We start from the raw sequence: 327619 nt of genomic DNA on the forward strand, positions 1-327619 counted from the left end.
GAGACTCCACGCCAAAGTGTTCACGACTCTGGCTGAATTTGAAATCTGTAGTGTTGTGTTTGAACAAACCGCTATTTTTTATCGGGGAGATACGCAGATACGCATCCGCCTTATGGCTGCTCCCGACGCCGTTATGAATCAAAATCCGACGTTTTTTACACGTGATCCAGCTCAATGCGGACAACAGCTTATCTGGAACTTTCCTCGGAATGCCGACATCATTCCGGTCTTCTATGAACGTATGCTGAATCATCAGACAGGGCCTGCGTCGGCTGCCTGGCTCTCTACGTTTCAAACTATTCTCGATAACCTGCGTATGACGCCATAGAGCAGGGGGCCCCAAAGTGTATCGATGCAAAGAGGGAGGACTCGGTCCTTCCTTTTTGCATCATGGTGCGTGGTTTATTGTGTTTTCCGCGAAGCGTATGTTTCATGGTATGGGACACTTGATGAGTGTATCGTGATGTTGCCTGCGAAGGCAGAGGAAGATTCCCAAGAAGAGAGAGCAACGTAGGGGACGTATGACAGTATTAGGGATTGATTTTGGGGTGAAGCGTGTGGGAGTGGCTGTTTCGAATCCGGATAAAACGATGGCCTTTCCGGTCTGCACGATTCAGCGAACCACGCGCGATGCCTTATTCGAACGCCTGCTTGAGCTTATTGAAGAGAAAAACGTGGAGCGTATTGTGCTTGGTTTACCCCAGCACCTCGATGGATCGGATTCTCTGACAACCAGACAGGTTCGGAATTTTGCCGCCAGTCTTGGTCGACGTACCGATGTTCCCATTGAATTTATTGACGAAGCCTTGTCCTCTGCCCACGCAGAAGCTCTTCTTGACACTGCTGGCGTGCGAGGCCAGAAGAAGAAGCGCGTGCTGGATCAGCAAGCCGCTGTTGTTATTTTGGAGTCCTATCTCACTTCCTTCCGGAGTATGATATGAAGTCGCTTTTCCTTGGCCTGTTTGGCCTGCTTCTGCTCGCCATCCTTGGTCTCGGATGGTATGGATATAGCTTTTTGAGCATTCCTCCTGCGACACCAGGAGAAAGCAAGCGTATTACGATTGTACCGGGAGAATCATTTATTGCCATTGCCAAACAGCTTGAAGCCGAAGGCGTGGTGAAAGATGCGTTTTCGTTTCGTATTTTGGCGCGGGTTATGGAGAAAAGCGATAAAATCCGTGCGGGGGAGTTTGAGGTCAACACCGGGTGGAAACCTCTTCGGGTATTGAATCATCTTGTTTCTTCCCAGGGCCTTCTCCATCGCTTGTCCGTGCCCGAAGGCCTGACGCTGGAACAGACAGCCGCCATTGTGGAAAAGTCAGGCATGGGGAGTGCCGCGTCGTTTCTCTCTGCTTCTCGCAACCCAACGATTCTGGGGAAATATAATATTCCCGCTAAAACAGCCGAAGGATTCCTTTTTCCTGAAACCTATTTTTTCACGAAGCAGGAAGGCAACGACGCAACGTATGTTGTCGAAGCCATGTTGAAAGAATTCAATAAGCAGCTTGCCGAAGTCTTCCCGGAAGATGCTCCAACGGGAAATGTTCTTTTTGAATTTGTGACTCTGGCATCTATTGTCGAAAAAGAGTCTGCTGTTCCCGTTGAACGTCCTCGGATTGCCGGTGTGTTTATCAATCGTTTGCGTCGTGGTATGCTGTTGCAGACCGATCCAACCATTATCTATGGACTCGGCCCGGAGTTTGACGGCAACTTGACGCGTAAACATCTCGACGATCCTTCCAACCCCTATAATACGTATCAACACCCCGGCTTGCCTCCTGGACCGATTTGTTCACCCGGTAAAGAAGCGCTTCTCGCCGTTAAAAATGCAGAGCATCATAACTATCTGTATTTTGTTGCAAAAGGGAGTACTGGCGAGCATTATTTCAGTAAATCCTTGCGTGAACACATTAATGCCGTCAATAAATACCAATTGAAGAAATAAAGCGATCTTCGCATGAGTCGGTAAAACAAACACTTCTGCTTCCTTCCGCGTGAAGAGGCTAAAGCCTGCACGCGCGGTCTTTCCGAGAGCTTCTCTTCTCACGCACAATAGCGAGCCGTTCTCTGACGGCTCGCTCCAATATCTCCATAGCTTCGTATTGAGTGCTTCTCCATGAATCTTTACGTAAATGTCCCTTCAAACACGCCAGGGGAGAGGCGAGTACTGTGAGGTAGTGCTCCTCATAGCGGCTGACAGTGGTGCGGAAGGGGTATAGCTTGAAAGCGCGCAACGGTTACTTTTTCAATATGTCTAAAGAAGTATGTGTTACTGTCGATAAGTGATATGTCTCTTTGGTTTTGTGATGTTTTTATAAATAATTTGAACAGGGTGTATGAATAAGGATGCCGCATGTCGGATGCTATCTCTTCGTCGTACAGTGATATTCGTGGCGGAAGTCTCTCTCCCCAAACGGAGTCGTGGGATACATGGAGCACCGCAAAAAACGACATTCAAAGCTCTGAGACCTCTCAGAAAGACACGATTATCATTTCCAGTGAGGCGCGAGCCCGCTACCTACAGGAACAGGAAGAACAAGAGACTCAATCCATTGCAACGTGGGAGACACGTTTTGGTCTGACGCCTGGAGAACACGTGTTGGAGAATGGGACTCGTCAGGTCGTGACCATGGAAGGAAGGTCCATTGAGATTGTCGAGTATGACAAAGATGGAGGGTTACTCAGGAAAATCAACGGTATACTGGATAATGATTCTGCTGTGTTCGACACGGAAGTGTATGACGTTAATGGCGATGTTTCCCAAACACTGCATGTGGAGTTGACCGGACTGAGTAATTCGTCGAAGGCGCATTCTGAAGCCCGCATGACAAGGACAGCCACGTGGTTCCAACATGGCGAAATGGTTCGTCAAATGTCTGATGCCATGGATTTGGAGAGTACATACAGGGGAGGACATGCCGTCATTGATTTATCATTGGAAAAGAAGGATGTCCCACAAGAGAGCCAGACAAAGCTCGCCATCGAAGATTTGTTTGATATTGAGAATAAGGGCATCGAGTTTTCCCTTGAAGACATGGCAGGGTCTATAACTCAAGATAAACAGGCAACGAATTACCAGTTGCGTGTTCAAGATTTTGTCGATGGTCAATTGCGTGGAGAAATGACAATCGACCAGAAGTCAGAGTATGAAAATCTGACAAACCGCTCTACATCTGCAACCATTCTGCAAGGTCCATTCACCACAAATGAACGGAAGCATGATATATCGTTGAATGTATCAATTTCAAACTATGATGCTGAGGGAAATCTTCTCCGTACAGCATCATTTGAAGATAATCACAAGGATGGATGGGGAGCCAAAGACGGGAGACTTTCGCAGTCTGTATCTGTTTCTTGGTATAATAAGGGCGAATTGATACGGCGCAGTGCTGGCTCTCTGACCATGAAAGAAGTCGATGGCAAAGGAATGCCTGACCGCGCTACGATTTTTCAAACGTTGGGTATGACAGAAGAGGAGTATGCGACTCAGCAAACGCATTCCGCCTCGTCGTTACTTGCCAGCGTGGCGTATAAAGCGTCGACCGAGGCCGATCTTTTTGGAAGCGAGTTGAAGCATGATGCCGCGACCACAGTGAATGGGGACTATAATACGGCCGGAGCCGTGTCGAAGTCCGGTTCCGGGGCCAATCCGTATAGCATTTCCTGGACGGATGAGACTTATGTTGATGGAGAGCTGGTTTCTCGTAAGGAACATAAAGAATCTGCAACTGAAAATCAGATCCCGTCTAAAGGACAGTTTCGTACTGGAGGGGGATTGACCGAAGACGAAACGACTTCCCTTCTTCATGACTCCAGCCACCATATCGAGACCTATGAAAAAGGGCAGCCTGTACTGGATGTGACGCTTCACGGACACGAATACATTCAAAGGGATTCCCATGGTCCCGATGAAATACGGACATCTTTCCAAGGCGGCCAAACAGGCAACGGGCAAGATGACCAAGGCTTCCAGCAAACCGAGATTGGTATGTTGGAGGAAACCGATAGTGCATTTCACGACGCAAGTGAAGGTTTTGGCACACAGCTTCAAGCCATTTTGAGCAGTGTCGTGCACTTTGTGCGTTCCCCTTCATCTGCACTGGATGAGGGAACTCAGGGGGTTGCGTATGGGGCACTGCGGTAGTCCATAAATATTCAGGCGATATGGAGTGTATTGCTCCGTGTTCTTTTATTGACTCCGATATGGGGCGCTTGTGATTTGCGCCCGCACCACATGTTTCCACAAGTAAATATTTCGGGAAGAGGCGTTGAACAGTCGTTCTACGCCTCTCGACGTATTCGGGGGTCGGCAAGCGAATATACGGCGTCAGCAAGAAGATTTCCGCTGAGCGTGAGGGTGGCACCGAGTACGAGGTTTCCCATGATGAGTGGGTAATCTCGGGCCATGACAGCGTTATAGAAGAGTTGCCCCAGACCAGGGAGACCGAAAACAGATTCGATGATGACTGACCCGCCAATGAGCATGGGGACAGAAAGTCCGAGCAGGGTAATGACGGGAAGGAGCGCATTGCGAAGCGCATGCTTGAAAATGACCGTTCGCATCGGCAGTCCTTTGGCTCTCGCGGTAACAATATAATCCTGTCGAAGCGCTTCAAGCATGGCCGCACGCATATAGCGAGACATGCCCGCCAATGAACCGAACGTGGTGACAAAGATAGGAAGAGCAAGGTGAGCGGCAAGGTCTTGCAGTTTGCCAAAGAGGGAGAGATTTGCGTAGTCGAGCGATGTCAGACCGGAAATCGGCACAATGGGCCAGAGGATGCCGAAAGCGAGCATGAGAAGCAACGCCAGCCAGAACGATGGCATGGCAAATCCGAGAAAAACTACAATCGCGGCGATCTTATCGAAAGCACCTCCTTGATGAGCTGCCGAAAGGACGCCGATGGGTATAGCAATAAAAAGCGTCAGTATGAGAGCGCTTGCACTTATGAAAACCGTCAACGGTAAGCGTTCGCGGATTTTTTCCCACACAGGACGGTGGTCACCGGAAAGGGATGTCCCAAAGTCGAAACGGACAATTCGAGAAAGCCAACGCCCGTATTGCACATGAAGGGGTTGATCAAGTCCGTAAAGCGTTTCAAGACGGGCTCGGGCTTCGGGAGTAATAGCAGGATTCAATGTGGTCTGCATATCGGTGGGTTTGCCCGGCGCGAGATGAATGACAACAAAACTGAGCAGGGTGATACCGAAAAAAACCGTTGCCAGCCAGATGAGTTTGAACATGAGGCGGGGAAAAACTGACACGCCAGCTCCTTGTATGGTGAACCGACAGAAAAACATTTGTCCGGACCAGCAATGCTGGTCCGGACAAAAGAAACAATCTAGCGGACTCCCTTGGACGACAAGAACGGTCCGTATTTTTTATCAGTTCCCATGATATGCTTGATGAGCCAATCCTTGAGAAAGTTCATGATGCTTAAAGAAACCGTAACGCGGCCTGCTTTGACATCCTTCTCAAATGTTTTGACTTTGTCGACAAATGACGCATGAACTCGCCGGTGTGCCTCTTCATCGGGGTAGCCATAACGTTTGAACAGCTCTTCTTCTTTGCTGAAATGTTCGACCGTGTATTGTTTCAGCGCATCAATGGTCTGAAGGAGTGTTGTTTTGGAGCGCTTGTTCTTCATGGCATCGTTGAGTTGGTTGATAAGGTCGAGAAGGCGTTTATGTTGTCGATCAATGGAATCGATGCCAACCGATAACTCATCCGACCATTCCATGAGTTTTCCCGAAGAGAGCCCCAATGTCTTCCCGGGTTTATTCGCTGCGCAGATGTTGTGAACAACACCGTCGAGTTCACCAACAAGTCCAGTCATTCGAGCCAGTGTTTCAGCCGACCGTCCCATACCAATGGCCGTCTGCTCGGCAACATTCGAGACTTCGGCCACGGCGCCGGTGATCTGATCCGATGTCGCCGACTGTTCCTCAGAAGCCGTTGCAATGGATTCGACTTGAGCTGATGTTTCTTCGATCAAGGCCACAATTTCTTGCATGAATTCACCGGCCTTCGTCGCTGAGGCCGTACTTGTCGTAATGTTTTCCGCTGTTGCATCGACAGCATCAATATTCATGCGAGCTACATCTTGAATCGATGCGATGGCCCCTTCAACTTCTTGGGTCGCGGTCATGGTTTTTTCCGCTAGCTTGCGGACCTCATCAGCAACAACGGCAAAACCACGTCCTGCGTCACCAGCACGAGCCGCCTCAATAGCCGCATTGAGCGCAAGCAGATTCGTTTGGTCGGCAATATCGTTGATGACGCGAAGTACCTCACCAATGGATTCGGCCTGTGCTCCCAGACGATCCATGGTTTCTTTCAATCCAAGGACGCGCTTTTCAATGGCTAAAATCGACTGTACCGATTCCTTGACATTGAGTGCCCCTATTTGGGCTTTTTCCTGAGATTTTTTTGCATTGGAGGCGGCGCTGGCAGCGTTTTGCGCGATCTCCATAACCGTCATGTGCATCTGCTCCATGGCGGTAGCCGTCTCAATCATGCGATCGGTTTGTGTTTGCATGCCGCTGTGAACTTTCTCGACTTCGTTGGACAGGTCGCCGACGGAATCGGTGACTTGGCTGGATACCTGTTTAGCCTGATCCGCCGCTTGCTGCATACTCTCAAGAAGCTGTCTCGAGTCGGCATCATGCTCCTGGAGTTCTTTAAGTGTTGCTTCGATTTCACGAAGGCGGTCCTGGGCGGCATGTTCGTTGGTGATCGCTTCCTGTTCGCGTTCGTGTGCAGTCTCGACCAGTGTAACAAGTGCTTGGGCAAGTGTATCAAGCTCACCACGAAACGGCCCTTCAAGAGGAATCGTTTTTTTGTTTGATGTGGCGGATTTGGTATAATTTACAAGACGATCAATAGCTGTGACAATATGGGCCTGCACCCCAAAAAATTGAACAACGCCGAGGACGATAAACCCGGCAGCCATGATACAAACTCCATACAATGCATTCCAGCCAGGGAAAGAGAGAACATTGTACATCAGGAGATAACTCACTCCAAGGATGAATAGTATCGTCAAAAGTCCTCGGACAAGCATTGTTTTGACAAGAGATGAATTGTTCACGGAATACCTCGGACTACGGTGTTAAAGAAAACGGACTTGTAACGTTATAGCATGACTATGTTGGTGCCAATGTATTGAATGATTGGCAAGGATATCCGGTGTAATGCATTGTTAAGTTAGGAGTGCCATGGACGTGTGCCTTTTTCAGGATCTAGTGTCCATTAATTACAATTCGTAGGACACTATATGTCAGAAATCGAACATTATCCATTGGCAAACGCTGCAACAAGTCGATCTAACGCCTGGTTGAGCATGCTTTTCGGACAGGCGAAATTAAACCGCATGTATGTTTCTCCACCTGTGCCGAAGGTTGCCCCCACATTGAGGGCTAAACCCGCCTGATTCGTTATGCGCCTCTGGACGTCCTCCATAGGAAGGCCTGTTCCGGAAAAGTCAAGCCAGGAAAGATACGTTCCGTCAAGCGGCATTGATGTGACTCCAGGGAGATGTTCGGCGACGGTTGAATCTACCAGATCGCGATTACTTTTAAGGTACGGAAGGAGTGCGTCAAGCCAAGGGGCACCATGGGTGTAGGCAGCGACAGCGGCCAAGGGACCGAACATATTGGGCGTATACAATCCGCACCGCGCCAGTTGACGGAATATTTCACGATGCAGAATCGGATTCGATGCTATGATATTGCCTGTCATCGTACCGGCCAGATTGAATGTTTTGGTGGCTGACGTACAGGTGACGGTCCTTTCGGCGACGGCCGGTCCAAGCGTGGCTATGGGAGTATGGACATGTTCCGGAAAAACAATGTCATGATGGATTTCGTCCGACAAAATAAGCAGATTGAAATCAAGGCAGATTTCTGCAAGCGACTTGAGTTCCGATTCCGTCCAAACCCGGCCTCCGGGATTATGCGGACTGCAAAGGACAAGAAGACGTGCAGCGGGGTTGGCTTGAAGACATTGAATGAGGTAATCGAGATTCATTTGGTAGCGTCCGTTTTCTATGACCAACGGACATTCGAGAACACGACAACCATTGCGTGTCACGGCCCCATAAAAGGGAGGGTAGAGGGGAGGCATCAGCACGACGGCATCGCCGGGCTTACATAATGCCTGGATGATAAGGCTTGCTCCGGATACAATGCCTGGAGAGGTCAGAATCCATTCCGGATCGATACGCCACTTATGGCGACGATTCATCCAGCCGGCAACCGCCAGTGGATAATCGATATCGTTGCCATAATAGCCAAAAATTCCATGATCAATCGCTTTGGCCAGAGCTTGGATGACTTCAGGTGGAGGACGAAATTCCATATCCGCCACCCACATGGCGAGTCCGGTATCGGGCGATACGCCGAAACGTTCTTCCATTCCATCCCATTTTTCACAATGAGTGCCACGCCGGTCGATGACGGTATCGAAGTCGTATTTCATTCCTCCAACTAACAGAATTCAACGAGAAGTTGCAAGGAACGACTACGAGGTCGGTACGGAACGGAAACTACATTGCGCACAAAAAATGGGCTTTTCTCGACAGAGACCGGTCACTTGCACATGTTCTCCGTTCGTTTCCTGACGAGTGATGAATAAATCGATAACGTCGTTGAAGAACGATTCATTGTGAAATGTCACCCAGAGTGAGGCAAGGTTGCCGTGGATGCCTGCATCGTAGAGTGCATCAAGACTTACACGGATATATTCCGTATTGTTGACGTGTGCGTTGATATCAAGACTGCTGCGACAAACACGAAAGCTCGCCTGCGAGCCGGCATTGTCGGGGATGCGTGCGGGTTTCAATCGCTTGATTGGAAAAGAGAGAGCAAATTGCTTGCGCGGTTCATAGAGTTCGGCAAGAAAACGCGGGTCAACGGCGCGACGTTTGGTCGCATCCACGACAATCCACTCTGAACTGGCACGAAACAGAACCTCATTATCGGGAAGTTGTCCAATAAACTCCCGCCCGACACGGAGGCGATTGAAGGCGCTGGGCCATGTTGAGACGTCCACCTCCATATTCTGTTCCGGCATTCGGTCTATTTCGATATGTAGGACGGACAAAGCCCAGAAATATCCTCGTTGGGCCAGATCGTTCATGCCGGAGCCAAGGCGATCGGCATGCGATGAGGCCGCGGTCTGGATTATTCCCGTCAACGCATGTCCGGGAAGTGTTGCCCCTGGTCCACATTCGTATGGTTGTACGTGCTTGACGAAACTGTATACGGGAGCTGGTTCCATGGATATATCCAGATTAACGTGTTGAAAAACGAAATGTATCGTGCGGCGTGCGAGAGTGCAAGATCTTGGCGGTTTGGAGTGGAGAGAATCATGCGCGTTCGAAATATCATCTTCGGAGTGATCCTGTCTCTGGTGTGTGGTGTCATACCGGCTCGCGGTCAAGACCGGTTTGTTGTTGAAGTGTGTCATGAAAACACGGAGGCCATGCAACAGGTTTTTGAACGTTTTGTTCCATGGACTGTCATCCCGGCGATGCATTGCGCGGTGTTCGATGTGTCTGGAGCAGAGCGTTTAGAACTGGAGGCCAGTGGCTATCGCGTCCGGGTTGATCTCGAAAAAACGGAAAAATATTTTGGATCATCGGGCATTGTGACTCGTGCTCGTCAGAAGCGCACGATTTCCGGATATAGTTGTCTGCGAACAACAGATGAGCTCTATGCCGCTTGCGCTGATTTGGCACAGCGCCGACCCGATCTCGTTCTCTGGTCGGATATTGGCGACTCATGGGAAAAGACGCAGGAACTTGGTGGCCACGATATCATGCTGCTTCGCCTCGGGAAGCCGGCGGTTGAGGGGACAACAGCTCCGATTGTGTTGCTGACAGCGGGGATACATGCCAGAGAGTTGGCCCCTCCTGAGGTTGCGGTACGATTTGCCGAATATCTTGTCTCCTTTGCCGACTCCGATCCGGAAATCGCTTGGCTCCTCGCGACCCGTCAAATACATCTTATTCCGGTGGTGAATCCTGATGGGCGTGCTCAAGCTCAAACAGGACTGTTGTGGCGTAAAAATACGAATAATACTTTCTGTGCGGCGACAGACAATCGCGGTGTCGATCTCAACCGAAATTTTCCCTTCAATTGGGCCTGTTGTAATGGCTCAAGCCCCTTCGAATGTGCAAACGATTATCGCGGACCGATGTCGTCAAGTGAGCCGGAGACCACAGCCGTCACTGAATACATACGATCGATTTTTCCGGATCGCCGTGGAGAGGCCGACTATGATGCGGCTCCCGACGATACGCCCGGTTTGTATATTGATCTCCATAGCTATGGTGAAATGGTGCTTTGGCCGTGGGGGTACACGTATAACTCCCCGCCAAACGAAACATTGTCGGTTCTTGGTCAAGCCTTGGCTGGTCAAAACGGGTATTGGGCCGGCCAGGCCTCGGGATTGTATCCAACAGATGGAGCTGCCGACGACTTTGGATATGGAGAACGCGGTGTTGCTTCGTATACGATAGAGATGGGAACAGATTTTTTTCAGGAATGTCCAGAGTTCGAGCAAACGATTTGGCCGAGTATGCGCAAAACCCTGCTCTATGCGTTCACGAATGGGGCAACGCCGTATCTGACTCCTTCCGGTCCACTCGTCGAAGTGACATCAATCGTTAACGATAGTGCCAAGAGACAACTGCACATCACCGCCGTTGCACAAGTAAGCCAAGCTGGGACCGTCGTTCGCTCTGCCTCGGTCGGGCTGTATTCTCTACAAGGCGTGTTGGTATCCACGACCGTTGCCATGCAACCTCGTGATGGAGTGTTTGATGCGGCTGAAGAAACCGTTGAGGCTGATATGACTGTTGATCCCCAACTTTCAGGGACTTTTTTTGTTGTTGCTGATGCACAAACAGATAACGATATAACGGGGCCTCAAACAGCGGCATTTGCTGCTATTTCCGATCCCTATGCGGCTATTGCAGCCATTCTGGATGTCCTATTGGAGAATGAAACGCAATGATACGCTGGTGTTGAGGAAAGCAAACAAGAGTTCGTCCGATCCCAGAAATATGCATCAATCATGGGACGGATAAAGTGCTGTCCAGAAAAGAATGGTGAAAATTGATAATCGTGTTCGTCTAACACGAAGGAAAACTCGTTAGAAGGCGACTGGCATGCCGAACAATCCCACCACGACACCGCTGATACGCTGGAAGAAGCGTTGCGCTGCATCGGGATTGACGAAAACCCACTGATAAATCAGATAGGCAAGGGCCAGCGTGCCCAAAGTATTCCAAACGAATCGTCCGAATGAGAGCATCATAGTTTTCCCTCCCGTATGGGATTGCGTGATACGGGTGCGAAACTCTAAGCACAGATCATACCATTCGGGGTGCATTCCGGAAAAAATGGAAAAGAAACTTTTAACATTGATGAAGAAAGCATTGCCGGGTTTGTGTTGTCCGTTGAAAGTGGACTGGTCTAAAAAAAATGGACAGAGAGGGGTGGGTTCCTCAAAAAATGGATCCCCAAAAAATGGATTACTTGGATTTATGGAGTGGTGCCGTTCCTAGGGTGGTAATTAGGGTCTTTACGGCAGCTTCTATGCCTTTGTCATAAAGCCCAGCTTGGAAGTGGGTCACAATATCCGAGGATATGAGGCGTCTGGCATCAGCTTGACTAAAGCGTCCTTCGAGGTCTTCATCGAGCATCAAAGCGATTTTTCCTTCTCGGCGTGCGATGATCAACAATGCGTGTTTCCCGGATGCATCAAGAACTCGATCTGCATACATATTGATATCATCACCGCGCAAACTGCCGATGGTCATGACCATAACGCCGAGACCGGACTGGCGTTTGTAGGTATCGAGCATACGGGATATCTTTTTCTCCGTCTTTGAGGAGAACATGTCCGCGTAATCACTGACGGGTGGAAACGATTTGGGCAACGGTAAAATTGCCGCCGGAGCTGGTGTCGCGACAGATGAAGCTGACTTACCCTGTGAACTCGCTGCGACGAGCATCGGTATAAGACAAAAAAAACACAAAACGGAGAGATGGCGAGAAATGGGATTCATAATAGATCGTGCACGCCTCCGTCGGCGTTGGATTTCAATGATTAGGCCGTTTGATTCGCGGGGAAAATGCTTGGCTTATTTTGAAAGAGGGCATCGTGTGATGCCCTCGTGTCTCTATGCCATGTGGGAAAGCATGATACCTCGTATGCGAACTTTTGGTCCGGAATTAATACCTTCTCGGCGGTGGGGCATTGTACGGGCGGCGATAATATTTATATCGGTTTGCTTTATCCATTTCGTTGCCGATAATATACCCGCCACCTAATCCAACGGCACCACCAATGGCTGCACCTTCCCATGAGTTTGTTGCCAAACCACCAACTGCCGCTCCGGCTGCAGTCCCAAGAGCTGCACCCTGTTGCGCTCGATTCATTCGGGTGCATCCGCCAGCAAAAGCGATAAGCCCGATAAGTGCCAGGATACAGAGAGCATGTCGTGCTTTCATAGGATATGTCCTCCGAAAGAAAACGTTTCGATACAATATAACGCATCCAAACAAATTGTACACGGATTTCTCAGCGCCCGCGAGTTGCGAAAAGAAGGAAGAAAGGAAAAGGACGTGATCCAACACGTCTCTGCCACCGCGGCGGCAGAGACGGATGGATACTGATCGGAAAGCCAGTTCCGACTAGCTTTTATCAGGAAGAAAAATATTGAGCTCAAGAATGTCACACTCGCCATCTCGGTCGATTTCGATTTTGACGGCGTTGTCGTCCACATTGATATATTTGCGTACGACTTCAAGAAGCTCATGCTGCAACAGCGGCAAGTATTCGTGCCCGCTATTCTGGGCACGCTCGTGAGCCACAATGATTTGCAGCCGTTCCTTGGCAACGCAAGCGCTCGTTTTTTTCGAACGAAAGTACTCGAGGAATTTCATGTTATTTCCCGAACAGTTTTGCGAGGATACCCTTTTTGGCTGGTTCCAGGAACCTGTGGGGGCAATCATTACCAAGAAAGCGGGATACCGCGTCGTCATAGGCTTGGCCGGCATCACTCTTTTCATCAAGGATGACGGGTTGACCAGCATTGGAAGCGAGCAGAACGGACTTGGATTCCGGAATGACACCAAGAAGCGGTATTGCCAGGATTTCAGTGATGTCGCTGACTCCAAGCATTTCACCGACGCCAACACGTTCCGGGTCGTATCGCGTGAGAAGGAGGTGTTCACACGGGCCTTGTCCGCCTTCTTCGGCCATTCGTGTGACGCTGGAGAGTAATCCAAGCACCCGATCGGAGTCACGGACAGATGAAACTTCGGGGTTCGTCACCAAAATGGCTTCATCGGCGTGGTACATAGCCATCTTGGCTCCACGTTCAATACCGGCCGGGGAGTCACAGATTACATAATCGAATTCTTCGCGGAGTTCGTTCAGGATGGCTTCTACACCGTCCGGGGTCAAGGCGTCTTTGTCACGCGTTTGCGAGGCTGGGAGCATATAGAGTCCATCGACGCGTTTATCTTTGATCAATGCCTGGCGCAACGAGGCGTCGCCATTGATGACATTGACGAAGTCAAAGACAACACGGCGTTCGCAACCCATGATAATATCAAGGTTGCGCAGACCGATATCAAAATCGACAACTGCCGTTTTATGGCCGGCCTTGGCCAGGCCTGTGGCAAATGAGGCGCTGGTGGTTGTTTTCCCAACGCCACCTTTGCCGGATGTAATAACAATAATTTTGCCCACGGGCTGTGCTCCTGCTTGTTCGTAACAGAGGGTTAAATGGTACTTATATTCGGGTGAATGTTAAAATGTCGTCGTCGAGTGAAACCACGACCGCCATTTTTATTATATCTTCATCGAAATCTTCACGGACATTGTAACATCCGGCTACGGCAACCAGTTCTGCATCAAACGATGTACAAAATATACGAGCGGCCGTATTGCCGCTGACGCCGGCCATTGCTCTGCCGCGTAGAGCTCCATAAATATGAATGTGCCCATCTGCAAGAACTTCCGCGCCTTCACTGACCGAAGACATGACAATCAGGTCGGCATGACGCGCATAATATTGCTGCCCCGAGCGAACAGGTTGTGTGAGAATTTGCGCCGGTTCAAACGGTTGGGGAGTCTGTTCATTCCCCCGTTTGCGCTGTTTTGTCTGCGAGTCTTCGGGACGCTTCTTCGCGTCACTCCACGGTACAAGTCCTTGCTGGAGATACGGACGGGTGTCAACTGCGCCCTGAAAACCGGCCAACGTCAATCCGTGTTTTCGCAAAAAATCGACGAGCCCGGCCACATTAAGGGTGGTCGAAGCGCTCCCGAGCGGCGAAACATCGATGACCATCGGAGTTTTTTTGAAATATTCAGGCAATACTGCAAAATTTTGGCCAAAAAAATCCTCAATACACTGAAGATCGGGTGAATGAACCCGAAAAATGGTGATTGGGGACATCTTCCCTTTGATCTCGAATGGTTCCACGTCGTCCCTTCGCGTAAGTGATCCAAAATATACTGGGTTGAAAAGCCCAAAAATGGCCGCTTGAGTGTTTTTTACCCAAAGACGGCTTCATGGCAAGGGGAGGACCATAAAAAAACGGGACTGTCTGGTCAGACAGTCCCGGAACAAAGGAAGGTTAGGGCGTAATCTTGGTCGTCTTCGTGTGAGTAGCACTGTTGCCAGCAGGTCCCGTATTGGTCACAGTCTTGTTCCACGTCTTTGTGACCGGATCATAATATCCTGTAGCACTTCTGTTTGCAGTGGCTCCGCTTCCTGTGGTGGCTGTGGTGTTGTGTTGGTAGCCATTTGCAGTTGGTGTTGTTGTGTTGGTCGTCGTCATCGACATTCCAGCCGCATTGCTTCGCGTCGTTTTTCTGGTCCAGGCGTGGGCCGGAGTATCGAAAGCTACTGCCGAAGCCAAGATGAAAGCAGCCAGAGCCAGAGTCGTCGTTATATTTTGTAAAGTCTTCATGGTATTTCTCCTTTGCGTTGCGTCATGTTCTTGCCTTTACACTAGCAGTCTTCATGCCATGTTTTTTAAAATATTGATATGCTAGGTAATGTATAATTATCTGCATGAGTGGTTACAGTTCTGCCATCGGTTTCTCCGAGAAATGTCGATATTTCATCATCATGACGTCTGTATGATGTCCATGGGTGATTTCCAAAGGAGGAAATATCGACATAAATCGGTAACAGCAAACGTCTATCAGAGTATTACATGATATAGCCGCATAATCTGGCTGCGAGGAATATATGAAAACTGAACTCTACCTTCCCCTTGTTCCCCGTCGTTTCGGGGTACGCGAAATTTCACGAGAAATGGCTTTGGATATCGAACGAAGCCTTGCGGATCCAACGAATCGGCTTCAAGAGATGATCGCTGCCTTAATTAATGTTCACAAAGCCGATATGAATGATTTACGGGAAATTCGACACAAATTTCGAGGAATGACCGTAGAACTCATTCATATTGCCAATGAGTACCGGCTTGCTCTCAAGCATGTTCCCGAAGATTGTCTCTATGATGGGAAGAATGTCATTTGGGAATCCATCGAACAAATCTCGTCTCTTCTGCGCGATATGGTGATGGCCCCGCCGTTCCCCGACCCGCAAAGCGATAGTGCCGTTATTTCGGCAGCTATCAAGCGGTTTGTCGAACATGCCGGTTTTCTGTACCGGGGTGAACGTGGCTTGGTCACATTCACTTGGGGCGGGCATCGGATAACCCGTGAAGAATATGATTTTGCCAAAGAAGTCGCCTATTGGCTTGCGCTGTTTATTCCCGACATTGAAACCATAACGGGATGCGGTGCCGGTATTATGAAGGCTCCATTCAAAGGGTCGCAAGGAGCATATGGCAAACAGCGGACGATCGAACGTTTCGGACCACGGGATTTCATCGGATTTACCGAGAAGAATATTCTTGCTGCCGAACCGCCCAACGAAGTCGTCAATCGTTTTCTCGTTTTCCCGAATATTGAATACCGAATGGAAGCATTCATTCGCGGGGCACACCGAGGGCGCGTGCATCCTGGGGGTGTTGGTACCCTTGAAGAAATCCTGACGATGCTTGCTGTACTCTCACAACCTGAAAATCAGGGTATGCCCTATGCCTTTGATTTGGTTGAACGCGAGGGAGGGAGTTATTTCAAGACACTGGATGGCTATTTAAAACTGTGTTTGAAAGATCGCGTCGAGGGATTGTATAATATTCATAGAGGGGCGCCGACCCTGTATGCACAGTCCATGGCTGAGCAGACCAGAACACAGAACACGAAATTTCTTTGGAACGACGAGCTGGTCTTCGATTCCAGGCTTCAGCATCCGTTCAAGGTGACGTTCGAGTCCATGGAGAACAATATCTGGCTCTCGCGCGACCAATCGCCACTTGATTTGTTGATTCACATGCGCCGTGTATTTTCGGCTATTGTTCATCTCGCCATTAAAGATCCCGACATGCTCCTTTCATGGAAAGACGAACGCCCTCGTTTGAGCGGTGATCGAGATATTGTAAAAGCGACGTATGACCTGATCCAGGCGCTTGTCGCCCAGCGTCGTATCCATCCTCTCATCCGGGATCGCCTGCCGTTTCGCATTGAATAACATGCACGTATTACGTGTCATGCGCTGGCGAGCTTGTTTTGACAGCATCCATTCTCGGGAATATGAAACCCGGCATGGCCGATATCACACTTCCTGACCTCCCGCCGTGGGCGAATTCGTTAAAAGATCAGTTCGCCTTTGAGACGCAAATGCGTGGTGTCACCTACTTTAAAGCAGGCAAGGTGACACTTTTGCGTGCCGATGACGAGAGTATTGATGCGGTCGTCAAAGGAACGCAGCCGTATATTGTCAAAGTGGTACACGGCAATTCCAATGCGGTGGGAAGGAACGATGATCTGCATGTGTCGTGTTCTTGTCCCCATTTTGCACGGGGATATCTTTGCAAGCATTTGTTTGCCACGCTGTTGGCGGCTGGTGAGAACAAGGCAATCCAAACTTCGCCTCGGACCCGCTCAACGAGACGAGGTGAAACGCAGGATTGGCGCAAGTTATTGCGATTGCCGTCAGAGCCGACTGCATCGTCAGATATCGCGTTCAGCAATAGCGGTGGCGATTGGAAGATTTCCTACCTCCTTGATTTCGAATGGCAACAAGTCAGTGTTACGGCTGTTAAACAGCGGATATTGAAAAATGGTCAGCCGGGAAAGCAGATGTCACGGGTGTTGGCCAATATTCTTGATAGCGACGAATTGCCTGAGGTCGACCGTCGTGTTCTGGAAGCCCTGGTGCACATACAGCATGTTTCTGCTTTGAAGCGACGAGATTACTGGGGGGCACGCAACCGCAACGTCGGTTTGCATGATTTACTGATTGACCGTTTGACGGCCAGAACTCTTTTTCCTGATCTTGCCGCGACCGGGCGATGTTGTTTTCGAGCGCATGGCAGACGTATCGCGGATCCTCTTCGTCTCGGTTCCCCAATGGAGGCTGAGATCACCTATGAGGTGGATGCAGCAAGTGTGACTCCGGGAAGCAAGCATCTGGAATATATTCCAATGATTCAACTGGCGGACGAAATCATTCCGTTTGAGCAGATAAAACATCGGTTTTTGGGACGGCCACTATACCTTGTGTACAACGAACGTCTTTACAGCTTGGCCGATGTCGACAGTACATGGGGCCAAGCGATGCAGGATGCCGGGTATCGTGTCCGTGTTCCCAAAACGGAAGTGAAAGAATTGTATATGGCCGGCATTGAACAACAAGGTCCTGCTCTCCCTGTTCCCGAGGAATTCGCTCCGGTTTTGCTCGATATGCCTCCACCCGCCCCTTGCCTGGAGATTGACCCTCCCCATGTGGGAGAAGCAATTTCAGCAAGCATGTTCTTTGATTATGCTGGCAAAGAGATCGATGCCCGCGACACTCGTTCAGCGCTTCTTGACGTTGATTCCTGGACACGGATCGAGCGTCAACCCGAAGAGGAAGCCTTGCTGACGGAACGGCTTCTGCAAATTGGTGCGACTGCTGAGGAGACCGGTTTCACCGTGCCCGGAGATTCGTTGTTCGAAGCACTCGAAGCGCTTGCTCCCTTGATGGAGGCTGGTTGGCGCGTACGGGGGAGGGATCAACGGGTCTTCGCTCCAAAAGGGACTTGCGCTGTCCGTATTGCATCATCGGGGATGGATTGGTTCGACCTGGAAGGGGATGTCACCTTCGGTGACCTCATTATTCCCTTGCCCAAGGCGATACGGGTGTGGTTGCGCGGAGAGACAACAATAACGTTGGATGACGGCCGTGTTGGCGTGTTGCCGAAAGGTTGGTTCGATCAATATGCATCCCGGCTTGGTCTTGGGCGTTCCATGCGAGAGACCGCCGAGGGCGGCGATCGATTGCGCTTTCACAACGCTCACGCTCTTCTTCTTGATGATCTGCTTGATCAGGCTGATCAGTCTCGTGTGGGGATGGATTTTTCTGATTTTCGACGTCGTATGCATGCCTTTGCTGGCATTGATCCGCCAGAACCACCGACATTGTTTCATGGAACATTACGGTCCTATCAGCGCGACGCTTTGGGATGGTTTGATTTCCTGGCCTCCTTTGGGTTTGGTGGTGTTCTGGCCGACGACATGGGGCTCGGCAAGACGGTTTCGGCTTTGGCCTGGTTGGCTTTGCTCAAGGAACGTCATCCTCAAAGCACTCCTGGCCCGTCGTTGGTTGTGGCCCCGACATCGCTTGTATTTCACTGGCAAGATGAAGCCAGGCGCTTTTGTCTGGCATTACGCGTTTTACCGTATATCGGAAAAAATCGGGCAGCTTTGATTGAAGCCATACCGGAACATGACCTTGTTGTGACCACCTATGGCCTGTTGCGACGTGACATTGCTATGCTCAGGGATATTGACTGGACGTTGGTGCTCTTGGACGAAAGCCAAGCTATCAAGAACCCAAGCGCTCAAACGGCTAAAGCCGCGCGTGTGCTGCACGCGAAACATCGCGTATGCATGACAGGGACTCCGCTTGAAAATCGTTTGGATGAACTCTGGTCTCAACTGCACTTTCTCAATCCTGATCTTCTCGGTTCGCGTAAATCCTTTGATGAACGTTTCTCCAAGCCCGTCTCCGAAGGCCAGGAGGGGGCCAAGTCCGTCCTGCAAGCACTGGTCAAACCGTTCATGTTACGCCGCACAAAAAACAGTGTTGCTGCGGACCTTCCTGAAAAACAGGAGTCGGTCATTGTGTGTGAACCAACACCGGCACAAGCGAAAGTTTATGCAAAATTGCGAAAGCATTATCGTAATGAAATCTTGCGTACCGTCGATGCCAATGGGCTGGCTCGATCGAAAATCAAAGTCATTGAAGGCTTGTTGCGCCTGCGTCAGGCAGCCTGCCATCCTGCATTGGTAGGGGAAGCGGAGGCGGGATCAGGGAAGCTCGATACCATGATAGAACGGCTGGTCGAAGTGGTGTCGGAAGGCCATAAAGCGCTGGTTTTTTCTCAGTTCACGAAGTTTTTGTCGTTGATACAAGAACGTCTCGATGCAGTTGGTCTAATATACACCCGGCTGGATGGACGTACTTCGGTCGCAAAACGTAAAGAGCGCGTCGAGTCTTTTCAGGACGCTTCCGGGCCTCCCGTTTTTCTCATAAGTCTCAAAGCGGGTGGAGTCGGATTGAACCTGACCGCCGCCGACTATGTGTTCATTATGGATCCATGGTGGAATCCGGCTGCAGAGGCGCAAGCGATGGATCGAGCACACCGCATCGGACAGACGAAGACGGTCTTTGCTTATAAGCTCATTTGCAAAGATACCATCGACGAGCAGGTTCTCAAGTTACAGGATGCCAAAAAAGATCTTGCCCGTATTATTGAGCATGGGACAACATCGACCATTGCATCGTTGACTCGAGAGGATCTTGACGCACTGTTTTCGTAATGTTGCAGAAGACGGATAAAAGAATATACCATGGCCGGCGAGGGCGTTCTCTGCCGGCCATGGTTGTCAGATTGAGTTGGCGACGCAGCGGGCGTAGTTGAAAATTCGTCGATCGTCACCTTGTGGGCCAAACCCTTGAGGATAGTCGGCAGGATCTCCGGCCTTGGGATCGCTTCGTTGTGCTCCGGCTCCATGAACATCCATGTACGTGGGTTCTCTTCCACTACGCGGAAGGGAAAAGTATCCCATGGCCTGGCCAAAGGCCACATAGACAGCGTGTTCAGCATCCCGATGGGGCGGGCCTTCGCGGTGAGTGGTGCCTGTCCAGTAATACGACTGGATATCGGTGGTTGAGAAGATTGGGTCAATGGCCGCCGTTCCTGTGGTGGTCGGGCTTCGTGTGTAGTCCACAATGGATTGCAGTTCCTTGGCATTGGGCAATCGCCAGTCGCTTCGTCCGCCCAAAGTCAGATTTTCGCAATATGCCAGACTGTCTTCCCAATTATAGGTTGTGCCGCTATCATTTTGTTGCCACATCAGGCCGGTTGCCTGATCTGTGACCGTTCCGTTTCCATTGTCCACGAAGTCATTGTTCCCATAGTTTGGGTTGCCCCGAACGTATCGGACATAGCGCGTGTCACGTCGACCGTGCCGTGCTTCCTTCGGATAGCCCTTGATACGACCATCGGCAAAATTGACCCCGAAAGCCGTTGCGCTTCCATTCATGGTAGTTCCCTTGTACACCGTGGAAGACCAATCCTGACAATCGATGGAGCGCTCTCCCTTTGATGTCTCACCATAAGCGAATTCGAAGTATCGGGTGTCGATAAAGGGTTTCGACGCTGTAGCGGATCGGCTCAATTGTCCGCTGAAGTCGATGAGAGAATACAGCTCTTTAATGGTGGGCATGCGCCAATCCGTGTAGCCGCCGACGGTAACGGATGCTGCATTGTTTTTGGCGTCGCGCCAACTCATTTTATCCCCACGGGCCGCAACCCACATCAGACCGGTGTTGATATCGCTGATCGTTCCATCGCCATTGTCACGATACCGCGGAGTATTTCCGTCATACTGGGCGTCTTGACCATAAAATGGTTCTCCTTCGGCCGGGCACGCGATGGGACGAGAGTTGTCAAAGCATTCATTCTGCCCGGTGTCGACAATCGTGTACGTCGTGTTCATGGCATTCGCATAGGCCGGGAACAGCAGAACGGTACATAAGACAAGAAAGCAATGTATTTTTATCATGGAGCACTCCTTGAGAAAGCGTATGGAGAAATCATTCATCGTTTACCCTCTTGATTTTAGAGTGCACCACTGTCGTGAATGGGTTACAAATTCTCTTTGCTTGACTTTCGTTTCCTTTTTGTTTTGGAAGCACGCTGAAGTATTACAGAGCGTGTTCATAGAGTTGCTATGAGACAGGCTGTTCACTGGAGGCCTTATGGATGTGTTGCAAGGGTATCAAGGGTGCGAACAAATTTATGAAAGCGCGACATCGTTGGTTTTTCGGGGCCAACGAGAGAGTGATGGGAAATCCGTTGTTCTCAAATTTCTCAAGGGGGTGCGTCCCGCCTTGGGGGAATTGTCCCGCTATCGGAATGAATACAATTTGCTGCGTTCTCTTCATATCGACACAGTCGTTACAGCCTTTTCTCTCGTGAATGTTGAAAATAGTCTTCTGCTCGAAGTTGAAGATTTCGGTGGGCATTCACTCAAAATATTGGCTGCTCAAAAGCCGTTTTCACTTCGGGAGGTGTTGCAAATCGTTTTTGCTGTGAGCGATGCGCTTTGCCGGCTTCACGAACAACATATTCTGCATAAAGACCTCAACCCTTCCAATATTGTGTACAATCCAGAGACCGGCGCATGCAAATTGATTGATTTTGGTCTGGCAACGCGTCTGTCTGCAACGAATCCGAGTCAGAACCAGTCTGATACTCTTGAAGGGACACTCGCATATATTTCTCCTGAACAAACCGGTCGAATGAACCGACAAATCGATTATCGTACGGACCTCTATTCCCTGGGGGTGAGCATGTATGAACTGCTGACCGGGACGCTGCCCTTTGAGGCTGCCCACCCCATGGAAATGGTCTATGCGCATATTGCCACCGAGCCCAAGCCTGTTTCCACGGTGAATCCAGCCGTTCCACCCGTGGTCTCTGCCATTGTGGCAAGGCTCATGGCCAAGACGGCGGAAAAACGCTACCAGACTGCGGCGGGTCTCAAGGCAGACATAGAAAATTGCATAGAACAGCTCCGAAACGAAGGCCAGATAACGTCGTTTCCGCTTGGAAGGAGTGACACTTCCAATATTTTTTATCTGCCGCAAAAGCTCTATGGTCGAGGTCAAGAAATTGATTTATTATTGTCACTTTTCTCTGATCGCGTCGTCCAGCAGGGACGGATGGCTTTCATGCTTGTGTCTGGCTACTCAGGAACCGGCAAAACCTCGCTTGTTAAAGAAATTCATAAGCCCATCACACAAAGCAAGGGCTATTTCATCGCAGGAAAATTCGATCAACATCAACGGGCAATCCCGTACTTTGCATTGAAACAAGCGTTAACCGGGCTGGTCGATGCATGGCTTTCCGAAAGCCGGGAACGGCTCGATGCTATTGCCGATGCACTTCGTGATGCTTTGGGGCAGGTGGGGCAGGTCATGGTGGACCTTGTTCCAGGCCTGGAGCTTATCCTTGGGCCACAACCCGAAGTGCCCGTGTTGTCCGGTATGGAAGCCCAAAACCGTTTTAGCTATGTTTGCCGGAATTTTTTTCGTAGTGCAGCTCAGCCGGATCGACCATTGGTGCTGTTCATTGATGACCTACAATGGGCTGATCTCGCATCGCTCAATGTGTTGTCGACATTGTTGACCGATCAGCACATGTCGAGTTTGTTTCTTATTGGTGCATATCGCGACAACGAAGTTCCTGCTTCGCATCCACTGCGGCTCCTTCTCGATAGTTTGGCCAAACAGAACATACGTCCCGAAACGATTCACGTCGGGAATTTGCAGCAAACAGATGTCGCGGAATTATGTGCTGATGCATTGCATACCGAGGTTTCACTGACTGAGGAACTTGCTCACCTTATCCACGCCAAAACATTGGGCAACCCATTCTTCGTCGCACAGTTTCTGAAGCGCATCTACGCTGAAGAACTCATCTCGTTTGATCTCCAGTCGGGGCAGTGGCGTTGGGAAATCGAAGAGATTCGATGTCGGAACATTCCGGATGATGTCGTTCAGCTTATGATGGCCAAAATTGAAACGCTCTCCGACGATCTGCAGACATTGTTGAAACTCGCGGCCTGTATTGGGAACGCCTTCACGCTCGAAACATTAAATATGATTTATGATGCACCTGAAGAGCAGATTCAAAAGCTTCTCATGGAGGCTGTTGGTGAAGGGGTGATTCTTGTTCATGATGTGAAGCGGCTTCGTTTTTCTCATGATCGCATTCAACAAGCGTGTTACGTCCTTTTACAAGACGCCGAAGTCATGCACCTGAGGATCGGACGTCTCCTCCTGGAAAAAAGTGATACCACGACCAATACGAGTCGATTATTTGAGGTCGTCAACCATCTTGATGAAGCGTTAGATTTCATTTCTGATCGACAGGAACGTAATACCTTGGGCGCGCTCAACCTGGACGCTGGGCGGCGTGCAAAGGACGGAACGGCGTATGCCGCTGCCATTCGATATCTTCAGGTCGCGCGGGATTTGCTTCCTTCTGATGCTTGGGATGGTCTGTATGACCTCACTTTTTCCATTCATTGTGAACTCGCGTTGAATCTCCATTTCGGGGGAGAAACGGACAACCTCGAACATTTGTTTACCACCTTGCTTACACACGCCGCATCGCTTGAAGATACCGTGAAGGTGCATATGATTCGTATGCGGCATTATCATTTGTCTGGTGACTATAACATGGCTGTCGAAATTCAAATAGACGCCTTGGAAACGCTTGGCGTGAGAATTCGCGACAAGGAATTGCCTCGTTTACTTGAAGCAGAATTAGCGGCCGTTTCTCTCCTTCTCGGCGAACGCCGTATTGAGCAACTTGTCGATGATCGGCACATGGATTCACCTCGTCACCAAGCGATCATGGATATTCTCATGGAGATGTGGACGAGTGCATATCTCGCTTCACAGCTTGAGCTCGTTGCCTGGGCGTCGTGTAAAATGACGAGTATATCGTTGGAACACGGCAACAATCATCTCACGTCGTATGGATATATGAATTATGGTTTTGTTTGCGTGGCGTTATTGGGCCAGTACGAGACGGGGCATCGTTTCGGCACGGTTGCCATCCAATTGGCAGAACGGTTCGATGATATGCTTATGCGTGGCAAAGCCTATCTCATGTTTGCCGTGTTCATTAATCACTGGCGTGAGCCGTTGTCATCGTCTTTTGAATACTACCACAAAGCCTTTCCCTTGCTTGTAGAAAATGGGGACTGGACGTTCGCCGGGTATTGCGCGGAGTTTGTTATTTCCGATCCGATGATATTCGGTTTTCCCTGTGAGGAGCTGTACACAGAAGCGAAGCGATATATTCCTTTTCTCCAGAGTAACGCTCCGGTGGTGCTCGATGAGTTCTTTCTGCCAGCTTGTCTCAACCCGCTCTTACAGCTTCTCGGGCAGACCCAAAATGATGCCACGCTGGACGATGAGGCGTTTCAAGAAGCAGCGTTTTTACGGAATTATGCAAATAATCCTCTCGCTCTCTCCTATTTTTATGTGGTCAAACTCAGGAGTTTGTATTGGTTCGGTCATTTTGACGATGCGCTGGCCATGATTGATAGCATTGAAGTTGTCGCATCGGTCGCGCTTGCTCAGGTAAAGGTTGCTGAAGGGTATTTCTTTGCATGCTTGACAATTTTTGCCTGCTGGGAAGGACAGGACGAACAGGAGCGAACACGTTTGCTCGGCATTGTCGAACAGTATCAGGACAAGATGAAGGTTTGGGCCGAAAACAGTCCAGCAAATTTCAAGCACAAATATCTTCTTGTCGAGGCGGAACGTGCACGTGTGGAAGGCCGATACTGGGAGGCATTCACGCTCTATGAGTCGGCCATTACCGAAGCGCAACAAAGTGGCTACATCAATAATACGGCGTTAGCTCACGAGTGCTGCGCTCGATATTTACTGTCACGCGATCAGTACCGCATTGCCGCCTACCATATGACCGAAGCACGGTATACCTATCTTAAGTGGGGAGCCATCGCGAAAGCGAAACAAATAGAACGTGACTATGGAAATTTGCTGTTAAGTTCGGTTCCCTCCTCTTCCACCATGCGAGATATGACATCGACATTGACGACAACGTTATCGACCTATGAAACAACAGGTTCGCCGAACTCGCTCGATATTATTTCCATTGTGGAGGCATCGCAGAGTCTGGCCAGTGAGATTGATCTGGAGCAGCTTCTTGATACCATGATGCATATTGTGACGGAAAATGCTGGAGCGAATCGGGCAATATTGTTGCTTCCGAAGAGAGGAGACTGGCACATTCAGGCGGAAACGCGATCGGAATGGAATCGTGTCGAGATTGTATTGGATGAGACATCTCCCCGACGTTCAACGGTGGGATTCCCTTTGAGTCTGATCAATTATTGCGCTCGAAAGCAAGAACGTGTCGTGCTCAGTTCTGCCGCACAGCAGGGGGCGTTCTCTCACGATCCCTATTTTGTGGCTTCACGTATGAAGTCGGCCATGGCTCTCCCTCTCGTGCATTCCGGTATTGTCAAAAGCATGTTGTATCTTGAAAACAGCCTGACGGAAGATGCCTTTACGCAGCGTCATCTTAATGTGCTTGAGTTGCTTTCTTCGCAAATCGTCATTTCTTTGGAAAATGCGACTTTTTACAAAGAGCTTGGGCAAATGGTCGAGCAGAGGACGGCAGAACTTGTTACTGTCAATGAAGAGCTGCAGGAAGCCAATATCCGTTTGGAGCAATTGTCTCAAGTCGATGGACTGACAAACCTGTCAAACCGTCGTTTTCTTGATGAATTTGTTGATCGCGAATGGAGACGGCATGCTCGTATGGGGTACGACTTCTCTCTTATTCTCTGTGATATCGATTTCTTCAAACGATTCAATGATACGTATGGACACATTGAAGGAGATCGTTGCCTCTCTGCCATTGCCCATGCGTTACGATCTGTGATGAAACGGCCCGGAGACCTCGCGGCTCGATATGGGGGGGAAGAATTTGTCGTGGTCTTGTCTGAGACAGATATGGATGGGCTTGAGGCAATCATTCAAAAAATTCAGGATAATGTCCAAACTCTTGCCATTCCACATGAGCAATCCCCGGTGAGTCCTTGGGTAAGTCTCAGTCTTGGCGCGATGCATGTCGTCCCAACGTATGAATATAGCGTCCAGGATGCATTCTATACGGTGGATAGAAACCTATACGCAGCGAAAGCCCAAGGGCGAAATTGTGCTGTTATAACAGAGAGAATTGTTCGATGTCCGACAGGGTGAGGAGGAATGAAGCAAGAACGTTTGAGAAGCATCTGAGGAAGAAAACCTTCCCCAGATGCCAGATACATTTATTTTGTGTTTCTACTCTTCCTCGGTCTCCGTCTTCTTCAAGCCAGCCATACGCATAATGATCTTAAAGAAGACCGGCACAAAGAGGGGGGCAATGACGGTGGCGCCGAGCATGCCTCCGATAACGCCGGTTCCGATCGCGTGCCGGCTATTCGCTCCAGCGCCGGTGGAAATGGCCAGTGGCAGACAACCGAGGATGAATGCCAATGAGGTCATGATAATGGGGCGAAAGCGCAGGCTTGCCGCTTTGAGGGCCGCTGCGTCGATACTTACCCCTTCCTTGACCTGAATCACCGCAAATTCCACGATTAGAATGGCGTTTTTTGCAGCCAACCCGATAAGAGTAACAAGCGCAATCTGAAAATAGATGTCATTCGACAAGCCACGGAAATACACCGCTAAAATGGCACCGAACAGAGCGAACGGGACGGCGAGAACTACAGCAAGTGGCAACGACCAGCGTTCGTATTGCGCAGCGAGAATGAAAATAACCATAATGATACTCATGCCGAAGATGAGCAGAGAGGAGCCCTGCGCCGCTTTTTCCTGGTAGGCTGATCCCGACCAGGTCAGGGCATAGTCTGGGGGCAACACCTCTTTGGCCACCTGTTCCATAACCGTCAAGGCTTCAGCCGATGTGTACCCATCTGCCGGCCCGCCCATAATTTTGGCGGCCGGGAAAACGTTGAATCGTTCCATGACTTCAGGGCCGGAACTCTGTTCAATCGTCGCCAACGCGGTCAGGGGAATCATCTCACCGGTGTTTGAACGAACAAACACATCGTGCAAATCTTCAGGCCGATCGCGGAATTCGGTTTCGGATTGAATCTGCACTTTGAAGGTTCGGCCGAGCTTGTTGAAGTCGTTGACGTAATATGCGCCGAATGTCGCCTGGAGTGCGGCAAACACATCGCTGACGGGAACACCTAAGGCTTTGGCGCGCTCGCGATCAAGCTCGATATGGAATTGTGGCGTGCTTGTGCGGAACGTGGTCGTGATGTGGCTAAGCTCTGGGCGCTTATTCGCTTCTGCCGCGAGCTTGGCGGCCATGGCTGCCAGCGTGTCAACATCGGCATCGCCACGGCTTTGGAGATATCCTTCAAAACCACCAGTTGTACTCATACCCGAAATGGCCGGGGGGTTGAATGCGAGCGTCATGGTTTTGGGGATAGACGCACCACGTCCAAAAATGCGTCCTACCAAAGCAAAGGAACTTTCGCTCTCTTTTTTGCGTTCATCCCACGGTTTGAGCGGAATAAACGATGTGCCATAGTTGGATTGGCTGGTAAACGAAAGCAGGTTCAGACCGGTAATGGAAACGATATCCAGAACCGAGGGGTCTTTGATATTCATCTTATCAAGGGTGTCGTCCGCTTCTTCCGTTGCCGGTAAGGCCGTGCCTTCGGGAAGAATGTTGAGCGCAATGACATAGCCCTGGTCTTCGTCGGGAACAAATCCACCGGGGGTTTGGGTAAAGATGTATCCCGTGGCGGCGCACAGGCCGAGAAAGAGCAGGAGGGCGATTGCCCATCGTCGCACCAGGAAGCCAACGCCTGCGGAATAGACGGAGGTGATACCGTCGAAAACCTTGTTAAACACGCGAAAGACGACATTGGGTTTGGCATGCGTCGGTTTCAGCAACATGGCGCACAATGCCGGTGTTAACGTGAGCGCGACAAGACCTGATATGATGACCGAAACCGCAATCGTAACCGCAAACTGTTTGTACATCTGACCAGTTAAACCGCTCATGAAGGCTGTTGGGATAAAAACGGCGCACAGCACAAGGACGATAGCGATGACTGGTCCGGAGACTTCATCCATGGCCTTGGCCGTCGCTTTTCTCGGGGAGAGCTTCTCGGTGGTCATGATGCGCTCGACGTTCTCCAAGACAACGATGGCATCGTCAACGACAATTCCGATAGCCAAAACCATCCCGAACAGCGTCAAGGTATTGATGGTAAATCCTAACGCGTACATCCCGGCGAATGTCCCCACAATGGAAACTGGGGCCGCCAGGCAGGGGATGAGTGTCGCCCTGAAGTTCTGCAGAAAGAGAAATACCACGAGAAAGACAAGGATCATGGCCTCAACGAGGGTATGCACGACTTCCTCAATGGACACACGGACAAACGTCGTTGTATCGACAGGAATTTTATAGGAGATTCCGTCGGGGAGGCGGGATTTGAGCTCCGCCAACTTGGCTCTGACAAAGTCCGCCGTCTGCAGTGCGTTGGCACCAGGAGAGAGGTAAATCCCAATGACGACCGATGGATTTTCCGTGAATTTCGTAATGGTGTTGTAATCTTTGGCCCCCAGTTCCACTCGCGCAACGTCCTTCAGTCGCAGAATGGATCCATCGGGGAGGGCGCGTAAAATGATGTTGCCGAATTCGGCCGGATCAAGAAGTCGGCCTTTGGTTGTGACCATATAGTTCATGGCCACAGGATTCTTGGGATCGGATGGTTCCGCGCCGATACGGCCGACGGCATACTGCGCATTCTGTTCAGAAATAGCATTGGCAACATCCGTCGGGGTGAGATCAAGCTGGGCCAGTTTATCCGGTCGCAGCCAGACACGCATTGAATAGTCTTTGGCACCGAAAATGTTGGCATCACCGACACCAGGGAGACGTTTCAGTTCATCAATGATGTTCACCAGAACGTAGTTGCTCATGTAGACCGAGTTGTACCGGCCATTTGGTGAATAAAATGCGATGACCTGGAGAATGCTGGAGGACTTTTTGGTAACGGTGACGCCCTGGCGGCGCACTTCTTCCGGCAAGGAGGTCAGTGCAGCCTGGACGCGGTTGTTGACGTTGATGGTGTTTTGGTCCGGGTCAGTGCCAACGGCGAAGGTAATGCTCATTGAAAGCGTTCCGTCACCGGCGCTCGTAGAGCGCATGTACAACATGTTTTCCACCCCGTTGATCTTTTGCTCCAGGGGAGCGGCAACGGTGGAGGCAATGACTTCTGGACTGGCCCCTGGATAGACGGCCGCAACATTGACCTCAGGAGGAACAATCTCAGGATATTGTGCAATGGGTAAGGATGTCATGGCTGCCGCCCCAGCCAAAAGAATGACCAGGGAGATGACCATGGAAAAAACAGGGCGACCCAGAAAAAAACGGGAAATCATGAACGGGCCTCCGTCGATGCCGGTGCAGGCTTCGTTTCAGAGGTGGCTGATGTTGGTGCGGATTTCGCTTGTGGTGCTGCGGCTGCCGGGGGCGATTTCGATTCGGATTCAGCTAATTTGGGTTGGACAGTCACTCCTGGACGAACTGTAATCACGCCCTCGGTGATAATACGGTCGCCAATGTTCAGGCCTTTTTCGACAAGATAGGTATTGCCAACGGTTTCACCGAGCGTGATCATACGGGGTTGGACCACATTGTTGTTATCCAGAGCCCAAACCATGTTCCCCTGTTGCGTATTGAGTACCGATGTTTGCGGGATGCTTATGGCATCGACGTAATACGCGCCTTCCAGTTTCACACGAGCGAACTGACCTGGAAGCACTTCGGAATCGGGGTTCGGGAAGACGGCACGCACTTTGACGACGCCGGTCTTTTCATCCACCTGGGTGTCCGTAAAGTTAATCCGACCGGGCTCTTGGTACTCGCTGCCGTCGGGAAAAATGAGGCGAACAACGTAATCACCTTCCCCAGCTATGGCGACTTTGCCCTCGGCACGCTGGCGACGCAGTCGCATGACTTCGGGGCCGGACATGGAAAAGTGGACGTAGACCGGATCAACCTTTGCCATCGTGGTCAACAGGCTGCTATCCGTGCCGGCAACAATAAGGCTTCCCTCTGAACGGGTTTCCTGACTGGTCATACCGGAAATGGGGGCTTCAACCCGCGTCCATTCCAAGTTGAGTTCAGCTTCACGCAAGGCGCCACGTGCCTGTTCAAGGTTGGCTCGGGAAGTATCCAGCGTTGTAATGGCATCATCCAGGTCTTTGCGTGCGATGACCCCTTCTTTGTACAGTTGTGCATATCGTCTGTGGTCGCGATCGGCTTGCCCCAATTGTGCTTCCGCTTGGTGCAAAGTGCCCTTGGCTCTGGTTAACGCGGCTTCATACGAGGCAGGGTCGATTTCAAACATGATATCGCCCTTTTTTACCGCCTTGCCTTCGACATAGTAACGGTGCAGCAATATTCCCCCAACTCGGGCGCGAATTTCGACTTCACGTGAACCAGCCGTTTGTCCCATGAAGGATAATTCAAGTGGAATGTCGCGGGTTGCAATCGTTTCCGTCACGACTTCTGGTGGCGGCGCTTGTTTTTTGCCAACCTCTTTATCCTGGCTCGCTCCTTCACTCGCGCAGGCAGTCAAAGCGCAACCAAGGCACAGCAGCAGGATAAAACGAAAGAATTGCTGGAAGTGAGATGAAACCAACATAGAAACCTCCGGTACGTATTTTTGGCAGGTTATGTTTTTTTTGAAATGGAAGGCCCAGGTGAACGACCGTTTACTTTTGGGGTAAAAAAAAGAAGTTAGGTTGAGACGGCTTTTGAAAACAATGTCCAGCTTGCTTGCGATTGTTTGCTGAGGTCGAGAGGTTTGTGATGGCTGAACAGTAGATCCGGAGTGATAAGCAGTCCGATATAGTGGATAAATAATTCCTCGTGAGATATATCGTTGCGTATTATCGTCGCCGATTGCCCCTCTTGGAGAATTTCGATAATGATATTACGAATTGCGTCGTGAAATTCGTCAATGGCATCAGCTATTTTCAATTCCTTGAAGCGAACATGTTCCGAGATAAAGATCGGGAGTGCCGACCGACCCGCTCGAACAAGGTCTATGTATGCGAAATAAAAAAACTTCAGAGCCTCTAAAGCGTTTTCTTTTTGTCTGGCTTCTTTCATGAGCACGAAAAGAACACTGAAATGGTCTTCAAGAACGGCAAGAAGAATATCGGATTTTCCTTTGTAATGTCGGTAGAGTGCTGGTGCAGAAAAACCGACTTTTTGCGCGACTTTGCGTACCGTGACACCACTGACGCCCTCGTTAAAAATGATTGATAAGGCTGCATCGGCAATTTGCTCTCGACGTACTTCTGTCTCAAAACGTTTTTGCATGCCTTTAATTAACGCTTGTTAACATGTGAGTCAAGAGTATTTTACTGTCTGGGGAAGAAGAGGAGATTGTTGATAACCTATAAAAATACAATACGTATGGCTCTGTGTCGAGTGCGACAAATCGTACTGTTAAATTGATTTAATCAAAAATGTGCCATAAGGCTTAAGTATTATTGGGATTATCGTTGGATATTGTATAGTAGGGTGGACATAAATGCCGACCTCTCGACCGACATCTTGACCTGCAATACCTTCCTGTGGAAATCTCCGCCTTCATATTTCACTGAAAAGGAATGCATATGACTGAATCATGTCCTTGTGGCTCGGGTGCGGAGTTTGCTTCGTGCTGCGGCCCTCTTCTTGCGGGTGAGACGACTGGAACAACGGCGGAAGCCGTTATGCGCTCTCGCTACTCTGCCTTTGTGAAAAGCAACCTTGAACATCTCGTACGTACGGTCGATCTCCCGTTACGAAAGGAAATGGCCGAGGAAGATATTGATGAATGGAACAAAGGCGTCGTCTGGAAGGGCCTGACTGTTCTCAAAACAAAGGCTGGTGGCCCTGGTGACGCGTCCGGTATAGTGGAGTTCGTCGTTCGGTTTGAAAAAGACGGCGAAGCCAAAGGCATTCACGAAAAAGCCCGTTTTAAAAAACGTCAAGGTGTTTGGCTTTATGTCGATGGGACGACCAAGTATCTTGACGAATCGACGCCGACCGCTCCGGTCAGCAGTGTGAAAGTTGGTCGGAACGATCCGTGTCCGTGTGGAAGCGGGAAGAAATATAAAAAGTGTTGCGGATAGGTGAAGCCGCCGTTGCAACTGTTACCGCCATAAGCGAAAGACTACGCAGAGAATTCTCTCTGCAGTTTGCATAACAAAGGCGGCTGGAGATAACGATCCTCCCCAGCCGCCGAAAGCAAGAGCTCTTTGCTTTGTTCGTTCTCTTAACTCATCAACTCTTCCTTCCCTTCGATGAGATCCGTAATGACGGACGGATCGGCCAGGGTGGAGGTATCGCCGAAGTTCGATGTTTCACCGGTGGTGATTTTTCGCAGCACGCGGCGCATGATTTTGCCTGAGCGTGTTTTGGGCAGTCCCAAAGCGAACTGAATGACTTCCGGGGTCGCGATGGGGCCGATTTCTTGGCGAACATGCATTTTCAGTTCTTTACGCAGCTCGTCAGACTCATCAATATCAGCTTTCAGCGTGACATAGACGTAAATCGCCTGCCCTTTAACCTGGTGGGGCATACCGACACAAGCAGCTTCGGCAACGGCCGGGTGGGAAACAAGGGCAGATTCGATTTCCGCTGTGCCCAGTCGGTGACCGGAAACGTTGACCACGTCATCGGCGCGACCTTGAATCCAGAAATAGCCGCTTTTATCACATCGTGCCACATCGCCAGCTTCGTACATGCCGGGAAAGCGTTCAAAATAGGTCGATTTGTAGCGAGCTGGGTCGCCGAACACCATGCGCAACATACCGGGCCACGGTTTGCGGATGACAAGCAGGCCGCCTTCGTTGGGTTCCGTTGCTTCGCCTTCGGCTGTCAGAATGGCTGCGTCGATACCGGGCAAGGGTTTGGTGGCCGAACCCGGTTTCAGCGGTGTCGCATAGGGCAGCGCCGAAATCATGATGCCGCCGGTTTCTGTTTGCCACCAGGTATCGACAACAGGCAGATTTCCGGAACCGATGTGATCATGGTACCACATCCACGCTTCAGGGTTGATCGGCTCACCCACCGAACCGAGAATACGCAGTGAGGACATGTCGTTTTTCTCTGTCCATTCCACGCCTTCACGCATGAGTGCGCGGATGACAGTGGGAGCGGTGTAAAAGATGGATACCTTGAATTTTTCGACAATCTGCCAAAAACGATCAGGATGAGGATAGGACGGCACGCCTTCAAACATGATGGACGTTGCACCAAGCGCCAAGGGACCGTACACGATATACGTATGTCCGGTGATCCATCCGCAGTCGGCCGTACACCAGTACATATCATCTTCGCGCAAGTCGAAAACCCATTGTGTCGTATGCGCGGCATAAGTGAGATAACCACCTGTGGTATGCACGACGCCTTTGGGTTTTCCGGTCGATCCTGACGTATATAAAATGAAGAGCGTATCTTCCGACTCCACTTCTTCGTAGGCGCATTCCGGGGAAGCTGCCGCCATGACATCGTCCCACCATTCATCGCGGCCTTCTGTCATGATGACATCGTTGCCACCACGTTTGACGACGATATTGCTTGTCACAGTCGGGCACCCGTTGCTCAGGGCTTCGTCAACGTTTTTCTTGAGCGGAATGATTTTGCCGGCACGCAACACAGCATCGGCGGTCACAAGTACCTTGGCTTCACAATCTTCAATACGGCTTTGCAGGCTATGTGACGAGAATCCAGCAAAGACTACACTATGTATGGCTCCGATGCGAGCGCAGGCGAGCATCGCCATGGCCAATTCGGGAACCATGGGTAAGTAAAGAGCAACGCGATCGCCTTTCTGTACCCCTTTGGATTTGAGCACATTGGCAAATTTGCAGACTTCGGCATGCAGCTCTTTGTAGCTGATATGACGGACGTCTTCGTCGGGCTCGCCCTGCCAGAGAATGGCGGTTTTATCACCGCGGGTCTCAAGGTGGCGATCCAGGCAGTTATAGGCCGCATTGAGTGTGCCGCCGGAGAACCATTTGATTTCAGGCTTGTCCATATCTGCTTCAAGAACGGTATCCCATTCCTTGAACCATGTGAGAAGCGCTTCGCTGCGTTCTGCCCAGAATCCTTCGGGGTCGTCTATGGATCGCTTGTAGATGGCTTCATATTCATCCATGCTTTTGACGTGCGCCCCGGCTTTGAGCTCCGTAGGCGGCTCGAAGGTTCTTCCTTCTTTCATCAGACTTTCAATACGATCTTCAGACATAGCGCTCCCTCGTTGTTTGATCGTTATTCCTCAGGCATCAAAGGCCTGTCGGGATCGTTTTCCTCCAGAGTGGACAGATCGCCCACTTCCTGGCCGAGTTCCTGTGCGCGCAACACGCGACGCAGGATTTTACCGCTGCGTGTGCGCGGCAGTGTTTCAACGAGCTCCACAGCCTTGATGGAGGCTACAGGCCCGAGTTCACGTCGAACATGGTCTTTCAGTGTTACAATGAGTTCTTCGCGGCTGGCGAAAACATCCTGCCAGCCTGCAGCCGGTACGATAAACGCTTTGGCCGCTTCGCCTTTCACAGCGTCGGGAATCCCGATGACAGCGGCTTCGTCGGCAAATTTATGCGCAACCAGGGCACTTTCGAATTCGGCTGTTCCCAGGCGATGCCCGGCAATATTCAAGACATCGTCTGCACGCCCTTGAATCCAGAAAAAGCCGTCTTCATCTTTCCTCGCGACGTCTCCGGCGAAATACATGCCGGGGATTTTCGTCCAGTAGGCATCTTTATAGGCATCTTCGTCGCCAAGAAGACCCGACAACATGCCTGGCCAAGGCTTTTTGATGACAAGATAGCCGCCTTTTCCCGGGGGGACGGGGTTCCCTTTGCCGTCAACGACATCCGCTTCTATACCGGGAAGAGGACGTCCGACCGATCCGGGTTTGAGCAGTGATATGGGCAATGGCGCAATCATGAACATACCGGTTTCGGTCTGCCACCAAGTGTCGAGCAACGGACATTCGCCGCGGCCGACATGTTTATGAAACCAGACCCATACTTCGGGGCTTATTGGTTCCCCCACCGTTCCGAGCAATCGCAATGTGTGCAGGTCATGACGCTGGGGATAGCGCGAGCCGTAACGCATCAACATGCGGATGAGGGTCGGTGTCGCATACAAGGTCGTGACACCATGACGTTCCACCATATCCCAGAGACGGTCAGCCTGTGGGTAGAGCGGGTGTCCTTCGTACATGACGATGGATGCCCCGGTCAGCAGTGGGCCATACACAAGATAGCTGTGTCCGGTGACCCAACCAGGATCGGCTGTACACCAAAATATATCAGTCGGCTTGATATCAAAGACCCAGGACAAGCTGCGATTGACCCCGACCATATATCCGCCATGCGAATGGACTATTCCCTTGGGAGTTCCCGTTGCTCCCGAGCTGTACAAAAGAAACAAGGGATCGTTTGCATCCATGACTTCTGTCAGGGCTTCGGGACGCTCTTGACGAACGAGATCTTCATAACGCAAATCGCGCGGTTCGCTCATTTCCACATCAATACCGGCCCGTCGGACGACAATGACGGTATCGGGGCACTGCGCCGAGCAGTCGATTAACGCTTCGTCGACAATGGTTTTGAGGTTCATGACGCGGCCGTTGCGATAAAATCCATCGACGGTAATGACCAATTTGGCTTTTGCATCGATGATACGCGAACGAAGTGCCTTGGCTGAAAACCCCCCGAAAACAACGGTATGCACGGCCCCGATTTTTGCCGCAGCCAGCATACTGACGACTGTTTCGGGAATGGACGGCATGTATATGACGACCTTATCCCCTTTGCCGACGCCGAGCGAACGCATTGCATTCGCGAAACGGTTTACCTCGCGATAAAGCTCGTAATAGGTAAATTTGCGGATATCTCCGGGTTCACCTTCCCATAACAGTGCCAATTTGTTTTTGACAGCGGTGTCCACATGCCGGTCCAGAGCGTTGTACACAATGTTGCACTGGGCTCCGACAAACCAGCGATAAAACGGTGCATGTGTCTCATCAAGCACCGTATCCCATTTTTTGAACCAGGCAAGCTCAAGTGCGGCGCGTTCCCAATAGACCAATGGATTGTCGTCGGCCACTTTGAGCGATGCTGCATATTCTTCCGGCCCGACGTTGGCACCGACCACCAGTCTTGACGGGGGACGAAACACCCGTTCTTCTTTGAGCAAGGCATCCAGTTCTTCAGTTCGAGCCATACGGCGTCCTGCCTTCCGTCATTTTCGGATCGCCCCCGATCCCAAAACGATTTGAGTTTACCCCCTGGCCATGCCGAGGATGTGATGTGTGGGATGTCCACCCAAGAGTATCAAAATCCTCGCGTCCGACAACCTGTATATATCGTTATGAGAAAAAGTGGGGATCTTTTTCGGCAAACGGTCGTTGCGAATCGGTGAACGGTAAAAAATATCATCGGTGAACGGTGAGGGGGTATCGTGAGAGGTGTTTCAGGGCTTCACGTTGCGATAAAGGGGCGAGGAGCGTTGCATGCTCGGCAACGAATTTGAGAACATACTGTGGATCTGTTCGAGCATATTGCCTGAGCACCCAGCCGATAGCTTTTTGGATGAAGAATTCTTTTTCGTGTGCGAGTTTACGTATTGTGCGTTCAAGCAGTGGCACGTTGGTACGGTCTTGATGTTTGAGATGGACGAGGAGAGAAGCCCTTCGAACCCAGAGTCCCGGTGCGCCCGCCCATACTTCGACCGTCGGTTCGAATGTGCGTTGATCAAGAAGAATCATGCCGACAATTCGCGTCGCCAGCCAGTCGAGTGTATCCCAATGGGATGCCGTATTGACAAGATCTTCATATAAATTCCAACTCTGCGCATCGTAAAACGCTTTGGTCTCTTCGGCAACGTGCAAGGCGAGGTACATGTGCTCACGGTGGCTTCCTGCCCATAAGGTACGGATTGTTTGTTCATATTCGTCGCGACTGGTTATGGGAAAGGATTTTTGCGCCTGTTTGAATATAGCTTTTCGTTGTGGTGTTTTGATCCCGAAAAATGGTTGATCCGTCTTCATATACCGTTGCATCGCGGCGGCATCCACGGGATTGGCAGCCCGAGTGAGTTCATCGTTAAGATATTCCACCAGTCCCATGGAGCCACCTCCTTTTTAATCAAACAGTGCAATAAATAATGCCGAAAGCAATGCTGTTGAATCCAATGTCTTCGTAGCGGTGAAGTCGGCAGCCCACACATTGCCGATAGACCAATAACTGGAATGTCCGGTCGTGACCTGTTGGTCTTCAAACGTATAGGTATCGGATTGCGCGTGGATGCTGACTGGAGAAGATGATGGAACGTTGACCAATGCAAATATGCCATTCTCATCGGTGATTGCTGTATATTGTCCGCCCCCACTGGCCGTTGCTGTTATGGCGACATTCTGCACTGGTGTTCCCAATGACGTTGTGACGCGTCCGCTAATGATTTCCCCTGTCCCGGTCGGGAAGACATTATACACAAGCGCGTCAACCGCTGTGTAATCGTATTGTGTCGTATCGATATCAGGAAGATTGTACCACACGTTGTCTGATCCTCCCCAACCCATATTCAGATGATGGTAGAGAACAGAAAGTTGATAACCATACCCATCGCAGAGGACAGCATGTCCTCCTCCCGAACGGCGAATGCTGACAAGTGTCGGAAGTCTGGCATCACAATTGGTATTGAGGATCGTTTTGAGGTTGCTCCCAAAGTTATTTGAGTCATACGAGTAGACGGAATTCCCGTAACCGAAGATAGAGAGAAGCACATTGGAAGCGGTGTATATACTCGCGCTGGATGAATATTCTCCGAAATTCATTTCTACAGACACCGCTGCATCATATGTCAATGCACCAATCGCTTGACGTTGTGTTTCAGTAATAGAAGAATCGGGCGAGAGTACCATGTCGTCCCAGACATATGGTCCCCCGACACCGTCTCCCCCTCGCAACGTGAGCATTTCCGGCTGATCATCCACGGTCACGTCAAAACTACGAATCGGAATATCTGTCGTGGGATATTGGTGATATCGCATGAGTTGTGCCATGGCTGTCGCCACACATCCACAGACATAATTATTTGGTGTGTAATAATTGTAGAGAGGAACAAGTTTGTATGTAGAGTCCTCGTAAGCATATATTGTCGATTGCGACCATGTGGATTGAACAAACGACGCGACACGGAGATCTGTTGGATCGCTGTTGATCGTTCGTGAGGAAGGACTGAGTGCAGCGGATTGCAATGTTTTCCATAAGGGGTGAATGTATTTTTCTCGAAGAACGTTGCTTTGAGCAAACGCCAGCCGGTCTTGTATATCGTTGTGCAAGAAGATGAAGAGGGGATTGGTCGAATCGTCGTCAAATTGCGTCGCTTCAGGCAGCCATGCAATAATTGGAACGAGACAATCATCGCCGGCAACGATGATGACGCCGTGTGGACTGAGCGTGACGACGTGATAGAGTACACGCCCTTGAGTATCTTGAAAGGACTGGACCTGTTGAGAAAGCTGATCGGTTGCAGCTCGGCCCAACGGTGTAGCGTCAAGATGAAGCCAGCCTTGTGCCACAATGCGAGCCATATCGGCTGAGATCGGTGCTGCATGACACGGAAGGGAGCTTGCACATGAGAACAGGAGGAACACCAATATAAAATGTCGAAGCTTGTACAGCGTGCGATGCATAGCGTATTGTTTCCTTTTGGTGCGAGGCCAAACTAAGGGTTGCTGATGTGCTTTCTCAACAGATCATGTGCTTTCTTGGCTTCTGCGGTTTCCAACTCGCCAAGCTCTTCACGATCGATATAGTGAATGGCACCACACGGGCACATCTCGACACAAGCTGGCAGCATGCCGAGGTGGCGTCGTTTGGCACATAAGTCACATTTTGCAATCATGACGCCTTTGTCGGTCTCAAGCAGGGCCGCGTAGGGGCAGGCTAACAGACAGTTGCGCGTCGTGCAGCCGCGGCACAGCATGGTTTGGAGAATGAGTGCACCGTCCTTATCACGAACCAAGGCGCCTTTAGTGCAGGCCTTGGCGCATTTCGGATCCTCGCAGTGACGGCAGTACAGGGGAGCCATCATGCCCGATGTCGTGCGGACCATGTGAATACGTGGCGTATCGTGAACAAACCGGCAGATGTATTCACATGTTTCGCAGCCAATACATTTTGAATAGTCAATAAAGAGCGTTTTCTGGGACATAGTATTGCTCACTATAGAGAGTGATGAAAAAAGATCTCCAGTGGAATAAGGAGAGCATTTCTGTATGAATTTTTGAAATATGCTTCGAGTTTCTCATTTTCTTTTCGGCAATTGCGGGCGATCACGAAATTGTCCACCAGGAAAGCGATCGGCTTCGTCATTGATGCGTTCATTATCCTTGAATTCGCTTTCCCGTCCCACAGCGTGCAGGTCAAGCCAGTTTGCCAAGGATCTACCCGCTCGAAGTCCCGAGTAAATTGCCTTGCCGATTTTGCTTGGTCCGGTCAGCGCATCACCGGCAACGAAGACGTTGTCGATAGCTGTCATGTGTAGCCAACGCACATCGCCTTTGCGTACATTCCCCAATCCCAATTCTTCGGCAAATGGAGGTGTTGAGACTTCGCCAAGAGCCGTAATAACAATATCGACAGGAAACGTGACCGTTTGTTCGCTCTCGGGAAGAGGTCGACGTTTGCCAAATTCGTCGGGTGGGCCCGCGGTTTTCTGGCTGAGTTCAATGGCTTCGACGTGTGTGTTACCCAGAATGCGCAAGGGCGTCATATATTCATGCCAGAGGACACCGAGCTCTTGGAGTTGATCGATTTCATGGGAGCCACATGGGGCTTCCGCTTTTGTACGTCGGTAAAGATGATGCACCGTACCCGCTCCAAGACGAATCGCTTCAGCGGCAGCGTCGACCGCTGAATGACCAGCGCCGATAACGGCCACAGTCTTGCCGCAAATATCGGGCATGTGGACGCGGTCGGTGTTGTAATGGGCGGCGCGAATAGGAAAAAGAAAACGGAGACTGGTAAACACCTCGGGAAGGTTTTCTCCTTCAATACCGAGTGTTTTGGATTTCCATGCACCGGTGGCAATCATAATCGCGTCGAAGCGTGTCACAAGATCGCGCAGTCCAATGACATCGGCAGTAAAATGGTCGCCTTCTTCGTCGTGCATAGGGGCGCTGCAACAGATTTTGGCGTTTTGATGAAAGTTGACGCCAAACTGTTTAGACATATTTTTGACCCCGCGGTCGATTCGTTCGGAAGAAATTCGGCTGCTCGGAATGCCGAAAAGCATGAGTCCTCCAGGCTTGGGCAGTTTGTCATAAACGTCGACTTGGTACCCTAAGCATGAAAGATATCCGGCCGCGGCCAAACCGGATGGACCGGCTCCGATAACGGCTACGCTTCGATTTTGCGGCATAGTGGGTGAAGCGCAAAGAAAATTGAAATTCATGGCATCCATACCAGACCTCCTTCATGTCAAAACAAAGAAACCATAACAAATTGAAGTCATGAGGCAAAATTGAAAAAATGACGTCCAATGTGAGAGCGATTCCGTTTTGGGAGACTCTCTTTTGGTTTTTTCGCAGCTATGGCATAGCCTGCTCATCAACAAAGAGCGACAATAACGCATGATGCGTGAGAATGGAGCCTGGTGTTCCAAGAGCGTTTAATCAAAAAGGAAGGGGCATGAAAGAAATTGATGTGACGACCTGGCCCAGGAAATCAATATATGATTTTTTTCGGCAATTAGCTCATCCGCAGTATAGTTTGACTGTCAATCTTGATGCTCACGCCGTCATGACGGTTGCCAAACCGGCCGGCGTCAGACCGTTTCAAGCGGTATTATACGCTATTATGGAAGCCGCGAATGCCGTTCCGGAAATGCGGCAACGCATGCGGGACAATGGACAACGCGTTGTGGAACATGATCGGATTCATCCGGGAATTACCGCACCCATTTCCGGGGATCGTTTTGCGTTCTGTTGCTTCGACCATGACCCTGATTGGAATGTCTTTCAGCCACGCTGCGCACACGCGATGGAGGAAGCGCAACAACAAACTGAACTCTATAATTGCGGGATGGGCCGTGATGATTATCTTTATCTGAGTTGCGCACCTTGGACCGTGTTTACGAGTCTGCATCAGGTGTATGGTGATGCCGGTGATTGTGCTCCCCGTGTTGTGTGGGGAAAGATTCATCAAGACAATGGGAAATGGTTGGTTCCTGTTGCAGTCCAGGCGCACCATGCCTTGGTTGATGGACTCCATGTTGCGCGGTTTCATGAATATCTTCAGGAACAACTTGACGCTTGGAGCTCACCCCCGAGAACCGTTTGATGTGTTACTTTTGAAGGAGAACGGTAAATGCAGTTGAAGTATATAATGGCAGTCTTTGCATGGTGTTTAGGAGTGTGGATGCCTGGCTTGCCGGCATGGGCACAAGAACAACCCGAGCCCGATCCGCCATATCTGGAAAATCCCGAGACAGGCCCATCACGAAGTGTTCGACTTGGAGGAACACGTGCTCCTTCTACCGAATGGACCTATCATAAGACGGCTGACGGCAGTCATCCCGACGGCAACGAACAGCAAATGCTCTGGTTGTTGAATCGTGCTCGATCCAATCCCACACAGGAAGGCGTGTTCCTTGCTAATACCGGCAACGCTGACGTGATATCCAGCATAAATTATTTTAACGTCAATATTGGAGTCATGCAGTCTGAATTCGCCGCATTGCCACAAAAAGGGCCCGCGGCGTTTGACAATCGTTTATACCAGGCCGCGTATGAGCACAGCCTTGATCTTATCGCCCGTGATGCACAAGATCATACCGGTCAATTTGAGTTGGTGACGGCCTCGGGGTTTCCGTGGGCAGCTATTGGAGGAAATGTTTTTTCCTACGCCGATGGACCTGTCTACGCCCATGCCGGTTTCAATATTGATTGGGGTGGAAACGATGGCACAGGCATGCAAACCGGACGAGGGCATAGAAAGAATAAAATGAGTAGCGCCGGGGATTTGTTTAATGTCGGCATTGCCATGGTGCCTGTCACCGAATCCGGCAAGAGTGTTGGCCCCAACGTGGTGACGGAAAATTATTGCAAAGCGTGGACGACGTCATCGTCGTTCAATACGTTTATTGTCGGAACGGTGTGGACCGATGCAAACGGCAATGATGTCTACGATCCCGGCGAAGGCATCGCCGGCGTGAGTGTGACGCCCGACACCGGAACATATTATGCTGTCACTGGTGATGCCGGGGGATATGCTGTTCCTGTTGATATAGGGAGTTATCAGGTGACATTTGCCGGTGCAGGATTGGCACAGGCTACGTTTTCCGCCAATGTTGTCAGCCAGTCCGTTCTGCTCGACTACAAGGACCCTGATCCGGAACCGACACCGACACCGACTCCAACGCCGACTCCAACGCCAACGCCGACAGTGACGCCGAATGTTGTGGCACCATTGTTGCCGATATTGTTGGAGAATGAGAATTAGCTGTTGAAGAAGAAAAAAGGCCGGGCATGCCCCGGCCTTTCATTTGGAATGTATTAAGAAGAAAGATTACTCTTTTTTCCCTTGCATTTCTTGCATCGTTTCGTCGATTTTTTCGCCAGCCTTTTCCGCGGGGCCTTTTTCCCCGGTCAGATCTTTCTGGATGTCCTTGGCTGTTTCTTGGGCTTGATCCATGGTTTGATCGATCTTTTTGCCCATTTCTTCAGCCGGCCCTTCTTTCTTTTCGTCACTGCACGCCGCAAGGCTGAGCGCCAAGATGAGGCCAATGGCGAACACGGCAAGTCGTTTCAGTATGGTCATGGTTTCCTCCTTGATGTTTTTGGGGGAGATATGTTCTTTCCCCAAAGAACAAGCGCAATATGCGTATGGCATTGACCAATGCTCCTTGTACCTTGGTTTTCAGAAAGGTCAAGCCGACGATGAAGAAAAAAATACTGTCTCACCGGTGGGATATCGGAAAGAGGTAAGTTTTTCTTTCATATGATTATACGAGATCTGTTGCAGCTTTGTCTTGTATTGCTTGGTGTTATGAGCAGTTTTGACTTCCTCGCCAAAACACTGCACAACACGTCCAATTTCCCACGCAAGGAGCTTTGGCATGTCTCAGAAATTTTTGTTTCTCTTGGCTGATGGAATGGGGGACTGGCCCATAGAGTCGTTATCCGGAAAAACGCCGCTTGAAGTAGCAAAGACTCCGGTTATGGACCGTTTGGCCAAAGAGGGTGTGGTGGGCACCTGTGCAACGATTCCCGAGACCATGCCGCCGGGGTCGGATGTCGCCAATATGGCATTGTTGGGATTTAATCCCGAGACCTACCACACCGGTCGAGGCCCCATTGAAGCGGCCGCCCAAGGGCTTGAACTTAAAGAAGACGATGTTGTTTGGCGTACGAATCTCGTCACCATCGATAATTTTGGTCCGGATGGAATCATGCGCGATTACTCCGGTGGACACATCCACACAGAAACGTCGCGTGTGCTCGTGAACGCTGTGGCAAATGCATGTGGTTCCGAGACCTTCGAGTTTATTCCGGGGGTGCAGTACCGACACCTTCTCGTGCAAAAGGGCGGCGCATCGGCACCGGAAGCGCAGTTTGATATTCGGCCGCCGCATGACATTACGGATCAACCTATTGATCGTGATTACGCGGTATATGCGCAAAGTCCTCGTTTGCTTGCGTATCTCAACTGCGCTGCGAGCGTTTTGGCCGAGCACTCCGATGCTGGAGCCGTGACAAACTTATGGCCATGGGGACAAGGCAAGGCCTTGCGATTGCCGCAGTTTGCGGACTTGTTTGGTCGTCGTAGTGCGGTCATTTCGGCGGTCGATCTTATTAAAGGACTTGGCCGAGCCGCGGGAATGGATGTGATTGATATTCCCGGCGCGACAGGACTGCTTGATACGAATTATCAAGGCAAGGTCGATGCGGCCATATCTTTTTTGAATGGCGGGGGAGACTTTGTTTTTGTTCACCTGGAAGGACCGGATGAGTGCGGCCATGGTGGGCAGATTGAGGACAAGATCGAGTCAATTGCTCGGTTCGATAAATTGGTGGCGGCACCATTGAGCGAAGCCTTTCCCGATGCCGCCGTGCTCGTATGCTGCGATCATTTTACCCCCATTGCCGTGAAAACACATACGAAAGACCCGGTACCGTTTTTCTTGCACGCTAAGGGCCTGCCTGCTTCCGGTGTGTCGGCATTCACGGAACGCACGGCACAAGAAACCGGTCTCCATATCGACAAGGGATATGAATTGTTACCGTATGCATTTTCGCAAATTGGATAATGTACCGGTGAAAATACACGCTCAAAGGGCCATGATCGTTTCATGATCGTGGCTTTTTTTTATGGAAGAAAGCTTTTCAAGAAATCCCAAAACGAACTGACTGGAACGGGGTGCCAATTCACATACGACGAGAAAACGTATAGCAACAAAACAAACAGGCATCCGGCTATACCAATGATGTTGGCTTGGCGTTTGATGAAACGTTGACGTGTATGAAGAACACTTGCTCGTGCACGCTCATGAAGAGCCCGTCGTTCCCGAGGGGAGAGTGATCGCCCGGGGTACGCGCGGTTCAAATATTCGCGCATCCGGTCTTCATTGGTGAGCCCGAGCAAGAACATATCGTTTTTCAAAACGAGCCAATAGTACGTAAAGAAAAGACACGCATAGATGATGCCCAGGAAGACCAGGGCGCGCCAGGATATCGTCATAAGTTCGCCTCTACAGCATGCATTTGGCAACTTCAAGACATTCTTCCAAGGATTTCTCAACGTTATTTGCTTGTATTATATTGATCTGCATTTCCTACAAGCGATTTTTATTCTTTTTCTCAAATTCGCCTGTCCCTTTTTCCCATATATTTTCGTAAGCCAAAGCTGATACTTCCAGTTATTTAAAACTCGGATGACAGCGTCAGCGAGACCGAGCAAAATAGTGTGTAGTTGAAGGAATATACCGGAATCTGACGGCGATATACATCATGTCCTCGAAATTCGACTCATTCCATGAGAGAAAATAGAAAAAAGAAGGGCTGTGTTTCCGCTTAACACAGCCCTTCACAACGGGAATATAACCTAAAACCGAAGAGGAGTAAGACTAAAGGCAACCCAAATGAATAAGATTATCAATATCAATGAAATTTCGTTGAGTCAACATAGAATCAGAAAAAACACTGTGAAATATCCGTGATGGCAAAAAACACCGAGCGAGCGTTGTCGTGAGCATCATCCCCGCCATGTGCTGTAAAAAGAGGGGGCCGTGTCCTCGCATAACACGGCCCCCTATAACAGAAACCCAAATCGAAAGAGCAATAACCAAAGAAGTTCCCAATGAACAAGATAATCAATATCAATAAAAACTCCAGAGAGTCAACACGTATCTAGTCATAATGTTTAATTGTGCGAGATATGTTCAAGTAAGTTCTTTCTATGGCGGAAGGTCTGTGAAGGATTCAACGTTTGCCTGTCCCCTGGTATTGTGAAGGAAGGCTTTTCTCGAAAGAGCCTTCCTTGTGCGGGCAGAAGAGATAAGGGCGTGCCCTTGTACATATCTATCGATTCCGAGCTTGGTAACGATTGATTTTCTTTTCGAGTTGTCGACTCAGTTCGGTGAGGACATAGCAGACGATGAAGTAGAGGACGGCGATGGTGATGAAAATTTCGAAAGGTGCATTCATCGTTCGGTTATTGACTTGCGTTGCCACTTTGGTCAGTTCGTTGACGCCAATAATAAACGCCAGTGACGTATCTTTGGTCAGACTGACAAATTGGTTTACGAACGAGGGGATCATATTGAAAAGCGCTTGAGGCAGGATAACATATCGCATGGTCTGGTAATGGCTCAGACCTGTACCACGAGCGGCTTCGTTTTGTCCTTTAGGGAGCGCTTCAACGCCGGCACGGACGATTTCAGCAATGTAGGCACTCGTAAAGATAATGAGAGCAATCAGTGCGCTTTGGGTTTCCGGTAACGTTTGACCGAGCAGAATTGGAGCGAGAAAATAGAACCAGAAAATCATCATGAGAATCGGCGTTCCACGAATGATCTCAATATATACTAATGCCGTATATTTCAGAAGTTTGTTTCTGGACATGCGGAACAGGCCGATGAGGAGGCCTAACCAAAATGCTCCGAAGACCCCCGCCAATGCGAGGAGAATGGAGAGCGCAAGTCCACCGATCGGGCCGTTGGGATAGGCCCCGATCAGAAAATAGCTCATATTGTTCCAAACAACATCCCAGTGCACGAGTCGCCCCTTTTTTAATACATCGGAATTTTAGAGAGGACATGCTTGTTGTATTGCGTGATCGCAAAAGAGACGACAAGCGAAATCATGAGATAGATACACGTTACCACCGTGAATGCCTCGAATCCGTGAAATGTATAGGATTCGATTTGTCTGGCCATGTAGGTCAGGTCCATAACGCCAATGGTCATGACGAGTGATGAGTTTTTAATGAGGTTGAGACACTGGGATATCATGGGTGGTATGATAATACGGAATGCTTGGGGCAATATGACATAGCGCATGGCTTGGAGAAATGTCAGGCCAGTTGCGCGGGAGGCTTCGAGCTGTGTTTTGGGGATGGAAAAAATACCCGAGCGGATTTCTTCGGCAATGAAGGCCGACGTATAGACGGTCAATGCAATGACCCCAGCGGCGAACTCGAAGTCTTGTTCATAGAGCCATTTGTTCACGGCGTCGGGTAATACTGTGTATGAGCCGAAGTACCAAAAGAAAACCTGGACAAGGAGCGGCGTGTTGCGAAAAAACTCCGTATACGCCACAGCGATCCATTTCAGTATTTTGACTTTGGTGAGACGCATCACCGCGATCATTGTGCCAAGCACGAGAGAGAAGACAATGGATATGGCTGAGATTTTGAGGGTGATAATCAGCCCGTCAATAATCCATTGCCCGTATTCACCACTGAAAACGAGTGACCAATTAAACTGATAATTCAAGTGACTCTCCACCGCTTGCGAGTTTTGCCGTTTCGATTTCGATACCGGCGGTCAGGTCAAAAGCATGAACACGCTTTTGACCTGGTCGCGGATGTCGAAAGAAAGCCGACCGACCGATAAAATCGGTCGGTCGGAGAAGAGGTGTTTAATTTACGGCCAGAGTTCGAGCGTCCAGGTCAACGGAAGCGGCGTTTTGGATTTAGGACCGAACCACTTGTCGTATGCCTTCTGGAATGCGCCGGATTCCCAGGCATCCATCAGCGCGACGTTGACGGCGTCACGGAAATCGGAGTCGTTTTCGGGAACACCCAGGCCATACGGTTCGGCCGAAATGGGTTCGCCAACGATTTCCCATTCATCGGGATTGTCATCGGCACCGATGAGGCCGGCCAGAATGACGTCGTCCGTGGTGGCGGCAACCGCTTTGCCTTGCTTAAGAGCGAGGAAGGCTTCAGGATAGTTTTCAAACGAGATAACCGTGCAATCGGGTTGGGCGGCTTTCACGTTCTTTTCCGACGTGGAACCTTTGACCGAAGCGACTTTTTTGCCTTTCAGGTCGGCAACACTTTTGATTCCGGAGCCTTTTTTGACGAGCAGCTTCTGGGAAGCATTGAAGTAGGTGATGGAGAAGTCGATTTGTTCTTCGCGTTCTTTTTTGTGGGTCATAGTCGCGGCGACGAGATCCACTTGACCTTGTGCGAGCATGGGAATGCGGGTCGCCGATGTAACGGGCTTGAGCTCAAGCTTTACACCAAGCTTGTCCGCAATGATTTTGCACATATCAACATCAAAGCCGACAATTTGTTTGGTCTTTTCATCGACCATCCCGAACTGGGGCACCGTGTCTTTGACGCCGCAAATGAGCGTGCCTCGTTTTTCGATTTCTTCGAGCCTGCCGGCCAGAGCAGGAATGGCCATGGCAAGGATAAGGCAGAACATAGTCAGCATCAGCGCCAGTTTTTTCATATGGACCTCCGAGTTTGTATTTTTTGCCGTTTTTGGCACATCTCTTTGGGGGAAAAATCTCGCTAGAGGATTTCCTTGAGAAAAAGCTGCGTCCGCTCGTGTTTGGGGTTCTTGAAGAATTCTTCAGGTGGGCCTTCTTCAAGAATTTGGCCGTAGTCCATAAAAATAACGCGATCGGCGACTTCGCGCGCAAACCCCATTTCGTGGGTGACGCAAAGCATGGTCATGCCCTCCCGAGCCAGATCTTTCATGACATTCAACACTTCGTTGATCATTTCTGGGTCAAGGGCAGATGTCGGTTCGTCAAATAACATGATCTTGGGCTGCATGGCCAGGGCACGGGCAATCGCGACACGCTGTTGCTGACCGCCGGACAACTCGGCCGGATATTTGTCGGCTTGGTCATGGATACCTACTCGTTCGAGCAACGCCATGGCTCGTGCGTCCACATCCTTGGGGTTTTCCTTTTTAACTTTGATGGGAGCCAGCGTGATGTTCTTGCGAACAGTGAGGTGTGGGTACAGATTGAACTGCTGAAAAACGATACCAATGCGCGAACGCAGGTCGTTGACATCCACGGTGGGCGAGTGCAGGTCGACACCCTCAATAAGGATGTGACCTTTCTGGTATTCTTCGAGTCGGTTGACACACCGGATGAGGGTGCTTTTTCCTGAACCGCTCGGACCGCATATGACCAAGACTTCACCTTGTTCGACTTCTTCGTTGATATCCTTGAGGACATGAAAATCCCCGTACCACTTGTTCACATTGTGAAATTCGATCATGGCCATGCGAAACGGTCCTTGCGCATAATTTTATGTGTGCCAGCAATTTGTAGTGGATGGCACCGCTATTAAACGATGTTACGAAAGCGTCGAATTGTTGACAATAATTATCGCTTTGTCAAGACATCGTCTGTGTTTTGAATGGTCTGTCTGCAGAATGCTGGTTGTTTTGGCCAGATTCCTATGTGTATTTTTTAACGTAAATGTTTATCTTTCGTATTGCAATATAATATGTGGAATATATTACATGCAAGAAATAGTCGTGTGTGGCCTTGACGCTGATTGAATCTCGCGTCATATTCTGTAATTCGAATTGTTTAATTGCAAGTGAAAGCGTATAGACGCGTTATTACACTGGCCAGTGCGTCGCTTTTGAAAAGTGACTGTAGATTTCCGGCGTAAACCGAAAAGACCATGGTGACGACCGGAAAAAGTGCCATGGTTTGGCGCTCAACACTATCCCCTCTATATTATGAAGAAAAAAGGTCAGACCAGAGTCGTTATTTATCCCGACTGGTGTAAGGGATGTGGTATTTGTGCAGCGTTCTGTCCAGTCAAAGCTATCGAACTCGGCCCCAACGGAAAGGCCAGGGTTGTTCGTGAGGACGAATGTATCAATTGTGGATTCTGTGAAATGCATTGCCCGGATTTTGCCATATCCATCGAACCCCGCGATGAAGAGCCCGCTGGAGCCACAGTTTTGCGTGAAACAGAGGCGGCAACCAATGGAGAACGGTATGAGTGAAACGCCGACCCCCCGTGATAAACAGGCAGAAGTCGCGTCCGTCAACACAGAATCGACGCCGTCGATTGAAGCGACAGACGCGAAGGCTGTTCACGATACATCACGTACTGCATCTTCTCGTAAATCATCTGGAAACGGGAGACGGCGTCCTCCCAAAAAACGAGAAGTGTTCATTCAGGGAAATGAGGCCGTGGTGGAAGGCGCGCTGCTCGCTGGCTGTCGATTTTATGCGGGGTATCCGATTACCCCCTCCTCAGAGATCATGGAGGGAATGGCCAAGCGTCTTCCTGAAATTGAAAACGGTGTTTTTTTACAGATGGAAGACGAGATAGCAGGCATTGGTGCATGCATTGGTGCGTCATTGGCCGGCCGTAAGGTCATGACGGCCACCTCGGGACCGGGATTTTCCCTGATGCAAGAACTTATCGGGTATGCCTGTATGATTGAAGCGCCGCTTGTGATTGTTAATGTGATGCGCGGAGGGCCAAGTACCGGACTTCCAACATCACCAGCGCAAGGCGATGTACAGCAAGCACGTTGGGGAACGCATGGCGATCATCCTATTATTGTTCTCTCGGCCGGGAGCGTTGCCGAATGCTTGGAGATGACGTTGACGGCGTTTAATATGGCCGAGCGATTTCGAACGCCCGTTATTTTGCTTCTCGACGAAGTGACAGCACATACGCGTGAGAAGATTACGCTGCCGACAGCGGATGATGTCGAGATTGTCACGCGTATTGTTCCATCGGTTCCACCTGAATGGTACAAGCCGTTTGAAGAAACTGTACGCGGTGTTCCGCCGATGCCAGCCATCGGATCGGGATATCGGTTCCATGTGACCGGTCTAGCGCATGATAACCTCGGATTCCCAACACAACGACCAGAAGAGGTCGAGGCTGGGATGTTGCGGCTCTTTCGGAAAATCGACCAGGATTATGGAACCGTGCAGATAACCGAAACGGTGAGTACAGACGACGCGGACGTCGCGGTGGTGGCCTATGGATCGGTCGCCCGATCGGCGGAACTTGCCGTGGCTCAGGCCCGCGAAGCCGGCGTGAACGCTGGGTTGCTCAAGCTGAAAACGTTGTATCCTTTTCCCCGAAAGGCCGTGGAACGACTTATGCGCACAGCCAAAACCATTATTGTTCCTGAGCTGAATATGGGACAGATTTCGCGCGAGGTGAAGCGAGTGAATAATGGGGGAGCCCGCGTTCGGACAATCAACCGTATCGACGGTCGGCTTATTACTCCGTCGCAAATCCTGAAGTTTTTACAATAAGGGGGACGACATGGCTAAAGTCACCCAGCTGATACATGACTATTTGAGGCACAATAAGAAATTTCCCCACCTGTTTTGTCCTGGGTGTGGACATGGTATTGCTTTGGGCTCGCTTATTCGGAGTGTGCATGAAAAAGGTCTTCCGAAAAATGACGTTGTGGTGGTGGCCGGGATCGGATGTTCCGGACGGCTGGCCGTATATGTGGATTTTAATACCGTCCATACGGTTCATGGACGGGCATTGACCGTGGCGACTGGAATTAAAATGGCGAATCCCAAGCTCAAGGTTATCGTGGTAATGGGCGATGGAGATGCTATTTCCATTGGTGGTAACCACCTCATCCATGCTGCACGTCGGAACATTGGTTTGACCGTCATCGTGCTGAACAACTGGATTTACGGTATGACCGGTGGGCAGTGTTCATCGACGACGCCGGAAGATGATTTCACCATGACGACACCCAACGGTCAGCTTGAAGGCGCGTTCGATATTGCCGAGTTGATCGGCGCAGCCGGAGGAAATTTTGTGTCACGAAGTACTGCGTTTCACGGCACGCTTTTAGACAGCTTGCTCGTGACAGCGTTAGGCAATCCGGGGTTTAGTCTCGTGGAAGTACTGACTCCCTGTTTTACACAGTATGGTCGTAAAAATAAATTCAAGAATGTCGTTGATATGTACAAATGGCTCAAGTCAACGGCCATGCCGATCGAGGCCTGGAGAGAGGCGTCTGAAGAAAAAAGGGCGGGCCGTATTCCGATAGGTGTTTTTATGGATAAGCAGAAACCGGGTTTAGAAGAACGCTATGCCGCGATGGCGGAACGTGTGAAGGAGAGGCTTCATGAAACCGTCAAATAAGCTTCCGTTTTTGAAACGTTTTGAGATTCGATTGTCCGGAACGGGCGGGCAAGGCGTCATCACGCTCGGGAAGATACTGGGGACCGGTCTAGCGCTTGGTCATGGGTATAACGTCACCCAAACCCAGAGCTATGGACCGGAAGCGCGTGGCGGAGCAAGTCGAACCGATCTGGTCGTGAGTTCTCTCGCGATAAGCTACCCCAAAACGGAAAAGCTCGATTTGCTCGTGGCCTTATCGCAAGATGCTTGTAACGCTTATTATTCTGATATGAAGAAAGGAGGCGTGCTGTTAGTGGATTCGGGCTTGGTCAAACAGGTACCGACCTCGTACTATTTGGGATTACCATTTACGGAAATGGCCACCACTAAACTTAAATTGCCTCAGGCGATGAATACAATTGTTCTCGGCGCGTTGTCGCATCTGCTGCCATTTGCCAAAGCAAATGTCATGCGCCAAGCATTAACGGACGCCCTGCCGGCCAAGATTATCGAAGTTAACAAAAAGGCCTTTAAAATGGGAATAACTCGCGCTCAAAAAGACCTCGGTCCCCCTCCGACAATATGGGAAGCAAGCGAACAAACAGAAGACGTCACGAATATTCGCGAAGTGAATATTGTTTCAGAAGTATGAAGTTATAAGGACCGCTCAGCGGTCTCATGAAAAAAAGGGACAGGCGAATTATGTTATAAAATGAAAGGAATGATGCTCGCGGGGATCGAGTTACGTGAGGGCGTAGAAAGAAATGAGAATAGGTTTGCCGAGAGGGCCTTTCTTCAAGAAAAAGACGAGGAATCAAGAACAGTAGCTGTCGCGATAGCTTCGTGCGAGATCACAGAAAGAGGAATCGGATGAGCCGCGGTGCGTGCCCAGAAATATATGGAGGGGAGTTGTGGTTGCTAATATTCTGACAACCGTTTGAGCGAGTACATATCAAGTTCCGAGACGTTTTTGGCAGAACGATGTCCAGCACCAGGGAGACCGAGGCGTTTAGCTGTTTTTTCGACAAACGCTTTCGAACCGATGATGCCGGAGTCGGTGAACCAGCGTGTTCGAAGCATAAACCGATCGGCACGTGAGTATTCATATCCAGCTTGTTGAGCGCGTTCAACTCGGTCGGCTCGTATCGACATCCCTTTGGATGAAGGGATAGCGCCGGTTTCATACAGAAATTGTCGATACAGTGTGAGGCGTTCTGCAGGTTCGGAAATATCCCAATCAACGAGGCCGAAGTCGAGAGAGAGTAAATTATTGTTATTGTTCGTTTGTAGGTGATAGCCGAGAGAGCACCATCGGTAGTCTTCGGGACGTTTGGCCAAACCGGCCCGCACGGGGTTGAGATCAATATACGTCAAGCAGTTGATCAACGTCCGTCCGTCTTCCACCAGAACGCTTTTGAAGCGTTCTCCCCACAGCGTTCCTCGTCGATTGTGGCGTGTATTGTAATGTCTGGAGAATGTTTGCTTCACTTCGCGCATGAACTCGGACAAACTAGTCCATTTGCCGCGCAAAGATTCGATTTTGCCTGGACTGAGGTGCATTTCATCACCATAGCGATCGCGAAAATGTTGGCTGATATTCTCGTCGCTCACGAGATGCGCCGGTGTCATGCGCACAAGAAGATGGAAATGATTTCCCATCAGTGCGAATCCAAGAATCTCGCAGAAGTATACTGCAGCAAAAGCGCGAATGATTGCCAGAAGACGGTCTTTATCGAGTGCATCGAAGGGATATCCATCTAACGCGGTACGCGACATGACATGATACACCGCAGGGCGGTCTTCGAGAAGTAAACGTGGGGCGCGTGGCATAATCACCTCAAATCATGATCTGTTTTAGAAAGGATAAAAGGGAGTGTCGTTGATGTCAACATAATTCGCCTGTCCCCATATTTTACGTTGACAGAGTATGGAGAATGATTATTTTGAGCATAAGTTCAAAATGAGGAGGTCGCCTTGGGACGTCGACGGAAGTGTCGGATGGTAGAGCGAATGCCGCAGGTGGGTTTTTACAAGCCGCAGGGAGTGCCGCTGACGCGGTTGCGGGGAGTGAGCCTGCCTGTGGAGGCGTTCGAGGCGATACGGCTTGTTGACGATCTGGGACTGTCGCAGGAAGAGGCTGCCGAACGGATGGATGTGTCTCGTCCCACACTCAACCGTATTCTTGCCGAAGGGCGTACGCTTGTAGCCCGCGCACTGGCAAGAGGATGGGCAATTCGCATCGAAGGAGGGCAATATGTTCTCCGCGATGACGCCTCGGAATGCGATGTCTCGGATCGCTCAAGCCCCACGAACGATGAGGATGTTGACGATGGCGTCAAACGTTGTCCGCCGGTCCGGCCGGGATGTTGTCCCAGGCGGAGCCGAAGACGACGTGAACCTGGTACACAGGGAGGACGTGATGAATAATCGATGGACACGATGGAATTTCGCCCCTGGTCAACAAGGTCGAGGGCAAGGCCGCGGATGCGGTCAGGGACAAGGTAAAGGTCGTGGCCAAGGTCAGGGACGTGGCCAAGGTCAAGGTTGCGGCCGAGGAGCCGGGCAGGGACAAGGTCTCGGTCAGGGACAGGGTGCTTGTCGTCAAGGGCAACAAGGTGGTCCTGGCAATCAGGGACAAGATCCTGATCGTGCAGGATGGTTCGGCGGCAATCGTCGAAGAAGTGCGTTTGCTTCACGGTGGGGCGGTATGGTGTTACGCCGTCGCCGTCGTGATGGATCGTGTCAGCGTGAGCAATCGGCTTTGCCCGATGCGAATGCGTACCGTTCGTAGGGAAATAGTTGACAGTGGATTCGTGCGGGCATATTTGCTCGTTTGAGCATTACATGTAGGGAGAGCCATGGCGCGATTGAAGAAGGTCAGACGCATAGAATCAACCCCAAACGTGACCTATTTCAAGCCACGGGGAGTTCCTCTCACCGCGTTGTGTGATTTGTGTTTGCCGCTCGAAGGACTTGAGGCGATGCGGCTTGCCGATCTCGACAACTTGACGATGGAGGAGGCGGCCTCTCGTATGGGCGTATCGCGACATACATTTGGTCGAATCCTGACGGAAGCGCGTTGTGTTGTTACGGAAGCTCTGGTGGAAGGATACGCTATTCGTATTGAAGGCGGTCACTACCAGGTGGACAATGCTCCTTACATACCATGCAATTACCCTTACCCCATCCACCCAGCCGCGAGTCGGTCCCGGACTTGTCCCCATGGGTCCGGGCCGGCCGTCGGTGGAACGGAGTCAAAAATGACCAAGATTGCTGTGACCAGTGAAGGCCCGGGCCTTGATGATAAAGTTGATCCTCGTTTTGGCCGGGCTGCCGGCTTTGTGATTGTCGATCCCGAAACCATGATGACGGAATATGTTGATAATGGGGCCAGCCAGGCCAGATCGAGTGGAGCCGGTATTGCTGCTGCCGAAGCGGTTGCTTCGGCTGGCGCCGGAGTCGTCTTGACGGGCTTTGTTGGACCGAAGGCGTTTTCCGCTTTGAGTGCCGCCGGTCTTATCGTCGGGCAGGAGCTTGATGGTGGCACTGTCCGTGAAGCCGTGGATAAGTATCTCGCAGGTCAGGTAGAAGCGGCCGCGGCCCCGAACCGTTAGTATTATGATTATAGCTATTGCCAGCGGAAAAGGTGGGACCGGGAAAACGACGATTTCATCCGGGCTCGTTGCCACATGGCCAAAGCCTGTGGTGGCTGTCGACCTTGATGTTGAGGAACCCAATCTCCACCTTTTTCTTCATCCCGAGCAGGATAACGTTGAAACCGTCCATCTTGATGTGCCGGTTGTTGACGAAGCTCGTTGTACGCGCTGCCGCGCATGCGTTGAACTGTGCCAGTTTAAAGCGATAGTCATTTTAGGGGACACGCCTATGGTGTTCGCTGAAATGTGCCACGGTTGCGGCGGATGTTTTCGTGTGTGCCCTGAGGGAGCGTTATCTGTCGGGACTCGGGAACTCGGCGTCATCGAATATGGTCATGCCGGCGATATTACATGCCTTACGGGACGGTTACGAATCGGTGAAGCCATGAGTCCGCCATTGATGCGTGTCGTGAAAGAGCGTCTTACGGCGGTGAGTCGAGAGAACCAGGCGGATGTGATCATAGACGCCCCTCCGGGGGTAAGTTGTCCGGCAGTCGCCGCGGTTCGTGATGCTGACGCCGTCGTTCTTGTTACAGAGCCAACGCCATTTGGTGCGTATGATTTCAGCTTAGCCCTGGATGCCTTTTTGCCACTCGGTAAACCGCTTTTTGCTGTCATTAACCGGGCTGGACTCGGAGATGATGAAGTGTACGGGATTTGTCGCGAGCGCAATGTGCCTATTCTGGCTGAAATCGAAAATAGTCGTGTGGTTGCCGAAGCCTATGCGCGTGGTGAGATTGTTTCTCTGGCGAAGACGCAGCTGGCACCGGTTTTTGAACAGATTCGTACCGGACTGATTCAGGCCGTGTCTGAGAAGGAGCCGGTTCATGCGTGAGATTGTCGTTCTCAGCGGAAAAGGCGGTGCCGGAAAAACAAGCCTGAGCGCAGCGTTTGCTCATTTGGCTGAAGATGCCGTTGTCTGCGATCTTGATGTAGATGCTCCGGACCTTCATATCTTGCTTGATCCAAAAGCTGAGCAAACCAGAGAGTTTGTTTCGGGGAATGAAGCTCTCATTGATCAAACGCTTTGCACGGCGTGTGGGCAATGCCTTGACATTTGCCATTTCGGAGCCATTAAAGACGATAATGGTCAAATGATCATCGACCCGACTCGATGCGAGGGGTGCAAATCATGTGTGGTCCTTTGCCCGGTTCAAGCTATCGAATTTCCGGAAAAGCATTGTGGGGAGTGGTGGATTTCCGACACACGGTTTGGACCGATGGTCCATGCACGATTGTTTCCCGGAGAGGAAAACTCAGGGAAGCTCGTGACGTTATTGAAAAATCAGGCACGGGATTTAGCTGAACAGCGTCATGCCGAGCTTATTATTGCCGATGGCGCACCTGGCATTGGGTGCCCGGTTATCAGCTCGTTGGCGCGTGCCGACTTGGCTGTGCTTGTCACGGAACCAACCCCGTCGGGACTGCATGACTTACAGCGGGTTGCCAAATTGTGTCTGCATTTTCGAATAACCTGCGGAGTTGTGATTAATAAATATGATCTCAGTACCGAATATGAAGATCGCATAGAAGCATATTGTCGTGAACATGGAATCACCGTGTTCGGTCGATTGCCTCATGATCCGATTTTTACTCAGGCCATGGTGCAGCGTAAGGCCGTCACCGAAATGGTCGGGCAGGAGGCAGACAATACTATCGGTCAGGACATACGCCGTATTTTCGAGCGCATTGTCCAATTTCATAAACCGCAAACCGCAACATCGTCGGTTTGAGAATCTTTGTACCTTTAGCCCAGGCGGAGTGAATCCGCCATTCGACAAGGAGAACTCTGTGGACACGATAACTGTTGCCATGCCGTCCAAACAACCGGGCGGTCTCGAAGCTCCTCTGGATGCCCACTTTGGGCACTGCGAGTGCTACACGCTGGTCGATGTGGCCAACAATGAAGTGGTTTCCGTTCGTACCCTTGAAAATGTCCCCCATGAACATGGTGGATGCATGGGACCGGTAAACCATCTTGCCCAAAACGGAGTCAAGCTGCTCATCGCTGGCGGCATGGGCATGCGTCCGCTTATGGGTTTTCAAGAAGTTGGTATTACGGTGTATTATGGTGCCAATAGCCAGAATGTGACCGAGGCTGTCAATGCGCTGCTGAGTGGCTCTCTTATTCCCTTTACCGTCCAGAACACCTGTGGCGGGGGAGATTCCTGCGGCGGACACTAATATTCGACGCGAAAACACCATGCGTAAATATGGTCCATCCCCAAATACCATATGCATGGGGAACACCTCCACAAGCAATTGTGGGGGTGTTTTTTTTGAGGGTGGTCGCGCGGCGTATTGTGATCAGCATTTTTTTACATCATTTCGTAGCATAATTCGCCTGTTTCCTTTTTATAATGGCGTAAATATTCCCAAATCATGATTTCTACGTGCTACAATCGCACATAATCCGACCTCAATGCGTGGTATTATGTCAGGCTGTTTGCCATCCCCTCGGCACGGGTACCTCGACCGTCCTGGCCTGAACTGGATCGTAATTTTCCAAGTTCATTGTTGAGTTGGAGCAGTTCTTGGGTCAGCGCTTGGGTTTGAGTCTGTTTTTCTTTTTCGGTCAAGGTCTCGTCTTTGGCTATCTCGCTCATCTCTTGCTGGATTTCTTCGATACGATCCTTGATCTCTTGAATACGTTGTTCTTTTTCACTTTTTTCCTGTTCGCGATCATCTTCCAAAGTACGGCGATCAACGGTTGCCGACATTTGGCGACCTTCTTCGGAGATGCTGACTTGATCTCCTCCGTATGATGTACCACCGTTTTCGGATTGACCTTCTGCAGACTTTTCGATTGCTGCCGTTTGGCCCACCTTTTCTGCATCGGTGGCTTGCGTCTGGTAAGGAAGAAGATTTCCCCCGACCACGAATTGAATATCCATGCGTCTCTCCTTGCTTCGTGAATTGTGGTGAAACCGGTTCTGCCGGGCAAAACAACTTGTTTCTTTTCGCAAGCAAAATTTAATCCAAGAAAATTTTTCCTGGATGTCTCGTTTGATTGTCGCTTATCTTGACACTCAAAATAAATGGTGGCAGTTCTTCTTGATATTCAAACTAAATTAAAGGAGAGAGCATGGTTACTCACAATGTCTTTTGGGTTGCGTTGCAGTCGAGCCTTGTACTGGGGCTGGTTCATGGCGTGAACCCTTGCGGTCATTCCTGGTTGGTCTTGGCGCCTTTTGTGGCGGGAGACAAACAGGGAAAACGGGTATTCGCTCTGACGACGGCATTTATTAGTGGTACGACATTAGGATGCTTGGCTATAGGGGCGATTCTTGGGGCATTATCGACTGGCTTGCCGGATTCCATGCGGTTTGTCGCGGATATTGCGACGGCGGGAATTGTGATCGGTCTTGGTGTTATTCTCCTTGTTAAACCACACCTCCTTCATTCGCATGATCATGAAGGATGTGGTTGCCATGCTCATGATGACCATCATCACGACCACGACCACCATCATGATGAATATGATCACCACTGTTGTCATCATGACGATCATGATCACGATCATGCGCATGGAGTGCGTATTCCGGGTTTATCTTCACGGGTATCGACGGTTTGGGGACTTGCACTTGTCGGGTTTGTCAATATGATCGTGCCATGCCCGACCGTGGCGCTGATGTATTCATATGCAATCGATTCACAGAGTGTTCCGATGTCCTTGGCGGTATTTTCTGCCTATGCGGTGGGAACAGCGATTTCGTTGGCTGCCGTGATTTACGGAATTTATAGAGTGACGGGGTTGATGCGCCGGTTGCAGAGCCCATGGGTTGAGCCGCTCATCATGCGTACCGTCGGTGTGCTGACTATATTTTTTGGTGTCTACTCGTTATATGCCGATTTTTTCACGGCAGCGACCGCCTGATACCAACAAAGCAACACAGCATGAACATGATTGACGTTGCAGCACGATGTCGAGACATGTCGACCGGTACAGCGTGCTGCGTTGCGTGAATAAAAGCGGCCGTATTGTGTCATGCCATCGAGCTGAAGAGGAGTATTTTGTGGAGGATATTCGTCGTCTTACGCATCACATTGTAGAATTTTTCGAGAAGTTATCTTCATGGGAGCATGCCGTGGTCCGTGATGAGGGCTTGACACTTCCACAGATGCACACACTTGAGATTCTTGGGATTCATGGTCCGCTTCGCATGAAGGAATTGGCTGAACGTATGGGAGTGACAACAGGAACATTAACCGTCATGGTGGATCGGTTGGAAAAGAATGCTCTTGTTCGTCGTCGGCCCCATGATACGGACCGGCGTTCCATCTTTGTGGAATTGACCGATAGCGGACGTGAAAAATTTCATCAACATGATGAACTCCATCTCAAACTCACCAACGATGCAACCGCCTGCTTGACGGAAGAGGAGCGGGAGACGTTGTCCTTGATATTGGAAAAAATAAATCGAGAGATGTAGGAATGCGTTGACGTTCGTATTTTCAACCTACGATGTAAAAGTGATCCAGATATGAACGTACAAAACGATACCATTCTGTAATGAAAGAGACAGATCTCTATCCTCCGTTAAAGCGATTTCTCGAAGGGCAGCACTACGAAGTGAAGTCAGAGGTTATGGATTGTGATGTCGTTGCTCTGCGAGGAGACGAGCCACCTCTTGTTATAGAGCTGAAGTGTTCACTTCGTCTGGATGTCGTGCTGCAGGCCGTGGACAGATTAGCGGTGAGCCCTCATGTATATATTGGCATTCCCTTCAACTCGACGTTGATAAAACGGCGGCGAAAACATGTCCTCAAACTTTTGAGGATGCTTGGCCTCGGCCTTCTTGTGATCAATCCGGAAGATTTGGACGATGGTGTCACAGTTCTGCTTGATCCTGGTCCATACACCCCTCGCAAATCCACTGTTCGCGAGCAACGCTTACTCAAAGAGTTCAGCCATAGGGTGGGTGACCCCAATATGGGGGGAGCACAAAAGAAGCGGGGTATTGTGACGGCCTATAGACAGAAGGCTGTGGCGATTGCGCAGTTTCTTGCGCATCACGGCCCTTCAAAAGCGTCATCTATAGCGCATGCCTTGGACGAGCCCAAAACCAGGAATATTCTGTATAGCAATGTATACGGATGGTTCGAGCGTGTTGACCGGGGGATATATACACTTTCTCCTCGGGGAACATGCGAGTTGCCGTTGTGGATTGAAACAGGAGAGCACAGCCCATAAACGTCTTTTCTTGCCTATTAGAGAAGAGCATGTCGAAAACGTTCTGAACTAAGGGGAAAGAGTCCCACGGTTCCAATATATATAGGATTAGGCATTCTCGTCGATGTCTTTGGGATATTCTCCGAATTTAAATGCTTTGTACCACATCTTCCGGATTTTCGGCGTTGCAATATTGAGTAGCGTCAGGATGTTCAGTGTAAAATCGACACTCCCCAATCCACTTGCGGTAATAATATTCTTGTCTGTCACTGCAAGCGCGTCGCAATACATCGCATGGCTTGCATATGATGGAACGAGCTTTTCGATGTACCGTAAAGAATTCGAGGTATGCTTCCTGTTCGCAAACAGCCCGGCATGACCGAGCACAGTTGTTGCTGCGCAAATAGCCGCAATGGGAACGGCATGGTGTTCCAGCATGTGGATTGTTTCACACGGATACTCTTGTTCCCACAGGGAGCCACCAGAAAGAAGGAACAGCAACGCTTGGCTGGGGGCAACCTGAGACAGCACGATATGGGGGTGGATAAGAAGGCCTCCCATGGAGGTGACAGGCTGTTCAGAAAAGCCAACAGTCACAATTTCAATATTTCCCAAACGGTGTAGTTCTGCAAGGGCATAGCCGATTTCCCAATCTGCATATTCATCAAGCAATACGACGTATGCTTTTTCATATGTAAACTTTGTTCTTGTGAGTATGGGCTGTCAAAAAAACCAGAATTTCTATGAAATCTGCGGATTCTTTGTAATATACAGGTTTCTTGATGCCACTGTTGCGTGTTTTTGAGGGATGTTGTTTTCTCTTTTGTAGATGTTGTTCCCCCAAAATGTGAATGATAGTTATATGTTGTTGAATTTTATTTATTGCTGATTTCATTGGTGTGCGTTGACATTGGTGTCGTCATACTCTAACGGAGAAAATATCATAGAATTTACGTATTCAATTTAGGGGGCGATCGTGCCGAAAGAAACAGGGCAATTTTTTAAAACTTCCGTCTTTCTTTCTCTGACTATTGGTGTACCGTTTTGTCTCTTTAAAGGCCTCTTTGGGTATTTATTAGTAATAAATGGGTTTATGATGGCAGGAACTGCATTTCTGCTATGGGCCTTGCTTGATTTGATCATGAACTTTCTGCGAGCGAGCCTGGAAGTCCTCGGACATCCTGATCCTCCTACGCAATTTTGTCTTTTTGGACAAATAGGCCACTATTGGGGACGGAAAAATCTTCTCATGTCGATCGATACGTTCTTCTCCTTCAGTATTATTTGCTTTGTGTTGTGGTCGGGGTGGGTACAACTTCTTCCTCCATGGGGGTTGGTACTGTGGCTTCTTGCCACAACAATCAATTTGATGAGCCTTGCTGTTATGAATGTGTGGTTGGAAATTATGACAGACCGCAATCAAGCGGAATCTCAAACAGCGGACAATTCGTGAGCGAGGAGGTTTGCATGTCGGAAATCAATGCACATCGAGGAGCTATTTTTCATTTCAAAGATGACGCCACGTTGCAAACCGCGGCGGAGAAGTATGAATATTTTGGAGATGGGCTTCTCATCATTGAAGACGGCATCGTTAAAGCTGTTGGTCCAGCGGATGCGTTGATGGGGCAATTGCCCAAGGATGTCTCTCCTGTTCCGCATGGAGCAGGACTCATTATGCCCGGTTTTCTTGACGCTCATTGCCATGCCCCTCAGCCGGGCGCCATTGCCGGATATGGAGAAGAGCTTCTCGAATGGCTGCACGGATACATTTTTCCGGAAGAAGCCCATTTCGCCGATCCTGCATATGCTGAAGTCGGTAATGCCTTTTTTCTGGACGAATTGTTGCGCAACGGCACGACAACGGCGGCCATGTATTCCTCGTCGCATATGCTTGCAACGGATAATTTATTTGAGCAAGCCTATGCCCGAAATATGCGGGTTATTGCCGGCAAAACCTTAATGGATCAAGACGCCCCCGAAGGGACGCTCGACAATGCGCAGTCTGCGTATGATGACTCGAAAACCTTGATTGAGAAATGGCATGGAAAGGGACGGTTGCAATATGGCGTGACACCTCGCTTTTTGCCGGCCTGTTCACCGGAAGAAATGCGAGCTGCCGTCAAGATCAAGCAAGAATTTCCGGACGTCTATGTCCAAACGCATTTGTCTGAAAATATTCATGAAGTGGATCTTGTTCGTCGATTGTACCCCGAGTCGTTGGACTATTTGGATGCGTACGATCAGTACGGTATACTTGGTGAGAAGACATTGTTTGGCCATTGTATCCACTTGTCCGACCGTGAATTTGAACGCATGGCCGAAACTGGATCGGTGGCGTGTTGGTGTCCGGATTCCAATTCGTTTCTTGGAAGCGGGATTTTCGATCTGGTCCGCGCCAAGCGATATGGCGTCAACATTGCATTGGCAACGGACTTATGCGCTTCCACGACATTCTCCATGTTAGAAGTCCTGTGTGAAGGATATAAAGTCACCGCATTGCGCGCTGAAACAAAACTCTCTCCTTTTCAAGGCTTCTATCTCGTGACGTTGGGTACGGCTAAAGCCCTCTCTCTGGATACGGCTATCGGGAATTTCTCGCCCGGCAAGGAAGCCGATTTTATCGTACTTGATCTCAGTGCAACGCCACTTTTGCGCTATCGTATGGCACGAGCTAAATCATTGCAGGATACGCTGTTCGTGTTGATGATGCTTGGCAACGATCGTGTGGTGGACAAGACGTATCTGGCGGGGCGATTAGCTATGTCGAAATCGTGAACGAGAGCGGAAAAATACATTCAGCGTACTATACAACGGGCCGGCAAGCAGATTGTGTCGGCCCGTTTTATATTCTGCACGATATGTGAAGAAGACCGCACCACCTAAGCAGAATATTGTGCAACGGATTTTGTTGGTTATTGTCTGACCAGGAAGGCGAATAGCAAAAACAACGGCCTGACGCCGTGGAAGTCCCCATGGCATCAGGCTGAAGTAAAAAATCTATGCATCCAACAGGAAAGGAGCAAGTTCCGGAGCGGCCATGGTGGGTGAAAATTCGATGATTTCATAGGCTGCGACGTCTTGGAAGGGGTCTTGAGCAATGATCGCTTCGACTTCTTCGCGAGAATCGGCTTTGCATACGATGAGTCCTCCGGAACGAGGGATTTTCCGTCCGGAAAAAAGAAATTTCTTCGCGTCATAATGCTTTTGGAGAAATGCGCTATGTGCGGCAAGCAATGCATCAACTTCTTCGAGGGGGTGAGTGTAAGTCAACGAGATAAGAAACATGATTTTATCCTTTAAAAGTGAAAATGTGGTTACGATATGTCATTAGGTTCTGCCCACGTTTGCAGTTCCAACATGTTGCCTTCGGGATCAGCCAAATACCAGGCAATAAGGGTTTTTCCTCCGGGATACTTCCGAATAACGCGTTCGCCAACGGAGGTTGCTCCATGCCGGAAACACTCTTCGGCCGTCTGCGCCACGTCATCGACCAGGAAGGCGAGATGTGTGAATCCAGGGGTGTTTGGAGCATAGTCGGGGCGAGCTGTCATGACATCATATTGGAATATTTCCAATGTCGGTCCGTCGTCGCCATATCCGGGAAGACGAAGGTGGACGCCACGGAGGTGGCTGTTTTTCAGACCGGTCAAGTCGTCAAGCCAATCTCCCGAGAGGTCGCGTTCCGGTGGAACGGGCACACAACCGAAGACCTCTTGATAGAAACGAGCCAACCGCTTCCAGTCTTTGGCAACGATGTTCGTATGAACGTATTTCATATAATTACGCTTGATCTACAGTGTTTGGTGCTGGTTCATACTGAGCACAAGGCGACGTCAGAGGCTCAAATGTTTTGGTTTGATGCAGGTAGCTCAGAAGTTGGCCGGACTCCATATTAAAGTACCAGCCATGGATATCGAGTTCTCCGGCTTTGACTTGCTTGGAAATCCACGGAAATGTCATGAGGTTTTCCATGGAATGGAGAATGCCAGCCATCTCGCAGGCAATGCATGACTTGTCCGTTACGCTAGTAAAGTGGGCAAGTACTTTGTCGCGCACTTGGTGAAGTGCCGAGAGCCATTTGTTGACGAATTCGTGCTTATGTTCTTGCTCACTTTTGCTTTCCATGAGAGCCCGGATGCCCCCACATGAACTATGACCAAGTACAATGATGTTCCGAACTTTTAAGGCTTTGACAGCATATTCGATTGCCGCCGAAACCCCGTGGTATCCGGCATCGGGCTCGTAGGGGGGGACGATGTTGGCAATGTTACGGACCACAAAGATTTCACCGGGTTCACACTGCATGATTAATGATGGATCGGTTCGTGAGTCACTGCATGCGATAACCATCGTTGTCGGGGTTTGGGATTTTCGGAGCTTTTGAAAAGGGGAGTTCTCTCTACAAAAATACTCATCACGAAAGCTATTGAAACCAGTAATAAATTTACACACTTCTCTCATGGAATATGCCTGCGCTGGGTGTTATACAACCGGAAATCGGTGGGACGAGTGACAACGGCGACTACGTTGAGGCGCATGCCGATTCTTACCGCGGTTTCTGTATGATGACTAGAGGCGAGAAATGCGCCTGTCCCTTTTTCCTTTACAGAAATTTGTATATCATTTTGAAACCAAATTTTTCGTTGAAATGCCATGAGGTTGTAACTCATTTCAGTCACAAATCTGCATAATTATTATTTTCTATGAGGAGCAGATGTGATGAAAAATGTGATTTTTGCGGTGTCGATTTTGGCTTGCTTTTTTGCCCTTCCAGCCTGGGCCATGGATGTTGCGCCTGGAGTGACAATTGTTGACGAGTACACCATTGCTGGAGAGAAAAGTTTTCTTGATGGGTATGATCCTTTGAATGCAGATGGAACGATTAACGCCGTCATTGAAATTCCTACAGGGACCAACGCCAAATGGGAAGTTGTGAAGCCTGAAGGCGTTATGAAGTGGGAGTTTAAAAAAGGGAAACCTCGCGTCGTCAAGTTTTTGGGATATCCCGGAAACTACGGTATGATCCCGAAAACGATCCTTCCCAAAAGTGAGGGAGGCGATGGTGATCCTTTGGATGTTCTTGTTCTCGGTGAAGCTGTTCCTCGTGGATCGGTGGTCAAAGCGAAACTTATCGGTGTGCTTAAACTGCTTGATGGCGGCGAACAGGACGATAAGCTTGTTGCCGTACTGTCTGACAGCCCGTTAGCTTCGGTTAATTCTATCGAAGAAATGAAAAAACAGTTTCCGGGGGTGTTGGATATCGTGGAAATCTGGTTCAGCAGCTACAAGGGACCGGGCGAAATGGAGTCCAAAGGGTTTGCAGGGAAGGACGAAGCAATGAAGGTCCTGAAGGCTGCTATTGCGGCGTATAAGTAAATACGAAAAGTAAGGCGCTTTCCATCATGGAGAGTTCAAGCGCTTAATATTTTTGAGATTGCGAATGTCAGGGGCGGGATTCTCCCCCTGACATTCCTGTAGATTTGTCGATTATTCTTCTTCATTCTCTTTAAACAAATCCGTACTTAAATACCGTTCTCCCGTATCACAAACGATAAAGACAATGAGTTTGTCGTGCATTTCAGGTCGTGCGGCCACCTGGAGCGCGGCGTAGGCATTGGCTCCCGAAGAAATGCCGCACAAGATTCCTTCTTGCTGAAATAAGCGTTTCGCCGTGGATATAGCGTCTTGTCCTTCGACCGTAATGACTTCATCGAGAATGGAAGGGTCAAGCACTTCGGGGACAAAGCCGGCGCCGATCCCTTGAATAGGGTGTGGGCCGGGTTGGCCGCCAGAGAGTACGGGAGAGGCCGCGGGTTCTACTGCAATAATACGGACAGACGGATTGTTTTGTTTCAGTATCGTTCCCACACCGGTGATTGTTCCTCCGGTTCCTACTCCTGCGACAAATGTGGCCACTTGGCCATTGGTGTCATCCCAAATTTCCAGGCCTGTTGTCAGACGATGTATTTCCGGGTTGGCAGGATTGGCGAACTGGCTCGGCATGAATGCGCCAGGGGTATTGTCTACAATCTCCTGCGCTTTTTCGATGGCTCCCTTCATGCCCTGTTTGGCTGGTGTCAGTACGACTGTGGCACCAGCTCCTTTGAGCAACGTCCGTCGTTCGATCGACATGGATTCGGGCATGGTCAGAATAAGTGTATACCCCCGAACAGCGCAAACAAAGGCGAGGCCGATTCCGGTATTGCCACTTGTCGGTTCGACAATCGTTGCGCCGGGTTTGAGCTGACCGTCCTCTTCCGCACGACGAATCATATTGAGGGCAATTCGATCTTTTACGGAAAAACATGGGTTACGATTTTCCAGTTTGGCAACAACGCGACCGGGAAGCCCCTCGGACAAACGATTGAGAAAAACAAGTGGCGTTTTCCCAACGATGTCGAGCATGTCGGCATGAATATTCATGAAGACCTCATTGTACCACGGAGTGTGGTTCTGGCTGTGTGATGTATTGAATATGCACTATGCATACACAATTTATTGACACGTTGACCAGTCTCAGCGTGCTCACCCCGAAAAAAGTTTTGGAGAGAGGGGATGGGGGCTGGGGAAGGGGAGAGAACTTTTTTCAAAAAATTCTCTCCCCTTCCCCAGCCCCCGGAGGCCAAAAAAAGCGACCTACGCCGTCTCGCGTTCTACGGAACACGAGCAGAAGTCTTCGCTCTCACGTCTGAACGGCGACATGGCTCGCAAGCGTTCGATGATAGGAGGCAATTCTTTGATAACGGTGTCAATCTCCGCTTCCGAGGTGTAACGCGACAACGAGAATCGCAGAGAGCCGTGCGCAAAGGTGAACGGAACACCCATAGCACGCAAGACATGGGACGGTTCCAAACTGCCGGATGTACACGCCGACCCCGAGCTGGCGCAGATTCCGAATTGATCCAGCATGAGGAGCATAGCTTCCCCTTCGATATACTTGAAGGCGATAGACAGCGTATTGGGCAGACGTTCCGGTACGTCGCCATTGATGACCGCTTCGGGAATCGCTGCCATCAGTCCGGCTTGAAGCTTGTCGCGAAGCGCCTTGACCGTGGTGTTCTCGTGAACAAGATTCGCTACGGCAAGTTCAATAGCTTTGCCCAGGCCGATGATGGAAGCCGTATTTTCTGTGCCACCGCGCCGGCCATGCTCCTGGTGGCCGCCGATAATAAAGGGACGAAACGGCGCACCCTTGCGTACGAACAGGACTCCAACGCCTTTGGGGGCGTGAATCTTATGGCCGGAGAGCACCAGGTAATCTACGGGCAAAGTTTTCAGGTCAATGAGCACTTTGCCGACTGCCTGGACGGCATCGGTGTGGCACAGGATGCCGCGTTCCTTGCAACGTTGCGCTATTTCGGGAATCGGAAAAATGACACCCGTTTCGTTGTTAGCATACATGATGGACACCAATGCCGTGTCATCGCGTAAGCTTTTTTCGAATTCTTCCATGTCCAGCCGACCATCTTTGTCAACTTTGAGATACGTAACATCATATCCTTTCGTCTCAAGATGCTTGGCGTAGTTGAGGACAGCCGGATGTTCCACTCGTGTGGTGATAATATGGCGCTTTTTGAGGTCTGCTGTCACCGCGGCATTGATAGCGGCGTTATCACCTTCGGTGCCACACGATGTGAAAACGATTTCGTCCGGCGTACAACCCAAGGCATCGGCAACACGTTGTCGAGCGGTATTCAGGACAGTCCCGACTTCCCCTCCGAACCGGTGCATGCTGGAAGGGTTGCCGTAGTGTTGCGTAAAAAACGGAGCCATCTCCTCGAAGACTTCAGGAGCAACCATCGTTGTAGCGTTGTTATCGAGATAGATGGGCTGCATTAGACACTCTCCTTAATGCGAATATCGGGGTCAACGGCTTCGCGCAAACGTCGCTCCACAAGTTCCTTCAATGTCAATTGACTGGACGGGCAGCCTACACAAGATCCACGTAACGCGACATAGACGTCGGCTCCATCGATATCGATAAGTTCAATATCGCCCCCATCTTTTTGCAGACTGGGACGAATCTCTTCATCAATGACTTTGGTCACTTTGGTCATACGCTGAATATTCGTCAGTTTTTTGTGTGGCTTTTCTTCGGCTGGCGTCGAGGTCGTCTCTCCGCGTACGTCCATGAGAATCTTTTCGATATCAAGGACGCATTCACCGCAACCACCGCCGGCTTTCGTGAAGTTGGTGACGTCTTCAACGGTTTTGAGGTCATTTGCCTTGATAGCGCGGCGAATCTGCACATCGGTGACGCCGAAACACTTGCATACAAGCTTGCCTTCGAACACCGGCGCGACAACTTTTTCGCCATAATAATTTTTAATCGCCGCTTCCAAGGCTTCCTGTCCCATGACCGAACAATGCATTTTTTCTTTGGGGAGACCGCCCAAGTAGTCTGCAATGTCTTTATTGGTCAGCTTTTTTGCTTCTTCAATGGTCTTCCCTTTGACCAGTTCCGTTAACACTGAACTCGATGCAATGGCGCTGGCACAACCAAAAGTCTGAAACGAAGCGTCTTCGATGACGCCGTCATCATTGACCTTAAGAAACAATCGCAAGGCGTCTCCGCACGCCAAACTGCCGACTTCACCAACGGCTGAAGCGTCTTTCATCTCCCCGGCGTTCTTCGGATTGAGGAAATGATCTTTAACTTTGTCCGTATATTCCCACATAAAGCGCTCCTTTATATCTGGTCGGATAAAAGTCGACCTTTTTCGTATGAATTAGTTACTTTCTATACTATACGCTCGAAACTCAAGATGGCAAGCTACAAGGTTCTCTTATTTAACGGTATTACTCTTTGAAAAGCGTCAAGAAGCGGAAGAATTTGTGTTAGAAAAGACATTTAGGAAAGATTCTTTTTAAAGAATTTAACTTATGAGTTGTCAGGGGAGAGCATCATGAATATGGTCTCCATATTGGTTCGAACATCCTGATCTCCTCTCTTCGTTTGTACGATGTGTAAACATATGTCGTGATTGGAAGATGATAGAAAATGGCTTGCTTTCATCTTGGTGTAAAATACGGTAGCTCTTGACGGGAATGTGCGCCGACCAGTTGGTGTGTCGGATGAAGGTGAGCCCAGGCTCGGTAGTCGTGGGCATGTTTTTTTTTGTGTTTCATTGGGGAACTGTGGAGTCATGTTGCGGAGTACTTCGCGAGAAAGGAAGGGATGCGAACCTATGGCTGATTTTCCTGTGGTGGATTCGTGGTATCGGCATTTCGTGTCGTATGGAGAGACCGATTGTATGGGCGTGGTCTATTACGGGGAATATGCGCATTTGTTTGAACGAGCACGCAGCCAACTGGTTCGAGAACGCGGCATCAGCTATCGAGAGGTTGAGGAGCGAGGAATTTTTCTTCCTATCCGGGAGCTGGCGACGCGGTATATTAAACCGATACGGTACGACGACGCCATTGTTGTGCATGCAGGCATTGAACAATGGGGGCGGGCGTCGGTAACATTTGTTTATGAAATCTTCGGGCCCCCGGAGGAACAAACCTTGATATGTACGGGCAAAACGATGCATGCGTGTGTCAATGGGGATGGCAAACCTGTACGCGTGCCCGACTGGTTGAAGGACTATTTCAAACCATGACAATTGATATCCATACCCACGCGTTTCACCCCAAGATTGCAGACAAAGTTCTTGCGCAGCTCCATGACCACTATGGAATTGCGCCGGTAGGCACAGGAAAAATCGACGATTTGATTGCTCGAGCCGATACCGCCGGTATTGACCGTGTTGTTGTTCACAGTGCCGCCACGGACCCGGCCCAGGTCATTCCTGCGAATAACTGGGCTATTCATTTGAATCAAAACGAGTCTCGTACCATTGCCTTTGGGACAATGCATCCTGACTTTGATGACTTTGAAAAAGAATTCAATAGACTTGAAAGTCATGGCGTGCCAGGACTTAAGTTTCACGCTGATTTTCAAGGCTTTCGACTTGATGACCCGCGCTTGTGGCCTCTTTTTGAAACCATCGGCTCACGATTTGTACTGATGTTTCATGTCGGGGACGTGCTTCCGCCGGATGAAAATCCGTCGAGCCCACAAAAAGTCATGGCCATAGCTCATGATTTTCCTGATTTGTGCATCATTGCTGCCCATTTCGGCGGATACCGGCAGTGGTCGTGGGCTCTTGAGCACCTCATCGGCTCGGATGTGTATATTGATACATCCTCGTCCTTGTCTTTCGTCGACGACGAGACGTTGAAAGCCATTTTCGACAAACATCCTCGAGAACGGATTCTCTTTGGAAGCGACTACCCGCTGTTCGATCCGGGTGATGAAATGAAGCTGCTTCAACAACGCATGCTTTTGTCCGATGCTGACTTGGATCAGCTGCTGAACAATGCGGAGCATCTGTTCGCCAAAGCGGAATCAGTCGCGGCATAATGCCGTGCGCGAAATCGTATTTCGAAGTTCTTATCATATACAGAAAAACGCCGCGAAGCCTGGAGAGAATGGGCTTTGCGGCGTTTTTTGTTTGAAGTATGTCACCGGCAGACATCTTGAGGTGTTGGGTTCAAGCTGCCCCCTCTCCGGATTTGAACTTATGAGAATTAATGGAGAGGCGAGAGAGAATTTTTTGCAAGGCGACTCGGGAGAGCCCGCTTTGACGAGCGGCTTCAGACACATTTCCCCCTGTCTTTTGTAAGAGGACACGAACATAGCGCGTCGTGAACTCGTCAACGACACGGGCTTTGGCATCTTTATAAGGTGTGATGGCGGTGGTGTCGTCATCCTGCTCAGCGATATGATCTTGTGGCCCCAATTGTCCCCTGTCGGCCATACGGAGGCACGTCGTCGTCACGGTTTCTCCGGCGCAAAAGACCGCGAGTCGACGCATGAAATTTTGCAGTTCACGAACATTTCCTGGCCAGTCGCGTTTTGTAAGAAATGTCAGCACTTCGGACTGAATGACTTTTTCCCGAATGCGCATCTCGGCACAGGCTTTGTGGAGAAAAAAATTCGCCAGGAGGGGAATGTCTTCGCGCCGCTCACGCAGTGGTGGAGTGTGGAGACTGAGTACGTTCAAGCGGTAGTACAAATCTTCCCGGAAAGTTTTGTTCTCCACTTTCGCTTCAAGATCCTGGTTGGTTGAGGCAAGAACTCGTACATCGACGGGACGGGTTCGACTGGACCCCACTGGACGAATTTCTCCCTCTTGCAGAACCCGCAAAAGTTTGAGCTGCATGGCTTGGCTAATGTCGCCGATTTCATCGAGCAGCAAGACGCCATGGTCGGCCGAAGCAAACAATCCCTTGCGCTCTCTTTCCGCTCCCGTAAAAGCGCCTTTGACATGGCCGAATAATTCGCTCTCCAGGAGTTCTTCAGGAATAGCCGGACAGTTGACGGTGATAAAAGGACCGTCTGCACGAAAACTGGCGCTATGGACAAGCTTAGCCGTCAGCTCTTTGCCGGTACCGGATTCTCCCCGAATGAGAACCGTATAATCGGTGCGGGCAACAGCCTCGATGGTTTCAGCCAAGCACTTCATGGCCGGGCTTTCGCCAATAAGCACCGCCCGGCGTGTTGCGACTTGCTGTTTGAGGCGGTGGTTTTCTTCGAGGAGGCGACTGCGTTCCAATCCTTTGGCAACCACACGATAGAGATGGTCGGGGTCAACCGGTTTGGTCAAAAAATCGTAGGCCCCGGCCTTGAGCGCGTCTACGGCGGTATCGATGGCGCCGAATGCCGTCAACATAATGGCTGACATGAGCGGATTGGATTCAAGTGCTCGGCGAAGTAGGTCAAGTCCATCCATTTCAGGCATACGCAAGTCGGTCAACATGAGTTGAAACGTTGCGTTTTCCAGGAGCGTCAGTGCCTGCGGTCCCGATGAAGCAATATTCGCTTCGAGATCGTGAAAGTGCGATTCAAGAAGTCGTTTGATACCTTTGGCGAAATCCTGTTCGTCATCGACGATGAGAACGCGGAATACATGGCTCATCAGCTCTCCTTCATGTCGGCAACGGGAAATCGGAGCGTAAAAATTGCTCCGCCTCCCTGAGATGAAGAGGCGTTGCCGGCCGTGACATCTCCACCGATGTCTTGCATGAAGCCATAGACGACGGCCAGGCCAAGACCGGTACCTTTGTTCACGGCTTTTGTTGTATAAAATGGTTCAAAGATATGGGCGAGGTCTTCATCGGACAGCCCCGGACCGTTGTCTTGAATCGTCATGACAACTCGCGACGATGCGTGATCGCCGTGGAGCTCGATATTGATTTGGCCAGCATGGTCGGGTGCTGCGTCGAGCGCATTGAGAATAAGGTTGGCGGCAATATGTTCGACGGTTTGCTGATCCACTCGAACAACGGGAAGGTTCTCTTCGGCATGGAGCGTGAGGGCTGCACCGCGTTTTTCGGCCTGGACGGAAAATACTTTCACAACTGTGGCCACCACCTCGGTTAGGTTGATGGTTTGCGATGGGGCCACTTTGGGACGGGCGAAGTTGAGCAAGTCTTTGAGCACGGCCTGCGCCTGACGCGTATGCCGAACAATGACGTCAAGATCTTCGTGTTGCTGGGTGTCATCGAGTGATTTTTTAAGCAGCTCAGCATAGCATAAAATGACACCCAAGGGATTATTGATTTCATGAGCAAGACCGGCCGCAAGGCGTCCAACCGTCACCATTTTTTCTGAACGAGCAGCCTGACTGAGCATCTGTTTTTCATGCGTGGTTTCACGCAAATGCGCAATAACGCGTCGACTTTCTCCGCCAATCGGGTACAGGCGCACGAGGAGACTGCGATGGTCGGAAATCATGACTTCACGTTCCATTTGTCGCTCTTCCTTGATCGCAAGCGAAAGGTCGCAGTCTGAACGTTCGCCATGGCCTGAGCAAATATTTTTGAACAGGCTCTTTACGTCGTCACCTTCCTCCGTGTCTTTGCGTTCCGCCACTTCGCGAGCTAATCGTCTGGCGGCATCATTGGCCACAACGGTGGTGCCATTGGTATCTAAGAGCAATAAGGGATCACCGATACCCTCGAAGACAGACTTCAAATTTTCGGTGTGTCGTAAAATTCCATCGAGTGCGGCAATATTTTCGGCCGCAATGCCAAGCTGTCGACCTACAGCGCGAAGAAGTTCATGGTCTTGCGGTCTGAAAATATCACCCGGGTTGCGATATAAACAAAGGAACCCTTCAATAATGCCTTCAAAAGAATCGACCGGAACAAACGCTCGTTCGGTTTCAATGATAGGTTGGCCTTCGGTGATAATTTTGACCCAATTCGGTGGTAAATCAGGTGGAGTGTCGGACTCAGGCCAAGAATAATGGCGGTTGGTGGCAACCGCGCAGACGTATGAAACACGTTCGAGTCTGAAGCGTTCAGCGATTCTTGGCAAGGTGCTTCGCCACAGCGACGGACGAGTTTGGCTCGTATTCAATGCGGCGAGAATAAGCAGAAACAGACGGACATCTTCCTGGCGTTCTCCCGTCTCGCGAACGAGTTCTTCCGTACGATCCGCAACTTTGGCTTCTAAATTTTGGGCGTAATCTTCAAGCTGATCTCTGGCATGCGCGAGATGTTCCCCCAGGCGTTCGATACCTTGTGTCATTTCACCGATTTCATCACCGCGTTCTATCTCTCGCAGGAGTTTTTCGCCCTGGTCATCACCAAGATTATGACGAAAAGCCCCAACGAGCACCCGGATATTATTGACTACAACCCGGCGAAAAAGCAGGTTGACCGAAGCGAAGAAGAGGAGAACGGCACAGCCGAAAAAGATGAGGTAGGTCAATACCGCACTCTGCACCCGGGCAACGGAAGAGGAGACTGGCACTCCAACAAGGTCCAGTCCATCGATACTGCCCACGCCATGACCAAAACCACGGTCTCCATATTTATGCACAAGCTCTGCAGGAGCTTCCGCTGGATCACCGTGGCAATGCATGCAACTTTTTTTGAACACGGCCGGCCGTGCCATGATGAAGAAGTTTTCCCCGTCGATACTTCGATATCCTTCCCAAACCGTCTTCTTGGGGTGAGCCCGAAACGTGTCTATCAGGTCTTGTTCAATGACATTGGCTTCATAATCCGGGTTGCGGGCGTGTATGGCCACACGGCGATACAGTGGTTCTCCGCCGAGGCCTTCGGCATGCCCCATGATGCGCCGGGAAATATACGAGGACGACATCGCCTCAAGGATGAATGTGTCCGGATAATGGCTATACATGGCGGGACGGAGGACACTGCGAACATATCTCTGAACAGAATCGACCTGGGAAAGAACAAGTTTGGCTTTCTCACGCACTTCTGTTTCGAGAAAAGTGCTCATGTGAAAATAAAACCCTGTGGCGAGCAGGGCTCCAATACAAAATGTTGCCGCGCAAAGACCGAGAAAAAAACGGCTGTGCAGGGAATGAGGACGTGGAAGTTGCATGATGGTGCCAAGCGGTTAGGAGCAGAACGAAACATTCGGCGTGCATTGACCGGACATGGTCACGCAGGTACATCTATACTGGGAAATATGTCATGCGTCCAACAAGGTCGGCCTATGGATACCACTATGCAGCTCCTTTTCGCTCTGGTTATGGGCGTTCTTTCCGTGGAATTGTTTTCACGAGCATGGCTCGGTTTCTTGGGAATACTCGCCGACATGGTGCTTTTTTTCCGGAAAAAACGTCAAAGCCAAGCCGTCATGTCACGGCTTGGCATGCATCTCGGCATCGCGTTGTTGTGTTCGCTTTCTCTCATCTTGTGTTTTCATCTCTATTTAGTGCGGTATGGCTTGGGAAAAACCGAATCAGAACAGCTTTTTTATTTCCTGGCGTCCGTCGTCAGGCTTACAATATTTATAAAGGATATTGGTCGCCACATCGATGCGCTCTTTTCGTGTGATCAGGATGCGGATGATGATCCCTGATCGGGGTGTGGCCCGTGCGGCGTATATTCAAAGGTGCTGCGGGCGTTGATGTCGGCGTGCCCGACGATTTCTACATCGGTATAATAAAAGTTACCGGTTTCAATCCCTGATGCGTCAACAAAATTCGCCAACGTCTTGATTTCGGGGACAGCATCTCGCAGTGCCCCTCCTCCAACAAACAAAACAGCCCAAATCAACACAATACCACCGAGCAAAGCCATCCAACGGGTCAAGACATTTTTATTTTCCATTGTATGCAGTTCCTTTGGGTTTGAGGTGACGATCCCCCGGTATGCCCGGGGGATCATTGATATTGGGGGTGTTAGATCTTCGCGGTGATGTCCGGGAAGACGAGATAGAACATGATATACGCCATGGTCAGGGTCAAGATAAGGTTGAGGGACTGACCGCACATGTACAAAATGAGCGGCTTGCCACCTGTAAAGTATTTTTTCAGCTCACGGAAGTTTGTGGCCAAACCAATGGCAGCAAAAGCCAGACAGAAGAACCAACCACGGAACAGGCGGGAGAAGCCACGTAATACGCCATGGTCCACCAGACTGAAGCCGGCGTCGGATCCCAAGCTGGAATAGATCAGGGAGAAGATGACGGAAGCAGTGAGAAAGCCAAGAACAAATTTAGGAAAACGGTACCAGATTTCCATCCAGCTCACTTTTTGCCCCTCTTGGCACTCCACCTTGGCACACCAGTATACGGCGACACCGAAGGCGGTGACACCAATAAGGACGTTCTGAATCATCTTAATAGTGGCCGCAACATACAGGGCTTTTTCGGACAAGAACGCACCTGCTGCCGCAACGGCACCGGTTGCGTCAATGGTGCCACCCATCCATGCACCGCCAAGAATATAGGGCATTCCTGTTGCTTTGATGATGGCGGGCATAACGATCATCATGATAGCTGTGAACACCAGAGAAAGACCGATGGACAGGGTCAGTTCCTCTTTTTTGGCGCGGCACGCGGCGGCTGTGGCAATGGCAGCGGAAGTGCCGCATACGCTCATGTCGGCAGAAATAACCATGTTCAGCGTTTTGGAAGGAATTTTCAGTACTTTTTGACCGAAAATGAACGTAGAGATTAAAACGATCGGTGTAACGACCCAGGCGACGAAAATGCCGGGAACACCAATAGCAATAACTTTGTTGAACAAGACTTCCGCGCCAAGCAAAACCAAGCCGGTTTTAATGAAGTATTCGACTTCCAAGGCCGGTTTGATCCATTTGGGAGTGCCTATTGTATTGGCGATGAGCATACCGATAGCAATAGCCCAAGCGGCATTGCCGATTCCGTAATGAGCCATCGTCGATTGTCCGGCGAGAAAATACGCAAGAATGGAGACGGCGAAGACCCCGACGAAGCCCACCAGGAAGCCGCCTACAGGCTTGCCCATGAAATATGCGCCAATGGAGAAAAACAATGCCAGGACAATCATGAGGCCAATCAAGGTGGGAATATGGTTATACGGTTTGTTGCTGACACCTTTTTTGGCTTTCGACTCCGCCGATTTGACTTTGAGCCAATTATCGATGGCATTGGACGCGGTGTCATTGAGTGTCGCATCTTTGAAACCGGCGGATTCAGCCGCGGACTGAGCCGTTAACGCCGCTGCTTTGGCTTCTTTGGTCGCAGCTTTGGTCTGTTCATATTTGGGGGTATTTTGTGCATTCAACGCTTCGGCGCGTTCGGCACTCATATAAAGCGAATCCATTGGGTCGGATTTCCACTTGCCGGGGTGGCTCATGAAGTTATGGACTGTTTTGGCAATGGGAGATGACGTGCCCTTGATTTTTTCTTTTGTCTGGAGTGCTTCATACCACTGCACGGTTTTAAACGGAGCCCGTGCGGCTTCGGTTTCCATGATGGCATTGGACTTGGTAAAGACTTCATCCATATCGGCTGGTTTGTTGTTGAAAAAGATGATGCTTCCAACGATGAGGATAACAAAGCCGAGCCAAATGGCCCAATAATCTTCCTTTTTCCAGAGGTCGCTCAGCGAGCCCGACGCGTTATCGACAACAACGTCTTCAGTTTTCGGGATAACCTGTTCCGCCATACTCTTCTCCTCCATCTCGTAGGTGATAATTCGAGTTGTCACTCCACCCGAGGGACAACGTGGATGCTTCGATGGAGGTTATAAAAAAGCAAAGTGTGGGCCAGAACGATGTTTTGCGTCTAATATATTGATTATACACTATAAGCTTTGATGTGCGGGGTGTTGGACCGATAACAAATATTTTCAACTGAAAACTTAAGTTTGCAGTTAGGGCATATACCGTGTGATGAGAGAAGGGCAAGCCGGAGAGGAATACGGTTTTCGACGAAGATGAACACAGATAGTGTGTATAGAGATGAGCTGAATTCTGTGGAAAGATGATGAACTGGAATGTTTAGGCCATGGTGGATGTCCCCTTCAGTTCGCGTGTTCGGAACGCACGAGGAACACTGCGAAGACATCCACCATGTTTATGGGGTGTGTGGAGGCAACGAGGGCTATGGTATTATCATTTCATAACGCGAATAGAAGATGTGGAATTCAAGACACGAGAGAAATACTACCGGTAGACCATACCTCCATCGATGAGTACAGCTTGGCCTGTCATGTAGTCGGAATCAGGGCCGGCCAGATATGAAACAAATGCTGCGACATCTTCTGGAAGTTCCGGGCGACCTAGCGCAATACCGGCACAGTATTGTTTAAAGGTCTCGCCTTGAGCTGCTCCGGTGATTTTAGAGAATCCATCATCAATCTCGCCCCACATGTCGGTATCGACGACACCAGGACAGTAGGCATTGACGGTGATTCCTGCACTGGCATACTCCCGCGCGGCGGCTTGGGTCAGGCCGCGAACGGCAAATTTGGTGGCGCTGTATACGCCAATCATGGCGAAACCATCGTGTCCGGCGATGGAAGATGCACTGATGATTTTGCCTTTTTGTTTCCGAGCGATGAATTTAGCCGCGGCAGCTTGGATGCCCCACAGCACACCATTAACGTTGATCTTGAAAATTCTCTCCACTTCTTCGGGCGTCACGTCAGCTAAGGCTTTTACCTGGGCTATGCCTGCATTGTTGACCATGATATCGAAACCACCAAGTTCCTTTTCTGCATGGTCAATCGCTGCGTACACTTGGTCACGGTCACTGATATCGGCAATAAACGTCGTGGCTTTGCGTCCAAGAGCTTCAATCTCCTTGGCGACCGCGTCCAGCTTATCCTGTTTAAGGTCGACAAGCGCAATATCTGCACCGTCTTTGGCAAGACGCAACGCGATTCCTCGACCGATTCCTTGAGCAGAACCAGTTATGAGCGCGACTTTTCCTGAAATGGACATCGTGAAATCTCCTTCTGTTTGGCTTCACTCTATTCGCGTCATGAGACAATACTGCGAGCTTTACGTTTTCGTGCTCGTCCAATGTCGTCAAAATTTATTTTGAAGCTTCGAACTCATGCACGTATTGCTTTAAAGCAAAGGACATACCATGTTGGATATCTTCAATTTGTTTTTTGCATTTGACGCTGAAACCCTCAATTGGGTTTATTTCGTGCGATATGAATTCACTCATGAAATAAGAAAATGCTTTATGGAGCGGGATATTGGAAAGGGATCTTCTCGATTGCATGCATATCATGTTCAAAATATGAACGTGAACAGCGTATAGATTCGGGAGAAGTCGAAGGTATTGCTATTTCTCAAACGATGTTCAGCTTCTCGACACTGTTCGTCTTCAGAACAGCGTTGCACGAAATCAATTCTACAGACGTTGTGTCTATATCGCGCGCAGTGAGGTAAAATTCACAAAATAACGTGAAATAAAGAAGAGCTCGCGTGGTATCCAGACCGGAAAGGGAGATGCTTGGTGGGCAGAAACGGAGAGTTCCACGATGCCTCAATGGAACTCTCCGTGATTTCCTCATTCACATGAACTATACGGTGTGGGGGACATTATAGATAGCCACCGGCTCTGGCCAGTCAAAGCTCTCATCCGGACCATAGAGTTCGACGATGCATTTCATATCGTCGACGGTGTTTCTGTAATCATAACGGAAGTTATTGTTCCAGTAACCGTACTGAATCTGGTCGATGCCGTTTTTTTCGCAGAATTTTACGGCGTCCTGGTAGCCCTCATCCGTTGCCAAAGCAACATGATGGACTCCTTCACCATGCTCTTTGAGGAAACGCGCATAATCACTCTTGTCATCCAAAGGCTGGATCAACTCCCATTGTACATTTCCGACTTGAGCCAGTGCCAAGTCCATGGAGTAATCCTTCCTCTGACCTTCCCGTTTCATGTCGCCCACGGTGTCTTTGTCAAAGCGATACCGGTTCCATGGACCGATGCCATACTTATTGGTGTATGTTTTAATGGTCGATTCTAAATCTTTGCAGATGATCCCAATCTGGAGGACATCGGTAAACACGGGGTCGCGCGGCATTGGTCCGTCGGGATAGACATAATCAGGTTCAGGTAATTCGATACCTTCATCTGGTGCATGCAATTCCACAATGACTTTGAGGTCTTCGCGCGTATCGCGATAATCATAAAGAAAGTTTCCGCCTTTGCACTTCCACGTGCCACCTTGGATAGGATACAGATTGTTTTCGCTACAGAAATTAAAGTAGTCGTCTGAGTTTTCCATTCCGACAGCGATATGGTGAATTCCTTCTCCATGTTCATTGAGGAAACGAACGTAGTCCGTGTTGTCGCTAATGGGCTGGATGAGTTCCCACATAGTGTTACCAACCATGCAGATGGCCAGCTTCATTGTGTAATCGGCAGATTCATGTCCAATATATTGTTTGTCGACGTTTTTATTATTAAACGTATAGACGTTCCATGGCCCAATGCCATATTTCTGCACATATTTTTCCAGTGTCGTATCAAGGTCTTTCACAATAACACCAATTTGTGTTGTCTGCGTAAAAAATGGCTTCATGTTCTTCTTCCTTTTTATGGATATGAGCAATATCCTAAAGCATGCCCTGCATGGACAATGCGTAGGGTATTTTCAGCAGATTCGATCATAGATGTTTGATTGCTTGGAATACCATACCACTGTTGATAATTCTGAATGCTCCATTGATGGAGATGAATCCGAGACTCTTCGATAGTGATATTCGTGTATGCTGGGAGGCACGACGTTGGTGAGCTACCTTCGTCGTGTGTGCGCCAGAAAGGTGGCCGGGGCGATTGAGGTATCCCCCTGATGATATGACTTTGGGTGTAATGATTCGATCCACTTCTTCGGGGCTCCCTGGGACACGTTTCTCTGACGACAGGTGTCCGCGATGCTCTCCATGATATCGAAGTTGTCGAGCGTCGTGAGCTTTTATTCTGTCACGTCCTACTTGCCAGTGTTGAGGTCGCCATTCGCAACAATGTCGATACAGCCTTTTGCAAGCCTCTGGATGATATAACGGCCACGCCCAAGAGTGGAGTTGGGGATCAATGCACCTTTTCCAGTAATCGACATGATGGAACCTCCGTTGCAAGTTAGAGTGAGGTGATACTCCTTGCCCGTGACAGCCACACTTCCGGACGGGCCGCACAAAACGTCAATATGGTTCCAATTAGCAACATATATACCGCGTCATTCCTTCTCAATGCGAGAGGGAATGACGCGGATCAATTGGACTTTGTCGATGATCCAAAAGCTGTGTGTTTGTTTGGGTATTGTCTTGTGTATACTTTGTGTGTCCGATGGGAGAGTGAAGCTCTCTGCTAAGCAAACACCCACCAAGAGCGTTGAGGTGACTGCAAATATGTTCGACTATGGCGCAGTTTGCATCCGCGCTGTTCGTCTTTCGAACAAAAAAGGGACAGGCACAATTCTTGACGTTGAAGCTGCAATAACGATATGAACTCCAAAACAAAATCATCCAGCCCTGTCTGTGAAAAAGAGGGTGTTATGCCACGAGCTCCACGTTTGCTGCTTGAAGATCAACCTGCCGTTTATCATGTTATGTCTCGGACCGCTTTAGATGGTTTCCCTTTCGATGCGGCCGACAAAGATCACTTGCTCGCTTTGATTAAACTGTTTGGGGCGATGTACTTTTGTCAAATCCTCGGATTCGCTCTGATGGGAAATCACTTTCATCTTCTCGTACGTATGCTCCCGGCAGAGCACGTCGACGATGATGATGTTATCGTGCGGTTTCGTCGTCGCTATGGTCATGATACACATCCAAACCTCACGCAAATTGAGGCTTTACGTCAGAAATGGACGAGTCTTTCCGAGTTCATGCGTGAGCTGAAACAGACGTTTTCTCGCTATTACAATGCCCGACATCATCGTCGGGGGACGCTTTGGGGAGAGCGCTTCAAGAGTGTTCTGGTAGAGGATGGTCGAACGTTAGTGAATTGTCTGGCGTATATCGACCTCAATCCAGTACGAGCTGGGCTTGTTGATCGGCCTGAAGACTATCGATGGTGCTCGTTGGGATATCACCTACAGTCGGGGAATCGTGACAATCTTCTGACCACTGATTTCGGCATGATGGAGTGGGGGATTGGTGATGATGCCGATACGCTTCGGTATTACAGACAATTTCTCTATGAGACTGGGGCGGTCGATGTGGGGAAAGGAAACGTCTTGGCTCCTGAAATTGTTGACCGTGCGCGGCAGGCGGACTACGAATATTCCTATACGGATCGGTTTATTCTACGAACACGATGGTTCACTGACTCCGGTATCATCGGGTCTAAAAGCTTTGTTGCAGCGATTTCCAGGCGCTTTGGATTACCGGGAGCCGTACAACGTGAACCTCAAAAAGTTTCCGGTATCGATTTCTATTCATTGAAACGACTTGCTGAGAATTTGTAAGCACAAGCACATCTCTGACGTACTTTGACATCTCTCTCGTCCGTGTATTTCCATATATCGGTATTTTTTCCTGTATATTTTTTTGCTGTTTTTTCTGAAATTGAGGCAGCGCTCAGATTGTGATTTCGACATGAAGTTCCGTTTCATCTTTATGATTTCAACAATTCGATCAACATCAAAGTAAAGTGCCTGTCCCTTTTTAATCATCTTGACCCTAAATAATGTTGCACATACAACTATGTGATGAATAACGACGCAATCTATTCCAGTCCGCCTTTAGGGTATTTGTTGTACCGATGCTTTCGGGCCGTAACGAACGATTTAGCACATCGTTTTGAAGCGCATGGGTGTCCCATTACTGTTGAGCAGTGGCGGGTGTTAGCGGTGCTTCGATTGAGAAATGGGCAAACGCAAAACGAATTGTCCTTATTTCTCGGTCAGGAAAAAACCGGAGTGAGTCGATTGATTCGGGCTTTGGAAAAAAAGGGGTATATTTATCGGAAGAGTGAGGAGGCCGATCGACGAGTTCGGCGAGTGTTTCTTACCAAGAAGGCGCGTACTCAGGAAGATGAATTTCTGCAGCTGGCAATTCAAACCCTCGATGTGGCGCGCACCGGGCTTAATGACGAGGACTTGAGCCAGTTCAAAGGGTATTTGACAACTGTCATTACCAATCTTGAGGGCAATAATGGCGAGTGACGCTGGATGGAAGGATACCTCAATGTTGTTGCGATGTTTTGATCGTGGTCAAATTTGCGTTTGTTTTTGTTGTGCCAATGCCATGATTTTGATTTTGCATTCCTTGTGACAATGAGTACTCAAATCATTGTGTACATCTGGAATCATTTGATTCGATTGTATATGTGGTAATATATATTCTCATGTTTACACTGTTTGTGTTGTATCGGTACATGCATGATTTGTGGAGGAATTCTTTCGTATCCAGATGCTTAGAGAAAAATGACGTTAATGTTTTCTAGGGATTGACCGCACGGAGTCGGAACGATACCCAGAGTATCATAAAACGAGTACAGTTTTCGATTGTAGGAAAATTTTTCACTTAACGAAGTGTTCATTATGTATGGCAGCGCCGACACGGTATGCCTTCGTCTGAGGCGGCGCGGTCCTCTCGTGGAGGAAATGATTCATGCGTTGTATTGTTGTGGCCTGTCTTTTCGTGATGGTGTTGATCGGTTCGGCTTCGGCTCAGCAGGCCAAATCCGAAGGTGGTGGACCGCCTCCGGCTCCAGTGGTGACGGCGAACGTGGAACAAGGGCAATTGGCTCCCGAGTCGACTTTTGTGGGAACAACTTATTTTGTGCACTTATCGAAGCATGCTGCTGAAATTCCTGGTATTGTCGAGTCGGCCAATTTTGACCGAGGCGATCGGGTGAAGAAAGGACAGGTTTTGGTGGTCCTCAATACAGAGCTTTTGAATAAGGAAATTCAGTCACAGAGCGCCGAGCTTGATCAAGTGGCCACGCTGATGCTCGATGCAAAAAAGGATTTGTCACGGCTTGATCAAATGCTCAAAAAGCGCGCCATATCGCAAGACGATTTTGACAATGCTTATTATACGCTGGAAGAACTCAAAGCGCGCCGTTTAGCTGCCCAAGCACGATTGGATCGGCTCAAAATACGTCGTGACAAAACCGAAATAGAGGCTGCATTCGGCGGTGTTATTGTTGATAAACATGTCGAAGTCGGCGAATGGGCCGCGATTGGTGCGGCGGTTGCCGATGTAGCCGATGACAGTCAGGTGGAAATTCAGGTCCATGTTCCCCAGTCGCTTTTGCCCTATCTCTCGCCGGGCATGGATGTCCCGGTGACGATTCAGGGAAAAGCTTATAAGGGAAGATTGTTTGCTATCATCCCCAAAGGCGATATTCGTACACGGACAGTTCCGGTGACCATTCGCATCAATGGTCAGCATTGGGTGGAAGGGCTTGAAGCTACGGTTCATTTGCCGACGAGCCAAGCCGTCGAGACGCTTCTTGTGCCACGCGATGCGGTGCTCAAAATGCGTGGTCACGATCAGGTGGTGGCCGTTGTTGACGGGAAAGCTGTTATCATCCCTGTCTCGGTGGTCGGTTTTGCCGGACAAAGAGCCGGCGTCAAAAGTGGTGATCTTAAAGCCGGCATGCATGTTGTGACGAAAGGCAATGAACGTCTTCGTCCTGGCCAAGCTGTCGCACCGACCCCATCTTCGTAAGCGAGGAGATGTATGACTCTTCCCCATCTTATTGAATCATTTTTATCCGATGTCGATCCAAGCCGCTTATCTGAAGCGACGCCAGGTCGTGTTGAAATTTTTGAGCGATTGGCCGAAGCCGGGCGGCTGGACAATGAACTGGCATTCGCGACAGCCATGGAAGGTTTCATGCTGTTGGCGAAAGCCGATCTTGACGCGGCGTTCGATGTCTTCGACCGTGTTTTGGCCGAGTCAGTCGACTTGCTGCCCGCCTTGCTCGGACGCGCCGAGGTGCTTGTCCGGCAACGCCGTTTTGAAGCGGCATTGGACACATTTGTCATGGCGGGGAGAGTTGTGCCGGATCTCGACTGGATCAATATGGGAAAGGCACGGTGCTTCATAGAATTGGGGCGCATCGGCGAAGCCCATGCCAGTCTTGACCTTATCGATGATCAAGACCACCGTTCCGCGGCGGTGCTGGCACTGCGGGGCATGGCCTATTTTGAAGAGAAGCGCTATCGCCGCGCTCTTGCGACTTTTGGTGACGCTTTGGATGTTGATCAAAAACATGTCGAAGCCTTGGCCGGTGCGGGATATGTCTGTCTTGAAGTGAGCGACTATGTCAAAGCGGTCGATTACTTTCGTCGTGCCTTGGATGTTGATGACCATGATCCACGAGTCTTTCGTGCCTTGGGGCTGGCATATAAGGCTGTTGGGCAACTCGATGACGCCTTGGCCGCGTTTAAACGCGCCTTGGCCCTGCTTGAACTTCGTCCCATAAAGTATTTGACGTCATTGACGCGTATGCATGTGGCTGAAATTGAATCGGCATTGAAAGCGCAAAAAGCGCTTGCCCGGCAAAAAAGCACGGATGACCCTCTTGTGAAAATTCTGCGCGACACGCGGGAAATGGGTATTGAAGACAACGTGTTTGCCAATAAGAATCTGTTCATGCGCTTTATCCGCGAAGGACGGCGTGAGGACGAAGGCGAGGCGCAATTTGAAGTGTTGCGGCGCTGGAATTCCTTCACCCCGATTGTCGCCGACAACTATCATGCCGGGAAGGGTGGAGGGTTCTTTTTACGGGTCGGTGGCAAAGGCATTGTTGTGGACCCGGGATTCAATTATATTGATAACTTCAAAGGGACTGGCCACCTGTTTCACGAAATTGATGCCATTATCATAAGCCACGCGCACAATGACCATACGGCTGACCTCGAATCGATCCTGACGCTGCTGTATCGGTACAATCAAGCGATTATGGGCCTTGCTGAAAGCAACAATGAAAGCACCATTGCCATGGAACTGGCCAAGCGCCAGGGCAAAGGCATGGATGAGATCAGTGAATCAGCGGTCAAAGCGGCATTTGCGGTTTCTCCTCGGCGAAAGCGTATCGACATCTATATGACAAAGAGCACGTTTCGGAAATATTCTGGAATGCTCGACCTCTCGTCCCGCAACGAATACCAAATTCACCTGCTTGAACCGGGTCAGCAATGGGATATCCAGGGCGTTCCGGTCACGATTCTTCCCGCGTTCCACTTTGACATTCTCTCGGATCGCGATTCGGTGGGAATGGTCTTTCACCTGGGTGAATCGGCGGTTGTTTATACCGGGGATACGCGATTCACGGAAGAATTGGGCCAGTCCTACGCTGATTTACGTGCGGAATTGGCGGGGCGGTTCGTTCTTTTGGTGGCCAATCTTGGCGGTTTCAAGGAATCTGAACGAAATTACCTGATTGACGGAAAACGAGAAGGTGCGTTCTATAAAAATCACCTTGGCCGACTCGGTTTAGCCGAAGTTGTCCGGATTTTACGGCCAAATATTTGTTGTATTTGCGAATTCGGCGAAGAATTCAAAGGCCAGCGGATTAAAATGGCGGAGATATATTCTCGGGCGTTCAACAATGAAATTGTCTTTTTGCCCGGAGATATTGGTTTCACCATGGACATGCGTGAGAAGAAAATGCGTGCCATCACGCGTGTTGCCGAAATGCCAATGAGCCTGGAAACCGGCTTTGTCCCACCAGCTGAAGTCAAGGCTGTGCTGTTGCGGAAAGATTATTCCTTGCATTACTACCACGATACCAGCGGCGTCAGCCCAGGCGATCTCGTCTATTCTCTGGGTGAACAATTCGACGCGGCGAACCGGTGAATATTATGCATAGTTTGTATATCGGTTCCACCGACTCTTATTCCGGGAAAAATTGCATCATTGCGGCATTGGGATTGATCTTGATCGAACGCGGTTTCAAGGTCGGATATATGAAGCCGGTTGGTGCGGCGTTTTCCGCATCGGCTGAACATGGTGAACTTGATGCGGATGCTCGTTTTGTGCAGACATTGCTTGGTCTGCACCAACTTGATGAACTCGTTACGCCGGCAGCGATTACGCCGGCATTCAAAAAAGAATTTATCGAACACGGATGCCGTGACTTTCTTGAGCCGATTGTCGAGGCGCATGAAACCCTTCGGGCAAACAATGATTTCATGCTTATTGCCGGTTCCGGGAGTTTTTTGCATTCCGGCGCGTATTGTAATCTCAACGGTTCTGTCATTGCCAACGCGCTGGATGCCAAAGTCGTGCTCATCGACCGGTTTCACGGTGAATTTCGTTATGACTATCTCATTCACGCCCAAACCGAATTGGCGGGGCGATTGCTTGGCGTCATTTTGAATGATTTGCCGCCGGAAAATGAGCACGACACCGCCGATTGGACCATGCCGGTGCTCACTGCCAGCAAGGTGAATGTCTTGGGATCATTACCTCGTGATCCCGTCCTTGGTGCAGTTCGTGTCGGCGACCTGGCCGAGCGTCTTGGAGCGCACATCATTGCGGGCCAAAAGAATGCAGATCGTATGATCGAATCGTTTATGGTCGGCGCGATGAAAGTCGAGAATTTCATTACGCATTTTCAAAAACGTCCCGACACCGGCATTATTGTTGGAGGCGACCAGTCTGATATTCAGGTCGTGGCGTTGGAAGGTGGCGCACCTTGTCTCATTTTGACGGGCAATCTCCCGCCTATGGACATGGTGCTGACGCTGGCAAAGAAGCAACATATTCCCGTCATTTTAGCGCGAGACAATTCGTATAAGGTTGCCAAAAAAGTCGATGCTATAAAGCAGACGCAGAAATTGCGTGATCCGGGAAAGGTGAAGCGCATTACAGACTTGGTACGAGAACGTGTGGATGTGGATGCGCTTGTTGCGGCATTGCAAGGAGACGGCGATTCGGGGTGATTTCCCGAAAAAACTCGTGGCGGAATCAATGCTGCAGGCGAAATTTAGTACTCCACGCAACGTATTATTTGGGAAACACGCGGTGTTGCTGTGTGGAATCATGTTCGCTGTGGTACTGTTTGGAGGAACGTCGTATGCTGACTCGATGTTTTCCTTCCACGGGGCAATGTCGGAAACCGTTCTGAACGCCTATCTTTCACGAGCCGTATCCCATCAATTGCTTTTTACGGATAATGATGAAGCACTGTTGGCTGATGATATTCGTATGTTTCACGATGAAGGTGCTAAATTCATTGGCCGTGCGTCCATCATTTGGGAAACGCCTCCCGATGTAGATGCGTTTTTCGATCAAGCCGCTTCACTTGCTGCCCAGGTTCATGCTGTGGACCCGGAGATCATTCTTCAAGCCGGAGTGTTTGAAATTGTGGACACCGGCGTCGATGCCGTCTCCGTGCCGACAACGACCTTCGAAGCCTTTGGATTGACTCCGGTCGAGCGTCATTTCCGGTATGCCGACATGCTGTATCCCGATGGGACATATTGGGATTATTTCGGCTCCGGCCAATCGATTCCCGACATGTCGCGCCTTGAGACACGGTTATGGTTTTATACTCGGGCACGCCGCTATATCGATGCAGGCTATGAAGCGCTTCATTTCGGTGTGGTGGATACCGTTGAAATGAATGATGCCGGGAATGCTGCGCTTTATGATCTCCTCACCCGCATTCGGGAGTATGCCGCGCAAGCTGCCCGGCGAGGAATGATCCTCTGTGACGCGCATCATCCCACGGGCATGTCGGTCGAGGGGAAAACCGTTTTCGACTTCTTGAGTTATCCCATGCGTATTCAGGAAACGGTGGGGATTCCATATGAAGGACATCTTTCCATGGACGCCGAAGATGTCATTTATGGTCGAACGCTTGGCGGTGTCACCCCGTCGGGCTGGATCGCCGAACGGCTCCCGTATCTTGTCGAAATCGATAATTGGGGGTCGAGCGGTCAGGGCGGAGAGGACATCGGCGGCATATGGGTCTGGGGCTGGGATGAAATCGACTGGTTTGCCCGACTCGCTTCGGACAAACGTGACGAATTTTTACGTTCAGCCGTCTCGTGGTTACGCACCCATGATGCGTACGGGCATGTTCAGTTTCCGTCTCGCCGTATTCTGGCTGATCCTGTTGCCGACAATGTCAGCTGGTATTTTGCCAACCGAAAAAGCGCGGCATGCGTCAACGGTTTTGGGCAGGAAGATGTCATCCAGCGTCTTATGCAGCCGTTGAGCATGGTTCCCGTTCTGCTGGTGATAGAAGAGGAATCATGAAATGTCGCGTCATGAAGAAAATTCGTGAAGCGCGTTGATTCGAGGATGACAAGGAACCACGCGTTTCCGTTCAATTTTTCCAGAAACAGAGCAGGAGCAGACAAGGCCGGTTATGGACATCATCAAATTCAGCATTCGCAATCCCGTTGTTGTACTTGTCGGCGTCATTCTCGCAACCCTTTTCGGGGTGTTGAGCTTATATCAAATGCCCTACCAGCTCTCGCCGGATGTTTCCAAACCGGAAATCACCGTGGAAACAACCTGGCCCGGGGCGACGCCGAGTGAAATCGAACGCGACATCATCGAAGAGCAGGAAGAAGCCCTGAAGTCTATCCCGGCCTTGACCGAGATTGAAAGTTCGTCACTGAACAATTTGGGGCAAATCACTCTGACATTCGAGTTGGGAACACCCATTCTGGAGGCCTTGCTGCGGACATCGAACAAGCTCGACGAAGTGGAAACCTATCCGGAAAATGTCGACAAACCGATTGTCGATGCGTCGGGAGCCAATGCGTCACCCGTTATCTGGATGATGTTTCAGGCGATCCCCGGAACCGATGCCAATCCAAACTTGGAACGCACGTTTTTTGAAAATCGTATACGGCAATATCTGGAACGCGTGGAAGGTGTTTCCAACCTGTTCGTGGCCGGTGGGCGCGAGCGGCAGATGCATGTTATTATCGATCCACGAAAAATGGCGGCGTTCGGCGTGACCGTGGACGATGTCATTGCTGCTATCGGGCGGGATAATATCAACATTTCGGCCGGTGACGTGAATATAGGACGTCGCAACTATCGTATTCGTACTCTGGGCGAATATAAAAGCCCCAAAGACGTCACCGAAACCGTCATCAAAGGATATGGCGACCGTTTCGTCAAACTTGGGGACGTAGCCGATGTTGAATTCGGCTACGAAAAAGCTAAAGACGTCATGCTGTTTAATGGCAACCCCGGCATTGCTATTGGGGTAGTACCTCAGGTCGGGGTCAATATCCTCGATATGACGGCGCGAACCAAAGACGTCACCGATAGGCTGAATGAGGAGTTTCTGAAAGATCGGAATCTTGAACTCGTTTGGGCGTACGAACAGCGACCATATATTCAGGGCGCGATTGATCTTGTTCAGCAAAACATCATGATTGGTGGGGTGTTGGCTATTGCCGTACTGCTTGTTTTTCTCGGCAATATTGCGTCGACGCTTATTGTCTCGATTGCCATTCCTATCAGTATTCTCGGAACCTTTATTTTTCTCAATGGATTTGGCCGCAATCTCAACGTTATCAGTCTCGCCGGGATATCGTTTTCCGTGGGGATGTTGGTGGATAACGCGATTGTTGTTTTGGAGAATATCGACCGACATCGAAGTATGGGTAAATCACCGTTTGCCGCGGCCTATGATGGCACCACGGAAGTGTGGGGCGCGGTCGTCGCTTCCACTTTGACAACAGTGGCCGTATTTTTGCCCGTTATTTTCATTCAGGAAGAAGCAGGCCAGTTGTTCAAAGATATCGCCATTGCCGTCACCTGCGCCATCTCGTTGAGTCTTGTTGTCTCCATTACGGTTATTCCCATGTTGGCTGACCGGCTGTATACATTGTCTTCGCGCATCACCGGCAAAGCGGAACGCGGAAAGCCACGCATCACCTTGTTTTTCGGCATTGGGCGCATGGCATCGAAAGCCATTATGGCTCTTGTGCGGCTGTGCCTCTCCAACATGTTCACCCGATCCACCACGGCGGTTATTCTTGTGCTTGCGGCGGTGGGGTTGTCCTGGATGTTTTTTCCCAAGCTTGAATATTTGCCGCAGGGTAATCGCAACCTGCTGATCAATATTCTTATTCCACCTCCAGGCCTGTCGTATGAAGAGAAACTCGACATCGGCCGGCAGGTCAATGAACGATTGCAACCGTACTATAACAAAGAAGAAGTCAACGGCGTACCGGGCATCAAGCATGTCTTCTTTGTTGCCGTGAATAATTTCTTCCTGTTCGGTGTCATCAGTATGCAGGAACAGCGCGCCGCCGAACTGATTCCTATGCTCTCCGGACTGACGAATTCATTCCCTGGGGTGTTTGGCGTCAGCCTGCAACAAGGCATATTCTCCGAAGGTATCGGCGAAGGCCGAAACGTTGACGTCGATATTCAGGGCGGTGATCTCAACAAGATCATTGCTGCTGCCGGTGCGCTCTTCGGCACGCTGAAACAAGCCATGCCCACGGCACAGGTGCGGCCTATCCCGTCGTTTGAAATGATCTACCCGGAAGTCCAGTTTGTCCCGAATATGGAGAAGCTCAAATCGGTCGGCATGGACAATCGGTCTCTCGGCATTATTCTCGATGTACTTAACGATGGTCGTGATATCGGCGACTTCAAGGAAGAGGGCGAAAAGAAGATCGAGCTCGTCTTGAAGGGATCGCGCGAGGACGTGTCGACCCCTGATGAGTTGTTCCATACGTTGGTGGTGACGCCGGAAGGGGAGTTGTTGCCGGTGAATTCGTTGGCCGAGATGATTCGGGCAACGAGTGTCACGGAAATTCGGCACCGCGAACTTGATCGTACGATTACGCTCCAGGTCACGCCGCCGCCGGAGATGCCCCTGGAATCGTGTATGGAGACGATTCAGAATCAGATTTTGCCGAAGCTCAAGCAAGCCGGGTTGTTTGACGATCTGCATGTGAACTTGAGTGGAGCGGCCGACAAACTGACGGAAACCTGGGGCGTGTTGCAGGATAATTTTGTGTTGGCGATTATCATCACCTACCTGCTTATGAGCGCGCTTTTCAGCAACTTTCTCTATCCGCTCATCATCATGTTTACGGTGCCGTTGGCGGCAGCGGGTGGCTTTGTCGGTCTCAAGCTCGTCAACTGGTTCATTGCTCCGCAACCGCTCGACATTCTAACCATGCTTGGATTTGTTATGCTTATCGGGGTCGTCGTGAACAACGCGATTCTCATTGTCCACCAGGCGCTCAATAATATCCGCGAGCATGATATGTCGCCGCGTCAAGCCGTGGAAACGTCGGTCGAAACCCGCTTGCGACCCATTTACATGAGTGCGACCACATCCGTGCTTGGGATGCTGCCGCTTGTTGTTGCGCCGGGACCGGGCTCGGAATTGTACCGGGGCCTTGGTTCGGTTGTGCTGGGTGGGTTGGCCATATCGACCGTTTTCACGATCTTTCTTATCCCAGTTCTTTTGCTGGGCTTGCTGAAAACCGAGCGGCGAATTGTGGGTGAGTAGTTGTGCAGAAGAATCGCAAGGATATCTTTGATCTGTTGAAGAGGGCGACTCTGTTTCACATGGAATGGATGACGAACGCCAACGGCATCAGCCGATGGAAGACGCTCATCCCAATCTTGTGACCGTGAGGAAAAGGCGCTATGATACACCTCCTTTTACGATATTTTCGCGATAATCCGTCCGATGACGCGTCACGTCGTCGGCGTGAAGGAGATATGACCATGCGTGATAAAGTGGAAGCGGCTTTGGACAAAGTCCGCCCGACCCTGCAAGCTGATGGCGGCGATGTTGAATTGGTCGAAATTACGGAAGATGGCATTGTGAAAGTGCGTTTGACCGGCCGCTGCAAGGGCTGTCCCATGTCGCAGATGACGTTGAAGAGCGGCGTTGAACGGATGGTGCTGAAAGAAGTGCCGGAAGTGCAAGCTGTGGAAAGCGTCTAACCCGCGTCTTGTCGCCAACGACGTACGAACACCTTCAAGAGGAAGCAGGCTTGTGTCTGGCTTCCTCTTTTTCTGGAAGAGAGGAAAACCATGTCTCAGATTGTCACCCGTTTCGCCCCCAGTCCCACGGGGCATTTGCATATTGGCGGCGCGCGCACCGCGATTTTCAGTTGGGCCTATGCCCGCAAGAACGGCGGCAAGTTCGTTCTTCGCGTGGAAGATACCGACCAGACCCGGTCCGATGCGTCCATGACGCAGGGCATTTTGGATAGCATGACCTGGCTGGGGTTGGATTATGACGGCGAAGCCGTCTACCAGAGCCAGCGGTTCGACGCCCATAATGCGGCTGTCGACAAATTGCTGGAAACCGGTCACGCCTATTACTGTACGTGCTCGCCCGACGAGGTGGAAGCCATGCGCGAAAAAGCGCGGGCTGAAGGCCGCAAGCCGAAATACGACGGCTGCTGTCGGGAAAAAGGCTTGGGACCGTGTGAAGGCGCGGTTGTTCGCCTGAAAGCACCGCTGGTGGGCACGACGGTATTTGAAGATTTGGTCAAAGGTCATATCGCCGTGGACAATGCCGAACTGGACGACATGATTCTGCGTCGTTCCGACGGCACGCCCACTTACAACCTGGCCGTTGTTGTCGATGACCATGATATGGGCATCACCCACGTTATCCGCGGTGACGACCATGTGAACAACACCCCGAAACAGGTCTTGATTTATCAGGCGTTGGGTTGGGATGTTCCCAAGTTTGCGCACGTGCCCATGATTTTGGGGCCGGACAAAAAGAAGTTGTCCAAACGCCACGGGGCCACGTCCGTGATGGAATACCAGAAAGACGGCTATTTGCCCGAAGCTCTGGTCAACTATCTGGTGCGTCTCGGATGGTCGTACGGGGATCAGGAAATTTTCACGAAAGACGAACTGTTCGAGGTGTTCGATATCGCCAACCTCGGCTCGTCGCCCAGCGTACTCAGCCCGGAAAAGCTGAACTGGCTCAACCAGCATTATATCAAAGAATCCTCGGTGGAACGCCTGGTCGGTCTGCTCCCCGAGTTCTTGGAAGAAGCTGGCGCCTCGGCAATCGATACCGATTTGCTCGCCAAACTCATCCCCGAGTTGCAAGCGCGAGCGATAACGCTGAAGGATATGGCCGACAAAGCCCTGTTCTTTTTCGTGGACGATTTCCCCGTGGACGAAAAGCCGACAAAGAAACTCCTCAAGCAGGATCACGACGTCATCGACGAACGCCTGCGCGACCTCGCCGAAATTTTCGAAGAGATCGACGACTTCACCAAAGAACCGCTGGAAGGCGCCTTCCATCGCTATATGGACAAACACTCCCTCAAATTCAAAGACCTCGGCGCCCCGGTCCGCCTCAGCCTCTCCGGCCAAGGCGGCGGCATCGGCCTGTTCGAAATGATGGAACTGTTGGGGAAAGACAAGGTCGTGGCGAGATTGAGAGGCTGGAAAGCGACGTTGGTGAAATAGCGGAAGGAACCGTCGCAACGCTGTCAGTGAGTAGAACTGACGTACGCCATACGCGATATATTGGGGCAAGGGTGAAAATCCTTGCCCCGTTTTTGTTGGCGAGAAGAGAGTTGGGCTGTATGAAATGGGAAAACAATTCAAGAGAGGGCATGATGTATACAACACCTCTTCGGCACGTTGATGGTGCCGTTATGCTTGTCGTCCCCCCAACAATCCTGGATCTTCTTGGACTGAAAGCCGGGTCGCTCGTGAACATTGAAGTCGAGGGCGAGACGCTGGTTGTGAAGGCCACACCTCGTCCACTGTATACTTTGGATGAGTTACTGTCTCAATGCGATTCCAACCAGGATATGACGAATGAAGAGATGGAATGGGTGGGTATGAAGCCCGTCGGGAGGGAGTTGGTTTTGATGGAAGGTGCTGGCATTGTCAGTGCTATGCTTGATTGTACCATTGTCATAAGACTATTAAAAGATGACTTTCTGAGTGTTCTTATTAATTGTCCACAATTATCGCACCTTTTGATTTCACGAAGTCGAGCATATCTTGCGGGTAGGGAGTGCCGTTTCTATCACATGAGGTGAGTTGAGTACCTGTAAGATTGTTTACTTCGGAAAAGTCTATCTTTCCGAGAATAGCCTCCCTGAGGTCCGCCCCCTCTAGGTTCGCCTCCCTAAGGTCCGTCCCCACGAGGTTCGCCAACATGAGTTTCGCCTCCTCGAGTTTCGCCCTCCCGAGTTTCGCCCTCCCGAGTTTCGCCCCCCCGAGATTTGCCATCACGAGGTTCGCCTGTGTGAGTTTTGCCCCCCCGATGTCTGCTCTCCTGAGGTTCGCCATCATGAGGTTCGCTCCGTTAAGATTTGCCTCCGTGAGATCCGCTTCGTAAAAAATGGCAAAGTGAAGCTGTGTTTGAAGTAGATCTTGCTTACGTGCATGAATATGATTGAGAAATTTCAAAGGGAAAAAATCGTGTAATTGTGTTATTTTTACAACAACTTTGAGTAGCGCATAAGGGGTAGACGGATCGAATTCTATATATTGATCATGAGAAACTTCATTCCCCAAAGCATCGAAAGCCATGGCGCACGTACTTCGTGCGGCGAGCAAATTTATCGTGGCATTTCTGCTCATTCTCTCCATTTGTTTGTATGTTTTTTGTGTTTTCTCTAAGGGAAAGTCTTTCTTGAGGAATACTTGGAAGGTGGAGCAGAGCGCGGAATTCCATTTTTTCAAACTTTCTTCATTTTTTTTACTTATTCGTTCTTCAATGAATTGATGTATAAATTTGTCAAGAGCAGAACATCCAAACAGATTCATCCATTCTTCCAGAACATTGTCTTCGGTATAGTCATCGTCCTCTGTCAGTTTATTTGAAATATTTTCAATGGTCCTCTCCATTTTGCGTGCAACGAGATACTCTAAGAAGCTTTTGTGCGTGAATTCAATGGTGCGTTCTTCATCTTTGAGCTTTTCGGTGCTGTGAAAATAAAATGCCGTGAGGAGATGCGCGACTTGCGAGTCTTGGATGCTTTCCAGGTTTTGATCAATATACTGGAGTATCTTTTGTGGGCAGCGCTCGCGTATTTCTTTGAATGTCGTCTTTCGGTCATTGTCTTGCCAGGCAATAAGGGCGACTTCTTCAAGAAATTGGAAAAATTGGTCTAGCTCTTGTATATTGTTTAATGTTGGGTGCGGTTTTCCCCATACACGTTCGTACACGCTTTCCATGAGCATAGTGTAGACATCAAATATATTTTCGATGGCTTCCAGCGCCTGGATGTCATCTTTTATGCTCAAGGCAACAAGATAATTGAGTAACGGATGTGCTGTGATTTCTTGAAGACGTTCCCGATTGAGTACGCTGGGGAAGGTGCTGAAATTTTGGCCCGTTAGATTGCCATACGCTGTCCACCATTCTCTTCGTTGGTCTTTCTTGGATACATTGTCATTATTTATAAGGCATCTGTATTTCTCGTCATCAAGACAGTAGGGGAGAAGATGAAGGATGGCTTCATGGCATTTGAAGCCTTTGCATGCATCAATGGCAAGGTCACGCCCTGTAAAGAGAATTTGCATGCGGCATTGATTTTCATTGCGTTCTCTACACTCTTTTAACGTCGCATGGACAAATTCGTTGGCGAGCTCTTGCCCAGATTTGCCTTTATGTACCAATTCATCCAGACCATCGAGGATGATGAGTGGATTATCTTTTACTAGGTCTTTATCTGATGCGATACCGACGTCGTCCTCATCTCGATCGGACAAAAATCGTCGTATTTCTGAAAGGATATTAAGCGAGGCGTCAATTCGATGGAGTGGGATGAAAATAACGTGCTGTTGTTTCTTTTTGGCAAGTTGATACGCCAACATCTTGGCGTAAGAAGATTTGCCGCTTCCGGGATCGCCACAGATGACGCGGTAACAGTCCTGTTTATCTTTAACGCGGAGCCAGTTTTGAATGGCGTCATCAAGTTGCACAAGGTGTTTGTTGTAGTCTTTTTGTAAGTCTGAAGCGTCATCCCCCTTCGCACGAATTGGTTCTTGCCAATAGGCGCGCAAGTCAATGTGGATATCTTTCAGGCAAAAGGTTTCCCCGAAAAGCGGTTTATGGACTTCGTGAATGAGCGATTCTTCATAGCGCTGCCATTGTAGTTCTGTCTGATAGGCTGTGTCTATTGCCGTTTGCGTGGATAACTTTTCAATGAGCGCGGAATAGGCATCGGGTTGTGCCGCAAGTGCGTTGCGAAGGGCATAGACAACGTAGCGAGGAAAGCGGTTGGCCATGTTGTTGGCTTCATAATCATGGTAACCGCAATCAATGAGCCAGCGCTTGAACTCCTGTTTTGCTGATTGGATAGCTTGATGCTCGGATGGATTCCGAAGAAAATCGGAATCTAAAATGAAAGGTGAGCTTTTGAGGACTCCTCGAAATGTTTTTTCTAAGTTTTCAGCTTGTTCAGGTAATGCAGTTCTGTAGTATTCCAGGCTTTCATCAACCATTTTTTCTGCAGCATTTTTGAAACCCGTGAAAAGAAGAAGCCAACCTTCCTCTTCTGGGGACTTTATTTGTTTTAGACATTGCGGGAGATCAATGAGTTCAAGCACGACGTCACCAAAGTTATTGGTTAAGGCGCTTCCTGTGACTTTTGAGAGGCGTTTAAAAAGGTCAAATGTATCTATTTTTATCTTTTTAAAAACGAGTTTTTTCGGCTCCCGAATCGTTACCGCGGTTACGTCATACCCCTTCGTCATTGCGTATCTCCCCGATACATATATCGTATGGGAGAAGAGTAAAATGAACTCGAAAAACTGGCAAGATGATGTCGTATTGTGGGGAGTGGTGTCGTCTGTTGCGTGATGCTTTGATCGGCACAAGGAAGAAATCGAGAACGGCGATTCCCGCCTCAAATTCTGGGCTTCGCTCGGAGCATCCCTTTGGCTGTAATGGAAATATTTTGCACCATCATGAAGTGAATCGTTTTCGCGTGTGATTTGATAAGGATGAGCGATACGTTATGTTATGAATGCTCGCCTTATGTATTACAAAAGAGTATAATTCCGTGAAGCAGAGGCATAGAACAGTGCAAGCGTTTTGTATTGTATTCCCATATGTTTCCACAAGGAGAAGTGATGCGACATCATCATGGTGACGACCATCTATCTCGTTACATGGTTTCACTCCTCTTCATAGGATTGTTCGGACTCGCCGCAAACGTCGATGCGGGGACGATCCAGTTTACCCCAACCGATTTGGGCAAGACGCCGTGGAGTACAGTCCTTGACGAAGACCGGACATTTGAAACGTTTGCCGAACATGTCAACAGTTCCTATGCGTTGCCTGTGAATATTGCTCTCGTTGTTGCGCCGTGTGCAAAAATCAATGCATTTTATGATGAAGAAAAGAAGACAATCGTCTTTTGTCGGGAATTGCTGGAATATTTGTATGAAGAAGCAGGGGAACTGACCGAAGAAAGTGACTATGATCAGGATGCCATCTTTGTCGATTCGGTCTTGTTTACGCTGTATCATGAACTTGGGCATGCGCTGATCGATGTCTGTGACATTCCCATCACGGGGCGGGAAGAGGATGTTGCCGATCAGATATCGACATGGATTGTTCTTAATGATGTTTGGGAAGACGATGAAGATGGCATCAGCAACGCGTTGCATGCTGCAAAGTTCTTTTTATTGACGGCCGAAGAAGCATCATTGGATATTGACGACATCCCGTTTTGGGATACCCATTCTTTGGATCAACAACGCTATTTCAATATTCTCTGCTGGACATACGGTCTTGATCCCGATCTGACGGAAGAAGTGCTGGAATCGGATATTGATGACGTTTTGGACGCTGATCGTGCAGAGTTCTGTGAAGACGAATATACCATGATGGATGAGAGTCTGACGCGGCTGTTGGAGCAGTATTTCAAGGAGTAAAGAATTCAATCCTTCTTCTCCTACACGTACCCAAATCGGCGCCGCGTCTCCTTAAGAAACGGAATGAAGGGAAGTAAGATTGGGCGATCCACATCGTTGTCTCCAATGCAAAAGCGTTTATTCTCGGAGGATATCACGGCGTTCAAAAGAAGCACTTGCAAAAATACCTGAATGAATACTGCTACCGGCTCAATCGACGCTGGTGGTCTGACCAAGGTTTTGATTGCTTGCTTATGGCTTGCTCCAAAGTAAAGTCAATGGGACTTTCGGAGTTAATGGTATAGCTACATTGAATTGTTTGAAAATAGATAATATACCTAAGTCTATTAAGAGTTTGATGTTTCCGTGTGGAAGTTTTGTTTTGTTGATATGTGTGCCTCGGTATATTTCTTCTCGCCGAGTGTATAATAATACGAAATATTTCAGGAGGAATGCGCTGTAAAATATCTGTATTGCGAGAATGTTCATGAAAATTGACTTTCCCATGAATTCACATCCTCTTGAACGTTGTTTGAAGTATAGCAGGGAATGGTGACGATTGTTTTGTATCCCGTTCTTACGCTTTACGAGCCATTCACGACGCACGAGAACTCTGATCCAAAACCGTGTTGTCTCAACCGAACCATCGTTGCATTGTCTGAAGAAGCTGGATCATGCGATGCGTATAATCATGCTCGTGCAACACGCGTTGCCGAGCATTTTTCACGATGTGTTCGCGTCGTTCTTTATCGTGGAGCATTTCTTTCACCTTGGCTGCGGCCTCTTCCGGCGTCGTGTAGAGGAACAGTTCGGTTTCAGGGTCAAAGAGGCGGGTGATTTGTTGGCGATAATCAGTGAGCAGGCACCCTCCGCAGGCGGGGACATCGAATACACGTTGATTGACGGCATTTTTCATTTGCAGGCTGGTGCAATTGAAATTGATGGTAGACGATCGATACAGCTCTGGGAGTTCCGTATAGTAATCGATTGGGCCGTGGTGGTGCCAACGAGGCCTTGTTGGAAGAAGTTCTTGCCAGCCTGCGTCACCGACAATAAGCGGGTGAAACGGCAAGAGCGCCCAGATGCAGTTGAGCCGATAGTCTCGGGTTGCATTCCATGTCACGGCGAGTTCAAATGCAAGGCGTTCACGAGAAGTGGCGTTATTAAATTGGTGGAAAAGATCAGGGAAATGCGTTTTGAGGATGCCAGGAACATCGTGGGCGGGACTTTTTGCGAAACAGGTCGCAACGCGTTGAATATGCGCAGCTAAATTCGGTTGGTTGCACAAGTCGGTTAAAGGATCTTGTGCTTGGCTGAGCATGGAGGCACCGACAAAACTGACGGCTGTCGCAAATGGGTGTGGAGGAGGAGAGGCTGGGCCAGGTGTAAAACGCGTTGTATCCGTGGCTAAGGGAAGATATACGCTACGCGAAAAGCCTTTGGCTTCCAGCCAGGGCAGGGTGTCGCTATCCCAGGTGAAAATGGCCGTTGCGTCCTGTGCCAGCTCGGTGTGTTCGTGCAGAATCAAGCGCGGGCTGTCCACGAACCATGATGCCAAGGGTAAACGGAAACGATGAAGAAGGTCGAGAAGCTTGCCGTGTGGGTCCACCCCGATATGATTGATGGTCAGTACAAAATCGGGTTTGAAACCTGCAACCGTCTCAAGCAAGGCCTCTACAAATGCCGTGCTCCCGGTTCGGCGGTCAGCCAGGTCCACGGATACCACCGGTGCTCCAAGTCGGGCCAGAGCACGTTCAATCTCGTTTTCAAGAAAGTATCCGGAGCGGATCATGAGGGTTTTCGGATATGACCCGACAAACCGTGGATAATTCATTACCTGTTGAAAAAGCGACGACGGAGCTGGAGCTTGGAGAAGATGGTGTACTGTGGGATAATATTCTGGCCGGAGACGCAACCATGCTGGCTGGGCGATAATATGAGCACGATCCAGTGCACTGCCGAGAGTATCACGAACCAAGGTCGCGGCCTGGAACGGGTCGGGATCGTCAATCCAGATGAGATTGTTGGCCTTGAGCCGGCGTGCGCCGGTAAGGTCGAGAATAGGAGTTTCTCGATCGACAACAATAATCAGGCGGTCTGGTTTCGTTTTGAGGAGATGAGCCATGCCATGACCGAGTCCACTCCCGAGGAGAATAATGGGATAGGCACTTTGCGCCGCACTATCGACCTGACTGACTTCACGTTGTGCGGCATGCCGTCCGCCGAGATGGCGCGTCCGACCGTCGATGACAAGCCGGATATCGACAAGTTCATATGGCGAGGTATCATGAAAGACTGGAATTGCCGTGTAGCTGAAATCGTCGGACACGGGAGAGTCCTTGATGGGTTACTTGATTTTGGTGACGAGTTTACCTTGGGAATAAATTTCATGTTTGATGAGCGTACCGTCTTTGGCGTACTCGCGGACGACGCCGTCGAGCTTCTCCCCGGCAAAATGGATTTCCAGTTTGAGCTGCCCGTTTTCATGCCAGAGTTTACTTGATTCCGAGACCTTTTTCTTGTCTTTCACAACAACGTTCGTCTCTTGCTCCAGAATGCCATCTTCATTCCAGAGTCGAAGCGTCCACGTATCGCCTGAAACGGCGGTTTCTTCGGCAAGCTTGCCGTTTGGGTGCCATTGCCGCATGCGAATGATACGGCCATGTTCATACCGTTCTTCAAGTCGGGGAAGGCCGTCTTTACGCCGTCGTTCCAAAACACCGGTAAATGGCGTTTCTTCGCCTTTCTTGTAATACACACCGTCACGCTCAACGATTTCCGGCTGGTCCTCATGGCCGTTCGACTGTTCCTGGACATCGTCCTGATTCTGCTCCGTGTCGATGTTCGGGGCATTCTCGTGTTGTTCCGGCGCCGATGTGGTGGATTGCAGGCGAGATTCCGTATTTTCTTGCTGTTGATCCGACTGGGCCGATTGGGAATAGGCCAAAAAGACGGGAAGAATGGTCATGCCGATCATCCCACAGGTGGCCGCAAAAAAGCGAAAGTGGCGAGCGATTATTCTATAAAATCCCATGAACCGTCTCAAAAGATTGCGCGGCCCCGTCGCGCGCCTGGAGGGGCAGGGTCATTCAAGAAAACAGATAGTGCCCCATGGTTGCTGGAGAAGCAAGTTTTATTCCCAAAAAAGGGAAAAATCTTGTCTTTTTATTGTAAACTGAACAATGCATTATATCCGAGTGCAGCGTTGTGCACAAACGCGAAATCACTTTGGGCAGAGGTCTTTTAGGAGTAAAAGACAAAAACTCGCCCTGACCATGCAACCGACTTGCTTTCGTTTGCGGTTGCTTATACCTTTACGCCCCGCAGGAAAATTACGGCTGGCGAAAACCGCTTACGTTCAGGATAAAAAGAAAGATGGCTCGTTTGAATCGTACCGCAAAACCTCGTAGTGACGACCGCTATCAACTGTATATTGTCATTGCTATTTGGCTTGTCAGTCTGTTGCCGGGGCTCATTGTTTCCATACGTAAAGGTGACCCCCTCTATGCTTCGATCATTGTTATGGTCATTCAACTTTTGGCATCGTTTGGATCGATTACGTTATTTGGGGTCATTGCCCAGCTCGTGTGTTATCATTATGTCAAATCCATTGAAGTGCATGATCGTATGATGGATGGCTTATTCTATGGATTTCATGCCGGGATTGTCATTTGGATATTGTATGCATTCTATCATATCCTCTTCGGACGCAAGATTATTGGAGATGTCAACATGCTCGTAGGGTTCTTCGGAACCATGTGTATAACGAGTTGTATCATCGGGATTATCATTGGCTTCCTTGTCGGTCGATACCGTGATGCCAAAGCCAATGCCTTATAACGATGGACGTCTTGTTTGTCGGTGTTGGTGAAGCGTTTGACGAATGTCTTCCCAACACTTCATTGCTGATTTCCGGTCAAACATCTGCTGGACAGCGTCTGGCGCTTGTCGATTGCGGTTTTACTGCTGCTGCCAGTCTGTTTCGTTTTGCCGGTGATGCAATATCGCATGATCTTGATCTCGTCTTTCTTTCCCACTTTCATGGCGATCATTTCTTGGGGTTGCCGTTTTTGCTTGTGCGCATGTGGGAAGCTGGGCGAATACGCCCTTTGACCATTGTCGGCAGCACCGACATAAAAGAAAAAACTCTGGCGGCATGTGAGTTAGCATATCCTGGGATCGTTGACCGGTTTGCATTTGCAATGCAATTTGTGATGTGTGAGCCGGGGAACCCTCAGGAGGTATGCGATATGCGGTTGGAGACAGCCCGAACCGGTCATCGTGCCCCGTGTTTAGCCTTGCGAATTGAAGACGATACGGCTTCGCTTTTTTATAGTGGGGACGGAAACCCCACTCAAGAAACAGAGAAACTCGCTCACGCCGTTGATGTCGTTGTGCATGAAGCATATGGTATGTCTCCGGGTACTCCGGGGCATTGTAGCCTCTCCGAAAGTATTGACTTTGCTCGCAGTGTTTGCGCTAAATCTCTGGCGCTTGTTCATATCGGGAGAGAAAATCGACGTCATCATATGACGGAAATTGTGCACTGTCTTGCCTCCGTTTCCGATTTTTGGGGATGTGTTCCGTGTCCCGGTGAATGTTTGACGATTCCTTTTGCGCCTTGCAATTTGCAGTAATCGCACAACAAACTTTTCTTGCCACAGGGCGAAGATTGTACCAAAATGGATATGAATCCTGAGAACGAGGAGCATATCCGACGCGGTTGGCTACGCTATGGAACACATTGCTCGAAGACGCATTCTCCTTTTCGCTGATAATGATGTCGCCAAGCGATTTCACCACTTCGGGGTGGAAGTCGTCTGTGCTGCGTCATTTACTCAAGCGATGACCCTCCTTGATGAACAGCATTTTGATGCTATTATGATTGATCCGCACGCTCAGGTGCTTGCCAAATGCGAAGATCCTTTTCGGAGTGTCGTCGAACATGGGCAGGGAACACCGCTGCTTGTGCTTTCCAGTGAAGATGACAAGGACAGTCCACGCCGCGCCTTGCAAGCTGGTGCAATTGCCATTTTCAACATGGATCGACTCGATCCGGCGGTTTTGGGCCGATTTTTTGGTCTTGATGCGCAAACCGAGCAACAAGCCAAGCGGCTCTTGGTGAATAATCGCAAGCTACGCCGGGAAATTTACCAACGACAAGCTGTCGAATCGGCATTACGTAAGACTGAGGAAAGATATCGAGCAATCTTCGAGAATGCTCCGATAGGAATTTTTCGTGCGTATATACTGGGCGGCTTTGAGCAAGCCAATCCGGCCTTGGCCGCGATGTTTGGATATGATTCGGTCGATGATTTTGTGACGTCCGTGATTGATGTCGGTTCTGATACGTATTGTGATGTTTCATTACGCAATACGATTATTGAGTGTTCCCTCCGCGCGCCGGGAAAAGTGATTGTCCGCGAAGTAGAATATAAACGGAAAGATGGTTCGACGTTTCTCGGTTCTTTGCGTATCCGAACAGTACCGACCCCCATGGGGCCCCCGTATTTGGTCGAAGGAACGATCGAGGATCTGACCGAGCGACGTAAAACGGAAAATGCGTTGCGTCGAACGGAGCTCAAGTATCGAGAGCTTGTGGAGAATCTGCGTGTAGGTGTCTATAGCGCCACGGCAGATATGCCGGGGCGTTTTTTGACCGTGAACCCGGCTATGGCTCATCTTTTTGGCTACGGGTCGGCGGAAGAATTAGCAGCGGTCTCGCCGACATCCTTGTATGTTGCAGAAGCGGATCGGCTTGATTTCCTTGACCAGCTTCATCGTTGTGGGAGCGTACGCCATAATGAAATGCGAATGCGCAAGAAGAATGGGGAAATCTTTTGGACAGCGCGGAGTGTGACGGCCAATGTGAATGAAAACGGTGATATTGTTAGTATGGATGGCATGGTGGAAGACATTAGTGCACGCAAACAAACTGAAGATGCCTTGCGCAAGGCTCGTGACAATGCGGAAGAGGCAAGTCGTCTTAAATCCGATTTTTTGAGTCTCGTTTCCCATGAATTGCGTACGCCGCTTACATCCATCCTTGGCTTTACCAAAGTTTTATCAAGAAAACTTGAACACCCTGCTTATACGATATCATCTGCTCCCCCTCCCTACAAAGACCTGTTGGCCTCAAGTGCGAAAGGGCTTTTCATTATCCAGTCAGAAGCCCATCGTCTGACAGGCTTAATTAATGATGTCATGGATTTAGCTCAGCTTGAAGCCGGGAGTATCGTATGGGATATGGAACAGATCGATATGCAAAGCGTTTTGCAACACAGTGTTAATACGCATAAGCATGATTTTGAAAAGAAGAGTATTGCGCTGAATCTCATCATGCCATCTTCCTTGCCGAAGGTGAACGGTGATGCCAAACGTCTTGAGCAGGTTGTATCGAACCTCCTTTCCAATGCACTCAAATTTACGGACAAGGGCAGTGTGAGCGTGACGGCAAGTGTTCTTGGGAGCAAGATGCTTGTCAGTGTCGCCGACAGCGGAATTGGGATAGAGAGCGGGTCGAGAGAAGATATTTTTGATGCGTTTAAACAGCTCGGTGATACCTTGACGGACAAACCCCGTGGAACCGGGCTTGGTTTGGCGTTGTGCCGTGCAATCGTTGAGCATCATGGAGGGGCACTTGATGTAACAAGCATGCCTGGGTTGGGCAGTGTTTTTACCTTTTGTTTGCCCGTGGAAACGTAAGTTTTTCGGCCTGCCCCTCGTCGACACAATCCGGAGAGTTTCAAAATATAATGTACATCGGTTCGATTCTCAGCGTAGCAGGTGGCACTGCTTTTCTCGTGTATCTCGGTATCATGGGATACATGTACGTTTGTCAGCGGTCTATGGTTTTTCCCGGTGCCGACGTGGACGTTGTCGCACGCTCTTGGATTACACGGACTCCTGAGGCCAGAACATGGACGGTAACAATGCACGACGGTGTTGTTCTTGAAGGGGCATTGCTCGATCGTGGGAACAATTCGCCTGTGCTGTTGTATTGGAGTGGAAATGCCGAAGATGCGCTGTCGTTTTTTCCCGAGGCGGCCCGTCATATACCGGAGATATCTCTTGCTTCGTTGAATTATCGCGGTTTTGGAGAGAGTCAGGGAGAGCCGACACAGGATGCTCTTAAGCAGGATGCGCTTGCTGTATTCGATGCACTTATCAAGGCTGTGGGGAATCGACCGGTCATCGTCTTCGGCCGCAGCCTCGGAACGGCAATAGCTGCACATGTTGCAGCCAGGCGTCCGGTTCATCAAATCATCATGCTGACACCTTTTGATAGTATTACTGCGGTTGGACAAAGCCAGTATCCCTGGCTTCCCGTCCGGTTTCTTCTACGGCACGGTTTCGATGTTCTTCCCGATGCGCGGAATGTACATGCTTCAACACTCTTTCTGTTAGCAGGGGACGATACAATAACACCACTCCCACGTGCGTACGCTCTGCAAGCTGTCTGGTCAGCTCCGTCTTCACTGGTTGTGTTGGAACATGCCGGGCACAATGATGTCATTGATCATGCCGGGTATTGGCCGGCAATTGTCGAATTTTTGTCGGGTTCGCCATGAAGAGCCGCGTGATAAAAGCCGTTGTCGTTGCTGGAACGGGGAGCGGCTGCGGCAAAACGACGGTCAGTATGGGACTCATGGCTGCTTTGCGCCGACGCGGCTTGCGTGTAGCCCCATTTAAAGTTGGTCCTGATTTCATTGATCCCGGGCATCACGAACGCATTACAGGTCGACCGAGCCATAATCTTGATACCTGGATGTTGTCCCGCGAAACCAACCGCTCCATCTTTTCTCGCTATACAGCTGAGTGTGATATCGCCGTGGTCGAAGGTGTCATGGGATTGTACGACGGGATATCGGGGACCGATGAAACGGGTTCGACTGCCTCGCTTGCCAAGATGCTTGGCATACCAGTTCTGCTTACCGTCAGTGCGGCATCCATGGGACGCTCGGTCGCTGCGGTTGTTGCCGGCTATACAGGGTTTGACCCCGCATTGAATATCGTTGGGGTGATCCTCAATCAAATTGGTGGAGAGGCTCATCGAAACATGGCGGAAGGGGCGGTTCGCGCCTTGCCGGGCGTACGGATGTTTGGTGGCTTGCCGCGGCAGGCCGGCTTGACTATGCCGTCGCGTCATCTTGGTTTGGTGACGGCAGAAGAAAGTGAACACGTCGGGAAACTGGCTCACGATTTGGCCGATTGTCTGGAAGAATACGTCGATATTGACGGCCTTATAGACGCGTTACCGCAGATTTGTGTTGATGTACCACCAACGCCGACGTCTCCATCCCATCATCCTCAACGTGGACGCTTGGCGGTCGCACGTGATCAGGCTTTTTGTTTTTACTATCACGAAAATTTGCGATTTCTTGAAAATGCCGGATTTGAACTTGTCTTCTTTTCTCCTCTCACCGATTCCGCACTTCCTGCGTCTGTGCGGGGGCTTTACCTCGGAGGCGGATACCCGGAAGTTCATGCTGCCGCATTGGCGTCCAATGAGCAAATGCGTCAATCCATTGCTGCATTTTGTCGAACCGGAGCGCCAGTCTATGCCGAATGCGGCGGCATGCTCTATCTGCTTGAACATCTGACAGACACGGATGGTATCCAGCACCCTATGGTCGGTATCCTGCCGGGTGAAGCTGTTATGCAAAAGCGTTTCGCTGCATTAGGCTATCGCCAGGTGACAACAACGCAACAGACTTTGCTTGGTCCTCCCGGGACGTGTGTTCGGGGGCATGAATTTCACTATTCACGCCTTGTTAATCCAATGAAAATCTCCCGTGCCTACAATTGTGCAGACCGCCATGGAAGCTCATTGCCGCATGAAGGATATGTACAGGGCAATGTGCTGGCGTCGTATGTGCATCTTCATTTTGGCTCGCTGGAGAACATTTCTGCATGCTGTTTCATTCGAGGGAATGTCAATCTGATCCAGGTGCAACGTGGCGAGAATGGCTGAAAGAATTGGAGAAGGCGCTTTAGCTTTTTGAGAGAATAGAATCTACCTCATCTTGTGAGCAATTAGAGCGTTTATCGTTTATGTTGAACAACTTGAAATTCCTACAGATATACCGTTCATTTCAAGTCGTACTGTAACCATTTAAAGTTTCTTAATCCGCCGGAGGCATTCTTCCGTTTCACTAAAAAACGCTCTAAAAGAGAAGAGGCCGCCCGCATTTGCGGACGGCCTCTTTGTGTGAGTCTTTTGTGCCGTCAAAACGTTATTCGGCGGCTTTCTTCTTTTTGGGTTTCGGCGGTGTGCCTTGCATCTCCATCATAAGGCGAACCGGGCTGGAGGTGCGATGGACGCTTTTTTGTGACAGGCATTTCGGCGGGCAAGCATCGACACAAATGCCGCAGTAGACACAGGCAAATGGATCACAGGTCCACTCTCCGGTTTTTCTGTCGACGGTGATGCACTGCGACGGGCAAACGCGCGAGCACATGCCGCAGAAGATGCAGCTATCAATATCATTGATAAGTTCTCCGCGGTAATTCTCGAAGGGCTCGCGAACTTCGAACGGATACAACCGAGTAGCGCTTTTCTTGGAGATGTTGCGCAGAATGTTTTTGGTCATGAACATGGCTCGGCTCCTTCTTAGCGTTCTGTGCAGCTGATGCACGGGTCGATGGAGAGGACGACCACAGGGACGTCGGCCAGTTCGATGCCGGGCAACATAGCCAGAAGCGGCGGAATATTGGCAAATGTCGGAGTGCGGATGCGCACGCGCGACAGGTATTTGGTGCCATTTCCTTTGAGGTAGTACAGGACTTCACCACGAGGCTGTTCCACTCGATTGATGGCTTCGCCTTCCGGCTTGCCCTTGTAGGGGACGTTAATTTCCGTATCCGGCAATCGGTCAAGAGCCTGGCGGACGAGATCGACCGACTGAAGCGTTTCACGGAAGCGAACCTTACCGCGTGCGTAACAGTCGCCATCCATTTCCACGATGGGTTCATAGTCGAGGAATGGGAAGGCTTCGTAGCCGAGCTGACGGCAGTCCTGAGCCCAGCCCGAAGCACGCAGCGTGGGGCCGGCAGCGCCGAGTTCGTGAGCCTGATCTTTGGTCAGAACACCGATGTCACGAGTCCGTTTTTGAACGGTGTAGTCCTCGAGCATGGTTTTTTCGATCTGCTTCACTTCTTTGTGAATGAGATCAAGCTGCTCACGAATCCACTTCTGGTGCTCAACGCTAATGTCGTATCGCACACCGCCGACCACGTTGACCGAAACAACAACGCGGTTGCCAGCTGTGGCTTCGTTGATGTCCATGACACGTTCGCGGATTTTCCAGCACTGCATGAACAGGCTTTCAAAGCCGAAGGCGTCGGCGTAAAGGCCGAGCCAGAGCAGGTGGCTATGGATACGGTGCAGCTCAGACCAGATGACGCGCAGGAACTTGGCGCGCTGGGGAACCTGGATGTCGGCCATTTGTTCGATGGCTTCGACATAACACATGGCGTGAATTTTCGAGCAGATGCCACAGACACGTTCGACAATCTGGATCATCTGGTTGAAGTCGCGGATATCGGCCAATTTTTCAAGGCCGCGGTGGACGTAGCCAAGCTGGGGCAAGGCTTCGGTGACGATTTCGTCTTCCACAACGAGCTTGAGATGGATTGGTTCAGGTAAGACCGGGTGTTGCGGCCCAAAGGGCAAAATGGTGCGTGCCATGCCGACTACCCCTTCTTGTCTTTTTTGGTGATAGAGTATTTGCAAAACGGCGAGGTCATGACTTCGTCTTCCAGGTAGAGATTGCAGCCGAAGTCAAGTGCGATATCGGTGAAGTTCACACCGAACTGGTCCTTGATTTCGTTTTCTACGAGAAACGCGGCGAAGTAGATGCCCGAAATGCTCGGGATTGCCGTATCTTTCGGGACGGTGACCCGAAAGGTCTTTAAACTGAGATCTTTATCGAAGTGGTAAAGGACATCGAATTTATCTTCGTCCTTCAGATCGACACTTGTCATGGTGACAAGTCGATATTTGTTGTCCCACATCGTTTGCACTTCGTTGTGAAGGGCATCGAGTGCGATGTCGGTAATTGCTTCCACGGGTGTCTCCCTTTCCCGTTGCTGAGAATACTTTCGATGCAACGGGGTTGCTATGGTGCGTGGCGTATTACGCCGTCAGACCGAGCACCTTTTTGACTTCTTCCAGAGCCGTGACAACGCCGTCGATAATAGCTTCAGGCTTGGGCGGGCATCCGGGGACGTACGCCGTGACCGGAATGACTTTGTCCACTCCGCCGACGACATTGTACGCATCACGGAACACACCACCGGATAACCCACAGGCACCGATGGCGATGACCGCTTTGGGGTCGGGCATCTGGTCGTAGATATTTTTGAGAACGTGTTTGTTTCTGTGGTTGACGGTTCCCGTGACGAGAAGCACGTCGGCATGTTTGGGGTTCCCCACGTTAATGATGCCGAAGCGTTCAATATCATACATGGGAGTCAGGCAGGCCAAGACTTCGATATCGCACCCATTGCAGGAGCCGCAGTCGAAGTGGACAACCCAGGGGGATTTCAGACGTCCCTTGTTGATCCAATTGTTCAATATGCTCATGTGTATCTCCAAACCGAGCTAAATTTAGCCGGCGGTGTAGACCCATACGATGTTGATAAAAGACAGGACAAGGCCGACGCTCAAAGCACCCTTGAGCATCCACCGCCACGTCATACGAGCGGAGACGTTGTCCACAATGATTTCCAGGAAATAGGTGATGACAAGCAACACCAGCATACCGAACAGGTTCGTGGCCCAGAAGAGACCGCACAAGGCCAGAACGAAGATGACTTCGTACCAGTGGGCGATTTCAATCAGCGCCAAGAACGGTCCCGAATACTCGGTCAAAACACCGCGGACGATTTCCTGGTGGGCGTGGTGGCTGGCGGAGATATCAAAGGGCGATTTACGCAGTTTGATGGTCAGCGCATAACCCAGCACAATAAAGATCAACGGCAACTGCGTCAGCAGCGGCTTGGGATACGCCAGGGCATCCGAAACTTTGAAGCTCCCTGTCACCATAGCAATAGCCACAAACACAAGGATGAGCAGCGGTTCATAGGTGAGCATCTGCATGAGTTCGCGCTGCGCACCGATCTGGCTATACGGCGAGTTCGGCGTGGAGAGCGCGCCCATGACGAGGAAGACTGCACCAATAGTTAAGACGAAGAAGATAAGCAGCAGGTCGGACTGCATGAAGAAAAGAAACACACACAGCATGGAGGCGGCCAAGTAAACATAGGCGCACAAAACCTGCCACGAGTTGATGACCATGGGGGTCTTTCCCAGCAATTTAAACACGTCGTAAAACGGCTGGAGAATAGGAGGACCAAAGCGCGACTGAAGTCGAGCCGTAATTTTCCTATCAACCCCGGAGATGAGTCCACCGACGATGGGGGCCAAGATGACCGCAATCAGGGCGATGATGATATCAGCCATTAGAGCAATCCTCCCAGAGTAGCCGCGAGAAGGACCAGGGCGATAACGTTGACCCATTTGGTCAGGACATTTTCACCGAAGTATTGGGCCAAGTAGAAGTTCGAGGCTTCAGGGGCGACAATCTGGCGCAAAGGACCGCGGAAGCCGGCAACACCATTTTCGGTAGCTTGGACTCCACACAGATACGGTTCGCTCGCAGATTTTTTGCTCATCCGCTTCGCGGCGCGCATGGCGTAAAACAGACCGAGGCCGAGAAGCAGGAAAACAGGGTAGGTCACAAATATCCCCGTTTTGCTGGCAAACGTCCCATAGCTGACGGCAAACGCGGGCGTTGCGTAATACAGCGCAACGACGGGCTCAACCAGCCCCGTGTAGATGAAGGGAGCAAAGATGCTCAAGACAATCGCCATAACGATGAGAACCTGCAAAGGCATGCGCAGGGTGAACGGTTGTTGTTCCGGTGCGGGAGCGCGTTCGGTAAACGGTGTGCTCATAAGGATACCGGCCCATCGTGCCCAGTAAACAACCGTCAAAGCGCTTCCCAAAGCCAGCATCGTAACGACAAGGAGCATTCCCCCGCCCATAACCGAAGCGGATTCAATGGCCATCCATTTAGAGATAAGTACACCGAAGGGGGGTAAAAGCATGGACATGATGCCGATGATCATAATCGTTGCCGTACGGGGCATACGTTTATAAAGGCCACGCATATCTTCGATGTTGAGGCTGTCAATATTCTGCTGTACTGCGCCAACGCACAGGAAGAGCAGACCTTTGGAAACGGCATGGAAGATGATGAGCATCATCGCGGCTGTAAAGGCGGCAGGGGTATTAATGCCTGCGCAGGTGATGATGAGCCCGAGGTTGGCGATCGTGGAGTACGCCAGGATCTTTTTGCCGTTGGTTTGGCTAATAGCCATGGCCGATGTCACAAGGAACGTGAACGCGCCGAACAAGGCAATAAAGCTGGACAGCGGCGTCCCCACATAGGCCGGGGCCAAGCGCAGGACAATGTACACGCCGGCTTTAACCATGGTGGACGAGTGCAGCAAAGCCGAAACCGGAGTCGGTGCGACCATAGCGCCAAGCAGCCAGCTTTGCATGGGGACCTGGGCGGCTTTACCGCATCCTGCGAAGGCCATGAAGAACAACGGCAGGAGCATGACAGCGCCGAGGGTCGTCGATTCGCTCAGCACTTCTACCAGCGAGACAGTTCCCATGACGCGCTGGACCAATATGACGCCCATTAACAGGGATGCACCGGCAAGGAGGTTCATCCACAAGGCTCGTTCGCCGTTGCGAATGGCGATTTCCGTCTTGTCATGGCTGATGAGGATGAAAGAACAGAAGCCTGTCACTTCAAAGAAAAAGTACATCCAGTTCAGATTGTTGGCCAAAACAAGACCATTCATAGCCCCGAGAAGTAAGGTGAGGAAGGCGAAGAAGAGGGGCTGTTTGGTTTTGGCCAGTTTCAGATGTTCCTCATGGTGTTTCATGTATCCCAATGCGTAGATCCAGATGAGCGGACCGACGATGGAAATGATGAGAACCATGACCAAGCTCAGGCTGTCAGCAAAAATAGCCGGAACATGGGTTGTGTGGTCCATGAGGAAGAATTCGAGATATGCCAGAGCAAGAATCTGAAAACCGGCAAATCCCATGATAAGGTTGTTTTTTCGTTTAAAACCGAAATACAAAATAACAAACAACAGAACAAAGTCGCATAAAGCGACCAGACCATTGGCGTCAATTCCTATAAACGTCGAGATGTCATACGCTTCAAACGTTCCCATTGCCAACAGTGCAAGCGAACTCAATGCCATGATCACCGATGTGACCAGGACAATTGTAGTGCGCACTTGGTGACTTTTCACGAACGCATGAAGGAGACCGACGAGGAAGGGAAGGACAACCAGGCAAAAGACCAGTGTGTCAAGCATAGGCACCTCTTGTCGGAGTAAGAAGGGCGGCACGAAAGCCAGTGACTCAAACGATATGACAGGGTACGGAATAGAGGGGTACAACGCGACGAACCCCCGTTGTCGCGTTGTGGGGAGGGATCCAAACTCCTGTCGATTTGATTTTATAAAGGACTTAGTATGTCAGGTCAAGAAGATATGCGACTATTACAGCATGGGGATGGATTTTGTACGGTGGTGAGGGGAGCGTGTTCTGCAGAAAAATGAATGTAGTGATGTTGTAGCTTTTTATTGTTCATGCTACTTTTGCAGAGATTTTTTTTTACATCAAGTCTATCTGGTGGTGTTTTATGTAGAAATTGATTGATTCTCGAATCGATTGTATGAATTTCATGTTTTTCTACTGTCATAAAAATAGCACATGGTGGTTTTTCGATCCGATAGCTATGTGTATTTTGTTTTACTTCTCTCGCGTATGAGATGTTGATGCTTTTTTTGCAGTTTTTTCTGATTCAAGGAGATCATGGAAAAATATCTGAACAAATCGTCCGGATATAACATCAGGGAAAAAATACATTTTTTCTGTCTCACCAGGAAATGATGAGACAAAAGCAAAAAAGAGTGCATCTGACGTCTGCACCATACTTTCTTGAAGGCGTTGTTCCAGGCTTTTCTTCGAGTCTGTATCAGGAATGTCGCTTAATCGACAGCGCAGTGGGCGATGTTCAAATATGAGGCATTCACCGTACTCGTTGAGTGGACATAGAAGAGGTTCGTCAATGGGACGTTCCATGTTAGGAATACTTTGCACGTGGTTTCGTCGAGCACGACGTAATGCTGCAGCGGATTGCACCGCAGCGGCGACAATGGATTGTCGTTCTGTTCGGCCCAGCGTCAGATTGACCATGTGTTTGATGTATACAGCTTCGGCCAATCCCACGGAGAATGGTATGCGGCAACAGTCATCGTGATCTTTTCCACAATGATGCTGCACATTATATTTGAGAGCGAAAGCGTCAATAGTTTCAGCCGCGCGCTCGACATCGGTAAAAAAAGGATAGAGATTGACTTGGTTTTTCATTTCCAGGCTGGGTTCCCGCAAATGGAGCCGTCCGCTTCGCTTGCCGTATTTTCGAATGAACCTCCATTGGCTGAAATTTTGCGGTTTGGCTTTGAGCTTTTTGAGGCGCTTGTCTGCCAGTTTGTGACCAAGTCCTTTGCGCAGGAGATACGAGTTGAGCACGGTGCCTGTTCGGCCCAATCCGTGTCTACAGTGAATGAGAACATTCTTTCCCAAATAAATGACTTCATCCAACCAATCCAGACCACGCTCAAGGGCTTCCATATCCGGTGCAGATTCGTCTTCGATGGGAAGGTAGTAGACTTCAAATCCCTGATCGGCTTCAAGCCAGTGAAGATCACAGAATTCCGAACACAAATTCAATATAGCATCGATGCCTTCACGTTTGAGCGCATCCAGGTCATCGTAGCTCATGGGAGCAGCTCCGATAGCCAGTTGGTTCGTCACCCAGGTGAGTGTATATTGAGAAAGGCCTGCCATAATCGTTTCTTTCGTTTCCTTGTGTTCAGAAAGATTTCCTGACGGCTCCTCGGGAACCGTCCTTTATTTTATTGCAACGGCGTTTTAGATGCCAAGTCGCGCTTATGATTTATCATGTGCTTCATAAATGGCTTTGATCTGTACAACGCAAGGATGATTCAGGTTGCAGAGACAGCCAATACAGCGAATTGCGTACCACTCAGGTTTTGTTGAGGACATCCTGGGAGCGTCCTGCGGTCTGTAGCTCAAAGGTGAAAATCGAACCGTTTCCGACAGTCGACTCCGCCCAGATGACGCCCCCATAGTGTTCAATGATTTGTTTACAGATACTCAACCCTAGTCCCGACCCTGTGGGTTTTCCCGCAGTGATGTCTCCGCCATATAACGATTGATGGAATAGATTGAATACTCTGGATAATTCTTCTGGGGCAATGCCTGTTCCGGTGTCTTTGACCTGGACACGAACAACACCGGGAGCTGATTCATGCGCGATGACTTCAACTTCACCCTGGGGAGTGAATTTCGCGGCATTTTCGATGAGATTGTGCATGACTTGCATGAATCTGTCACGGTCCACATAAAGATAAGGAAGTCTGTCTGCAACTGTATATTTGAGTTCTACTGGTTTGTCTGTGAAAATATTCTGCGCGACCTCAACGGACTCAAGAATGGCATCACGAACGGAAAAGAGACTTGGCTTCCAAATCAGTCGTCCTGACTCTATGCGGTTAAGATCAAGCACGTCATTGATAAGTCGTCGAAGTCGTTCTCCTTCCTGATGAATGATAGCGAGGTTGTCGGTAATGACACGGGCACGCTTGGCCAGTTCCGGATCATGTTTATAGAGTGGACCGAAATGTTTATTGAACGTTTTATCACTTATTTTGGCAAATCCAAGAATGGACGTCAGAGGCGTGCGCAATTCATGGGAAACAGAAGACAGAAAAACTGACTTCATAGTGTCGAGTTCCGTTAACCGGCTATTTGCTCGCTCGAGTTCTTCTGCCTTGGCGGCAAGATCACGTGTGCGGTCGGCAACTTTTGCTTCAAGTGTTCTTCCTTGGTCTTCCAACGTCGACATCATCTCGCAAATGGCTGTACTCAAGTATTCAATTTCTTCAACACCTGTGTAGTGGGGCTTTTCCCCCTTGCGAATGCTGGCAATAACATTTTGGATTGGATGCCGAATAAAGCGTTCGGCTAAAAGAATCATAAGAAGAGCGGTGAGACACAGAATGACTGATGCCGCGATTGCAATACGATGCACGCGTATATTGAGTGTGGTAAATTGTGTACTGTCATTTATGAGGGTGATTCTCCATTTCCATGGGGAAAAAAGAAAGGTCAGCGTATAGTATTTCGTGTTATTGAGAGAGAAATTATAGAGATTTTTTGTCTTATATGCGGAGTCTGGGATGCTGAAATTGGGGTGAGGATGATTGGTTGCATGAAGTGGTTCATATCCTTCTGCCATGTGTTGTGCGATGATTCCCTTTATGTTGTGTTCTCGGAAATATACTGCCAATTCTTCAAGAGCTTGCGCCTGGTTGAGCTGGAGCTGTTCAGGGGTGTGCTTCGTTTGAGCATGAGTGAGCTGATCAAGATGCTTTGTACAAATGAATAATACGTCACGAGACAGCCAATGCAAATTGTTTTCGATGGTTGTATCAAGAAAGTTGACGATGGAGTTATCAATTAAGGAAAAAAAGAGTATTCCAGACAATGTCCAGAGCAGAAGAAGCGGAACAATGAGCCTTACAAGGAGATTTTTCTTCAGGCGTTTGAGCAGGGGCATGCGTTCTGTTCCGCCTTGGAATAATGGTTGTTGAAAAGGCTCTTCTATTCTCCATACAGGAGAATAGATCCATGTCTTATTTCTGAGAAATACGTCTCCGTTGTCCGAACATATTTCGTCTTTTCAAATTGAAGTCAGGATAAACATCGTATTTTCACCCAGCTCATTCGATAATTCGCAAGATTGAGACGTAATGGTTTATTATATGGAACGATACCATCTTTTCGTCCCAATCTGCCCGCGAAAAGATGGATTCAAAGCACCCATGCTGTTGTCCGGAGTATATCTTCGCAGGGGAGCATACACTCAATACAGAATTTACGCTCAATATTACAGAAAAAATAAAGGAATGACCAGATCGATGTATGCCTGAACAGATGAGAAGGGAGCGTGCTCACCGCGATGCTTCCTGCTTGACAAGGTGGTCTCGCAATGGGACGAAGCCTGTCTTGTTCGTCTCTACATCTTCCAGAATCGGAGAATATGCTGCATGGCTCGCATTCTTTACGGGGTGCATGGCACCCAACATGGTCACGCTATACGGGCATTGACCATTGCCCGCCATTTGGGGGAACACGAAATTCTTTTTGTTTCCAGCGAGGAAGGAGCTGAACTCCTCGCACGGGAGTATCGCGTTGAGACCGCTCTCAACCCTGGGACTCGATATAAAAATTATCAGATCGACACGCCAGCTACGCTGAAACTGGCTGCAAATGTATTGCGGCAACGCGGCCGCGAGGTTCATCGTCTCGTGAAGATTGCCGAAGCGTTCAAGCCGGATGTCTGCTTGTCTGATTACGAATACTTTGTTCCCTTGGTGTCGAAAAAGATGGGAATTCCATGTCTGAGTGTGGACCACCAGCATGTCATTAGTTTGTGCAGTCATCCTGTGCCGCCCAAACTTTGGATTGATTATGCCGGCATTTCAACTTCAATTCGATTTTTGTTCAGCCATTGTGACCAGTACCTTGCCATTTCCTTTTATCGACCTCCAGTCAAACCCGGGCTTCCCGGCCGAATCGCCCCACCGATCCTCCGCGAAAGTGTCGGCAAAGTCGAAGCGAGCCAAGGTGATCATATTCTCGTCTATCAGAGTTGTTCCATTTGTGATGATCTTGTGCCTTTCCTGAAAAGGCTTCAGCGACCATGTCTTGTCTATGGATACAACCGGAGCGGTAATGATGGGAATATTACATTCAGGCCGTATTCGGAGACACAACTTTTGGAAGATCTGGCCAGTGCGGCCTATGTGATTTGTGGAGGAGGGCACAGCTTGATATCCGAATCCTTGTATTACGGGAAGCCAATTCTGTCGTTGCCTGTCGCCGGTGCGTTTGAGCAACAGCTCAATGCTATTTACATTGAACATCTTGGGTATGGTATGAATCGGACCATGGCTGACCTTTCCCCCGCGCTTATTGCAACGTTTGAGTCAAAGCTCGATTCGTATGTGGAGTCTGTGGCGAGTCAGACGTTTTGCGGCAATACCGAAGTCTTTGGAACTGTTGAAGGATTCGTGCGCACTGGGCGCATGGATATTGCGTCGTCAGCCTAATTCCGGTAATGGCTTGCATCTGTATTCTCTATAAGAGTGAAAGCGGCCCGATATTCGGCATTCCGTTGTTTATTCGAGTAAATGACTACCGATTAGGGACGGTAATTCCATGTTTTATCCGTCCGGATTGTGCTTGACAGGAGGCTCTCCAATGAAGACTCGCCCTTTGACCCCAGAGAAGTACTATCGTCTCCCATGGAATTTGGCCGACAATGCCATCACGTGGCTTGAGCCCACGACAAAGTGCAATTTGTATTGTGAAGGCTGTTACAGGGAGAATGATCCGGGTGGTCACCGCTCCTTGGACGATGTTATTCGTGAGCTGGAAGAAGTGAAGCGTCTTCGTCGGACAGATGGTATTTCCATTGCTGGTGGTGAGCCGCTGATCTATCCGGATATTGTTGAGCTTGTGCGTTATGTGGTCAAGCAGGGGTGGAAGGCAATTATCAATTCGAATGGTCAAGCGTTGACCCCGGAACTCGTGCGTGATCTGCGTGATGCTGGTTTGACCGGATTTACGATGCATGTCGATTCACATCAGAAGCGCCCTGGTTGGCAGGACAAGACCGAAGAAGAGCTGAATGAACTGCGTGAAAAGCTTGCGCAGATGATATTTGAAGAAGGCAAGGGGAAAATCGCATGTGCTTTCAATGCAACGATTTATCGCGATACACTCAAAGATATTCCCATGCTGACCAAATGGGCTCATGCCAACATGGATATAGTCCATACAATGGTCTACATTTTGTTCCGTTCAGCGAGACGCCAGGGGCAATTCGATACATTTGTTCATGGGAATAAGGTTGACGTGGGACAACTCGTCTACCAGCTTGATCATCAGGAAGGACATCTCGATATCGTATCGCAAGAAGTCGCTGATGAAATTCGCTCCGTCTATCCAGAGCACGAACCCTGCGCCTATCTTAACGGAACCGAAGACCCGCTGTCCATGAAATGGCTTTTGACGCTTCGGGTGGGGAATAAAGACGAACTTCTTGGATATATGGATTCGAAGTTTGCCGAAATGATGCAGGTGATCCACCACTTGTTTTTTGGGACCTATCTTGCGTATACACGGCCATGGCTTATGAAGCACGTCCAAGTACTGTTTCCCTTGGCGATTTTTAACAAGGGAATGCGCAAAATTTTCCTGCGTTGGTTGTTTTCTCCTAAGCGGTGGACCCAATCCGTGGATATTCAATCCATAATGGTCATTCAACCGTGTGATATTTTTGATGATGGCCGGCAAAATATGTGCGATGGCTGTCCAGACGCCATTTTTCATAAAGGGAAGATGGTGTGGAGTTGTCGTGTTGACGAACTGGAAAAGTTCGGTGGTTTTCTTTCCTGCGCTCCGCGTCAGGGGTGTAAATAAGTCCATTCGGCGTGTATTGTTTGTCTGGGGCCACTATTGCCCGAAATGTGCCGCTACAATTGAGTTCGAAGTTGGCGGGGTGTCTGCGTTCGTCGCGTCCTGACTTCGGTATAAAGGAAGTTCTTTGAGCAAAGTGAAAACCACTGTGTCTCCAACGGACCCGTCGTCCTACCGTATCGTTCGGAAGTTTGCGCACCTGCTTGGGGCGCAGTGGATTCGCGATGCGTTGCATACAGCCTTCCTCATCTATCTGGCCCGGACGAGTACCAGCGATTACGGCGAGTTTATGCTTGCCTTTTCAACGGCTTCCATCGTGTTGTTTTTGGCTGAGTTTGGTCTGAATCAGCCTCTTGTCTCTGCATTAAGTAAAAAATTCAGTCATAAAGGCGACATTCTCGCCCAGTATAGCCTTATTAAAAGCGCACTCCTTCTTGTTGGTTGGATTGGCGTACTCATTTTTGTTTATTGGCAGAATTACACACCGGGATTGAAGAACCTTGTACTTGTCATCACGGTCGGTGTGGGGATGGAGGCGCTAGCGAGCTCGTTTTTTGTCGCTTGCCGCGTACGCGGGCGGCAGGATTTGGAGAGCCGTATCCGAGCGGGTTCATCTCTGATCGGTTATGGATATGGCTTGACGATGCTTTTGCTTGGCGTCATGCCGCACTGGGTTGCATTATTCAAAGTTATCGAAAATGGGTGCAACCTGGCTGGCGGAATGTATATGGCGTTGCGCAAGGCGGACCTGACACAACTGACACTCAAGAAAAAATCATTGGCGCGGACATGGCATACGGCTAAGGGCGGACTTGTGTTTGTCCTCATGGCCTTGGCTGCCATTATGTACAACAAAGCCAATATCTTCTTTCTGCAACAATCGGGCGGACCGTATCCTGTGGCCCAGTATGGCGTTACGTGGGAATTGGTAGACGGTATATCGATTATGGTATCGAATCTGCTTCTACGAAGCGTGCTGTACCCGCTGTTTGTTCAGTTGTGGAAACGAGACAAGGCCGAATTTGCCCGCCTGGCGACAAGTTCGGTTCGCTGGCTTCTCGGAGCGGCGATACCTGTAATGTTTCTTCTCTATGTTGAGTCTGACCGTCTCATTCCTTTGATCTACGGTTCCAATTATGTTCAATCCATCTGGATGCAAAAAGTGTTGGTTTTCAGTGTTGCCGTTGCGTTTCTGCATAATCTTGCCGCATATATTATGATGAGCCAACGCAAAGAGCGCTTGTTGCTGTTTATCTACATCGGTGGATTGATTTTTAATCTTGTCTTCTGTGCCGTTGTTATTCCCGACTATCCTTTGTTGGGGGCGTGTCTCGCCATAGTTCTGACGAAAGCCCTCGTCTGTATCGTGACAACGAGCTATTGTCACTTTACCATGGGATTTTTCAAATGGAAGGAACTGTGGCCGATCTTTTTGGCCTGCCTCGTTGGTGCCGGACTCTATGCCGCGACGCAACCCTTGCAGATACGTGAATTGACCGAAGCCTCTGCACTGTTGCCCATACTCTTTCTCTGGCGTTCTTGGCTGCGTGAACTGCGTCACAAACAAGCCACTGCTTAAACAGGACTTGTTTGTAAAAAATAGGGACAGGGAAATTCTGTATTCTGATTTTCGTTTTTCAGCTGGTGAGAAGTTTGGTTTTTGGGGCTATTGGGTTGCCTGAGCGTTCAATGTATTCGGGAATGATTTTGATTGAAAGATTGTCTCGAGATGCTCGGCAACCGATTGTTCCCGTTCAATTTTGATTATCGTACATGGCAAGCTTCTTATCCACTCTTCATGCCTTTCTTTGCTCCGCATATTGATTCCACCAGTATCATAGCTTGCTGCCCATTGGAGAAACTTCTTATGTTGTTCGTACCTTGGGTCATCAGAGCTTTCAATGTTCGGTCCATAGCGTTCCACCTCTCGCTCCATAAGCCTTTTCATTCGTAGAGCAGGCGGCAACCAGAGGAATACAACAAGGTCAAACATCGGTATCGCGAAATCCCCCCAACCGCATAATGAACCAGAAAGAATCCATGCGCGAGACTGCTCAAGATCGCGCCGCAATAACTTTTTCCTTTCTGTACGTTCTCGTACGGTTTGAAACGGTGGATCCGTCGGCATCCAGAAATACTCGTCAGTATCATAATGCGGACATCGCATGACGTCGGCAAGAGCTTTTCCCAGAGTTGTAGTTCCGGAGCCTGATGCACCAAAGATATGTATTCGTATCATTTCATTACGCCTGTTTGGTATAAGGCTTGATGCTCGATAGTGCCGTGATGGAATCATATACAGAATTTTAAATCAAAGCGGTAGAAGAGGATGGAATTCACCTGGCTCCTGATATCTTCATTGGCTCTTAGGCGTGATGATGTTCGACGGAGCCGCCGACATGCGTATGGCGATGGGTGTGCAGAGTGGATTTGTCGAGAATGTGGAGATGGCCCTGGTCCAGGTTCATTAAAGTCTCAACGGTTTGATGAAGAAAGTCCCAGTCGTGGGAGACAATCAAGAGTGCCTGCGGGAGGTTTCTCAAAATATTGATAAGCCGATCACGCGTGTCAGGGTCGAGGTCGTTGGTGGGTTCATCGAGGATGAGAACGGCCGGGTCCATGGAGAGGATCGTGGCAAGCGCAACAAGCCGTTTTTCTCCTCCTGAGAGGCGATGGGTTATTTTGTCTTCAAAGCCAGTGAGTCCTAACTGAGCAAGTGTTTCCGAGGCCTTCTCTCGTGCCTGTTCGGGAGAAAGTCCCTGGTTGAGTGGACCGAATGCGACATCGTCTAGAACTGTGGGAGAGAACAGTTGGTCATCGGCATGTTGGAACACAAAGCCAACTTCACGGCGAAGGCGAGAAAAATCGGCTTCAGTTCGGCATGGCTGCTGTTTGAAAAGAACGTCTCCACCATCAGGCGCAATGAGCCCCATCATGATATGAAGCAACGTTGTTTTTCCCGATCCATTTGAGCCGATAAGTCCCACTCTCTCCGTTTCGGAAAGTTCGACGTCGATGTTATCCAGAACGATGTGGTTTCGTCCCGGATATGTGTAGCTGATGTGCCGTAAGCCAAGCAGAGCGGTCATAGAAAATTTCCTTGGAACCCGGTTTCGACGAGAACAATAACCACCGATGCAATAGTCACGATGAGTAAGAGGAGGATATCGGCAGGACGGAGCTGAAAAGAGCGCAAACTGCGAAAAACCCCATCAAAGCCACGGAGCATCATGGCTTGGTGAATGCGATGTGAGCGATTGTAACTTCGTACCAGAGTCATGGCCAACATATTGGCATACGTTGTGTACGTGTGGCGATTGGTCTTTGGGGTGAACCCACGCAAGCGGGCGGCTGTATGAAGTCGTTGATATTCTTCGCTGATAAGGAATACATATCTATAGGTAAAAAGAAGTAACGCACAGAGTTTCGCCGGTACGTGAAGGCTTATCATGGCTTTTCCGAGGTCAGGAACGGGACTCGTGGCGACGAGGGCGATAAAGCCCATGATGATAGCGTATGATTTGAGTGTGACGAGACTGGCCAATTGGAGGCCGTTATCGGTCACGGCAAGTGGGCCCCACGACCAGATTGGCGTTCCTGATGCGGTAAATGGAACGACCACCCACAAAAAAGCAATGAATCCACTGACGGTAATGAGCCGTATGGCAACGGGTTTCAGCGGAAGTCTTGCCGAAATCAACAGGCAGAGGCCAACAGCAAAGCCTACTTCGGCCGCAAAGGGGGTTCGGAGCAACGCAACCGTGACGGCAAAGACCAATGCGGCAACAAGCTTGCACCGCGGGTCCATTGAATGAAAAAGACTGTCGCCATGGGCGAATGGTTCATCATGCATAATGAGAAGTCCTGAAAAGAAACGCCGGGCTTTGGCCCGGCGTTTGTCCTACCCGTAAATGTGTCAAAAAGCTATTTCGTATTCCATGGAGTCATTTGCACCCAGAGTACTGCCCCGAGTTCGACAGGCTTATCCTTTCCTTCAGGATCTTTGATGGTGAAATCGCCTTCATTGAGTGCGGCAAAGCCCCACCAACCCGGTTGGGGACAGGCAAAGGTGAATACGCCGCTGTCATCGGCATGAACCACATAGGTGACGTGATGATCATTAGGGGCTGTTATTGTGTTCTTCGCATTATAATATTCCACTTCGACTTCGGCATTGGGCACCGGTTTGCCATTGAGCAGCACACGGCCCGTAAAAACAAATCCCGTCCGAGACGCAAAGGGGCGCGTCAGCGGGACAATTTCTGTTTTGACACCAAGTGGTTCGCTCCATCCTTCTTCATCGCCGAAAGCCGATACAATCGTTTGTGTATAATGAATGATAGAGACATCTTCTGCCGGTTCCCAATACGGTGTCGGCTCCATGAAAAAGCGGTACACGCCAGGACGTTTTACCGTATAGGTCGATTTCCAAGCCTTATGATTCATAACCGTTGCTTCGCTCAGTGTATCGAGAAGATCGGTTTGTTTGCCATTATAAAAGACAGAGAAAACTTTGGGTTTGACCAGATCCATGCCGACGCCCTCAAACGGATGCGAGAACGACAACGTCAACGAGACGCTTTTGTCGGCGGGTTCCACAACATCCTTGTTCGGGATGAGCATACCAAAATGGGCAAAAGCCGAGGTTGCTGCGAAAAGAATCATTACACACGCCATGCCAAGTTTTTTCATTTGATTTCTCCTTTTTGATTAAAAAATAGAAAATCGTAACACTGAAATGCCATAAAAAAAACGAGGATACCCCGAAAGTTTCGTGTGCGGCATGGCAAACAGCCAATATTGCCGTGCCGCGTCGTTCTGTATGAATAACGGACGAAAAGAGTGTATCGGTTGCGATGCTCGTTCTTTATTTCTTCCGGCTCCGCAAATATGCAACAATGCCGGCAATACCGACCAAGAATCCAATGCCGCCTACGATGTCTTTGAAGCTTGGGCCGGGATCTTCAAGTTGCAGAAGCTGGCGTTTGATGGGTGAGAGCTTCTGATCAAGAAGAGAACCCAAAACACGCGTCAACTCGGCTTCATCCAATGTTGTGCCGTTTGAGGCAATAGAGGCTGCAGGAGCAGGCGTGGATGGTGTTGCCGTCGTCTGGGGAACTGGAACCGCCGTATCGGAAGGCGACACAGATGTTGTAAGGTATTCGCTGGGCTCAAGCAGCCATTCTCCCCGGTGTCCTTCACCTACATTCAAAACAATACGGATACCTTTGGTTGCATTTTGTGCGGACTCTGGGAGGGGAAAGCGCCATATGCCATCACTATTGGTTTCCCCTGCTGCAAGTTCAGCATCTGTCGCGGCATCAAAGGCAATAATGTGCGCGCCTTTGGCGGGGGAGCCTCCGGAAAACGCTGTTTCTGCAATGACATCGTTTCCCTCCATATAGGCAAAGACACGCACCTTATGGGCATGAGCCGGAGAAACCAAGACAATTCCAAGCATGAGGACGGGCAGAATAACGCACCGACAAAGAGATGGGTATTTCATAATATTTATACCGATGCAGATGGACACGACGTGTGGACGAGCATATCCGGTTGCACTTTGAGGATGAAACTGACAGTGGCCATCGTGATGAACCCTTCGATGACGGCAACAGGCAGATGTCCGAGGACAAGAATTTGAGCGGCAGCAAGGAAATCAGAACTTGTCAAACCCAGGCAAGCGGCTGTGCTCAATGCACTGAGAATGATGGCACCAGCACCAGCGGAAAAGGCCGCAATGGACCGAGCTGTACGGGAGCCATAAAGAAAGGGGCGCAGAGTTAACCCGAGTAAGACAGCGGGGAATGCCATGTTAAAACATGACGCTCCGAGAACGGTCAGGCCGCCGAATTGAAAAAAAACGGCTTGCAAAAACAATCCGGCCAAAATGGCAGGAAATGCGGCAAATCCAAGTATAAGTCCAAGTAAACCACTGAGGAGTAAGTGAACACTTGATGGTCCAATAGGAACGTGGACCAGGGAAGCCACAAAAAATACCGCTGCCAACACCGCGACGGTCATAATACGGTCGTAATCAAGAGATTTGAGCCCAATGGCCGTCCCCACGGCAGTCAGAGCCCAACCGGCCCCAAGAAGGGGGGGAGAAAGTACGCCTTCTGAAATATGCACGGGGAGTCCTTTATTTTCGTGTTACGTTGCGAGAATTTTTATGTCACGATGGAGATGGACTGTCAATTCCTGCTACTGGGGGAGCTGTTTGGGAGAAGAAGTTGTTGATTGGAAAGTATATCATCTTTTGAGAATACCAATGATTTTCAATGAATATGTCATGAAGTACGAAGTGACGTCGTCAAGTCATTGTTTTCTTGAAAAAGAGGATTGGCTCGAGAGTGCATCAATGATGCAGGAGGAATCGTTGGGCCTTCTTATTCCGCTGTTATTTATCGTTATGATGTGTTTTGGGCTTATTGGATTGTAGCCGGCTCTATAATCTTGTTAATTGTCGACGTGAGCGTACGTAATGTGATTGGCTTTGGAAGGAAGTCGTTCATTCCAGCTCCCATAAAGTGATTTCTATCTTCTGGCATTGCGTAGGCCGTCAATGCAATAATCGGTGTTTCAATGTTCTGTTGTCCAGCGACACCTGATCGTATCGCTCGTGTTGTTTCGACTCCATCCATTGTTGGTAATTGGATATCCATAAGAATCACGTCGTACTGGTTTTGTTGTAACTCATGGAGAGCTTGCTCGCCATCTTCAACGGCAGTTACTGCATATCCTTCGCGTTTCAAGAGTGATTTGAGCGATATCCTATTGGCCATATCGTCTTCCACAAGAAGAACCGAGTGGTTTGCCACCGTGTGGATGGAGGTGGCAGTGAGAGCGTCGTCAACGTGTACAACCTCTGTGGTCATGGAGAACGGTAATGATACATAGAAGGTTGTTCCGACGTGAGGTTCACTGACAACAGAAATTGTTCCACCCATTAAGGTCACAAGTTGTCGAACAATGGATAATCCAAGACCAGCGCCCTGGTATGATCGTTTGTATCCTCCATCTGCCTGGGTAAACGCTTCAAACAGTGTTTCAATGCTGTTTTCATCCATACCGATACCGGTGTCCGATACAGAAAAAAGAATGCGGCAGCGTTGAGCCGTAGAGCTTGGCAATGCATAAGCCTCGACAGCGATCGCTCCCTGGTCAGTGAATTTCACAGCATTACCGACAAGATTATTCATGATTTGACTAAATTTGAGGGCATCACCGAGCAGCGCCTGAGGGATCGCCTCATCAATCTGGTATGTCATGGTAATATTTTTCTGTTGGCATGAAAGATCGAAGAGATGCCGGAGTGACTCAAATGATTCCGCAAGGCTGAACGGCGCGAGTACCAAATTCACTTTACCGGATTCTATCTTTGTTAAATCCAGTATATCGCCAAGAAGATTGGTTAAGCGTTTGGATGATTGTATTGCCAACATGACGTAATTGCTCTGCTCTTCATTGAGTGGTGTTCTTTGAAGAAGTTGATGCATGCCAATAATGCCATTGAGTGGCGTGCGGAACTCATGACTCATATTGGCAAGAAATGCGGATTTCGCATGGTTGGCAGCTTCGGCCTTAATTTTTTCTTGAATAAGTTCCGTGTTTTTGTCGAGCAGTCGTTTCTGGGCTTTGTCGAGTTGGGCAACCATATCATTATAGGCTTTGGCAAGTTCAACCATCTCATCGGGAAAGCTTTCTGTGTGAAGGAACGTTTCGGTGTATCCCTCTCCAAGGTTGCGAAATGCGTTTTTGAAATGTCTTTTCACCGTGCTGATGAGTTCTTTGACAGAAAGAAGGGTAATACATCGCCAGCCAACAAAAGGTATCTCTTCCCAATGCAGTTGGTAGTTGCCTTCGGGCGTTTCCACAGTTGTATGCCCGTGGTGTGAAGCAAAGAGGGTATTCGTCGGAAAGTGTTGGAAGGCTACGTGCGTGTCATGGAGGGAAAGACGCGCCACTTCTCCTTTGGACATGGTGGTTATCGATATTCCGTGACTATTGGCGATCAATGATCCATTTGTATCAACGATACACGTCAGTTGTGCCTTGCGATCCACGTCAAGCACACCATGTCTGACAAGGCTGTCGACTCGGATATCAATACTCCAAAGTCCCACAAAGTCGTCGTTAGCGTAGATGGGGATGGATGCCGCCACAATGAGCCCTTGTCCTGCATAGTCAATATGTGGATCAGACCACCGCACTTCTCTGTCGGGGTTCACATCGGGTTTGATTGATGCATACGTATGGTACTCAGACCAATTGAAATTCGGTGGGATCGCTTCTTTTTGGTCGATATATGGATATTGCAATGCAGTATTTGTTGTATCTTGATAATAGATCCAGGCCGCTCCGGGAAGTCGTGTATGGATTGTGCTGAGTATTTCTCCGATGTTTCGGTGACAATACAGGCGAAATCGCGCATCACGATTGTTCATTTGATTTGGAGGCCATGAATAACTCAATGCATTATGGGAGAGCGTTCCGTTTCGAAAGGCTGAGAGATGCGACAAACTTAAAAAAAATCCATCATCATTTACCGAAAATTTGTCTCTATTGAGCCAGTTCTGTATTGCAATGTCGTCATGTGGAGTTTCCCGAAATAATTTTAGCGTCAGAGATGCAAGATAATACAGCGTGTCTTCAACACGTTCCAATTCACACGAAGTAGTTCGTATGATGGATTTGAGTTGCGTATGTATGTATTTGTATTCTTGCATGATGTGCACCACTTACGTGTTCTTGGATATTGTTATCGTGGCGGTACTGTTTTGTGCAGAATAACAAATCAAGCATTGTTTCGTATGGATACGATGTCTGTTGAATACTCATTTTCATCTGATTTTCAGAGTATTTTCGTCGACGAATCCACTGACTCTATCGAACGTATGGCGTATGTGTATAATCGTCAATAGGATTGTAGCAGAGATTTGTATGCAGTGTCTGTGAGCATAGAAAACAAATTGCTTAACGGACAATAACAGCGGATTGTATACGAATTATTTCAGTATGATTTAATGTACGAGACGTCGTCTTGGACAGCACAAGGCGAATCCGCGTTTTTGAGAAGTCGAAGCAGGACGAGGTATCCGTGAAGAAGTCCCAAGGGGAGAGGTGGGGCGCTTGCATCTCAGTGGTAAAAGGCGAAAATTCTGGATGTATCGTTGGTTTGCCGAGACACCTGATGTCTTTCTAACAAGTTAATATATCGTGCTTTTGCTGCTATGAGCGATCGGGATTGTCATGCCGAAGAGGTTGCGTGCAATGGAGACTCTTGGGGAGGACTGTATTCCCAGCGTTGTTTTGTCTTTCTATGGTTCTCAAAAATTTTTATCGATAAGGAGATGCTGTGAACCCACTGTATATTACCTACAATGCGACAAAAAAGAAACTAACATGGCGAGATGCCGTTGAAGCGTTGCGATTTGGCCATACGTTCCCAAATGCCGAAATTCGAGACATGTTTCTTGGGCCGGCACACGGCACATTGCTGAGTCGCGGTGCTTATATCGAGGGAGTAGGGTACGGGGTGAAATCCACAACCGTCTTTAACAGGAATACCCAAAAAGGTTTGCCATCCGTCCAGGGGGCTATGCTTGTCTTTGAGCCCGAGTGCGGTCAGCTTCGTGCGATTATTGAGAGCCGTCTTATCACCGAGTTCAAAACGGCAGCGGACTCTATGCTTGGCGCTACGTTCCTTATGCGGCCAGACAGCAAAAAAGTATTGATAGTTGGGGCCGGGGCTGTTGCCCGCAGTCTGATTGAGGCGTACAGCGCCATTTTCCCTGGGCTTGAACGGATAACCGTATGGGCACGTCATTTCGCGCAAGCCGAAGCCCTCGCTAAGGAATGGGAACACAATTCCGTCGCTGTTGTTGCGGTGACCGATTTGGGGGCTGCAGCATCGGAAGCGGACGCTATCTCAACGGCAACACTGGCGCGTGAGCCTATCTTGAAAGGACAATGGATTCAGCCAGGTACGCATATCGACTTGATCGGCGCCTACAAGGCAGACATGCGCGAAGCGGACGATGCACTCATTACAACCGGTTCGCTGTTTGTCGATAGTCGAGAAACGACGCTCGGGCATATCGGTGAATTGACTATTCCTATCGCAAGCGGTGTGATTACGGCCGACGACGTGCAAGGAGATTTGTACGATATGATACGCAACCCGTCTTGTGGGCGGCAGGCCTCAACAGACATCACCATTTTTAAAAACGGCGGCGGCGCACACCTCGATTTGATGATGGCGTGGTATATTTGCAAGCAGGCTGGTGTCGAGCGTTAAGAAAGGTGAGGTTGGATTTCTCATCCTTTCGACAGCATGTATTTCATGGGAATGAATCGAATACCATTGACTTCATGTTCTTCTGACTGCGCTTCAAAGCCCATTCTTTGGTAAAAACCGAGTGCATTGGGTGATGCATTTACTGTAAGCGCTTGAGCATTCCGTGCTTGGCAAAGTGTGATTGCCATGTGGACAAGCTGTTGTCCAACTCCCTGTCCTTGGACCGATGCATTCACAAAAAGCATCGACACGTGGTTATCTTGCCGTACTTCCACAACACCGACGAGTTCTTCAGCTCGCTTCGCTATATAAACCACCGAACCTTCGTGAATACGTTGTTGCAGTGCTTCCGTGCATGCGAACGCCTGAAAGGATGCAATGCCTTGATCGGAAAAATATGGGGCAACATATCTTCCAAAAACAGTGAGTACCAGCTGGATAGTGCAATCTTCCTCGCCTGGTTGAAGTGGGGTATATTCTATACGGGGTGCTATCACTTCTCTGTTTATCTCCTTGTCTCAAAAAATTCAGTGGTCTATGTTTTAGTCTACTGTGTAGATTTCTAGCAGGATACGTCAAGTTTCTCACAGTGTGCGCATTGATATGAATACATATTTTATGCACAAGTTTGTATTCGAGTAAAGGTTTTGTCTTGAGATGATTGAGACCTAGGGGATTGTTTTGAATGATCATTAAAAAAGTGTTGATGCAAAAAAGGTTCTTTTTAACTCGAACAATCGTTCAAGTCGGTAGTGGCTATATAAACCAAGTATCAGCTAACGGAGTTGAGATGCTTGACATCACTCTTCCTGCGGCCAGGGGAGCCATGGTAAGCCTTCGCGCAGGCCTTGACGTATACGGTCGACAGCGTCGCACTGGTAACCATAAACGCGGATTCCAAATATGTGTAGCATGATGCTCGTCGCGCGATATTGGCTTCGTGTGGTATCGAATTCTCTTTCAAGATAGTGTTGGAATACGGCTTCCACTTCACGCAATTTGGCGGCAGCGAATTCATGCAATGCGTTGCCTTCGCTTGCTAACTCAAGTTGAGTTTTGACAAGAAGGCAACTCTTGTAGTCGCTTTGTCTCGCTTCATGGAGAACGCGCTCGAAGTTCTTACAAATCCCTTCGCCGACATTGGGAGCGGTATCGAGAATTTGGCGTATTGTTGCGATTCGTTGTTGTGCATAGCGTTCAAGTGCTTCTTTGAACAAAGCCTCTTTGTTGCCGAAGGAATAATACAATGATCCCGGTTTCAGGCCCGTGGCTTTGACGACCTGTTGCATGGACGAACCGCTATATCCATTGCGCCAAAACAGATCGATCGCTTTGTCAATAATATCATTTCTGTCGTACTGGGCTTTTGCCATCTCTGTCCTGCTTCTCTCGTTGTTTTTACCGATTGACGTCAAAGTATCCCGCGTGGAGAGTAACTTGAATAAACATTCAAAAAAAGTTGACAAGGGGATTTTCTTGGTCAAAACTTGAGCGATCGTTCAAGTTGGTCTGAAGACTTCTGCGTCAGCAATATCGCAAACTCCAAGACCGCCTTGTATCGTGAAGTATTGGTCACCATCTTTTCATCACAACAGACCGTAAATATGAGGGAATTTCATGAACGCTGAACAATTACATATTCTCTGGACGAACGACAATCCCATCACGTCGGAACTGATGGTCATGATGTACGCCAAGGCCGCCATGGAACGAAAGATGTGGAATGCGGTGACAGTGATTATTTGGGGAGCCACCGCCAAATTCGTGGCCGAAGATATCCACATGCAACACCTTATAGCCGAAGCACAAGAAGCGGGCGTGGAGTTTAGCGCATGTGAAACCTGTGCACGTCGCTTGGATGTGAAAGAACAGCTTGGCAATCTCGGAATAGAACTCAAGTCCTGGGGTATCCCTTTAACGGAACTCATTAAAGGGAAGGAACATCTCATTACAATTTAAGCATGCCTTGCAAATAATCAGGGAGGATGCATTAGGTACTCCTCCCAGGTGCCAACCATACAGGCTTATCGCAACAAGGGAGAAATTGTGCTGATAATCAAGCTCAAGCAGACGGTCAGAACAATGAGCAATGTCCCATAGGCCATAGCCAAGCCGATGTCATACTCAAAAATGGCGTTGACCATGGCAATGGAGATAGGCTTGTTCGAGGCGGTATAGAGAAACGCTGAAACTGTATACTCACCGATACTACGTACGAAAACATAGAGAAATCCTGCGAGGAGTCCCGGGGAGATAATAGGAAGCGTTATTTTTCGAAACGTTGTATAGCCCGATGCACCAAGGCTTTTGGATGCTTCAAGAAGTGTGGAATTCAATCCCTGAAAGGATATGTGGGTCACTTTCACCACGATGGGAAGGGATTTGATGAAGTAGCCCAAGGGCAGCAAAACATATGTGCCGACTAAAACCGTATTAAACGTGAACACGTTGGGCGTACTGGTCGCCGTAATAATATTGATGGCGATCGCGCTGGCGGGCATTGCCCAAGGCAGTACAACCAGGAACTCAACCACGCCTTTGAATTTGAACTGTGTTTTTTCGATTATCCACGAAGCGGGGATAGCCACGAATACACAGAGGAATGCAGCCAAAATCGACATTTCAATACTGTTCATGAATGGCCTGAATTTTCGCGCTTTGGAAATAACGATGTAATTATCCAAAGAAAATGCTTGGGGGTAAATATTCACCATCCATGAGGAGGAGTCCACGAAGGACAAAACAATGATTGTCACAAATGGCAGCAGGATCAAGAGCACGAGAAGCGCCTTGAGTCCCGATGCGCAACAGCGCAATGCTGTGTTTCGAATTGTGAAGGGGTGAAAGGGGGTCCCCTTGACCGATCCGGAAAACTGCCTCTGTTTTTCATACCAGCGCAGTACACCAAAAAAGACCATGGAAATGATCGTCAGGACAACCACCTGGACGGCGGCCGTTTCCATGAAGTTATTGGCTTTTGATAACAAAATCTGCGTGGTCAGCACTTTGTAGCCTCCGCCGATAATACTCGGCGCAGCAAAAGAACCTATTCCGGTCATAAACGTCACGGCTGCAGACGTTATCACGGCCGGAGCAATGAAAGGCAGAATGACAGAGGTAAACACCTTTATTCGCGAGGCACCGAGAATTCTGGCACTTTCAATGACGGAAAGGTCAATATGCTTGATGGCCAGCGAAACGGTGAGGTAAAAGTACACGTACTGAGTATAGATGTGTACGAACAGTATGCCGGGCAGACCGGAAAAATTGTATGGAGATTCGTCGAGTCCCAAAAGCAGCTCAATGCTTTTGGTGACGAGCCCGCTTTCGCCATATAATTGTACAAAGGCAAAAACAATGATGATTCCCGGCATCATCACCGGAAGTAAAAGGAGTTTGTCGAGCACATCACGGTGGGCACACTCGAAAAAATGTACCAAGAAGGCGAGCCCCGTCCCTACCAGACCACACAGTATGACGGTCAGCGCTCCGAGAACCAGCGTGTTTTGCAGAACGAGAAGACTTGTGGAAGATGTGAAGAACGCTTCATAGTGAGCAAGCCCGGTTCCACCCTCGACGGCCAGACTTTTCATGAGCGTAGTCAAAGCCGGATAGAGAACACACCCCATCAGCACCCAGAGCAACGCCAGAATGCCTAATCCCGGAATAACTCGGCGCTGAAGGCGTTTCATGACATACAGCATGTTGTCTTTTCGCCTAGTCATCGAGGAGTTTGAGCGCGTTTGCTGAAAGGGTTATCCAGACGGTATCATCGAGCTGAAGATCCGTTCCCTGCTCAATGGTGTTCAATTCGGCCACACGGAGTACCGTGTCCCCCATGCGCACAATGGAGTCAATCCACACCCCGTTCAATTGACGTTCAACAAGTTGTCCACGAAACGTGTTGGGTCCGTGAGTGGCCTCTTTTGATATCTGGATATTCTGCGGTCTGATAGAGAGGTAGCTCCCGCTTCCGGCCGTATCCGGCACATGTAACTCCGTGCCATCGTCCAGATACACCTGTTCTGACTTGCGTTCGACTTTAAGCAGATTGGTATCACCGACGAACCTGGCGACAAACACATTTCGCGGCGTGTTATATACCTCCTGTGGTGTCCCGACCTGTACCACACGGCCTTTGTTAAAAATGGCGATGCGATCGGACAGGGTCAGTGCCTCGGTTTGGTCATGGGTGACGAAAATGGTGGTTATGCCCAAACGTTTCTGCAACGACTTGATTTCGATACGCATTTTGTCGCGCAATCGGGCGTCAAGATTGGAAAGTGGTTCGTCCAAAAGCAGAACGTCCGGTTCCACGGCCAACGAACGGGCCAATGCTACCCGTTGCTGCTCACCGCCGGACAGTTCCGTGACTCTGCGGTTACCGAATTCGCTCAGCCCGACCATATCCATATAAAGTGAAACCGTTTCGCGGCGCTCTTGGCTAGCCTTTTTCTGGATAACCAAGCCATATTCTATGTTCTGGCGCACAGTGAGGTGAGGGAAAAGGGAATAATTTTGAAACACCATGCCCACCTTGCGTTTTTCAGGGGGCAATTGGGTCATGTTTTTGTTATCGATAAATACTACCCCTGATTGCGGGGTGATGAACCCCGCGATCAGGCGCAGTAACGTTGTTTTTCCACAACCGGATGGGCCGAGGAAGGTGAAGAATTCTCCTTTTCGTATGGACAGATCGACCTGCGAACACGCCCATATGCCGTCAAAGGACACTCCCACTCCCTCAAGGACGACAGCCCCCATAACAAATGCCTACTTTTTATCCTTACCGGAATCTTTAATTTCCATATCCCAGTGCTGCATCCATTGGGACTGCTTGGAAGCCAGATCGCCCCAATCCACATCCATGACCCGGAATTGGATTTCACCCATCCATTGGGGGGCGGTGGCGATGGCGTCGGGATGTGTGGGCATACGGTTGAACTTGTTCGCGAGCATGGATTGTGCTTTTGCACCGCCCGCGAATTCAACAAAAGCTCGCGCCGCATTGGGGTGCTTTGCTCCCTTGATGACGGCGATTCCATCGGTGATGACTGGGGAACCGCTTTCCGCATCAATAATTTCAAGGGGCATCTTGTTCTTTATTTTGTTGTCGATCACGGAGTTGAGTACAGCAAAACTCAGAGGGGCTTCCTTGCGGCCAACGGCTTGAAACTGAAGAGAACCGCTTCCATAATAGCGCTTGGTATTGGCATCAACCGCTTTGAGGAATTTCCATCCACCATCAAGATCGCCTTTTTTTTCAAACTGCTGCAGCAGGGAAGAGTAGGTGGCGCGTGCGGATGAGGACAAGGCATTTCTGAAGACCAATTGGTTTTTGTACTTGGGGTTTGCGAGATCCCACCAGTCTTTAGGGGCGTCGTCTTTGCTCATCATCTCGCTGTTATAAAACATCAGTACTGGAGTTTGGATCGTACCATACCAGTACCCGTCTTTGTCCTTGAACAATGGCTTGATTTTGTCCGCCCAGCTCGGGGTAAAAGGAACGAAGAGGTCTTCCGCCTTGAGCTCCTGATACACGGAGGAAGGCGCTCCGTACATGACATCGGACTGTGGGTTGGCCTTTTCTGCGCGAACCCGATCAGCCAGCTCACCCTTGAGGTTGATAAACTCGACGTTGACACCAGTTTCTTTTTCAAACGCGTCCGCCACCAGCTCCAACATGGACTCTCCATGAGTGGAGTAGACAACAACTTTTTCTTCCAATTTCGTATCGGAAGCCATTGACGCCGCGGGAAACAAGACGACGACAAACAGAGCCAGAACGGCCCATCTGATACACGTACCGATGTTCATGTGATGCTCTCCATCAGGCTGTTGCATGTTATTATAATGATGATTCATCCGACCGAATTTGGTGATGGCATCGCTCACATGTGAATGGCGATGGCGGCAATGTCATCGTGCGTTTTAAAACGAGGATAGATGCGGCACCCGATGTCGGTAGCCTCGACACTTCGAATGTGGTTGTGGACTCCCTTGAGACCGGCTTTGCGGAACAGGTCTATGTGTTCGCAAAAATCACGTCTCAGCCAAGGCGTTGCATCGGGGAGAAGTAAGCCGTCGGTAAACAAGAGAATATGTTTGATGCCGTTGAGATCATGTTTTCCGGAACGAAGAAAACGCATTGCTTCCGGTTCTCCGTTGAAAACGCCGTAATCCACGTTCATACGGGAGCGGACCTTCAAAATCTGCTGATGTATGGCAACCCTGATAGGGGCATCCGTCTCGTGGCAAACGTCTCTCCAGAGACGTAGTGTCTCCGCATCCTGGTCAATAGGTTCGCACAAAAGCTCGGACTTGCCTGTGTCGTGGATGCAAAAAATTCGGCAATCACCTATTTGCGCCCATTCCAGCGAATCGCCTTGAACGCGAACTACAGCCGCACTCGTACTCCAGAGATTTCCTTTGTCGTTCAACGCAACCTGCCGGTCGAGCATGTCTTGTCGGAGAGCTTGATTGGCTCGTTCTGCCAACTCCACCAGTGTTCCATCATTCTTTCTGAATTCTTCGGCCACACGGTGAGAAGCGAGAAAACCTCCTGTAAGCCCATGTTCATAGGTTTCGGAAGTCAGACTGGTCGCTCCGTCAAACACACCGAAAAGGTTGTTCTCCATAACAAGAACATCTTCATTCATGACCCCGGAACCGTGTTCAATGAGTGATTCAACGTGCATCGCTTTCCTTTGTTCTTGAATTGTATTCATACAATAAATTCAAGTTACAACAAATAGATACAAGTGATTGAAAGCCTTCTGTTCTATCAAGATGTCCGATGGAATTTCTATGAATGGAGAAAAGCTGGGAGGAGTGAGTTGTGTTGAGTCTTTTGCTGTTTGAAAAGTTCACTATGGAAAGTGATTCATGCCGTTCCAGGCCTCAGCATAATCTTGAAGTACAATAAACAAGGAAGGACGGTTTGTTTTTTGACAAACCGGTCTTTGAGGGATGTTGCGTCCTGTTGTTTGTGATTTCTTTGCTTATATTTATTGTATTATATTTATTGTGTGTCGCTATTGTATTGCAGCGCTATTACAAAGAGTATGTTTTTATTCCAGGTTCTTCATAAGGTTTTTCAAGGTTTTTCTGAAAATATTGGAATTTGCTATCCGGGTTTCACCAGGCTTTTGAGCTATATTCATGGCGCGTGTATATAATTCTAGTTATTTTAGTTGGTTGTTGAAGATTTGTTTGTTGTTGTTTTTTCTATGTTAAATATGGATTAAACTTTGCATGAAATATATTGTTGATTATTATGTTTTGTTCAGCATGCTCTGAATGGTTTGCAAGTAGATGATCTCCATTCACAAGAGGTAGTTAGGTACACACAGAAGCAGAGGGAGTAGGTATGATGCGAAAAGGAAAAGTTGATCTGGTGTTCCACGGTCGTTTGTTCATCCTTCTTGTTATGAGTGTTTCATTGGTGTTGATAGCTGCATCGCATGCAAAAGCCAGCTTGTACTTAACTGGGACGGCTCGAGCTGGACTTTTTACTTCGGTAAGGTCTGGGGGGAGTTTTGATACGAGTAGTGAACCGTTACCTCGAGGGATTGTTACGGAGATTAACAAGGAAACGAGCGCTTCCGCTGGCACAGGAGGGAATCGTGCAACCAGCTCTGCGCATTTACAGTATTCCGTCAATGCTGATTCACTTGGGTGGATTAAAGGGGACACTGTCGGTGAATTTTCCATTTCAATGACCGGAAGTGTTCTGCGACCTTATGGCCCGTCCTATGCGATCTCAAATGATGATTTTGCAATTCAGTTTAATACGACAGTGGACTATGAGTATAATATTTCAAGTTCTTTCAGAAGCTACTATAATGGAAGTGGACATGTGGCGTTGAAAGAGTTGGATGAGATGACAGATATCTATTCGGCAATTTCGGATGGGGATCATACTGAAACCGGTCTTTCGACTGGAATTATACCGGCTGGGAGTTATGAATTTTCATCGTCTCTTCTCCTTTCTATCTTTTCTCCATCTGGAGACGGTCTTGATGCGAATTTGGTCAATGCAACGTTAACGTTGAGTCCGGTCGCACCATCAGCTGTTCCCTTGCCAGGGAGTTTGTTGCTGCTGTCCACAGGACTCATTCCGGTTTGCGTGTTGAGAAGAAAGTTCTTTGGCTAGAGCTGCATTACATGGCATATCGTAGGCCTGGAAGGACATCTTTCAGGCCTTTCAGAATGTGACGGTTCATCCCAATATTGAATGAAGAAAGACATATTTCGAGGACGTCGGCTAGGCAGCGTCCATGAGTTTCAGGGTCTCTTGCATCAGTTCAGCATTCTCCGTATCCCCCCTGTATAAAGCACCTTCGAGGCCGCCACGGGCCATTTCAATGAAATCGTACCGTTTGGTGTCTGTTGCCATATCGACTGCCTGGTTATCCACGTCGGAGAAAGCCAAGGTCATTGCTACGAGCGAGATGCTATTATCCAGACTCATGCGGCCGCTGACGATTTCTGAATTTATCCAGTCGAACAATTCTTGACGCGTTGCGTTGGTGAAGTCTGGCTTCGTCCCTCCGGTTTCGGCCTGGGGGTTGACTGAATCGGGGGCAGAGGCCTGCGTTGCTGTGTTTGCCGATACTTCGGCGGAAGCTGCAGTCGATCCTTCGACGGTCATGCTGAATTCACTCTCACCGAGACTGTTGAACAGATGGCCGTATTGGGCCACAGCGGTGTATGGTGCTTGTGCGTAAAGCTCGGCAAATTCGGAGTATTCTTTGCCCGCTTCCACGAGGGAAGACAGTCCGGATACGGCTCGGAAATCGTTGGAGAGCTCCGGAGATTCTTCGAAGAGGGCTTCAATCTCCGCTTTCTGCGGATGGTCTCCCTGCACCCTGACACGGCCTTCTCCGTCGGTAGTCAGAGTCACCGAGGGCGATGTTGCAATGTCGTTCTCCCTGAACAGGGCGTCAATGTCTTCCTCCAGCGCCTGCTGCTTCTGTTCCATCGCAGCCTTGATGTCGTCCAGAGAAACAGCCCCGTTCGAGGATGGGGTCACACCGATCCCGGCAAAAAAGTCCGCCATCAGTCGGCCGCTTCCGGACAGACTGACGGTGTCGCCTGGCGACATTGGCTGCACCGTGTCCTGTTTTTTGGCTCCTTGTGCCGTATACGTTATCGCTTGGGTCTGATATCCGCCCTGCAAAGATTCGATCATGTCGCCTCCATGGGGATTTTTTTTCCGATTCCCGTCTATTCAGCAATATTTGTTCCACAGAAAACATTCAGAGGGCAGAGAGACGTCTTTGTAAGGGAGGTATTTCCGAGAGATTGCCAGTATTTATTTCATGAGTACAAACTAAACGGCAATGAATATCTCACTATTCTGTCGCTTTTCACTATTCAGGATATAGTTATTGATATAATATGATTGTTTGTATTTGTATTATAATTGTTTCGAGTGCATGTTATGAATTTGATCATCAATAGATACAGTATTGGTTATAAAATGAATTCTTATTTGTTATGCTTTTTCTCTATGGGAGAAGATGTATATGATTGAAATCAGAGTGATACAGCGCAATGAAGAAATGTATAAAGAAATTCGTGGTCTCAGGTACGAATTGTTTTTTGCTCAGCATGGTCTACAAGAAAGCATATTGGATGATGAAAAAGAATTACACAGCATACATGTTGCAGCGTTAGATAAACAGGAATGTGTTGGATATGGCCGCCTGACCAAATTGAATGAAAATCATTTTCAAATTTCGCAAATGGTCGTAGCTCCAAAATATCAAGGTCAAGGCTATGGCAGCATATTGTTGAACGATTTGGTCACGAGGGCAATTTCTTTGGGTGCTAAAGAGATTGTTTTGAATGCACGCACGACAGCAAAGCGTTTTTATTCCAAACATGGGTTTATCGAAACAGGCAATGTCTTCCCATCAAAAAACACCGGTGTTCCGCATATCCAAATGAAATATACCGTCACAACGTCGTAGCGCCAAGATGGAAGTCGGTTGACGAAGACAGAGCAGGAAAAAAGCCCTGAAAGTTGAACTTCCAGACCTTTCAATCTTTTCTGATGGAGCTGATGGGCCTTGAGCCCGCGCTTTCTTAAATGTCACCGTATCCAGTAAAATTGCCAAGTCGTCCTGGGGTCGAAACAATGCTATTCGTTCCAGTCTGAGGCAGATGGGTAGCCAGCAACCGACTTCGCCTGTTGTACGGCATTGACAATGGCCTTTGTTGTAGCCTCGGCAGCAGCCGTACCCACGAGGTTGATGGTATCAGCAGTGACATTCCCAGACTGGGCGTGCTGGTTTGGAACTGAAACGGCGAAAATTGTATCACCGTCATACATGGTGTGCGCAGGAGTGATAGCTCGTGCCATTCCATCATGAGCCATTTGAGCAATTTTCTTTAACTGCCCTTTGGAAAGAGGAACATTCGTGGCAACGACACCAATCGTTGTGTTCGTGCCAGGGAAAATATTTTCGACATTTTGGTCGAGGATAGCCTTCACTGAGGAATAATAATTTCCTGGTTTCTCCCCTCGGATTCCGGCGAGAATTTTTCCTGTATCTGGATCAAGTATGTCACCTAATGCATTCACCGCAACGATCGCACCGACGATGACTCCGCTCGGTAATTGAATCACTGCAGACCCGAGCCCTGATTTCATCGCTTTATCTCTGCCCAGGTATTTGCCAACCGTGGCACCGGTTCCGGCTCCGATGTTCCCCATTTTCACTGGCGAATCTTTTGCATTCTGACACGCTTGAAATCCCCATTCTGCCGATGGCCTGACTTGAGGATTGCCAATATCAAGATCGAACAACACGGCAGCTGGCACGATGGGCACGACAACTCCATGTCCTACTGGAAAACCGATGTGCTCTTTTTCCAGACAACGCATAACGCCGCTCGCAGCATCCAGACCATACGCACTGCCACCGGAGAGAACGAGAGCATGAACTTTATCCACAAGGTTGATCGGGTCCAATAAATCCGTTTCACGGGTTCCCGGTGCTGATCCTCGTACATCCACAGCGGCTGTTGCCCCTTCAGTGGGGAATCGGATGACAGTGCACCCTTTTACATTTTCCGCGTCGGTATAATGTCCAACACGAATTCCTTGGATTGCCGTGATGGTTTTGTTTTCATTCATATTTTTTTGTGCATGAAGAGTGCGAACCGTTATGAGTTGAACAAAAAGAATCAACAAAATGAAAGCATATTTGTGGGTGATACAACGTCCAACCATCGCATTATTCTCCCATTTATCATGAAGTGAGCGCATTGGAGTTGATTCTATCTCAAAGAGAGGGGGAGGGGTAGGCAATAAAAGGGCCTGGAAGTTGAGCTTTGAGACCTGTGATGTTTTCGCTGATCGCGGCCGATGCTGTGGGGCCATGGGTGCTTAAAATCTTTGTCTTACTTCTTTGTTTGCTTGTAAAATTTAAATATTCGTCACTATGCCAGTTGCCATTGCCGCTATAATAAACCCATGTGAGCTTGAACAATTAGGTGGTCACTTGGCAGGTTTATCAAGTTATATCATTCCTCTTCCCGTTTGTGTTCAGCAATAACTCGTTCAGCTTCTCGGTCATAGCCGTTCGCTAACCCTCTCAACGTATTGGCAAATCGATGAAGTCCAGCGTTTTCAATTTCTTCTGCTTTACTTCGGAACTGTTGAGCCAACATTCTCTCCGGCCTTCCTGTTGGGTCAACCCCATGAACCCCCCGTGAATTGTATATCCCCATACTGAAGCCATTGCGCATGTCATCAGCTTCACGATCATTTAGTGCCGTAGCGACAGCGCGGTGTATCCATAATCCGTCTGGATCTTTTGGGGTGTGAATCAATACTTCGCCAATACTGATGAGTGCAACTTCCAGGTGACCGGATTCTACACAGATGGTCTTTACTTTTTGGAGCCATTTGGTGAAACGTTCTCCACTATACGTTCCATTCTCCTGTGTCCCGGGCGGAGTTTTCCAGTTATGGAGTAGATTCCATGCATTTGTTGCGATAGCCATTGATTCTTTCGTAGCTGCCTTCGGTGTCTGGTCGTTTTCCTTGGATCGGTAAATCAATCGGATTACCTCAGAAAAGAACTCGGGGACATCGGCCAGCCTGCTCTCAAGGAGTTGAGGAGCGGCGTCTCTATCGCGGTCTAGCAAGGGAAGATATGCCCACTCCACGCTAAAGAGATCATCCTTGTTGACCGAAGGTTCCGCCTGAAGAAATTTTATCAGTTCGACGAGATTGTATTCGTCAATGGCGTATTTGGGCTCATTGGAAGAAAGAGCTGCGCGCAAGGCTCGAACACATTGATTCGTATCGATTGGCAGTTTACTGTGGCGCATCCTGCTCAGACAGTTGATTGCTGCATACGGTCTGCCGTATTCAATGAGTTTGTCGATAGCAATGGTAAGAGCGTCGTTAGCTTGGTAGGCATTGCCACCGGTGCGAGTCCAATACTCCCTCTCGTTTTTCTGAAGCCATTCAGAAGCTCGATCCCATGTTTCCTTGGTAAATGGCGTACAAGTCAGAAAGTGTCCTACTTGCTCTGGCGTCCAATCGGATTTGTCAATAGCGTCGCACCAATCCCAACCTTTGAGCTGGTAGCGCCGCCAGATAAAACCGCTCACTAATGCCTTATGCTTGTTGTCCGTTGAATTCAGAAAATGCGGAAAAAGGGACTGTTCCAACGCATCATCGGTAATAACTCCGAGCGCAAACCCAACCTTTTGGGGGGAAGATACTAATTCTGCAAATTGAATCACACCCTCGACACCATCTTGTTGAAAGACTTCCGATAAGGCTGTTTCTCGTCGCGCGTCGAGTTTCTCTTGCTGCTCCTCCTGATCGCCGCTTTTGTCGTAGAGATCAAAATCACGTTCAGTAAAGAGGTGCTGATATAAATTAAACGGGTTTGTAGGGGCGAGTTGTTTGGCAACTTGTTCAATGCAAGTAATCTGTTCGTCGGGTAGCGTCCATTTCGCATTCGGATACCTGCGGTGTTGCTTTGTGAATTTTGTGAGATGTTCCCAAATAGGAAGTCTTTGTTTTTCAGGAAGTTCTGAAATGGGCTGGGAGGCCAAAGCTTGGAGGAGTTGATTAAAAGCGGGTTCAGGGAGGTTGTCAAAATGGTCAATTAATGCAGAAAGTCGAGTTGTATTTTGGCCTGCGGCACCTACTACAAGTTCTGCGTAAAAAGTTATCTGCTCCCAGTATTCATGATGTGTAGCGCGTTCTTCCCGGTTGTCGGGGATTCTATTGCGCCATCTCGGTTTGTACGATCCGGAAGAGGTCTTCTGATGGTTGGGTAGGAGCTGGATGAGCAGATTCCAGGCTATATCTGGGCATTCATCAAGAATTGTCCGCACCGCCACCTTACGCTTGTCAACGGATGCCAGCGTTTGCGGCAGCCAAGGCAACAAAATGGTTACAAGCGAATTGGATGGACGATTGTCCCCCAGGCCACCGGGGGCATGGCTGGCAAGTTCACCAAGTACTACGCAAACACGAACGAGGTATTGTTCATTCCAGGCCAGACCTTCCAAAGCCCAGAGCAGGCCGGTTAAATAACTTTTCCCCGTGATGCCGTTGCATTCCTGGGAAAAAAGTTCATCAAATGGACTGGGCCTCAGACGCAACGCCTTTTCGACCGCAGTGAGAAATTCACGGGGAGCGGCTTCGGCCAGAGTGGGGAGTAAACCGTTCAGGCTGGCCCAAATAATCCAACCAGTATCAATCAGAAGTTCGCGTATCATTAATGTGCAGGTTACTTCAGCTTTCTCTTGCGAGCAGTTACTGCATGCGTCGGGCTGGGTGCCCAGAATGGCCAAGCCCTCGGCGATACCATTTCGCAATAGGTGCGAACACTTCAGCACTTTTCCATAAACGCTGGCCGCATATCGCTCTTCGATTGGTAGTTCAAAAGCGGGGTCTGGCTCTTTCAGTATGGAGACAGCCAGCGACCTAAACGTATCGAGGTTCTGGTCAAGGATGCGTGATCCTAGCAGGTTCCAAAGTTCGGTCCGATTGGCAACTTTCCATATACCATTTTTTAGAGACAGTGGGCTGTCAGAATAATGCAATATTTCTCGTGCTTTCCTTAGCCACTCGTCATAACTGATGCCGAGCAACTGGGATATAGCCTCAATGTCGCATTGACTCTTCTCTTGCCAAGCACCAATAAGAACAGCCAGCGCTAGATAGGTAGCGTCAGGGTGTTGGGCCCAATCGGTTTTAGGCTTCTTTTGTAGTGCTTTTAGCTCCTCGGGCATCTCCTCTACGGTTTTTTGCTTAAAAACTTCTAAAAGGTCGTCCGGCAGTTTCTCGACCGTGATGGTGCCGGCATCCTGATTCCATGCTTGTACGATATCGACAACCCTTGACCAGACCCACTGCGGATACTGCTGTTGAAATTGGGAAATGTGGGAATGCAACAGAGATAGGACAACACCGACCTCGTTACCAAGATCGTAGCCGAGTAAATGGAAGTGGTGCAGGAAGTCATAGAGCTCGTCTTTTGAAACATCGTTGTCACCGTTTGCTGTTTTCAGGTGATGTTGAATAACCTTGAGTTTCTCGGCGCTTCTAGGGGGGCTGAAATTCGTCTGCTGTACGTTTCTGAAGAATTCATTAACGTCTTTGGAGTGTCTCGTCTGGTTCAGCAGCCATTTTATATTCTTTGCATCGGTCGCGCTAAGTGGGCCTGTGATTAGCGCAATAATATCTTTCCCCTTTGTGAAGACTCTGGAATTATTGAAATCATTCCAGGCGGCTTGCACCACTTCCCCAAACAGAGGGCTTCCCTGTGTTATGGCAATAGAGTGCTTAACTTGACCGAGAAGTTTTCGGCGTTCCTTGCTATTTGGATTTTCTACAACAACAACGAGGTCGTCAGTATCAAATCCGTCGATCTTGCCTTGAAGTTTTATTTCCGCAATAGGCCAGCAAGGAAGACATGGAGCGTATCCGCCGGTGAGCATCAAAATGACAAAGGACGCTTGCACATGTGCTTCAAAATGAACGCCACCACCTCCCGTAGAAAAAGGATTACTGAGCTTTTTACCCATATTCATTTATCAGTCTCCTGTGCGGCTCTCGGCTAAGGGTGGTGGGCGTTGATGCAATCAACGTTGTCATTAACCGCTCCGAATGGAGGCACCGAGAGTGTGTTTTTGGGGGATCGGATAATCATATATCTAGTCGTTTTTCCTATGTCGGTGTCATGTTTTTTGAATAACCCTCTCTCTTCGAGAATTTTGAGAGCTCTTTCCTTCAAGGGTAATCTTGTGAGCTTTACGCTGTATTCGGTTCAAGGTTGCCTCGCCACGGAACTAAGAAAGAAAATTTTATAAGGACACTCAATCAAACGAATTTGGCCAGATAACACCAGAAAATCGAACCGAAATCCAGACCAAGACCTCTTTAAAATTCTACAAGTGTTCCAGATTCTTTTGGGGGCAATATTTTGTCAGTAGGAACGGAAGGTGGAAGATCAAATCAGTATGGGCAGTGGCGGATTGTTGGTTGAATCAACAAATAAGAGGTAGCCGTTGAAATTTATGGTAGAACTTTGGAGGCGATGGCTTATGAATAATATGAGAGTGTGTTGTGTTAACTGTTTGAGTTTATTGTGTTTTTGTTGGTATGAATAATTCTGTCTAAAGTCTTTGGGGATCAAAGAAAGTTTAGGTTCATCGATGATTATCGGAATTTGACGCTTAATAGTACTTTCATAACGGTATTGAACGACAGAAAATTGTATCTTCCTGTTGCAGCAAGCTTGACAATGCAGAACGCTTGGCTTATTTGCCAAATGAACGATGTGACGAACATGGAGCAAAAAGCATGCTGAAACCACTCAACCATTATGAAGCCCGAGCCAAGATCATGAAAGCCATGGCACACCCGTCGAGGCTCATGATGGTCGATGCTTTGTCGCATGGGGAACAGTGCGTGTGCGAGCTGACCGCTCTTGTTGGTCATGATATGTCGACGGTGTCCAAGCATCTCAAAATCCTGAAAGAGGCAGGCATTGTTGAGGACGAAAAACGTGGAAAACAAGCGTATTATCGCCTTAGAGTGCCCTGTGTTTTGAATTTTTTCAACTGCATGGAATCTGTTGTCACTGCGAACAAACCATAAAAAATTTTTATCCAATACTTGGCGAAGTCGCCAAGTGAGGTGGTTGTGATGAATAACGAAACAAACTCCGCGACGTGTGCATGCCAAACAGAGGCACATGTTTCAGGGAAAAAGGCAAAGTCAGGAACTCCCAAAATGATCGTGCTTGGTCTTGTTTGTGTTGGGATCTGGTACGCAATATACAGCCAGCTCCTCCCTTTTTCCGAATGGTTCAGCTATGCGCTTCTCGGGTTGTCGGCGGAAAGTCATCTCGGTTCAGCCGTACAATTCTTCGTGTACGACACCCCGAAGGTGCTCATGCTTCTGCTGATCGTGGTTTTTTTTGTCGGCATCCTTCGTTCGTTTGTGACTGTTGACTGGACGCGACGAGTTCTTGCTGGAAAGAAAGAATCGGTTGGGAATGTCCTCGCCGCGCTGCTTGGAGTTGTTACGCCTTTTTGTTCCTGCTCAGCGGTTCCCCTGTTTATCGGATTCATGACAGCTGGAGTCCCGCTCGGCGTGACATTCTCCTTTCTCATATCTGCCCCGATGGTCAACGAAATCGCTCTTGTACTTTTGTATGGCTTGCTCGGCTGGAAAATTGCCGCCTTATATTTCGTGACGGGGATTTGTGTCGCCATTGTCGCGGGTTGGACCATGGGGCGTATGAAGTTGGAAAATTATGTCGAAGATTGGGTCATGGCAATCCGTGCTGGCGAAAGCGGATTAAGCGACCAAAAGATGACTTGGCAGCAGCGGTTTGAATATGCGCTTGATTCCGTCAAAGACATCGTGGGGCGTGTCTGGAAGTACGTCGTGATTGGCATTGCTGTTGGCGCGGGAATTCACGGGTATGTGCCCGAAGGCTATCTGGCAGGCATCATGGGCGATTCCTCCTGGTGGTCGGTACCCCTTTCTGTCGTGATCGGTATCCCCATGTACACCAATGCGGCAGGCATCATTCCCATTGTGGAAGCTTTGCTCGGCAAGGGCGCGGCGCTCGGTACGGTCCTGGCCTTCATGATGAGCGTCATCGCGTTGTCATTTCCGGAAATGGTCATCCTTCGAAAAGTGCTCAAGCCTCGCTTGATCGCGATATTCATCGGTGTTGTCGGATGCGGCATTTTGTTTGTCGGCTATTTGTTCAACGCTGTGATCTAACATCTAAGGAGAAGAGTAATGAAGATTCAAGTAATGGGCCCTGGCTGCCCCAAATGCGCGGAAGCGGAAAAGAATGTGAAAGAAGCGGTTGCCGAAGCCGGTATCGAGGCTGAAGTTATCAAAGTATCTGATTTCCAGGAAATCGCGTCATTTGGAGTTTTCTCCACGCCGGCGGTTGCCATAGACGGTGAAGTCAAAGTTGTCGGTAAGGCTCCGAGCAAAAAAGACGTTCTCAAGTGGTTGAAATAACTTCTCTATAAGGAGATCCTCTCATGTCCAATTGCAGTTGTTCCTGTGGCACCGCCCCAAAGTATGTGGTTTCTTGCTCCGGTGCCGCCGATGTTGGTGAAGTGTCAGACCGGGCAGCTCGTGAATTGTCTCGCCAGGGAAAGGTAAAGATGTTCTGTTTGGCCGGGATCGGTGGTCGAATTTCGGGCATGCTAAAAAGCGCCGAGGCTGCAGATTTGCTCATTGCCATTGATGGTTGCCCCTTGGGCTGTGCGAGCAAAACATTGGAAGAAGCCGGATTTTCGGGTTTCGAGCAAGTCGAACTTCATACGCTCGGTTTAAAGAAAGGGGAATCCCCGGTATCTCAGGAACATATCAATATTGTTATTGAAGAAGCGACTAAACACATCACAGGATAAAATCCGTGGCTAAAAAAATAACGATTCTCGTCTGCTGCCTTCTTTTTGTGAGCATAGCCATGACGACGCTTCCTCGTGAAGCAAAAGCACAGGATGCATCGGTTTCGGCCTCTGATTTGATTTCCGGCAAGCCACAACAGTTGCCGAGAGAAGGCATGGTCACCATGGTGGACATCGGTGCTCATTCTTGTATTCCGTGCAAGATGATGACGCCGATTATTGAAGCGTTATCAAAAGAATATGAAGGAAGAGCCGTAATCGCATTTATTGACGTGTGGGAGCATCGGGAGGAAGGGGCCAAGTATGGCATTCGTGCAATACCGACGCAGATATTCTACGATGCACACGGTAAAGAGCAATATCGGCACGTTGGCTTTCTGGATAAAGAAAGGATCGTTGCGAAGCTGACCGAACTTGGCGTCAAATAGTTTCGTATGGATCAGATATTTATCCTCATCAATCAATGGATGACAGGCGGGGTGCTGCTCGGTGCGTTGGGATGCTTCCTTTGGGGGGTGGTCAGCGTACTCTTCAGCCCCTGCCATCTGGCATCCATTCCGCTTATCGTCGGGTATGTCGCGGGGCAGCACAAGATAATTGAGGGACGTCAAGCAACGGTTTACGCAATTCTCTTCACAACCGGACTGTTTCTCACCATCGCGACCATTGGGATTGTTTGCTCTCTGCTTGGACGAATGCTCGGTGACGTCGGTCCGTATTGGACCCTTGTGGTAGGCCTCGTACTCCTTTGGGTCGGCTTGGACATGTTGGGTGTCGTCAAATGCTCGATGTCTGGCGGGTGGATGGCCAAGCTGAAGGTGCAAGGGATTCTGGGAGCATTTATCCTCGGACTTGCCTACGGAGTCCTGTCCGGGGCGTGCACGTTTGGCTTCATCGCTCCCATCCTCGCCATCATCACCGTTCAGGAAAAGATTGCCACCGGCGTCATCTTCATCGTGCTTTTCGGCATCGGACATTGCATTCCTATCGCCGTAGCAGGCGGCTCAACCGCTCTGATCAAGAAACTCCTCGCTAATTCTGCATGGCAGCGTGGCGAGATACTCTTTCGACGGGTAGCAGGTGTAATGATCGGACTTCTTGGAGTATATTTTATTGTTCAACCATTTATATCAACGTCATAGGGACAATGGGGCAGTATCACAAGGGGACTTGAGCGTCCCCTGTATTTTGCCTTCATCATAACCGAAGCGAGGAATCTCAATAAAACAGCGTCGTTTTTTCTTTTTGGGCGCAAAAGTTGAAGAATAAAGCCGATATCGCTCTATTCGACGGGATGCATGAACCAGCTGTTGTTCAGCAGTGCTCTCGCGTCGTGGGTAAGCGGAATGAGATCGCTTTTGTCCCATAAACCCACATCGAATTTTCTGTTGAGTGCCCCAAAGTGCCGGAGACCGAAGGCGATTTTGTTGAGATAGGAAAATACGCCGATGGTCCCGGTGGAAAACGAGTTCGCCTCGACGCCGTACAGGGCGCGCAAGTCGGGCAGGTCGGCGAATAATTCTTCGACCGTGGAGCCGAGTTTCGCATATTGTTTGGGAATGTCGCCGCGTTGAATGGCCTCCCCGATATTCTTCCCGGTCATGGCAGCCGCCATGGCAGCGCGGCACAATCCGATGCCGAGAACGTGACCGTCGCCATAGGCCAACCCTTTGAATACGTGATCTTCACTGGCAAACCCACCCGTCATGACGATGGCTGGGAGTGTTGCGTTTTCTGCTTTCAACCGTTTGCACATGCGTACAACGGCATCTTCAAGACAAATGGTCGGTAACGACCATTCATTCATCATTTTTGATGGGCTGTATCCGGAGCCGCCACCGGCCCCATCAAATGTAATCATATCCACCTGGTTGTCACAGGCTATGCGCAGAACGCGTTCTATATCGGCCAGATCATAGCCAGCCATTTTGAAGTAGATATTTTTCGCTCCCCATTCCCGCAAAGACGTTATGTATTCGGCGAGGGACTCCTCCGTCCACATGGGGAGTCTGCTGTAGGAAGCAAAGTTCGGACACACGCCATTGCGGTACGCTTCCTGGATTTCCGGCTTGCTTGGGTCGGGATGGACGATGTTGCCCATTTTTTGCTGTTTGAGCGCTGTTTCCAGATCCTTGATGCGTATCACTGGCTGGGTACCTTTGGCCGCCTGACCGAATTTAATTTCTATGGCTTCGGCGCCATATTTTTGGAGAACTAACTGTGGTATTCCCGATCGGATATCTTCGAGATTGCACTGGACGACAATTTGTGCATAGCCACGGTCGTATCGACGAAAACAATCGAGGGCCTGTTTGTAAAGCGGGCAGGCGGTCGTAACGCCGCTTTCAATGATACAATTCGGGTCGTTGTTTCTTGCATGTTCGCCGATAACACAGGTCACTCCCGCCATGGCCGCTCCAGAAAAATAGTCCTGCCAGTTCAGCTTGATAAGCGCTGGCAAGATGATGGGCAAGGCCATCGTCACGGGATTGTGCGCGCCATAGGTACATTCAAGGTTCACGTTGTAGATGGTAGCGTCTTCGGGATTGTCCACGCCCTGTGCGCCGAACACGCGGCCATTGATGTTGAAATGTGAAAAATCAATGGGATAATCCTTTTCCGATGCGATTTGGTTGTTCCCCGTTGTTGTCGGATAGACGGTTTGCGATCCCAGAACTGCGGCTTGCGCCAGCTCACAGACGCTATCGCAATCCGCTGTGCATAATGAGCACATGCCGGATTGCGGAGACAGAAACCGACTGCGGTTTTTTCCTTGGGTGAACCCGGAACTCAGAGACGGTGAATATGACATGGTGTGCTCCATGGGGACACTGGATTGACAGTGTTTTGAAAGTGATAGATCTTCTCGCATTTACTGTCGCTATTGTTGTAATTCAAACGGTTTATTGTTTGACAAACAATATTTCTCCGAGGTCGCAATGTGGCGTCCATCGCAACTCAGTTCAACGAGTTCCAAATACATTGCTATTGTCGATGCCCTTGAAGCGGACATCCGTGAAGGCAAAGTCTTGCCGGGAGCCCAGTTACCGCCGCAACGAGAGCTGGCGGACGCGCTTTCTGTCAATCTGACGACCATTTCGAGAGCATATCGGGAGGCAGAGCGCCGGGGGCTGGTTAAGGGAACCGTCGGGCGGGGGACGTTTGTTCCGTCGGGCGTTGCCAAAACCCTTGAAAAACCCAAGTCCACGCTGTTTGCGACGGGTGCTATAGAGATGGGCATCGTGTTTTCGCTTAACCATTTGGAGCCGTCATTGGAGGACGGATTCGCCAAGCTGGCCGCGAAACAAGAGTTATCCACGTTCCGATGTTACAGCGAACCGGTCGGGCTCCCGGAACATCGTGAGATCGGTGCCGAGTGGGCCAAATTGTTTGGGTTTGATGTCGGCATTGATCGGGTGGTCGTCACGGCAGGCGCGCAACATGCGTTGACGTGCACGCTGATGGCGTGTTGTACGCCCGGCGATATCATTGCTGTCGATTGTCTCACGTATTCCGGTATGAAGAATCTGGCGGCCATGATGAATATTCGGTTAGCGCCTATCGAAATGGATAAAGAAGGCATGATACCCACCAGGTTGCGGGCCGCCTGCACAAGTCGGGTGATAAAAGGCATTTACCTCATGCCTGCGTTCCACAATCCCACAGGAACGACCATGTGCGCCAGTCGTCGCCATGAGTTGCTCAACATTATTGAAGAACATGGTTTGCTTCTGATAGAGGACGATCCCTACTATTTCCTGGCGAACGAAGCGCAACCGGCTATGTCGTCGTTTGTGCCGGGCCAGAGCGTCTTTATCGGGAGCTTTTCCAAGATTCTCCATGCCGGTTTGCGAGTCGCATTCGTTGTCGCGTCCGCCCCCCTGCGCGAGCGGTTAGCGGCAGCGGTATACAATACCATTTGGATGGCCCCAGCGTTGAATACGGCCATTATTTGCAATGCCCTCGTCGAAGGGGTGGTTGAACGAGTCATTCAAGCCAAAATTTCGGAAGCAATGCGTCGAAATCGCATAGCCCGTTCCATGCTTCCGTTTTCCGCGAACACCGTGTTCGGCAAAGGTTTTTACGTCTGGTACCAACTCCCTCAACCATGGTCAGGATACGCCTTTGAGGCGCAGGCTCGACAGCGTGGGGTGAATATCAACTGCGCCGAACAGTTCGCCGTGGGAAGCCCAAAGATACCTCCAGCCGTTCGAATTTGCCTGACGGCAACCAACACAAAACGCGAACTGACTTTGGGATTGTCTCGGTTAGTTGATATTTTGGAAGTTGGGGAATGATTGCTGATGGAGTTGGGTGACGAGGTAAGCCTGCTATAGAGTGATTCATCTACGTCTCTTGTTTGATTGTCAGAATCGTGGTTTTGCTTCGTGTCCACAGCTCTGTAGCAGGGTCACTGTGCACGAAGTTAAAATAGAGCAGCAAGTATTAGGATTGCATATAGCCCAATGAATCCCCAGGGAACTCTTCCCTCGACGCCCGAAAAGGGACGTCGACCTAATGCGTTATAGATTTCCTGCTCGCGTTTAAAAAGAGGGAGAGCCAGATTGGCTTCAATTTCATGCAGCAGTATAAATTTCGCCTTGTTGAGCTTCTGAAAGGAGGACAGCAAGGCGAGCCAGGTCAAACAGACAAACACGCCGGTCACTGGAATGGCCAACATCCAAATCATGGCGTCGTCTGGCCCAATCACACTTCCTTTTTTGAGGTAACCATAGAAACCAATAATGGCCGTATTGACGCTGAGCATCCAGCCATTAGTTCGATAGCGCCTGTCGCTGATCTTCTCGGCGGTCTCGAGATAGAGCGTGTACAGGGCGAGCCGGTCATGTTTGTCTTCACACATGGCGTGTTCCTTATGCTGCGGCACTCTGTTGAAGGTTCTGCAGGGCTCAGTGTTCTTCGCATCCGTCAACACGCAGGAAGTACTTGCACTCTTGCGCATGGTTGAGGGGTTTTATGCGGTCCAGCAGACGTCGGGACGAATCCAGGAGTGCTTCCAACGGGAGGCTCTCCCATACCCGGACGATGTCGTCCACAGCGGCGGTGACGATACGCGTTCCGTCCGGCGAAAACGCCGCTGTGCTTAAACCATCAGTATGTCCGTGGAGCATGACCTGTTGTTTGCCCGTGGCCGCGTCCCAGATTCGGGCGGTGCAATCTCCCGAGGCAGTGACGATGCGTGTACCGTCCGGGGAATACGCCGCACTCATCACCTCCTCGTCATGGCCGCGCAGCACAGCCAATTCTTTATCCGTGACCGCGTCCCAAATCCGGGCGGTGTCATCATCCGAGGCGGTGACGATGCGCGTCCCGTCCGGTGAAAACGCAGCGCTATACACCCTAGAATCATGGCCGCGCAGCACGGCTAGTTGTTTGCCCGTGGCCGCGTCCCAGATTCGGGCGGTGCCATCATCCGAGGCAGTGACGATGCGTGTACCGTCCGGGGAATACGCCGCACTCTCCACCCCATTGTCATGGCCGCGCAGCACAGCCAATTCTTTATCCGTGACCGCGTCCCAAATCCGGGCGGTGTCATCATCCGAGGCGGTGACGATGCGCGTCCCGTCCGGGGAATATTCAGCGCTGTTCACCCTAGAATCATGGCCGCGCAGCACGGACAGTTCTTTGCCCGTGGCAGCATCCCAGACCCTGGCTAAATTATCCCAGGAAGCGGTGACGATGCGCGTCCCGTCTGGTGAAAACGCTGTGTTTGTGAACGATAAGTCATGGCCGTGCAACACGATCAGCTCTTTGCCCATGGCTGCGTCCCAGATTCGGGCGGTATGATCCACGGAAGCGGTGACGATGCGTGTACTGTCCGGTGAAAACGCCGCACAGGTCGTAATAATACCATGTTCGAGCCGCACCCCCAGCCTTTCGGCCATGGCCGGATCCCAGACCTGGGCGGTGTCATCATCCGAGGCGGTGACGATGCGCGGTCCGTCTGGGGAATACGCAACGTTGGTCTCAGTAGAATCATGTCCGTGCAGGACAGCTCGTCCTTGGGCCATGGCCGGGTCCCAGATCCGGGCTGTATTATCCCAGGAAGCAGTGACGATACGCGTTCCGTCCGGGGAATATTCAGCGCTGGTCACCCCATTGTCATGGCCGCTCAGCACGGCCAGCTGTTTGCCCGTGGCTGCATCCCATACCCGGGCAGTATCGTCAGGCGAGGCTGTGACGATGCGCGTCCCGTCCGGTGAAAACGCAGCGCTATCCACCCAAGAATCATGTCCGCGCAGCACGGCCAACTGTTTGCCCGTGGCTGCATCCCAGACCCTGGCTAAATTATCCCTGGAAGCGGTGACGATGCGCGTCCCGTCTGGTGAAAACGTAGCGTTTACCACAGAATCACCATGGCCGCTCAGCACGGCCAACTGTTTGCCCGTGGCAGCATCCCAGATCCGGGCTGTATTATCCCAGGAAGCAGTGACGATACGCGTCCCGTCCGGGGAATATTCAGCGCTGGTCACGCTAAAATCATGGCCGCGTAGCACGGCCAGCTGTTTGCCCGTGTCCGCGTCCCATACCCGGACGGTATCATCATCCGAGGCGGTGACGATGCGCGTCCCGTCTGGTGAATACGCCGCGCTATTCACTGGGTCCCCATATCCGCGCAGCACGGCCAATTCTTTGCCCGTGGTTGCGTCCCAGATCCGGGCGGTGCCATCATGCGAGGCGGTGACGATGCGCGTCCCGTCTGGTGAATACGCCGCGCTATTCACTGGGTCCCCATCTCCGCGCAGCACGGCCAATTCTTTGCCCGTGGTTGCGTCCCAGATCCGGGCGGTGCCATCATGCGAGGCGGTGACGATGCGCGTCCCGTCCGGTGAATACGCCTCGCTGCTCACTCCATCTCCATGGCCACGCAGCACGCACACAAGGTTGACTCGGCCTATGGCTGCACGAATAATGTGGTATACTGACGCCTCCTGCTCTATGCGGGGCCACTGGCTACGCATATCCCTCGGAAATATCGACATTGCCACAGTCAACGCTTCGGTGAACAGGCCTTGCTCGTAGAGGGCTTTAGCCGTGGCTGCCCGATACCGCCCCTGCTCAATGCGTGTCGCGAACAGTTGCGTCTCCAGTGAAGCGTTCATTTGAGAGGTTTTCCCCCACAATATTAACAAGACGACGACGACAGCTGCGACTAACGCCATCATCCACCGGCGCAGCTTTGCTGCAGAGGCCGTTCGCGCCGCATCAAGCTTCATGCTTTGTTGTATGAACATCACGTCAGGCCCTGCTAATGATGCTTCCCTTGCCCGCATCCAAAAACAGGCCGTTTCGAGCGGTAGGCCCATGAGCACCGCGGTGTCCTTTTTCTCCTGCGGGGCGGACTCCCATTCCAGACGGGCCGCCTCTAGTTGACCTTTCCAGATGAGGAATTCTCGTTCCTGATCCAGCCAGCGAGTCAATCGAGGCCAAGCGCGTAACAACGCTTCGTGGCCCACCTCAACGGATGGCCCACCGGCTTGTTCGGAGGTGACCAGCAACCGCCAATCTTTTCCCGTTAATTCTTGAGAAAGCCCCCATTCTTTAGGAGTACACTCCGTTTTCGTTGCCTGACGGCGAACCACATCACCTTGTTTCGGCACATGGGTGAGGCGCAGTGTAAACAACCGTTGCAGTTCCCTCTCATCTTTAGCATGTTGTTCCAGGAATCGTTCTGCCCGGAGTGCAAGAGACTTGCCCATATCAAAACCGGCAGCGAAGCGCATCACGCCATCCGACGTCTCGTCACGGCGCATGGTCTCCCAGGTCTCGGTCATCATATACGAAAGCAGCGGCAGAGCGCCGCTCTCTTTCGCGGTTGCCTCAGCAATCATCGACACGATTTCAGCAGATTCAAAGCGCGCCCCCAACATATCGGCAGGCTTATGAATCACCTTTTCGAGCTGTTCGCGGGTCAATGACGGCACATCAATGCGTTCCGTCACATCAAACAGTGCCTGATCATCCTGGAGGTGACCGTAAAAGTCCGAACGTAGACTGGTCAGGACGGAGAACTCAGGCATGCCCACCGCAGCGGCCACCAGCTCTGAGAATCGCTTAGCCTCGTTCGTCCCGGAGCGGGAGTAGAGTTCTTCCCCCTGGTCTATATACAAGAGAAATCGCGCTGGCGGCGCGGCTTTGGTGCGCTCAGCGATACAGTCTTGCGCTACTTGGATAAGCCCGCTGAGGTCGGCACCGTTTTTGAAATTATTCTCCCACTGCAATGCCTGGGCCTCAACCCGAGCTGAGTCATCACTGATCCAGGTCTGGTTAAACCCGCGCGCCAGCGCCAACAAGGGGCGCTCCCCAGGTCGGATCACCACGGGTAGCCACGCCACACTATCTAGTAGCCCTTTGGGCCAGGGAAGATTCATATCCACAGGCCGGAGTTGACTGCGTAGGGCGGCCAAAACCCCGGCATTGACGATGGATGATTTCCCCACACCGGAGTTACCTACGAGGGTCAACACTTTATTCCGGTGAGAATGAAGCTGGGCGATGATCTGGTCTGTTAGGTCCTCACGACCGAAGAAATGGGCTGCATCTGCCGAGCCCATGGCCTGCAGCCCACAGTAGGGATTGATCTCGCGCCAAAGAGGCTGCCTCGCTGCTCCTACATCAGCGTTCTGAACGACTGCGCTGATCTGGTCGATTACACGATCAAAATGATTGTCGTCAAAACGAAGGCGGTGAAGTTGGTGTAAAAACTGCAAGCCCGGACTCTCTTCGCCAAGGAGAATAGGGATAATGTGTGGTTTCTCGTTGGTGCGGTTTAGGCGTAGGGCTTCGTAATACTCTAGCTCCTGCCACGTCCCGACGTGGCTGCCGAGTAAAAGCAGCACGATATCCGCGCGCTCGATCTCCTCGCCGAGTTGCGGCAACCAGTAAGCGCCGCCAATATTACTGCGCGGGGCAAAATACGAAGCAAAGCCCGGCAGTACCTTCATAAGGGCTTTGTTCAGTTTATCTGCAACTTTTTGATCAATACTATTGTAGCTGATAAATGCGCGCATAACGCTCTCGGTAAGCTGAAGTAAGAAAAAACAGTGGATTCGAAGAACTGAGACACATTCGAAAATCCACTTTGTGTTCTATCCTGCCGATCAAAATCCGAGCACTATTCCTCCTGGTCTAAGTATATATCACTTTTTTGTTTTTTCGGTTAGAAGGGGCGTGCGCTCGCTCTGTCTGGTAGATTTATTATCTATATATCTATAGCCATGAGGCCGTCAATGGGGTTGGTTGGTTCTCCATCAAAGACAGGCTCTCCAAGTTCGGTTTTCCCTCAAAGACGGGGGCAGAACCTGAGAGCAGTCCAAAAGAAAAGGCCTGAAAGTCGAACTTCCAGACCTTGAATGTTTTTCTGGTGGGCTGGAGAGAATTGAATCTACGGCCTCTTGAATGCCATTCTTGGTGAATGTTTAAGGAGTGTTGATTTTATTGGTTTTTATGGGTGGCCAGTGAACATTCTTGTCGGAATTCTAGAGGAATATCGCGGAATCCCGGTTCACCGATGGGGCGCCGGTATTTGATGCTTACTGTATTTATAATTACATCACTCTGGTGCATCTTAATTGTACTATGTTTATTGCTTGTACGAATCCTGGGCTTTGAAAAGAGTGGTTAACGTCGTGTTCACAACTCTGTAGCAGGATCAAGGTTATAGGCTGAGGAGAGAGGAACCTTCCGTCCAAGCCTTTTTTCGAGAGCTTGATAGACCTCGTTCACGACAAGGATTCCTCCTTCTTTAGCTTTCTGAAGAAACGGCTCAAGAAGATCTTTCTCTGCTTCAGGTGTCAGGTTTTGAAGCCTTCTTCCACCTGTTCCAAGCTTTTGATTGACCGTACACGCACCAGCCTGGATGAATTCAGTCCTGGCCTGGGAAGTTCATCGTAGAGAGCGACCTATCAAAAGAGCCGTTTGCTCAAGAGAAATCCCCATTTCCAATGGAAAAAACAACGGCTTGGAGCTGTCGGAATTCGTCGACAGTCTTCGCTTTGCTTAAAGCGCATCTTGCTTGCTCAAGAAGCTCCTTGCCTTTTGGATACCGTCCCATATGAATCTCCTTACGAGGAGTTACTATGGCATACTGGAGTTAAAATTTGAATTAGCCCGACTGAGCCTTGAGTTTTTCACAACCGGCTACTTGGCCTGGACAAAAAGAATGGCGAATTTGAAATTTAGAGCCAGACACGTGCCATGCCCATACGTGTTAACCATACTCGGAGCGAAGGTAACAGCGCCGATATACTCCGTGATGGATAGAGCTGTTTATCAAAAGTATGAAAACAAGAAGTGACATTTTTTTAGGCAAGAAAACAGTTGTCACGAAAATATAAGTATAAGTGATTGTTTAATTTTTCTTGAAAAACATATTTTTTATAGTAAAATCTTATCCGGGAAAAACTCTCATGCGAAGCGACGCGAAAGGCAGACTCTGCGACGGTGGTTCCCTCAGCATCTACGGACGAGAAGAGTCTGAACGCGCCCCGGATCATCAATAAAATAAGCCGTAAGGATCAAAATGTACTGTACAAATCACTTCCTCGTCTTCAGGAACATCATAGACCAAACCAGACCTCGCCAGTGTGGAATGTGTTTGGCACTGATCGTCTTTTTTTGCTTCTGCCTCGTTGGGAAACAGGCCTTGGCTCAGACAAGAGTCGTTACAGATCAGCTCGGAAAAACAGTGGAAATCCCGGAGACCCCACAACGAATCTACGCCCTTTCCCCGCCGGACACCTTGCTCGTCTACGCTGTGGCCCCATGCCTCCTGAATGGTTGGAACTACCAGCCCAACAAGGCCGTTCTGCCTTTACTTGTCCCTTGCACCCGCGGGTTGCCGGTTCTTGGTGGTTTCTTCGGCCAGGCCAAGACGCCGAATAAAGAAGCCGTGGTCAAGGCCAACCCGGACCTGGTTGTCAGCGGTACAATGGCTCAACCCTATGCCGCCGCCGAGTCGTTTTTCCAAAGCCTTAACGCCCCCGTTATCCACGTCAACAGTAGAAATATCGAAGACTACCCAGGTGCGCTGCGCTTTTTGGGCGATGTATTGGGACAAAAAAAGCGAGGCGAGACCCTGGCTGCCTATGCAGAAAAGGTTCTGGACGATGTTCGGGTTGGCCTAACCTCCATCCCAGAGGATAAACGCCTGACCGTGTATTACGCCGAGGGGAGAGACGGGCTATACACCGACGGCCGAGAGTCGTTTCACGCCTACCTTCTGAACTTGGCAGGAGGGGTCAATGTCCACACCACCCCCCAGACCAAGCGATACGGTAGGGATCGAGTCACCATGGAGAGAGTGCTAGGCTACGCTCCTCAGGCTATCGTGGTCCAGGATGCTGGCTGTCGGGATATGATTTTGTCCTCACCTTTGTGGAGAGACATACCTGCCGTACAAACCGGCCGGGTCTACTTGTTGCCCGACAAGCCCTTTGGTTGGTTCGATCGACCTCCTTCGTTCATGCGTATTCTGTGCCTAAAATGGCTGGCCCAGAGCCTGTACCCTGACGTCTTCCACTATGATATGATCAAAGAAACTCAGGAGTTCTTCAAGCTGTTTTTACAAAAAGAACTCAGTCCTGCCGAGGCCCAGTCCATCCTCACTCGAGGGGGAGGAAACCTCCCCATGCGTCAAGCTCGCTCGTGATGGCGGCTAACAGAAGCCAGGGACGAGTCCCAGCGATCTTAGCCTTTTTTCTGGTAACGCTGGCGGTTATCTCGCTAACCCTTGGACAATATCCCATAAGTCTTAGCGAACAATGGTTCTATCTACGCCAAGCTCTGACAGGGACGGGGAGCCTTTCCGAGACACAATTTCGGCTTATCCAAACAGTACTCTTGGAGATTCGGGTTCCACGGCTCCTGGCCGCGGTGCTGGTGGGAGCGGCCTTATCCGTCTCCGGAGCGGCTTTCCAGGCCATGTTCGTTAATCCTCTGGTATCGCCGGGACTGTTAGGAGTCCTGGCGGGATCAGCCTTTGGCGCAGCTCTAGGCATGCTTTGGGCCAGTTCATGGCTGACCGTGCAGGCCTACGCCTTTGCAGGCGGTATCCTGGCCGTTTGTCTCAGTTTGGGGTTCGCCCGTTGCTTCCGGGGGGATCGTTTGCTGTTGCTCGTGCTCGGCGGGGTCATCAGCGCCTCGCTTTTTACTGCTCTTCTGTCCGCAGTCAAATACGTTGCCGATCCCACGGACCAGCTTCCGGCCATTACATACTGGCTCATGGGCGGTCTGTCCCGAGTGGATAGGCAGACCATAGCCGCGGCGAGCATTCCTCTTCTCGGCGGCCTGGTTGGACTCTGTCTGTTTGGTCGCCACCTGGACGTCCTGAGCCTTGGCGATGATGAGGCCCGGGGGCTTGGACTCGAAGCCGGCCGGGTTCGGCTTGGGCTTATAATGCTGGCCACGGTTCTCTGCGCTCTAACCGTGTCTATCGCCGGATTGGTGGGGTGGGTGGGGTTACTTGTTCCTCATGCTTCCCGGGCATTGGTTGGACCAGATAACCGCCGGCTTTTACCCGTGACCGCCCTTCTCGGAGGAGGCTACCTGCTGCTTGTGGACGACCTGGCTCGACTCGCACTTGGCGTGGAAATCCCTTTAGGCATTCTGACCGCCTTGCTTGGCATTCCTTTTTTTCCCGTAGTGTTGGCAAACGCCCGACGGGGGTGGCGTTAAGATGGCTCTGTATGAAATTAATGAAGTCAACTTCTCTTACGGCGGGACCCAGATATTAAACAGGGTTTCCTTTACCGTTCGTCAAGGGTCATTTCTGTCCCTGCTCGGGCCTAACGGTTGCGGTAAAACCACACTCCTGCGACTCATGCTTGGTCTGAATCGACCTGCCGGCGGTCGGGTGCGTCTGGCTGGACGTAATGTATGCTCCTATCCTCGAAAAGCCTTGGCCCGCCAAGTAGCCTATTTGCCCCAGGATCATCATCCGGCCTTCGCGTACACGGTTTTGGATGTTGTGCTCATGGGAACTGTGAGTCGAGCCGGATTTTTCGGACGTCCTTCCAAGCAGGACCACCGACGAGCCAAGGAAGCGTTGGACCGATTCTCTTTGGGAAACCTCGCAACGACACCCTACACCGACTTAAGTGGCGGACAGCGTCAGCTTACCCTTCTCGCCAGAGCACTCGCTCAAGGAGCCCAAACTCTGGTTCTCGACGAGCCTATAACCGGCCTCGACTACGGCAACCAGGCAAAACTTCTGGAAATCCTCCTCGGACTTTGCCGAGAAGGTATGACCTGCCTCATGACCACGCATCTGCCGGACCACGCCCTGTGGGTGTGCGATCATGTGCTAATGTTGCGCCAAGGTCGGGTCATGGCCGACGGTTCACCCCAGGAGGTCGTCACTCAGAAAAATCTCGCTCGGCTTTATGATGCGGATATAGCGGTCTTATCTGTGGCCGACTCCTTCCAGGTCTGCGCTCCTAGACGACTCATGCCCCGAGGGCGAACCGCTGTTACGGGCGGCCCCCGCTCGCCCCTTCCACCCCATGGCGATACCTCGGTGTCGCACAACCTCCTCGGAAAGGAGCTTTCATGACCCAGCCTACAGACGAAGACCTCGACTTTTATCGTTATGACGAAAACCACCGATTCGCCGCTATGTATCCCTTACTGGCCCGGCAGATTTTCGACGAGTTCGATCTCCAGAGCGGGGTTTGCCTGGATGTGGGAACTGGTAGTGCGGCGCTCATCATCGAGCTGGCCAAGCTCACTCAAATGGAAATGATCGGTTTGGACACCAACTCAAAAGCTCTGGAATTGGCAAGGGAAAACGTGGCTCAACACGGTCTGCCTTCCGACCGTTTCCAGTTTTTGCTTAATGACGTGTGCGCTATGCCTCTGCCAGACGCCTCAGTAGACCTTCTCCTCAGCCGAGGCTCAATTCCTTTCTGGACAGACTTGCCAACCGCCTTCAAGGAAATCAATCGAGTCCTCGCTCCTGGAGGAAAAGCATTGGTGGGCTGCGGTTTCAGTCGTTACCAGCCTCTGGAGGAAGTGAAGGCCATGCGGCCCGACTGGTCCAAACAAGGAGTCGACGACCCGAGAAACGCCTGGAAGGCTCCAGGGGTGTTACCTCAGGCTCTGGCCGAAGCTGGCCTCAACACGGCGAAGACGCGCCGAGATGAGTATGGCGTGTGGGTGGAAATAAGCAAACCCGGCCAAATCTAGGCCGTCCGACAGACAAGGAGTTATCCATGCGTTGTTTCATCTGCGAGCGGGGTTGTCAGATTTCTCAGGAAGGTACGGGGCTGTGCGGTCGTTACACCAACCGAGATGATGAAATCGTCGAACGGTTCCCTGACCGCTATCTTCTGGCCTGCCCCATTTCGGTGGAAACAGTGCCCTTGCTTCATTTTCACCCCGGAGCTCCTTTTTTCCAAGTCAGCACCGTGGGGTGCAACTTTGACTGCCCGGGCTGCATCGCCACGGTCACGGCCCGAGAGATGAATCCGGACAGTGCAGCTCTGCAGCGTCTGACGCCCGAGGCCGTGGCTGACAAAGCCCTATCTGATGGATGCCGAGGTGTGGCCTTTCTGCTCAACGACCCCTTGGCCTCCTATCAGACATTTTTGCGAGTAGCCCGTGCCGCCAAAGAGAGGGGACTTTTGGTCACCTGCGCCTCCAACGCGTACTTCACGAATGAATCTCTACGCCCGCTCTTGGGTTTGCTGGACGCCATCAACATAGGGTTCAAAGGTTTAAGTGGAGAGCGCCTACGGTCTTGTGGCGGCCGAGACGGGACCGTGGTTCTACGAAACATCCGTATGCTACGCGAAAACGGCGTTCATGTGGAAGTGGCCTGCATGGAACGCCTGGACAATCGAGAAGACACGTGGTCCTTAGCCCGGGAACTGGCCGCCATATCTCCGGACATTCCTTTGCAGCTCATGCGCTTCATCCCGCTGGAAGACGCCGACCCAGCTTTGGAGCCTTCCATCCGGGACACCGAAGCCCTTGCACGAGAACTCCGTTCGGTCTTGCCCCATGTGTATGTGTTCAACGCTCCGGGCACACGACAGCTTGACACTTACTGTCCATCCTGCGGTGGGGTGACACATTCCCGAGACTTCTATGGCCCTATGGGCGCCCGACTTCTCAATTCAGGCAGTCTGGATACGAGAACTTTGTCGACGGATTGCCCTGCCTGCGGCGCATCTGTCTCCATTCGAGGCGACATCACGCCCCCGAGTCTCAGGGAGCGAGAATTTCAAGGAGGTTACCCTTTTACTCGGGGGCTGGAGATCGTGGAGTCCATGTGTCTGGCCATGGGTGTGAGGGAACGAGCTGAGGTCATTTCCGCCTGGGAATGGCTGTTAGCCCAAAAGCGGTTACCCGATCTCCATCGGGGCATTCAGAGCATCGAAGGGTATTTGGGGCTGATTCGCGATTTCGGAACAGTGTTAGGACGCAGGGAAGGAGCCGAAGACCTCGCGGCGTACCTGGACAGCCTGGTCGAACCGGTGCGCCGGGGCGTTGAGGACATTACCCAACGGCCCAGCGTTTACTATGCCATGGGTAAGCCGCTTTTCGCCATCATGGGCAAGCGGTTTGAGAATCATCTCGTGGAAACGGCCGGCGGGGAGAGCTGCAACCGTCGTCTCGAATTAGCTGGACGACCGGGGCAGACTATCTCAACCGAAACGCTGGCTGATGTAGCGCCCGAAGTTATTTTCATATCTTCGTTCATCGCTAACGATCCCGAGACGTTCTGTCAGGAATGTTGTGAACTGGGACTCGACCTCCCGGCCGTGCGCCACAGCCGAGTACATATAGCCCCCATCCCATGCAGCGACTTCGGCGCGCCCAAATGGGTACTCGGTCTGCGAGCCATAGCCAATGCCCTCCACCCGGAGATGTTCAACTTTGACCTGACCGCCGACTCCAGCGCCTTTCACCATCGAGTGTACGGCCAAGATTTCCCTCTGGAGTCCATCAACCGGTCTTTTGCTAAGCCAAGCAGATTGTGGCGTTTCGAAGAGCCTCGCTGCATGAGGGAGGCATCTTAACGAAGAATTGGGCTAAGTATTAGAAAAAATAGACTTTAAGCAAACCTCGTGCCGGACGTCCTCTAAGACCGAAACATGGACGAAACGAGACGCTGAAACCGGCCAGTTCATGGATGGAAAGAAAGATGGGACGCCCTTTAAAGGTGTAGCCAAAGAAGTTGATGATCGTCGGGATTGAAGATTGATGAGGCGAAGCCTCTCGGCCTCGCCTCGGTTGATATACTGTTAGTACAGCCCCCCGATGTTGGTGGCGGTGTGGATGGTATCGGCGAAGAAGCCGGCTCGGCCGGCGAGTTCGCCGAGGAGGGCGAGGACCGGGAGCCATGTGGGGATGGTTTTGTTTTTCCAGAGCACGGCCAGGCACGCGATGAGCACGGCAAGGTGTGTCCAGTAGAAACCGGACGCGAACCAGGCTTTGCCGGTCATGTGCATGACTGTACCGCCGGATATCCATACGCATGGGGCGATGAGGTTAAGAACGAGACCGACCACGAGCGCGGTGGTGAAAATACGCGTCATGAGCGGTTGGCGTTCTTTGCCGGCGAACCAACTTCCGAATCCGGCGCCGAGAATGACGGCCGACGTCAGGAAGAACATTGTGGGCAGCGCGTTGTTGATGGCGGGGAGGGCTGGCGGTGCGTATGTCATGCCGGCCGACGTGATGACGCCAAGTCCGAGAATCGCCGCTATCCAAACCAACGCCGTCGTATTTTCCTTGATCAACGCCAGGGCGGCAATGACGGCGACCCCCGTGAACAGGCCCGCGAACAGCACTTCGCGACTCAGCCAGGCCGAACCGAGGTGGGTGACGGCCCTGGGAGCGCCCAAGGGGTGTCCCAGGTGAAACAGTGATCCGATCATGCCGACAACCATGAGGCCGGCAATAACACGCCATTCACGCTGCGCATCGCCGCTCGGTCCTCCCGCGCTGACACGTATCGCACGCATGAGCGTGAGGCCGATGGCAGCCTGCGAAAACACCGTAAACAGAACAAGTGGCAATTCCAGAGACTGCATATTTACCTCCTCACCATCTTCGGCATTTGGGGAAGAATAAAGCGGGTCGACGGGTTGACCGACTCCATTTTGGGAAACCCGGCCGGATACTGTACTTCATTGGTCTGGTGCAATTCCGCCAGGTCGATGAGTTGCAGGGCGTCGGTGGGACAGGCCTGGACGCAGGCGGGTTTCAGATCGGCATCGAGACGCTCGTGACACATGCTGCACTTTTCGGCGCGTTTCGCCACCGGGTTGTACTTGGGCGCACCATAAGGACAGGAGCGAATGCAATTGCCGCAACCGATACATTTGTCCTGATGGTGGACGACCACGCCGTCCTTTTCCCGTTTGGTGTAGGCGTTGACCGGACACACATTGAGGCAGGCCGGGTTCGCACAGTGATTGCAAGCCAGCGAGAAAAACGCCCGTTCCCGGTGTGGATAGATTTCTTCCGCCAAAGGATACACTTGACGCCAAATGATGCCTTCTTCCTGGTGGTAATAATTGCGGCAGGCCATGGCACAAGTGAAGCAGCCAATGCACCGCTCGGAATCAACTAAGAATGCGTATTGTTTTTGCATTTCATACTCCTCAGATGCGTTCAATGTCGGCAAACTGGTCATGAATGGCGACTCCGGGGGCTCCGGCCTTGAAAGCGCCCATGTCGGCAGATTCGTCGTCAACGAGATTTTGGACGTTGAAAGTATTCCCTTTGCCGAACCAGGCTTCGTACATGAGCAGACAGTCTTCGGAGACATTGTCCGTCAGCTTCACCCGGACGCGCTGTTCGCCTACCTTGTTGAACACGCGGACCATGTCCTGATCGGCAATGCCCTTCTTGGCCGCAGCGTTGGGATGCATGTAGACGAATGGTTCCTTGTCATATTCCTGCATCCAGTCGAGATTGATGAACTGCGAGTGAATGCCGAACTTGGTGTGCGGTGTCAGCAATCGAAATGCAGCGTAATGCTTGCGCCTTTCCTTAAATGCCGGGAGTGCGTTGTGGCCGTTCTTTTCGCATAATTCGGATTTGAATTCGTATTTACCGGAAGGAGTGTCGAATTTGTGATCAGGCCAGGCGGCAGATGTCTTTAGCTTGGCTTTGACCGGGCCGTTTCGCAATTCGGTCCAGTCCGCAATGCCGAAGTAGCTGTAGATGTCTTTGTTGAATTCCTTCGCCATCCACTCTTTGGTATCGATGTCTTGCGGGAAGGTGCAGGAACCGGGAGACAATGCGTTCATTTTTTGGGATAACGCAGCCGCGATTTCAATGTTGGATTTGGCCTCGTGCATAGGCTTAATGGCTTGTTCGTTGATACTCAGCCAATAATGCCAATAAGATACGTTGACGGTCCATTCCTCGAACAGTGTCGTGACCGGCAGAACAATATCGGAGTTGGCCACGGTCTCGTTGAAAAACTGATCCACGGTGACAACCATTTCCAGGGTGTCGAACGCTTTTTCCAGCTTGGGACGGTCGAAGTCCTGGGCAAACGGGTTTTTACAGGACACCCACAGCATCTTGATAGCCGGATCTTTCGTATCGAGAATGACTTGGGCGGTTTTGTTGATGTTGACGGTTCTGTCTGAGTATTGCGCTTCCGTACCATTGGTGAAATCGAACTCGCCCTTAGCTGCGTTGCCTACAAATCCTTTGGACCCTTCGGGCTGTTTCTGAATAAGGGCGTGGTAGTTGAATCCCCAGGTCTGCAATTGACCGTAGCGAGCCCCGCCGCCTTCCTTGCCGATATTCCCTGTCATGGCGACAAGTGCATCGATAGAGCGCACGGATGCACCGCCGTTGGTGTGGCGCTGCATGCCGTAGCCAATCCAGATCGTCGCCGGATCGGCCGTGGCGAACTCTTCGGCCACTTCCTTGATATCCTTGGCGGGGATGCCGGTTTGCTCGGCGGCCCACTCCACGGTGACGTTGGCATTGAGATAGTTGGCGAAATCTTCAAAGCCGTAGCTGTAATTGTTGACGAAATCCTGATTCACCAAGCCGCTGTCGAGAATATGTTTGGCCATGCCAAGGGCAAGGGCGCCGTCGGTCGATGTTTTGGGTTGCCAGTACACATCCCCTTTGGCCGCGGTCTGGGTAAAAACCGGATCGATCACAACAATTTTGGCGCCGCGACGTTTGGCTTCCATGATGTATTTCATGGAATGGACGGAGCACCATGCGGGGTTGGCCCCCCACACAATGATATACTTGGCTTTGGCCATGTCTTCGGGGTCATTGCACCACATGTTGCCCATATCATAATTTTGCGCATCGATTCCGGCGGGCCAGCACGGTGTCCCCACAAAGCGCGTCGTGTAGCCAAGAGACGACATCATGCCTTCGACGCCGTAGTTGGTGATACCGAAGTTGCCGGAGTATTTGGTCATACCCATGCCAAGCAGGTTGCCGTCTTTTTCTTTGAGTTCCAGAATTTTTTTGGCGATGCGGTCCAATGCCTCGTCCCAGGAGACGCGACGCCATTTGCCCGAACGGCGACCGTCCTGCATCATGGGGTATTTGATCCGGTCAGGACTATACGGCCGGCGAGTGTAGCTGTAGCCTTTCACGCATAATCCGCCGTCGGTATAGGTGGACTCGGGAGCGCCTTCGATGAATTGAATGACGCCATCCTTGACGTAGGTTTTGATGCTACACGTGTCGTAACAGTTTCTCGGACAGGCATTGCGAAAAATAGTGAATTCCGCTTCGTTGAATGCGGCCGCCTCTGCATTCATGGGCACTAGAAACCGGCACGGCAACAGGGCAGTTGCGCCGACCGCGGCGAGCCCTTTCAGGAATTGCCGTCTGTTGTACGTCTGTTTCATTGTCATAGGCTTCCTCTTGCACGCTTGTCTTGAATGTTTCCGTTATGCTTCCAATGCATCCGCGTCGGATATGGCATGGACCAACCAGAGCGAGAGCGCGTCTATCGCCATGGTAATGGGGGCACTGACGTCGAGCAGTCTTCTCACCGCCTCCACAAAGAGGGGAACCCACCCGTTCATGTGTTCACAGACGAGCCACTTCTTCAAAATGCCTCCATCCGCATCCTCCTGTGCCAGGCTTTCAATGGCGATGTAGGCATCCAATTCAAAAGACAGATGATCGTCGGGTGTGGCGTTTGGATTGGGGACTGTCAGCCCGAGACGACGATAGGCATTTCGCATCTCCATGGCCGGAGAACCCATAAGTGTCGGCTCATTCAAATATGCAGATGCGTAGGGGGGCGCAGGAACAGCCGCAGGACCGACAAAGAGCCGATTGAACTCGTATTCGACATCAATCCAAAGTGTTGCCGGATCGAGTGGTATGGTGAACACGCGCGAAATGGAATCGGCTGCGGCATGTATATCGTTCGCATTGATGGACGCGAAAAAATCTCGAAGTGCGGCAGCTCCTGTGATGAGTTGTGTTTTATTTAGCATAACTATCCTCCATTACAGAAAAAACAGGATCGACACTGATCCTGTAGTATACTCGTCATGAAGGGTGACAGGCGGGAAAATGGGGATAGATTGGGTATGTTGAACTACCCAATCAGGATGACAGGCCGAGTGTTTTCAAATGTGCGTAGAGGCTCACGCCCTTCCCATGTAGGTTCAGTTTGCGGCGGATATTCTTTCGGTGCGTTTGCACGGTTTCCACGGAAATATTGAGGCTGGTCGCAATATCTTTGGAGGGATGGCCCGCTTGAATGAACTGACACACGCGGGTTTCCATATGAGTGAGTTTGAGGAGACCTGGGTCCGAAGCATCACTGCCTGGAGCCAATCGCCTTAGTTGGTCTTTGGCAACGGTGATATACCCTTTGCGAATACCACTGTCTTCTTCGTGTACAATGCGGTCGAGCGCTGGCAGCACCAGGTTGTTCACCTTGGACGAAATTTCATTCAGAATTTGTTCACGCTCTTTATCGATGCTTTGCAATACGTTCCGCAAGGTAATGTTCATCTCTTCAAGATGTTCTTTTTCCCGACGCAACGCTTCCGTTCTTTCCGATACGACTCGTTCCAAAGTTTCTCGTTGAATGGCGTGCGCTGTAATGTTGGTCAGCATGATCATGTATTCATTGCTGGCCATGCTAACACTCCCGATGGAATTGATTTGCATGCGATAGATGATATCGTTGTCGAAGGGGCTTATTTCATGGAATATCCCGAGGGGGTAATACTTGAGCACATCCTTCATCGATTGCCCTTCCATGGCGAGAACCGTCCAGATGGTCATACCCTGCACATGTTCTTCGGCAATCACGGCTTTGACGGCTTCGTTGACATTCATCACCATGCCATTGTTCTCGACGACGAAAATAAGGTCGGAAGTGGCATTGAGAATGTTCTCGTATCGGCATTTTTCCAAGGTGAGAAGGCGATTGGCTTCATCGAGCTTGCGCGCGGTGACATCGGGAAGTGTCGTGGTCCAGTCTTGAACAAACAGGACTTCCAAAGCATCGCCGTAGAGTTTGATGTGTCGTCGTGCCAGGACTTTGTCTTCATACGATCCATCCATGCGCTCAATCACATCGATAAGGCTATGAATAAATGTTTTGAAGCATCCCAGATACATATCGGCGGTGACGCCGCGCATGCGATGCCGTCTTGCCGAGGCGATTTGCGGATGTCCCCATTGATCGTTGTGCTGAATGAGCCAGGAGAAGTCGGGGGGCATCATGCCTGTATCCCAATGTTGCCGCATGGGAGCGAGAAAATCGTTGAGTGCTTGCAAGCAATCCAGGCGTTTTGCGGTCGTATGTTCAAGGTATCCGGCTTGCGCCATGCGAAGAGACCAACGTTCAAGGAAAAAATGTTGTTCTTGCTCAAGAGATGTCACCATCTCCCAATATTGCTTGTGTTCGGGCGTGTTCTGCATGCGATGACCTCATCTGGAGCATTTTTCGATAGAGAAGGATCGATACCTCCGGCGGCCCCTCACTCACTTTTTATAATGTTTCTAAGAAAAGTGAGTGCGGGGAATCTTCAAAAACTTTTAATAGTTATACTGTAAATAGAGAGTAAAATGTTGTGTGTATTAAGATTGTATTGATTCAATATAAACGGAAAATATCCTCGCCGTATACCCAATGGATACCCATAAAACACAATAGGATGCTTGGAGGGGATTATCAAGGAGGATGGAGGTTCCAAACGGGAACGGAATTGTGAAAGTCTTGTATAGAGTCAGATGTCTCTGCAAACTTCGGCAAGGGCGAAGAGGCCTGAAAGAAAGCTGAAGCATACGATCACGACATCAAGGCTCAGAAGTTAAGGAATGAAGAACTTCAAACAGGCAGTACGGACGATGTCGGAATCTACGCCGATGAACTTGCGGATCTTTGGTATCAAGATCGTAAGGCCGCAGGGTGTGGAGGCTGGTTGAAAGATTGGGCCAAGATTCTCAATAAGCATATCCTGCCTCAGATCAGCAACGTACCGGTAGACGAATTGAAACAGGCGTCTCTCGTTAAGTTCATCAACCGCCAGTACAAAAATAATTCTCCAACCACTTGTAACCGATATCTCAGCTACTTGAAGATCATGTTCAACTGGGGTGTGAAGCACGAGTACCTTGCCAAAAATCCTCTCGGTAAATGGCAAAAGGCCAAAGAGTTTCCCAAGGAGTTGGTACTCAATGCGGAAGATCTTCAGAGAATCCATGACGCCGCCGTTCCTCACATCAAGTGGGCCATCGAAATCTGCATGAACCTCGGAGTAAGAACGGGTTTGAGCGAACTGTTGACCCTTGAATGGAAGCACGTGGACTGGGAGAACAAGTGTGTTCGGGTCTTCGCAACCAAAACCAAAACATGGCGCAGTGTTCCGGTCCGGCCTGAATTCCTGGAAAAGCTCCGTGAGATGAAGGCCAATTCGAATACCAACTTCCTTGTGGAATACAACGGGAAGCCAATCAAGAGTCTTCGTAAGGGATTCAGAACCGCTTGCCGTCGCGCCGGAATCAATGACGACATTATCAGCTACGACATTCGTCACCTGTTTTGCTCCAGCATGCTTTCACAGAGGGCATCTCCAAACGCAGTTTCCCGCCTCATGGGGCATGCCAGTACAAAAATGACCTTGGACCGCTACGGCCATGTTATGCCAGGTGATGAAGAACGTGCTGTCGAGTTGTTGCCGGTGATTGAGTAGGAAGGCGAGAGTGTTGAATTTGGGGGCGTCAGAAATGGCGTCCCTTTTTTTCATTAGGCTGAGTACACATCAATGCAGAATAAAGTCGTATCCATCGGGATAAGGTAAACGACTATGAACTTCTTTGATGAAAGAGTAATATTTTTGAACAAAAGAATAGAAGGCTCCTTGATCTCCAAGTTCTCTGTCTTTATAGGCGTGAATTGCGTTTCTGTATTTTTGGACATCGCCGACAAAATTGGACCAATGCTTTTCAAAACGAGTTTCTTTATCCATTAAAACTTTCAAATATTCAAGACTAACAATGTCAGGTAACTTTGGAAATCCATTTTTATCAGTTTCGATGCGTCCACTTTGTAGATAGTCATTTAGATAAACAGAGAAAAATAGTTTGAGAGTCCCTTCTACAAGTGCTCCAAGGTTTGCCCAAGCTAATATAAGCTCGCCTTCTGATAGAGATTCTCTTTCTAGCCAAATATGAAGAGCTTTAGACAAAGAGACTTGTCTGTCCAAGCGGGACTTGGACATCAAGGAGGCGGCATTCGAAGGAGCCCAGCCATTTGCATTGCTCCAAAACTTCTGAAGCATCACATTAGCGTGAATAATATTGTCGATGGTTTTCTTAGTCTGTTCCATATCTCATAATTACCTCAAAAGGATACCTATGCCTGTAATACTAAATCAGTCAAGTACCATGTTCACACCCGGTTCACCGGTAGGTTCACCGCAAAAGAAAAGGCCTGGTTATCTTGAAGGATAACCAGGCCAATGTATTGGAAATTTTCTGGTGGAGCTGGAGGGAATTGAACCCACGGCCTCTTGAATGCCATTCCTGGCGAAGGTCCAGGAAATGTTGATTTTATTGTTTTTTTTGCAGTACCTGTGAACACTCTTGTCGGAATTCTAGAGGAATCTTTGGGAATCCTGGTTCACCGACGGTTCACCGGGAATTTGATGATTGCTGTATTTATATTCACATCTCTTAGATTCATCTCAATTGTGCGATGTTGGTTGTTTACGAGGCTTGGCGTCGAAGAGATAGTGGCTTAATTTGGGGGGGAAGCGCACACTACTCTGTAGCAGATCACTTTGGACAAATCATCAATTGACAATCGTTTGTCCTGTAAGGGATTATCATGCAATAATGGCTTACAATTATTGTCAGAAAAGGAGTGGAAGGACTATGCCTGAATATATCAAAATGCGGATTATCAAAAACCTAATAGATGAGATCCGATGCCTTAGTGCTACTGATTTGGAACTGGTTGGTCACAAAGTTGTTTCCATGATTGAATCTAAAAGGTTGATCCATCACGGTATAAATAAGGACTATAAACCTGTTGGCCACACGGTTGATAGTTTTTCTCCTGATTCTACCATTGTTGCTGAGTATAGCACTGAAAAAACGTATTTTGAATCCAGTGGGCCAAAGAAAAATCCATCATATGAAAAGATTGAGAAAGATCTTACTCATGCCTTGGCTCACAATAAGCCTAATGGGCCAAGTTCAATATATTTGATTAGTAACCAGGAAGAACCTCCCTCGTTCCGTGACAAGTTCGACTCAACTCCTCTTGCCAAATCAGTAAAAGGAAAGGTCGTATTCTTTGACGCACATGAATTGGCAAAGATAATTTATGAGCAGTCAATTCTAAACTCTTCCTGTGCCAGCTTTTATACTCAGTTTCTGCCAAACTACTTACATGATCTAAATAACTACGAATACTATGGTAAGATTCCAAGCCAATGTGAACACTATGTTCCTTCTGTGAACATTTTAAAATCACTAAAAACTCATTATCATAATGGTCATAAAATTTGTGTACTCCATGGTTTAAGCGGCGCAGGTAAAACCCAAGCAGCAATTGAATATGTTCATCATGAAGAAACAAATTTTGACAACTATATTTGGATAGCTGGTGAAGATTGGAAGAAAGACACTCCTTTAAGTGCTGTGAAGCGATCCCGGGGAGGCACACCTGTTAATGTTGCAGGTATCTTTAATGCTGGAAAAACGATCCTCGTAATTGATAGTATTGAACGAAAATTGGAGCTGGCAATGTTCAATGAACTAGCCGATGGTTTTACAAAAGGTGGGGTTGTTCTTGCGACATCACAGCTGTCAACTCCATCGAAAGATTTCTATTTGCCGATCCCTTCATTGTCTAAAAGTGTCGCGTTTGAAATTCTTGGAGAAGATCCAGATACAGCCTCTGATGTATGTAAAAAATTCGTTTCAGCTTGTCTTTCTTCACCACTCATTCTTGCCACAGCAAGGAACATATTGAGTGAACAAGGGATCAAAGGAGATGTTTTTTATAAAGAGGTCTTGGATGAACCGGAAGATGTACGTGGTGATGATGGTGGGTCTATCATACGAAAAATTATTTCAAAACTTAACCAGAGGGAACATAAAGCTCTTTCAGATATTGCCAATTCAGGGTTAGGAACTCACGATTTAGACTTTTTAAGAAATTTCATTGGAATCAATGCGTGTTCTAATCTCCAACGATTATCAATTGTGCTACCTGCGAACACTCCAGGAGTAGTGAAGGTCCATGATCTTGTGTGTTTGGCTATGCAGGATGACGTAAACGCATCAGTGTTAGCTGAGGCTATTGAAAAATATGTCGAGGAACATGAAGGGGAGATGGAGTTTGGGGTCCTTAGACAAATTCATCTTGCAAAAAAACAGATACATGAAGAGAATTTACGTCGCGGAGAACGGCAGCCGGATTGGTTGACATATGCCCTTTTGCAGATTGAACGGGAAGAAGATCAGACGATTTATAAACAGATTTATACTAATGAGGTTACACCAGATATGGGGCTAGCTTCGATGGTGAGCATAATCGATTCAAAAGAAATATATTCATACTCTATTGAGAACCTTGAAGAACAGCGAGAGTATTATCAGGCCTGTGCTCAAAAATATGGGACTTGTTTTGCTGCTACGAAAGACGAGCAAGTAAAAGCAGAGCTGTTACACCATCGAGGGAAAGCTCTTAGGCGGTGTGGTCAATATGAAGAAGCTCTTAAATGCTTCAATCAACTTTTTGAGATTAAGCCCAATTGGCATGCAACATATGGTCAGATAGCGCACCTTGGTTCTCTGTCTAGGGTTACCAGAGCAATTAAAGCAGAAGGAGAAAAGGCTTTGGGAGAGCTGATGGAGAGAGTTTTAAGAGACCCTCTAGCTGTACCGCTACGAGTATCTCTTGCAGCGATTTCAAGACTCAGATCATATAAGAATATCGCAGACTCTATTAAAGAAAATTCTGCAAAGGTTCAAATTCTGTCTGATATTATTGCCATGTCTGCGCTAGATGGATTTGATCAGTTTTATGAGTCTTTTGTGGCGTTTACGTCTCTCTTTAGGTATAATCATGGCAAGCGCTGTGTAGATCTTGCCGAAGCTCTTCCTGAAATGCTGGCTATGCCGCCAAGTCTAGTTGACAAAAGGCAATGGGTTAATGCCTGTGATGCATTAGCCAATATGGCTATTACTGCTGACAAGGAGGGTAAACAAAGCCTTTCAAGTGAGTTTATCCGAGCTAGTTGCGCTTTTGCAGATGCTATATCAGAAAAAACGGTTTTAACGGCATTTAATGCTCGGGCCGTAGCCAAGGCGTATAATCAGGCTGATAAACCAAAGAGTGCTCTTGCTGCAATTGAAAAAGTGCCAGATGGTGGAGCAGATCATTGGTTATTATATGTAAAGTCGAAAACTCTTTCAACTCTCGAAAAGCACGAAGAAGCTTTGCAAAGTGCAGTAAAAGCACTTAACTTGGCCGTTGAGGATCTAAAAGGCAAAGAGTGGATTTCAATTTATCATGAACGCCTAAGCTCATGTCGTGAGGCGTTGGGAGATATTCCTGCTGCATTGAATGAATGTTCATTGGCGATAGATAATTGTAATAATGATAAGTATAAAGAGACTCTTAAAGAGCGCTTAGAGATGATGAAGCCCTCGTCGTAAATTAAAAATGCTTCTCGGCGGAAAGATGTTCACACCCGGTTCACCGAGAGGTTCACCGCAAAAGAAAAGGCCCGGTTATCCTTCAAGATAACCGGGCCAATGTATTGGAAATTTTCTGGTGGAGCTGGAGGGAATTGAACCCACGGCCTCTTGAATGCCATTCAAGCGCTCTCCCAACTGAGCTACAGCCCCGTGAGGAGAGATAGCTACGCTTCCGGTCGGGACTTGTCAACGAAAAAATGTCGACGGCGAATTTTTTTATGCGCGTGACGGTTATGCCTTCATGGGTTTTGTTCATTTTGAAAATATTGTACATTGCCTCCACCAAATCCTTCTCACCAGAGAACGTTTGGTGAGAATAAGTAAGGAATTGTTGCATGACCGTTCATCCCCCATTGAGCGATCAGCTTCGAAGTGCGCTTGTACCCTTGCATGCACAGCTTCAGGCTGTTCCGTATTGTATGGCCCTTGTCGAGAGACGTGCCCCGTTATCGGTGTATATTACACATCTACGGGTCTGGGCTATGGTTTTTGCTGTGGTAGAGTCCGGATTAGATCGTGCCGACAACCCTTTGCTCGCCGATATTTGGTTTGATGAAATGCGGCGATTGCCGTTGCTTTTCACCGATATTGATTATTTCCGTGATGTACCTCCTCGTTTGCCCCTTACGCCTGATCCCGTGCGTGTCATGACTTTGGCTCTGAACCTGGTATCGAACTTGCGTAAAGATGCCATGACACAGCCCGTGTCACTCCTCGGGGTTTTGTACGTTTTGGAAGGGGTCGCGTTAGGTGCGAAAAACATTGGTCTCGCCTTAACGAGTGGTTTCGGTTTGACCCCACAAACGGGAATGGCCTACTTCGCCGCACTCAAGGACGACGGAGCCTTGCGTTTTGAAAATTTTAAACGACGTCTGGATGCGGCGCCTCTTTCTTCGCGGGATCGAGAGTTGGTTGTACAAGCCGCAATGGATTTTATTGGCGAATGTATTGATATTTTTTCTTTACTTATCGAACCGGAATCTGAAGGCACAGGCCAAGCAATTCGTTATCTTGCCGTTTCATTGAACCCCGAAGCCGGGAATCATCCTATTTGTCAGGACGAACAGGAAATTACTGCGGTTATGCAGGCAAGTGTACGCTGCCTTGTCGATTATCCATACCTTATTTATCGGTTTGGTACCCGCGGAAGACGATTTCTCGACAGCGATGGCGCGTGGCTGGTTCATCTGACAAATCTTGAGACGAAGGAAATGCTGTCTCAGGTGCTGTGCTTTGGACAATCTCTGACCAGTCGCGGTATTCCACAACTTCTTCTGGAACATCATTTGCGCATGCTCCATCGGGAGTTACGTCGCGTGCTTCCTGAAAATCAAGAACGATACGAAAAGCTCATCTTTTGTGCCGATCATATGAGACGTCATCGACGAGAGCTGCTTTCCGAGGACGTCATTGACGCGTTGACGAGTGATTTTTGCAATCAGACCGGGTTGTACGGCAACTTTGCTGCCAAAGAAGCAGCGGAACTGATTATTGCGGGTGTTCTCGATGAAGCGCAAGGTCTTGAGAACGCCACAGACAGCCTCATGCCATGGTTGGCTGATCCCATGCGACGACCGGCTCCGTGGATAAAAACCGTACGTATCACCATGGACCGGGCGAACCGGGCCATTGTCGCGAAAAAAGCCCGGCACGAACATATAGCATGATGTGCTCTGGCCATTTTCGTAACGACCACGTCTTCCTCATTGCAGAGTGAACGTTTCTCCACGCCTCTCTCTTCGTGATCGACGAGAGAGGCGTGGTAGGTTTACGAATTCCCTGTGCCGTTTCCTTCCTTCCAGTCGATTATGCGAATTGGACCGGGAGTTCGACTGACGGTCCGCATGTACTTCACCGCGGGTTTTCCAAAGACCATGACATACCCGACAAGATGATCACGCGGAATTCCAAGTCGATCCCGGAATTCGGGAAACAGCTCATCCAATGTCCATTTGAGCATGCCGTTCCACAGTGATCCCAATCCAGCACTGGCGGCAAGGAGCTCGAAATACGACAAGGAAATAAAACAGTCGGGCAGCGGCGTGGGGCAATTTTGCGGGGCCGACGCAATAAGCACATGGGGAGCCCCACGAAACAACACGTCTGCGCCTTCCTTGGTCCACATTTTGATCGCCCAGCCGAGGACTTCCATACGCATATCGTCATTGTTCTCGCCGTCTCGGATGGCTTGCACCAATCGGGTATACACGGCTTCACGCAGAGTATGGACTGACTGGCGGTTTTTTACCACCGTCAAGAGCACTTGCTGTGCATTTACTCCGGTTGGGGCATGGTGAACTGTGGTGAGAAGATCTTCAATGACGTCGATGGGAAGTGATTCATCGAGATATTGGCGTGTTGATCGTCTTCCACGAATCAGCGTGGCCATTTGTTGAGGGCTCGGAAAGGCATTGTTGATGGGAAGTTCATTCTCCGGATCGTTTCCCAATATGGAAATCGCTTCTGTTGGACAAATAGCCAGACAATGCTGACATCGGATACACGCGTCGGGATTGACGATGGTGGGGTAATCGTCCAGTTCGATAATGCGGGCCGGGCAATCTGTGGCACACAACCCACACTGAGTACAGCGCGCATGATCAACAAGAAATTTGAGCATGGCGTATCCTTTATTGTATGCGTTAATCGAAGGAACACGTAAAAAAGAGTCTACAATGCTCGGTGTATTGTTGCAACAAACAAAGTAAAAAAGTTCTGTACATTGTACGTGTATTATATATGTCGAAACTGATGTGCCGTTTGTAAAAATACAGTGAGGAGTGGCCTGGGAGCGTCGTTTCGTGTAATTATGTCCATTTCAACATAAGGAAGCTCTGCATCTATTGTGCGAAATACAACACCACGTCGAGGATGCGCGCCTGTTGATTTCGGCACAAGAGATAGTCCGATGCCGGCAGCAACGAGTGCCACGGTCGTTCGCTTGGAGAGGGTTTCCGCGCAGATGATGGGTTTACCGCTCGGAGTTGTCAGTTGTTCCAGTATCGTGTCGTACAGTTCCGGAAAGAGACTGCGCGGATAGAAAATAAATGGTTCATCGACTAAATCGGCGGGTTTGATAACCGTATGTTGCGCCAAGCGATGACCGTCAGGAACAGCGAGCACGTAGTGTTCCCGCATAAAAAGTTCGCTCTTGAGCCCGTCTGGGCATTGGTTTGTCCGACGCACAAATCCAACATCAATGCGACGATCTTCCAACGCTTGAAATTGATCCGCCGTTGAAGATTCTATCATTTCAAGGAAAATAGCCGGTCGTGTACTGCGAAATGCACGGATGACATCAGGCAGAGCGCCGTCCATAGCTGGGCCAACAAATCCTATGGCAAGCCGTCCCGTCTCTCCTCGTCCCGCGCGACGAGCATCAACACGGGCCGTTTCGGCCTTGGCCAGAATATCTATGGCATGGGGTAAAAATACCCGTCCCGCATCCGTTAGTATCGCACCGGTGGATGTACGCGAAAATAAGGCCGTTCCGACTTCTTCTTCCAGGAGGCGAATATGCCGGCTTAGTGGGGGTTGTGCCATATGCGCACGTTCAGCGGCGCGGCGAAATCCGCCTTCTTCCGCGACAAGAACAAAGAGGCGTAATTGTTTCAGTTCCATTGTGATATACATTGTATATCACTTTTGAAAAAAAACAATATTAGACGTATCGCAAACCCAGGCCTACTGTCGTTTCGTGATGTTGCCATGACGGCATCGCAATCCCCCTAACTCGGTTTTTTTGATCAAGGAGATCACACATGCGTACGACTCGACTCGGTCATTCCGATCTGATTATTTCCGCCCTCGGGCTTGGTTGTATGGGTATGTCTGAATTTTATGGAACGTCGGACGATACGGTTTCTCGTGGCGTCCTCGATAGGGCGTTTGAACTTGGGATCAACTTCTATGACACAGCCGATATGTACGGCCACGGACATAACGAACGGTTGTTAGCCGGATTCATTGCTGATCATAGAGATCAGCGAGAGAAGCTTGTCATCGCCACAAAGTTCGGCATCAAGCGGGAACAACCTGGGAGTTATGCGCGAGAGATCGATAATTCCACGGCGTATATGCGAGCCTGTTGTGAAGCATCGCTGTCACGCTTGGGCATCGACGTTATCGATTTATATTATGTGCACCGACTTGCCTCGGACAGACCGATTGAAGATGTAACTGCCGATCTCGCTCGGCTCGTGGAAGAAGGGAAAATTCGGTATATTGGATTCAGCGAAATTACGGCGGATCAGTTGCGCCGGGCTGCCAAGGTGCATCCTGTAGCGGCCGTTCAGACCGAATATTCGTTGGTGACACGAGATGTCGAACACAACGGCGTGCTTGATGCGTGTGCCGAGGTCGGTGCGGCGTTTGTGGCATATAGTCCTTTAGGACGTGGTTTTCTGACCGCATCGCAGACTTCGCCCAGTGATTTTGAGGAAAACGATTTTCGGCGCATGAATCCGCGGTTCCAGGCCGATGCTATGGAACGAAACCTGCGCTTGCTCGATGTTGTCAAAGGCATGGCTGCAGAAAAAAATGTGACGCCTGCACAACTCACCTTGTCATGGGTGTTGAACAAGAACACAAATGTTGTCCCCATTCCCGGAACACGGCATGTGCGCTATCTTGAGAGCAATGTTGCGGCCTCGGATATTGTCCTGACAGCTGAAGATATGGAACGATTGGAAACAACATTCCATTATGATGCGGTAGTCGGACAACGATATCCTGAAGAAGGCTTTAAAGGCCTGACCAGAGAATAAACCGTCATACATTATAGAGCACGGGTTACCGGCCACGTTGATATTGGCCGGGAGTGGCACCGGTGGTTGCGCGAAATGTGGTGGTAAAATGGCTTTGGTCGACAAAACCAGTGTCCAACGCCACTTGGACGATAGGAACACCTTGTCGGAGTAATAGTTTGGCGCGGTGCAAACGTAATTGCAATTGGTAGGCATGCGGCGAGAGTCCGAATGCACGACTGAATGAACGCAATAATGCGTATCGGCTCAACTCCGGTGCGTCGGCGGCTTCGGCCAGATCGACAAGCCGGAGTTTTGTTGTTGGTGCGTCATGCAAAATATCGCGAACGCGACACAGGACAGACGAGCCGGCGTGTTCCGTACTGGGGCGACACCCGGCATGCGTTGTTGCCAGTCGGGAGATGACCGCAAGCAGGGTGGAGTGTTTGTGCAAAATGTCGCCAGATGATTGCATGGCATTATACAACACGGCGAGATGATGGCGAAGGAGAGTATCCGGACATGCCGCAACGGCAAATCCGGGTTCGCTGACGTCAGGAAGTCCGATATCGGCCATACATGTTTTGACAAGGTCACAGGAGAAAGAAAACATGCGATACGCCCAAGCTGTATTTCCTTGAGGGTTGCACGCATGCACTTCGCCTGGATGGATGAACACCACGTCACTCTGGTCAACAGCCCCATGTTTCCCTCGGAGAAAGACGCGGCTGTCCCCGGATTCGACAAAGCCGATATTATAACTGTCGTGCGTGTGTTTGGGAAATGTAATAGCCTTGAAGCGGGAAATCCGCACTTCCAAACCAGGAAGGTCGGGGTCTCGCCAAAATGCATTGTCACCGGATGGAGGAAACGGCTTCATAGGCGTGGCCTGAAATCAGAATGCTGGACGTATGAATTGAATTATTTTTTCGGTAACCGTGTCGTTCTTGCCCTTGCTGAACAACCCACATCATAGCCTGCAATTTTTTGCAAGATGTCCTTCTGGTCTTGAAGCTAAAGAAACGTTCTTTGGCGTCACTTTGAACCGACCGAGGAGGTCTTCATGCGTTTATGGCAAAATGCCATGATTGGTCTGGCCCGAAATACATCCGTGACGATGTTTATGCACTCGTCACGCTTTATGTGTCGCTTTGCAAATCAGTTCGTTGCCGGACATGATGCAAAGGCCGCACTTGAACGAAGCCGTGAGCTGTTTTCGCGAGGGATACGGTCTTCATTGTTTTTTCTCGGGGAGTATGTCGAAGATGAAACTCGCATTGAGGAAACGGTTTCATCGCTCATGGAGTTGGTCCCTGCCCTGTCCACAGCGGGACTTGATGTGCATGTTTCAGTCGACCCAACACAGATAGGGGCTATGTTGTCGTGGAATCGTTGCTATGACAATGCGTTGCGTTTGGCACAGACCATTGCCGATCATGCGGGGCCAGGCGTAAATATTTTGATGATCGATATGGAAGATGCGTCGGTGACACAATCGACGCTCGACTTGTATCACGCGTTATTCTCGGCCGGCTTGCCCGTGGCCATCACGCTTCAGGCTTATTTACATCGATCGCCATCGGATATTGCGCAATTGGTTGAACAGGGAGCTATGGTTCGCTTGGTGAAAGGAGCGTTTGCGGAGTCCGCCGACCTGGCTGTGAGCGGTCGCACTGCTCGAGATGCGGCGTATAGAGCATCACTCGACATGCTTTTCAGTGAAACCGCCCGACAGCATGGAGTGCGGCCGGTGGTCGGCAGTCATGATCATACGATGATCGATTACGCCTGTTCCTTGGCAGAACAACAAGGATGGAGACCGGACGAGTGGGAAGTCGAAATGCTTCTCGGGGTGCGACCAGATTACCAACGTCATTTAGTTGAGCGTGGGGTGCAAGTGCGTGTGTATATGCCGTATGGCAGCAGTTGGTGGCCGTATTCGATACGTCGTATCGGTGAGACACCGCGGAATCTCGGATTTGTCGCACGGGCGCTGTTGGGATGACTCGCGACGGTCTTTGATTAAATCATATCGGCGCGGTCCAGGGCGGTGCGGGCTTCTTCGTGCCGGTCCTGGACGGTGAGCGCGCGGGCAAGTTCCAGCCAAAATTGTTTTTTATCCGGGCGGACAGCAACGCTTTGCCGTGCGAGAGATTCGGCAATCGCCGGGTCTTCCCCGTGATCAAGGTAGAGCTTTGCCAGGCTGTGCATGGAACTGGCGTCGTTGGGATTGTGGGTGAGGGCCTGATGAAACAGTTCTCGGGCCTCTTCGATGCGATTTTGCGCAAGAGACAGCCGTGCGAGATGACGTACGGTTTCACCTTCGCCACCGGGGAGTGCTGCGGCTCGATTGTAATATTTGCGAGCGACCGCGAATTGACGCGATTCTTCAGCCATTTGGCCGAGTCGGAGCAAACTGTAGAGTGCGGCCGGTGAATCCGGTGCCGTTTTGAGGCATTTTTGAAATGCTTTGCGGGCCTGTGCGGTTTCACCGATGCGGCGTAAGGTATGGCCGTAATTATAGAGAGCCATGGCATTTTTGCTATCCATGGCAATCACTTTGGCGAGTTCGGCGGCGGCCTGTTCCAAACGTCCCACTCTGGTTAAACAGGCAGACAGCGAGTTGCGTGCCAGAATGTTTGTGTCGTCGGCAATCAATGCCAGTTTGTATTCTTCAATGGCTTCATACACATCACCGGCGGTAAAAAGACGATCGGCGCTGACAGTGAGGGATATGGAGTCGAACACGGCCACTTTGGGGGGCTCGGTCAAGAGCATTGCATGATCGAGAGCCTTGCGGCAATTCTCCAAGGTGTCCGCTTTATTGAAATGGAGAAAAGGATAGCCAGCTATGCCGACGACGGGATTGATTTCCAAGCTTTCTGCACTGCGTTGGCACAGTGCCAAAATATCGGGTAAAATTTCTTCCGGAGTTTTGTCGGCAACATGAATGATGAGACTTGAGGTGCTATAGCGACCCATTTCCGGCTGTTCGGCAAAAGATTCACGGCAGAGTTCAGCCAGATCGCGAATTTGGGTTTCACAATGATGGCCGGGAGCGTCCGAACGGTTTGGGGATTCTTCCGGCAATCGCATGAGCATTAATGAATACGTCGATTGCTTTTCGCGTTTGCGGGCGAAGTTTCGCAAAAAGTCATGGAGTCCATAGAGACCGGTGACAAGGTCTTTTTGCGGGGTGGTCGGTTTCGACCCGTCGGTAAGTGTATGTTCGGTGTCCGAGGCGAGCAGAAGGCGGTCTCCAATTTCTACAGGCCACTCGGGAGAACGCAAATGAACGATCTCGGCAAAGGCGATATCATCCTGTACTTCCATCACGAGAATTTCCGCTTTGATCATGGTGGGGTATCGACCATGCAAGCGGACATTCTCGGGTGTGCGAATTTCGGCGTTGGTCTCATATTGCGGACTCCAGACAAGAAAGCGTTGGCCTTCGACCGCATCAACATGCCGACCAAGGTTGATGGTCAGACGCGACAGAGGAAGTGTCTCTAAAACGAGTCCGGCTTCGGCGACCACATCGGGAAACGCCAGAACTCTGTTTCTGCCCAGTTCTTTAGCCGCTGTAACGGTGCGTTGGGCTTTTTTGATCAGAATACGAGCTTGTTCGCGAACGGAGCCGGTAAACTGGCGACCGCGCAGATGTTGTGGATAGATTGCAAAACCAGCACTGGCCGTAAGGGAAACCGTTTCTTCGGTGTGCGGATCCATGGCTTCAACGGCAGATAGGGCCTCGCGTACCGACTCAGCAACCTGGCGACATTGACCAGTGGAGATTCCGGGAAGCAACAGAGCGAAGACATCGTCGCCAAGTCTGGCCGGTAGGGCGCCTTCCGGGCATGCTTGGGACAACGCCGTAGCGGCTTTTTGGAGAAGCGTTTCGCTAAATTCAAATTGTCGGCCGCCTGTGACGGTCGCGAAATGGTCCAAGTCGAACAGGACAATGCCGACACTTCCGGAAAAGCTTTTCGCATCTGGATCCATGCAGGCGGATGATGTTGGTAAAATGCAGTCCTGTACGAGGGAAATTTCACGCTCGAGGGCACGAGTCAACGCTGGAGGATTGAGTAATCCGGTAAGTTCGTCGGTAATGGCCGTTTTATGCAGCGCGAGTTTGTCCAGCCACAAAGACGCCACTTGTGGCAAAACACGACACATGGTTTTCGGAGCCGGCAAACGAACACCACGAGCGATAAATATGGCGAGGAGTTCATTCTGGTGGACCAACGGGATAAGAAGTTCTCGTTGGTCCGGATGGTGTGCGGCGATGGAACAATCCGGGCCAAAAGAGCGTAATAAGTTTGGAGGAAGATTCTGAGGGAGGTAGAGGCTGTAGGATTTGAACGGTAAAAAGGCACTCAGGGCATCTTTGAGTGCATGCTCGAATCGGATAATATCTGTCCGTTCGAGAGAGACGACGGAAGCGTCAAGAGATTCAGCCTGTCTACGCATCGCATGATACTACCTGCCATACCGTTGAAACTCAAGGCCGATACTGTTGAAAAGCGTTGCAAAAGAAGAAAAAAAACGAATTGTAACAATTTGATAGCTCACGGTGGGACAGGGTTAGGGATACACGCATGATGCGAACGTCGTGGTCTTTCTTTGAGCAAGGTTTTCAGTAGGAGGAATTATGGTGATATCCCGGTCTCCTGTCACCATGGTCCGAACCGGTGTTGAGCCGTGGTTGGCAATGATGAGGACATCGTCGTCCTGCGGATTATGTAAAAAACCGTAGTTGACATCGGTGATGGTCATGTCATGGACGCGTTGGGAATGATCGGATTTTATTATGTGCGTTACAGATACGGGAACGGACGCACTGCTAAGGAGCTTGAGATAGTAATCCCCAATAAGGCTATCGAAGAATTTGTAGTGCAATGATTCTCCTGGATTGACCACAGCCTCATCGAACCATTTGGCATGAGAGTCGACTTCAGTCAGCCGCAATGCAATGGGATGAAATCGTGTGTCCGGCATGAGTGTTTCCGGTGTGAGAGAGGAAAAAACAGCAACAATGGCCACAGCACAAAGAATACCGGTGAAAAACGCCGTTACTGATGGCGCTGGGCACAATCTGTCCATGATGCGACGCAAGCGGGTGATGAAAGGTGACCATGTGGACAACTGAGAGCCTATTTGGGGCATAACATCAATGCCGGGTTCTTTTTGAATGGATGCGGCGAGCGTCCGGGATGCGTTGTCCAGTGCGAGGATAGCAGATAATTGTGGGCCGCATTCCGAAGAGTTCTTTGCCAGGTAGGCAATAAAGCGGCGCCGTTCTTCATAGTTCGCTTCGGCATCAAGGACAAGGCCGGCCAATAGTTCGAGTTCCTTGCATCGTTTTTTCATGCTTTCTCCCTGTACTCGGCAGTGTGCCGTATGCGGCAGGGGACGCTGTTGAGCGGCCTTTGATGTTGTGAAACAAAATTACGGGAGAAAGTTCTCCTGTAGAAAAAGATCCTTAAGTTGTGTTCTCGCACGAAACATACGGTTTTTTACCGTCCCAATCGGTGCATCAATGATATCGGCCGCTTCTTGATACGACAGTCCTTCAATACTTATCAATAGAAATACTTCGCGCAATTCATTCGGAAGCGTGGTCAAACCCTTGCGGAGGATAGCTTCAAAATCTGCAGTATCGATATCCGACCAGGTTGGGGTACTGGACGGATTCTGGGGGTGGGTTTCGTGGTCAACATGTCCATAGACCATTTCCGGAGCACGATTAACATAATTCCGCGATCTGTTGAGAGCAATACCCATAAGCCATGTACTGAAACGCGATCGTCCGGCAAAGGTCGAGAGTGCTTTATACGCGTCGAGAAAGGCTTCCTGTGTCAACTCTTCGGCAATAGCCCTATTGCGTATATGTTTCAGGATAAAATGGAAGATGCGATCTTGATATTTGATAACAAGGCGAGCGAATGCGGCATTGTCTCCAGCGAGTGTACGATGGATATCGTTGTTGTCTTGCTCGTCTGGTGTGCTACCGCGTTTCATACCCGGATCGTAAGGTTGGGAATTCTGTTTTAATTCATTGTATGTAGGCTTTCCTTCTTGTTTTGGTCAAGTCAGTCGGCTTGCCGGTCGAACGCTCCTGGGCTACGGTGCCTCCATGAGTAAAATGGTCACTGTGCCGGAACAGTTCTTCTCGCCATTTCAAAAGACGTGTTCCTTTCGGTACGGGCATACAGAGGTCTCTTTCGGCGGCATGAGGTTGCAACGCCTCAGCTCATATCCAATGCATGAGGAATCACCGATGAATTCGACGGTTATGGACACCATTGTTTCGAGACGAAGCATACGGAAATATACGGAAGAACCCGTTACTGACGGGGAAATCACCACCATTCTCGAAGCCGGCAGGGCCGCTCCGAGCGGGCTGAACAATCAGCCATGGCGGTTTCTTGTCGTACGTGCCGGTGATGTTCGGCAGCAGCGTCTTGCCGAAAAGACAAAGTACGCGCACATTGTTGAACAAGCGCCGCTTTGTCTTTGTGTTTTTCTTGATAAATCGACCATGTATAATCGAACAAAAGACTGCCAATCCATAGGAGCTTGTCTCCAAAACATGCTGCTTGCCGCGCATGATCTTGGCCTTGGGGCTGTGTGGCTCGGCGAAATTATCAACCAGGAGCCCGAAGTGACCAAAGCGCTTGGGCTGGATGAGGAAGCTCTTGAGTTGATGGCAGTGTTGGCTGTCGGGCATCCCGCGACAAAGGGATCCAGCTCGCGTCAGCCGTTGTCCGATCTTTTGCTCGAACCGTTTACCACGACACCAACGGAGGCGTCATGATGGATGTTGTTGTTTTTCCTTTGGGACCACTCCAAACGAATTCGTATCTTGCCATTTCAGGAGATGCCGCGATTGCCGTGGACGTCGGCGGCGATCCTGGTGCGATGGTGTCCCATCTCCATTCCAAGCAGCTTTCGTTGACGCATATTGTGCTGACCCACCTGCATTGTGACCATATTTATGGTGTCAGAGCGTTGTCTGAAGCTACGGGTGCATCCGTGCTCGCCAATACGGATGATGACTATTTATTGGATCTTGATATCGGGCGAGGCGGGTTCATGGGGCTCCCCATGGTATCGCTTTTTGCCCATGATCCCCTTGTGCCGGGAGAGGCTTCGTTCTTGGGGATGCCGTGCAAAGTGCTTGCGACACCTGGCCATACGCCGGGAAGTGTCAGCCTGTATTTTCCGGATGATCGTGTGTGTTTTTCCGGGGACTTGTTATTCCATCGTTCTATTGGGCGTACGGATTTTCCGGGAGGGAGCCATGAAGTTCTGCTTAATTCGGTGATGACACAGATTTTTACTCTTCCCGAGGAAACCGTTGTCTATTCCGGACATGGCCCGGAAACCACAGTGGGATCGGAAAAAAAGAATAATCCGTTTTTTGGTGAATTTGCATTTTAAGTGTTCGTCTTACAACGAAGGAATACATATGCGGTGTACGCTTTTTGCGGCCAGCCCCCGTGCCGGGGGCAACAGCGACAGGGCGCTTGACGAATTTGCACAAGGTGTTCGTGAAGCCGGAGGAGATTGTAACGCCTTGTATTTACGCAAGCATCGCATTCTTCCGTGCGTATCATGTGGAGTGTGTGAGCAAACACAAGGTGGACCATGCCCTTTGGCTGAGAAAGACGACAGTGCGCCGCTTTTCGACGCCCTTTTGTCCAGTGATTTTGTTTTTTTTGCGTCGCCCATTTATTTTTATCACCTCCCGGCACACTTCAAAGCGTTCATTGATCGTGGACAACGGTACTATGAAGCGGCTTTGGCCAATCGTTCGGAAATGCTGGCACTGCCTTCACGCAGAGCTGCGGCATGTCTCGTTGCCGGACGAAAAAAAGGAGAGCGTTTGTTTGAGGGGGCGGCCTTGACGTTGTCGTTTTTTCTTGAACCGTTTCGTATTCGCTTGGAGCCGCAAATGGGTTTGCGCGGCATTGATGCTTCCGGCGATCTGGCTTCGAACCCCACCGACTGTGCGTTCATTCGCGAAACGGGGTATCGTCTTGCGCTTCAGGAGCTTTCGGGAAAAAATGGGTCCTCGACGATGTCATAACCGGAAGGTGCCCACCATTGGAGTGGCAAAGTGCTGTTGAAACGACAGATGACAATACGGCCGGGAAGCCCAATACTTCCCGGCCGTATTGCATACGGCAGCCGCCTGAATAGGATTATAATGAACCCAATTCAGGTTTGGGCGGAGGAACTTTGAGTTGGGAGATTTCCCAGTGTTCATAGTTGCGTTCTCGAATCAGATGCGCTGTGAAGTTCGGCGCAACCAAGGCGAACAGGCTTTTGACCAGACTCTGCAGTGTAAAACGTGAGGGTTTGTCCGGGGGCGTTCTGAGGTAACACCCCATGACGTGGGAAAGAACGCCTGTGACTTCGATACGCATATTGCGATAGAGTAACGCTTCGGCCAGAACCAGCCCGGTCAACACAGTGAAATCAAGCCCGGCTGCAGGGGGACGATTCCGCAACACGGCCCAGGCATGCTTGAATTCATTGTCGATTTCGTCATCCATAACAGGAGGACAGAGACGACGAAGTTCCGCGTCGATAAACCAATCGGCCGCATAGCGGAAAATTGGTTTAAACCGTTCAATATGCGAAGGATCAGTGTGCCGAGTAAAGGCTGGAATGGCAAACTGCGGATGATATTGTTCCGCAAAAAGAGCGCAGACGAGGTCGCGCATATAATCTTCAAACTTGGGGTCTTTGTGCAAAATTTCTCGGGGCCAACGGATAATATGCCGCTTTTCCCCGAAGTCGTTGAATAACTCGTAGAATTCTTGATTGAACTCATACTCCACTGGCCACTCAAAACGAGCTTTCAGGTCATCAACCACTTTCGCTCGGTCGAGAGAGGCGGGCCTGAGATACTGCAGGTTCATCGCCTGGGAAAAGACATCTTGGGTGTCGTGGGTACTCATTACTTCAATGTAAGACCCATTGTGAAAAGGAGCAAGGTCTCATCTTTTTTTTTACGAAAGAAAGAAATATTCTATGTTGTTTATGGTGTTTATAAAGATAAACATGTCTAACGTGTTGGAATCTTGATTGAAAAAAAGGGTGTACAAAGCCAGATGCCTTCCGTAGAGTGCGCAAAGAGTCAGATTGCGGACGATTCTTTTAACTTCCTGATATTTAATAAAATTTTACATTGACCGCACCGCGGCAGGAGTCGGCGTGACGAATACTCATGCGTGGTCCCGGGTGCGTGGCCTGGAACCGGTGAGTTTATGCGATTGGCCGGGAAACGTTGTCTGCGTGTTGTTTCTCGGGGGATGTAACTGCAAATGTCCACATTGTCATAATGCGGATTTAGCCTGGCGTCCCTCAACGTTGCCGATAACGCCACGTGAAACGGTGGAGCACTATATTCGTGCAAGAGGGGCCTGGCTTGACGGTTTGGTCGTGACAGGTGGCGAGCCCGTTATGGACTCCAGTATTGTCGATTTTATAGACGATATTGGCGGACTGGGGTTGCCGATCAAACTCGATTCGAATGGAATGCACCCTGAGATTCTTGAAACGATTCTGTCTTTGGGCTGCGTTAAAAAGGTCTCCGTTGATATCAAAGGTCCTTTTGAGAAATACGAAGAATTGACTGGTGGAAGCTTTGGAGAAGAGGCGGCACGAGAGCATTTTGCCGCTCTTTTCGAGATGGCACGTCGTCGGCCTGAGGCATTTCATTTTCGTACGACACTGGTTCCGGAGCTTACCGATGACGATATACGCACCGTGCGGACGCTGTTGCCGTCCGGATGCGTCTTGACCACACAGCAGTATATCGAGCCAAAAGGCAAGGAGACTACAGCATGCCAAAGCTCATCGTAAAACGTGACGGATGCCGTGAAACTTGGTCTGGAGATCGTATTGCTCTCGCCATTCTCAAGGCCTTGAAGGCAAGCGGTATTCACGATCCGATTCTCTCCAAGCGTTTGGCGCGCAAAGTTGAAATGAAATTATTCGATTTCGACGAAGTGCAGCAGGAGCAGGTCCAAGATATGGTCGAGCAGGTTCTCATGGATTCTCGACTTTTCCATGTGGCCAAGCGCTATATTATTTACCGGGAAAAGCGTCGGGAACTGCGCGAACAAAAAGCCGCCTATCTCGATATTTCCGACACGATCGACAATTATTTGAGTAAGGCTGATTGGCGCGTTTCCGAAAACGCCAATATGTGCCATTCCTTCCAGGGGCTTATGCTCCATCTGTCGGGAACGGTCCAGGCGCGCTACGCATTGGAAAAGTACCCTGAAGAAGTGCGCTTGGCTCATCAACACGGCTATTTTCACTTGCACGATTTATCGTTTGGGTTGGCCGGCTATTGTGCAGGCTGGAGTCTGCGCGATCTGCTGTTGGAAGGGTTCAACATGGCTGGTCGTTCCAGCTCCGGGCCGGCGCGGCACTTCGATTCTGCGTTAGGGCAGATGGTTAATTTTCTCGGTACGTTGCAAAACGAATGGGCCGGGGCCCAGGCGTTCAACAATGTGGATACCTATCTCGCACCGTTCGTGCGTTTCGATGCGTTGTCGTATGACGATGTGCGTCAGGCCATGCAGAAGTTCGTCTTCAATCTCAATACGACATCACGTTGGGGTGGACAAAGTCCATTCACGAATTTGAGTTTTGATTTGACGCCACCCAAGCACGTGGCCAAAGAAGCCGTTATTATCGGGGGCGTGCTGCAGGATGTGACGTATGGCGAATTTTCGTGCGAAATGGAGATGATCAACAAGGCGTTCCTTGAGGTCATGGCCGAAGGCGACTACCAAGGCCGTATTTTCTCCTTTCCCATCCCGACCTACAACATCACCGAAGACTTTCCTTGGGATGGCGAGATTGGAACGCGTCTTTTAGAACTGACAGCTAAGTATGGCGCACCGTATTTTCAGAATTTTATCAATTCCGACTTAAAGCCAGAAGATGTGCGGTCCATGTGCTGTCGTTTGCAAATGGATTTGCGTGAATTGCGCAATAAGGTTGGTGGCTTGTTCGGTGCCGGCGATCTCACCGGTTCCATCGGCGTCGTGACCCTCAATCTTCCCAAGCTCGCCTACCTTGCCCAAGGCGAGGAAGACTTTATGGATATGATTGAGGAGTATGCCGACCTGGCCAAAGATGCACTTGAGTTTAAACGCAAACTCATCAGTGACAACCTGGAACGGGGCATGTTCCCTTGGTCGCGCCGGTATCTTAAAAACGGCTTTCAAGGTCATTTTTCAACGATCGGGCTTGTTGGTGGCCACGAGGCTTGCCTCAATTTGTTAGGTAAAGGCATTGAAACGCCGGCTGGTATCCGTTTTATGCGGCGGACCCTGGATCATTTACGCGACGTAACAAGCCGATTTCAGGAAGAAACCGGACACCTCTACAATCTCGAAGCAACACCGGCCGAAGGGGCCAGCTATCGTTTGGCCAAGATTGATAAGGCGTTGTACGCCGACATTCAGGCGTCGGGGAATGGAACGCCGTATTATACGAATTCGACCAATTTACCGGTCAACGGCGCAAGCAATGTTTTCGATGCGTTGGAACACCAAAACAATCTTCAGCCGTTGTATACGGGAGGGACGGTGTTCCACACCTTCCTGGGCGAAGCCGTGCCCGACATGGAGGCACTCAAGTCGTTCATTATCAAGGCGCTGACAAAAACAAAGATTCCGTACCTTTCCATTACCCCAACATTTTCTGTTTGTCAGGATCATGGGTATATTGCCGGAGAACACCATTTCTGCCCGACCTGCGCGGCTCCGGCGGAAGTGTATACTCGCATTGTCGGATATTATCGGCCGGTTTCCTTGTGGAACAAGGGCAAACAAGCCGAGTATGCTGATCGCACGGTCTATGAACCGATTCATGATGCCTGCATGACATCCATTTAATCGAACGATACTGTTTCATTTCACAAGGGGGGAGCCGTAGAAACAACGGCTCCCCCCTTGTGTTTTCTATGAGACAGTACGCGGCGGAGTTCGTGTTGAAACTGGACCGTATTCATTTTATTGACTGTATCCGACGGCGTCGGAGTATGTTTTTTCGACGCCTCAGCAGTTCTTGAACACTGCGACCATGAAAGTAGGACATGGGAAAAATAAAGGAGAAACATGGAGGGGCGGCATCATGAGAATCTTAATAAAGATGAACTATCGTTAGAATTGAAGAATGAACCTGTGGTAACACCTGCGTTTTTGACGTTGTGTGCCATGGTCTTTCTTGCATTATGCAATAACACTGTCTTTTATAATTTCCATCTGTATCTTGTAGATATTGGATTTACGGGAAAGCAAGCTGGATTGCTTGTTGGCATGTATTCCCTTGCCGCGATGACCATGTATGCATTGTTTTCTCAGCGTATAACACGAAAAAATGCGGCAATATGCATGTCTTCCGGTATGATTATGGTGATGGGATGTGGGTTCTTATATCTTATCGCCACGTCGTTTTCTTCTCTTCTCGCTGTTCGTATTGCCAATGGAATTGGTGGATTTTTGTTGATGGCGTCGGCGACTGTGCTGCTCGTCGCCATTATTCCGCCACAACGAACAGGGCAAGCGTTTAGTTTATATTCTGTATTCTTATTGCTTCCGTATGCCGCAATGCCACCGTTGTCCGGAGCCATTGTGCATCTTCTCCCGTCTCCGGTGTGGTTGTACCCGGTGTCTACCCTTGGCCTTCTTCCCGCATTGCTCTGTGTGCCATATCTGCGAAAAAAAGCGCAACGGAATCAGGAAGCTGGGTCGGATGCGAAGCGTACGGAGCATCCCGTTTCTTTTCGGCAAGCTGTTCATGGTGGGGTGTTGGTCCTGCTTACCGTGAATTTTGTTTATTTTTTGAGTTTTTCCGGCATGTTCTTTCTGTTTAAGGGGCTTGCCGTCAAGCGTGCCTACACCGACGCCGGATTGTTCTTTACGGTAGAGATGATGGTGATGATTGGTATCCGTCTTGTTGTTGGCCGATTGTTTGACCGGATATCCTCGGTTGTCCTGGTTTCCGGTGCTTTTGTCATCACTGCCGTGGCGTTTTGGGTTTTGCAGAGTCAGCCGGAACAACGTTGGCTGTTGGTGACGGCAGCGTTGTTCGGTTTGGGAATGGGGTTTGCCGTACCTCCCTTGAATTCGATGATGTATCGTATTTCGGCACCCGAACACCGCGGCTTTAATGTGAATATGATGATGTTGACCGTGCATCTGGGTACATTCTTCGGGCCGTTTCTTGGTGCGTGGGCTATTGAAACACTCGGGTATGACAGCTTTCTCCATATCGCCAGTGTTGTCATGGTGAGTACGGCTGTTTTCTATCTCCTGCTCAATCCGCGACGATATCTTCAATGATGCACTGTGAGAAATGGAAAAATACGTCGATTTGTTCTGGTATATTCCATGCTATGTTGAGACTGTTCACTTTTTCAATCCTTCCTTGACAATGGTTGTGTGTCTTGGTGTATGCTCCCGTAGAGTTGAGGGGTGTCACACCATACAACATGTACAAGGAGAGTTTCATTATGTTCGGAAATCGTACGTTATTAACATTTGTCTTCGCAGCGATTGTTGCCCCGCTGGTTTTGTTTTCCGGAGTGGTTCATGCTGAGCCGTCTGGAAAAGTTATGATCTACCATGCCGGCAGCTTGACGGTGCCGTTGAAGTCTATGATTGAAGAATTCGGCAAAAAATATCCGGGAATCACGGTCGAAACAAAGGGCGGCGGTTCCACGAAAATGGCGCGGCTTATTTCCGAAAAAGGCGACGCCGCGGACATCATGGCGTCTGCCGACTATGTCGTCATTGACAAAAATCTTATTCCGAAATTTGCCGATTGGAACGCCTTGTTTGCATCGAATCAGATGGTCTTGTGTTATACGGACAAATCCAAAGATGCTGATACGATCAATGCCGACAACTGGTATGAAATTCTTCAGAAGCCCGGTATCTCTTGGGGACATTCCGACCCCAATCTCGACCCCTGCGGATACCGCAGCTTGATGGTCTTGCAATTGGCCGAAAAGTATTATGATAAACCCGGCCTGTATGACGCGCTGCTCAAGAATCGTCCTGAAGAGAATGTTCTCCCCAAGGCTGCCGGATTGCTCAAACTGCTCGAAAGCGGCAAACTTGATTATGCTTGGGAATATCGTTCGGTTGCCGTCCAGCACGGCCTGAAGTTCGTCGAACTCAATGACCACATTAATCTCGGCAACTATGCCATGGACCCCTTCTATAAAGAAGCCAAAGTCGAGGTGACGGGTGCGAAGGATGGCGAGAAGATCACGCGAGTAGGTGGCTCCATTACCTATGGCGTGACCCAGCTCAAGAATGCACCCAACCCGGACGCCGCAACGCTGTTCCTGGAATATATGTTTTCGCCCGAAGGCGGTCTGAAAATCCTGAAAGCCATGGGACAGCCTCCCTTTGAACCGGTGCGTGTTGGCAGCGAAGCTATGAAAGACACCATGCCCAAAGCCTTGCAAGGATTGGTTGAAGTCCAGAAGTAATAAGAGAATTTCGATCGCCGTATTCGATCTCGCGGCGTTTCGTGTTGGTGGCGGCAAGAACACATTCCTGTTCTTGCCGCCGTTTATTTTGAGGGATCACACGATGTGCTTCGGCAAATCGAGCACCGTGCTATGCAGGCGATGAGTAAAGCTGTTTGCGAGCGTGTGGATTGTGGATTCGTTGTACTCTAAACTGCTGTAACAAAAGTCGACCCAAAGGCGATGATTCTCGACGTAGGCGAAAATGTACAGTGAATAATCAGCCGGATTGGTCATGCCGACAGGATCGGGGCGGTCCGTTATACGGAGTGTCGGGGGCGAAAACAGGGGGCCGGAATGGAGTCCGGCAACGGCCGGTCCCAAATAGTTGAACAACATGCTCACTCTGTCGAGTGGTGCCAAAATCGCTTGCTCTTCGCTGGTTCCATAGTGGCGAAGTGCTCCATGACTGATGCCGTTATCCGGCATGGCAGCATCCTGACGAGCGATATCCTGAACCACGTCAGCAAGTGATGCTGCGGAGAGGTTGATACTATCGGGCACGGAGAGCGTGATAGGGGTATGCGTGACAAACCAACCGGACGTACGCGCAACATCAACATTACCGATATGATTTTCTCGCCCATGACTGACAATATGAAACGTTAAGCGGCGTTGCCCGCTGATATCATGAGCTGCGGCAAGCATGGCCGTATAGAGAAGATGTTTGATTGTTTGATGGAGATGAGTTCCAGCACGCTCACTGAGAAGCGTCATATCGTCTTCATGAAGAAGACATGCGCGATGGACGTGAATATCGCTTTGCCGTGATGCGGTGGTCACGACGTCGACGGGGAAACGCATACGGTCTTTCGTTATTTTTTCCCAATACGTCATGTGGGCTCGGGTGGACGGTTTTCCAGCGTATGACACGAGCTGTCTGGCGAATTCACCGTAAAATGTCGTTTTGGCGGGCAGACGCGGTTCTCGGTTCTCATTCAAGGCCAAATAGATCGTCTGGAGATCGGTCATGAGCACGCCGAAGGAAAAACCGTCATTGACGAGGTGGTGGCAGGTAGCCAGGACATGACACGGCTGATCCGGTCCCGCGTCAAAAATATGCATGCGTAGGACCGGCCCCTGTTCAATATTCAGTGTGGCTTCGGTGGCAAGACATCCTTGAACGATGATATGAGACAACGCTTCCGGCGCAACCATGGAGACGTCAGTGACGTCAACGCATGGTGGAATACCCTCGGTTTCGTCGAACAAAATCATTTCTCGTTCTCCCAGGGGGTTGCAGGGAAAACGAAAACGGAGAGAGTCGTGATGCAAGGCCAGGAGTCGCAGGCTTTCGGTCAATCGGTCGCGATCTAGAGGGACGGAGCAGACAAAAAGTTCCGATACATTGAAATGATGAGGATTGTTTCTCGCCCAGGTAAAGAAATAGCGTTGGACCGGTAACATGGGGGATATGCCGGGTGTCACTGCGGAAGATATCGGCCTGCTTTGGCCAAAAACGGCTTTTCGCGCCAGGTCGCGTAATGTGGGCGCTTGGAGTATCTGTTCCGGCGTAATGTAGAGTCCTCGTTCTTCGGCGGCGACGGATACTGAGAGACTTTGCAGCGAATCCCCGCCAAGTGTGGTAAAACTGTCGAGTAGGCTGAGTGATGTTTGCCCAAGAATGTCGCCGATCACATCGACGATGAGCATTTCTCGTACAGTTTGCGGCGGAACAAATTCGGCCGCCGCAATACGGTCATGGTCGTGAGGAGCGGGAAGGGCAGCGCGGTCTGTCTTACCATTGTTGGTTAATGGCACACGCTCAATATCGACATAGTATTCCGGTATCATATAATACGGGAGTTTAGCTGCCAGCGCCTCTTTCAGATCGTGCCGGATTTGTCGAGACAAGGACGCATTGTCTGGCATGACAATATATGCCACGAGACGCTTTTTGCCTGAAAATGTCACCACCGTTGCCACGGCGCGTTCGACGAAGGGCAATGCTTCAAGAGCTGTTTCGATTTCTCCTAATTCGATACGAAAACCATTGATCTTGATTTGATGGTCTTCCCTTCCTAACAGCTCCATATATCCTGAAGGGAGCCACCGTCCGAGGTCGCCGGTACGGTAGAGGCGTTCACCGGTTTTCGGGTGCAGGACAAAGTGTGCCGCAGTTAATGCCGGGTTGCGGTAATATCCCATACCCACACCTTTGCCGCCGATGAAAATATGTCCGGGAAAGAGGATCGGACAATGTTCGAAATTGTCGTCAAACACATACATCTTTTGGTTTCCCAACGGGCGCCCATAGGGGATGCTGGGCCAATTTGGCCGAACCGTTGTCACCGGATAGGTTATTGACCAGATGGAACATTCACTGGCGCCTCCTAAATTATGAACGTGCGCTTTGGGAAAGCATGCGCGGGTACGGTCCGCCAGTGTGAGCGGCATGAAGTCGCCACAAAGCATGACGAGTCGGAGATGATCGGGAGGCGTCTTATGCCGCTTGGTCATCAGGGCTTCGGCCGCTTCGACCAGCATGACTATGAATCCGGGGACGGTATTCCAGATGGAGACAGGATATTGCGCCATGAGGTCAAGCCAGTGCCGTGGGTCGCGTAATCGATCAGTATCGGGAAAGACAACGGCTCCCCCGACAGCGAGGAGTCCGAAGATGTCATACGTTGACAGATCGAATGTCAGATTGGCGAGCGCAAATACCACATCGCTCGCACACACATTGAATCGGCGATTGACGTCCAAAATGCTGTTCATGACCATGCGATGATTCATGACCACACCCTTGGGCGTTCCCGTTGAACCGGACGTAAAGACGATATAGGCGGGATCGTCCGACGTATGATTGGGATGCGGGGGCGTGTCGGGATAATCGTTCCATATGCCGGGCTGATCAATGCTCAGACAACCCCCTCCCGTGTTCTTGCTCCAAGTTGCAAAGCGTTCGGCAGTGGTATGGGTTGTCAGCACACAACATGGCTCGGCTTGCTCTAGAATATTATCCACGCGGGCCTGTGGCCAGGCGAGGTCGAGCGGCATATAGGCTGCACCGGCAAGCGATGTTGCGATGACGGCAAGTGCCTGGTCTATCCCTTTGGGTAATGCAATGGCCACGCGAGTGCCCGGTCCGGCACCGTGGGCACGTAAGCCGTGTGCTATGCGGCTGGCTCTTTCGAGAGCCTGCCCGTAAGATACTGTTTGAGAAGAAGTATAGAGCGCTGGTTTGTCCGGTGTGCTTGTGGCGTGGACAAGAAAGAGGTCGGTCAAGCGCAAACCGTCGGGGAGATCGACATCGGACTGATTCCATATCTTCACAATATCGTGTTTCTCCGCATCGGTAATGATGGGAAGTGCCGTAAGGCGTTGTTCCGGTGTTTGGCAGGCCGCTTCCAACAGGAGGCAAAACTGATTGTGAAAACGCTTAAGAAATGCTGTGGAAAACAATCCTCCGGCATGGCCCCATTGTATCCGAAGCGGCGTTCCGGGGAGCAAAGACAGATCAAGGATTCCCGGTGCATGTCGGCATCGTAGCGAAACAAGATGACAGCGAGATGCACCGAGGTGGATCGTTGGCGGCATAGTGCGTCCGACCCCAAAGACAATATTGGGGGTGACCCACGTCTTTGCGCCGTCGACGGTTTCCCGTATTCGGATTCGTTCTTCCAATGGCAAACGCTGGTGCGGCGTGTCATGTTGCCTCTGAGACGCAAGTGTATCGAGCACATCACGAAATGTCGTTGTGGTATCGAACCGGACAGAGGACAGCGTCATTGCATCGAGAGGAGCGATTGTGCAGGCGCTTTCCGGTCCACGCATATCAAGTGACCGCAATACGCCAATCTGATCAGCCAGTGTTGCGCGATAGAGGAGTGCCATGAATCCCGCGAGAACAACGTCCTCCGCTTCGTCACCGAGCTGTTTGGCACATGTGCTGAGGAGATCGGGTGCTGGCGGGAGAAGCGGAAACATATTGTATCCCGGCCCACTGGAATGGGGAACATAGGCAACGTCACCGAGATGAAGCGTATAATCGGCAAGGTGAAAATGTTCTCGCCAATATGCGCGATCCGCGTCAGCAGCCTCGCCCTGCAGGGCGTGGGTTTCATTGGCATGAAGTTGCGTCAGCGTGGCAAGCGGGATGGTCAGCACAGGTGCTCTGTAACAGTGCGCGTGGTATCGGTGCTCTATGGCTTTGACGAACACAGCCAGCGATGTCTCGTCCGCAACAAATCGATTGAAGACGAGAACAAGCGTCTGCGCACCCGAGGCCCCGCGTAAGAGGTGAAATCGAAAGAGCGGTGGTTCAAGGAGAGAAAATTCGGTGTCGGCGAAGGGTTGGAAGGACTCGGTATTATTGGCATCGGCAAACGAGAGAATCACGTTGGGAACAGAAGCAATCGCAACACGTGGGCGACCGTTTTCCAGCGTCACATATGCCCTTGCGATGTCTTGACGCGCAATGCATTCTTGAATGGCAATACGGAGTGTATCGATATCGAAAGTACCATCGATATGGATGGCCACGGCAACATTGTCCCGGCTTTTTCCGTGCGTTTTCATCGCTGAAAGCCAAAGACGCTGTTGATTGGCCAGAAGTGGCCAGGACGATGGAGGCATGTCCTTCTCCTTCATGCTTTGCGGAGCACCGCGCCGAATGTTTCACAGAATACGGGGTGGATACGACACAATGCCATGTCGATAAGTCGAGGCACTCCCCAGCGGGAGAGGAGAGGGTAATACAGCCGAGCGTCGTTGATATAACAGAGGGAATCGATGGTCAGTCCGTGACGTCGCACCAACTCGGCAAGCACCCCCGAAGTGAACCAACAGGTATGTTCGGGGTGCGCATAGATTTCGCCGGTAAAGATCAGCTCCACGAGACGCATGAAATTGACGGTCACCGGGGTTGTCAGCAGACACATTCCGCTCTCGGTGAGGTGTTTTCGAATGCAGTCAAGTACTGCTCCCGGATTGCTGACATGTTCGATAATGTCGCCGGCAACGACGACATCGAACTGCTCGTCCAACCTGAAATCTTCCACGTTGGCACAACGGATATCAAATCCTTTTTCGAACAGTGGCGCAATGCCATCGGTATCGCAATCGATGCCAACGGTTTTGGCTGCAAGCGCGGTAATGGCACCATGCAACCATGTTGGATCGTGTGTCAGCCCTTTGCCGTAGTCGACACATCCGAGATCGAGGACGGATTTGTCGCGAACAATGGGAAGGATGAAATCGTTTTTGCTGCGAAACATGGGAGGGCGTGACATCAACTCACCTCCTACGGTCAGTTTCGATACTGTTCTTCCTGGGGTAATGTGTTCAGCATCGCTTGCAATGCCCGTTGTACGCGAACGCCGTCACTGAAATTTGCGGATTGGGGAAGCGGTGATAACGTGGTTATGGCGGACAACCATGACCGCATTTGACAGTGCATGGAATCGGCCCATCCGAAAATTTCTCCCGCCGGGTCTGCATGGTGGCGTTGGTGCGGTAACACCATTGTACTTGTGTGACCGGTCGCATTGTCTGTCATTGACCAGTGGAGTGGGGTTTGCGTTTCGTAAAGCAGAGATCGGTGTGTTCCTTTGATCGTGATACGGACCCCGAGATCGGGAGCCGACGCACTTTTCGATGTCGTCAATGTGAACGGAATCCCGCAGGCGAGTCGGCATACAACGTGCGCGTAGTCATCGACACAGACCGGTTTGTTTTCTTTGAATCGCACATGTGTTTGCAACGTTCCAGAGAGGGAACTCTCATCAATCGAGGTGTTGAACAGGTTGCACGCCATATCGATGAGATGACTTCCAAGGTCGCCCAATGATCCACTGCTGCCGTGTTGTTCCGGGCCATCACGCCAGTTGAATTGGGTGCGCCGTCTGGCGCTGTCTTTTAGAAAGGCGGCGTCAAAGGCGAGAATATCACCAAGAGTACCGGAGGCAAGCGTCTTGTGGATGATATCGACAATCGGCAAGAAGCGGTAGTTGAATCCAATTGTTCCGATAAGGTGTGATGGCTTGGCCTCGAACATGGCCTGTGCACTCGCGAGATTTTCCGCCATGGGTTTCTCACACAGGATGTGCCGTTCGGCATTGATACTGCGCAGTACATAGTCCCGGTGAAAGCAGTTCGGAACCGCGATAATGACGGCATCAATGGCCTCAAGGAGTGCTTCAACGTGCGTAAACGATCGGCAATGGTGCTCCTTGGCAAATTGGCGTGCGCAGGTCGCGTCTTTGTCGAACACACCGACGAGATGCGCATTTTCGATTTCACGAAGTGTAGCAGCATGCAGGCGTGCAATGCGACCGGTTCCGATGATGCCGACGTGGTGAGGAATTATGTCGGGACTCATGGTTGTGCCAGGTGTTGAGGCTGAGAATTTGCCGTGATGTGACGAAGTCCGTCGAGAATGCCAGCCGGACCCGGTGCCTGTAATATCGTGTAATGATCTTGTTTTATACTTTCTTCCGCGTTGGCAACAACGAACCCGTGTGCAACCGTGTCGAGCATGGTTTTGTCATTTTGGCTATCACCGAATGCAGCTGTTCGATCTTGGGGAATATTCCATATCGAAAGCAGGTGGTCGACAATGGCTTTTTTTCCGGAACCGCGCGGAGTGAAATCGACATCATAGCAATTGTTCGGATCACCGACGCCGACACCGCATCGAGCAAAATGGACGGTCAGACCAAAATCTTCAACGAGTTGCAGTGTGCGTTCTTTGGCCCGGGCGTCTCGTTCCGGCGTGTCCATAAAATAATAGTAGGCGACTTTGCGTGGTCCTTGGTTGTGCGAAGCCTGTGCAACGAGGCGGATGCCGTCCCGAGATAATGCGGCCACAATTGTATCGGTTTTTTCTTGGGAAAACCCGCTTTCCGTCATGCGCTGTTCCCACATTGGTTCTTGGACTGCGCCGTGTTCCTGAGAAAACATCCAGAGTTGGGTGCCCAGTGCGCCGGCAATAAAATGCGGCCAGAGTCGAAGGGAATAGCGCATACTTTTTTGAGCAACATTGTCTAAACTGCTTCCCGTGATCCACCCAAAGAGCAGTCGTTGCGGCAGGCATTCCTGTTGGAGGTAGGATTCCAGTGCATCGGTTGCCGGTGTGCGTTCGGGATTCGGGGACGGGAGCAGGTAAGTTCCATCGAAATCACTGAAAATAATAGATTCAGGTGTGGGAATATGGGGAAGATATGCAATGCCGGCAGGCGTCGGGTGGTCCATATGGTCTCCTTCTACACATAATGGAGAAACGTCTGTTCCAATGCGGCAACAACACGGTCTTGCTCTTCAAGCGAGAGTTCCGGATACATCGGGAGTTGAAACATGGCATGGGCAGCCGCATTGGTACGGGGGAGGTCGACATTTTCGAACAAGCGGCGATGTGTCGGCGTTTCATAGTGATGTGTCAGAATGGGGTAATAGATATCGGTTTCAATGCCATAACGTTCGTGCATGTGTTGTCTGACACGGTCGCGTGGGAGTGTGCGTGTTTCCACCGTGTAATGGTGCCATACGTGATCAGGGCTCAATGATGGTTTAACCACATGCCCTTGGTCACAAAGCGATTGCAGTTTCTTATCGTAGCGGTGGGCCAGGCAGAGGCGTTTGAAGTTGCGCAATCCAAGAAAGGGAAATCGAGCCAGAGCAATCGCAGCCTGAAGATTATCAATGCGTGCGTTGAGTCCGTATGCCGTGGCTTTCACATTTTTTTTGTCGGGGTCGAATCCATGATAGCCTACGGCACGGCATCGATGAGCAAGCGCGTCATCGTGTACGAGGAGCGCGCCGGCTTTGCCGCAAACACTGAAGTTTTTGAAAGGATTGAAACTCAGGGCGGCTATATCCGCATAGCGGCCGAGTCCGGTGACGCCGATACTCTGGCAAGCGTCTTCCAGTATGGCCAGTTTGTGTGCATCGGCAACCTGACGCAATGCTTCCATACCGGTCAATTTGCCGTACAAATGCACAGGAATAATCGCCTTGGTCTTGGGGGTGACAACACGAGCAACACTCTCGGGGGCAAGCGTGTACTGCGTATCAATATCGGCCAAAACCGGAGTGGCGCCTACAAGGAATACTGCGTTTTCCGTGGCCGCGAAACTGTTGGCCGGAATGATGACTTCATCGCCGGGGCCGATACCCAAAGCAAGCAAGCCAATAACCATGGCTTCGGTGCCGCTGCATGTCCCGATGGCGTGTTGAATGCCGGTCCATTGTGCAAGTGTCGTTTCAAGTTTGGAAACGTATGGTCCGGATGTAAACTGTCCTGAATCGAGAACTGCATGCATCGCTGTTTTTATACCATCTTTTTCCTGTGGTGAAATGAGTCGTTTCATCGGCAGGAATTCGACGCCGTTCGGTTGAGACGATTCTTGAACAAGAATATTGCGTTCTATGGTGGAAAAGTCGCGCAAATGTCCGCTGTCAGTCACGGCAAGGCGCAGTTCTGTTGCGGCTGGAGTCTCGGAAAATTGCAGAGACATTGATTGTGTCGGTGATGTCGTAAGCGCCGTCAGAAGCGCAAAATTCGAGTCGCTGTCCCCGGTGATGGTGATTGGTGTTTGTGTCATGATGATTTCCTTTGCGCGTCGGAGATGGTTTCGACGTCATCCGAAGAGGATGCAACACCAGCAATCAATGCAGCATTGGCACAGCCTGAAAGCAGCGTATGTGTTCCGCAAATTGGTGCGAGAATGGGGCCGGTGAGCAAAATGATCACCATTCCGGGCTCGGACGGGAGGCCAAGTGGACTAAAAACATAAGGGACCATGGCAAGCAGCGTCGGCAATGACGGTCCGGCCAGAGAACCGGGAAAGGCAGATAAGCCGATAACGGCCAGAATCATGCCTACCGAGACAGGAATGGAATAGACATAGGCTGTGAAAAGCGCGGCCAAAGCGAGTTGGACCACCAGGTTATGTCCATTGAGGGCAATCGTCATGGGAACGGAAAATTCTGACGCCACTTTGGGAAGTTTGAATGTTTCGGACATGCAGCGCATGGCCGAGGGAATCGCTGGGAATGGGTCCATGGTGACAAATGAAATAAAAATAGGTTCACGAAGGGCATGGATGGTCTGTGCTGTTGACATCCGTGCGACGCGGGCAATGCTGAATACATAGAGAAGACACAAGACCAGCATGACGAGATAATTCAATCCGAGGATGAAACTGAGCGCAACGATAACGCTTGCCCCCATCTGCGCTACGGTTGAGGCCATGAGTCCGCAAATGCCGAAGGGCAGGAGATAAAGCGACCAGTTGAGGATGGAAAGAAACGTATAATAGACATCATCGCACACCGAAAGCAGGGTCTCTCCTTGGTGCTCGGGCAATACACCAATGGCTGTACCAACAAGAGAAGATACCAACAGCAGTGGCACGAGTTTACCGCTGCTCAGTGCATCAAATACATTTTCCGGGATAATCTGCTCTAAACCTTCTCCGCCGCCCGGAGTCTGGGCTCCCAATGGAATTTGCGTCTGAGTCAATATTTTACCAAGAAACGACAAGGTATCCGGCCCAATGGACCAGAACATGGCTCCGGTGGCAAAGCACCATGAGGACAGCGCGGCGACAAGTAATGCGCCGACGACAAATACGAGAATGGTGCGGGAAACGTAGCGGGCGGTTTCTCCACTTTTCAGCGTTCGCGCGATGCTGGTGACAACAACGGCCAGAATGATCGGTAAACTGGACATGGATAAGAGCGTAACGAAAAAGTCGCCCAACCACTTGAGTTTGAGGCCGGTTTGTTCGTCAAAGAGGCCGATTGCCACACCGAGGGCGATTGATCCCACCGCAACCCATGGATTGGCGAGAAAGTCCAGGATACGTCCCATTTTTTTGGAAAAATCCTGTTGCTGCCAGAAGTGTTGATGCTGGCTGCTCCTCACGGTTTCTCCTTTGGGTCGAATGCGGTGTAAGGGCGTGACAACCATCGCCAGAGAACGAGAAGGATGACAAAAGCCACGCCGGTCACCGCGATAGAAAGCAGCGAACCGGGGGGAGCATGTGGCAGTGCATATGCGCTGTCACTTTGGGGTGTGGTCACTTCGGCATCTGAAAATTCCGGATAATAGTGTTCCAATGCGGTATCGATATCCGTCAGTGCTTTGTTTCTGGAAATAACGACATTGACAAAGGCGAGGAGATGGGCATTGGCCGGAGATACAGCCACGGCCAGATTGTCTGTTTCGTCGGGAAAGGCAATCCATTTCAGTTCTACCCCGAGTTCCGGATCGGCCTTCAGCAGATATTCCGAGTCATATTGACTGATCAAGGTGGCGAGTGCCTTGCCTTCGGCAACGGCCATCGGGCCGCTATTCGTACCGCGTGTGGGGAGAATGGTTGCTTGAGGAAAAAGTTGTCCGGCCAAGGCTTCCTGAGCCGTTCCTTGTTGTTGCGCAAACACAACTTCGGTGTTGTTCAGAAAAAGTTGCGGGTGATCCCAATAGCGAAGGCGCAACGAGAACATCTCTGCGGCATGTTTTCGGTTGATAATAACGCCCATGGGAAAAGTGGCATAAGGAACGCTAAAACGAACCATTAAAGCCCGTTCCGGCGTGATGGACAAGGCGCTGATGCCGAGATCGGCTCTTCCTGCGGCGACGTCTTCGCAAACGGCGTTGAAGCTTTGTGCGGTCCGTTGGACATCGAGATCGACACCGAGGAAGTCGGCAATTGTACGGGCAAGGGAGATGTCGACACCGATGATACGTTTACCGTGGTCCATGACAACAGGAACCGAACGATCGGTCGTTCCGGTATCCTCGAAAAAGAAGAGCGGTTCACTCCCACGGAATTGAGAGACAATCAGTCTGCCTCGCGATGTGATGCGTTGAATCGCATCGGAATTGGTCGAAACGGTTTCAGCGCTCCCCAAGGACGTCGAAAACACCAAGATCAATGTCAGCAGAACAGAGGCGCACAGCATACGCACACCATGTTGCAGAGGAGACATCTTCCCCGGCATGACCTCTTGCTTTTGGGAGGAGCGTTTCCTCTTCGTAGAAGCGATGAAAACAGGAGACTCTTTTTTGAGCATAAATTCCTGGTATACCGAAGGAGTAGTGAGTGCAAGCCTTGTTGAAAAAAATGTGCTTGCGTGACAATCCGGTATGGAATGCTCAACAGCTGTTTTTCTGTTCCACACTGGTCATCGATATGGTTTCGTGCTACCCGGTGATATGGTCTTTGTAGTGTCTGTCGATTGAGGTCCGTATGGACGAGATCTACAAGGGACAAGGCCACGGACGAAAGATAAAGGATTATGATGGATGAATTGCTCGTGCTTGAGGGAGTGACGCGTGTTTTCGGTGATGTGCACGCCGTCAGTGATATGTCTCTTTCCATTCGGAAAGGCGAGCTGCTGACACTTCTCGGGCCAAGCGGATCGGGGAAGTCGACCGTCCTCAATATGGTTGCCGGGTTTTTGTCTCCGACAGCGGGGCGTATCTTGTTGAACGGGGACGATATTACACCGATTCCACCGGAGCGGCGAAGTATCGGGATGGTCTTTCAGGATTATGCCTTGTTTCCGCACATGAGCGTGTTTGATAATATCGCGTTTCCTCTCCGAATGCGGAAAGAAAATCCGGCGATCATTCATGAACGCGTGAACCAGGTTCTTGAAGCTGTCAAACTCCCCGATATGGGGAAACGCTATCCTGATCAACTCAGTGGCGGGCAAAAACAGCGTATCGCACTGGCTCGTGCTATTGTGTTCAATCCACACATTTTGCTTATGGACGAACCGCTTGGTGCGCTTGATGAAAAACTGCGCAAGCACATGCGTGCGGAAATCAAGCAATTGCAGCGTGAACTTGGGATTACTGTTGTGCTGGTAACACACAATCAAGATGAAGCGTTGAGTATGTCTGACAGAATTGCAGTCATGTACCAGGGCCGTGTCATTCAGGTTGATCGGCCAGATTGCATTTATGAGCATCCTGCCACCATGTTTGTCGCCGATTTTGTCGGTGAATCCAATTTTCTGTCTGGTCGTGTTTGCGAGATGACACAGGACGAAACCTGCGTGGATACCGTTGATGGTTTGCAAGTGTTTGCGGCGCGGCGTAACGGCGTTGTGCAAGGAGATTCGGTAACGGTCATGGTTCGCCCGGAAAATGTGTTCCTTGCACCGAGCGAAAAGACGATTTCTTCAGGGGCATGCAATCGTTTTTCCGGAAAGATCGTCCATATGGTGTATGGTGGAGACGCAGGAGTATGTATAGTTTCCCTGGCACAGGATACCGTTGTTCGTGCCAAACTGCCGGGGATGCAAATCAAGCGATTCGAGGTCGGCCAGAAGGTCTTTGTGTATTGGACATCGCACGACGCCATCACCTTGGAGGCGAGTGCATCGCGTGCTTGATAAACAGGAGGGAAGACATGAACGATCCACGCTGGATGAACAGACGACGGTTTCTCGTGACACTTGGTCAAACTACGGGAGTTGTTGTTGCAGCTTCGGCCATGGGACCATTTGTCGGGCGTGTCGTGGCAAGTGATGCAACACTGCGTATCTGCTCGTATGGTGGATCGTTTCAGGAGTCCCAACGCAAGGCTTTTTTTGATCCCTTCTCCAAGGAATTCAACGTAAAGATTATTGAAGCCACTGATCCGGATATTGCCAAAGTCAAAGCCCAGGTAATGACCAAGAATTATGAGTGGGATGTCGTGGACATGGAAACGCGGCATGTAGCGCGAGGTGAGGTGGAAGGCCTGCTTGAACCGCTTGATTTGTCCATTATCGATACCTCTCATATCGACAAGATGGCTGTCCGAAAGTGCGCGGTTGCCAATGATTTTTGGACGACAGGGTTGGCTTATAACACCAAGAACTTGGGAGGGAAGGAACCGGCGCAAGGTTGGGCAGATTTTTGGGATGTGAAGCGTTTTCCCGGACCACGAGCCATGCAGAATCAAGCACCGTTTAATCTTGAATTTGCCTTGATTGCCGATGGTGTCCCTATGGAGAAACTCTATCCGCTTGATTTGGATCGGGCGTTTAAAAAAATGGATGCCATCCGCGACCATATTACGGTGTGGTGGAAAAATGGTGCCGAGCAGATACAACTGCTTTCCACGGGGGAAGTCACCTACTCCACGGCATGGAATGGCAGGATTTCCGTTGCCAAAGCAAAGGGAGCACCTTTGGGATTCGTCTGGAATGGTGGATGTTTCGACATGGATTGGTGGTGTGTTCCCAAAGGGAATCCCAACAAAAAACTCGCCATGCAGTTTATCAATTTTGCATTGTCGGCCAAACGTCAGGCGTACCAGTTTGGAGAATTGATCCCCTACGGGCCGACCAATCTTGAAGCATTCAATAGCATTCCTGAAGAACGGGCGCGTGAATTACCGAATTATCCGGCCAATGCCAAAGTGCAATTTCTGCAAAATGCAGATTATTGGGGCGAGCATCTTGCCGCCGTGACCGAACGCTGGAATGCCTGGATGCTGGGTTAAAATCAGTGAACCTTGCCCGGCGTAGCGTCAATGGTGTCCTATCATGCTGCGTCGGGCAATCTCGCGATGAGAAAAAACAATCACTATGATGCAAGGAGTTCCACACGATCCGGCACAATCTCGTGGAGGAGTATGGCTCGTTATCCCGGCATTTGTGGCCCTCGTCGTATTGTTTGTTGTCCCGCTCGTGCGCGTTTTGTTGCTGAGTTGTTTTGATCCTGGTTTTACTCTGGAGCATTTCGTTCATTTTTTTCGACAGACGGTGTATTCCAGGATTTTATATAATACTGTTCGTATGTCATGCATCGCGACGCTGGCGTCTTTGTGTTTGGGGTATGCCATTGCGTATGTCATGTCTCGTTCGAGGCCGGTTGTTCGTCTTGTGTTGCTGGCAATTGTCGTGCTTTCGTTCGGAATAAGTCTCTTACTTCGGGTTTTTTCCTGGTCATTTATCTTGCAACGACATGGTCCGGTGAATTGGTTGTTGATGTGGACCGGTGCCACACAGACACCATTGCCCCTCCTCCATAATGAATTCTCCGTTTTGGTTGGCCTGACACATATTTTTACACCGTATGCCGTCTTTCCTATCTACAGCATGCTTGTGCGGACCGATCCCAATCTTGAACGGGCAGCCCGAAATCTCGGCGCGTCACGGATGCAAGCCTTTTGGAGAGTCACCTTTCCATTGTCGCTTCCTGGCGTTGAAGCGGCAGGCGTTCTCATTTTTATCATGGCATTAGGATCGTTCGTCACACCGGCCTTGCTTGGTGGACGAAAAGAACAGATGCTCTCCAATGTGATTCAAACGCAGGTCACGGAGTTGCTCAATTGGCCGTTTGCTGCGGCCATGTCGTTGGTGCTTCTTGCCGTCACTTTGCTCTGCGTCTGGGTGGCCAGTCGCAGTCTCGGCGTTGATCGGCTGATGGGACATGACCCGTCATGATACGAAGATACAGGCAACGAGGAAAAGCGCAGAGTCGCGCACAGGTGGGATATTCCGTTCGCGCTTTGGCATGTTGTGGGGCGATATTCTTGATGGCGCCGATAGTCGTGTTAGTGGTCGCATCGTTCAATGATGCAGCATTTCTTGACTTTTCGTCGTATTCTTTCGGTATAGAACAATATCGCCGTTTTATGGCCTCGCCGGCCTGGAGGGAGGCGGCTGTCAATTCGTTGCTCGTTTCGGGCATGACGTCGGCGGCATCGACTGTCCTCGGTGTCTTAGCGGCTTTAGGCTTGACTCGTGGTCAATTCATTGGGAGAAATTTCATCCGCTTGTTTTTCTTTTCTCCCATGATTATTCCTCCCATCGTGCTTGCCTTGGCTTATTATCTCGCGATGAGTCATCTTGGACTTATTGGAACACGAATGGCGTTGTTTTTGGCGTATCTTCCTTTGACGCTACCGTTCTCGCTCTTGCCGATTATGGCTTCATTGTCCAAACTTGATCCGAATCTCGAACGTGCTGCAAGAAGTTGCGGCGCCTCCCCGTTGACGACGTTTTTTCGCATCACCTTGCCGCTTATTCGCCCTGGGGTCTTCACGGGAGCATTATTCAGCTTCATGGTCGCATTGGATGAAGTTGTCATTGCGGTGTTTTTGTGCGGCTCCACGGCTGTCACCCTTCCGAAGAAAATGTGGTCATCCATTCGTTTTGAAATTGAACCCATGTTGCCCGCCATTTCGACCGTGCTGATTCTCGTTGCGTTGTGCTGTATGTCGCTGGTTGCTCTCGTCGGTAAACGACGTTGATCGTGGACACACAGATTTCTTTCAATGCGGCACGAAAACGAGAGGATCAGTTATTCTTTTTTCTTGAAACGTGACGTATAATAGCAACGCACTGCCCCTGAGAAGAATAATCGTTAGGAATTCAGGCCTTGGGTCGGGGGGGTGCGATATGTATTGGGAAGAATCCAAGAGATGTACATGAACGTGCAACGCTGTTGAACACGGTCAGACTGAGAGGAAAGGATGTTTCGAAGTGCTATCGGTCATGCAGAAGGTATTGACACCACTATCGTTGTCAGACGTGCTCTTGATCAACTATCGGAAGCTCTTGAGGGGGCGACTCCCCAGGCGCTTATTGTATTTGCCTGTAGTGAATTTGACCACAACGTGATGATCAAGGCGATTGCCGATGCCTATCCTCATACGCCATTATCTGGAGGCACGACTCTGGGGGAATTCAGCACAGGGCTCGGCATCAGTGATGATTCTATTCTGATAACAGCATTGGTTTCTGATACCATTGGTTTTGCTTCTGGTCGTGTGGATGACGTGCGAACGGACCCGAAGTCTGCCATTCAAATGGAATGGGATAAGGCCGTGTCTTCTTTGGGAGGAGCGCCCAAAATTTGTCTGGTTTTTCCGGAAACCCATGTGAACCCCATTGGCCCCGTACTTCGCGTGCTTTTTGACATTGTCAATGCAGAGGACAATTGTATGCTTGTCGGTGGATTAGTTGGAACCGACACCAGTAGTGACCGAACTCCTGTTCAGTTTCATGAATCCGGTTCGCTCTCCGGTGGATTGACCTTCATGCTTATTGGTGGACCTGTAACCACATATAGTGTGGCATGTCAGAATTGGCATGAAATTGGTCGTCAAGGGATCGTGACGGAGGCGAAGGGAACGACGATCCTTCGCATCGATCATCTACCAGCCGCGGACTTTTACCGTGAGCATCTTGGTCCCCAAGCACCGCCGTTGCAGGAATTTCCACTCAGTATCAAGGAGCGCAACCAGGACGACGCATTCATCCGCGGTGTCGTGGCTATTGATGAGAGTTCCGGAGCTCTCATCGTGAGTGATGACGTCTCCATTGGTGCCGTGGTGCGCATGACAAAGGTCAAGCCGCAATTTCTCTTGGAGGGGGTACATGATCAGTTTCGGAAAATTCCTCCGGAGGTAGTGAAACGGTCGGCGATTGCGTTGTCGTTTTCTTGTGGGGCTCGTCGATGGTTGCTTGGTACGCAAGCCATCAATGAACTGAGAACGATGAAGCACGCATTGCCATGTTATGTTCCTATCGTTGGTTTTTATAGTTACGGGGAGGTTGGTCCTATTGGCCAGGGACGCCCAAGCGCGTTGCATAACCATACTTTGGTGACGGTTTTTCTTGCGGAAGAAGATGCTACACCTCTTTGTCAGTCGCATGCAGTCTGTCAGCAGCATAAAAAGAAGCGTCAACCATCACTTGCAGGGCTTAAACATGAGAATGAATTCCTTGCGCGCAAGCTCGCTCGTGTAAAGTTTAATTTAAAAAGCATGGAGGAGAATCGCGCGGCTTGGCTTGCACTTATGATGAATCTCCTGACTGGTCTGCGCAAGAGTGAGGAGAAATATCGGCGTATTGTTGAAACATGTACGGAAGGCTTTCTTCTCTTAGGGAAAGACTCTCGGATTGAGTATGCAAATGCATCCTGGTTACGTCTTACCGGCTATTCCAAAGAAGAAGTGATCGGTTCTATGCCATCGATGTATACACCGGATGGCGAAATTGGTTGCATTTCGAGTGAGTTGAATGAATCGACAGGATACTGGCGTCGTGAAACCTCTTTGGTACATAAAAGTGGGCATTTCATTCCGGTGCTTATTACTGCCAATGTGCTTACTGGGGATTCCGGTGATCTCATGGGGTATTTCCTTTTTGTGACGGATTTGACGGAATCCAAAAAGGCATTGCTCTTGGCGGGACAGTTTCAGCGAAGTCTGTTTCCTTCGGAAGCACCCAATATCCCCGGACTGGAATTGGCAGGGCGCTCGGAACCCTGCGATGAAGTCGGGGGAGATTATTTTGATTACATCAGCAATGCAGAAGGGCCCTGCGCACTGGTTGTTGCGGATGTCTCCGGACACGGTGTCGATGCCTCACTTTTGATGAGTTCGGTTCGAACGTATTTGCGTAGTCATCCGAGTGATAAAGACAGTTTGGGGACAATAATCTCCAGCCTGAATGCCCAACTTGCTCAGGATGTTTCGCAGACAGGACGTTTTGTGACACTGTTTCATCTTCTGGCGGATTCTCGTTCCGGTGACCTTGTTTGGGTGCGGGCAGGGCACGACCCGGCCTGGGTGTATGACCCGGCGGCGGACACATTCTCATTACTTGAAGGCGTTGGGCTTCCTTTGGGAGTCTTGGACGATACTCGCTATATAGCCAACCTTCTGGAAAACAGGCCTAAGAATGCGATCATCGTTATCGGGACAGATGGCATATGGGAGTCAAACAATATTCACGGCGAAATGTTTGGGAAAGAACGGTTTTTAAGTGTTATCCGCGAAAATGCTGTCCAGGATGCCCGGACAATTCGAGATGGTGTCTTTGAAGCTGTTCGTGAATTTTCTCGCGGTGTCCGCGTCAGTGACGATATGACTCTGGTGGTGGCAAAGTTTCACGACGAAGGATGAGTGAAAATTTTGTTTTTCCGAGAGCACCTTCTTTCAGGAGAGATTTTTTTCCTCCTTTGCCGATTAAATTGACACAATCCGTGATCGCGATGCGTTGTGAATATGTTTTCGGGATGATTCCGTCTTCAGAAGCTTTCCGTTTTCTTGTTTGATCGACAATTCCAGACATCTTCCAGTCGTTTTTGCTGTTTCTTCCAGACAATGGACGAGATACGAAAAAGTAATAGGTTGTATTCGTTTTCTTTTTTCGTTGGCACGATTCTTCCTAAAGAGATGGAGCTCTTTCATTCCAACGAGGAGGATATACAATGAAAGTTTTGAAATATGCGTTAGTTGTTTGTTTTGCGTTAACTATGAGTGCCAATACCAGCTGGGCCTCGTTGCTCAAGTTTGATCTTTCCGACATTACTGTTAATGAATTTTTTGGAATCACTGGTTACTACACCTCGGGGGTTCTGACCCTCGATATGAGTATCTTGGAACAGAATAAAATAGAAATATCTGATAATAAAACTGGCTACATGGGTGATGCCAGCATGCTGAATGCTATCAAAATTCGATTTGGTGGAAAGACGATTAAAGATATTGGTGACTCTATTGCTTCGCCTGGGTGGACCGTTTTTACGACAGATTCCGATAGCCAAGCATCAGATATATCTTATCTGAAAATATTTGGTCCTAGCGATGTTCCATTTCATTTGTACTATAGTGGTAAAGATAGCTCTTTGTTAAGTGTAAATGACACAGTTGGTTCTTTGTCCGCTAATGTATCAAGTGTCTCTGCAGTACCACTGCCAGCTGGAGTCTGGTTGTTTGGAAGTGCTATGCTTGGGCTTGTGTCTATTCGGCGGAAAGTTGTGTAAATTTGATTGTCATATCATATAATACATCACTATCATTCTGTTTAGCAAGGGGTAGCATGTTGATCGTGTTACCTCTTTTGTGTTTGTATATTTCAATGGTATGTAAATACTCTATTTAAAGAATTATCCTTATTAAATTCTTTTATAGGGATGTTCTCAGTTATTCCCTGAGTCTTGTTACAAAAATGTAATGCAATTGACATATCAAGATACAAAGTTTATTTTTGTCAAAAATATATTTTTATCTGTTTTATAAATTTTTTTGCTTTGAAATTTGTGTCATCCTCTGGAGCAAAACAATGTTCAATGCCCTTATTGTTGATGATGATCCGTTTTTTCTCGACTATACAGCAAATGTATTAGCTGATTGCGGATATAAGAGTATAAAATCGAAACGATTGGACGAAGGTATTCGAGAAGCGCGAACGGGGGGATTTGATATCATCTTTCTTGATGTGAATTTGCCCGACGGGAACGGTCTCCATCGTATTGCTGAGTTCAAGGTTGGCGAGCCATCCGCTGAAGTTGTTATCATTACCGGTGACGGAACAATGGATGGTGCCGAGGCCGCTCTAAAGAATGGAGCCTGGGACTATATCCAAAAACCAGCCACGGCCAACTCCATTCGGCTTCTTATCAAACGTGCCCAGCAATTCCGAAATGCCCGCATTATGGCGGTGAATCAGCGCAAGAACCTCAAGCGTGACTCCATAATTGGTGATAGTCCCGCATTGCGTGCATGTCTAAGTAAGTTGAATCAGGCCGCCAAGAGTTCCGGTAGCCTTTTGATTACCGGGGAAACAGGCACGGGAAAGGAGTTGTTCGCCAAAGCAGCTCACGATAACAGCTCTAGATCAAGCAATAATTTCATCGTTGTTGATTGTACCTGTATTCCGAAAACATTAGCAGAGAGTCTGTTGTTTGGTCATAAAAAAGGCTCATACACTGATGCCAAGGAAGATAGGGAAGGCTTGTTTGCTCTCGCGGATGGTGGGACGTTGTTTTTGGATGAAATTGGCGATTTACCGCTTGAAGTTCAAAAAACATTGCTGCGCGTCTTACAAGAACGACGATTTCGTTGTATTGGATCACAACGGGAACGATCAAGTGATTTCAGGCTTATTGCAGCCACAAATCGTGATCTCGCGACGATGGTTGAGGAAAAACGATTTCGGAAAGATCTCTACTTTCGGCTACAAACTCTCATGATTGAGCTTCCTCCCTTGCGCGAGAGACAAAATGATATTGAACAAATTGCGGCATTTTATATTCCGCGTATTTGTGAAGACCACAATATTGGGCCGAAAACAATGTCAAATGATTTTCTCGAGGCACTTCACTGCTATGATTGGCCCGGTAATATCCGTGAATTCATTAACACATTGTATACAGCGGTGAGTAACGCTTTTGAGGAAAAACAACTCCATCCTTATCATCTTCCGCTTGATATTCGCGTTAATCTTGTTCAATCAAAGCTTGGCGCCAGTGAACAGGATTTAGAGAAAACCGTTTCAGATGAATTCATTGCATCAGAGCTTGAATCGTTTGAAACGTTTCCCACATACAAACAAATGCGAGAAACAACTATAGAGCGTACAGAGCACGTATATTTTAAACTCTTGCTTAAGAAATGCAATAATGACCTCGTAAAAGCTTGTTCATATTCAGGGCTGTCTCGTGCACGTATCTATGAAATTCTAAAAAAACATCAAATAGATAGAAAATCAATTTAAGATGGATGCTTCGTACTCTTCCGCTCAGTTGGCAGCTTGGAACCGCAGCTGCAAATCATCTCCAGCAAAAAAAAATCATGCGATCTTGTCACTACGAGATCAAACTATTCGTGACAACATTGCATCATTTTGCCGTCACGCAGGATTTGTCGTCAAAACTCTCGATTCATTCGAGGGCTTCAAACAACTACCTCACTGTTCCCATGTGTATTTTGTCGACGAGAAGACGCTCCGTGACTTCGAAGAAGCAGGAAAACATGCTTTATGTGATTGTTATATTGTTCTTGTCCTAAATAAAAATGATGTCTTGCATTCCACGGTGCCTAAGTGGGTTGCCGATATCCTTCAAGCTCCTGTTGATGCAGGCGAAGGGCAATCTTTTTGGAGACGTCTTGCCCTTCGAGACGTTTCCTATGCTGATCTCATAGCAACTTTGCCTTTGTCTGAGCCTTGTCCAGAAACCTCGGAATCCGTTGTTTCTCCACGTGCGCAGGAGATTGTTGATTCCTCTTCTGATTTTGCGGCGTTGATGCATTTTGATCGGCTTGTTTATTTGAATGCATCGTGTCGAACTCTTCTTGGACATGTTGTGGAAAATAATTCATCTGTTTCATTAGATAGTATACTCAGTCACAAGCAAAAGCATTTAGTCTTGCGTGAGTTTGTGAATGCACGCAAAAAGAACAGAATGTCAGGATTCCTTGATGTGGAAGTTGTAGATAGAAATAGCAAACGCTGTTCTTTGGATGTGCATTGGCAAAAACTTGAATATGATGGAGGGCTTATACTCTTTCATGCTCGTGATGTTTCTTTGGAACGCATGGCATTTGAATCTTTAGTTGATTCAGAAGAAAAGTTTCGTAGTATAGCTCATAATGCACCAATTGGTTTGTATCAGTGTCTTCCAAATGGAAAGTGTTTGTACGTGAATAAGTCAATGGCAAAAATGAATGGATTTACGTCATCAAATGATTTGTTGTTGTCGTCTCCACGTTGGCAACCGCATTGTTTTCGTGATGTCTCTCAAAAAGATTTATTCTTTCAAAAGATAGAAAATTCCGGTTATGTTTATAACTTTGAAGCCCAAACAACAGATTCAGGAGGGAGAACCGTTTGGACAACACGAAATGTGCATTCTGTTTGTCGTCTCAATGGAGAAGTTCAGTATTATGAAGGTTTTGTAAGCGATATCTTTCACTTGAAAGAGCTCGAACGATGTATAAAGAAGAGTAGAGATACAATACGGAGCCTTATTGATGCAAGCTATGAGCTTATTATTCTCATGACTCCACAAGGAGATATTGTTGCATGTAATAAGTCAGCTGCTCGTCGACTGAAAAGTTCTCCTCAAAATGTTATTGGGAAAAATATTTATAAAATTTTACTTCCGCATATTGCATCTCTTTTTAAAGAAAAAATGAATAAGGCTATGCAGAACGGTTATAGAAATATATTTTTTGCAAAGCTGAAGTATCGTACTTTTAAAGTGACAATGGCTCCTGTTCATCAAGAAGGTGAGCGTGCTATTATCGGATGTTATTGCAATGATGTGACTGCGTATGATTCTCTTACAAAGAAATTCATAACATCAATCAGCAAGTATACAATGCTTTTTGAAAATGCTGGAGATGTCATTTTTATTCTTGATAAAAACTATAATTTTCTCGACTTGAATCCTTCAGCATGTGAACTTCTTGGATTTACGAGTAAAGATCTCGTTGGGACTCCCTTTAGCCTCGTTACACGATCAGATTACAATTCAATTTTTAATGCCTCTAAATCAAATAAAATCAATGGTGAAGCTTCTTCGATTCGAATTGAAATACTCACTGCTGAGAGTGAGGTGATTCCTTTTGAAATCAACTGCAAATGTGTCAGTATTGAGGAAACCGTCTGTTTTATGTGCATAGGACGTGATATGCGTCCGTGGGATAATGCACAAGCTGCTCTTCTCAAAGCCAAAGAAGCGGCGGAATCTGCAAACAAGGCAAAAAGTGATTTTCTTTCCAATATCAGCCATGAGCTGAGAACTCCCCTCAGCTCGATTATGGGATTGATTGAAATTTTACTGAATGACAATCCCAAAGAAGAGCAAATCCAGCATCTTAATAATGTTAAACACGCATCACGAGTTCTTTTTCAGCTCATCAATGGGATATTAGACACTGCACAAATAGAAGCTCGAACATTCCATTTGAAGGAAGAGCTGGTTGATCTTCATCAAACTATTGAATCTGTATATAACGCACTCTGTGTCAAAGAAATAAGTAATGAGATAGAGTTTTCGTATTTCATTGATAGCGCTGTGCCGCGGCATTGTCTTTCTGATTCCATGCGTCTGAACCAACTTCTGTATAATTTGTGCGGGAATGCATTGAAGTTCACGATAGAAGGTTCTGTCCATATTGCAGCACATATGTTCGATATGAAGAGCATTCCAATCGATGCCGTTGCTGTTTCTGTCCCGATGGAGTCGCTTTCAAAAGAAGATGACTCTATGCAGATCCTTTTTACCATTCAAGACACAGGTATTGGAATTTCTCCTCAAGATATTCTGCGAATTTTCGATAAATTTACACGTCTTGAAGATTCTCATAAGCGGGCGATTCCCGGAAGCGGGCTTGGGTTGGCTATTTGTCAAGGTATTATATCCCGCATGTCTGGACGCATATGGGTGAAAAGTGCTCCCGACGTTGGCACGACTATTTATGTGCAAATTCCGCTTCAACGAACTCAAAATAGCGATATCCCGTTAACCGACTCTCCGCCAAGTGTTTCAACGATAATACATCCCCTTTCTATTCTTTTAGCTGAAGACAATCCTATCAACCTGGATATGTTGAAGCTGATTCTTGAGCGGAACGGGCATCAGATTGTCACAGCGAGTAATGGTTTTGAAGTTCTTTCCGCCGTCAAGCGAAACGATTTTGATCTTATTCTTATGGATATTTATATGCCGCAGATGGATGGTTTGGAGGCATCTCGCACATTACGTCGAGATACTGATACCAAGACCGCTTCAATTCCAATTGTTGCGTTGACCGCTCATGCCATGCCTGGGTTCGATAAACGATGCCAAGAAGCAGGCATCAATGCATATTTGTCAAAACCGATTGCGATCGATCAACTCATGAAGACAATCGTGGATGTTGTACAAGGCGAGAGTATCATTTTTCAGGATGAACCGTCTCGAAGTGTTATTGATATAAAGTATCTTGTTGCTTTGACAGGAGGCAGTGACTCTATGGTCAGACGTATATGTCAAAGCTATCTGACACATGAGGGTGAATATATCAGCGCGGCTGACGCAGCAATTGCAAATTATGATATTAATGAGCTGAAGCGTGTTGCGCATTCATTGAAGTCGTCTCTTTCGGCGCTAGGTGCACAACATGGTAAGGATATTGCTCTTCAAGTTGAAGAACTGGCCCGTGACGGCGATTTGTCAGGAGCAATCGATCAATTTTTAGAGCTACGCAAGGAAATGGCTCATGTCGCCGCTGCTATTCGCAGATATATTCAACAGCCCCTACCTCATTAAGCTGTCCACGTTTTTCGTACTGTTTCCTGGTTCAAACGGTGAGAATGTCATTTCCTTTCGGACATGCGTATCCTGTTAAGGAAGATTTTTATGTAACATTTTAAAATACAAAATTTTTTTCTTTGGCATGTTTTTTTCAGAGAAGGAGGTATTTAAATACGTACAGCCCTCAGGGAGAGCCTCATGCACGCTCCAAATTCTGCTTTGCAAAATGCGCAATCCAAGTCGACATCTCTTTCACGCCTCTTTAGAAACAAGGTTCTTTTGTTTGCGTTGGCAGTGCCAATGTGTGTTCTTGTCGGTTCGGGAGCTGCCTTTGGCCTTACAGCCATATTTTCGCCTGATGATGCTCTAAAAGGTGCAGAGCTTGCGCGAAAATTCCTCATCGATGGTTTTCAGACATCCTCCTCCGACGAATCTCCAATAGCCCCCTTTCATATTGGGGGCTACAGAACTGGGATGGATGCGTTTTCCATGGCCTTGTCTCCATCTGCTGGGCAGTCTCTTTCGAGCCAGGCAGATAAATTAAATGCATTGATAGCACAGAATTCCCGAAATGGTGGAGGTTTTTTTTCTTCTTCCTCAGACTGGACAAATCACGGTTTGTTAGACCCCACACTCAGTTTGGCGAGTCGCAATCAACAAAATTCTCCAGCGAGAAGCATTTATTCTGGAGGGGGGAGTAGCGCAGGGGGAGGCTCTACAGGGAACAATACGAATGACGTGGATACCTCATACTTTGACGATTTAAATTTGTTTGATTCTGAGCCGGTGACAAATGATATTGAAATTACAGATCAAGAGACAGAAACACCGGATACAAGCCCCGTCCCTTTGCCGGGGAGCTTTTTATTGACACTCTTCCCTCTTTTGGGGGGATGTCTGCTTGCTAAGTTTCAAAGGTGTATTGCTCCTTCGTCACATTCGTCAAAAAACACCATGTAATTTCGGCGAATTGTTCGAATTCGAGAGAATTACCACAATGAAAGCAGTCGTGCCTTCACCAAAGGGGGGGGCACGACTGCTTTTGTAGCATGATCATATCGTCATTTTTTTAAAGATTCTGCATGATTGTTGAAGGACGTATGAGACGTGCTTCGTCAAGATGTATCAGTGGATGGATTCTGAAGAAAGAACATTGCAATACTCGAACATTGATCTCATGGTGTACATATTCGGTTTACATCATGCGCGACTTCTTTGTATGTATATCGTAATGGATATAAAATTGTAGAGTCGTGGTATCTCGTAGAGAAAAATGAAACCGGAAAAATTGTTGAAATATTCTCTAGTGATTAAGAAATGAAGCCCAAAAATATTCAAAATCTGCATCTGAGATATTGTGTGAGTTGAAACGGAATCCAGTGTATTTTCCTTTTATTCCTGGATATTCAATGTCAGTTCGGACAGCCGTTGCTTCTACCCGGAATATTGTCTTTTTCTTTTGATTATAGAGCGTCGCTAATACATTTGTTTGAAGGCTAAATGCAACATCGGAAATCACCCCCATTCCTGTCCGGCTAATATTGTTTGTTACTGCACGTTGAGTGTCAGAATGCGCTCCACCTGGTTGAAGAACAAGGGGGATTTGTACTGAGAATCTGGGGTGGTGCCGAAGATCGTTGGCTCTGACGCAGACACGGTTACGGCCAAGTTGTTTTGCTCGATACAGCGCCAGGTCCGCATCATGAAAGATATTTTCCCAGTATAAGTATGAGGATTTACATGTTGCTACACCAATGCTTAAAGTCAGCTTCCCTTTTTTAAACTGATGCTTTTCTACGGCTTTCCGCAAACGTTCAGCAACAAATAATACGGCATCAGGTTCGGTATTGGGGCATATTAAAACAAATTCATCTCCTCCGTAACGAACGAGCCTGTCAATGCGTCGACAACGAGATTGTAAAATATCAGCTGTTTCTTTTAAAACCTCGTCCCCTTCGTGATGACCAAAGTTGTCATTATATTCTTTGAAATGATCAATGTCTGCAATAATTAAAGAATAAGGCTTTCCTGATCGTCGACTTCTCTCGACTTCTCTGTTGATCTCCTCTTTAAGAAATCGTCTATTGCCGCATCCTGTTAATTCGTCTTTTATTGATCCCTCTTGAAGATGACGAAGTTGATTCATTGAAATAATGGCAGGGTGTATAACGAGTTGATGGATATTGGTACAATAATCACAGACGGCAACGACTGGACCAACTTCGCGGCCTAATTTCTTGCATAAAAATTTTCGATGTTTGATAATTCGCTCTGTGATCTCTTGTATTTGTTGTTCTTCATATCTGTCTTCGAGCATAAGTGAAACTAAAGCAAGCTCGTCATACTTTTCAAATGTATTGCTATCGATATGTGTATTGGGAATTATCATACGGTATTTCCACTCGTTATGAATTGCATTTGAATCTGAGTTTATTTCAGGTGTTGTGAAATCATATCACTATTGATCGAGTTGTGCTCATAATTCAAGTGAATAAGAAAGATTTGTGCCAATTTTAAATATTTATTTAAATCAGTGTGTTGTTTTAAGGTTTAAGACGTATTTTCCATGAAATAAATCAAAAATAACACAAAATCATAGCTCCAAAGCAGACAATTTCCAGGAATATTGGAATACGTTTTGCTTCTGCAATGTCCATGTTCTCTGGAACAACCGGACGGCGTCCAAAAATATATGCTATTTTCTTATGAAAAGAACAGAATAGAGACATCATATCGTCTATATGCTGTGTTTTAATATAATGAAATATAATGATATTTTTGAATTGGCATATAACTTTCATTTTCTAAAAAAGTTCCAGGTCCGTATGAATCAGCACTCACATTCTGTCACTTGAAGCAAAAGGTTGCACCGATGGAACACGTTTATCTAGAGAAACGAAGGCATCAGCGATTTGAAACATCCATTCCCGCTCTTGTTCATACAAAAAGGAAAACGCTTTCGAGTAAAATCAGCCGCTATGACTCTGCGCAAATTATTAATATCTCGCTAAGCGGGGCTCTTGTTTCTATACCTTTAAAGAAGGAGAACGCATTTGCATTTCATGCCGACGAATTCGTTTTGATGTTTGATGATCCGAAAAATACAAATGGCACCAACAATATCTGGTGTCGCCCCTGCCGGATTGATCGTAATGATACCACACTTTTTGTAGGTATCGAATTTTGTCAAGTATTTCAGTGTGATTGGATTCCAGAAGAATATGTGAATTAGAATAGACGTCTGGAAAAATCTGATGACACTACTTTTTCCAGAAAAAGAAGACGTCATGAGCAAGAAGAAGACGGTTCTGTCGCTCTCTTTCGGAAAATATTAATAATGAGGAATGTGTAAATACTATAACATTCTGTAATATATAACATTAAAAAGAATGGCCCGTTTCTTTCTTACTGCACAATACTGCGCACCGTGCACAGAAAAACTGATTGAGCTGAATACTGATTACATTACACGAGAGCGGGAGGGAACTGTGCAGTATCACTTAAAAAGAATACTTGTTTTGGGGGTTTTCACGTTCTTTATCGGAATTGTCGCAAACCCAGCCCTCGTTTGTGCCAAAACAGCTCCTAACACGGACTTTCATCTTGGTGGGGGAGATGTTTTGGAAGTATCCGTTTGGAATGATGAAGCGCTTAATCGAGAAGTTCTTGTTCGGCCAGACGGATATATATCCTTCCCTCTGATTGGCGATGTCGTTGCAAAAGGACGAACCATCGAAGATGTTCGTGCTGAGATTGAAAAACGCATTCGAGAGTTTATTCCTGATACCACAGTTACTGTCATGCTGCTTAAGCTGACAAGCCCTCAAGTATATGTTGTTGGAAAAGTAAATTCCCCTGGAATGTATCTTATGCAAGGCCCAACGCGCGTTATGCAAGCCCTCGCCTGGGCTGGAGGTCCAACAGCGTATGCGTCTCAATCATCCATACGGATTTTGCGCTCCGAAAATGGTGCGCAAGAAGTGTTTCGGTTTGATTATGACGATGTCAAAAGTGGCGATGATTTAGAACAGAATATACTGCTGCATCCCGGCGACACGATTGTTGTCCCATAAGATGTGACCCATGCCGCAAGAGTTTCACATCATGCGTTTTTTAAATATACAAGCGCGATACCTGACAATGTTGTTTGTGCTGGTCTGTTTTTTTCCAGATGCAGGCTATGCGATAAGCTGGAGAATTACTCCAGCTCTATCCGCACGGCAAACGTATGATAACAACGTCTTTTTACGTGATATTCAAGATTTTGAAACGCGACTCTCTCCATCGGTGGAATTGCTTCTTGAAGATGAACGGTACTCGATAAAAGCTTTAGCTGCCGCTAATATATATCTTTATGCTCGGTATGCCGATTATAATAGGATAAATCAAAATTATGAGTTCTCGTCTTCATACAACGCAACAGAGCGATTGACTGTTGGACTTGATGGAAGTTTAATTTTTGACAATACGTTTGATTATTACCTCAGTGATTCAGGTATTCCAACGAGTAAAATTGGACGTAGAGAGATTACAATCAATCCCAATGCGCGATACGCCGTAACAGAACGAGATGTCATCTCTTTCACCGTTGCTGGCACATTTATCGATTACGATTCAGATACCTATACCAATTCTTCTGGCGTCCGAGGAGGGTTTTCGTGGGTTCATGCATTTTCAGAGATTCTCCGAGGGTCCCTTAATCTTCAGACAGACGCGACGTCGTTGCATTCTCGATATGATCATGGTGAGCGCTATCTTGGGAATGCCATGTTAGGAGTTGAATGGGATATCTCCGAACGGCTTACAGTTTCGGCCATGGGGGGTGTCATTGGGACTCAGACGTTTTTTGAAGAAGCGGGTGATTCCTCAACGGTCCAGTTTGGTGGGGCTGCGGAGTTGGAATATAAGCCAACGCAAACAACATCGCTTACTGTAGGACTGGATCGGGGCGTGACACAAGGTGTCCGCGGAGAGCTTATCAGCCGTAATCGGGCAAGATTGAATGTAAACTGGAAAATATCGGAACGACTGAACGCTGGTATTTCTTGTAATATATATGACTCAATTTCAGATTATCGCTCTGGTGTTGATACAACACGTTTGTCTTACAATATTTCTCCAAAGTTGACGTACTACTTTGATGAAGATTTCTTCGTTCAAGTTGGCTACAGCCGCTATGAGACTTGGAATTATACGACAGATAGCAATAAGTCGAGAGATCAAGTGTACGTTGAATTCTCTGTGGCAAATCCATTTGGAAAATAACGGATTTAACATCCAAGGTGCACTCGATGGAACAGCAAGCTGATTTTCAAGATTATATTCAAGCTTTTAAAAGGCGAAGACTTGCTTTTATTATTCCATTCGTCATTGTCTTTGCCATATCTGTTGTTGTGACTTTTCTTTTACCATCCATTTATAAGTCTTCGGCAGTCATTCTCATTGAAGCGCAAGAGATTCCGCAGGAAATGGTACGGAGTACTGTAACTGGTTATATTGAAGAACGGTTGCAAACAATTTCTAAAATTGTCCTTAGCCGAAAAAATCTCCTTGATATTGTCAATAAATATAAGTTGTACCCGGATCTGCGACAAACCGGTACAACTGAAGATGTTCTTGACGAAGTGCGTTCGAACATTTCCATGGAGTCGATTCAAGCAGAAGTTATGAACCCGACGTCAGGTCGTTCTTCCGAAGCGACGATCGCCTTCTCGCTTTCTTTTGAGGGCAAGAATCCTCAAGTCGTCAGTAATGTCGCGAATACACTCACTTCGCTATATCTTGAGGAAAACCTCAAGGCACGCCAAGAGAAAGCCGGAACAACTTACGATTTTCTTGAGCAGCAAGTTGAGACGCTGAAACGCGAGATGGAAGATACTGAGTCCAAAGTTGCTGCATTTAAAGAGAAGAACCTCCACTCTCTTCCAGAGCTTATGGAAGTGAATCTCAATACGCTGCAACGATTGGAAAAAGATGTCAGCGACAAGCGCACCCAATTGATTAACCTTCAAGATCGGCTTGTGTATCTTCAAGGACAGTTGGCTGCAATTTCTCCTTACCAATACATCTCGACACAGGGTTCTTCTCGCATGTCTTCTCCAACAGAAGAACTGGATATGCTTCGTCGACAGTATATTACGTTGAAATCTCGTCTATCGGACAAACATCCGGATGTCATCAGGCTTCAAAATCAGTTGCGTGCAATGGAGGCGACATACGGTGGACGTTCAGGCCTAGCTTCGGTGTCGAGTGAGCTTGACGCCAAGCGGATGCAATTAACTGAAGCTCAACAAAAGTATAGCGATAAGCATCCTGATGTCATTGCCTTAAAAAAAGAAGTTCACGCTATGGAAGACCAGCTTGGTGAATTCTCTAAATACCAATCGTATGCCAAGCAATCCGGCTCTGTAAGTAACCCCAGTTACATCAATATTCAGTCGCAGGTCAAAGCGGCGGAACTTGATATTGAGAAGACGAAAGCCAGCATTGCAGACTCTGAAGCGAAAATGGAAGATTATCAACGACGCGTTGAAGAAACTCCACGTGTTGAACAAGAATATAAATCGCTTCTTCGTGACTACGATACTGCTCGGGCAAAATATGCTGAAACTGCAAGTCGATTACAGGTGGCGAAAGAAGCGAAAGGCCTTGAAGAGCAACAAATGGGCGAACAATTTACAGTTGTTGACTCTCCGGCCATTCCTGAAAAACCTGAAAAACCGAATCGTATTGTCCTGCTTTTGATTGGATTCGTTTTGGCATGTGGTGCGGGGGTTGGTGTGGGGACAATGGCGGAGTTTATGGATAAGTCCATTCATAACCCGGAGGAAATTTCCACCCTCTCAGCCGTTCCAGTTCTTTCGTCTGTTCCATATCTTGTAACACTTCAAGATCTGCGTATGCGAACGAGAAAACGCATTGCTATGATGAGCAGTGTTGCTGCTGTGCTCATTGTGATGGTTGCCACGGTTCACTTCGCTTATCAGCCCATTGATATTCTTTGGGGTATAGCCGTTCAGCGATTCCAGACCTTTTTTTAAAATCAACCACGCACCGTGTAGAAGGATTTGGTTTAATAATGAGCAAAATCGCCAAAGCGCTTGAGAAAGCCAAAGCAACACAAGGAATGTCTCCACTCCAGGAAGAGGTGCATCACGGGCACACTTCTTCTCGGTTGTCTCGTGGAGAAGAGGCGTCAACAGCTGGATTTTCCACTCCGCATCCGCAGTATTCCATGACTCGAGTTCGGAAGCTGAACAACGCCACATTAGAGCAAAATCGCATCCTGACACCAGACTCAAGTCAAGCCGTTAAAGATGCGTATGATCTTTTGCGAACGCAAATTTTGCATCGAACTAAAGAAAAGGGTTGGAATACCCTGATGGTGACGAGTGCGGTTTCTGGAGAAGGAAAAACAATAACTGCTCTCAACCTTGCGTTAAGCATGGCACGCCAAGCCGATCAAACGGCTTTGTTAGTCGATGCAAATCTTCGATCACCAGCCGTAACGGGCTATCTTGGACTGGAATCGGAAAGTATGGGGCTGTCAGATTATCTGCTTCAGGATGATGTTATTGTCCCTGATTTGCTCATTAACCCGGATGTCGAAAAATTTGTTGTCTTGCCTGCTGGGCGTCCGTTATCCGGTTCAACTGATGTCCTCGGTACACCGCGCATGCGTCATCTTGTTGGTGATCTCAAGAACAGATATCCAGACCGATACGTTATTTACGACTGTCCGCATATCCTCAGCATGCCGGATTCTCTCGTTTTTGCATCGTATGTCGATGCCATTCTTGTCGTGGTTGAAGCCAACTCTACCTCTCGTCACCATATTGAGTCTGCTATGAAGCAGCTTGAAGGACGAAATATTGTTGGTACGGTCATAAACAAAATTGAAATCGCCGCTTAGGAGTCATCAAGCTCATGTACGAAGCCTTTTACGGTTTCAAGGGCAAGCCATTCAGTATAGTGCCCAATCCGGCTTTCCTCTACCCAAGTGAAAAGCACCAGCTCGCCATGAGCTACCTTGAATACGGTTTGGCCGAATCCAGTGGCATTATTATTTTGACAGGCGAAGTTGGGACGGGAAAAACGACGCTTATTCGTTATCTTTCCGGAAAGCTTCCGGGAAATTTTCATATTGCAACAATTTTCAATACCAACCTGACTGACGATGATCTGCTGCGGAGTATCCTCATTGAATTTGAACTTACTCCGAATGGGTCAAGTAAAGCTGGGTATCTTGATCAACTCAATGCCTTCTTGATTGAAACATTCAGTAGAAACGAACGATGCTTGCTTGTTATCGACGAAGCACAAAATTTGACCCATTCGGCTTTGGAAGAAGTGCGAATGTTGTCGAATCTTCAGACGGAACATACGGCGCTTATTCAGATTTGCCTGGTCGGGCAACCCGAGTTGAAACAACGTCTGCAACATCCAAGTTTAAGCCAACTCGTCCAGCGTGTCACGGCGAGTTACCATCTCAAGCCGCTCTCACGTGATGAGGTGCATGCATATATTCAGCACCGTCTCACTGCCGTTGAATCGCCCATCGAAGATCTGTTCACCGATGATGCCATTGATCTTATTTCGGAAACAGCCGGAGGCGTACCAAGGTCGATCAATATTCTGTGTGATGCGGCGCTGGTGTATGGCTACGCTGATGAGTTGGACTCCATTAGTGTCGACATCGTTCGCCAGGTCGTTACCGATAAAAAAGAAGATGGTCTGTTTACACAGCATGCCTCGGATTCGATTGGTAATACTGAAGAACAATGTGCATCGGTCAACGCATCATCGGAGACACTTCGTCATGATCTTGAGTCACGTCTCCATTCGCTTGAGCTTCGTGTAGAAAAACTTGCAGGTCTCATGGAGTGGCAAGCGGCTGAACTTGAGAAAAAGCATGATGGAGCAAAAGATGTTGTGGTGAAAAAACTTGAAATGCTTTTGCGCGAAGAACGTAAAAAGAATGAAGCTCTTCTTGTTCGGTGTGCGAGGTTTCAACATGAGATAAATGGGAGAAGTGCTCAGCAACATCTTGCTGAAGCGAGTGGTTCGATAAGCAAGAATCAAAATGAAAAGACATCACAAAAAAGGCGTCGATGGTTCTTTTTCTTTTAATAAAATATTTCAATGATTGCTGTGCTTGTATGCTGCTAAATATAACAATAAACACGTTTTATCACATGGAATTGTAGAGATTGTATGTGCTGTTGATGCGGACTCTTCGGTTGTTTGATGTTTCAGTTTGTATTGGTGTGTCTGTTGTGATTGTGTAAGTATAATTTTTTTAAATATGAGTGTTGTTCTGTGACGTCATTGAAGATGATTCGTATTGTGCATATTATACTATGATATAGTTGTTCGTCATATAGTAGATAGAACATATATACTGTCTTTGTCTTCTTGCGTTAATGGGTGATGTTGGGGCAGATGACCTTGGGGAGCATTGATTATGTCAGACAATACTCATGGGGATGTAACAACGCTCCATCAAATGAACTCGACGTCAACGCCTAAACGGCATCGCTCTGTGCGATCGCAAACGCTTTTACTCGGAGCCGCCAACAGTGTGGTGACCCTCATGCGCTTTTGTACACCCATGGCGATGGTTCGTCTGTTGGATCAAGAGGCATTTGGTGTCTATAGGCTCTTTTGGCTCTTTGGCATAACAGCAGTCATGATAGCTCCTCTCGGTATCCCTCGCAGTCTGCTGTATATTATTCCGCGAAGTGATCAAAATAAACGCAATTATTTTATTTACCAAACACTGTTTTTGGTCGGGTTGTTGGCTCTTTTGGCAACGCTGGTCGCGATACCTGGAAGCCCGTTCGTAAAACCTGAGCTCGCAAATGGTACTCAAGGGTATCTCCTGCCGGTGTTTATTTTTTGTTGGGTCATATCTCAACTTCTTGATTTTCTTCCCACTGCAGAAAATCGAGTAGGCATTCAGTCTGCAATCATTACTGGCTCTGAGTTTCTACGCCAAGTGCTTCTCGTGGGGACCGCGTTTGTAACGAGGAGTTTCGTTGATACCCTGATTGCCTTGACGATTTTTTCCATCTTGAAAACGCTGTTTCTGATTGGGTATGTGTATTTTCGTTTTGGCCTCCCAACTGCATGGCTCAATTGGGCTGACTTGAAAGAGCAGGTCTCTTTTGGCGTGCCTATGGGCGTTATATACATGCTGAATAATCTTGGAAAAAATGCTGAACAGTGGTTGGCAGCGTTGTTATTTACAACACAAGATTATGCCATATTTGTTGTCGGTGCTGTTAATATTCCTGTTTTGACAATGCTTCGGCAAACGTTAACGCAGGTGACCCTTCCAAAGATGAGCAAGGCGCATTTCAATAAAGATTATAAACGTGTATTGTACCTTGCACAGAGTGCAAATTTTGCTGTCGCAATAGCTTATTTCCCAATTATAATGTATTTATTGTGTTTTGCTCATTCAATTGTTGAGATCGCATTTACAGATAAATATATACAATCAACCCAGATACTCCAAGTCTATTTGTTGATTTACGGGCGAAGAGCTCTTGATATGAAAAATATCCTCATGCTCTATAAACAACAAAAATTTCTCCTGCGTGTAAATATTATTCTTGTCGTCCTTTCGATTGCTATAAGCCTTTTTGCCTCATTGTTGTTTGGAATAGTGGGAATTGCAATGGGGTCTGTCATTGCTGCATATATTCAGGTCGTTATTGTCTATCGACGCGTCTCCCAGTGTGTAGGGGTTCCCATCTCCAAGCTCCAAGATTGGAAAGGTTTTCTCTTTGCTTTTGTGAGTGCTGCTTTAGCCGCAGGAGGAGGGATGTGGGTCGTTGAGTTTTTTGCATTGGAGCAGCCACTTGTCCGGATTGGGGTGAGTTTCGTCATCGTCCTTGCGCTTTACCCGCTTCTTCTTATGGCGAGCGGTTATGGATGGGTATTCAAGGTTCTCTTGGGAAAAGGAGCTTGGCGAAATGCCGAAACAACATAAAACCAACTCTAAAGCGCTCTTTCCAACACGCCCACTTTTTATCTCGGCGTCAGGGCGTGGAGGATCAACGTGGGTTTTGGATGCGCTGGCGGAGGCAAATAATCTGAGTACGGTTTTCGAGCCGTTACACCCCATTCGTGTTCCCGGTGCAGCTCAGTATGCATTCCGATACATACCGGATGACGCTGATCCCGAAGAGCTTAAGGCATTTCTCGATCTCGCAATGAATGGGGATGTCAACAGACTGTGGACACATTGTCGCGTCAACTTGGAGCACCTCTGGCATGGAATTGGTATATTCACATCTCCTGCGAAACTGAAAAATCAATACAGAAAACATAAAAATATAGTTCGAAATTATGTGCATTACGGTCGAAAACGCCCCGGTCCACAGCTTGTGAAGTTTATTCGAGCCAATCTCATGGTTGGGTGGCTGCATCGAGCGTATAGTGCTCCGGTTATTGTACTTCTCCGGCATCCAGGTGCAGTCGTGGAATCAAAAAATCGCCTTTCGTCGTGGTCGCCCACGGAGGTATTAGAACAGTTTCGTCGGGACGAGGCTCTGTGGAATGATTATCTTGCGCCACTCGACCTCCCGCCATTCGACACCTTGGACAGAATTCGTGGTTTTGCCATGCAGTGGTGCATTGAAACACTTGTGGCGTTACGGCAAGCTTCACGTTTTGGACTTGAGGTCATTTATTACGAAAAACTCGTGATCTCTCCAGAAGACGAATGGCGTCGAGCTATAAATGCATTGGGTCTTTCTCATCCGCCTCAACACGCTTTCACACATCGTCCCTCGCAACAAGCATCTCTTGAATCGCAAAATGTGAACTTTGATCATACCTTTCTTTCTCGTTGGCGTACGAAGCTTTCAACCCCTGAATGTCATGCCATTCAGGATATGATCGAACGATTTCATATTTCAGAGTACCACGTGGATTCTCCTTTCCCCCAAGACGGCAATGACGTCGTTCATGACACCCAGTCAAACAGAGTAAGCGTATGAATTTAAGTGAAGGTCAGGTTATTCAGCTGCTTATTGCTATGGGTGGTGGGCTTTTTCTCTTTGTTCTTGCACAAATGGGGTTTGATCGATTTCTGTATCAATTTCTCATTGTTATGATTCCATTTCAAATTATTGATAGCCGCTATGGTTCGTTGAATGTTGCCATTGCGTATACGGTGGCGCTGAGTTGCTTTCTCAAGCGAAGAAAAAAGCTGCTACCACGGCCGGAGCTTAAACCAATTTATTTGGTCATTGTGTTTGTCATCATGGCGTATGCAATATCATTCATTGCCAATCCACGACCATTTACAATGTTAAAGCTCACGTATTTAATTGGTATTGGTTCGAACCTGGCTATGGCCTATCTTGTGTTTATTTTTACCCAGACAGAAGAAGACCTTCATCTCTTCTATCGTCTGATTATTCTCTGTAATGTGTTTGTTGTCGCATACTGCGTGTTGCAAATTATAGCTGGCTTCACGCGTATTGTTCCGTTTGGAATTCAAGAATTTGCATTTTCACACAATAGAACAAATTTAGGAATGGGAGAGGAAGAACGTCGTCTTATGGGGCCTTTTTCCGGACCAGGAGTGATGGCTGAGTATCTCGTCGTTATGATATATATGCTGCTGTATTATCGAGTTACAACAAAACACTATCCTCGACTTATTCCTGTACTCATCTTCTTAAATCTCTGCATTTTGATCGGAACAGGCAACCGCGGTGGAATATTTGTCTTAATCGGAGGGTTTGTATTATTTGTATGGGCTTTTCGACAATATCTTCCTCTTAAACGGGTTGTTTTTATTGGAGGGATCGGTTTAGCTTTTGTCACTGTTGCGAGTGTAGTCATGCTGACGTTCACTCAATTCAATGTATTATATGATCGATTAGCAAAAACTGAAATGCACGGTGCAGTTCCAGATACCCGAGCATGTTGGCCTCAGTATATTGACGAAGGTTTCAATCTTGGACCACTTGTTGGGACAGGCATCCGGTTGGTTCTTCCTGGTGATTTAATAGACTCAGAAGGGAAGAAACAGCTTCCTCCCAGAGGAGCTCTCATTCGTGGGTATCCTCATAGCCTCTACATCTATTTGTTTTATACGCTCGGTCTATTGGGGCTATGTGTCTATGCTTTGCTTTACGGGACGATCTTTCTTGTATTTTTCAATGCAGCAAGGCGAACATATTCCCCTGATCATTTTCTTTCTGGTGTTCACAAGCTCGGTATGATTATGCTTGTTATTATAGCTGTGGATCAGTTCAAAATCGAAATGTTGCGACATAATTATGTCGATTTCCAGCATTTTGTCGTTGTCGTCCTGTGCTTTTTTCTCTCATCCATCGCGATACAAAACGAAGAACAAATACAATTTTCTTCATGCATTGGTACGGAGCTCGTGAGCTATGCGAGAAAGAACTGATTATTTAAAAGGAATTGCTATTCTTGCTGTAATGCTTGGGCATTGGTTTGGTTTTTATTTCAAGGGAGATGATAATTTTATTGGTGGAAATGGATTCGTCTCAATATTTTTCTTTTTGTCAGGATATGGCCTTTACTACTCGCTTGGAAAAATATTTCCAGATCGGCAGATTCATCCCAAAGGAATTTTTCAATTTTATATAAAAAGAATTAATCGTCTCTATCCATTGTATTGGTTGGTCTTTGCATTTCGTTTCGCAACTTCCAGTACATTTCGAGGAAGTGCTTCTTTTTTGACGTTTTTAGCTTTAGATTTCACGTCACCTGTATTTCTTTGGTTCATTCCTGCTATTGTGCAATGCTATATTATTTCTCCCCTTTTATTTTCTGTGACAAGGCGATATTCCTTTGTCTCTGCGTTGTTAGGGAGCTTTCTTGTTGTGGTCATATTGAATTTTATTGCACCAATAGTACATATTCCGTCTGTTCGAGTTTGGTATTATAGAGACGTGTTCCTCGGACATATTTTTTTGTTTTGTTTAGGAATGTTTTTTGCTTCCTCTGTGAAACAAGGACGTGAGTTTCGAGTCATCGGGCATCCATTTCTTTGGGGATTTTTGTTGATTGCTTCAATTGTACTCCAGCGGGTATTGGGGCCACTTGACCAAGTATACCCATCGCTTGTTGACCTGCTTTTTCCTCTTGCTGCTTCATTTTTTTGTATCTCGCTCATGCAGTCATCGTGTTCTTTGCCCTTGGTTAAGCTCCTTACGCCTTTGGGAATGTCATCATATGGTCTTTATCTCTTGCACCCCGTGCTTTTTCATAAAATCCATGAGGTAGTCGGTATGCCAACAGTAGAAAGTCTCATTATGTTGTCGTTATTCCCATTTTTTGTTTTCTTCTCAAAAAAGATTGAAGAGCTTGTACAATTTGAACAAGTGCTAAGACTCAAGGATATTGTTTTTAATCGATTACATATCAATAAAGCGTAATGATTAATATGTAGGTTTGCTTGTAAAGATGTTCTCACCTCAATTGGATGAAGTACGATATTTTACAGGAGTCTCATGATGAAGCCTTCTTTAAGCAAGGCCCCTATTATATTTATTGGAATGCCTCGAAGCGGAACAACAATTCTCTTTGAGGCATTCGCACAGCACCGTGATCTTGGGTGGCTATCAAATTATTCGCAACAATTTCCCAACATGCCATGGCTCAATTTTGTACGATGTCTCCATGACAATCCTTTATTTTGTTTGCGGGCTCAAAAAAAGCAATATCAGAAAGTTCTTCCATTCAATAGATTTTTAGCTATGCCGAACGAGGCGTATGATTTTTGGGATTGGCATACTGGCCAAGATTTTTCATTCCATTTTCTCTCAGACAAAACTGCGGATGAAGATATACGCTCACGTGTACAAAACGCGTGTGCTACGACTGTCCGAGTCCAAGGGCGCAAACGATTAGCAACAAAGCTTACCGGACCGCCTCGAGTGCATTTCTTGCACAGTATTTTCCCTGATGCCCGCTTCGTTCATGTTGTCCGTAACGGATTTGCAGTTGTGCATTCACTCATGCGCGTTCCTTTCTGGGAAGAGAAAGGTGGCTTTGAAGGGCCATTTTGGAAAGGTGGTCTTGCTGAGGATGAAGTCAATGAGTGGCGTGACAATGGTGCTGATCCTGCCATCATTACGGCAATGCAATGGCGTCATGTACTTAAAGAGATTCGTCGCGAGTCATCAGCACTTCCAGTCGATCACTATACTGAAGTTCGATACGAATCATTTGTTGAAAATCCTCATGCTGAGCTGACTCGATTATATAGACAGACAGGCCTTGATGATTGTGTTGATGCACACAATCTACTCGATGCAAAAGAACGACTGCAAAATATGAATCATAAGTATCTTAGCGATTGGTCTGAAGATAAAATTGCTCAACTTGGATCTGTTATGGAACCTCTTCTCTCGGAGTATGGTTATGCGCGATAAGCTTATCATAGTATTATTTGCCTTCATACTCATAGCAGCTTCCCCTGCGTACGGAACGGAGTTGCTTCCTGGAGGCGATTTCGAGCTAGGGAATGGACACTTTCTTATTCTGCGCTCACCAATTTTGGGGGTCGGGCGTTATGCTGTTACTCCGACTCTCGATACGTCCACTCCGCTCGATGGACGAGCATCGCTTCAGTTACCTCCTCTTAAAACGGGCAGCTATACTTTGGCCTCAACGACGTGGCCTATTATATACAACCAAAATTACACTGTTTCTCTGGGTATAAACGCAGATCGTCGAACAGCAATAAAAATCCATGTTCGTGCTTCAGGGGATGGTCGCCTGAAGCAACTTGCCCAAGTCTCGCGAACAGTTCCTGCAGGGCGACATTCGATCACTTTTCCTACTGGCCCCATCACAGCGATCAATGATGCTTCTTCGCTCGGTTGGATGACGATTACAATAAAAAGTCCAGGAACTGTTTGGTTAGACAATATTTCTGTTACGGGACCTGGAGATGCAAGTCCTTCCGTTGAAGCCCGTTTAGAGACAGATGCACAGCTTGGAGTTTACCGGTCTCAAGAGTCGCCAAAACTTCTGCTTTATTTAGCGAATCCAGGCACAGTCCATTGGTCTATTCTCGATTACCGTGGGCATGTCGTGCAAGAAGGTACTGGAAAAAGCGAGTTTTCCGGGCCAGCTCATCCATATACGATTGTTCCAACCGTGAATGGCGCCGGTATATTTACCTGTGTCGTGGAGTTTGATTCTTCTGCAAGCACATATACGCTGTCTCGTCGTTTTGTTGTGTTGGCTCGACCCTATTCAGGGTCAAGTAATGACCCTCGTTTCGGTATGTCGATAGCTTCAAGTAGCATGAATACTATGGCGCCCGCTTCGGTGACGCTTGCTGAGCATTATGCGCTGTTGCGCGATATGGGGGTAGGCTCCGTGCGTAACTTTAGCCTTATTAACCCATATCAGCTTTCAAAGGACGGAAAGTCTTGGGATTTTAGTACGCTTGATGAAGCTGTTCGATTGGCCAAGATGATGAATTGGGAGGTCTTTTTTCCTCTTGGAAGCACTTATCCAAGTGATATTCCGTCGTGGATGCGTACGAGTCAGGAAGAGGGAAATATTGATCTTTTGAGTGGGCTACGCACGGCGCGACTCAGAAATCAAGAGGAGAAATCAGGAAAGCCGCACTATCTGGATTCCACTGTATATCAAAACTATCTTAACGCTGTCATGGGACACCTTGCTCACTTGGGGGTGAACTATGAAATCTGGAATGAACCTGGTCATAAGTTCTCCGTTGAAGACACGCTACGTTTAATAACTCTGGCTCATGAATCTCGTGCTCGTTATGCCCCTAAAGCTCGACTCCTTGGTTTTTCTTCGACAAAAGGTCCAGGCAGGGGACAGGGACAAGACCCTATGAAAACGCCAGAGTTTTTTCAGCAGTTACTCGATGTGGGAGCAGGGCAGCTTATTGATGTCGTATCATACCATTCTGGGCATGCCTTTGCCTTTCTTGGTGAATCGCAAGACATACGTGATCAAGAAACCCGTTATGCTTCCCGTCTTGCTCGGGCAGTCAATGAGGCTGGAATTGCACCGAAACCCATGTGGGATACAGAACGAGCGAATCCTTGGTTTAGTGCAACCTTAGATACCAATGGGCAGCAGAACGTTGGATATGTTCAGGATATCGCTTTGGATATTGAGAACAGTATGTCAAGTGACGAACTCGCCCAATGTCTTCCCATGATCTACGCCGCGGCCTTTGCTGATGGGGTAGACCGAGTCTATTGGTTCAATGGTCAAAGCGCCAATGCGAAGTGGAATGCTGTTCTTGATCGACGCTGGTGGATATGGGATGTGATGCTTGAACCGACAGCTTTGATTCCAGCCTATTCCGCTATGAGTTCTCGTTTGGCTGGCGCGCAATTTGTGAGCTTCCGCGATATGGGGGACGCAACACGGGCCTATATTTTTCAAAAGGGACAGGAAACAATTATTGTCGCCAATAACTGGCTTGGCAATTCCAGCGAGCTCGTCCTGAATGCTGCGGCGTCCGGTACCGTTTATGGAACTATGGGGGAGGTCAGATCCCACATATCAGCAGGAAAATCATCAATACCCCTTGATGGTTGGCCTATTTATGTTGTGACAGGGGCCTCTGTCACATTTGAGAATGGGTAGCCAGTAAACACGGAGTAAAAACATGAAACCCTTTATCATCCTTACTTTTCCAAGGACTGGGTCAACGTATATTCGTACTTGGTTCAACCATCACAGTATGATTCGGTGTCATGGTGAGCTTTTTCTCCCGTCGTACAAGCACGTCGATGGTTTTAAATACCATTGCGAGACGATCATTGGGGACAAGATTCTCGCACCAATTTTGTCAAATTTTTATATTCAAAAGATACCATTTGTTTCCATGCCGCAATCGTATGTCGACTCGTATATGCAACGCTTATTGTATGATCAAAATTTTCCATCACCGTGGGTTCCATTTCACGATAAGGATCAGCCCGAAACCGTTGGATCTCTCAATAAACCGTGGGTAGGCTTTAAGGCGATGTATAATCATGTTTATTGTAATCGGCATCTCCAACGTTGGATAGAAGAGAAGGGATTTACAATTCTGCATCTCGTTCGAGAGAATCTTCTGAAGCAATATGTATCGTTGCGTCGGATGAAAGTCACAGGAAAAAGTCATTCCTGCACAAAAGTCACAAAGGCGACTCCTGTGGCAATTGATATTCATAGATTAGAACATCATATAGAAAAAATGATGAAAAGAATTGAGTACTTTCGAAACATTTATGCAACCAATCATCCCTATATGGAATTTACATATGAGAGCTATTTTCGCAATCCGGTAAAAATACGGAAACAGATCACGACGTTTATGGATGTTCCAGACGAAGAAATGCAAGACTCAAAAAATCAAAAAACATCAACCAACGTACTTGAGAGAGAAATTGCAAATGCGACCGAGGTGGTACGTTGGATCGAGAAAACTCCGTATGCGCATTTTCTCGAAGCCTATTCGTGATCTTGTTTTTGCCCTGAGTGCCAACGTCTCTTCACGAGGAGCATGCTGTGCCATCGATTTGTTTCATAGCCATGAACACGTTACCCGTTCTTGCACCGGAGTATAGCGAAAATCAAATTGGCGGGGAATCCGTTCAAGTGACGCTTCTTGCCAAAGCCTTTCGAGATATTGGATACGATGTTTCGCTTGTAGAGCGTGACTACGGTCAAGGTGACGTTTTTATTATTGATGATATCAAAGTATTACGAGCTTTCAAGAGTGGAAGCGGCTTGCCAGGGATACGCTCGTTACATCCCAAAATGACCGGTAGATGGCGTGCGTTATCTCAAGCCAATTGTGATATTTACTACCAATCGTCTGCGTCTCTTTTAACCGGAGTTGTCTGCTGGTTTTGTCGCCGTCGAGGAAAGCGCTTTGTCTTTCGACTTGCACATGACACCGATGCTATTCCAGGAAAGTATATTGTTAAGCGACCGTTGTTGGACGGACCAATCTACGAATATGGCCTTAAGAAGGCCGAGATTATCTATGCTCAAAGTATTCAACAGCAAGATTTGCTTCGCCAGAATTATAACCTCGACAGCATCCTGATGAATATGGCGGTGGAGCTCCCTTCCTCTCAGGAGGCGAGCCTCCCGAAGGATATTGATGTCCTTTGGGTGAACAATATGCGCCCCTTTAAGCGACCTGATTTGGCATTGGATCTTGCCTCTCAAAATCCTGATCTCAATATTGTGATGATAGGGGGGGCTACTGCCGCGTATCCAAATCTCTTTGAAGAAATACAACGTGGTGCAGTCAGTATTCCGAATATCGATTTCAAGGGTGCGGTGCCATACGACCAGGTTAACGAATATTATGCTCGGGCTAAAGTATTCATCAACACTTCTGACACCGAAGGCTTTCCCAATTCTTTTTTACAGTCGTGGATACGTGGTGTTCCGGTATTGAGTTTCTTCGATCCCGATTCGATCATCCAATTGAAAAAATTGGGGGAAACACCTCGGGATATTGATGATATGGCAGCCCAAATTCGACGCTTGCTTAACAATCCCCGTGAACTTGAAATGTTCTCTGATCGTGTACGCCAATTTGCATTTGATAATTATGCCCCACAATCCATTGCAAAGCAGTACCATGAAAGCTTTTTGCAAAAATCATCATGAAAATTCTCGCTATCAATAAATATTTCTATAATAAGGGCGGTGCAGAGACTGTTTTCTTTCAAGAACGAGAAGGTCTGCTTGAAGCAGGGCATAGTGTTGTGGATTTTTCTATGCAGCATCAAGACAATAGTCCTTCTCCATACTCGGAGTATTTTACGCGGTGTATTGATTACCATGATCGCCTCTCTTTTTTTCAAAAAATTAACACGGCAATACGATTTGTTGATTCTCGGGAAGCTGTAAAAAAGATCTCTGCTTTAATATTGCAAGAAAAGCCTGATATCGCTCACGCTCACAATATATATCACCAACTCACACCATCCATTTTCCCTGTTCTTAAAAAGGCAGGAATACCTCTTGTTGTCACTGTTCATGATGCGAAACTCGTCTGCCCAAATTATGTTGTTTTCCAGCATGGAGAAGTCTGTGACGCATGCCGAAAAGGCGGCTTTGGGCATGTCCTGTGGAATGATTGTCAAGAATCTTTTTTTAAAAGCACATTGATGCTGGTGGAAGCGCTGTATCATAAGTGGCGGAAAAGTTATGAGTGCGTTGATCTTTTTCTCACCCCCAGCGCATTCTATAGAGATCTTATCTCAACACGCATACCAAAAAATAAAATTCAGGTTCTTCCTAATGGAGTGGATCTTCATTCGTTCACGCCTCGCTATGATCATGATGGCTATATGCTCTATGTGGGGAGACTTTCTCGTGAGAAAGGAATCGAAACACTCTTGAAAGCTCATCAAAAGCTTTCTCCAAAGCCTCCATTGAAAATTGTTGGCTGTGGACCTCTTGAAGCAACATTGCGGAATCAGACTGGTGACGTTGAGTTTCTTGGGTTCCTCTCCGGACAGTCGTTGTATGACACCATAAGGGGAGCTGCTTGCGTCATTGTTCCTTCCGAATGGTATGAGAACTGTTCAATGGTGGTTCTCGAAGCTATGAGCATGGGAAAGCTTGTTATCGGTTCACGAATCGGGGGCATACCGGAACAAATCGAAGATGGAAAGACAGGCATGCTTTTTTCTCCTGGGGATGTGCATCAATTAGCAGATTGTATGGCAAGCGCTCTGGAGTCTCCTGGTAAAACGGGAGAAATGGGGCAATGTGCACGACAACGTATCCATAAAATATATGACATTAATCGTCATATGGAAAAATTACTCTTTTATTATGATCGTGTTTTGTATGGAAACTAATTTTAATATGATCTTTCTCTAGTAGCGTTTTTATGCCGATGTGTCATGTTATCTTTATTCGTTTTATGTATATCCATATTTGTTTTACAAAGCATTCAAAACGAGAAGAGATAAAGAAAATTGCTGTACTCTTTTATGATTCTCATTCGGGATCAACATTCTTTTCTTTATTATTTTGAGCAACCAGAAATCTCAGTTAATACGCGATGGACGAGGATTCCTGAGTTCAATAATGAAAATACTGCGGGTATAGAGAAATAGCCCAATGACCAACGATATTTTTCGATGTAATAGCCATGACTTAGTCTGACAGTAATTCCCCTCCAAAAGGGAGAAAGCCAGATCCAGTCGAAGCTTCTCCTGTTGAATCACGCTCAAGAACGAGCATCCTCATTCTTTTTGCCGTGTCCACTTTCTCCAGACGCATTCAATTTGAATCAGGCGTCATACTGTTTTTGTATCCATCTTCACCAGACAACAAATACGCTTTAAATCAAAACTCACTCTATTTATTGACTATTTTTGTTGGAACACTTCTTCCATTACTGCCGACGAAATCGTTGATTTTTGGGAAATCTTACGCAGTGTATCACCTCTTCATAATTATCGGTTGCTATGAAAATTGCTTTTCTTGGTCTTCGAGCCATCGGCGATTGTACAGGTGGAATTGAGCGTCACGTCCGAGAGCTTTCAATCCGAATGGCTTCGTGGGGACATGACGTTACCGTCTTTTGTCGTTCAAAATATAACGACTGCGAATGTGAGGTCTTTGAAGGGGTCCGCCTCGTTAATCGTCCCGCAATTTATAGTAAGCATCTAGAGGCGATAACGAATACCGTTGCCTGTCTTGCTGATGTTGCGCAAGAATTTGATATCGTACATTTTCATGCAACAGGTCCATCTCTTCTTTCGTGGATGCCACGTTTTTTTGGACGAAAAGTTGTTGTGACGGTGCATGGTCTTGATTTTCAACGAGCCAAGTGGGGATTTGCCGCAAAATGTTTTCTTCGTGCAGGAGCTTGGACTGCGTGCCACTGCCCCGATGAAACCATTGTCGTTTCAGAACCACTCCAACGATACTATCGCGCGACGTATGGTCGAGAAACAACGTACATCCCCAATGGAGTCAATGAACCGAATCATCGACGTATAGAGAATCTTGCACGATTTGGAATCAAAAATGACCAGTATATACTGTTCTTGGGACGATTAGTACCGGAAAAAGGCGCCCACTACCTTATCGAGGCTTTTAAGACCATTCCGACGAACAAGGCTCTTCTGATTGCTGGCGATGCGTGCCACATGGATGGTTACGCCGAATATTTGAGAACGCTTGCTGGTAATGATGAGCGTATCATTTTTACAGGCCCATTGTATGGGGAAGAAAAGGATGAAGCATTTAGTAATGCTGCATGTTTTGTGCTTCCATCTGATCTTGAAGGGATGCCCATCGTTTTTCTCGAAGCCCTCAGTTATGCCACCCCTGTTCTTGCAAGTAATATCGACGCATGTACAAGTGTTATTACTGCACATGGCGGTGACACTCTTGCTCCGTGCCGTTTTTTTGAAGCATCGAACACGATGTCTCTTGCACAAACGTTATCCGATATACTTGATGATAACGAGAGAAGAAGCATGGGAGAACGCGGGCAGAACTTTGCGCTTAATACTTTTAATTGGGAAACTATTACACGTCAGACCTTATCCGTGTACGAGGGGACTCTTCGGATTGCTTCATGAGACAACTCAATCGTTATATTGCTCTTCTGCTTCCAGCCTTCCTATTTGTTGGATTGTACTGGGATCAAGTTCCAAGTTTAATCTCGCATTGGAATAATGATAACTATTCATATTGTTATCTTGTGGTTCCTGTTTTTCTCTACCTCCTCTCTGTTAAGCGAAATATTATTCTGCAGTCACGTGGTGGATCAAGCGTATTTGGATTTGTAGGAATTCTTCTGGGGTTGTTTCTCTATATGGTGGGTCGCCTCGGCTCATTGGAAACATTTGTTTATATTTCCTTGTGGATAAATATTGTTTCTTTACTGCTCGTCTGGCTTGGTTATAAGGCATGGCGTCCGTTATTTATGCCGTCTCTTGTCCTTCTTTTTATCGTGCCAGGCCCTGTGTTCGTCACGAATATGCTGAGTTTTCAACTCAAAGTGATTTCATCACGGCTTTCTGAAGTTTTTCTTCATATGTTGAATATTCCCGTTTTCCGTGAGGGAAATATTATTGATCTTGGTGTGCTGCAACTTCAAGTCGTTGATGCGTGTAGTGGATTACGCTTTTTTCTCCCAACAATTCTTATTAGTTTAATTTTGGCCGACGTGTTCTTACGTCGTGCTCTTCTCATGGTTATCCCTGTTCTCTTCGCGGCTCCTGTTGCTATTGTCTCCAATGCAATTCGCATTGCATCAACAGGTGTGTTGGTAAAATTTGTGTCGCCTCGCCTTGCGGAAGGATTTTTCCATGATTTTTCAGGGTGGCTTGTCTTTGTGATTTCCATCGCACTCCTGGCGGGGCTGTGTCTTTTTCTTCGTCGATTTGAAGGTCTCCCAACTCATCCCCAGCAAGGTGAGCGCTCTGAAAACGTGCCTATACCGTTTCCATCTTCTCGTCGTATGGCGTTTGTCAGTGTTCTCTTCTGTGTGGGGCTTCTGTTGAACCTTTCCCTTTCCACGGAAAGTTCGGCGACACTGCTCGCGAATTTTGACTCATTCCCTTTGCAGATTGGAGCATGGCAAGGCAAGCGCATCACATTAGAGCAAAATGTTCTCGATAACTTATGGGCAGATTCTTATATATCGGGAACATACAAGAACGAGGATACAGGAAACATACTTCACCTGCTTGTCCCTTTCTATGCGCATCAGACCACGGGACACACAGCGCACGCTCCGACTTCGTGTCTTTTGGGGAGTGGATGGTTTCTCTCAAAAAAAGATGAACTCCCTGCCGATGAGAGCCATGGACGCAATTTTTCTGTCGGGCGCATGATACTGGAAAAAGACGACTATACACTCTTATCGAATTTTTGGTTCGAGCAACGAGGGCGGCATCTGACGAATGAATTCCTTAATAAGTTTTATCTTCTTTGGGATGCTTTGACACTGCAACGAAGCGATGGGGCTCTTGTTCGTGTTGAAATGATACTCCTTCCTGGACAAAGTGTAGAGCAGGGGCAACGTATTCTTGATGACTTTGTGGCACGACTCAAGCCATTGTTGCATCACTATCTTCCTGGATTGAAGCCAGATATACAAGGAGGATAGGGCGACATGTATAAACAGCAAGTTAATATCATTATGACAATGCTTATACTTGTTGAAGCATGTATTGTCATTTTTAGTGGGTATCTTGCAGCTTATGTTCGTTGGGTAGCCAGTGGTTATTCTTGGACTATTGACTCGGCACTTCTTATCGGCATCATACTTTTCATTCTCTTTACCAATAACTTCATGTTCGGGTTTCTCGGGCTTTACGATGATACTCGAGCTCCTTCCATGTTGAGTGTCTTCAAACGCGTTACACAATCTATCGTGGTTGATTTCGCAATGTTGAGTATGGCACTGTTTACCTTGAAGCTCAAAGATACATCTCGATTATTTCTCGTTTATTATGGTGCTATTCTCATTATTACTTTGACATCCAATCGATTAGTTTTCGAACAATCTCTTTCTCGGATTCGAAAAAGTTTTGGAAGTCGGAAAGTACTCCTCGTCGGTTCCGGGAGGCGTTTGACAACGGTTTGCAATGCTTTGGAAAATCAAAAAAGCTTAGGGCATGAAATTATCGGTACACTGTCCATTCAGCCACAAGATGAATCGTGTATTTCAGGAATTCCTCGGCTTGGTGCTTTAGAAGATCTCAACAACCTTATTACACGGCGAAGCATTGATGAAGTTGTCTTTGCTCTCCCTCCAGAAAGTAATATCAGCCTTTCACAATATATGGAGTTATGCGAGCAAGTAGGCATTTCTTACCGCATTGTTCCTGCCATGTATGATCCAGGAGCGCCTTGGCGTCTTGATGTCGAATCAGTGCAACGTATTCCAACGCTGACTCGACATGTTGTTCGCATCAATCCTGCTGGACTTTTTCTTAAACGATGTATCGACTTTTTTATCGGCTTCATCGGACTCTTCCTGCTTGCTGTGATGTTTCCGTTTGTTGCACTTGCCATTAAGCTCGACTCCAAAGGACCTATTTTTTTTAAGCAAATACGTGTGGGTCAAAACGGTCGACACTTTGCCATCTACAAGTTTCGCACGATGTACATCGATGCAGAAGCGCGCAAGAAAGAACTATTAGCGCAGAATGAAATGAACGGGTGCATGTTCAAAATGGAAAAGGACCCGCGCATAACGCGCGTTGGACATTTTCTTCGAAAAACATCTCTCGATGAATTTCCACAATTTCTGAACGTCATCAAAGGGGAAATGAGCTTGGTTGGCACACGGCCACCAACGCTTGACGAAGTTGATCGCTATGAGTTGTGGCACAGACGTCGGATTTCCATGAAGCCAGGAATTACCGGATTATGGCAGGTCAGTGGTCGGAACAAGATTACTGATTTTAATGATGTCGTGAGCCTTGATCTGAAGTATATTGATCAGTGGACTCTGGTGAACGATCTTAAGATTATTGCACAGACTATTGTCGTTGTTCTTGCACGTAAAGGCGCCAAGTGAATAAATGTCAGTATCATGGGTAATCAGGAAAGACACTCAAGAGATCGTGTCTCTCTATTATGACTTACAGAAAAAGCGATAAAATTTATTTCGTATAAAAAGGATATTTCATGCGAGTATTATTAGTATCATTTTGCTTTGTATTCATTGCATGTGTTGTCGGATGCGCTGATGCTCAACAGAAGCGCGACGAATACTATGCACGCGCCCAAAAGAGCTTCGCTGCAGGTGAATTTGCAGAAGCGAAGGTTGATTTGCGGAACGTTCTTAAGATCGATTCCCAATTTGCACCGGCGTATAACCTTCTCGGTAGAACATATTTTCAACTTAAAGCGTATAAACGCGCTTTTAGTTATCTCAACAAAGCTGTGGAGCTTAATCCTGAAGACAATGAAGCACAACTTTGGCTCGGTCGCCTGTATTATATGGCCGGTCGTGAGGATGAAGCTATCCGATATGGTGAAATGTGTTTAAAATCTGATCCACACGATGGTGATGCATTGTTACTTATCGGGGCATCGCTTTTAAAGAGTGGACAAGGAGAACGTGCGGCTGAGCGCTTGGCGACGTTGCTTGATGATGCCGAACATGCAGAGGAAGCATCGCTACTTTTAAGTGATTATTATTTGAAGAAAGAAGACATGGACGCTGCACAGGCGCTTCTCAGTAGAACCTTACGTTTGATTCCTCAGAGTGATAAAATCACTTTGCGCCTCGCAGAAATATTCATGAAAGTCGGCAACATTGAAAAAGCAGAGGTTTTACTCAAAGATCTTGTCGCTCGACATCAGGAGAATATCAAGCTGCATATTGTTCTGTCGAATTTTTACAAGAAACTCGGCCAATTTCAGCAAGCTGAAGCTGTATTGACCGCGCTTCCACGAGAACAGCAAGGCACAGTAGAAGTTGTTACGGAACGTGCGAAGATTGCCCTTGCTGAGAAAAATTCAGAAAAAGCTGAAGCAATTTTGAATCACGGTATTCAGACTGTTGATGATGATATTTCGCTTCGGATCATGTTGGCGGCATTGTATGCACGTATGGGGAGAATGGACAACGTAAAGACGGTATATCTCGATGCGAGCAAGGCGTATGAGGGAACACCAAATGAAGCAAAATTACGCATACTTTTCGCCGAAGAGCTTTTGAAAAATAATCAGGCTGGTGAAGCGAAAGAGCAGCTTGCATTGGTGTTAAAAGGAAATCCGGGCGATTTGAATGCACATGTGCTTCTTGGTCGAATTGCGCTTGATGAAGGCAACTTGGATGAAGCTATTTCTTCTTTTCGAATAGTTGTATCTGAAGATCCCAGTAATGCTGATGCAGCAACATATCTTGCCCAAGCGCACTTTATGAATGATGAACCCCGTATCGCAGAGGATATTCTTCTTCAACTTCTGAAAAAGAAGCCAAATTTCGAACCAGCCCGGCTAACACTTCTCCGTCATTATATTCGCAACAACCAGCTCAACCAAGCACTTCTGCAGGCACAAGAGCTTGTTAAGGAAGATAGTAAAAAAACTATATATAGACTCATGCTTGGCGAGATTTATGAGCGCCAAGGCGATCTCGACAAGGCCGAGGAATGCTATCAATTCGTTCTTGATCAGCCGAGCGGTATCCCTCTCGGTGCTTCGCGTATTGGTCGAATTCGGCTTAAGAAGAAGGACTATCAAGGCGCGGATGCCATGTTTGATAAGGCTCTGGCAGCGTCTCCTGTTTTTGCTTTGGCTCTGACGGGTAAATTAGCTGTCTTTTCTGAGCAAAACAATATTCCTGCAGCGGTCGATTTTATCGATAATGCCATTCAGAATTATCCGGATGCAGCTATACTGTATGAATTGCGTGGCATGCTTGCCCAAAACAATGGAAATATTGAAGCCGCAAAAAATTACTATTGGGAAGCAATCAAGCATGATCCGAATAAGAGAATGCCATATCTCTCGTTGGTCAATCTCGCAATGCGTGTTGGCGGACCGGAACAAGCTATCGCCTGGTTGCAAGCTGGACGTACCAATGCTCTCGATACGCCACAGCTTCGCTACATGCTGGCGAATCTTCATTTGAAACTTAATGAAATAGATAAGGCCAAGACCGAGCTTTCTTCACTTATAAAAAGCGATCCTGACTTTCTTCCAGCGGCGAATGATTTGGCCTATTTGATATCTGAGACTTCTCAGGATTCCAAAGATCTGGAGTATGCTGCCACCTTGGCGCGAAAAGCTGCGGTTCATGGTGATGCCAACACGCTGGATACCCTTGGTTGGATATATTTTCTCCAAGGCCGACATGAGATTGCATTGGAAACTTTGGAAAAAGCATACGACTCCCGGGATAGTGATGCTAATGCCGCGTTTCACTTGGCAAGTGTTTTACAAGCAATGGGGAAGGTTGAAAAAGCAAAACGCATCGTGAACGATGTGTTAAAGAGCACGGATACCCCAAAAGACCCTGCCTTGTTGGAAAAAATTCAAGTCTTGTCAAACGAACTGGCTAAAAATCAAAGCTGATTCAGGGTGGGGGCTCAACCGTAAGAGGACCCGGCGCGGATGATTCCGTACACAAAATCAACGGAATCTCCGCGGTGCTTGTTGTTTAGCTAATGATTGCGCGCAGAGAGTATTCAAAGTGACGGGGGTGTTGGTACTGTTCAAGCTTTGTAAGGATAGCGTGACAACAACCGTGTCGGAAAAGCGATTTCCAGGGCCAGCCCCTTTGTTTGGTGTTGACCCAACTGATTTGTGACTATTGGGTGACCAATTAGACGCAAAAAAGCCGGTTATGCTAGGTGTGCTAGCGTAACCGGCTGAAATTTCTGGTGGGCCATCAAGGACTCGAACCTTGAACCAATGGATTAAGAGTCCACTGCTCTACCAATTGAGCTAATGGCCCGTCGTGAACGCGAGAAGCATACTTAGGGAGTTTGCGTCAAAGAGTCAATAATTTTTTCATAAAAATGAAAAAAAAATGTCTAATAATCCCTGGCTCCATTTCTCTTTTGTGAAGAACGTCGGGAAAAGGTAGTTGGAGAGATGATTGATGTCTTTCCGCTTCTATACTAAAATGATCGATTCTTGAAACAAGACATAAATCGGCTTCCATTTTGGAACTGCCAGGAATAATGATATATGAGCCGCATTATAGGCCTGAAATTTCGTGAATACGGACAAGTCTACTATTTCGATTCCGGAGCTTTCGTCGTAAACAAGAACGATCTCGTCATTGTCAATACCGACCAAGGGTTAGGTTTGGGAGAGGTAGTGCTTTTTACAGATGAAGTTCCGGAAGAGCTGAATCTGGAAGACATTAAACCCATCTATCGTCTGGCCAATGACGAGGATATTGTTGCGCATCGTGAGAATACCGAAGTAGCGGAAGAAGCATTTCGGTATTGCCGACTCCTTGTGCGTCAGCATGAATTAGAAATGAAACTTGTCGATGTGGAAGTGTATCACGATCGGGGAAAGATGGTGTTCTATTTCACCGCCCCGAATCGGATTGATTTCCGTGAACTCGTAAAAGATCTCGTCAAAAAGTACCGTACGCGCATAGAGTTGCGCCAGATTGGAGTACGCCACGAAACACAGATGATTGGTGCTGTTGGGAATTGTGGGCAAATGTGCTGCTGCCGGCGATTCATGCGTAAATTTGCACCCGTCACGATTAAAATGGCGAAAGAGCAGAATCTCTTTTTGAATCCGACGAAAATTTCGGGGATTTGTGGTCGATTGTTATGTTGTCTTTCTTTTGAACAAGAAAGTTATGAGAGCTTTCATCGACATTGCCCGAAAATTGGAAAAAAGATCAATACGTCGCTTGGCATGGTAAAAGTGCTTCGAACCAATCTGTTTCGGGAGAGCATATCGCTTTTGACTGAGACCGGCGAAGAGCAGGAAGTCAGCTTAACGGAATGGAAGGAAATGGCCGCAAAGCCAAGTAAGCGATCGGGAACTGATGGCATTGAGGCAAACGATACCAAGCAAGATGAACCTCGCATTCGACTGAAAACGCCGGAGCCGACTCCTGAACTTCCCAAGTCCCAGGACGTCAAAGACGCCAAAGACACAAAAGAAGCGAAAGACACTCCTCCAAAAGGCAAACGAGAAAAAGATAAGCGACGAGCAGCAGCACCTCCGCGTCCACCTCGCGAAGGTGGGAAAAAGACACCGCCGAAGCCACGGCGCAAACGTAAACGTAAATTCAAGCCGACGAAGCCCAAGCCCTCTGATGGATAACGGATTGGTATCCTGGCGCTGCATGGCAGCGTGGTGATTGCTTCTCATCGAATCGATCGAATAACAAACGTCGGATCAGCGCAAGAGAATGATGTTGCATCGTGAACGAAGCGCTATCCGACAGTTCGCGTGTGTTCGATGCATTTAGGATCTGTCTACAGCAAGACAGACTGCCTTTTGAGTCTATTTGAATGATTTTCAACCCGGGCAATGGCCCGGCAAGGCGCTTTTGAACGCCGTATATGGAGGACGCATGCGCCCCTTTTTTCTGTCCACCCCAATTTATTATGTGAATGCCAAGCCGCATTTGGGCCATGCCTATACGACAATTTTGGCCGATTGCGTTGCACGTTTCCATCGGTTGCGCGGCGATAATGTTTTTTTTCTCACCGGTGTCGATGAGCATGGAGACAAAATCGTTCAAGCTGCAGAGAAGGCAGGCCAGACACCAAAAGAATATTGTGATGCGATAAGCACGTTGTTTCAAGATTTGTTACCCACGCTTGGCGTCTCAAATGATCACTTTGTCCGGACAACGGATGAGCAACATAAGGCCATTGTCCAGAAAGCGTTACAAAAAGTGTATGACAAAGGTGATATCTATTTTGGGGAATACGGTGGACACTACTGTTTCGGTTGTGAACGTTTCTATACGGAAAAAGAGCTGACCGAAGATGGATTGTGTCCTGATCATCTCGTGAAACCCGAGTATATTGCGGAGAAAAACTATTTCTTCCGGATGTCTAAATATCAGAATGGGTTGTTAGAACACATTCGCAACAATCCTGACTTCATTCGACCCGAGCGGTATCGCAATGAAGTTATCAGCCTGCTTGAAAGTGGTGCCTTGGATGATTTGTGCATTTCTCGGCCGAAAAGTCGTCTGACCTGGGGCGTTGAGCTGCCTTTTGATGAAAATTTCGTTACCTATGTTTGGTTCGATGCGTTGATGAACTATATTTCGGTCCTTGAGTGGCCGGAGGGTCAAGCTTTTTCCGATTATTGGCCTGGAGCACAGCATCTTGTCGCCAAAGATATTCTCAAACCCCATGCCGTGTTTTGGCCGACTATGTTGATGGCTATGGACGTGCCATTGTACAACCATCTCAATGTTCATGGATATTGGCTGGTACGTGACACGAAGATGTCCAAGTCGATTGGAAATGTTATTGAACCGGCTGATATGGTTGAGCGATACGGGCTTGCCGGATTCCGCTATTTTTTAATGCGTGAAATGACATTCGGTCAGGATTCGAGTTTTTCCGAAGAAGCCTTGATCATGCGCTTTAATGCTGACCTTGCCAATGACTTGGGCAACTTGTTCAATCGTTCACTGGCCATGACGAAAAAATATTTTGATGGTGTAGTACCGCAGGCCGGGCCTTTGCAGGATGTAGATAATGAACTCATCGCACTGTGCCGGCAGTCGATTGAAAATTGCCAACGCTTGTGTCTCCGATTTCAGTTCGCCAAGGGATTGGAAGCACTGTGGGAACTGGTACGCGGCCTGAATAAATATATTGATGTGACTGCACCGTGGGCGTTAGCGAAAGCTCAAGATATGGAACGCCTCGGGACGGTGATGTATACTTTACTGGAAGGCATGCGAAAGGTAGCCGTGCACTTGTGGCCAATTATGCCCGAAAAGAGCCTGACGATGTTGTCGCTTCTTGGCATTACCTTCGATCCGATCAAAGCCGATATTGAATCGGAAATTGAGTCTTTTGGCGGTCTCGCCGTTGGCACAGCGATTCAACCTGGGGGGAATCTCTTTCCGCGAATTGACGTAAAGAAAGACGAGGAACCCGCAGCGAAGCAGAAGAAAGCCGAGAAAAAGACCAAGAAGGCCGCCTCGACTCCGCAAGTTGATACAGAGGGGGTGGTTGAGTTTGAAGATTTTGCCAAACTGGATTTCCGTGTGGGGACGGTAGTTTCTGCTGAACCTGTGAAAAAAGCAGACAAGCTTCTTTTGGTCCGGATCGACATTGGTGAATCCGAACCTCGCCAGGTGGTGGCCGGTATTGCTGAATATTGGAAACCGGAAGCGCTTGTCGGGAAGCAGGTCACTATGGTGGCCAACCTCAAGCCACGGAAGTTACGTGGTGAAATTTCCCATGGCATGATTCTCGCGGTGAAGAAAGAAGACGACTTGATGCTTTTACAACCAACTGGTGAAGTTCCGAATGGTTCACGCGTCTCCTAAGCTCTAAATAATCGGGAAATTGAACATACAATAATCATTCAACCTGGTTGAATGTCGGCCTCTCCCTTCACGAAAAAGAAGGGAGGGGTTTTTTATTTTGGGGGATTCGCTATTGAGAAGGGCGTACATGGCACTGAAAACCACATGTGTTGAAGCTTGTACGAATGATGATATAACGACAATAGTGACAGCGGTATTCTCTTCGTAAGTCCTTTTTCAAAGGAATATTCTCAAAAAAGCGTTAAAATTTTATAATGTATATCTTTCTCGGTTTGTATAGCCTCGGAGGGGTTGACCATGAGGAATAAAGCGCTATATTAAAAGTTTATTCAGTGTTTGTTGTAGTGCAAAATCGCATGAATTTTGTGTGTATTGGACGGATCGGTATGGAGATATACGGTTCATTATGATGAAAGTATCTGGTGCTCTGTCTGAAGATCAGGCTTATGGCTATGAAGAAAGGCAATCAAGTACAACAAAAGGTGATATCCTATTTCATCCGCCGGAAAATCAAGATGGCGGCAAAATGGATCCGCACGAATGGGGCATAGAGCTTGTAAACAGAGGGTTTGCAGCGTTATGTCTTATACTGGCTGCACCAATCATGATGTGTATTGCTCTGCTGATTTATCTGCAAAAAAGCGGTCCTATTTTTTATGCTGGGCCTCGGTTAGGAAAGAATAAAAAGGAATTTCAAATTTATAAGTTTCGAACATTGCCGGTTGATGTCAATAAACGCATCGGAGATTCCATTGTTGGTCGGCGTTTGGATTTTATTCCTTCCTTTTCCTGGTTTCTCCGTGAATCTCGCCTCGACGAACTCCCACAACTGCTGAATATTGTGCGTGGTGATATGCGGTTTATTGGACCACGACCGGAACGGTATGAAGTCTATAAACGATGCCTTTCCATCACAGACTATGCGTTGCGATATAAGGTTAAACCCGGTCTCCTCGGTATTTCCCAATTACTGACCCCATCGGAAACTCCTAAGCGCTATCGGGCACGACTTGACAATGAATTCCATGTCCGTCGGAAGCGGCTTTATTCACCGGCTAAAACCGTTTGGCTTATTCTCAAAACAATTGCGTTGATGGGGTCAAAAGTACTCCACCGTGGGTGGGTGTATTTTTCTGTCGATGTTGTACAGAGTAAAATTTTGCGGAAAGAGACGCATCGACGTTTTTATTACCGCATTGAGCATGGCGATGCGCCGATGTCGTTGTATACCTGCGCCGATTCTCGGCAACGTGTTGAGAATGAAGCTGTATTAGAAGATATCAATGAGGCGTGCTTATTAATGAGCCTTAATGCGCCACTCAATCAGGGAGAAGAATACTGCTTTTTTATGCGTATTTTTTTCAAGCGCATGGGGAAATCGAAAACGAAGACAGCGGTCTGTCGTTTCGTTGGGTATCGAAGTGAGCGTGCTCCCAATGCACCGTACAAGTACACCTATGTTGTGGATTATGAAGCCATGTCGCCTTTTAATCAGTACATAATTGATAAATATTTCCTCAAAAAATCTTTAGCCTGATCGAGCGTTGGGTGGTTTCATAACCAACCAAAGGGCCTCGTGTTAAAGGCGCATTTTCAAAAGATGTGACCGGCCGAGAACGAGATTTTCTGGGCCGGTCACATCTTTTTTACACGAATAATAAGTGATGTATCGCCAAAAACAAACGCGCCAGAGGGGAACCCCTGGCGCGTTTGTTTTCAAAGATTGTTGGCCTGACTCGATTGGAGAAAAAGAGTCAGTTAAGAATTGCCGTTCGTATCGACGGATGGAGGCAGAGGCCCGAGCACTTCTGCATTAACCATTTCGATATTCGCTGAATCTTTCAGTGATTCAATAAGGCTGGTGAAGAGTTCTTCGCGTTTGCGAGCTCTCAGCGTTTCCATCCATTGCGCTTTGGCTGTTTCCCACTGTTCTTCCGTCGGAGGAATGCGTTCGTCGAGTCGAGCAACGATAGCACCCGTCGGCGTACCGTACGTTTGGGGGAGCCAAGAACCGACCTTGAGTTCAGGGGCAAATACCGCGTTGGCCAGATCAGGCATAACACCCAAACCGGAAATAAAACCTTGTCGTCCAAAGGCAGGAGGAGTGGTTAACTTCGCGGATTCGTCGGACGGTAAGCCACTGTCAGCGATGGTTTTGGCCATAGCGTTGGCTTTCTCTGTAGCCAACTCTTTCCCTTTGGATTCGAGAATTTGTTCTTTGACGGCATCCCGTACTTCGTCAAGCGGGGGGATGGTCGCGGGCTGAACTTTGACGACATCGGCGATAATGAAGCCTTTCTTCGTGGCCAAGGGTAAATCCGTCACTTCCCCCTGCTCCATGTCGAAGAGTGCCGTCACTGCTTCGTCTTCCAGTTCAAGGTTCGCAGGAGGTTGATTTTGTGTGAATAATTCTGTTTTTTCGACCTTGAGTCCATGATCTTGAGCTGCTTTCTCCAAGGAGGAGCCGGCAACAACAACATCTTCTTGCACGGCATCAAGCAGGTTGCTCATTTCATCGGCAGCGGCATTCAGTGCGATATCTTGGCGGATTTCATCGGCCACATCTTCCAAAGGAGTGATTCCGGCGGGGCGTAGATCCTCAAGCTTGATGATGTGCAATCCGAATTGCGTTTTAACAGGTTTGCTGACCTCACCTGGTTTTAAAGCAAAGGCAGCTTCTTCGAATTCGGGGACCATATCGCCCTTGGAGAACCAACCCAACTCCGAGCCAACAATTCGTTTGTCCGCTCCCTGATCTTTGGGAATGAGCGACGCAAAGTCTTCACCTTTGGCCAGACGTTCAGACAGCGTTTTGAGTTCTTCGCGAGCTTTTTGCTCATCGGCTTCGGTCGCACCGGGAGGAAGAATGTAGAGAATATGAGCGGCTTTGGCCATTTCGCCATGCCTGTATTCTTCTTTATTTTCTTCGTATCGGGTTTTTATGGCCTCGTCGGTGACGTTTTCGGGCTTGGCGAGGACTTCAGGATTGAAATTGATGTAGTCAATCTGAACTTTGGGTTCCGTCTCGAAGTTTTTCTTGTTGTCTTCGTAATACGACGTGATGTCTTCGTCTGTCACCAAAACATCTTTTTTGTAGTCGTCGGCATTAAAAGCGAGGTATGAAATTTGTGCTTTTTCTGCGCTGAAATCAAAAAGTTCCCGGGCATGTTCTTCGCTGACCATGGCCGGCAAGGTGAGCAAATCGGCCATACGTTCAAGAAGAATCTCACGTCGAATGCTATTCTCAAACTCACCTGGCGTCAGGTTATTTACGCGAAGAAGTTGCTCGTAGATGGTTTTGTCGAATTTTCCATCCTTCCCGGCAAAGGCTTCCATGGTCGTTATCTTATCGATAACTTGTTTATTCGTGACCGTGATGCCGAGTTTATTGGCCTGCCAGGAAACTAGTGAAGCACCCACCATACGGTTGAAAACCTGCCAACCAAATCCATTTTGTTCGAGGATGTTTTGGTCAATTCCTGGGTTTTGTTGTCGTACAGATTCTAGGCTGCGTTGATAATTCTCGCGGTATTCTTTTACCGTAATGGGGACATCGTTAATGTATGCTACGACCGATGCACGGTTATTTCCGTAATTTCCTGTGTAAATAAAAATAAAAGCAAGGATAATAATCGCGAAGAGGATCTTGATGACCCAAGATTGTGCGTTTTTACGCATGAAATCGAGCATGGAAACTCCTTTGCATGCCTTTTTTTCCTATGGTCCACATGATGCGAAACTGTGGTCAACCAGGTACTTTGAGGCGCAATAATCATGGAATTGCCGCGAAAAAATGGCGGCGAGGCGATTCTTCTGACATGATTTTTCATCAAAGACAACGGTCCGCAGGCAGTGAAGGTTTATATTTCCAGGTTTTCTCCAGTAAATTACTTTGGTTCCATGAAATACCAAAGAGTAAAATGCAAAACGCATGAGACAGCAATACGCGAGATGAAAAAACACTGCCGGGCGATGCACTCGGCCCGGCAGTGTCGGCTGTCGTCGTGTATTACGGAAATCGCATCCAAGACGACTCTAAAGTAAGGATAGGATCTCAGTGCGATTAGGACTCAGATCGTGCTTGGCGAACCGCATTGAGCAGGCCACCGGCTTTGATGATGGACAGCTCTTTTTCACTCAGGTCGTTCGTCAGCTCAATGCTTTTGCCTGTGCTGGTCGTCGCAGTTACCGTACTACCTGCGGTGATGCCAGCAACGGGGATGGTCAAGGTATCATCTTGTCCGATGGCATCGTAGTCATCTTTATTGACAAAGAGCAGAGGGAAAATACCAAAGTTGACCAGGTTGGCCCGGTGGATTCGAGCCAAAGACTTCGTGACAACAGCTCGAACACCAAGGTGGCGGGGGCCAAGAGCTGCGTGCTCACGGCTTGATCCCTGTCCGTAGTTTTCGCCACCGACGATAACGGCGTTGTCGATGTTTTCGATACGGCTCTGGAATTCTTCATCCACTCGGCTGAAGATGTACTTGCTGATCGCCGGGATATTTGACCGCAAGGCTGTGATCTGTGCGCCAGCCGGAAGAATGTGGTCCGTGGTGATATTATCGCCGACTTTAATGGCCACTTTGACTTCAAGGGTTTCCGGAGCGGCATCGAATTGTTCCAAGGCCACGATGTTGGGACCGCGGCGGATTTCAACCACCGTACCGTCGTCGGGAGGGAAGATGAACTGATCGCGAATGCTGGGCACAGTGTCGGGAAGTTCGACTTTAGCAGGAGCTTCCCCCCACGTGGCTGGATCGGAAAATTCGCCACGAATGGCACACATGGCGGCAACCAGCGGGCTGGTCAGATAGACTTGGCCATCTTGTGTGCCAGAACGACCTTCGAAGTTACGGTTGAAGGTCCGCACGGACACGCCTTTCGAAACAGGTGAACCACCCATACCGATACAGGGGCCACAAGTACATTCGAGAATGCGAGCGCCCGCATCCATCAGCGGCTCAATGAGATTTTCTGCGGCCAACATTTTCATGACTTGCTTTGAGCCCGGGCTGATCAGCAGGTCCGTTTGGGGAGTAATGTGCTTGTCACGCAGCAAAAGGGCAACAGATTTGAGATCGGCATACGACGAGTTCGTGCAAGAGCCGATAGCTGATTGGTCGACCTTGAGGCCAGCCAGTTCGCGCACGGTTTTCATGACGTCGGGCATGTGCGGAGCTGCTGCCAGAGGTTCGATCGTTGAAAGATCAACTTCAATGATTTCATCATACTCGGCGCCTTCGTCAGCAACGAGTTCGACAAAATCCTGAGAACGGCCCATTTTTGTGAAAAAGTCACGGGTGACGTCATCGCTGGGGAAGATTGATGTGGTTGCGCCAAGCTCTGCGCCCATATTGGTAATGGTGGCGCGTTCAGGGACACTCAAGCTGGCAACACCCGGTCCGCCATACTCCATAACTTTGCCAACGCCGCCTTTTACGGTCAGCAGGCCCAGCAAGTACAAGATAACATCTTTGCCTTGAGCCCAACCTTTGAGTTCACCGGTCAAATGAATTTTGACTACTTTCGGCATGGGGATGGAGTAGGGTTCTCCGGCCATAGCCAAAGCAACAGACAGTCCACCGGCTCCCATGGCCATGGCGCCGACACCACCAGCGGTGGGAGTATGGGAATCAGAACCGATAAGCGTCGTGCCAGGCTTAGCAAAATTTTCAAGGTGAAGCTGGTGGCAAATCCCCGTCCCGGCGCGAGAGAAGACAATGCCGTATTTCTCAGCGATCGTGCGCAGATACTGGTGATCGTCGGGATTGCGGAAACCCATTTGCAGGGTGTTGTGGTCAACATAGCTGACAGAAAGATCTGTCTGGACGCGGGGGAGACCAATCGCCTCAAACTGAAGATAGGCCATGGTGCCCGTGGCATCTTGTGTCAAAGTCTGGTCAATTTTCAGCCCGATTTCGGTCCCGGGCTTCATTTCGCCACTGACAAGGTGAGAGGAAATAATCTTTTGCGTGATGTTCTGGGGCATGGTGATTCCTTGTTGTGCTTACGGAAATGCCGGGACATCATAGTGAGGGGATGGGCCCGGCCAAACGCTGTACCAAAAAAGGGAGGCCAAGCGGCTGGTTGAGCAAAAACGGCCTCGACCACGTTAGACAGGCAAGGCACGAAAAAGGTGCTACGTGAGCCAGCCGGAATTGATCGCTTTGAGTCGATTACTTCGGAGGAGAATCTCGGTATCGAGTCGTAAAATTTCGTGTTGAGTTTCGAAAATCTCCTGGGCATGAGAAATGCCATTGGAGAGGTCTTCTGTAAAGAGCAGTTCCTTTTTTAACGCACGTTTGGCATCACGTTGCGCGGTCAGCTCTTCGATTTCTGCGGTCAATTCGGCAATCTCGTTGTCGTTCATGGCTGCTCTATTTAAAGTTGAAAAAAAGGGAGATGTTGCCGGGCAACATCTCCCTAATGCATAAAAGCAGTCGGTGTAACCCGTTCTTATTTCATGACTTCGCCAGAAGCAGCACCCTGCATCTTGACTTCGACTTTTTCGGTCAGGCCTTCGTAGTAGGCACGCAGTTCAACGAGAACTTCTTCACGACCGAAGTGATCGGGAATGTCGGCGCCTTCGGAGAGGGCTTTACGCAGCTTGGTGCCCGACAGGATGACGCGGTCTTCCTTGGTGTGGGGGCAGGTGCGCAGGGAGGCCATGCCGTCGCACTTGAAGCAGTAGAAGGTCCAGTCGATCTTCAGGGGCTGGCAAACCAGAGCCTTGCCGGGTTCGACTTTGCAGGCTTCTTCAGGGGTGTTGTACGGAATGCGATCGAAGATTTCTTGGGCTTCGAACAGACCGTAGAAGTCACCAACACCAGCGTGGTCACGACCGATGATCATTTTGGAGATGCCGTAGTTCTGACGGAAGGTAGCGTGCAGCAGACCTTCGCGGGGACCGGCGTAACGCATATCCAGGGGGTAACCAGCCTGAATGACGTTCTTTTCAACGAAGTAGTGCTTGCAGAGAATGTCGATGCATTTCACACGAACGTCAGCCGGGATGTCGCCGGGTTTCAGGTTGCCGATCAGGGAGTGAATGACAACGCCGTCGCAGACTTCAATGGCGATTTTGGCCAGGAATTCGTGGGAGCGGTGCATGGGGTTACGCAGCTGCAGAGCGGCAACGTCGGCCCAGCCACGTTCGTCCATCATGGCGCGCAGTTCGGCGGGGCGGAGGTAAACGCCTTTGAACTTTTCGGGGAATTCAGCTTCGGACAGAACTTTAACGGGACCGGCCAAGCAAACGGGCTTTTCAGCCATGACCATTTTAACGCCCGGATGGTCTTCCATGGCGATTTCCCAGAACTTGTCATCGGCGGATTCTTCGCCCTGGCCTTTGTAGACCAGTTCGCATTCCCATTTTTTATCGGCTTCGCTCTTTTCCCACTTTTCAGTCACTTTCAAAGTGGCCATGATTTCGCCGCCGATAACCAAAGCGACTTCGTCGCCTTCTTTCACGTCAGCAGTGTCTTCCGTGCTAGCGGACAGGGTAACCGGAACGGGCCAGAAGGTTCCGTCGGCCAACAAGAACTTTTCGCAAACACCCTTCCAGTCGGCCTTGGTCATGAAGCCTTCCAGGGGCGAGAAGCCACCGGTGCCGAGCATGATGAGGTCACCCTTTTCACGAGGAGTGATTTCCAGCTTTTTGAGGCCTTCGGCTTTTTTCAGTTCGGCTTCACGTTCGGCGCCTTCGAGCAATTTGATGACGAGGCCTTTTCCGCCATGCGGGGGAACGAGCTTGGACATGGGTTTCCGTCTCCTTGAGTAGAATGGTTTTTTTTGATTTGCGTCTGGCCACAATCGGTGCGGTACACGAGCCGCGCCATTCGATCCAGAAACGCTTAACGACGAAAATGTCTTGAATCCCCTTGGGATCATGACCTTGTTAAAAATTACACAAGGCTTTTGGTTAAAAAAACAGGAATTGTCAAGGGCCGTTTTCGAGTCAAGCACTCGTATCATCAATGGATAGGGAAAGAAACCTTGTGAGGTGCACCTTAGTGGAAAGAGAATGGTCAGAATTTAAATACGCTACATAGTAAGAATACGTAGGGGAGCAGAGCACAAGAAAAATAAGAAAAAGAAAAATATTAATGACAAGTGTTGAGAAAACATCGTGATGCAAGAAAAATGTAACAAAAAAGTTTTCAATTTAGAAAGCGTGATGACAAAAAAGGCTTGCATCAAAGTTCTGAAACGTTTAGAGGGAGTCAGTTTCACCCTCATAGTGTCATTTCTGATTCTTGAATCAATTTAATAAAGTGAAAGAAAATAGGTAGATGCAAGCAAAGAGCAGCCTTTGTAAAAAAATTCACTTGATTCTTGACGGCAGGCGAAACGCTTGTTACTTTCCTCACAAGTCAACAATTGGACAAGGATGTCGCGCACTGGCCGAAGAACATATTCGACGGATTTGGCGTCGAATCAACATCTCGGCATGATTGGTCGCGGCATTTTTTTAAACGTGAGCTCTCCCACGCCCAAACGACCGCAACTGTCAATTATATCCGGCATAGACCGGGCAGGCTCAAAGCGGGCGGGCGTGAAGGCTAACTTGGTTAGTGGCTACAAAACCTAAAATTTGGAGGACGAGTTATGCCTACGTTTGTTGATCCGAGCAAGTGCGACGGGTGCAAAGGCGGCGAAAAGACCGCATGCATGTACATTTGCCCCAACGACCTCATGATCCTCGATCCCGAGGAAATGCGGGCTTACAATCAGGAACCCGAAGCTTGCTGGGAATGCTACTCCTGCGTCAAGATTTGCCCCCAGGGCGCCATTGAAGCCCGCCCCTATGCTGACTTCGCTCCCATGGGCGGCACCAGCATTCCGATGCGTAGCGCCGATTCCATCATGTGGACGGTCAAATTCCGCAACGGTAACATCAAACGCTTCAAGTTCCCCATCCGTACCACTGCTGAAGGTTCCATCAAGCCTTACGATGGCAAGCCCGAACCCGGCGACTTGGACTCCGAACTGCTGTTCACGGAAACCGAACTGAAGCAGCCTAAAGAAGTTCTTGGCAAAAAGTTCGACATCGACGATTCCAGCACCTCCCAGTGCTGGCAAGATCTGCCCTGCGAATAATCGCAGCGTCGTTCGTGAATTTGACCTCTACTAAACTTCAGTATCCGGGAGAATAAGCATATGCCGAAGATTCCTATGAATGAGGCGGCCAAAGGTGTGGCCCTGGCCGAACCCGAAGTTATCGAACAGGACGTAGACATTCTGCTGGTCGGCGGTGGCATGGGTAACTGTGGTGTTGCCTTCGAAGCCTGCCGTTGGATCGAAAAAGCCGGTGGAAAAGATAAAATCAAACTGATGCTGCTCGACAAAGCCGCCATGGAACGTTCCGGCGCTGTCGCTCAGGGTCTGTCCGCCATCAACACCTACATAGGTGAAAACGATCCCGACGATTACGTCCGCATGGTCCGCACCGACCTGATGGGCCTGGTCCGCGAAGACTTGATCTTCGACTTGGGCCGCCACGTCGACGATTCCGTTCACTTGTTCGAAGAATGGGGTCTTCCTTGCTGGGTTAAAGGCGAAGACGGTCACAACCTCGACGGTGCCCAGGCTAAAGCCAAAGGCAAAGCCCTGCGCAACGGCGACGCTCCTGTCCGTTCCGGCCGCTGGCAGATCATGATCAACGGTGAATCCTACAAGTGCATCGTTGCTGAAGCCGCCAAGAACGCTTTGGGTGAAGATCGTTACATGGAACGCGTTTTCATCGTGAAACTGCTCCTGGACGCCAAAGAACCCAACCGCATCGCTGGTGCCGTTGGTTTCTCCACCCGCGAAAACAAAATATTCATCTTCAAAACCAACGCGATGGTTGTTGCCTGCGGCGGCGCCGTTAACGTTTACCGTCCCCGTTCCACCGGTGAAGGTATGGGTCGCGCTTGGTATCCGGTCTGGAACGCTGGTTCCACCTACACCATGTGCGCTCGCGCTGGTGCTGAAATGACCATGATGGAAAACCGCTTCGTCCCCGCCCGTTTTAAAGATGGTTACGGTCCGGTCGGCGCTTGGTTCCTCCTGTTCAAAGCCAAAGCCACCAACGCTGCTGGTGAAGACTACTGTGTCACCAACAAAGCCATGCTGGCTCCTTACGAAAAACGCGGCTACGCCAAAGGTCACATCATCCCGACCTGCTTGCGTAACCACATGATGCTTCGCGAAATGCGCGAAGGTCGCGGCCCCATCTACATGGACACCGCCACCGCCCTGCAGAACACCTTCAAGGAACTCAATGCTGAACAGCAGAAGCACCTTGAAAGCGAAGCTTGGGAAGACTTCCTCGACATGTGTGTTGGCCAGGCCAACCTTTGGGCAGCCATGAACATCGAGCCTGAAAAGAGCGGCTCTGAAATCATGCCCACGGAACCCTACCTCCTCGGCTCCCACTCCGGTTGCTGCGGTATCTGGACTTCCGGCCCCGACGAAGATTGGGTTCCCGACGAATACAAAGTTAAAGCCGACAACGGTAAAGTCTACAACCGTATGACCACCGTCAACGGCCTGTTCACCTGCGCTGACGGCGTTGGCGCTTCCGGTCACAAGTTCTCCTCCGGTTCGCACGCTGAAGGCCGTATTGTTGGTAAGCAGATGGTTCGCTGGGTTGTCGACCATGCCGACTACAAGCCCACCATCGCTGAAAAGGCTGCCGATCTGGCCAAAGAAATCTACGCTCCTTGGTACCGCTTTGAAGAGTTCAAGGGCGCTTCCACTGACCCGATCGTCAACCCGAACTTCTTGTCGCCCAAGAACTTCATGATGCGCCTTGTTAAGTGCACCGATGAATACGGCGGTGGTGTTGCTACTTACTACACCACTTCCGACACGCTGCTCAAAACCGGCTTCATGCTTCTCGACATGCTCGAAGAAGACTCCCGTAAGCTGGCTGCTCGTGACTTGCACGAACTGATGCGTTGCTGGGAACAGTTCCACCGTCTGTGGACCGTTCGTTTGCACATGCAGCACATCAACTTCCGTGAAGAATCCCGTTACCCGGGCTTCTACTACCGCGGTGACTTCCTGGGCCTGGACGACGCCAAGTGGAAATGCTTCGTCAATTCCAAGTACGATCCGGCCAAGGGCGAAACCACGATCTTCAAGCGCGCCTACTACCAGATCATCCCCGACTAAACACCACAACGACGGCCGCGGGGGAAACCTCGCGGCCGTTTTCACGAGAAACGGTCTTGGCCGGGGAAGTAAGGGTTTTATTGTCCCGGTCAAGGCCGTTTGACCGTGTGGTCACTACATTGCAGGGAGGTAACCGATGTCGAGCAGCAGTATATTGGTTGTCGGCGGCGGCTTCAGCGGCATCACAGCGGCCCTCGAAGCAGCCGAAGTCGGCCATGAAGTGTTCCTTATAGAAAAGAACCCTTTTTTGGGCGGCCGGGTAGCGCAGCTGAATAAGTATTTTCCGAAGCTGTGTCCGCCCTCCTGTGGGTTGGAAATTCAATTCCAGCGCATTAAAAATAACAAGAACGTCAAAGTCTACACTCTGGCTGAAGTGGTCAGCGTGAAAGGTTCTGCCGGCGATTATGAAGTGACCATCAGGCTCAAACCCCGCCATGTCACTCCCGGCTCCATCGACCTTTCCGATGTCGCCGCTTCCCTGAAAAAGGACGTTCCCAGCGAGTTCAACTTTTCGCTGGCCACGCGAAAGGCTCTGTATATGGATGTTCCTTTCGCGTTTCCTTTCCGCTATGTCTTGGATAAAGAAAACCTTTCCTCCGAGGAAGAAAGCGCTCTGTCCGGCATCGATGTCATTGATCTCGATGAAAAAGCGAAGGAATTTACGATCAACGTCGGCAGCATCGTATATGCCACCGGCTGGAAGCCTTATGATATCACTAACCTGACGAACTTGGGTGCAGGCGAAATCGACAACTGCGTGAGCAACATGCAGCTTGAGCGGTTGGCTGCTGCCAACGGTCCTACCGAAGGCAACATTGTTCGTCCGTCGGACAACACCGAACCGAAGAGTGTTGCGTTCGTCCAGTGCGCTGGTTCGCGCGATGAAAACCATCTCAGCTTCTGTTCTTACATTTGCTGCATGGCATCGCTCAAACAAGCCGCATACCTGGTTGAACAAAATCCCAATATTCGCGTTGTCATTTACTACATTGACCTGCGTACCCCTGGTCGCTACGACAACTTCGCCAAACGCATTCTTGCTCATCCCCAAATCCGGGCCGTCAAGGGCAAGGTCGCCGAGATTAAGCAGGATACGTCCTCGGGCGGTGTCGTTCTTACGGTTGAAGATGTCATGAGCGGCATTAAATCCCAGAACAAGTTCGACATGGTCGTTCTCGCCACCGGCATGCAGCCTAGCATTGCCGGCGAGACCCTCCCCGTCGACGTCGAAGTCGACGCAGAGGGTTTCATCATCGGCGGCGAGGACAAAGGCATTTTTGCCGCTGGATGCGCCAAGCAGCCGCTTGATGTGATGAAATCGGCCCAGTCGGCCACCGGCGCCGCACTCAAGGCCATTCAAACGGTGAGAGGGAGGTAAGAGGCAATGCCTGAAAAAATCGGAGTATACATCGACGAATCGAGCCTGATGTCGCTGTTTGACGGCAGCGAGCTGGTCGAATTCGTCAAGAATAAATTCGGCGACCTCTGTCCGGTGGTCAAGTCGTATCCGCGCCTGGCCAAAGAGTCGGTCGTCAAAGAGATTCAGGCCGATATCGACAACGGTACTATTGATGCGGTCTGCATCGCTGGCCCGACACCTCGCGTCGATTACGACGTTTTCTGCTTCGGCAAAACTCCCACTGAACGCGTGAACTTGCGTGAACAGGCCATCAAAGGATTCATGAATCCTGATGGAACAGCTCTGGCCAAAGGTGACAAAGCTCCCGAGGAGCTGGTTGCCATTGTTCAGGACTACCTGAAGATGGGCGTGGTCAAATTGACCAAAATGCGTCCCATCAATCCTGAAGTTCCGGAAACGTTCAAGACCATCATGGTTCTCGGTGGTGGGTGGACCGGTCTGCACGCAGCCAAATATGCTGCTTCCATCGGTCATGACGTCGTCATCGTGGAAAAGCAGGACTCGTTGGGCGGTAAAGCCATCGGTCAATACAAAACATTCCCGATGAAAGCCCCGTACACCGAAGCCCAATTCTCCGGTATTGAAGCCTTGGTTGAAGAAATCAAGAACAATCCGAAGATTACGGTGTTGACCCAGGCTTCGTTGGAAAAGCTCGAAGGCGCTCCTGGGTTGTATAAAGCGGAAGTCAAAGCCGCTGGTGCAACCAAAGCGCTCGACATCGGTGCCGTCGTTCTTGCTACCGGTTGGGATCCTCTCAACAGCAAGTACTACGCTCCGCTTGGTTTGAGCAAAATTGATGACGTCATCACGTCGGCTGATTTTGAAGCAATGGTGAAAGAAAACAGACTTGTTCGTCCTTCGGATGGCAAGGCTGTTGAAACCGTCGCGTTCATTACCGACATCGACAAGTGCATCATTCCGGAAGGCGAAGGCCAGGAAACTGAAGTAGTTGTTGAAGATGCTCATGGCGACAGCGGTGAAGAAGGCGAAGAAGAAGTTTTTGTCTTCAAAGATATGGAAACCTGCAAGCACCTCGCTTACAGCTCCGAACTGACCAGCCTCGTCGCGTTGAAGCAAGCCAACTATGTTCGTGAGAAGAATGAAGAAGCCGGTTTGGCCTACATTTTCTACGATCACATGATGGTTCCCGGCATCAACGAACTGTACTACAAAGCTGCCCAGGATAATCCCGGCGTCATGCTGACCAAAGGGACGATTTCCGACATCAAGGAAGCCGGTTCCGGTGGTGTGGTCATCACTGCCAAGAATACGCTGCTTGGTGACGAAATTGAATTGGAAGCCGATCTTGTCGTTCTGCCCACCGGGTTGGTTCCGACGACGGCCCATTCGCCCATTTTGGAACTGCAGTATCGTCAAGGCCCGTCTTTCCCGGATCTTGATCTCTTCGACGGCTTTGCCGATTCGAATTACATCTGCTTCCCGTACGAAACTCGCCGTACCGGTATCTACGCTGCCGGTTGCGTCCGTCAGCCTATGACGATGGCGTTGGCCGCCGACGATGCTGCCGGTGCCGCCTTGAAGGCGTCCCAGTGCATTAATTCTGCCAGCCACGGTGTTGCTGTCCACCCGCGTTCGGGCGACTTGACCTACCCGGTGTTCAACTTCGTTCGTTGTACGCAGTGCAAACGCTGCACCGAAGAATGCCCGTTCGGCGCTCTTGACGACGATCCGAAAGGAACGCCGATGCCCAACCCGACGCGCTGCCGTCGTTGTGGTACCTGCATGGGGGCTTGTCCGGAACGCGTTATCTCCTTTGACAACTACAATATCGACATGGTCGGGAACATGATTCGCGAAATCGATGTTCCTCCCAGCTTCGATCAGGGTGGTCCTCGCATCCTTATGCTGGCTTGCGAAAACGACGCCTACCCCTGCCTCGATATGGCTGCCCTCCGCGGCCGTCATTGGAGCCCCTATGTTCGTGTCATTCCGGTTCGCTGCCTTGGTTCGGTCAACGCCATTTGGGTTGCTGACGCCATGTCCAAGGGCATCGACGGTGTCATGATGCTGGGCTGCAAATACGGCGACGACTACCAGTGCCACTTTGTGAAAGGCTCGGAACTGTGCAACCGTCGTAAGGAAAACATCGCTGAGTCCTTGAAACGTCTTGGCGTTGAACCTGACCGTGTTGAGCAGTATGAAGTCGCCATTGACGATTATGACAAGGTTCCTGGCTTGATCGATGAATTCATGAACATGATCTTCGAGAAAGGTCCGAACCCCTTCAAAGGCTACTAGGAGGCGCGTACCATGTCTGAAGCTGTCAAAATCAAACCTGATTTGCAGTTCGTCAAGGAACTGCAGTCAGTTGGAGGCGAGACGCTTAAAAAGTGCTATCAGTGCGCAACTTGTAGCGTCGCTTGCCCCCTTTCTCCTCCTGAAAACCCCTTTCCCCGCAAAGAAATGATATGGGCGCAATGGGGTATGAAGGACCGGCTGGTCAATAATATCGACGTCTGGTTGTGTCACAACTGCCAGACCTGCTCGGATCTGTGCCCCCGCGGCGCACGCCCCGGCGATTTGTTGGCTGCTATTCGTAACATGACGTATCGCAAGCTCGTTCCGCCTGTCGCCATTGGCGAATGGATGAGCTCGCCCAAGTATCTGCCCATTCTCATGGGGATTCCGGCTGCGCTGTATCTCTTGATCTGGATCATCCGCGCCGGTATCTTGGGAAGCTTCTTCCCGTTGGAAGACGGCCATGTTGTTTACGGCCACCTCTTCCCCGGCGATTTTACCATTGACCCCATTTTCGGCCTTGTCGCCGTGTTCGTCGCCTACTCCTTTTACAAGGGGGTGATGACCATGTGGAATTCGTTCAAGACACTACCGGAAACATTTGTTGTTGGGGAAAAGAAGGAAAAGACACCGATCTTGCAATGCCTTGTTGACGTAGTCAAAGAAGAAATTGCAACCCATGCGAAATGGAACGATTGCGGAAACGACAACACTGAACGCTACATCGGACACTTGTCCCTCCTGTACGGTTTTGTCGCACTCTTTATCGTTACATCGGTCGTTGCGGTGTCCCACTGGGGAGGAAAGATTTTCCATTTCCTTGCCCCTCTTGGGCATACGCCAATGTCTTTGATCAGCCCGGTGAAGCTTCTGGCTAACGTGGGCGCGATTCTGCTGCTTGTCGGTTTGACGTATCTGACACGTCGTCGTGTCAATGCCGATCCGAGCAAATCCGCTTCGTCCTATTATGACTGGTACCTTCTGGGTGTGATCTGGGGTGTCGCCTTGACCGGTATCGGAAGTGAAATCTTCCGTCTGGCCAGCGTGCCGCAAATCGCCTACCCGGTGTACTATCTGCACCTGATAAGTGTTTTTATGCTTATCGCGTATCTTCCCTGGTCCAAACTGGGCCACCTTGTCTACAGGACTACGGCACTGGTGTACGCCCGCCATTCCGGAAGGGTTCCGCTTAAAACCGAAGAAGATAAAATTTTCATCGTCTAAAAGGAGGCAACGATGTCCGAAGATCGTAAAGTGTTCCCCATGAATGCCTTTGTGTCGTATCTCAAAGGCTCCGGCAAAGGCGCCGACGTCACCGATATAGTCGGCTTCATGACCACGAAAGAAATTGACGACGAATTCGCTCCTTTTGCTGCCGCCCTGGCGAAAGCCTGGATCTACGAACAGCATCCTGAACTCGTTAAAATGGCTGCCGGCGAATTGGCTGACCAGGGTCAGAACGTTTCCCTGTCCGTCCTTCCCGCCGACACGTTGGATGAAGTCAACGCCATTTTCGATAAGCTTGCCGGTTACAAGGCCACTATCAATGACCTGACCGAAAAGCTCGCCAAAGCCGAAAAGGAATTGGCTGAAAAGACCGCTATCTTGGCTGACACCGACACTCGCTGCAAAGCTGCCGAAGCCAAAGCGACCGCTCTCGAAGCTTCCGCCAAGGACGAAGGCGAAAAAGTCATCGTCGCTTCCGAAGCCAAGGTTACGGAATACATCGGTAAAGTTGATGAACTGCTGAAAATGATCGAAGACGTCAAAAAGCACGGTGTTGTCACCGTTGCTGCTGGCGGTGCCGCTCCTGCTGGTGGCGCTGCTGCTGGCGCCCCCGAAACCGGTGGCGAACCTGCTGCCGACTTCGGTTTTGGCTCCGATCCCTTCAGCGAAGACGACTGGTAGGCCGTTCAGGCTACTGGCCATATATCGCTCAGACAAAAGGCGGTCCTTCGGGGCTGCCTTTTTTTGTTAGGGACTCTTGTGAATGGGAAGGGAAGAAAATTTTGAAAGTAAACGTTGGCTGGGTAAATAGAGATTGAATACCAGGTTGGTACGGTGAAGAGGATGGAAGAGGGGGAAGCTGTTCGCAGTACGTCCCCCCCAAAAGTAATGCTCGTGTTGTGGGTGCTTTAGTTTTCGTCGACGACTGGGCAGTCTTTAAGCGCTTCGCTAATATGTTCTTCGGGGTAATCAAAGTTTTTGAGATCCCCTTGAAGAAATGCATCATACGAGGCTAAGTCAAGCAAGCCGTGACCAGAGTAGAGGAAAACGATGGTTGAGCCATCATTTTTCGTTTGGGCGACATCAATAGCTGCCTTAATGGCGTGTGATGTCTCAGGAGCCGGTAAAAAGCCTTCGGAGTTCAAAAAGAGCTGCGCGGCTTCAAAACATTCGACTTGATAGTAAGCACGAGGTTCGACAATGTTGTTTGCGACCAAGTTGCAGACAATCGGTGAGTCACCGTGGTATCGCAATCCACCCGCATGAATTGGGGCAGGCATAAACGAAGAGCCAAGGGTGTGCATTTTCAAAAGTGGCGTCAATTTGGCAACATCACCGTAATCGTAGCGGAATTGACCACGGGTGAGGGTGGGGCAGGCTTTCGGCTCGGCTCCAATGAAGGTGATGTTTTCTCCGGCTAATTTTTGCGGGAGAAAAGGCGAGACAAGACCGGCAAAGTTCGATCCGCCACCCACGCAGCCGATGAGATAATCTGGTTTCTCCCCAGCCATCTCAAGTTGCTTTTGAGTTTCGAGCCCGACAATGGTTTGATGGATGCAGACATGGTTCAGCACGCTGCCCAGAGCATACTTGGTATCGTCATGTGTTGCCGCGTCTTCTACAGCTTCGGAAATGGCCAGTCCAAGCGATCCACCGCAATCCGGATCTTGAGCCAAGATGGCTTGACCGGTTTTGGTATGTTCGGACGGTGAAGGGTAGACCGTGCTTCCATACGAATTGATAAGAATTCGACGATAGGGCTTTTGATTATACGATACTTTGACCATGTACACGGTACAATCAAGCCCGAACATTTTGCAGGCATACGACAACGCCGTACCCCATTGCCCAGCACCCGTTTCCGTGGAAAGACGTTTTACACCCTCGACTTTGTTGTAGTAGGCTTGCGCGATTGCCGTATTGGGCTTGTGTGAACCTGCCGGGGAGAGTGATTCATTTTTATAGTAGATCTTACAGGATGTTCCGATAGCTTTTTCGAGTTTGCGTGCTCTGACGAGCGGTGAGGGGCGAAACTGGCGATAGATATCGAGAACGGGTTCTGGAATGGGAATGTATCGTTCAGACGACATTTCCTGTTCGATAACCGCTTGGGGGAAAATAACCGCTAGTTGGTCCGGTGAAACGGGTTGTTTTGTTTGGGGATCAAGCGGTGGTGGCAGGGGCGTGGGGAGATCGGGCATGGGGTTATACCATGCTTTCGGCATGTCGGATTCAGGTAGGTAGATACGATTCTCCATGAGACATCCTCCAATGTGCTATGATAAGGAAATAATTAGATGGTACAATGCAGCGACCAGCGCATTTTTCATTCCAAAGACAGTCGGCAACTGTATGTAAAGTGAGCCTGATTGAAAACCCCAAAATCCGTCTCTCCTGTAGATAATGCCAGAACGTCCAATATGTCGTAATGTGGGAAGCCCAGGCTTCCCGTCTTGACGGCGATACGGACAGATTGATAGGTGGATTACGGACCAGCCAAAACAACTGCAATCTCAGGCCGGGGAGGCCTCTTTTCAGAAACGACGTGTAGAAATTCCTTCCCGCGCCCTCTCGGCACCATCATGAACAGTTCTCTTCAATCTGCATTGCAACTTCTCGAAGCAAGTTCACATGCCATTGCTTTTACCGGCGCCGGCATTTCGGTTGCAAGCGGGATTCCGGATTTTCGAAGTCCCGGAGGCGTTTGGGAACGTCACGATCCCATGGAAGTCGCTACGACTCGAGCACTCAAGTCGAATCCGGAAGGAGTCTGGCGGTTTTTATTGGAAGCGTTTTCTCTGACGACCAAAGCCCAGCCAAATCGAGCCCATACTGCATTGGCGCGTATGGAACATGCCGGTGTGCTTCATGGTATTATTACGCAAAATATTGATGCATTGCACATGCGAGCCGGATCCAGGAACGTTGTTGAGTATCACGGTACTATGGCGCGATGTGTCTGTATGGGCTGTGGGCAAACGTTTAATGAGCCAGAAAAAATCGTATTTTCAAAGGGTTTTACCATTCCGTGGATCTGTGATCAATGCGGTGGACTTGTGCGGCCGGAAATTGTTTTTTTTGGTGAGTCCATACCACTTGACGCCCTTGAAAAAAGTGGTCAATTGGCGCGTGAAGCAGACCTTGTAATGGTCATTGGGACATCCGGTAATGTCGCTCCGGCCAACACTATTCCATACGAGATCAAATCGAGAGGGGGAAAGGTTATCGTTATCAATCCCCAGGAAACATCATATGCCGGCATGGCCGATGTGACCATCCGGCAACCAGCTGAAACTGCTTTGCCTGAACTTGCCAAAGCGTTTTCGCACCACCATTAACGCAGCATATTCGGTATCGAAGGAGCAACAATGGAATCGTTTTTGCCGCAGGGCGGCATCTGGGCAATGATTCTTGGTGCAACCCCTGTTGTAAAGCTTGTCATGGGAATCCTCATTGTGATGTCCTTGGCGTGCTGGAGCATTATTTTCGTCAAACTGTTTTCATTGGGCAGTGCACGACGAGACACCACTCGCGACTTGGATCGGTTCCATGAAGCCGAAACCCTCAAACTCGCCATGCGCACCATGGCCCAAGATAAAGGGTCGCCTGCGTATGAAGTCTGTCTTCGCGGATATGAAGAACTTGTTCGACTTGAAGAAGCAGACTTGTCCAGCGAAGAAAAAACGGCGATTGCTGAAGAAAACGTTCGTCGTGCTTTGCGGCGCGGCGTTGGCACTGAAGTCGGTCGGCTTTCGAGAAAATTGGCGTTTTTGGCATCATGCGCCAACGCGGCCCCCTTTATTGGGCTCTTTGGGACGGTTTGGGGGATTATGAACTCATTTCATGGTATTGCCATGCAGAGAACCGCCTCGTTGGCGACCGTTGCCCCGGGTATTTCCGAAGCGCTTATCGCAACGGCCATCGGTCTGGCCGTGGCTATTCCGGCAACCTTGGCCTACAACTATTTTCTTGGTTCGATGCAGCAAATCGAACGGCAGCTCGATATCTTTGCGGATACGTTTTTGAACCGTGCGCAACGAGAAGTCTCTTGGATTATGGTCAGCGAGCCTGTGGAAGAGCCGAAACGGAAGCGTACTCTGCGCGGAGGGTTCTGATATGGGTATGTCGACGGGCAACAACAAGGGCTTCATGGCCGAAATCAATGTCACACCGTTTGTGGATGTGATGCTTGTGTTGCTTATTATCTTTATGGTGACGGCGCCTATGATGACCCAGGGGCTTGAAGTGGATTTGCCACAGACCCGCACGGTGACGGCCTTACCTGAAGATCCCGAAAATCTCATTGTGACTATCCGTCGTGACGGGGCACTTTTTCTGAATGAATATCCGACGGATATGGAGAACCTCCAAGCCCAGATCGAACGCATTGCCGTTGAAAAAAAACAACTCATCTTTTTGCGGGCAGATCGAGATGTTCCTTATGGGGTTGTCATTCAGGTCATGGGCATTGTCAAAGCGGCCGGGGTAGACAAACTTGGGGTGGTTGCCGAACCGGAGCGTCCGGAAACCACGAAAAAATAGCAACCGGCACTGTCCCTTGCCATGGTTTGCGGATGAACGTATGCGCTTTCTCGGCTGGATATTTTCATTTTCCCTTCATCTGACCGTAATTTTGGCCGCCATGTTGTGGTCAATGACACATTCGGTCGCCATTGATCTCGGCACACCGGTGTACGAAGTCGAGTTGTACAGTCTTGCCGGCCCAGGGATGTCTGGTCCGATCATGGATAAAGCCGGTCCGCCTGCCGGGACACCGCAAGGTACTCAACGCGCCGAGCCCGGGCCATCGAAGCCCGATCAAACTCGGAGCGACAATACGACCAAACCGGAAGCCGATCAGGATGTTGCCGACAAGGCGAGCGCGGAAATGCAAACGCCACCGCCACCGGAAAAATTGTTTCCGACTCCCAAGCGTCCAGAACCGCCCAAGGAAGCCGTTGCTCCAAAGCCGACGCCGAAGTCGACACCGATTCCAAAGGAAGTGGAAAAACCAAAACCCACGCCGAAGGCAACACCGCTTCCGAAAGAAGTGGAAAAGCCCAAGGCAACGCCAAAACCCAAGGCGACCCCAACTCCGAAACCGACCCCCAAAGTAACGCCGACGCCGAAACCTAAAGAGACTCCGAAAGCCAAGGCCACGCCAAAGCCAAAGAAAGCCTCAAAGACGAAAAACACGTCGACGTCAAAAAATACATCAAAGGATGCGAAGCAAGACAAGAAAGCGGTGAAGGATGCCATTAAGGGTGCAACCAAAGCGGCTCAGAAGGGCTCTGGTTCATCCAAAAAATCGGGTAAAGAAGACGTGTTGGCTGCCGCTTTGCGTCAGGCAAAACAAATGGCTGCGCAAGGCACAGGAGGAGGCTCGGGACGTGGGGCTTTGGGTGTTCCCGGAGGTGTGGTCGGCGGTGGAGGTACCGGTGGGATAGGTGTCGGTGGATCAAGTTCTATTGGAGCCTACCTCAATACGATCAACAAAATTATCAAAGGGAATTGGCGCCTACCTACCATTTTTGCTAATCAACGGTTGACGGCCGTTATTCGAATTCAACTTGAAGCAGACGGCCGAATTGCCGGGTATGACTTGGTCAGGTCTTCCGGGCGTCCCGAATACGATGCAACGGCTTTGAAAGCCGTGCGCGAGACGATGCGGCTTCCGGCCCCGCCGGGCAGTTATCGCACCATCAACATCAATTTCAATTCATGGGAGAGCTCATGAGCGCGATTTCTCGTGTTTTGCGCCTCGTGGTCGTGGTCTGTGTGTTCATGATGTCGAGTTCACTCGCAGCATGGAGTCAGGATGGATTGACCGTGGATATTTATGGAGGAGGGGGGCAATCGCGATTGAGCATTACCCAGGCTGCCCCGATGACTCTCGAAGGAGGACGAGTTCCTGCGGCCTCTTCCAAACTGGCGAAATATATTGATTCCAATCTTATTTTTTTACCCTTTCTCAAACTTATCCCCCTCTCGAGTGTCCCCGGTGCCAATGTGGCTGGAGCGACGTCCGATGCCATTGACTTTGCACCTTTCGGCTTGGCCAAAGTGGATTTGGTCCTGACGTCAGGCTGGAAACCGGGACAAAACCTTGGCACTGTCGAGCTGCGGGTTTACGAATCCTATTCAAAGCGCTTGATCGTGGGGAAGGTGTACGAAAACGTCTCTGAAGGGCAACTTCCCCAGGTCGCTGATCGATTTTGTGCGGCGTTGATGGAAGCCCTTACTGGAAAGAAAGGTTTCTTCAGCGCCAATCTGGCTGTCGTCAAACCATCCGGGAAGAAAGGTAGCGATATTTGGATTGTGCAACCGCAAGGCCGTGGGTTGACGCAAATCACCAGCTACGGAGATTTAGGGATGGCCATCAGTCCGGCATGGTCATTCGATGGTCGTCGTATTGCCTACACGCTGATTGGTTCGGTTTCGCATTACCTTGGTGTCTGGTCCGGAGGCAAACGCAAAGTATACACGTTGCCGAGTACAAGTGTGGTGAGTCCGCGCTTTATGCCGAACGGAAATATTGCTGTTTCCCTTAATTTGAAGGGCAAGATGGATATTTATGAATTGACCGGAGCCATGAAACCGGGTCGCATTCTGGCTGGCGGTCCAACCATTGATGTCTCCCCGAGTTTTGATGCATCGGGACGCTACATGGCGTATATTTCCGATCAAACGGGTTCGCCCCAAGTCTACCTGAAAGATTCGTCTTCCGGTGCGACTCGTCGAGTTACCCGGTTTGGGTATAATACCAATCCGTGCATCAGCCCGGATGGCAGATATATCGTGTTTACCCGACAATCCGGGACACACCGGACGTATCTTATTGACCTGTCCACAGGCAACGAGCGACAAATTACGTTCGGACCAGGAAGCGACGAAAACCCCACGTTTTCACCGGATAGTTACTTTATCGCTTTTGCGTCGACGCGCAGCGGGAAGTCACAAATTTATGTGACCACCATTCATGGTGATACACCGAGTCACGTTCCCACGGGATCGGGATCGGCGCGGATGCCTGCCTGGTGTCCGACGGGACAATAGTGCGATGTTGGCGATGTCGATTCTTGTCTTGCTCGGCATCGCCTTCTCTGCGTATATATTTCACTTGAGAGTTTTCAGAGTGGTGAAACAGAAATAGATGCTCGCTGAAACGCGGTAAGCGATTGAAGCGGGATCCCCTTGTACAGTGTAATGATGCTGTGAACCTTACGATCCCTGAAGGGAGGATGAGATGTATGTACGACTTGTCAGCCTGGCTCTGGCCACCATGTTGCTGTGTTCCTGTTCAGCGTTGAGTTTTATCGGCCTTGGCGATGACGAACCTGAGTCCAAGCAGCTGCAAATGGTGGATTTCGGTATCTACGAAGACCAGTCTCTCAAGATCGAAACGACATCAGTTCCTATGGCGCTTGGAAAAACGTTTGGTTTTCGTTTCAAACTGGTCAATCCAGACGCAGCAACCATGAAAGTTGTGATTTCCACAGTCTCTCCCGGCATGATTAATCCGGAAAAAACCGATGTGGAATTCAAAAATGAAATTGAAGCCGATATTCGGGTCGGTGAAATCTATGGTTGTACGTTCACCTTCGAACGAAAATGGGAACTGGTCGACGGAGAATGGACTCTCGAAGTGCGCACGGAGAATGGGGAATCCATCAGCAAAAAATTTCAAGTCTATAATCCTCAACAATAGCGCGTAGGCACGAAAAATACGTCACGCGACGACTGCTTTTTCATTTCGTCGTGGCTTTTTTCCTCTCTCAGGGATAGAACTGGCCAAACTGGAGTCGTGTTTCAAACCTGACGAAAGGGAGGAGCTATGAAAAAGCAATGGCTTTTCGTTGTGGCCTTTATGATGGTTCTGATTTGTGCAGCAGCCGCCTTCGCCGATGACACGCCGGATTGGTTGGTGGCTGATGTCGATGCCGTCAACCAGGCGTGCTTGCATGCTTCTATTGACGGAAAGAAGACGTCCGAAGAGTTTTGCCAATGCGTTATTGAAGCAGGGCGCACCGGTATGGAGCCCAATGCCGTCACAGCCTGGTTGTCTGATGCGGGAGCTCAGAACAATGCTGCGGTCAACAATATCATGATGAGCAACTGCGGCGACCTTCTCAAGTGACGCGGTTTTTCGTCTTTGCCTTATCAGGCCGGTCTGTCGTGTTGACGGATCGGCCTTTTTCATGGGTTGACAAGGCTCGACTCCATGTCCGATAGGAGGGCATGAATGCACATCCTCATATCGTTGTATTAGACGGGTATACATTGAATCCTGGTGACAACTCGTGGGATGACGTTGCCGCTTTGGGACAATTTACCGTCTTTGACCGGACCGCGGATCAGGATATTCTCGACCGAGCCGGTGAAGCCGACATTATCCTGACAAATAAAACCCCCTTGACCCGACAGACCATCGAAGCGTTACCCCGTTTGCGGATGATTGCGGTACTTGCCACCGGGTATGACGTGGTGGATATCGTCGCCGCCAAGGAACGTGGGATTGTTGTCTGCAATGTGCCGGTGTACAGCACGGATTCCGTCGCACAATTCGTTATGGCGTGTATTTTAGACCATGTGCGTCGCATCGATGTTCATGACGCGGCTTGTAAGTCTGGTGACTGGACAAAAAACGCTGACTTTTCCTTTTGGTTGACGAATCAGATCGAACTGACCGGCAAGACCCTCGGAATTGTCGGATTTGGCCGTATCGGTGCCAAAACGGCCGAGCTTGGACATGGTCTCGGTATGAATATTCTGGCATATGCGCCTCGCCCCAAACCGGCTCCCGCGTACACAGGATTTGCATTTGCCGAGACGATTGATGCGTTGTTTGAAACGGCAGACATTATCAGTCTGCACTGTCCTCTGACAGCGGATAACAAAGGGTTTGTCGATGCCCGATTGCTTGACCGCATGAAGAAAGAGGCGCTTTTCATCAACACGGCTCGCGGCGCTTTGGTAAATGAAGAAGATTTGGCTGCGGCTTTGTCTGCAGGGACAATCAGCGGGGCATACCTTGATGTGCTGGGCGTGGAACCGCCCCCGGCATCACATCCCCTGCTGCATGCTCCGCGATGCCGCGTGACTCCACATGTGGCGTGGGCGACTTTGGCCGCCAGACAACGGCTTATGGCTACAACCGCCCAGAATATCAAAGCGTTTTTGGCTGGTACGCCGCAGAATCAGATCGTATAGTCAACGAGATAATGTTATTCAGGAGATTTTCCTGAATATGGTCACATATCATGTGTCCCAACTCCTGGTGTCTGAAAATATCACGTCGCCGAGGAGTCGGGACATTCTTTTCTGAAACCAAGTGATTCGACACGTTCGGATTTGCTGTATTCCTATCGAGACCAGCATGCCGCTTTCTTCTGTACGTCACACACGACGCCTTTCCCTCCATGGCGTGTTTGATCACGTCGTGCGTTCGGCCAATCCTGCCCATGAGCCGGGTAAAAATTTGAAATTGTTGTATAATACAGTGATACGACATCCTGCACTCCGTTTTGGTGTGTTGTGTTGGTGCCGACTCAAAAATGTGTCTTCAGATGAAGTTGCCGGACTCCGCGCCATGATGAAAGCATTTCTTGCAGCGACCCCGGCGGAGCATGATCAGGAAGAGTTTGTTCGCCGTACGGCGGCTCCTTTGGCTGCTTTGTTGGATCAAGTCCGCCCCCCTTTGCTTCGACGACGGAAACCGGTCTCACCGAACGCTCGTCCCGTGCTGGAAGCTGTCCTTGATGACATTATTGCTGCTGTTTCCAAAGATATTGAACGAACCTGGAATTCCCATCCGGATGACCCGCATATTCCTGTTGCGGCGCAAATCGTTTTACCTGGTGATGAATTTATTGATGGAGCGGTATTCCTCGACATTTTGACCGGGCTTGGCTCTTTCGAGTACCGAAATATCACGTTGCTGTTTGGGTTGATTCGTGTGGCGGTGGCGAGCAATCCGTGGATGCGGAATCAATTACAACCAGCATTTGAGGGAATGAGTGAACCGCTTCGACAACGGATAGGCTGGATTTGGCATCGGACAGCGTTTTATGACGATATCTTTTTTGAGCACCTCTATAATCGGCTCACCAAGTCTCAGCCTGACCGGGAAGAGGCAGCCCGTCTTGTCGCCATGATGGAAAATATGATTGGTTTTATTGTCAAAACCAGTGCTGAATTATTGCATACACCGGCCTCGCATCGCCCCCATCCTGCGTTGACCTGTTTACCGAAAGATGATGATGGCAAGCCCTTGTGCAATTTGTCACCGGCCGATTGGAAGAAGAAGCGTGATCTTGGGTTTGGTGATTACGTGCCCGATATGGATACAACCTATCTTGGCCTCACCATGGCGCGGAAGTGGATTGATTATGTCAATACAGCGGGAATATCGGCTGACCCGGAACTCCTCCAAGCGTGCGAAGATATTTTGTCGTATCCGTGGGTAGAAATTTTCAGTGAATATCAGGTCGGCGGATCATATGGGAAGAATCCTCCAACAATTTCCATGACTCGTCCGCTCGAGTATGATGGTGCGGTGTGTTTATGGTTTGATAAACCCTTTCCCCAGCCGGACGGACGGGTTGTTCGAGAGGCCTTGGGGAATGAGGTTTGTCCCGGACATAACATGGATATTCTTGATGCATTTCTTGTAAACCGAGACCGTTGGCATTCGCTTGAAGGCGAAAATCTTGCCACAGTTCAACGATTGCTTGATTTTCATCACCGTGCATTTGTCAGTGGTAATTTTCGTATCGAACAGGCTGTGCGGTTCTATTTACCCCTTATTTATGTCGTTTATGCTGGCCGTTTGTATGAAACTGTTTTGCAATTGACCGATGCAGAACGGTCTCTGTTTGATCCGACTGGAAAAGTCGAAGACATTCGTCGACATGCTCTTGAATATCTCTGTCAGGACATCGGTAAGCATACGCAAAATGCATTCGATGCAGCTCTTGCGATAACAGCCTTGGTCTTATTACGCCATGATCGTAACCAACCTGAACCGGTTATACATAGCCTCCATGTCTTGTGCGATGCACTGGGAGAAGGCCCAGGGCGACATCCATATAAAGCGTATGAATGGACCATGGTGCGCCACCCAACGCGTATTCTTGTTGGGAGTGAAACCACGACGTCTTTTTTTGTTCTGAATGCTCTTGTTGAAGCGAAACATTTTTTAGGGAGGTCTAAGCTGTCCAATGGCACGAAGGAAACATTTTAGGTGACTTGGTGAATTTATCGCCGAATTGAGTCGACATTATATACGATATCAGCGTACGTCATAATGATGTAGCAATAATGACACAGCCATGATGACATGCCACTCTAGTGAAATGCATTGAACATTTATCTGGATCGTGGTGTTTTTTTGCGTTCATCTCTTGCCTTAAAATTGAAAGTTACGCATAAAAATAGACATGGTATGTTCAGAGGAAAAGCATGCTTCTTACCTTGAGATAGCGATGCGCTGCGACTTTTAAGCGGGATAAAGTGGACTTTTTGTATTGGCCACGACATAATGGGGAGGTTGCATGAAATGGTTTCGTGACTTATCTGTCGGCGCTAAAATCTTGTCACTTGTTATTACGATGTTGCTTGTTTTAGATGTTTGTCTCATGGGACTTTTTGTTTATGAACTCGATGACTACATTGCAGCTGATGCGACGCGTTTACGGACATCACTTTTGGAAAGTGTGAAGGAGCAGCAGCAAAATTACGTTAATCAAGCCTATCAGATTATAAAGTATTTTTATGACATATCGCAGGATGAAATTGCCCTGCAACAAAAAACGCATGATGATCTTAAGCGTGTAGTCGATGCAATAACGAGCCAAGCCGCTGATTACTATGCCGCGCATAAAGGAACGATGTCGATTGATGAGATCAAGGCGCACATCATTGAAAATACAAAAAATGCCCGTTTTGATGGGGGAAACTATATTTGGATCAATGACTTGCAGCCTGTCATGATCATGCACCCAACCAAACCTGAACTTGATGGAAAAAGTCTCTCCGACTTCCAAGATCCCGACGGTGTCAAACTCTTTAATGAAATGGCTGCTGTTGCCCAAAAAAATGGCGAAGGCATGGTCTTTTATAGATGGGATAAGCCAGACGCTCCAGGGGATCCCAGACCCAAAGTGTCGTACGTAAAGCTCCTTCCCGAGCTCGGATGGGTATTTGGTTCAGGAGCGTGGATTGAAGACCTTACCGACAAGATGAAAGAAGAAGCCAAAGCCGTTGTATCCAAAATGCGACTTCTCGATGGGAGCTATTTTTTTATAACGGATACAGCGAAGCCATATCCCAATATGGTCATGCATCCGATTTCTCCACAACTTGACGGCAAATCTTTGGACTCGCCATCATTTCGGTCTACCACCTCCGTACAGTTTGGCATTGACGGTGAAATTATAAAATATCCTGATGGAAAGAAGCATTTCCCACAGGCCATGGTAGAAGTTGTTGATAAAGCGCAAGAGGGCTTTATTATTTATCAATGGCCAAAACCCACAGAGGATGGCGGCACGACGGCGGAGACTTTTCCAAAGTTGAGCTATGTCAAGTTGTTCAAGCCATGGGATTGGTTGCTCGGAATCGGCTTCTATATTGATGATATTGATCAAACAGTAGCTATGGAAAGCGCTGAAATTCAGTCTACTATGGATGACATTATAATAAAGATTGTCATTCTTTCCTTTCTTATCCTCGTGCTGTTCGGAGTGTTGTGTACATGGTTTATGCGCAATATGCTCAATAAACCGATCAAGGCCATTGTGACATATGCTGAAGATGTGGCTTTGGGTGAATTAAATGCCGACATTGAAGGCGAGTTTTATGCAGAAATGGATCAGCTCAAAATATCCATTGAGGCTATGGTACAGAACCTGAAAGCAGAACTTGCGTTTGCCCAGGGAATCCTCAACTCTGTCACGTTGCCATGTGTTGTCGTGAACCAGGAAGGAGAGATTACCTTAGTCAACCGTTGGCTGGCACACTTTTTAGGTGAGCAGAAACAGCCGGAAGAATATATTGGGGTGTATATTGATGACGTTTTTGCCGACCATGCTCCTGTGAGAGAAACAATCAATGCATCTATGGAGCAACGGGAAATATTGACGAATGTTGAATATGACGGCCGTTATCCGTGGGGAGAACGATTTTTCATTAAAATCGATGCAGCCCCAATCTATGATATGGATAATACCATGCTTGGCGTATTCACAATGTTGGCGACACTGACCAAAGTGAAGCTCCAACAAGAAGCGTTGGCCGAACAAAACGCCATGATTTCACAAACTGCGGCTGAAGCGGAGAGCATTGCTTCAAGTGTGAGTGAGAATGCCGGTGCACTGGCAGAACTTGTTCATGCGACGAGTGAGGGGGTCAGTCTTCAGCAAGAACGGTCACGCGAAACGGCAACGGCCATGGAAGAGATGAATGCTACCGTGCTTGAGGTCGCCAGAAATGCTGGGAGTGCCGCATCTAATGCCGATGAGGCTAGGGAAAAAGCACGCCAAGGCCTGTCTATTGTCGAGAGTGTTGTGGTGTCCATCTCTACCGTGAGCGATCGTGCTGAACTGCTACGTAGCAATATGGCTGAACTCGGTCAGCAAGCTGAAGGGATCGGTCGCATTATGACTGTGATTTCAGATATTGCCGACCAGACGAATTTGCTTGCCTTGAATGCGGCAATCGAAGCAGCCCGGGCTGGTGATGCCGGACGAGGCTTTGCCGTCGTCGCCGACGAAGTTCGTAAGTTGGCTGAAAAGACTATGGTTGCGACGAATGAAGTTGGTGCGGCCATTGCCGCCATTCAGGCCGGAACCAAGCAAAGCAATAATGAAACCGTCAAAGCAGCCCAGGCCGTGGAAGAAACGACGCGTTTAGTCCAAGAAGCCGACCAAGCCTTGCGTGACATAGTGACGGTGTCTGTGGCCACGGCAGACCAAGTTCGGGCTATCGCAGCTGCATCGGAAGAGCAGTCAGCAGCAGCGACACAAATTACACGCGCGACGGAAGAAGTATACACTGTTGCTGGTCAAATTCAGCAAGGTATGGAAGAATCTGTTGAGTCTGTCTCGAGTCTCAATGAGCAAGCTGGAGATCTCAAGGTACTCATTGATAAGATGCATGCGACTGAAGAAACCGATCGCCCATTGGCTTTGTCAAAATAATGAGTATGATACGTACATGAGACCTCTTCGGGCTGTGGAGGAGCTGAGTATCACGTACCGTCTTGTTTCCACGTGGAGGAAAATAATCAATGGCCACTATTCTTGTTGTAGATGATTCCGCTCTTATCCGTACCATGCTCAAGGGAATATTATCAGGGCAAGGACATACGGTATTGGAAGCTGTGGATGGAGAAGACGCCCTCCAGGTTTTTGCAGAGAAGGGAGCCGATCTTGTGTTCCTTGACATTTTTATGCCGGGAAAGGAAGGCCTGCAGACTATAAAAGAACTTCTGGAAACTTCTCCTGGCCTTCCCATCGTAGCCATTAGTGCTGGCAGCACATTTACCGATACTGAGACACTCAGTTGGGCAAAAAATTATGGTGCGAAGATGACATTGCCAAAGCCTTTGGAAGCACGTGAAGTCATTAATGCAGTAAAGACGCTTGTCTCGTGAGATTGTAAAAATAGTGTCTATGTATCATGTCCCGTCCGCTTCTATGTAAAGCGTTCGGGACATGATGGTGCCTTGAGAGCCTTTATTTTGTCGCATTGTCTTCAATACTCTGTGCTGTTTGATAGTGTTTCCTTTTCTTTTTTGATGATGACCATCGTAATATCGTCTTCTCGTTCTGCCCTTCCCGTGAATTCAGTCAAAGCACGAATGATTGCCTCAGCGATCTGCGAAGAAGACTTGTCTTTGTTGCTCCGAATAATGTCCTGAACCCGCTGCCTGCCAAATAGGTCTCCCGCCGAATTACTTTCCTCCCACGCACCGTCTGTACCAATGAAGCAAATTTGTCCTTTTTTGCATGTACCACTGGTTTGCGAGAGGTAAACATAATCTCTATTGCATCCGAGCGGAATCCCTTTCGCAGTCAACTCAAAGAAATCATCTTGTATTGGATCATAAAAAATTACAGGAGGATGTCCAGCGCAGGCCCAGGAAAGACATCCACGCGATGTATCGATGACAAGCAAGAACGCAGTACAAAAGTAGGCAGCTTCATAGGCATCGTCACAATAAAGCTTGTTAATAGCGGTGAGAGCCTGACCGGGGTCATGAAGTATATTTTTGTATGATCGGCAGTAGGCGCGCAGCGAAGCCATGAGCAAAGCGGCTGAAGTGCCATGACCAACAACATCAGCCACCACGATAGCCAGTTTATGTGAAGAGGCTTCAAGCTGGATAAAGTCGAAATAGTCTCCTCCCACTTTATGACAACTCAAGCTGGTTCCGCAGATATCGAATCCTGGAAGGTCAGGTTGCTTGCTTGGGAAGAGCATATGGTGGACAGCACCCGCGCGTTCCATTTCTTCTTCTATCGATTGTAACGCGAGTTCGTTCTCGTGTTGGTAGACGTTATGAATAGCAATACTTGCCTGGTCACAAACGTAATTAAAGACTTCCTGGTCATCAGCATCGAAAGCTCTGCCATCGTGTGTATTGGTCAGTTTTGCGACCCCGAGCACATTATCTTCAAATGCTATAGGAAGACAAAGTGTCGTGTGGACATCTCCTGAAGTGGTCTGCGCCAAAATATCTCCCGGCAAAACTTGTTCTGTGGATTGCAAGAGGAGAGGGTTCCCTGTCGCGAAGACTCGGCCTGGAATGCCTTGTCCTTTGCTCACGATGATCCCTGGTTTCAAGGTACTGCCTATGGGGCCGCGAGACATGACAAGTCGCATAGACGTTTGGGACCGATCTGTGAGAAACAGACTGCAATTTTGCGCTCCAAGCGTATGCATTGTGGTGACCATTAATCGATCCAAAATGGTTTCAATCGACTGGGAGCTTGAAATTGATCGCCCAACGGCAATGCATTGGCGCAGTCGGTTCAGTTGGTGAAACGCTTTTATTAACGTAGCGTTGGATTGGGGGGGAGGCATTTCTTGCCATTGAGTATGATCTATAGTCATGGGCCGTCTCCTTTTACAGAAGAAATCCGTGAACATGGAGTGGGGATTCTCAGGGGAGCCGTGCACGATGAGAGGGAGGACTCGGCCTTTATTCCCTGGGCGTCTCCTGTGGCGAAATTCCTGTCTGGAGCAGATAATCGATGGTCTTCTGAAACTCTATTTTCAGTGAGGTAAATAGCCTTGTCAACGCTTCGCCACGTTGTTCTTTGAGTGCTGTTTCCAGTTGTTTCGCTATTTCAGCCACACAGACTTCGCCAATAGAGAGGGCATTCCCCTTGATGGTATGAGCCAAGCCTGCGGCTTCTGCCGGGTTTTTGTGGAGGTTGGTCTCCAACTGCTCCATATCGTTCTGTCCGTCGCGTAGAAACACGGTTTGGAGTATGGCCAGCAATTCTTCATTACCGCCAAGACGAGCCAGGGCCTGTTGGACTTCGGCTTCGCGTTGCTGGTCATTGGAAGGACTGTCAACATGTGTATTTTCTGTCTCATGAGGCCGTGGTGGAGTGTCCTCAGGAACCTTGGAGGTCGATTGGCTTGTGACGGACGAAGAATCATGGTCGGTTGCACGGTCGATGGCGCTTAATAACGTCTCAATGGTGATAGGCTTGGCAATATAGTCGGACAAGCCTGCGGCAAGAAGGGCGCGCCTGTCTTCGGGCATAGCATGGGCCGTCATGGCAATAATGGGAATGGAGCGAGGTACTTTGAGCGTTGTGTGGTTACGAATTCTTCTTGTGACTTCAACCCCGTCCATCTCTGGCATTTGGATGTCCATCAATATGAGGTCGAAATCCTGCTTGGCGAGAATATTCAGGGCCTCATGCCCATGAGCAGCGTGGGTAACATGATGCCCTTGAGGAATGAGGATGTTTTTTACGAGTTCGGCGTTAAGAGAGGAGTCTTCGACAAGTAAAATCTCGCGTGCTTGGGTTGAATGTGAACTTTTGAGGCGATATTGCTTTTGGACTTGAGAGAATTCCTGAGCTGTAGCCGTTTCGAGGCGGACGGTAAGATAAAAAGTACTTCCTTTGTCGATTTGGCTCTTCGCCCATATGCGCCCGCCCATTTGGGAAGCAAGACGGCTACTAATGCTCAGTCCAAGTCCGGTTCCGCCAAACCGTCGTGATATGCTTGTATCGGCCTGGTGGAAGCTTTCAAAAATGGACCCGAGCTTTTCCCGAGCTATACCGACTCCGGTATCCTTCACCATAAATAGAATTGTCGGAGTGTCAGGTGGCTTACGCCTGTGTGGAGACTTACGGTGTTTATGTTTGGTGTCAGGTTGTACTGAAATGGATATGGAGCCGTCTTTCGTGAACTTAAGAGCGTTGCTCAACAAATTGAAGAGAATCTGGCGTAATCGTGAGGGATCGCCTTTGACGTATTGGGGCGTTGTCTGATGAATGTCGAGTTCCAGTGTCAGCCCCTTGCTTTTCGCTTGGTCGGCGAAACTATTGCGAAGCATTGTGACCAGGAAATAGAGATCGAATGGTGTTTTCTCCAGCGTGAGCTTGTGCGCCTCGATTTTGGAAAAGTCGAGAACATCATTGATAACCGTGAGCAGGGAATCTCCTGCTTCTTTGATCATTTCGAGATGACGGACATCTCCTTCCTGAGGAGGCGTGTGCAGGGCGACTTCAGTCATTCCGAGAATGACGTTGAGCGGCGTTCGTATTTCATGGCTCATATTGGCGAGAAAAGCCGATTTTGCTTTGGCGGCTTTGTCGGCACGGCGTTTGGCTGCCTCAAGTTGTCGAGCGGTGCTTTTGTGTTCTTCGATTTCTTTCGTCAATTGGGCATTGGCTGCCAGAAGCGATTGTTCAATTGCCTGACGATTCTTCATTTCTCGTTCGAGTTTACTGTTTGTTTCGCGCAGACTTTGGGTCCGTGCAAGAATAAGATTCTCCTGATCTTCCAAAACCTGCTTGAGGGCATGCTCCACTTGTTTTTTGTCAGTGATATCGGAGAGAAAGTTAAGAGTTGCAGGCTGGCCGTCCCAATCAAACGTTGCCGCCGTGACCTGTACCCACTTAAACATATTGTCCTTGGTGATTAAGCGAAAATCATACCCGTTCACCGTCTCTTTTCCCGTGATGCGCTGCGCATAACGTTGAGAAACGATATTCTGATCATTGGGATGAATAAATTTTATAAAATGTGCATTGATAAGTTCTTCTTCGGTATATCCAGTGAATTGCATCATAAAAGGATTAACAAATACAATGCGGTCGTCAGTAATGATGACAATCCCCTCGCGGGCATTTTCGACAATGGCTTTGAGCTGTCGTTCACTATTGGCGAGATCGGCGAGGGCTTGCTTGCTGACACTGATATCTATGGCAAAGCCTTCATGGAGTTTCACCGTGCCAGTCTCATCACGTGTTTCACGGATATAAATCGACATCCAAATGGGGGTACCATTTTTATGTTTAAAAGGACTTTGGAAGTCGTTCACCATCCCTTGTTGTTGGAGGAGTCGGAGTAAAACCCATCGTTGATGAGAATGAAAATAGAGTTGTTCGGAAGATGAGACCGCTTCCATAAACGCTTCAGGTGAATCATATCCAAGAACGGAAGCAAGAGCAGGATTGATTGTTATAAAAACACCTTCTGGTGTCGTCTGGAAAATACCCACAGGGGCTTCATTGAAGATAGCTCTATAATTGGCCTCGCTTGTACGAAGTGCTTTTTCGGCAAGTCGTTTTGCCGTGACATCAATGCCGAAGACAACAGCGACAACAGAATTGTCTGTGTCCGTCATGGGGTAGCTATAGATGTGAAATACGCGATCTTTGTATGTGAGTTCCCATTCGACGGTCCGTTCCGAATGGAGTGACTCGATAGCCGGGCAGAGGTCACAGCGGTCTCCAGAACATTGCACGATGTCACGGCAGTGACGTGATGTCGGATTTCCAAAAATTTTGCGAAAGGTAAGATTTGTGTAAGAGATCGTTTTTTCTGGCGTTATGAAATAGATAAACCCGGGAAGTGTTTCTAAAAGATAGAGAAAACGCTGTCGTTCTCTTCGCAATTCTTCAATGTAATGTTCGGTTTCAGCTCGATCATTTTCAATAACAGCGAGATACGTTAGCGTTCCCTCATCGTCGAAAATTGGATGGATGGTCAGAGAACGGAGAGAGTCGTCATTATGGAAGATGCACAGTTGTTCGAGGCAAAGGCCTTGTTTGAGGCGAACGATGTGTTCCGGTTTTTTCAAGGCCTCTTGAAGGCACGGGAGTTGGTCAAAAGCGTTTGTCGTTGAACCATCATCGCTCGGTTGCGCGACGAGGAATCGCGGTGCGCTCGCACTGTTGGTCATGACGACATGACCATCTTCGGTCATGATGAATGCGGGGCGCCGGATAGCCGTGAGAAGAGCGTGAACGACACTTGTTTGGCACAGCTTGGGGGCGTGGTGACCTTTTGTGGTGTGGGAGGGAGGTTTCTTGAAAGGCATAAGCAGCGCGTTTGTTGTGCCGTAATCGCCGTAGAGCTCTGCGAGCACGGTCAAAGAGAAATAGGATCGCCGAACGCCAGACCTTGCAGCGGGGTTTTTTCTGCAAAAAATTCATCAAGACGAGGTTTTTCGCTGAAAAGGATTTTCATTCTCGAAACGGGCAGGCCTTCGCGAACAGCACCGCTATAAACCAGAGCTTTATCAATGAACTCTGCTGTTAAAAAAGATGCTTTGACTGTAAACACACGCCCGAGGCCTTCTTCGAATACTGCCAAGGAGAGTGTATGTTTCGTATGATCTGGCGTCGATATCATGACTCCCGTTTTGATAAGCGCCGTTTCAAGATTGCGTGGTAAAATCGCCGACCATTTCGAAACAAGTCGGATAAACGGCTCATGGAGAGCAAGATAGTAAAACGGATCGAGCTTGAGCGCGATGGACATACCCGGAGTGTTCAGTAAAGTCGGCGTCGTTTTATAATGGGCGCCCAGGCTTCGTTCAATACCTTTGAGGATATCTTGATAGTCTATCATAGTGTTGTGTCGTTGAAAGCGAGTTTCATAAGATGGTTTGCAAGACCGCCCAAGGATGATGGAACATATCCGAAAACATGATTCCAGACTACATCCGATTCCATACACAGATAAACTTTTTTGTCCAGACCGTACTTGATGAGGCGTGAGGCAATACGGTGAAGTTGAGGAGCGCGAAGAGTGCGAAGAAGTCTTTTTTTCCCGTCTTCTCCCGTGGTAAATTCGTTGTAGATGTAATGTGATTCTGGATGCTTTCTTTGAATATGATCAAAAAGTTCCGGAAGGCAGCGAAACGATCCGAGGCTTACATAACAGATGGATTCAGGCTTGAGGTGATCGAAGATCATATCCACCGTGCTGTCATAAGCATGTTCCCAACCGGGAAAGTGGATGATCGGATCGAAATGAAGGCATACGTGAAATCCTGCTTCGGCGCAGGTCGCGGCCGCTTGAAGTCTTTCCGCAAGACTTGCGGCATCGAATTCTTCGTTTTCACAGATCGACGGGGCGTTGACCGACCATGCCGGAAGAATTTGCTTCGGATCGGCCGCATCCATCCACGAGAGGTCGATGATCTTAGATTTGAGTTCCAGGCGGACATTGGGAAAGTCGTGCAGGAAGGAAACAAGGTCACGGCTAAAAGACGTAATGGCTTCAAGCGCAAGCGAATCGGTGAATTCCCCCGTACCGACTCGAAATCGACGGTTGGGATCATGGGAAAATGCCTCGCCGATTTGGCCGAAAAGGTCATCCTGGTTAGCAAAAATTTTTAAGACGTTGTCACGGAAATAGGCTTTAAGGATGCAGTAGGTGCACGTGACCGGACAGTTTTCACCAAAGTGAATGATCTGATAGGCACAACATCGATACTTTCGTGTAGCCGGACATGGACGCAGAAAACGGCCTTTATAATGCTTCAGATACACGGTGTGGCCGGTGTGGTCAGTTTCCGGATCAAACATGGTGGAAGTGTCCGGAGTCATAACCGAAAATGGTAAATGGGCGAGACGTTCCCTGACGCGCCTGGTCATGGGAGAATCTGCAACGTCTTCGTCAGCGACAATGCGCGTGAGGTGACGAAGGTGCACAGGAAGAGCAATATGGTCCATAATCTTATCGTGAGCCGCAACCGGAATTGGAGTCCGGGGCGCCAACAAGCCAGAGTTCATCCCATTCTTTCTTTTCCGTTGCCTCATCGAGATCTCGAACGGCCTGTCCAAGTTCTTGCCGGTTGGCAACCTCGACTTCAAGACGTACACGATCCGTCTCGAATCCCTGAGACGGCTTGACGCGCCAGACATTTTGACGCGTGATTTCTGAAGCGAGTGTGAAAAAACGTTCCTCCATGTCGGTCAGGCAGGGATAGCGCATGTTTCGGGCTGCGGTACCTAATCGATGCAGCGTATCATTGGGGGAAAGACCCAAGTGCAACACGGCATGCAAGTTCGCTTTTTCCACCAACTCCGCCACAGGTTTTTTCTGCATAAGTGAGGCTTCTCGGATATTGCCGACAAAACCAGCCAAGTTGTTTCTCGACCATTTGAGGGAAGCAAAAAAAGGTTCGAGGATTTCCAGATCGAACTCGCTCAGCGTGGAGAGGACGGAGGCTGACGCGAGTGTGAGGCGATTGGCAAAGAGGTAACTGTCAAAACGGCTTGGCAACTCCAGCCATTGCTCTAAACGCGCGGCTTGAGCGCTTTTGGCTGAAAGTCCAAGGTATGGGGCGGCTTCACGCATCCAGACCTCAAACGATGCTTGCGTCTGGAAATAGCGTCCAGCCTGAACAAGCATGGCCTCTGTACGTTGCCGGTTAAAATTACAGGCGAGATAAATCAGGCCGCGCAACAGGCCTTGAGGAAGAAATGCATTGTTGATGTTTGATTCGAGTCTGACAGCGGTCGCAAAACGATTTAATTGTGTTAATACGCGTAATCGCTTGACACCACTGAGTAAAATTGGACGTGAACCCGTGTCATCCAGGATGATGGGGCTAAGTTGACCGAGCCGGCTGATGGAATTGCAAAGTTCGGGAGAAGGATCGTCGGCCCAAAAAAGAGCCGGGTTCTCCGTTCCCACATCAACTGGCCACACCGTTACAAGCTCTGGGGAATATGTGATAAGTGGATCCATAGTGCCTTGCTATGTTTGGGTGGCTGCAACTTGACAATTTACAAACTCACTCTCTATATCCCTAAAATTGATGAATTCCAAGATGAGAGTTTTTCACTTTCTGCGAGGTAATACGACCGGAGCTTCATTCGGTCTTTGTCAGCGGTCTCAAGGGGATCTAACGCCAAGCTAAGGGAGATGTGAATGCTCAGTAAACTTCAAACACAGAGAACGTATGCACTCGTCGGTCACGGCGGGTGCGGAAAAACATCAGTGGCCGAAATGCTGCTCTTCAATACCGAAACCATCAATCGATTGGGGAAGATTGAAGAAGGTACGACGACTCTGGATTTTGAGCCCGAAGAGGTGAAACGCAGGGGGAGCGTTCAGCCTGGGTTTGCCGCGTTTTCCTGGAACAAAAATCAGCATTTTCTTGTGGATGTGCCTGGGGACGGATCGTTTAACGGCGATCTGGCATATATGCTTCAGGCGGTTGACGGGGTTGTGTTCGTTGTGGATGCCGTGGATGGGGTCAAACCGCTGACGAAAAAATTGTGGCGTGAAGTTGAGAAACTGCGTTTGCCAACGATTTTTTTTATCAACAAAATGGACCGCGATCGTGCCGATTTCGACATGGCTTTGAACGGTATTCGGGAACAACTTGGAGTGAAGCCGTATCTTCAAAATTTGCCGATTGGCAGCAAAGAAGATTTTAAGGGTGTTGTCAACATTCTCGAAAACAAAGCATATTTCTTTGATGAAAACGGTGGTGTCACCGTTGGAGAGCCGCCCGAAGACATGAGCGAAGCCATTGAAGCGCTGCGCGAAACCATGGTTGAAGAAATCGCTGTCTGCGACGAAGAACTCATGGAACGGTATTTTGAAGAAGGCAGCTTGCCCGTGGAAGATCTTCAAGCGGCGACCAGACAAGCTGTTGTCTGCTCCGAGCTCTATCCTGTCTGCGCTGGCGCAGCGCTCAAAGGAATGGGAGGCTCGCGTTTGTTGACAGCCATTCAAACATATTTCCCGTCTCCATTGGACAGCGCCACAGGTGAAAAGGAAATTGAATCTGTCGATGGCGACTTTCGAGCGGTTTCCGTCGATGAACCGCCAGTGGGGATTATTTTTAAAACGCTCTTTGATCCCTTTGCCGGTCAGTTGTCCATGATGCGTGTGCTGACAGGGACCGTTTCGTCCGACATGACGCTGTTCAATCCTGGAAAAGACGAGAAAGAGCGTTTGGGACAATTGTTGTTGCCCTTGGGTAAAGAGACCGTCCCGCTCAAAGAATCGGTTGGCCCCGGTGCTATTGTCGCTATCGCCAAACTCAAGAATACGTCCACAGGCGATACATTGTGCGATGAAAAAGCACCGTTCAAAGTTATGTTGCCGTCCTTGAATAATCCGATGATTACATATGCCCTGGCTCCCAAGGAAAAGGGCGAGGAAGACAAAGTCTACTCGGCCATTCAGAAGCTTTTGGAAGAAGATGTGACCTTGCGCCTGACGCGTGACGAAGAAACAGGTGATATCTTGCTTTCGGGTATGGGACAATCGCATATCGAAATTGCCGTTGAAAAGGCCAAGCGTCGTTTTAAAGTGGATATTGTGCTTAAAGCACCGAAAATTCCCTACCGAGAAACCGTCAAGGGGAAAGTCGAGGTGCAAGGGCGCCACAAAAAACAAACAGGTGGACGTGGCCAGTTCGGCGATTGTTGGATTCGCGTGGAGTCTTTGACTCGTGGCTCCGGTTACGAATTCCATGACGCCATTGTTGGCGGTGCTATACCTAAACAGTTTATCCCGGCAGTCGATAAAGGGGTCCAGGAAGCGTCTCGGAAAGGACCTATGGCCGGATATCCGTTGGTAGACTTCAAAGTGACTCTGTATGATGGATCGTTCCATACGGTTGATTCGTCTGAAATGGCCTTTAAAGTTGCCGGGTCGTTGGCGTACAAGGCTGCCTGCGAAAAATTGAAGCAAGTGTTGCTTGAACCCATTGCGTTGATCACGGTTTCGATACCGGATGAATTCATGGGAGATGTCATTGGTGACCTGTCTTCGCGGCGTGGAAAAGTGCTTGGCTCGGATTCGACAGCCGGGGTCACGGAAGTGCAGGCACATGTTCCCATGAGCGAAATTCAGGAATATGCGAAAACACTCAGCTCCATGACAGGGGGCTTGGGTATGTTTTCTCTTGATTTCGACCATTACGAAGAGTGCCCTCCCATTGTGGCCGAAAAAGTCGTGGCCGACAGCAAGCCCGCTGAGTAATCTGCTTCTTCTTTGTGTTTCAATCACGGGAGCTTCCTGCATTGCAGGGAGCTCCCTTTTCTATTATGATACACCTTGTCTATATAATGATCGTTGTAACAGGAATGTTTCGCAGATATTTCTTTTTTGATCACATCGTGTTGTCCTCGCTTTTACGATGTAACACGCTGTTTTCCTCATGGTAAAATCTGGTTTCACGAAGAACAATGGAGTGCTCCAGGATTTTCGTGTAAAGAAGCTGTGTGAGATAGTTTCCTATACGTGCAGATGAGGCAATGCATGGCCACGGTGCTTTTGGTTGATGACGACCGTATATTGAGCGAGACTCTTGGTATTTTTCTTCGCAAAGCCGGGCATGAAGTCGGTAAGGCAAGGACGTTGCATAAGGCCCGAGAACTCCTTTGTGAAGGAGAATTCGATGTGGTGTTTCTTGATATCCATCTTCCCGATGGAAAGGGACTGACCCTTATTCCTGATATTAAACGCGCACCATCGACCCCTGAAGTCATTATTGTAACGGGGGAAAATGATCCTCAAGGGCCGGAGCTTGCCATAAAAAATGGTGCATGGGACTATATCCAGAAGCCTGTCACCTGGAAGACTCTGGAATTACCCTTGGTGCGGGCTTTGGAATATCGAAGCCATAAGATAGCCAAAAAACCAAAAGTTGCACTCAAACGTGAAGGTATCATCGGCAACAGCCCGCGAATCGAGGCCAGTCTGGACCTTGTCGCACAGGCTGCCGATTCCGATGCCAGTGTACTCATCACAGGAGAAACCGGGACGGGCAAAGAGTTGTTTGCTCGTGCAATTCACGCCAATAGTGCCCGCGCTGGCGAAAATTTTGTGGTGGTAGACTGTGCTGCTTTGCCAGAAACTCTCGTGGAGAGTGTTCTTTTCGGTCATAAAAAAGGCGCTTTTACCGGGGCAGATCGCGATCGCGAAGGATTGGTCGGTATGGCCGACGGTGGGACGCTGTTTCTCGATGAGATTGGCGAATTGCCCACCTCGCTGCAAAAGGCGTTTTTACGTGTCTTGCAGGAGCGCCGTTACCGGCCTGTAGGCTCAAAAACCGAGCGGGAAAGCGATTTCCGCATGGTGGCGGCCACAAACCGAGACCTTGGAGAAATGGCGGGGAACGATACCTTTCGAAGTGATTTGTTGTACCGGTTACAAACCATGGTTATCCATTTGCCTGCCCTGCGTGACCGCAAGGAAGATATCAAACCGCTGACTGTAGCCCATATGAATCGGTTATGTGACCGATATCGTATTCCGACAAAAGGGTTTTCTGAAGAGTTTTTTCAGACGTTGCGAGAGTTGACCTGGCCTGGAAATATTCGTGAGTTATTCAACACGCTTGAACGTGTGTTGCTCCAACACCGAGATCAGCCGGTCTTATACCCCAAGCACCTTCCCGATGAAATTCGTATTCAAGTCTTACGTGCAACCGTAAATACTCGGGCCGACGTTTCCGATGTTTTGGCTGCAGGCGTTGACTTGCCACTTGGGGGCAATCGATCCATGCCGCCATGGAAATCGTTTCGTCGAGAGGTATTGGAAGGGGCAGAAAAACGATATGTTCAAGAATTAATGTTGCTTTGTCAGGGGCAAGTGAAGGATGCCTCGCTAATGTCAGGATTATCCGTGTCTCGCTTATATGATTTAATTCGAAAATATCAGATTGGCACACGTCTCACTCGGTGAGTGCTTTTTTTTCGTAATAATTCCTTTTTTTTCGTAATTTATTCCATTTTTTCAGTAAAACATCATCGCAATAGTGAAAGAGCTTTTGGGATTTGTCTTGAAAACGCTGGCTTTTTTGAGGAGAGAGGTGTTGGCCCGGTAATTGCTAAATAGAGAAGCAAGAGACGGCAATGAATAGTTGTTGTTCAGACCTCTCCTTCAACTCCTGCGCAGGGGGCCTTCGGGCCCCCAATCAATTTTCTCTTCTGGAATATTCAAATTTCCCTTATGCCTTGAAGTTATGCTAACCCTAGCGTATCCCCTGTGAACAGAAGACGGATGGGGAAAATTCTATGAAATCAGGCGCACAGGGATGCGTCCTGCGCAAACTCATTTCGGCAAGGAGAGTAGTGATTTGCGTATCGTCATTGTCGGCGCAGGTGAAGTTGGCTTTCATCTCGCTGAACGCTTTTCGCGCGAAAACAAAGACGTTGTTGTAATTGATTTGAGTGGCGTAGCGCTCAAACGCGTCTCCGAGAATCTAGATGTTCAGACAATAAAAGGGTCTGGATCAAGTCCACGAGTACTAAAAGACGCGGGCATTACAGGAGCGGAAGTCCTTCTTGCCGTAACCAACAGCGACGAAATCAATCTTATCGCCTGTTTTTTTGCCAACGAACTCTCCCCGCAAACACGGAAGATCGTTCGTATTCGAAATGACGAATATACGGATTTCAAAGGGGCGCTGGCAAAAGATCTGCTCAATATTTCCATGGTCATCAATCCTGATGTTGAGGTCGTGAACTCTATTCTTCGTATCATCGAAGCCCCTGGCGCCGTTGAGGTCAAAGATTTTGCCGATGGTCGGGTAAAAATGATCGGAGTTCCGCTCCCTGAAGGATCGGAATTTGATGGCATGAAGCTCATGCACCTGCGTGAGCACTTGGATGGTTTGCATATTATAATTGCGGCCATTATTCGCGATGATCGTCTTATTATCCCCAAAGGAAGTGATCGACTTCGATCTGGAGATCTTATTTATCTCGTCTGTCAGGCCGGAGACTTGTTGGAATCGCTCAAGTTGTTCGGTGCTCGAGGACAGTCCATTCGCAATGTGTTGATCATTGGCGGCGGTAAGATTGGGTATCTCTTGGCCAAAGCTCTCGATAGTCGTTCCATCAATACAAAAATAATCGATATGGAACCACGGCGTGGCGATTTCCTGTCGAGTGAACTGGACAAAGCTATTGTCCTTTTGGGGGATGGAACAGACCATGAGCTGCTTCAAGAGGAAAATATAGCGGATATGGATCTTGTTGTTGCTTTGACCGGCGACGAAGAGACGAATATTTTGTCCTGTCTGCTCGCCAAACGTCTTGGAGCTGCCAAAACAATTACGCGGATCAACAAGTTTGCGTATATGCCACTGGTCAAGGCAATAGGTGTTAATCACATCGTCAGCCCCCGTCTGTCTGCTATTAATTCCATTTTACATAATATTCGAAAAGGCAAAGTGATTTCAGCCGTATCAATCAAGAATGATGAGGCCGAAGTCCTTGAAGCCGAAGCGTTGTCTTCGTCTGTTCTCGTTGGCCGTCCGCTCAAAGATTTGAGTTTGAATAAAGTGGCCTTGCTTGTATGTATTATTCGGGGAGAGTCCGTCATTATTCCCATGGGGGAAACCGTTATCAAACCCAAAGACCATCTCATCATTTTGTCCACGCAAAAAAATATACCGCGTGTTGAGCAATTTCTCGCCGGTCAAGCGGAGAGCTAGCCGTGCGATGGAAATATGTTTTTCATGTCATTGGCGTGTTGATTGCGGCGATAGGGCTGTGCATGCTGCCGGCTCTCGGCTTTTCCGTCTATTATAACGATGCCGGCCTGACTCCGCTGCTCATGTCGACTGTAACAAGCCTTTTTGCCGGAGGCCTGCTGTTTCTGGTGTTTTTTCCTCGTGGCGAGAAAGTTGCCCAGCTTAATCACCGTGAAGGCATGGCAATCACCACTCTGGGCTGGACTGCAGCAACGGTCGTCGGAGCGCTTCCGTTCTTTTTTGGCGATATTTTTCCCAATGTGACCGATTGTCTGTTTGAATCAATCTCCGGTTTTTCGACGACCGGGGCATCGGTTCTGACTGATATTGAAGCCGTTCCCAGGGGAATTCTTTTTTGGCGGAGCCTGACGCATTTTCTTGGTGGTATGGGAATTATTGTTCTCTCGATTGCCATTCTTCCGTTTCTTGGGGTCGGAGGAATGCAGCTCTACAAAGCTGAAGTTCCTGGCCCTATTCCTGACAAGCTCAAACCTCGGATTAAAGATACGGCGATGGTCTTATGGAAGGTGTATATTCTTTTTTCCATTATAGAGACCATTTTGCTTATGTTCGGAGGAATGGATGTATTCGATGCCCTGTGTCATACCTTCGGGACGATGGCAACGGGAGGATTTTCCACAAAAAACGCTTCCGTGGCAGCATTTGATAGTTCCTATATTGATTGGGTTATCACTTTCTTCATGCTCGTTGCAGGGATCAACTTTGCATTGCACTATCAGATGATCAAAGGCCGCCCTATGGCCTTATGGAAAGATCCGGAATGCCGTTCGTTTCTTTTGCTTTTTGGCATTGTCACATTGATCATCATTGTCGCGGTATATGGTGTCAATTATGACTCGGTCAACAGTTCCGCTCGATTCGGCGCGTTTCAAGTCGCATCGATTTTGACAACCACCGGCTATGCAACGGCTGATTATGAACTTTGGCCCCCCATTACGCAGTGCTTACTGCTTTTTTGTATGTTCCTCGGTGGATGTGCCGGTTCGACAGGTGGAGGCATGAAGATCATGCGTATCATGCTTCTCCTGAAGCATTGTTCGCAAGAACTTGTTCGTGTGATTCACCCTCGCGCGGTCGTTCGCGTCAAGTTTGGGGGGAAAGTCGTTCCTGCCGAAGTTATGCACGGCGTGTGGGGATTTACTGTCCTTTGGCTTGGTTTGTTGTTTGTCACCAGCTTCCTTGTCGCCGGCACAGGGGTTGACGTTGTGACCTCCTTCGCTTCGGTGCTTGCGTGTATAGGAAATATTGGTCCTGGTATCGGCAACGTCGGTCCGACTGAAAACTATGCAGGGATCCCTGGTTTGGCGAAATGGGGGCTTATGCTTTGCATGCTCCTTGGCCGTCTTGAAATTTATACCGTTATTATTTTGTTTGTTCCTGGGTTTTATAAAAAATAGTTGGAGATGCCTCTAACGGACTGGGGGGAACGTAGGGGAGGAATTCCTCGTTTTTCTTCTTGGACTGTCTCTCCCATTTTTTTCCCTTTCTCTCGATTTGTGTCACGAGGACAGTATGCGTGGCCTATGGGAGAAGGAGATAATATATCACAAAAGCAGAAGGGAGAGAACGAGATATTTTTTTTCAAAAGAATATCTCGTTCTCTCCCTTCTGCTCAGTACCGCCGGAAGCGGTATGAACTCTAAAAATTCAATTTTTTCCGAATTTTTTCCATTGTGCGTTCAGCACATATTCTTGCTTTGGCATTCCCGTCGGACAGAATATCCCACACAAGGTTCTTATCTTTTTCTAAGGCCGAGCGGCGTTCAAGGAAAGGCTCCATAAACGCAGACAGGCCGGTAAAAAGCAGCTTTTTACAGTCTCCACATCCCCATGTGGCGTTTTTGCAGCCTTCGATAATTTCCGGGAAGTGAGATTTGTCGGTGAAGAGCTCGTGGTACGGAAACAAGTTGCAATCGTCGGGATCACCTGGATCCTGAAGTCGAGCTCGCTTGGTGCAGGTGAGCATGCTCATGATTTTTTTCTTGAGACTCGGGATAGACTCGGACAGAGCAATGGAGTTGCCGTAGCTTTTGCTCATTTTGCGCCCATCAAGTCCGGGAAGCTTGGATTGGGGGGTAAGCAGGGCTTCGGGTTCGGGAAAATAATCCCCATTCAAATGGTTGAAACGCCGAGCGATTTCACGTGTCAGCTCAAGGTGCGGAAGCTGATCATGGCCGACCGGAACCGCTTTAGGGAGATACATCAGAATATCGGTTGCCATAAGAACAGGATACCCAAGAAAACCGTAGGTATTCAGGTCTTTGGCAGCAAGCTGTTCGAGCTGATCTTTATACGTTGGATTGCGTTCAAGCCATCCTACTGGAGTAACCATGGAAAGCAAAAGATGGAGTTCCGCATGTTCCTTGATTTGAGACTGCTGGAACATGACACAGCGTTCGGGATCCATTCCGGCGGTGATCCAATCTTTGACGAGATCGGGAATAAAACCTTTGATTTTTTTCGGCTCGGCATATTCGGTTGTGAGGGCATGCCAATCGGCTACGAAGAAGAAGCAGTCATACTCCTGTTGCAGCTTGACCCAGTTGGCCAGAACGCCAAAATAGTGACCGAGATGAAGAGGGCCAGTGGGACGCATTCCCGAGACAATGCGATTGTTTGGTTTGGGCATTTCGAACCTCGCTAAAGTTTGAGATGGGCCGACATCAGTCGGCTTTCAGATCAGGCGTGGATTAGGATATCCAGGAAGTGGCGGCAAGCATCGTCATATACAGGAATTGGACGCCAGGTAACAGGATTCGTCCGAGAAGCCCGAAGATGGCAAGCGCAAGGATAATAAGAAAGCCATAGCGGCCGAATTGCATAAATTGGTATGCAGCATGGGGCGGAAGTAAGGCTGCAAGAATCTGGCTGCCATCGAGCGGAGGAATGGGAATGAGGTTGAAGAGGCACAGAATCAAATTGATCTGAATGCCTAACTTCGCCATCTCAAATACCGGGACGAAGATCGTCTGCTGCCACTCTGGCGGAATGATGGTGATAAAATGTGGTATAAGTCTGGACAGGATTGTAAAAAGAAAGGCCAAAAATAAATTTGTCATCGGCCCGGCTAACGAGACAAGAATAACCCCTTTTCGCTGATCTTTGAAATATCGAGAGTCAACGGGAACGGGTTTGGCCCACCCGATCATTTGGGTGACGATAAAAGTCAGTGTCCCCAGAAAATCAAGGTGTTTAATAGGGTTGAGGGTCAGTCGTCCGGCATTTTTAGCGGTTGGGTCGCCTAAAAGGTAGGCAACATATCCGTGGGCGACTTCATGACATACAACAGCCAAAAGCATCGGAACAGCCATCAAGGTGATGAGCTGAATTGTATGAGCGATATTTGACATGGGCGGCGGGTAGCATGTCCTGGTGAAGGGGGCAAGAAAAAAGACGGAACACGTACAAAATGGGCGGGTTGAAATCGTAATTTCAAACCCGCCCCGTCGTAAAAATTCCGGGCACTAGTAACGTCGAGAAAAGAAGAACGTCTCTGTTAAGACGCTTTTTTCTTTTGCAACGCGAGACTGACTTTCGACTTGAGTTCTCCCAAGTCCACGGACTTGACGACATAGTAGTCGGCCGCAATAGACTTGAGGTCATGTTGAAAGCTATCGTAGGCTGTACTCAGGATGACCGGCAAAACCTGGTCTTTTCCGCGGATTTCCTGCAAAAGATCCAGGCCGGAGCGGTTTGGACCAAGCTTGATGTCCAATACGACGACATCTGGATTTTCGCGTTGAAGCAGGTTGAGGATATCTTCCTCTCCGTCAGAGGTGACAACCTCATAACCTTCACCCTCAAGCTCTTCTTGATAGAGCATGCGAATATGTTTTTCGTCGTCTACGACTAGAACTTTCTTACCGCTCATAAGCTGTATCTCCTTACCCGTGAGGTTGGGGCGTGCTTTGAAACCAAATCTGACATCATTATATGCTTAAAAAAAACGCTTCGGTCAACACGTTTTCAAAGGACTACCGAAGCGATGTACCAGCGAGTGAAATCCGAATCAAGGAGTTGCGTGTGATTACAGTCATTATTGAGCCCGATGAAAACGTCTTGACTTTCCCAAGGTTGAATACAGTATTGCAACTTCTAGGGAAACTTGGGTTCAAGCGAAACGATGCGCTTGTTATTCGCGAAGGGGAACTTTTGACCCCAGACAGAAAATTTCGCGATGGCGACACGATCCGCATCCGCCCAGTCATGTCTCGAGGTTAAGTATCAGGTCTGCAGGGCCTGTGGCGTTACGGTTTGTTGACGTTTTACAGGAGAGAAGTGACCGCCGTGGCGGTCCGAAGTAACAAAAGGCAGTTTGAAGCATGAAATGTCGTCGTTGCGGTGAAGTCGCCGCCGTGTGTTTACCCAGCCATCATACCGGATTTTGTCCTGATTGTTTTCTCACGTTTTTTGAGCGCCAAGTCGCCAGGGCCGTGGAGAAAAAGAAAATGATCGCTCCGGGAGATCGTGTGCTTGTCGCACTCTCCGGTGGTAAAGATTCTCTTGCCCTGATGCATGTGTTGTCTCGGTTGGAATATAATGTCACCGGACTGCATATTGATCTTGGCATTGGGGAGTCGTCGAGACAGGCGAGAACATTTGTAGAATCATTTTGCCAAAAACATGGTTTTCCGTTCATGGTGTTTGAAACAGCTTCGGCCGGATTACCAATTCCTGCAGTGAAAGCCACGGTCAAACGGCCTATTTGTTCCGTATGCGGTAAAATTAAACGGCATTATTTTAACAGAATTGCGTATGAAGAGGGCTTTGACGCATTAGCAACTGGACATAACCTGGATGATGAAGTCAGTCGTCTTTTTGCTAACACACTCCGTTGGGATACGGCGTACTTGAGCGATCAAGGCCCGGTCTTACCGGCGGAAGGCAAATTCGTGCGAAAAATTAAACCGTTGTATAGAAATTCTGAATTCGAAACCGCAGCCTATTGTTTTCTCAATGGTATCGAGCACGGCAAGCATCCATGTCCCTATAGTCCGGGAGCGTCGTTTACCGGGCATAAAAAAATGTGGTCGGAGCTTGAGAATACGAGTCCAGGGTCGAAATTATCGTTCTATGAACTGTTTCTGAAACAGGGGAGACCCGCTTTTGAAAAGCACGCTGATCATAACGGAGAAAAGCTTGTTGCGTGTGCGGAGTGTGGTTTTCCAACAACGTTTGAACAATGTGGAGTCTGCCGCATTCGAGCGCAGGTTGCGCAGTCTGTAAACACGGCCGACAACACATGATTCGACGTTCCAGGAGGAAGAGTCATGATGAAAAGAGGCAGCCAGGTGTTGTTTTCGGGCTGGTTTTGTTCTGTGCAGTGGCGTGCAGGCATGTCGGTTGACGAAGAAACCGGTGGCGGACCTGAAAAAAAGCAGGAGACCGCCACGAAAAACGATGTCAATTCAGAAACGACAACATCGGAAGAAAATACGCAATCCGGCAACGCGAAGTCAGAAACACCAGACGTTTCTGCTCCAGATAGTCCTGAGTCCGATGTGGCACAACACGAAGAAAAACAGAGCGCCGAATCAGCTCCTGAGGATGTCCCCGAAGCGAATCAGCCCGCATCGGAGACTCTGCCCGAGGAGACAAATACCCCGACTGGAGGAGATGGCGTTACCGATACGCCTTCAGCATCACACGATGAAGCCGTGATCGACGAGGTACAGGACGATCATGGTGGACCTGAAGAGAAGACGTCTCCCTCAATGAATACAGCGGAAGATATTAAACTGGAAACAACGGAAGAAACGCAAAATGCTGTTCCCGGAAGTTCTCGGCGCATGTTCATTCTGCTCGGCGCCGTTGCGGCAGTGTTGATTGTCATTGGGTTGATGCTTGGGAAGACCAATACGACCACGACGGATGTTCAGCAGACAACGGCAACCCCGAGTCCTGATGCCCAGACGGCAACGGAGACAAAGCCGACAACAGCCGCAGAGCCTAGCAAGAGTGAAGCGACTCCAACGCCGGCCGATAGCGTTATACAAACCGTGACACCGCCTCCTCCATTATCTTCAACTCCCTCCGCTGAGCCTGGGATGATGGGGCACATGCAAGAGAGCCCCATGACGGCGACAGAGAGTGCAAGCCAGACTGCATCGAATTGGCCCGAGGGGGGAGAGTCGGGACATGATGAAAGTATGGCTGGTATGGGCAATGAAGGGATGGGGCAGGAAACTGGCCAGGGTGCGGGCGCAGCATCGACGCTATCTCTTTCTCCCGATTCATCCATGTCACAGGCTGTTGGCTCTGGCGAAGAGCAAAGCCAAGAGCAAAAAGGAATGGGGATGGAATCAGGAAGCAGTGTGATGGAACCTGAGACCGTAGACCAGACCATGACAACGCAGGACGATATGTCGGGTTCGCAGGAAATGGAAAGCAGTCCTCAAGCCAATACTCTCGAACCCACCGTTTCTTCACCTCAAAAAAAGCCTTCTGTTCCTGAGTGGGTGTTGCCCATTTGGCGTGCCCCGCTTGATGATGCCCACCCTGTTTTGCCTGATTACCGTATGCCCGGTCGTCAAAACGTCTATCCCGGAAATACAGTGACAGCCTGGCTTGCTCGAACAGGGCAATCTGGTGTCGCTTTAGGAAACTTATCGGCATATCTTGCCTTGCCTGGAGATGTTATTCCCGGGAAGCAGGGAAGTATTGCGTTCGCATTCAGTCCGGCCGCCGGGATTGCCCGAACGTATTCTTTGCCAAATCCCGATCACCACGGACCGATGGGGCGACCGGTGCTCGCTGGATATCTCTTGGATTCTATGGGGTTTGACACAGGCGTACACGGTGCCTTTCGTCTTGTTCTCAATCCGGTTCAGAACGCGTTGGCGTTTGCCATACGTCGTCCAGGCGGTATTCTTGAAGCACGATGGCGCTATCCGAAAGGGCTTTTTGCTGACTCAAAAGCGTGGCATACCATCGTTGTCTATTGGGGAGACGAGGGCATGGGAATTATGGTCGATGGTCTCGAAGTTGCCCATCATATCGGTCCCGTCCATGTAAGCGCGACTGGACCATGGTTTCTTGGACATGGACGGCCTTTCGGTCCTGATGGTCCACGTTCTATGATGGGCCGATATAAAGACGTTGCAGTATACAATGATCCCTATCCATTGGGTGCATCGAAATAAAAAATAAGAATGCGTCGGAAGCGTATTTCCGATGCATTCTTTTCTGGATCGGTGGGGGGCCGGACGTATAAGCCTTCTTTCGCCTAGTCAACAGACGGGCGGAATGGCTAGGGTATCCCGGCCTCCACCGTATTTCCCTTTCATAAAAAGAATAAGCACTGTAAGGCCCGATGACAAGGTTGGTAGAACCTTGCCAACCGTGTCGTGTATGCGTATTGGAGACAGCGCACCCGCGACGCGGCTGTCCCGGGTCTGTGTCAACGCTGTTACAAAAGCCGGATATGCTTATGCGCGAACTTATTCTTATTCAAGTGTACGGGCCCGACAGGCCTGGTTTGACGGCCAATTTGTGCGCGGCAATGGCCTCGTATGATATTGCTATTCTCGATATTGGCCAGTCCGTTATTCATGAAAGTCTTTCGCTGGGAATGCTCATTTCCATACCGCCTACGGCTGAATCCGCTCCTGTCATCAAGGAATTGCTGTTTACGGCTCATAAGCTTGGAGTTGATATCAGATTTACTCCCGTTGATGAGAACGACTATAGTGCTTGGGTCGAGGCAGAAGGCAAACCGCGTCATATTGTCACGTTGTTAGGGCGTCAAGTGACGGCGAAGCAGGTTGCTGCCATCTCTCAGCTTCTGGCCGAGCATAATTTGAATATTGATGTCATCACGCGTTTGACTGGAAGGCCCCCTCTCGGGGGAGCCGAGTCCAGGCGATTGGCATGTGTCGAATTTTCCGTACGTGGTCAGCCCCATGATATTAATGGGTTGCGCGGCGCTTTCTTGCGTTTATCGGGTGATTTGCAAGTGGATATTGCCTTTCAGGAAGATAGCGTCTTTCGTCGAAACCGGCGTCTTGTTGCGTTTGATATGGATTCTACACTGATTCAAACAGAAGTTATCGACGAGTTAGCTGTTGAAGCCGGTGTGGGAGACCAGGTTAAGGCCATTACCGAGTCGGCCATGCGTGGAGAAATCGACTTTAAACAAAGCTTGCGTCGGCGCTTACGTTTACTCAAGGGGCTCGACGAGTCCCGTCTCCAAGTTGTTGCCGACCGGTTGCCCATGACGGAAGGGGCCGAGCGTCTTATCGTGAATCTTAAACGATTTGGTTATAAAATTGCTATTATTTCCGGTGGGTTTACCTATTTCGGTGAGTTGTTGAAAAAGCGTCTCGGCATTGACTACCTGTACGCAAATCGTCTTGCTATCGAGGATGGCGTGGTGACAGGGGAAGTTGTTGGAGAGATTGTCGACGCGACGAGGAAAGCCGAATTTTTGAAAGAGATTGCCATGAAAGAAAATATAAGCTTACAGCAGGTCATTGCTGTCGGCGATGGTGCCAACGATCTTCCTATGCTCAACCTTGCCGGACTTGGTATTGCATTTCACGCCAAACCCGTCGTCAAGAAAGGGGCACGTCAGTCTATCTCGACGTTGGGGCTGGACAGCATTCTGTATCTTGTGGGTGTACGTGAACGTGACATCGTGGAATAGCCTGTTTTTTCAGGAATAATCTTGTTGTTTTGCATGTGCATCTCTGTTGCGAAGAAGAAAAAATACAATTGTAACATAAAAATACTTTACAATGACGTGTTGAATGCGTAAATAACCCGCGCTTCCTTTGAACGGCGTCGCTCGACGCGCTTTTTGCCGTTGTACGTTCAAAAGATCATTCCAACCATGAAGCCGCACCCTCCGAACAGGCCTTGGCCTGATCGGATTTTTTCGGCTTGAGAGGTGAAGCATCATGCAAAATGAAGTGACTGAGGAAAATCATTCTGTGCCGGCCGGGTTGTGCCGTCTCGTAGCGGAACTGCTGCCTACGGGATATCATCCTGCTTCGACAGGCGGAAAGGACATTGCTCGCGACCGGTACTTTCATGTTGCCGACTCCTGTGGCCGGCGGCGAACCTTCTCATATGACATGGATATGCTGGATTCCCTGTATTCGGAAATTCGCAAACTTGCCGTAGAGGTTCGCCGTATTGAACATTGGCGGAAAAAAAATGCTATCACTGAAGCAGATATCGATCGGTTAGCCAGCCATTTGTGTTCCAACCTTCCGAAAACGAAAGGAACACGGTGGGGCAAAGCAGAAGAAGGTTTTGTCTCCAGTTGTTGTCAGTCTCATATTCCGGCAGGTTGCTGGTGGATACATGAAGATTCTGCCTTTCAAGGATCTGTCCCCGAGGCCGTACAATGTATTGGTTCGGATAAAATATTTACTACTGCGCATGATTTTGCTCGATACCTCATAGAACTGAAAGAAAATCGTTTTGAGCGGGTATTGACGCATTAGTCAATGTAGTAACTGACTTTTTGTAAAAAAAGCGCCTCTGAAACACCATACGTTTCAGAGGCGCTTTTTTAATTACATCATAAAAATGGTAATCATTCTTTTTGTTAAATAATAGCATGCATTTGTCATTGTATTGTCATTACGTCTTCTTGTGAAAAAGGTTAGTGCCCTGCAGTGCTTTTGTTTTCTCCATGAAAATCTAATGAAAAATAAGAAAATTTTGTATTCGACAAATAATAAGTTTTTTGGGCATAAGAGGAAACGATAGTCAAGGTCCTTCCTGCTATCGTTTGAATACCGTCAAAGGCAGAGGATAGTATAGTGGTTGTTTCAACGCGATGGAGGTAAATCGTGTCGCTCGCAAACGTCAAGACCGGTACCAAGTTGATGGGAGGCTTTTTGACCGTTGTTGTTATTTTTCTTGGTCTCGGGGTCTATCAATTTTATTCTTTGGATACGATGGATACCCTTCATACGGAGCAGATGAAACGATCAGACGACGCTTTGCGTATTACTGAAGTCGACATGAGGGTTGATGAGTTTGGCGCGTTCATTGCCAACGCCATGTTCAGAAACAAGATTGATCAGACTGAACAGGAGTTCGAGGAATTAAAAGAGAATATACGCAGAGATTCCGCCTTGGTGGCATCATTGGTTGATACGGAAGAAGAAGTTGCGTTGTCCAAACAGTTCGGTGAGCGATATCTGGCTATGGCGACACGTTTTCAGAACGAGATATTGCCGTTGCTGAAATCTCGCAGTGTTTCATCGCAACATGTTCGAAATACAATGCAGATCTTTGACATTGCCATGTCGGTAGAAGGGTTGTTTTCCATCTTGTCCGATGTCGCCTATCGACGAGATTTTACCGCTGCCCGTGCCGAACTCATGAAAGCGCGGGATAAATTCAAAGACGGAGGCCTTGCCTTTCAAAGTATTGCGGACACAAATGAAGAAAAGCAGCTCGCAAACCGTTTTACCCAGTCGGGAACGCAGGCTTTTGAGTTGATTTATTCCAAGCTGCTTCCAGAAATGGAAGCGAGTGGCGTTGCCTCGTCAAAAAATTATGCTGAAGTAGAATTGGCGATACATGAAACTATGTCCGCGCTCGAAGCCTATCGGAAATCTCTTGTCGATGAGGCGCATGAGGCGTTGGCTATTGATGAACAAATTCAGTCTCAGTCGCAAAAAATGGCCGTTGCACATGATGAAACGGTTGCTCCTCTTGATCAAATTGTAGAATTGCTTTCAAAAGAAAATGAAAAAGCGACTGGTGCGTACAATGCCGCGATGATCTCCAGTAAAATGTGGCTTGGTATTGCATCGGGTGTCGGAATGCTTCTTGCCATTCTTATTTCCATTCTCATTACGCGGTCTATTATGAAAAGCTTGGGTGGCGAACCCAAAGACTTGGCTCTTATCGCCGGAAAAGTATCCCAAGGGGATCTCAATATTTCCTTTGACGAGACGCGGAATGCTGGCGGTGTATATGGCGCCATGAAAGAAATGGTCAGGGCCGAAAAGGAAATTACTGCCTTAGCCGGCGAACTTGCCCGTGGGAACTTGCGGGTCGTTGTGAAAGAGCGATCGGAAAATGATATTCTCATGCGCTCGCTGAGCAATATGGTGGCTGCCATTCAGGATGTTGTGTCCAAAGTACAGTCTGGAGCGGAAAATGTGGCCGGGGGAAGTGAAGAATTGTCGGCGACGGCTGAATCGTTGTCTCAAGGAGCGACAGAACAGGCTGCCAGCGTTGAGCAAGTATCTTCGTCGATGGAAGAAATGACCTCGAACATCGAACAAACCGCCGACAATGCTCAGCAGACAGAACGTATTGCCGGAAAATCGGCGGTGGATGCTGCACAAAGTGGTGAAGCGGTGCAAAAGGCCGTCGTGGCCATGCGTGATATTGCAGAGAAAATATCCGTTATTGAAGAAATCGCCAGGCAGACTAATTTGCTTGCTCTGAACGCGGCAATCGAAGCGGCTCGTGCAGGAGAACATGGTCGTGGATTCGCCGTTGTCGCTTCAGAAGTTCGCAAGCTGGCTGAACAAAGTCAGGAAGCTGCCGCCGAAATCACCGAATTGTCCACGTCATCACTTACGGTTTCTGAAGAAGCCGGAGAAATGCTCAAAAATCTCGTTCCAGACATCCAGAAAAACGCGGAACTCATTCAGGAAATCTCCGCGGCATGCCGTGAACAGCGCTCTGGTGCCCAGCAAATTAACAAGGCGATTCAACAACTTGACCAGGTGATTCAAAGTAATGCCTCTTCGGCGGAGGAAATGTCTTCAACATCTGAAGAATTATCTGGACAAGCCGATCTGCTCCGTGAAGCTGTGGACTTTTTCAAAATCGAAATTTTGTCTACTCGTCATGCTATTCCGTCTGGTCAAGCTCGACGGCGGCCTGTTCGTCAGAAACCGTCTTTGGAATCTGCTCAGCACAAGACCACGCAAGGCATCAGTCTTCAAATGACTGACTTCGAAACGGATGACAGCAACGATGATGATTTTGAAAAATACTAAAAGAGTGGCTGTTACGGTTGTTTTCACACTGAGAAAACGTATTGTCTCCTTTATGTATTGCCACGAAGAGAGGCGCTGATGCCGGACTCCGTTATATTCACTGTCATAAAGACAGGGAAGGGGATGCAGCTTGCGCTTTCAGGCGTCGCTACGATTCAGCAGTCTGAAGAGATCAAGCAGGCATTTTTATCATGCTTGAAAGAAACCGGTGATGTTGTTCTCGACATCGCCGGATTGACTCGCGTTGATTCATCATTTTTTCAAATGTTGTGCGCGCTGGAAAAATCTCTCGTTGCGCAAAATCGTACATTGCAGCTTGTTGGGAGTGGTTGTTCAAGTGTTGAGGCATATGCCGAGAGAATCGGGTTCTTCAGCCCTTCCCTCGGGCTCTTTCAGCCTGGCGAGGCAGCTGTATGAGTTTGTCTTCATCGGAATTCACCCAGACGTTTCTTGATGAATGTCATGAGCATTTGAGCGAACTCGAAGCCGTGTTGCTTGAGTTGGAAAATGAGCCTGACAATATCGATCTGTTGAATCAAGTTTTTAGATCGTTGCACACCATCAAAGGCTCTGGAGCCATGTTTGGTTTCGATGAGGTCTCTGCGTTTGCTCATGACCTCGAAACCGTCTTTGACAAGGCGCGCCAAGGTGACTTGGTGGTGAGTAACGAACTGCTTAGCACGGCATTGGTTGGTCGGGATATTATCGCGATTATGCTTGACCCTGAACGTGATCTTACCGACCAGGAAAAAGAGCAAAAACGTTCAGTTGTAGAGCGCATTGGGCGATTATGTGATAAAACATCTTCTCAATCCAATGCGCCACACAACGGTGTGTCGGAATCATATGCCGAAGGATCGGCAACGTATGCCCCCGTTGTTTATCAAATTCAATTTATTCCAAAACAAGATATTCTTCGTTTGGGTATGGACCCAGCCATATTATTCGATGAATTACGGGATATTGGAGCGGCATGCATCTTCGCGCATCACGACGAAATTCCCCTTCTTAGTGAAGAATATGAGCCGGAGGTGTGTTATTTCTGGTGGGAAATTGTTCTTGCGACACAATGCGATGAAAGCGTGGTGCGTGATGTGTTTTTATTCGTCGAGGACGATGCATCGCTTCGTATTGAACGTGTGGAGCTTGATTCGGAGGCCGAAGAAACACCGCATAAGCGGCTTGGTGAGATTCTTGTTGAAAAGGGACATGTTTCCCCACAAAATTTGACCGAGGCACTTCAGCCAAGCAAGGTGGTTGGAGACTCGTTACTCGAATTTGGTGGTTGCGACAGCCAGCATGTTCAAGCTGCTTTGGCCGAGCAACCGCAGGATAAAGAGACACATGCTGCAACCAAAGCAAAATGCGGTAAAGCCAGTATTCGCGTTGCTGAGGATCGACTGGACAAACTCGTGGATCTCGTTGGGGAACTGGTTATCCTCCAATCACGTTTGACTCAGGTATCGAAAAAGCGTGGTCGTCGCGACGTGCTTATCGGAAGTATATCCGAAGAACTCGTCCGTCTTTCCGATGATTTGCGATTTTATACTCTGCAAATGCGCATGATGCCCATCGGCTCGGTTTTCGGCCGTTTTCGGCGACTTGTGCGCGACCTCTCGCAAGAGCTGAATAAAGACGTCGAGCTGATCACGGTCGGCGAAGATACGGAGCTGGATAAGAATGTCGTTGATAAACTCATTGATCCCATGTTGCATCTTTTACGGAACTGCATGGATCATGGCATAGAAAGCGCGGAAGCCCGTGCCCAGGTCAAGAAACCGGCAACAGGCCGTATCGAGATTCGAGCTGAACATGCTGGAGGAGAAGTCCTCATAAGCGTGACCGATGACGGGGCTGGGATCGATACGCAGAAGGTACGGGAAAAGGCTATTACGCAGGGTTTAATAAGCGCAGATAATGAATATGATGACGACTATTTGTACCATCTCATTATGCGGCCAGGTTTTTCTACTGCCAAATCCGTGAGCAACGTCTCGGGGCGTGGGGTTGGTATGGATGTCGTCCAAAAAAGCATCGATAGCTTACAAGGAACCCTGTCCATCACGTCTTCGCTCGGCAAAGGGACAACATTTACGATTAAACTCCCGTTGACGATGGCTATTATGGATGGTCTCCAGGTCCTATGCGCTGGAGAACACTATATTATTCCGTTGCAAATGGTTGAAGAATGTGTGGATCTCCTCGTTGTTCCGGATGCAGCAGCAGGAGACAGACAACTTCTCTTGCATCGCGATACGTATATTCCTTATTTGTGTTTACGCTCTGTCGTGGGACTTGAGGGAGAATGCCGAAGCCCTGCTAAAATGGTTATCGTTTCATCTGATGGAAAGCGTGTTGGCGTTGTCGTCGATGAGGTTCTTGGACAGTTTCAGACTGTTGTCAAAAACTTGGGAGTTGTCTTTCGGAATGTGAGAAGTGTCTCAGGGGCAAGCATCAGTGGTGATGGTCGGGTCCAACTCATTATCGATGTTCCACGACTGATTGAAGTGGCCATGCGAAAAACGACAAACGCCACATTTGCAAGAGAGCGGGATGCCAATGCTTACGTCGAATAAAGAATTTCTTGTCTTCTCTTTGGGGAACGATGCATTTTCCATACGCTTGCCGCGGGTTCGTGAAATTGTTGCAGCACGCCACGTGACACGCGTGCCGGAAACACCCCCTTTTCTTATTGGTGTGCTGAATTTGAGAGGGAAGATTGTTCCGGTTGTCGACTTGCGACGAAAGTTTGGCTTTGCTGATGTTCAAGTTACTCGGGATACAAGCATTATCATTGTTGAGGCAGAGCAAGAAGGAGAGAGTGCTCTTTTTGGCTTACGTGTCGACGCCATTCACTCTGTCGAGAAAAAACAATCTTTCAGCATGGATGAAACACCCAAGTTTGGACTCGGGGTTGAGGAGTCGTATATAGACGGCGGATTTGACCTCAATGGGCGATACGTTGTTTTACTCAATACGGGGTGCTTACTTGCTTTGGAAGAATTTGATGCTTTTCTTTGAAGAAGTCTTAGCGCCGTCGCAGGCGTGAGAGGGGGGTATCTCTTGGGATATTGGGGGCAATTAATAAGCTGTGACGTCGAGAGGTGCTTATTCGAAGCTTTTCGGCAAGAGTTTCAGTACATCCTCGAAAGACGTTGATTCATCAACTCCTTCAAAGATTTTGAGCGCGGCTCTTACCGCGTCCGCATCGTACAATCGTCCGGCATTGGTCTCTATTTCGTGGAGTGCATTCACAAGTCCGAGTGACGGTCGGTACGGCCGATGAGAGCTCATAGCTTCGATCACATCGGCAACGGCGAGAATGCGGGCTTCCGGCAAAATATCGTCCGCCTGGAGTCCTTTGGGGTAGCCTGATCCGTCGAGTCGTTCATGATGCTGCAATATCATGGATGCAATGGGCCACGGAAAGGGGATATTTTGAAGGATTTCATACCCCGTGACCGGGTGTTCCCGTATCAATCCCATTTCGAACACATCCAGCGAACCTTGTTTGCATAAAAATTCTGCAGGGATACTCGTTTTCCCGATATCGTGAAGCAGGCCAGCGAGGCGAATTCCTTCAATGGCATCGTCGTTATATCCCATCATACAGGCAATGGCCCCAGCAAGTTCGGCCACATTTTCCTGATGCCCAGACGTATACATATCTCGAATTTCGACGGTCTTTGCCAGGGAGCGGGCGGTGTCGAGCAAAAGGGTGCGAAAATTTTCCAGACTTTGGTGGACTTTGTCCTCGGTAAGCTTCTTGTCCGTAATATCGAACATAGAGCCTTCATGAAGAATCACTTTTCCCGAACCATCACGGATAGCTCTGGCATTGACCGACGCCCAAATGATTGACCCATCCTGCCGACGGACTCTCGCCTCAAAGTTTGTGACGATAGTGTTTTTTTCAAGTGCGATGTCGAGGCGAAGTTTATCGGTTGGATCGTAGAAAATGTCGGTTTGCATGTTGCAACTTTGGGCAAGCATGACTTCCGGGTTTTCATAGCCGAGCATTTGGGCCATGGAAATATTGGCCATTATGATACGATGATCAAGTGTAGCCTGGAAAATTCCTTCGACGGAGTTATCGACAATATCGCGATATTTTTCCTGTACTTCGGCCAAAGCCCATTCTGTGCTTTTGGTAAACGACGTGTCTTCAACGTATCCGATAATAATGGGCTCTGCAGCTTCATCCGTTTGAATGAGCTGAATTGTTTCCCGAATCCAGATAATATTGTTATCGCTGCAGATCGCTTGGGTTTCGATGTTTTCGATTTGATGTGTTTCTTTGAGGCGTTCCATGATATCCGCACGTTCATCCTCGTCCAGATAATAATGATCCGGCGTGGTATGCATAGCCTGAACAAAAGCCTCTGGAGAGTCGTACCCGAACATGGAGGCCATAGCGTTGTTGACCGCCAGAAAATGTCCATCAAGAGACTTTCGGTACATGCCGATGGGGGCATTTTGAAATAATTCTGCGTACATGGCGAGAGAAGTTCTGAGGGAGTTATTTAACAAATTTGCGGACAACAGCCACGAGTTTTTCTGCTGTAAACGGCTTGACTATCCAACCCGTCGCCCCCACTTCTTTACCGAGTTTTCTTCGATCCGCTTGCGTTTCGGTGGTCAACATCACGATGGGTATATACTGATACCGCTTGTCTGCGCGGATATGTTTGACCAGCGTCAAGCCGTCCATCATAGGCATATTGACGTCGCAAAGGACGAGTGCGATATCTTCAACCAGCTTGGTAAGGGCGTCGCTTCCGTCAACGGCTTCGATGACCTCATAGCCAGCTTCGCGAAGTGCGTTTGAGACCATTTGGCGGACTGTGATTGAGTCATCCACCGTCATGATGCATTTTGTAGGCATGTCCCCAATATCCCGTGGTGTGTGCGGTGACGAAATGACTTTCATGGAGCCTATAGTAGAAAAGTCCATAGCGTAAAATTGCGCAAAAGAAAACTGTAAGCTGTTTTGAATGCATTTTTTATTTCGTACAGTTTAATGTGTTGACCATGAATTGTTGGAAGATGCAATGACAATGCAGAGAGGTGAACGTTTTTTATGAATGATTCCAGGTCGTGGCGTTTGTATTTCGTCGATATTTTGAATCATCTTGGGAAATTCTTTCTCATCGCGTTTGTGCTGGTGCATGGGGTTATATCGGGTGAGATCGCCTGCTCGACGCAATTGCCGAGGTATCTGGATATTTCCAAGCCTCCGCAGGAGGCTGTGTCGGCAGTGCATCGCAAAGATGTATTTCCGTTACATGTGAAGTCTGCAATTTTATACGATATGACAAACAGCGTAGTGTTGTACGAACAGGAGGCTGATAAACGTATCGCACCAGCATCGCTCACCAAACTATTAACGTTGTATTTGGTGTATGAAGCGGTCAAAGACGGTGAAGTCTCTCCTGAAGAGGAATTGCGCATTAGTGCCAAGGCAGACAGAACTGGTGGATCAAGTATGGATGTACGAACCGGAAACACCGTGAGCTTATTGGAAGTTGTTAAAGGAATCGCCATTGCTTCAGCCAATGATGGGTGTGTGGTTGTGGCTGAAAACCTGGGACACGGAGATACATCCGAGTTTGTCAAATTGATGAATGACAAAGCACAGGCTTTGGGGATGACACAGAGTCATTTTGCCAACCCTAACGGGTTGCCCAATAAGCGACAGTACACGACAGCGCGGGACATGCTGGTTTTGGCCAGTGCTTACTTGAGCCATTTTCCGCGCTCACTCGCGTTGCATTCACAACCTGTGTATATGCGAGATTCTGTTGTAAAAAAGAATAGCAATAAACTTATTGGAACCTGCGACGGTGTGGACGGGCTTAAGACCGGATTTGTTGCATCTTCAGGATTTAATATTGTCGCTACGGCCGAGCGGCACGGCCGTCGGCTTGTTGCTGTGGTTATGGGAGCCCACTCAGCTGCCATTCGGGCACGTGAGACGCGGGCTTTGCTTGAAGCCGGTTTTGCAGATAATGGGAAGGACTCTCAATAATGTGAAGATCTCCCCCCGTGATGTCTTCATAGAGACTAAACGATTTATGCTTTTTAAAGAAGAGCACTGCGTGTATTGAGCGGTGCTCTTCTTTTTCTGTTTCTATCCCGCAAGCTCTGTAATCTTTCGAAGTCTTTCTCGCCTCGAACACACTGGTTTTTATACTATTCTTGCTGGAATGTCGTTTCCATCAGTGACGTAATCTGTCCGGATGTAAACATATCCCGCAACACCATTGGAGTTTGGCAGTTTGTTTCCCGAGGAAACAGGGCGACCAAGGGAATACTTTGACTTCCGAGTGAATTGAGGAGCTTCATGGTATGTTCGTCATTGCGAGTCAAATCGACCTTGATGAAGGTGGCGTCGAAGCGATCGCTCCACGTATCAATGTTGTCCGGGGTAAACACGGTTTTTTCGAGTAATTTGCAAGTGGGGCACCATTCGGCTGTAAAATCGAGAACAATATTTTCTTTACAGAGTCGGTCTGTGAAGGTCGCTGGCGTATAGTCGACCCAGCGGGAAGGCTCGTCTTCGCCGCGAAAGAGCAGCACAGCACCGAATACAACAATAAATACTGCCACAAGACGCAAAGCAAGTCGTCGGGAAGGAGGTTGCGAGAGTGATGTTAATTTCCCCCAAATGTAGGCCGCAGCAGCCACAAGCCAAAGCAAGATCAACGTAGGGAAAACCAATCGCGTTTCAAGCATGGCCAAAAAATAGAGGCTCGTGGCAACAAGAACAAAGCCGACGAGTCGTTCGAGGTGAATCATCCAGGGACCGGGATTGGGAAAAAATCGCATCGCTTCAGGGCGTAACGCCAACAAGAGATATGGAAATGCCATACCGATGCCGATGGTGAAAAATACCGCCATGATAACGACGGTGGGTTGCAGTAAAGTCCAAGCAAGAACGCCACCTAAAAAAGGTCCGCTGCATGGAGTTGCTAAGAGTGTGGCAAGAATCCCTGTAAAAAAAGCACCGTGAGGACTCGTCTCATTGGTTTTCGTCATCCTCAACGATAAGATCGGTAAATGGTAGATATCGAAAAGGCTCAATGCGAGGAGAAAGATGATAGCGGAGGCCGCAATAATGACGGTTTGATTTTGAAAGAGTCCTCCCCATGCCAGACCGAGAGCGCCGAAAATAACACTGAGAATGATAAAATAGACAATGATCCCAAGGGAAAACATGGTGTTGTGTTGGCGTAAAATTCTCGCACGTTCCATGGCACTATTTCGAGAGCATGCCGAGAGGAGGCCGGTCAATTTGAGACTCATGACCGGCAAGACACATGGCATAAGATTGAGAATGAGCCCGGCAAGAAACGCCAGGGGTAATGCTTTAAGCAAACTGGACACTTCAAAGTCGGGAGTGGCGTAGCGTGGCTCAAATTGGTTTTCCGTTGGAAGCGTACTGTCCGTTTGCTTCGGTGTCGTGGGCGTCTTGATATTGTCTGGCGTTGTTGGTGTTGGGGCCACTGAGGGGGGATTGTTCTGAAGAGAAGCGAGGAGTGTTGAGAATCCCGTGTCGGCTAACTTCGGGAAGACGGTATCTTGTGTCGCGGTGAAGCGCAGCGTCTTGTGAACAGGCCAGCAACTCGTACTGGAGCACATGAGCATGGATGCGTTTGCGGTGAGTGTGAAAGGGGGAACCAGACCGGCAGGGAGTTTGACGAAGATTGGCGTTGTATCATTGTACACGGGAACAACCGTGTCTTTATCAAACAGATCCGGTTCGAGTTCTGGTTCAGGGTAGAGTGAAACAAGTTCAGTCTTTTCCGGTTCAAGTGTAAAGGTAACCGTGGTGGGTTGCCCTGTGGGCAATTCCCCTGGACCGTAGGCATGCCACCCCGTATGAGGGGAAAGTGTCAAAATTCCGACAAGCATGCTGGGAGTGTCACGGTTTTTCGCCCCATCCTCCTGCTGAAAGACACCGAGAGACAGGGAGACCGAAGTTTGTGCATCGCTTCGCAATGGGCTAAGAGTAAAGATTACAACGCTCAGAAAAAAAATGAATCGAATGACGGTGGAGGTGACGGTTCGTGGGCGGGGTGTTCCCATGATGTGTCCTTGCTGCAAAAGTCTCATGGTGTTGACGATGCTCATAAGTCAGATACGATCCCTCTTTTGCAAGAGGGGGAATATCGCAAATGTGCACCGAGGAGCCTCGGTTTCGAGAAAAATGTCATGATTTTGTTATGATGTCATAACAAGGGCAGAGTACCCTCTGGTATATTCCTTGCTGCTCTAAAAAGTGGCAAAAAATGCCGTCTTGCACATAACGCACGGAACTGCCCACAGGCAAGACGAGTATAGCGAAAATATGTCGAGACAGCTAGCTGTGTTCGCAAGAAAAGCACTTGCGTAGCCGTACCGTATGAGGCATGACTATAGTAACCATCAGTGTTTTGAGTAAACTTTCTTCGAAAGCAACTTGAAGCGCAATGTTGAAAAAATGGGGAACCCATGCAGGGCCGACATTCCACACGCCGCTCCAGCCAATCGTTTGAACAGTTCGATTGGCGTGGATTGGAGGAGCAACTCGTTTCCACTCGGGAACGGTTGCGCCTTATTCTGGCGGATCTGCAAACCGTTCTTCATAATGTGAAGCGCACTGGACAATATGCCGGAGCATGGAATTCCGAAGCCGGCCATGCATCAGCCGGACGCTCAGCGTCCAGTTTTCGTGAGACGCGCACTCGTCGACAATCGAGTGCCGAAGCGGGACGAACTGGGTGTCGATTCGGAGACACCCAATCTTCCAGGCGTCGGACTACATGCAGACCGGGCGAGAATAAAACTCGAGCCGGGTTTTCATCACATTCCGGGAAACGTGAAACCCGCACCTCTTCATCGTTTTTTTACAACGATACCACCAGACAGGAAAAAAATAACAACACGGGAAAACCCCGCACCGAGACGGGAGCAAGGAAACGTTCCACGGAACGCGATTTTCAGAGAGAACAGCGCGAATCATTTTCAAATACGCAGGCGTCTGGGAAAAAATCCGAATCTACGTCGGAAAGCTCAAAGAAGAATACAAAATTTCAAGAACGTTCTTCGGCCGAAGCCACATCTGGGCCGAATTCACGAAGTAGTGGCCGAGAAACGACGTATCGTGCGGAAACGAAGAGTTCGCGTGCGGAAACGAAGAGTTCGCGTGCGGAAACGAAGAGTTCGCGTGCGGAATCGACGTGGAAAGATCGCACACAACATCAGGCGCAATCCAACGCTGAACAATCCCAGAAGACGCATTCGCGCGCTGGAGCGTCTGGATCAACAAACGGGGCAAGGACGTCTCGATCCTCTGCAGGTGCCTCTGAGCATACTCAATACAAGCGTCGGACCATGTATACACAGTCTCACGAAACTTCGGATGAAAAGAAGCGCCAAACGTGGCGTACCAATGATGATAAAAAGACGCAAAGCCGTTTTTATTCAAAGTCGAAAAATGAAGACACGTCTCGCCAAGAACGCACTCGCCAACAGAGTGGCGCGACATCGTCAGGCTCACAGAAAGCTTCATCGTTTCGCTTTCGATCTCGTGCGGATGAACGCGCCCGGCGTGAGAAGCAGGAGTCGACATCCGGTTTCAATCGTTCAAAGACCCATGAAAAGACGTCGCGATCTTCATCCCATAATCGCCAGCAGACCCATTCGGATCAACGCCGATCACAATCCTATTCCCACCATGCAGAAGCCGCATCCGGGAAAATGACACTTAAGAGTGCATACGAAGTGCTGTGCTTGGCATGTCCGTCTTCTCCGGGTGAAATCAAATCTGCCTATAGACAACAGGCTAGGCGGCATCATCCTGATCTTGGCGGTGATGAAGAAATGATGAAAACCGTCAATTTGGCTTATGAAATGTTGATGCGTTTTTGTGCTGGAAAAAATGCGGCCCAAGCCGCATGGGCAGCCTAAACGCCCTCTGAAGAATCAGGGAAAAAAGAGCAGGAGGTATTTGTCCTCATGCTCTTTTGTATTTGGAGGCGATGCGAACCAGCTAATAACGTTGAAAACCGTCATCGTCTTGAGGGATCGAAGTACCAAGGGATTTTGGAGAGAGCATATTAGGGGCGGTATCCAGACGGAAAAACGCCATCGTCGACTGAAGTTGTTCGGCCTGGCTGGATAACTCTTCAGCCGTGGAACTCATTTCCTCTGCCGCGGAGGCGTTCTTTTGAATAATTTGGTCAAGAAGTTGTATCGCCTTGTTGACTTGGGCGGCTCCGCTATTCTGCTCCGCGCTTGCAGAAGAAATTTCCTGGATCAGTTCGGCTGTTCGTTTGATATCTGGAACGATTTGAGACAGCATTGTTCCGGCATTCTCTGCAACAATCACACTTGATGCTGACAATTCATTGATTTGAGCCGCTGCTGTACCACTGCGTTCAGCCAGCTTACGCACTTCTGCGGCCACCACGGCGAAGCCTTTGCCGTGCTCGCCAGCACGAGCGGCTTCAATGGCGGCGTTGAGCGCCAACAGGTTAGTCTGGCGGGCGATTTCCTCAATGATGGACGTTTTTTCCGCAATGTCTTTCATAGCTTTGACTGTACGGAGGACGGCCTCACCACTTGATGTCGCATCGTCGGCAACTTTTATGGCAAGCTTTTCGGTTTGTTTGGAGTTCTCTGCATTCTGTTCGATATTCGCCGCCATTTCTTCCATAGATGATGAGATTTCTTCAATACTGGCTGCTTGTTGGCTCGCTCCCTGTGAAAGCGATATGGCGGCTGCCGAAAGCTCTTGGCTCCCCGAATTGACGTTCTCACCTGCGGCTTTTACTTCACCGACCACACCACGGAGTTTGAGGATCATTTTCTGCAAGGATGTGGCCAGTGTACCGGTTTCATCGTGCGATGTCGCTTTAATCGTCTGATTGAGATCGCCTTTGGCCAGCGCCGTGGAAACCTCGACACCCCGTAATATGGGACGGGTAATAACCCGTGAGATAATAACTCCCAAAAGAATGGCAAAGATGGTTCCTAAGGCCATACCTCCGATGGTCATAGACATGGCGCGCTGTGCTTCGCTTTCAGCTAAAGACATCGCTGTTTCCGACTCAGAGCGGGCTGCTGAAATGAGTCCTTGGATTTTTTCAATCGTGTTGCGTTCCTGTTCCAAGGCTGACCCCATGGCGATTGCCGCGATGTCTTTATACAAAGATTCGGCCATGTCAGCTTCAGTACGCAAAACGCGGAACAGCGCAAACGTTTCATTCATCGCTGGGAGGAGTTTTTCAATATAAATGTGGCGGGCCATCTCTTTTTGGTTGGTCTCAAACAACTCTTTGATGCGCTTGACGTTGTCGTGGAAAGCCTCATGGTAGGGTCTGAGTTTGACGAGCGTTTCCTGGATACGTGGATTGTCGTAGCGCTGACTGTTCATCCACTTTCCAAAATTACACTTTGTTGAATCGGTACCGCCGTCGAATGGTGTATCAAGAAGAAGCATTTCGGCTATTTGTGACGCAACTTTGTAATGGTCACCACGAAAAGTCTGTAGTTCTGTTCGTAATTGTTGTGGGTTGAGAATATCGGTCTTGTCGAGCGCTTTTGAGATATTCACCGCCTTGACTATCTCTGACTGCCATGCATCCCACGATATTTGAAGTTGGTCTATCTCGCGCTGTTCAGCTTCGAAATGACCAATATTACGAAATCGTTGTAATGCCAGCGCTGTTTCTTCTTTGGATTGAGAAATGTGTTCATATTGCCTTTGACGCATTTCAATCGACATACCTGGGGCGAGTAATGTTCGTATCGCGGATTTACTCGTTTGTGTCTCGAAGTTCATTAATTGAAGGTTATCAACTGCAGGAAGTGAAACCTTTCCAAGAGAAAGAATGTGCTCTTTGAGAGAAGACATCCCTCCGAGGCTGACAATTCCAACGCTGAGCGTGATAACGGCTGTAATGAGAAATCCACCAATGAGTTTTGTGCGAAGACGAAAATTACTCACTGCTACTCCTTTGTGAGGCTGTTAAAGGAGTCAAGACTGTATTCGATATAGAATAAATAGGCAATGATTGTTGATATTGTTTATGGATGAATATGGTAGATGCTGCAGTATAGTGCATCCGTTGTATATTCTAAGTATTGGATAAAACTCAAAACAAAAAAAGCGCGCCGAAGCGCGCTTGATACGTGGATGAAGGTCGAAGCCTTATTGCGTTTGGCAGGAAGAAATTTTTTCGGCTTCTTTGGAACCTTTGAGTTTAATAATGTAATTCTGCACTTGTTCCATGGCTTTCCACTGTTCGAAATGATATTGCCAATCGTCAAAATCGAGTCGTTTTTCGTCGAGGTAGTTTTCGTGGCCTTTAATCCATAGCGAGAAAACGTACATATCAATCTTGAAGTCTTGGCTATCGAAGGCATCCGTGATCGTGTCATAACGATAGGTGTCCCCTTCGAGTGCTTGAAAGACATAGGCGCATACATTTTGTTGCGAGGATTGGTAGTCAGTGGGTTTGCCGTTCACTTCTCGTGCAAGTTGCGCCAAATTCGGATGCTTGGTGGTAACGGCTTCAATTACTTCTTCAGGGACTTCGACGTAAAGTTTATCGTCTTTTTCCACAGCGAAGTAAAATCTGAGCCAGTGTTCAAACGAGAATATTTCGGCAATATCTTTGGCGGCATTTTCAATGCTGGAGTTCATAATACATTCCTTGTTGTTTCAGCAGATATTCAAAATGTGTTGAGACTTGCCGCCATACGGGGCAAGCCGTGGTCATGCCTGGATCAAGGGGCTTTCGTCAAGTTCCGTCATCAAGCACGCGCGAACAAGTTCTTTCGTGTATGGATGACGTGGCGTTGTAAGTACCGTATCGACGGGACCGATTTCAACGATACGTCCCTGGTGAATAACCGCAATATTATCGGCAAGAGATGCAACAACGGAGAGGTCATGTGAAATAAAAAGCATGGTAGGTTTGTGTTGCACCGTCAGCGTCGACAATAAGTACAGAACTTGTGCTTGAACCGAGACATCAAGAGCGGAAACTGGTTCGTCGAGCACAAGTACTTTGGGATCTGATGCCAAAGCTCGGGCAAGAGCAATACGTTGGCGTTGTCCCCCCGAAAACTCGTGCGGATACCTCGATCCGCTTCGGGGATCAAGTCCGACCATTTCCAAGAGTCTTGCCGCTTCCTCTTGGCGTTGTCTTCGAGAAAGACGACGTGCAAGATCAAGTCCTTCCGTTAACGACCATGCCACGGTTTTTCGTGGAGAGAGGGAAGAAAATGGGTCTTGAAACACCATTTGAATCGTACCGTTTCCACCGGCTCGTGCGGGAGTATCCGGAGAAGAAAACAGTTGGTCATCGATAAAAACCTTTCCTTCAGTCGGTTGGAGGAGCCCAACAACAATGCGTGCGAGTGTCGATTTTCCCGATCCCGACTCTCCTACCAATCCAAGACAGCTTCCACCTTCGATGTGGAGGCAGACCTGGTTGAGAACCTGTGAAGAGCGTGCTTGTTTGGCAAACGTCGAGGAATGAATGAACCTTTGGCTGACGTTGTGGATGTCGACGGAAGGAAACCGCGGATTTTCATGAGAAAGTGTAATGTTTGATGCCATTGTTAATGATAACTGACTCGATGTTTAGGTGCATGCATATATCGATCAATACCAATGACAAAGAGTCGTCCTCGATACCACACAGGCAGCGCCATGTATTCGATGAAAACGAGCTCTCCTTCTGGATGGACCCAGGCAAACGCCCCGGTAAATGGAGATAAGTTCTCTATTTCTGTTTGCATTTGCAGAGACTGGGCGTGAGTATGCTCATGCGTTTGAAACATACGCATATCGCCAGTGGAGAGCAGGTCTTCACGTGAGCGTCCAGCCATATCTGCATATGTTTGATTACAGAAAATCAACTGACGTTTCAGGCTTCCCGAGTATCGTAACGTAATGGAGAATCCTGTTGCTTTGTCGAATAGCAAGTGTTGATATTCTTTGAGGAGATTTTCCATAGTTCTCTCGGAGTACCGCTTATGCATAGAGCCAGCACCGAGCAGTACGCGATGGTCCGGCATGAAAAAGCGGGGGCTTTTCTCGGAAACACGGTTCGAAAACTCGTGGGCACCGAGGGTGGAATGGACAGCCCTCGGGTAAGGCCGATGGGCTTGGGGCCGAACCTGTAATGGGACGCAGTGGCGCTGATCGATCCGCGCGCGGAAGCGATCCGACAAGACCTTCTGTATAAGGATGGGCTGGGGACGTTAATATATCGCGCCCTCGACTTGTTTCCATAACACTGCCTGCATACATGACGGTTATGCTCTTGCAGCTCCGGGCTGCAAGTCGCAAATCGTGTGTAATAAACATGACCGCTGCCCCATGGTCTTGCGACGTGTCCAGTAATCGTTTGAGAACCGTGTTCGCAATGATTGCATCAAGTGCCGATGTTGGTTCGTCCGCTATAACAAGTGCCGGATCGCAGGATAGCGCCATGGCAATGAGCACTCGTTGCCTCATGCCTCCGCTCAACTCGTGCGGGTAACGTCGGGCAAGGCGGTTGGGCTCATTGAGCCCGACAGCCTGGAGTAACTCCGCCGAGGCTGCCCAGGCATGTTTGCGCGTCATCTTGCGATGGAGTCGAAGGGGCTCCGTCACCTGGTCGGCAATCGTTAAAACCGGGTTGAGCGCTGTCATAGGCTCTTGAAATACCATACCGATGCGGCTTCCGCGTATGGATTGGAGCTGGCTTTCGGTATATGTAACAAGGTCGTGACCTTCGAACAGGATGCGGCCGGAAACAATTTCTCCTGGCTTGGGGAGCAAACCTAAGACAGACAAAGCCATAACGGATTTACCACTTCCCGATTCTCCGACAATACCGATGATTTCTCCAGACAGCACTTGTAGGTCAACACCGTCGACAGCTTTCGCTTGGTGAAAATAAGAACGAAGATTGCTGATGTAAAGAAGTGGTTGTGTCATAGTGGATACACATCGAACGCAGGGAAATAGGTTGTTGCTGTTGCATTTTCACGATATGGCCTGTGTCCCTGGTGGACAATGTAAACTCGTATCCGTGTTATCCTGTCGAGGTCAACCTTCGCGTGCATTCCGTGAAACTTACTTGAGGTGAATACGTGCAAATAGCCATTATTGGAGGCGGACTTGCCGGTTGCGAGTGTGCCTATGCACTCGCCGAGCAAGGTATTGCTACGGTCCTTTTTGAAATGAAGCCCGAGAGCTTTTCTCCAGCGCATACCAGTGAGGGATTGGCAGAGCTGGTCTGTTCAAATTCGCTCCGTTCCGATGACCATGCATCGGCTGTTGGTCTCCTGAAACAGGAAATGACCGAGTTGGGAAGTCTCATCATGCGGGCAGCTCGTGAAACCGCAGTGCCTGCCGGCAAAGCATTGGCTGTGGACAGAAGTGCATTTTCGGCGTGGATAACGCAAATTATCGAAGACCATCCGCTTGTGACCCTGAAGCGGCAACACATTCATGGTCTGGATGATCCTGCTCTGGCCGATTTCGATATCGTGGTTGTCGCGGCGGGGCCATTGGCTTCAGACGACGTGGCACAGAGCTTGGCGACGATCATTGGCGGCAATAGCCTTTATTTTTATGATGCCATTGCACCGATTATTGCCGCAGAATCCATTAATATGGATATCGCGTTTTGGGCTTCACGATATGAAGACGGACCCGGTGATTATTTGAACTGTCCCATGAGTGCCGAAGAATATAAGCGATTTTATGATGCGCTCATGGAAGCGGAGAAAGTGGCTCCCCGTGAATTTGAAAAAGAAATTCATTTTGAGGGGTGTATGCCGGTTGAAGCCCTGGCGGAGCGTGGAGAGAAAACACTGACATTCGGTCCTCTCAAACCCGTTGGTCTCGTCGACCCTCGAACAGGTCGACGGTCGCACGCGGTTGTGCAGTTGCGCCCGGAAAATCTTGCAAGGACGGCTTTGAACATGGTCGGCTTTCAGACCAAACTGAAATACGGTGAACAAGAGCGGGTCTTTCGTCTTATTCCTGGACTGGAACACGCTGAATTTGAGCGCTTGGGCAGCATTCACCGCAATACCTATGTGAATGCGCCGCAGGTTCTTGCTCCTGACTTATCGTTGCGCAATGCGCCACATATTTTTCTTGCGGGACAAATCACCGGCGTTGAAGGGTATGTCGAATCTGCAGCCTGTGGTTTATGGTTGGGACTGCTTCTCGCTGGGAAGGCAAAAGGGCGTGACCTTCCACTTCCTCCGGATGAATCCGCATTGGGAGCCTTACTTCGTCATTTACGTACCCCAGTAAAAAAATTTCAGCCGTCGAATGTTATGTTCGGTCTCTTTCCGGAGCTTGAAGGCCGGTTTAAGAAAGCCGACCGAAAAAAACGGTATGGAGAACGTGCCCGGACCGTTTTTGCCGAATGGAAACATAAGACTATATAGCCTCTGCTTCCCCCCTGCATTATGGAACCCTCCGCAGGGGGGAAGAAGATGGCATTGTATTCTGTCTCTTCTCCTGACCAATACTGCGTTCTCGCCGAACGTGATACATCCACGTCGTCTTGCTTCATTTTCCGACACGCATCAATAATTAAAGCATAGCTGCTGGATTCTTCTCATGAACTCTGCCGGAGAAGCATCGCTTGTGTTTACTCTGTTGGGGACGCTCCGGGGGCGGCCATTCCTCTTGTGCGCTGTTTGAGAGATTCAAGCGATGAGCGAAGATGTTTAGGAAAGGGGAGTGTCGCGTCGTGTTCTTGGGCTTGCGTCTCGGCGCTGACAGCCATTGTGGAAGGGATCAATCGTCCGTCGTCGTTTAACGTCGCGTAGTACCATGTGTTTTCATTGATGAGTACCGTATACCCTTGAGGTGTTTCAAGAAAATGTTGGAATTCATCTCCTCGAGCGCTGGCTTCAAAACAGTAGCCATTGGGTTGTGTTAACGTGACGTTTCGCTGCAAAGCCGGACCAGCGAAAGCCGAGTGAGAAGGCTGGAATAAGAAAAGGATCACGAACATCGTCCAAAAGAAAATAGTAGGAATAGAGTTCATAGACGTTTCCTCCGTACGTGTGGTTCATAGTTGTCTTTTGTTAACAGGTTGAAAACAAAATGTTTTTACGTTGAAAAAAGATGTTTTTTCTTAAAGATAATTTTTTTTAAAAAACTCCTAAAGTTTTCTGTGGGGCCGACGATAAGATTGTCAAGCAATTCGGGGATCACTCTCGCCGAGCAAGATTGTCACTGGGATGATCGTTGCTGGCATAGTGGATACGGCAAGGATGCCGATGATCTTCAAGGAGGAAAACCATGGCTCTCGTTATCAATCACAACCTTATGGCAATGAACGCGAACCGCAACCTGAACTCTGCCTACGGTGCTCTTGCTACGTCGACCCGTCGTCTGTCTTCGGGCCTTCGTATCTCCACCGCGGCTGATGACGCCGCTGGCTTGGCTGTTCGGGAACTTATGCGGTCAGATATTGCCGCCTTGAACCAGGGTGTTCGTAACGCCAACGACGCTATTTCCATGATTCAGACGGCTGACGGCGCGCTCGGTGTTATCGACGAAAAGTTGATTCGTATGAAGGAATTGGCGGAACAGGCATCCACGGGTACCTATACGTCTGCCCAGCGTCTGATCATCGATTCGGAATACCAAGCGATGGCTTCGGAAATCACTCGAATCGCTAACGCCACCGACTTCAACGGCATTCATCTTCTCAATGGTAACCTGTCCGGTTCGACCCACAGCGGTAATGCTGCCACCAAGTCTGGTTCCAGCGGCAAGATGAAGATTCACTTCGGTACTGCGAACGACTCGGCGGAAGACTACTACTACGTCCAGATCAACAACTCCACCGCTTCGGCGCTGGGTGTTGGGAACAGCATCAGTGCTACGCAGGATGGTTACACCATCTCCACGCAGGAAGCTGCTCAGAAGGCTCTGGTCGCTATCGAAAACGCGATCGTGTCCAAGGACAATATCCGCGCGAACCTGGGTGCGTTGCAGAACCGCTTGCAAAACACCATCACCAACCTGGAAATCCAGGCTGAAAACCTGCAGGCCGCTGAATCGCAGATTTCTGACGTCAACGTTGCTACGGAAATGACCGAGTTCGTGCGTCAGCAGATTTTGACTCAGGCCGCAGTCGCCATGCTCTCGCAAGCCAACAGTCTGCCAAGAATGGCCATGCAGTTGATGGGCTAATGGCAAAAAAGACTTTTAACCCCAGAGTTGCATAGTGAATGAGGCCGGACCGCCCTGCGGCCCGGCCTTTTTCAATAAGAAGGAATTTTCATAACACGTTGTATTGAGGATTTAATCGACTGATTTGGTTTTCATTGGCATCGTATTTGCTTGGTTCTAGGCGGAGCCATTGTATCGGCAAAAAATTCCGTCAAGGATAGAATCATGGTATCAGACGTCACATCCACTTCCGGAGCAATCCACTTTACCGGTCTTGGAAACGGTACAGATTTTGACTCTATGATCTCCAGTTTGGTGAGTGTGGAGAGTCAACGAGTTACGACGTTGGAAAACTGGAAGGCGTCGTGGGAAACAAAGGTCGAGTATTTTCAGGCTTTGAACACCCAGATGTTGACGATGAAAACAAGTCTCGAAGGAATGGACACAGTTGGTGAATTCCTGACCAAAGAGGCGAGTGTTACAGACTCTTCAGTATTGACAGTGACGGCTAGCGCTGATGCCGACGAGGGAACCCACACTATTGAAGTCAATCAGATTGCTCAGGCTTCGGTTATGGTTTCTCAAGCGTCCTTTGCTGCAGCGGATTCTTCTATCAATGGTACCGGAGGAGATCTCATCTTTGCGTATTCGTATGGTAGCGATCCAACGGTCTATTCGCTCACCGTTCCCGACGGTTCTTCTCTGACTGACCTTAAAGATATTATCAATGCGGATAGTGACAATCCCGGTGTAAAAGCATCTGTTTTGTACGATGGGACAAGTTACTATCTTCAGTTGCGTGGTATGGATACGGGTGCAGCCGAAGGGGAAATCACAATTGATGCCACGACAACCGTGACGGATTTCGACGCCAACGCGAAGTTTGATGAAACTCAGGTCAACCAAGATGCCCAATTCAGAGTTGATGGCTGGCCTGCAGCGGGTTGGATTGAGCGTTCGACGAACACCATTTCAGATGTCATTACGGGACTGACGCTGAACCTCAAGAGCGATACTGGAGGTTCGACGGAAACAATAACTATTGCGACCGACTATGAAGCCGTAAAAGAAAATGTTCGTACTTTCGTTGATCAGGTGAACCAAGTTCGTACCCTTATCAAAGCAATGACGAAATTCGATGAGACCACACAAAAAGGGTCCGTCCTGACAGGGAACTACGGTGTTCAGCTCATTGCGACACAGCTCAAGACGGCTGTTTCGGATAAGCCCCCCGGATTTGACTACGATAACGATACATATTGTACCCTGTCTCAGCTCGGTATTTTGACAGAGGCTGATGAGGGATCGCCAAATGCGGGCTTGCTTGTCCTTGATGAAGACGCCTTGGACGAAGCACTTGATGATGATCCGTATGCCGTTGCCTTGTTGTTTTCTGCCAGTGGTGTTGGAAGCACCAATTCTTCTGATATTACATATGAGTCTAAGATTGATGGAATTACAGAACCTGGCACATATACGCTTGAGTATACAGTGGATGGTTCGGGAGACATTACCTCCGCTACTATCAATGGCGAAAGTATAGATTCATCGTATATTAACAATACAAATCATACCATCACATCGGACACTGGTGATTCTAAAGGTCTTGAAATTTCGGTCAATAACTTGAATGCGGGAAACTATTCGCATGAAGTGTATGTCAAGCAAGGGAAGACCGGTGAACTCGTCGATAAACTTGATGTATTGACCGATGATGACGATGGTCCGCTCGCCATTTTGGAAGAAAATTATGGCGACATCATGAATAATATCGATAAAAAGATTGAATATGAAGAGCGTCGTATTAGTACGATGGAAATTCGTTTGCGCGAACGTTTTGCGAACCTTGATTCCAGATTGGGCTATTACGATGATTTGTTGTCACAGCTCAAGAGTCAAATCGCCCAGCTTGATGATTAACGAGATGACGTACAAGGGGTATTTTCATGCAAAAAGCAGCGACCGCATACCTTCAAACTCAAGTAAGCAGCACAAGTCAGGGCGACCTGCTGATTCTGCTGTACGAAGCGGCCATCAAGTTTCTCAAGCAGGCAAAGGAAAAAATTGCCGAACGGGATTATGCCGCGAAAGGTATTCGCATTTCCAAGGCGCTTGATGTCATCAATGAATTGCAGGGGAGCCTGAATACGCAAAAAGGTGGAGACTTGGCTGAGAATCTCAGTCGTCTGTATTTTTATTGCAGCACAAAACTGCTCCAAGCCAACCTGAAGCTTGATGTCAACATCATTGATGAAGTCATCACTATTTTAAGTGAGTTGCATGACGCCTTCGTGCAGATTAATAAAGGAACAGCGCAAAGTGGCGCCATGCCAAACGCGAGTGTCCCACCCATCCAACCCAACCCCGCAGCTGCAGCACCTCAAGATCCCAATGAATCCTCCAAGGGAGCGCTGTTGTCCTTGTTCAAGGCGCAGGCTATGAAAAACAAAGCTGCTGCAAAACCGTCGGCTGATTCTTCTGTACCAGAAACACAAGCTGGGGAAAGCCAACAGTCGGAAGCTCCTGCAACGAAGAAACCTGCCGGACCAGCAACCACCATTTCATCCGGCCAGCCCAAAAACTCGACGCCAAACCTGTCGACTTACGGAAAGTTCGGGCTTGATAAGCGGCCTTCGGCGGGGCAAACTCTTCCGCCAACGTCAGCTTCTCCATCTTTGGGCTTATCCCGTCCGACGCCGGCGGCCTTTCCTCGAGCTTCTTCGCCTCAGGGCAATACAGTGCAGTCTCAATCTCAACGCGCTCCATCTCAAGCGGTGCCACCGAAGTCGACAACATCAGAGCAGCCGATTGTTCCTCCTAAACAGCCTCTTTCAACAAAGACGTCTTCCACGGAAGATGAGGCTGCTGAATCGATCACAGTGATTCCTAACCAAGCTACATCAAAAACGCAAAGAGCGTTTGCCGCTTATGCGTCAGCCAATAAGCAGAGTTAATTTTATCTATAATTCGTTGTAAATGAAGGGGGCTTTTGCCCCCTTTTTTATGCGTGCTTTTTATGCGCGTGTTTAGAGTGACTAGGGCGTGTTTCTAAATAAAATCCTAGACATTGAGATTGGTTATAGCATTGTATCCAGATGAGTCGCCACAACATTTCAGACGATCTATGGCAG

Annotated in this window: 264 protein-coding genes, 2 tRNA genes and 1 pseudogene (1 of these 267 running past the window's edge); 147 read left to right on the plus strand and 120 right to left on the minus strand. The window is 49.1% G+C overall.

What is annotated here, in order from left to right; all coding sequences use genetic code 11:
• From G451_RS0100980 to G451_RS0100995, 4 genes are all read left to right on the plus strand, one after another.
• A protein-coding gene (locus G451_RS0100980) for a hypothetical protein (RefSeq protein WP_156921462.1) crosses the window boundary here: on the plus strand, positions 1–328 show its end. The gene continues 767 nt to the left of window position 1, outside the view; only the last 328 of its 1095 coding nucleotides appear in the window; its start codon lies beyond the left edge, outside the window; it ends in the stop codon at positions 326–328.
• 193 nt (positions 329–521) lie between these two features.
• Positions 522–941 carry a Holliday junction resolvase RuvX gene (gene ruvX / locus G451_RS0100985; RefSeq protein WP_027182803.1) on the plus strand — a complete coding sequence of 140 codons (420 nt, stop codon included), beginning with the start codon at positions 522–524 and terminating at the stop codon, positions 939–941.
• Complete coding sequence (mltG, locus tag G451_RS0100990; RefSeq protein ID WP_034640125.1) at positions 938–1945, plus strand: endolytic transglycosylase MltG; 1008 nt, start codon at positions 938–940, stop codon at positions 1943–1945. Before ruvX ends, mltG begins: the two co-directional genes overlap by 4 nt.
• Positions 1946–2353: 408 nt before the next feature.
• Entirely contained in the window at positions 2354–4144 is a 1791-nt protein-coding gene (locus G451_RS0100995; RefSeq protein ID WP_027182805.1) for a hypothetical protein, read from the plus strand.
• A 137-nt stretch (positions 4145–4281) separates the two neighbouring features.
• On the opposite strand, the gene G451_RS0101000 is transcribed toward G451_RS0100995, so the two are convergent.
• The 4 genes from G451_RS0101000 to G451_RS0101015 form a co-directional block, all read right to left on the minus strand.
• Positions 4282–5244 carry an ABC transporter permease gene (locus G451_RS0101000; RefSeq protein ID WP_027182806.1) on the minus strand — a complete coding sequence of 321 codons (963 nt, stop codon included), beginning with the start codon at positions 5242–5244 and terminating at the stop codon, positions 4282–4284.
• Positions 5245–5342: 98 nt separating this feature from the next.
• Positions 5343–7091 (minus strand): bacteriohemerythrin, encoded by a 1749-nt coding sequence (locus G451_RS0101005; RefSeq protein WP_027182807.1) that lies wholly within the window; start codon positions 7089–7091, stop codon positions 5343–5345.
• A 203-nt stretch (positions 7092–7294) separates the two neighbouring features.
• Entirely contained in the window at positions 7295–8479 is a 1185-nt protein-coding gene (locus G451_RS0101010; protein ID WP_027182808.1) for a MalY/PatB family protein, read from the minus strand.
• Positions 8480–8521: 42 nt separating this feature from the next.
• The gene (locus G451_RS0101015; protein ID WP_027182809.1) at positions 8522–9280 is read right to left on the minus strand and encodes an acyl-[acyl-carrier-protein] thioesterase; all 759 of its coding nucleotides are present in this window, start codon (positions 9278–9280) and stop codon (positions 8522–8524) included.
• Positions 9281–9370: 90 nt separating this feature from the next.
• Here G451_RS0101015 and G451_RS26800 point away from each other — a divergent pair, with 90 nt between their 5' ends.
• The gene (locus G451_RS26800) at positions 9371–11020 is read left to right on the plus strand and encodes a M14 family zinc carboxypeptidase (protein WP_051260994.1); all 1650 of its coding nucleotides are present in this window, start codon (positions 9371–9373) and stop codon (positions 11018–11020) included.
• Between the two features lie 138 nt (positions 11021–11158).
• Here the strand turns inward: G451_RS26800 and G451_RS34000 are convergent, their stop codons facing one another.
• The 7 genes from G451_RS34000 to G451_RS26805 all read right to left on the minus strand — a co-directional run bounded on the left by G451_RS34000 (position 11159) and on the right by G451_RS26805 (position 14994).
• Positions 11159–11323 carry a hypothetical protein gene (locus G451_RS34000; RefSeq protein WP_156921463.1) on the minus strand — a complete coding sequence of 55 codons (165 nt, stop codon included), beginning with the start codon at positions 11321–11323 and terminating at the stop codon, positions 11159–11161.
• A gap of 217 nt (positions 11324–11540) precedes the next feature.
• On the minus strand, positions 11541–12077 hold the full coding sequence (locus G451_RS0101035; RefSeq protein ID WP_027182810.1) for a TPM domain-containing protein: 537 nt from the start codon (positions 12075–12077) through the stop codon (positions 11541–11543).
• 166 nt (positions 12078–12243) lie between these two features.
• Positions 12244–12522, minus strand: coding sequence for a glycine zipper domain-containing protein (locus G451_RS0101040; RefSeq protein ID WP_027182811.1), 279 nt, complete (start codon positions 12520–12522; stop codon positions 12244–12246).
• A gap of 183 nt (positions 12523–12705) precedes the next feature.
• Positions 12706–12957: a cell division topological specificity factor MinE gene (minE, locus tag G451_RS0101045; RefSeq protein WP_027182812.1), complete on the minus strand. Its 252-nt coding sequence runs from the start codon at positions 12955–12957 to the stop codon at positions 12706–12708.
• Position 12958: 1 nt separating this feature from the next.
• Positions 12959–13768 carry a septum site-determining protein MinD gene (minD, locus tag G451_RS0101050; RefSeq protein WP_027182813.1) on the minus strand — a complete coding sequence of 270 codons (810 nt, stop codon included), beginning with the start codon at positions 13766–13768 and terminating at the stop codon, positions 12959–12961.
• Between the two features lie 43 nt (positions 13769–13811).
• Positions 13812–14504 (minus strand): septum site-determining protein MinC, encoded by a 693-nt coding sequence (gene minC / locus G451_RS0101055; protein WP_027182814.1) that lies wholly within the window; start codon positions 14502–14504, stop codon positions 13812–13814.
• A gap of 154 nt (positions 14505–14658) precedes the next feature.
• Complete coding sequence (locus tag G451_RS26805; RefSeq protein ID WP_051260995.1) at positions 14659–14994, minus strand: hypothetical protein; 336 nt, start codon at positions 14992–14994, stop codon at positions 14659–14661.
• A gap of 284 nt (positions 14995–15278) precedes the next feature.
• On the opposite strand from G451_RS26805, the gene G451_RS0101065 reads away from it, so the two are divergent.
• Positions 15279–16628 (plus strand): pyrimidine/purine nucleotide monophosphate nucleosidase domain-containing protein, encoded by a 1350-nt coding sequence (locus tag G451_RS0101065; protein WP_027182815.1) that lies wholly within the window; start codon positions 15279–15281, stop codon positions 16626–16628.
• A gap of 38 nt (positions 16629–16666) precedes the next feature.
• Positions 16667–19963, plus strand: coding sequence for a DEAD/DEAH box helicase (locus G451_RS32080; protein WP_156921464.1), 3297 nt, complete (start codon positions 16667–16669; stop codon positions 19961–19963).
• Positions 19964–20029: 66 nt separating this feature from the next.
• Here G451_RS32080 and G451_RS0101075 read toward each other — a convergent pair whose 3' ends face one another.
• Positions 20030–21211, minus strand: a complete 1182-nt coding sequence (locus tag G451_RS0101075; RefSeq protein WP_034640128.1) for an Lcl C-terminal domain-containing protein — start codon at positions 21209–21211, stop codon at positions 20030–20032.
• 196 nt (positions 21212–21407) lie between these two features.
• Here G451_RS0101075 and G451_RS0101080 point away from each other — a divergent pair, with 196 nt between their 5' ends.
• Positions 21408–26459 (plus strand): diguanylate cyclase domain-containing protein, encoded by a 5052-nt coding sequence (locus tag G451_RS0101080; protein WP_027182817.1) that lies wholly within the window; start codon positions 21408–21410, stop codon positions 26457–26459.
• 81 nt (positions 26460–26540) lie between these two features.
• On the opposite strand, the gene G451_RS0101085 is transcribed toward G451_RS0101080, so the two are convergent.
• From G451_RS0101085 to G451_RS0101095, 3 genes are all read right to left on the minus strand, one after another.
• Positions 26541–29666 (minus strand): efflux RND transporter permease subunit, encoded by a 3126-nt coding sequence (locus G451_RS0101085; protein WP_027182818.1) that lies wholly within the window; start codon positions 29664–29666, stop codon positions 26541–26543.
• A complete protein-coding gene (locus G451_RS26815) occupies positions 29663–30934 on the minus strand; it encodes an efflux RND transporter periplasmic adaptor subunit (RefSeq protein WP_084448296.1) in 1272 nt (423 codons plus the stop codon). Before G451_RS26815 ends, G451_RS0101085 begins: the two co-directional genes overlap by 4 nt.
• A 95-nt stretch (positions 30935–31029) precedes the next feature.
• Entirely contained in the window at positions 31030–31617 is a 588-nt protein-coding gene (locus G451_RS0101095) for a TetR/AcrR family transcriptional regulator (RefSeq protein WP_027182819.1), read from the minus strand.
• 299 nt (positions 31618–31916) lie between these two features.
• Here G451_RS0101095 and G451_RS0101100 point away from each other — a divergent pair, with 299 nt between their 5' ends.
• The gene (locus tag G451_RS0101100; protein WP_027182820.1) at positions 31917–32417 is read left to right on the plus strand and encodes a YchJ family protein; all 501 of its coding nucleotides are present in this window, start codon (positions 31917–31919) and stop codon (positions 32415–32417) included.
• A gap of 143 nt (positions 32418–32560) precedes the next feature.
• Here G451_RS0101100 and acs (G451_RS0101105) read toward each other — a convergent pair whose 3' ends face one another.
• The 6 genes from acs (G451_RS0101105) to G451_RS0101130 all read right to left on the minus strand — a co-directional run bounded on the left by acs (G451_RS0101105) (position 32561) and on the right by G451_RS0101130 (position 40767).
• Positions 32561–34537 (minus strand): acetate--CoA ligase, encoded by a 1977-nt coding sequence (gene acs / locus G451_RS0101105; protein WP_027182821.1) that lies wholly within the window; start codon positions 34535–34537, stop codon positions 32561–32563.
• A 23-nt stretch (positions 34538–34560) separates the two neighbouring features.
• The gene (gene acs, locus G451_RS0101110) at positions 34561–36522 is read right to left on the minus strand and encodes an acetate--CoA ligase (protein ID WP_027182822.1); all 1962 of its coding nucleotides are present in this window, start codon (positions 36520–36522) and stop codon (positions 34561–34563) included.
• A 211-nt stretch (positions 36523–36733) separates the two neighbouring features.
• A complete protein-coding gene (locus G451_RS0101115) occupies positions 36734–37426 on the minus strand; it encodes a DNA alkylation repair protein (protein WP_027182823.1) in 693 nt (230 codons plus the stop codon).
• Positions 37427–37441: 15 nt separating this feature from the next.
• A complete protein-coding gene (locus G451_RS0101120) occupies positions 37442–38995 on the minus strand; it encodes a C10 family peptidase (RefSeq protein WP_027182824.1) in 1554 nt (517 codons plus the stop codon).
• A gap of 32 nt (positions 38996–39027) precedes the next feature.
• Positions 39028–39516, minus strand: a complete 489-nt coding sequence (locus tag G451_RS0101125; RefSeq protein WP_027182825.1) for a 4Fe-4S dicluster domain-containing protein — start codon at positions 39514–39516, stop codon at positions 39028–39030.
• Between the two features lie 93 nt (positions 39517–39609).
• Positions 39610–40767, minus strand: coding sequence for an FAD-dependent oxidoreductase (locus G451_RS0101130; protein ID WP_027182826.1), 1158 nt, complete (start codon positions 40765–40767; stop codon positions 39610–39612).
• A 227-nt stretch (positions 40768–40994) separates the two neighbouring features.
• Here G451_RS0101130 and G451_RS0101135 point away from each other — a divergent pair, with 227 nt between their 5' ends.
• Both G451_RS0101135 and G451_RS0101140 read left to right on the plus strand, forming a co-directional pair.
• Positions 40995–41645, plus strand: coding sequence for a CatA-like O-acetyltransferase (locus tag G451_RS0101135; protein ID WP_027182827.1), 651 nt, complete (start codon positions 40995–40997; stop codon positions 41643–41645).
• A 27-nt stretch (positions 41646–41672) separates the two neighbouring features.
• Positions 41673–42806, plus strand: coding sequence for a hypothetical protein (locus tag G451_RS0101140; protein WP_156921465.1), 1134 nt, complete (start codon positions 41673–41675; stop codon positions 42804–42806).
• A gap of 66 nt (positions 42807–42872) precedes the next feature.
• Here the strand turns inward: G451_RS0101140 and G451_RS26820 are convergent, their stop codons facing one another.
• Positions 42873–43124: a hypothetical protein gene (locus G451_RS26820; RefSeq protein WP_156921466.1), complete on the minus strand. Its 252-nt coding sequence runs from the start codon at positions 43122–43124 to the stop codon at positions 42873–42875.
• Positions 43125–43422: 298 nt separating this feature from the next.
• On the opposite strand from G451_RS26820, the gene G451_RS0101155 reads away from it, so the two are divergent.
• Entirely contained in the window at positions 43423–44613 is a 1191-nt protein-coding gene (locus G451_RS0101155; protein ID WP_027182830.1) for a cofactor-independent phosphoglycerate mutase, read from the plus strand.
• Between the two features lie 59 nt (positions 44614–44672).
• On the opposite strand, the gene G451_RS0101160 is transcribed toward G451_RS0101155, so the two are convergent.
• From G451_RS0101160 to G451_RS0101185, 5 genes are all read right to left on the minus strand, one after another.
• Positions 44673–45044, minus strand: coding sequence for a hypothetical protein (locus tag G451_RS0101160; RefSeq protein WP_027182831.1), 372 nt, complete (start codon positions 45042–45044; stop codon positions 44673–44675).
• An 839-nt stretch (positions 45045–45883) separates the two neighbouring features.
• Positions 45884–46579 carry an amino acid ABC transporter permease gene (locus tag G451_RS0101170; RefSeq protein WP_027182832.1) on the minus strand — a complete coding sequence of 232 codons (696 nt, stop codon included), beginning with the start codon at positions 46577–46579 and terminating at the stop codon, positions 45884–45886.
• Between the two features lie 14 nt (positions 46580–46593).
• Positions 46594–47298, minus strand: coding sequence for an amino acid ABC transporter permease (locus tag G451_RS0101175; protein WP_027182833.1), 705 nt, complete (start codon positions 47296–47298; stop codon positions 46594–46596).
• 150 nt (positions 47299–47448) lie between these two features.
• Positions 47449–48264 carry an ABC transporter substrate-binding protein gene (locus G451_RS0101180; protein ID WP_027182834.1) on the minus strand — a complete coding sequence of 272 codons (816 nt, stop codon included), beginning with the start codon at positions 48262–48264 and terminating at the stop codon, positions 47449–47451.
• Positions 48265–48326: 62 nt separating this feature from the next.
• On the minus strand, positions 48327–49055 hold the full coding sequence (locus G451_RS0101185; RefSeq protein ID WP_027182835.1) for an amino acid ABC transporter ATP-binding protein: 729 nt from the start codon (positions 49053–49055) through the stop codon (positions 48327–48329).
• Between the two features lie 466 nt (positions 49056–49521).
• On the opposite strand from G451_RS0101185, the gene G451_RS26825 reads away from it, so the two are divergent.
• From G451_RS26825 to G451_RS26830, 4 genes are read left to right on the plus strand one after another with little or no spacing between them, the layout of a single operon-like run.
• Complete coding sequence (locus G451_RS26825; protein WP_034640347.1) at positions 49522–49794, plus strand: 4Fe-4S dicluster domain-containing protein; 273 nt, start codon at positions 49522–49524, stop codon at positions 49792–49794.
• Positions 49787–51073, plus strand: coding sequence for a 2-oxoacid:acceptor oxidoreductase subunit alpha (locus tag G451_RS0101195; RefSeq protein ID WP_084448298.1), 1287 nt, complete (start codon positions 49787–49789; stop codon positions 51071–51073). Before G451_RS26825 ends, G451_RS0101195 begins: the two co-directional genes overlap by 8 nt.
• Positions 51074–51083: 10 nt before the next feature.
• Positions 51084–51929, plus strand: coding sequence for a 2-oxoacid:ferredoxin oxidoreductase subunit beta (locus G451_RS0101200; RefSeq protein ID WP_027182837.1), 846 nt, complete (start codon positions 51084–51086; stop codon positions 51927–51929).
• On the plus strand, positions 51913–52560 hold the full coding sequence (locus tag G451_RS26830) for a 2-oxoacid:acceptor oxidoreductase family protein (protein WP_034640139.1): 648 nt from the start codon (positions 51913–51915) through the stop codon (positions 52558–52560). Before G451_RS0101200 ends, G451_RS26830 begins: the two co-directional genes overlap by 17 nt.
• Before the next feature lie 266 nt (positions 52561–52826).
• On the opposite strand, the gene G451_RS32085 is transcribed toward G451_RS26830, so the two are convergent.
• Complete coding sequence (locus G451_RS32085) at positions 52827–53738, minus strand: transposase (protein ID WP_051260997.1); 912 nt, start codon at positions 53736–53738, stop codon at positions 52827–52829.
• Positions 53739–53882: 144 nt separating this feature from the next.
• On the opposite strand from G451_RS32085, the gene G451_RS33510 reads away from it, so the two are divergent.
• The 6 genes from G451_RS33510 to G451_RS0101245 all read left to right on the plus strand — a co-directional run bounded on the left by G451_RS33510 (position 53883) and on the right by G451_RS0101245 (position 57748).
• Positions 53883–54335, plus strand: a complete 453-nt coding sequence (locus G451_RS33510; protein ID WP_156921467.1) for a DUF134 domain-containing protein — start codon at positions 53883–53885, stop codon at positions 54333–54335.
• Complete coding sequence (locus tag G451_RS32090) at positions 54328–54699, plus strand: hypothetical protein (protein WP_051260998.1); 372 nt, start codon at positions 54328–54330, stop codon at positions 54697–54699. Before G451_RS33510 ends, G451_RS32090 begins: the two co-directional genes overlap by 8 nt.
• A gap of 67 nt (positions 54700–54766) precedes the next feature.
• Complete coding sequence (locus G451_RS26850) at positions 54767–55522, plus strand: DUF134 domain-containing protein (RefSeq protein ID WP_034640142.1); 756 nt, start codon at positions 54767–54769, stop codon at positions 55520–55522.
• Between the two features lie 4 nt (positions 55523–55526).
• Positions 55527–56399, plus strand: a complete 873-nt coding sequence (locus G451_RS0101235) for a 4Fe-4S binding protein (protein WP_027182839.1) — start codon at positions 55527–55529, stop codon at positions 56397–56399.
• On the plus strand, positions 56392–57297 hold the full coding sequence (locus tag G451_RS0101240) for an ATP-binding protein (RefSeq protein ID WP_027182840.1): 906 nt from the start codon (positions 56392–56394) through the stop codon (positions 57295–57297). Before G451_RS0101235 ends, G451_RS0101240 begins: the two co-directional genes overlap by 8 nt.
• Positions 57298–57355: 58 nt before the next feature.
• Positions 57356–57748 (plus strand): NifB/NifX family molybdenum-iron cluster-binding protein, encoded by a 393-nt coding sequence (locus G451_RS0101245; protein WP_027182841.1) that lies wholly within the window; start codon positions 57356–57358, stop codon positions 57746–57748.
• 248 nt (positions 57749–57996) lie between these two features.
• Here G451_RS0101245 and G451_RS0101250 read toward each other — a convergent pair whose 3' ends face one another.
• The gene (locus G451_RS0101250) at positions 57997–58458 is read right to left on the minus strand and encodes a hypothetical protein (RefSeq protein ID WP_027182842.1); all 462 of its coding nucleotides are present in this window, start codon (positions 58456–58458) and stop codon (positions 57997–57999) included.
• Between the two features lie 191 nt (positions 58459–58649).
• On the opposite strand from G451_RS0101250, the gene G451_RS0101255 reads away from it, so the two are divergent.
• The 3 genes from G451_RS0101255 (at position 58650) to G451_RS0101265 (ending at position 60758) form a co-directional block, all read left to right on the plus strand.
• Positions 58650–59441 carry an urease accessory protein UreH domain-containing protein gene (locus G451_RS0101255; RefSeq protein ID WP_027182843.1) on the plus strand — a complete coding sequence of 264 codons (792 nt, stop codon included), beginning with the start codon at positions 58650–58652 and terminating at the stop codon, positions 59439–59441.
• A gap of 139 nt (positions 59442–59580) precedes the next feature.
• Positions 59581–59997, plus strand: a complete 417-nt coding sequence (locus tag G451_RS0101260) for a MarR family winged helix-turn-helix transcriptional regulator (RefSeq protein ID WP_027182844.1) — start codon at positions 59581–59583, stop codon at positions 59995–59997.
• An 80-nt stretch (positions 59998–60077) separates the two neighbouring features.
• On the plus strand, positions 60078–60758 hold the full coding sequence (locus G451_RS0101265; RefSeq protein ID WP_027182845.1) for a DUF2161 family putative PD-(D/E)XK-type phosphodiesterase: 681 nt from the start codon (positions 60078–60080) through the stop codon (positions 60756–60758).
• Positions 60759–60845: 87 nt separating this feature from the next.
• Here G451_RS0101265 and G451_RS0101270 read toward each other — a convergent pair whose 3' ends face one another.
• Positions 60846–61454, minus strand: a complete 609-nt coding sequence (locus tag G451_RS0101270) for a DJ-1/PfpI family protein (protein ID WP_027182846.1) — start codon at positions 61452–61454, stop codon at positions 60846–60848.
• A gap of 259 nt (positions 61455–61713) precedes the next feature.
• Between G451_RS0101270 and G451_RS26855 the strand changes: the two genes are divergently transcribed.
• Together G451_RS26855 and guaD are read left to right on the plus strand one after the other, a co-directional pair.
• Positions 61714–62190 (plus strand): hypothetical protein, encoded by a 477-nt coding sequence (locus tag G451_RS26855; RefSeq protein ID WP_051260999.1) that lies wholly within the window; start codon positions 61714–61716, stop codon positions 62188–62190.
• 14 nt (positions 62191–62204) lie between these two features.
• Entirely contained in the window at positions 62205–63512 is a 1308-nt protein-coding gene (guaD, locus tag G451_RS0101285; protein ID WP_027182848.1) for a guanine deaminase, read from the plus strand.
• Positions 63513–63734: 222 nt separating this feature from the next.
• On the opposite strand, the gene G451_RS0101290 is transcribed toward guaD, so the two are convergent.
• Genes G451_RS0101290 through G451_RS0101300 form a run of 3 tightly spaced genes read right to left on the minus strand, consistent with a single transcriptional unit; the run spans position 63735 to position 65198 of the window.
• Positions 63735–64022 (minus strand): YciI family protein, encoded by a 288-nt coding sequence (locus G451_RS0101290; RefSeq protein WP_027182849.1) that lies wholly within the window; start codon positions 64020–64022, stop codon positions 63735–63737.
• Between the two features lie 29 nt (positions 64023–64051).
• On the minus strand, positions 64052–64513 hold the full coding sequence (locus G451_RS0101295; RefSeq protein WP_027182850.1) for a VOC family protein: 462 nt from the start codon (positions 64511–64513) through the stop codon (positions 64052–64054).
• A gap of 4 nt (positions 64514–64517) precedes the next feature.
• Positions 64518–65198 carry a carbonic anhydrase gene (locus G451_RS0101300; RefSeq protein WP_027182851.1) on the minus strand — a complete coding sequence of 227 codons (681 nt, stop codon included), beginning with the start codon at positions 65196–65198 and terminating at the stop codon, positions 64518–64520.
• A gap of 258 nt (positions 65199–65456) precedes the next feature.
• On the opposite strand from G451_RS0101300, the gene G451_RS0101310 reads away from it, so the two are divergent.
• On the plus strand, positions 65457–66113 hold the full coding sequence (locus tag G451_RS0101310; protein WP_034640146.1) for an inorganic diphosphatase: 657 nt from the start codon (positions 65457–65459) through the stop codon (positions 66111–66113).
• Positions 66114–66224: 111 nt separating this feature from the next.
• On the opposite strand, the gene cysK is transcribed toward G451_RS0101310, so the two are convergent.
• The 3 genes from cysK to nifU form a co-directional block, all read right to left on the minus strand.
• Complete coding sequence (cysK, locus tag G451_RS0101315; protein WP_027182854.1) at positions 66225–67160, minus strand: cysteine synthase A; 936 nt, start codon at positions 67158–67160, stop codon at positions 66225–66227.
• Positions 67161–67373: 213 nt separating this feature from the next.
• Positions 67374–68573 (minus strand): cysteine desulfurase NifS, encoded by a 1200-nt coding sequence (gene nifS / locus G451_RS0101320; RefSeq protein WP_027182855.1) that lies wholly within the window; start codon positions 68571–68573, stop codon positions 67374–67376.
• Positions 68573–69415 carry a Fe-S cluster assembly protein NifU gene (nifU, locus tag G451_RS0101325; RefSeq protein WP_027182856.1) on the minus strand — a complete coding sequence of 281 codons (843 nt, stop codon included), beginning with the start codon at positions 69413–69415 and terminating at the stop codon, positions 68573–68575. Before nifU ends, nifS begins: the two co-directional genes overlap by 1 nt.
• 510 nt (positions 69416–69925) lie before the next feature.
• On the opposite strand from nifU, the gene G451_RS0101330 reads away from it, so the two are divergent.
• Positions 69926–70342 (plus strand): acyl-CoA thioesterase, encoded by a 417-nt coding sequence (locus G451_RS0101330; RefSeq protein WP_027182857.1) that lies wholly within the window; start codon positions 69926–69928, stop codon positions 70340–70342.
• Positions 70339–71145, plus strand: a complete 807-nt coding sequence (locus G451_RS0101335) for an amidohydrolase family protein (RefSeq protein ID WP_027182858.1) — start codon at positions 70339–70341, stop codon at positions 71143–71145. The genes G451_RS0101330 and G451_RS0101335 overlap by 4 nt, the downstream gene beginning before the upstream one ends.
• A 130-nt stretch (positions 71146–71275) precedes the next feature.
• Here the strand turns inward: G451_RS0101335 and G451_RS0101340 are convergent, their stop codons facing one another.
• A complete protein-coding gene (locus G451_RS0101340) occupies positions 71276–72703 on the minus strand; it encodes a sigma-54-dependent transcriptional regulator (RefSeq protein WP_027182859.1) in 1428 nt (475 codons plus the stop codon).
• Positions 72703–75039 (minus strand): c-type heme family protein, encoded by a 2337-nt coding sequence (locus G451_RS0101345; protein ID WP_245587751.1) that lies wholly within the window; start codon positions 75037–75039, stop codon positions 72703–72705. The genes G451_RS0101340 and G451_RS0101345 overlap by 1 nt, the downstream gene beginning before the upstream one ends.
• A 99-nt stretch (positions 75040–75138) precedes the next feature.
• Between G451_RS0101345 and G451_RS0101350 the strand changes: the two genes are divergently transcribed.
• On the plus strand, positions 75139–75627 hold the full coding sequence (locus G451_RS0101350) for a hypothetical protein (protein WP_027182861.1): 489 nt from the start codon (positions 75139–75141) through the stop codon (positions 75625–75627).
• Here the strand turns inward: G451_RS0101350 and G451_RS26860 are convergent.
• From G451_RS26860 to G451_RS35155, 5 genes are all read right to left on the minus strand, one after another.
• Positions 75603–75878 carry a hypothetical protein gene (locus G451_RS26860; protein WP_034640150.1) on the minus strand — a complete coding sequence of 92 codons (276 nt, stop codon included), beginning with the start codon at positions 75876–75878 and terminating at the stop codon, positions 75603–75605. The two genes, G451_RS0101350 and G451_RS26860, sit on opposite strands and share 25 nt — an antisense overlap.
• A 71-nt stretch (positions 75879–75949) precedes the next feature.
• Positions 75950–77701: a YeiH family protein gene (locus G451_RS0101360; protein WP_027182862.1), complete on the minus strand. Its 1752-nt coding sequence runs from the start codon at positions 77699–77701 to the stop codon at positions 75950–75952.
• Between the two features lie 499 nt (positions 77702–78200).
• Entirely contained in the window at positions 78201–78980 is a 780-nt protein-coding gene (locus tag G451_RS0101365; RefSeq protein WP_027182863.1) for an acetoin reductase, read from the minus strand.
• A 593-nt stretch (positions 78981–79573) separates the two neighbouring features.
• Entirely contained in the window at positions 79574–80584 is a 1011-nt protein-coding gene (locus tag G451_RS33515) for a VOC family protein (RefSeq protein ID WP_084448300.1), read from the minus strand.
• A gap of 408 nt (positions 80585–80992) precedes the next feature.
• On the minus strand, positions 80993–81121 hold the full coding sequence (locus G451_RS35155) for a hypothetical protein (protein ID WP_281171537.1): 129 nt from the start codon (positions 81119–81121) through the stop codon (positions 80993–80995).
• Positions 81122–81556: 435 nt separating this feature from the next.
• On the opposite strand from G451_RS35155, the gene G451_RS32095 reads away from it, so the two are divergent.
• The 10 genes from G451_RS32095 (at position 81557) to G451_RS34760 (ending at position 94993) form a co-directional block, all read left to right on the plus strand.
• Positions 81557–82471, plus strand: a complete 915-nt coding sequence (locus G451_RS32095; RefSeq protein ID WP_027182866.1) for a transposase — start codon at positions 81557–81559, stop codon at positions 82469–82471.
• Positions 82472–82714: 243 nt separating this feature from the next.
• Positions 82715–83170, plus strand: a complete 456-nt coding sequence (locus tag G451_RS32100) for a MarR family winged helix-turn-helix transcriptional regulator (RefSeq protein ID WP_084448301.1) — start codon at positions 82715–82717, stop codon at positions 83168–83170.
• 448 nt (positions 83171–83618) lie between these two features.
• Positions 83619–84683, plus strand: a complete 1065-nt coding sequence (locus G451_RS0101410; protein ID WP_027182867.1) for an efflux RND transporter periplasmic adaptor subunit — start codon at positions 83619–83621, stop codon at positions 84681–84683.
• A gap of 12 nt (positions 84684–84695) precedes the next feature.
• Positions 84696–86819 carry an MBL fold metallo-hydrolase gene (locus tag G451_RS0101415; protein WP_027182868.1) on the plus strand — a complete coding sequence of 708 codons (2124 nt, stop codon included), beginning with the start codon at positions 84696–84698 and terminating at the stop codon, positions 86817–86819.
• Between the two features lie 5 nt (positions 86820–86824).
• Complete coding sequence (locus tag G451_RS0101420; protein WP_027182869.1) at positions 86825–87907, plus strand: phosphotransacetylase family protein; 1083 nt, start codon at positions 86825–86827, stop codon at positions 87905–87907.
• A 28-nt stretch (positions 87908–87935) separates the two neighbouring features.
• The gene (locus tag G451_RS26880; protein ID WP_156921468.1) at positions 87936–89228 is read left to right on the plus strand and encodes a hypothetical protein; all 1293 of its coding nucleotides are present in this window, start codon (positions 87936–87938) and stop codon (positions 89226–89228) included.
• Between the two features lie 112 nt (positions 89229–89340).
• Entirely contained in the window at positions 89341–92469 is a 3129-nt protein-coding gene (locus G451_RS0101430; protein ID WP_027182870.1) for an efflux RND transporter permease subunit, read from the plus strand.
• 221 nt (positions 92470–92690) lie between these two features.
• Positions 92691–92912, plus strand: coding sequence for a NifU family protein (locus G451_RS0101435; protein WP_027182871.1), 222 nt, complete (start codon positions 92691–92693; stop codon positions 92910–92912).
• Between the two features lie 90 nt (positions 92913–93002).
• Positions 93003–94409: a glutamate--tRNA ligase gene (gene gltX / locus G451_RS0101440; RefSeq protein WP_027182872.1), complete on the plus strand. Its 1407-nt coding sequence runs from the start codon at positions 93003–93005 to the stop codon at positions 94407–94409.
• A 149-nt stretch (positions 94410–94558) separates the two neighbouring features.
• On the plus strand, positions 94559–94993 hold the full coding sequence (locus tag G451_RS34760) for an AbrB/MazE/SpoVT family DNA-binding domain-containing protein (RefSeq protein WP_211236314.1): 435 nt from the start codon (positions 94559–94561) through the stop codon (positions 94991–94993).
• Here G451_RS34760 and G451_RS0101445 read toward each other — a convergent pair.
• Entirely contained in the window at positions 94905–97661 is a 2757-nt protein-coding gene (locus tag G451_RS0101445) for an NACHT domain-containing protein (protein ID WP_027182873.1), read from the minus strand. The genes G451_RS34760 and G451_RS0101445 overlap by 89 nt on opposite strands.
• Positions 97662–98039: 378 nt before the next feature.
• Between G451_RS0101445 and G451_RS26885 the strand changes: the two genes are divergently transcribed.
• Positions 98040–98846: a DUF4344 domain-containing metallopeptidase gene (locus G451_RS26885; RefSeq protein WP_051261003.1), complete on the plus strand. Its 807-nt coding sequence runs from the start codon at positions 98040–98042 to the stop codon at positions 98844–98846.
• An 86-nt stretch (positions 98847–98932) separates the two neighbouring features.
• Positions 98933–99130: pseudogene (locus G451_RS33525) on the plus strand (transposase); the annotation flags it as partial.
• Positions 99131–99459: 329 nt separating this feature from the next.
• Here G451_RS33525 and G451_RS0101460 read toward each other — a convergent pair.
• Together G451_RS0101460 and G451_RS0101465 are read right to left on the minus strand one after the other, a co-directional pair.
• Positions 99460–101154 (minus strand): CgeB family protein, encoded by a 1695-nt coding sequence (locus tag G451_RS0101460; RefSeq protein ID WP_084448304.1) that lies wholly within the window; start codon positions 101152–101154, stop codon positions 99460–99462.
• An 18-nt stretch (positions 101155–101172) separates the two neighbouring features.
• The gene (locus tag G451_RS0101465; RefSeq protein WP_027182876.1) at positions 101173–101859 is read right to left on the minus strand and encodes a toxin-antitoxin system YwqK family antitoxin; all 687 of its coding nucleotides are present in this window, start codon (positions 101857–101859) and stop codon (positions 101173–101175) included.
• A gap of 341 nt (positions 101860–102200) precedes the next feature.
• Between G451_RS0101465 and G451_RS0101470 the strand changes: the two genes are divergently transcribed.
• The 5 genes from G451_RS0101470 to G451_RS26895 all read left to right on the plus strand — a co-directional run bounded on the left by G451_RS0101470 (position 102201) and on the right by G451_RS26895 (position 107799).
• On the plus strand, positions 102201–102665 hold the full coding sequence (locus G451_RS0101470; RefSeq protein ID WP_051261004.1) for a hypothetical protein: 465 nt from the start codon (positions 102201–102203) through the stop codon (positions 102663–102665).
• Positions 102666–102676: 11 nt separating this feature from the next.
• Positions 102677–103462, plus strand: a complete 786-nt coding sequence (locus tag G451_RS26890) for an MBL fold metallo-hydrolase (protein ID WP_169727802.1) — start codon at positions 102677–102679, stop codon at positions 103460–103462.
• Positions 103463–103559: 97 nt separating this feature from the next.
• The gene (locus tag G451_RS0101480; protein WP_027182878.1) at positions 103560–105530 is read left to right on the plus strand and encodes a hybrid sensor histidine kinase/response regulator; all 1971 of its coding nucleotides are present in this window, start codon (positions 103560–103562) and stop codon (positions 105528–105530) included.
• Positions 105531–105580: 50 nt separating this feature from the next.
• Entirely contained in the window at positions 105581–106396 is an 816-nt protein-coding gene (locus G451_RS0101485; protein WP_027182879.1) for an alpha/beta hydrolase, read from the plus strand.
• A complete protein-coding gene (locus tag G451_RS26895; RefSeq protein WP_084448305.1) occupies positions 106393–107799 on the plus strand; it encodes a cobyrinic acid a,c-diamide synthase CobB in 1407 nt (468 codons plus the stop codon). The genes G451_RS0101485 and G451_RS26895 overlap by 4 nt, the downstream gene beginning before the upstream one ends.
• A 262-nt stretch (positions 107800–108061) precedes the next feature.
• On the opposite strand, the gene G451_RS0101495 is transcribed toward G451_RS26895, so the two are convergent.
• From G451_RS0101495 to G451_RS32105, 8 genes are all read right to left on the minus strand, one after another.
• Positions 108062–108418, minus strand: a complete 357-nt coding sequence (locus tag G451_RS0101495) for a 4Fe-4S binding protein (RefSeq protein ID WP_342663741.1) — start codon at positions 108416–108418, stop codon at positions 108062–108064.
• 20 nt (positions 108419–108438) lie between these two features.
• Positions 108439–109515 (minus strand): hydrogenase large subunit, encoded by a 1077-nt coding sequence (locus tag G451_RS0101500; protein ID WP_027182881.1) that lies wholly within the window; start codon positions 109513–109515, stop codon positions 108439–108441.
• 5 nt (positions 109516–109520) lie between these two features.
• Positions 109521–109895 carry an NADH-quinone oxidoreductase subunit C gene (locus G451_RS0101505; RefSeq protein WP_027182882.1) on the minus strand — a complete coding sequence of 125 codons (375 nt, stop codon included), beginning with the start codon at positions 109893–109895 and terminating at the stop codon, positions 109521–109523.
• A gap of 67 nt (positions 109896–109962) precedes the next feature.
• On the minus strand, positions 109963–110412 hold the full coding sequence (locus G451_RS0101510) for an NADH-quinone oxidoreductase subunit B family protein (RefSeq protein ID WP_027182883.1): 450 nt from the start codon (positions 110410–110412) through the stop codon (positions 109963–109965).
• Between the two features lie 24 nt (positions 110413–110436).
• A complete protein-coding gene (locus G451_RS0101515; RefSeq protein ID WP_027182884.1) occupies positions 110437–111291 on the minus strand; it encodes a respiratory chain complex I subunit 1 family protein in 855 nt (284 codons plus the stop codon).
• Positions 111291–113231: an NADH-quinone oxidoreductase subunit 5 family protein gene (locus G451_RS0101520; RefSeq protein WP_027182885.1), complete on the minus strand. Its 1941-nt coding sequence runs from the start codon at positions 113229–113231 to the stop codon at positions 111291–111293. Before G451_RS0101520 ends, G451_RS0101515 begins: the two co-directional genes overlap by 1 nt.
• A gap of 439 nt (positions 113232–113670) precedes the next feature.
• Positions 113671–114771 carry a protein-tyrosine phosphatase family protein gene (locus G451_RS0101525; protein ID WP_027182886.1) on the minus strand — a complete coding sequence of 367 codons (1101 nt, stop codon included), beginning with the start codon at positions 114769–114771 and terminating at the stop codon, positions 113671–113673.
• A 199-nt stretch (positions 114772–114970) separates the two neighbouring features.
• Positions 114971–116566 (minus strand): sensor histidine kinase, encoded by a 1596-nt coding sequence (locus G451_RS32105; RefSeq protein ID WP_051261006.1) that lies wholly within the window; start codon positions 116564–116566, stop codon positions 114971–114973.
• 490 nt (positions 116567–117056) lie between these two features.
• Here G451_RS32105 and G451_RS0101535 point away from each other — a divergent pair, with 490 nt between their 5' ends.
• The 3 genes from G451_RS0101535 to G451_RS0101545 all read left to right on the plus strand — a co-directional run bounded on the left by G451_RS0101535 (position 117057) and on the right by G451_RS0101545 (position 121072).
• Positions 117057–118121, plus strand: coding sequence for a glycosyltransferase family protein (locus tag G451_RS0101535; protein ID WP_027182887.1), 1065 nt, complete (start codon positions 117057–117059; stop codon positions 118119–118121).
• Between the two features lie 151 nt (positions 118122–118272).
• Complete coding sequence (locus G451_RS0101540) at positions 118273–119496, plus strand: radical SAM protein (RefSeq protein WP_027182888.1); 1224 nt, start codon at positions 118273–118275, stop codon at positions 119494–119496.
• A gap of 133 nt (positions 119497–119629) precedes the next feature.
• Positions 119630–121072, plus strand: a complete 1443-nt coding sequence (locus tag G451_RS0101545) for an oligosaccharide flippase family protein (protein ID WP_245587755.1) — start codon at positions 119630–119632, stop codon at positions 121070–121072.
• 87 nt (positions 121073–121159) lie between these two features.
• On the opposite strand, the gene G451_RS26905 is transcribed toward G451_RS0101545, so the two are convergent.
• The 6 genes from G451_RS26905 to cbiM form a co-directional block, all read right to left on the minus strand.
• Positions 121160–121732 (minus strand): AAA family ATPase, encoded by a 573-nt coding sequence (locus tag G451_RS26905; RefSeq protein ID WP_051261008.1) that lies wholly within the window; start codon positions 121730–121732, stop codon positions 121160–121162.
• 127 nt (positions 121733–121859) lie between these two features.
• Positions 121860–122582 (minus strand): energy-coupling factor ABC transporter ATP-binding protein, encoded by a 723-nt coding sequence (locus G451_RS0101555; protein WP_027182890.1) that lies wholly within the window; start codon positions 122580–122582, stop codon positions 121860–121862.
• Positions 122579–123346 (minus strand): cobalt ECF transporter T component CbiQ, encoded by a 768-nt coding sequence (gene cbiQ / locus G451_RS0101560; RefSeq protein WP_027182891.1) that lies wholly within the window; start codon positions 123344–123346, stop codon positions 122579–122581. Before cbiQ ends, G451_RS0101555 begins: the two co-directional genes overlap by 4 nt.
• A gap of 71 nt (positions 123347–123417) precedes the next feature.
• Positions 123418–124185, minus strand: a complete 768-nt coding sequence (locus tag G451_RS0101565) for a DUF4198 domain-containing protein (RefSeq protein ID WP_027182892.1) — start codon at positions 124183–124185, stop codon at positions 123418–123420.
• 175 nt (positions 124186–124360) lie between these two features.
• On the minus strand, positions 124361–124999 hold the full coding sequence (locus tag G451_RS0101570; RefSeq protein WP_156921469.1) for a hypothetical protein: 639 nt from the start codon (positions 124997–124999) through the stop codon (positions 124361–124363).
• A gap of 5 nt (positions 125000–125004) precedes the next feature.
• On the minus strand, positions 125005–125625 hold the full coding sequence (cbiM, locus tag G451_RS0101575; protein WP_027182894.1) for a cobalt transporter CbiM: 621 nt from the start codon (positions 125623–125625) through the stop codon (positions 125005–125007).
• A 139-nt stretch (positions 125626–125764) separates the two neighbouring features.
• Between cbiM and G451_RS34005 the strand changes: the two genes are divergently transcribed.
• Entirely contained in the window at positions 125765–125935 is a 171-nt protein-coding gene (locus tag G451_RS34005) for a hypothetical protein (protein ID WP_156921470.1), read from the plus strand.
• Here G451_RS34005 and G451_RS32110 read toward each other — a convergent pair.
• Complete coding sequence (locus tag G451_RS32110; protein ID WP_051261009.1) at positions 125922–128222, minus strand: response regulator; 2301 nt, start codon at positions 128220–128222, stop codon at positions 125922–125924. The two genes, G451_RS34005 and G451_RS32110, sit on opposite strands and share 14 nt — an antisense overlap.
• Before the next feature lie 629 nt (positions 128223–128851).
• Between G451_RS32110 and G451_RS0101595 the strand changes: the two genes are divergently transcribed.
• The gene (locus tag G451_RS0101595) at positions 128852–129793 is read left to right on the plus strand and encodes an ornithine cyclodeaminase family protein (protein ID WP_027182896.1); all 942 of its coding nucleotides are present in this window, start codon (positions 128852–128854) and stop codon (positions 129791–129793) included.
• 20 nt (positions 129794–129813) lie between these two features.
• Here the strand turns inward: G451_RS0101595 and G451_RS0101600 are convergent, their stop codons facing one another.
• Together G451_RS0101600 and G451_RS0101605 are read right to left on the minus strand one after the other, a co-directional pair.
• The gene (locus G451_RS0101600; RefSeq protein WP_027182897.1) at positions 129814–130290 is read right to left on the minus strand and encodes a GNAT family N-acetyltransferase; all 477 of its coding nucleotides are present in this window, start codon (positions 130288–130290) and stop codon (positions 129814–129816) included.
• Between the two features lie 303 nt (positions 130291–130593).
• Complete coding sequence (locus G451_RS0101605; RefSeq protein ID WP_027182898.1) at positions 130594–131166, minus strand: TetR/AcrR family transcriptional regulator; 573 nt, start codon at positions 131164–131166, stop codon at positions 130594–130596.
• 244 nt (positions 131167–131410) lie between these two features.
• Between G451_RS0101605 and G451_RS0101610 the strand changes: the two genes are divergently transcribed.
• Complete coding sequence (locus G451_RS0101610) at positions 131411–131752, plus strand: DsrE family protein (protein WP_027182899.1); 342 nt, start codon at positions 131411–131413, stop codon at positions 131750–131752.
• Between the two features lie 65 nt (positions 131753–131817).
• Here G451_RS0101610 and G451_RS0101615 read toward each other — a convergent pair whose 3' ends face one another.
• From G451_RS0101615 to G451_RS0101630, 4 genes are all read right to left on the minus strand, one after another.
• The gene (locus tag G451_RS0101615; protein WP_034640156.1) at positions 131818–133497 is read right to left on the minus strand and encodes an ABC transporter permease; all 1680 of its coding nucleotides are present in this window, start codon (positions 133495–133497) and stop codon (positions 131818–131820) included.
• Between the two features lie 13 nt (positions 133498–133510).
• Positions 133511–134557, minus strand: a complete 1047-nt coding sequence (locus G451_RS0101620; protein WP_027182901.1) for an ABC transporter ATP-binding protein — start codon at positions 134555–134557, stop codon at positions 133511–133513.
• Positions 134558–134566: 9 nt separating this feature from the next.
• The gene (locus G451_RS0101625) at positions 134567–135610 is read right to left on the minus strand and encodes an extracellular solute-binding protein (protein WP_027182902.1); all 1044 of its coding nucleotides are present in this window, start codon (positions 135608–135610) and stop codon (positions 134567–134569) included.
• Positions 135611–135684: 74 nt separating this feature from the next.
• Entirely contained in the window at positions 135685–136491 is an 807-nt protein-coding gene (locus tag G451_RS0101630) for a protein phosphatase 2C domain-containing protein (protein ID WP_027182903.1), read from the minus strand.
• A 671-nt stretch (positions 136492–137162) separates the two neighbouring features.
• Here G451_RS0101630 and G451_RS0101640 point away from each other — a divergent pair.
• The gene (locus G451_RS0101640; protein WP_027182904.1) at positions 137163–137948 is read left to right on the plus strand and encodes a hypothetical protein; all 786 of its coding nucleotides are present in this window, start codon (positions 137163–137165) and stop codon (positions 137946–137948) included.
• Between the two features lie 111 nt (positions 137949–138059).
• Here G451_RS0101640 and G451_RS32115 read toward each other — a convergent pair whose 3' ends face one another.
• Positions 138060–138986 (minus strand): hypothetical protein, encoded by a 927-nt coding sequence (locus tag G451_RS32115; RefSeq protein ID WP_051261010.1) that lies wholly within the window; start codon positions 138984–138986, stop codon positions 138060–138062.
• A 337-nt stretch (positions 138987–139323) separates the two neighbouring features.
• On the opposite strand from G451_RS32115, the gene G451_RS0101650 reads away from it, so the two are divergent.
• Positions 139324–139770 carry a GNAT family N-acetyltransferase gene (locus G451_RS0101650; RefSeq protein WP_051261011.1) on the plus strand — a complete coding sequence of 149 codons (447 nt, stop codon included), beginning with the start codon at positions 139324–139326 and terminating at the stop codon, positions 139768–139770.
• A gap of 170 nt (positions 139771–139940) precedes the next feature.
• Here G451_RS0101650 and G451_RS0101655 read toward each other — a convergent pair whose 3' ends face one another.
• Together G451_RS0101655 and G451_RS0101660 are read right to left on the minus strand one after the other, a co-directional pair.
• Entirely contained in the window at positions 139941–140939 is a 999-nt protein-coding gene (locus G451_RS0101655; protein WP_027182906.1) for a P1 family peptidase, read from the minus strand.
• 389 nt (positions 140940–141328) lie between these two features.
• Positions 141329–144868, minus strand: a complete 3540-nt coding sequence (locus G451_RS0101660) for a hypothetical protein (protein ID WP_027182907.1) — start codon at positions 144866–144868, stop codon at positions 141329–141331.
• A gap of 772 nt (positions 144869–145640) precedes the next feature.
• Here G451_RS0101660 and G451_RS0101665 point away from each other — a divergent pair.
• Genes G451_RS0101665 through G451_RS0101690 form a run of 6 tightly spaced genes read left to right on the plus strand, consistent with a single transcriptional unit; the run spans position 145641 to position 148866 of the window.
• Positions 145641–145937, plus strand: coding sequence for an ArsR/SmtB family transcription factor (locus tag G451_RS0101665; RefSeq protein WP_027182908.1), 297 nt, complete (start codon positions 145641–145643; stop codon positions 145935–145937).
• Between the two features lie 48 nt (positions 145938–145985).
• On the plus strand, positions 145986–147077 hold the full coding sequence (locus G451_RS0101670) for a permease (protein ID WP_034640163.1): 1092 nt from the start codon (positions 145986–145988) through the stop codon (positions 147075–147077).
• Between the two features lie 18 nt (positions 147078–147095).
• Positions 147096–147326 carry a thioredoxin family protein gene (locus tag G451_RS0101675; RefSeq protein ID WP_027182910.1) on the plus strand — a complete coding sequence of 77 codons (231 nt, stop codon included), beginning with the start codon at positions 147096–147098 and terminating at the stop codon, positions 147324–147326.
• Positions 147327–147349: 23 nt separating this feature from the next.
• On the plus strand, positions 147350–147724 hold the full coding sequence (locus tag G451_RS0101680; protein ID WP_027182911.1) for a putative zinc-binding protein: 375 nt from the start codon (positions 147350–147352) through the stop codon (positions 147722–147724).
• A 59-nt stretch (positions 147725–147783) separates the two neighbouring features.
• Positions 147784–148152 (plus strand): thioredoxin family protein, encoded by a 369-nt coding sequence (locus tag G451_RS0101685; protein ID WP_084448318.1) that lies wholly within the window; start codon positions 147784–147786, stop codon positions 148150–148152.
• 6 nt (positions 148153–148158) lie between these two features.
• Entirely contained in the window at positions 148159–148866 is a 708-nt protein-coding gene (locus tag G451_RS0101690) for a cytochrome c biogenesis CcdA family protein (protein WP_027182913.1), read from the plus strand.
• A 140-nt stretch (positions 148867–149006) separates the two neighbouring features.
• Here G451_RS0101690 and G451_RS0101695 read toward each other — a convergent pair whose 3' ends face one another.
• Complete coding sequence (locus G451_RS0101695) at positions 149007–150536, minus strand: glutamate synthase-related protein (protein ID WP_027182914.1); 1530 nt, start codon at positions 150534–150536, stop codon at positions 149007–149009.
• A 127-nt stretch (positions 150537–150663) separates the two neighbouring features.
• Between G451_RS0101695 and G451_RS0101700 the strand changes: the two genes are divergently transcribed.
• Positions 150664–152022, plus strand: a complete 1359-nt coding sequence (locus tag G451_RS0101700; protein ID WP_027182915.1) for an aminotransferase-like domain-containing protein — start codon at positions 150664–150666, stop codon at positions 152020–152022.
• 128 nt (positions 152023–152150) lie between these two features.
• Here the strand turns inward: G451_RS0101700 and G451_RS0101705 are convergent, their stop codons facing one another.
• From G451_RS0101705 to G451_RS35160, 3 genes are all read right to left on the minus strand, one after another.
• Positions 152151–152588 carry a RipA family octameric membrane protein gene (locus tag G451_RS0101705; protein WP_027182916.1) on the minus strand — a complete coding sequence of 146 codons (438 nt, stop codon included), beginning with the start codon at positions 152586–152588 and terminating at the stop codon, positions 152151–152153.
• A 46-nt stretch (positions 152589–152634) separates the two neighbouring features.
• Complete coding sequence (locus G451_RS26920; RefSeq protein ID WP_051261012.1) at positions 152635–156756, minus strand: nSTAND1 domain-containing NTPase; 4122 nt, start codon at positions 156754–156756, stop codon at positions 152635–152637.
• Between the two features lie 911 nt (positions 156757–157667).
• Positions 157668–157799 carry a hypothetical protein gene (locus G451_RS35160; protein ID WP_281171538.1) on the minus strand — a complete coding sequence of 44 codons (132 nt, stop codon included), beginning with the start codon at positions 157797–157799 and terminating at the stop codon, positions 157668–157670.
• Between the two features lie 591 nt (positions 157800–158390).
• Here G451_RS35160 and G451_RS26925 point away from each other — a divergent pair.
• From G451_RS26925 to G451_RS0101745, 5 genes are read left to right on the plus strand one after another with little or no spacing between them, the layout of a single operon-like run.
• Positions 158391–159395: an ABC transporter substrate-binding protein gene (locus G451_RS26925; protein ID WP_245587752.1), complete on the plus strand. Its 1005-nt coding sequence runs from the start codon at positions 158391–158393 to the stop codon at positions 159393–159395.
• On the plus strand, positions 159395–160420 hold the full coding sequence (locus tag G451_RS0101730) for a FecCD family ABC transporter permease (protein ID WP_027182918.1): 1026 nt from the start codon (positions 159395–159397) through the stop codon (positions 160418–160420). Before G451_RS26925 ends, G451_RS0101730 begins: the two co-directional genes overlap by 1 nt.
• A 1-nt stretch (position 160421) precedes the next feature.
• Positions 160422–161297: an ABC transporter ATP-binding protein gene (locus G451_RS26930; RefSeq protein ID WP_084448307.1), complete on the plus strand. Its 876-nt coding sequence runs from the start codon at positions 160422–160424 to the stop codon at positions 161295–161297.
• Positions 161294–161929, plus strand: a complete 636-nt coding sequence (locus tag G451_RS0101740) for a class I SAM-dependent methyltransferase (protein ID WP_027182919.1) — start codon at positions 161294–161296, stop codon at positions 161927–161929. Before G451_RS26930 ends, G451_RS0101740 begins: the two co-directional genes overlap by 4 nt.
• Positions 161930–161955: 26 nt before the next feature.
• Entirely contained in the window at positions 161956–163767 is a 1812-nt protein-coding gene (locus G451_RS0101745) for a radical SAM protein (protein ID WP_027182920.1), read from the plus strand.
• Between the two features lie 225 nt (positions 163768–163992).
• Here G451_RS0101745 and G451_RS0101750 read toward each other — a convergent pair whose 3' ends face one another.
• The 5 genes from G451_RS0101750 to G451_RS0101770 form a co-directional block, all read right to left on the minus strand.
• Positions 163993–164784, minus strand: coding sequence for a dimethyl sulfoxide reductase anchor subunit family protein (locus tag G451_RS0101750; RefSeq protein ID WP_027182921.1), 792 nt, complete (start codon positions 164782–164784; stop codon positions 163993–163995).
• Positions 164785–164786: 2 nt separating this feature from the next.
• Positions 164787–165347 carry a 4Fe-4S dicluster domain-containing protein gene (locus tag G451_RS0101755; RefSeq protein WP_027182922.1) on the minus strand — a complete coding sequence of 187 codons (561 nt, stop codon included), beginning with the start codon at positions 165345–165347 and terminating at the stop codon, positions 164787–164789.
• 10 nt (positions 165348–165357) lie between these two features.
• Complete coding sequence (locus G451_RS0101760; RefSeq protein WP_027182923.1) at positions 165358–167601, minus strand: molybdopterin-dependent oxidoreductase; 2244 nt, start codon at positions 167599–167601, stop codon at positions 165358–165360.
• A 36-nt stretch (positions 167602–167637) separates the two neighbouring features.
• Positions 167638–168195: a molecular chaperone TorD family protein gene (locus tag G451_RS26935; RefSeq protein ID WP_034640169.1), complete on the minus strand. Its 558-nt coding sequence runs from the start codon at positions 168193–168195 to the stop codon at positions 167638–167640.
• A 112-nt stretch (positions 168196–168307) separates the two neighbouring features.
• Positions 168308–169639: a helix-turn-helix domain-containing protein gene (locus G451_RS0101770; RefSeq protein ID WP_027182924.1), complete on the minus strand. Its 1332-nt coding sequence runs from the start codon at positions 169637–169639 to the stop codon at positions 168308–168310.
• A gap of 437 nt (positions 169640–170076) precedes the next feature.
• On the opposite strand from G451_RS0101770, the gene G451_RS26940 reads away from it, so the two are divergent.
• Positions 170077–170913 (plus strand): tyrosine-type recombinase/integrase, encoded by an 837-nt coding sequence (locus G451_RS26940; protein WP_425387474.1) that lies wholly within the window; start codon positions 170077–170079, stop codon positions 170911–170913.
• Positions 170914–170982: 69 nt separating this feature from the next.
• Here the strand turns inward: G451_RS26940 and G451_RS0101785 are convergent, their stop codons facing one another.
• Positions 170983–171549 (minus strand): hypothetical protein, encoded by a 567-nt coding sequence (locus G451_RS0101785; RefSeq protein WP_027182925.1) that lies wholly within the window; start codon positions 171547–171549, stop codon positions 170983–170985.
• A gap of 547 nt (positions 171550–172096) precedes the next feature.
• Between G451_RS0101785 and G451_RS0101790 the strand changes: the two genes are divergently transcribed.
• Positions 172097–174892 carry a tetratricopeptide repeat protein gene (locus G451_RS0101790; protein ID WP_027182926.1) on the plus strand — a complete coding sequence of 932 codons (2796 nt, stop codon included), beginning with the start codon at positions 172097–172099 and terminating at the stop codon, positions 174890–174892.
• Positions 174893–175008: 116 nt separating this feature from the next.
• Here G451_RS0101790 and G451_RS0101795 read toward each other — a convergent pair.
• Positions 175009–175084: transfer RNA gene (locus G451_RS0101795), tRNA-Ala, on the minus strand.
• Positions 175085–175269: 185 nt separating this feature from the next.
• On the opposite strand from G451_RS0101795, the gene G451_RS0101800 reads away from it, so the two are divergent.
• On the plus strand, positions 175270–176601 hold the full coding sequence (locus tag G451_RS0101800) for a biliverdin-producing heme oxygenase (RefSeq protein WP_027182927.1): 1332 nt from the start codon (positions 175270–175272) through the stop codon (positions 176599–176601).
• A gap of 101 nt (positions 176602–176702) precedes the next feature.
• Here the strand turns inward: G451_RS0101800 and G451_RS0101805 are convergent, their stop codons facing one another.
• Positions 176703–177554: a nitroreductase family protein gene (locus G451_RS0101805; RefSeq protein ID WP_027182928.1), complete on the minus strand. Its 852-nt coding sequence runs from the start codon at positions 177552–177554 to the stop codon at positions 176703–176705.
• A 113-nt stretch (positions 177555–177667) separates the two neighbouring features.
• The gene (locus G451_RS0101810) at positions 177668–178567 is read right to left on the minus strand and encodes a LysR substrate-binding domain-containing protein (RefSeq protein WP_051261014.1); all 900 of its coding nucleotides are present in this window, start codon (positions 178565–178567) and stop codon (positions 177668–177670) included.
• A gap of 128 nt (positions 178568–178695) precedes the next feature.
• Between G451_RS0101810 and G451_RS0101815 the strand changes: the two genes are divergently transcribed.
• Positions 178696–179700, plus strand: a complete 1005-nt coding sequence (locus G451_RS0101815; RefSeq protein WP_027182930.1) for an aldo/keto reductase — start codon at positions 178696–178698, stop codon at positions 179698–179700.
• A 25-nt stretch (positions 179701–179725) separates the two neighbouring features.
• Here the strand turns inward: G451_RS0101815 and G451_RS0101820 are convergent, their stop codons facing one another.
• A complete protein-coding gene (locus G451_RS0101820; RefSeq protein WP_027182931.1) occupies positions 179726–180559 on the minus strand; it encodes an AraC family transcriptional regulator in 834 nt (277 codons plus the stop codon).
• Positions 180560–180742: 183 nt separating this feature from the next.
• Between G451_RS0101820 and G451_RS0101825 the strand changes: the two genes are divergently transcribed.
• A complete protein-coding gene (locus G451_RS0101825; RefSeq protein ID WP_027182932.1) occupies positions 180743–181684 on the plus strand; it encodes a proline dehydrogenase family protein in 942 nt (313 codons plus the stop codon).
• A gap of 17 nt (positions 181685–181701) precedes the next feature.
• On the opposite strand, the gene G451_RS0101830 is transcribed toward G451_RS0101825, so the two are convergent.
• The 4 genes from G451_RS0101830 to G451_RS34510 form a co-directional block, all read right to left on the minus strand.
• Entirely contained in the window at positions 181702–184149 is a 2448-nt protein-coding gene (locus G451_RS0101830; RefSeq protein WP_051261015.1) for a tetratricopeptide repeat-containing diguanylate cyclase, read from the minus strand.
• A gap of 114 nt (positions 184150–184263) precedes the next feature.
• On the minus strand, positions 184264–185049 hold the full coding sequence (locus G451_RS0101835) for a hypothetical protein (protein ID WP_027182934.1): 786 nt from the start codon (positions 185047–185049) through the stop codon (positions 184264–184266).
• A 78-nt stretch (positions 185050–185127) separates the two neighbouring features.
• The gene (locus G451_RS26945) at positions 185128–185700 is read right to left on the minus strand and encodes a sigma-70 family RNA polymerase sigma factor (protein WP_051261016.1); all 573 of its coding nucleotides are present in this window, start codon (positions 185698–185700) and stop codon (positions 185128–185130) included.
• 34 nt (positions 185701–185734) lie between these two features.
• Complete coding sequence (locus G451_RS34510) at positions 185735–185890, minus strand: hypothetical protein (protein WP_169727793.1); 156 nt, start codon at positions 185888–185890, stop codon at positions 185735–185737.
• Between the two features lie 69 nt (positions 185891–185959).
• Between G451_RS34510 and G451_RS0101845 the strand changes: the two genes are divergently transcribed.
• Genes G451_RS0101845 through G451_RS26950 form a run of 3 tightly spaced genes read left to right on the plus strand, consistent with a single transcriptional unit; the run spans position 185960 to position 187771 of the window.
• A complete protein-coding gene (locus tag G451_RS0101845) occupies positions 185960–186496 on the plus strand; it encodes a nitroreductase family protein (RefSeq protein WP_245587753.1) in 537 nt (178 codons plus the stop codon).
• Positions 186496–187122, plus strand: a complete 627-nt coding sequence (locus tag G451_RS0101850) for an MBL fold metallo-hydrolase (RefSeq protein ID WP_027182936.1) — start codon at positions 186496–186498, stop codon at positions 187120–187122. Before G451_RS0101845 ends, G451_RS0101850 begins: the two co-directional genes overlap by 1 nt.
• A 28-nt stretch (positions 187123–187150) precedes the next feature.
• Positions 187151–187771 (plus strand): flavodoxin family protein, encoded by a 621-nt coding sequence (locus G451_RS26950; RefSeq protein ID WP_051261017.1) that lies wholly within the window; start codon positions 187151–187153, stop codon positions 187769–187771.
• Positions 187772–187886: 115 nt separating this feature from the next.
• Here the strand turns inward: G451_RS26950 and G451_RS0101860 are convergent, their stop codons facing one another.
• Positions 187887–188648, minus strand: coding sequence for a hypothetical protein (locus tag G451_RS0101860; protein ID WP_156921471.1), 762 nt, complete (start codon positions 188646–188648; stop codon positions 187887–187889).
• A 256-nt stretch (positions 188649–188904) separates the two neighbouring features.
• Here G451_RS0101860 and G451_RS0101865 point away from each other — a divergent pair, with 256 nt between their 5' ends.
• The 4 genes from G451_RS0101865 (at position 188905) to wtpA (ending at position 194212) form a co-directional block, all read left to right on the plus strand.
• Positions 188905–189555, plus strand: coding sequence for an anaerobic ribonucleoside-triphosphate reductase activating protein (locus G451_RS0101865; protein ID WP_027182938.1), 651 nt, complete (start codon positions 188905–188907; stop codon positions 189553–189555).
• Positions 189537–191606 (plus strand): ribonucleoside triphosphate reductase, encoded by a 2070-nt coding sequence (locus tag G451_RS0101870; RefSeq protein ID WP_027182939.1) that lies wholly within the window; start codon positions 189537–189539, stop codon positions 191604–191606. Before G451_RS0101865 ends, G451_RS0101870 begins: the two co-directional genes overlap by 19 nt.
• 222 nt (positions 191607–191828) lie before the next feature.
• The gene (locus G451_RS26955; RefSeq protein ID WP_051261018.1) at positions 191829–193055 is read left to right on the plus strand and encodes an MFS transporter; all 1227 of its coding nucleotides are present in this window, start codon (positions 191829–191831) and stop codon (positions 193053–193055) included.
• Positions 193056–193225: 170 nt separating this feature from the next.
• On the plus strand, positions 193226–194212 hold the full coding sequence (gene wtpA / locus G451_RS0101880) for a tungstate ABC transporter substrate-binding protein WtpA (RefSeq protein WP_034640173.1): 987 nt from the start codon (positions 193226–193228) through the stop codon (positions 194210–194212).
• Positions 194213–194308: 96 nt separating this feature from the next.
• Here wtpA and G451_RS0101885 read toward each other — a convergent pair whose 3' ends face one another.
• From G451_RS0101885 to G451_RS0101915, 7 genes are read right to left on the minus strand one after another with little or no spacing between them, the layout of a single operon-like run.
• The gene (locus G451_RS0101885; RefSeq protein WP_027182941.1) at positions 194309–198832 is read right to left on the minus strand and encodes a non-ribosomal peptide synthetase; all 4524 of its coding nucleotides are present in this window, start codon (positions 198830–198832) and stop codon (positions 194309–194311) included.
• Between the two features lie 11 nt (positions 198833–198843).
• Positions 198844–199488 (minus strand): class I SAM-dependent methyltransferase, encoded by a 645-nt coding sequence (locus tag G451_RS0101890; protein WP_027182942.1) that lies wholly within the window; start codon positions 199486–199488, stop codon positions 198844–198846.
• Between the two features lie 17 nt (positions 199489–199505).
• The gene (locus tag G451_RS0101895; protein ID WP_027182943.1) at positions 199506–200576 is read right to left on the minus strand and encodes a Gfo/Idh/MocA family protein; all 1071 of its coding nucleotides are present in this window, start codon (positions 200574–200576) and stop codon (positions 199506–199508) included.
• Positions 200573–201448 carry an HAD-IIB family hydrolase gene (locus G451_RS26960; protein WP_051261019.1) on the minus strand — a complete coding sequence of 292 codons (876 nt, stop codon included), beginning with the start codon at positions 201446–201448 and terminating at the stop codon, positions 200573–200575. Before G451_RS26960 ends, G451_RS0101895 begins: the two co-directional genes overlap by 4 nt.
• Before the next feature lie 11 nt (positions 201449–201459).
• Positions 201460–202797, minus strand: a complete 1338-nt coding sequence (locus G451_RS26965) for a DegT/DnrJ/EryC1/StrS family aminotransferase (protein WP_051261020.1) — start codon at positions 202795–202797, stop codon at positions 201460–201462.
• On the minus strand, positions 202794–204122 hold the full coding sequence (locus G451_RS0101910) for a dicarboxylate/amino acid:cation symporter (protein ID WP_027182944.1): 1329 nt from the start codon (positions 204120–204122) through the stop codon (positions 202794–202796). Before G451_RS0101910 ends, G451_RS26965 begins: the two co-directional genes overlap by 4 nt.
• Entirely contained in the window at positions 204119–205201 is a 1083-nt protein-coding gene (locus tag G451_RS0101915; protein WP_169727803.1) for a substrate-binding periplasmic protein, read from the minus strand. Before G451_RS0101915 ends, G451_RS0101910 begins: the two co-directional genes overlap by 4 nt.
• A gap of 297 nt (positions 205202–205498) precedes the next feature.
• Between G451_RS0101915 and G451_RS26970 the strand changes: the two genes are divergently transcribed.
• The 9 genes from G451_RS26970 to G451_RS0101970 all read left to right on the plus strand — a co-directional run bounded on the left by G451_RS26970 (position 205499) and on the right by G451_RS0101970 (position 219197).
• Entirely contained in the window at positions 205499–206602 is a 1104-nt protein-coding gene (locus G451_RS26970; protein WP_084448311.1) for an ABC transporter ATP-binding protein, read from the plus strand.
• Positions 206603–206619: 17 nt separating this feature from the next.
• The gene (locus G451_RS0101930; protein ID WP_051261021.1) at positions 206620–207699 is read left to right on the plus strand and encodes an ABC transporter substrate-binding protein; all 1080 of its coding nucleotides are present in this window, start codon (positions 206620–206622) and stop codon (positions 207697–207699) included.
• A gap of 85 nt (positions 207700–207784) precedes the next feature.
• Entirely contained in the window at positions 207785–208645 is an 861-nt protein-coding gene (locus tag G451_RS0101935) for an ABC transporter permease (protein ID WP_051261022.1), read from the plus strand.
• On the plus strand, positions 208642–209454 hold the full coding sequence (locus tag G451_RS26975; protein WP_051261023.1) for an ABC transporter permease: 813 nt from the start codon (positions 208642–208644) through the stop codon (positions 209452–209454). Before G451_RS0101935 ends, G451_RS26975 begins: the two co-directional genes overlap by 4 nt.
• 222 nt (positions 209455–209676) lie before the next feature.
• On the plus strand, positions 209677–212115 hold the full coding sequence (locus tag G451_RS32120; protein ID WP_051261024.1) for a SpoIIE family protein phosphatase: 2439 nt from the start codon (positions 209677–209679) through the stop codon (positions 212113–212115).
• A gap of 308 nt (positions 212116–212423) precedes the next feature.
• On the plus strand, positions 212424–212978 hold the full coding sequence (locus G451_RS0101955; RefSeq protein WP_027182949.1) for a VPLPA-CTERM sorting domain-containing protein: 555 nt from the start codon (positions 212424–212426) through the stop codon (positions 212976–212978).
• A 299-nt stretch (positions 212979–213277) separates the two neighbouring features.
• Complete coding sequence (locus tag G451_RS0101960) at positions 213278–214711, plus strand: sigma-54-dependent transcriptional regulator (RefSeq protein ID WP_027182950.1); 1434 nt, start codon at positions 213278–213280, stop codon at positions 214709–214711.
• A gap of 1 nt (position 214712) precedes the next feature.
• On the plus strand, positions 214713–218252 hold the full coding sequence (locus G451_RS0101965) for a PAS domain-containing hybrid sensor histidine kinase/response regulator (RefSeq protein WP_027182951.1): 3540 nt from the start codon (positions 214713–214715) through the stop codon (positions 218250–218252).
• A gap of 183 nt (positions 218253–218435) precedes the next feature.
• Positions 218436–219197 carry a hypothetical protein gene (locus G451_RS0101970; RefSeq protein WP_027182952.1) on the plus strand — a complete coding sequence of 254 codons (762 nt, stop codon included), beginning with the start codon at positions 218436–218438 and terminating at the stop codon, positions 219195–219197.
• A 343-nt stretch (positions 219198–219540) separates the two neighbouring features.
• Here the strand turns inward: G451_RS0101970 and G451_RS32125 are convergent, their stop codons facing one another.
• Positions 219541–220626, minus strand: a complete 1086-nt coding sequence (locus G451_RS32125; RefSeq protein WP_051261025.1) for a diguanylate cyclase — start codon at positions 220624–220626, stop codon at positions 219541–219543.
• A gap of 483 nt (positions 220627–221109) precedes the next feature.
• Here G451_RS32125 and G451_RS0101985 point away from each other — a divergent pair, with 483 nt between their 5' ends.
• The 19 genes from G451_RS0101985 to G451_RS0102080 all read left to right on the plus strand — a co-directional run bounded on the left by G451_RS0101985 (position 221110) and on the right by G451_RS0102080 (position 246308).
• Positions 221110–221469 carry a PilZ domain-containing protein gene (locus G451_RS0101985; protein ID WP_027182954.1) on the plus strand — a complete coding sequence of 120 codons (360 nt, stop codon included), beginning with the start codon at positions 221110–221112 and terminating at the stop codon, positions 221467–221469.
• Positions 221470–221725: 256 nt separating this feature from the next.
• Positions 221726–222310, plus strand: a complete 585-nt coding sequence (locus tag G451_RS0101995) for a polysaccharide biosynthesis/export family protein (protein WP_027182955.1) — start codon at positions 221726–221728, stop codon at positions 222308–222310.
• Between the two features lie 10 nt (positions 222311–222320).
• Entirely contained in the window at positions 222321–223502 is a 1182-nt protein-coding gene (locus G451_RS0102000) for a porin family protein (protein WP_156921473.1), read from the plus strand.
• Positions 223503–223528: 26 nt separating this feature from the next.
• A complete protein-coding gene (locus G451_RS0102005) occupies positions 223529–225277 on the plus strand; it encodes a GumC family protein (RefSeq protein ID WP_027182957.1) in 1749 nt (582 codons plus the stop codon).
• Between the two features lie 38 nt (positions 225278–225315).
• Positions 225316–226149 carry an AAA family ATPase gene (locus G451_RS0102010; RefSeq protein WP_027182958.1) on the plus strand — a complete coding sequence of 278 codons (834 nt, stop codon included), beginning with the start codon at positions 225316–225318 and terminating at the stop codon, positions 226147–226149.
• A 14-nt stretch (positions 226150–226163) separates the two neighbouring features.
• Complete coding sequence (locus G451_RS26990; RefSeq protein ID WP_051261026.1) at positions 226164–227366, plus strand: XrtA/PEP-CTERM system-associated ATPase; 1203 nt, start codon at positions 226164–226166, stop codon at positions 227364–227366.
• A gap of 376 nt (positions 227367–227742) precedes the next feature.
• Positions 227743–229233 carry a lipopolysaccharide biosynthesis protein gene (locus G451_RS0102020; RefSeq protein ID WP_342663743.1) on the plus strand — a complete coding sequence of 497 codons (1491 nt, stop codon included), beginning with the start codon at positions 227743–227745 and terminating at the stop codon, positions 229231–229233.
• Positions 229217–230245 carry a hypothetical protein gene (locus tag G451_RS0102025; protein ID WP_027182960.1) on the plus strand — a complete coding sequence of 343 codons (1029 nt, stop codon included), beginning with the start codon at positions 229217–229219 and terminating at the stop codon, positions 230243–230245. The genes G451_RS0102020 and G451_RS0102025 overlap by 17 nt, the downstream gene beginning before the upstream one ends.
• A complete protein-coding gene (locus G451_RS0102030) occupies positions 230242–231672 on the plus strand; it encodes an O-antigen ligase family protein (RefSeq protein ID WP_027182961.1) in 1431 nt (476 codons plus the stop codon). Before G451_RS0102025 ends, G451_RS0102030 begins: the two co-directional genes overlap by 4 nt.
• On the plus strand, positions 231656–232666 hold the full coding sequence (locus G451_RS0102035) for an acyltransferase family protein (RefSeq protein ID WP_027182962.1): 1011 nt from the start codon (positions 231656–231658) through the stop codon (positions 232664–232666). The genes G451_RS0102030 and G451_RS0102035 overlap by 17 nt, the downstream gene beginning before the upstream one ends.
• Positions 232667–232744: 78 nt before the next feature.
• Positions 232745–233665 (plus strand): sulfotransferase family protein, encoded by a 921-nt coding sequence (locus G451_RS26995; RefSeq protein WP_051261027.1) that lies wholly within the window; start codon positions 232745–232747, stop codon positions 233663–233665.
• Positions 233655–235874 (plus strand): hypothetical protein, encoded by a 2220-nt coding sequence (locus G451_RS0102045; protein WP_027182963.1) that lies wholly within the window; start codon positions 233655–233657, stop codon positions 235872–235874. Before G451_RS26995 ends, G451_RS0102045 begins: the two co-directional genes overlap by 11 nt.
• A gap of 268 nt (positions 235875–236142) precedes the next feature.
• Positions 236143–236736 (plus strand): hypothetical protein, encoded by a 594-nt coding sequence (locus tag G451_RS0102050; protein ID WP_156921474.1) that lies wholly within the window; start codon positions 236143–236145, stop codon positions 236734–236736.
• Positions 236737–236783: 47 nt separating this feature from the next.
• Complete coding sequence (locus G451_RS27000) at positions 236784–237902, plus strand: glycosyltransferase family 4 protein (protein WP_211236315.1); 1119 nt, start codon at positions 236784–236786, stop codon at positions 237900–237902.
• Entirely contained in the window at positions 237899–239104 is a 1206-nt protein-coding gene (locus G451_RS0102060) for a glycosyltransferase family 4 protein (RefSeq protein WP_027182965.1), read from the plus strand. Before G451_RS27000 ends, G451_RS0102060 begins: the two co-directional genes overlap by 4 nt.
• A 615-nt stretch (positions 239105–239719) precedes the next feature.
• The gene (locus tag G451_RS0102065; RefSeq protein WP_027182966.1) at positions 239720–240844 is read left to right on the plus strand and encodes a glycosyltransferase family 4 protein; all 1125 of its coding nucleotides are present in this window, start codon (positions 239720–239722) and stop codon (positions 240842–240844) included.
• Positions 240841–242379 carry a VPLPA-CTERM-specific exosortase XrtD gene (xrtD, locus tag G451_RS0102070; RefSeq protein WP_051261029.1) on the plus strand — a complete coding sequence of 513 codons (1539 nt, stop codon included), beginning with the start codon at positions 240841–240843 and terminating at the stop codon, positions 242377–242379. Before G451_RS0102065 ends, xrtD begins: the two co-directional genes overlap by 4 nt.
• Positions 242380–242385: 6 nt before the next feature.
• Positions 242386–243798, plus strand: a complete 1413-nt coding sequence (locus G451_RS0102075; RefSeq protein WP_027182968.1) for a sugar transferase — start codon at positions 242386–242388, stop codon at positions 243796–243798.
• Between the two features lie 110 nt (positions 243799–243908).
• On the plus strand, positions 243909–246308 hold the full coding sequence (locus G451_RS0102080; RefSeq protein ID WP_027182969.1) for a tetratricopeptide repeat protein: 2400 nt from the start codon (positions 243909–243911) through the stop codon (positions 246306–246308).
• Positions 246309–246614: 306 nt separating this feature from the next.
• Here G451_RS0102080 and G451_RS0102085 read toward each other — a convergent pair.
• A tRNA-Lys gene (locus tag G451_RS0102085) sits at positions 246615–246690 on the minus strand.
• Positions 246691–246926: 236 nt separating this feature from the next.
• On the opposite strand from G451_RS0102085, the gene G451_RS0102090 reads away from it, so the two are divergent.
• From G451_RS0102090 to G451_RS32130, 3 genes are all read left to right on the plus strand, one after another.
• The gene (locus G451_RS0102090) at positions 246927–248033 is read left to right on the plus strand and encodes a PSP1 domain-containing protein (RefSeq protein ID WP_027182970.1); all 1107 of its coding nucleotides are present in this window, start codon (positions 246927–246929) and stop codon (positions 248031–248033) included.
• A gap of 253 nt (positions 248034–248286) precedes the next feature.
• Positions 248287–250236, plus strand: a complete 1950-nt coding sequence (gene metG, locus G451_RS0102095; RefSeq protein WP_027182971.1) for a methionine--tRNA ligase — start codon at positions 248287–248289, stop codon at positions 250234–250236.
• 406 nt (positions 250237–250642) lie between these two features.
• Positions 250643–251773 (plus strand): sugar transferase, encoded by a 1131-nt coding sequence (locus tag G451_RS32130; protein WP_051261030.1) that lies wholly within the window; start codon positions 250643–250645, stop codon positions 251771–251773.
• A gap of 221 nt (positions 251774–251994) precedes the next feature.
• Here the strand turns inward: G451_RS32130 and G451_RS0102105 are convergent, their stop codons facing one another.
• The 4 genes from G451_RS0102105 to sat form a co-directional block, all read right to left on the minus strand.
• Positions 251995–253926, minus strand: a complete 1932-nt coding sequence (locus G451_RS0102105) for a peptidylprolyl isomerase (RefSeq protein WP_027182972.1) — start codon at positions 253924–253926, stop codon at positions 251995–251997.
• 373 nt (positions 253927–254299) lie between these two features.
• Positions 254300–256228: an aconitate hydratase gene (locus G451_RS0102110; protein ID WP_027182973.1), complete on the minus strand. Its 1929-nt coding sequence runs from the start codon at positions 256226–256228 to the stop codon at positions 254300–254302.
• 150 nt (positions 256229–256378) lie between these two features.
• A complete protein-coding gene (locus G451_RS27010) occupies positions 256379–256609 on the minus strand; it encodes a hypothetical protein (protein WP_051261031.1) in 231 nt (76 codons plus the stop codon).
• 86 nt (positions 256610–256695) lie between these two features.
• Positions 256696–257997 carry a sulfate adenylyltransferase gene (gene sat, locus G451_RS0102120; RefSeq protein WP_027182974.1) on the minus strand — a complete coding sequence of 434 codons (1302 nt, stop codon included), beginning with the start codon at positions 257995–257997 and terminating at the stop codon, positions 256696–256698.
• A gap of 849 nt (positions 257998–258846) precedes the next feature.
• Between sat and aprB the strand changes: the two genes are divergently transcribed.
• From aprB to G451_RS0102150, 6 genes are all read left to right on the plus strand, one after another.
• Positions 258847–259338: an adenylyl-sulfate reductase subunit beta gene (aprB, locus tag G451_RS0102125; protein ID WP_027182975.1), complete on the plus strand. Its 492-nt coding sequence runs from the start codon at positions 258847–258849 to the stop codon at positions 259336–259338.
• 60 nt (positions 259339–259398) lie between these two features.
• Positions 259399–261399, plus strand: coding sequence for an adenylyl-sulfate reductase subunit alpha (gene aprA, locus G451_RS0102130; RefSeq protein WP_027182976.1), 2001 nt, complete (start codon positions 259399–259401; stop codon positions 261397–261399).
• Positions 261400–261535: 136 nt separating this feature from the next.
• Positions 261536–262777 carry a CoB--CoM heterodisulfide reductase iron-sulfur subunit A family protein gene (locus G451_RS0102135; RefSeq protein ID WP_027182977.1) on the plus strand — a complete coding sequence of 414 codons (1242 nt, stop codon included), beginning with the start codon at positions 261536–261538 and terminating at the stop codon, positions 262775–262777.
• A gap of 6 nt (positions 262778–262783) precedes the next feature.
• Complete coding sequence (locus G451_RS0102140) at positions 262784–265078, plus strand: hydrogenase iron-sulfur subunit (protein ID WP_027182978.1); 2295 nt, start codon at positions 262784–262786, stop codon at positions 265076–265078.
• A gap of 12 nt (positions 265079–265090) precedes the next feature.
• Positions 265091–266302, plus strand: coding sequence for a quinone-interacting membrane-bound oxidoreductase complex subunit QmoC (qmoC, locus tag G451_RS0102145; RefSeq protein ID WP_027182979.1), 1212 nt, complete (start codon positions 265091–265093; stop codon positions 266300–266302).
• Between the two features lie 12 nt (positions 266303–266314).
• Positions 266315–266986 (plus strand): hypothetical protein, encoded by a 672-nt coding sequence (locus G451_RS0102150; RefSeq protein WP_027182980.1) that lies wholly within the window; start codon positions 266315–266317, stop codon positions 266984–266986.
• Positions 266987–267213: 227 nt separating this feature from the next.
• Here G451_RS0102150 and G451_RS0102155 read toward each other — a convergent pair whose 3' ends face one another.
• A complete protein-coding gene (locus G451_RS0102155; protein WP_027182981.1) occupies positions 267214–268563 on the minus strand; it encodes a TrpB-like pyridoxal phosphate-dependent enzyme in 1350 nt (449 codons plus the stop codon).
• Between the two features lie 324 nt (positions 268564–268887).
• On the opposite strand from G451_RS0102155, the gene G451_RS0102160 reads away from it, so the two are divergent.
• From G451_RS0102160 to G451_RS0102210, 11 genes are all read left to right on the plus strand, one after another.
• On the plus strand, positions 268888–269643 hold the full coding sequence (locus tag G451_RS0102160; RefSeq protein WP_027182982.1) for an SIR2 family NAD-dependent protein deacylase: 756 nt from the start codon (positions 268888–268890) through the stop codon (positions 269641–269643).
• Between the two features lie 30 nt (positions 269644–269673).
• The gene (tolQ, locus tag G451_RS27015) at positions 269674–270420 is read left to right on the plus strand and encodes a protein TolQ (RefSeq protein ID WP_051261032.1); all 747 of its coding nucleotides are present in this window, start codon (positions 269674–269676) and stop codon (positions 270418–270420) included.
• Position 270421: 1 nt separating this feature from the next.
• On the plus strand, positions 270422–270847 hold the full coding sequence (tolR, locus tag G451_RS0102170) for a protein TolR (RefSeq protein WP_027182983.1): 426 nt from the start codon (positions 270422–270424) through the stop codon (positions 270845–270847).
• Between the two features lie 40 nt (positions 270848–270887).
• Entirely contained in the window at positions 270888–272042 is a 1155-nt protein-coding gene (tolA, locus tag G451_RS35165) for a cell envelope integrity protein TolA (RefSeq protein ID WP_027182984.1), read from the plus strand.
• Positions 272039–273361, plus strand: coding sequence for a PD40 domain-containing protein (locus tag G451_RS0102180; protein ID WP_051261033.1), 1323 nt, complete (start codon positions 272039–272041; stop codon positions 273359–273361). Before tolA ends, G451_RS0102180 begins: the two co-directional genes overlap by 4 nt.
• A gap of 190 nt (positions 273362–273551) precedes the next feature.
• Entirely contained in the window at positions 273552–274013 is a 462-nt protein-coding gene (locus G451_RS0102185) for a DUF3859 domain-containing protein (RefSeq protein ID WP_027182986.1), read from the plus strand.
• 126 nt (positions 274014–274139) lie between these two features.
• Positions 274140–274442, plus strand: a complete 303-nt coding sequence (locus tag G451_RS0102190; RefSeq protein WP_027182987.1) for a hypothetical protein — start codon at positions 274140–274142, stop codon at positions 274440–274442.
• Positions 274443–274543: 101 nt separating this feature from the next.
• On the plus strand, positions 274544–275515 hold the full coding sequence (locus G451_RS0102195) for a D-2-hydroxyacid dehydrogenase (protein ID WP_027182988.1): 972 nt from the start codon (positions 274544–274546) through the stop codon (positions 275513–275515).
• A gap of 166 nt (positions 275516–275681) precedes the next feature.
• Positions 275682–277547, plus strand: coding sequence for a hypothetical protein (locus G451_RS27025; RefSeq protein ID WP_051261034.1), 1866 nt, complete (start codon positions 275682–275684; stop codon positions 277545–277547).
• A gap of 310 nt (positions 277548–277857) precedes the next feature.
• Complete coding sequence (locus tag G451_RS0102205; protein ID WP_027182989.1) at positions 277858–280503, plus strand: methyl-accepting chemotaxis protein; 2646 nt, start codon at positions 277858–277860, stop codon at positions 280501–280503.
• A gap of 89 nt (positions 280504–280592) precedes the next feature.
• Positions 280593–280958, plus strand: coding sequence for a response regulator (locus tag G451_RS0102210; protein ID WP_027182990.1), 366 nt, complete (start codon positions 280593–280595; stop codon positions 280956–280958).
• 101 nt (positions 280959–281059) lie between these two features.
• On the opposite strand, the gene G451_RS0102215 is transcribed toward G451_RS0102210, so the two are convergent.
• From G451_RS0102215 to G451_RS0102235, 5 genes are all read right to left on the minus strand, one after another.
• Complete coding sequence (locus tag G451_RS0102215; RefSeq protein ID WP_027182991.1) at positions 281060–282421, minus strand: GAF domain-containing SpoIIE family protein phosphatase; 1362 nt, start codon at positions 282419–282421, stop codon at positions 281060–281062.
• A gap of 88 nt (positions 282422–282509) precedes the next feature.
• Positions 282510–285878 (minus strand): PAS domain S-box protein, encoded by a 3369-nt coding sequence (locus tag G451_RS27030; RefSeq protein ID WP_051261035.1) that lies wholly within the window; start codon positions 285876–285878, stop codon positions 282510–282512.
• Positions 285879–285928: 50 nt separating this feature from the next.
• Positions 285929–286411, minus strand: a complete 483-nt coding sequence (locus G451_RS0102225) for a hypothetical protein (RefSeq protein WP_027182992.1) — start codon at positions 286409–286411, stop codon at positions 285929–285931.
• On the minus strand, positions 286408–287520 hold the full coding sequence (locus G451_RS0102230) for an SPL family radical SAM protein (RefSeq protein ID WP_051261036.1): 1113 nt from the start codon (positions 287518–287520) through the stop codon (positions 286408–286410). The genes G451_RS0102225 and G451_RS0102230 overlap by 4 nt, the downstream gene beginning before the upstream one ends.
• Before the next feature lie 4 nt (positions 287521–287524).
• Entirely contained in the window at positions 287525–288541 is a 1017-nt protein-coding gene (locus G451_RS0102235; RefSeq protein WP_027182994.1) for a hypothetical protein, read from the minus strand.
• 183 nt (positions 288542–288724) lie between these two features.
• On the opposite strand from G451_RS0102235, the gene fusA reads away from it, so the two are divergent.
• The 4 genes from fusA to G451_RS0102255 all read left to right on the plus strand — a co-directional run bounded on the left by fusA (position 288725) and on the right by G451_RS0102255 (position 295714).
• Positions 288725–290794, plus strand: a complete 2070-nt coding sequence (fusA, locus tag G451_RS0102240; protein WP_027182995.1) for an elongation factor G — start codon at positions 288725–288727, stop codon at positions 290792–290794.
• A gap of 279 nt (positions 290795–291073) precedes the next feature.
• Positions 291074–292501 (plus strand): sigma-54-dependent transcriptional regulator, encoded by a 1428-nt coding sequence (locus G451_RS0102245; RefSeq protein WP_027182996.1) that lies wholly within the window; start codon positions 291074–291076, stop codon positions 292499–292501.
• Between the two features lie 394 nt (positions 292502–292895).
• Positions 292896–294257 carry a Trk system potassium transporter TrkA gene (gene trkA / locus G451_RS0102250; protein WP_027182997.1) on the plus strand — a complete coding sequence of 454 codons (1362 nt, stop codon included), beginning with the start codon at positions 292896–292898 and terminating at the stop codon, positions 294255–294257.
• Positions 294258–294259: 2 nt separating this feature from the next.
• Positions 294260–295714 carry a TrkH family potassium uptake protein gene (locus tag G451_RS0102255; protein ID WP_027182998.1) on the plus strand — a complete coding sequence of 485 codons (1455 nt, stop codon included), beginning with the start codon at positions 294260–294262 and terminating at the stop codon, positions 295712–295714.
• Between the two features lie 242 nt (positions 295715–295956).
• On the opposite strand, the gene trpS is transcribed toward G451_RS0102255, so the two are convergent.
• From trpS to G451_RS0102270, 3 genes are all read right to left on the minus strand, one after another.
• Positions 295957–296946: a tryptophan--tRNA ligase gene (gene trpS, locus G451_RS0102260; RefSeq protein WP_027182999.1), complete on the minus strand. Its 990-nt coding sequence runs from the start codon at positions 296944–296946 to the stop codon at positions 295957–295959.
• Between the two features lie 61 nt (positions 296947–297007).
• Entirely contained in the window at positions 297008–297667 is a 660-nt protein-coding gene (locus G451_RS0102265; RefSeq protein ID WP_027183000.1) for a site-2 protease family protein, read from the minus strand.
• Between the two features lie 146 nt (positions 297668–297813).
• The gene (locus G451_RS0102270; protein ID WP_027183001.1) at positions 297814–298188 is read right to left on the minus strand and encodes a response regulator; all 375 of its coding nucleotides are present in this window, start codon (positions 298186–298188) and stop codon (positions 297814–297816) included.
• 152 nt (positions 298189–298340) lie between these two features.
• On the opposite strand from G451_RS0102270, the gene G451_RS0102275 reads away from it, so the two are divergent.
• From G451_RS0102275 to G451_RS27045, 9 genes are all read left to right on the plus strand, one after another.
• The gene (locus G451_RS0102275) at positions 298341–298538 is read left to right on the plus strand and encodes a ubiquitin family protein (protein WP_027183002.1); all 198 of its coding nucleotides are present in this window, start codon (positions 298341–298343) and stop codon (positions 298536–298538) included.
• Between the two features lie 101 nt (positions 298539–298639).
• Complete coding sequence (locus G451_RS0102280; protein ID WP_027183003.1) at positions 298640–299563, plus strand: PP-loop family protein; 924 nt, start codon at positions 298640–298642, stop codon at positions 299561–299563.
• 24 nt (positions 299564–299587) lie between these two features.
• Positions 299588–301459, plus strand: coding sequence for a hypothetical protein (locus G451_RS0102285; protein WP_027183004.1), 1872 nt, complete (start codon positions 299588–299590; stop codon positions 301457–301459).
• A 287-nt stretch (positions 301460–301746) separates the two neighbouring features.
• A complete protein-coding gene (serB, locus tag G451_RS0102290; protein ID WP_027183005.1) occupies positions 301747–302961 on the plus strand; it encodes a phosphoserine phosphatase SerB in 1215 nt (404 codons plus the stop codon).
• A 253-nt stretch (positions 302962–303214) separates the two neighbouring features.
• Positions 303215–303766: a hypothetical protein gene (locus G451_RS0102300; protein WP_027183007.1), complete on the plus strand. Its 552-nt coding sequence runs from the start codon at positions 303215–303217 to the stop codon at positions 303764–303766.
• Positions 303767–304117: 351 nt separating this feature from the next.
• Positions 304118–306295, plus strand: coding sequence for a methyl-accepting chemotaxis protein (locus G451_RS27035; RefSeq protein WP_051261037.1), 2178 nt, complete (start codon positions 304118–304120; stop codon positions 306293–306295).
• A gap of 78 nt (positions 306296–306373) precedes the next feature.
• On the plus strand, positions 306374–306712 hold the full coding sequence (locus G451_RS0102310) for an STAS domain-containing protein (RefSeq protein WP_084448315.1): 339 nt from the start codon (positions 306374–306376) through the stop codon (positions 306710–306712).
• A complete protein-coding gene (locus tag G451_RS27040; protein ID WP_051261038.1) occupies positions 306709–308871 on the plus strand; it encodes a chemotaxis protein CheA in 2163 nt (720 codons plus the stop codon). Before G451_RS0102310 ends, G451_RS27040 begins: the two co-directional genes overlap by 4 nt.
• The gene (locus tag G451_RS27045; protein WP_051261039.1) at positions 308849–309316 is read left to right on the plus strand and encodes a chemotaxis protein CheW; all 468 of its coding nucleotides are present in this window, start codon (positions 308849–308851) and stop codon (positions 309314–309316) included. Before G451_RS27040 ends, G451_RS27045 begins: the two co-directional genes overlap by 23 nt.
• Before the next feature lie 87 nt (positions 309317–309403).
• Here the strand turns inward: G451_RS27045 and G451_RS27050 are convergent, their stop codons facing one another.
• Positions 309404–310792 carry an HD domain-containing phosphohydrolase gene (locus G451_RS27050; protein WP_051261040.1) on the minus strand — a complete coding sequence of 463 codons (1389 nt, stop codon included), beginning with the start codon at positions 310790–310792 and terminating at the stop codon, positions 309404–309406.
• 22 nt (positions 310793–310814) lie between these two features.
• On the minus strand, positions 310815–311180 hold the full coding sequence (locus G451_RS0102330) for a response regulator (protein WP_034640455.1): 366 nt from the start codon (positions 311178–311180) through the stop codon (positions 310815–310817).
• 195 nt (positions 311181–311375) lie between these two features.
• Between G451_RS0102330 and G451_RS27055 the strand changes: the two genes are divergently transcribed.
• Positions 311376–312323: a D-alanyl-D-alanine carboxypeptidase family protein gene (locus G451_RS27055; protein WP_051261041.1), complete on the plus strand. Its 948-nt coding sequence runs from the start codon at positions 311376–311378 to the stop codon at positions 312321–312323.
• Between the two features lie 164 nt (positions 312324–312487).
• Here the strand turns inward: G451_RS27055 and G451_RS27060 are convergent, their stop codons facing one another.
• Complete coding sequence (locus G451_RS27060) at positions 312488–314383, minus strand: protein-disulfide reductase DsbD family protein (RefSeq protein WP_169727805.1); 1896 nt, start codon at positions 314381–314383, stop codon at positions 312488–312490.
• 405 nt (positions 314384–314788) lie between these two features.
• Between G451_RS27060 and G451_RS32140 the strand changes: the two genes are divergently transcribed.
• Positions 314789–316246: a J domain-containing protein gene (locus tag G451_RS32140; RefSeq protein WP_051261043.1), complete on the plus strand. Its 1458-nt coding sequence runs from the start codon at positions 314789–314791 to the stop codon at positions 316244–316246.
• A gap of 82 nt (positions 316247–316328) precedes the next feature.
• On the opposite strand, the gene G451_RS27070 is transcribed toward G451_RS32140, so the two are convergent.
• The 5 genes from G451_RS27070 to G451_RS0102370 all read right to left on the minus strand — a co-directional run bounded on the left by G451_RS27070 (position 316329) and on the right by G451_RS0102370 (position 321275).
• Positions 316329–318287: a methyl-accepting chemotaxis protein gene (locus G451_RS27070; protein WP_051261044.1), complete on the minus strand. Its 1959-nt coding sequence runs from the start codon at positions 318285–318287 to the stop codon at positions 316329–316331.
• Between the two features lie 204 nt (positions 318288–318491).
• Positions 318492–318986 (minus strand): hypothetical protein, encoded by a 495-nt coding sequence (locus G451_RS0102355; RefSeq protein WP_034640187.1) that lies wholly within the window; start codon positions 318984–318986, stop codon positions 318492–318494.
• A gap of 72 nt (positions 318987–319058) precedes the next feature.
• Positions 319059–319907 carry an ABC transporter ATP-binding protein gene (locus tag G451_RS27075; protein ID WP_051261045.1) on the minus strand — a complete coding sequence of 283 codons (849 nt, stop codon included), beginning with the start codon at positions 319905–319907 and terminating at the stop codon, positions 319059–319061.
• Between the two features lie 2 nt (positions 319908–319909).
• Positions 319910–320305 (minus strand): PAS domain-containing protein, encoded by a 396-nt coding sequence (locus G451_RS0102365; protein WP_027183011.1) that lies wholly within the window; start codon positions 320303–320305, stop codon positions 319910–319912.
• Between the two features lie 19 nt (positions 320306–320324).
• On the minus strand, positions 320325–321275 hold the full coding sequence (locus tag G451_RS0102370; protein ID WP_027183012.1) for an ABC transporter ATP-binding protein: 951 nt from the start codon (positions 321273–321275) through the stop codon (positions 320325–320327).
• A 155-nt stretch (positions 321276–321430) separates the two neighbouring features.
• On the opposite strand from G451_RS0102370, the gene trmFO reads away from it, so the two are divergent.
• Positions 321431–322744 (plus strand): methylenetetrahydrofolate--tRNA-(uracil(54)-C(5))-methyltransferase (FADH(2)-oxidizing) TrmFO, encoded by a 1314-nt coding sequence (gene trmFO / locus G451_RS0102375; RefSeq protein WP_027183013.1) that lies wholly within the window; start codon positions 321431–321433, stop codon positions 322742–322744.
• A gap of 206 nt (positions 322745–322950) precedes the next feature.
• Here the strand turns inward: trmFO and G451_RS0102380 are convergent, their stop codons facing one another.
• A complete protein-coding gene (locus G451_RS0102380; protein ID WP_027183014.1) occupies positions 322951–323352 on the minus strand; it encodes a hypothetical protein in 402 nt (133 codons plus the stop codon).
• 257 nt (positions 323353–323609) lie between these two features.
• Here G451_RS0102380 and G451_RS0102385 point away from each other — a divergent pair, with 257 nt between their 5' ends.
• From G451_RS0102385 to fliS, 3 genes are all read left to right on the plus strand, one after another.
• On the plus strand, positions 323610–324509 hold the full coding sequence (locus G451_RS0102385) for a flagellin N-terminal helical domain-containing protein (RefSeq protein ID WP_027183015.1): 900 nt from the start codon (positions 323610–323612) through the stop codon (positions 324507–324509).
• Positions 324510–324713: 204 nt separating this feature from the next.
• Entirely contained in the window at positions 324714–326408 is a 1695-nt protein-coding gene (gene fliD / locus G451_RS0102390; protein ID WP_034640190.1) for a flagellar filament capping protein FliD, read from the plus strand.
• Between the two features lie 26 nt (positions 326409–326434).
• Entirely contained in the window at positions 326435–327442 is a 1008-nt protein-coding gene (fliS, locus tag G451_RS33530) for a flagellar export chaperone FliS (RefSeq protein ID WP_084448316.1), read from the plus strand.
• Positions 327443–327619: the final 177 nt, after the last annotated feature.

The sequence above is a fragment of the Desulfovibrio inopinatus DSM 10711 genome (assembly GCF_000429305.1).
GTDB lineage: Bacteria > Desulfobacterota > Desulfovibrionia > Desulfovibrionales > Desulfovibrionaceae > Alteridesulfovibrio > Alteridesulfovibrio inopinatus.

Coding starts and splice junctions, on each gene's coding strand:
- G451_RS27025 (WP_051261034.1), top strand. CDS start 275,682: ATGCCGCTTTCTTCTGTACGTCACACACGACGCCTTTCCCTCCATGGC.
- G451_RS0101750 (WP_027182921.1), bottom strand. CDS start 164,784: ATGCAGTCTCTGGAATTGCCACTTGTTCTGTTTACGGTGTTTTCGCAG.
- G451_RS32130 (WP_051261030.1), top strand. CDS start 250,643: ATGATGAAAGTATCTGGTGCTCTGTCTGAAGATCAGGCTTATGGCTAT.
- G451_RS26930 (WP_084448307.1), top strand. CDS start 160,422: ATGGCTCTGTATGAAATTAATGAAGTCAACTTCTCTTACGGCGGGACC.
- acs (WP_027182821.1), bottom strand. CDS start 34,537: ATGTCTGAAGATCGTATTGAAAGTCTGATGAAAGAAGGAAGAACCTTC.
- guaD (WP_027182848.1), top strand. CDS start 62,205: ATGTCGGAAATCAATGCACATCGAGGAGCTATTTTTCATTTCAAAGAT.
- metG (WP_027182971.1), top strand. CDS start 248,287: ATGCGCCCCTTTTTTCTGTCCACCCCAATTTATTATGTGAATGCCAAG.
- G451_RS0102195 (WP_027182988.1), top strand. CDS start 274,544: ATGAATGCACATCCTCATATCGTTGTATTAGACGGGTATACATTGAAT.
- G451_RS26995 (WP_051261027.1), top strand. CDS start 232,745: ATGAAGCCTTCTTTAAGCAAGGCCCCTATTATATTTATTGGAATGCCT.
- G451_RS34760 (WP_211236314.1), top strand. CDS start 94,559: ATGATGTATACAACACCTCTTCGGCACGTTGATGGTGCCGTTATGCTT.
- G451_RS0101200 (WP_027182837.1), top strand. CDS start 51,084: ATGGCTAAAGTCACCCAGCTGATACATGACTATTTGAGGCACAATAAG.
- gltX (WP_027182872.1), top strand. CDS start 93,003: ATGTCTCAGATTGTCACCCGTTTCGCCCCCAGTCCCACGGGGCATTTG.
- G451_RS32120 (WP_051261024.1), top strand. CDS start 209,677: ATGTTTCGAAGTGCTATCGGTCATGCAGAAGGTATTGACACCACTATC.
- G451_RS0101095 (WP_027182819.1), bottom strand. CDS start 31,617: ATGCAAAAACGTTTTGAGACAGAAGTACGTCGAGAGCAAATTGCCGAT.
- G451_RS0101675 (WP_027182910.1), top strand. CDS start 147,096: ATGAAGATTCAAGTAATGGGCCCTGGCTGCCCCAAATGCGCGGAAGCG.
- G451_RS0101830 (WP_051261015.1), bottom strand. CDS start 184,149: ATGCGTAGACAGGCTGAATCTCTTGACGCTTCCGTCGTCTCTCTCGAA.
- G451_RS32090 (WP_051260998.1), top strand. CDS start 54,328: ATGAATAATCGATGGACACGATGGAATTTCGCCCCTGGTCAACAAGGT.
- G451_RS0101690 (WP_027182913.1), top strand. CDS start 148,159: ATGGATCAGATATTTATCCTCATCAATCAATGGATGACAGGCGGGGTG.
- G451_RS0101470 (WP_051261004.1), top strand. CDS start 102,201: ATGGCTCGTTTGAATCGTACCGCAAAACCTCGTAGTGACGACCGCTAT.
- G451_RS0102385 (WP_027183015.1), top strand. CDS start 323,610: ATGGCTCTCGTTATCAATCACAACCTTATGGCAATGAACGCGAACCGC.
- G451_RS0101130 (WP_027182826.1), bottom strand. CDS start 40,767: ATGGATGCCATGAATTTCAATTTTCTTTGCGCTTCACCCACTATGCCG.
- fusA (WP_027182995.1), top strand. CDS start 288,725: ATGCTCAGTAAACTTCAAACACAGAGAACGTATGCACTCGTCGGTCAC.
- G451_RS0101080 (WP_027182817.1), top strand. CDS start 21,408: ATGGATGTGTTGCAAGGGTATCAAGGGTGCGAACAAATTTATGAAAGC.
- G451_RS0101040 (WP_027182811.1), bottom strand. CDS start 12,522: ATGAAAGCACGACATGCTCTCTGTATCCTGGCACTTATCGGGCTTATC.
- G451_RS0101420 (WP_027182869.1), top strand. CDS start 86,825: ATGCATAGTTTGTATATCGGTTCCACCGACTCTTATTCCGGGAAAAAT.
- G451_RS0101540 (WP_027182888.1), top strand. CDS start 118,273: ATGAAGACTCGCCCTTTGACCCCAGAGAAGTACTATCGTCTCCCATGG.
- G451_RS0101685 (WP_084448318.1), top strand. CDS start 147,784: ATGACGACGCTTCCTCGTGAAGCAAAAGCACAGGATGCATCGGTTTCG.
- G451_RS0101845 (WP_245587753.1), top strand. CDS start 185,960: ATGAATTCGACGGTTATGGACACCATTGTTTCGAGACGAAGCATACGG.
- G451_RS0102245 (WP_027182996.1), top strand. CDS start 291,074: ATGGCCACGGTGCTTTTGGTTGATGACGACCGTATATTGAGCGAGACT.
- G451_RS26935 (WP_034640169.1), bottom strand. CDS start 168,195: ATGCTAAATAAAACACAACTCATCACAGGAGCTGCCGCACTTCGAGAT.
- G451_RS0101755 (WP_027182922.1), bottom strand. CDS start 165,347: ATGCAAAAACAATACGCATTCTTAGTTGATTCCGAGCGGTGCATTGGC.
- G451_RS0102030 (WP_027182961.1), top strand. CDS start 230,242: ATGAATTTAAGTGAAGGTCAGGTTATTCAGCTGCTTATTGCTATGGGT.
- G451_RS0101310 (WP_034640146.1), top strand. CDS start 65,457: ATGAAAAATGTGATTTTTGCGGTGTCGATTTTGGCTTGCTTTTTTGCC.
- tolQ (WP_051261032.1), top strand. CDS start 269,674: ATGGAATCGTTTTTGCCGCAGGGCGGCATCTGGGCAATGATTCTTGGT.
- G451_RS33515 (WP_084448300.1), bottom strand. CDS start 80,584: ATGAAGCCATTTTTTACGCAGACAACACAAATTGGTGTTATTGTGAAA.
- cysK (WP_027182854.1), bottom strand. CDS start 67,160: ATGAATATTCATGCCGACATGCTCGACATCGTTGGGAAAACGCCACTT.
- G451_RS26920 (WP_051261012.1), bottom strand. CDS start 156,756: ATGCGCGCATTTATCAGCTACAATAGTATTGATCAAAAAGTTGCAGAT.
- G451_RS0101035 (WP_027182810.1), bottom strand. CDS start 12,077: ATGAATCCCATTTCTCGCCATCTCTCCGTTTTGTGTTTTTTTTGTCTT.
- G451_RS26880 (WP_156921468.1), top strand. CDS start 87,936: ATGCTGCAGGCGAAATTTAGTACTCCACGCAACGTATTATTTGGGAAA.
- G451_RS0101985 (WP_027182954.1), top strand. CDS start 221,110: ATGGAACACGTTTATCTAGAGAAACGAAGGCATCAGCGATTTGAAACA.
- G451_RS0101160 (WP_027182831.1), bottom strand. CDS start 45,044: ATGACGATATCCTGGCGCGCCCTGGTCTTCCTGGGCATCATCTATGCG.
- G451_RS0101295 (WP_027182850.1), bottom strand. CDS start 64,513: ATGAAATACGTTCATACGAACATCGTTGCCAAAGACTGGAAGCGGTTG.
- G451_RS27055 (WP_051261041.1), top strand. CDS start 311,376: ATGAATGATTCCAGGTCGTGGCGTTTGTATTTCGTCGATATTTTGAAT.
- G451_RS0101115 (WP_027182823.1), bottom strand. CDS start 37,426: ATGGGACTGGTGGAATATCTTAACGATGAACTCACTCGGGCTGCCAAT.
- G451_RS0101515 (WP_027182884.1), bottom strand. CDS start 111,291: ATGGCTGATATCATCATCGCCCTGATTGCGGTCATCTTGGCCCCCATC.
- G451_RS0102045 (WP_027182963.1), top strand. CDS start 233,655: ATGCGCGATAAGCTTATCATAGTATTATTTGCCTTCATACTCATAGCA.
- G451_RS0101790 (WP_027182926.1), top strand. CDS start 172,097: ATGCCTGAATATATCAAAATGCGGATTATCAAAAACCTAATAGATGAG.
- fliS (WP_084448316.1), top strand. CDS start 326,435: ATGCAAAAAGCAGCGACCGCATACCTTCAAACTCAAGTAAGCAGCACA.
- G451_RS0101895 (WP_027182943.1), bottom strand. CDS start 200,576: ATGAGTCCCGACATAATTCCTCACCACGTCGGCATCATCGGAACCGGT.
- G451_RS0101835 (WP_027182934.1), bottom strand. CDS start 185,049: ATGAAAAAACGATGCAAGGAACTCGAACTATTGGCCGGCCTTGTCCTT.
- G451_RS0101610 (WP_027182899.1), top strand. CDS start 131,411: ATGAACGCTGAACAATTACATATTCTCTGGACGAACGACAATCCCATC.
- G451_RS0102010 (WP_027182958.1), top strand. CDS start 225,316: ATGAGCAAAATCGCCAAAGCGCTTGAGAAAGCCAAAGCAACACAAGGA.
- G451_RS0101510 (WP_027182883.1), bottom strand. CDS start 110,412: ATGAGCATATTGAACAATTGGATCAACAAGGGACGTCTGAAATCCCCC.
- G451_RS0102355 (WP_034640187.1), bottom strand. CDS start 318,986: ATGAACTCCAGCATTGAAAATGCCGCCAAAGATATTGCCGAAATATTC.
- G451_RS0101235 (WP_027182839.1), top strand. CDS start 55,527: ATGATTATAGCTATTGCCAGCGGAAAAGGTGGGACCGGGAAAACGACG.
- G451_RS0101340 (WP_027182859.1), bottom strand. CDS start 72,703: ATGAGCCATGTATTCCGCGTTCTCATCGTCGATGACGAACAGGATTTC.
- G451_RS0101730 (WP_027182918.1), top strand. CDS start 159,395: ATGGCGGCTAACAGAAGCCAGGGACGAGTCCCAGCGATCTTAGCCTTT.
- G451_RS0101870 (WP_027182939.1), top strand. CDS start 189,537: ATGCCAAAGCTCATCGTAAAACGTGACGGATGCCGTGAAACTTGGTCT.
- G451_RS0101465 (WP_027182876.1), bottom strand. CDS start 101,859: ATGGGATTTTATAGAATAATCGCTCGCCACTTTCGCTTTTTTGCGGCC.
- G451_RS26990 (WP_051261026.1), top strand. CDS start 226,164: ATGTACGAAGCCTTTTACGGTTTCAAGGGCAAGCCATTCAGTATAGTG.
- cbiQ (WP_027182891.1), bottom strand. CDS start 123,346: ATGCATGATGAACCATTCGCCCATGGCGACAGTCTTTTTCATTCAATG.
- G451_RS32100 (WP_084448301.1), top strand. CDS start 82,715: ATGAATAACGACGCAATCTATTCCAGTCCGCCTTTAGGGTATTTGTTG.
- G451_RS0101965 (WP_027182951.1), top strand. CDS start 214,713: ATGGATGCTTCGTACTCTTCCGCTCAGTTGGCAGCTTGGAACCGCAGC.
- fliD (WP_034640190.1), top strand. CDS start 324,714: ATGGTATCAGACGTCACATCCACTTCCGGAGCAATCCACTTTACCGGT.
- G451_RS0101700 (WP_027182915.1), top strand. CDS start 150,664: ATGTGGCGTCCATCGCAACTCAGTTCAACGAGTTCCAAATACATTGCT.
- G451_RS0102190 (WP_027182987.1), top strand. CDS start 274,140: ATGAAAAAGCAATGGCTTTTCGTTGTGGCCTTTATGATGGTTCTGATT.
- G451_RS0102035 (WP_027182962.1), top strand. CDS start 231,656: ATGCGAGAAAGAACTGATTATTTAAAAGGAATTGCTATTCTTGCTGTA.
- G451_RS0102110 (WP_027182973.1), bottom strand. CDS start 256,228: ATGCCCCAGAACATCACGCAAAAGATTATTTCCTCTCACCTTGTCAGT.
- G451_RS0101520 (WP_027182885.1), bottom strand. CDS start 113,231: ATGCTTGACACACTGGTCTTTTGCCTGGTTGTCCTTCCCTTCCTCGTC.
- G451_RS0101265 (WP_027182845.1), top strand. CDS start 60,078: ATGAAAGAGACAGATCTCTATCCTCCGTTAAAGCGATTTCTCGAAGGG.
- G451_RS0101410 (WP_027182867.1), top strand. CDS start 83,619: ATGCGTTGTATTGTTGTGGCCTGTCTTTTCGTGATGGTGTTGATCGGT.
- nifS (WP_027182855.1), bottom strand. CDS start 68,573: ATGCAGCCCATCTATCTCGATAACAACGCTACAACGATGGTTGCTCCT.
- G451_RS32125 (WP_051261025.1), bottom strand. CDS start 220,626: ATGATAATTCCCAATACACATATCGATAGCAATACATTTGAAAAGTAT.
- G451_RS0102135 (WP_027182977.1), top strand. CDS start 261,536: ATGTCGAGCAGCAGTATATTGGTTGTCGGCGGCGGCTTCAGCGGCATC.
- G451_RS26885 (WP_051261003.1), top strand. CDS start 98,040: ATGCGACATCATCATGGTGACGACCATCTATCTCGTTACATGGTTTCA.
- G451_RS0101430 (WP_027182870.1), top strand. CDS start 89,341: ATGGACATCATCAAATTCAGCATTCGCAATCCCGTTGTTGTACTTGTC.
- G451_RS0101805 (WP_027182928.1), bottom strand. CDS start 177,554: ATGCTCAAATTTCTTGTTGATCATGCGCGCTGTACTCAGTGTGGGTTG.
- G451_RS0101120 (WP_027182824.1), bottom strand. CDS start 38,995: ATGCATCGCACGCTGTACAAGCTTCGACATTTTATATTGGTGTTCCTC.
- G451_RS0101330 (WP_027182857.1), top strand. CDS start 69,926: ATGGCTGATTTTCCTGTGGTGGATTCGTGGTATCGGCATTTCGTGTCG.
- G451_RS27040 (WP_051261038.1), top strand. CDS start 306,709: ATGAGTTTGTCTTCATCGGAATTCACCCAGACGTTTCTTGATGAATGT.
- G451_RS0101885 (WP_027182941.1), bottom strand. CDS start 198,832: ATGCCTCCATCGTCCTGGCCACTTCTGGCCAATCAACAGCGTCTTTGG.
- G451_RS26970 (WP_084448311.1), top strand. CDS start 205,499: ATGATGGATGAATTGCTCGTGCTTGAGGGAGTGACGCGTGTTTTCGGT.
- G451_RS0101810 (WP_051261014.1), bottom strand. CDS start 178,567: ATGTATATCACAATGGAACTGAAACAATTACGCCTCTTTGTTCTTGTC.
- G451_RS0101000 (WP_027182806.1), bottom strand. CDS start 5,244: ATGTTCAAACTCATCTGGCTGGCAACGGTTTTTTTCGGTATCACCCTG.
- G451_RS34510 (WP_169727793.1), bottom strand. CDS start 185,890: ATGCCCGTACCGAAAGGAACACGTCTTTTGAAATGGCGAGAAGAACTG.
- G451_RS0102140 (WP_027182978.1), top strand. CDS start 262,784: ATGCCTGAAAAAATCGGAGTATACATCGACGAATCGAGCCTGATGTCG.
- G451_RS0101360 (WP_027182862.1), bottom strand. CDS start 77,701: ATGGCGGAACAGGTTATCCCGAAAACTGAAGACGTTGTTGTCGATAAC.
- G451_RS0102060 (WP_027182965.1), top strand. CDS start 237,899: ATGAAAATTCTCGCTATCAATAAATATTTCTATAATAAGGGCGGTGCA.
- G451_RS0101335 (WP_027182858.1), top strand. CDS start 70,339: ATGACAATTGATATCCATACCCACGCGTTTCACCCCAAGATTGCAGAC.
- G451_RS27075 (WP_051261045.1), bottom strand. CDS start 319,907: ATGGCATCAAACATTACACTTTCTCATGAAAATCCGCGGTTTCCTTCC.
- G451_RS32105 (WP_051261006.1), bottom strand. CDS start 116,566: ATGCCCCTGCTCAAACGCCTGAAGAAAAATCTCCTTGTAAGGCTCATT.
- G451_RS32095 (WP_027182866.1), top strand. CDS start 81,557: ATGCCACGAGCTCCACGTTTGCTGCTTGAAGATCAACCTGCCGTTTAT.
- G451_RS26895 (WP_084448305.1), top strand. CDS start 106,393: ATGAAGAGCCGCGTGATAAAAGCCGTTGTCGTTGCTGGAACGGGGAGC.
- nifU (WP_027182856.1), bottom strand. CDS start 69,415: ATGTGGGAATATACGGACAAAGTTAAAGATCATTTCCTCAATCCGAAG.
- G451_RS26820 (WP_156921466.1), bottom strand. CDS start 43,124: ATGACCATACTGAAACGACTTGCCGTGTTCGCCATTGGCCTCATCTTG.
- G451_RS0102310 (WP_084448315.1), top strand. CDS start 306,374: ATGCCGGACTCCGTTATATTCACTGTCATAAAGACAGGGAAGGGGATG.
- G451_RS26950 (WP_051261017.1), top strand. CDS start 187,151: ATGCGGTGTACGCTTTTTGCGGCCAGCCCCCGTGCCGGGGGCAACAGC.
- G451_RS0101345 (WP_245587751.1), bottom strand. CDS start 75,039: ATGAGCACTTTTCTCGAAACAGAAGTGCGTGAGAAAGCCAAACTTGTT.
- G451_RS32085 (WP_051260997.1), bottom strand. CDS start 53,738: ATGCCACGCGCCCCACGTTTACTTCTCGAAGACCGCCCTGCGGTGTAT.
- G451_RS35155 (WP_281171537.1), bottom strand. CDS start 81,121: ATGTCGATTACTGGAAAAGGTGCATTGATCCCCAACTCCACTCTTGGG.
- G451_RS26825 (WP_034640347.1), top strand. CDS start 49,522: ATGAAGAAAAAAGGTCAGACCAGAGTCGTTATTTATCCCGACTGGTGT.
- G451_RS0102185 (WP_027182986.1), top strand. CDS start 273,552: ATGTATGTACGACTTGTCAGCCTGGCTCTGGCCACCATGTTGCTGTGT.
- G451_RS26850 (WP_034640142.1), top strand. CDS start 54,767: ATGGCGCGATTGAAGAAGGTCAGACGCATAGAATCAACCCCAAACGTG.
- G451_RS0101445 (WP_027182873.1), bottom strand. CDS start 97,661: ATGACGAAGGGGTATGACGTAACCGCGGTAACGATTCGGGAGCCGAAA.
- G451_RS0102000 (WP_156921473.1), top strand. CDS start 222,321: ATGCCGCAAGAGTTTCACATCATGCGTTTTTTAAATATACAAGCGCGA.
- G451_RS0101890 (WP_027182942.1), bottom strand. CDS start 199,488: ATGTCACGCCCTCCCATGTTTCGCAGCAAAAACGATTTCATCCTTCCC.
- G451_RS0102205 (WP_027182989.1), top strand. CDS start 277,858: ATGAAATGGTTTCGTGACTTATCTGTCGGCGCTAAAATCTTGTCACTT.
- G451_RS0101535 (WP_027182887.1), top strand. CDS start 117,057: ATGGCTCGCATTCTTTACGGGGTGCATGGCACCCAACATGGTCACGCT.
- G451_RS0101300 (WP_027182851.1), bottom strand. CDS start 65,198: ATGAGAGAAGTGTGTAAATTTATTACTGGTTTCAATAGCTTTCGTGAT.
- G451_RS0101485 (WP_027182879.1), top strand. CDS start 105,581: ATGTACATCGGTTCGATTCTCAGCGTAGCAGGTGGCACTGCTTTTCTC.
- G451_RS0101935 (WP_051261022.1), top strand. CDS start 207,785: ATGATGCAAGGAGTTCCACACGATCCGGCACAATCTCGTGGAGGAGTA.
- G451_RS26965 (WP_051261020.1), bottom strand. CDS start 202,797: ATGACACAAACACCAATCACCATCACCGGGGACAGCGACTCGAATTTT.
- tolA (WP_027182984.1), top strand. CDS start 270,888: ATGCGCTTTCTCGGCTGGATATTTTCATTTTCCCTTCATCTGACCGTA.
- G451_RS0102280 (WP_027183003.1), top strand. CDS start 298,640: ATGAAATGTCGTCGTTGCGGTGAAGTCGCCGCCGTGTGTTTACCCAGC.
- G451_RS0101815 (WP_027182930.1), top strand. CDS start 178,696: ATGCGTACGACTCGACTCGGTCATTCCGATCTGATTATTTCCGCCCTC.
- G451_RS26800 (WP_051260994.1), top strand. CDS start 9,371: ATGCGCGTTCGAAATATCATCTTCGGAGTGATCCTGTCTCTGGTGTGT.
- G451_RS0102215 (WP_027182991.1), bottom strand. CDS start 282,421: ATGACTATAGATCATACTCAATGGCAAGAAATGCCTCCCCCCCAATCC.
- sat (WP_027182974.1), bottom strand. CDS start 257,997: ATGTCCAAGCTCGTTCCCCCGCATGGCGGAAAAGGCCTCGTCATCAAA.
- G451_RS0101820 (WP_027182931.1), bottom strand. CDS start 180,559: ATGAAGCCGTTTCCTCCATCCGGTGACAATGCATTTTGGCGAGACCCC.
- G451_RS0102075 (WP_027182968.1), top strand. CDS start 242,386: ATGTATAAACAGCAAGTTAATATCATTATGACAATGCTTATACTTGTT.
- G451_RS0101290 (WP_027182849.1), bottom strand. CDS start 64,022: ATGTTTCTTATCTCGTTGACTTACACTCACCCCCTCGAAGAAGTTGAT.
- G451_RS0101065 (WP_027182815.1), top strand. CDS start 15,279: ATGAAAACTGAACTCTACCTTCCCCTTGTTCCCCGTCGTTTCGGGGTA.
- G451_RS0102080 (WP_027182969.1), top strand. CDS start 243,909: ATGCGAGTATTATTAGTATCATTTTGCTTTGTATTCATTGCATGTGTT.
- G451_RS0101495 (WP_342663741.1), bottom strand. CDS start 108,418: ATGACCAAAAACATTCTGCGCAACATCTCCAAGAAAAGCGCTACTCGG.
- G451_RS27030 (WP_051261035.1), bottom strand. CDS start 285,878: ATGCCTTTCAAGAAACCTCCCTCCCACACCACAAAAGGTCACCACGCC.
- G451_RS35160 (WP_281171538.1), bottom strand. CDS start 157,799: ATGGGACGGTATCCAAAAGGCAAGGAGCTTCTTGAGCAAGCAAGATGC.
- G451_RS0102270 (WP_027183001.1), bottom strand. CDS start 298,188: ATGAGCGGTAAGAAAGTTCTAGTCGTAGACGACGAAAAACATATTCGC.
- G451_RS0101630 (WP_027182903.1), bottom strand. CDS start 136,491: ATGCACGTTGAATCACTCATTGAACACGGTTCCGGGGTCATGAATGAA.
- G451_RS0101955 (WP_027182949.1), top strand. CDS start 212,424: ATGAAAGTTTTGAAATATGCGTTAGTTGTTTGTTTTGCGTTAACTATG.
- G451_RS0101565 (WP_027182892.1), bottom strand. CDS start 124,185: ATGAAAAAACTTGGCATGGCGTGTGTAATGATTCTTTTCGCAGCAACC.
- G451_RS0102005 (WP_027182957.1), top strand. CDS start 223,529: ATGGAACAGCAAGCTGATTTTCAAGATTATATTCAAGCTTTTAAAAGG.
- G451_RS0102050 (WP_156921474.1), top strand. CDS start 236,143: ATGCAACGCTTATTGTATGATCAAAATTTTCCATCACCGTGGGTTCCA.
- aprA (WP_027182976.1), top strand. CDS start 259,399: ATGCCGAAGATTCCTATGAATGAGGCGGCCAAAGGTGTGGCCCTGGCC.
- G451_RS0101155 (WP_027182830.1), top strand. CDS start 43,423: ATGTCTCAGAAATTTTTGTTTCTCTTGGCTGATGGAATGGGGGACTGG.
- G451_RS26860 (WP_034640150.1), bottom strand. CDS start 75,878: ATGGAAAATAAAAATGTCTTGACCCGTTGGATGGCTTTGCTCGGTGGT.
- G451_RS0102285 (WP_027183004.1), top strand. CDS start 299,588: ATGATGAAAAGAGGCAGCCAGGTGTTGTTTTCGGGCTGGTTTTGTTCT.
- G451_RS0101625 (WP_027182902.1), bottom strand. CDS start 135,610: ATGAACATCGGTACGTGTATCAGATGGGCCGTTCTGGCTCTGTTTGTC.
- G451_RS26905 (WP_051261008.1), bottom strand. CDS start 121,732: ATGATACGAATACATATCTTTGGTGCATCAGGCTCCGGAACTACAACT.
- G451_RS26960 (WP_051261019.1), bottom strand. CDS start 201,448: ATGGACCACCCGACGCCTGCCGGCATTGCATATCTTCCCCATATTCCC.
- ruvX (WP_027182803.1), top strand. CDS start 522: ATGACAGTATTAGGGATTGATTTTGGGGTGAAGCGTGTGGGAGTGGCT.
- G451_RS0102180 (WP_051261033.1), top strand. CDS start 272,039: ATGAGCGCGATTTCTCGTGTTTTGCGCCTCGTGGTCGTGGTCTGTGTG.
- acs (WP_027182822.1), bottom strand. CDS start 36,522: ATGGCTCGAACTGAAGAACTGGATGCCTTGCTCAAAGAAGAACGGGTG.
- G451_RS0101250 (WP_027182842.1), bottom strand. CDS start 58,458: ATGGATATTCAATTCGTGGTCGGGGGAAATCTTCTTCCTTACCAGACG.
- G451_RS0102370 (WP_027183012.1), bottom strand. CDS start 321,275: ATGACACAACCACTTCTTTACATCAGCAATCTTCGTTCTTATTTTCAC.
- G451_RS0101680 (WP_027182911.1), top strand. CDS start 147,350: ATGTCCAATTGCAGTTGTTCCTGTGGCACCGCCCCAAAGTATGTGGTT.
- G451_RS32110 (WP_051261009.1), bottom strand. CDS start 128,222: ATGCAAGAATACAAATACATACATACGCAACTCAAATCCATCATACGA.
- G451_RS0100995 (WP_027182805.1), top strand. CDS start 2,354: ATGTCGGATGCTATCTCTTCGTCGTACAGTGATATTCGTGGCGGAAGT.
- G451_RS0101185 (WP_027182835.1), bottom strand. CDS start 49,055: ATGGCCATGATCGAATTTCACAATGTGAACAAGTGGTACGGGGATTTT.
- G451_RS0102090 (WP_027182970.1), top strand. CDS start 246,927: ATGAGCCGCATTATAGGCCTGAAATTTCGTGAATACGGACAAGTCTAC.
- G451_RS0102020 (WP_342663743.1), top strand. CDS start 227,743: ATGAACTCGACGTCAACGCCTAAACGGCATCGCTCTGTGCGATCGCAA.
- G451_RS0101195 (WP_084448298.1), top strand. CDS start 49,787: ATGAGTGAAACGCCGACCCCCCGTGATAAACAGGCAGAAGTCGCGTCC.
- qmoC (WP_027182979.1), top strand. CDS start 265,091: ATGTCTGAAGCTGTCAAAATCAAACCTGATTTGCAGTTCGTCAAGGAA.
- tolR (WP_027182983.1), top strand. CDS start 270,422: ATGGGTATGTCGACGGGCAACAACAAGGGCTTCATGGCCGAAATCAAT.
- G451_RS0101135 (WP_027182827.1), top strand. CDS start 40,995: ATGAAAGAAATTGATGTGACGACCTGGCCCAGGAAATCAATATATGAT.
- G451_RS27060 (WP_169727805.1), bottom strand. CDS start 314,383: ATGGGAACACCCCGCCCACGAACCGTCACCTCCACCGTCATTCGATTC.
- G451_RS0101850 (WP_027182936.1), top strand. CDS start 186,496: ATGGATGTTGTTGTTTTTCCTTTGGGACCACTCCAAACGAATTCGTAT.
- G451_RS0101140 (WP_156921465.1), top strand. CDS start 41,673: ATGCAGTTGAAGTATATAATGGCAGTCTTTGCATGGTGTTTAGGAGTG.
- G451_RS0101500 (WP_027182881.1), bottom strand. CDS start 109,515: ATGGCACGCACCATTTTGCCCTTTGGGCCGCAACACCCGGTCTTACCT.
- G451_RS0101650 (WP_051261011.1), top strand. CDS start 139,324: ATGATTGAAATCAGAGTGATACAGCGCAATGAAGAAATGTATAAAGAA.
- G451_RS27050 (WP_051261040.1), bottom strand. CDS start 310,792: ATGTACGCAGAATTATTTCAAAATGCCCCCATCGGCATGTACCGAAAG.
- G451_RS0101125 (WP_027182825.1), bottom strand. CDS start 39,516: ATGTCCCAGAAAACGCTCTTTATTGACTATTCAAAATGTATTGGCTGC.
- G451_RS0101085 (WP_027182818.1), bottom strand. CDS start 29,666: ATGATTTCCCGTTTTTTTCTGGGTCGCCCTGTTTTTTCCATGGTCATC.
- G451_RS0101255 (WP_027182843.1), top strand. CDS start 58,650: ATGGTTACTCACAATGTCTTTTGGGTTGCGTTGCAGTCGAGCCTTGTA.
- G451_RS0102300 (WP_027183007.1), top strand. CDS start 303,215: ATGCAAAATGAAGTGACTGAGGAAAATCATTCTGTGCCGGCCGGGTTG.
- G451_RS0101695 (WP_027182914.1), bottom strand. CDS start 150,536: ATGTCATATTCACCGTCTCTGAGTTCCGGGTTCACCCAAGGAAAAAAC.
- G451_RS0101740 (WP_027182919.1), top strand. CDS start 161,294: ATGACCCAGCCTACAGACGAAGACCTCGACTTTTATCGTTATGACGAA.
- G451_RS0102380 (WP_027183014.1), bottom strand. CDS start 323,352: ATGAACTCTATTCCTACTATTTTCTTTTGGACGATGTTCGTGATCCTT.
- G451_RS0101180 (WP_027182834.1), bottom strand. CDS start 48,264: ATGAAAAAACTGGCGCTGATGCTGACTATGTTCTGCCTTATCCTTGCC.
- minE (WP_027182812.1), bottom strand. CDS start 12,957: ATGAAATTCCTCGAGTACTTTCGTTCGAAAAAAACGAGCGCTTGCGTT.
- G451_RS0101860 (WP_156921471.1), bottom strand. CDS start 188,648: ATGAGTACCCACGACACCCAAGATGTCTTTTCCCAGGCGATGAACCTG.
- G451_RS0101825 (WP_027182932.1), top strand. CDS start 180,743: ATGCGTTTATGGCAAAATGCCATGATTGGTCTGGCCCGAAATACATCC.
- G451_RS34000 (WP_156921463.1), bottom strand. CDS start 11,323: ATGATGCTCTCATTCGGACGATTCGTTTGGAATACTTTGGGCACGCTG.
- G451_RS0101480 (WP_027182878.1), top strand. CDS start 103,560: ATGGAACACATTGCTCGAAGACGCATTCTCCTTTTCGCTGATAATGAT.
- wtpA (WP_034640173.1), top strand. CDS start 193,226: ATGTTCGGAAATCGTACGTTATTAACATTTGTCTTCGCAGCGATTGTT.
- G451_RS0101620 (WP_027182901.1), bottom strand. CDS start 134,557: ATGGGGGCTGTCGTCCTTGAGGGAGTGGGAGTGTCCTTTGACGGCATA.
- G451_RS0101665 (WP_027182908.1), top strand. CDS start 145,641: ATGCTGAAACCACTCAACCATTATGAAGCCCGAGCCAAGATCATGAAA.
- G451_RS0101010 (WP_027182808.1), bottom strand. CDS start 8,479: ATGAAATACGACTTCGATACCGTCATCGACCGGCGTGGCACTCATTGT.
- G451_RS0101365 (WP_027182863.1), bottom strand. CDS start 78,980: ATGTCCATTTCAGGAAAAGTCGCGCTCATAACTGGTTCTGCTCAAGGA.
- G451_RS0101525 (WP_027182886.1), bottom strand. CDS start 114,771: ATGGCAGGCCTTTCTCAATATACACTCACCTGGGTGACGAACCAACTG.
- G451_RS0102265 (WP_027183000.1), bottom strand. CDS start 297,667: ATGTCAAATATCGCTCATACAATTCAGCTCATCACCTTGATGGCTGTT.
- G451_RS0102225 (WP_027182992.1), bottom strand. CDS start 286,411: ATGATAGACTATCAAGATATCCTCAAAGGTATTGAACGAAGCCTGGGC.
- G451_RS0101660 (WP_027182907.1), bottom strand. CDS start 144,868: ATGAATATGGGTAAAAAGCTCAGTAATCCTTTTTCTACGGGAGGTGGT.
- G451_RS0101930 (WP_051261021.1), top strand. CDS start 206,620: ATGAACGATCCACGCTGGATGAACAGACGACGGTTTCTCGTGACACTT.
- G451_RS0101960 (WP_027182950.1), top strand. CDS start 213,278: ATGTTCAATGCCCTTATTGTTGATGATGATCCGTTTTTTCTCGACTAT.
- trpS (WP_027182999.1), bottom strand. CDS start 296,946: ATGCCCAAACCAAACAATCGCATTGTCTCGGGAATGCGTCCCACTGGC.
- G451_RS0102235 (WP_027182994.1), bottom strand. CDS start 288,541: ATGGATCCACTTATCACATATTCCCCAGAGCTTGTAACGGTGTGGCCA.
- G451_RS0101760 (WP_027182923.1), bottom strand. CDS start 167,601: ATGACAATGAAACAGACGTACAACAGACGGCAATTCCTGAAAGGGCTC.
- G451_RS0101570 (WP_156921469.1), bottom strand. CDS start 124,999: ATGAAATACCCATCTCTTTGTCGGTGCGTTATTCTGCCCGTCCTCATG.
- G451_RS0101970 (WP_027182952.1), top strand. CDS start 218,436: ATGCACGCTCCAAATTCTGCTTTGCAAAATGCGCAATCCAAGTCGACA.
- G451_RS0102365 (WP_027183011.1), bottom strand. CDS start 320,305: ATGGAAAATCTCCTCAAAGAATATCAACACTTGCTATTCGACAAAGCA.
- G451_RS0101435 (WP_027182871.1), top strand. CDS start 92,691: ATGCGTGATAAAGTGGAAGCGGCTTTGGACAAAGTCCGCCCGACCCTG.
- G451_RS0101745 (WP_027182920.1), top strand. CDS start 161,956: ATGCGTTGTTTCATCTGCGAGCGGGGTTGTCAGATTTCTCAGGAAGGT.
- G451_RS27010 (WP_051261031.1), bottom strand. CDS start 256,609: ATGAACGACAACGAGATTGCCGAATTGACCGCAGAAATCGAAGAGCTG.
- G451_RS26975 (WP_051261023.1), top strand. CDS start 208,642: ATGATACGAAGATACAGGCAACGAGGAAAAGCGCAGAGTCGCGCACAG.
- G451_RS0102155 (WP_027182981.1), bottom strand. CDS start 268,563: ATGGAGAATCGTATCTACCTACCTGAATCCGACATGCCGAAAGCATGG.
- G451_RS0101555 (WP_027182890.1), bottom strand. CDS start 122,582: ATGACCGCTCTGCTTGGCTTACGGCACATCAGCTACACATATCCGGGA.
- mltG (WP_034640125.1), top strand. CDS start 938: ATGAAGTCGCTTTTCCTTGGCCTGTTTGGCCTGCTTCTGCTCGCCATC.
- G451_RS0101785 (WP_027182925.1), bottom strand. CDS start 171,549: ATGGAACAGACTAAGAAAACCATCGACAATATTATTCACGCTAATGTG.
- G451_RS27045 (WP_051261039.1), top strand. CDS start 308,849: ATGCCAATGCTTACGTCGAATAAAGAATTTCTTGTCTTCTCTTTGGGG.
- G451_RS0101240 (WP_027182840.1), top strand. CDS start 56,392: ATGCGTGAGATTGTCGTTCTCAGCGGAAAAGGCGGTGCCGGAAAAACA.
- G451_RS0102065 (WP_027182966.1), top strand. CDS start 239,720: ATGAAAATTGCTTTTCTTGGTCTTCGAGCCATCGGCGATTGTACAGGT.
- G451_RS0102025 (WP_027182960.1), top strand. CDS start 229,217: ATGCCGAAACAACATAAAACCAACTCTAAAGCGCTCTTTCCAACACGC.
- aprB (WP_027182975.1), top strand. CDS start 258,847: ATGCCTACGTTTGTTGATCCGAGCAAGTGCGACGGGTGCAAAGGCGGC.
- G451_RS0101655 (WP_027182906.1), bottom strand. CDS start 140,939: ATGAATGAAAACAAAACCATCACGGCAATCCAAGGAATTCGTGTTGGA.
- G451_RS26815 (WP_084448296.1), bottom strand. CDS start 30,934: ATGTTGGTTTCATCTCACTTCCAGCAATTCTTTCGTTTTATCCTGCTG.
- G451_RS0101640 (WP_027182904.1), top strand. CDS start 137,163: ATGATGCGAAAAGGAAAAGTTGATCTGGTGTTCCACGGTCGTTTGTTC.
- G451_RS0101075 (WP_034640128.1), bottom strand. CDS start 21,211: ATGATAAAAATACATTGCTTTCTTGTCTTATGTACCGTTCTGCTGTTC.
- G451_RS0101415 (WP_027182868.1), top strand. CDS start 84,696: ATGACTCTTCCCCATCTTATTGAATCATTTTTATCCGATGTCGATCCA.
- G451_RS0101015 (WP_027182809.1), bottom strand. CDS start 9,280: ATGGAACCAGCTCCCGTATACAGTTTCGTCAAGCACGTACAACCATAC.
- G451_RS0101800 (WP_027182927.1), top strand. CDS start 175,270: ATGACCGTTCATCCCCCATTGAGCGATCAGCTTCGAAGTGCGCTTGTA.
- G451_RS26955 (WP_051261018.1), top strand. CDS start 191,829: ATGGAGGGGCGGCATCATGAGAATCTTAATAAAGATGAACTATCGTTA.
- G451_RS0101100 (WP_027182820.1), top strand. CDS start 31,917: ATGACTGAATCATGTCCTTGTGGCTCGGGTGCGGAGTTTGCTTCGTGC.
- G451_RS34005 (WP_156921470.1), top strand. CDS start 125,765: ATGATTTTCAATGAATATGTCATGAAGTACGAAGTGACGTCGTCAAGT.
- G451_RS0101615 (WP_034640156.1), bottom strand. CDS start 133,497: ATGCTGTATGTCATGAAACGCCTTCAGCGCCGAGTTATTCCGGGATTA.
- G451_RS32115 (WP_051261010.1), bottom strand. CDS start 138,986: ATGATCGAATCTTTGCAGGGCGGATATCAGACCCAAGCGATAACGTAT.
- G451_RS0101770 (WP_027182924.1), bottom strand. CDS start 169,639: ATGCAGAACACGCCCGAACACAAGCAATATTGGGAGATGGTGACATCT.
- G451_RS0102150 (WP_027182980.1), top strand. CDS start 266,315: ATGTCCGAAGATCGTAAAGTGTTCCCCATGAATGCCTTTGTGTCGTAT.
- serB (WP_027183005.1), top strand. CDS start 301,747: ATGCGCGAACTTATTCTTATTCAAGTGTACGGGCCCGACAGGCCTGGT.
- G451_RS26945 (WP_051261016.1), bottom strand. CDS start 185,700: ATGAAACGCGGTAGCACACCAGACGAGCAAGACAACAACGATATCCAT.
- G451_RS0101670 (WP_034640163.1), top strand. CDS start 145,986: ATGAATAACGAAACAAACTCCGCGACGTGTGCATGCCAAACAGAGGCA.
- xrtD (WP_051261029.1), top strand. CDS start 240,841: ATGAGACAACTCAATCGTTATATTGCTCTTCTGCTTCCAGCCTTCCTA.
- G451_RS0101605 (WP_027182898.1), bottom strand. CDS start 131,166: ATGGCAAAAGCCCAGTACGACAGAAATGATATTATTGACAAAGCGATC.
- G451_RS0102210 (WP_027182990.1), top strand. CDS start 280,593: ATGGCCACTATTCTTGTTGTAGATGATTCCGCTCTTATCCGTACCATG.
- G451_RS0101915 (WP_169727803.1), bottom strand. CDS start 205,201: ATGCCGGGGAAGATGTCTCCTCTGCAACATGGTGTGCGTATGCTGTGC.
- G451_RS32140 (WP_051261043.1), top strand. CDS start 314,789: ATGCAGGGCCGACATTCCACACGCCGCTCCAGCCAATCGTTTGAACAG.
- G451_RS0101705 (WP_027182916.1), bottom strand. CDS start 152,588: ATGTGTGAAGACAAACATGACCGGCTCGCCCTGTACACGCTCTATCTC.
- G451_RS26830 (WP_034640139.1), top strand. CDS start 51,913: ATGAAACCGTCAAATAAGCTTCCGTTTTTGAAACGTTTTGAGATTCGA.
- G451_RS26805 (WP_051260995.1), bottom strand. CDS start 14,994: ATGAAGACTTTACAAAATATAACGACGACTCTGGCTCTGGCTGCTTTC.
- G451_RS0102230 (WP_051261036.1), bottom strand. CDS start 287,520: ATGGACCATATTGCTCTTCCTGTGCACCTTCGTCACCTCACGCGCATT.
- G451_RS0102330 (WP_034640455.1), bottom strand. CDS start 311,180: ATGCCTACAAAATGCATCATGACGGTGGATGACTCAATCACAGTCCGC.
- G451_RS0102105 (WP_027182972.1), bottom strand. CDS start 253,926: ATGCTCGATTTCATGCGTAAAAACGCACAATCTTGGGTCATCAAGATC.
- G451_RS0102160 (WP_027182982.1), top strand. CDS start 268,888: ATGAACAGTTCTCTTCAATCTGCATTGCAACTTCTCGAAGCAAGTTCA.